This is a genomic window from Enterococcus sp. AZ120 (assembly GCF_050546165.1).
Lineage (GTDB): Bacteria > Bacillota > Bacilli > Lactobacillales > Enterococcaceae > Enterococcus > Enterococcus faecalis.
Map to the genome: position 1 here is coordinate 1,236,198 of NZ_CP172950.1, position 461,373 is coordinate 1,697,570.

Annotated in this window: 456 protein-coding genes, 2 tRNA genes, 1 other RNA gene, 3 pseudogenes and 3 riboswitches (1 of these 465 cut by a window edge); of the genes and pseudogenes, 128 read left to right on the plus strand and 334 right to left on the minus strand. The window is 37.1% G+C overall.

What is annotated here, in order from left to right:
* The first annotated feature begins 128 nt into the window (after positions 1 to 128).
* The 3 genes from IGJ46_RS05970 (at position 129) to IGJ46_RS05980 (ending at position 3,736) form a co-directional block, all read left to right on the plus strand.
* A complete protein-coding gene (locus tag IGJ46_RS05970) occupies positions 129 to 2,216 on the plus strand; it encodes a cell division site-positioning protein MapZ family protein (RefSeq protein WP_218391561.1) in 2,088 nt (695 codons plus the stop codon).
* A 73-nt stretch (positions 2,217 to 2,289) separates the two neighbouring features.
* Entirely contained in the window at positions 2,290 to 3,171 is an 882-nt protein-coding gene (locus IGJ46_RS05975; RefSeq protein ID WP_002361792.1) for a CvfB family protein, read from the plus strand.
* A 115-nt stretch (positions 3,172 to 3,286) separates the two neighbouring features.
* Positions 3,287 to 3,736: a Fur family transcriptional regulator gene (locus tag IGJ46_RS05980; protein WP_002357640.1), complete on the plus strand. Its 450-nt coding sequence runs from the start codon at positions 3,287 to 3,289 to the stop codon at positions 3,734 to 3,736.
* A gap of 50 nt (positions 3,737 to 3,786) precedes the next feature.
* Here the strand turns inward: IGJ46_RS05980 and gap (IGJ46_RS05985) are convergent, their stop codons facing one another.
* Positions 3,787 to 4,797 (minus strand): type I glyceraldehyde-3-phosphate dehydrogenase, encoded by a 1,011-nt coding sequence (gene gap, locus IGJ46_RS05985; RefSeq protein ID WP_002389291.1) that lies wholly within the window; start codon positions 4,795 to 4,797, stop codon positions 3,787 to 3,789.
* 287 nt (positions 4,798 to 5,084) lie between these two features.
* Here gap (IGJ46_RS05985) and obgE point away from each other — a divergent pair, with 287 nt between their 5' ends.
* From obgE to IGJ46_RS06010, 5 genes are all read left to right on the plus strand, one after another.
* Positions 5,085 to 6,401 carry a GTPase ObgE gene (gene obgE, locus IGJ46_RS05990; protein WP_002384537.1) on the plus strand — a complete coding sequence of 439 codons (1,317 nt, stop codon included), beginning with the start codon at positions 5,085 to 5,087 and terminating at the stop codon, positions 6,399 to 6,401.
* A 138-nt stretch (positions 6,402 to 6,539) separates the two neighbouring features.
* Positions 6,540 to 6,842, plus strand: a complete 303-nt coding sequence (locus IGJ46_RS05995; RefSeq protein WP_002357636.1) for a hypothetical protein — start codon at positions 6,540 to 6,542, stop codon at positions 6,840 to 6,842.
* Positions 6,843 to 6,868: 26 nt separating this feature from the next.
* Positions 6,869 to 8,167 carry a PTS sugar transporter subunit IIC gene (locus IGJ46_RS06000; RefSeq protein ID WP_002363934.1) on the plus strand — a complete coding sequence of 433 codons (1,299 nt, stop codon included), beginning with the start codon at positions 6,869 to 6,871 and terminating at the stop codon, positions 8,165 to 8,167.
* Between the two features lie 218 nt (positions 8,168 to 8,385).
* Complete coding sequence (locus IGJ46_RS06005; protein WP_430613999.1) at positions 8,386 to 8,931, plus strand: TetR/AcrR family transcriptional regulator; 546 nt, start codon at positions 8,386 to 8,388, stop codon at positions 8,929 to 8,931.
* 142 nt (positions 8,932 to 9,073) lie between these two features.
* Complete coding sequence (locus IGJ46_RS06010; protein ID WP_002357632.1) at positions 9,074 to 9,448, plus strand: YxeA family protein; 375 nt, start codon at positions 9,074 to 9,076, stop codon at positions 9,446 to 9,448.
* A gap of 43 nt (positions 9,449 to 9,491) precedes the next feature.
* Here the strand turns inward: IGJ46_RS06010 and IGJ46_RS06015 are convergent, their stop codons facing one another.
* Positions 9,492 to 10,241: a peptidylprolyl isomerase gene (locus IGJ46_RS06015; RefSeq protein WP_002374887.1), complete on the minus strand. Its 750-nt coding sequence runs from the start codon at positions 10,239 to 10,241 to the stop codon at positions 9,492 to 9,494.
* A 181-nt stretch (positions 10,242 to 10,422) separates the two neighbouring features.
* On the opposite strand from IGJ46_RS06015, the gene IGJ46_RS06020 reads away from it, so the two are divergent.
* The 8 genes from IGJ46_RS06020 (at position 10,423) to IGJ46_RS06055 (ending at position 18,476) form a co-directional block, all read left to right on the plus strand.
* Positions 10,423 to 11,514, plus strand: coding sequence for a DUF871 domain-containing protein (locus tag IGJ46_RS06020; RefSeq protein WP_002360357.1), 1,092 nt, complete (start codon positions 10,423 to 10,425; stop codon positions 11,512 to 11,514).
* A 194-nt stretch (positions 11,515 to 11,708) separates the two neighbouring features.
* Entirely contained in the window at positions 11,709 to 12,638 is a 930-nt protein-coding gene (locus IGJ46_RS06025; protein ID WP_002357629.1) for an alpha/beta hydrolase, read from the plus strand.
* Between the two features lie 168 nt (positions 12,639 to 12,806).
* Positions 12,807 to 13,697: a site-specific tyrosine recombinase XerD gene (gene xerD / locus IGJ46_RS06030; RefSeq protein WP_002360354.1), complete on the plus strand. Its 891-nt coding sequence runs from the start codon at positions 12,807 to 12,809 to the stop codon at positions 13,695 to 13,697.
* A gap of 64 nt (positions 13,698 to 13,761) precedes the next feature.
* Positions 13,762 to 14,556, plus strand: coding sequence for a segregation/condensation protein A (locus IGJ46_RS06035; protein WP_002384532.1), 795 nt, complete (start codon positions 13,762 to 13,764; stop codon positions 14,554 to 14,556).
* Positions 14,553 to 15,158, plus strand: coding sequence for an SMC-Scp complex subunit ScpB (gene scpB / locus IGJ46_RS06040; protein WP_002357625.1), 606 nt, complete (start codon positions 14,553 to 14,555; stop codon positions 15,156 to 15,158). The genes IGJ46_RS06035 and scpB overlap by 4 nt, the downstream gene beginning before the upstream one ends.
* A 3-nt stretch (positions 15,159 to 15,161) precedes the next feature.
* On the plus strand, positions 15,162 to 15,878 hold the full coding sequence (locus IGJ46_RS06045; RefSeq protein ID WP_002357624.1) for a pseudouridine synthase: 717 nt from the start codon (positions 15,162 to 15,164) through the stop codon (positions 15,876 to 15,878).
* A gap of 154 nt (positions 15,879 to 16,032) precedes the next feature.
* Positions 16,033 to 16,152, plus strand: a riboswitch (FMN riboswitch).
* Positions 16,153 to 16,223: 71 nt separating this feature from the next.
* Positions 16,224 to 16,889, plus strand: coding sequence for an ECF transporter S component (locus IGJ46_RS06050; protein WP_002384530.1), 666 nt, complete (start codon positions 16,224 to 16,226; stop codon positions 16,887 to 16,889).
* A 255-nt stretch (positions 16,890 to 17,144) separates the two neighbouring features.
* Positions 17,145 to 18,476 carry a zinc ribbon domain-containing protein gene (locus tag IGJ46_RS06055; RefSeq protein ID WP_174121085.1) on the plus strand — a complete coding sequence of 444 codons (1,332 nt, stop codon included), beginning with the start codon at positions 17,145 to 17,147 and terminating at the stop codon, positions 18,474 to 18,476.
* Between the two features lie 22 nt (positions 18,477 to 18,498).
* On the opposite strand, the gene IGJ46_RS06060 is transcribed toward IGJ46_RS06055, so the two are convergent.
* Complete coding sequence (locus IGJ46_RS06060; protein WP_002357617.1) at positions 18,499 to 18,717, minus strand: ferredoxin; 219 nt, start codon at positions 18,715 to 18,717, stop codon at positions 18,499 to 18,501.
* A gap of 35 nt (positions 18,718 to 18,752) precedes the next feature.
* On the opposite strand from IGJ46_RS06060, the gene IGJ46_RS06065 reads away from it, so the two are divergent.
* The 10 genes from IGJ46_RS06065 to IGJ46_RS06110 all read left to right on the plus strand — a co-directional run bounded on the left by IGJ46_RS06065 (position 18,753) and on the right by IGJ46_RS06110 (position 29,334).
* A complete protein-coding gene (locus tag IGJ46_RS06065; protein ID WP_218391562.1) occupies positions 18,753 to 19,787 on the plus strand; it encodes a helix-turn-helix domain-containing protein in 1,035 nt (344 codons plus the stop codon).
* The gene (locus IGJ46_RS06070) at positions 19,788 to 21,230 is read left to right on the plus strand and encodes a RecQ family ATP-dependent DNA helicase (protein ID WP_002384526.1); all 1,443 of its coding nucleotides are present in this window, start codon (positions 19,788 to 19,790) and stop codon (positions 21,228 to 21,230) included.
* Positions 21,231 to 21,305: 75 nt separating this feature from the next.
* Positions 21,306 to 21,923, plus strand: a complete 618-nt coding sequence (locus IGJ46_RS06075) for a LysM peptidoglycan-binding domain-containing protein (RefSeq protein ID WP_010819989.1) — start codon at positions 21,306 to 21,308, stop codon at positions 21,921 to 21,923.
* 236 nt (positions 21,924 to 22,159) lie between these two features.
* Positions 22,160 to 22,840 (plus strand): (d)CMP kinase, encoded by a 681-nt coding sequence (cmk, locus tag IGJ46_RS06080; RefSeq protein ID WP_002357612.1) that lies wholly within the window; start codon positions 22,160 to 22,162, stop codon positions 22,838 to 22,840.
* 113 nt (positions 22,841 to 22,953) lie between these two features.
* A complete protein-coding gene (gene rpsA / locus IGJ46_RS06085; RefSeq protein WP_218391564.1) occupies positions 22,954 to 24,165 on the plus strand; it encodes a 30S ribosomal protein S1 in 1,212 nt (403 codons plus the stop codon).
* Positions 24,166 to 24,338: 173 nt separating this feature from the next.
* Positions 24,339 to 25,649, plus strand: coding sequence for a ribosome biogenesis GTPase Der (gene der, locus IGJ46_RS06090; RefSeq protein WP_002357608.1), 1,311 nt, complete (start codon positions 24,339 to 24,341; stop codon positions 25,647 to 25,649).
* A 247-nt stretch (positions 25,650 to 25,896) separates the two neighbouring features.
* Positions 25,897 to 26,172, plus strand: coding sequence for an HU family DNA-binding protein (locus IGJ46_RS06095; protein WP_002357604.1), 276 nt, complete (start codon positions 25,897 to 25,899; stop codon positions 26,170 to 26,172).
* 306 nt (positions 26,173 to 26,478) lie between these two features.
* Positions 26,479 to 27,519, plus strand: a complete 1,041-nt coding sequence (locus tag IGJ46_RS06100) for a hypothetical protein (RefSeq protein WP_002425878.1) — start codon at positions 26,479 to 26,481, stop codon at positions 27,517 to 27,519.
* A 9-nt stretch (positions 27,520 to 27,528) separates the two neighbouring features.
* Positions 27,529 to 28,785 carry a tetratricopeptide repeat protein gene (locus IGJ46_RS06105; RefSeq protein ID WP_002377424.1) on the plus strand — a complete coding sequence of 419 codons (1,257 nt, stop codon included), beginning with the start codon at positions 27,529 to 27,531 and terminating at the stop codon, positions 28,783 to 28,785.
* 9 nt (positions 28,786 to 28,794) lie between these two features.
* The gene (locus tag IGJ46_RS06110) at positions 28,795 to 29,334 is read left to right on the plus strand and encodes a ReoY family proteolytic degradation factor (RefSeq protein WP_002360333.1); all 540 of its coding nucleotides are present in this window, start codon (positions 28,795 to 28,797) and stop codon (positions 29,332 to 29,334) included.
* Positions 29,335 to 29,371: 37 nt separating this feature from the next.
* On the opposite strand, the gene IGJ46_RS06115 is transcribed toward IGJ46_RS06110, so the two are convergent.
* Positions 29,372 to 30,256, minus strand: coding sequence for a YitT family protein (locus tag IGJ46_RS06115; RefSeq protein WP_002357595.1), 885 nt, complete (start codon positions 30,254 to 30,256; stop codon positions 29,372 to 29,374).
* Positions 30,257 to 30,379: 123 nt separating this feature from the next.
* Here IGJ46_RS06115 and IGJ46_RS06120 point away from each other — a divergent pair, with 123 nt between their 5' ends.
* The 23 genes from IGJ46_RS06120 (at position 30,380) to queG (ending at position 52,411) form a co-directional block, all read left to right on the plus strand.
* Complete coding sequence (locus IGJ46_RS06120) at positions 30,380 to 30,730, plus strand: nucleotide pyrophosphohydrolase (protein ID WP_002363944.1); 351 nt, start codon at positions 30,380 to 30,382, stop codon at positions 30,728 to 30,730.
* On the plus strand, positions 30,723 to 31,502 hold the full coding sequence (gene dapB / locus IGJ46_RS06125) for a 4-hydroxy-tetrahydrodipicolinate reductase (protein ID WP_002357591.1): 780 nt from the start codon (positions 30,723 to 30,725) through the stop codon (positions 31,500 to 31,502). Before IGJ46_RS06120 ends, dapB begins: the two co-directional genes overlap by 8 nt.
* Positions 31,499 to 32,719, plus strand: a complete 1,221-nt coding sequence (locus IGJ46_RS06130) for a CCA tRNA nucleotidyltransferase (RefSeq protein WP_218391565.1) — start codon at positions 31,499 to 31,501, stop codon at positions 32,717 to 32,719. The genes dapB and IGJ46_RS06130 overlap by 4 nt, the downstream gene beginning before the upstream one ends.
* A complete protein-coding gene (locus IGJ46_RS06135; protein ID WP_002357588.1) occupies positions 32,719 to 33,093 on the plus strand; it encodes a thioesterase family protein in 375 nt (124 codons plus the stop codon). The genes IGJ46_RS06130 and IGJ46_RS06135 overlap by 1 nt, the downstream gene beginning before the upstream one ends.
* 89 nt (positions 33,094 to 33,182) lie before the next feature.
* The gene (locus IGJ46_RS06140; RefSeq protein WP_002357586.1) at positions 33,183 to 33,638 is read left to right on the plus strand and encodes a hypothetical protein; all 456 of its coding nucleotides are present in this window, start codon (positions 33,183 to 33,185) and stop codon (positions 33,636 to 33,638) included.
* Positions 33,639 to 34,126: 488 nt separating this feature from the next.
* The gene (aroE, locus tag IGJ46_RS06145; RefSeq protein WP_002363947.1) at positions 34,127 to 34,993 is read left to right on the plus strand and encodes a shikimate dehydrogenase; all 867 of its coding nucleotides are present in this window, start codon (positions 34,127 to 34,129) and stop codon (positions 34,991 to 34,993) included.
* A 36-nt stretch (positions 34,994 to 35,029) separates the two neighbouring features.
* Positions 35,030 to 36,055 (plus strand): 3-deoxy-7-phosphoheptulonate synthase, encoded by a 1,026-nt coding sequence (aroF, locus tag IGJ46_RS06150; protein WP_104659442.1) that lies wholly within the window; start codon positions 35,030 to 35,032, stop codon positions 36,053 to 36,055.
* 22 nt (positions 36,056 to 36,077) lie between these two features.
* The gene (gene aroB, locus IGJ46_RS06155) at positions 36,078 to 37,154 is read left to right on the plus strand and encodes a 3-dehydroquinate synthase (protein ID WP_104659441.1); all 1,077 of its coding nucleotides are present in this window, start codon (positions 36,078 to 36,080) and stop codon (positions 37,152 to 37,154) included.
* Between the two features lies 1 nt (position 37,155).
* Positions 37,156 to 38,322 (plus strand): chorismate synthase, encoded by a 1,167-nt coding sequence (gene aroC / locus IGJ46_RS06160; RefSeq protein ID WP_002394452.1) that lies wholly within the window; start codon positions 37,156 to 37,158, stop codon positions 38,320 to 38,322.
* 33 nt (positions 38,323 to 38,355) lie between these two features.
* Positions 38,356 to 39,450: a prephenate dehydrogenase gene (locus IGJ46_RS06165; RefSeq protein WP_002380297.1), complete on the plus strand. Its 1,095-nt coding sequence runs from the start codon at positions 38,356 to 38,358 to the stop codon at positions 39,448 to 39,450.
* 6 nt (positions 39,451 to 39,456) lie between these two features.
* The gene (gene aroA / locus IGJ46_RS06170) at positions 39,457 to 40,743 is read left to right on the plus strand and encodes a 3-phosphoshikimate 1-carboxyvinyltransferase (RefSeq protein WP_002360320.1); all 1,287 of its coding nucleotides are present in this window, start codon (positions 39,457 to 39,459) and stop codon (positions 40,741 to 40,743) included.
* Positions 40,744 to 40,762: 19 nt separating this feature from the next.
* Positions 40,763 to 41,269 (plus strand): shikimate kinase, encoded by a 507-nt coding sequence (locus IGJ46_RS06175; RefSeq protein ID WP_033917958.1) that lies wholly within the window; start codon positions 40,763 to 40,765, stop codon positions 41,267 to 41,269.
* A 7-nt stretch (positions 41,270 to 41,276) separates the two neighbouring features.
* Entirely contained in the window at positions 41,277 to 42,125 is an 849-nt protein-coding gene (gene pheA / locus IGJ46_RS06180; RefSeq protein WP_002397303.1) for a prephenate dehydratase, read from the plus strand.
* Between the two features lie 143 nt (positions 42,126 to 42,268).
* Positions 42,269 to 43,441 carry an LCP family protein gene (locus IGJ46_RS06185; protein WP_002374848.1) on the plus strand — a complete coding sequence of 391 codons (1,173 nt, stop codon included), beginning with the start codon at positions 42,269 to 42,271 and terminating at the stop codon, positions 43,439 to 43,441.
* 75 nt (positions 43,442 to 43,516) lie between these two features.
* Positions 43,517 to 44,365 carry a DegV family protein gene (locus IGJ46_RS06190; RefSeq protein WP_002382324.1) on the plus strand — a complete coding sequence of 283 codons (849 nt, stop codon included), beginning with the start codon at positions 43,517 to 43,519 and terminating at the stop codon, positions 44,363 to 44,365.
* Between the two features lie 193 nt (positions 44,366 to 44,558).
* On the plus strand, positions 44,559 to 44,753 hold the full coding sequence (locus tag IGJ46_RS06195; protein ID WP_002357574.1) for a hypothetical protein: 195 nt from the start codon (positions 44,559 to 44,561) through the stop codon (positions 44,751 to 44,753).
* An 11-nt stretch (positions 44,754 to 44,764) separates the two neighbouring features.
* On the plus strand, positions 44,765 to 45,241 hold the full coding sequence (locus tag IGJ46_RS06200; protein ID WP_002369392.1) for a hypothetical protein: 477 nt from the start codon (positions 44,765 to 44,767) through the stop codon (positions 45,239 to 45,241).
* Between the two features lie 77 nt (positions 45,242 to 45,318).
* Complete coding sequence (locus IGJ46_RS06205) at positions 45,319 to 45,651, plus strand: ACP phosphodiesterase (RefSeq protein ID WP_002357572.1); 333 nt, start codon at positions 45,319 to 45,321, stop codon at positions 45,649 to 45,651.
* A 35-nt stretch (positions 45,652 to 45,686) separates the two neighbouring features.
* Positions 45,687 to 47,741 (plus strand): cation:proton antiporter, encoded by a 2,055-nt coding sequence (locus tag IGJ46_RS06210; protein ID WP_002360309.1) that lies wholly within the window; start codon positions 45,687 to 45,689, stop codon positions 47,739 to 47,741.
* Positions 47,742 to 47,851: 110 nt separating this feature from the next.
* Positions 47,852 to 49,741, plus strand: a complete 1,890-nt coding sequence (locus IGJ46_RS06215; protein WP_002396340.1) for an ABC-F family ATP-binding cassette domain-containing protein — start codon at positions 47,852 to 47,854, stop codon at positions 49,739 to 49,741.
* 17 nt (positions 49,742 to 49,758) lie between these two features.
* Positions 49,759 to 50,706: a thymidylate synthase gene (locus IGJ46_RS06220; protein WP_010818383.1), complete on the plus strand. Its 948-nt coding sequence runs from the start codon at positions 49,759 to 49,761 to the stop codon at positions 50,704 to 50,706.
* A 17-nt stretch (positions 50,707 to 50,723) separates the two neighbouring features.
* Positions 50,724 to 51,218 carry a trimethoprim-sensitive dihydrofolate reductase gene (dfr, locus tag IGJ46_RS06225; RefSeq protein WP_002357568.1) on the plus strand — a complete coding sequence of 165 codons (495 nt, stop codon included), beginning with the start codon at positions 50,724 to 50,726 and terminating at the stop codon, positions 51,216 to 51,218.
* A 23-nt stretch (positions 51,219 to 51,241) separates the two neighbouring features.
* Entirely contained in the window at positions 51,242 to 52,411 is a 1,170-nt protein-coding gene (gene queG, locus IGJ46_RS06230; protein ID WP_010818384.1) for a tRNA epoxyqueuosine(34) reductase QueG, read from the plus strand.
* A 13-nt stretch (positions 52,412 to 52,424) separates the two neighbouring features.
* On the opposite strand, the gene lexA is transcribed toward queG, so the two are convergent.
* Complete coding sequence (lexA, locus tag IGJ46_RS06235) at positions 52,425 to 53,045, minus strand: transcriptional repressor LexA (RefSeq protein WP_002357566.1); 621 nt, start codon at positions 53,043 to 53,045, stop codon at positions 52,425 to 52,427.
* Positions 53,046 to 53,195: 150 nt separating this feature from the next.
* Between lexA and IGJ46_RS06240 the strand changes: the two genes are divergently transcribed.
* Together IGJ46_RS06240 and tkt are read left to right on the plus strand one after the other, a co-directional pair.
* Positions 53,196 to 53,438, plus strand: coding sequence for a DUF896 family protein (locus IGJ46_RS06240; protein WP_002384502.1), 243 nt, complete (start codon positions 53,196 to 53,198; stop codon positions 53,436 to 53,438).
* Between the two features lie 71 nt (positions 53,439 to 53,509).
* Complete coding sequence (gene tkt / locus IGJ46_RS06245) at positions 53,510 to 55,504, plus strand: transketolase (RefSeq protein WP_002363962.1); 1,995 nt, start codon at positions 53,510 to 53,512, stop codon at positions 55,502 to 55,504.
* 51 nt (positions 55,505 to 55,555) lie between these two features.
* Here the strand turns inward: tkt and IGJ46_RS06250 are convergent, their stop codons facing one another.
* The gene (locus IGJ46_RS06250) at positions 55,556 to 56,746 is read right to left on the minus strand and encodes an MFS transporter (RefSeq protein ID WP_002357563.1); all 1,191 of its coding nucleotides are present in this window, start codon (positions 56,744 to 56,746) and stop codon (positions 55,556 to 55,558) included.
* A gap of 354 nt (positions 56,747 to 57,100) precedes the next feature.
* On the opposite strand from IGJ46_RS06250, the gene IGJ46_RS06255 reads away from it, so the two are divergent.
* The 4 genes from IGJ46_RS06255 (at position 57,101) to IGJ46_RS06270 (ending at position 61,342) form a co-directional block, all read left to right on the plus strand.
* Positions 57,101 to 57,961 carry a glucosaminidase domain-containing protein gene (locus tag IGJ46_RS06255; protein WP_002357562.1) on the plus strand — a complete coding sequence of 287 codons (861 nt, stop codon included), beginning with the start codon at positions 57,101 to 57,103 and terminating at the stop codon, positions 57,959 to 57,961.
* Between the two features lie 228 nt (positions 57,962 to 58,189).
* Complete coding sequence (gene cysK / locus IGJ46_RS06260) at positions 58,190 to 59,122, plus strand: cysteine synthase A (protein ID WP_002380307.1); 933 nt, start codon at positions 58,190 to 58,192, stop codon at positions 59,120 to 59,122.
* Between the two features lie 138 nt (positions 59,123 to 59,260).
* A complete protein-coding gene (locus IGJ46_RS06265) occupies positions 59,261 to 59,704 on the plus strand; it encodes a Fur family transcriptional regulator (RefSeq protein ID WP_002357560.1) in 444 nt (147 codons plus the stop codon).
* A 297-nt stretch (positions 59,705 to 60,001) separates the two neighbouring features.
* Positions 60,002 to 61,342 (plus strand): NADH oxidase, encoded by a 1,341-nt coding sequence (locus IGJ46_RS06270; RefSeq protein ID WP_002357559.1) that lies wholly within the window; start codon positions 60,002 to 60,004, stop codon positions 61,340 to 61,342.
* 47 nt (positions 61,343 to 61,389) lie between these two features.
* Here IGJ46_RS06270 and IGJ46_RS06275 read toward each other — a convergent pair whose 3' ends face one another.
* On the minus strand, positions 61,390 to 61,998 hold the full coding sequence (locus tag IGJ46_RS06275; RefSeq protein ID WP_002357557.1) for an NUDIX hydrolase N-terminal domain-containing protein: 609 nt from the start codon (positions 61,996 to 61,998) through the stop codon (positions 61,390 to 61,392).
* A 233-nt stretch (positions 61,999 to 62,231) separates the two neighbouring features.
* Between IGJ46_RS06275 and IGJ46_RS06280 the strand changes: the two are divergent.
* A pseudogene (locus IGJ46_RS06280) lies at positions 62,232 to 62,336 on the plus strand (GNAT family N-acetyltransferase); the annotation flags it as partial.
* A 19-nt stretch (positions 62,337 to 62,355) separates the two neighbouring features.
* The gene (locus IGJ46_RS06285; protein WP_002357555.1) at positions 62,356 to 62,883 is read left to right on the plus strand and encodes a GNAT family N-acetyltransferase; all 528 of its coding nucleotides are present in this window, start codon (positions 62,356 to 62,358) and stop codon (positions 62,881 to 62,883) included.
* Between the two features lie 54 nt (positions 62,884 to 62,937).
* Here the strand turns inward: IGJ46_RS06285 and IGJ46_RS06290 are convergent, their stop codons facing one another.
* Positions 62,938 to 63,756 carry a helix-turn-helix transcriptional regulator gene (locus IGJ46_RS06290; protein WP_002357554.1) on the minus strand — a complete coding sequence of 273 codons (819 nt, stop codon included), beginning with the start codon at positions 63,754 to 63,756 and terminating at the stop codon, positions 62,938 to 62,940.
* A 136-nt stretch (positions 63,757 to 63,892) separates the two neighbouring features.
* On the opposite strand from IGJ46_RS06290, the gene IGJ46_RS06295 reads away from it, so the two are divergent.
* The 5 genes from IGJ46_RS06295 (at position 63,893) to IGJ46_RS06315 (ending at position 70,815) form a co-directional block, all read left to right on the plus strand.
* Positions 63,893 to 65,641 (plus strand): ABC transporter ATP-binding protein, encoded by a 1,749-nt coding sequence (locus tag IGJ46_RS06295; protein ID WP_002371139.1) that lies wholly within the window; start codon positions 63,893 to 63,895, stop codon positions 65,639 to 65,641.
* Complete coding sequence (locus IGJ46_RS06300; RefSeq protein ID WP_375343105.1) at positions 65,634 to 67,412, plus strand: ABC transporter ATP-binding protein; 1,779 nt, start codon at positions 65,634 to 65,636, stop codon at positions 67,410 to 67,412. Before IGJ46_RS06295 ends, IGJ46_RS06300 begins: the two co-directional genes overlap by 8 nt.
* 88 nt (positions 67,413 to 67,500) lie before the next feature.
* The gene (locus IGJ46_RS06305; RefSeq protein WP_002394459.1) at positions 67,501 to 67,926 is read left to right on the plus strand and encodes an 8-oxo-dGTP diphosphatase; all 426 of its coding nucleotides are present in this window, start codon (positions 67,501 to 67,503) and stop codon (positions 67,924 to 67,926) included.
* 139 nt (positions 67,927 to 68,065) lie between these two features.
* Positions 68,066 to 69,076, plus strand: a complete 1,011-nt coding sequence (locus IGJ46_RS06310; RefSeq protein WP_002389351.1) for a hypothetical protein — start codon at positions 68,066 to 68,068, stop codon at positions 69,074 to 69,076.
* 302 nt (positions 69,077 to 69,378) lie between these two features.
* A complete protein-coding gene (locus tag IGJ46_RS06315) occupies positions 69,379 to 70,815 on the plus strand; it encodes a catalase (RefSeq protein WP_002361838.1) in 1,437 nt (478 codons plus the stop codon).
* Positions 70,816 to 71,027: 212 nt separating this feature from the next.
* On the opposite strand, the gene IGJ46_RS06320 is transcribed toward IGJ46_RS06315, so the two are convergent.
* The 4 genes from IGJ46_RS06320 to IGJ46_RS06335 all read right to left on the minus strand — a co-directional run bounded on the left by IGJ46_RS06320 (position 71,028) and on the right by IGJ46_RS06335 (position 77,366).
* Positions 71,028 to 72,461, minus strand: coding sequence for a cryptochrome/photolyase family protein (locus IGJ46_RS06320; RefSeq protein ID WP_002371135.1), 1,434 nt, complete (start codon positions 72,459 to 72,461; stop codon positions 71,028 to 71,030).
* Between the two features lie 132 nt (positions 72,462 to 72,593).
* Positions 72,594 to 73,475, minus strand: a complete 882-nt coding sequence (locus IGJ46_RS06325; RefSeq protein WP_002363971.1) for a helix-turn-helix domain-containing protein — start codon at positions 73,473 to 73,475, stop codon at positions 72,594 to 72,596.
* Between the two features lie 272 nt (positions 73,476 to 73,747).
* Entirely contained in the window at positions 73,748 to 75,676 is a 1,929-nt protein-coding gene (locus IGJ46_RS06330) for a sucrose-specific PTS transporter subunit IIBC (RefSeq protein ID WP_002365674.1), read from the minus strand.
* 16 nt (positions 75,677 to 75,692) lie between these two features.
* The gene (locus IGJ46_RS06335; protein ID WP_002385902.1) at positions 75,693 to 77,366 is read right to left on the minus strand and encodes a glycoside hydrolase family 13 protein; all 1,674 of its coding nucleotides are present in this window, start codon (positions 77,364 to 77,366) and stop codon (positions 75,693 to 75,695) included.
* A gap of 242 nt (positions 77,367 to 77,608) precedes the next feature.
* Here IGJ46_RS06335 and IGJ46_RS06340 point away from each other — a divergent pair, with 242 nt between their 5' ends.
* Positions 77,609 to 79,069: a sucrose-6-phosphate hydrolase gene (locus tag IGJ46_RS06340; protein ID WP_002403175.1), complete on the plus strand. Its 1,461-nt coding sequence runs from the start codon at positions 77,609 to 77,611 to the stop codon at positions 79,067 to 79,069.
* A gap of 18 nt (positions 79,070 to 79,087) precedes the next feature.
* A complete protein-coding gene (locus tag IGJ46_RS06345) occupies positions 79,088 to 80,068 on the plus strand; it encodes a LacI family DNA-binding transcriptional regulator (RefSeq protein ID WP_002366709.1) in 981 nt (326 codons plus the stop codon).
* Positions 80,069 to 80,127: 59 nt separating this feature from the next.
* On the opposite strand, the gene IGJ46_RS06350 is transcribed toward IGJ46_RS06345, so the two are convergent.
* From IGJ46_RS06350 to cls, 4 genes are all read right to left on the minus strand, one after another.
* Positions 80,128 to 80,289 carry a hypothetical protein gene (locus IGJ46_RS06350; RefSeq protein ID WP_002361843.1) on the minus strand — a complete coding sequence of 54 codons (162 nt, stop codon included), beginning with the start codon at positions 80,287 to 80,289 and terminating at the stop codon, positions 80,128 to 80,130.
* A 108-nt stretch (positions 80,290 to 80,397) separates the two neighbouring features.
* Complete coding sequence (locus IGJ46_RS06355; protein WP_002371128.1) at positions 80,398 to 81,807, minus strand: glycoside hydrolase family 1 protein; 1,410 nt, start codon at positions 81,805 to 81,807, stop codon at positions 80,398 to 80,400.
* Positions 81,807 to 83,687, minus strand: a complete 1,881-nt coding sequence (locus tag IGJ46_RS06360; protein WP_002371126.1) for a beta-glucoside-specific PTS transporter subunit IIABC — start codon at positions 83,685 to 83,687, stop codon at positions 81,807 to 81,809. Before IGJ46_RS06360 ends, IGJ46_RS06355 begins: the two co-directional genes overlap by 1 nt.
* 281 nt (positions 83,688 to 83,968) lie before the next feature.
* A complete protein-coding gene (gene cls, locus IGJ46_RS06365) occupies positions 83,969 to 85,429 on the minus strand; it encodes a cardiolipin synthase (RefSeq protein WP_002371124.1) in 1,461 nt (486 codons plus the stop codon).
* 180 nt (positions 85,430 to 85,609) lie between these two features.
* Between cls and IGJ46_RS06370 the strand changes: the two genes are divergently transcribed.
* Positions 85,610 to 86,161 carry a DUF2179 domain-containing protein gene (locus tag IGJ46_RS06370; protein ID WP_002361848.1) on the plus strand — a complete coding sequence of 184 codons (552 nt, stop codon included), beginning with the start codon at positions 85,610 to 85,612 and terminating at the stop codon, positions 86,159 to 86,161.
* A 58-nt stretch (positions 86,162 to 86,219) separates the two neighbouring features.
* On the opposite strand, the gene IGJ46_RS06375 is transcribed toward IGJ46_RS06370, so the two are convergent.
* The 29 genes from IGJ46_RS06375 to IGJ46_RS06515 form a co-directional block, all read right to left on the minus strand.
* Positions 86,220 to 87,104, minus strand: coding sequence for a DUF1803 domain-containing protein (locus IGJ46_RS06375; RefSeq protein ID WP_002371123.1), 885 nt, complete (start codon positions 87,102 to 87,104; stop codon positions 86,220 to 86,222).
* A 71-nt stretch (positions 87,105 to 87,175) separates the two neighbouring features.
* A complete protein-coding gene (locus tag IGJ46_RS06380; RefSeq protein ID WP_002360265.1) occupies positions 87,176 to 88,102 on the minus strand; it encodes a manganese-dependent inorganic pyrophosphatase in 927 nt (308 codons plus the stop codon).
* Positions 88,103 to 88,197: 95 nt separating this feature from the next.
* Entirely contained in the window at positions 88,198 to 88,962 is a 765-nt protein-coding gene (pflA, locus tag IGJ46_RS06385; protein ID WP_016616353.1) for a pyruvate formate-lyase-activating protein, read from the minus strand.
* A gap of 76 nt (positions 88,963 to 89,038) precedes the next feature.
* Positions 89,039 to 91,285: a formate C-acetyltransferase gene (pflB, locus tag IGJ46_RS06390; RefSeq protein ID WP_002357529.1), complete on the minus strand. Its 2,247-nt coding sequence runs from the start codon at positions 91,283 to 91,285 to the stop codon at positions 89,039 to 89,041.
* 289 nt (positions 91,286 to 91,574) lie between these two features.
* Complete coding sequence (gene parC / locus IGJ46_RS06395) at positions 91,575 to 94,037, minus strand: DNA topoisomerase IV subunit A (RefSeq protein ID WP_002357527.1); 2,463 nt, start codon at positions 94,035 to 94,037, stop codon at positions 91,575 to 91,577.
* Between the two features lie 12 nt (positions 94,038 to 94,049).
* A complete protein-coding gene (gene parE, locus IGJ46_RS06400) occupies positions 94,050 to 96,107 on the minus strand; it encodes a DNA topoisomerase IV subunit B (protein WP_002381887.1) in 2,058 nt (685 codons plus the stop codon).
* 204 nt (positions 96,108 to 96,311) lie between these two features.
* On the minus strand, positions 96,312 to 96,740 hold the full coding sequence (locus tag IGJ46_RS06405) for a CoA-binding protein (protein WP_002363980.1): 429 nt from the start codon (positions 96,738 to 96,740) through the stop codon (positions 96,312 to 96,314).
* A gap of 87 nt (positions 96,741 to 96,827) precedes the next feature.
* On the minus strand, positions 96,828 to 97,271 hold the full coding sequence (locus IGJ46_RS06410) for an ethanolamine utilization protein EutQ (protein WP_002357522.1): 444 nt from the start codon (positions 97,269 to 97,271) through the stop codon (positions 96,828 to 96,830).
* Positions 97,272 to 97,283: 12 nt separating this feature from the next.
* Positions 97,284 to 98,384: an ethanolamine utilization protein EutH gene (eutH, locus tag IGJ46_RS06415; protein WP_002357520.1), complete on the minus strand. Its 1,101-nt coding sequence runs from the start codon at positions 98,382 to 98,384 to the stop codon at positions 97,284 to 97,286.
* A 12-nt stretch (positions 98,385 to 98,396) separates the two neighbouring features.
* Positions 98,397 to 98,660 carry a EutN/CcmL family microcompartment protein gene (locus tag IGJ46_RS06420; protein WP_002357519.1) on the minus strand — a complete coding sequence of 88 codons (264 nt, stop codon included), beginning with the start codon at positions 98,658 to 98,660 and terminating at the stop codon, positions 98,397 to 98,399.
* Between the two features lie 12 nt (positions 98,661 to 98,672).
* Entirely contained in the window at positions 98,673 to 99,272 is a 600-nt protein-coding gene (locus IGJ46_RS06425) for a TIGR02536 family ethanolamine utilization protein (RefSeq protein ID WP_048940713.1), read from the minus strand.
* 14 nt (positions 99,273 to 99,286) lie between these two features.
* Entirely contained in the window at positions 99,287 to 99,922 is a 636-nt protein-coding gene (gene eutD / locus IGJ46_RS06430; protein ID WP_002357516.1) for an ethanolamine utilization phosphate acetyltransferase EutD, read from the minus strand.
* A 3-nt stretch (positions 99,923 to 99,925) separates the two neighbouring features.
* Entirely contained in the window at positions 99,926 to 100,495 is a 570-nt protein-coding gene (locus IGJ46_RS06435) for a hypothetical protein (RefSeq protein WP_002378263.1), read from the minus strand.
* A 67-nt stretch (positions 100,496 to 100,562) separates the two neighbouring features.
* Positions 100,563 to 100,853 carry a BMC domain-containing protein gene (locus tag IGJ46_RS06440; RefSeq protein WP_002357513.1) on the minus strand — a complete coding sequence of 97 codons (291 nt, stop codon included), beginning with the start codon at positions 100,851 to 100,853 and terminating at the stop codon, positions 100,563 to 100,565.
* Between the two features lie 123 nt (positions 100,854 to 100,976).
* Positions 100,977 to 102,455 (minus strand): acetaldehyde dehydrogenase (acetylating), encoded by a 1,479-nt coding sequence (locus tag IGJ46_RS06445; RefSeq protein WP_002357511.1) that lies wholly within the window; start codon positions 102,453 to 102,455, stop codon positions 100,977 to 100,979.
* The gene (locus tag IGJ46_RS06450; protein WP_002360254.1) at positions 102,446 to 102,964 is read right to left on the minus strand and encodes a BMC domain-containing protein; all 519 of its coding nucleotides are present in this window, start codon (positions 102,962 to 102,964) and stop codon (positions 102,446 to 102,448) included. Before IGJ46_RS06450 ends, IGJ46_RS06445 begins: the two co-directional genes overlap by 10 nt.
* Before the next feature lie 13 nt (positions 102,965 to 102,977).
* A complete protein-coding gene (gene eutL / locus IGJ46_RS06455; protein WP_002357509.1) occupies positions 102,978 to 103,631 on the minus strand; it encodes an ethanolamine utilization microcompartment protein EutL in 654 nt (217 codons plus the stop codon).
* Positions 103,632 to 103,644: 13 nt separating this feature from the next.
* Positions 103,645 to 104,556, minus strand: coding sequence for an ethanolamine ammonia-lyase subunit EutC (gene eutC, locus IGJ46_RS06460; protein WP_002363986.1), 912 nt, complete (start codon positions 104,554 to 104,556; stop codon positions 103,645 to 103,647).
* Between the two features lie 17 nt (positions 104,557 to 104,573).
* Positions 104,574 to 105,938: an ethanolamine ammonia-lyase subunit EutB gene (locus IGJ46_RS06465; protein WP_002357506.1), complete on the minus strand. Its 1,365-nt coding sequence runs from the start codon at positions 105,936 to 105,938 to the stop codon at positions 104,574 to 104,576.
* Between the two features lie 17 nt (positions 105,939 to 105,955).
* The gene (gene eutA / locus IGJ46_RS06470) at positions 105,956 to 107,404 is read right to left on the minus strand and encodes an ethanolamine ammonia-lyase reactivating factor EutA (protein WP_218391074.1); all 1,449 of its coding nucleotides are present in this window, start codon (positions 107,402 to 107,404) and stop codon (positions 105,956 to 105,958) included.
* Between the two features lie 66 nt (positions 107,405 to 107,470).
* Positions 107,471 to 108,904 carry a sensor histidine kinase gene (locus IGJ46_RS06475; protein ID WP_002357504.1) on the minus strand — a complete coding sequence of 478 codons (1,434 nt, stop codon included), beginning with the start codon at positions 108,902 to 108,904 and terminating at the stop codon, positions 107,471 to 107,473.
* Positions 108,905 to 109,477, minus strand: coding sequence for an ANTAR domain-containing response regulator (locus IGJ46_RS06480; RefSeq protein ID WP_002384488.1), 573 nt, complete (start codon positions 109,475 to 109,477; stop codon positions 108,905 to 108,907).
* 27 nt (positions 109,478 to 109,504) lie between these two features.
* Complete coding sequence (gene eutS / locus IGJ46_RS06485; protein WP_002345864.1) at positions 109,505 to 109,852, minus strand: ethanolamine utilization microcompartment protein EutS; 348 nt, start codon at positions 109,850 to 109,852, stop codon at positions 109,505 to 109,507.
* A gap of 159 nt (positions 109,853 to 110,011) precedes the next feature.
* Positions 110,012 to 111,142, minus strand: coding sequence for a 1-propanol dehydrogenase PduQ (locus tag IGJ46_RS06490; RefSeq protein WP_218391076.1), 1,131 nt, complete (start codon positions 111,140 to 111,142; stop codon positions 110,012 to 110,014).
* A gap of 292 nt (positions 111,143 to 111,434) precedes the next feature.
* Positions 111,435 to 111,584, minus strand: a riboswitch (adenosylcobalamin (AdoCbl) riboswitch).
* A gap of 44 nt (positions 111,585 to 111,628) precedes the next feature.
* A complete protein-coding gene (locus IGJ46_RS06495) occupies positions 111,629 to 112,210 on the minus strand; it encodes a cob(I)yrinic acid a,c-diamide adenosyltransferase (protein WP_002371113.1) in 582 nt (193 codons plus the stop codon).
* A complete protein-coding gene (locus IGJ46_RS06500) occupies positions 112,207 to 112,650 on the minus strand; it encodes a EutP/PduV family microcompartment system protein (protein WP_002363995.1) in 444 nt (147 codons plus the stop codon). Before IGJ46_RS06500 ends, IGJ46_RS06495 begins: the two co-directional genes overlap by 4 nt.
* 141 nt (positions 112,651 to 112,791) lie before the next feature.
* Positions 112,792 to 113,559 carry an ABC transporter ATP-binding protein gene (locus tag IGJ46_RS06505; protein ID WP_002357498.1) on the minus strand — a complete coding sequence of 256 codons (768 nt, stop codon included), beginning with the start codon at positions 113,557 to 113,559 and terminating at the stop codon, positions 112,792 to 112,794.
* Positions 113,556 to 114,563: a FecCD family ABC transporter permease gene (locus IGJ46_RS06510; RefSeq protein ID WP_002360246.1), complete on the minus strand. Its 1,008-nt coding sequence runs from the start codon at positions 114,561 to 114,563 to the stop codon at positions 113,556 to 113,558. Before IGJ46_RS06510 ends, IGJ46_RS06505 begins: the two co-directional genes overlap by 4 nt.
* On the minus strand, positions 114,556 to 115,584 hold the full coding sequence (locus tag IGJ46_RS06515; RefSeq protein WP_025190076.1) for an ABC transporter substrate-binding protein: 1,029 nt from the start codon (positions 115,582 to 115,584) through the stop codon (positions 114,556 to 114,558). The genes IGJ46_RS06510 and IGJ46_RS06515 overlap by 8 nt, the downstream gene beginning before the upstream one ends.
* Before the next feature lie 118 nt (positions 115,585 to 115,702).
* Positions 115,703 to 115,862: riboswitch (cobalamin riboswitch) on the minus strand.
* Between the two features lie 205 nt (positions 115,863 to 116,067).
* Between IGJ46_RS06515 and plsY the strand changes: the two genes are divergently transcribed.
* Positions 116,068 to 116,697, plus strand: a complete 630-nt coding sequence (plsY, locus tag IGJ46_RS06520) for a glycerol-3-phosphate 1-O-acyltransferase PlsY (RefSeq protein ID WP_002360243.1) — start codon at positions 116,068 to 116,070, stop codon at positions 116,695 to 116,697.
* 41 nt (positions 116,698 to 116,738) lie between these two features.
* Here plsY and IGJ46_RS06525 read toward each other — a convergent pair whose 3' ends face one another.
* The 12 genes from IGJ46_RS06525 to IGJ46_RS06580 all read right to left on the minus strand — a co-directional run bounded on the left by IGJ46_RS06525 (position 116,739) and on the right by IGJ46_RS06580 (position 129,740).
* Positions 116,739 to 117,614 (minus strand): aldose 1-epimerase family protein, encoded by an 876-nt coding sequence (locus tag IGJ46_RS06525; RefSeq protein WP_002361863.1) that lies wholly within the window; start codon positions 117,612 to 117,614, stop codon positions 116,739 to 116,741.
* 33 nt (positions 117,615 to 117,647) lie between these two features.
* Entirely contained in the window at positions 117,648 to 118,430 is a 783-nt protein-coding gene (gene codY, locus IGJ46_RS06530) for a GTP-sensing pleiotropic transcriptional regulator CodY (protein WP_002357492.1), read from the minus strand.
* A 20-nt stretch (positions 118,431 to 118,450) separates the two neighbouring features.
* Positions 118,451 to 119,854: an ATP-dependent protease ATPase subunit HslU gene (gene hslU, locus IGJ46_RS06535; protein WP_002360239.1), complete on the minus strand. Its 1,404-nt coding sequence runs from the start codon at positions 119,852 to 119,854 to the stop codon at positions 118,451 to 118,453.
* Positions 119,855 to 119,868: 14 nt separating this feature from the next.
* Positions 119,869 to 120,417 (minus strand): HslVU peptidase proteolytic subunit, encoded by a 549-nt coding sequence (gene hslV / locus IGJ46_RS06540; RefSeq protein ID WP_002357489.1) that lies wholly within the window; start codon positions 120,415 to 120,417, stop codon positions 119,869 to 119,871.
* Between the two features lie 28 nt (positions 120,418 to 120,445).
* Entirely contained in the window at positions 120,446 to 121,345 is a 900-nt protein-coding gene (xerC, locus tag IGJ46_RS06545; RefSeq protein WP_002365692.1) for a tyrosine recombinase XerC, read from the minus strand.
* Between the two features lie 211 nt (positions 121,346 to 121,556).
* Complete coding sequence (gene trmFO, locus IGJ46_RS06550; protein WP_113803265.1) at positions 121,557 to 122,864, minus strand: FADH(2)-oxidizing methylenetetrahydrofolate--tRNA-(uracil(54)-C(5))-methyltransferase TrmFO; 1,308 nt, start codon at positions 122,862 to 122,864, stop codon at positions 121,557 to 121,559.
* Between the two features lie 107 nt (positions 122,865 to 122,971).
* Positions 122,972 to 125,050 (minus strand): type I DNA topoisomerase, encoded by a 2,079-nt coding sequence (gene topA, locus IGJ46_RS06555; protein WP_002357484.1) that lies wholly within the window; start codon positions 125,048 to 125,050, stop codon positions 122,972 to 122,974.
* 184 nt (positions 125,051 to 125,234) lie between these two features.
* Positions 125,235 to 125,888: a CPBP family intramembrane glutamic endopeptidase gene (locus IGJ46_RS06560; RefSeq protein ID WP_033599502.1), complete on the minus strand. Its 654-nt coding sequence runs from the start codon at positions 125,886 to 125,888 to the stop codon at positions 125,235 to 125,237.
* A gap of 90 nt (positions 125,889 to 125,978) precedes the next feature.
* Positions 125,979 to 126,842, minus strand: coding sequence for a DNA-processing protein DprA (gene dprA, locus IGJ46_RS06565; RefSeq protein WP_002382350.1), 864 nt, complete (start codon positions 126,840 to 126,842; stop codon positions 125,979 to 125,981).
* A gap of 60 nt (positions 126,843 to 126,902) precedes the next feature.
* Complete coding sequence (locus IGJ46_RS06570; RefSeq protein ID WP_002357481.1) at positions 126,903 to 127,670, minus strand: ribonuclease HII; 768 nt, start codon at positions 127,668 to 127,670, stop codon at positions 126,903 to 126,905.
* 1 nt (position 127,671) lies between these two features.
* Positions 127,672 to 128,523, minus strand: a complete 852-nt coding sequence (gene ylqF, locus IGJ46_RS06575; RefSeq protein WP_002357480.1) for a ribosome biogenesis GTPase YlqF — start codon at positions 128,521 to 128,523, stop codon at positions 127,672 to 127,674.
* Positions 128,524 to 128,798: 275 nt separating this feature from the next.
* The gene (locus tag IGJ46_RS06580) at positions 128,799 to 129,740 is read right to left on the minus strand and encodes a 2-dehydropantoate 2-reductase (RefSeq protein WP_002357479.1); all 942 of its coding nucleotides are present in this window, start codon (positions 129,738 to 129,740) and stop codon (positions 128,799 to 128,801) included.
* Between the two features lie 177 nt (positions 129,741 to 129,917).
* Between IGJ46_RS06580 and IGJ46_RS06585 the strand changes: the two genes are divergently transcribed.
* Entirely contained in the window at positions 129,918 to 130,808 is an 891-nt protein-coding gene (locus IGJ46_RS06585; RefSeq protein WP_002365698.1) for a LysR family transcriptional regulator, read from the plus strand.
* 8 nt (positions 130,809 to 130,816) lie between these two features.
* On the opposite strand, the gene IGJ46_RS06590 is transcribed toward IGJ46_RS06585, so the two are convergent.
* The 8 genes and pseudogenes from IGJ46_RS06590 to ptb form a co-directional block, all read right to left on the minus strand.
* Complete coding sequence (locus IGJ46_RS06590) at positions 130,817 to 131,869, minus strand: PTS sugar transporter subunit IIC (protein WP_002384478.1); 1,053 nt, start codon at positions 131,867 to 131,869, stop codon at positions 130,817 to 130,819.
* A gap of 143 nt (positions 131,870 to 132,012) precedes the next feature.
* Positions 132,013 to 132,948 (minus strand): annotated as a pseudogene (locus IGJ46_RS06595) (dihydrolipoamide acetyltransferase family protein); the annotation flags it as partial.
* A gap of 192 nt (positions 132,949 to 133,140) precedes the next feature.
* Positions 133,141 to 133,311 (minus strand): annotated as a pseudogene (locus tag IGJ46_RS06600) (biotin/lipoyl-containing protein); the annotation flags it as partial.
* A gap of 23 nt (positions 133,312 to 133,334) precedes the next feature.
* Complete coding sequence (locus IGJ46_RS06605) at positions 133,335 to 134,321, minus strand: alpha-ketoacid dehydrogenase subunit beta (protein WP_002357475.1); 987 nt, start codon at positions 134,319 to 134,321, stop codon at positions 133,335 to 133,337.
* A 21-nt stretch (positions 134,322 to 134,342) separates the two neighbouring features.
* Entirely contained in the window at positions 134,343 to 135,335 is a 993-nt protein-coding gene (locus IGJ46_RS06610) for a thiamine pyrophosphate-dependent dehydrogenase E1 component subunit alpha (RefSeq protein WP_002357474.1), read from the minus strand.
* A gap of 10 nt (positions 135,336 to 135,345) precedes the next feature.
* Positions 135,346 to 136,755: a dihydrolipoyl dehydrogenase gene (gene lpdA, locus IGJ46_RS06615; protein ID WP_218391080.1), complete on the minus strand. Its 1,410-nt coding sequence runs from the start codon at positions 136,753 to 136,755 to the stop codon at positions 135,346 to 135,348.
* A gap of 5 nt (positions 136,756 to 136,760) precedes the next feature.
* On the minus strand, positions 136,761 to 137,843 hold the full coding sequence (gene buk / locus IGJ46_RS06620) for a butyrate kinase (protein WP_002397335.1): 1,083 nt from the start codon (positions 137,841 to 137,843) through the stop codon (positions 136,761 to 136,763).
* A gap of 18 nt (positions 137,844 to 137,861) precedes the next feature.
* Positions 137,862 to 138,683, minus strand: a complete 822-nt coding sequence (gene ptb / locus IGJ46_RS06625) for a branched-chain phosphotransacylase (RefSeq protein WP_010710312.1) — start codon at positions 138,681 to 138,683, stop codon at positions 137,862 to 137,864.
* Positions 138,684 to 138,965: 282 nt separating this feature from the next.
* On the opposite strand from ptb, the gene IGJ46_RS06630 reads away from it, so the two are divergent.
* Positions 138,966 to 140,000 (plus strand): YdcF family protein, encoded by a 1,035-nt coding sequence (locus tag IGJ46_RS06630; RefSeq protein WP_010708703.1) that lies wholly within the window; start codon positions 138,966 to 138,968, stop codon positions 139,998 to 140,000.
* A gap of 59 nt (positions 140,001 to 140,059) precedes the next feature.
* On the opposite strand, the gene IGJ46_RS06635 is transcribed toward IGJ46_RS06630, so the two are convergent.
* Positions 140,060 to 140,782 (minus strand): TraX family protein, encoded by a 723-nt coding sequence (locus IGJ46_RS06635; protein WP_002364007.1) that lies wholly within the window; start codon positions 140,780 to 140,782, stop codon positions 140,060 to 140,062.
* Positions 140,783 to 140,886: 104 nt separating this feature from the next.
* On the minus strand, positions 140,887 to 141,639 hold the full coding sequence (locus IGJ46_RS06640; RefSeq protein ID WP_002382359.1) for a DUF7006 family protein: 753 nt from the start codon (positions 141,637 to 141,639) through the stop codon (positions 140,887 to 140,889).
* Positions 141,640 to 141,835: 196 nt separating this feature from the next.
* Here IGJ46_RS06640 and IGJ46_RS06645 point away from each other — a divergent pair, with 196 nt between their 5' ends.
* The 4 genes from IGJ46_RS06645 to IGJ46_RS06660 all read left to right on the plus strand — a co-directional run bounded on the left by IGJ46_RS06645 (position 141,836) and on the right by IGJ46_RS06660 (position 144,775).
* On the plus strand, positions 141,836 to 142,630 hold the full coding sequence (locus IGJ46_RS06645) for an SDR family NAD(P)-dependent oxidoreductase (protein WP_218391082.1): 795 nt from the start codon (positions 141,836 to 141,838) through the stop codon (positions 142,628 to 142,630).
* A gap of 128 nt (positions 142,631 to 142,758) precedes the next feature.
* Positions 142,759 to 143,187, plus strand: coding sequence for a MarR family winged helix-turn-helix transcriptional regulator (locus tag IGJ46_RS06650; protein ID WP_002413869.1), 429 nt, complete (start codon positions 142,759 to 142,761; stop codon positions 143,185 to 143,187).
* A 10-nt stretch (positions 143,188 to 143,197) separates the two neighbouring features.
* Positions 143,198 to 144,160, plus strand: a complete 963-nt coding sequence (locus IGJ46_RS06655; RefSeq protein ID WP_002413868.1) for a ring-cleaving dioxygenase — start codon at positions 143,198 to 143,200, stop codon at positions 144,158 to 144,160.
* A 12-nt stretch (positions 144,161 to 144,172) separates the two neighbouring features.
* A complete protein-coding gene (locus tag IGJ46_RS06660) occupies positions 144,173 to 144,775 on the plus strand; it encodes an alpha/beta hydrolase (RefSeq protein ID WP_002378362.1) in 603 nt (200 codons plus the stop codon).
* A 79-nt stretch (positions 144,776 to 144,854) separates the two neighbouring features.
* Here IGJ46_RS06660 and IGJ46_RS06665 read toward each other — a convergent pair whose 3' ends face one another.
* The 14 genes from IGJ46_RS06665 to IGJ46_RS06730 form a co-directional block, all read right to left on the minus strand.
* On the minus strand, positions 144,855 to 145,823 hold the full coding sequence (locus IGJ46_RS06665) for an NADP-dependent oxidoreductase (protein ID WP_014525018.1): 969 nt from the start codon (positions 145,821 to 145,823) through the stop codon (positions 144,855 to 144,857).
* 90 nt (positions 145,824 to 145,913) lie between these two features.
* Positions 145,914 to 147,197, minus strand: a complete 1,284-nt coding sequence (locus IGJ46_RS06670) for an ABC transporter permease (RefSeq protein ID WP_002357458.1) — start codon at positions 147,195 to 147,197, stop codon at positions 145,914 to 145,916.
* The gene (locus IGJ46_RS06675) at positions 147,198 to 147,878 is read right to left on the minus strand and encodes an ABC transporter ATP-binding protein (RefSeq protein ID WP_002357457.1); all 681 of its coding nucleotides are present in this window, start codon (positions 147,876 to 147,878) and stop codon (positions 147,198 to 147,200) included. It lies immediately after the preceding gene.
* A gap of 192 nt (positions 147,879 to 148,070) precedes the next feature.
* The gene (locus IGJ46_RS06680; RefSeq protein WP_218391084.1) at positions 148,071 to 148,802 is read right to left on the minus strand and encodes a hypothetical protein; all 732 of its coding nucleotides are present in this window, start codon (positions 148,800 to 148,802) and stop codon (positions 148,071 to 148,073) included.
* Position 148,803: 1 nt separating this feature from the next.
* Complete coding sequence (locus IGJ46_RS06685; RefSeq protein ID WP_002377309.1) at positions 148,804 to 149,658, minus strand: ATP-binding cassette domain-containing protein; 855 nt, start codon at positions 149,656 to 149,658, stop codon at positions 148,804 to 148,806.
* Positions 149,655 to 150,023, minus strand: a complete 369-nt coding sequence (locus IGJ46_RS06690; RefSeq protein WP_002357453.1) for a GntR family transcriptional regulator — start codon at positions 150,021 to 150,023, stop codon at positions 149,655 to 149,657. The genes IGJ46_RS06685 and IGJ46_RS06690 overlap by 4 nt, the downstream gene beginning before the upstream one ends.
* A 148-nt stretch (positions 150,024 to 150,171) precedes the next feature.
* Positions 150,172 to 150,621: a hypothetical protein gene (locus IGJ46_RS06695; RefSeq protein WP_218391086.1), complete on the minus strand. Its 450-nt coding sequence runs from the start codon at positions 150,619 to 150,621 to the stop codon at positions 150,172 to 150,174.
* Between the two features lie 114 nt (positions 150,622 to 150,735).
* On the minus strand, positions 150,736 to 151,290 hold the full coding sequence (gene lepB / locus IGJ46_RS06700; protein ID WP_002382369.1) for a signal peptidase I: 555 nt from the start codon (positions 151,288 to 151,290) through the stop codon (positions 150,736 to 150,738).
* 18 nt (positions 151,291 to 151,308) lie between these two features.
* Positions 151,309 to 152,751, minus strand: coding sequence for a S41 family peptidase (locus tag IGJ46_RS06705; protein ID WP_218391087.1), 1,443 nt, complete (start codon positions 152,749 to 152,751; stop codon positions 151,309 to 151,311).
* A gap of 87 nt (positions 152,752 to 152,838) precedes the next feature.
* Complete coding sequence (locus IGJ46_RS06710) at positions 152,839 to 153,057, minus strand: YozE family protein (RefSeq protein WP_002357449.1); 219 nt, start codon at positions 153,055 to 153,057, stop codon at positions 152,839 to 152,841.
* A 5-nt stretch (positions 153,058 to 153,062) separates the two neighbouring features.
* Positions 153,063 to 153,578: a peptide-methionine (S)-S-oxide reductase MsrA gene (gene msrA, locus IGJ46_RS06715; protein ID WP_002398324.1), complete on the minus strand. Its 516-nt coding sequence runs from the start codon at positions 153,576 to 153,578 to the stop codon at positions 153,063 to 153,065.
* Between the two features lie 16 nt (positions 153,579 to 153,594).
* Positions 153,595 to 154,248 carry a YpmS family protein gene (locus IGJ46_RS06720; protein ID WP_002357446.1) on the minus strand — a complete coding sequence of 218 codons (654 nt, stop codon included), beginning with the start codon at positions 154,246 to 154,248 and terminating at the stop codon, positions 153,595 to 153,597.
* Complete coding sequence (locus tag IGJ46_RS06725; protein ID WP_002365717.1) at positions 154,241 to 155,140, minus strand: SGNH/GDSL hydrolase family protein; 900 nt, start codon at positions 155,138 to 155,140, stop codon at positions 154,241 to 154,243. The genes IGJ46_RS06720 and IGJ46_RS06725 overlap by 8 nt, the downstream gene beginning before the upstream one ends.
* A 103-nt stretch (positions 155,141 to 155,243) precedes the next feature.
* Positions 155,244 to 156,086, minus strand: coding sequence for a DegV family protein (locus tag IGJ46_RS06730; RefSeq protein ID WP_002357444.1), 843 nt, complete (start codon positions 156,084 to 156,086; stop codon positions 155,244 to 155,246).
* Positions 156,087 to 156,217: 131 nt separating this feature from the next.
* On the opposite strand from IGJ46_RS06730, the gene trhA reads away from it, so the two are divergent.
* Together trhA and IGJ46_RS06740 are read left to right on the plus strand one after the other, a co-directional pair.
* The gene (gene trhA / locus IGJ46_RS06735; RefSeq protein WP_002357443.1) at positions 156,218 to 156,871 is read left to right on the plus strand and encodes a PAQR family membrane homeostasis protein TrhA; all 654 of its coding nucleotides are present in this window, start codon (positions 156,218 to 156,220) and stop codon (positions 156,869 to 156,871) included.
* A gap of 193 nt (positions 156,872 to 157,064) precedes the next feature.
* Positions 157,065 to 157,262 (plus strand): hypothetical protein, encoded by a 198-nt coding sequence (locus IGJ46_RS06740; protein WP_002360203.1) that lies wholly within the window; start codon positions 157,065 to 157,067, stop codon positions 157,260 to 157,262.
* Positions 157,263 to 157,367: 105 nt separating this feature from the next.
* Here IGJ46_RS06740 and IGJ46_RS06745 read toward each other — a convergent pair whose 3' ends face one another.
* From IGJ46_RS06745 to IGJ46_RS06785, 9 genes are all read right to left on the minus strand, one after another.
* On the minus strand, positions 157,368 to 157,880 hold the full coding sequence (locus tag IGJ46_RS06745; RefSeq protein ID WP_002357441.1) for an adenine phosphoribosyltransferase: 513 nt from the start codon (positions 157,878 to 157,880) through the stop codon (positions 157,368 to 157,370).
* A 2-nt stretch (positions 157,881 to 157,882) separates the two neighbouring features.
* Positions 157,883 to 160,195, minus strand: coding sequence for a single-stranded-DNA-specific exonuclease RecJ (gene recJ / locus IGJ46_RS06750; protein ID WP_218391089.1), 2,313 nt, complete (start codon positions 160,193 to 160,195; stop codon positions 157,883 to 157,885).
* A 154-nt stretch (positions 160,196 to 160,349) separates the two neighbouring features.
* A complete protein-coding gene (locus IGJ46_RS06755; RefSeq protein ID WP_002357439.1) occupies positions 160,350 to 160,817 on the minus strand; it encodes a LapA family protein in 468 nt (155 codons plus the stop codon).
* Positions 160,818 to 160,833: 16 nt separating this feature from the next.
* The gene (locus IGJ46_RS06760) at positions 160,834 to 161,622 is read right to left on the minus strand and encodes an SDR family NAD(P)-dependent oxidoreductase (protein ID WP_002364028.1); all 789 of its coding nucleotides are present in this window, start codon (positions 161,620 to 161,622) and stop codon (positions 160,834 to 160,836) included.
* On the minus strand, positions 161,623 to 162,564 hold the full coding sequence (gene rnz / locus IGJ46_RS06765) for a ribonuclease Z (protein ID WP_002360200.1): 942 nt from the start codon (positions 162,562 to 162,564) through the stop codon (positions 161,623 to 161,625).
* Positions 162,565 to 162,778: 214 nt separating this feature from the next.
* A complete protein-coding gene (locus IGJ46_RS06770) occupies positions 162,779 to 163,345 on the minus strand; it encodes a hypothetical protein (protein WP_002357436.1) in 567 nt (188 codons plus the stop codon).
* Positions 163,346 to 163,465: 120 nt separating this feature from the next.
* Positions 163,466 to 163,711 (minus strand): KH domain-containing protein, encoded by a 246-nt coding sequence (locus IGJ46_RS06775; protein ID WP_002357435.1) that lies wholly within the window; start codon positions 163,709 to 163,711, stop codon positions 163,466 to 163,468.
* 11 nt (positions 163,712 to 163,722) lie between these two features.
* Positions 163,723 to 163,998 carry a 30S ribosomal protein S16 gene (rpsP, locus tag IGJ46_RS06780; protein WP_002357434.1) on the minus strand — a complete coding sequence of 92 codons (276 nt, stop codon included), beginning with the start codon at positions 163,996 to 163,998 and terminating at the stop codon, positions 163,723 to 163,725.
* Positions 163,999 to 164,144: 146 nt separating this feature from the next.
* Positions 164,145 to 164,948, minus strand: coding sequence for a GNAT family N-acetyltransferase (locus IGJ46_RS06785; protein ID WP_010710303.1), 804 nt, complete (start codon positions 164,946 to 164,948; stop codon positions 164,145 to 164,147).
* Positions 164,949 to 165,088: 140 nt separating this feature from the next.
* Here IGJ46_RS06785 and IGJ46_RS06790 point away from each other — a divergent pair, with 140 nt between their 5' ends.
* Positions 165,089 to 165,643, plus strand: coding sequence for an NADPH-dependent FMN reductase (locus tag IGJ46_RS06790; RefSeq protein WP_002357432.1), 555 nt, complete (start codon positions 165,089 to 165,091; stop codon positions 165,641 to 165,643).
* Positions 165,644 to 165,760: 117 nt separating this feature from the next.
* Positions 165,761 to 166,516 (plus strand): MerR family transcriptional regulator, encoded by a 756-nt coding sequence (locus IGJ46_RS06795; RefSeq protein WP_002357431.1) that lies wholly within the window; start codon positions 165,761 to 165,763, stop codon positions 166,514 to 166,516.
* 74 nt (positions 166,517 to 166,590) lie between these two features.
* Here IGJ46_RS06795 and ffh read toward each other — a convergent pair whose 3' ends face one another.
* The 3 genes from ffh to IGJ46_RS06810 form a co-directional block, all read right to left on the minus strand.
* Positions 166,591 to 168,009, minus strand: a complete 1,419-nt coding sequence (gene ffh / locus IGJ46_RS06800; protein WP_002409459.1) for a signal recognition particle protein — start codon at positions 168,007 to 168,009, stop codon at positions 166,591 to 166,593.
* 4 nt (positions 168,010 to 168,013) lie between these two features.
* A complete protein-coding gene (locus tag IGJ46_RS06805; RefSeq protein WP_002357429.1) occupies positions 168,014 to 168,352 on the minus strand; it encodes a putative DNA-binding protein in 339 nt (112 codons plus the stop codon).
* An 83-nt stretch (positions 168,353 to 168,435) separates the two neighbouring features.
* Complete coding sequence (locus IGJ46_RS06810) at positions 168,436 to 168,900, minus strand: DUF523 domain-containing protein (protein ID WP_002357428.1); 465 nt, start codon at positions 168,898 to 168,900, stop codon at positions 168,436 to 168,438.
* 162 nt (positions 168,901 to 169,062) lie between these two features.
* On the opposite strand from IGJ46_RS06810, the gene IGJ46_RS06815 reads away from it, so the two are divergent.
* Positions 169,063 to 169,773, plus strand: a complete 711-nt coding sequence (locus IGJ46_RS06815) for a response regulator transcription factor (protein ID WP_002360193.1) — start codon at positions 169,063 to 169,065, stop codon at positions 169,771 to 169,773.
* Positions 169,770 to 171,545, plus strand: coding sequence for a two-component system histidine kinase PnpS (gene pnpS, locus IGJ46_RS06820; RefSeq protein ID WP_002392419.1), 1,776 nt, complete (start codon positions 169,770 to 169,772; stop codon positions 171,543 to 171,545). The genes IGJ46_RS06815 and pnpS overlap by 4 nt, the downstream gene beginning before the upstream one ends.
* A gap of 41 nt (positions 171,546 to 171,586) precedes the next feature.
* Here pnpS and IGJ46_RS06825 read toward each other — a convergent pair whose 3' ends face one another.
* The 4 genes from IGJ46_RS06825 to IGJ46_RS06840 all read right to left on the minus strand — a co-directional run bounded on the left by IGJ46_RS06825 (position 171,587) and on the right by IGJ46_RS06840 (position 177,919).
* The gene (locus IGJ46_RS06825) at positions 171,587 to 172,477 is read right to left on the minus strand and encodes a phosphate ABC transporter substrate-binding protein PstS family protein (RefSeq protein WP_002357425.1); all 891 of its coding nucleotides are present in this window, start codon (positions 172,475 to 172,477) and stop codon (positions 171,587 to 171,589) included.
* A 110-nt stretch (positions 172,478 to 172,587) separates the two neighbouring features.
* Complete coding sequence (locus IGJ46_RS06830) at positions 172,588 to 173,766, minus strand: pyridoxal phosphate-dependent aminotransferase (RefSeq protein WP_218391099.1); 1,179 nt, start codon at positions 173,764 to 173,766, stop codon at positions 172,588 to 172,590.
* Between the two features lie 161 nt (positions 173,767 to 173,927).
* Positions 173,928 to 176,618, minus strand: a complete 2,691-nt coding sequence (locus IGJ46_RS06835; protein ID WP_218391101.1) for an alpha-mannosidase — start codon at positions 176,616 to 176,618, stop codon at positions 173,928 to 173,930.
* An 11-nt stretch (positions 176,619 to 176,629) separates the two neighbouring features.
* Positions 176,630 to 177,919: a glycoside hydrolase family 125 protein gene (locus tag IGJ46_RS06840; protein ID WP_002357422.1), complete on the minus strand. Its 1,290-nt coding sequence runs from the start codon at positions 177,917 to 177,919 to the stop codon at positions 176,630 to 176,632.
* A gap of 156 nt (positions 177,920 to 178,075) precedes the next feature.
* Here IGJ46_RS06840 and IGJ46_RS06845 point away from each other — a divergent pair, with 156 nt between their 5' ends.
* Positions 178,076 to 179,122, plus strand: a complete 1,047-nt coding sequence (locus tag IGJ46_RS06845; protein WP_002357421.1) for a GntR family transcriptional regulator — start codon at positions 178,076 to 178,078, stop codon at positions 179,120 to 179,122.
* Between the two features lie 188 nt (positions 179,123 to 179,310).
* Here IGJ46_RS06845 and IGJ46_RS06850 read toward each other — a convergent pair whose 3' ends face one another.
* The 16 genes from IGJ46_RS06850 to IGJ46_RS06925 form a co-directional block, all read right to left on the minus strand.
* Entirely contained in the window at positions 179,311 to 180,240 is a 930-nt protein-coding gene (locus IGJ46_RS06850; RefSeq protein WP_002361904.1) for a LysR family transcriptional regulator, read from the minus strand.
* 18 nt (positions 180,241 to 180,258) lie between these two features.
* Positions 180,259 to 180,972, minus strand: coding sequence for a carbonic anhydrase (locus tag IGJ46_RS06855; RefSeq protein WP_002401371.1), 714 nt, complete (start codon positions 180,970 to 180,972; stop codon positions 180,259 to 180,261).
* Positions 180,973 to 181,154: 182 nt separating this feature from the next.
* The gene (pyrE, locus tag IGJ46_RS06860; protein WP_002360179.1) at positions 181,155 to 181,787 is read right to left on the minus strand and encodes an orotate phosphoribosyltransferase; all 633 of its coding nucleotides are present in this window, start codon (positions 181,785 to 181,787) and stop codon (positions 181,155 to 181,157) included.
* A gap of 1 nt (position 181,788) precedes the next feature.
* Positions 181,789 to 182,502 carry an orotidine-5'-phosphate decarboxylase gene (gene pyrF / locus IGJ46_RS06865; protein ID WP_002365730.1) on the minus strand — a complete coding sequence of 238 codons (714 nt, stop codon included), beginning with the start codon at positions 182,500 to 182,502 and terminating at the stop codon, positions 181,789 to 181,791.
* Entirely contained in the window at positions 182,492 to 183,430 is a 939-nt protein-coding gene (locus tag IGJ46_RS06870) for a dihydroorotate dehydrogenase (RefSeq protein ID WP_002369312.1), read from the minus strand. Before IGJ46_RS06870 ends, pyrF begins: the two co-directional genes overlap by 11 nt.
* Complete coding sequence (locus IGJ46_RS06875) at positions 183,427 to 184,218, minus strand: dihydroorotate dehydrogenase electron transfer subunit (protein ID WP_002397350.1); 792 nt, start codon at positions 184,216 to 184,218, stop codon at positions 183,427 to 183,429. The genes IGJ46_RS06870 and IGJ46_RS06875 overlap by 4 nt, the downstream gene beginning before the upstream one ends.
* A 107-nt stretch (positions 184,219 to 184,325) precedes the next feature.
* Positions 184,326 to 187,508 (minus strand): carbamoyl-phosphate synthase large subunit, encoded by a 3,183-nt coding sequence (gene carB, locus IGJ46_RS06880; protein ID WP_010706664.1) that lies wholly within the window; start codon positions 187,506 to 187,508, stop codon positions 184,326 to 184,328.
* Positions 187,508 to 188,587, minus strand: a complete 1,080-nt coding sequence (locus IGJ46_RS06885) for a carbamoyl phosphate synthase small subunit (protein WP_010820862.1) — start codon at positions 188,585 to 188,587, stop codon at positions 187,508 to 187,510. The genes carB and IGJ46_RS06885 overlap by 1 nt, the downstream gene beginning before the upstream one ends.
* Positions 188,588 to 188,589: 2 nt before the next feature.
* Positions 188,590 to 189,873: a dihydroorotase gene (locus tag IGJ46_RS06890; RefSeq protein ID WP_002357412.1), complete on the minus strand. Its 1,284-nt coding sequence runs from the start codon at positions 189,871 to 189,873 to the stop codon at positions 188,590 to 188,592.
* Between the two features lie 8 nt (positions 189,874 to 189,881).
* Complete coding sequence (locus IGJ46_RS06895) at positions 189,882 to 190,808, minus strand: aspartate carbamoyltransferase catalytic subunit (RefSeq protein ID WP_002357411.1); 927 nt, start codon at positions 190,806 to 190,808, stop codon at positions 189,882 to 189,884.
* 13 nt (positions 190,809 to 190,821) lie between these two features.
* Positions 190,822 to 192,102 (minus strand): solute carrier family 23 protein, encoded by a 1,281-nt coding sequence (locus IGJ46_RS06900; RefSeq protein WP_002357410.1) that lies wholly within the window; start codon positions 192,100 to 192,102, stop codon positions 190,822 to 190,824.
* 16 nt (positions 192,103 to 192,118) lie between these two features.
* Positions 192,119 to 192,658 carry a bifunctional pyr operon transcriptional regulator/uracil phosphoribosyltransferase PyrR gene (pyrR, locus tag IGJ46_RS06905; protein ID WP_301280621.1) on the minus strand — a complete coding sequence of 180 codons (540 nt, stop codon included), beginning with the start codon at positions 192,656 to 192,658 and terminating at the stop codon, positions 192,119 to 192,121.
* Between the two features lie 338 nt (positions 192,659 to 192,996).
* Complete coding sequence (locus tag IGJ46_RS06910; RefSeq protein WP_002357408.1) at positions 192,997 to 193,902, minus strand: RluA family pseudouridine synthase; 906 nt, start codon at positions 193,900 to 193,902, stop codon at positions 192,997 to 192,999.
* Complete coding sequence (gene lspA, locus IGJ46_RS06915) at positions 193,889 to 194,365, minus strand: signal peptidase II (protein WP_002360174.1); 477 nt, start codon at positions 194,363 to 194,365, stop codon at positions 193,889 to 193,891. Before lspA ends, IGJ46_RS06910 begins: the two co-directional genes overlap by 14 nt.
* Positions 194,366 to 194,370: 5 nt before the next feature.
* On the minus strand, positions 194,371 to 195,075 hold the full coding sequence (locus IGJ46_RS06920) for a CBS domain-containing protein (protein WP_218391106.1): 705 nt from the start codon (positions 195,073 to 195,075) through the stop codon (positions 194,371 to 194,373).
* A 104-nt stretch (positions 195,076 to 195,179) separates the two neighbouring features.
* Positions 195,180 to 196,850 carry a formate--tetrahydrofolate ligase gene (locus tag IGJ46_RS06925; RefSeq protein ID WP_002365735.1) on the minus strand — a complete coding sequence of 557 codons (1,671 nt, stop codon included), beginning with the start codon at positions 196,848 to 196,850 and terminating at the stop codon, positions 195,180 to 195,182.
* Positions 196,851 to 197,028: 178 nt separating this feature from the next.
* Here IGJ46_RS06925 and IGJ46_RS06930 point away from each other — a divergent pair, with 178 nt between their 5' ends.
* A complete protein-coding gene (locus tag IGJ46_RS06930) occupies positions 197,029 to 197,235 on the plus strand; it encodes a cold-shock protein (RefSeq protein ID WP_002357404.1) in 207 nt (68 codons plus the stop codon).
* A 104-nt stretch (positions 197,236 to 197,339) separates the two neighbouring features.
* On the opposite strand, the gene IGJ46_RS06935 is transcribed toward IGJ46_RS06930, so the two are convergent.
* The gene (locus IGJ46_RS06935) at positions 197,340 to 197,801 is read right to left on the minus strand and encodes an EbsA family protein (protein ID WP_002357403.1); all 462 of its coding nucleotides are present in this window, start codon (positions 197,799 to 197,801) and stop codon (positions 197,340 to 197,342) included.
* Between the two features lie 100 nt (positions 197,802 to 197,901).
* On the opposite strand from IGJ46_RS06935, the gene IGJ46_RS06940 reads away from it, so the two are divergent.
* Complete coding sequence (locus IGJ46_RS06940) at positions 197,902 to 198,309, plus strand: ribonuclease HI family protein (protein WP_002364051.1); 408 nt, start codon at positions 197,902 to 197,904, stop codon at positions 198,307 to 198,309.
* A 129-nt stretch (positions 198,310 to 198,438) separates the two neighbouring features.
* On the opposite strand, the gene ybaK is transcribed toward IGJ46_RS06940, so the two are convergent.
* From ybaK to tyrS, 10 genes are all read right to left on the minus strand, one after another.
* Entirely contained in the window at positions 198,439 to 198,954 is a 516-nt protein-coding gene (ybaK, locus tag IGJ46_RS06945; protein ID WP_002384452.1) for a Cys-tRNA(Pro) deacylase, read from the minus strand.
* The gene (gene aroD / locus IGJ46_RS06950; protein ID WP_002357400.1) at positions 198,951 to 199,712 is read right to left on the minus strand and encodes a type I 3-dehydroquinate dehydratase; all 762 of its coding nucleotides are present in this window, start codon (positions 199,710 to 199,712) and stop codon (positions 198,951 to 198,953) included. The genes ybaK and aroD overlap by 4 nt, the downstream gene beginning before the upstream one ends.
* A 155-nt stretch (positions 199,713 to 199,867) precedes the next feature.
* The gene (locus IGJ46_RS06955; protein ID WP_002374713.1) at positions 199,868 to 201,652 is read right to left on the minus strand and encodes an ABC transporter ATP-binding protein; all 1,785 of its coding nucleotides are present in this window, start codon (positions 201,650 to 201,652) and stop codon (positions 199,868 to 199,870) included.
* On the minus strand, positions 201,652 to 203,403 hold the full coding sequence (locus IGJ46_RS06960; protein WP_218391113.1) for an ABC transporter ATP-binding protein: 1,752 nt from the start codon (positions 203,401 to 203,403) through the stop codon (positions 201,652 to 201,654). The genes IGJ46_RS06955 and IGJ46_RS06960 overlap by 1 nt, the downstream gene beginning before the upstream one ends.
* Positions 203,404 to 203,600: 197 nt before the next feature.
* Positions 203,601 to 203,819 carry a YneF family protein gene (locus IGJ46_RS06965; RefSeq protein ID WP_002357397.1) on the minus strand — a complete coding sequence of 73 codons (219 nt, stop codon included), beginning with the start codon at positions 203,817 to 203,819 and terminating at the stop codon, positions 203,601 to 203,603.
* 193 nt (positions 203,820 to 204,012) lie between these two features.
* A complete protein-coding gene (locus IGJ46_RS06970; RefSeq protein ID WP_002361913.1) occupies positions 204,013 to 204,906 on the minus strand; it encodes a deoxyribonuclease IV in 894 nt (297 codons plus the stop codon).
* A gap of 10 nt (positions 204,907 to 204,916) precedes the next feature.
* On the minus strand, positions 204,917 to 205,384 hold the full coding sequence (locus IGJ46_RS06975) for a DUF1801 domain-containing protein (protein ID WP_002369299.1): 468 nt from the start codon (positions 205,382 to 205,384) through the stop codon (positions 204,917 to 204,919).
* Positions 205,384 to 206,046, minus strand: coding sequence for a YdeI/OmpD-associated family protein (locus IGJ46_RS06980; protein WP_218391115.1), 663 nt, complete (start codon positions 206,044 to 206,046; stop codon positions 205,384 to 205,386). Before IGJ46_RS06980 ends, IGJ46_RS06975 begins: the two co-directional genes overlap by 1 nt.
* The gene (locus tag IGJ46_RS06985) at positions 206,043 to 206,222 is read right to left on the minus strand and encodes a hypothetical protein (protein ID WP_002365741.1); all 180 of its coding nucleotides are present in this window, start codon (positions 206,220 to 206,222) and stop codon (positions 206,043 to 206,045) included. The genes IGJ46_RS06980 and IGJ46_RS06985 overlap by 4 nt, the downstream gene beginning before the upstream one ends.
* A gap of 4 nt (positions 206,223 to 206,226) precedes the next feature.
* The gene (gene tyrS / locus IGJ46_RS06990) at positions 206,227 to 207,489 is read right to left on the minus strand and encodes a tyrosine--tRNA ligase (RefSeq protein ID WP_002357324.1); all 1,263 of its coding nucleotides are present in this window, start codon (positions 207,487 to 207,489) and stop codon (positions 206,227 to 206,229) included.
* A 184-nt stretch (positions 207,490 to 207,673) separates the two neighbouring features.
* Here tyrS and IGJ46_RS06995 point away from each other — a divergent pair, with 184 nt between their 5' ends.
* Entirely contained in the window at positions 207,674 to 210,088 is a 2,415-nt protein-coding gene (locus tag IGJ46_RS06995; protein ID WP_218391116.1) for a transglycosylase domain-containing protein, read from the plus strand.
* 104 nt (positions 210,089 to 210,192) lie between these two features.
* Here IGJ46_RS06995 and ccpA read toward each other — a convergent pair whose 3' ends face one another.
* Positions 210,193 to 211,194, minus strand: a complete 1,002-nt coding sequence (gene ccpA / locus IGJ46_RS07000) for a catabolite control protein A (RefSeq protein ID WP_002357319.1) — start codon at positions 211,192 to 211,194, stop codon at positions 210,193 to 210,195.
* A gap of 214 nt (positions 211,195 to 211,408) precedes the next feature.
* On the opposite strand from ccpA, the gene IGJ46_RS07005 reads away from it, so the two are divergent.
* Positions 211,409 to 212,512, plus strand: coding sequence for an aminopeptidase P family protein (locus tag IGJ46_RS07005; protein ID WP_218391118.1), 1,104 nt, complete (start codon positions 211,409 to 211,411; stop codon positions 212,510 to 212,512).
* A gap of 120 nt (positions 212,513 to 212,632) precedes the next feature.
* Here the strand turns inward: IGJ46_RS07005 and IGJ46_RS07010 are convergent, their stop codons facing one another.
* The 6 genes from IGJ46_RS07010 to hprK form a co-directional block, all read right to left on the minus strand.
* Entirely contained in the window at positions 212,633 to 213,220 is a 588-nt protein-coding gene (locus IGJ46_RS07010; protein ID WP_002381831.1) for a YtxH domain-containing protein, read from the minus strand.
* Between the two features lie 15 nt (positions 213,221 to 213,235).
* Positions 213,236 to 213,667 carry a DUF948 domain-containing protein gene (locus IGJ46_RS07015; RefSeq protein WP_002357316.1) on the minus strand — a complete coding sequence of 144 codons (432 nt, stop codon included), beginning with the start codon at positions 213,665 to 213,667 and terminating at the stop codon, positions 213,236 to 213,238.
* A gap of 177 nt (positions 213,668 to 213,844) precedes the next feature.
* Positions 213,845 to 214,741 (minus strand): UTP--glucose-1-phosphate uridylyltransferase GalU, encoded by an 897-nt coding sequence (gene galU, locus IGJ46_RS07020; protein ID WP_002357314.1) that lies wholly within the window; start codon positions 214,739 to 214,741, stop codon positions 213,845 to 213,847.
* A gap of 11 nt (positions 214,742 to 214,752) precedes the next feature.
* Positions 214,753 to 215,775: an NAD(P)H-dependent glycerol-3-phosphate dehydrogenase gene (locus IGJ46_RS07025; RefSeq protein WP_002357312.1), complete on the minus strand. Its 1,023-nt coding sequence runs from the start codon at positions 215,773 to 215,775 to the stop codon at positions 214,753 to 214,755.
* 68 nt (positions 215,776 to 215,843) lie between these two features.
* Positions 215,844 to 216,677 (minus strand): prolipoprotein diacylglyceryl transferase, encoded by an 834-nt coding sequence (gene lgt, locus IGJ46_RS07030; RefSeq protein ID WP_002381830.1) that lies wholly within the window; start codon positions 216,675 to 216,677, stop codon positions 215,844 to 215,846.
* Positions 216,678 to 216,694: 17 nt separating this feature from the next.
* Positions 216,695 to 217,630, minus strand: coding sequence for an HPr(Ser) kinase/phosphatase (gene hprK, locus IGJ46_RS07035; protein WP_002357309.1), 936 nt, complete (start codon positions 217,628 to 217,630; stop codon positions 216,695 to 216,697).
* A gap of 209 nt (positions 217,631 to 217,839) precedes the next feature.
* Between hprK and IGJ46_RS07040 the strand changes: the two genes are divergently transcribed.
* A complete protein-coding gene (locus tag IGJ46_RS07040) occupies positions 217,840 to 218,802 on the plus strand; it encodes a GIY-YIG nuclease family protein (RefSeq protein ID WP_002378390.1) in 963 nt (320 codons plus the stop codon).
* Between the two features lie 35 nt (positions 218,803 to 218,837).
* Here IGJ46_RS07040 and IGJ46_RS07045 read toward each other — a convergent pair whose 3' ends face one another.
* From IGJ46_RS07045 to IGJ46_RS07120, 16 genes are all read right to left on the minus strand, one after another.
* Positions 218,838 to 219,194, minus strand: coding sequence for a phage holin family protein (locus tag IGJ46_RS07045; RefSeq protein ID WP_002357307.1), 357 nt, complete (start codon positions 219,192 to 219,194; stop codon positions 218,838 to 218,840).
* Positions 219,194 to 219,517 (minus strand): PspC domain-containing protein, encoded by a 324-nt coding sequence (locus tag IGJ46_RS07050; RefSeq protein WP_002357306.1) that lies wholly within the window; start codon positions 219,515 to 219,517, stop codon positions 219,194 to 219,196. Before IGJ46_RS07050 ends, IGJ46_RS07045 begins: the two co-directional genes overlap by 1 nt.
* A gap of 74 nt (positions 219,518 to 219,591) precedes the next feature.
* Positions 219,592 to 221,193 (minus strand): daptomycin-sensing surface protein LiaX, encoded by a 1,602-nt coding sequence (gene liaX, locus IGJ46_RS07055; protein WP_002360155.1) that lies wholly within the window; start codon positions 221,191 to 221,193, stop codon positions 219,592 to 219,594.
* Positions 221,194 to 221,401: 208 nt separating this feature from the next.
* Positions 221,402 to 222,079 (minus strand): phosphate signaling complex protein PhoU, encoded by a 678-nt coding sequence (gene phoU / locus IGJ46_RS07060; protein WP_002357304.1) that lies wholly within the window; start codon positions 222,077 to 222,079, stop codon positions 221,402 to 221,404.
* Between the two features lie 14 nt (positions 222,080 to 222,093).
* Entirely contained in the window at positions 222,094 to 222,852 is a 759-nt protein-coding gene (gene pstB / locus IGJ46_RS07065; RefSeq protein ID WP_002357303.1) for a phosphate ABC transporter ATP-binding protein PstB, read from the minus strand.
* Between the two features lie 10 nt (positions 222,853 to 222,862).
* Positions 222,863 to 223,672: a phosphate ABC transporter ATP-binding protein PstB gene (pstB, locus tag IGJ46_RS07070; protein WP_002357302.1), complete on the minus strand. Its 810-nt coding sequence runs from the start codon at positions 223,670 to 223,672 to the stop codon at positions 222,863 to 222,865.
* Between the two features lie 16 nt (positions 223,673 to 223,688).
* A complete protein-coding gene (gene pstA, locus IGJ46_RS07075) occupies positions 223,689 to 224,573 on the minus strand; it encodes a phosphate ABC transporter permease PstA (RefSeq protein WP_002357300.1) in 885 nt (294 codons plus the stop codon).
* Entirely contained in the window at positions 224,573 to 225,493 is a 921-nt protein-coding gene (gene pstC, locus IGJ46_RS07080; protein ID WP_002357299.1) for a phosphate ABC transporter permease subunit PstC, read from the minus strand. Before pstC ends, pstA begins: the two co-directional genes overlap by 1 nt.
* Positions 225,494 to 225,615: 122 nt before the next feature.
* Entirely contained in the window at positions 225,616 to 226,470 is an 855-nt protein-coding gene (locus tag IGJ46_RS07085; protein ID WP_218391119.1) for a phosphate ABC transporter substrate-binding protein PstS, read from the minus strand.
* Positions 226,471 to 226,645: 175 nt separating this feature from the next.
* Entirely contained in the window at positions 226,646 to 227,530 is an 885-nt protein-coding gene (ftsX, locus tag IGJ46_RS07090) for a permease-like cell division protein FtsX (RefSeq protein ID WP_002364071.1), read from the minus strand.
* The gene (gene ftsE / locus IGJ46_RS07095; protein WP_002361935.1) at positions 227,523 to 228,209 is read right to left on the minus strand and encodes a cell division ATP-binding protein FtsE; all 687 of its coding nucleotides are present in this window, start codon (positions 228,207 to 228,209) and stop codon (positions 227,523 to 227,525) included. The genes ftsX and ftsE overlap by 8 nt, the downstream gene beginning before the upstream one ends.
* A 105-nt stretch (positions 228,210 to 228,314) precedes the next feature.
* Positions 228,315 to 229,416, minus strand: a protein-coding gene (gene prfB / locus IGJ46_RS07100) for a peptide chain release factor 2 (RefSeq protein ID WP_111997025.1) whose coding sequence is annotated in 2 segments (ribosomal slippage) — positions 228,315 to 229,343 and positions 229,345 to 229,416 — 1,101 coding nt in all. Because the reading frame shifts where the segments join, the coding sequence is not laid out codon by codon here.
* A gap of 76 nt (positions 229,417 to 229,492) precedes the next feature.
* Complete coding sequence (gene secA, locus IGJ46_RS07105) at positions 229,493 to 232,030, minus strand: preprotein translocase subunit SecA (RefSeq protein WP_002381826.1); 2,538 nt, start codon at positions 232,028 to 232,030, stop codon at positions 229,493 to 229,495.
* Positions 232,031 to 232,285: 255 nt separating this feature from the next.
* Positions 232,286 to 232,837, minus strand: coding sequence for a ribosome hibernation-promoting factor, HPF/YfiA family (gene hpf, locus IGJ46_RS07110; RefSeq protein ID WP_002357293.1), 552 nt, complete (start codon positions 232,835 to 232,837; stop codon positions 232,286 to 232,288).
* A gap of 138 nt (positions 232,838 to 232,975) precedes the next feature.
* On the minus strand, positions 232,976 to 233,662 hold the full coding sequence (locus IGJ46_RS07115; RefSeq protein ID WP_218391120.1) for a ComF family protein: 687 nt from the start codon (positions 233,660 to 233,662) through the stop codon (positions 232,976 to 232,978).
* Positions 233,652 to 234,968 carry a DEAD/DEAH box helicase gene (locus IGJ46_RS07120; protein WP_218391122.1) on the minus strand — a complete coding sequence of 439 codons (1,317 nt, stop codon included), beginning with the start codon at positions 234,966 to 234,968 and terminating at the stop codon, positions 233,652 to 233,654. Before IGJ46_RS07120 ends, IGJ46_RS07115 begins: the two co-directional genes overlap by 11 nt.
* Before the next feature lie 271 nt (positions 234,969 to 235,239).
* Here IGJ46_RS07120 and IGJ46_RS07125 point away from each other — a divergent pair, with 271 nt between their 5' ends.
* Entirely contained in the window at positions 235,240 to 235,956 is a 717-nt protein-coding gene (locus tag IGJ46_RS07125) for an AAA family ATPase (RefSeq protein ID WP_010712529.1), read from the plus strand.
* Between the two features lie 324 nt (positions 235,957 to 236,280).
* On the opposite strand, the gene IGJ46_RS07130 is transcribed toward IGJ46_RS07125, so the two are convergent.
* Both IGJ46_RS07130 and IGJ46_RS07135 read right to left on the minus strand, forming a co-directional pair.
* Positions 236,281 to 236,616 carry a PTS sugar transporter subunit IIB gene (locus IGJ46_RS07130; protein ID WP_025193362.1) on the minus strand — a complete coding sequence of 112 codons (336 nt, stop codon included), beginning with the start codon at positions 236,614 to 236,616 and terminating at the stop codon, positions 236,281 to 236,283.
* A gap of 120 nt (positions 236,617 to 236,736) precedes the next feature.
* Positions 236,737 to 237,024: a DUF7662 domain-containing protein gene (locus IGJ46_RS07135; RefSeq protein ID WP_002357286.1), complete on the minus strand. Its 288-nt coding sequence runs from the start codon at positions 237,022 to 237,024 to the stop codon at positions 236,737 to 236,739.
* Positions 237,025 to 237,093: 69 nt separating this feature from the next.
* Here IGJ46_RS07135 and IGJ46_RS07140 point away from each other — a divergent pair, with 69 nt between their 5' ends.
* The 4 genes from IGJ46_RS07140 (at position 237,094) to IGJ46_RS07155 (ending at position 239,567) form a co-directional block, all read left to right on the plus strand.
* Positions 237,094 to 237,828 carry a YigZ family protein gene (locus IGJ46_RS07140; protein WP_002410598.1) on the plus strand — a complete coding sequence of 245 codons (735 nt, stop codon included), beginning with the start codon at positions 237,094 to 237,096 and terminating at the stop codon, positions 237,826 to 237,828.
* On the plus strand, positions 237,818 to 238,051 hold the full coding sequence (locus tag IGJ46_RS07145; protein ID WP_002357284.1) for a DUF2829 domain-containing protein: 234 nt from the start codon (positions 237,818 to 237,820) through the stop codon (positions 238,049 to 238,051). Before IGJ46_RS07140 ends, IGJ46_RS07145 begins: the two co-directional genes overlap by 11 nt.
* A 63-nt stretch (positions 238,052 to 238,114) precedes the next feature.
* A complete protein-coding gene (locus IGJ46_RS07150; protein WP_002398738.1) occupies positions 238,115 to 238,900 on the plus strand; it encodes a 3-oxoacyl-ACP reductase in 786 nt (261 codons plus the stop codon).
* A 145-nt stretch (positions 238,901 to 239,045) separates the two neighbouring features.
* Positions 239,046 to 239,567 (plus strand): QueT transporter family protein, encoded by a 522-nt coding sequence (locus IGJ46_RS07155; RefSeq protein WP_002385866.1) that lies wholly within the window; start codon positions 239,046 to 239,048, stop codon positions 239,565 to 239,567.
* A gap of 39 nt (positions 239,568 to 239,606) precedes the next feature.
* On the opposite strand, the gene IGJ46_RS07160 is transcribed toward IGJ46_RS07155, so the two are convergent.
* The 14 genes from IGJ46_RS07160 to IGJ46_RS07225 all read right to left on the minus strand — a co-directional run bounded on the left by IGJ46_RS07160 (position 239,607) and on the right by IGJ46_RS07225 (position 253,306).
* A complete protein-coding gene (locus tag IGJ46_RS07160; RefSeq protein ID WP_218391123.1) occupies positions 239,607 to 240,341 on the minus strand; it encodes a TIM44-like domain-containing protein in 735 nt (244 codons plus the stop codon).
* Between the two features lie 20 nt (positions 240,342 to 240,361).
* Positions 240,362 to 240,691, minus strand: a complete 330-nt coding sequence (locus IGJ46_RS07165; RefSeq protein ID WP_002371050.1) for a DUF1648 domain-containing protein — start codon at positions 240,689 to 240,691, stop codon at positions 240,362 to 240,364.
* A gap of 128 nt (positions 240,692 to 240,819) precedes the next feature.
* Positions 240,820 to 242,067, minus strand: a complete 1,248-nt coding sequence (gene purD, locus IGJ46_RS07170) for a phosphoribosylamine--glycine ligase (RefSeq protein WP_218391125.1) — start codon at positions 242,065 to 242,067, stop codon at positions 240,820 to 240,822.
* A gap of 18 nt (positions 242,068 to 242,085) precedes the next feature.
* On the minus strand, positions 242,086 to 243,672 hold the full coding sequence (gene purH / locus IGJ46_RS07175; protein ID WP_375343107.1) for a bifunctional phosphoribosylaminoimidazolecarboxamide formyltransferase/IMP cyclohydrolase: 1,587 nt from the start codon (positions 243,670 to 243,672) through the stop codon (positions 242,086 to 242,088).
* Positions 243,624 to 244,196: a phosphoribosylglycinamide formyltransferase gene (gene purN, locus IGJ46_RS07180; protein WP_113848484.1), complete on the minus strand. Its 573-nt coding sequence runs from the start codon at positions 244,194 to 244,196 to the stop codon at positions 243,624 to 243,626. The genes purH and purN overlap by 49 nt, the downstream gene beginning before the upstream one ends.
* Positions 244,193 to 245,224 (minus strand): phosphoribosylformylglycinamidine cyclo-ligase, encoded by a 1,032-nt coding sequence (gene purM / locus IGJ46_RS07185; protein WP_174113986.1) that lies wholly within the window; start codon positions 245,222 to 245,224, stop codon positions 244,193 to 244,195. The genes purN and purM overlap by 4 nt, the downstream gene beginning before the upstream one ends.
* A 1-nt stretch (position 245,225) precedes the next feature.
* A complete protein-coding gene (gene purF / locus IGJ46_RS07190; protein WP_430613704.1) occupies positions 245,226 to 246,665 on the minus strand; it encodes an amidophosphoribosyltransferase in 1,440 nt (479 codons plus the stop codon).
* Positions 246,641 to 248,860, minus strand: coding sequence for a phosphoribosylformylglycinamidine synthase subunit PurL (gene purL / locus IGJ46_RS07195; protein ID WP_002394513.1), 2,220 nt, complete (start codon positions 248,858 to 248,860; stop codon positions 246,641 to 246,643). The genes purF and purL overlap by 25 nt, the downstream gene beginning before the upstream one ends.
* A complete protein-coding gene (purQ, locus tag IGJ46_RS07200; protein WP_002360136.1) occupies positions 248,857 to 249,531 on the minus strand; it encodes a phosphoribosylformylglycinamidine synthase subunit PurQ in 675 nt (224 codons plus the stop codon). Before purQ ends, purL begins: the two co-directional genes overlap by 4 nt.
* A complete protein-coding gene (gene purS, locus IGJ46_RS07205) occupies positions 249,532 to 249,783 on the minus strand; it encodes a phosphoribosylformylglycinamidine synthase subunit PurS (RefSeq protein WP_002357271.1) in 252 nt (83 codons plus the stop codon). It abuts the gene before it with no gap.
* A gap of 13 nt (positions 249,784 to 249,796) precedes the next feature.
* Positions 249,797 to 250,510, minus strand: a complete 714-nt coding sequence (purC, locus tag IGJ46_RS07210) for a phosphoribosylaminoimidazolesuccinocarboxamide synthase (RefSeq protein ID WP_010822912.1) — start codon at positions 250,508 to 250,510, stop codon at positions 249,797 to 249,799.
* Positions 250,511 to 250,661: 151 nt separating this feature from the next.
* Positions 250,662 to 251,786, minus strand: a complete 1,125-nt coding sequence (gene purK / locus IGJ46_RS07215) for a 5-(carboxyamino)imidazole ribonucleotide synthase (protein ID WP_218391132.1) — start codon at positions 251,784 to 251,786, stop codon at positions 250,662 to 250,664.
* A complete protein-coding gene (gene purE / locus IGJ46_RS07220; RefSeq protein WP_016626990.1) occupies positions 251,779 to 252,267 on the minus strand; it encodes a 5-(carboxyamino)imidazole ribonucleotide mutase in 489 nt (162 codons plus the stop codon). Before purE ends, purK begins: the two co-directional genes overlap by 8 nt.
* Positions 252,268 to 252,439: 172 nt before the next feature.
* Positions 252,440 to 253,306 (minus strand): SPFH domain-containing protein, encoded by an 867-nt coding sequence (locus tag IGJ46_RS07225; protein ID WP_002414013.1) that lies wholly within the window; start codon positions 253,304 to 253,306, stop codon positions 252,440 to 252,442.
* 149 nt (positions 253,307 to 253,455) lie between these two features.
* Between IGJ46_RS07225 and IGJ46_RS07230 the strand changes: the two genes are divergently transcribed.
* On the plus strand, positions 253,456 to 254,331 hold the full coding sequence (locus IGJ46_RS07230) for an NAD(P)H-hydrate dehydratase (RefSeq protein WP_218391134.1): 876 nt from the start codon (positions 253,456 to 253,458) through the stop codon (positions 254,329 to 254,331).
* 97 nt (positions 254,332 to 254,428) lie between these two features.
* Here the strand turns inward: IGJ46_RS07230 and IGJ46_RS07235 are convergent, their stop codons facing one another.
* The 4 genes from IGJ46_RS07235 to IGJ46_RS07250 all read right to left on the minus strand — a co-directional run bounded on the left by IGJ46_RS07235 (position 254,429) and on the right by IGJ46_RS07250 (position 258,248).
* Positions 254,429 to 256,069 carry a peptide ABC transporter substrate-binding protein gene (locus IGJ46_RS07235; RefSeq protein WP_218391136.1) on the minus strand — a complete coding sequence of 547 codons (1,641 nt, stop codon included), beginning with the start codon at positions 256,067 to 256,069 and terminating at the stop codon, positions 254,429 to 254,431.
* A gap of 62 nt (positions 256,070 to 256,131) precedes the next feature.
* Positions 256,132 to 256,452 carry a cupin domain-containing protein gene (locus IGJ46_RS07240; RefSeq protein ID WP_002369266.1) on the minus strand — a complete coding sequence of 107 codons (321 nt, stop codon included), beginning with the start codon at positions 256,450 to 256,452 and terminating at the stop codon, positions 256,132 to 256,134.
* A 133-nt stretch (positions 256,453 to 256,585) separates the two neighbouring features.
* Entirely contained in the window at positions 256,586 to 257,605 is a 1,020-nt protein-coding gene (locus tag IGJ46_RS07245) for a branched-chain amino acid aminotransferase (RefSeq protein ID WP_002369265.1), read from the minus strand.
* Positions 257,606 to 257,795: 190 nt separating this feature from the next.
* On the minus strand, positions 257,796 to 258,248 hold the full coding sequence (locus IGJ46_RS07250) for a DUF2188 domain-containing protein (RefSeq protein ID WP_002369264.1): 453 nt from the start codon (positions 258,246 to 258,248) through the stop codon (positions 257,796 to 257,798).
* Between the two features lie 178 nt (positions 258,249 to 258,426).
* Between IGJ46_RS07250 and IGJ46_RS07255 the strand changes: the two genes are divergently transcribed.
* On the plus strand, positions 258,427 to 259,038 hold the full coding sequence (locus IGJ46_RS07255; protein WP_002382413.1) for a lipoprotein: 612 nt from the start codon (positions 258,427 to 258,429) through the stop codon (positions 259,036 to 259,038).
* 46 nt (positions 259,039 to 259,084) lie between these two features.
* Here the strand turns inward: IGJ46_RS07255 and IGJ46_RS07260 are convergent, their stop codons facing one another.
* From IGJ46_RS07260 to IGJ46_RS07340, 17 genes are all read right to left on the minus strand, one after another.
* Positions 259,085 to 259,729, minus strand: a complete 645-nt coding sequence (locus IGJ46_RS07260) for a DUF998 domain-containing protein (protein WP_048941176.1) — start codon at positions 259,727 to 259,729, stop codon at positions 259,085 to 259,087.
* Between the two features lie 120 nt (positions 259,730 to 259,849).
* Complete coding sequence (locus IGJ46_RS07265; RefSeq protein WP_002386882.1) at positions 259,850 to 261,004, minus strand: AI-2E family transporter; 1,155 nt, start codon at positions 261,002 to 261,004, stop codon at positions 259,850 to 259,852.
* A gap of 240 nt (positions 261,005 to 261,244) precedes the next feature.
* Positions 261,245 to 265,219, minus strand: coding sequence for an endo-alpha-N-acetylgalactosaminidase family protein (locus tag IGJ46_RS07270; protein ID WP_218391137.1), 3,975 nt, complete (start codon positions 265,217 to 265,219; stop codon positions 261,245 to 261,247).
* A 149-nt stretch (positions 265,220 to 265,368) separates the two neighbouring features.
* On the minus strand, positions 265,369 to 265,776 hold the full coding sequence (locus IGJ46_RS07275) for a PTS sugar transporter subunit IIA (protein ID WP_002365775.1): 408 nt from the start codon (positions 265,774 to 265,776) through the stop codon (positions 265,369 to 265,371).
* Between the two features lie 19 nt (positions 265,777 to 265,795).
* On the minus strand, positions 265,796 to 266,605 hold the full coding sequence (locus tag IGJ46_RS07280; protein WP_002357254.1) for a PTS system mannose/fructose/sorbose family transporter subunit IID: 810 nt from the start codon (positions 266,603 to 266,605) through the stop codon (positions 265,796 to 265,798).
* Positions 266,592 to 267,491, minus strand: coding sequence for a PTS mannose/fructose/sorbose/N-acetylgalactosamine transporter subunit IIC (locus tag IGJ46_RS07285; RefSeq protein ID WP_002357253.1), 900 nt, complete (start codon positions 267,489 to 267,491; stop codon positions 266,592 to 266,594). The genes IGJ46_RS07280 and IGJ46_RS07285 overlap by 14 nt, the downstream gene beginning before the upstream one ends.
* 13 nt (positions 267,492 to 267,504) lie before the next feature.
* Positions 267,505 to 267,984 carry a PTS system mannose/fructose/N-acetylgalactosamine-transporter subunit IIB gene (locus tag IGJ46_RS07290; RefSeq protein ID WP_002361968.1) on the minus strand — a complete coding sequence of 160 codons (480 nt, stop codon included), beginning with the start codon at positions 267,982 to 267,984 and terminating at the stop codon, positions 267,505 to 267,507.
* Positions 267,981 to 269,795 carry a glycoside hydrolase family 35 protein gene (locus IGJ46_RS07295; protein WP_193802461.1) on the minus strand — a complete coding sequence of 605 codons (1,815 nt, stop codon included), beginning with the start codon at positions 269,793 to 269,795 and terminating at the stop codon, positions 267,981 to 267,983. The genes IGJ46_RS07290 and IGJ46_RS07295 overlap by 4 nt, the downstream gene beginning before the upstream one ends.
* A 32-nt stretch (positions 269,796 to 269,827) precedes the next feature.
* Positions 269,828 to 270,769: a tagatose-6-phosphate kinase gene (gene lacC / locus IGJ46_RS07300; protein WP_218391139.1), complete on the minus strand. Its 942-nt coding sequence runs from the start codon at positions 270,767 to 270,769 to the stop codon at positions 269,828 to 269,830.
* Positions 270,770 to 270,784: 15 nt separating this feature from the next.
* A complete protein-coding gene (gene lacD, locus IGJ46_RS07305; protein ID WP_002414005.1) occupies positions 270,785 to 271,780 on the minus strand; it encodes a tagatose-bisphosphate aldolase in 996 nt (331 codons plus the stop codon).
* Positions 271,781 to 271,802: 22 nt separating this feature from the next.
* Positions 271,803 to 272,975: an SIS domain-containing protein gene (gene agaS, locus IGJ46_RS07310; protein ID WP_002357242.1), complete on the minus strand. Its 1,173-nt coding sequence runs from the start codon at positions 272,973 to 272,975 to the stop codon at positions 271,803 to 271,805.
* 11 nt (positions 272,976 to 272,986) lie between these two features.
* Positions 272,987 to 273,718 (minus strand): GntR family transcriptional regulator, encoded by a 732-nt coding sequence (locus IGJ46_RS07315; protein ID WP_002360115.1) that lies wholly within the window; start codon positions 273,716 to 273,718, stop codon positions 272,987 to 272,989.
* 385 nt (positions 273,719 to 274,103) lie between these two features.
* Positions 274,104 to 275,006, minus strand: coding sequence for a glycosyltransferase family 8 protein (locus IGJ46_RS07320; RefSeq protein WP_002414004.1), 903 nt, complete (start codon positions 275,004 to 275,006; stop codon positions 274,104 to 274,106).
* The gene (locus tag IGJ46_RS07325; protein WP_218391140.1) at positions 274,996 to 275,841 is read right to left on the minus strand and encodes a glycosyltransferase family 8 protein; all 846 of its coding nucleotides are present in this window, start codon (positions 275,839 to 275,841) and stop codon (positions 274,996 to 274,998) included. The genes IGJ46_RS07320 and IGJ46_RS07325 overlap by 11 nt, the downstream gene beginning before the upstream one ends.
* A 500-nt stretch (positions 275,842 to 276,341) precedes the next feature.
* Entirely contained in the window at positions 276,342 to 278,402 is a 2,061-nt protein-coding gene (locus IGJ46_RS07330; protein ID WP_002361977.1) for an LTA synthase family protein, read from the minus strand.
* 41 nt (positions 278,403 to 278,443) lie between these two features.
* Entirely contained in the window at positions 278,444 to 279,832 is a 1,389-nt protein-coding gene (locus IGJ46_RS07335) for an MFS transporter (RefSeq protein WP_010707478.1), read from the minus strand.
* Between the two features lie 381 nt (positions 279,833 to 280,213).
* Positions 280,214 to 281,068, minus strand: a complete 855-nt coding sequence (locus tag IGJ46_RS07340) for a LysR family transcriptional regulator (RefSeq protein WP_002361978.1) — start codon at positions 281,066 to 281,068, stop codon at positions 280,214 to 280,216.
* A gap of 391 nt (positions 281,069 to 281,459) precedes the next feature.
* Between IGJ46_RS07340 and IGJ46_RS07345 the strand changes: the two genes are divergently transcribed.
* Positions 281,460 to 282,290 carry an MBL fold metallo-hydrolase gene (locus tag IGJ46_RS07345; RefSeq protein ID WP_174124575.1) on the plus strand — a complete coding sequence of 277 codons (831 nt, stop codon included), beginning with the start codon at positions 281,460 to 281,462 and terminating at the stop codon, positions 282,288 to 282,290.
* A 147-nt stretch (positions 282,291 to 282,437) separates the two neighbouring features.
* On the opposite strand, the gene sprE is transcribed toward IGJ46_RS07345, so the two are convergent.
* The 13 genes from sprE to IGJ46_RS07410 all read right to left on the minus strand — a co-directional run bounded on the left by sprE (position 282,438) and on the right by IGJ46_RS07410 (position 302,920).
* Positions 282,438 to 283,292: a serine proteinase SprE gene (gene sprE, locus IGJ46_RS07350; protein WP_002361980.1), complete on the minus strand. Its 855-nt coding sequence runs from the start codon at positions 283,290 to 283,292 to the stop codon at positions 282,438 to 282,440.
* Positions 283,293 to 283,340: 48 nt separating this feature from the next.
* Entirely contained in the window at positions 283,341 to 284,873 is a 1,533-nt protein-coding gene (gelE, locus tag IGJ46_RS07355; RefSeq protein WP_218391142.1) for a M4 family metallopeptidase coccolysin, read from the minus strand.
* A 234-nt stretch (positions 284,874 to 285,107) separates the two neighbouring features.
* The gene (fsrC, locus tag IGJ46_RS07360) at positions 285,108 to 286,451 is read right to left on the minus strand and encodes a sensor histidine kinase FsrC (protein WP_010717630.1); all 1,344 of its coding nucleotides are present in this window, start codon (positions 286,449 to 286,451) and stop codon (positions 285,108 to 285,110) included.
* Positions 286,448 to 287,176 (minus strand): accessory gene regulator AgrB, encoded by a 729-nt coding sequence (locus tag IGJ46_RS07365; RefSeq protein WP_002377181.1) that lies wholly within the window; start codon positions 287,174 to 287,176, stop codon positions 286,448 to 286,450. The genes fsrC and IGJ46_RS07365 overlap by 4 nt, the downstream gene beginning before the upstream one ends.
* Positions 287,177 to 287,264: 88 nt before the next feature.
* Complete coding sequence (gene fsrA, locus IGJ46_RS07370; protein WP_078126945.1) at positions 287,265 to 287,996, minus strand: response regulator FsrA; 732 nt, start codon at positions 287,994 to 287,996, stop codon at positions 287,265 to 287,267.
* A 418-nt stretch (positions 287,997 to 288,414) separates the two neighbouring features.
* The gene (locus IGJ46_RS07375) at positions 288,415 to 290,421 is read right to left on the minus strand and encodes an amidase domain-containing protein (RefSeq protein ID WP_218391143.1); all 2,007 of its coding nucleotides are present in this window, start codon (positions 290,419 to 290,421) and stop codon (positions 288,415 to 288,417) included.
* 81 nt (positions 290,422 to 290,502) lie between these two features.
* The gene (locus IGJ46_RS07380; protein ID WP_375343109.1) at positions 290,503 to 296,130 is read right to left on the minus strand and encodes a TIM-barrel domain-containing protein; all 5,628 of its coding nucleotides are present in this window, start codon (positions 296,128 to 296,130) and stop codon (positions 290,503 to 290,505) included.
* 503 nt (positions 296,131 to 296,633) lie between these two features.
* On the minus strand, positions 296,634 to 297,029 hold the full coding sequence (locus tag IGJ46_RS07385) for a hypothetical protein (protein ID WP_218391146.1): 396 nt from the start codon (positions 297,027 to 297,029) through the stop codon (positions 296,634 to 296,636).
* 47 nt (positions 297,030 to 297,076) lie between these two features.
* On the minus strand, positions 297,077 to 298,093 hold the full coding sequence (adhP, locus tag IGJ46_RS07390; RefSeq protein ID WP_002361987.1) for an alcohol dehydrogenase AdhP: 1,017 nt from the start codon (positions 298,091 to 298,093) through the stop codon (positions 297,077 to 297,079).
* Between the two features lie 208 nt (positions 298,094 to 298,301).
* Positions 298,302 to 299,282, minus strand: coding sequence for a DUF916 and DUF3324 domain-containing protein (locus IGJ46_RS07395; RefSeq protein WP_218391575.1), 981 nt, complete (start codon positions 299,280 to 299,282; stop codon positions 298,302 to 298,304).
* Positions 299,283 to 299,380: 98 nt separating this feature from the next.
* Positions 299,381 to 299,932 (minus strand): hypothetical protein, encoded by a 552-nt coding sequence (locus IGJ46_RS07400; RefSeq protein ID WP_002357217.1) that lies wholly within the window; start codon positions 299,930 to 299,932, stop codon positions 299,381 to 299,383.
* Positions 299,925 to 300,284: a hypothetical protein gene (locus tag IGJ46_RS07405; RefSeq protein ID WP_025189861.1), complete on the minus strand. Its 360-nt coding sequence runs from the start codon at positions 300,282 to 300,284 to the stop codon at positions 299,925 to 299,927. The genes IGJ46_RS07400 and IGJ46_RS07405 overlap by 8 nt, the downstream gene beginning before the upstream one ends.
* Positions 300,260 to 302,920, minus strand: coding sequence for a bacterial Ig-like domain-containing protein (locus IGJ46_RS07410; RefSeq protein ID WP_218391147.1), 2,661 nt, complete (start codon positions 302,918 to 302,920; stop codon positions 300,260 to 300,262). Before IGJ46_RS07410 ends, IGJ46_RS07405 begins: the two co-directional genes overlap by 25 nt.
* A gap of 227 nt (positions 302,921 to 303,147) precedes the next feature.
* On the opposite strand from IGJ46_RS07410, the gene IGJ46_RS07415 reads away from it, so the two are divergent.
* The gene (locus tag IGJ46_RS07415) at positions 303,148 to 304,605 is read left to right on the plus strand and encodes a helix-turn-helix domain-containing protein (RefSeq protein WP_218391149.1); all 1,458 of its coding nucleotides are present in this window, start codon (positions 303,148 to 303,150) and stop codon (positions 304,603 to 304,605) included.
* Between the two features lie 108 nt (positions 304,606 to 304,713).
* Positions 304,714 to 306,636: an FUSC family protein gene (locus IGJ46_RS07420; protein ID WP_218391150.1), complete on the plus strand. Its 1,923-nt coding sequence runs from the start codon at positions 304,714 to 304,716 to the stop codon at positions 306,634 to 306,636.
* Positions 306,637 to 306,820: 184 nt separating this feature from the next.
* Here IGJ46_RS07420 and larE read toward each other — a convergent pair whose 3' ends face one another.
* From larE to IGJ46_RS07445, 5 genes are all read right to left on the minus strand, one after another.
* Positions 306,821 to 307,657 carry an ATP-dependent sacrificial sulfur transferase LarE gene (gene larE, locus IGJ46_RS07425; RefSeq protein WP_218391152.1) on the minus strand — a complete coding sequence of 279 codons (837 nt, stop codon included), beginning with the start codon at positions 307,655 to 307,657 and terminating at the stop codon, positions 306,821 to 306,823.
* Positions 307,658 to 307,762: 105 nt separating this feature from the next.
* Positions 307,763 to 308,476: an ABC transporter ATP-binding protein gene (locus IGJ46_RS07430; RefSeq protein WP_010819447.1), complete on the minus strand. Its 714-nt coding sequence runs from the start codon at positions 308,474 to 308,476 to the stop codon at positions 307,763 to 307,765.
* 1 nt (position 308,477) lies between these two features.
* Positions 308,478 to 309,263, minus strand: a complete 786-nt coding sequence (locus IGJ46_RS07435; RefSeq protein ID WP_010819448.1) for an energy-coupling factor transporter transmembrane component T family protein — start codon at positions 309,261 to 309,263, stop codon at positions 308,478 to 308,480.
* Positions 309,263 to 310,249: a cobalt transporter CbiM gene (gene cbiM / locus IGJ46_RS07440; RefSeq protein ID WP_002361997.1), complete on the minus strand. Its 987-nt coding sequence runs from the start codon at positions 310,247 to 310,249 to the stop codon at positions 309,263 to 309,265. Before cbiM ends, IGJ46_RS07435 begins: the two co-directional genes overlap by 1 nt.
* 18 nt (positions 310,250 to 310,267) lie before the next feature.
* A complete protein-coding gene (locus IGJ46_RS07445) occupies positions 310,268 to 310,924 on the minus strand; it encodes a Crp/Fnr family transcriptional regulator (RefSeq protein WP_002361998.1) in 657 nt (218 codons plus the stop codon).
* A gap of 159 nt (positions 310,925 to 311,083) precedes the next feature.
* Between IGJ46_RS07445 and larA the strand changes: the two genes are divergently transcribed.
* Genes larA through larD form a run of 4 tightly spaced genes read left to right on the plus strand, consistent with a single transcriptional unit; the run spans position 311,084 to position 315,135 of the window.
* Positions 311,084 to 312,358: a nickel-dependent lactate racemase gene (gene larA, locus IGJ46_RS07450; protein WP_002361999.1), complete on the plus strand. Its 1,275-nt coding sequence runs from the start codon at positions 311,084 to 311,086 to the stop codon at positions 312,356 to 312,358.
* A 37-nt stretch (positions 312,359 to 312,395) separates the two neighbouring features.
* Complete coding sequence (gene larB, locus IGJ46_RS07455) at positions 312,396 to 313,139, plus strand: nickel pincer cofactor biosynthesis protein LarB (RefSeq protein WP_002379543.1); 744 nt, start codon at positions 312,396 to 312,398, stop codon at positions 313,137 to 313,139.
* Positions 313,136 to 314,410, plus strand: coding sequence for a nickel pincer cofactor biosynthesis protein LarC (larC, locus tag IGJ46_RS07460; RefSeq protein WP_002407516.1), 1,275 nt, complete (start codon positions 313,136 to 313,138; stop codon positions 314,408 to 314,410). The genes larB and larC overlap by 4 nt, the downstream gene beginning before the upstream one ends.
* Positions 314,411 to 314,424: 14 nt before the next feature.
* Entirely contained in the window at positions 314,425 to 315,135 is a 711-nt protein-coding gene (larD, locus tag IGJ46_RS07465; protein WP_002357197.1) for a D/L-lactic acid transporter LarD, read from the plus strand.
* Positions 315,136 to 315,338: 203 nt separating this feature from the next.
* Here larD and IGJ46_RS07470 read toward each other — a convergent pair whose 3' ends face one another.
* From IGJ46_RS07470 to IGJ46_RS07485, 4 genes are read right to left on the minus strand one after another with little or no spacing between them, the layout of a single operon-like run.
* A complete protein-coding gene (locus tag IGJ46_RS07470) occupies positions 315,339 to 316,208 on the minus strand; it encodes a PTS system mannose/fructose/sorbose family transporter subunit IID (RefSeq protein WP_002394543.1) in 870 nt (289 codons plus the stop codon).
* A complete protein-coding gene (locus tag IGJ46_RS07475; RefSeq protein ID WP_002357194.1) occupies positions 316,183 to 317,034 on the minus strand; it encodes a PTS mannose/fructose/sorbose/N-acetylgalactosamine transporter subunit IIC in 852 nt (283 codons plus the stop codon). Before IGJ46_RS07475 ends, IGJ46_RS07470 begins: the two co-directional genes overlap by 26 nt.
* Before the next feature lie 33 nt (positions 317,035 to 317,067).
* Positions 317,068 to 317,565 carry a PTS system mannose/fructose/N-acetylgalactosamine-transporter subunit IIB gene (locus tag IGJ46_RS07480; protein ID WP_002357192.1) on the minus strand — a complete coding sequence of 166 codons (498 nt, stop codon included), beginning with the start codon at positions 317,563 to 317,565 and terminating at the stop codon, positions 317,068 to 317,070.
* A gap of 14 nt (positions 317,566 to 317,579) precedes the next feature.
* Positions 317,580 to 318,026, minus strand: a complete 447-nt coding sequence (locus tag IGJ46_RS07485) for a PTS sugar transporter subunit IIA (protein WP_002371943.1) — start codon at positions 318,024 to 318,026, stop codon at positions 317,580 to 317,582.
* A gap of 579 nt (positions 318,027 to 318,605) precedes the next feature.
* On the opposite strand from IGJ46_RS07485, the gene IGJ46_RS07490 reads away from it, so the two are divergent.
* Positions 318,606 to 318,893 carry a hypothetical protein gene (locus tag IGJ46_RS07490; protein WP_047649398.1) on the plus strand — a complete coding sequence of 96 codons (288 nt, stop codon included), beginning with the start codon at positions 318,606 to 318,608 and terminating at the stop codon, positions 318,891 to 318,893.
* A gap of 245 nt (positions 318,894 to 319,138) precedes the next feature.
* Here IGJ46_RS07490 and lacB read toward each other — a convergent pair whose 3' ends face one another.
* A complete protein-coding gene (gene lacB / locus IGJ46_RS07495; protein WP_002374591.1) occupies positions 319,139 to 319,654 on the minus strand; it encodes a galactose-6-phosphate isomerase subunit LacB in 516 nt (171 codons plus the stop codon).
* Between the two features lie 25 nt (positions 319,655 to 319,679).
* The gene (gene lacA, locus IGJ46_RS07500; protein WP_002357188.1) at positions 319,680 to 320,108 is read right to left on the minus strand and encodes a galactose-6-phosphate isomerase subunit LacA; all 429 of its coding nucleotides are present in this window, start codon (positions 320,106 to 320,108) and stop codon (positions 319,680 to 319,682) included.
* 222 nt (positions 320,109 to 320,330) lie between these two features.
* Here lacA and IGJ46_RS07505 point away from each other — a divergent pair, with 222 nt between their 5' ends.
* The 3 genes from IGJ46_RS07505 (at position 320,331) to IGJ46_RS07515 (ending at position 322,627) form a co-directional block, all read left to right on the plus strand.
* Entirely contained in the window at positions 320,331 to 320,825 is a 495-nt protein-coding gene (locus IGJ46_RS07505; protein ID WP_002397416.1) for a PTS sugar transporter subunit IIA, read from the plus strand.
* A 1-nt stretch (position 320,826) separates the two neighbouring features.
* The gene (locus IGJ46_RS07510) at positions 320,827 to 321,129 is read left to right on the plus strand and encodes a PTS fructose transporter subunit IIB (protein WP_002357185.1); all 303 of its coding nucleotides are present in this window, start codon (positions 320,827 to 320,829) and stop codon (positions 321,127 to 321,129) included.
* 94 nt (positions 321,130 to 321,223) lie between these two features.
* On the plus strand, positions 321,224 to 322,627 hold the full coding sequence (locus tag IGJ46_RS07515) for a PTS galactitol transporter subunit IIC (RefSeq protein ID WP_218391154.1): 1,404 nt from the start codon (positions 321,224 to 321,226) through the stop codon (positions 322,625 to 322,627).
* Positions 322,628 to 322,667: 40 nt separating this feature from the next.
* On the opposite strand, the gene IGJ46_RS07520 is transcribed toward IGJ46_RS07515, so the two are convergent.
* The 3 genes from IGJ46_RS07520 to yqeK all read right to left on the minus strand — a co-directional run bounded on the left by IGJ46_RS07520 (position 322,668) and on the right by yqeK (position 325,426).
* Positions 322,668 to 323,420, minus strand: coding sequence for a DeoR/GlpR family DNA-binding transcription regulator (locus tag IGJ46_RS07520; RefSeq protein ID WP_002369238.1), 753 nt, complete (start codon positions 323,418 to 323,420; stop codon positions 322,668 to 322,670).
* A gap of 335 nt (positions 323,421 to 323,755) precedes the next feature.
* Positions 323,756 to 324,757, minus strand: coding sequence for a DUF4767 domain-containing protein (locus tag IGJ46_RS07525; protein WP_016617763.1), 1,002 nt, complete (start codon positions 324,755 to 324,757; stop codon positions 323,756 to 323,758).
* Positions 324,758 to 324,847: 90 nt separating this feature from the next.
* The gene (gene yqeK / locus IGJ46_RS07530) at positions 324,848 to 325,426 is read right to left on the minus strand and encodes a bis(5'-nucleosyl)-tetraphosphatase (symmetrical) YqeK (protein WP_002385850.1); all 579 of its coding nucleotides are present in this window, start codon (positions 325,424 to 325,426) and stop codon (positions 324,848 to 324,850) included.
* A gap of 223 nt (positions 325,427 to 325,649) precedes the next feature.
* On the opposite strand from yqeK, the gene IGJ46_RS07535 reads away from it, so the two are divergent.
* Positions 325,650 to 326,555 carry a polysaccharide deacetylase family protein gene (locus IGJ46_RS07535; RefSeq protein ID WP_002379548.1) on the plus strand — a complete coding sequence of 302 codons (906 nt, stop codon included), beginning with the start codon at positions 325,650 to 325,652 and terminating at the stop codon, positions 326,553 to 326,555.
* Positions 326,556 to 326,676: 121 nt separating this feature from the next.
* Here the strand turns inward: IGJ46_RS07535 and rplS are convergent, their stop codons facing one another.
* The 4 genes from rplS to IGJ46_RS07555 all read right to left on the minus strand — a co-directional run bounded on the left by rplS (position 326,677) and on the right by IGJ46_RS07555 (position 329,891).
* The gene (rplS, locus tag IGJ46_RS07540) at positions 326,677 to 327,024 is read right to left on the minus strand and encodes a 50S ribosomal protein L19 (protein ID WP_002357176.1); all 348 of its coding nucleotides are present in this window, start codon (positions 327,022 to 327,024) and stop codon (positions 326,677 to 326,679) included.
* A 143-nt stretch (positions 327,025 to 327,167) separates the two neighbouring features.
* A complete protein-coding gene (gene trmD / locus IGJ46_RS07545) occupies positions 327,168 to 327,908 on the minus strand; it encodes a tRNA (guanosine(37)-N1)-methyltransferase TrmD (RefSeq protein WP_002381776.1) in 741 nt (246 codons plus the stop codon).
* Complete coding sequence (gene rimM / locus IGJ46_RS07550) at positions 327,898 to 328,422, minus strand: ribosome maturation factor RimM (RefSeq protein ID WP_002360070.1); 525 nt, start codon at positions 328,420 to 328,422, stop codon at positions 327,898 to 327,900. Before rimM ends, trmD begins: the two co-directional genes overlap by 11 nt.
* A gap of 107 nt (positions 328,423 to 328,529) precedes the next feature.
* Positions 328,530 to 329,891: an Nramp family divalent metal transporter gene (locus IGJ46_RS07555; protein WP_002360069.1), complete on the minus strand. Its 1,362-nt coding sequence runs from the start codon at positions 329,889 to 329,891 to the stop codon at positions 328,530 to 328,532.
* Between the two features lie 196 nt (positions 329,892 to 330,087).
* Between IGJ46_RS07555 and IGJ46_RS07560 the strand changes: the two genes are divergently transcribed.
* The 3 genes from IGJ46_RS07560 to IGJ46_RS07570 all read left to right on the plus strand — a co-directional run bounded on the left by IGJ46_RS07560 (position 330,088) and on the right by IGJ46_RS07570 (position 333,195).
* Positions 330,088 to 330,462 (plus strand): VOC family protein, encoded by a 375-nt coding sequence (locus IGJ46_RS07560; RefSeq protein WP_002381774.1) that lies wholly within the window; start codon positions 330,088 to 330,090, stop codon positions 330,460 to 330,462.
* Between the two features lie 221 nt (positions 330,463 to 330,683).
* Entirely contained in the window at positions 330,684 to 331,292 is a 609-nt protein-coding gene (locus IGJ46_RS07565; protein ID WP_002383106.1) for a TVP38/TMEM64 family protein, read from the plus strand.
* A gap of 100 nt (positions 331,293 to 331,392) precedes the next feature.
* Complete coding sequence (locus IGJ46_RS07570; protein WP_016627656.1) at positions 331,393 to 333,195, plus strand: glycerophosphoryl diester phosphodiesterase membrane domain-containing protein; 1,803 nt, start codon at positions 331,393 to 331,395, stop codon at positions 333,193 to 333,195.
* Positions 333,196 to 333,384: 189 nt separating this feature from the next.
* Here the strand turns inward: IGJ46_RS07570 and IGJ46_RS07575 are convergent, their stop codons facing one another.
* From IGJ46_RS07575 to IGJ46_RS07595, 5 genes are all read right to left on the minus strand, one after another.
* On the minus strand, positions 333,385 to 334,071 hold the full coding sequence (locus IGJ46_RS07575) for a Bax inhibitor-1/YccA family protein (protein WP_002364139.1): 687 nt from the start codon (positions 334,069 to 334,071) through the stop codon (positions 333,385 to 333,387).
* Entirely contained in the window at positions 334,064 to 334,549 is a 486-nt protein-coding gene (locus IGJ46_RS07580; protein WP_002357164.1) for a MaoC/PaaZ C-terminal domain-containing protein, read from the minus strand. Before IGJ46_RS07580 ends, IGJ46_RS07575 begins: the two co-directional genes overlap by 8 nt.
* Before the next feature lie 196 nt (positions 334,550 to 334,745).
* Positions 334,746 to 336,083: a UDP-N-acetylmuramate--L-alanine ligase gene (gene murC / locus IGJ46_RS07585; RefSeq protein WP_002360065.1), complete on the minus strand. Its 1,338-nt coding sequence runs from the start codon at positions 336,081 to 336,083 to the stop codon at positions 334,746 to 334,748.
* Positions 336,084 to 336,237: 154 nt separating this feature from the next.
* Positions 336,238 to 337,191: a hypothetical protein gene (locus IGJ46_RS07590; RefSeq protein WP_002360064.1), complete on the minus strand. Its 954-nt coding sequence runs from the start codon at positions 337,189 to 337,191 to the stop codon at positions 336,238 to 336,240.
* A 117-nt stretch (positions 337,192 to 337,308) separates the two neighbouring features.
* Complete coding sequence (locus IGJ46_RS07595) at positions 337,309 to 338,268, minus strand: aromatic acid exporter family protein (RefSeq protein WP_002360063.1); 960 nt, start codon at positions 338,266 to 338,268, stop codon at positions 337,309 to 337,311.
* 102 nt (positions 338,269 to 338,370) lie between these two features.
* Between IGJ46_RS07595 and IGJ46_RS07600 the strand changes: the two genes are divergently transcribed.
* Positions 338,371 to 338,982: an FUSC family protein gene (locus IGJ46_RS07600; RefSeq protein ID WP_002365791.1), complete on the plus strand. Its 612-nt coding sequence runs from the start codon at positions 338,371 to 338,373 to the stop codon at positions 338,980 to 338,982.
* Between the two features lie 40 nt (positions 338,983 to 339,022).
* Here IGJ46_RS07600 and IGJ46_RS07605 read toward each other — a convergent pair whose 3' ends face one another.
* Both IGJ46_RS07605 and yidD read right to left on the minus strand, forming a co-directional pair.
* Positions 339,023 to 339,904, minus strand: a complete 882-nt coding sequence (locus IGJ46_RS07605; RefSeq protein ID WP_002360061.1) for an ROK family protein — start codon at positions 339,902 to 339,904, stop codon at positions 339,023 to 339,025.
* Between the two features lie 2 nt (positions 339,905 to 339,906).
* Entirely contained in the window at positions 339,907 to 340,209 is a 303-nt protein-coding gene (gene yidD, locus IGJ46_RS07610; protein ID WP_002357157.1) for a membrane protein insertion efficiency factor YidD, read from the minus strand.
* 177 nt (positions 340,210 to 340,386) lie between these two features.
* Here yidD and IGJ46_RS07615 point away from each other — a divergent pair, with 177 nt between their 5' ends.
* On the plus strand, positions 340,387 to 340,539 hold the full coding sequence (locus IGJ46_RS07615) for an SPJ_0845 family protein (RefSeq protein WP_002357156.1): 153 nt from the start codon (positions 340,387 to 340,389) through the stop codon (positions 340,537 to 340,539).
* 16 nt (positions 340,540 to 340,555) lie between these two features.
* On the opposite strand, the gene yihA is transcribed toward IGJ46_RS07615, so the two are convergent.
* A complete protein-coding gene (gene yihA / locus IGJ46_RS07620) occupies positions 340,556 to 341,137 on the minus strand; it encodes a ribosome biogenesis GTP-binding protein YihA/YsxC (protein WP_002357155.1) in 582 nt (193 codons plus the stop codon).
* A 97-nt stretch (positions 341,138 to 341,234) separates the two neighbouring features.
* Positions 341,235 to 342,488: an ATP-dependent Clp protease ATP-binding subunit ClpX gene (gene clpX / locus IGJ46_RS07625; RefSeq protein ID WP_002357154.1), complete on the minus strand. Its 1,254-nt coding sequence runs from the start codon at positions 342,486 to 342,488 to the stop codon at positions 341,235 to 341,237.
* A 191-nt stretch (positions 342,489 to 342,679) separates the two neighbouring features.
* On the opposite strand from clpX, the gene IGJ46_RS07630 reads away from it, so the two are divergent.
* Positions 342,680 to 343,708: a lactonase family protein gene (locus IGJ46_RS07630; protein WP_002357153.1), complete on the plus strand. Its 1,029-nt coding sequence runs from the start codon at positions 342,680 to 342,682 to the stop codon at positions 343,706 to 343,708.
* A gap of 227 nt (positions 343,709 to 343,935) precedes the next feature.
* Here IGJ46_RS07630 and IGJ46_RS07635 read toward each other — a convergent pair whose 3' ends face one another.
* Genes IGJ46_RS07635 through rihC form a run of 3 tightly spaced genes read right to left on the minus strand, consistent with a single transcriptional unit; the run spans position 343,936 to position 346,767 of the window.
* On the minus strand, positions 343,936 to 344,412 hold the full coding sequence (locus IGJ46_RS07635) for a GNAT family N-acetyltransferase (protein WP_002374559.1): 477 nt from the start codon (positions 344,410 to 344,412) through the stop codon (positions 343,936 to 343,938).
* A gap of 11 nt (positions 344,413 to 344,423) precedes the next feature.
* Positions 344,424 to 345,797 (minus strand): C4-dicarboxylate transporter DcuC, encoded by a 1,374-nt coding sequence (dcuC, locus tag IGJ46_RS07640; protein ID WP_002360057.1) that lies wholly within the window; start codon positions 345,795 to 345,797, stop codon positions 344,424 to 344,426.
* A 16-nt stretch (positions 345,798 to 345,813) separates the two neighbouring features.
* Entirely contained in the window at positions 345,814 to 346,767 is a 954-nt protein-coding gene (rihC, locus tag IGJ46_RS07645) for a ribonucleoside hydrolase RihC (protein WP_025188934.1), read from the minus strand.
* A gap of 146 nt (positions 346,768 to 346,913) precedes the next feature.
* On the opposite strand from rihC, the gene IGJ46_RS07650 reads away from it, so the two are divergent.
* Together IGJ46_RS07650 and IGJ46_RS07655 are read left to right on the plus strand one after the other, a co-directional pair.
* Positions 346,914 to 348,827: a PfkB family carbohydrate kinase gene (locus IGJ46_RS07650; protein ID WP_002401795.1), complete on the plus strand. Its 1,914-nt coding sequence runs from the start codon at positions 346,914 to 346,916 to the stop codon at positions 348,825 to 348,827.
* A gap of 118 nt (positions 348,828 to 348,945) precedes the next feature.
* Positions 348,946 to 350,454, plus strand: coding sequence for a helix-turn-helix domain-containing protein (locus IGJ46_RS07655; RefSeq protein ID WP_016627654.1), 1,509 nt, complete (start codon positions 348,946 to 348,948; stop codon positions 350,452 to 350,454).
* A gap of 314 nt (positions 350,455 to 350,768) precedes the next feature.
* Here the strand turns inward: IGJ46_RS07655 and IGJ46_RS07660 are convergent, their stop codons facing one another.
* The 7 genes from IGJ46_RS07660 to IGJ46_RS07690 all read right to left on the minus strand — a co-directional run bounded on the left by IGJ46_RS07660 (position 350,769) and on the right by IGJ46_RS07690 (position 359,567).
* A complete protein-coding gene (locus IGJ46_RS07660; RefSeq protein ID WP_002362031.1) occupies positions 350,769 to 351,614 on the minus strand; it encodes a hypothetical protein in 846 nt (281 codons plus the stop codon).
* Positions 351,607 to 352,134, minus strand: coding sequence for a 5-bromo-4-chloroindolyl phosphate hydrolysis family protein (locus IGJ46_RS07665; protein ID WP_002385845.1), 528 nt, complete (start codon positions 352,132 to 352,134; stop codon positions 351,607 to 351,609). Before IGJ46_RS07665 ends, IGJ46_RS07660 begins: the two co-directional genes overlap by 8 nt.
* A 283-nt stretch (positions 352,135 to 352,417) precedes the next feature.
* Positions 352,418 to 353,137, minus strand: coding sequence for an MIP/aquaporin family protein (locus tag IGJ46_RS07670; RefSeq protein WP_002357140.1), 720 nt, complete (start codon positions 353,135 to 353,137; stop codon positions 352,418 to 352,420).
* A gap of 7 nt (positions 353,138 to 353,144) precedes the next feature.
* Positions 353,145 to 354,974 carry a type 1 glycerol-3-phosphate oxidase gene (glpO, locus tag IGJ46_RS07675; RefSeq protein ID WP_218391157.1) on the minus strand — a complete coding sequence of 610 codons (1,830 nt, stop codon included), beginning with the start codon at positions 354,972 to 354,974 and terminating at the stop codon, positions 353,145 to 353,147.
* Positions 354,975 to 354,994: 20 nt separating this feature from the next.
* Positions 354,995 to 356,500: a glycerol kinase GlpK gene (gene glpK / locus IGJ46_RS07680; RefSeq protein ID WP_002357138.1), complete on the minus strand. Its 1,506-nt coding sequence runs from the start codon at positions 356,498 to 356,500 to the stop codon at positions 354,995 to 354,997.
* Between the two features lie 276 nt (positions 356,501 to 356,776).
* Positions 356,777 to 358,243 carry a helix-turn-helix domain-containing protein gene (locus tag IGJ46_RS07685; protein ID WP_375343111.1) on the minus strand — a complete coding sequence of 489 codons (1,467 nt, stop codon included), beginning with the start codon at positions 358,241 to 358,243 and terminating at the stop codon, positions 356,777 to 356,779.
* Positions 358,233 to 359,567 (minus strand): FAD-dependent oxidoreductase, encoded by a 1,335-nt coding sequence (locus tag IGJ46_RS07690; RefSeq protein WP_218391158.1) that lies wholly within the window; start codon positions 359,565 to 359,567, stop codon positions 358,233 to 358,235. The genes IGJ46_RS07685 and IGJ46_RS07690 overlap by 11 nt, the downstream gene beginning before the upstream one ends.
* A 179-nt stretch (positions 359,568 to 359,746) precedes the next feature.
* Between IGJ46_RS07690 and IGJ46_RS07695 the strand changes: the two genes are divergently transcribed.
* Together IGJ46_RS07695 and IGJ46_RS07700 are read left to right on the plus strand one after the other, a co-directional pair.
* On the plus strand, positions 359,747 to 360,103 hold the full coding sequence (locus IGJ46_RS07695; protein WP_002357135.1) for a hypothetical protein: 357 nt from the start codon (positions 359,747 to 359,749) through the stop codon (positions 360,101 to 360,103).
* Between the two features lie 33 nt (positions 360,104 to 360,136).
* Positions 360,137 to 360,298, plus strand: coding sequence for a hypothetical protein (locus IGJ46_RS07700; protein ID WP_002357133.1), 162 nt, complete (start codon positions 360,137 to 360,139; stop codon positions 360,296 to 360,298).
* Between the two features lie 242 nt (positions 360,299 to 360,540).
* Here the strand turns inward: IGJ46_RS07700 and IGJ46_RS07705 are convergent, their stop codons facing one another.
* From IGJ46_RS07705 to IGJ46_RS07720, 4 genes are all read right to left on the minus strand, one after another.
* Positions 360,541 to 360,981, minus strand: a complete 441-nt coding sequence (locus IGJ46_RS07705) for a hypothetical protein (RefSeq protein WP_002384384.1) — start codon at positions 360,979 to 360,981, stop codon at positions 360,541 to 360,543.
* Positions 360,982 to 361,050: 69 nt separating this feature from the next.
* Positions 361,051 to 361,587 carry a GNAT family N-acetyltransferase gene (locus tag IGJ46_RS07710; RefSeq protein ID WP_218391160.1) on the minus strand — a complete coding sequence of 179 codons (537 nt, stop codon included), beginning with the start codon at positions 361,585 to 361,587 and terminating at the stop codon, positions 361,051 to 361,053.
* 69 nt (positions 361,588 to 361,656) lie between these two features.
* Entirely contained in the window at positions 361,657 to 364,362 is a 2,706-nt protein-coding gene (locus IGJ46_RS07715) for a cation-translocating P-type ATPase (protein ID WP_002377094.1), read from the minus strand.
* 317 nt (positions 364,363 to 364,679) lie between these two features.
* The gene (locus IGJ46_RS07720) at positions 364,680 to 365,330 is read right to left on the minus strand and encodes a YczE/YyaS/YitT family protein (RefSeq protein WP_002378427.1); all 651 of its coding nucleotides are present in this window, start codon (positions 365,328 to 365,330) and stop codon (positions 364,680 to 364,682) included.
* Positions 365,331 to 365,418: 88 nt separating this feature from the next.
* Here IGJ46_RS07720 and yeiL point away from each other — a divergent pair, with 88 nt between their 5' ends.
* The 3 genes from yeiL (at position 365,419) to IGJ46_RS07735 (ending at position 367,842) form a co-directional block, all read left to right on the plus strand.
* Positions 365,419 to 366,084, plus strand: a complete 666-nt coding sequence (yeiL, locus tag IGJ46_RS07725) for a transcriptional regulator YeiL (RefSeq protein ID WP_002362037.1) — start codon at positions 365,419 to 365,421, stop codon at positions 366,082 to 366,084.
* A gap of 71 nt (positions 366,085 to 366,155) precedes the next feature.
* A complete protein-coding gene (locus tag IGJ46_RS07730; RefSeq protein ID WP_002362038.1) occupies positions 366,156 to 366,551 on the plus strand; it encodes a DUF3224 domain-containing protein in 396 nt (131 codons plus the stop codon).
* A gap of 109 nt (positions 366,552 to 366,660) precedes the next feature.
* Entirely contained in the window at positions 366,661 to 367,842 is a 1,182-nt protein-coding gene (locus tag IGJ46_RS07735) for a multidrug effflux MFS transporter (RefSeq protein WP_016627652.1), read from the plus strand.
* Positions 367,843 to 367,877: 35 nt separating this feature from the next.
* Here the strand turns inward: IGJ46_RS07735 and IGJ46_RS07740 are convergent, their stop codons facing one another.
* Positions 367,878 to 369,713, minus strand: coding sequence for an LTA synthase family protein (locus IGJ46_RS07740; RefSeq protein ID WP_023628269.1), 1,836 nt, complete (start codon positions 369,711 to 369,713; stop codon positions 367,878 to 367,880).
* A 208-nt stretch (positions 369,714 to 369,921) separates the two neighbouring features.
* On the opposite strand from IGJ46_RS07740, the gene IGJ46_RS07745 reads away from it, so the two are divergent.
* Both IGJ46_RS07745 and IGJ46_RS07750 read left to right on the plus strand, forming a co-directional pair.
* Positions 369,922 to 370,071 (plus strand): hypothetical protein, encoded by a 150-nt coding sequence (locus IGJ46_RS07745; protein ID WP_002357118.1) that lies wholly within the window; start codon positions 369,922 to 369,924, stop codon positions 370,069 to 370,071.
* A 150-nt stretch (positions 370,072 to 370,221) separates the two neighbouring features.
* A complete protein-coding gene (locus tag IGJ46_RS07750) occupies positions 370,222 to 370,581 on the plus strand; it encodes an iron chaperone (RefSeq protein ID WP_002364154.1) in 360 nt (119 codons plus the stop codon).
* A gap of 199 nt (positions 370,582 to 370,780) precedes the next feature.
* Here IGJ46_RS07750 and IGJ46_RS07755 read toward each other — a convergent pair whose 3' ends face one another.
* The 29 genes from IGJ46_RS07755 to IGJ46_RS07895 form a co-directional block, all read right to left on the minus strand.
* Positions 370,781 to 371,131, minus strand: coding sequence for a DUF2200 domain-containing protein (locus IGJ46_RS07755; protein WP_002360043.1), 351 nt, complete (start codon positions 371,129 to 371,131; stop codon positions 370,781 to 370,783).
* A 73-nt stretch (positions 371,132 to 371,204) separates the two neighbouring features.
* A complete protein-coding gene (locus tag IGJ46_RS07760) occupies positions 371,205 to 372,209 on the minus strand; it encodes an SIS domain-containing protein (RefSeq protein WP_002357110.1) in 1,005 nt (334 codons plus the stop codon).
* The gene (locus IGJ46_RS07765) at positions 372,203 to 373,279 is read right to left on the minus strand and encodes an SIS domain-containing protein (protein WP_002370979.1); all 1,077 of its coding nucleotides are present in this window, start codon (positions 373,277 to 373,279) and stop codon (positions 372,203 to 372,205) included. Before IGJ46_RS07765 ends, IGJ46_RS07760 begins: the two co-directional genes overlap by 7 nt.
* Positions 373,280 to 373,289: 10 nt before the next feature.
* A complete protein-coding gene (locus tag IGJ46_RS07770) occupies positions 373,290 to 374,123 on the minus strand; it encodes a PTS system mannose/fructose/sorbose family transporter subunit IID (protein WP_002384383.1) in 834 nt (277 codons plus the stop codon).
* Positions 374,104 to 374,895, minus strand: a complete 792-nt coding sequence (locus IGJ46_RS07775) for a PTS mannose/fructose/sorbose/N-acetylgalactosamine transporter subunit IIC (RefSeq protein WP_002357107.1) — start codon at positions 374,893 to 374,895, stop codon at positions 374,104 to 374,106. The genes IGJ46_RS07770 and IGJ46_RS07775 overlap by 20 nt, the downstream gene beginning before the upstream one ends.
* Before the next feature lie 15 nt (positions 374,896 to 374,910).
* A complete protein-coding gene (locus IGJ46_RS07780; RefSeq protein ID WP_202229489.1) occupies positions 374,911 to 375,381 on the minus strand; it encodes a PTS sugar transporter subunit IIB in 471 nt (156 codons plus the stop codon).
* Positions 375,382 to 375,392: 11 nt separating this feature from the next.
* Positions 375,393 to 375,812 (minus strand): PTS sugar transporter subunit IIA, encoded by a 420-nt coding sequence (locus IGJ46_RS07785; protein WP_002389037.1) that lies wholly within the window; start codon positions 375,810 to 375,812, stop codon positions 375,393 to 375,395.
* Positions 375,813 to 375,883: 71 nt separating this feature from the next.
* A complete protein-coding gene (locus tag IGJ46_RS07790; protein WP_002371995.1) occupies positions 375,884 to 378,655 on the minus strand; it encodes a sigma 54-interacting transcriptional regulator in 2,772 nt (923 codons plus the stop codon).
* 143 nt (positions 378,656 to 378,798) lie between these two features.
* Positions 378,799 to 379,014: a hypothetical protein gene (locus IGJ46_RS07795; RefSeq protein ID WP_002357102.1), complete on the minus strand. Its 216-nt coding sequence runs from the start codon at positions 379,012 to 379,014 to the stop codon at positions 378,799 to 378,801.
* A 211-nt stretch (positions 379,015 to 379,225) separates the two neighbouring features.
* Positions 379,226 to 380,587 carry a deoxyguanosinetriphosphate triphosphohydrolase gene (locus IGJ46_RS07800; protein ID WP_218391166.1) on the minus strand — a complete coding sequence of 454 codons (1,362 nt, stop codon included), beginning with the start codon at positions 380,585 to 380,587 and terminating at the stop codon, positions 379,226 to 379,228.
* Between the two features lie 16 nt (positions 380,588 to 380,603).
* Complete coding sequence (locus IGJ46_RS07805) at positions 380,604 to 381,428, minus strand: toll/interleukin-1 receptor domain-containing protein (protein WP_202563322.1); 825 nt, start codon at positions 381,426 to 381,428, stop codon at positions 380,604 to 380,606.
* 353 nt (positions 381,429 to 381,781) lie between these two features.
* Entirely contained in the window at positions 381,782 to 383,080 is a 1,299-nt protein-coding gene (eno, locus tag IGJ46_RS07810; protein WP_002357098.1) for a phosphopyruvate hydratase, read from the minus strand.
* Between the two features lie 131 nt (positions 383,081 to 383,211).
* Entirely contained in the window at positions 383,212 to 383,967 is a 756-nt protein-coding gene (tpiA, locus tag IGJ46_RS07815) for a triose-phosphate isomerase (RefSeq protein WP_002360035.1), read from the minus strand.
* A 48-nt stretch (positions 383,968 to 384,015) separates the two neighbouring features.
* Positions 384,016 to 385,209 (minus strand): phosphoglycerate kinase, encoded by a 1,194-nt coding sequence (locus tag IGJ46_RS07820; RefSeq protein ID WP_002357094.1) that lies wholly within the window; start codon positions 385,207 to 385,209, stop codon positions 384,016 to 384,018.
* A 126-nt stretch (positions 385,210 to 385,335) separates the two neighbouring features.
* On the minus strand, positions 385,336 to 386,337 hold the full coding sequence (gene gap, locus IGJ46_RS07825; protein WP_002357093.1) for a type I glyceraldehyde-3-phosphate dehydrogenase: 1,002 nt from the start codon (positions 386,335 to 386,337) through the stop codon (positions 385,336 to 385,338).
* Between the two features lie 39 nt (positions 386,338 to 386,376).
* Positions 386,377 to 387,414, minus strand: a complete 1,038-nt coding sequence (locus IGJ46_RS07830) for a sugar-binding transcriptional regulator (RefSeq protein ID WP_002357092.1) — start codon at positions 387,412 to 387,414, stop codon at positions 386,377 to 386,379.
* Between the two features lie 419 nt (positions 387,415 to 387,833).
* Positions 387,834 to 388,712, minus strand: coding sequence for a YitT family protein (locus IGJ46_RS07835; RefSeq protein ID WP_002357090.1), 879 nt, complete (start codon positions 388,710 to 388,712; stop codon positions 387,834 to 387,836).
* Positions 388,713 to 388,854: 142 nt separating this feature from the next.
* Complete coding sequence (locus IGJ46_RS07840; RefSeq protein ID WP_002365825.1) at positions 388,855 to 389,424, minus strand: TIGR01440 family protein; 570 nt, start codon at positions 389,422 to 389,424, stop codon at positions 388,855 to 388,857.
* The gene (locus IGJ46_RS07845) at positions 389,421 to 389,927 is read right to left on the minus strand and encodes an ECF transporter S component (RefSeq protein WP_002357086.1); all 507 of its coding nucleotides are present in this window, start codon (positions 389,925 to 389,927) and stop codon (positions 389,421 to 389,423) included. The genes IGJ46_RS07840 and IGJ46_RS07845 overlap by 4 nt, the downstream gene beginning before the upstream one ends.
* A complete protein-coding gene (locus IGJ46_RS07850) occupies positions 389,911 to 390,747 on the minus strand; it encodes a bifunctional hydroxymethylpyrimidine kinase/phosphomethylpyrimidine kinase (protein ID WP_002385835.1) in 837 nt (278 codons plus the stop codon). The genes IGJ46_RS07845 and IGJ46_RS07850 overlap by 17 nt, the downstream gene beginning before the upstream one ends.
* A gap of 153 nt (positions 390,748 to 390,900) precedes the next feature.
* Positions 390,901 to 392,670 carry an aspartate--tRNA ligase gene (gene aspS, locus IGJ46_RS07855; RefSeq protein WP_430613731.1) on the minus strand — a complete coding sequence of 590 codons (1,770 nt, stop codon included), beginning with the start codon at positions 392,668 to 392,670 and terminating at the stop codon, positions 390,901 to 390,903.
* A 17-nt stretch (positions 392,671 to 392,687) separates the two neighbouring features.
* Positions 392,688 to 393,989, minus strand: a complete 1,302-nt coding sequence (hisS, locus tag IGJ46_RS07860) for a histidine--tRNA ligase (RefSeq protein ID WP_002360033.1) — start codon at positions 393,987 to 393,989, stop codon at positions 392,688 to 392,690.
* Positions 393,986 to 394,207, minus strand: coding sequence for a hypothetical protein (locus tag IGJ46_RS07865; protein WP_002383130.1), 222 nt, complete (start codon positions 394,205 to 394,207; stop codon positions 393,986 to 393,988). The genes hisS and IGJ46_RS07865 overlap by 4 nt, the downstream gene beginning before the upstream one ends.
* Before the next feature lie 139 nt (positions 394,208 to 394,346).
* Positions 394,347 to 394,793, minus strand: a complete 447-nt coding sequence (gene dtd, locus IGJ46_RS07870) for a D-aminoacyl-tRNA deacylase (protein WP_002357080.1) — start codon at positions 394,791 to 394,793, stop codon at positions 394,347 to 394,349.
* A gap of 23 nt (positions 394,794 to 394,816) precedes the next feature.
* Positions 394,817 to 397,030 (minus strand): RelA/SpoT family protein, encoded by a 2,214-nt coding sequence (locus IGJ46_RS07875; protein WP_002357079.1) that lies wholly within the window; start codon positions 397,028 to 397,030, stop codon positions 394,817 to 394,819.
* A 214-nt stretch (positions 397,031 to 397,244) separates the two neighbouring features.
* A complete protein-coding gene (locus IGJ46_RS07880; RefSeq protein ID WP_002357078.1) occupies positions 397,245 to 397,997 on the minus strand; it encodes a 16S rRNA (uracil(1498)-N(3))-methyltransferase in 753 nt (250 codons plus the stop codon).
* A 1-nt stretch (position 397,998) separates the two neighbouring features.
* On the minus strand, positions 397,999 to 398,946 hold the full coding sequence (gene prmA / locus IGJ46_RS07885) for a 50S ribosomal protein L11 methyltransferase (RefSeq protein ID WP_002357075.1): 948 nt from the start codon (positions 398,944 to 398,946) through the stop codon (positions 397,999 to 398,001).
* Between the two features lie 15 nt (positions 398,947 to 398,961).
* Positions 398,962 to 399,447 carry a DUF3013 family protein gene (locus IGJ46_RS07890; RefSeq protein ID WP_024041449.1) on the minus strand — a complete coding sequence of 162 codons (486 nt, stop codon included), beginning with the start codon at positions 399,445 to 399,447 and terminating at the stop codon, positions 398,962 to 398,964.
* Entirely contained in the window at positions 399,404 to 400,081 is a 678-nt protein-coding gene (locus IGJ46_RS07895) for a DNA-3-methyladenine glycosylase (protein WP_002364174.1), read from the minus strand. The genes IGJ46_RS07890 and IGJ46_RS07895 overlap by 44 nt, the downstream gene beginning before the upstream one ends.
* Positions 400,082 to 400,209: 128 nt before the next feature.
* Here IGJ46_RS07895 and IGJ46_RS07900 point away from each other — a divergent pair, with 128 nt between their 5' ends.
* From IGJ46_RS07900 to IGJ46_RS07915, 4 genes are all read left to right on the plus strand, one after another.
* Positions 400,210 to 401,487, plus strand: a complete 1,278-nt coding sequence (locus tag IGJ46_RS07900; RefSeq protein ID WP_078130966.1) for a replication-associated recombination protein A — start codon at positions 400,210 to 400,212, stop codon at positions 401,485 to 401,487.
* Positions 401,488 to 401,559: 72 nt separating this feature from the next.
* A non-coding RNA gene (gene ssrS, locus IGJ46_RS07905) (6S RNA) lies at positions 401,560 to 401,753 on the plus strand.
* Between the two features lie 61 nt (positions 401,754 to 401,814).
* Positions 401,815 to 402,093, plus strand: coding sequence for a hypothetical protein (locus IGJ46_RS07910; protein WP_002380425.1), 279 nt, complete (start codon positions 401,815 to 401,817; stop codon positions 402,091 to 402,093).
* Positions 402,094 to 402,410: 317 nt separating this feature from the next.
* Positions 402,411 to 402,884 (plus strand): universal stress protein, encoded by a 474-nt coding sequence (locus IGJ46_RS07915; RefSeq protein WP_002357065.1) that lies wholly within the window; start codon positions 402,411 to 402,413, stop codon positions 402,882 to 402,884.
* A gap of 111 nt (positions 402,885 to 402,995) precedes the next feature.
* On the opposite strand, the gene IGJ46_RS07920 is transcribed toward IGJ46_RS07915, so the two are convergent.
* From IGJ46_RS07920 to IGJ46_RS08170, 51 genes are all read right to left on the minus strand, one after another.
* Positions 402,996 to 404,183 (minus strand): acetate/propionate family kinase, encoded by a 1,188-nt coding sequence (locus IGJ46_RS07920; RefSeq protein WP_002357064.1) that lies wholly within the window; start codon positions 404,181 to 404,183, stop codon positions 402,996 to 402,998.
* A 24-nt stretch (positions 404,184 to 404,207) separates the two neighbouring features.
* A complete protein-coding gene (locus tag IGJ46_RS07925) occupies positions 404,208 to 405,215 on the minus strand; it encodes a class I SAM-dependent methyltransferase (protein WP_002357063.1) in 1,008 nt (335 codons plus the stop codon).
* Between the two features lie 128 nt (positions 405,216 to 405,343).
* Positions 405,344 to 405,697 (minus strand): competence type IV pilus minor pilin ComGG, encoded by a 354-nt coding sequence (comGG, locus tag IGJ46_RS07930; RefSeq protein WP_033626584.1) that lies wholly within the window; start codon positions 405,695 to 405,697, stop codon positions 405,344 to 405,346.
* On the minus strand, positions 405,697 to 406,131 hold the full coding sequence (gene comGF / locus IGJ46_RS07935) for a competence type IV pilus minor pilin ComGF (protein WP_002362055.1): 435 nt from the start codon (positions 406,129 to 406,131) through the stop codon (positions 405,697 to 405,699). Before comGF ends, comGG begins: the two co-directional genes overlap by 1 nt.
* Positions 406,121 to 406,522 (minus strand): type II secretion system protein, encoded by a 402-nt coding sequence (locus IGJ46_RS07940; protein ID WP_002410542.1) that lies wholly within the window; start codon positions 406,520 to 406,522, stop codon positions 406,121 to 406,123. Before IGJ46_RS07940 ends, comGF begins: the two co-directional genes overlap by 11 nt.
* A 725-nt stretch (positions 406,523 to 407,247) precedes the next feature.
* Positions 407,248 to 408,189 (minus strand): ferrochelatase, encoded by a 942-nt coding sequence (gene hemH / locus IGJ46_RS07945; protein ID WP_192211419.1) that lies wholly within the window; start codon positions 408,187 to 408,189, stop codon positions 407,248 to 407,250.
* 29 nt (positions 408,190 to 408,218) lie between these two features.
* Positions 408,219 to 408,292 (minus strand) — tRNA-Ile (locus IGJ46_RS07950).
* A 640-nt stretch (positions 408,293 to 408,932) separates the two neighbouring features.
* Positions 408,933 to 409,184 (minus strand): hypothetical protein, encoded by a 252-nt coding sequence (locus tag IGJ46_RS07955; protein ID WP_002364188.1) that lies wholly within the window; start codon positions 409,182 to 409,184, stop codon positions 408,933 to 408,935.
* A 71-nt stretch (positions 409,185 to 409,255) separates the two neighbouring features.
* The gene (locus IGJ46_RS07960; RefSeq protein WP_002357053.1) at positions 409,256 to 409,456 is read right to left on the minus strand and encodes a cold-shock protein; all 201 of its coding nucleotides are present in this window, start codon (positions 409,454 to 409,456) and stop codon (positions 409,256 to 409,258) included.
* A gap of 836 nt (positions 409,457 to 410,292) precedes the next feature.
* Positions 410,293 to 411,534: a LysM peptidoglycan-binding domain-containing protein gene (locus tag IGJ46_RS07965; protein WP_002394567.1), complete on the minus strand. Its 1,242-nt coding sequence runs from the start codon at positions 411,532 to 411,534 to the stop codon at positions 410,293 to 410,295.
* Positions 411,535 to 411,768, minus strand: a complete 234-nt coding sequence (locus IGJ46_RS07970; RefSeq protein ID WP_002384371.1) for a phage holin — start codon at positions 411,766 to 411,768, stop codon at positions 411,535 to 411,537.
* Positions 411,761 to 411,982, minus strand: a complete 222-nt coding sequence (locus tag IGJ46_RS07975; RefSeq protein WP_002364191.1) for a hypothetical protein — start codon at positions 411,980 to 411,982, stop codon at positions 411,761 to 411,763. Before IGJ46_RS07975 ends, IGJ46_RS07970 begins: the two co-directional genes overlap by 8 nt.
* Before the next feature lie 34 nt (positions 411,983 to 412,016).
* Complete coding sequence (locus tag IGJ46_RS07980; protein ID WP_002364192.1) at positions 412,017 to 412,172, minus strand: XkdX family protein; 156 nt, start codon at positions 412,170 to 412,172, stop codon at positions 412,017 to 412,019.
* A gap of 1 nt (position 412,173) precedes the next feature.
* Positions 412,174 to 412,494, minus strand: coding sequence for a hypothetical protein (locus tag IGJ46_RS07985; protein ID WP_002389262.1), 321 nt, complete (start codon positions 412,492 to 412,494; stop codon positions 412,174 to 412,176).
* 13 nt (positions 412,495 to 412,507) lie between these two features.
* Positions 412,508 to 412,999 (minus strand): hypothetical protein, encoded by a 492-nt coding sequence (locus tag IGJ46_RS07990; protein ID WP_002364194.1) that lies wholly within the window; start codon positions 412,997 to 412,999, stop codon positions 412,508 to 412,510.
* Positions 412,999 to 413,286: a collagen-like protein gene (locus IGJ46_RS07995; protein ID WP_002357046.1), complete on the minus strand. Its 288-nt coding sequence runs from the start codon at positions 413,284 to 413,286 to the stop codon at positions 412,999 to 413,001. Before IGJ46_RS07995 ends, IGJ46_RS07990 begins: the two co-directional genes overlap by 1 nt.
* Complete coding sequence (locus tag IGJ46_RS08000) at positions 413,283 to 413,879, minus strand: hypothetical protein (protein WP_142427739.1); 597 nt, start codon at positions 413,877 to 413,879, stop codon at positions 413,283 to 413,285. The genes IGJ46_RS07995 and IGJ46_RS08000 overlap by 4 nt, the downstream gene beginning before the upstream one ends.
* Positions 413,872 to 414,753 carry a phage baseplate upper protein gene (locus tag IGJ46_RS08005; protein WP_192211420.1) on the minus strand — a complete coding sequence of 294 codons (882 nt, stop codon included), beginning with the start codon at positions 414,751 to 414,753 and terminating at the stop codon, positions 413,872 to 413,874. Before IGJ46_RS08005 ends, IGJ46_RS08000 begins: the two co-directional genes overlap by 8 nt.
* Before the next feature lie 18 nt (positions 414,754 to 414,771).
* Positions 414,772 to 417,579, minus strand: a complete 2,808-nt coding sequence (locus IGJ46_RS08010) for a phage tail spike protein (protein ID WP_002384367.1) — start codon at positions 417,577 to 417,579, stop codon at positions 414,772 to 414,774.
* A complete protein-coding gene (locus IGJ46_RS08015) occupies positions 417,561 to 418,295 on the minus strand; it encodes a tail protein (RefSeq protein ID WP_002403868.1) in 735 nt (244 codons plus the stop codon). The genes IGJ46_RS08010 and IGJ46_RS08015 overlap by 19 nt, the downstream gene beginning before the upstream one ends.
* On the minus strand, positions 418,285 to 421,182 hold the full coding sequence (locus tag IGJ46_RS08020; RefSeq protein ID WP_192211426.1) for a tape measure protein: 2,898 nt from the start codon (positions 421,180 to 421,182) through the stop codon (positions 418,285 to 418,287). The genes IGJ46_RS08015 and IGJ46_RS08020 overlap by 11 nt, the downstream gene beginning before the upstream one ends.
* 247 nt (positions 421,183 to 421,429) lie before the next feature.
* Positions 421,430 to 421,780 carry a phage tail assembly chaperone G gene (gene gpG, locus IGJ46_RS08025; protein WP_002357039.1) on the minus strand — a complete coding sequence of 117 codons (351 nt, stop codon included), beginning with the start codon at positions 421,778 to 421,780 and terminating at the stop codon, positions 421,430 to 421,432.
* A gap of 52 nt (positions 421,781 to 421,832) precedes the next feature.
* Positions 421,833 to 422,681 (minus strand): major tail protein, encoded by an 849-nt coding sequence (locus IGJ46_RS08030; RefSeq protein WP_002387287.1) that lies wholly within the window; start codon positions 422,679 to 422,681, stop codon positions 421,833 to 421,835.
* Positions 422,682 to 423,056: a phage tail terminator family protein gene (locus IGJ46_RS08035; RefSeq protein WP_002387286.1), complete on the minus strand. Its 375-nt coding sequence runs from the start codon at positions 423,054 to 423,056 to the stop codon at positions 422,682 to 422,684.
* A gap of 2 nt (positions 423,057 to 423,058) precedes the next feature.
* Complete coding sequence (locus IGJ46_RS08040) at positions 423,059 to 423,457, minus strand: HK97 gp10 family phage protein (protein ID WP_002357036.1); 399 nt, start codon at positions 423,455 to 423,457, stop codon at positions 423,059 to 423,061.
* On the minus strand, positions 423,450 to 423,818 hold the full coding sequence (locus IGJ46_RS08045; RefSeq protein ID WP_002357034.1) for a hypothetical protein: 369 nt from the start codon (positions 423,816 to 423,818) through the stop codon (positions 423,450 to 423,452). The genes IGJ46_RS08040 and IGJ46_RS08045 overlap by 8 nt, the downstream gene beginning before the upstream one ends.
* A complete protein-coding gene (locus IGJ46_RS08050) occupies positions 423,815 to 424,159 on the minus strand; it encodes a hypothetical protein (protein WP_002357033.1) in 345 nt (114 codons plus the stop codon). Before IGJ46_RS08050 ends, IGJ46_RS08045 begins: the two co-directional genes overlap by 4 nt.
* A 13-nt stretch (positions 424,160 to 424,172) precedes the next feature.
* Complete coding sequence (locus tag IGJ46_RS08055; RefSeq protein WP_002357032.1) at positions 424,173 to 424,355, minus strand: hypothetical protein; 183 nt, start codon at positions 424,353 to 424,355, stop codon at positions 424,173 to 424,175.
* 28 nt (positions 424,356 to 424,383) lie between these two features.
* Positions 424,384 to 425,271 carry a DUF5309 domain-containing protein gene (locus IGJ46_RS08060; RefSeq protein WP_192211421.1) on the minus strand — a complete coding sequence of 296 codons (888 nt, stop codon included), beginning with the start codon at positions 425,269 to 425,271 and terminating at the stop codon, positions 424,384 to 424,386.
* Positions 425,272 to 425,284: 13 nt separating this feature from the next.
* A complete protein-coding gene (locus IGJ46_RS08065; protein ID WP_002393977.1) occupies positions 425,285 to 425,908 on the minus strand; it encodes a capsid assembly scaffolding protein Gp46 family protein in 624 nt (207 codons plus the stop codon).
* A gap of 218 nt (positions 425,909 to 426,126) precedes the next feature.
* The gene (locus tag IGJ46_RS08070) at positions 426,127 to 426,447 is read right to left on the minus strand and encodes a hypothetical protein (RefSeq protein ID WP_002380436.1); all 321 of its coding nucleotides are present in this window, start codon (positions 426,445 to 426,447) and stop codon (positions 426,127 to 426,129) included.
* A gap of 56 nt (positions 426,448 to 426,503) precedes the next feature.
* Complete coding sequence (locus IGJ46_RS08075; protein ID WP_002380437.1) at positions 426,504 to 426,734, minus strand: hypothetical protein; 231 nt, start codon at positions 426,732 to 426,734, stop codon at positions 426,504 to 426,506.
* Positions 426,735 to 428,639 (minus strand): hypothetical protein, encoded by a 1,905-nt coding sequence (locus tag IGJ46_RS08080; protein WP_002393613.1) that lies wholly within the window; start codon positions 428,637 to 428,639, stop codon positions 426,735 to 426,737. It lies immediately after the preceding gene.
* A complete protein-coding gene (locus IGJ46_RS08085) occupies positions 428,614 to 430,101 on the minus strand; it encodes a phage portal protein (RefSeq protein ID WP_002393614.1) in 1,488 nt (495 codons plus the stop codon). The genes IGJ46_RS08080 and IGJ46_RS08085 overlap by 26 nt, the downstream gene beginning before the upstream one ends.
* Before the next feature lie 11 nt (positions 430,102 to 430,112).
* The gene (locus IGJ46_RS08090) at positions 430,113 to 431,402 is read right to left on the minus strand and encodes a PBSX family phage terminase large subunit (protein WP_061691125.1); all 1,290 of its coding nucleotides are present in this window, start codon (positions 431,400 to 431,402) and stop codon (positions 430,113 to 430,115) included.
* Positions 431,374 to 432,177, minus strand: coding sequence for a phage terminase small subunit (terS, locus tag IGJ46_RS08095; RefSeq protein WP_010823780.1), 804 nt, complete (start codon positions 432,175 to 432,177; stop codon positions 431,374 to 431,376). The genes IGJ46_RS08090 and terS overlap by 29 nt, the downstream gene beginning before the upstream one ends.
* Before the next feature lie 58 nt (positions 432,178 to 432,235).
* Entirely contained in the window at positions 432,236 to 432,595 is a 360-nt protein-coding gene (locus tag IGJ46_RS08100; protein ID WP_010823781.1) for a hypothetical protein, read from the minus strand.
* 577 nt (positions 432,596 to 433,172) lie between these two features.
* Positions 433,173 to 433,772 (minus strand): hypothetical protein, encoded by a 600-nt coding sequence (locus IGJ46_RS08105; RefSeq protein ID WP_142427736.1) that lies wholly within the window; start codon positions 433,770 to 433,772, stop codon positions 433,173 to 433,175.
* A gap of 12 nt (positions 433,773 to 433,784) precedes the next feature.
* On the minus strand, positions 433,785 to 434,792 hold the full coding sequence (locus tag IGJ46_RS08110) for a Kiwa anti-phage protein KwaB-like domain-containing protein (protein WP_010823783.1): 1,008 nt from the start codon (positions 434,790 to 434,792) through the stop codon (positions 433,785 to 433,787).
* 264 nt (positions 434,793 to 435,056) lie between these two features.
* Positions 435,057 to 435,128: transfer RNA gene (locus tag IGJ46_RS08115), tRNA-Trp, on the minus strand.
* A gap of 378 nt (positions 435,129 to 435,506) precedes the next feature.
* The gene (locus IGJ46_RS08120; RefSeq protein ID WP_010823784.1) at positions 435,507 to 435,923 is read right to left on the minus strand and encodes an ArpU family phage packaging/lysis transcriptional regulator; all 417 of its coding nucleotides are present in this window, start codon (positions 435,921 to 435,923) and stop codon (positions 435,507 to 435,509) included.
* A 906-nt stretch (positions 435,924 to 436,829) separates the two neighbouring features.
* Positions 436,830 to 437,264, minus strand: a complete 435-nt coding sequence (locus tag IGJ46_RS08125; RefSeq protein WP_002402491.1) for a RusA family crossover junction endodeoxyribonuclease — start codon at positions 437,262 to 437,264, stop codon at positions 436,830 to 436,832.
* Between the two features lie 8 nt (positions 437,265 to 437,272).
* Positions 437,273 to 437,572, minus strand: coding sequence for a MazG-like family protein (locus tag IGJ46_RS08130; protein ID WP_002372047.1), 300 nt, complete (start codon positions 437,570 to 437,572; stop codon positions 437,273 to 437,275).
* A complete protein-coding gene (locus IGJ46_RS08135; RefSeq protein ID WP_002368214.1) occupies positions 437,573 to 437,875 on the minus strand; it encodes a hypothetical protein in 303 nt (100 codons plus the stop codon). It abuts the gene before it with no gap.
* A complete protein-coding gene (locus IGJ46_RS08140; protein ID WP_002402489.1) occupies positions 437,872 to 438,732 on the minus strand; it encodes a helix-turn-helix domain-containing protein in 861 nt (286 codons plus the stop codon). Before IGJ46_RS08140 ends, IGJ46_RS08135 begins: the two co-directional genes overlap by 4 nt.
* Complete coding sequence (locus IGJ46_RS08145) at positions 438,732 to 438,932, minus strand: hypothetical protein (protein WP_010715320.1); 201 nt, start codon at positions 438,930 to 438,932, stop codon at positions 438,732 to 438,734. Before IGJ46_RS08145 ends, IGJ46_RS08140 begins: the two co-directional genes overlap by 1 nt.
* Positions 438,933 to 438,936: 4 nt before the next feature.
* Positions 438,937 to 439,578: a putative HNHc nuclease gene (locus IGJ46_RS08150; protein WP_002402487.1), complete on the minus strand. Its 642-nt coding sequence runs from the start codon at positions 439,576 to 439,578 to the stop codon at positions 438,937 to 438,939.
* Positions 439,579 to 439,582: 4 nt separating this feature from the next.
* A complete protein-coding gene (locus IGJ46_RS08155) occupies positions 439,583 to 440,317 on the minus strand; it encodes an ERF family protein (RefSeq protein ID WP_002402486.1) in 735 nt (244 codons plus the stop codon).
* Positions 440,310 to 440,627, minus strand: coding sequence for a hypothetical protein (locus tag IGJ46_RS08160; RefSeq protein ID WP_002402485.1), 318 nt, complete (start codon positions 440,625 to 440,627; stop codon positions 440,310 to 440,312). The genes IGJ46_RS08155 and IGJ46_RS08160 overlap by 8 nt, the downstream gene beginning before the upstream one ends.
* Before the next feature lie 195 nt (positions 440,628 to 440,822).
* Positions 440,823 to 441,161: a hypothetical protein gene (locus tag IGJ46_RS08165; protein ID WP_002402484.1), complete on the minus strand. Its 339-nt coding sequence runs from the start codon at positions 441,159 to 441,161 to the stop codon at positions 440,823 to 440,825.
* Positions 441,162 to 441,197: 36 nt separating this feature from the next.
* Positions 441,198 to 441,407 (minus strand): hypothetical protein, encoded by a 210-nt coding sequence (locus IGJ46_RS08170; RefSeq protein WP_002378465.1) that lies wholly within the window; start codon positions 441,405 to 441,407, stop codon positions 441,198 to 441,200.
* Positions 441,408 to 441,461: 54 nt separating this feature from the next.
* On the opposite strand from IGJ46_RS08170, the gene IGJ46_RS08175 reads away from it, so the two are divergent.
* Positions 441,462 to 441,650 (plus strand): YegP family protein, encoded by a 189-nt coding sequence (locus IGJ46_RS08175; protein WP_002357001.1) that lies wholly within the window; start codon positions 441,462 to 441,464, stop codon positions 441,648 to 441,650.
* A gap of 25 nt (positions 441,651 to 441,675) precedes the next feature.
* Here the strand turns inward: IGJ46_RS08175 and IGJ46_RS08180 are convergent, their stop codons facing one another.
* Genes IGJ46_RS08180 through IGJ46_RS08190 form a run of 3 tightly spaced genes read right to left on the minus strand, consistent with a single transcriptional unit; the run spans position 441,676 to position 442,935 of the window.
* A complete protein-coding gene (locus IGJ46_RS08180; RefSeq protein ID WP_002410531.1) occupies positions 441,676 to 442,398 on the minus strand; it encodes a Rha family transcriptional regulator in 723 nt (240 codons plus the stop codon).
* Between the two features lie 22 nt (positions 442,399 to 442,420).
* Positions 442,421 to 442,732, minus strand: a complete 312-nt coding sequence (locus IGJ46_RS08185) for a hypothetical protein (protein ID WP_002403885.1) — start codon at positions 442,730 to 442,732, stop codon at positions 442,421 to 442,423.
* An 11-nt stretch (positions 442,733 to 442,743) separates the two neighbouring features.
* On the minus strand, positions 442,744 to 442,935 hold the full coding sequence (locus IGJ46_RS08190; RefSeq protein ID WP_002383936.1) for a hypothetical protein: 192 nt from the start codon (positions 442,933 to 442,935) through the stop codon (positions 442,744 to 442,746).
* Between the two features lie 295 nt (positions 442,936 to 443,230).
* Here IGJ46_RS08190 and IGJ46_RS08195 point away from each other — a divergent pair, with 295 nt between their 5' ends.
* The 4 genes from IGJ46_RS08195 to IGJ46_RS08210 all read left to right on the plus strand — a co-directional run bounded on the left by IGJ46_RS08195 (position 443,231) and on the right by IGJ46_RS08210 (position 446,206).
* Positions 443,231 to 443,572 carry a helix-turn-helix domain-containing protein gene (locus IGJ46_RS08195; RefSeq protein ID WP_002387267.1) on the plus strand — a complete coding sequence of 114 codons (342 nt, stop codon included), beginning with the start codon at positions 443,231 to 443,233 and terminating at the stop codon, positions 443,570 to 443,572.
* A 4-nt stretch (positions 443,573 to 443,576) separates the two neighbouring features.
* Positions 443,577 to 444,227, plus strand: a complete 651-nt coding sequence (locus IGJ46_RS08200) for an ImmA/IrrE family metallo-endopeptidase (protein ID WP_002387266.1) — start codon at positions 443,577 to 443,579, stop codon at positions 444,225 to 444,227.
* 95 nt (positions 444,228 to 444,322) lie between these two features.
* Positions 444,323 to 444,952, plus strand: coding sequence for an SHOCT domain-containing protein (locus IGJ46_RS08205; RefSeq protein ID WP_002387265.1), 630 nt, complete (start codon positions 444,323 to 444,325; stop codon positions 444,950 to 444,952).
* A gap of 105 nt (positions 444,953 to 445,057) precedes the next feature.
* The gene (locus IGJ46_RS08210) at positions 445,058 to 446,206 is read left to right on the plus strand and encodes a tyrosine-type recombinase/integrase (RefSeq protein WP_002387264.1); all 1,149 of its coding nucleotides are present in this window, start codon (positions 445,058 to 445,060) and stop codon (positions 446,204 to 446,206) included.
* Positions 446,207 to 446,239: 33 nt separating this feature from the next.
* Here IGJ46_RS08210 and comGD read toward each other — a convergent pair whose 3' ends face one another.
* The 12 genes from comGD to IGJ46_RS08270 form a co-directional block, all read right to left on the minus strand.
* Positions 446,240 to 446,677, minus strand: a complete 438-nt coding sequence (comGD, locus tag IGJ46_RS08215; protein WP_142955393.1) for a competence type IV pilus minor pilin ComGD — start codon at positions 446,675 to 446,677, stop codon at positions 446,240 to 446,242.
* Positions 446,674 to 446,949 (minus strand): competence type IV pilus major pilin ComGC, encoded by a 276-nt coding sequence (comGC, locus tag IGJ46_RS08220; RefSeq protein WP_002356991.1) that lies wholly within the window; start codon positions 446,947 to 446,949, stop codon positions 446,674 to 446,676. The genes comGD and comGC overlap by 4 nt, the downstream gene beginning before the upstream one ends.
* Positions 446,949 to 447,995 (minus strand): competence type IV pilus assembly protein ComGB, encoded by a 1,047-nt coding sequence (gene comGB, locus IGJ46_RS08225; protein ID WP_218391168.1) that lies wholly within the window; start codon positions 447,993 to 447,995, stop codon positions 446,949 to 446,951. The genes comGC and comGB overlap by 1 nt, the downstream gene beginning before the upstream one ends.
* Positions 447,952 to 448,920: a competence type IV pilus ATPase ComGA gene (gene comGA / locus IGJ46_RS08230; RefSeq protein WP_002364362.1), complete on the minus strand. Its 969-nt coding sequence runs from the start codon at positions 448,918 to 448,920 to the stop codon at positions 447,952 to 447,954. The genes comGB and comGA overlap by 44 nt, the downstream gene beginning before the upstream one ends.
* A gap of 239 nt (positions 448,921 to 449,159) precedes the next feature.
* A complete protein-coding gene (locus IGJ46_RS08235; protein ID WP_002362058.1) occupies positions 449,160 to 450,488 on the minus strand; it encodes an APC family permease in 1,329 nt (442 codons plus the stop codon).
* Positions 450,489 to 450,777: 289 nt separating this feature from the next.
* Positions 450,778 to 451,851 carry a 23S rRNA (adenine(2503)-C(2))-methyltransferase RlmN gene (gene rlmN / locus IGJ46_RS08240; RefSeq protein ID WP_002356987.1) on the minus strand — a complete coding sequence of 358 codons (1,074 nt, stop codon included), beginning with the start codon at positions 451,849 to 451,851 and terminating at the stop codon, positions 450,778 to 450,780.
* Positions 451,852 to 451,975: 124 nt separating this feature from the next.
* Positions 451,976 to 453,805: an ABC transporter permease gene (locus tag IGJ46_RS08245; protein ID WP_218391170.1), complete on the minus strand. Its 1,830-nt coding sequence runs from the start codon at positions 453,803 to 453,805 to the stop codon at positions 451,976 to 451,978.
* Positions 453,795 to 454,544 (minus strand): ABC transporter ATP-binding protein, encoded by a 750-nt coding sequence (locus tag IGJ46_RS08250; protein WP_002381711.1) that lies wholly within the window; start codon positions 454,542 to 454,544, stop codon positions 453,795 to 453,797. The genes IGJ46_RS08245 and IGJ46_RS08250 overlap by 11 nt, the downstream gene beginning before the upstream one ends.
* A gap of 117 nt (positions 454,545 to 454,661) precedes the next feature.
* Entirely contained in the window at positions 454,662 to 455,363 is a 702-nt protein-coding gene (locus tag IGJ46_RS08255; protein WP_002356983.1) for a GntR family transcriptional regulator, read from the minus strand.
* A gap of 129 nt (positions 455,364 to 455,492) precedes the next feature.
* Positions 455,493 to 457,916, minus strand: coding sequence for a DNA translocase FtsK (locus IGJ46_RS08260; protein WP_218391171.1), 2,424 nt, complete (start codon positions 457,914 to 457,916; stop codon positions 455,493 to 455,495).
* A gap of 313 nt (positions 457,917 to 458,229) precedes the next feature.
* A complete protein-coding gene (locus tag IGJ46_RS08265; protein ID WP_002360017.1) occupies positions 458,230 to 459,441 on the minus strand; it encodes an NAD(P)/FAD-dependent oxidoreductase in 1,212 nt (403 codons plus the stop codon).
* A 28-nt stretch (positions 459,442 to 459,469) separates the two neighbouring features.
* Complete coding sequence (locus IGJ46_RS08270) at positions 459,470 to 460,375, minus strand: prenyltransferase (RefSeq protein ID WP_002360016.1); 906 nt, start codon at positions 460,373 to 460,375, stop codon at positions 459,470 to 459,472.
* 121 nt (positions 460,376 to 460,496) lie between these two features.
* Between IGJ46_RS08270 and IGJ46_RS08275 the strand changes: the two genes are divergently transcribed.
* Positions 460,497 to 461,373 carry the 5' portion of a polyprenyl synthetase family protein gene (locus tag IGJ46_RS08275; RefSeq protein ID WP_002360015.1) on the plus strand. Its footprint extends 104 nt past the window's final position, so the window shows 877 of its 981 coding nt (coding positions 1-877); its start codon is at positions 460,497 to 460,499; the stop codon falls past the right edge of the window.

The window sequence follows — 461,373 nt, forward strand, 5'->3', positions numbered from 1 at the left end:
CGTGCATGCGAGAAGAGCCGCTTTTGATTTTTAAAAAGTCTCTAAATGTCATTGCTAGTTATTGGAAGAAGGCGCAAGTTGTGGTAAATTAGAAGTAATGGAATATTAGCAGAATGTGAGGCGGAAGAATGACAAAAAAATGTCCGAAGTGCGGGAACGAATTCGATGCAGAATTAACGACCTGCCCAACATGTGGCTATTCACTAACTGACACAACAGTTGATAAAGAAGAAGCGGAAACGACTTCAACAAATATAGATTTTGAAACACAGGAAAATGAAAAACACGAAGATCAATTAAATGAGAATATTGAATGGTCTGAGTTAAAAGATATGAGCTTAGGCCATGTGATGGAACTGTTTGGCGAATCACCTGAAGAAGAAAGTAATGATGACAAAAAAGAAGAGTCGATAGAAGATAACTTAATAGTCTCTGATTCAGAGGATGTTTCTGGTCTAGAAACATCGCTTCAAGAAGGGGCTAGTGAGGAGACTCATGATTCGGTGGAGGAGTCGACACCAGCGACAGAAGAGACGCCTACTCATTCAACAGAAGAAAAACTAGCAACGGACGAAGCAGTTAATTTAGAGGAAACAACAGAAGAAACAATAGAAGAAACAACAGAAGAAACAACTACTGTTGAAGCAGAAACAGCTGAGGTATCTGAGACAGTGAAGTCAGAAGAGGAAGCTTTAACAGAGATTTCAGGAACTGAAGTTATCTCTACCACTTCTGAAGAAGAAATTTTTTCACAACCACCGATAGAAGATCAAGATGTAACACCAAACGAAACTTTGCAAGCTTATATTCAAGCGCATCGAGCAGATACAGAAATGTCTGAAGATCCATCAGAAGAAACAGCAGAGACCCAAGAGTTAGAAAACAGCGGTGAGGCAGTATTAACCCAAGCCGAAACACCAACTGAATCCATTTCAGATTCTGAAGAAGGGTTAACAAGTGCAGCGTCGCTAGAGGAACCGAGCGAAGCTGACGTAACCGAGGAAAAAGTTTCAAATTCAGGTGTGATACCACCGATGAATGAAACTGGGAATGCTCAACCAGCGCCTGCTCCGAAGAAACCATCAAAAAAAGTGGCTTTCGTTGCGCTTGCGGTTGTTTTATTAGCTGGAGGTAGTGCTTGGGCGTATCATGATCAAACGCAAAAAGCTGCCGCACAAGAGGCGGCGGCACTAACCAAGAAAACAGATACGCTGAAAGATGAACTAGCAGCCTTTTATACCACGAAGGAGCAAGTTTTTATTAAACCAGATATGGTGACTGTTAGTCCAGAAAAACTCTCAAAACAAGTCGCGGAAATTAAAGATTCAGAAGAGTATTCTCAATTAAATAAACAAATTCAAACATTGAAAGAGAAGCAACTAACCATTCAACAAATCAACCAATTATTTGAGGCGCCGATTGTCAATGGCAATGAGTTGAAACCGGCGATTCTAGCTGCTGATCAACCAATTTCCGTAAAGAAATTAACAGGAAATGATCCATTTGACCAATTGATGAACCAAGCAATCGATCAAGCGAACCAACAATACAACCAATTACAAAAAGCTAAAAAAGCAGTCGAGGTCATTTATAAAGATGGAAAAACTACCAATCAGCTGAATCGAGACACGTATCAAGCTGCTAAGGCAGAAGTAGATAAAGTAATAAGTGATAAGCTGAAAAAAGAACTGGTCAAACAAGTCAAGACAGCTGACCAAGCGTTAACCAAGGTTGAAGAAGAACAGAAAAGAATTGCAGAAGAACAAGCTGCCGCAGAGCAAGCAAAACAAGCAGAAGAACAAGCGAAACAAGCTGCTGCTGCGAAAAAAGAGAACGCTAAGAAGGAAGAAACAGCAAAAACAGAAGCGAATGGCTACACGGCGCCGAATAGTGACGGGGTTTACACTAGTCCGCTTTATGCGCCAGATGCTGCCGATATCGCTGATAGTAGCAATCCAGCGTGGACATGGGCACCAGGTGTGAAAGAAAAAGTCTTAGACACAGTGATTGCTCGTGGCTATGTGGTTCCTGGCGGATATTCTTTAGAACCTGCCAAAATTGTGAATGGCGAAGGTTACTACAATCTTTATGCAACAAACAATCAATCAAAATTATTAGAAGGCACTACAGAGAAAAATGTTCACATGTATTTAGTTACAATCAATGCTAAAACAGGTTGGTTCAAAGGGAACGCTTCTCGTAATGCAGGGCAATAAAAGAAAATAGAAACAATCGAACAAAAGCAGAAATCTTTTGTTCGATTGATTTTCCTTGAGGAGTTAATGATAAATGAGAGAATTACTAGCAACAACATTTACCGGCATTGTGGTCGATGAAAATGAACAATTTTATTTTGTTCAAAAAAATGGCATCACATTCCGTTTAAAAAAAGAAGAAGGTACGCATGCTATAGGGGAAGCTGTAGAAGGGTTTGGTTATTTAAATCAAAAACAAGAGCCAGCACTGACAACTACAATTCCTACTGTGCGCATTGGTAGCTATGGCTTTGGTACTGTCACAGGAACGAGACGTGATTTAGGTGTCTTTGTAGACGTTGGCTTACCAGATAAAGATGTCGTTATTTCGTTGGATGAATTACCAACTATGCGGGAACTTTGGCCTAAAAAAGAAGACCGAGTAATGGTTACTTTAAAAGTGGACAGTAAAGACCGCATTTGGGGCGAATTAGCAGATGAAAAAGTCTTTAAAGCAATGGCAAAACGCGGGAATGCTGAAATGCAAAACCAAAACTTAACTGGGCATGTGTATCGTCTGAAACTTGCAGGAACGTATATTTTAACTGATGATTTATACATTGGATTTATCCATCCTTCTGAACGATTCCAGGAACCACGTTTAGGTGAAAAAGTAGTGGGACGTGTGATTGGCGTGCGGCCGGACGGCGTATTGAATCTTTCGTTAAAACCAAGAAGTCATGAAGTAATCAGCGATGATGCGTTAATGATTCTAACTTTCTTAGAAAGAGCAAACGATCACCAAATTCCTTTCACCGATAAATCAAGCCCTGATGAAATTAAACAAACCTTTGGCATTAGTAAAGCTCAATTTAAACGCGCCTTAGGCCATTTAATGAAACAAAAATTAATTAAACAAGAAGATGGTAAAACAATTCTAATTGGCTCGTTGGAACAATCAAAAGAAAAAAATTAAGGTAGCTAATTGAGAATATCTTGCAAATTACAGTTATTTCTTTTATAATTATTTTAATTTGATTGATAAATTAAGTTTCTTAATTTGTAATCATTCTAAACAAGGAGCTGTAATAATGGATTCGACTGCTGCTTTAAAAAAGACAAAAAAACAATTACATGAATCAGGCTTTAAATTAACACCACAACGGGAAGCAACCGTACTTGTATTATTGGAAAATGAAAAAGATCATTTATCAGCAGAAGAAATTTACTTCTTGGTAAAACAAAAAAGTCCGGAAATTGGTCTAGCAACAGTCTATCGAACGCTAGAAATTTTAACAGACTTAAAAGTCGTTGATAAAGTGAGCTTTAACGATGGTTTAGCTCGCTATGATTTAAGAAAAGAAGGCGCCAAACACTTTCACCACCATTTGTTATGCTTAGAATGTGGCACAATTGAGGAAGTGGAAGAAGACTTGCTTGGTGAAGTAGAGCAAATTGTTGAAAGTCGGTATCATTTTTTAGTCAAAGATCATCGCTTAACTTTTCATGGTATTTGTCAAAGTTGTCAAAGTAAACATTAAAAAAACTGCCTTGCATTAATTTATGCAAGGCAGTTTTTTATTCATTGGAATTATAAATTAGCGAATTTTTCCAATAAGCGAATCATTTGGCAAGTAAAACCATATTCATTGTCATACCAAGCCACAGTTTTCACTAATTGGAAATCGCCAGCTGTCGTTACTTCTGTTTGCGTTGGGTCAAAAATCGAACCTTCTGTCGTGCCGATTATGTCTCCAGAAACAATTTCACGATTATCATAACCGAAAGAAGGGTTATCAATGGTGTGTTTTTTCATTGCTTCATTTACTTGATCAGCTGTTACTTTTGTTTTTAAAATGCTAACTAATTCTGTTAAGGATCCATCCACAACGGGAACACGTTGGGCATGGCCTTGTAATTTTCCATTAAGTTCTGGAATAACTAAGCCAATTGCTTTAGCAGCACCAGTTGAATGGGGAATAGTATTGTCTGCAGCAGAGCGTGCCGCACGAAGATTTCCACCACGAACAGGGCCATCTAATAGCATTTGTGTTGATGTGTAGGCATGGACAGTTGTCATGGTACCAACTTCAATACCAAATTCATTATTTAAAAAGTAAGCCATCGGTGCTAGACAGTTTGTCGTACATGAACCGGCAGAAATGATTTTATCGTTGGCATCAAGTGTATCATCATTGACGTTATAAACGATTGTTTTCATTGCGCCTGCAGGAGCAGAGATAACCACACGTTTCACACCTGCATCTAAATGAGCTTGTGCTTTTTCTTCAGAGGTATAAAAACCTGTACATTCAAGCACAATGTCTACTCCGTTTTCTTTAACCCAAGGGATTTTACTTGCATCTGGTTCTGCGTAGACACGGGTTTCTTCGCCGTCAACCACAATGCCATTTTCAGTGGCTGTCACGGTGCCAGGATAGGTGCCATGCGTAGAGTCAAATTGTAATAAGTGAGCCAACATTGTTGGGCTAGTCAAATCATTGATAGCCACAACTTCAATATCATCAGAAACTTCTTTTATTCGGCGAAAGGCTAAACGACCAATTCTTCCAAAACCGTTAATTCCTACTTTGACTGTCATAACAAAAATTCCTCCTTTAGATGTTTGTGTTTCTTTGGACCCTTGCTGAAAAAGTGATTTTCTTCAACTATCTATAGTATGAACCTCTAAAATTTTTTTGTCAAAAGACTGATAGCGAAGCGACAAAAAGAAAGCGAAAGATTCATGAGAAATTTTGCTTTTTCCAACGATAACTAACTAGAATTGCTAGACAAACGGTTGTTTTCCCGATACAATAATAAAGACTTTCGAATCACGCTTTTTGAGGTGATTAAAGATAGTAGAAGTAGAATAGGAGGACAAATTATATGTCCATGTTTTTAGATCAAGTGACGATTGATGTCAAAGCTGGTAAAGGCGGCGACGGAATGGTTGCTTTCCGTAGAGAAAAATATGTACCAGACGGGGGTCCCGCTGGTGGTGATGGCGGTCGCGGTGGCGACGTTGTTTTAGTTGTTGAAGAAGGATTACGCACATTAATGGATTTCCGGTTTAATCGTCATTTTAAGGCGACACCTGGAGAAAATGGTATGAGTAAAGGAATGCACGGTCGTGGTTCAGAAGATTTACTTGTCAAAGTTCCACCAGGTACAACAGTTCGTGATGCAGAAACTGGAGCCTTAATTGGGGATTTAATTGAGAATGGTCAGACCTTAGTAGTAGCGAAAGGCGGACGCGGTGGTCGTGGGAATATTCGCTTTGCTTCCCCAAGAAACCCTGCACCAGAAATTGCCGAAAACGGCGAACCGGGTCAAGAACGTAAAATCGAATTAGAATTAAAAGTCTTAGCAGATGTTGGTTTAGTTGGGTTTCCTTCTGTAGGGAAATCAACGTTACTCTCTGTTATCTCGTCCGCTCGTCCGAAAATTGGTGCCTATCATTTTACGACGTTAGTTCCAAACTTAGGGATGGTGACTACTAGTGACGGTCGAAGCTTCGCTGCAGCAGATTTGCCAGGCTTAATTGAAGGAGCTTCTCAAGGTGTCGGCTTAGGAACACAGTTCTTACGCCACATTGAACGGACGCGTGTTATTTTACATGTCATTGATATGAGTGGCATGGAAGGACGCGATCCTTATGAAGATTATTTGGCAATCAATAAAGAATTGGCTTCACACAATTTACGTTTGATGGAGCGACCTCAAATTATTGTTGCCAATAAAATGGACATGCCTGAAGCAGAAGAGAATTTAGCGAAATTTAAAGAGCAACTTGCGAAGGAACGCACCGATGAGTATGCTGATGAGCTACCTATTTTCCCAATCTCTGGGGTTACTCGTAAAGGTATTGAACCTTTATTAAATGCAACAGCTGACTTGTTGGAAGTAACGCCTGAATTCCCATTATATGAAGATGAAGTGGTAGAGGAAGAAACCGTTCGTTATGGCTTCCAACCAGAAGGTCCAGAATTTACGATTGATCGTGAACCAGATGCTTCATGGGTTTTATCTGGTGAAAAATTAGAAAAATTATTTGAAATGACGAATTTCGATCATGATGAAACAGTAATGCGTTTTGCACGTCAATTACGTGGTATGGGTGTCGATGAGGCATTACGAGCACGTGGTGCGAAAGATGGCGACATTGTTCGGATTGGTAATTTTGAATTTGAATTTGTCGAATAAGCATAAAACCAGTTCACTCAGTGAACTGGTTTTTTATTTTAAAATTAGTATTAAATCAGCGAATAGATTGAAATAATATTTTTAATAGCTTATAATTTTAAATGTAACAAAATAACAAACGAAAGGAGCGAAATTGAAATGGAAAACAATCAAGCAATGGTTCCTAAGTTTTCAGTTAAAAGTGCCGGTTTTCTTTTTAGTATGGGGCTCTTATGTGGTGTCCTGTTGCCGAGTGTTTTATTATGGACTTTCAATCTGCCGTTTAATATTGGTGCCATGATTTTTTTGCCTGTTGGGATTGCTTTTGCGTTAGCGTATAGTCATTATTTTATTGAAACGAAAACAGGTTTTTGTAAGCGTTTTATTTGGTTGTTTTTAATTTCTCTTATTTTATTAGAGCTGATCTCTTATTTATGGCTGATTAAAGGAGTTATTTTTTAAGAGAAAAACAGAGGAGAGTGTTATTTATGTTAGATAAACTGACTGTTTGGATTGAAAATCATCTAGCTGGACCAATGGCTAAAATTGCCAATCAGCGCCATTTACGTGCGGTGCGGGATGGGATTATTGCGACATTACCTTTAATTATTGTCGGTTCTTTTTTTCTAATTATTGCGTTTCCGCCGTTACCAGAATCTTGGGGCATTACTCAATTTTTAACAAGTAATGCTGCTACAATTTTACTGCCTTACCGAATGACAATGTACATTATGGCGTTATATGCGACTTTTGGCATTGGCGCTAGTTTAGCGAAATCATATAATCTTGATCAAGTCTCTGGAGGGATTTTGGCTACGATTGCTTTTTTATTAACATTAGTACCTGTGGCGATTCCTGAAGAAGCCAGTAAAGCAGCTGGCGTTTCTGGGTTTGTTTTACCAATGGCTAATTTGGGTGGTGCAGGGATGTTTGTCGGGATTGTGACGTCAATTATTGCTGTCGAAATCTATCGAGTAACAGATAAGTCTAAGTTCAAAATTACAATGCCTGATAACGTTCCACCTGCTGTTGCTCGTTCATTTGAATCGTTGACTCCGACGTTAATTGTCATGTTATTGATTGGTTCAATCACTTATTATTTAGGCTTTGATTGGCACACATTTGTAGGGAACTTAGTAGGACCACTAGTTCAAGCAGCGGACTCTTTATTGAGTGTCTTGCTGTTGGTCTTTTTAACCACATTTTTCTGGTTCTTTGGGATTCACGGCGCTTCAATCGTAGGATCGTTGGCGCGTCCTCTATGGCTACAACTATTAGAGGAAAACACGACTGCTAAAGCAGCTGGCGAAGCATTACCTCGGATTGCGGCAGAACCTTTTTACCAATGGTTCATTTGGATTGGTGGTGCCGGAGCCACAATTGGTTTAGCCATATTATTAGCCTTTCGGGCAAAATCAGAATATGGTTCAAAACTAGGAAAAGCTATTTTAGCACCGTCTATTTTTAATATTAATGAGCCAGTTATTTTCGGTGTACCGATTGTCTTAAATCCTATTTTAATGATTCCTTTTATCTTTGCACCAATGGTTTTAGCAACGATTGCTTGGTTTGCCACAAAATTAGGTTTAGTAAGTGAAGTTGTCTTTACCGCTCCTTGGACCTTACCAGGACCAATTGGCGCCTTTATGGCGACAGGCGGCGATTGGCGTGCTGCTGTTTTGAATATTGTTTTAATTCTAGTGGCCATCTTGATTTACTATCCGTTCTTTGTAGCTTATGATAAAAATGAGCTTGCCAAAGAACAAGGCAAACAAATAGAAGAATAAAGAGTGCAGCCGTTTAGTGTCCAGAACAAAAGGTGATGACCTTTTGTTCTGGACCTATTTGTTTATAAGCGTTAAAAATTCTCAATTTTTTTGAAATGTATAGAAAATTTTGAGAAAAGAAACGCATAAAAAAGTGTAAAATATTATATATATAATGAAAATGGTTTTCTTTTGTGTGAACATAATAAAGTTATTGTTAACTAAAAGAGAAAAGGGGTATGAAAATGGTTAGAACGAAGGTATATACAAAGGAAAAAATCTTAAACTTAGCTGAAAAAATTTTAGTAGATAAAGGTTTTTCTAATTTAACTGCTAGAAATATTGCAGATACTATGGGGATTTCTACGCAGCCAATTTATTTAGAATTTGTCAACATGGACGATTTAAAGCGAACCTTAATTAAATCGTTATTTCATCGTATGCAATTATTTTATAAAGCAGATGTCGGTGCCTCAGACCCAGTGATTGCATTGGGTCTGAACTTTATATTATTTGCCCAAAAACATCAAAAAATCTATACGGCGTTATTTATGAAAGCACATGGTTATGAAGAAGAATTGCAGCAAATGCTTCAAGCTTTTTTTGAAGAGCGTTTATTATTGGATAAAAAATATGTACAAATGGACAAAGGAAAATTTGTCGAATTATTTCCTAAAATGGTGGTAATCTATTTAGGTTTAGCCACAGCGGTTACAATGAAAACAATTGACTTAACTAAGAATCAAGAAATTCAATTATTAAGTCAATTATTGATAGAAGAGTAGTGTTTTGTTATTTATTCAAAATAACAAAAATACGACATAAGTCTGAGGAAAAACTGGTCGTTGCGCCCGAGGAAGGATTGTTTAAAACTTGCTATACTTTGGAAGAAGTAACAGAGAATAATTACTCGGGAGGATTTATGTGATGAAATTTATTAAATTTTTAGTGGTGACAGCAATTGTTATTGGTGGTGGTTTATTTGGGGCCAAGTTTTACGCAGAGAAGAACTCTGGCGAATTAGCTGGTGTGTTAGATCAATTAAATCCATTGGTTAAAGAAGGAAATGTGTATGTTAAAACAAAGAAAGCCGATAGCGTTAATGGCTATGGAATTGCTAGTTATACGCAAGTAGCCGCAGATGAGGAAGGCAAAACGCGAGAAATAACTTTCACAGCGGACCATGAATTAAAAACAGATCATTATCTAAAAGTCTCAAATAAAGGGGCCCACATCAATACGTATGAAGAGGTCAATCAAGACCAAGTACCAGAAAAGGCATTACAAGCGATTCAAAAATAACAAAAAGTCAGAACGTATCTTCAGCGTACGTTCTGACTTTTTGTTATTTTTTTGCTTCTTGAAGAATATTGATTTTTTCAATTTTAACATCAGTTTTTGGTTTATCGTTGGCACCAACTTCGACTTTGGCAATTTTATCGACAATATCCATTCCTTTGGTTACTTGACCGAAAACAGTATGTTTTTTATCAAGAGAAGGATAGCCGCCTTTTTTGTAAGCATCAATGATTGCTTTTGGATAATCATCATATAAAAGACCATCAGATTGATCATCTGTATTTTGGACAATAAAGAACTGACTGCCGTTAGTATTAGGTCCTGCATTCGCCATTGATAACGCGCCACGAATGTTATATAACTGGTTTGAAAATTCATCTTCAAATGGTTTATTCCAGATGCTGTTTCCGCCAGTTCCATCACCGCTAGGATCGCCACCTTGGATCATAAAGTTATTGATGACGCGGTGGAAAGTCAAGCCATCATAATAGCCATCTTTGGCATGTTTCATAAAGTTCTCGACAGTTTTTGGAGCCTGTTTAGGAAATAGTTTGATTTCAATATTTCCCATTGAAGTAACCATTTGGACTAAGTCTTGATCTTCGGCAACTTTGTCATCTAGTTGTGGTAAATCTAGTGAATTTAAGTCGACCGAATCCTTTGTTTTGCTTTCACTGGATTTAGCGACAGAATCACTCGTTGCGGTCGTGCCTTTATTATTGGTTGTGTTACAGCCTGCTAAAAGCAAGGTGAATGCTGCAACTGAAGCAACAGCAAGCATTTTCTTATGTTTCATCTGTTTTCCTCTTCCTTTCACACTGACAATTAGGTTCTTTTTTATCATAACAAAAGAGAAGATAACAAACCAGTGGAATTTTTATAAGATTTCCTATAGGAAAGGTGTAGACCACTTTTGTTTTTTTTGTTACAATGTAAGCAGATACATTATTATGTTTTACAATTTAGGAGGCAATCACATGGGAAAATTAGGTATTTCAATTTATCCAGAACGTTCAACATTTGAAAAGGACAAAGCATATTTGGATTTGGCTCATAAATACGGCTTTAAGCGTGTCTTTACTAGTTTATTGCAAATCAATGATGATCGGGAAAAGGTATTAGCAGAGTTTAAAAAAGTCGTAGATTACGCCAACCAATTAGGTATGGAAGTGATGGTCGATATTAATCCTGCATTGTTCGAACAATTAGGCATCTCTTATGATGATTTATCATTTTTCCATGATATGGGCGCTTACGGTATTCGTTTAGATCTTGGCTTTACTGGGCAAGAAGAGGCGAATATGACAAGAAACCCTTATGGCATTAAAATTGAAATTAATATGAGTTCAGGGACAAGTTATGTAGATAATATTATGGCCTACTCACCAAACACAGAAAATTTACTAGGCTCACATAATTTCTATCCACATCGTTATACAGGCTTAGGCTATGAGCATTTTGTTTATTGTTCAGAAAAATTTAGAAAATATAATTTAAATACGATGGCGTTTGTGAACTCACACGATGCTACATTTGGACCATGGCCGACACAAGATGGGTTATGTTCTTTGGAAGACCACCGCGATTTAGAAATTGCAACGCAAGTTAAGCATTTAGTTTTAACAGGATTAATCGATGATATTTCTGTCGGAAATGCTTATGCCTCAGAAGCAGAATTAGCAGCAATGGCAGAAGCCTTTCATGCACCGTATCCTTCGATCAAAGTGGATACAGAACCAGAAATCACAGAAGATGAAAGAATTGCATTGTTCGATAACTTACACAGTTATCGTGGAGATCGTTCTGATTACGTTTTGCGTTCAACAATGACACGTGTTTACTATAAAGATCGTCCTTTCCCAGCTCATACAACGAGAGATATTGTTCGAGGCGATGTCTTGATTGACAACGTTGGCTATGGACAATACAAAGGGGAAACACAAATTGCTTTAAAAGAAATGAAAAATGATGGCCGTGTAAATGTGGTTGGTCGTATTTCTGATGACGAACGTTTCTTATTAGAATTTTTGAAACCATGGTCAAGTTTTAAACTTATTGAAAATAAATAATTTTTAGTTTCCTATAAATAGATAAGTGGAGCATAGCGTAAAAGGTAATATTTTTGTGCTATGCTTTTTTTGTCGCAACAAAATTGTCTCATTGTAGTGGTAAAGAAAGATGGTTGAATCTTTGAATGGTGGTTGTCAAAAAAAGGGCGACAACTTATAATGAATCATACAGTTTAAATAAAAGGAGTACGTAGATGAATCGATGGTTAAAAATTTTGATTGCGCTTATTGTAGTAATTGCAATTGGTTTAATTGCGGCAGGCTTATATTTTTATAATTATGCAGTAGTTCCAGGAAAGAAAGACTTTATAAATGAGAATACCCCAGGGTCAAAAGTGGTCCAGACACCTGAAGGCGCGTGGTTTAAAGATGACAAAAATCGACAAGAATGGTCAATTACTTCGGAAGATGGGCTACGTCTAAAGGCCATTTATTTACCAGCCGACAAAAAAAGTAATCGTACCGTTATTATGGCGCATGGTTATATGGGTTCGGCAGAAACGATGTCTGTCTTTGCGAAAATGTATCATGATTGGGGCTACAATGTGTTAGCGCCAGATGCGCGTGGTCACGGGAAAAGTCAAGGAGATTATATTGGGTTCGGCTGGCCCGATCGTAAAGATTATGTCCAATGGATTGAGAAAGTTTTAACCGAAAATGGTCAGCAAGAACAAATCACTTTATACGGTGTCAGTATGGGTGCTGCTACAGTCATGATGACGAGCGGGGAAAAATTACCAGATAACGTGAAAGCCATTGTGGAAGATTGTGGCTATTCTACAGTCAATCAGGAGTTGCAATATCAATTGAAAGAGCTTTTCAATTTACCAAGTTTCCCATTAGTTAATGTTACTAGCGGGATTACGAAACTTAGAGCTGGCTATTTCTTTGGGGAAGCAAGCGCTGTTAAACAATTACAAAAGAATCATTTACCAATGCTCTTTATTCATGGTGAAAATGATACGTTTGTGCCGTTTAGTATGTTAGACGAAGTTTATAATGCAACCCAAGGACCTAAAGAAAAATATGTCGTGCCTGGAGCAGAGCATGCGAAAGCTTATAATAAAAACCCAGAAAAATATAAGGAAACAGTAGCTGCTTTTCTAGATAAATATATAAAATAACAAATTTATTCTTTACTAATAGTAGCAACAACAAAAGACTTGTTCTTAAGTTAACGACTTAGTGAACAAGTCTTTTGTTGTCAGTTGATTTTTTTTAATAAGTTGGAATTTACCCATGCAATCTAGGGCATAATCTGATAGGATAGTACTAGAAATGAGGGAAGGATAATGGAAGAACAATTAGTCGATTATTTACACTATTTACAAATAGAGCGGGGCTTATCAAATAACACACGGCGGAGTTACGAACGAGATTTAAAAAAATACGTAGCCTTTTTACAAGAACAAGGCCTGCATTCTTGGGACGAAGTTGACCGTTACATGATTACAGAATTTTTGCAATCCCTTCACGAAGAACAGCAAGCTTCAGCAAGTGTGATTCGGATGATTTCTAGTTTGAGAGGATTTCATCAATTTTTACGTCAAGAACGCTTAAGCGAACATAATCCGATGCAACATATTGACTCCCCCAAGAAAGTTCAAAAATTGCCAAGTACATTATCTGTTGACGAAGTGACTCGATTAATTGAAACGCCTGATACAAGTAAACCACTAGGTATGCGGAATCGTGCTATTTTAGAAGTGATGTATGCAACGGGCCTGCGAGTTAGTGAGCTAATTGAAATAAAATTAGGGGATCTGCATTTATCCATTGGTTTATTGCAAACAATCGGAAAAGGGGACAAAGAACGAATTATCCCTTTAGGCGATTATGCGATTCAATGGATTGAGCGCTATATGAACGAAGCCAGACCTCAATTGATTAAAAATCATCCGAATGAAACACACCTGTTCGTTAACCATCATGGCGAACCGTTATCTAGACAGGGCATTTGGAAAAATTTAAAACAGATTGTCCGAGAAGCCCAGATAGAGAAAAATATTACGCCGCATACATTACGGCATAGTTTTGCGACACATTTGTTGGAAAATGGCGCAGACCTTAGAATCGTGCAAGAATTATTAGGACATGCAGATATCTCCACGACACAAATTTATACACATATTACCAAACAACGAATGGCAGATGTTTATAAGGAACATTTTCCTCGGGCTTAATTTGCGAGAATGCCCACAAACGAATAAATTTATGGTAAACTAGGAAGTCGAGAAAAGAAAGTAGGTGTCGTTTTTGCAAGAAATTAATTTAAAACTAGATGTCTTTGAAGGACCACTGGATCTTCTACTACATTTAATTCAAAAATTAGAAATCGATATCTATGACATTCCCATTACAGCAGTAACTGAACAATACATGTCTTATATTCATGCGATGCAAACCTTAGAGTTAGAAGTCGCTGGAGAATATCTAGTCATGGCTGCCACCTTAATGGCTATTAAAAGTCAGATGTTGCTTCCAAAACAAGAGCTTGAAATCATTGATGATGAAGATTTTTTTGAAGAGGAAGACCCACGGGAAGCTTTAGTAGCTCAGTTATTGGAGTATCGGAAATTTAAATATGCAGCGACTGTTTTACATGAAAAAGAAGAAGAACGTAAACTCTATTATACAAAAGAACCAATGGATATGGATGATTATAAAGAGGAAGATACAACACTACCGCCTAATCAAATCAATACAATTGATTTATTTCTAGCCTTTCATTCCATGTTAGAAAAGAAAAAAAATCGCCAGCCTGTTGAAACAACTGTTGCCAGTGACGATGTTTCCATCGAAGAAAAAATCTCCGCTATTTCAGAACGTATGCGTCAAGTACAGAAAGGGAAGGCAGTGTCGTTTGATTCTTTCTTCGATTCTTATTCCAAACAAGAAATTGTGACAACGTTCATGGCTCTTTTAGAATTAATGAAAACAGGCGTGATTTATGCTGAACAAGAAAATAATTATAGTGAAATTTTGTTATTTAATACAGAAACCCAGCAGGAAGATACAACAGAGGTGGAGGAAACACAGTGACATTAGTTAGTCAAATTGAAGCAATTTTATTTGTGGTTGGCGAAGAAGGAATTGGCTTGGAAGAGCTTGCGTACTTATTAGAGAAGTCAACAGCAAAAACCTATGAAGAATTAACGAAATTGAAAGAACATTATGCTTCTGACAATAAATCGGCGTTGAATATTTTAGAAGTCGGCAATCATTTTGTCTTAACAACGAAGAAAAAATATGCCTCATTACTAAAAAAATATGCGCAATCGCCTATGTCGAACGCCTTATCACAAGCGGCGCTAGAAACATTATCCATTATTGCTTATAAGCAACCAATTTCGCGTATTGAAATTGATGAAATTCGTGGCGTACAGACTTCTGGCTCTATCCAAAAGTTAGTTGCCCGTCAGTTGATAGAAGAAAAAGGCCGCGTCGATGGTCCTGGTAGAGCGATTTTGTATGGCACAACGAAGTATTTTATGGATTACTTTGGGTTGAAAAGTTTAGATGAATTACCAGATATCCAACAAATGGAAGATGAATTAGAAGAAGAACTACCAATGGATCTATTTTTTGATCGTTATCAAGAAACGAACCCAATGTCTGAAACAACAGAAGGCGAGGAAGCTTAAACAATGGAAAGATTACAAAAAGCAATTGCTCATGCTGGGGTGACTTCGCGTCGCAAAGCAGAGGAATTAATTGTCAAAGGTCGCGTAAAAGTCAATGGCCAAGTGGTCAAAGAATTAGGAACACAAGTAAGTAAACAAGATACCGTTGAAGTTGATGGTGTACCAATTTATCAAGAAGAATATGGTTATTATTTATTCTATAAACCAAGAGGGGTTATTTCTGCGGTGTCTGACGATAAAGGCCGTAAAGTAGTAACGGATTATTTTACAGATGTTACTGAGCGAATTTATCCAGTCGGTCGTCTGGATTATGATACTTCTGGGTTGTTACTTTTAACGAATGATGGAAGTTTTTCACAAAAATTAACCCATCCTAAACATGAAGTAGATAAAGTCTACGTAGCAAAAATTAAAGGTGTACCAACTAAACGGGATCTATTGCCATTAGCCAAAGGCATTCGCATTGATGGCAAACGCACAGCACCAGCCAATTTTCAAATTCTTTCAGCGGATATTAAAACAGGTAGCAGTGTCGTGGAATTAACGATTCATGAAGGACGTAATCATCAAGTGAAGAAAATGTTTCAAGCTGTTGGTTTCCCTGTTCAAAAATTAAAACGTGAACGTTACGGTGAGTTGACCTTACAAGGTTTGCGACCAGGGCAATATCGTGATTTAACTAAAAAAGAAATCAGTCAATTATTAAATCAAGCTAAATAAGATAAAATGACTCGATCTCTTCGCGCTTATGGCGAAGGGATTGTTTTTTTTTTTGAGAAATGAAACAATCAATGAAATTTAATAAAAAAGCTTAGTTAGTTGCATTCATTGTTCAAATGGGTTACACTAAGTAAGTAAAAAAATATAATACAAGGTTCGTCTTCAGGGGCAGGGTGTAATTCCCGACCGGTGGTTATAGTCCACGACTCGTTTTTAACGATTGAATTGGTGTAATTCCAATACCGACAGTATAGTCTGGATAAAGAAGATAGGGCTTATTTGAGACGCTTTTTCATCAGATAATCCTACTCTATTTTTCCCTGCAGAAAAATAGGGTTTTTTTGTATGACAAAGAAGCGAATCAAAAAGTTCGTTGAAGATGGGTCCTTAATTGGAGGATTTCAGATGAACAACAAGGTACAAAAAATGGTCAGCATTGCAATGTTGGCTGCAATCGGTACAGTATTACAATTTGTGGCATTTCCGATTATGCCAGCGTTTAGTTTTTTGAAAATCGATTTTAGTGATATTCCGATTTTACTCGGAATGTTCTTGTACGGACCGTTAGCAGGAGTAATTACTGCTTTTGTTCGTTCGTTGCTACACCTGTTCTTAACCGGACTAGCACCGCAAAATATGGTGGGAGATTTCGCTAGCTTTTTAGCAAGTAGTATCTTCACCTTGCCAATTTTTTATTTCTTTGGTAAAAAGAAAAATATCCGTACAAATCGGATAGTGGGCCTAGTAAGTGGGATCTTAGCCTTGACGATTTTCATGAGTATTGCGAATTATTTTGTCATTACACCAGTTTACTTACAATTATATGGTGTGACCACACAACAATTTTTAGGAACATCTTTAGCAAGCTATGTGGCGATTGGTATTGTGCCATTCAACCTTATTAAAGGCCTCTTAGTCAGTGGTGTTTTTCTAGTACTACATGCGAAGTTATTGCCATGGCTATCAAAAAAACAACATACTATTCAGAAAAAAACACCGTTAACAAAATAAATGATAAAAAACCTGCTGTTGAACAATGTTTGACAGTGGGTTTTTAAAATTTACGCCTAAAAGAAAAGAGGTTGTCATAATCTGTCATCATTCTGTTAAAAAATACTAAACCATCTGCATTGTAATTTTAACTTTCCCTTGGTATGATAGAAATCATCAAAGAAAGAGGAGTTTTCCTGAGTGAAAAAGTGTAAAAATTGTCGTCACGTGAATCGTGATACGGAGTCCTTTTGTGAAGAATGCGGCGCTCCGCTAATGAATGAATCAATGCATCAAGAGGAAAACCAAGCACAACCATCAATGAATAAAGGGAACGAATCTACTCCTCTCAGATCAAAAAGAAGCTGGATCTGGGTGTTTCTTTTTGTATTCATCGTTCTTGGAGCGGGTAGCTATTTTCTCGGGACGCATTATTTTTCTAAGGAACAACAAATTTCTCATTTTATTGAAGCGATTGAGAATGGTGATGCCCAAGAATTAAGTAAAAAAATGAGGACGAACGAGTCTGAATTTCAAGTGAATCCGCAAAGCATTAAGCCCTTAATCACTTATTATCAAAAAAATCCAACTGAGCTAAAAAAATTAGAAAAAGCGCTATTAAAGGATAAAAAGCTACATGGTTTAACTATTCGTGAAACAAGTCAAACAGCATTTTTCTTTCACCGTTATCAATTCATTTTAACGCCTGTTTCTGTTCAGTTAACGACGAATCAACGCGGTGTGACGCTGGCAATGAACGGTCGGGAAGTGGGAACTTCCGACTCAACCACTTATCAAAAAGAATTGGGACCCTTAGCGCCAGGACAATATACCTTTACAGCCACAGTGAAAGATAGCACCGGCGAACCTGTTATCACAGAAGAGTATCGTTTATTAGAAGAGGAAAATTATATTTCTAGTATTCCTTTAGATTTTAAACGAATGAATTTTGTTGTGGAGAGCAATCTGCCAGACGCAGATATTTATATTAATGATCGGAAAGTTGGTACGCTAACGAATGGAAACAAAACGATTGGCCCTTTGTTCTGGTCCAAAGGGATGACGATTCAACTTAAAAAGACGATTAATGGAGAAGAAATTCAAACATCAAAAGAAACGATTGGTGAAAATGATTTTGTCGAAGCGCTCTCCGATAATCCAACGCTACAATTGAATTTTCCGTTAGCTAGCGACTATGATGCCCGCAAAGCGCTAGAAACCTTTTATCAAGCATTTGCCAAACAAGTGAAAAGTCATACGGATAGTACAGAATTTGCTAAAAAATATCTCGTTGGTGGGGAAAATAATCCTCAATTTCCTTCTTTTATTGAAGCAATTGAACGATTACGTGAAAAGAAATCGACCGATGTTTCACCAGATTTTGAAGTGACCATTAATACGCTACAATTGGATGGTAAAGAAAATTACCATGTCAATTATTATTTAGAAGCTAAAAATTCTAAAGCAAAAGAAAATGGTCTTCGTTATGAATGGATCAATGGCCTAAATGATCAAATTCATTTAGTCAAAGAACCGCTAAAAGAAGGACAATTACAGTTTGTTTCGATAGATGAGCAAACACTTGCTTGGCTCGAAAAAATACTCTAAGCAAAAATGAGTGCTAAATTATTTAGCACTCATTTTTGCTTATTTCTATTGCACGCGTGGGACATTTGCGGTACGCTTTTAACACATTCTCGCGTTCGTTTTCTGGAATAAATTGTTGTCGAGCATGCGGCTCGTCTTTAAAAAGGACAATCCCATGATCATCATAATCAAATATATTGGGCGCATAAACTTGACAAAGTCCACAAGCAATACATTTTTCAGGAACTAAACGTGATTGCATAAACAGTGACACATCCTATCTAAAAGAGGTTTACTATGGAAGCAACTTTTATTTTAGCGTTATTATCTCATGGATACAAGGTACGTGCATCAACTTTGTATCATCTTTTAAAAGGCAAACGGACTAGCTCTGTTTTGATTTATGGGTTTTTATATGATTGTTTACGATTCATTGGCTGGTGGCCAACGATTTCCGAACAAGCCTATTTTCAATTTCTTGAAAAACTTTCGAAGGCGAAACAAATTCAGTATCACAAAGAGACAAATGAGATTCAACTAACAAAAGAAGGGCAACTATTTTTAAAGGAGCACCATTTTTCGTTGCTGGATTATCCTGCAATTGATCTTTATCGTTTTGGCAGAAGTGATCGAGAAAGTTGGCAACTCATTCAATTTGCCGTGCAAGTGACTTCGTATTTATCATTTGAGGAAAAACAGTATATTCCACTTTTATCAACACCGATTCCGCAACTATATTTGAAACGATGGTTACAACAAGACAAGAAAGAGCAGCGCGTTCAATCAATCAAAGAAGAACTGTTGCGAGGGTTTGAGTTACTACCTGAAGCAGAAAGCGACTATTTGGTTGCGCAACTTTCTGGTTATCAGCAAACTGGCAAAGTTCCTCAGCAATTAACAAGCCATAAGACAGTTCTTGAACAGCGATTATGGCATACGCAAGCGGTTCATCATTTACTGCAGTTGATAATGTACGGAGGAAACTATCCTGCTTTACAAACGCTTGTATGGCCGTATCTAGAAAAAAATCTAAACCAAAGTATGCAAGAAACCCAACGATTGTTAACGGAAGGCAAGACGCTTCAAGAAATTGCTGAGCAGCGAAAAATAAAACCGAGTACCATTCATGACCATCTATTAGAGTTGGCTATTCAAGGGCAGCTGCAGGCGTCTGTTTATCTTGAAAAGGAGGCAATACTCCAAAACTTGGCTCAAACAGAACAAGATCCGCGGTTGTGGGTGTATCGGGATTGGCGAGCGCAAGAAGCGACGCTTTCTTATTTAGATTTTCGGTTATATCAAATCCAACAAATTTGGCAAGAAAAGGAGTGAGTGTTGTTGACATTAGAACAAGAATTATTCACTCGATTTGGTTATGCAGCGTTTAAGCCTGGTCAAAAAGAAGTGATTACAAACTTACTTGACGGTATGAATACATTGGCTGTTTTGCCAACAGGCACCGGTAAATCATTGTGTTATCAATTTGTGGGCCAGAAGTTAGAGGGACTAACGGTAATTGTTTCTCCTTTACTTTCGTTAATGGAAGATCAGGTGCGTCAATTACAAAGACAAGGAATTAAAGGTGCGGTTGCCTTAAACAGTACGTTACAGTATTCAGAAAAGCGTTATATTTTAGCGAAAATGTTCCAATACGATTATCTGTTTTTAAGCCCAGAAATGCTTTTGCAGCAAGAAGTACTTAGTGTGTTACAACGCCAAAAAATTGCATTATTTGTGGTGGATGAAGCCCATTGTGTTTATCAGTGGGGCGTCGATTTTCGCCCTGAATATAGTAAATTAGATCTGGTCCAAAAACAGCTAGACTTTCCTTTGACCTTGGCGTTAACTGCCACAGCGACACCCGTTGTACAGCACGCAATTATAAAACAATTATTTTCTCATGGTAGCTATCAAGAAGTTCTTTCTTCAGTGAATCGAAAAAATATTGGCTTGTTCGTGAAGGAAACGTCAGAAAAAGAAGAAGTGTTACTGGATTACTTATCTAAAACGGCTGGTAAAATCATTATCTATTGCGCCACGCGCAACAAAACAGAACAAATCAGTCAACTTATTCAGGCGAAAACCAGTTTTAAGGTAGCCTATTATCATGGGGGCTTGGAGGCTAGTGAACGTAGTCGCTTGCAAGAACAATTTATTGATAATCAAATCGATATTCTTTGTGCAACGAATGCTTTTGGGATGGGAATCGACAAACCTGATGTTCGTGGAGTGATTCATTTTGATTTGCCTGATAGCTTAGAAAATTACCTGCAAGAAATCGGGCGAGCTGGACGTGATGGTCAAAAAAGTTGGGCGCTATTATTGTATAAAAAAGGGGATGAATTTATTCATCGGTTTTTCTTAGAAGAGACAAGAGCGAATCGAGCGACATTAAAATCGCTGATTGAAGGAGAAGAACAAGCAGGTTTGTTAGAAAATGCCACCGAGTTACAACAAAAATGGGTTCAAGGCTATTTAGCCAAGGATTATTCTTTTGAAGAGCTAGAGCATCGTTTAGAGGAGAAAGAAAAAGATCGTCAAGCGCAATTAAGAGGGATGCTGACGTATATTGAAACCACAACCTGTCGAAGAACGTTGATTCAAACTTATTTTCAAGAACCGATTGTCAAACAATCACCGGAAACTTGTTGTGATAATTGTGCGTTATTCTTTGACATTTACCAAGATTCAATAGTAAAATCGAACAAGACCAGCAATCAAAATGAAGGAGGTTGGCGTTCTAAATTTCTAAAATTATTTAAAGAACGTGATTAATTCATTTTTTTAGTCGGCAGTTGGCAAAAGCTATGATATAATAACAAGCGAGAGAAGTTTAGGAGGAAATTAGCAGTGAGTAAAAAGGACAAAAAGAAAAACCAAGCTCGTGAGCCATGGGAACAATCAATTTATGAACCTGATCAAAATGGTGGTGGTTCTCGTTTAGCAAAACGCCAACAGCAACGAGGAAATTCATTATTTCTAACTGTTTTAGTTATTTTGCTATTATTAATTATTGCCATTCCAATTGGGACTTTCTTATGGATGATGCAAGACAAGAAACCGAACGAAAGTGCTAGCAAAAATAGCCAGCCATCTTCTTCATTAGTCCAATCATCATCAAAAGAGAAGAAAAAAGAAAGTACGTCAAAATCAGTGGAAAGCTCAGAACCAGCAAGCAGCCAACCAGCTGAAAATACAACACCTTCAAGTTCTGATGCTGCTGCACAGCAACAACAGGACCAACAAGCACAACAACAGCAACAACAAGAGCAGCAACAACAAGAAGCTCAAAATCAACAACAGCAACAAGCGCAGAACCAACAACCTGTTTATGATACCGTTCAAAGTGGCGAAGGGGCACGTCAAGTTGCCGAACGTAACGGAATGACATTAGAACAAATTTTAGCGTTAAATCCTGGGATTGATACATCTGTGTTTTATCCGGGACAACCATTACGTATTAAATAATCCAGAAAAAGAGGTTTGGACAGCACTTTCAAGGGCTAAACCGCGACGGATGATTACATGAGAATGCCAATAAGCAGAAATTTCCGAAAGATGGTTTGCGTCTTTCGAGGGATTTCGGCTTATTGCTTTTTCGTTAGAAACTCGTCATCAGTTTAAATCCAAGTTCTTTTCTTCTGATTTTAATATAAAAGAAGAAGCGCATTTTAAAGGATGCATATCAGTTAAGGAGTTTTTTCATGGGGAAAATCAGTATTGCTATTGACGGACCAGCTTCGTCAGGCAAAAGTACAGTTGCAAAAATTTTAGCAAAACAATTGAATTATGTGTATTGTGACACGGGTGCCATGTACCGAGCGATTACGTATCTGGCCTTGCAAAATCAAATCGACATTCAAGCGGAAGAGCCATTAGTAGCGCTTTGTGTCAACCACACTATTTCTTTTCAGCAAGCAGAGAATGGCCAACGTGTTTTTATCGACGGTCATGAAGTGACCGAAGCGATTCGCCAGCCAGATGTAACGAATGCTGTTTCAGCTGTTTCAAAACATGCAAAAGTTAGAGAAGAAATGGTGGCGTTACAACAGAAAATTGGTCAAGCCGGCGGAGTTGTCATGGATGGTCGAGATATTGGTACTGCAGTTTTACCAAAGGCCGAAGTAAAGATATTCTTGGTGGCTAGCGTTGAAGAACGTGCAGAACGTCGTTTTAAAGAAAATCAAGAAAAAGGGATTGAGACGGATTTTGAAACCTTGAAGGCGGAGATTGAACGTCGGGATTATTTAGATTCAACCAGAGAAGTATCACCCCTTGTCCAAGCAAGTGATGCTGTGAAAATCGATACAACAGGCTTGACGATTGAAGAAGTCGTCGCCGCCATACAAAATGTGATTAAACAAAAAGGTTTTGAACTTTTTTAAAGAATTTTAAGAAAAATAGAAGAAATCGCTTTATTTTTTTACAAAAATCTCGTACTATGTAAGTATATATAGCTAAGTTTTGGAATTTTTGTTGGCATAGGAGGATAAGAGGCATGACAGATTTTGAAGACAAACAAGTAGCAAACAACGAAACAATGGAAGATGCAATGAACAGCGTTCAAGAAGTCAGTGTTGGCGATATTGTTAAAGGCGAAGTTTTAGCCATTGAAGACAAACAAGTTGTTGTCGGCATTGAAGGAGCGGGCGTTGAAGGCGTTGTTCCTGCAAAGGAATTATCGACTTTACCAGTTGAAGATGTACACGAACTTGTGAAAGTCGGTGATGTGTTAGATTTAGTTGTTATCACATCAATTGGCAAAGATAAAGAAAACGGCAGTTATTTACTGTCAAAACGCCGTTTAGATGCTAAAAAAGTTTGGGAAGAAATTGAACAAGATTTCCAAGCGGGCAAAGTAATCGAAGCACCTGTTACAAATGTTGTTAAAGGTGGTTTGGTTGTTGATGTCGGTGTTCGCGGATTTGTTCCTGCCTCAATGGTTGAAGATCATTTTGTTGCAGATTTTTCTGAATATAAAGGTCAAACACTAGCATTTAAAATTATTGAAATCGAACCTTCAGAAAACCGCTTAATTCTTTCACATAAAGCAGTTGTTGAAGCTGAAAAAGAATCGAAAAAAGAAGAATTACTTTCTTCTTTACATGACGGAGACGTTGTTGAAGGGAAAGTAGCTCGTTTAACAGATTTCGGTGCATTCATTGATTTAGGTGGCGTGGATGGTTTAGTTCATGTTTCTGAAATTGCTCATCAGCATGTGGGCAAACCAAGTGATGCGTTAACTGTTGGCGAAGACGTTCAAGTAAAAATTCTTTCAATTAATCCAGAAGAAGGACGTATTTCTTTATCTATTAAAGAAACATTGCCTGGACCATGGACAGATATCGAAACAAAAGCAGCCGCTGGGACTGTTTTAGATGGCACAGTAAAACGCCTAACAAGCTTCGGTGCCTTTGTGGAAGTTTTCCCTGGTGTGGAAGGATTAGTGCATATTTCTCAAATTTCTCACAAGCACATTGCAACGCCTCATGAAGTTCTTCATGAAGGGGATCAAGTACAAGTGAAAGTTTTAGAAGTTAATCCAGAGGAACATCGTATTGCTTTAAGTATCAAAGCGTTAGAACAAAAACCTGAGTCTCAAGAAGAACCAAAAGAAGAACAGGAATATGAATTGCCTGAAGAAAATACTGGCTTTACCATGGGCGATATTTTAGGTGACGCTTTATCTGATGCGAAAGAAGAGGAATAACACGTTACTTTCTTGAAATTTATGAGTTTGACATAGCCGTAAACAGATCGGCTATGTCAAACTCATTTTTTCTTGAATTAGTTAGAAAATCAGCAGAAACTAAAACTTTTCTTGCACTTTAAGGTTTGATTAGGTAAACTAGTAAGGATTGAAATTCTCAAGGAGGGAATCAAATGGCAAATCCAACTATTGCGATTGTCGGTAGACCGAATGTCGGTAAATCGACTATTTTTAACCGCATTGCCGGTGAGCGTATCTCGATTGTAGAAGATACTCCTGGCGTAACACGCGACCGTATTTATACAACTGGAGAATGGTTAGGGCGTGAATTTAGTATTATTGATACCGGTGGGATTGATTTAGGTGACGAACCATTTATGGATCAAATCAAACACCAAGCAGAAATTGCGATTGATGAAGCAGATGTGATTATCTTTGTTGCTAGTGGCCGTGAAGGAATTACTGATGCAGATGAGTTAGTAGCAAAAATTTTATATCGTAGTAATAAACCAGTGATCTTAGCTGTTAATAAAGTTGACAATCCTGAAATGCGTAATGATATTTATGAATTTTATGCTTTAGGACTAGGGGATCCTTTCCCAGTTTCTGGTAGTCACGGGTTAGGCATTGGCGATGTGTTAGACGAAGCAGTTAAACATTTTCCTAACACTTCAGAAGAAGAGGACGAAGATACAATTAAATTTAGTTTAATCGGGCGTCCAAATGTCGGTAAATCATCATTGATTAATGCTATTCTTGGTGAGGATCGCGTGATTGTTTCAGATATTGAAGGAACAACGCGAGATGCAATCGATACGTATTTTGAATCTGAAGAAGGTCAAAAGTTCTTAATGATTGATACGGCTGGTATGCGTAAACGTGGGAAAGTATACGAATCAACTGAAAAATATAGCGTCATGCGCGCAATGCGGGCGATTGAACGCTCAGACATTGTTTTAATGGTCTTGAATGCAGAAGAAGGTATTCGTGAGCAAGACAAGCGTGTGGCGGGCTATGCCCATGAAGCAGGTCGCGGTATTATTATCGTGGTCAACAAATGGGATACAGTCAAAAAAGATACAAATACAATGCGTGATTTTGAAGCGGAAATTCGTGATGAATTCCAATATTTAGATTATGCACCCATTATTTTTGTGTCTGCATTAACCAAACAACGTTTAAACAAACTGCCTGAACTAATTGAAACAGTAAGTATGAATCAAAACTTACGGATTCCTTCAGCGTTGTTAAATGACGTTGTAATGGATGCTGTAGCAATTAATCCAACACCAACCGATAAAGGAAAACGTTTGAAGATTTTTTATGCAACACAAGTGGCAGTCAAACCACCTACATTTGTTATTTTTGTCAACGAAGAAGAACTAATGCACTTTTCTTATGCCCGGTTTTTAGAAAATCAAATCAGAAAAGCATTTACGTTTGAGGGCACGCCAATTAAAATCATTCCGCGACGCCGAAAATAGTGCATTCTACCATACTTTTTTTAGATATTCAAATAAATTTATCAACTTTGAGAAAAAATGATTATTTTTTGAAAAAACTGGTTAAAATACACTAAAAACCTTGCTATTACAACTTTCTTATGCTATCTTGTTAACAGAATATTGAACCAGATCAATATTTGCTGTCTGTTTTTGGACCACTCAAAAATAGACGGAACTTTAGGTGTGTAAAAACATCGTATCTCTTATAGAGGAGGTGAAATGATCCATGGCAAATAAAGCAGAATTAATCGAAAACGTTGCATCTTCAACTGGTTTAACTAAAAAAGATGCTACTGCAGCAGTAGACGCTGTCTTTTCAACAATTCAAGAAACTCTTGCTAAAGGTGAAAAAGTTCAATTAATCGGTTTTGGTAACTTTGAAGTTCGCGAACGCGCAGCTCGTAAAGGACGTAACCCACAAACTGGACAAGAAATTCAAATCGCTGCAAGCAAAGTACCTGCATTCAAACCAGGTAAAGCATTGAAAGATGCAGTGAAATAAGACAGACAATTAGAACCCTTGGTTTCCAAGGGTTCTTTTTTGAATCATACATAAAAAATGTTATTTTAAGAGGTGGTCGAAACAGTACGCTAAAAGGCTAAATTGTAACGAGCCTTGGGTGAGAAAAACGTGCTTCGCTCCGAGAATCAAGCGGGAACGGTTCGACACTCGCTCCTTGCTTTTTTGATAAAAAGAGAAAGATTTATGAATGAAGGACAAAAATAAGTTGTTGCCAGTAGCTGTTTTTTAGTGGTTATGCTAGACTTGGGGTGAAGGAAGAGGAAACAGTCTTAAGGTGGTGAATCAATGAAATACAACTATTCTAGAGGGGAAAACAAGGTCGCTATTATTTATGGAGAAACATTTGCTTCTGTCCTAAAAAAACGACCAGTAACGACGGAGTCAATCGTTGTTTTGGCGAATCAGCGTTACTATGATCTTTTTTCGGAGAAGATTAATTATGCCTTTGGGGAACAGTTGGGATTAAACTGGTATATTTGTCGCAATGATGTTCATTGCAATGACTTATCAGAATTAGAAAGTGTGTTACGTTTCTTAGCTGATTGGCCAGAAAATCAGGATGTTTTATTGATTGGTTTAGGTAATGAAGGGGTACTACAATTAACCGCATTTTTGCACCAAGTAAGTAAGTGTTCCTCCAAATGTTGGCTGATGCCTGTGTCTGTTCAAGCGTTACGGCAAGGACTTTTACCAAGTGTCACAATTCAGCAAGCACAGCATGCAACCATGCATATAGAAAATCATTCAGAAGAAATTTTGTTTGATAGTACCTTGACCAATAAAAAAGGTGCCGCTCCTTTAATTGATTTGCTCGTTTTTATTCGAGCGGGTCTTGTCTGTGATTATGCTTATTTACAAATGCTATACCAAACGTATCCAGATAAAAAACGGTTGAATCAAACGTCATTTAATGGTATTTTAGACGAGTTGTTATCTTTTTATGAACAAGCAGGGGAAAAAGTGGATCAATTTGGCCGAGTTTTTGAAGCGGCCTTTGCTACAACCGAAAATGGCCATTTGTTATCAGGTCCCATGAAACGATTATTGGGATTATTGTTACAAGTTTTATGGAGCCAGCAAGTCAATCACTTTGACTTTCAATTTAAAAATTTTATCGTTTGGTTTATTCGCTTAGGTTTTCCGGTGGCGTTTCCAAAAGAAATTTTAAGTGCTGATTACGCAGAACAAGTTTTGCTTCACACAGAAACACTAGGTCCTCCTATGGTGTTGGAAAAAATCGGTCAACTAGGAGCAGCTTTAAAGCCAACGCCCGATCAACTGTTAACAACGATTGAAAGATACCAAGAAATTTTAAAAGAGATTTGAGGGGAAATTATGTCATATAGTGAAAAAATGGTTCAAGCATTACAAGCTGAAAATTTAGCAGAAGCACAGTTAATGTTTGAAGAAGCATTAAAGAAAGATGATGAAAATACCTTAGCTGATTTAGGGGAAACGTTATTATCTTTAGGTTTTCTAGAAGAAGCCAAACAAATTTTCCAACAATTGTTGGAACAATTTCCCGATGCAGATGGCTTAAACATTCCATTAGCAGAAATCGCCATTGAAAATAATGAAATAGATGACGCATTCATCTATTTAGAAAAAATTCCAGAAACTAGTGACAGTTATGTCCAAAGCCTCTTAGTTACTGCGGATTTGTACCAAGTTTTAGGGATTCCAGAAGTCAGTGAAGCGAAATTAAAAGAAGCAGCCAATCTTATGCCAGAAGAGCCGTTAATTCAATTTGCTTTGGGAGAACTATACTTTACAAATGGTCAATTTGTCGAGGCTATTACTCGTTATCAAAGCATTGTAGAAAGCGGGACAGCGCAAATCTCTGCTATTTCCTTGAATGAACGCTTAGGAAGTAGTTACAGCATGTTAGGTGATTTTGAAGAAGCAGTTCCTTATTTGGAAGCCGCGGTCAAAGAAGAACAAACTGACGATCGTTTATTCCAATTAGCTTTCACTTATTTACAGTTACATGAGAATCAAAAAGCCATTGCGTTGTTCCAGCAATTAAAAACACTAAACCCACATTATCAATCACTTTATCTATATTTAGCGGAAGCGCTCCAAGAAGAAGAGCAATTAGAGGAAGCAAAAGCGGTGATCGAAGAAGGAATTGCGGAAAACCCCTTCCAAGTAGAGTTATACCAATTTGCCTCTGAAAATGCCTATCGCTTACACGATATTGCTGGTGCTGAAAACTGGTTGTTAAAAGCTTTGGAATTAGGTGAGAAAACAGATGAAAGTCGTTTGACCTTAAGTAATCTCTACATTACGGAAGAGCGTTTTGAGGAAGTAATTACTATCTTAAATGATTTAGAGGAAACGGATCATCCTTATGCTGAATGGAACTTAGCAAAAGCGTACAACGAATTAGAAGACTTTGCCGTCGCTAAAGTTCATTACGAACAAGCAGCGCAAGAATTGTCTCACGAACCAGAATTTCTAAAAGAATACGCATTGTTCTTACGAGAAGAAGGCGAACTTGAAAAAGCAAAACACTTGTTGCACCATTATTTGGAACATGAACCTGGTGATGTCGACATGCAATCTGTGCTAGCAGATATGGAAGAAAGATAGGAAACGACGATGTTTGTTAGTTTATCAGAAAAGAAAAAATTTTTAACTTGGTTAGTGAATACCGTGCCTTTTGGAAGAAGAGAGGTACTGTGGATTTTAAATTACTTATTAACGCACGATGCGATTTTAAATAATGTTCATTTTGTTGAGAACGTAGAGAAGACTGATCGAGGGATCCGCGTGGTAGCAGATGGTTTAGGTAAGGAGCCGTTATTGCTTTTTATCCAAGCACAAGAATTTACAGATCCGGAACAAATTTTTCATGAGATTCGAATGAATTGGCGGAAAGCTCTTTATTTAGAATGTGTATTTCCAGAGGCTTGGCAAACGAGCCAGTATTTATCTGTTTTAGAAGACAATCCGTTTGCGCCATGGAATGAACAAGTGGATCAGGAAGTTGCCAGAGCGATTGATCAATATTTTAAGCAAGAAGAACAAACGCAGCGAATGGCATTACTTAAAGCTCAAATTGATGATGCTTTAGAAACAGGCAACAAAGAAGCGTTTTTAGAATTATCCGATGAATTAAATCGTTTGAAACAACAATAAATAAAACCCAGCATTTTCAATAAATGCTGGGTTTTATTTATTGTTTTAATTTAAAGCGCCGTTGTTTGCTGGGTTTTGCATAAGTAAAGCCTTCGCCAATTGCTTCATGTACGTTAATGATGGACACAAAGGCTTTTTCATCTATTTCATTAGCAATCCGTTTGACTTCCATTATTTCTCGAGGACTGACTACCGTGTAGAGAACCCGTTTTTCCACTTGTGAATAAGCACCTTCACCATTTAAATATGTTACCCCGCGTTCTAAAGAAGCCATTAAACTTTGACCGATTTCTTCGGAATGATTGGAAACAATTAAAATTCCTTTCGCAGCATAGGCTCCATCGAGTACAGAATCAACAACACGACTGAAAACAAAGGACACAATTAAAGTATACATCATTCGTTTGACATCAATATAGGTCAACGAGAGGAGTAAGACTGCAACATCAAAAAGTAACAACGAGCGTCCCATGCTAATCCCAAAGTATTTTTCGAAAATGCGGGCAATGACGTCGGTCCCACCAGTGGTTCCGCCTACGCGGTAAACAAGGCCACTACCGAATCCTGCGGCCAAACCAGCTAAGAGAGCAGCAATCAATAAATCATGATCTAAATTAATTTCAACAGGAAATTTTTGCCAAAACCACAAAAATACCGATAACGACACGGTACCAATTAGCGTATAATAGAGGGAACGTTTGCCTAAAATTTTACCACCAATTAATAAGAGCGGAATATTGATTAATAATGTCGTATATGCTGGGTTAAAATGAAATAAGGCTCTTAAAATCAAAGTAATCCCCGTGACACCACCTTCGGCCAGGTCATTGGCAATATTGAAAGTAACCAAACCAAAGGCATAGATACAGCTTCCTAATACAATAAATAACACATCTTTAAAATAAAATCTTTGTTCTTCCATTTAATCACGTCCTTTTACAGTATAAACTGTATCATTCTCTATATAAAACAACAAGTAGAACCTTTCCAGATAGCCAAGTTTTTGATAAGATGTAGGAGGTAGAGTAAGAAAGGTTGGGGTAAAATGTCAGAATCAGAACAACGTAGTTTGCAATCGATGCAAACAGAAGTTGATGATTATATTCAACAGTTTAAAACAGGCTATTTTTCACCATTAGGACAAATGGCTCGTTTGACGGAAGAGGTCGGAGAATTAGCCCGTGAAGTCAATCATTATTATGGTGAAAAACAGAAAAAAGCAGACGAAAAACCAAAGACAGTATCAGAGGAACTTGGAGATGTCTTTTTTGTATTGATTAGCATGGCAAATTCTTTAGAGATTGATTTAACCGAAGTTTTTGAAGAAAATATGGCCAAATTTAACAAGCGGGATCGCTATCGCTTTGAAAGAAAGGATGGGAAAACACATGATTAAAATAATTGTCGCTGGGTTTAAAGGACGGATGGGCAGTACTGCTACACAAATGGTCTTAGAAACCGCAGACTTTGAATTAGTAGGTGTGTATGATCCTCATGAAGCACAAGAAACTGTTTCTTTCAATGATGAAACAGCAATTCCCGTTTTTCAGCGCTTAGAAGAAGTCCTAGCTGTCAAACCAGATGTTTGGATTGATTTTACGGTTCCTGAAGCCGCCTATCCAAATACACGTTTTGCGTTGGAACATGGTATGGCGCCAGTTGTTGGGACGACAGGCTTTACGGAGGAACAAATCAACGAATTGACAAACCTATCTCGAGAAAAAGCCATCGGCGGCTTAATTGCGCCAAATTTTGCAATTGGGGCAGTTTTAATGATGCAATTTGCCCAAAAAGCGGCGCAGTATTTTCCAGATGTGGAAATCATTGAATTACATCATGATAACAAATTGGATGCACCGAGCGGAACGGCTATAAAAACTGCAGAAATGATTCAAGAAGTTCGGCCAGCAAAAAAACAAGGGAATCCGCAAGAGGTAGAATCAATACCAGGGGCACGCGGGGCTGATTTCGAGGGTCTGCGAATCCATAGTGTCCGCTTACCTGGTTTAGTGGCACACCAACAAGTCCAATTTGGCAGTGTAGGTGAAGGGCTCACTATTCGGCATGATTCTTATGATCGGCGTTCATTCATGACAGGAGTAGCGTTAGCTTGTCGGCAAGTGGTACAGAGAACAGAACTACTTTACGGATTGGAACAGATGCTATGAAATTGACAACTATTCCAAACGAATTTAAAGAAGCCGCTCCCGTTATTCGTGAAATCAATGCACAGGGCTTTGAAGCGTATTTTGTCGGGGGCAGTGTCCGTGATGCTTTATTAAATAAACCAATCCATGATGTCGATATTGCGACAAGTGCCTATCCAGAAGAAATCAAGCAAATTTTTAAACGAACCGTTGATGTGGGTATCGAACATGGTACAGTCCTTGTATTGATGGAAGACCAACAGTATGAAGTAACAACCTTTCGTACCGAGTCAACTTATCAAGACTTTCGCCGACCAGATGAAGTCACCTTTGTTCGCTCCTTGAAAGAAGATTTAAAACGGCGAGATTTTACGATTAATGCCTTGGCGCTTGACAGCACAGGCGAAATCATTGATTTATTTGATGGTATCGAAGATTTAACTAATCAAACCATTCGTGCAGTCGGTAATCCCCATGAGCGGTTTCATGAAGATGCTCTGCGGATGATGCGGGGCTTACGCTTTGCTAGCCAATTAGATTTTAAAATTGAAGAAAAAACCTTAGCCGCTATCGCTGAATTTCATCCTTTATTGGAAAAAATTTCAGTAGAACGCATTACAATTGAATTTGTAAAAATGCTTTTAGGGGTTAATCGACAAGGTGGCTTAGCTCCGTTTATTGAAACAGAATGCTATCAATACTGTCCAAAATTACGAGAACAAGGGGCTGGACTTTTTCGTTTAATGGACTTGCCTGCTCGTCAAATTGAAACAGAAGCAGAAGTGTGGACGTTACTTATCCAATCGTTGAATTTACCAGAAGCAGAAATTCGCTCCTTCTTAAAGGCTTGGAAACTTTCAAATCAATTAATTCAAAACGTTTCACAATTAGTACGCGGTTTGCGTTTTCGCTTGAGTAACGACTGGCAGCCAATGATGCTTTATGAATTAGGCGAAGAATCAGCAGTACTTGTTGAAAGGCTTTTATATTATTACCAACAAGAGAGTCAAGTACAAGTAACAAAAGAGTTAGTTAAGGCATTACCCATCCATCAAAGACATGAATTGGCCATAACAGGAAAAGACCTTTTAGCCGTCTTAGAAGAAACACCAGGCAAATGGTTAGGGGAACTGATTGCTGAAATCGAGCAACACGTTGTTGAAGGTAGCTTAGAGAATAAACAAGAAGTTCTGCTTTCGTTTGCCAAAAAACAACGTTCAAAAGGAGAGAAAGCATAATGCCAACAGAAATGTTTACAAAAGAATTCTTGGTGAAAGAATCACAAACGGCTAAAATGCTCGGTTCTGGTGACTTAGAAGTTTTAGGAACCCCTGCTTTAGCTGCCATGATTGAACAAACAGCCAAAGAAGCTGTGAAGGACCAATTATCAGTTGGGGAAACAACTGTCGGAACGGTGTTAGAATTGCGCCACTTATTTCCATCCGCGGTAGGGGCGACAATCGTTGTTACGATGACCAGCATTGAACAGACTGCACACAAAATACGCTATGAATTTGTTGCTTATGAAGGAGAACGACAAATTGCCAAAGGTTCTCACCAACGTGCAGTAGTTGAGATTGATTCTTTTTTAAAAAGAATAACAAAAGATTAAGAATCTACAGCGAAAGTTTGTGACCGTTTATCAAAAGTATGGTAAACTAATAATGTAAGAAATTATTTTTAAGTAAGGAGATTTGTGCTATGGCTAGAGAAATGACAGGACTTAAATTTTATTTCAGAAATGGTGAAACTTGGACGATTGATCGTCGTTTTATTGGTGATTTATGGATCAAACATATTACAACAAGTTTTGGCCGTATCCATGGTAGTGAATTTGTTGAAATTCATCCATGTGAAGGGTTCAAAATTGAAATTTTCCAAGAAGGAGATCATGTTCAAACCCACGATATTAACTTAGGTGGCTTAGAATTAGGGATGTTCTCTCGTGCTTTAAAATATGAAGATATCGAACGTATGGAAATTCTTTACAAAAATGGCACACCAGATTTAGTTTATTTCCCTTACAAAGATAAAACAGATGAGGGCTTGGATAACATCTATCAATCTACAAAAGTCAGCGAAAAAACTAAAAACTTATACATTGTTATCGACCCAACACAAACAGTTGATGATGTATACGCTGAAGAATTAAAATAATTTTTGCTCCACAGGAATCAGTGAAATGACTGGTTCCTGTGGCTTTTTTCAGTCTTTTGACGAATAAAATAACATTGGTTTTAATGGAATAGTCGAAAAAATAAGCGAATAAGTGTTGACACATGTTTTTTCTAGCGGTATACTGTTAACAATTCTTAATTAAATCAGTTTTGGAGTGATTCTTATGACAACAACGAAGAAAAACCATACACAACTGAATAACTTTTACTTTAGCTATTTTAGATAGGTTTGTATTCATAACATTATGGGTACAGACAACAAACGTTTGTATCTATAATGGCTAGGGAAATTTAAGATGACTTTCAGCCATGTAGATTTAAGAAAATCTATAGTGGCTTTTATATTGCTTTTTTGTAGGGTATTCACTGTAGATTTTTCTTAAAATTTACTGTGAATATCCTTTTTGTTTGGCCAAAAATTAGGATTTCAGAAACTTACTAAAAAAATTTCGTAAAGGAGCACACAGGATGAAAGAAATAACTGGAGCTACTCGTTTAGCTGGGTTATTCGCGAAACCCAGCCGACACAGTATTTCACCGTTGATTCATAATACAGCATTTCAAAATTTAGGAGTTGATGCTCGGTATCTGGCGTTTGACGTTGGACAAGAGACATTGCCACAAGCAATTGAAGCGATTCGAACGTTTCACATGTTAGGGGCCAACTTATCAATGCCCAATAAAGTGGCGGCTGTAAGTTATATGGATGAACTAAGTCCTACCGCTCAACTGGTTGGCGCAATTAATACGATTGTCAACAAAGATGGAAAACTTTACGGAGACAGCACGGATGGTACTGGTTTTATGTGGAGTTTGAAAGAGAAAAAGGTTGACGTTTTTCAGAATAAAATGACCATCTTAGGAACAGGTGGTGCAGCCTTATCAATCATTGCCCAAGCTGCTTTAGATGGCGTGAAAGAAATCGCCGTTTACAACAGGAAAAGCGCGGGCTTTAACGACAGTCAAAAAAAACTGGCAAATTTCACTGAACGAACCAACTGTGTAATTCATTTAAACGATTTAGCGGATACTGAAAAACTAGCAAAAGATGTTGCTGAAAGCGTCTTGTTAGTTAATGCAACGAGTGTGGGTATGCATCCACATGCGCATAGTAGTCCTATAGAAAATTATGCAATGATTCAACCGAAGTTATTTGTGTATGATGCTATTTATAATCCCAGAGAAACACAGTTATTAAAAGAAGCCCGTTTACGTGGCGCAGAAACAAGCAACGGCTTGGACATGCTACTTTATCAAGGCGCTGCTGCTTTTGAACAATGGACAGGACAAAAAATGCCTGTATCAGTCGTAAAACGTAAAATTGAAAATAGATAAAAAGAGCGCCGTTTAAAGGCATGAGGAGAGAATATAATGATCGTAATTATGAAAGAAAATGCAACCGAAAAGCAAATGAAACAAGTCATTGATTTAGTAACAGGTGCAGGCTTAACTACTCAAACAAGTCAAGATAATGGAAAAACAGTGATAGGCTTGATTGGTGATACAGAAAAATTAGTTGAAGCAGAGTTAACAGCATTAGAAGGCGTGGAAAAAAGTGTTCGCATTTCGTTGTCTTACAAACTAACGAGTCGTTTATTTCATCCAGAGAATACAGTGGTTGATGTGAACGGTGTTAAAATCGGTGACGGCAGTATGACCATGATGGCGGGCCCTTGTTCAATCGAAAGCTTAGATCAGATTCGTGAATGTGCGCGAATTGCTAAAGCTGGCGGTGCAACAATTTTACGAGGTGGTGCATTCAAACCTAGAACGTCGCCATACGCTTTCCAAGGACTAGAAGAAGAAGGACTGAAATACATTCGCCAAGCGGCTGATGAATTAGATATGCAAGTCATTACAGAAGTGATGGATGAAGCGAATTTAGAACTTGTCGCAAAATACAGTGACATTTTACAAATCGGTGCGCGCAACATGCAAAATTTCAAGTTATTACAAGCGGTTGGTAAAACTGGAAAACCTATCGGCTTAAAACGCGGGATTGCTGGTACGATTGATGAATGGCTAAACGCAGCTGAATACATTGCTGCGCAAGGGAATTTCAATGTGATCTTCATTGAACGTGGGATTCGTACGTACGAAACTGCTACGCGCAATACACTTGATTTAAGTGCGGTGCCTTTAATTAAAAAATTAAGTCATTTTCCAATTATTGTTGATCCGAGTCATGGTGTTGGTATCTGGGATTTAGTACCGCCAATGGCCCGAGCAGGTGTTGCTTCAGGTGCGGACGGCTTGATTGTAGAAATTCACCCAGATCCAGCGAATGCGTGGTCAGATGGGCCACAATCCTTGAATGAAAAAAATTACCTACGTATGATGAAAGAAGTTCATATCATCGAAAAAGCAATGAAAGAAATTAATGCTTTAGAAGATTAGTAAAGACAGAGGAGTAGTGGACATGAAATTAACCGTAACGTTACCTACACATTCATATGATTTAACCATCGAAACAGGTGCCTTAGATAAAATTGGCACCTGGGTACGTAGCCTGTGGCAGCCACAACGGGTAGCGATTATTACCGATGAAACGGTGAATAAATTATATGGCGCAGCTGTTGAGAAAGAATTGCGAGCTGCTGGTTTTGAAACATCATTGATTGCTGTAGCGGCAGGTGAACAAAGTAAGAGCCTCGAAACAGCTCAACTGCTTTATGATTTTTTAGCGGAACAGCAATTGACTCGAAGTGATGGTCTAATTGCTTTAGGTGGAGGCGTTGTGGGAGATCTAGCTGGATTTGTCGCTTCAACCTATATGCGCGGTATTCACTTTTTGCAAGTACCAACAACCTTACTGGCACAAGTAGATAGTAGCATTGGAGGTAAAACAGCGGTTAATACTAAAAAAGCCAAAAATCTTGTCGGTACTTTTGCCCAACCAGATGGGGTTTTAATTGATCCTAATACACTTAAAACATTAGAACCTAGACGTGTGCGTGAAGGAATTGCAGAAATTGTAAAATCAGCAGCTATCGCTGATGTTGAATTGTGGCACCGTTTATCCTCTTTGGAAAATGAACAAGATTTAGTGGCACATGCAGAAGAAATTATCACGGCCTGTTGCAAGATTAAACGTGATGTCGTCGAAGAAGATGAATTAGATTTGGGCTTACGTTTGATTCTGAATTTTGGGCATACGATTGGCCACGCATTAGAAAATACAGCTGGTTACGGGGTGATTGCTCACGGTGAAGGCGTTTCTTTAGGAATGATTCAAATAACTCAAGTTGCAGAACAACGAGGGCTTTCCCCACTTGGGACTACCCAAGAGTTGGTCACCATGCTAGAAAAGTTCGATTTACCAGTAACGACAGATCGTTGGCCAGAAGAACGTCTCTATCAAGCAATTACACATGATAAAAAAACACGTGGGGGACAGATTAAAATCATTGTCTTAGAAAAAATTGGTCAAGCGAAAATTGTCTCTTTACCAACGGAAGAAATTCGAGCATTTTTAAACAGAGAAGGAGGAATTTAAGATGCGCTTTATTACAGCAGGCGAATCACATGGACCTGAATTAACTGCTATTATTGAAGGCTTACCAGCCGGCTTGCCTTTAAGTAGCGAAGAGATTAACCGAGAATTAGTAAGACGTCAAGGCGGTTACGGTCGTGGGGGACGGATGAAAATTGAAAAAGACCAAGTACGTATTACTTCGGGTATTCGGCATGGTAAGACACTTGGCTCACCAGTAACGTTGATTGTCGAAAACAAAGACTGGAAAAATTGGACCTCCGTGATGTCAGTAGAGCCAGTTCCTGAAAAACAAAAGAAAATCCGCCGCGTCAGCAAACCACGTCCAGGACATGCTGATTTAGTTGGTGGCATGAAATATCAACATGATGATTTACGGAATGTTTTAGAACGGTCTTCGGCACGAGAAACAACGATGCGCGTGGCGATTGGTGCGGTTGCTAAAAAACTCTTAGCTGAACTGGATATCCAAGTCGCTGGGCATGTCGCGGTATTAGGCGGGATTGAAGCTACGATTCCTGAAAATTTAACGATCCGTGAAATTCAAGAACGGTCTGAACAATCTGCCGTTCGCGTATTAGATCCTTCCGTAGAAGAAAAAATGAAAGAACTAATTGACCAAACCAAGAAAAATGGCGATACAATTGGTGGGGTAGTAGAAGTACTTGTGGGTGGCGTTCCAGCTGGCTTAGGTAGCTATGTTCAATGGGATCGTAAACTAGATGCCAAAATTGCGCAAGCTGTTGTAAGCATCAATGCTTTTAAAGGTGCTGAGTTTGGCATTGGATTTGAAATGGCGCAACGCCCTGGTAGTCAAGTGATGGACGAGATTGTTTGGGACGAAAGTACTGGTTATACCAGAACTTCCAACAATTTAGGCGGTTTTGAAGGAGGAATGACCAACGGAATGCCAATCATCGTTCGTGGTGTCATGAAACCTATTCCAACCCTTTATAAACCATTACAAAGCGTGAATATTGATACAAAAGAGCCTTATAAGGCCAGCGTTGAGCGCTCTGATAGCACGGCGGTACCGGCCGCTAGCGTTGTTTGTGAAGCCGTTGTTGCAACGGAAGTAGCGAAGGCTATGCTCGAAAAATTTGATAGTGACTCATTTGAACAAATGAAAGAAGCAGTGAAACGTTATCGTCTATATACTCAAAACTTTTAATGGAAGAAAGTCGCAAGTATATGGAGGGAAAAAATGAAGAAACGTATTTTAATCGTAGGATTAGGGCTAATCGGGAGTTCACTGGCTTTGTGTATCAAAAAAGGACATCCCAACAGTGAGATTATCGGTTTCGATAATCAAGCGGAGTCAACTGAATTTGCTAAGAAAACGGGTCTAATTGATGAGATAGCTGAATCTTTAACAAGTGGGGCAAGACGAGCAGAGATTATTTTTCTTTGTTCCCCAGTTAAAGCAACTTTAGTACAACTAGAAGAATTAAACCAATTATCACTAGAAACTGCTCTGATCACAGATGTGGGTAGTACCAAGGTGGAAATTAATCAGTTAGCAACAAAGCTTAACATGAAAAATTTTATTGGTGGTCATCCAATGGCTGGTTCACATAAATCCGGCGTAACAGCCGCTGATGAACGTTTGTTTGAAAATGCCTACTATATTTTTACCGATGACCATGGCGAAAAAAACAAACAGATTCAGGAGTTACAAACGTTACTAAAAGGAACGCATGCGAAGTTTATTACGATGCCTGCACAGGAACATGATGAAATTACTGGTGCTCTAAGTCACTTGCCACATATTGTTGCCGCAGCTTTAGTGAACGAAAGTCAGCAACTGAATACCACTTACCCTAGAGCACAGCAGCTAGCGGCTGGAGGATTTAGAGATATTACTCGAATTGCTTCCTCTGATGTAACGATGTGGACGGATATTTTATTAAGCAATCGCTTAGTATTATTGGACTTACTAGAAAATTGGCAAAAAGAGATGACTACTGTTTGCCAATGGTTAACAGAAAAAAATGCCCCAGCTATTCGTAATTTTTTTGATAAGGCCAAAGAAACACGTGCTCAGTTGCCCATTCATAAAGAAGGCGCAATCCCAGCTTTCTATGATCTGTTTGTTGATGTACCAGATCAACCAGGAATCATTGCTGAAATTACGCAAATTTTAGGCGAAGCGGACCTTTCTCTTACAAATATTAAAATTTTAGAAACGAGAGAAGAAATCTATGGGATTCTTCAATTGTCTTTTAAAAATCAATCAGACTGCCAAGCTGCAAAACAAATTTTATCTAAAAAAACGAACTATACGTGTTACGAAAAATAAGAGGTGATGAGGGTGCAACTACGTACAAATGTGAAACATTTACAAGGGACTCTGATGGTTCCTAGCGACAAATCGATTTCCCATAGAAGTATTATGTTTGGAGCGATTTCTTCTGGAAAAACGACGATTACAAATTTTCTAAGAGGCGAAGATTGTTTAAGTACCTTAGCGGCGTTTCGTTCTTTAGGTGTGAACATTGAAGATGACGGGACGACAATCATCGTTGAGGGGCAAGGATTTGCAGGCTTAAAAAAGGCGAAGAATACAATTGATGTTGGAAATTCAGGGACAACAATTCGTCTGATGCTGGGTATTTTAGCTGGCTGCCCCTTTGAAACGCGCCTAGCTGGTGATGCGTCTATTGCCAAACGACCGATGAATCGTGTGATGCTTCCTTTAAACCAAATGGGAGCGGAATGTCAAGGGGTTCAGCAAACGGAGTTTCCGCCAATTTCTATTCGCGGGACTCAAAATTTGCAACCGATTGACTACACAATGCCTGTTGCAAGTGCTCAAGTGAAATCGGCTATTTTATTCGCCGCTTTGCAAGCCGAGGGCACTTCTGTAGTGGTTGAGAAAGAAAAGACACGTGATCATACAGAAGAGATGATTCGACAATTTGGTGGGACACTTGAAGTAGACGGTAAAAAAATTATGTTAACTGGACCGCAACAATTAACAGGTCAAAATGTGGTAGTTCCTGGAGATATCTCTTCTGCGGCTTTCTTTTTAGTTGCAGGTTTAGTAGTCCCAGATAGCGAGATACTTCTGAAAAATGTTGGCTTAAATCAAACGCGGACAGGTATTTTAGATGTGATTAAAAACATGGGCGGTTCCGTCACTATTTTAAATGAAGATGAGGCCAATCACTCTGGCGATTTACTTGTAAAAACGAGTCAATTAACAGCTACAGAGATTGGTGGCGCTATTATCCCACGTTTAATTGATGAGTTACCGATTATTGCTTTGTTAGCTACTCAGGCTACTGGCACGACAATCATTCGAGATGCAGAAGAATTGAAAGTCAAAGAAACCAATCGGATTGATGCAGTAGCGAAAGAATTAACAATTTTAGGCGCCGACATCACGCCTACTGATGATGGCTTAATTATACATGGGCCAACTTCTTTACATGGTGGAAGAGTTACCAGTTATGGGGATCATCGTATCGGGATGATGTTACAAATTGCTGCATTACTTGTAAAAGAAGGCACTGTTGAATTAGATAAGGCTGAAGCAGTTTCAGTTTCTTATCCAGCATTTTTTGACGACTTAGAACGTTTAAGTTGTTAACGAAGGAGGATAACGAACCATGGAAAGCATTGTTTTAATTGGTTTCATGGGTGCGGGTAAAACAACTATCGGCCAAAGTTTGGCCAATAAACTAAAGATGCCTCATCTTGATTTAGATACAGCGTTAATTGAAAAAATAGGACGCTCAATTCCTGACTATTTCGAAAAATATGGTGAAGCAGCTTTCCGAGAACAGGAAACCCAACTTTTAAAGGAGCTGTCAAAAAATACAGCCGTCCTTTCAACTGGGGGCGGGATTGTTATCGGACCAGAAAATCGTAGCTTATTGAAATCTTTTCAGCAAGTGATTTATTTACATGCAACACCAGAAGAGCTGTTAAAAAGAATCAAAGAAGATACTGAAAACCAACGACCCTTAGCTATAGAACGTTCTTCAAAAGAAATCATTACTTTATTTGAGTCTCGTAAAAATTTTTATGAAGAATGTGCGAAGATGACAATTGATACGACCAATCGCTCGCCAGAAGAAATTATCAATGAAATTCTGCAACAATTAAAGGAGTAGAGAAACGATGAAAGTTGGTTATTTAGGTCCGATTGGTTCCTTTACGTACAGTGCAACGTTGGCTGCTTTTCCTGATGCTACATTGATACCGTACGCATCGATTCCAGCTTGCTTGAAAGCAATTGAACAGCAAGAAGTGGCATGTAGCATTATCCCAATAGAAAACACGATTGAAGGAACCGTTAATGCATCGATAGATTATTTGTATCATCAAGCGCAGTTACCTGTCCAAGCAGAGTTAGTTTTACCGATTCAACAACAATTAATGGTGGCAAAAGAGAATCAAGCGATCTGGCAACAAAGTCAGAAAATTTTATCACATCCGCAAGCATTAGCTCAATCGCAGATGTTTTTAGCGAAAAACTTTCCTGAAGCGATTTTAGAAGCAACGCCTTCAACAGCTTACGCCGCCAAATACATTGCAGAACATCCAGAATTACCTTTTGCAGCTATTGCACCAAAACTTTCTGCGGAAATGTATGATTTGACCATTGTTGAAAAAAATATACAAGATTTATCGGTAAATCAAACCCGATTTTGGGTTCTTGGTTCTGAAAATTTAGCGATTTCTTTCCCGCTATCTGAGAAAAAAATAACGCTGGCGATTACGATGCCAAGTAATGTTCCTGGCTCTTTACACAAAGCATTAAGCGTGTTCAGTTGGCGAGGGATTAATCTTAGCAAAATAGAATCGCGGCCGTTGAAAACAAAGCTAGGAGAGTACTTCTTTTTAATGGACTTAGTGAAAGATCAACCAGAAAAATTAATTGAAGCAGCTTTAACAGAACTGGAACTGATTGGCGCAGAAATAAAAATTTTAGGGGATTACCCGATCTATGTTTTGTCCACACTTTAAAGAGTTAAAAATGAAAATGAAGCTTACTTATTAGATAAAGTGAGTTTCATTTTTTATTAAATTACATATTTGTAATAGGAATTTCCTGCGAAATGAGGTATCCTAAGAAAGGTGATAAAACACAGAGGTAAAGGAGTGACACGATGAGTCGTGTAGATCGTTATAAACATATTCATGAAAAATCGAGACCAGCAGAGCATAAAAAGACCTTTAATCCCCGAAAATCAATGGGTGAACATAGAGAAGAAGAACCAGAAGAACTAGCTGAAAGCCTTCAAGAGACAGTTTACGAAGACAGCTATACTGAGGACAGTCGCAGAAGTGAGAGGCGACATCAAACAGATTCAGGTGGTGGCAACGGTTCTGACCAACCACCCCGCGGAAAAAAAGACAAGAAACCAAAAAAGAAACGTAAAAAATCAAAAACAAAACGCTTTTTCAAATGGCTAGTAATCCTATTGATTCTGTTATTTGCTTATAGTACAGTCATGTTTTTAAAAGGAAAATCTGCAGCAGAACATGATGACTCGTTGCCTCAAGAAAAAGTAGAAACATTTAATGGCGTCAAAAGTAGCAACGGAGCTAAGAATATTTTAATTCTTGGCAGCGATACACGTGGGGAAGATGCTGGACGAGCCGACACAATAATGGTTCTCCAACTAAATGGACCATCAAAAAAACCGAAATTAATTTCATTTATGCGTGATACATTCGTGGACATTCCTGGTGTCGGGCCGAATAAAATTAATGCCGCATACGCTTATGGCGGTGCTGAATTGGTTCGTGAAACGTTAAAACAAAACTTTAATTTAGATACGAAATATTATGCTAAGGTAGATTTCCAATCATTTGAAAAAATTGTTGACTCTATGTTTCCAAAAGGTGTCAAAATCGATGCAGAAAAATCACTGAATTTAGATGGCGTTGATATTGAAAAAGGGCAACAGGTCATGGATGGACATGTCTTACTTCAATACGCTCGCTTTAGGATGGATGAAGAAGGCGACTTTGGTCGGGTTCGTCGCCAACAACAAGTTATGTCAGCTGTAATGAGCCAAATGAAAAACCCAATGACTTTATTAAGAACCCCAGAATCACTTGGGAAATTAGTCGGCTATATGTCGACAGATGTGCCTGTTAGTTTCATGTTAACGAACGGACCATCATTGCTGATTAAAGGAAAAGCAGGAGTTGAGTCATTATCGGTTCCGGTACCAGATTCTTGGAATTTTGGTGAATCCTCTTATGCAGGCAGTATTTTAGAAGTAGATGAACAAAAAAATGCTGACGCCATCGAAAAATTCCTGAACGAATAAGGAAAGCATTTTAAAATATCCTTTTTTATGCTATATTAGAAACAACGTGGAAAATTAGTGAAACGAGGTTACAAAATGAAAATTGCTATTGTGACAGATAGTACAGCTTATTTACCCGAGCGCATTAAAGATCATCCGAATCTTTTTGTAATTCCCATCCCAGTCATTTTAGATGGAAAAATATACAACGAAGGCATTGACATTGAAGCAGATGAATATTATGCATTGCTAAATAATAGTAAAGAATTTCCGACGACTTCACAACCTGCTTTAGGAGAAGTGTTAGAGCTTTACAAATCAATCGCTGAACAAGGGTACGACACCATCATCAGCATTCATCTTTCTTCAGGAATCTCTGGTTTTGTTCATACATTGCACGGACTTACTGATGAAATCCCAGGCGTTGCTTTGTATCCATATGACTCAAAAATTACAAGTATGCCAATGGGACACATGGTAGAAGCTGCTTTAGATTTAACAGAAGAAAAAGCCAGCTTAGAAGAAATTTTTGCCAAATTAGATTTAATTCGTGATAATACGTATGCATATCTAATTGTAGAAGATCTGAACAACTTAGTTCGTGGCGGTCGCTTAACGAATGGCGCAGCCTTGATTGCTGGACTATTGAAGATTAAACCTATCTTGACTTTTGAAGATGGAAAGATTGTATTATTTGAAAAAATCCGTTCAACAAAGAAAGCTTTTGCTCGTGCAGAAAAGATTATTGGTGAACGAAACGCAGGGATTGAAGCACCAGTTAAACTGTACGTGATTCATGCCAATAACCGCATCGTTGCTGAAAAAGAACAAGCAAAATTACAAAAGCTATACCCAAATGCAGAAATTGAAATCGGTCATTTTGGTCCAGTTATCGGGACCCATCTAGGGGAAAAAGCAATTGGTTTAGCGATTTCAGCACAATAATAAAAGATGAGACAAAAGTAAACTACTTCTGTCTCATTTTTTATTCTATTATTTTATCGTTTGCTGCTGTTACTCAGCCGAATACTTTTTGTTTATAAGAAAATGTAAAATTACTCCTTTTTATTAGAAAATATCTTGCAAATTAAGCAATTCCTTACAAAGTAATGTATACTAAGGAAGAGGAGGCGGTTAAATGAAAAGAAATATAGCCTTGTTGCAAAGCGAAAAAATGAAAAAAGTTCAAGCTTTAGCAAACTACTACCAAGAATCAATTGACTTACCGCCTGGAAAAAACCGTGAGGCGGTTATCAAAAAGATTAACGAATCAAAAAAAGAAATTAAAGAAATAAATGATATATTAACAGATATTCAAAAGAAAAAGAAATAAAGGAGTCGTTTGTGATTATCGATGGATTTACGTTATTGCTATTTTTATTTGTCGTCGTTATGTATGGTTACTTTTACTTCGTACGTAAAAGTATTGTAATTCCGGCTGCAAAACATCCTACAACAAAATATTTAGTTGCTTTTTTTAGTTTAATGATTCTGGCCAATGCATTTTCGGCAGGAGATAAAATTGAAATGATTCGAAGTGTGTTATATATTTTGATCATCTTCAGTTTTCTTTACGATGCAAGAGGTTTTGCGGAGGACTGTATTATTACGCATCCTTTTGACAATCGGGGCACGGCCTTTAAAGATATCGAAAAGATTGTCCTTGTTCAAAAGCCAAACGGTATTCGTTTAGGGTATTTAAAAAAAGGCAGAAGAGGGGTGGTTTTACGCTTTTCTGCGCCACTAGAAGAAATGGTTCTTTTTCTTTCAACACGGATGAATGAAGAGGCAGAAATTGATATTATTGTTAATGAAGATTAACCATGTTCAGCTTCTAGAAATCAGCTTTTCCCGCGTTAAGTTTTGTCTGAATTTCTTTTGAAAAAAAGAAAGCAATTTTGCTTGTACTTTTGGTAAAATTTGTTATAATTAGTCAGATTAAATTTTGGAAGGAAGTTGTTTCGGTGAGTGAAGAATTTGAAAAGTGTGTCGCTGACTTGAAAAAGAAATATCAAGCAATCCCTGAAGAAAAAAGACAACACTTTGCAGAACGTATGCAAAAGAAAAATTTCTTACGCTACAAAAAAATTGAATTAATTAAAGGAGAACTTCTTCGTTTAGAAGCACGACGCGCTCAATTGGAACTTTGCGAACGCAGTTCTGAGTTAGAAGAAGTTGAAAAGAAAATTATTCTTAAAAAGAAAAAATTACTTAAATGTTTTGATCGGTAAGTCAATAAAAATTTAATATAGAAGGGAATGATAGGATGGAATTTACCTTTCTAATCATTGTTTTTGCACTGTCTATTACCTTCTCAAACATATTCAACCGGATTGTTCCCGTCATTCCGCTGCCAATTGTGCAAATTATTGTAGGCGTTCTAATTGGTTTAACTAAAATGGGGCAGGAAATTGAATTTGAGCCTGAAGTGTTTTTAGTAATGATTATTGCACCGCTTTTATTTAGAGAAGGGGAGCTAATCAATCTGAAAGCAATGATGAAAAATTTCGGGATGATTCTTTTCTTGGCCTTTTTTGGTGTGTTAATTACCTTAGTCGGAGTCGGCTGGACCCTGCATATGATTTTGCCTACTTTACCATTAGCCGCTTGCTTCGCTTTTGGAGCGGCTCTAGGGCCAACGGATGCGGTGGCGGTAGGTTCGTTATCAGGTCGAATTGACATTCCTGAACGTTCGATGAACATTTTATCTGGTGAAGGACTCATTAATGATGCATCAGGCGTTACAGCCTTTCAATTTGCATTAGCGGCTTTATTAACGGGGTCATTTTCGCCGGTGGAAGCGGCAGGGACCTTGGTTATTTCCAGTATTGGTGGAGCGGTAGTCGGAATCGTGTTAGTTCTATTAAAACAGCAAATTGTTCATTTACTTGAAACTGCGGTGGCAAAAGATGTTACAGGCTACTTGTTGATTGAATTACTCTTGCCATTTATTGCTTATTTAATTTCAGAGTTGATTGGCGTTTCTGGAATTATTGCCGCTGTGATTGCTGGAATTATGCAAGCGTCTAGTTTGAAAAAAGTTTCGCTTTTTGAAGCAGAACTGTCAAATGTTGGCGAAAGTATTTGGAGTATGATTGAGTTCACCTTAAATGCCTTAGTTTTCTTATTCTTAGGAATTGAACTTTCTCAAGTGTTTTCGCCAATTTGGATTGACCAACAATATTCAAACTGGTTCCTACTAATGGTTGTTCTAATTATTAGCGCCGTTGTCTTTTTGATTCGTTTCTTAGCCATTTTCAGTGTTTACACGCTTCAACATGGACTTAAGAAAGTTAAAAACGCAATGAATGAAATGCTGATTTTAACTTTTGGCGGTGTTAAAGGAACAGTGAGTTTAGCCACCATCTTTATTTTGCCAACAGCGATTAACGGCGAGCATTTTAAAGAACGACCGTTATTACTATTCATTACGGCTTGTGTTATTTTGGTGACTCTGATTGGTGGGATTCTAGTTTTACCATTTTTAACTGATTCAGAGACGGAAGTGGAAAATGAAGAGTCAGTCGAAATTGATTTATTACGTGATGTCATTGATGTCTTAAAACAGCAAAATGAAGAGAATCCTCGTGGTGAAATGAATGCGGTCATTGAAAATTATCAAGATCGTTTAAAAGAATTGTATACCGAGCAGCTAAGTGCGGAACGAAAACAAGAAGTGCAAGAGTTGCGGACGTTAATTGTGTCCATTGAACGAGACGGCTTAGAAGAAAGTCTGAAACAAGGAGAAATTAGTGTCAGAAGTTATCGTATGTATCAACGCTTGATTACACGGATGCAACGGTCGATTGCCAAACAATTATTATCGATTGTAGGCTTTTGGTTATTATTTGCTCGACAAATCATTTCGATTCTTTTACATCCTAAGTTATTTTTCAATCGTGGTGAAGCTTCTGAAGAAGAAAAAGAATTACGAAATGAAGAACTAGAAAATATTCGCCAAGTTTTTCTAAGAAATTCTCAAGTTATTCTGAAGAGTTTAGATAATTTGCGCGGTGTCTATGATGATGATTTAATTGATTTCTTCATTGACGGACGCTTGGATTTAGCCCATAAGTTTGAAAAAGGCGAATTTATTGATTCGTATATTGTTCATACGGAGACAGACTATGTCAAAGACCTATTATTAGGCTTCCAAGAAGAACGACGGATGATTGATCATTACGAACAATCTGAACGCATTTCAATTATCGAAGCGAACGAGTTACGAAAAAATGTCAATTTATTAGAGAGTTATTCGATTAGCGGCGAAGTGAATAATGTTCCGCTGAAACGATTTGTTAAAAATTTTAATAAAGAATAAGTAATAGTGTATGAGATGAAACCAAGACGATTTTTATCTCATGCACTTTTTTTATAATCCAATTTTTGATACAATAAGCAAGACCAAAATAGAAGGAGTTGGTAGTGTCGGTGAAAGAATTAAAAGTAACAGATTTAACCAAAACATATGGGGAAAAAACACTATTTGATCATCTTTCTTTTTTGATTCATGAAAAAGATCGCATTGGTTTAATTGGGATTAACGGCACAGGGAAAACCAGTTTATTAAATATTATTGCTGGCGTAGATAGCGGTGATGGTGATCTTGCTGCAATTCAGCAGCCAAGTGATTATCAAATTGGGTACCTTTCCCAGAATCAAACATTTGACGAGAATATTACGATTGCAGAAGCCGTGTTTCAGGGAGACAGCCCGATCATAAAAGCGGTCAAAAATTATGAATTAGCGTTAGCTGCTTTAAGTGAGAATGGTTTAGACGAAGGGGTTCAAAGACGTTACACGCAAGCAGAAGAAGCCATGAATAAACAAGATGCTTGGACAGCAGATACCAATGCAAAAATTATTTTACAAAAATTAGGTATTCCCACATTGGAAAAGAAAATAGGTGAGCTTTCTGGTGGGCAGTTAAAACGAGTAAGCTTGGCGCAAGTCTTAATTGAAGCGCCTGATTTACTGTTATTGGATGAACCAACGAACCATCTGGATTATGAAACGATTGAATGGCTGGAAAACTTTTTAAATAACTATCGTGGCGCGGTTTTAATGGTGACCCATGACCGCTACTTTTTAGATCGAGTAACCAATCGGATTTTCGAACTTTCTTTTGGAAAACTGTATGAATACAAAGGAAACTATGAAACGTATGTGATGGAAAAAGCCGAACGTGAACGTGTCGCTGTAGAGCAAGAAGAAAAAAGAAAACGCCTCTTCAAACAAGAACTTGCGTGGATGCGAGCAGGCGTTCAAGCACGAGGAACGAAACAGCAAGCAAGAATTGATCGGTTTCAGGATTTAAAAGAAAACTTGCATCAGGTACAAACCAATGGCACCTTAGAAGCAGACTTTGCCACGCAACGTTTAGGGAAAAAAGTTCTGGAAATCAAGGAAGGAAATTATGCCATTGATCATAAACAGCTTTTGAAAGACTTTAATTTACTCATTCAAGCAAACGATCGAATTGGCATTACTGGTAAAAATGGTGCAGGAAAATCCACGTTATTAAATATTTTAGCTGGACGCATTCCTTTAGAGAGTGGCCTATATAGTATCGGTGAAACCGTCCGAATTGGCTATTATACCCAGCAAAACGAAGAAATGGACCCTAATCAACGGATGATTGCTTATTTGCAAGAAGCAGCAGAAGAAGTGAAACGAAGTGATGGAAGCAGCGTTGGGGTCGCTGAAATGTTAGAGCGCTTTTTATTTCCTCGTTTTATGCATGGCACACTGATTGGCAAACTGTCTGGTGGAGAAAAACGCCGGTTATATCTCTTAAAATTATTAATTAGTCAGCCTAACGTGTTATTATTGGATGAGCCAACCAACGATTTGGACATTGATACGTTGACCATTTTAGAAGATTATATCCAAACGTTTAAAGGAGCGGTAATTGCGGTTTCTCATGACCGTTATTTCTTGGATAAAACAATGGATAAATTGTTAGTTTTTCAAGGAAATGCTCAGATCCTATCATTTTATGGCACAATGAGTGAATATTTGGCGAACCAAAAAGAACAAGAAAAGGTCAAAGAAAAACCGCTCAATAAACCAGTAAAAGAAGCATCGACAGAAAAGAAAGAAAAAACAAAGCTGACTTATATGGAACAAAAAGAGTGGGCAACAATTGAAGAAGACATCACACAATTAGAAACGAAATTAGAAACATTAACTGAAGAAATGAATCATCAGGGTGATGATTTTGTTCGTTTACAAGAATTGCAAGAAGCAGTAACAGCAACGGAACAATTGTTAGAAGAAAAAATGAATCGTTGGGAATACTTGAGTGAATACGCGGATTAAGAGACGGAGGGAATAAGATGGAAGAAGCATACTTAGCGCTAGGAAAAAAGATTTTAGAAGAAGGTCATTTTAAAGAAGACCGTACAGGAACTGGTACGTATAGTTTATTTGGCTATCAAATGCGTTTTGATTTGGCCAAAGGATTTCCCTTACTAACAACCAAACGAGTACCGTTTGGCTTGATTAAAAGTGAGTTATTGTGGTTTTTAAAAGGCGACACGAATATTCGTTATTTGTTAGAGCGAAATAATCATATTTGGGATGAATGGGCGTTTGAACGCTATGTAAAAAGCGCAGATTATCAAGGACCAGACATGACGGATTTTGGGCATCGTGTCTTACAAGATCCAGCATTTGCAGAACAATACAAAGAAGAACATCAAAAATTCTGTGACGCCATTTTAAACGATGAAGAGTTTGCAGAAAAATATGGTGAATTAGGGAATATTTATGGTGCGCAATGGCGTCACTGGGAAACCAAAGATGGTAGCTTTATTGATCAATTAGCTAATGTGATTGAAATGATTAAAACCAATCCTGATTCTCGCCGTTTAATTGTTTCTGCTTGGAATCCAGAAGATGTGCCTTCAATGGCGTTGCCACCTTGTCACACTATGTTTCAATTTTATGTAAATAAAGGAAAATTAAGCTGTCAACTTTATCAGCGCAGTGCCGATGTTTTTTTAGGTGTTCCTTTTAACATTGCAAGCTATGCTTTATTGACACATCTGATTGCACATGAAACAGGTTTAGAAGTGGGGGAGTTTGTACACACGCTAGGAGATGCCCACTTATATCAAAATCATGTGGAGCAAATGCAAGAACAATTATCACGAGAAGTTCGTTCTTTCCCAACGCTCGTTTTGAATCCAGACAAGGCTTCTGTTTTTGATTTTGATATGGAAGATATTAAAGTAGAAGGCTATGACCCACATCCAACGATTAAAGCGCCGATTGCCGTATAAAAAAGGAGAGAGAAGCTATGTTAGCAGCCATTTGGGCCCAAGATGAACAAGGAGTGATTGGTAAAGAAGGCAAATTGCCTTGGCATTTACCCAACGACTTGAAATTTTTCAAGGAAAAAACAATTCATAATACATTGGTCTTAGGACGTGCAACTTTCGAAGGCATGGGATGTCGTCCGTTACCAAATCGAACAACGATTGTTCTTACCAGTAATCCGGATTACCAAGCTGAAGGCGTTTTGGTTATGCATTCCGTAGAGGAGATTCTTGCGTATGCTGACAACTATGAAGGCGTGACCGTTATTGGTGGAGGTTCTGTCGTTTTTAAAGAACTGATTCCCGCATGTGATGTCTTATATCGGACGATGATTCATGAAACATTTGAAGGCGACACCTTCTTTCCAGAAATCGACTGGTCTGTTTGGGAAAAAGTTGCCACTGTTCCCGGCGTCGTGGACGAGAAAAATCTCTATGCACATGACTATGAAACGTATCATCGAAACGATAAATAATAAAATGAAGGGAGGCATGAGCAATGCCGACATTGAAAGAAAAAATTATTCAAGAGAGTCAACGTTTAGGCATCGATAAAATCGGCTTTACTCATGCTGAACCATTTATTGAATTAGAAGATTCTCTGCATGAACAACGAGAGCGAGGATATAACTCGGGATTTGAACATCAAAATGTGGAAGAACGAATTTACCCAGAAAAAACGTTTGAGCATCCTAAAAGTATTATCTCCATTGCTTTAGCTTATCCCACCAAAGCTCAGGAAAAAATGCCAAGAGATGAAAAGCGTGGACAATTTGCGCGAGCCTCTTGGGGAATTGATTATCATCACATTTTGCAGGATCGGTTGCAAAAATTAATTGCTTTTATTGAAGAGCAAGCTGCCACTGAAGCAGAAAAAGAACACTGGCGCTTTCGGCCGCAAGTAGATACTGGCGAATATGTTGACACCGCTGTTGCTCAGCGGGCGGGTTTAGGATTCATTGGTAAAAATGGTCTACTGATTACCGAAGAATTTGGTTCCTTTGTATATTTAGGTGAGGTGACCACCAACATTCAATTTGAACCAGATGAACCTGTTCCAAATGGTTGCGGTGATTGTACTCGTTGTATCACAGGGTGTCCTACAGGGGCTTTGTTAGGGGACGGTCGAATGAATGCTCAAAAATGTTTGTCTTATCAAACGCAAACAAAAGGCATGATGCCTGAAGAGTATCGAAAAAAAATGCGTAACGTCATTTATGGTTGCGACATTTGTCAGCTGGTTTGCCCTTATAATAAAGGAAAAGATTTTCATTTTCATGAAGAGATGGAACCAAAGATTGAGGAAGTTTATCCCAAATTGGCACCGTTATTAACTATTTCCAATAAAGAGTTTAAACAGCAATTCGGACACTTAGCAGGCTCTTGGCGTGGTAAAAAACCATTGCAACGGAATGCTTTAATTGCGTTAGCGAATTTGGGCGGCCGTGAAGCTATCCCACAAATTATTCTCTGTTTAAATGATCAGCGTCCTGTCATTCGCGGAACAGCTGCTTGGTCGTTAGGTCAGCTCGCAAAAAGAGAACCCGAGCAAAGTTTAGAAGCTTTAAATTATCTACTTTCTGTAGAAACTGAAGCAGAGGTTATCGAGGAAGCTCAAAAGGCTATTCACTTGTTAACAAGCAAAAAAGGAAGCCGCTCAACGGAGTGACTTCCTTTTTTTATTAAATATGATTGCGATATAAACCAACAACTTTACCTAAAATTGTAACGTTATCTAAAAGAATAGGCGCTAATGCATCATTTTCAGGCTGCAAGCGGATATGATCTACTTCTCGGAAGAATCGTTTACAGGTTGCTTCATCTTCATCGGTCATTGCGATTACGATGTCGCCATTATTGGCATTCGATTGCTTACGAACAATCACTTGGTCGCCATCTAGAATACCTGCGTTAATCATACTTTCTCCTCGAATCGTCAACATAAATAAAGCATTTTCTTCTGTACGTAAATCAGGAGGTAACGGGAAGAAATCTGATGCTTCTTCCACCGCTAAAATTGGTTCACCAGCAGTTACGACACCTAACATCGGAATAGTTGTCGGCTGAATTCCGATCTTTTCCAAGCCTTCTGGTGTTAATTCGATTGCTCGCGGTTTTGTTGGGTCACGTAAGATTAGACCCTTTTTTTCAAGACGAGCTAAATGTCCGTGAACGGTAGAAGTTGAGGATAAATCAACAGCCTTCCCAATTTCGCGAACGGTTGGCGGATAGCCCTTTAATTCGACTTGTTCGTATATATATTTAAGTACTTCTAATTGTCTTGTTTCTGTACGTTTCGCCAAAACCCGCACCTTCTTTCAATTGATAAAATTAGTGTACCATAAAATGCGAACGAAATCAAACAAGCGTTCGTGTTTTATAAATATCAGAATATAGTTGTTTTTTTAAGGCAGTTCTTATAATATAGACAGTGAGAGTAAGGAGGGATTTTGATGTTATCGAAAGAAAAAATTGCCCGTATAAATGAATTAGCGAATAAAGCAAAAGTGGAAGAACTTAGTGCGAAAGAAAAAGTCGAACAACAAGAATTACGTAAAGAGTATTTAGAAGCATTTCGTGGAGGGATGCGTCACCATATCGAAGGAATGAAGGTCGTGGATCAAGAAGGGACCGATGTGACTCCTGAAAAACTAAAACAAATTCAACGTGAAAAAGGACTTCACAACAGAAAGTAATTGCTTTCATTGTCGAAATAAGCTACACTATGAATAAAGGTAAAAAAAACCTAAATTAGGAGATGATTTTTTTGTTTGACAAGACAGATCAATTGGGCGTTAATACAATCCGGACATTAAGTATTGAAGCCGTACAAAAAGCGAACTCAGGACATCCTGGTTTACCAATGGGTGCTGCCCCAATGGCGTATGCACTTTGGACAAAACATTTAAAGGTGAACCCAACAACTTCTAGAAACTGGGTTGATCGTGATCGTTTTGTACTTTCAGCAGGCCACGGCTCTGCAATGTTGTACAGCTTATTACATCTATCAGGATACAACGTAACAATTGACGATTTGAAAAATTTCCGTCAATGGGATAGTAAAACACCAGGGCATCCAGAAGTGCACCACACAGATGGTGTTGAAGCAACAACGGGACCTCTAGGACAAGGGATTGCTATGGCTGTTGGTATGGCAATGGCTGAAGCGCATTTAGCTGCAACTTATAATCGTGATAGTTTCCCTATTATGGATCATTATACGTACGCAATTTGTGGTGACGGCGATTTAATGGAAGGTGTTTCTCAAGAAGCAAGTTCAATGGCTGGTCATATGAAATTAGGTAAATTAATTGTCTTGTACGATTCAAATGACATCTCATTAGATGGACCAACTTCTAAAGCCTTTACTGAAAATGTTGGGGCTCGTTATGAAGCATACGGATGGCAACATATTTTAGTTAAAGATGGCAATGATTTAGATGAAATAGAGGCTGCGATTGAAGCGGCTAAAGCTGAAACAGATAAACCAACATTGATTGAAGTTAAAACAGTCATTGGTTACGGAGCACCAAAAGAAGGAACATCTTCCGTTCACGGCGCGCCAATTGGTGAAGAGGGCATTACAGCGGCTAAAGCTGTTTATGGTTGGGAATACCCTGACTTTACTGTGCCAGAGGAAGTCGCTGCTCGTTTTAAAGAAACGATGATTGACGAAGGCCAAAAAGCAGAAGCGGCTTGGAATGAGATGTTTAAGAACTATGAACATGCGCATCCAGAATTAGCCAAACAATTTAAAGAAGCTTTTGCCAACCAATTACCTGAAGGTTGGGAACAAGAATTACCTAAATATGAGCTAGGAACAAGTGCCGCAAGTCGTGTAACAAGTAAAGAAACGATTCAAGCTATTTCAAAAGTTGTTCCAAGTTTCTGGGGCGGTTCAGCCGATTTATCTGCCTCAAATAATACAATGGTTGCTGCAGAAAAAGATTTCGAACCTGGTCAATACGAAGGCCGTAATATTTGGTTTGGTGTTCGCGAATTTGCAATGGCCGCAGCAATGAACGGGATTCAATTACACGGTGGTAGCCATGTTTATGGCGGGACATTCTTCGTCTTTACTGACTACTTACGTCCAGCAATCCGTTTAGCCGCTTTACAAAAAGTTCCTGTAACTTACGTCTTAACGCATGACTCTGTTGCGGTGGGTGAAGATGGACCAACACACGAACCAATTGAGCAATTAGCAAGTGTTCGTTGCATTCCAAATGTTCATGTGATTCGTCCAGCAGACGGCAATGAAACTGTTGCTGCTTGGAAAATTGCTATGACTTCTACGGAAACACCAACTATTTTAGTTCTAAGTCGTCAAAACTTACCTGTTTTAGAAGGAACGTTAGAACACGCTTCTGATTCTGTTCAAAAAGGTGCTTATGTATTGTCACCACAAAAAGGTGAACAACCAGCAGGGATTTTAATTGCGACTGGTTCTGAAGTAAATCTAGCAGTGGAAGCACAAGCTAAATTAGCGGAAGAAGGCATCGATGTATCTGTCGTGTCAATGCCAAGTTTTGATTTGTTTGAAAAACAATCTGCTGAATATAAAGAAAGTGTGTTACCTAAAGCTGTGACAAAACGTGTGGCGATTGAAGCTGCAGCAAGCTTTGGTTGGGAACGCTATGTAGGAACAGAAGGCAAAACAATCACAATTGATCACTTCGGCGCTTCTGCACCTGGCGGTCTAGTTCTTGAAAAATTCGGCTTTACTCCTGAAAATGTGGTTAATACCTATAAATCACTATAAATAAAGATTAAAAAACCTGAATGCTTGTGATAGCATTCAGGTTTTTTTGCTTCATTTCTTTTTGGGAGCAAAGAGCATAAAGTGAAAAAATAATGCGAACAATTGGAACCCAATACCAGTTAAAGTAACACCAGACCAACCATAGTTTTGCCACATTAATGTACCAATCAATGAACCCAGTGAACCGCCGATGAAATAGAAAAACATAAAGACGGTATTGTTACGATTGCTGGCTTCTTCTCCCAAATTTTGGACGCGTGTTTGATTGGCTACTTGCCCAAATTGAGTACCGATATCTAAAACAATAATTGCTAAGATTAGTAAGACCACATGTGTTCCACCTAGAAAAAGTAAGATAAAACTACCGAACTGCATCAGCAGGCCAATCAAAACAATCTTCCGCTCTGGATAATAATCGGATAGACGACCAATGATGGGTGCTACGAAAGCCCCTGATAACCCAAAAATTGCTAAAATACCGACTTCTTTCGGTCCCCAATAATAAGCTGGACTACTAACAAAGAAAATTAATGTAGACCAAAAGATTGAAAAGGTTGCAAACATAAAAAAGCCATTGACAGTTGCTTCTCTTAACAAAGGTTGCGATTTGATTAGCTTAGGAAGACTTTTCAAAGAACCCAAATAAGTTAATCGATTTGAAGTTTGAGTATGTATCACTGTTTTGGGCAATTTTAATTGGAGTAGAACAACCAATGCTAACACGAATATTACGGCGATTAGGTAGACTGTTCGCCAAGAAGCTGCACTAGCAATGAAACCCGAGATCGTTCGAGACAATAAAATTCCTGTCAATAGTCCGCCCAGCATTCGACCTGTTACTTTACCACGGTTCGCTGGTCCCGCCATGACCGCAGCATAAGGAATAATAATTTGGGCGACAATAGAGAGCAGCCCGATAAAAAAAGAAGAGAGTGCAAAAAGGAGAAAACTTGGTGCAAAAAATGCAGCACTTAGAGACAGCGAGGAGAGCGCGGCTACTCGAATGATTAATTTGCGACGATCAACGACATCGCCTAATGGAACAAGAAAAAGTAAGCCTAGCGCATAGCCTAATTGGGTCAGCATAGTAACAAAACCAATAGAACCAATACTGACTTGAAAGGCCTGAGCAATTTGGGTGCCAATTGGTTGAATATAATACATATTGGCGACCACGACCCCGCAAGTTAACGCTAATAAAAACGTCACTTGATTTGTTAAACCCGATTGTTGTTTCTTCATCTAACCACCTACATTTCTATGTAATTCATTTTGTAATACAACAACTACTCGGCAATAGTTGTTTTGACTACAAAAACAGACTTCTCTTATAAAGTTTGTTCAAAAAGTGACAAGTCCATTAAAAAGTTTATCACAATAAATAAAGAAAAGTAAGAGGATAAATAACAAAAATCTCATCAAAATGAAAAGAAGAAGTGGTTGTTTTCACAAGTGTGAAGAGGGTTAATTAAATACAAACAAGATTTCAATTACATTACAGAAATTTTAAAACTCAAAATTTAATACGTTTATTTCTTGTTTCAATAGGAAATTAACGGTAAAATAGAAAAGTGAGACAGTGAGGAGGAAAAATGAATGAGCGAACAGTTAACAAGAAGTAGTAAACATATTCAAAAAGCTCTTAAAAAGCAAAAAGCTTATAAACGTGCTACCGCCGTTGCGGGGACTTCAATGATTTTAGCACCTGTGGTTGGTGCTGCGGTACCTGCCCAAGCAGAATCAAGCCAGCAAGCATTTATTAATGAAATCGGAAATTCAGCAGCAGCCGTTGCCAATAGCAATGATATGTATGCTTCCGTCATGATTGCTCAAGCGTTGCTAGAAAGTAGTTATGGTAGTTCTGGGTTAGCATCTGCACCGAATTATAACTTGTTTGGTGTAAAAGGAAGTTATAATGGACAATCTGTTTATATGCCAACAAAAGAATATTTAGACGGACAATGGGTGACCGTCACAGCAGCATTTAGAAGTTATAATTCTTATGCGGAATCGTTCCAAGATCATGCCAATGTTATTCGTTCCACTGCTTTTGGGGATACATACCATTATTCAGGCGTTTGGAAGAGTAATACTAGCAGTTATCGCGATGCAACAGCCGCTTTAGCTGGAAGTTATGCAACTGATCCAGGCTATGCCGAAAAATTGAATTGGTTAATTGAAGCATATAATTTAACTCAATATGATTGGGGAGCACCAGTCGCTCAAACCACTAGTTATTCAGATACAACGGGAACCGTTGATACAACAATCGATACAGCGGCTTCTGCAACAGCAACAGCAGAAACTGTAGCTAGTCAAAGTTACACTGTCGCAAACGGCGACACGTTGTGGGACATTGCTGCACGTTTTGGAACGACAGTTGATAATTTAATGTCACTAAATGGATTAACATTGGATTCTGTTTTATCGGTGGGTCAAACCATCCAAATCGGTTAACTTTGCAATTATTTAGTTGAAGAAGGACCTTACAAAAGCGGCAGTTTTTGTAAGGTCTTTTATCGTGAAAATAGGTAGGGCTAGCAGCAATTATTTGATGAGCATAATCCGTTTTTTTATTTAATTTTTCACAAACTAAAATTCGTTTTTCTGGTAGAAATCGTTTTTTTGAGCTATGCTTAGAGAAAGAATTATTATATTGTTTGTAAAATTGGAGGATGTAGGATTATGACTAAAGGTTATGTAAAATCAGTAACAGAGTTAATTGGTCAAAGCCCAGTTGTGAAATTAAAACGGATGGTACCAGAAGGAGCTGCAGATGTTTTTGTTAAACTAGAGTTCTTTAATCCTGGTGGCAGTGTGAAAGATCGAATTGCTTTAAGCATGATCCAACAAGCCGAAGCAGATGGTCGCCTAAAACCTGGACAAACGATTATTGAGCCGACTAGTGGTAATACAGGCATTGGGTTAGCAATGGTAGGTGCTGCGTTGGGATATCCAGTTAAGATTGTGATGCCAGATACTATGAGTATTGAACGCCGCAAATTAATGCAAGCATATGGGGCTGATCTATTATTAACCCCTGGTGCCGAAGGAATGAAAGGGGCAATTGCAAAAGCCACAGCATTAGCAGAAGAACACGGGTACTTCATGCCTTTGCAATTTAATAATCCAGCTAATCCAATGATACATGAACAAAAAACAGGAAAAGAAATTGTTGATGTCTTTGGTAAACGTGGCTTAGATGCGTTTGTTTCTGGTGTTGGCACTGGAGGAACCGTTACAGGAGTTGGCCATGAATTGAAACGGATTTTTCCAGACATTGAAATTGTTGCAGTAGAACCAACGGAGTCGCCTGTTTTAGAAGGTGGCGAACCAGGTCCACATAAAATCCAAGGAATAGGCGCTGGTTTTGTCCCAGAAGTTTTAGACACCACCGTTTATCAAAAAGTTGCCGCTGTTTCTAGTGAAGACGCATTAGAAACTGCTCGTTTAATGGGGCCAAAAGAAGGCATCCTTGTGGGGATCTCAGCAGGGGCAGCAATTAAAGCGGCCATTGATTTGGCAGTTGAATTAGGCGCAGGCAAACGTGTCTTAGCGCTGGTTCCGGATAACGGCGAACGTTATCTTTCGACAGCTCTTTACGAATTTCCAGAATAAAAAACACGCCAAAAAACGAGCATTTCTCTTAGTTTAGTAAAATGCTCGTTTTTTCCACGAGAATCCTACAATAATTCTTGTCAATCGTAATAAGAAATAGTATTATTTAAGAAAGATAGACAGGGGAGGGATACAAAGATGGACAACGTATTGGTTAAAAATGCACTTGCTGAATTAAAAGAAGCCAATATCCGAATTACTCCGCAACGTTATGCTATCTTGGAATATTTAATCGAAAATCATACACACCCAACAGCTGATGAAATTTATCGCGCACTAGAAGATCATTTTCCAAATATGAGTGTAGCAACGGTTTACAACAATCTACGTTTATTTACTGAAATCGGTTTCGTTCAAGAAATGAGTTATGGCGATGCATCTAGTCGTTTTGATTTTAGTTCGAAGAAACATTATCACGTGATTTGTCAAAAATGTGGTAAAATCGTTGATTTTCATTATCCAGGGTTAGAGGACGTTGAAATGGCCGCTAGTAAATTAACAGGCTTCGAAATTAATGAACATCGTTTAGAATTATATGGATTATGTCCAGATTGCCAACAAGCACAACAGGAGAATGTGTAAAAAATTACATACTGTTAAAAATTTATCAAAAGATAAGTCACTTGTCTAGGCAAATTTCACAAGCGTAAGAGTTTTCACTCTTATGCTTGTTTTTTTGTGTGGTTATTGACTTTTAAATTCTTAAAAACAAAAAATTAACTAGCTATTATTAAGAATTAGCAACAGTTTGTGAATTTTTTTATATGCGATTCACAAGCATAGAACTCGAATAAGCTTGATTCCTCTGATATATTTTAAACAGACAGAGGGAGACGTCACCTCTGCAAAACAAAGATTGTGAAAGAAGGGATTTACAACATGAAAGTCGTAGTCGTAGGATGTACCCATGCTGGAACTTCAGCAGTTAAAAGTATTTTAGCAAATCACCCGGAGGCGGAAGTCACTGTATATGAAAGAAATGACAATATTTCCTTCCTATCTTGCGGAATTGCCTTGTACGTTGGAGGCGTAGTTAAAAATGCTGCTGATTTATTTTATTCAAATCCAGAAGAACTGGCTTCTTTAGGAGCAACAGTGAAGATGGAACACAATGTTGAAGAAATCAACGTGGACGACAAAACTGTTATAGCGAAAAACTTACAAACGGGTGCAACTGAGACCGTTTCTTATGATAAATTAGTGATGACAACTGGTTCTTGGCCAATTATTCCACCAATTCCAGGAATTGATGCTGAAAATATTTTATTATGTAAAAACTATTCACAAGCCAACGTGATCATCGAAAAAGCGAAAGATGCCAAACGTGTCGTTGTCGTTGGTGGCGGTTATATTGGTATTGAATTAGTAGAAGCTTTTGTAGAATCAGGTAAACAAGTTACTTTAGTTGACGGGTTAGACCGCATTTTAAATAAATATTTAGATAAGCCATTCACAGATGTTCTAGAAAAAGAATTAGTTGATCGTGGCGTTAATTTAGCTTTAGGTGAAAATGTCCAACAATTCGTAGCAGATGAGCAAGGAAAAGTAGCAAAAGTCATTACACCAAGTCAAGAATTCGAAGCAGATATGGTGATTATGTGTGTTGGTTTCCGTCCAAATACAGAATTATTAAAAGATAAAGTTGACATGTTACCAAATGGTGCAATTGAAGTCAATGAGTATATGCAAACAAGCAATCCTGATATTTTTGCTGCGGGTGATAGTGCAGTTGTTCACTACAACCCAAGTCAAACAAAAAATTATATCCCATTAGCAACGAATGCTGTTCGTCAAGGTATGCTAGTAGGTCGTAATTTGACTGAACAAAAATTGGCTTATCGTGGCACACAGGGAACTTCTGGCTTATATTTATTCGGTTGGAAAATTGGTTCAACAGGTGTGACAAAAGAAAGTGCCAAATTAAACGGACTAGATGTCGAAGCAACTGTTTTCGAAGATAACTATCGTCCAGAGTTTATGCCAACAACTGAAAAAGTTCTGATGGAATTAGTCTATGAAAAAGGAACACAACGCATTGTTGGTGGTCAATTGATGTCTAAATATGATATCACACAATCTGCCAATACTTTATCATTAGCGGTCCAAAATAAAATGACTGTCGAAGATTTAGCGATTTCTGATTTCTTCTTCCAACCACATTTTGATCGCCCTTGGAACTACTTAAACTTATTAGCCCAAGCCGCTTTAGAAAATATGTAATTAATAATAGAAAAAGGATGAAGAACAGAAGTTCTTCATCCTTTTTGTTAGTCACTAAGCGCTCCAGTTGTTTGGTTCATTAATGCCATTAATTGCTCTTTCGTTGTTCGTTTGATAGAAAGAGAGGGGAGATTATCTAAAGAAAAATAAGCACAATTCGAGGTTTCAATGTTTTTTTCAAAGGGATGATTTTCTAGAATGTCACAAGAAAAGATCATTTTATAGTACTGAAATAGTTGAGGAATGTCTTTTCGTTTATCTGTATCATAAACAGCAAGCAATTCTTTTGCTGTAACAACTAAGCCAGTTTCTTCCAATACTTCTTTTTCAATATTTTCTTTAGGAGAGCAGCCAATTTCGGCATAGCCACCAGGTAATGACCATTCTTTGGTCCGTAAATCTTCAACTAATAAAAAACGATTCTCTTTTTTTATCAAACCGCGAACATCTACTTTCGGTGTTGGATAACCTTCTTCTTTAGTTAAGATTTTTTCTAAGTCGGGCAAGACAGTCGCTTCGTGTCCGGTTGCGCTAATAAGTTGTAACGTAAGTTCTCGTAGTTCTTGGTAACGTTCTTGATCAAAAGCATCTTTCCCGTAAAAAAGACCAGCATCTGCCAATGCTAGCAACCGCTTATAAGTGTTCAGATAATCCATATACGCACGCTCCTCATAGACTTAATACGTTTAGTTTAACAGAAAAAAATAAAGAAAGGGCAGATTTAGCGAGAAAAGGCGTCGTTTTAAGGAAATAATAAAGAATAAATGACTAACTTACATTTTTAAACTACCTATGCTATTATTTAATAAAAAAGATTGGGTATACAATAATTTTGTTATGTAAACAAAGCAAAAAGATTGACGTCATTCGCTAGACAGGTTAATATCATACTATTCGTTTTTACGAATCATTGGATTTTAAGCGCCTTGAGGTTTTTCCGACATTATGGGACGCTTGGAATCCTTGTTTAATTTTAATTAAACAGTTGATTTAATCTACAAAGGAGTTTTAGTATGTCAGTATTTATTAGAGAGTGTACCGTCGCAGACGTACCAGAATTAGAGGCCATTTGCCAAGAGACTTTTGCAGATACTTATGGAGATGGCGAAAACGAAGAGGATTTACAGGCACATTATGAGAGGAAATTTAGTCCAGCAGTTTTAGAAAGCGAAATCTTACATAAAGATTCGCAATATTTCTTTGCTTTTTATAATAATGAACTTGCAGGTTATGTGAAATTAAATCACGGTGATGCTCAGATTACCTATCAACATCCACAAGCGTTACAAGTTGAGCGCATTTATATTCGTAAATCTTTTAAGCGTTTAGGCTTAGGCAAACATTTGATTACGAAAGCAATTGAATTAGCGGAAGAAGCAGAAAAAGAGACGGTTTGGTTAGGTGTTTGGGAACATAATCATCCAGCGCAAAAATTTTATCAATCATTGGGCTTCGTCAAAACAGATGAACATGATTTTTATATGGGAAATGAACGCCATACCGATTATACAATGACGAAACAGTTAAAAGAGTCAACGTAAAGCAAAAACAAGGAAACGGACGCAATGAAGCCGACGATTCCTTGTTTTTTTATCTTAAAATTGTGAAGGAGATTTTCCATAATATTTTTTGAATAATTTACTAAAATGATAGGCATCTTCGTAACCAACCGTTTTTGCTACTTCTTTGACACTTAAGGAATCATTTTTCAGCAATTCTTTCGCATGGTTTAAGCGGATTTGAATTAAATAATTGATTGGCCCAACGCCTGTGGCCGCTTTAAAGGTTTTCGACAAATAAGTCGGGGTAACATATAACATTTCAGCTAACTGTTCCAAAGTAATTTCTTCGTCATGGTGGGTTTCCAGATAATAAATCGTATGATTGACTAAATTTCGTTTTCTTTTTTCCGTTTTCGATAGCCGAGTTTCAATTTTATTTTCTTGATCAACTGCTAAACTTCTTAAAATATAAACCAATAGTTCAATAACTAAAGCTTTAATTTGTAACGCTGATTCAACTTCTTGATGGTTTAATTCATGAACAATTTGCCAAGCTTTTTCTAAAAAAGCACCATGTAAATGACTTAAATCTAATAAAGCTGATTTATTTGGAAATACGTTTCGCGCTAAGCCTTCTAAATAGAGATTTGAAATGCCAATGTGTAGTTGATGTGAGTAAGTTCCTGCTTTTTGTTGCTCACCATGTTCCGTTCGCGGATTAAAAAGAAACACCGTACCAGCAGTGGCATGGTACTGTTGCCCTTGAACAATATATTCAGATTCACCTTCTAAAAGAATAGATATTTCCAGAAATTCATGATGATGACAATTATAAGGGTGGGTCTCTTCGTTCCAAGGATCGAAGGCATATAAAATTTCAGGATTAAACGTTCGACTATTTGTGTAGTTCATAAAAAATCACTCCTACTTGTATCCGCTTTCTATACTATATTGTACATCAAAATATACAAGAATGCCCATTTCTTTTCCTATAAAAAAACAGTAATCTTATACACGTCCATAAAAACAAGAGAGAGTAGGGGAGAAAATGAATAGTTTTGAATGGATTTGGCAATATGCTAAAAAAAATAAGAATAAGTTACTGCTAGCTGTTATTTTTGTCGTTATTAACGCTATTTTAATTGTTATTATTCCATTGTTATCTGGCAGAATTGTAGACCAAGTAATCAATCAGGGGAAGATTGAAGAGCTTGTCCCAATTCTTGGGATTATGATTGGGGTGACCGTTATTCGGACAGTTGTTCGTTATAGTTATCAAGTCTTGTTTGAATCGGTCGGACAATCTGCGTTATTTGACTTAAGAAAAGATATGTATATCAAACTTCAAGAATTAGATTTTGATTTCTTTAATCATACACGTGTTGGCGACATTATGGCGCGAATGACAGGGGATACAGACGCTATCCGCCATTTCGTTTCTTGGGTCACTTATAACCTTTTAGAATGTATTTTATGGTTCATCGCAGCCGTGATTGTGATGGGGACGATCAATTGGCAATTGATGCTGGCATTAATTTTAATTACGCCTTTGATTTTTCTGTTAACACAAAAAATGTCGAAGGAATCGCATCCGGTATTTTTTGAGATCCGGGAAAGTTTTTCTCGGCTAAATTCGATGGTCGAAGAAAATATTGGTGGAAACCGGGTGGTTAAAGCTTTTTCTCAAGAACCTTATGAAATTGAAAAGTTTAACAAGCACAATGAAGACTATAAAAAATGGAATATGGCTTCTGCAGATGTCTCAAAAAAATATTTACCGTGGTTAGACGGTTTTGCAGGTAGTTTAAATGTTATTGCCTTAGTTCTTGGTGGCCTCTTTGTGATTCAAGGTCGAATGACAATTGGTGATTTAGTGGCCTTTAACGGCTTTCTCTGGATGTTGAACATGCCGATGCGAATGAGTGGCTGGTTGATCAATGATGTGCAACGCTTTACGGCATCGTCCATTAAAATTCGTCAGTTATTAGCAACGAAACCGAAGATTCCCATTGCTCGGGAAAAAGAAGCAGAACCGATCCAAGGCTATGTGACGTTTGATCACGTGTCCTTTCATTTTTCAGATGATCCAGAAACCCCCATTTTATCGGATGTTTCATTTTCAGCAAAACCTGGTGAAACAATTGGTATTTTAGGGGAAACTGGTTCAGGCAAAACCACTTTAGTTAACTTAATCGCTCGGTTCTACGATCCAACAAAAGGCACTGTTTATATTGATGGAAAAGATGCTAAAAGCTATTCTGTTCGTAAATTGCGAGAAAATATCTCCATGGTTATGCAAGATGTCTTTCTTTTTTCCAATACAATAGAAGATAACATTGCTTTTGGTAACACATTGGCTAACTTGGAACAAGTGCAAATGATGGCTGAAATTGCTGATGCCCATAGCTTTATTTCCAGAATGCCCGAAGGTTATGCAACAATTGTTGGTGAACGCGGCGTTGGCCTATCTGGTGGCCAAAAACAGCGGATTTCACTGGCCCGTGCCTTAACCAAAGATCCAGCTATTTTAATTTTAGATGACACAACTTCCGCTGTTGATATGGAAACAGAATCAAAAATTCAAAAAGAACTAGGCCGTTTGACGGAAAAGAAAACGACATTTATTATTGCCCACCGAATTTCTTCTGTGAGAGAGGCCAATTTAATTTTGATGATGGAAAAAGGCCGTGTGGTGGAAAGCGGTACGCATAGCGAATTAGTCGAACAAAAAGGCAAATATTTTGACGTATATCAAAAACAATTAGGTCTGACAAAGGAAGGTGAGTCGCGTGGCTAGAAATACGTTTGATGTGGATGAGACTTTAGAAAAAGAATTTAATTGGTCTCATTATAAACGATTAGGCGCCTATATTAAGCCTTACAAAAAAGCTGTTTTTAAAACATTATTTGTCATCATATTAGCTAATCTGGCAAGTATGTTAGGTCCTTACTTTACTAAAATTGCGATTGACCAAGTAATTCCACAAAAGAATCTCTCGTTACTCTTCATACTAGGGGCTATTTTCCTATTTTCCTTGGTGATTATTGGTTGGTGTATGCGTTATCGAATATATGCCATCACAGAAATTGGACAAGATATTTTAAAAGATATGCGTTTTTCAATTTTTGAGCATCTACAAAAATTACCATTTTCTTATTTTGACAGTCGGCCGCATGGAAAAATTTTAATTCGGGTGGTCAATTACATCAATACGTTAAGTGATTTACTAAGTAACGGATTGATCAATTTAATTTCTGATTTATTTAATGTGATTATCACCTTAATTTTCATGTTATTTATTGATGTGAAATTAACCTTATACAGTTTACTGCTATTGCCTGTGTTGTTCGTGATGGTTCTGTTTATCCAAGGGAAACAACGGAAAGCTTACCAAGAGCTTAGCAATAAACAATCAAACTTAAATGCCTATATTCATGAAAGTATTTCAGGAATTAAAATTACACAATCTTTTGCACGAGAAGATGAAAATTTCCAAATTTTTAACGAGGTAAGCGAAGAATATCGTCAATCCTTTATGAAAGCTGTGCGTGTCCAGTATTTATTATGGCCAGCAGTGCAAAATATATCCGTCATTACGACTTGTTTTATCTATTTCGTAGGAATCCGTCAATTAGGTGTGTCCGTTACTACTGGGACGCTAATTGCTTTTATCGGTTATATCAATAACTTTTGGAATCCGGTCATCAATATTGGTAACTTCTACAATTCTCTGATTACTGCAACTGCCTATTTGGAAAGGATTTTTGAAACGATGGATGTTGTTCCAGAAATTCAAGATGCGCCGCACGCTATTGAGTTGCCGCCAATTAAAGGAACCGTCGACTTTCAGCATGTTTATTTCCGTTATGAAGAAGGAAAAAATATTTTGACCGATGTTAGTTTTCATATTGAGCCAGGACAAACAATCGCCTTGGTTGGGCCAACAGGTGCGGGTAAAACAACAATCATCAATTTGTTAAGTCGTTTTTATGATGTGAATGAAGGGGCCGTTAAAATTGATGGTTATGATGTTCGCGATGTGACACTCCGTTCGTTAAGAAAACAAATGGGGGTAATGCTTCAAGATACGTTTATTTTTTCAGGAACGATTATTGAAAACATTCGGTACGGAAATTTAGCAGCCACAGAGGAAGAAGTCATCCAAGCCGCAAAAATTGTTCGTGCGCACGACTTTATCAAGGATTTAAAAGATGGCTATGAAACAGTTGTGGAAGAGCGGGGTAGTACACTCTCGGCAGGACAACGCCAATTAATTTCATTTGCTCGTGCTTTACTGGCAGATCCCAAAATTTTAATTTTAGACGAAGCAACCTCTAGTATTGATACAAAAACAGAAGAATTGTTACAAGAAGGACTACAACAACTTCTGAAAGGACGGACATCGTTTATTATTGCTCATCGACTTTCTACCATCAAAAATAGCGATAAAATTTTCTATATTGATGGTGGTTGTATTGTGGAAGAAGGATCTCATGATCAACTAATGGCAAAACATGCGTTATATCATCATTTATATCAATCGCAATACGACTTATTAAAGAGCTAGATGATAAAACAGAGAAAATTCTTAGTTGAATCTTTCTCTGTTTTTCTGTATCGTAACCTTAACAAAGGAAAAAATGATGAGGTGCCAAATGAAACGGAATTTTGAAGTGGAATTAACAACATTATGTATGATTAGAAATCAGAAAAATGAAATCCTTGTGCAAGAACGACAAAAAAAGGATTGGCCTGGTTGGACGTTCCCTGGCGGACATGTTGAAAAAAACGAGGGCATGGAAACAGCCATGGTTCGCGAACTCCTTGAAGAAACAGGATTAGTGCTGAAGCCACAATTAGTAGGTGTTGCAGAATGGCTGAATGATTGTTCAGGTGCGCGGGAATTAGCCACATTATTCATTGCAGAAACAGCGGATGAACTACCAGAAGAAACGGAACAACCCTTGTTTTGGGTCACTGAAAAAGAATTGCGAGAAGGTCCTTTAGCTGGCAGTTTAGCAGAACTTTTCCCAGTATTTTTTGGCGAAAAGCAATTTTATTTTAAAAATAATACAGCTTAATGATTCAAACCTAAAAGATTAAATCAATCCCATTTATTAAAAGAGAGGAAATCTAAAATTAAACATTGCTATTTATAAGCAATGTTTGCTATTCTTAATAAAAGGGAATTAATTTTTTATATAATGAGGGGGAAAAAGTGTGTTAAAAAGAAAAGTGGGGATTGTCGCAGGCGTTTTCTGTTCAGCTTTGTTACTGACAGGTTGTGGCAAAAGTGCGAAAGATGAGTTCATTCAAGGGATTGGCAATCAAAACGCACAAGAATCTGGGGTTTGGGATTTCTCTATGTCAATTAGTGACATGAAATTTTCACAAGAAGATAGTGCACAAACGAATCCTATGATTGGGATGCTCATCACGCAAATCAAAGACGCATCGCTTTCTGGGAAGATTCAAGTAGATGCCAAAAAAGAAAAAGCATTCAACTTAGAGATGAAATTAAAAGCGATGGGAATGGATGTACCGATTTCATTGGTTGGATCAGTAGATAACGAAGGCAAAGAGCCAAAACTCTATTTAGCAACAGATATGATGGAATATATTGTCGCTGTCGCAGACTCAATGACTGACGGTGCTATCGATAGTTCTCAGTTAGATACAGAAAAACTAAAAGGAAAATACATTGATCTTTTAGCCATGAACGAGGAAAGTACGAAAGAATGGCAAGATACAATCAAAGAGTATCAAGAATCGGAAAAAGAACGAAAACAGTCTGCTAAGGAATACAAAGAGTTTTTAGAAGGATTAGACAAGGATACGTTCGAGAAAAAAGGGGATACCATTACCCATACGTTTACAAAAAAAGAATTACAAAAGTTAATCAAAATTACGACAGAAACATCTGAAAAAGGTAAAGAACAAGATCCTTTCGAAAAAATCAAAGATGTTTCTGCCAAAGTTTCTGTTAATACAAAAGAAAATAAAACAAATATGTTGATTAATGTGAAACCGCAGCAAGACAAGAACGTTGACATGGGACTTGAATCATTATCTAGTAAAATTAGCATTACACAAAAAGCCAAAAAAGCGACGATTTCAATGCCTAAGAAAGAAAATATTTTATCAGAACAAGAAGTTGAAAAAATATTTTCCGATAGCACCTCTATGACAGGTCTATCGACTGAAGACACGACTGTTGCGATCAATCAATAACGCTGAATGACCAATAAAAACGGTCGCTCAAAAAAAGTAACGAAAGACCTAGCATGATTGGGATGCTAGGTCTTTTTTGAATAAAAAAACAGCATTTTAGTTTTCTTTGAATTATTGGTTGTTATTTTTGGTGGTGTAAACAGTTTAAAGTTAATACATTTGTTTTTGATTTAAATTCTACTGCTATTTTTAATCATTCTATTAAATAACAAATGTTTTCGAGTGTTTTTAAGCATTATTTTTGTTATGCAGAGTGGTTTTTTTATACAATGAGTATAATTTTAGATGAAGGAGTGTTTTAGGTGAAAAATCAACATTTAACTACGTCACAAGGAAGTCCAGTTGGCGATAATCAAAATTCGCTAACTGCAGGAGAATTTGGACCTGTCCTAATCCAAGACGTTCATTTATTAGAAAAATTAGCTCATTTTAATCGTGAGCGCGTGCCAGAACGGGTTGTTCATGCCAAAGGTGCTGGTGCTCATGGGATTTTCAAGGTGAGCCAATCAATGGCACAATATACTAAAGCCGATTTTTTATCTGAAGTTGGCAAAGAAACACCTTTATTCGCTCGTTTTTCAACTGTAGCTGGAGAGTTAGGTTCATCAGATACATTGCGTGATCCTCGCGGTTTTGCGCTTAAATTCTATACAGACGAAGGAAATTACGACTTAGTTGGCAATAATACGCCCATTTTTTTCATTCGTGATGCAATTAAGTTTCCAGATTTTATTCATAGCCAAAAAAGAAATCCACGGACGCATTTGAAAAGTCCAGAAGCTGTTTGGGATTTTTGGTCTCATTCACCTGAAAGCCTTCATCAAGTAACAATTTTAATGAGTGATCGTGGCATTCCGTTGTCGTTCCGTCATATGCATGGTTTTGGTAGCCATACATTCAAATGGGTCAATGCTGCTGGAGAAGTATTTTTTGTTAAATATCACTTCAAGACGAATCAAGGAATCAAAAATCTAGAGAGTCAATTAGCAGAAGAAATTGCTGGGAAAAACCCAGATTTCCATATTGAAGATTTGCATAATGCGATTGAAAATCAAGAATTTCCTTCTTGGACATTATCTGTGCAAATTATCCCGTATGCAGATGCGTTAACAATGAAAGAAACTCTTTTTGATGTAACAAAAACGGTTTCTCAAAAAGAGTATCCGCTGATTGAAGTTGGCACGATGACTTTAAATAGAAATCCAGAGAATTATTTTGCAGAGGTTGAACAAGTAACCTTTTCACCAGGGAATTTCGTTCCTGGTATTGAAGCTTCTCCAGATAAATTATTGCAAGGACGTTTGTTCGCTTATGGGGATGCACATCGTCATCGTGTGGGCGCTAATAGTCACCAATTGCCGATCAACCAAGCAAAAGCGCCTGTAAATAACTACCAAAAAGACGGCAATATGCGTTTTAACAATGGCAATAGCGAAATTAATTACGAACCAAATAGTTATACTGAAACACCAAAAGAAGATCCTAAGGCGAAAATTAGTTCCTTTGAAGTTGAGGGAAATGTTGGTAATTATAGCTATAATCAAGATCACTTTACACAAGCAAACGCTTTGTATAATTTGCTGCCAAACGAAGAAAAAGAAAACTTAATTAACAATATAGCGGCATCTTTAGGTCAAGTGAAAAATCAAGAAATCATCGCGCGTCAAATTGATTTGTTCACTAGAGTAAATCCAGAATATGGAGCACGTGTCGCACAAGCAATTAATCAACAAGCATAATTTATATAACGTACGTGACAAAACCAGTCTAGATAAACTAAAGACTGGTTTTGTTTGCTTTTCAATGCTTTTAACTCTACTTTGTATAATGTATATTATGTTAACTAGAATAGAATAAAAAACTTTAGACGATAAATTGCACTTCTCTTTCGACTAATTAATTTACCCAACTAACCTTACAAGTTGTTTGCTAAGCTAGTTGGGTTTACTGTTTATTGAAACGTTGGATTGTTCATTTCTTGATGAATTTCTTTGCTCGCTTCATATAGAAATAATGTTTGTTTTTTACTTGATGCATAATCGACAATGGGTTTTGGATAATTTTCTCCTAAATGTACATGATATTGCGTTTGTAAGGCTTCGTTCATTAGATTTGGTTGATGAATATACTTTTGTGGCACTTGCTTAAGTTCTGGAACATATTTTTTGATGAACTGGCCGTCATTATCAAATTTTTTTGACTGGATAATTGGATTAAAAATCCGAAAATACGGGACAGCGTCCGTTCCTGTCGAGGCAGCCCATTGCCAGCCACCAATATTATTGGCAGCATCATAATCAATCAACATTTTTTGAAAGTATTTTTCACCCCAACGCCAATCGATGTGTAAATTTTTAACTAAAAAAGAGGCAGTAATCATTCTTAAGCGGTTGTGCATCCAACCAGTTTGATTCAGTTGTCGCATTGCGGCATCAATTATAGGGTACCCCGTCTCCCCTTTTTGCCACTTGGCAAACATTTCTGGGTCATTTGTCCATTGAATATAACGAAATTTTTCTTGAATAGCTTCCTCTTTTTGTTGTGGAAACGCACTATAGATCATATTGTAAAAGTCGCGCCAAGCTAATTCTTTTTTGAAGGTTTCTTTACTTAAGCTAGAAGGCACAGATGCAAGCTCTTGCCAAATAGTGCGAATCGAAAGTTCTCCCGTTCTTAAAAAAGTAGACAGATGACTCGTTTGATCCTGATAAGGGAAATCACGCTTATTTTCATAGGATTGAAGTTTTTGATCAATAAAAGTATTTAAGCACCTTCTGGCTGTTTTTTCGCCGACACTATAGTGTGTTAAAGGAATCCTCGCAATCTGTTCACGATAAGCTGCTTCCTCTTCTGGAAAAAGACACGCACTAAAAATTTTTTCAGCTGTATAGGAAACAGGAATCGGGGTTTCTTTAGGCGCCTCTTTCCATTTATTGTAATAGGGCGTAAACACTTGGTACTTACTGCCATCGTTCTTCTTAATTTCTTCAGAGCCATGCAAATAGGCATCTTGAAAAGAGAAAGACTGAATATTATTTTCTTCAAAAAAGCGCATAGCTTGCTGGTCCCGCTTTGCCCCAAAGCCACAAGTATCTTCATTAAAATAAATGGCCTGCCAATCGGGTAATTTGCGTTTCAAACGTGAAAATAAATCTAATGGTTCGCCGACCATGATTTGTAAATGTGCCTCTTGATCGATTCGTTCTTTAAGCGAGGCTAAACTTGCAAAAAAAGCGTTATGATTAGCACTTTCTTGAATAAATTGTTGAGGATTCATTTGGAATAATAAAATCAATTCATCAGCTGCAGAATTTTGTAACGCGTGTGCTAATGCTTTATTATCCTGTAATCGTAAATCACGTCTAAACCACATTACTCTTTTCATTTTTAAATCCTCCTAAATACTTCGTCTTGCTTATCGTAACCGTGACTGCTGATTTTTAAAAGCAACTTGCCTAGACTTTTCAAAAAGCCGATAAAAACTGGGTTTTCAGCTTTTATCGGCTTTTTGATTAAATTAATAGGAAATATTAAAAGCTTTCATATCTTTCTCAATATATTGTAGGACTTCTGTATTGCCAAAAAATTGTGTAAAATAATAGGCTTGACGATAGTCATCGGCTGTGTCTTCCCCGAGCATTTGTTTATTAAAGGCTTTTTCATATAAAAGATAATCTAGCAAATAAATGGAGTGTTTGTCACGACAAATCTGAATCCCTTTTTCGCTTAAAATGACACTTTTTTGGTAGTCTTTCATTTCCGAGTAGAATTTAGCAGAATTATAATAAATTCTACAACGCTCCAAGGAACATTCTAATTTAAATTGTTCCAATTCTTGTAATGATTTTTCGTAATACACTTGCGCTTTTCTCATATCTTTTTCCAGTTCATATAGCGTACCTAGCGCATTCAGGCTTAAAATGTTGTAAATATTGACTTTACGGTCAATTTCCGCGCCCCGGTATAGGTAAAACAAGGCCTCTGCTTTATCTTTTTTTCCTAATAAACAAGTAATTCCCTTATAATATAACAATTTAGTCGTTAGTTCATTATTAGATAAGATAAGACCTTCAGGCACTTCTTGTAATAAATTGTAGGCCTCTAAGTGAAATAACCGTAAAGATAAATCCTCGACTTTGTTTAGTAGATTTTCAATTTTCTTTTCTTCAGAAATCATCATGCATTCTTCTACTTCTAAATCTAATCGGAGGCAAATAGATGAGAAAATATCTAAACTGTCACATAGATTACGGTTTTCAATATTACTAATTGTTGCTTGCGTACAGATGCCGTTAGCCAGCTCTGATTGTGTGATTTTTTTAAGTTTTCTCGCTTGTTTTATTTTGTCTCCTGCTACCTTCACGAACAGACCTCCACTTGTATTATTATGTAAATTCATTAAAAAATGTTATACTTTGATTATCAATTAAAGGAGGTACATGCTATGTTTGATTTACTTGCATTATTGACTGGAACATCAACTTATGGCAACGTTCCCCATGTTTAATTAGTCAATGCGTGCCAAGTATGGTCTTCCATACTTGGCATGTTTCCTTTAAAACTGACTCAATCATACTACAAACGGATAGACAAATACAACCGAAAATCATTGGTTTTTTATTAAGAAAAAGAACAGCAAGAAGTGATAACTACTTCTTGCTGTTCTTTTGTTTAGTTAGGTGTATTTAGATTTAAAATGATTTGTTCCGGCGTAATTTCATTATGATCTGACATCATTGGCTCTACGCTTAAATAACTTGAAGTATTTGTAATGATAACCATGACAGTTGAGTCAAGCCCAGCTTCTTTAATGGCTTTTCGATCGAACGTTCCTAAAAGATCTCCTTTTTTAACACGGTGACCTTGGGTTACTTGTGTCTGAAAGACCTCCTGCCCCAATGTGACAGTATCAATTCCTATATGAATTAATACTTCAGCTCCTGCGTCCGTTTGGATACCATAAGCGTGTCCAGTTTCTGCAACCAAGTTTAATAAACCATCTGCAGGCGCGTAAACCTTGTTCGCTGTTGGCATGATTGCTAAACCTTTGCCCATCATCTCGCTTGAAAATACCGGGTCATTAACAGCAGTAAGATTCATGGCGTAACCATTTACCGGAGAAAAAAGTTGTTCATCTAAGGTGTTATGTTGCATTTCAAAGACTTCGCGTTCTTCCTCTTCGATTACTTTATCTGAAATCAAAACCTCTTGCGGAATTGCAAATAGACTGGTTAATGCATAACATACACCGACAGATAAAAGTGCGACTAATAAATAGATCACTAATTGATGTGCACTATAGATATACATTAAGAAAGAAGGAATAACGGCTAATCCATAAGAATTTGATTGAATATGAAAAATAGCTAAAATTGCTCCGCCTAAACCTGATGTAAATAAAACACATAGCAGCGGTTTTAAGTTCCAACGAATAAGTAATCCAAATAACACAGGTTCACTAACTCCAAATAATTGAGACAACATAGAACCAATGGCTGTCGACTTCACTTTGCTATCTTGCGCTTTTTTCGCAAAAGCTAAACAACTGCCAACGTTGGCAAACCCATACATGGCACATATTGTAATCAATGCATTAAATCCTGTATTTGCTAATAATGATGTTTCTACCATAGTTAGTGTATGATGAATACCAATCAAAACCATTAAAGGATATGAGGCACCAATCACGAAACCACCTAATCCTAAGGGCAACCCAATCAACCATTGGACAACATCTACCATGCCTAACTCAACGGTATGCAAAATTGGGCCAATTCCGAGAATCATGATTAAAAAAGTAATTAACATAGTCATAAAGGGTGTAAAAATTTGATCAAGAATATTCGGCATCTTTTTTCGGAAAAAAAGTTCAGTCTTTGCGCCAATTATACCAGCAGCAATTGCACTTAAAACGGATCCTTGTGCACCGACAACTGGGATAAAACCAAAAGCCATAATAGCTTTCACGCCAGAATCTGGTGTTGCAACTGCATAAGCGTTTGGTAAAATGGGTGATACCATCATTAAACCAATAACAATCCCGATTACAGGCGTCGCATTAAATGCTTTAAAGGTAGACCAAACAATCAAAGCTGGCAAAAAGGCAAAGACGGTATCTGTAATGACAGAGACAATTTGTTGAAAGCTTTCAGGAATATTGGCTACACTTGCTCCGAATAATTGTAAAAAAGTATCGTTAAAAATAACACCTTTTAACCCTAGGAACAATCCTGTTGCTGCAATTACTGGAACAATTGGAATGAATATTTCACTTAAAATGCGCATTGTTTTGCGCATGCCCGTTTCATTATTTTTTAAAATTGCTGTTTGCTCTGCTTTTGACACAACATTGATTCCAAGTTTTTCTATTTCATCATACACTTTAGTCACAATACCAGTTCCTAAAATCACTTGGTATTGACCGCCATTATAAAAGACACCTTTTACTAAATCAATTTTTTCTAGTTGTTTACCATCTACTTGTTCGTGGTCCTTCAAAATAAAACGTAACCGCGTTTGACAATGGGTGACCGATATAATGTTATCCATACCGATTAATTGAATAATGTCTTTGGCTGCCTGCTGATAATTTTCTGCCATGTTATACTCCTCCTAGCTACTCATTTATAGTAATCAATAGTCCTTGATAGCTTTTTAATAATGTTCCCTGCTGAACTAATTGCTCTCGTTCTTCAGACTGTGTATCAAAAATAACTGTGCCATTAACTAAATAATGAGGGATTGGAACCGCCTCACCAAAATTAAAAAAGGCGTAAATCGTTTTTTCATTTAATTTGCGTTTATAAGCAATAACATTATCTGGAAGATTTGATAGTCCCTCAAATGTTCCATAAAGTAAGATGTCTGTATAGGGACTCTTTTGACGAAATGCAATCATCCGCTTATAGAAATGAAAAATACTTTGACTATTTTTTATTTCTGCTTCGGCATTGATTTCTTTATAATTATCCACCATTCCTAACCAAGGCTTGACGCTTGAAAAACCGCCATACATAGAATCATTCCATGGAAAAGGCGTGCGGGCATTGTCTCGACTACGCAAATTGACAAGTGACAAGGCTTCTTTGGGCGTAAATCCTTCTTTTATTGCTCGATAGTATTGATCAATGCTAGAAATATCATCGAATTCATCAATCGAACCCCTTTCAAAATTGGTCATTCCTAATTCTTGTCCTTGGTAAATAAAAGGCGTGCCCCTTAAAAAGAAATACATGGCGCCGAATGTTTTAACCGCATTTGGCTGTTGAGCCTGTTCTTTTAAATATTTCGTTGTCGCTCGAGGTTGATCATGATTTTCAATAAAATTTGCACTCCAACCAGCCTCTTGCATGGCTTCTTGCTGTTTGAAAATTAATGTGCGTAAATCATTCCAAGACCAATCGATTCTATAAAACCATTCGCTTCCTGATTTCACATCCAAATCAGCCCATTTGAAGTCAAAAATCATGTCGAAATACCCTGTTTCTCCAATAAATTCTGATAAATTTGGATAATTGACGCCGGCCGCTTCGGCAACTGTGACAATATCAAAGCCAGCAAAAGCTTTTTCTTTTAATTCGTTCAGAAAGTCACTCATTCCTGGCATGTTTCTACTAGCTTTTGTTACTTTGGCTAATTGATCTGCCCCATCAGCAGGTAAGTTTGTCCAAGTCAAATCTTTCTTAATAAAATTAATCGCATCTACACGAAAACCAGCAATTCCTTTGTTTAACCAAAAACGAATCATTTGATAGATTTCTTTGCGTAGTTCAGGATTTTCCCAATTTAAATCCGGCTGTTTTTTATGAAAGGCATGAAAGTAGTAGGCATCTTCCCCAGGTAATTTTTCCCAAACACTACCACCGAAGTTAGACCGCCAATTTGTAGGTGCTTCTCGTCCTTCTTTTATAATATAAAAGTCTCGAAAACGACTTTGAGGATTTTTTAAAACATCTTGAAACCAAGCATGTTCATCAGATGTATGGTTTACCACCAAATCTAAAATAACTTTTATGTTTCGTTTTTTTGCTTCTTCAATGAGTTCATCGAAGTCTGCCATTGTACCAAAATCGCTAGAAATACCATAATAGTCTGAAATATCATATCCATTGTCAGCCATTGGCGACGGGTACATTGGACTCAGCCAAATCAGCGTAATTCCTAAATTTTCTAAGTAATCCATTTTTTGAATAATGCCTTGTAAATCACCAATTCCGTCATTATTACTATCCGAAAAGCTACGTGGATAAATTTGATAGGCCACTTCTTTTTGCCACCAATTTCTGTTCATTCTGGTTCTCCTCACTCTTAAACTAGTCCTGTTAATTTTTTCTGTAACCGTTTTTACATTTTGTATGATACTCGTTTTTGCGTAATATGTCAAACGTTTATCATAAATAAATGTAAATTATAATATTCTTTTGATTTAAATAGATTCATATATGTTATACGTTTGACTTTTTTATGATTTGTTTATACTATTAGACTAACTACTATTTTCTAATAAAGGAGACATTACTTATGTCAAGCATCATGAACCAATGGACGGATGAATTACGTTATGCGCCTTATTCTTCTTGGACATCTGCTCACCTCGAAAATCTAACTTCTATTATCGCGCAATCTAGTTGGCGTTTTAAGTATCATATTCAACCACAGACAGGACTACTAAATGATCCCAACGGTTTTTCGTATTTCAATAACCAGTGGCATTTATTTTATCAAGCGTTTCCTTTCGGGAGTGTTCACGGACTAAAAAGTTGGGCCCACTTAACTTCCTCCGACTTAATTCACTGGGAGTATGAAGGAATTGCCCTTTCTCCCGACTCTGAATATGATTCTCACGGCGTCTATTCAGGTTCAGCTTTACCAATAGATAACCAACTATGTTTATTTTATACAGGGAATGTTCGTGATCAAGCTTGGCAACGATTTGCATATCAAAATATTGCATGGCTGAATTCTTTAGGTGCGATCACAAAGGAATCAACACCATTCCTACCTATTGACCCCAATTATTCTTCCCATTTTCGTGATCCGATGGTATTTCCTTATCAAGAAGGACTTGTTTTATTAATTGGTGCTAGTGATTTAAATGGACAAGGAAAAATTGTGGTCTATTTTTCTAAAGATCGAAATGTACACAATTTCCATCAACTTGGCGAATTGACGTTCACCGACCAAGAATTAGGCTACATGGTTGAATGCCCCAATTTGGTATTTATTGATGGCCAGCCTGTCTTATTATTTTGCCCACAAGGTCTATCTCCATCCGTAAAAAGTTATCAGAATATCTATCCGAATATGTACACATTGGCCGAAACGTTTGATTTGGAGAATCTTTCTTTAGTTCAGGCTGGGCCTTTTGAAAATTTAGATGAAGGATTTGATGTCTACGCCACTCAAGCCTTTAATGCGCCAGATGGTCGTGCACTTGCGGTCAGTTGGATTGGGTTGCCAGAAATCACTTACCCAAGTGATGTGGAGGGTTGGGCAAATGGCTTAAGTCTGGTTAAAGAACTCACAATTCACAACGGGAAACTATTTCAATATCCAGTTTCTGAAACAGAAATGCTTCGTCAATCCGCCACTACTTTATCAAATGGCTGCCATTTTTTATCTACTGCTTCTTTTGAATTAGAAGTGGATATTCCCAAAAATGAGATTGCTTTTATTCGGCTTTTAGCGAACGAAACAGGTTCAAAAGGACTTTTAATTACAATTGATACGATTCATGGTAAAATAACCCTTGATCGAACATTTGCTGGCCAACCTTTTGCTGAAAAGTATGGCACAATTCGTGAAACTAAAATTAGGAAAAATAAGTCAGTTCAGTTAACTATTTTTGTTGATTGCTCTGTTGCAGAAATCTATGTAAATAAAGGTGAAAAAACGATGACTGGTCGCTTCTTTCCAGATAAAGCGCAACGGTATCTTCATCTATCCAAGACGGCAAAAGCTTGTTTTTATGAGCTGGAAAATACGAATAATTAGGAATGATGGTGAATTTTGATGGTGGTTAAATTAACGGATGTAGCAAAGCTTGCTGGGGTGAGCCCGACAACGGTGAGCCGCGTGATTAATAATTATGGTTATCTTAGTCAAAAAACAATTGATAAAGTTCATCAAGCGATGGAAGAATTAAATTATCAACCTAATGGATTAGCCAGAAGCCTCCAAGGAAAAAGTACGCAGCTGATTGGTTTAGTCTTCCCTTCTGTTAGTCATCCATTTTTTGGTGAATTAATTGAAACACTGGAAAGAAAGCTCTTTGTTCAAGGATATAAAGTGATTTTATGTGATAGTGAAAAAGATCCAGAAAAAGAGCGCGCCTATTTACGAATGCTCGCTGCAAATAAAGTGGACGGTGTAATCACTGGTAGCCATAACTTAGCTATTAACGAATATGAAAATGTTTCACTACCTATTGTTTCCTTTGACCGTTTCTTGGCACCTGGCATTCCAATTGTCTCTTCGCAAAACTTTCAAGGTGGCCAAAAAGCCACTGAAGCCTTATTTGCAAGTGGTGCACAAAAGATTGCAATTATTACTGGTGCTAATAACACAGGCGCACCTAGCGATTATCGATTGGCTGGTTATAAACAAACGATGGAAAAATATGGCGCAGAAAAAACGATTCTACAAATTGATAATGGAACCTCTACAACATTAAAAAATCTAGAAATCGAACGTTTGCTTCAAAATAAAACTGTAGACGGCATCTTTTGTACCGATGATTTGACAGCAATTACAGTTATGAATATTGCTCAAAAATTGAAGATAGCCATTCCTGAAGAATTAAAAGTAATTGGTTATGATGGGACAAAATTAATCAAAAGAATTGCTCCACAACTATCAACCATTGTGCAGCCAATCGACGAGATGTGTGACGTTATGATTGACTTACTGCTTCGTAGAATGAAGGATCCTGATGTTGCACTCGAGGAAAATTATCCTATTCCGATTCAGCTATCATTGTCTGAATCCTGTTAAAAAAGACACCTGAAAAGGTGTCTTTTTTTATTCTTAATTCCTCATTTGCCTATTTTCCCTTAATTCCAAAGTACAGAGATTAAATAATACAACAACATGATCCCTACAAATACACCGAGCATTAGTAAAACATACCACCAATTTTTGGCGCTATAGGTTTCATTTTTATCTTTTTCGGTTCGTTTCCCGGCAGCCCATTTCCATAAATCGTAATTATTCATCTCTCTCACCACCTTTAATGGGTTTATTAACTTAAATCTAACACGGAATGACAGAACTTGAAAACAAAAGGATCACCCGCGTATGCAATGGATGATCCTTTTTGGGCACTATTCTTCTGGTAACCCATTATTTTTAATTACTGATTGGTACCAATAAAAACTATCTTTTTTAATGCGTCGTAAATCTTTTAACTCATGGTCTTCACGATTGACGTAAATAAAACCGTAGCGTTTTTTGAATCCTTGATGAGAACTTAAAATATCCATGACCGACCAAGGGCAATAGCCAAACAACTCAACACCGTCAGAAATAGCCGCATGACAAGCAGCAATATGATCATGCAAATACGCAATTCGATAGTCATCATGAACTTTTCCGTCCTCTGTTAGGTGATCGGGTGTGCCTAAACCGTTTTCTGTAATGATTAATGGCAAACGGTATTGACGATAATAATCATTTAAAACTAAACGTAGACCAGTTGGATCAATTTGGGCACCATACTTAGAGGTTTTTAAATGTTGATTTTTTTCGATTTTAAAATAACCGTATAGATCAAAATCAATGTCCTTTTCTTTCGTACCCAATGGGTGTTGCTCATCTGTCGGTAAATAGCTAGCGACTAACGTCCGATAATAATTAAGAGCGATAAAATCTGGTTTAGCGGCTTTCAAAATTGCTTGATCTTCTGGCTGTGTTTCGGGATAAATGCCGCATTTGGTCAAATACTCTTGATAGTAACCTGGGTATTCGCCAAAACAATACATTTCTAGAGCGTAATTCGTTTTAAAGTTATCATTCATACGAGCCGCCCAAACATCTTCAGGCTTATTAGAACTAGGATAAGTCATCGTTGAGGAAACAGAGGGACCGACTTTTCCCCCAGCGACCAATTGGTGACAATCATTCGTCGCTAACGCATGGGCAACAAACATATGGTAATCCATTTGTGCACGAATTTTTTCATTATTTTCTGGTGCAACATCGTACATATTCATTCGTTCATCGACACGAATCATTAAGTTTTGTTCGTTTGTAACTTGCCAATTTTTGACTCGATCACCAAACGCTTGATAACAAACTTGCGCATAGCGTTGAAATGCAGAAACGCAGCGACGATCAACCCAACCATTGTATTTTTCCACCAATGCAAAAGGTAAATCAAAATGATAAAGTGTGACAAACGGCAAAATATCGTTTTCTAAAAGTGTATCAATGACAGCATTATAAAAATCGATGCCGGCTTGATTGATTTCGCCATCACCTGTTGGAATGATTCGTGCCCATGAAAGAGAAAAACGATAGGTTTTTAAGCCTAATTCTTTCATTAACGCAATGTCCTCTTTGAAACGATGGTAAAAATCGCTGGCGACTTTCGTATCTGCTTGTACAGCTGACTTTTTAAAAGAATTGTAATCAGCGACTGTTAGGCCTTTGCCGTCCTCATTCCAAGCGCCCTCAATTTGAAAAGCGGATGAAGAAGCGCCCCATAAAAAATCGTTCTTAAATTGTTTAACCATTAGTTTTGCTCCTTTACTTGCATGAAAAATAAATTTGTTTGTGGTGTAATCTCTGTTTGTTTGGTTGTCTCAATTACAGCCATTTCCGCAGTATTTGTTACGATGACTAAGACGGTTGGATCATAACCAGCAGCTTGGATGATTTGTTTATCAAAAGAGAGCAGTTTTTGTCCTAGTCTGACCCTTTCTCCTACTTTTACGAACGTTTCAAATCCCCGCCCTTTTAATTCGACTGTATTGATTCCAATGTGAAGGAGGATTTCAGCACCATTGTCTAACTTTAAGCCAATTGCATGATGAGTTGGATATAAAGCCGTCACTTGCCCATTTCCTGGTGAAACAATTTGTTCCTCTGTCGGATAAATAGCTAGCGTTTTTCCCATTTGTTGAGAAGCAAAGACTTCATCGTTGATTTGGTCTAAAGATACGAGTTGTCCTTGAACAGGTGCTTGAATCCGTTGTTTTTCTTTGACTGTCCCTGCCTCTGTCTTTAAGCCGGGTTCTTGACGTGACTCGTCAAGCGGTAAATCATTAAAGCCTAGAAAAATCGTTAATAGAAATGCACCAAAAAAAGCAATGCCACAACCTAATAAATAACAAATAAAGGCTTTGGTTCCTGCTTCTGCGTAAACTGGGATGGTCAAGAGTCCTTGGTTAGCGAAGGCTGTCCCGTAGGAACCGCCCCAGCCCATTAAGGCCCCGCCTGCTGCTCCGCTAGCCACCGCATAAATCATCGGTTTTTTTAGCCGCAAGTTTGCACCATAAATGGCTGGTTCTGTGATACCAAATAATGCAGTCACTGTTGCAGAGGCAGCAACAGCTTTCAAGTCTTTATTTTTTGTGCGGACAAACACGCCAAATGCGGCGCCCGCTTGAGAAAAGTTCGCTGCACCAGCAAACGCTAGCAAATTTTGCCGTCCTGTTCGAGCGACATCATTAATCCCAATTGGCACAAGCCCACGGTGAGCCCCAAAAATGACTAAGACACACCAAATTCCGCCGATAAAACCGCCTAACAAGATGGGACTAAAATTCATTATATAATAATACAACCAATTCACGCCGTCGCCTAAATAAATCCCTATCGGTCCAAATAATAATAAAGTGGCTGGAATCATTAAAAGTAATGACAGCGTAGGAACCATAATAATTTTTAGAACTTCTGGAATGACTTTTTCCAAAAAGCGTTGCACATAAGCTAACATAAAAATTGCAAGAATAATAGGAATTACTGTGGAAACATAATTGGCTTTGGTCACATGTAATCCAAACAAGGTAACCGCTGATTCTTCAGTCATTAATGAAACGATGGTTGGATAACATAAGGTGGCACCAATTACCATGGCGATATATTCGTTTGTTTTGAAAACCTTAGCAGCTGAATAACCTAAAATAACTGGCATAAAATAAAAAAGTGCATCGGAAGCGGCGCTTAAAATAATATACGTATTCAAAGGTTTTAAATCGACCTGGTAAAAATTGTTTGCGACCATCACAGCAATAGCTAGAATTCCTTTTAACATGCCAGAAGCGGCAATTGCTGGTACGACAGGTGTGAAAATCGCGGCAACAGTATTTAAAATTCGATTACCTAATGAATTTTTTTCTTTTGTAGATGTTTTGGTCGTAAGTTGCTGAGCCAACAAAGGTTCTAGAGCATTATAAACATGCGCGACTTTATTGCCTAAAACCACTTGATACTGCCCGCCACTTTCAACAACAGAAATGACACCTTCTGTTTGTAGTAAGGCTTCTTTGTTCGCTTGTTTCGTATCTTTCAATACGAAACGCAATCGTGTATAACAATGTGTGACATCCACGATATTGTCTTTGCCACCTACGTCTTTCAAAATTTCTTTTGCTATTGCTTGGTAGTCCATGGTGACCACTCCTTATCTATAAAATAACAGCTCAATAAAAAAGACCAAATCACACATGCACGTTTCAGCAAACACACTCAATATTTGCTCGTCGTGAATGTCCCTTTGATCTGATCTACGTAATAACTATGTTTCTCACGATAGAATAGCTGATTGAATTTATTTTTAATTTACCATTATTTAGAGGGATTATCAATGAATTAGGTAGACCACTTCAGTGTTTTGTTACTAAAATCAGCAGTGAAAATAGTAGTTTACTACATTCACTGCTGATTTATTGATTACAAGACTGGTGACAACAAGCGTGAAAAGTTTTGCTTGAAGCGTAGCCAGTACCCTTGTTTTTTAATTATCTCGTCGGTTAGTAAGACACTTTTTTCTATATCTTCTTCAAAGACTTGCGCTAACATCCACGCAATGTCGGGATTGTAAATAAACGTACTTACCTCAAAATTCAATGAATAACTGCGAATATCTTGGTTTGTTGTCCCAACCATAGCTAATTCATCATCAATTACCATTGTTTTTGCATGAATAAACCCACTATCATAAATATAAATTTTAATGCCGCGTTTGTGTAAGTAATTCGCGTAATATTGTGTTGCGCGGTAAATAAAGGGATGGTCAGGCATGCAAGGAATCATAATTCGCACGTCGACACCTGAACGAACCGCCACTAACAACGCATTAATCATACTATCGTCAGGGATTAAATACGGTGTTTGAATCCAGACACTCTTTTCTGCAGAAAAAATCATCCGAACAAACCCGCTTTTCAAAATTTCTTCTTCTGAATCAGGACCATCTGAAACAACTTGTAAGGACAAATGCTCCACTTCATGATCTTCTGGTAATTTAAAATATTTTTCATGATACGTCATACGTTCTTCAGGATATTTGACTGAAGCATTCCAATCCATGATAAATATCTCTTGCAATGAAAATACGGCCGTCCCGACCAAACGAATATGGGTATCTCGCCAGTAACCAAATTTTTCGGTGACATTCAAATATTGATCCCCGACATTGAACCCGCCGGTCCAGCCAATTTTCCCATCAATGACAACAATTTTCCGATGCAAGTGATAATTTAGACGTGTTTTACGAATCATATCGCGAGAAGTAATAAAGGGAGCTACTTTTCCTCCAGCGTCAACGTAACGAGCAAAAAACTTTTTATTTGCGCCGGGTGAACCCCAAGGATCGTAAATTAAGTAAACTTCCACGCCTTCATGCAACTTTTCGATTAATACATCTAAAAATTGATTGCCAATTGTGTCATTAAAAAACGCATAATACTCCACATGAACAGTTTCTTTCGCTGCACGAATATCTTCAAATAATGCTTGGAATTTTTCTTGGCCATCTGTAAATAATTGCAAACTATTTCTTTTGGCCAACGGTGATGCGTCCATATTCCGGAAATAACGATTTAAAACTTTCGCATCATAAAGTAAATCATAACGTTTATCGCGCCCTGCTTTTTTGTTATCAACGTCCACTTTTTCTTTAATTCGTTGAACCATTTGTTTTTCATCATCAGACAATTTAAAAACTTCTTGTCCATCGATACCTCGCCCACAGAATAAGTAAATAATAAAGCCGATACCAGGCAAGAAAATCAACGTCATCATCCATGCTAAAACGCTGGAAATACTACGAGGTTTTCTAAAAACAGTAATTAAGGCAGCAATAACGTTAATTACTAATAAAAATAACAAAATCCAAACAAAAATTTTCATCGCTTACCTCCTTCTTACTTCATACTAAGATTATATCAAATAACAGTTAAATTAGGCGAATAATATGAGCGAGTATTCAAAAAAGAATTCATTTCTATAAGTGTTTCGCCTTTGATTCTCAGTTTTTCTGTACTATAATGAGGGCTGGATGTAAAGATTTTGAAAAGAGGTACTTATTTTATGGTCGTTGATTTGAAAATGTTAGCTATGATTTTTATCATTAATTTTGCGTATATTACCTTAAATACTATTCGTTTTATGTTAACGATGAAAGGTTATCGGGTTATTGCACCGCTGGTTAGTATGGCTGAAATAACAATTTATGTCTTAGGGCTGAGTATGGTTCTGAATCGGTTAGACAATCCTTTAAATTTACTTGTTTATGCGCTTGGTTACGCTGTTGGCATTAGTGTAGGAATTAAAATCGAAGACTATTTGGCCTTGGGTTATATTATGGTATCGGTTATCCTCCCTTCTACTACTGAACAATTTCATTTACCAGAAACACTTCGTGAACACGGCTATGGTGTTACGCAAAGTGTCGCCTACGGACGTGAAGGAGAACGAATGGTTTTAGAAATTCTTTCCCCAAGAAAAAACGAACGTACATTGTACAAATTAATCAATCAATTAGAGCCGAGAGCATTTATCATTTCCTATGAGCCTAAGTTCATTTCCGGTGGCTTTTGGACGAAAAAAGTTCGCAAAAGAAATGACGCCATTTCTCACTAAGAAGCGGCGTCATTTCTTGTTATTGATTTTTAGTTTACATAATAAAATTATCGTAACTTTAATTTATTCTAAGATAACTTAGAGAGTTCGTACCTAGTTGCTCAATCAATTGTTGCATAAAAACTAAGCGTTCGATGGCCGATCGGTTAGCAATTTTTTCATAATAAAATGCTAGAATATCCGACTGTGCTTCTAAAGGCTCAGCTTGTTCCGTTGCTACTGGTAAAAGGAGTTTTAAGTGGTCCTGGTCAATCGTAATCACTTGGGTCAAGTGCAAACTTTCTTGAAAAATATTAGGCACAGTACTGACTTTGCGGCCTCGCAGAGCTTGTTTAATGACTCTTCTCGCTTGCGAAAGATAGTATTCAGGATTTACGTCCCCTAGCAAGTCATATAAAGCGCTGAAGGCTTCTGGCAAGGCTTCCTCTTTGCCCAAATAATCAAAATAACGAGGCATTGTTGGAACCTCTGTCTTTTCTTTTTCAAGCGTAATTATAGATAGTTGTGCCGAGGCCAATCTTTGTTTTTGATAAAATGAGGGGTCACCGCTCACGCCAAAAAAATAGTCTTCCTCTTCTGGAAACACTTGTGGCCAAAAAGATTCAGCTAGCCAAAATAATTGCTCTGTTACAGTTCCTTTAAATTTAGGAAGTTCGTCTTCAGCCAAGGGCAAACTCGCAACTTCAGCTGCCGTATAAATAGGAAAATTCAAACGATATTGACGATTTTCCCGAATGATTAACTGACAATCAATCATTTCTGATAAAAATTGTTCTAACTTGGCTTCTGTTGCAAAGGCCGCTTTTAATTGTCTTAAAATGATTCTTTCTTCCCGATGTTCATACATAAAAGTAACAAGAGGGAAAAAAAGTGATTGGTTGAGCAAATGATTGTATTGTTTCGTTTGTTGCGGAGAATGATAGTAAATTGCTAAATCATTCATGTTAACGCCCCTTTACTATTGAAGCGCCTAAGCAACAAGGAATTTATCGCGTTGCTTAGGCGCTTACGGTTTTAGTTAAAGACTTCTGTTAATTGTGGTACTACTTGTTTTTTACGAGAAACAACGCCGGGTAAGAACGCACGATTGTTAACTAATGTTACATTGAACGCTGCTTCAATTTTGGCTTGTTCCGCACCAATCGCTAATAATTCAGAATCACTGTCTAGGATATTCGTAATAATTAAGACAAACAAGTCATAATTATTGGCTGCATTTTCTGCGGCCATAGCTGCTTCTAATTCAGCTTGACGATCTAAAACTTCTGCTAAGTCGACGGTATTTACTTGGGCAACGCGAACTGTTTTGCCGTTCATTGGGAAGCTCTTAGCATCTAAATCTAAAAGAACTTCAGCTGATTTATCGCTTAAATTTGTTCCTGCTTTTAATAAGTCAAGACCATAGCCTTCTAAATTAATTTCAGCAATATCAGCTAGGGCGTGCGCTGCATCGATGTCTTCTTGTGTGCAAGTTGGTGATTTAAATAATAATGTATCAGAAATAATCGCTGAGACCATCATACCAGCAATTTGAGCTGGAATTGTCACGTTATTTTCTTTAAACATTTTATAGATGATTGTACTGGTACACCCTACTGGTTCTGCACGATAATACAATGGATCTGCTGTTTCGAAGTTGGCAATCCGGTGATGATCCACTACTGCTAAAATGTTTACTTCAGCGATATCTGAAATGCTTTGTTGGAATTCGTTATGATCCACTAACATGACTTGGTTTGTTTCGCTAGCTGCTTCAGTGACAACACGTGGTGCTTCAATATTGAAGTAATCTAAGGCATATTGTGTTTCTTCACTTGGTGTTCCTAAAGCGACAGCTTCTGTCTCTTTTCCTAATTCTTTTTGTAAGTAAGCAAAACTAATTGCTGCTCCGATAGCATCTGTATCAGGATTTTGGTGTCCAAAAACTAAAATTTTTGACATAATACACACTCCTTGGTTTTGATTCACTCTTAATGATAACAAAAAATAGAAAAGAAACAACAAAAAAATTGTCTTCTTTTCTATTTTTTCGTTTGTTAACGTGCTAGATAACCTTGATAGTCCTCGACATGTAGTAGTTTTTTCGCATTTTCAACACGATCATTTTTAGGAGGCTCAATTCCTTCTAATGGATAAGGAATACCTAGTTCTTCCCATTTGTACTTGCCCATCGTATGGTAAGGAAGCACTTCAACTTTATCTACATTGTTTAATGTTCTTATGAAGGCATCCAGACGGATTAAATATTCGTCGTAATCACTACGTTGAGGCACCAATACGTGGCGAATCCAAACAGGTTTGTCAATTTCAGATAAATAGGTAGCCATTTCCAAAATATTATCATTTGATTGCGTTGTTAACAGTTTATGCTGCTCGTTATCAATATGTTTGATGTCGAATAAGAGTAAATCTGTATACTTCATCAATTCATCAAATTGACTAATGAAGGGTTCTTCCCGAGTAAAAGGCTTGCCACACGTATCTAAGGTTGTATGAATGCCTTGTGCTTTGGCTTTTTTAAATAAATCGATTAAAAAGTCCATTTGCAATAGCGGCTCACCACCACTGACAGTGATACCACCCTTTTCGCCCCAATAAGAGCGAAAACGTAATGCTTCCTCTAATACTTCGTCAGTCGTCACCACACGACCACCGGAACCAATTTTCCAAGTATCTGGATTATGACAGAATTGACATCTCATGCGACACCCTTGTGTAAATACGATAAAACGGACACCTGGGCCATCAACGGTACCAAAATTTTCTGTTGAATGAATTCTACCTGTAACTGGTGTTGTCATAATGATCCCTCTTCTTTCAAACGAAAAGGATGACACGTTAAATGTCACCCTTTCAGTTAAATAATGTAAATGTTTTTTATAGTCTGTCGTGTGAAGTTCTTGAAATAACGTCTGCTTGTTGTTCAGGAGTTAAGTCACGGAATTTCACGGCATATCCAGATACACGGATAGTTAAGTTTGGATATTTTTCTGGATGTGCTTGTGCATCTAATAATAATTCGTTTGTAAATACGTTTACGTTTAAGTGGTAACCACCTTTATCGAAGTAGCCATCTAATACGTTACGTAAGTTGTTAATTCTTGTGTCGTCGTCTTTACCTAAACCATTAGGGTTGATGGTTTGTGTATTAGAAATACCATCTAAAGCGATTGTATATTCTAAACGAGCTGTTGAGTTTAATGAAGCTAATAAGCCATTTTTCTCACCTAAGAATTTACCGTCTTGATAACTTGGGTTCGCACCTGGTGCAAGAGGTTTGCCAGCACGACGTCCGTCAGGCGTGTTCCCTGTTGCTTTACCATAAACAACGTTTGAAGTGATTGTTAATAATGAAGTCGTTGGTTTAGAGTTACGGTATGTGTGTTGACGTTTAATTTGTGTCATAAAGTAATCTAAAATCCAGTTAGCCATTGCATCGGCTTCTTCGTTATCGTTTCCGTATGTTGGGAATTCTTTTGTTGGTACATAATCAATTGCCATACCATCTTCGTCACGGATTACTTCTACTTCACCGTGTTTAATTGCCATGATACTATCAGTCGCATGAGAGATTCCGGCAATACCAGTTGCGAATGTCCGTTGTAAATCAGTATCCATTAAAGCTAATTGTGGTGCTTCATATGCATATTTATCATGCATGTAATGAATAATGTTTAATGTGTTAACGTACAATTCAGCTAACCAGTCTAAGATGTCTTTATAGCGTTCCATGAATTCATGGTAATCTAATTTGTCACCAGTCATTGGACGATATTTTGGTGCTACTTGCATTTTAGTTTTTTCGTCGACCCCGCCGTTAATTGCATAAAGAACAGCTTTCGCTAAGTTCGCACGAGCGCCGAAGAATTGCATATCTTTACCCATAACTGTTGCAGAAACACAACATGCGATTGCACAGTCGTCAGAGCCCCAGTTTTCACGTAATAAGTCATCGTTTTCAAATTGGATAGATGAGCTTTCTTTCGCGATTTTAGCTGCATATGTTCTGAAACCTTCTGGTAAGTGAGAAGAATACAATACAGTTAAGTTAGGTTCTGGAGATGGTCCCATGTTTGTTAAGGTGTGTAAGATACGGAAGTCATTTTTGGTAACTAATGAACGACCGTCAATACCCATACCAGCAATAGATAATGTTGCCCAAATTGGATAACCAGAGAATAATTGGTTGTATTCTGGTGTACGTGCAAATTTAACCATACGTAATTTCATGATTAAATGGTCAATCATTTCTTGTGCTTCAAATTCAGTGATTAAACCTGCTTCTAAGTCACGTTGGATATAGATATCTAAGAATGCTGAGATACGACCAATTGACATTGCCGCACCATTTTGAGATTTAATGGCACCTAGGTAACCAAAGTATAACCATTGGATTGCTTCTTGCGCATTTGCAGCAGGACGAGAAATATCGAAACCATAAGAAGCAGCCATTTGTTTTAAGTCATTTAACGCACGGTATTGTTCAGAAATTTCTTCACGTAAGCGAATAACATCGTCTGTCATTTCTTTGTTACCAGTGTTATCATGATCTTTTTTCTTTTGTTCCATTAAGTAGTCGATACCATATAATGCGATACGACGATAGTCACCGATAATACGGCCACGGCCATAAGCATCTGGAAGACCAGTAATGATTTTGTTTTTACGTGCTAAACGCATTTCAGCTGTGTAGGCATCAAAAACACCTTGGTTATGTGTTTTTCTGTATTCTGTGAAGATTTTTGTCATTTCTTCGTCAGTTTCATAACCATTTGAAACTAAGGCATTGTTCGCCATTTTAATACCACCGAATGGCATAAATGCTTGTTTTAATGGTACATCTGTTTGTAAACCGACAATTTTTTCTTCTTCTTTGATTAAGTAACCAGGTTCATGTGACGTAATAGTTGCTGGGATATCGCTATCCATGTCATAAACGCCATTTTTTTCATGTTGGATTTCAAATAATTCTTGTAGTTTTGTCCATAATTTGTCAGTGCTCGGAGCGATTGGTTCTAAGAAACTGTCGTCGCCTTTGTACTCTGTGTAGTTGTTTTGAATAAAATCACGAGTGTCAACGCTTGTTCTCCATTTGTCGCCTTTAAAGCCTTCCCATTGTTTCATGAAGTGTTTGCCTCCTTAGTTAACTGCTACTTGATTGTATGTAACAGCTTTATGTGATTAGTATAACACATAACCTTTTAGATGCAAGCGTTTTTTTATTATTTATTGCACTTTCTTAATAAATAAATGGGGATCAAAGATTCTGAATGCTGATATATAAACATTTATACTTGTGAAAATAAGAACGATTTATAGTTGTTATCACTTGTGAAAAATGTACTTCTGTATTAAAAACAGCAGCTATCTGTATTAATACAGATAGCTGCTGTGGAGATATTTATAACACAGTTCAGTTTGTTTGTTCTTCTTCAATCACTGCAGAATGCATCTCGTGGACTTCCATTACTTGGCCATCTTTTTGTTCATCGATGACAAAGGAACCGTTGGATGTTCGTTCACTGATTGGATAGTTTTTCGACTGAATAACTTCTTGTGTGCCTTTTTGCGTAGTAACTAATAAATCTAAATCGGTACTTTCAGACATAAAGACAACACGATGTGGATTTTTCTTCAATTCCCGTAAGACCATTAATCCACGTTTTGCTCGTCCTAATTGTGTTAATTCTTGGGCTAACATGCGTTTAACACCGCCACGTTGGGTAACGATGACAATCGGTGTATCCCCTTCAGAATGAACCAGTAAACCATTAACGACATAATCGTCTTCTTTGAGGTTCATTGATTTAACTCCAGCCGCTTTACTACCCACAACAGGTACTTCATATAATGGATAACGTAAGCCAAAACCGCGATTGCTAACGAGGAAAACATCCAATAAGTCTTGATCATTTGTTAAATAAACATTGGTAATTTCATCTTGGTCTGATTTTAATTTCATACAAGATGTCGGGCGGCTCTTATAAGTGCGCCAAGGCTCAAAATCAGCCATTTTGGTTTGTTTAATCATGCCAGCTTTTGTAATGAAAACAAAGGTTTTTGTCGGACTTAACTCTTTATAAGGATATACAGCAATAATCGATTCATCGATAGCAAGATTTAAAATGGTTTGAGAAATATGTTCGCCAATTTCTTTCCAGCGTAAATCTGGCAACTCATGGACGGGGCGATAGATCATATTCCCTTTATTTGTTACTAGTAAAAGATGATCTAATGTATTGACTTCGCCAGCATATAGTAAAAAGTCGCCTTCTTTCATGCCGATTTCTTCTGGTTTTGATGCTGTATAAGAACGAATACTACTCCGCTTGATATAGCCTTCGTGCGTCACGGTTACGACCACGTCTTCCTGCGCAACTAACACGGCTGTTTCAATCTTGATTTCTTGGATTTCCTCTTCAATTTGAGTTAAGCGCGGATTGCCATATTGCTTTTTAACTTCGCGAAGTTCTTTTTTCATGACTGAGAATAGTTCTTTTTCATTGTTTAAAATGTTCAATAACTCAGCAATTTGTTGTTCTAAAGTTTTCGCTTCTTCTTGTAAATCAGTAATATCCGTATTGGTTAAACGGTATAGCTGTAAAGTAACGATTGCTTCAGCTTGTTCTTCAGTAAACGCATAGTCGGATACTAAGTTCTTCTTCGCATCTTTTTTATCTTTACTGCCACGGATTGTTGCAATCACTTTATCTAAGATAGACAATGCTTTAATTAAACCAGCAACAATATGCTCACGTTTGCGAGCTTTGTCCAACTCAAATTGACAACGGTTAATGATAACTGATTTGCGATGCGTAATGTAACTTTCTAAAATCCGTTTTAGTCCCACTTGTTGCGGGGTCATGTTATCAATCGCAACCATATTAAAATTATAGTTAATCTGTAATTCAGTATTTTTAAATAGATAATTTAAAATACCTTCTGCATTGACATCTTTTTTTAGTTCAACAACAATTTGCAAGCCAGTTCTGTCACTTTCGTCACGAACTTCGGCAATGCCGTCTACTTTTTTATTTAAACGGATTTCATCCATCTTCTTCACTAGCGTTGCTTTATTGACTTCATAAGGAATTTCAGAAATGACAATTTGTTGTTTGCCGCCTTTTAAGGGCTCAATCTTTGTCTTCGCACGTAAAATTACTTTACCACGGCCGGTTTCGTAGGCTTTTTTAATTTCTGCTTTTCCTTGTAGGATCCCACCTGTTGGGAAATCTGGTCCTGGAATGTATTCCATTAATTTCTCTAAACTTGCATTAGGATGATCAATTAAATACACAGTTCCATCAATGATTTCCGCTAAATTATGCGTAGGAATTTCTGTTGCATAGCCTGCTGAAATCCCCGTTGAGCCGTTTACCAATAAATTAGGATATTTGGCTGGTAAAACAGTGGGTTCTTTTTCTGTATCGTCAAAATTCCAGACGAAATCGACGGTATTTTTGTCGATATCTTTTAACAACTCACCACTTAACTGTGATAAACGAGCTTCTGTATAACGCATCGCCGCTGGTGGGTCGCCATCCATACTTCCGTTGTTTCCGTGCATTTCAATTAGTACTTCCCGTAATTTCCAGTCTTGACTTAGACGGACCATCGCTTCATAAATACTACTGTCGCCATGGGGATGATAATTCCCCATAATGTTTCCGACAGATTTTGCTGATTTACGAAAGCCTTTATCAAAGGTATTGCCGTCTTTATTCATTGAAAAGAGAATGCGGCGTTGTACTGGTTTTAGCCCATCTCGAATATCTGGTAGGGCCCGTTCTTGAATGATGTATTTGGAATATCTTCCAAAACGATCGCCCATTACTTCTTCAAGGGTTAATTCTTGAACTTCTTGGCGTTTTTCCAAAATTGTCACTCCCTACTCTATGTCAAACAAACTGATTTCAGTGTCATCGGTTTGTTCTGCTTCTTTTGTTTTTTCCGCATCTAAAAGACTTTCTCCTGTTGGTGCAGAAGTGTCTTCTTCTGAACGATCTAAAATACTGCCATCTTCTTCCAATGTAAATTGAACATGTTGTTCAATCCATTTTCGACGAGGTTCGACTTTGTCGCCCATTAATGTGGTCACACGGCGTTCTGCTTGAGCTGCATCATCAATCCGAACACGAATTAAGGTTCTAGTTTCAGGATCCATCGTTGTTTCCCAAAGTTGTTCTGCATTCATTTCCCCCAGACCTTTATAGCGTTGGAGCATATAGCCTTTACCAACTTTATCAATCACTTCTGCCAATTCACCATCGGTCCAAGCATACTCAATGACTGATTTTTTTCCAGTTCCTTTAGAGACTTTATAAAGAGGTGGTAAGGCAATGTAGACTTTGCCGGCTTCAATTAATGGTTTCATGTAACGATAGAAGAACGTTAATAGCAACACTTGAATATGGGCACCATCGGTATCCGCATCGGTCATGATGATGATTTTATCATAATTACAATCTTCAATTGAAAATTCAGGACCGACGCCTGCGCCAATTGTATAGATCATAGTATTGATTTCTTCGTTTTTCAAGATGTCTTGCATTTTCGCTTTTTCCGTATTAATGACTTTTCCTCGTAGCGGTAAAATGGCTTGAAACTTCCGGTCGCGTCCTTGTTTTGCTGAGCCACCGGCCGAGTCTCCTTCGACAAGATATAGTTCATTTTTCTTAGGATTTCTAGATTGAGCCGGTGTTAATTTTCCAGAAAGTAACGATTCACCTTTTTTCCGTTTTTTACCGTTCCGGCTTTCTTCACGAGCTTTGCGAGCCGCTTCACGGGCTTCACGGGCTTTAATCGCTTTCCGAATTAATGATTGACTCATTTCACTGTTTTCTTGTAAATAGAAGCCCATTTGTTCGCCTACGACGTTATCGACAACGGTTCTTGCTAAAGGTGTACCTAATTTTCCTTTGGTTTGGCCCTCAAACTGTAGTAAGTTTTCTGGTACTCGAATAGAAAGGACGGCTGCTAAGCCTTCACGGAAGTCGCTACCTTCTAAATTTTTATCTTTTTCTTTTAATAGTCCTACTTTACGTGCATATTCATTGTACGCCTTTGTCATTGACGTTTTCATACCGACTTCGTGGGTACCGCCATCTTTTGTGCGGACATTGTTAACGAAAGATAAAACATTTTCAGAATAGCCATCGTTGTATTGATAGGCTAATTCAACTTCAATACCTTCTTTGGCTCCTGAAAAATAAACAACGGGTGTTAATGTATCTTTTTCTTCATTTAGATAGGCAACAAATTCTTTAATGCCTTCTTCGTAGTGAAAGACTTCTTCTTTGGGTTCTTCTCCACGTTCATCTGTTAAAGTAATTTTGACGCCTTTTAATAAGAAAGCTGATTCTCTCAAACGTTCTGCTAAAATTTCGTAAGAAAAATTTGTCGTAGAGAAAATGGTGTCGTCAGGTAAAAAAGTAACGGAGGTGCCGTTGCGTTTTTTTGTTTTGCCGATTTTTTTTAAGGTACCAACTGGTTTACCGCCGTCCTCAAATCGTTCCATGTATTCTACGCCATCACGAACAATATGAACTTCTAACCACTTAGATAAGGCATTAACAACACTGGCACCCACCCCATGGAGTCCGCCTGAAGTTTTATAGCCACCTTGGCCAAACTTACCACCCGCATGTAAGACAGTAAAAATTACTTCTACTGTTGGGATACCAGAAGCATGCATCCCTGTTGGCATTCCGCGGCCAGAGTCTGCAACACAAATACTATTATCTTTTTGGATAGTTACGTTGATTTCATTCCCGTAGCCAGATAACGCTTCATCGACTGCGTTATCGACAATTTCATAGACTAAGTGATGGAGTCCACGGCTATCGGTTGAACCGATATACATACCAGGTCTTTTCCTCACTGCTTCCAATCCTTCTAGGACTTGGATAGAGGCATCATTGTACTCATTGTTAATTTTTTTAGCCAAAGAAAAAACTCCTTATACTTAGATTCTCGTTTAGTTAATAAGCGTACATTAACTATTTCTTAAAGAATTAGAAGAAGAGTGAGCCGGTTTCTTGCGTTTTCCGTTCGCTCCTTCTAAAACCATCATTACAATAATACTCTATCTGGGTCAAAAAAAAAAGAGCTTTCCGTTCAGGACGCTCTTTCTTTATAAAATTACACGTGTTTATTCAGCATCTGCCATTTTTGCCAATTCAATTTTAATACAACGGTTCATAATAACTTGACGACCTTCATTTAATAACAAGTTCGCTGCCTCTTCATTTTCCAAACCTAGTTGGGCCCAAAAGACAGGCGCTTCTGTTTTCAATGTTTCTGCGGCCACTTCTGGCAAAAATTCACTCCGCCGAAAGACGTCAACAATATCAATCTTTTCAGGAATCTCTGTTAATGTCCCATAAACCGTTTCGCCAAGCACCGTTTCACCTTTTAAAACTGGATTGACAGGCAATACACGATAGCCATGTTGCTGTAAAATTTCCGCAATTTTGTAACTCGTGCGGTCGGGCTTGTTACTCAAACCAACTACCGCAATATTTTTTGCTTGTTTTAAAATATCAAAAATTTGATTTTGACTTGGATTCTCAAATGTCATTCACTCAACCCCTTTTTTCGTTCTTATTTATTATAACGCTGAGTAAAGGGTTTTGGCAAAATTATTCTCTGAATACCGACAAAATAATTATTGGCTTTGCCAATCTGCTGGATAAGTCACGTAGACAAAGCGGGCATCACCCGTCACTGAAAATTGAATTTTGCTACTTTTCGGGATTAAAATAATTTCGCCGGCTGTTGCAGAAATTTTACGTCCGTCAATCAGTATATCTAATTGTCCTGAAATAATATAATCAATTTCATCGTATTCTAGTGTCCAGTCGAAGGTGGTATCTTTCATCACCATTAAACCGCAACCAAGGCGCGGGCTTTCTTCTAAAGAAAACAGATCTTTTGTGTAAACAATGTCCGCTGGGTTGCCTGTATCTAAGCGGTCGTCTTCTGTTACGTCGATTTCGGGTAATTTGATGGACATAATTCCACTTGGATCCACTTGTTTAGTCGGCATTAATTTTTCTGTGACAATTTGTCGAACAAGCGTTTCAATCATTTCACGATTTAATTCTGTCATATTTACACCTCATTATTTCACTTCTGTTTCGGGTTTCCCTAGCATTCGATTTGCCATAAAGATAGCCACAAAAATGGCGGTAATCCCTCCAACTAATTTTCCAACAATCATTGGAAAAATCATTTCTTTTGCTACGCCTGCAGTAAAACCAAGGTGATCACCTAAAACGAAAGAAGCCGAAACAGCAAAAGCGATATTAATAATTTTTCCTCGATTATCCATGTCTTTTAACATTTGGAACATGGGAATATTGTTAGCTAATGTAGCAACCATTCCTGCAGCCGCTACTTCATTCATTCCTAAAACTTTTCCTAGTTTCATCAATGGTTTATTAAAGACTTTCGTAATCACTGCTACTAAACAGAAAGCGCCAGCTAAAGTTAAAGCAATCCCACCAACGACTTCAATTCCTTCAGTAACTGGTGCAATACCAGGAATCACTGTAATTCCTAATAATAGTTGAATCGCCCCCACAACTAAACCAAAGATAGCGACAATCACTACGCCTTGACCAAAAATTTGGAAGCCTTTAATCATGCCCTTTGGCGCTAACCATAAACCTAAAATAATTAAAGCGGCAACAATAATAATTGGAATTAAGTTAGGAATAATCAATGACAATGGCATGCCAGCTGTTAAACCACCTGCTAATAAACCAAAAGGAATTGTAATAATCCCGCTCAAAACACCCGTTGCTAAGAATTGTTGGTCGTCTTTTTGGATAATGCCAAGCGCTACTGGAATTGTAAAGACTAACGTTGGCCCCATCATTGCGCCTAAGATTGCCCCCGCAAATAAACCAGCTTGTGGATCATTGGCTAATTGTTGCGCTAACGCAAAGCCCCCCATATCATTAGCCAATAAGGTTGTGGCAAACATTGCTGGATCAGCCCCTAGTAATTCATAGACAGGAACGACAATCGGACTTAAAAGATTGGCTAAGACAGGCGCTAAAGTGATAATCCCTACCATAGAAAGCGCTAGAGAACCCATAGCCATAATCCCTTCCTCAAATTGCTCCCCTAAACCTAGTTTGTTGCCAATACATTTATCGATTCCTCCAATAATCATGAAAAGAACCATAATATACATAATAATTTCATTAATGCTCATGTCTCGTCCTCCCTATTCTTCCTCTGTAGAATCAATGACACCAACAATCATTGCATCAATTGGGACATTCGGATCTTCTGCCGAAATACGGGCAGCATTGCCTTGACTAATTAACACTTTGTCCCCGACACCAGCTCCAGCGTTGTCAGCAGCAATTAAAAATCCTTGCTTTTCGTCCTCTTGATTCAAAATATCAACCATCATAAATTTCCAGCCATTTAATTTTTCATCTTTTCTTGTTGACCAAAGGCTACCAGTCACTTTTCCTAAAAGCATCGTTTTTCCTCCTTACGTCAGCAATTGATGTTTCCTAGCATAATCTTTCGCTAACGGGGTTAAATAGGCGTTTTTACTTAAAGAAACACCTGATTCTGTCATTCTTATCAATTGTTTTTCAGTAATGTAGGTTCGTTTGGTCTCAGCTAAAGAACGAAGTTGTTTTTGACAGTCCGCCTGAAACATAGCATAATTTTCTGAATCATGATAAAAAATCATCCCAAACTGTTGGCACATGTCCACGTTTTCCTGAATCGTTTGTTTCAAACGATACTTCAATCGTGAATTTTTAGTCACTGAAGGTATTGGGGTTAAAACCAATACCGGCTTACCTTCAAATAAGAATGCTAAGATGTTTTTGACTAATTCATCCGTTTCCTGTAAATGCGCAATCGCATTTACTTGGGAAATCGTTAGCCTCTTTACAACCAAGCCTCGTGCTAGCTTCTGCTCCTTGGTTACCCAATTTACATCAGGAAAACGAATAAACATTTCTTCAGGAAATGCTTCTTTTGCTTCTGCTAAAGCCACTGAATAAGACGACGACAGCAATTGTTGACAAATTTGATCAGTAATCTGTTGAATCAAATTTTCCATTTCAGAAACGTTCATTGTCCTTCCTCCTTTTACTTAAGAATATAGCCACGAGCTCCTTTGGTTAAGCCGCAAGCGTTGGCTTCATCGTAGTCAATGTGCATGTACGTTGCAAATCGCGGACTGATTCGCACAACCACATCATCAAAGATTAACGGACGTGTGCCTTCCACTTTGACTTGCACAATTTGGCTATTGCTTACTTTATTTTTCAAGGCATCTTCGGGTGTCATGTGAATATGACGTTTGGCAACAATTAAGCCGTGACTTAATGTCACAACTGCTGATCCGTTCATCAGCGTGACGCCAGGTGTCCCTTCTGTCTTGCCACTCTCTCTAACTGGGGCATTAATTCCTAAAATACGCGTATCCGTCATAGAAACTTCGACTTGTGATTCGCTACGTTCAGGGCCTAAAATAACCACATTTTGAAAAAGTCCTTTAGGTCCAGCAACCGTAATTCGTTCTTTACAAACGAACTGTCCAGGTTGTGATAAATCTTTCACTTTTGTTAGTTGATATCCTGGTCCAAATAATGCATCAATCTCTTGACGAGACAAATGAACATGTCGGCCAGAAGCTTCAACTTCAAAAGTATTTTGTTGTTGTTGCTGAATTCGTTTAACAACTTCTTCAACAATTTCATTCATTGAATCCAATTTGTTCATCTCCTAGTTTCGTGATATTTCAGCCATGGTGCTAATTAATTCTGTAGCCCAAGCTTGAAAAAGTCCGAACAGTTGTGATTCTCCTTTTAACTGGAGAATAATTTTATCTAGTTGTAATTGAATTTCTTTTGAGGAATAGCGCCATTGTCTCTGTTGGTTAGTTAGAATAGTTACCTTTGATTCCAAAATGACTGGTTCCATTACAAGCGACTGTTCTAAAATAAATTTCTCTAACCACTGTTGTTGTTGTTCGAAATATAACCAACCTTCTGTTGATAACGCTTCATTCGTTAAGAAAGGCAAATACAATAGATGGCTTAAGTGCCGAATCTCATAAATTGTTTCTTTTGATAAATGTTCTTGTTTTTGTTTTTGTGAGGAGGCCTTCACTGAATGAACCTCAGAAAGCAATGGGTTTGTTGAAGAGAAGCTGCTATTAATCCGATGCTCACGTAGATAGCTTTTGGCGGCTGGCGTCAGAAAACTGCCTACAGGAAACACAAAATCCGTGCCATCTTCTAGTTCTTTTTTTAGCCTTTTGATGCGAAGCATATCTTCTGTAATAACTGTCATAACACCCCTCCTCAATGAAAGTTTAGGACAGAAGTAATGAACCTACCTCTGCCCCAAAAAATCAAAATTATAATTCAGTTGTTGCGTGTGGTAAAATAGCGTCTACTTCTGTATGTGGACGTGGAATTACATGGACAGATAATAATTCGCCAACACGTTCTGCTGCAGCAGCACCAGCATCTGTTGCTGCTTTCACGGCACCAACGTCACCGCGAACCATTACTGTAACTAAACCGCCACCGACTTGTTCTTTTCCAATTAAAGTAACGTTTGCCGCTTTCACCATTGCATCGGCTGCTTCAACAGCACCTACTAAACCACGAGTTTCGATCATTCCTAAAGCATTTGTACTTGACATTATAATTTCCTCCTAAGATGTATGTTTTATTTTTAAAAATTTGGGACAATTAGCAATTTGACTTAGGTCCCAAACCCTAAATCCAATAATTTATTTGTTTTACTCTTACTCGCTCGTTTCTTGTTAGTTTAAGCGAGCTAAAACTTGAGCTACCACGGCATTTACTAGTTCTTCTTGATTGGTTGTTTCACAAGAAGTAGCCACAGATGTGGTTGATGTTTGACCAAATTCTTGACGAATCTCTTCTAAATCACGCACGCCATATGCAACACGACGTAAATTGAACAGATTTTCAACCCCAATATTATCAGAAGTTGAGCTGCCACCAACTGCGCCACAACCAAGTGTTAATGCTGGCACTAAGTTAGTTGAAGCACCAATTCCGCCAAGTGTACCAGAGGTGTTAACAAGCAAACGAGAGACGGGTTTTCTTAAGCCAAATTCACGAATGACTTCTTTGTTTTCTGTGTGAATACCCATCGTATGACCCGCACCTTCACCTTTCAAAATTTCAATTGATAACGCGCAAGCTGCTTCCCAGTTTTCAACTGTATAGAAAGCAATAATCGGTGCCAATTTTTCTCTTGAAAATGGATATTTCAAGCCTACATGTGTTTCCTCGGCAACAATTAAGCGGCGATCTTTTGGAATAGATAAACCAACCAATGAAGCAATATGTTGAACGGAACGACCCACGATTTGCGGGTTCATTGTACCGTTTGGTCGTAAAATAAATTTAGCTAATTTGTCGGCTTCGGCTGGACTTAAGAAATACGCGCCCTGCTTAATTAACTCTTCTTTGACCGCTTCACGGTTGACAGTTTCAACAATAATTGATTGTTCCGATGCACAAATTGTACCGTTATCGAAAGTTTTTGAATCCATTATTTGTTTCACTGCATGAGGAACATTTGCGCTTCGTTCGATGTAGGCTGGTCCATTACCAGGCCCAACACCGATTGCTGGTGTTCCAGAAGAGTACGCGGCTTTAACCATTGCGTTTCCACCAGTAGCTAAAATTAAATTTGTTTCTTTATTTTTCATTAATTCGCTGGTCGCTTGCATAGTTGGCGTTTTGATGACCGAGACACAACCTTCTGGTGCCCCTGCAGCAATAGCCGCTTTTTGGATAATTTCCACTGTTTCAATAATCGATTTCAACGCATTGGGATGTGGTGAAAAAACAATGCTGTTGGCAGCTTTTAATGAAATTAATGCTTTGTAAATGACTGTTGATGTCGGGTTGGTAGAAGGAATTAATCCTGCAATTACACCAACTGGGACAGCAATTTCAGTGACTTTTTTGGCAGCATCATCATGGATCACACCAACTGTAGCTTTGTCCTTCATTTCGTCATATACTACTTTTGAAGCGAAAGCATTTTTGATGATTTTATCTTCATAGATACCAAATCCTGTTTCTTCATTGGCCATTTTCGCTAACTTTTCTCGTTGGTTAAACGTAGCCTCTGAAACTGCTTGGACAATCGCATCGATTTGTTTTTGCGAAAATGTTGCTAATACTTGCTGTGCCTCTTTGGCTTTTCTGATTAAATTTCTTGTTTCTTGGATGGAACGTAAGTCTTTATCTACTAATTCCACTCGTCTTCACTTCTTTCTATTTCAGCCATGATTGCTTGAATTAAAGCTTCTTTATTGGCAAATTTAATCTCACTTTTCTTTAAACTACTTAGGTTCATTTTGTAGGCTTGTTTGCGTAAATCAACCACGCGTTGTGTTTCTAATTTTTGGCGTGTGCCAGTGTGTTCTTCCAAATCTGGTGTTTCAATCTCTTCTTCAATTACTTCTATTTGTTCCATCGGTTCAGGTGCTGACTTGGGTTCTGGATCTGATAAAATTACTTCCGTTTGAGCATCAACCCGTGAGATCACATGATGAGCAATTAAACAATTTAATTCTTTAGCTACTTCCGTGCCTACTTCAACGGCAGCTTGGACCGCGGCAACGTCACCAATCAGTTCCACAGTTGTTAAACCGCCATTAATAATTTCAGCTTTTAACAAAGTAACGTCGGCGGCTTTCAATGCCGCATCGGCCACACTAATGGCACCTAAAAATCCTTTGACTTCGACCATTCCTAATGCTTTCATTCAGGTCACATCCTTAATAACTCAACGGATTGTCAGCGATATTTTGAATGACTTGTTCAAACGCACTGCAAGCAGCTTTACATGCAGATTGACTACCTGTCAATAAGGCGCCGCCAAAGTTCGTTTCAGAAGGTGGGCCATAAAAGACACCCATTTGAACATCGGCAGCTTTCATTGCTGCATCTAAGCCAACCATTGCTTCTAGCGGTGGTGCAATCAGATAAGCAATCGCTTCACCTTCAGGAATATTCGCTTGTTCAGATAAAAAGCTACCCGTTCTTGATACTACATGTGCAAAATAAACAATGCTGTCATCTTCGTTAGCACTATAGAAGCTGGCTTCTTCTTCAATGACTTGCGTAATGACACTCAAGCCACTATTGACTTCGGCAGGACTCGGACCAGCAATAATGCCAATCACTTCACCGGCTAATTTGGTTGAAGCATTTGCTGCGCCAGCATACATACTTTTACCGTAAACTACAGTAACATCGGCGGCTTTGGTTGCTTCATCTAATGCAACATAAGTGACATCATCACAATCTGAAGTAACAATTCCTAATGAGCGATGTTCTGGTTTCAATGATAATTCTTTTGCTAATGCCGGATCGACATTGGGAATGACTTTCATACTTAGGACATTTGCGCCTAGACGATCATTTTTCATGAGAAATCCTCCTTTATTCAGCTTCTTTTAAATCAATACCAGATTTTTTCTTGTCTAACATTTTTTTGATAATTTCGGCAATGTAGGCCCCTGCTTCAACAGCCGGTGTCCCACCTTTGTGAATATTTGAAATAACTGTCCGCCGTGCTTCTGGCATACCGACAGTTGGTTTGTAAGCAATGTAGGCACTCATAGATTCAGCTGTTACTAAACCAGGACGTTCGCCAACTAGCAAACAAACAACATCAGCGTCAGTGATTTCACCAATTTTATCCATTGCTGGCACACGACAATATTTAACAAAAACTACATTGTCGAAATCTAAGTTGTACATGTTTAATCCTTGTTTAATTGCTGGTAGGACTTCTTTAATATTCGCTTCGATAGCAGCTGAACTAAGGCCATCCCCTACGACCATTTGGATTTTGGCTTTTGGTGTCGTATTTTTCCGAATGATTTCACTATTTTCTTCATCAAATTGACGACCATAATCTGGACGTGTTAAATATTCATCTTTACTGTTACAGATTGTTTTTGTAGAAATAAAATTCATTTCTTTTACCAAGTCTTCGCTTACGTCTGAAAAGACCGCATCTTGTGCTGCCGCATGGTCCGCTCGGAAACGTAATGTTGAACTAGTCATATAACGCGTCCCTGCACGACCAACGCCTAAACGAGCTGGCGAGAAAGCTTTCATTTTTAATAGTGCTTCAGGATCAACGGCATTTTTCAATAGTAATTGTTTACGTAAATCTACTTCAGTAATGTCAGGAATTAGGCCTTCTTCAATTTCTGTCGTTTCAGTGACGTGTGTTGTGACTGGTTTTTCTTCAGCAGTCACAGTGGCAGTCGAAACCGCTTGATTGTCAGCGACCATTTCTGTTAAAATTCCGGCAATCATTTCTTTTAATTCTTTTTCGTTCATTTGTATTCTCACCTCGTTTATTTAATAAATACAGATGCATCGCCAGCGCGACTTGTTAATTTTCCGTTTTCCATTAAGCCCATTTTTTCCATCCATTCTTCAAATTCTTTAATTGGACGTAAGCCTAATGTTTCACGAATCGTCGCAGTTTCATGGAACCCAGTTGTTTGATAATTTAACATGACATCATCGCCATGAGGAATCCCCATGATATACGTACAACCAGCTGTTGCTAATAACATTGCTAAGTTTTCCATATCATTTTGATCAGCTTTCATATGGTTGGTGTAGCAGACATCACAGCCCATTGAAATTCCAGTTAATTTGCCCATGAAATGATCTTCTAAACCAGCGCGGATGACTTGTTTTGAATCGTAAAGATATTCTGGTCCAATAAAGCCGACAACGGTATTTACAATATACGGATCAAATTTTTTGGCTAAGCCATAACAACGCGCTTCCATTGTCACTTGGTCTGCGCCAAAGTTTGCTTCAGAAGAAAGTTCTGAGCCTTGACCTGTTTCAAAATACATCACATTAGGACCAGCTGCTTGACCACTGTGAAGCGCTAAATCTTGTGCTTCAGCTAAAATTTCTGCATTTAAACCAAATGCTGTGTTCCCTTTTTCTGAACCAGCGATGGATTGAAAGACTAAGCCAGTTGGCGCGCCTTGACGCATGGCTTCCATTTGTGTCGTTACGTGAGCAAGCACGCAAGTTTGTGTTGGAATTTCCCATTCGCTGCGGAACTCTTCAAATTTGTTTAAGATCCGTTTAACACTTTCTGTAGAATCATCAACAGGATTCAAACCAATTAAGGCATCACCGGCGCCATAAGAAAGACCTTCCATAACTGATGCCATAATGCCATCGACATTATCGGTTGGATGGTTTGGCTGTAAACGATTCGAAAAAGTTCCGGGACGGCCAATCGTTGTGTTGGCGGTTTTTTCAATATTGATTTTTTTTGCGCCAACAATTAGATCCATGTTGGACATTAATTTACAGACAGCAGCAATCATTTCAGAAGTGAGTCCACGGGAAATTCGTTTGATATCAAAATCGGTTGTTTCCGAAGATAAGATAAATTCGCGTAATTCTGCAACTGTCCAATGTTTAATACTTTCAAAAATTCGCATATTGACTTGGTCAATAATAATGCGTGTCACTTCGTCTTCGTCATAATCAACGACGGGATTGTTAAACAAGTCATTTAAGGACAATTCTGATAAAACGACTTTCGCCGCCACGCGTTCTTCGGCTGAATTAGCAGCTACGCCAGCTAACTTGTCGCCAGACTTTTCTTCATTGGCTTTGGCTAAGACTTCTTTAACGGATGTAAATTGATAGACTTTGCCAAATAGTTTGGTTTTTAAAATCATCTTTGTGTCGCTCCTTTTTAATTAAATACTAAGGTCTTAACAATGACTGGAAGGACTGCTCCTTCTGCCACTGGTAAACCGATATCTACATAATCACCGTTTTCTACTTTGACCGAGTCAAGACAGATAAACGGATAGTCTTTTGGCAGATGGGCACTTAAGGAATGCCCTAAAGCTTTCGCCATGTCTTCATCCACCATAACAATAATGGGAATTTGTTCAGCAACTAAACTAGCTAATCCTTCCACAATCCCTTGACCATAGCGTTGAATATCAGCAAATGTTGGATTACTCATGCCTCTAATTGCTAGAGCAATCTGGGGCGTTTCTTCAATACGATGCCAATTGAGTTTTTCTTGGATTCGCTGGCCTAATTCTGTCACAGTAAGGGTTTCATCCTCTTGCGCTAATTTTAGAATTGGGATATTTTTTACCGGCAAAATTTGCTCACGGTAAGCGATCGTGCTTCCGCTAATTTCAGCAGTATGTGAACCTGCTCCGACGACCGTCGCTCGGATTGTTTCTGCGCTTTCTAAGACTTCTTTTTCCGAAAAAATCAGTGACTTTCTCAGATATTTTCCTAAAAGCAAGCCGATGTCTCCATATTTAAAGAGATTCGTACTTGTCGTATTTAAGCAATCAGCCACACCACCAGAAAATGTTACAATTGGTAATTCCTCAGCTTTTCGTAGTGGATGGTTGGTTACTAATAACTGGTAGAACGGACTTTGTGTCCCCAAGCCAATGCTATTTTCTAACACGGCAACTAATTCCGAAATAATTGGCAGTAAGTTTTGTTCGGTGGCTTGGTCACCAAGGTGCAAGGTTAGCCCTTTTTTATTTATAATTTCTTGAATCTTCGGAGCTATATAGGTGATTTTTTGTTGTTGATCTAATTTAATTAAGCGTCCGCCAATGTCAAAACAAGCCGTGTCAATCACTTCGCCATCTTTAAAGACAGCTAAATTTGTCGTTCCACCACCAATGTCTAAATTAACCACTGGTTTGCGTTTCGTTTCAGAATAAGTTTGAGCACCAGCGCCTTTCCCGGCAATGATACTTTCTAAATCAGGTCCAGCCGTAGCAACGACAAAATCACCTGCATAGCCACTAAGTGCTCGTAGCACATTGTTGGCATTGCTTTTTCGAGCAGTTTCACCTGTGATAATTACCGCACCCATTTGAATATCTTGTTTATGAATGCCTGCTTGGCGATATTGCTCCGCTACAAACGCTTTGATAGGTTCTGCATCAATTTCTGATTGGTTAAGTAAGGGTGTAAAGATAATGTCACTTCGATAAATGACTTTTTTATCAGAAATGCTGATACGTGGTACTGTAAACGCAGAGGCAAAATTTTCAACAGTTAATTCTGACAAGACTAATTGGGTTGTAGACGTCCCTAAATCAATCCCTACGGTTAAAAGTGTTTCCTTCGACATCGCCTGACTCGCCTCCTTTTGCATACAAAAAGGCACTTAAAGAATCGTTAGAAAATTTCTTTCTACTTTTCTTTAAGCGCCTTTGCTTAATCAATGAACAACATCACTGGTGTTCTGTTCGAAATAGAAACAGGTTTTAGTTCCCTGTTTATTGGATTCAATTGTAATTTTTCCTTTTAATTTATCTTTTACGTAGCTTTTGACAATCATCAAACCTAAACTGGTCTCGTTACTTTGATGAACATCATAGCCTTTACCATTATCTGTAACAGTAATGGTAATCATTTTATTATCTAATGTTCCACTAAGTTTAACAACGCCACTTGTTTGTGGCTCAAATGCATGATCAAAAATGTTTTGTAATAGTTCGTTGACAACAAGGGAAATGGTAACCATTTGTTCGCTAGAAACCATAATGGCTGGATCAACATCCATCATCATCTCAATGGGTTGTGCGCCTTGAAAAAGATGTCTAAAATTATACATCACTGCTTCCAATGTTTGCCGTAAAGCAACGTCATCTTTGACTTGTTTTGACAGCAATTCATGGGTGGCTGCAATCGCCATAATTCGATTGACACTTTCATGAAGGACTTTCTTTGCTTCGGGGCTTTGCGTTCGCCGTTCTTGAATACGCAATAAGGAAACCACCGATTGCAAGTTATTTTTAACACGATGATGAATTTCACGAATCGCAACAGATTTGGAAATAATTTCCGCTTCTTTTTCTTTAAATTCTGTATTGTCTTGAATAATCATAATCAGTTGTTCTTCTGATGCCAACCACACTTTCCGAACCTTAAAATAATAATTAAGGTAGGTCGTTTTGCTTTCAATTGGTTGATTACTCATTTTATATTTCATTTGATACAACACATATTCAAAAGTTGTATAATCGATGGACAAATTGTCATAACTCATTCCAATGATATTATCCCGATAACCAAGTTTGCGATAAAGCTCTTGTGCATTGTGATTGGTAATTAATAAGTGACCCGCCGCATCAAAAATCAAAACGGCTTCTGCCAATTGATCAATAAATAACGCATCGACTTGACTAGTTGATTTCGCTACTTTTGCTAACTGGCAGTTATTTAGCTCCTCTTTTTGTAAGTCCGCTTGAATCTCTTCATCTGCCGCAATCTCGACAATAATGACACCAATCGTTCGATGTTCATTGCGAATGGGATAGATATTTTGCTTAATCAAACGATTTTCCTGAGTCACTGCTAACAAACCAATGCTATTTAAGCTAGTTTGCATGGTACGCAGAACACCAGGTTCATTTTTTAATAAAGCTTCCATCCCGACGACATCTCCGCTATATAAAGAAGTTGTCTTCGCAGGCGGCTTATGATAAACGACTAGTGCTTGCTGTGACATTTCCTTATACACATCAATAAAAACATCTGCACTTTGATACAGTGTCGTCGAAGAAAGATAACGTGCTGTACGTTGTAATTCTTTAATGTCTGATTCTGAAAGATTGGTATATTGGTGACATAATTGCTCTAATCGTTTCATTTATTCATCATCCATTACAATCAATTCTGCAATTTCACTCATACGTGCGCGTTTGTTCATACTTAACGTACGCAACATTTGGTAGGCTTCTTCTTCCGATATATGATTTTCTTTTACAAGAATACCTTTGGCTTTTTCGATAATTTTACGTTCTTCTAATTTTAAACTTAATTTATCGATTTGACTTAGTAACAGCTGCGTTTGTTTGCCTCGTTCAATGCTCATTTCAATTGTAGGTATTAATGATTTTTCGTCTAGAGGTTTAACTAAATAACCCAGTGCGCCTAATTTTTTAGCCTTGTCCGTATTTTGTACGTCACTGTATGCAGATAAAAAGACAATACTACTGGCTAGTTGGTCTTGAACAATTTTTTTACCTGCTTTTAGACCATCTAAAATTGGCATTTGAATGTCCATTAATACTAGGTCAGGTTGTGTTTTTTTACATACTTCAATTGCTTCAAAACCATCAGCTGCTTCACCGACTACTTCGTACCCTGCTTCTATCACAATATCACGAATATCGAGTCTCGTAATAGGTTCATCATCGACTATTACAATTCGTCCATCCATTTTCTTCACGCCCTTGTCCTTTCAACGCTATGTTCTGGTAATTTTACAAGTTACAGAAAAGTTTAAAATCTGTTGTAAACCTTCAATCACCGCTTGTAAGGCTGCTTCCACTGAGCTTACGTCACCAGAAATGACTACCGATCCAGAAAAACGATCAATAAAACCGATTTGGATATCTCCGCTTTTAGTCGCAATATCAACAGCGATAATTGCCGCTTCGCTCGGAGTGATTGTCAAAATACCTAGTGCATTGCTGGTGCCTTCTGGCAACCCTAATTTTGTATAAATTTCTTTATTAGGACTAGCAATGATGTGCGCTAACGTTACTTGTTTCCCAGGAACATATTCTTGAATCATTCGTTGTTTTTCTTCCAACCAGACTCGCTCCTTTAATTTAGCAAATAAAAAATCCTCAATAAAAAACGTAAAGGTTCCACTTTCGCTTTCTACTAAGGAGCTTCTTTGCTCTTAAATTTTGAAGCACGCCGTTGTGCTACCCACATTATATGTTATCGATTTCATCCTGTCAATCGCTTATAAGATAGAATTTAAAATTTTTGTCACTTCTGCTGCTGTTGGTTGGACAGGATTTGTTTTGGTGCAGCCATCCATCAATGCGCCTTCAGCTATTTTTTGGATCGCAGCTTGGACCTCTTCTTTTGGTAAACCATAATCACTAAAAGTGGCAGGCATGTTTAATTTTTGACGGAGTTGCTTGATTTGTCGAATAAATTGTTGAACACCAATCCGTGCATTGGTTGTCTGTGTATCATTTAGACAATTTGCTAACTGCGCATAACGTTTAGCTGTTGGTTCGTTGGTGACTTTGCCATTCGCTAAGCCACTGTTATATGCAATGACTTCCGGTAAGAGCATCGCATTCATTCGTCCATGTGGCACATGTAAACGCGCACCGGCCGCATGAGCAATACCGTGATTCAAGCCTAACGAAGTAACATTAAACGCCATCCCTGCCATACATGAAGCTAAATGCATATTTTCACGGGCTTGTTGGTTGCTACCCTCATTAAAGGCTATTTCTAAATTGTCGAATACTAAGCGAACGACTTTTTCGCACAACGCATCTGAAATCGGATTTGCTTCTGTTGAAACATACGCTTCAATAACATGCGTTAAGACGTCCATTCCTGTATCCGCTGTGATTTTTGGTGGCACACTCATCACTAAATTTGTATCTAAAATCGCAATTTCTGGTTGAATTTCATCTGTTACAAGCGGGATTTTGGTGCCAGTTTCAGCAACCGTAATCACTGAAAAATTCGTAACTTCTGAACCAGTTCCACTAGTTGTAGGAACCGCAATAAACTCAGCAATCTGAGTTTGCAAAGTACGTTTGCCAAAAAATTTCATTGCTTTGGCCGCATCAATAGCGGATCCCCCACCTAAAGCTAATATCGTATCTCCTTGAAATGTCGCTAAATGCTTAATTCCCGCAGCAATCTTATCAATTGGTGGATCGGGGATGATATCACTAAAAATTTGCCATTCACTTTTTGTTAAATGCTTTGTCACTTCATTCACAAATCCAGAGTCAACCATGAATGGATCTGTGACAATGAAAACACGTCTATCATGAAGTGTTTCCAAATTGGCTAATGCGCCTTCTCCTACCCATAGTTCGGTAGGGAAATGAATTGTTTTCATCTCAATTCCTCCTTAATAAAATACAAAAAGACACTTCAAACAAACGAAAAATCATCTGTCTGAAGCGTCTTTGCTTCCTTATGTATACGCCATTGTACACGAAACCTTATCCATAGAGTACAACGCCTTTAATTAATTGTCAATAAAAAAAGGGAATATAGCAGTACGTCATTGTACCTGAAATCTCCTTCAACATTGAAAGACCAGCCCAAAATTCCCAAAAGCACTTCCTCGTGCCATTAATTGGATTAATACAAATATCTTGGGCTGGATTTTCAACACAAGCGTTGTTAAGAAACATCCTGTTTTGCCTCGAAACAGCATGCCCAATAATGAAAAAATGAAAAGACCTGACTTAAAAGCAACCTTGCTTCTTCACAGTGGCGGGACCGTGCCAGATTCTCACTGGCTTCCATTCATATTTTTCATAAAATATTCGTTTAATCTATCTGAAATTTACCATAAGTTTTTTAGAAAAGCAACTGTTTACAATCCATCTTCTTTAATTTTATGGAAAACCATTTCGCTTCGTTCATAAAAAACATCAGGTCGTTGTGCTTGAACATTTAAATAGCGAGCCAACGCATAAAAATAATCTGATAAACGATTGGTAAAAATTAATACCTCTTCGTTAATTTTGGCTGTCCAATTTAAACGAACAATGATGCGTTCTGCGCGCCGTGCAATCGTCCGAGCCACATGAACCATACTGGCTGCTGGGGTTCCGCCAGGTAAAATAAAACGATCAATATCTGGTGATTGTGCAGTGTAGAAATCAATCCGCTGTTCTAGCCAATGCACACTTTCCTTTTGTAATTTAAATGGTCGTTGTGCTTCAATCGGTGTTGACAAATCTGTTCCCGCATCAAAAAGTAAATGTTGTAAAGCTTCTAGTTCTTCTTTAATTTCTTGATTTTCTTGTGGAAGTTGGCTGATAATATAGCCCACCCAAGAATTCAATTCATCAATCGTTCCATAACTTTCAACTCGATCAGAATCCTTAGCGACGGTTGAGCTGCCGACTAATTTCGTCATTCCCTTATCGCCAGTTTTTGTATAAATTTTCATTCTGCTTCATCCTCCTCTAAATAATCTACTAATTCTTGCAAGCCAATTTTTTCAACAGAAGAAATTTCAAAAATTCTTGTTGCACCCGCACTTTTTAATTGTTGCCGAACAATCTCTAACTGCTGAGAATCTTGTGCTAAATCAATCTTGGTTAAAATACCAATGATTTCTTTCGGGAAAATACTACCAAATCCTGGTGAAAAAACTTGTTGTGTTTCTACAGCACTTTGAACCAAACCAATCACATCTGCTTCTGCCGCTGTGACGTTTAATGCATTATAATATTGTCGATGCAAAATAAACTCGCCCGGTGTATCAATCATTTCTGTATGAAATTCCACCGCCTGTGTTTTATCATAAATTAATTCTTTGCCTTGCAGAGCTTGACATAACGTGGTTTTGCCACAACCGATAGCTCCCATTAAAATGATTCGTTTCATCGCTACCTCCATAAAAAAGGAGCCCAAAGCAAGTACCATCACGTACTTAGTCTTGGGCTCCTTTGCCGATTTGTTAAAACACGCCATTGTGTTTCTGATTCTTTGCCTTTATCTTACCTGTTTCCAAAAAACTTGTCAAAATTATTGAATAGTTTCCCAAACTTTATGTTGTTTCTGAAAATAGGAGACAATATCTGTTTCAAAAATTGTTTGTAAAAATTCTTTGGAAGCCAACGTTTGAAAATCACCTTGCGCGGCCACTTTCCCTTGCTTCATAAACACAATTTTTTCACTTAGCGTTAACGCTAAACGGATATCATGAAACACCCCGATTAACGTTTTCCCTTCTTGCGCACTCCACTCATTTAACTGCTGAATCAATTCTTGTTGATACCGAATATCCAAATGATTATTGGGTTCATCCAATAAAATAATTTCTGGATCTTGTACAAATAATTTAGCCAAAAATACTCGTTGTTGTTGTCCTCCTGAAAGCTGATTGACAACTTTATCTTTTAAAGGCAATAAACCCGTGCGTTCTAAATAATAAAGGACTCGTTCTTTTTCTTGTTTAGAAACAATAGGTAAAAAACGTTGTGCTTGTTGTCGATACGCCCCCATCAAAACTGTTTCGTAAACCGTATAATCAAAAGCAACTGTCGTGAATTGACTCATCATCGCTACTTTCGTTGCCAATTCCTTCCGCTTTTGTCCATGAACTTCTTGACCATCAATTAAAACAGAACCACTATAAGGGACAAGTCCGGCAATCGTTTTTAAAAGTGTCGTTTTACCGCAACCATTTGGACCTAAAATACAAGTTTTACTACCTGTCGGAAAAACGAGGGAAATATCTTTTAAAATGGGGGTTTGTTGGAGCGTTACAGCTGTTTTTTTTAATTCAATCATGCAGCAACGCCCCTTTTTTTAAAGTAAATATACAAGAAGAATGGCGCTCCAATCAAGGCTGTTACGGCCCCGATGGGAATTTCTCTTGGTGATAAAATCGTGCGGGCAATTGTGTCCCCTAGTACCATGATGGTCCCACCTAAGATTGCTGAACCGGGAATCAGCCAGCGATGAGTCGCCCCTAAATAGCGACGGACAATATGTGGTGCTATTAAATCAACAAAACCAATCACACCGACAAATGAAACCGCACTTCCTGCCAATAAACTAGCCAAAAGAATAATGCGTAGTTTTGCTGTTTTGACTTCTACTCCCGCTAACATCGCATGTTCTTCTCCTAAACCGAGAACATCCAATGCGTTGGCATCAAACCAAAGAAACAGACTGCTGACAAGCAAGATTGGACAATAAATAGCAATTTTTTGCCAATTACTGCCAGAAAAACTACCCATTTGCCAAAAGACTAATTGTTTCAAATAATCTTGGAAAAGTGCTGTAATCAACGTCAAAATAGCACCGACAAACAAGGTCATAATCATTCCTACTAAAACAACTGTTTGATTGGACATTTGACTATCCATTGTTTGCGTAAATAACAAAACTAAAAAGACCGTTGCTAAGCCAAAGATAAAACCAGTTAAAGGCAATAAAAATGCCCCTAAGATCGAAGCAGTTACTCCAGTTACCATGATTAACGCAGCGCCTAAGGATGCTCCCGCTGATACGCCCAAAGTATACGAAGAAGCTAAAGGATTACCTAAGAGCGATTGCATCACCGTGCCACTTACTGCTAAGCCTGCGCCCACGAGATAGGCCATCACGACACGCGGTAACCGAACATTCCAGATGATTCCCTCTAAAATCCCGTCTTCTGAAACCGTCTTTTTCACTAAAATTTGAAGCAAATCCGTTAACGAAATCTGAACACTTCCAATTTTAATACCCAAAAAGAGCATGCTCATACTGATCAAGAGCATCAGTATGAGACACGTTTTTTTACTCATCTTTTAAATCCTTGTATTCCTCTGGATAAACAGCTTTTGCCATTTGTTTTAATGCTTTGGTAATGTGGTTATTTGGTAAAGAGCTAGACATGTTATCAATTTCGAAAACTTCTTTGTTTTGAACTGCTGGAACGCTTTCCCAGTTTTTACGAGCTAAAATTTCTTTGGCGGGATCTTTCATATAGTTAACATTGGTTAAAATGACTTCTGGTTTTGCAGCAATGGCCGCTTCTTCTGTCACTGGTAACCAGCCTTTTTCATTTGCCAAAACATTTTTTGCCCCAATTGTTTCAATCATTTCATTTAAAAATGTCCCATTACCAAAACTATAAATGTCTGGTAAGGCAGCCACTTCAAACAAAACAGTTTTTGGTTTTTTAATAGTTTTCCCAATTTTGGCTACTTCGTCGATTTCTTGATCCATTGTTTGGATTAACTTTTGTCCTTTTTCATGTTCGGATAAGCTATCCGCAATGAATTGGACGTCTTCTTTGATTGCTTTGATGCTTGTACTAGTGGGGATATTAACGACTGTAATTCCAGCATCTTCCACTTGTTTCCAAACACTTTCTGAGCTAGCTAAATTGATGTCATTCACATAAACAATTTGTGGTTTCAAGGCAATCAATTTTTCGGCATCGACAGCCATCATATCCATTTGTGGTAATTTTTTTAAATCAGTCATCATTGTACTACTTTGAGTATCAACTGCGATTAATTGGTCGGTTTTACCTAAGTCTTCAATCACTTCTGTTGTTGATGGTACTAGGGAAATAATTTTGGTTGCTTCTTTGGGTAAAGTAATTTCTTTGCCGCTACGGTCTTTGGTTGGTAACGTTACTTCTGTTTTTTCAGAAGAGGTAGTTGCTTTCTTTTCCTGTTTGCCACACCCTGCTAAGCCAAGTGTTGCTACTAAACCTAAAGTCATCATTGTTAAAGTAAATTTTTTCATTTTTTCATCCTCGCATTCGTCTATTTTATTTTGGGGAAAATTTTCTGAAATGAACCTCCTTTGTCTCAACGTCAAAACAATACAAAAAAACCACTTTTTTCTCCAATAGAAAAAAAGCAGTCACTTAACTATGCTAATGATATACTCAGCCAGTTATCTTCAAAGCCCCTTCTTTTTCCTACAAAAGAATGATTAGACTTATCAAGCCGGTATCCTGACTTAGCTTCTTCTTACTCCCAATCCTTCCAGAATAATCTGTGGTCTTATTGGTTTCATCCACCATACAGTAGGTAGGTCTGTAGAGGATTCGCACCTCTTTCCCTGACACTTCATAAGTACATATATATTGTATCTTCGTTGATAACTAATTTTCAAACCAGTGATTAGACGTCTTTGTCTAATGACACACATTTATTATAACGGTTATCAACCATTTGTCAACGCTTCCTCAAGCAAAAGAAAAACTTTTCTTGTTTTAGTTATTAGACGTTGTTCCGTTTTTCTATTCATGATAAAATAAATCCTAGTTTGAATAAGAAAGAGGTTAACTTGATGAAAATCGTCATTTTGTTACTTGTTGCCTATTTATTAGGTTCGATTCCCTCAGGTGTTTGGATTGGTAAACTTTTCTTTAAAAAAGATATACGCCAATTTGGGAGTGGGAATACAGGAACAACCAATACATTTCGTGTCTTAGGGAAACCTGCCGGAATTACGGTATTATTAATGGATATCTTGAAAGGAACGTTAGCCACTTCATTACCCTATTTGTTTGGTTTACAAGGCGTGAATCCGCTCTTCTTTGGGGTAGCAGCTGTTTTAGGGCATACCTTCCCTATTTTTGCCAATTTCAAAGGTGGTAAAGCCGTAGCCACTAGCGCTGGCATGTTATTAGCATACAGCCCCACATTTTTTATTTATTCTGCTCTTATTTTTGTGATTTGTCTGTATCTAACCAGTATGGTGAGTTTAACAAGTATGATTAGCGCTGTACTAATTACACTTTCTACTATTATTTTGCCTTTCACTGTCCCAGCTATTTTACCAACATTTAACTGGTTATTAACCGTGATTGCGATTGCTTTGACTACTTTTATCTTTGTCCGTCATCGTGAAAACATTCAGCGAATTAAAAATGGAACAGAAAGTCGCCTCTCTTTTGGCTTACGTGCAAAAAAATAAAGAAAAAGGCTGTGAACAAATAATGTTCACAGCCTTTTTCTTTATTTTACACTAATCATATACTGTGTTTTAAATAGTTCGTTAGCTGGTAACTTATTGATGCCAAATTTTTCAGCAAGTTGGCCAGTTGCGTCGACAGCATCAGCAATCCCGCACCAAGGTTCGATACAGACAAAAGGCGCTTCTTTCGGTGTCGGTGACCAAATCCCCACAAAAGGCATTTCTGGATAACTCAAAGTGACTTGATGGTCACTTTCGTCTGTGGCAATCGTAATTGCTGTTTGACCTTTTGTTTCAAAAATCATTGCATCATTTTCAAATAATTGATGCGTTAAGTCAAAGCTGGTATTCGTTTGGGCTAGCGTTTTATTCGCTAAATCAATAAACGGGCCTGCTAAGGGAATTTGTGTCCGTGATTTTTTAGGTGAAAAACTTAGATAATAATCTTCAAACGTTAGTGAAGATTCTAAAGGTACATTAAAGGCTGGATGACCACCAATCCCAAAATACATCTCTTCTTTCCCTGTATTTTCTACTTGGTAGTTTACAGTCAATTCTTGGTGTTCTAATGTATAAGTAATCACTAGTTCAAAATCAAAAGGATACTTCTTCTTGATTTCTTTTGTTGATTTTAGTGAAAAAGAAACTTCTTCTCCACCTTTTTCAATCACATCAAATACTTGATCACGAGCAAAACCATGTTGAGTTAAATGATACGCTTGATTTTGGTACATATACGTATCTTCTTTTAGACGACCGACAATCGGAAAAAGTACGGGCGCATGGCGGGCCCAAAATTCAGGATTTCCTTGCCAAATATATTCAATGCCGGTTTCTTTTGATTGTAAACTTACTAATTCTGCTCCTTCTTCAGCAAATGTTGCGATTAGAAATTCATTTTCAATTTGTACAGTCATTGCGTTGTCCTCCTAGTTGATACGAGCAATTGCTTATTTTTCCAACTCTTTAATAAATTGTTGATTTAATACTTTTAAATAAGTCCCTTTCATACCAAGAGAACGTGATTCAATAATTCCAGCTGATTCTAATTTTCTTAAGGCATTCACAATTACGGAACGAGTAATGCCTATTTCGTCTGCAATACTTGAAGCAGTTAAACGACCTTCTTCGCCATCTAAGGCTTCAAAAATGGCATGGACGGCTTTTAATTCACTATAGGAAAGAGTGTTGATGGCCATTTGCACGGCAGTCGCACTGCGAACTTCTGCTTCAATTGTTCTGGATTGATGATACAAAATTTGCATGCCGACAACGGTCGCACTATATTCAGCTAACACTAAATCATCCTCGTTAAAGGATTTTTCAACACGCGCTAAAATAATCGTACCCAAGCGTTTGCCAGCACCGTACAAAGGCACAATAGTGGTTAGACCAAACGGATACAGCTCTCGTGATTCAAAAGGAAATGCAGTTAAATCACTATCTATTGGAATATTGGCTTCGGTTACTTTGAGCATATCCACGGCCTCGGTGTATCCTTGAGGAAATTTTTTCTCTTTAAACATATTTTTGATACGGGCATTATTAACATCTAATTTTTCAGTATACCCCAACAAATCCCCTGAACTGCTAATAATATACGCATTACTTTCTAAAATATCCCCTAAAATCATTGCCATTTTGTTGTACGGAAGTTCTGCTTGTACGTCAAACAGATTGTTTTTTTGCAAAAGCTCGTTCACTTGACGTGTTTTTTCTAATAATGTAGCCATCTTTTCTCCTCCAGCCTTTTTTATAAGATGTAACGACTTAAATCTTCATTTTGAACAATGTCATTCAATTTTTCATTGACATATGCTTCGGTAATCGTAATTTCACCCATTTGCATATCTGGTGCTTCATATAATAAATCTTCTAATAAACGCTCTAAAATTGTGTGTAAACGACGCGCCCCAATATTATCTGTATCACGGTTTACATCATAAGCGATGTGTGCTAACCGTTCAATTGCTTCTTTGGTAAAGATGACTGAAACATTTTCTGTGCCGATTAATGCTACATATTGTTTAATTAAAGCATTGTTTGGCTCAGTTAAGATACTTACGAAGTCATCCGCCGTTAAATCATCTAATTCAACTCGAATTGGGAAGCGGCCTTGTAATTCTGGAATCAAGTCACTTGGTTTTGACAAGTGGAAAGCACCTGAAGCGATAAATAAAATGTGATCCGTTTGTAAAGGACCATACTTCGTGTTAACTTGGGAGCCTTCAACAATCGGCAAAATGTCTCTTTGTACTCCTTCACGAGAGACTTCGCCCGAATTTTGTTGACTTTTAGAGGTGATTTTATCAATCTCATCGATAAAAATAATTCCGCTTGATTCAGCTAAACGAATCGCTTCACTATGAATATCAGCGTCATTGACAATTTTTGCTGATTCTTCTTTCACTAATAATTCTTGTGCTTCTTTCACCGTTACAGTACGTTCGATTTTTTTCTTTGGTGACAGAGCGCCTAACGTTTCATTTAAGTCGATACCCATTTGTTCTAGGCCATTGTTCATAGCTGGCATCGTTTTCTTCGGTTCTTCAATTTCAATTGTTACTTCACGATTATCTAATAGACCTTTTTCCAGCTGTTCCAAAATTGTTCGGCGATTCGTTCGAATATCTTCCGTTACTTCTTCTTGTGCTTCTTGCTGTTGCTGAGCCATGTTAAACATGTTCATCATTTGTTCAAATTGATTACCGCCAGCCTGTTTTTGTTCTTTTTTAATTCCAGGCACTAATACTTTGACTAAACGTTGATTGGCCTTTTTTAATGCTTGCGCATACACGCGACTGTATTGTTGTTTTTCAACAATTTGGATCGCATTTTCTACTAAATCCCGCACCATTGATTCGACATCCCGACCAACATAGCCTACTTCTGTAAATTTGGTTGCTTCAACTTTTACAAAAGGCGCATTGACAATTTTTGCGAGACGACGAGCAATCTCAGTTTTACCAACACCTGTTGGTCCAATCATTAGTAAGTTTTTAGGCGTAATATCTTGTTGCATATTTTCTTCTAATTGCAAGCGACGATAGCGGTTACGTAAAGCTACCGCCACTGATTTTTTGGCAGCTTGCTGTCCAACAATATATTGATCTAGTTCTTTGACTATTTCTTTTGGTGTTTTGTTTAATTCATTCATGGATTTTCCCTCGCTTATAATTCTTCTACAATGATATTATGATTCGTAAATACACAGATATCTGCAGCAATATTTAAGGCATTTTTAGCAATCTCTTTCGCTGGCATTTCTTTATCGCCAAAGTTTTTCATGGCTCTTGCAGCGGACAAAGCAAAATTACCGCCTGAACCAATTGCTAAAATACCATCGTCTGGTGTGATGACTTCCCCAGTTCCTGAAACTAAGAGCATTTCTTCCTTATTCATCACAATCAGCATAGCTTCTAATTTTTGCATAGACTGTTGTGTACGCCACTCTTGGGCTAACTCAACCGCAGCTCTCGTTAAGTTTCCGTTGTATTCATTTAATTTTCCTTCAAACTTTTCTTCTAATGTAAAGGCATCTGCCACACTCCCTGCAAAACCGACAACGACTTCATCATTGTAAATACGGCGCACTTTTTTGGCCGTACCTTTCATAACGACAGATTCGCCCATTGTTACTTGGCCGTCACCAGCCATTGCAAATTTTCCATCTTTTTCGACTGCACAAATTGTTGTAGAGTGAAATTGTGATTCAACCATTATTGTTCCTCCTAGACGTTTACCTCCATTATGCACGAGGATGAAACGTTCGATAATTTTTTTGTAAACTTTCTTTTGTCACATGCGCATATATCTGAGTTGTGGATAAATTAGCATGTCCTAATAATTCTTGAACTGTCCGCATATCGGCGCCATTATTTAATAAGTGTGTCGCAAATGTATGGCGTAACATGTGGGGATGAATTTCCGCATTTAATGAACTTTTTTTAATTAGTTGGTTTAAGACATATTCAATCCCTGTTGGCGTGATTTGTTCACCATGATGATTAACAAAGACATATGGATGTTTTTTTTGATATTTTGTCATTAATAGCGCGCGGCTATTCTCTAAGTAATCCTTTAAGGCGTCTTGTGCAAATGAACCAAAAGGCACATAGCGATCTTTATTTCCTTTTCCGTGAACCAATAAAACAGAAGCTTGAAAGTCAACTGCGTCCACCGTTAAGTTCGCACATTCACTGACCCGAATACCAGTCCCATACAGAACTTCTAGCAACGCTTGATTTCTCAAATCAAGCGGTTGCTCCCCTTGTGCGCTCTCAAATAATGCATCCATTTCTTTTTCATAAAAAAAACGGGGCAACCGTAACTGTTTCTTTTTCATATGAACATAGGAAAAAGGATTCTCTTGGATTGCTTCATTTTTTAATAAGAATTGATAAAAAGAACGCAAACTGGCAATTTTTCGACTAATCGAATTGCGGCTATATTCCTGATCGTATAATTCGCTCAAATAAGCCCGAACATCCAAATGTTCCACAGTCAAATAATTGTCATTACCTGAAGTCTTTAAAAACGAAAAAAAATGTTGTATATCTTCTTGATATGCTTTTTTTGTTTTTTCTGAATAGCCTCTTTCGACAATAAGATAACGAGCAAATAACTCAGGCCAATTCTTTTCTTCCATGTGATAGCCCTCCTCATTCGATTACAAAGTAACTTTAGCATAACCTTTTTCAAAAGACAATTAAGTTGTCAGAATTTAATCAATATTTCTAAATATGTTCACAATTTTAACTATTCTTTAGCTTTTGTTATTTTTTTCTAAAAATTAAAAGACTGAGTATCATCGCATTTCTTAGCAATGATGCTCGGTCTTTTCTCATATTTTTTCTAATTTAGTCTAAAGATTGGATAACTTGAGCTTGGATATCTAAGGCCCGATTAGCAATTGCTTCATAGCGTTCTTTTTTGTCACGAATTCGTTCAGGTAACTCTGGGAAAAGCCCAAAGTTTGCATTCATTGGTTGGAAATGTTTGCCTTCTGCATGTGTAATATAATAAGCCATACTTCCTAAAGTCGTTTCGCGAGGGAATTCAATCGGCTCTTCCCCTTTGGCAAGACGAGCTGCGTTAATACCTGCAAGTAAACCACTTGCCGCGCTTTCAACATATCCTTCAACACCAGTCATTTGTCCAGCAAAAAACAGATCGTCACGTTTTTTTGATTGGTAGGTTGGTTTTAGCAACTCTGGAGAATTCATAAAACTATTACGATGCATGACGCCATAGCGAACAAATTCAGCATTTTCTAATCCCGGAATCATACGGAATACTCGTTTTTGTTCGCCCCATTTTAAATGCGTTTGGAAACCAACAATATTGTATAAAGAAGCTGCAGCATTGTCTTGACGTAATTGAATTACAGCATAAGGGCGTTTACCTGTTTTAGGGTCTTCTAGTCCGACAGGTTTCATTGGGCCAAACAACATGGTTTTAATGCCACGTTGCGCCATTACTTCGATGGGCATACAGCCTTCGAAAAACTTCTCTTTTTCAAACGTGCGTAAAGGAACCACTTCTGCATTGACTAGCGCTTCATGAAAAGCATTGAACTCTTCTTCAGTCATCGGACAATTTAAGTAAGCCGCTTCCCCCTTGTTATAACGAGATTTTAAATAAACTTTATCCATGTCAATTGTTGATTTATCAATAATTGGTGCTGCTGCATCGTAAAAATAAAAGCCTTCAGAACCATTAAATTCTTGAATTTTTTGAGATAAGCTTTCAGAGGTTAAAGGACCCGTTGCAATAATTACAATCCCTTCCGGAATATCGGTGATCTCTTCATTTTTGATTGTAATTAATGGATGACTTTTAATTTTTTCAGTGATTGTTTCAGAAAAAGAATCACGGTCAACTGCTAAGGCGCCGCCAGCTGGTACAGCGGTTTGATCTGCACTACCAATAATGATTGAATTTAAACGGCGCATTTCTTCTTTTAAAACACCTACCGCATTGGTTAAACTATTTCCACGTAATGAATTAGAACAAACTAACTCTGCAAAATTTTCTGTTTGATGCGCTGGTGTCTTTTTGACAGGGCGCATTTCATATAAATCAACTGGTACGCCAGCATTGGCCACTTGCCATGCCGCTTCACTTCCGGCTAAACCGGCACCAATAATTGTGACTTTTTTTGTCATGTATAAAAATTCCTTTCTATGTCAAGAAGTTAAGAGCTGTCTCTTACAAACTCAATTCATTTTACTAAAAGAGAAGACCGAAGTAAATTCTTCGGTCTCAATTTTTCTTATTTTTGGACGTTTTCTTCATAATCGCCATTGATACAAACGACTTGTTTGCCGCCTTTAACTTTTTTCTCTACTAAATATTGCCCACATTTTGGACATGGTCGGCCTACTGGTTTGTCCCAAGAAGTGAAGTCACACTCTGGGTACCGACTACAGCCATAGAAAATTCGATTTTTCTTTGATTTGCGTTCGATAACTTGTCCTTCGTGACACACAGGACACGTCACGCCAATTTCTTTAACGATCGCTTTTGTATTCCGACAATCTGGGAAATTACTACATGCATAAAATTTCCCGTAGCGACCCAGTTTAATCACCATTGGATGTCCACATAGTTCGCAGTCAAAACCTGCTGGTTCATCTTTAATTTGGATTTTTTCAATCTTTTCTTCGGCATTTGTTAATTCTTTTTCGAAGGGCTTGTAGAAGCGATCGACAACTTCAACCCATTTTTCTTGGCCTTCACCGACTTTATCTAGGTCCGTTTCCATTGTCGCTGTAAAATGTGTATCGACAATTTGTGGGAAAAACTCTGAAACTAGAGAATTCACAATTTCACCTAATTCCGTTGGTTCAAACCGTTTATTGGTTAGCTTCACGTAATAACGCCGTTGAATGGTTTCTAATGTTGGCGCATACGTTGATGGTCGGCCCACACCATTTTCTTCTAAAGTCCGGATTAACGTGGCTTCACTAAAACGAGCCGGTGGTTGAGTAAAGTGTTGTTTCGGTTCGATATCGACCGATTTAACAACGTCACCTTCCACTAATTCAGGTAAAATATTTTCCTTGTCTTCTTTACCATCATCGCGTCCTTCAACATATACTTGCATAAACCCTTTAAATTTCACTTTGGAGCCATTGGCAATAAACGTTACGCCGTTTTGTTGAAGCGTGACCTTCATGGTATCTAAAATCGCTGGTGTCATTTGACTAGCAACAAAGCGCGACCAAATAAGAGTATATAATTTTAATTGATCTTTATCTAAATACTTCTTCATTTCATCAGGTGTTCTTAAAACGCTTGACGGACGAACCGCTTCATGGGCATCTTGTGCACCTTGCGTATTTTTTGCTTTGCGGCCGCCATGTGCTGAGAACTCATCTCCGTAGGTCTTTTCAATGAATTCAGCAGCTTCTGCTTTGGCGGAATCGGCAATTCTGGTTGAGTCTGTACGCATGTAGGTAATCAGCCCCACAGTGCCTTGTTTCCCTAAAGCAATTCCCTCATACAATTGTTGCGCAACCATCATGGTTTTACGGGTACGGAAATTTAATTTACGTGCCGCTTCTTGTTGTAAACTACTGGTTGTAAAAGGTAATGCAGGATTACGTTTCCGTTCTTTTTTCTCAACTTTTGTAACATCGTAATCTTTACCGTCAATTCGAGAAGTGATTTCTTTCACCGCTTCTGCATTTGGTAATTTTTTCTTTTTACCATCTACGCCCCAGAAATTTGCTTTGAATTTCTTGCGACCTTTTTGGAAATTCCCATCAATGCTCCAATATTCTTCAGGTTTAAATTCTCGAATTTCATTTTCTCGATCAATAATCATTTTTAAAGCAACAGATTGCACACGACCAGCACTCAAACCTTTTTTGACTTTACGCCATAAAATAGGACTAATCGAGTATCCAACTAAACGGTCTAAAATGCGCCGTGCTTGTTGTGCATCAACTAAATCAACGTTGATGGTTCTAGGTTCTTTAAATGCCGCTTTTACCGCTTCTTTAGTGATCTCATTGAATACCACACGGTTTTTATCTTTTAAATCAAGGCCAAGAAGATAAGCTAAATGCCAAGCAATTGCTTCACCTTCTCGGTCCGGATCGGCTGCGAGATAGACTTTTTCAGCTTTTTTTGCAGCCGCTTTTAAACTTTTGATGACATCGCCTTTTCCGCGAATCGAAATATAATGAGGTTCATAATTATTTTCAATATCAATCCCCATTTTACTTTTTGGTAAATCGCGAATGTGACCAACACTGGCAACCACCTTGTAGTTTCTTCCTAGATATTTTTCAATTGTTTTGGCTTTGGCAGGTGATTCTACAATCACGAGATACTTATAGGCCATTCAATTAGCTCCTTTCGCGTTCGCTTTCCTACTATATAATATATGTAAAAAACGCACAAATCGTAATACATCATATGCTATATAGAATAGGTTTGTCAAGACTAGGCTTTCTAACATTTCTGTCATTTCTGTTTGACTGTCCGAATTTATAAATAAAAAATGCCTATGATTTATAGATTTTATCCTAAAGCATTAAAATACCTATAACATTCCAAACAAAATGAGTCAAGACAGCAGCTTCAAAGCGACCCGTGCGTAGATAGACCCAACTTAAAGCTAAACCCATGCCCCAATAAATAACAAAACTACCTATATCTGTCGGCGTGTGCACAAGTGCAAATAAAATAGAAGAAACGAGTATGCCTATTTTTGAAGCTGGCTTGAAAAACGCTTGAATCCCGACACGAAAAATTCCCTCTTCGAAAATTGGCCCAATCACACCTGCAAAAATAAGTATAAGCCCTTTAGGAATAGATTGGACAATTTCTTCAACACTTTGTTGGTTAGAGGTCGTCTCTAATCCTTCCAGACGTAATAAGAAATCACCAAATATTCCCACACAAAAGATTATCACCAAACCTAACAAGACCACTGGCAAGGTTTCTTTGATTCCTAAAAAAGTCCAAGTTATGAGCTTTTTCTTTTTCAAAAAAGCAACAAATAGATAGACGAAATAGGCACCAAGTCCAACAGCCACTAATCCACTAACAAAGCGAAACCAAAAATTTTCTGTAGAAAATTGAACAACTGAGACCATCATCAAAGGAATTTGATCCAAAATCAAAAAGCCCAGTAGCTGCATACCAAACAACCATCTTTTTCTAACAACCGTTTCCATTTAGACACTCCTAACTACCAACCAAAAGATTAAAATCTGATTAAATAGTACCGAAGTGAACGTAGGTTGTCAATTCACAATTAGTAAAAGTCACAATTCTTCACAAATATCATCAATTGTCTGAACACATTTAGCGCCGTCCTGAATTAATTCATGGCAGCCTGTTGAAAAAGACTGGAAAATACTTCCCGGTACGGCAAATACCTCGCGCCCGTAATCCATCGCCGCTTGTGCAGTAATTAAAGATCCACTATTCTTACGAGCTTCCATCACGCAGACCCCTAAAGATAATCCAGCAATAATGCGATTACGTGCAGGAAAATGATATTTTTTCGGCCCACTCCCATTCACATATTCTGTTAAAACAAGCTGATTCTGCTTCATAGTTTGCTGTAATTCTTTCTTTTCATACGGATAATATACATCTAATCCAGTGCCTAAAATTCCAATTGTCTGACCCCCGTTCTGGATGGCCATCTCATGGCTACGACTATCAATGCCTTTGGCAAGACCACTGACGATTGTGAATCCTTCTTTGACTATTTTAGGAACCAGAGCTTCAGTCACTCTTAACCCATACGAAGTGGCATAGCGAGCGCCGACGATGCCAATTTTCCTTCTACTTAACAATTGTAAATTTCCTCTATAAAAAAGAATTGCTGGTGGATTATAAATTTCTCGTAATAATTTAGGATAGACGGCATCTAAAATTGTCATAAATTGGTGTTGGCATTGTCGTATATATAACGCTTCACTATGAATCGTATGGTGTAACCAAGATTGTTCAAATAATTCACGATATTTCTTGATTTCAGCAATTCTAATAATTTCTGTACTGGAAAAATCAACACGCTTTTGTGCGATAGCTTCTTGTAACACTTTTAAGATACCTAAATTGCCAATTCCTTGGCATACCGCTAATTTAAATAATAATTGTCGTTGTAAAATTTCCAACAAAAAACACCTCTTTCACATCTTCTTAAAATAAGAATACGTAAAAAAAGTGTTTTATTTTTAAATCATATCTTTTATTGGCGCAAACGTACGTCGATGAATGGGTGTTACACCGTATTTTTCTAACCCGAGAAGATGTTCTTTTGTTCCATAGCCTGCATTGTTTTTAAATCCATATCCAGGATATAATTCATCATATTCTTCCATTAATCGATCTCTTGTTACTTTTGCAATAATACTGGCTGCTGCAATCGAAATGGAGCGTGCATCCCCTTTAATCAAACTTTCTTGTGGTTGGGGAACGTCTAACTGCATTGCATCAATTAATAAATAATCTGGTGCAAAAGCTAAATCGTCAATTGCCATTTTCATCGCTTGTTTAGTTGCTTGATAAATATTAATTTGATCAATGACTCCTTGATCAGCGATACCTAACCCGATAGCGACAGCCTGTTCTTGAATCTGGTTATATAACGTTTCCCGTTTTTTAGCAGATAGTTTTTTTGAATCATTTAAGCCTAATAATTGACAATCTTTCGGCAAAATAACTGCAGCTGTCACAACAGGACCAGCTAATGGTCCGCGGCCTACTTCATCAATTCCCGCAATTAAACGATGGCCTTTTTTATAGGCCGCTTCCTCAAATTGACTCATTTCTTTAAAAAGTTGCCACTCTTTTTCTTTGGCTAACTGGCGACGTTCCCACTGTTTGATCGCTTGTTGCACTCCTGAACGTTCATCTTCTCGCCAGCTTGCTAATCGTTCATCGGTTGCATCAGTGACAGTTAACAGCGCTTCTTTGATTGCCTGAATCGACTCTTTTGCCATGTTATTCGTCTCCTAGTTCTTCCCAGCGGTCCAAAGTATACGTACCTAATTTTCCACTGCGAATTTCTAAAATAATCATTTCGCTGGCTCGATTATAATCATCTCTAAAACCACGTTTTTGGCTAATTAACATCAATTGTTCTGGGGCAGGTAAAAATAGCTCTTCCTCTGTTAAACCATATCGTTCCGTCAAACGTTGCGGATAAAAACGTGCAAAAAATTCTAATCCATAAATCGCCAAATCATCTAAATGCAATAATTGATCTTTTATAGCGCCAGTTAAAGCTAATTTTTTCCCAATTTCTTCATCTTCAAATTTTGGCCAAAGAATTCCTGGTGTATCCAGTAATTCCAATTGGGAACCAGAGCGTAACCATTGTTGTCCTTTTGTCACACCTGGCTTGTTCCCAGTTTGCGCAATTTTTTTTCCGACTAAACGATTCATTAAGGTTGACTTACCAACATTGGGGATCCCAATACACATGGCGCGAATCGCACGCGGTTTCAAGCCTTTCGCCTGTTCACGAGCCAATTTTTCTTTTAACGCTTCCTTGGCTGCTGGCACAATTTTATTGATTCCTTTATTTTGTTGGGCATTGATAACTAGGGTTTGGTACCCTTTCTTTTGAAAGTAATGTTGCCATTTTTTATTTTGGTCGTTATCTGCTAAGTCCCCTTTATTTAAAAGGACTAATCGTGGTTTTTGTTGGACAATTTGGTCCATCATTGGGTTACGGGAAGAAAGCGGTAACCGCGCATCAACTAGTTCAAATACAATATCGACATATTTGATTTTTTCCGAAACTTCTCTTCTTGCTTTGGCCATATGGCCGGGAAACCATTGAATGGTCATAATCTGTTCAAATCCCTTCTTTAACACATTGTTTCTTTGATTCAATTCTTCAACGAGTCCTGTGTTCCGCGTAGATTCTTGCGAAAAAACACCTTCTCTAGTTTAACATATTTTTCACGGATTTGATTTATTTTCTGTAGTGTTCTTTAAAAAACAAAAAAGCTGAGACAAACTCACTTTGGATTTTGTCTCAGCCTTGTACACTGGCAAAGTATAGAAAGAAGTAGGTCAAGCTCTTCTCAAGACCGACTCAAGAATATTTCTGTTTTTACTTGTTATTTAGCATGAAGTAAATTTTCTTTACAATGAATTAACTCTGTTAAAAACTGACAGTACGGTGTAGCAATCCCATAGGCTTTCCCTTTGCGAACAATTGCTCCATTGATATAATCAATTTCGGTTAAACGATGATTGGTTATTAAGTCCTGATACATCGATGGATGGTGCAAACCAATTGTTTCTCGATTATAACACGAGCGGATTTGTTGAAGCACTGCTTGTTTATCTAACGTAACTTGTTCCACTTCAGCGACTGCTAAAAATTCATTAACTATTTGTTGAACAATTTGATCTGCTTGCTCTGTTTCGCCAAAGTCTGCCATATTACAATCCAACAAAGTACATAAACCATTCATTGTTCCATTTACGCAAGCCTTCTTATAAATGGATGATAAAATATTCTCAGAATAACGTGCATTTAAGCCAGCGTTATTTAATACCTTAATGACTGCTTCTGCCGCTTGTTCACTTTGCGCTCCTAAATTTTGTAAATCAATCGAACCATTGCCAAATAATTTTACTTTGCCCGGTCCTTCTAACCCAGCGGTCCACATTGTGTTTCCTAATAAAATATTTTCGTATGGCACGTATTTTTTGATAATATCTTCGTGCCCAATTCCATTTAACAAGCATAAAACTTTCGTATTTTTATTAAGGAAATGTTCTAATGCTTCAAGCATTCCTTCCAGTTGCATTGCTTTTGTAAATAGGATAACTAAGTCTGCTGTAAAATCGATGCTTGCTACTTCTGTCTGAGGATAAATAGGAATTTTAGCGGTCACCACTTCGCCATTAAAATCAGCAACTAACCCGTTTTTTCTTATTGCTTCAATATGTTCTGGCCAACCATCAACAAAAATAACGTCATTTCCTGCTTGATGTAACATTAGTCCAAAGCGACTGCCCATAGCGCCAGCACCTGCGATAATAATCTTCATTTCTTTTCCTCCGTTCAATTTTTTATTTTTAGGTAAAAATCTGCTAAGAAAATCTCTATCTCTTACTTTTATAGCAATAAAAAGGCAAAACATATGTTATATTATAAGTGATCTATTTGTTATTTTTTATCCAAGTGCATTTATGTAAGCGCTTTTAAAAAAGAAGGGGAGTTTCTGATGAATATTCAGCTTTTAAAGTACTTCATTGAAATTGTTAATACCCGCAGTTTATCGGCGGCCGCTCGCAATTTATTTGTCACCCAACCAACACTTTCTTTAGCATTGAAAAAAATGGAATCTGAGTTAGGCACAGCGTTGTTTGATCATTCTGATCAACCGTTTCAATTAACCGATACAGGTCTTTATTTATATGAACATGGCCAAGAAGTTGTTTTTCAATTCGATCAATTGGTAACAGATATTCGTGAAATGAACCAGAAACCAGTTAAAAAGCAATTGCGTTTAGGCTTAACTACTTTATTTGCTGTACAATTTATGAAAGAAATTTCACGATTTTTAACAACCCATCCACATGTGAATTTAATATTACAGCAAGATGGCTCGCCAAAATTACAAACGATGTTAGCAAATAAAGAAATTGATATGGGACTAATTTCTTTCCCAAATACCTTACCTGAAATTATTCATATTGAACCTTTAGAAACGACTACCAAAGGCTACCATGTTTATGTCGTGGTACCAGAATCAAATCCTCTCTCCCAATATGAAAAATTAACTTTTAAAGATTTGAAAGATCAACGATTTTCATCGTTAAGTGATAATTTTATGATTGGTCGCCTACTACTAGATCGGACTCGGAGCTTCGGTTATGAGCCGAATATCATTTTGCATAACGATGATTTACAAGTACTTCTTTATAGTTTACAAAAAAATAATTCGATTTGTTTGCTGCCGATTGAATATTATGAAGTGGGAAAAAGTCAGGGACTGAAATGGATTCCTTTAAAAGATAAGTTTGACTATTTCCCCATCGGCATTGCTTTGCGCCGCGATTTTAGTATGACAGAAGATGTTAGAGATTTTATCCAAATCATTAAAGAAAATTAATGGATAATCTAGCCTTGATAAGCAAAGACGACTTTACTATCATAAAGTTTCAACACTTTTTCAAATAAGAATTTTGAGAATAAACCCGCGACAATTGGAACAACAAACCAAGAAAAGAGTAAGGGTAAGATCCCTAAGCCCGCATCCAATGAAGCAAGTGGCCCCACGAGTCCAACCAAGCCAAATCCAGCCGATTGTGGGGTTCCTGAAATGTTGAATAGAACCACAGGAATTGCTGAAATAGTCGCTGTAAATAAACAAGGAATTAAAATAATTGGGTATTTAAATAAGTTAGGCATCATCATTTTCATACCGCCCAAAGAGACAGCCAGTGTCACTCCCGATTGGTTGACATTCCAAGAATTAATCACAAGAACAACAGTTGTGGCTGCAATTCCCATTGCAGCAGCACCTGCAGACAAGCCATTCAACTGAATCGCCAAACCGATTGCCACAGTAGTGATTGGCGAAATAATCAGTGCAGCAAATGAACAAGCAATTAAAATACTCATGATAATTGGCTGGAAATCAGTAAAATTGTTAATCACTTTCCCAATGGCGACCGTAATTTGTGTCACATATGGATAAATCAACATGCCAAACAAACCTGCACCTACTCCAACAACGATCGGTAAAGCAATGATTTCCACTGAACCGAATTTTTTATCGATGACTAATAAAAGTAAGACTGCAACAGAAGCGGTAATCATAATATTAATGATGTCACCAGTGCCTGCACCAATAAAGCCTTTCACTTCTGAATTAAATTTAATCACGCCAGAGCCAGCAAATGCTGCACCGCCAGCAATCATCATTTTCTGTGGCGTTAAGCCAAATTGAAAAGCAATCAGTCCACCAATAATTAAAGGGGTGGCTAGTTGGAAAATTTGCGCCGCATGAATAATCATTTCGATAATCTTGTATTCTGCAAAATATTTTAAAATGGCTCCTAATACAGCATTGGGAATTAAGGCGATAATGGTGCCGGAAGCTGTTCCAGCTAACACTTTGTTAAAAAATATTCTTGGGGTTAATTGAGCATCCAGTTTATCAGTGGGCATTTTCAACACTCCTATTGATTATTTTTGTTTTTTTAGAACAAGTTTGAGAATGATTGAACTTTCTATTAGATAAAGAGCGGCCTCAAAGAAGAGCGCTTATTTCTTTGAGGCGCTTTTTATTTAACTAAAGCAAGGAACGATTTTTAATATACATCCGTATCCGCATTATATTTCGCTAAATTATCTTTAACATCTCGCAAGAACTTACCTGCTTGTTGTCCATCTAAAATTCGATGATCAATAGAAAGACATAAATTAACCATATCTGCCACTTTAAAGCCTCCATCTGCGGTTGGCACAAGGCGTTTATTAATTGACTCTACTTGTAATATCGCAGCTTGTGGATGGTTAATAATTCCCATCGATTGGACGGAACCTAGTGTTCCAGTATTATTAAGAGTAAAGGTCCCTCCTTGCATTTCTTTGCTTGCTAGCGTTCCTTGTCGGACTTCTTGTGCCAAGCGATTGATTTCTTTAGCTAGCCCTGCAATTGAATAGTTATCCGCTTGTTGAATCACTGGCACATAAAGATGCTCGTCTGTCGTTACAGCTATGGATAAATTAACATCTTTATGATAAATAATTGAGCCATCATCCCAAGATGTATTGATTTTTGGATTTTTCTTTAACGCTTGAATGACTGCTTTGGCAAAAAATGGGAAGAAGCTTAGAGACAGGCCTTCTTGTTGTTTAAATTCATCTTTTAATGAATTTCTAAGTTGGACTAAGTTGGTCACATCCGCTTCCACCATTAACCAAGCGTGAGGGATTTCGTTGACACTTTGGACCATTTTTTTAGCAATTGCTTTACGTACAGGATCTGCAGAGACAATTTTATCTGTGGTTGTTTCAGTTGGACTAGCTGTTGCGGCACTTTCATTTTGCGAAGCAACTGGCTCCTCTGAAATTGAAGGGCTAGTTCCTGGACTCACTGTTTTCTCAGGCGTTCTTGCCTGTGTTGGTGTAAAGTTTGTAACATCTTTTCTAGTAATTCGACCATCACGACCTGTCCCTGTAACTTGTGTTAAATCAATCTTTTTTTCTTGGGCAATTTTAAGGACTGCTGGGGAATAACGACCATTATTTTTTTTATGGGACGTCGCAGTGCTTGTTGTTTCAACCGTTTCATGTTCTTGTGCTTGTTCCGCACTTGCTTCTTTCACTGGTGCTAAAGTAGCTTCTTCTGTTTTTTCGGTTGTTTCTTCTGTCTCTAACGTCATCACCGCTGTTCCGATGGGCACATCTGTATCTAGAGAAATCAGAAATTCTTTTACTACACCATCAAAATCTGATGGGACTTCCGTGGTGACTTTATCAGAAACGACTTCCATTAAGGGATCATAGCGTTTCACTGAATCTCCTGGTTTAACTAACCATTGGACAATGGCTGCCTCTGTGACACTTTCGCCTAGATGAGGCATTTTGATTTCTTTTGTGGCCATTTATTTTTTCCTCCTTGCTTCAATTAAAATTCTGCTAATTCTTTCATTGCTGCTAATACTTGTTCTTCATTGATTAAAAATTCTCTTTCTAAAGGTAATGCATAAGGCATGCTTGGACAATCAGGTCCTGCAAGTCGTTGAATCGGTGCATCTAAATCAAAGAGAGCATCTTCTGAAATCATTGCTGCAATTTCACTCATCACACTGCCTTCTTTATTGTCTTCTGTTACGAGTAAAACCTTCCCCGTTTTCTTAGCTGCAGCTACTAATGTTTCGCGATCTAAAGGATATAACGAGCGAACATCGACGATTTCGGCATCAATTCCTTCAGCGGCTAGTTTTTCCGCCGCAGCTAAAGCTAATTGCAAGGTCATGCCGTAACTAATCACGGTTAAATCACTACCCGTTCTAACGACATTGGCTTTGTCAATTGGTACGATATAATCATCTGCAGGCACTTCATCTTTTAGTAGACGATATAAACGCTTATGTTCGTAAAAAATGACTGGATCATCGGAACGAATCGCTGCTTTAATCATCCCTTTTGCATCATAAGGATTAGAGGGGGTCACAACTCTTAATCCTGGTTGTCCACAAAAAACTTTTTCTGTAGACTGAGAATGATACAGCCCACCACGAACACCGCCGCCATAAGGTGTCCGATAAACGATTGGCGCAGTCCAATCGCCTTTTGTTCTATAGCGCATTGTCCGAGCCTCTGATAACAATTGATTGGTTGCAGGCAAAATGTAATCCGCAAATTGAAATTCACCAATTGCACGATAGCCCATTAAACCTAAGCCGACAGCTAAACCACCAATTAAGCCTTCTGTTAACGGTGTATTAAAACAACGCTCGTCACCGTATTTAGCAGCTAAACCCTTTGTTACACCGAACACCCCGCCTTTGTCGCCGCCGACATCTTCCCCAAAAATAACTACTTTTTCATCACGAGCCATTTCTTCAGAAATTCCTAAGTTAATTGCTTCTAAATAAGTCATCTCAGCCATTATATTTCTTCTCCTCTTCTCTTATTTTGCATACACTTCTTCTAAAATTGATGTCGGTACAGGATCTGGCATTGCTTCTGCTTCATCCGTTGCTTGATTGATTTCTGCACGAATTTCTTCATCAATTTTGGCAATGTCTTCGGCTGTTAAATAGCCCTCTTCTAATAATTGTTTTTCAAAAAGCTTCACTGCATCGTTCTTTTTCATTTCTTCAATTTCTTCTTTTGAACGATAAACAGATTGATCATCGTCAGCGGAATGAGAAGTCAAGCGAGAAACCATTAATTCAATCAATTTTGGTCCTTTTTTCCCGCGAGCCGCTTTTACTGCTTCTTTAAATGCTAGATAGACTTCAGTAAAATCACTACCATCAACGGTTACACCTTCAAAGCCATAAGCTTTCGCGCGATCGGCCATTCGTTTATTGGCATACTGTTCTTCAATTGGGACAGAAATCGCATATTCATTATTTTCAACAACAAAAATGACTGGTAATTTTTTTACGCCTGCAAAGTTCATAGCTTCTTGGACTTCTCCTTGATTGGCAGAGCCTTCCCCAGTGGTGGTCAATGCAACAAAATCAGCTTTTTGAAGTTGCGCTGCATAACCAACACCTGTTGCTAATGGCATTTGTGTACTTACTGTTGAAGAGAAGGAAACAATATTATGCTCTTTTGAACCATAATGATTCGGCATTTGACGACCATGGGAAGAAGGATCCGCTTCTTTTCCAAAAGAACCCATTAAAATATCTTTGGAGGTCATGCCCCAAACCAAGCACGCGGTCATATCACGATAATACGGTAAAAAATAATCTTTTTGAGGATCAAAAGCCATCGCCATCGCTACTTGTGCAACTTCTGCCCCTTGACCAGAAATATTGAAAGAGGTCTTACCAATCCTTGTTAATTGCCACAACCGTTCGTCTAAACGACGTCCTCGTAGTACTTGACGATATGCCTGAATCAATTCTTCTTTTGATAAACCCGATTTTTTAAGCGTTTTCATTTTCATCAACCTTTCTCTATTTGTGAATCGCTAAGCCATAAGTATCTAAGGCTGCTTCTTGCAATACTTCTGTCATTGTTGGATGCGCATGGATTGCTTCACCAATTTCAATGGGCGCGGCATCTAAATACATGGCAGTACTTGCTTCGGCAATTAAATCCGTGACATGTGGCCCAATCATAGAAACCCCTAATAAATCATCGGTCTTCTTGTCACGAATTACTTCTATAAAGCCATCTGTTTCTCCATAAACAAGTGATTTACCATTACCATTAAAATTAAAGGTGCCAATCACTACTTCTTTATCTGCTGGTAAAGTTTCTCTAGTATAGCCGACACTTGCTATTTCAGGATTTGTATAAACACCTCGAGGCACGTTTGTATAATTTAAAGGTTCAACTGTCTCGCCTAAAAGATGCTGAACAGCTAACTCGCCTTCTTTCATAGCCACATGTGCTAGTTGGAGTGTATCGATACAATCGCCAATCGCATAAATATGTCCTTCTGTGGTTTGATAAAATTCATTTACTTCAATGCCTTTGTCAGTATATTTCACTGAGGTATTCTGTAACCCTAACTTATTGATATTGGGTTGACGCCCAATTGCTACCATGACTTTGTCAACGGTGAGGGTTTCTTGTCCTGCAACTTCTACTTGAACCTTTTGTCCAGTAACTTTCGCTTCTTGGACTTTGCTGCCTAATAGAATGTTGATTCCTCGTTGCTCTAAACGTTTCTTTAATTCTTTAGAAATTGTTGCACTCTCATTTATAAGTAACCGATCCAAAAATTCAATGATAGTTACGTTGACACCTAAACTATTTAATAAAGAAGCCCACTCGACACCAATAACGCCACCACCAATAATTGCAATTGATTCTGGTAGCTCTTCTAATTCAAGCATCCCATCAGAAGATAAGATAAATTCTTCATCCAGTGGCAAATTAGGTAACGTTTTAGGACTAGAGCCTGTCGCAATAATGACATTTTTAGGAACGATAATTTCTTCTTCCCGTGTTGGATCATTAAACGTAACTGCCACTGCGCCAGAGACTGGTGAAAAAATAGAGGGACCTAAAATCGCACCTTCGCCTGCTAAAATTTTGATTTTATTTTTCTTGCATAAGCCTTCAACACCTTTGTGCAACTGCTCAACAATTCCTTCTTTCCGTTGTTGTATTTTAGAAAAATCAATGGACGCTGCCTCTGTTTCAATCCCAAAAGAAGCCGCTTGTTTTAAGGTATCAAAAACCTCTGCGCTTCTTAATAAAGCTTTTGTAGGGATACAGCCTTTGTGCAAACAAGTGCCACCTAATTTGTATTTTTCAACAATTGTGACGTTTAGCCCTTTTTGTGCGGCTCGAATTGCTGCTACATAGCCTCCTGTTCCGCCACCTAAAATCAGTAAATCTGTTTGTCCCGCCATTTTGATCACTCCTGCTCAATTTTTGCTTCACTATAATTTAAAGCTTGTTCTTCCCCTGTTAATACTCGATTGACGCCTTCATATAAAGCAGCCATCTCCATTTCACCTGGGTAAACCTTAATTGGTGCAATCCAAGTGACTTTTTGACTAATTTCTTGAACAACGGTTTGCGAATAGGCTGCGCCCCCTGTTAAAATAATTGCATCAATTGTGCCTTCAAGAACCACGGCCATCTCGCCAATACTTTTTGCGATTTGGTAACACATTCCTTTTAAATAGTAATTTGCTGTTTGATCACCTGCAGCTATTTGTGCTTGGATATGCCGTAAATCTGTTTCACCTAGGTATGATTTAAGGCCGCTATTACCCGCAATTAGCTTTTTCACTTGGCTAATCGTTAACTCCTGTTCAAGTATCCATTGCGCAAATTCAACGAGCGGTAAGGCACCACTGCGTTCTGGCGTATAAGGACCTTCACCATCAAGCCCATTTACCACATCCACCATGCGGCCTTTTTGATGCGCCCCCAAGCTAATGCCCCCACCTAAATGAACAACGATAAAATTGCTTTGCTCATATGTTTTCCCTAAATCCTCAGCGATTTTTCGAGCGACCGCTTTTTGATTTAAGGCGTGACCAACGCTACGCCGCTGAATGCCTTTTAATCCAGAAATCCTGGCTAATGGCTGTAGCTCATCTACAACAACAGGATCGACAATAAAGGCTGGCACGTGATATTTTTCTGCAAACTCATTAGCTAAAATCGCCCCTAAATTTGAAGCATGGGTATTAAAGCGTTCTGTCCGCAAGTCTTCTAGCATTTGTTGATCGACAAGATACGTACCGCCAGGAATAGGCTTAAGCAAACCACCACGCCCTACGACAGCGGCTAATTGTGTGATGTTATGTGTTTCTAAAAATTCCGCGATCATTTGTTTTCGAAATGGTGTTTGACTGACAACATTTTCAAAAGGTGCCAATTCTTGGACGCTATGTCTAAGCGTTTCTTCCGCCAAGCAATCATGATTAGCAAAAAGCGCTAACTTAGTGGAGGTCGAGCCAGGATTAATAACCAATACTGTTTCCATTGTTTTCTGCTCCTTTTTTTAAACTTGTCTCATGGCAAATCTTAATGAATGAAATTTGCTTTCTGTCGAATCACTTCTAGATGTTAAAACGACTGGGACTTTTGTGCCAACAATCGTTCCTCCCACCTTGGCGTGCCCAAACAAGGTTAATGATTTGTATAAACAATTTCCAACATCAATAGTTGGGACCACTAAAATATCTGCATCCCCCATGATAGGACCGCTGTAACGTTTATGCGCAACCGCTTCTTCAGAGGTCGCTAAATCAAGCGAAAGTGGACCAAAAACCGTAGCCTCTTGTTGATCATTAAAATGTGCCGTGACTTCTTTTGCTAAAACAGACGAAGGCATTTTAGGATTGAAATTTTCCGCTGCGCTTAACAAAGCAATTTTCGGGTGATGCAATCCCAATTTTTGGGCGACTTCTTTAGCATTTTCAACAATTTCAATGAGGGTCGCTTGAGTGGGGGCGATATTCATCGCACAATCGGTTAACAAGAAGGTTTTTCCCGCAGGCAGCTCCACCATTGCTACATGGGAAAGAATTGGTTTATTCTTTAATTGATGCTCACTTTTCAACATTTCTTTTAGTAATGTGTGGGTCTGGATAATTCCTTTCAATAAAATTTGTGCTTGACCAGTTGCAACTAAACTGACAGCTTCCCGTGCTACCGCGGCCTCATCTGAGCAATGAACATATTTCCAGAGATTTTCAGTATCAAGATTTTCGCTTGTATCAAATACAATAAACTGCAACGGTTGCTCGGATTCTTTTAGTGCTTTTTTAACTAACTGTAAAATCTCTGGTTGTGAACCTCCTGCAATTGAAACAGTGATCATTTTCTCACCTCATTTTTTCTTCTTTACACTTTAAATCTACCTTAGTATGTAAGCGCATACAAATTGTTAATTTTTATGTCCTTATTAATATTTTTTATAGAGAAGGAAAAGCTTAGTAAATCAAGCTTTTCTTTCTCTAAACAATTGTTATCTAATTTACTTTTCATGAAAAAACTTCTTTTCTAAGAATGAAAGGAAAACTTATGCTTCGGCACAGCTGTTTATTTATGTCCGATCCTAAAGCATGTTATACTTTAGATACTTATTTTTAGGAGGAATTAAATGGCACTACTACTATTCTTTTTGTTTATCGCCCTACTAGGATTTGGTATATTAAAAATTAATAACCGCAGTATCCTCGGCGGTATCACTCTGGCTTCTGGCACCTTATTGTCATTAGTCACCTTACTATTTATCGGACTAGACAAAATTTATTTACATTTTAAGAATGGCGACCTAATTACTTTGGCCATTGCTTATCTATTAATTCCCGCTGTGTTTATCGGCATTTGCCTTTACTTTATTTTTAACTCACGTACGATGCAAACGAAAGAAGGCAAAAGTGTCACGGCTAAATTGTCGGCGGGCTTAGGGCTGAACTTATTAATTGCTTTACCAGCCTTTCTATATTTATTATCAGTTGGCACAGCGCAAATACCTTATATGCTTTTTCTGTTCTTACTTTTTCTATTGTTAATGGATCTTTTGCTGACCTTTCTATTTGCTGCTTACGTCTTGTATTCATGGATGTACCAAATGATTCCTTTAAAAAAAGCGGTTGATTATATCATTGTTTTAGGTTCGGGAATTCGTAGCGAGGAAGTACCTCCACTTTTGAAGAGTCGGTTAGATAAAGGGATTGAATATTATGAAAAAAATCCCACCGCTAAATTTGTAGTCAGCGGTGGTCAAGGTCCTGACGAACCTGTGGCCGAAGCTTTCGCAATGAAAAAATATTTGCTTTCACAAAATATTCCTGCAGAAGCAATTTTGATGGAGGACCAATCCACAACCACTTATGAAAATATGTTGTTTTCTAAAGCAATAATTCAGGCAGATTGGCAAAAGATGCCGTCTGATTCTAAACAACCCTCTGTTATTTTTTCAACAAATAACTATCATGTCTTACGAGGAGCTATGTATGCCCATCGTGTTGGCTTAAAAGCTGAAGGTGTCGGGGCGCCAACTGCCTTATATTTTTTACCGACTGCTCTAATCCGAGAATACATTGCCTTACTGGTTCATGATAAGCGAATTGTGCTTTTTGTTTTTCTACTTGTCACTCTTCTTTTAGGAATCAGTATCTTACCCATCTAAAAAAACAGCGACTCACATTTTTGTGAGTCGCTGTTTTTATTCTTTTAATATAAAAAGGTTTAATGAACGTAATTGGCTATCAATGCAATCAGCCATAAATGAAGCGGATAGAATCCGTAAAATAAATATTTGAAAAATGGTGCTTTGCTCCCTCTCTCACCATTGTAAAGCGATATAAATGGTAACACAGTGATAAACATAAAATCAGAATTATAAGCTAACATTTCAATTGTCGTTGGCCAATCTCCCAACCATTGAAAACTTGTAACTAAGAAAAAGAGCGCTAATGCACCATATAAACAGTTCCGTAAGACAAGTCTCTTTCTGGCTAGATACGTAATCAACATAAAAGGTAACATCACAATGCCACCTTCAGCAAACATTGCTCCTATTCCTAAAATTGCTAATATACTAATCAATAAAACAATTTTTAAACTGATTTTTGGCATCTCTAGCATCGCTTTTGTCACAATTAACATACTGACACCAAGGGCTAAGGTGAAGAAAATATTATTGTGAACAGTGACAGCTGGATTATTCACTAAATGATTTAGAAGCGTATTTCCAACAAACATGATTGCTGCCCAAATATACAAACGACCATTGTAACGATAAACATTCCGTGTATAGTTGAACCCTTCTACAGCCATGTAACCAAAAAACACACCGACACAACGAGTAATTACATGAAAAATCAGTGCCCATTCTGGTGGAACAAAATAACTAATATGGTCAAGAACCATTAACCCCATCATCAATAACTTTAAGCGATTTGCGTTCATGAATCGTCTCCTTTATTTTTTCTACAGAAACTATCATATCTTTTTATATAACAGAAAACAACGAACATTCTTGTTAGATTCAACCATTCTTTTTGTCACTTTCGTTAAACTTGGTACCGCAAAGATAAATCTTCAAATAAATAATGTTGGTATTTAAATTGTTCAAAATGAATTTTTCGAATTTCTTGCTTAATGGCTGTTAAGCATTCATCGACCGTCATCAATGATTCTTCTTTTAGAAGCGCCTCTTCTATTAATAATTTGCATTGGCAATCAATCAATAAAAGTTGGCTATAGAATGTGTAAAATGTTTCTTTATTTAATTTTTCAATCAAATTTTTAGCTTGATTCTGCAGCTTTTGATAACATTTGGTCAATTTTTGATAATCCATTAAATCAACTAACTGACCTTGTTTTAACATGTTACTAAAGTCTAAATCCCAAAGCATTTCTTTAGTCGGCTGTTGCAATAAATAATACATAGAATGACTACTAATAATTTCAGTGGTCGGTTCTTCAATTGTTTCATAAAAAGTCACAAAATATTCTCGCTCAATCACAGTAATAATTTCTTCTTCTGAAAGCTCACAATCTTCTAAATTTTGATAGAATATCAATAATTTAATCCGTTCATCTATTTTATTCAGCGAAGCGACTAATTCAGGAAAAAGAACCGACTGACAATTTTCTACTAATTCTCTTGCCTTATTTTGTTCATTTTTATAAAAGTTGTATAACTTTTTCCGCTGTTTTAACGAGTTTAGTAAGTTATCGGGTATATTCCAGTAATATTGTTTCTTCATAGCATTCCCACTCTTCTTTTTTATGTACAATTTTACAAAATTGGTCTTAGCCAATTTCGTCTCTAGTTATTCTATCAAAAAAGTGATGCTTTTTTACTGACAATAATTACTCGTTTTACGCCCAAAAAGTGAAAATCTAGCTGTTAAGTAATTATTGGGGCTTGTTTCTCGCGGGCCGAAAAAACTTTTTCCTTTTAAAAGTCCAGAAAAAGACCTACACTAGAGATAGACAAACGTTGGAGGGATTTAAATGGATTTACACTTAACGAATAAATTAGCATTAATTACTGGTTCAACCAAAGGAATTGGCAAAGCAATTGCGATTGAAATGGCTCGTGAAGGGACCGATGTCATTATCAATGGGCGCAATGAAGCCGAAGTAACTAAAGTTGTTAAAGAAATACAAACAATGTTTCCAGACACTCATCCTCAAGCAGGGACTGCCGATATTTCCATTGAAAGTCAACGAGCTACTTTGCTTGAAAAATTCCCTAAAGTCGACATTTTAGTGAACAATATGGGGATTTTTGAGCCAATGGAATACTGGGACATCGATGACACCACTTGGGAAAAATTTTTTACTGTGAACGTGTTGTCAGGCAATGCATTAGCAAAAGCTTATCTACCTAAAATGCTTGCACAAGATTTTGGTCGCATTATCTTCATTGCTAGCGAAGAAGCGGTGATGCCTTCTGGCGAAATGCCCCAATATAGCATGACAAAAACGATGAATCTTTCCTTAGCTAAAAGTTTATCCAACTTAACTGTCGGCACACATGTCACCGTTAACACGGTTATGCCTGGCTCAACCCTTACCGAAGGTGTAGAAAAAATGTTGGAAGATATGTACGCTGATTCAGACATTCCCAAAGAGGATTGGGAAAAAGATTTCATGAAAAATCATCGTTCTCGTTCACAAATCCAACGGCTCATTCGACCAGAAGAAATTGGTCGTTTTGTTACCTTTGTGGCCAGCCCAGATTCTTCTTCCTTCTCAGGCGAAGCCTTAAGAATCGATGGCGGCTTAGTTCCAACGATCTTCTAAATTAAACAAAAAAGACAGCCAGCAAAAATTCACATTTTTTGCTGGCTGTCTTTTTAAGCATATTAATTGATTACTTACCAAAAGTAAGTTATATTTATCTCGAATTCGAAATAAAAAGAGGTGAAACAATGAACCAACAGCAAGAAGCTTTAAAAGCCTATATCGGTTTATTAAGAACCAGCCATCGACTAGAGCAACTTGCCAAGCAAGATGTTACTTGTTATGACTTAAACATTACAGAATTTTCAGTGTTAGAGCTGTTACTCCATAAAGGTCCTCAGACCATCCAAAAAATCAAGGAGAAAATTTTAATCGCTAGCAGTAGCACCACTTATGTTATTGACCAATTACATAAAAAAGGCTATGTAACGCGCACTCCCAGTGAAAAAGACCGACGCATTACTTACGTCGAATTAACAGAAGCTGGAAAAACATTAATTGAAGAAATTTTCCCGATGCATGCAAAGCGAATTGCAGAGGCATTTGAACAACTCTCTTCCGAAGAATTAACACTTCTTCAAAAAACTTTACGAAAAATAACAAATGAAACGAAATGAGGAAATAATGATGAAAAAAGAAGATCAATTATTAGGAATCCACCACGTTACAGCTATGACAAGTGATGCAGAAAAAAACTATCACTTCTTTACAGACGTTTTAGGGATGCGTTTAGTCAAAAAAACAGTGAATCAAGATGATATCTATACTTACCATACCTATTTTGCCGATGATTTGGGTACACCAGGTACAACCATGACCTTTTTCGATTTTCCCAATAACCCTAAAGGATTAAAAGGAACCAATACGATTTCAAGAACAGGGTTCCGGGTTCCTTCAGATGCAGCTTTGACTTATTATGAAAATCGCTTCAATGAATTTGCGGTCAAACACACAGGCATTTCTGAAGAATTCGGGAAAAAGGTCCTTCGCTTTTGGGATTTTGATGATCAAGCGTATCAATTAATCTCTGATGAATTAAATCAGGGCGTTGCAGCGGGCACCCCTTGGGAAAAAGGACCTGTCCCCACAGAATTTGCGATTTATGGCTTAGGACCTGTCGAAATAGCTATTTCCTATTTTCATGAATTCAAAGAAGTCTTTGAAGAAATTCTAGGCTTTCACGTAGTGGCACAAGAAGGCAATCGCTATTTACTAGAAGTTGGGCAAGGTGGCAATGGTGCCCAAGTCGTTTTGGTAGACGATGATACTAGCTCACAAGCGCAACAAGGATATGGTGAAGTACATCACGTTGCATTCCGCCTAGCGGATCGTAAATCACTTGGGACTTGGCAAGCGCTCTTTGATCATTTAGGCTTACAAAACTCTGGCTATGTCGATCGTTATTACTTTGAATCATTGTATGTTCGTATTGGGCATATTTTAGTCGAATTAGCCACCGATGAACCAGGATTTATGGGGGATGAACCTTACGAAACATTAGGAGAAAAGTTATCTCTTGCGCCATTTTTAGAAAACCGTCGTGAGTATATTGAGAGTGTTATCAAGCCGTTCAATACAAAACGAGCCTAAGGAGGAAAAAACATGCATTCAATTTTTAAAAAAGGACATCTTGAAGCACCTGTCTTTGTGCTACTTCACGGTACAGGTGGTGATGAAACAGCTCTCCTACCAATTGCTCAAGAACTAAATAAACAAGCTACTGTACTAAGTATTCGTGGTGATGTTTCAGAAAATGGAATGAATCGTTATTTTAAGCGCCTAGCGGAAGGTCATTATGACTTAGAAGATCTAGAAAAACGCGGCGAGGCGCTTCATAAGTTTATTCAACAAGCCGCTAACGAGCATCAATTTTCATTGGATAAAATTATTTTTATTGGCTATTCAAATGGGGCCAATATCGCTATTCAATTATTGCTTACTCACCCCGACAGCTACCATCAAGCTGTCCTCTATCATCCCATGTTTCCTGTTGAATTGACCAATCAACCAGACTTGACCGACACTTCTGTTTTATTATCTCTAGGAGAGCATGACCCGATTGTCCCACTTCCTGAGAGTATGCGTGTGATTCAACTATTTCAGAATCATGGAGCAACCGTACAAGAGGTTTGGACACAAAGTCATCAATTAACTTATCAAGAAATTAAGGAAACACAAACTTGGTTGGCACATCTGTCCTCTTAACAAAAAAGTGGGTCCTAAGTCGAAATGACTTAGGACCCACTTTTTCTATTTTAAGATAATTCACTGTCTGAGCTTCTTTTTATTCTGCCATTTGAACAACTATTTTACCAACTGCATGGTGCGTTTCACTGAGTGCATGTGCATCATAAATCCCTTGTCTAGAAAAAGGGAAAACTTCACCAATAATTGATTTCACTTTTCCAGCTGCCATCAAATCAGCAATTTTTTGTAATTGTTCTCCATTTGGTTGAAGCCAAATACTTTCAGCAGAAATATTTTTTTCGGCTGCCAATTGTTTATCTTCAATGCCCACAATTGAAACAAGACGACCTGTGTTTGGTTTTAAGACGTCAAAACTATTTTTTTGAACCTCACCACCCATTGTATCAAAGACCAAATCAACATCAGCTAATACCTCTGCAAAATTCGTTGTATGATAATCAATCACTTCATCTGCACCAATTTTTCTCAGTAAGGCATGATTTTTTGCGCTAGCGGTCGTGATGACATGTGCGCCCGCTTCTTTTGCTAGTTGAATCGCATAAGTACCGACCCCACCTGCACCAGCATGAATTAAAACAGTTTCTCCTTCTTTAAGGTGACCATGATCAAACAATGCTTGCCAAGCGGTTAAACCAGCCAACGGAACGGCAGCCGCTTCTTCAAAGCTAATTGTTTCAGGGATTTTTGCTAATAAATGATCATCCACAATCGTTACTTCTGCATAGGTGCCAAAACGAGTAGTTTCAGGACGAGCAAAAACTTTATCGCCAACTTGCCAATCCGTTACTTGACTCCCCACCTCTGTAATCACACCAGCGACATCCCAACCAAGAATAATCGGAAAGGACCAATCAAACATCTGTTTTAAATATCCTTCACGCAATTTCCAATCAATCGGATTAATTGATGTCGCGTATTCTTTTACCAACACTTGATGTTCCGATAATTCTGGCAGTGTTACTTCTGCTTCTTCAAGTACCTCTTTACTTCCGTACTGATTAATCACAACAGCTTTCATAAACCAACTTCCTCTCATTTGTTTCATTTTTCACACTTTTAGTATACGCCTATTGCCTTCTTTTTATATAAGAATATGCTTTAGTTAAATTGAGAGAAAGTAGCTGTTTTTAGTCTATTATTCATAACGTAAAGATTCAATTGGATCTAATTTTGCTGCTCTTCGAGCTGGTAAAGTTCCTGCTAAAAAAGCAATAAACATAATAACTAAGATAATCGTTAGTGAAGATGGCAATGAAAATTGAATTAATTTAAATCCTGTTAAAGCCTTTAAAAAAGAATCCGTTGCCAAACGATTAACTAAATTTCCAACCCCAACAGCTCCTAAAATGCCTAATATTGAGCCAAAAAAGCCAATTAAAGCCGCCTCAACACTAAAAATTGTAAAGACTTTCCCATTGCTAAGTCCCATGGCTTTCATTAAACCAATTTCTCGCGTTCTTTCTTGGACAGACATATACAGCGTGTTAATAATGCCAAAGCTTGCAGCTAACAAGGCAATTGCACCAAACATGGTTAAAACACCAGTGATTGCATTGATTATATTACGAATCATGCCAATTTCATCTTCGACAGTAGTCGCTAAATAGCCAGCTTTATCTAAATCTTTTTTGATGTCCTTAATCTGCTCTGGCGTGCTGTCTTTTTTAACTTCAGCAATAATCATCGCGTATTGATTTTTTAAATGTTCTGGAAGATCTGCTTGATTGATTGAGACAACTTTATCAATCAATGCTTTATTCATCAGCGAGAGCCCATTTTGAATGACACTGGCATTTCTAACGCCAACAATTTTTGCTTCAATAACTTGCTCTTGTCCTTTCAAGGAACTTGAGATACCTAATTGAACTGTTTCTCCCACGGCAGCTTTACTAGATGTATAGCCGAGCGCTTTTACATATTCTGGTGACAAATTAATTTCGAAGTCCTGGCTCGTTTGCGAAACTTTACGGCCAGCCGCTAAATCAATGGTCATCTCATCTAGCGCAGAAGTTGCTGAAAATACATATTTATGCTTATCTGCTCCTTTTATATAATCGATAGCAACGGATTTCATTGGTTCCACTGATGTAACATCCGAGATTTTTTTAATCTTCTCAATATCTTTTTCAGCAAGCATACTTTGTTGTTGAATCGTACTGGTTTTTTTCTCTGGATTATATTTACTTGGTTCTGTTCCGTTACCAACATTCATCTCCATTTTTGGCTGAATAAATAGCTGATTTGCACCACCGACACTGCCGACTTGTTTGTCAATATAATCATTTACACCAATATTGACTCCTGTAGTTAAAGCTATGGTAAATGCTCCAATAAAGATTGCAATAATGGTCAATACGGTTCGACCTTTATTACGCATTAAATTGGTACTAGCTGATTTTAAAATATCTCTAAATTTCATTTACTCATCTCCTCCTACAATCAAGCCGTCTCGAACATGAACTTGCCGATCACAACGTGCTGCTAAGTCTGGATCATGTGTCACAATAATTAAGGTAATTCCTTTATTTTTATTTAAATCAAATAACAATTCTTCAATTTTCTTCCCAGTGGCAGAATCTAAATTCCCTGTAGGTTCATCTGCAAAAATAATTTGCGGATTATTAACTAAAGCACGCGCTATACATACCCGTTGTTTTTGGCCACCAGATAAATTATTCGCTTTATTTTGAACTTTATCTTCCAAACCGACTGCTTTTAACGCATCTAAAGCCATCTTTTTCCTCTTGCTACCGGAAATCCCACCGATTTTTAATGGTAAAAGAACATTATTTAAAACTGTATCCTTGGCATTCATAAAGAATTGTTGAAAAACAAAACCAAATTCTTCATTTCTCGTTTTATTCAGCACTTTCTTTCTAATACTAGTAACATTTTTACCATTTAAATAAATATCTCCTGAAGTTGGTTGATCTAGCAATGCCAAAATGTGCATAAATGTTGATTTCCCAGAGCCACTTTTACCAATTATGGCCACAGATTCACCTTTTTCAACTTTTAAATCAACACCTTTTAACGCATCAAATTTTGTTTCGTTCTTTCCATAACTTTTTTTAATATTTTTTGCTTCAATTACCGCCATGTTACCCCTCCATTTTTCATTCTTTGTCGTTTACTTATTTACAAAGTTTTTTACTCTTTTCATACTCCTTTCTTCTCTTTCTATTTTGACGGAAGCCCTTTCCTTTGTCATGGTACTTCCGATGTATCTCTCAATTAAAACAATAAGAACATGTTCCAAATTCACCTCATTGAACATGTTCTTATTAATTAGTTATGCATTTACGCGTTTAATTTCACGATGTTTATTCAATAAATAGGCCAAACCAAGATTAATGCCAACAAAGCAACTGATTGTCAGAAGAAGTGGCAGGACAGTAAAACCAGTGGATTGATAACCAACCATTGCTTGCAAGACGTGGAGCATTCTCAGGCGCATTGGTGTCCCCCCTAATTGTGCAATCGTGCCCAGTAAAATAGGAATCATTAATAACAGCAATAAAACAATGAGTTTTTTTACGCCATCTATCCGATCATTAAAGACACCTGCTAACAAGCCAAGTGAGCCGCTAAGCATTAGTAAGATAAAAAAGAGCAACCACGACATGAAAAAGTTTCCTTGCGCATAGACATCAATTAATTTCATTGATAATTGAAAATGAGAAATGAAATTGCCGCTAAATACTTTAATCAGTACAAGTACAGCCAAGGATCCAACCAAAGATAAAATAGCATTACTTACAAAATTCACCAAAAAAATCGTCCAGCGGGAAAGCCCGTTTTGAATAAACAGTTTAAAATCTGTGTTCATCCCCAAAAATGATAGTATCCCCATAAAAACCAGACAAGGAATTACTGCATCAGAGCTGACAGTGTTCACGTCGTTAGAAAAGAGCAAACCAATAAGAGGAAAAAGAATGCCGAACAAAGCATAAAAGCCAAAATAAATTGCTAAGGAACGGACTTGATAAATAACACGATACCGCAAAGCTGTTTTAAATTTCATTTTACTTTTCCTTCTTTCTATTGGTTAATTGTACAAAATATGTTTGTAAATTTAGCGGCGCAATTTGAACCTCTGCTTTTTCAGTCGGCAAGTCGCCGTACACGTAAGCCGTAACTGCTCCACCTAAAGTGTCCATGCCTAAGATTTCCAATGACTGAGTATAGCGCTCTACTTGTTCTTTCGGCCCAGAAACAATGCGACCGTTTTTCAAAATTGTTTCAATAGATTCTGCGCGAATCAATTTTCCTTGATCAATGATGATAATATCTTCTAATAAATTCGCAATTTCTTCAATCAAATGGGTGGAAATCACAAACGTACGGGGACGTTCTTGGTATGTCTCAATTAAATAAGTATAAAATAATTCCCGATGATTGGCGTCTAAACCTAAGACTGGCTCATCTAAAAAAATATACTCACAGGGGACGGATAGCGCCACTATTAGTTTAGCAATACTCCGATAACCAGTTGATAATTTTTTGAATGTCTTTTTACCATCTAAATCAAAATCGCTTAACATTTGTTCGGCTAAAGACCAGTCAAAGGATCCATAAAAACCTTCAGTCGTTTTAAAAATATCTTTAATTTTTAACTGAGGAGGAAACAAATTATCTTCACTCATTAAGTAAATATGAGTCAAAGCAGCCTCATTATCGGTCACTGTTTCTCCCGCCAATTTAACGGAACCTGAAGTGGCAAAACTTCGATTATTTATGATATTTAATAACGTACTTTTACCAGCCCCGTTTCTGCCTAAGAGCCCATAAATCGTTTCTTTTTCAAAAGTAATTGAAATATTATCTAGTGCTTTTTTTTGATGATATTTTTTACTTACTGATTCCACCCGCAAACTCATGCGTCATACCCTCTTTCAATTAGTTGTTTTAATTGTTCAGCTGTAATCCCTAATTTTTTAGCTTCTGCGACAACTTCTAAGACTTCTTTATTTAAAAATTCTTCTTTCCGTGCACTTCTTACTCTCTCTTGAGCGCCTGGTAAAACAAACATGCCAATCCCCCGTTTCTTTTCAATCAACTGTCGTTCTACTAATAAATTCATTCCTTTTAAAACGGTGGCTGGATTGATTTGATAACTTTTTGATATTTCTGTGGTTGAGGGAATTTGTTCGCCTTCTAAGTAAGCGCCATTAAAAATTCCTTCGGCAATCTGATCGGCTACTTGCTGAAATAAAGGCTTTTCCCCCGAAAAATTAAATTCCATTTTTACACCTCGCTTAAACGGTTAACTACTTATGTAACTAACTATATATCTTAGAAATTCTTTTGTCAACAAAAAAACCATTGTTTCCAAAGAAATTTTTCTTTGAAAACAATGGCGATACTTTTGAGTTTATTGAATGGTTTCGTTCTTATAGGGTTCCATTGTATAACAATTCATCGGTTGTTTCGTTGACAATTTTTAAGCGATTTTGTTTTTTTATCAAAATACTTTTATAGGTCGTTCCTGTAGCCTTTTCTTCCATCACAAGAATGCGTTTATACTCATTATCAGTGACTTTCTTAATCGTTGTTTGATTTAAGGACGGGATTTTTTCTTTTAGCGTTTTTTCTTCCGCCAGACCTTTTAAGATTTCTGATTCTGTAGTGGAACTTGTGGATTTACTAGAATCGCTTGATACATTTTCGTTATTAGACGCACTTTCAGATGACTTGCGACTTGATTCGGTTACTTTAGGCTGTGATGATTCACTGGTATTAGTTGAATTCATTTGAGTTTGGGTTTGATTACCACATGCACCAATTAGCAACCCAACGCCTAAGATAGAACTTGCTAAAATTGTTTTTCTAATCATTTGCATGACCTCCTACATCTATCATTACTTTAACCTTAACATTTTTCAGCTAAGAGAACAATTTTTCAGATTAGAAAAGACCACTAGTCGTTATTTAAATAAACGAACTAGTGGTCTTACTTATTTAGGAATGATCTTCATATGAGTGAGTGGGTAATAAACAAATTGTGCTTTCCCTAAGATTTGATCTGCATGTATTGCACCAAAAGAACGGCTGTCTTTGGACATACGGCGATTATCACCAAGTACAAAATAGCTATCTTTAGGTAATTTTTCTTGCATTAACAATTCTTTTGAATCAAAATTCGTAGTATAAGGCATCGTTTCATGATCTTTTTTTCTGTTTTTAGTTAAATACGGTTCAGCGATTGGCTGATTATTGACATATAATTGATCGTTTTCGTAACGCACAGCTTCTCCTGGTAAACCAATCACACGTTTAATCAGAATCGATCCTGTGTCTGTTTTAAAGACCACCACATCAAACCGTTTAATGGCGGAGAATTTTTCCATCACAATCATATCTCCTTGATTCAAGGTTTTTTGCATGGAATGGCCATCCACCCGAACAGGAATCAGGAAAAATCCTCTTAAAATAAAAACGGCTACGATTGCTGGTACTAAGATTTTCAGAAAGTACATTAAATACCCAACATAATCACGTTTCTTCTTCAACTTCGTGCCACCTTTTTTCTAGTTTTTTTGAATTTCTTTGACTGCTGTATCGTAGGCAGCGTCATTTTCAAGAATTAATTTACCTAAAGTGGCTTCAATTTTTGTGGCTGTTTCATTGTCGATTTCTCCAGTTACAGGCAAGCCATTTTTCTGTTGAAGATCGCTAACCGCTGCTTTTGTTTCTGCGGTGTAGTTTGCATTGTTTTCATCAACAGGATACGCTAATACGGCTAAAATAGCATTTAAGTTCTGAATATCTTCAGATTGATCTCCTTCTTTTAGCGTTTTATCGCGAGGAATCAATTTTAAATAGGCATACTCGGGGTAATCAGCTTTGATGGTTGGTTCAATTCCTTTTTCGTTGATCCATTCGCCTTTTGGTGTTAACCATTTCAAAACAGTCAATTTTATTTCGGTTTGGTCATTTAAATCTTTCACCGTTTGGACCGTTCCTTTGCCAAATGTTTTCGTTCCAATTAATGGGACATTCGCAGATTCATGCAGTGCTGCAGCAAAAATTTCGGATGCACTGGCACTATTGCCATCAATGATAACTGCAACAGGTTCTTTTACTTTAAAGCCGCCGTCTAATTCTTTGGAAGCAACTTCTTTCATCGTACGTCCTTTTTTGTCTTCAAATTGAACAATTGTTTCGCCATTTTTTAAAAACATACTGGCCATTCGCTCTGCTTGATCTAGCAGTCCACCAGGATTTTGGCGTACATCAATTACAAAGGATTTAGCTCCTTTGGCACGTAAATTCGTGATTGTTTCTTTCAATTCTTGATATGTTTTTTTACCAAAGGACGTAATTTTAATCGAGCCAATTTGTGCATCATTTTTGTCTAACTCACCAGTCACTGTTTTAACGGGAATTTTCCCACGTTTGATTGAGATATTTTTAGTTTCTCCCTCTCTTTGGATAGTCAATTCAACGGAAGTTCCTTTTTTACCTCGGACTTTTGAGACGACTTCTGCTAGTTTCATCCCTTTTGTAGCTGTACCATCAACCTTTTCAATAATATCGCCTTCTTTGATTCCCGCTTTTTCAGCTGGGGAATCTGCTACAGGGGCCTCTGCTACAACTGGTTCGCCATCTTTCATTGTCATAGTGGCACCAATTCCTTCAAAATCACCAGATAAGCTTTCGTTTAAATCATTGGCAGAAGATTCATTTAGATAAGTTGAGTATGGGTCTCCAATGGCTTCAGACATGCCTTTTAAGGCGCCTTCAACTAATTCATTTTTATCTACTTCACCTACATAATTGGTACTAATTTCATTATATAAATCCTGCACTTTGCTTAAATCAGCATTGGTAATTGCCCCTTCTTGACTCATCTTTTTAACACGATGATCAAAATAAATATAACTACTTCCTCCAGCTAAAAATGCGACACAGAGGAGCGAAATAATATATTGATAAAAAGGAACAGTTCGTTTGTTCTTCATAGATTTCATCTCATTTCTAACAAATTCGTCACTACTTTTGTTTACTATAACATGAATGAAAAAAGAGGAAAAGCTTTGTTTGCTTTTCCTCTGGATTTATTTATTGTTTTCAAGGTACTTTTCCCATAACTCATCAAAGATGTCCATGTTGCTTAAATAGTCAGCATTCATTTCTAAATAAGAAGAAAGTTCATGATAATCCTCGGTTTGTTTTGGAAACTGAATATCTTTGGCCGCTTCATTGGCAAAATCAGTTTCAGGATCTTTAGCCGGACCTTTTAATGTCATTAAGTAATGGTAAAAGCTTCGTCTCATGTAAATTAGTCACTCCATTTTTCTTCGATAAATTCACTTCTACGTTGATGGGACAATCCATAACGCAAAGCGTCTTTTTTATAAAAGTCTTGATGGTATTCTTCAGCAGGATAAAATGGTGCTGCTGGTTCGATGGTGGTAACAATTGGTTCTGTAAAACGGCCGCTATTAGCTAGACGTTCTTTACTTTTCTCAGCAGTTTCTTTTTGTTCTTGAGAACGATAAAAAATAACTGGCCGATAATTATCGCCGCGGTCTTGAAACTGACCGAAAGCATCAGTAGGATCCGTTTGTTGCCAATAAATCTCCACTAATTGTTCGTAAGAAATAATCGCTGGATCAAAAGTGATTTCTACTGCTTCCGTATGGCCTGTTGTGTGTGTTAGAACCTGTTCATATGTTGGATTAGGCACGTGCCCACCTGTATAACCCGAAACAACTGAGATAATCCCTGGTTGTGTATCAAAAGGCTGCACCATACACCAGAAACAGCCGCCTGCAAAAATTGCTTTTTCTTCCATCTCTAACACTCCTTTTTTATTTCTCTTTTGGCAAGTATATATTCATCCGAATGTCATCGTCAACTAAATTAATCTTTTCTGCTCGAACAAATAGACCATTTTGCATTCTAAACTGATCTAAACGTAATAAAACAGTTTGATCATCTGGATTGATTTCAACCCATTTAGGTAGTTTGTAAGAACGTTTAGCAAATTTCAATACTTCTTTAATTGGCAAGCCTAACGTTCCTATAGATAAACTTTTTGCTTTTAATTGTACATTACCATTCGCCATCACGTAAGGATCAAAATATAAGTAAAAAGGAATGTCATGCCCTAACACCTGAAATGTTCCATTTAATAAAGCATCATTTTCTAAATAAAATTTATATTTGATCTCCGAACCTTTTTGAAAATCGGCTAAATAAAAGTCAATCAGTTTGTTCACTTGTTGTTTTTTTGACTGAATGGTGACGACTGGCTCGCCTTCTTTTTCAACAATTGCTGGTATTTTCTTTAAATCTGGTTCGCGAACTTGTGTTGCTCGAAATGTCACGAAAGCTACACTACCAATGACTAAACCCACTAGAACAAGAAAAGCGATTTTCCAGGGATTTCGTTTAAGATTGGTTGGTTGTGTCTTTTTAATTGATTTACTTGTTTTTGGCTTTTCTTCATTCATTTTATTCACTACCTTCTGATTTGGTTATCCATTCTTTCTCTGTCTTGACCATTTCATCCCGGACAGCTCCGGCCATAATTTGGTAGCCAAGATTATTCGGATGGAAGCGATCTTCTTCATATAACAAATTGTTTAAATCCTCTTTGCTAGCACTACTTCCTGTAGTTTCTGAGTCACCACCAGTTACGCCAACTTCATCGCCACGACCTTTATAGAGTAAATCATTGATAGGAATGAAATAGGCTCGTTTTTGCTCTTGAACCATTTCTTCGGTTGCTTGATTCCAGTTATCAACGATTTCTTGCATTTCTGTAATTTCGGAAAAGTTTAAGTAGAAGGGATTGTAAATTCCTAAGACATAAATAGGGGCCTTCTCGTTGTACTCTCGGATTTCTTCAAGTAGTCGTCTTACTCGGCGTTGATAGGCTTTTTGTGGACGATTGAACGAGCTGACTTTCAAGTCGAAAATATTACTACTAATTACTTTCATTAAGTCATTTCCGCCAACCGTTAGCGTAATCACGTCCGCAGAGGCAAGGCCTTTTTGAATTTCAGGTTTTTCTTTGATTCGTTTTAAAATTTGATCACTACGATCCCCATTTTTCCCAAAATTGTCTGTTTGAACACCGTTCAAGTTGTAGTGTTCTTTTAAATCATCTGCCACAATAGGAACAAAACCTCCACTATTCGTCAAATCGCCAATTCCTTCAGTTAAAGAATCACCGATTGCTGTATAATGAATGACTTCTTTTTGATTTTTTTGAGCAGTTGTGGCCACTTTCTCTTGCTTTAATAGTGGCTTTGCTTTGGGGATGGCCACACTTAACAATGTAAAAACACCTAGCGCAATGAGGATAGGTGTTAAGACGGTCAGCAAAATATGCTGTGTTTGTTTTTTCATCTTCGTCACTTCCTTTTAAATAAACCAACAAGAAATTTTCCTTTTCTTGTTAGAAAGAGGTTGCGTCTACTCATTTAAGAGTGAGACCCAACCTCGTTATTTCTTAGTCTGTATAGTACATAATAGCAAAGGCATTTTTTCCTGTATGTGTTGCAATGACTGGATTCGTATGTAATACGGGAATATCCATGTCTTTAAAGATTGCTTGTAATCCTTCTTTGAATCCATTTGCTAGTTCTAGCCCATCCGCATGAGAAATGCCAATTTGTCGAACATTTGGAATCTTACTTAATTCTGATTTCAATTCGTCAAACCATTTATTAAACGTTTTAACGCCGCGGCCTTTCGCTACAGGAATCAATTCCGTATTTTCAAAGTCCATGACAACTTTCATATTAAAAATGTTTGATAATAATCCTGTTGTACGGCTGATTCGTCCACCTTTAACCAAATTATCCAATGTTGAAATGCCAATGTATAATTTAGTATTTTGTTTGACGCGTTCAATTTCAGCTAAAATTTCTGGAACACCCGCTCCCGCTTGTGCCAATTTTGCTGCTTGAATGACTTGGAAAGACAAACCTTGGTCTGTAAAATCGCTATCAATCACCGTTACTTTACTTGATGATAAGTTGCTAGCTTGACGGGCCGCTTCAACCGTTCCACTTAAGCCTTTTGTCATGTGAATCGAAATTACTTCACTGCCATCTTCACCTAAGCGATCATATAATTCTACAAATTCACCAATTGGTGGTTGACTCGTTTTGGGTAAGGCCTTCGCATTAGCCATCATGTCCATAAATTTTTCGCCTGGCAAATGATCATCATCTGGATAAACAACGCCATCAACCATAATTGATAAAGGCATCATATGGATATTTAATTCATCTCTAAGACTTTTTTCCATCGTACATGAAGAATCCGTTACGATTTTAACGTTTGTCATAAATTTATCACTCTTTCTTTAAAAGGAACCTGTTTTCATGGTAGAATACCATTAAACGGTTAATTATCTAGTTATAGTATAACAGACACTGCCGAATTTTTCATCAAATTAAAATAAAGGAAGTGAATTTATTGGAAAAAACGCATTTCTCAAAAAAATACCTAATCGTGAACGAAGTCTTAAATGCAGTTACACATGGCATAGGCGCAGGTTTAAGTATTGCTGGCTTAGTCATTTTACTTGTTAAAGGAGCTCGTTTAGGCTCACCGATTCACGTGGTATCTTATGCTATTTATGGCTCCATGTTGATTCTACTTTTTTTATCTTCAACGTTATTTCATAGTTTAATTTTTACAAGAGCCAAAAAGGTCTTTCAGGTCTTCGATCATAGTTCTATTTTCTTATTGATTGCTGGCAGCTATACGCCGTTTTGCTTAATTAGTATTGGCGGTTGGTTAGGTTGGACCTTATTTAGTTTAGTCTGGTTAATCGCCATTGTCGGTATTGTCTATAAATCCCTCACGTTGCATAAACAAGAAACAGTGAAAAACATTTCAACGATTATTTATATTGTTTTAGGTTGGCTCTGTATCATCGCTGCTCGTCCGTTATATGAATCTCTTGGGTTTACAGGAACGGCGTTATTAGTCGCAGGGGGCGTGTCTTACACATTAGGTGCAGCCTTCTATTCATTGAAAAATGTGCGGTTTATGCATGTGGTTTGGCACTTGTTCGTCATGCTTGCAGCGATCCTCATGTATTTTTCTGTTCTCTTTTATACGTAATCACAGCACAATAAGAACACGATGCTTTGAGCATCGTGTTCTTTTATTGCCCTAAATCTCTTTATTATAAAGGATTATTCTTCTTTTCGAATTATTTTAACATAAATTAGTAGAAAAGACTTTACAAAACGAACATACATTCGTATAATAACAATACGAACACTCGTTCGAATCAAATGAAGAGGTGATACACATGGAAGCAATTCGTCGTGTTGGATTTTTATTTTTTGTATTGGTTATAGGTATTTTTTTGGGAACATTAGGATTACGTCTTGCTTTTATGATCGTGACGCCGTTATTTATTCTTTGGTTTATGTCATGGGATGAGAAGCGTTATACACGTACACGTAAACAACAGCAAGCAAGATACGTTTATCGTAAGTTCCCTTAATAAATAATAAAACGGTGTGTTCCCCCCAAGCTACGCTCCGTTTTTATAAATATGTCAAAGAAAGAGCGAAGGATTAAATCCTTCGCTCTTTCTAATTAAATTAGATTAGTATTCCATTAAGGTAACAATATCGTAGCCATCAATTTTATCGCGGCCATGTAAATCCATTAATTCAATTAGGAACGCACAACCAACCACAATACCACCTAATTGTTCGACTAATTCGATGGTTGCTTTAATTGTACCACCAGTTGCTAACAAGTCATCACAAATCAAAACACGTTGGCCTGGTGTGATGGCATCTTTGTGCAACGTTAATGTATCTGAACCATATTCTAAGTCATAAGTCACTTCGATGGTTTCACGAGGAAGTTTTCCTTTTTTACGAACCGGAGCAAAGCCAACCCCTAGTTCATAAGCCACTGGACAGCCGACAATAAAGCCACGAGCTTCCGGTCCTACAACCATATCAATTCTTTTTTCTTTCGCGTAATCCACGATTTGTTTCGTTGCTTCACGATAGGCATCCCCATTAGCCATTAATGGAGAAATGTCACGGAACACGATCCCTTTCTCAGGATAATCTGGAATGCTTGCAATGTAATCTCTTAAATCCATTTTTATTTGTCCTCCTCATTCCACAGCCATTGTTGTATTGTTTGACAATCACTGTAAAGTAGAAATTCTTCTGTTTTTATTTTTTTCAATCGTTGTTGGTACACTTGACTTTCAGTCAATGGTCGATTGTCGGGTTTCTCAATACTGTTTAAAACACCGCTTTCTATTGTAACAAATCCTAAGTCAAAAAACACCTGTATCATGAAAATTAATAATTTTTCTTGGATATTTAAGTAATTTGCCACCTTCGATAGCTGGGAACGTAGATTTACTTCTTTTTGCTGCAAAATAAATTTATACAATGTTGCAAATTGTTCACGTGAAGCCATACCGTTTAAATAAGCTTCTTCTGGTGAAATAAACATCATGTATATACGTTGTATCTCAGTCGCTTCAACAATTTCTTTAACCGTGATTGCTTCCACAGGACAGTCGACAAAAACCAGTTGTTCGATTTGATTTTGAGAAACAGCTTCCACCAATTCTTCTTGGTTTGACCAAACAATAATATTAGCGGTTGGATCTGAAATGAATTTTTGATTTTTTTCATCAAACAAAAGATAAGCTGTTGCTTCTGAAGGAATTGGTTTCGTTTGATTATTTTTGCCACGAAAATCAAATAATTGTCTTCCCGATACAGCAAAATCAGTCACCATTAATTGTGGTTTCTTACGACCATTCCATTCATTGATGGAAAGTTGGCCTGCCACATCGGCGGTTCCTTGTGCTAGTTCATCCGCTTGAGGCCCCATTTGAAAAGCAATTGCATCCAATTGCGCCCCTTCTTGATTCATTTGAAATTTCAGATGTGCATTATCTGCACCAATTTTACGAATTTGCGTAGGCGTGATTTCCTTAAATACAAAAGTTGGCACAGTATTATCAGTCCCAAAAGGCGCCAAAATACGCAATTGATCAATAAAAGTAGTCGTTGCCTGCGAAACCGCTAAGCTCTCACTAATGAGCAACTCTTGTCCATTAGCCATATCAATTTGATTTTTTTCAATAAAGTGTGACAAATGTTCTTGAACAAAAGGAATATTTTCAACAGGTAAAGTCATTCCCGCTGCCATATGATGCCCACCAAAATGAGTGAATTGCTCACGCACTTCGTTCAACGCCTCATAGAGATTCAATGCGCTAATGCTGCGTCCAGAGCCTTTAGCGGTCGTACCAGATTCATCTATTGCTAAAATAATGGTTGGTTTCCCCGTTTCTTGCATAATGCGGCCCGCGACAATCCCTAAGACGCCTTCATGCCAGCCTTGTTTCGCTAAAATATGGACCGGCGCATTCGGGTCGATTAAATCCAGCGCTTCTTTGGCAATCGTCGTTACAATATCTTTTCGTTCATTGTTTTGTTGATCAATATATTTAGCGATTTCCAGCGCTTGCTCTTCATCAAATGTAGTCATTAATTCAACACCTGGTGCGGCTTCCCCTAATCGACCTAACGCATTTAAACGAGGTCCAATGGTAAAGCCAATTGATTCTTCTGAAACAGCTTCCTTTTTCACACCCGCTTCTTGTAATAAAACGTCTAAACCAATTCGATCACCAGTTTGAATCATTTGAAGGCCCATTTTGACAAACGTTCTATTTTCATCGGTTAATGAAACCAAGTCAGCAATTGTCCCAATTGCTACCAAATCTAATAACTCAATTGGCAATTCACCAAGTAACGCAGTAGCGACTTTGAAAGCCACACCAACACCAGCTAAATCTCCAAAAGGATAGTCACCTTGCGGATGTCTAGGGTGGACAATCGCAAAGGCTTCTGGTAATTGTTCAGGCAATTCATGATGGTCAGTAACGATTACATCTACCCCTTGAGCCATAGCGTAGCTAATTGCTTCATGTCCGGCTACACCATTATCAACGGTTACAATTAATTGGACTCCTTGTTCAATTTGTTCAGCAAATACGTCTTTATTAGGCCCATATCCATGAACAAAACGATTCGGTAGAAAGTACTGAACCATGCCACCGACTAATTCGATTGCTTCTTTCATAACCGTGGTACTAGTGATGCCATCTGCATCATAATCCCCATAGACAAGGATTTGTTCACCCGCTTCGACGGCTTGCTGGATGCGGGCTACCGCTTTCTCCATATCATGCATTAAGAACGGATCATAAATATCTTCGATAGTCGGATGTAGAAACTTACGTAATGCTTCTTCTGTCCGGATATTGCGGTGCCATAAAAGTTGGCCAATTAATGGATTAATTTGTTCTTTTTTTAATTGTTCTATAAATTCTACAGGTAATTCTGTCTTTGTCTGTAACTGCCATTGATAGTTTGATTTTTTCACGACGTCACTCCTAACCAAGTAATTATAGCAAAATTTTTCCAAAAACTAAAGAAAGCATTTTTTTAAATCTGAGAAAAAAACTGTGATATCTGTTAGATAAATAGCAGATATCACAGTTTTATTTTAAAAGAAACTTAGTGATAAAGTCTCTTCCTTATTTTTGTTCCTCTTCATTCACACGAGGTTTCACATAACGATCAATACGACTACCTGACACAGGCGTTGCGTCTACTTCTGTGTTTGATGTTTGTTCGTTGACCACTGGTTCTGCGACTTGTGGTGCTGCCGCTTGTTTGGCTTGCAAATCAGCCAATTGATTATCAAAAGAACGTTGAACTTTTTCCGTTTCTTCTTTGACTAATTTATCCATATCATTTTTATAAATATCCAACTCTTTTTGTACAGCTTTTAATTCCTTACGTTGGTTCCAAATGGTGGTTGTGGAGGTTAGTAATCCAACTAGTGCGCCAATAATTGCAGAACCTAAAATAATTAAGATTAACGGTCCACTAATTTTAGTAAAACCAAAGTTTACTGGAACAGCTTGATTATTTAAAACAGCAAAAATAACAACAATTAAGACCAACACAAGGCCCAAAATAACACGCCATTGATTTTTCATGACTTGATCGACTCCTTTATTTTTTATTTAAAATATTTCCCGCTATGAAATCTCCTAAATGTGGAAACAATGTATAAAAGCGGGCAGCCGCTTCCATGACAAACGGACGATTAATCTCACGTCGAGAAGTCCCCATACTCCCAACCACTTCTTTCGCTAATTTCGTAGGGTCTAAAACAATTTTATCCACCGCAGCTAGATAAGTGCCTGTCGGGTCCGCTTTATCAAAGAATTCTGTTTGGATTGGTCCTGGATTGACAGTCGTTACTGCTACACCCAACGGTTTCAATTCTAAACGTAAAGCATTTGAAAAACCTAACACAGCAAATTTCGTTGCAGAATAAACGGTTGATTTAGCTGTAGCCATCTTCCCAGCCATTGAAGCAACGTTGATAATATGTCCTTGCCCAGCTTCAATCATTTTAATAGCTACTTTTTGAGTAAACGTCATCATTCCTAAAACGTTGACATCAAACATTTGGCGTGCAACAGCCAAGTCAATTTCAACAAAATTTTCAAACAAGCCAAAACCAGCATTGTTGACTAAAACATCTATAGGACCAACTTCTGCTGAAATAGCTTCAACCACACGTTCAACACTTTCTGGATCGGCAATATCTAATTGATAAGAAAATGCTTCTCGTCCGCTTAAAGCGGCACACTGCTCGCGAACTTTACCAATCAAATTAATTCTGCGGGCGCAGACAACGACGACTGCCCCTTGTTTAGCTGCTTCATAACAAATTTGTTCACCTAAACCAGCTGAACCTCCAGTTACGACAACGACTTTATTTGTTAAATCCATCTAAGCTCCTCCTTCATTGGCAAATGGAATCTCAATGATATCCATATCTTTTACGATTTTTGTATTGGGGAAAATTTCTTGGGCTTCTTCTTGAAGCTGATAGGCCTCTTTGGTTAAATAACGGGCACTAATATGCGTTAAGATAAGTTGTTTTACTTGCGCTTCTTTTGCAACTTCAGCTGCTTGTTGACTGGTTGAGTGGAAGTAGGCTTTTGCCATTTTTGCTTCGTGTTTATTAAACGTACTTTCATGGACTAAAACATCCGCTCGTCGTGCTAAGGTTACGCTATTTTTAGTTTTGCGAGTGTCTCCTAAAATCGTCACGATTCGTCCAGGTTTACGCTCTCCCACAAACGCTTGTCCATTAATTTCCTGTCCATCAAAAACAATCGTTTCACCACGTTTGAGTTTGCCATACAATGGCCCAGAAGGAATCCCTAAAGCTTGAAGTTTCTCTACTTGTAATTCTCCTTCATGCGCTGCTTCCTCAATTCGATAGCCAAAGCTCGTGATGCCATGGTCCAAGATATTACAGCGAACAGTGAATTGTTTATCTTTAAAAATAACGTCATTTTCTTTCGTTAATTCAATAAATTTCAGTGGATAGGACAACCGCGATTGCGAGACCCGTAAAGAAGTCTTGACAAAATCAGCAATCCCAACTGGTCCATAGATTTCTAAAGGTTCTGTCCCGCCCTGAAAAGAACGACTACTTAACAAACCAGGTAAACCAAAAATATGATCCCCATGTAAATGTGTAATAAAAATCTTTTCAATTTTTCTTGGGCGAATACTACTTTTTAAAATTTGCAATTGAGTCCCTTCACCACAATCGAAGAGCCAAACTGCATTTCGTTCATCTAATAATTTCAACGCAATCCCTGTGACATTGCGATGTTTTGCTGGCACACCAGCGCCTGTTCCTAAAAATTGTATTTCCATCTGCTACCATACTTTCTTTTAAACTTCCTTTTTATTTTAGAAGAAGTTTGCTCCTTTAGCAAATAATAATTTATCTATTTTCTCAAAGTTTTCTTCTTAGTTTACCGTATTTTACGATAAAATAACAAAAAATTAGCAAACTACCATAAAAAACCGTGATTTCTTAGTATTTTAAAAGACTGTTTCCCTTTATTCAGAAAACAGTCTTTGCTCCTTATTCTTCTTTCGATGTCGCTTCTTTATGTTGTTCTTTTTTTGCTTGCCACGATTGTTTCGCTTCATTTGCAACTTCGTTCGCATCGTTAATTTCTTGTTGGACTTCCTCTAAATCAAGCCGCGTGATTTCGCCACCTAAGTCAAACATAACCAATTGGTTGAGCGGACGGTTGTCTTCTTCTTCTGCAATTAATAACAATCCCGTTTGTCCTTCATCAATCTTTTGAATCACATGTTCAAAAACCGTTTGTGCTTCTTGAATTTCTTTGGCGTCTTTGCTTGCACCATACATACTTCCAGCAAACCAGCCAAAAAGAATGCCCAGAGGACCACCTAATATGCCTACTAGCATCCCAATCATGCTATCTTTTGATGTATGATTGTTGCCTGTAAAATCGATAAAATCATTGATTTTAAATTGATGCTGGCCATCATTAACATGCGTAACAACCGCCATTTGCTCACCTTTAAGCTGTCTTTCTGCCTGCATCTTTTTTATTTCGGAAAATGCTTGGTACGATTTACTTTCAATATCAAAGTTCATAATGATAATTCGTTTTGCCATACAAATCGCTCCTTTATTCTGGATACATCTATTTTAGCAAGAAAGGCCTATCTCTAGCAATGAAAACTTTTTGGTTATGTATAAAAAAAGAAGATAGCTAGGCTACCTCCTTGTTAATGCTTATTTACCATCAAGAATATTTAAACGGACCTTTTTCGGACCATCGATACGTACACTATAAACAATTGTCCGAATTGCTTTTGCAACACGCCCTTGTTTACCAATGATACGTCCAATATCTTCTTTGGCCACAGTCAAATTATACTCGAGGAAATCAGTTGATTCCTCAATTTCTAATGAGACTGCTTCAGGTTGACTGACTAACGGACGGACAATAGTTAAAATTAACTCTTTCACATCTGCCATATTCAATCACCTTATTTCTTAACGTTTTTAGCTTCATGATGTTTTTTCATAACGCCTTCTTTTGAAAGGATGTTACGAACTGTATCAGAAGGTTGCGCACCTTTAGATAACCAATCTAAAACTAAATCTTCTTTTAAAACTACTTCTGCAGGGTCTTTCAAAGGGTTGTAAGTACCTACAGTTTCGATGAAACGTCCATCACGAGGAGAACGAGAATCAGCTACTACAATACGGTAAAAAGGACTCTTTTTAGAACCCATACGTTTTAAACGAATTTTAACTGCCATTATTAAATACACCTCCATTAACTTAATCACAAGAGTTAGTTTAACAGATTAACAACAACCTGTAAAGAGTTTTTTCTTGACACCTTTACTTTTTTTCAATTTTTTTAGCCAATTTGCAGGAAAACAAACGAAATAATGAAGAATTTTTACAAAATTTGATAATAGTTGTACTGGTTTCTCACTTGAAAGCCTTCTGTTTGATAGAGATGAAGCGCTGCTTGATTTTCTGTTTCAACTTCTAAAAAAATAGTCGCTGAAGCTGAATTTTCTAAAATCATTCGGAGCGCAGACTGTAACACTTGACGGCCAAGACCGCGACCTCGTTGCGTTTTTGTCACAACAAAGCCATAAATCCCCCATTCGTTTTCAAAATGATCCAAACGTAGCGTGGCTAAAAGTTGATTGTTTTCTTTATAAATAAGTGTTCGTTGAAGGTCCTCCGGCAAAGGCGTACCTTCGAGTAACCTAGCCAAGGAATCCAAATCAGCCACTTGTGGTCGGAGAAGTGTCAGCTTCGCCAACGCCTGTGAGTAAGTTTCTCTTTGAAAAACCAGATACTGTTCTGAAAAAGCTGGCAGAATCCCTTGTCTATTAAAATAATTCAGGCCAACAGATTGCTTGTCGTCCATCACGAGAAAGACTTCTTTCATTCCCCACAAAGCTGCTTGCTTTTCGAGTTCTTGAACAAGTTCTTCAAAAAATGGTCCTACATTTGGCGCAACAATCGTCGCTTCCAAGGTTTCCCCATCAAAACAATACCCTACGATATATGCTTGAATGGTTTGTTCCTTCCTGTATAAACCATAATAAGTATAAGCTGATTCCTCAGGAAATGTTTGTTCCAATTTATAAAAAGTTCCTTGTTTAATCATTTCCTTGTTTTTTAATTCAGTCAATGTTTGTTTCTCCAACGGTGTTAACTGTCGGCGCCAATTTATTTTTTTATTCAAGCAGTTGCTCCTTTACTCATCCTTTTACTAGCTATTATACGTGAAGTTACGAAGTTCAACAATGTACAAGGATAAAACGTTTGCGCTTTTTTTGGAAAAGTACTATCATAAAGTAAGTAAAAGAAAATGGAGGGATTTACATGACAAAAAAAATTGGTATTTTTGTAGGGAGTTTAAGAAAAGATTCATTTAACAAATTGGTAGCAAAAACAATGGCGGACTTATTTCCAGCTGATTTCGAACCTGTTTTTATTAACATTGGTGATTTAGAATTATACAATCAAGATTTGGATGATGAAGGAACCCCCACCGAAGCTTGGACAACATTCCGTGAAGAAGTTAAACAAGTAGATGGCGTAATGTTTGTAACACCAGAATATAACCGTTCAGTACCAGCTGTTTTAAAAAATGCATTGGATGTCGGTTCACGTCCGTATGGCGAAAGCGTTTGGGATAAAAAACCAGGACTTGTGGTGAGTGTTTCACCAGGTGCAATTAGCGGATTTGGTGCGAACCATCATTTAAGACAATCATTAGTCTTCTTAAATGTTCCAACTTTACAACAACCTGAAGCCTATATTGGCGGTATTACGAACTTAATTGGTGAAGATGGTAAAATTATTGATGGCACTGTTGGCTTCTTACAATCAATTGTAGATGCTTACGTGGATTTCTTTAATCGCTTAACTGCCTAATTGAATCAATCGAGAAAAAGTGAGGCAACTTTTTACAGGTTGTCTCACTTTTTTTATTTTTTTGCTTGACCTTCTCGTTACGTAAAGGTTTATGATAGATTTTGTCAGGAGGAATGAATGATGGAATATACAATTAAAAAAATGGCTTCACTATCTGGCGTCAGTGCACGGACGTTACGATATTATGATGAAATTGGTCTTCTTCAACCAGCCAGAATTAATTCTTCTGGTTATCGAATTTACGGGCAAGCCGAGGTGAATCGTTTGCAACAAATTCTTTTTTACCGTGAATTGGATCTGAAACTAGATGAAATTAAAGAAATTTTGGAGCAACCTGACTTTAATGTTGAACAGGCTTTATACGAGCATCAACAAAAACTATTGGAAAAGCGCAATGAAATTGATCGTCTTTTAGCCTCTGTTCAACAAACCTTACACCATTACAAAGGAGAGATAAACATGTCAGATCAGCAAAAATTCGAAGCATTCAAACAACAAAAAGTTCAAGAAAACGAAGAAAAATATGGTAAAGAGATTCGGGAAAAATATGGCAACGAAACGATTGAACAAGCCAACAAAAAATATTTAAACTTGACGGAAAAAGACATGCAAGCAATGCAGAACGTGGAAAAAGATTTATTTTCTAAGTTAGCCATGTATCAAAAATCACCCAAATTGACTAGCCAACTTGCGCAAGAAATTTTCCAATTACACAAAGATTGGTTAATGTACTCTTGGTCAAGCTATTCGCCAGAAGCACATAAAGGGTTAGGGCTTATGTATGTTGGTGATGAACGATTTACGTCATATTATGAACAACACGGCGCTGGTTTTGCCGAAGCGTTAAACGCAATTATCCAAAACTACGCTTAAACAGAAAGTGCGCCATCAGTCTCTTCGACTGATAGCGCACTTTCTGTTTCTTCCAATAATTAACTAAAGCCTGTTTATCTTTTTTTCTTTTTCTTCTTTTTGTTTTTCTTCATCATACGATTCATGGCCATTTTACCTAGCTTGCCTTTAACGCCGCCACCTAGCATTTGATCCATACCAGGAATGTTCATATCCCCTTTGGACATTTGTTGCATCATTTTTTTGGATTCTTTAAATTGTTTAATCATACGATTGACTTCAACCACACTATTTCCTGAACCAGCTGCAATTCTGCGGCGGCGACTAGGATTTAATAGATCAGGATTTTCACGTTCTGCAGGGGTCATTGATAAGACCATCGCCCGTTTCCGTGCCACATCTTTTGGATCGACTTTGACATTTTCAATACCAGGCATGTTACTCATTCCAGGGATCATTTTTAATAAGTCTTCAATCGGTCCCATGCCCATAACTTGATCCAATTGCTCAATGAAATCGTTAAAGTCAAAACTGTTTTCTTTCATTTTTTGAGCAAGTTCTTCTGCTTTTTTCTCATCGTAATCTTGTTGCGCTTTTTCAATTAGCGTCAACATGTCCCCCATACCTAGGATACGACTCGACATACGATCGGGATGGAAAATTTCTAAATCAGTTAATTTTTCACCAGAACCGACAAATTTAATCGGAGCGCCCGTTACTGCCCGAATTGACAGCGCAGCCCCCCCACGAGTATCGCCGTCCATTTTGGTAATAACAACCCCAGTAATTCCAAGCTGTTCATTAAAACTATCTGCAACGTTGACAGCATCTTGCCCCGTCATCGCATCAACAACTAACAGAATTTCATTGGGATTAGCCAACTCTTTAATTTGTTTCAATTCGTCCATTAAAGCTTCGTCAATGTGTAAACGGCCGGCCGTATCAATTAAGACATAATCATTTTTCTTTTCTTTTGCTAATGCTAACCCTTGACGAACAATTTCCACTGGATTAGCATCTGTTCCCATATCAAAAACGGGAACTTCTAATTGTTGACCTAAAACCTTCAACTGATCAATCGCTGCTGGACGATAAACGTCACCAGCGATTAAAAGCGGACGAGCGTTTTCAGTTTTCATTAAGTGTTTGGCTAATTTACCAGTAAAAGTTGTTTTACCAGCCCCTTGTAACCCTGTCATCATAATCACTGTTGGGATTTTTGAAGATTTATTCAATTCAACCGTTTCTGAACCTAACGTTTTCGTTAATTCTTCATCAACAATTTTTACAATTTGTTGGGCTGGTGATAAGCTTTCTAATACTTCGACTCCTACTGCCCGTTCTCTGACGCGTTTTGTGAAATCTTTGACCACTTGTAAATTAACGTCGGCTTCTAATAAAGCCAAACGGATTTCTCGCATCATTTCTTTTACGTCGGCTTCGGAAACTTTTCCCTTACGACGGATTTTACTCATTGCCTGTTGTAGGCGGTTTGTTAAACTCTCAAAAGCCATAGTTTCATTCCTCTATTTCTTGAATTTGTTCAATATATTTTTTGATTTCACTATCTTTGGGATAAGTTTCTTGAACATACTGCTGTAGTTGTTCAAGATATTCTTTCCGTACAACATAGTTTGAATAAAGATGTAACTTTTTTTCGTATTCTTCTAAAATTTTTTCGGTTCGTTTAATGTTATCATAAACCGCTTGGCGACTAACCTCATATTCTTCCGCAATTTCTCCTAAAGAAAAGTCATCAGCATAGTAAAGCTCCATATAATTCATCTGCTTTTCCGTTAATAATGTCGAATAAAATTCAAATAACGCATTCATGCGGTTTGTTTTTTCCATTTCCATGAGCCGTGCTCCCATCTTCAATCCCTTATAGGTTACCGATTTCATAGGGAATAGTCAATCTTTTTTTACTAAGTTTTTACCTTTTAAAAAGAAATGTCCGCAAGTTGCCATGTTTCTTCAGAATAAACGGTCATTCCTTGTTGAATAAAATAAGCAGTTGCGACTCCAACTCCAGCTTTTTTAATGCCAGAAAATTGTCCATCATAAATCAGCTGGCTGCCACAGCTGGGACTTTTTTCTTTCAAAATCAAGGTTGTAATTTGTTGAGTTTTTAATTTTTGATACGCGCGCTGTGCCCCTGCTTTAAACGCCTCAGTGACATCTTCCCCATTATCCGTATATACATAAGCAGTATTCGCCCAAACATCAAAGCCGTCCCCGCCAATGATTTCTGCTGGCGGACGTGGAATGGGCAACTCTCCTAAAACTTCGGGACAAATCATTATTGCTTTTCCATTAGTTACAAGTTGTTTTAACGCTTCTTGTTCTTGAGATTTTCCATCGTAACGGCAACAAATCCCACCTAAGCAACTACTAATACCAATCATTCGCTTCTCCTCATTTCATTTCTCTATTATACCATGAGTTGACTTTTCTCAAAAGTAGCATTCTCGCTTACTTTAAAGTACGTTCTTCCTCTAAAAATATGTTAAACTAACAATAGTGAAATATACACTTATTTTCAGAAATTTCTTGAAGGAGTTATGTAAATGAAAAAAGTTCTTGTCGTCGATGATGAACCATCGATTTTAACTTTGTTAACCTTTAATTTGGAAAAAGAAGGCTATCAGGTGACTACTTCCGAAGATGGTAAAAACGGCTTCGAATTAGCTTTGTCTAATCAATATGATTTTATAATTTTAGATGTAATGCTTCCTGGTATGGATGGCTTAGAAATTACCAAAGCACTTCGTCGAGAAAAAATTGACACGCCTATTTTGATTTTAACTGCCAAAGATGAACAAGTAGATAAAATCATCGGCTTAGAAATTGGGGCAGATGATTATTTAACAAAACCTTTTAGTCCCAGAGAAGTCCTAGCACGCATGAAAGCTATTTTTCGTCGTTTAAAACCTACCACGACCGAACCGCTTCAAGAGGACACACCTAAAGCTCCGCTTGTGATTGGCGAGATTCGTGTGGATGAACAAAATTATGAGGTCTTTGTGCGCAATCAGCCCATTGAACTAACACCGAAAGAATTTGAATTACTCGTTTACTTTATGAAACGCAAAGATCGGGTCATTAATCGGGAAACCTTGTTGGAACGAATTTGGCAATATGACTTCGCTGGACAAAGTCGCATCGTCGATGTCCACATTAGTCATTTACGTGATAAAATCGAGCCCGATCCCAAACGGCCCGTTTACTTAGTAACTGTCCGTGGCTTTGGCTACCGTTTTCAGGAGCCAAAACGATGAAAAAGAGACTGCGGATTGAATATTTTTTAGTTGCGGCAGTCATGCTTTTATTATTTGTCGGGAGTATTGCAGCGACCAATTTTTTCTTTCAAAAAGAAATGGTTGCTCAGCAAGAAACCTATTTAAGAAGAAAAAATACCCTTTTAACAGACCAGTTGCCCCCTTCCGTTTTCGAAAAAGGGCAACTGACAAACCAACAACAACTCCTTGTCACCCATGCGTTAGATGATGCAGAAGAACGGGTAACTTTGTTGCAAAAAAATGGTACCGTCTTTTTTGACAGCAGCCAAAATGAACCGCTAGAGTCGCACAAAAAACGACCTGAAATCGCTGCGGTTCTATCAGGAGCTACCTATGGTTCAGCTTTACGAAAGAGTAAAACGTTAAATAAAGAACTTCTGTACGTTGCCACGCCTGTTTTAAAATCAGGAGAAATCGTTGGTATTATTCGGATTTCGGAACAAACCGCGCTATTTTCTAAAAATATCCAATCTTTTCGTCGCTATATTATCTTTACATTTGGCATCTTGTTCCTACTAATTACCTTGTTTATCTTTTTATTGTTACGGCAAAAAAATCAACCGCTAGTGACTGTCTTACCGATTCTGAAACGAATGCTTAAACATCCAGATGAAAATCGATCCATTATCCAGCAATCTTCTGAATGGAATGAACTTTACGAAACTATTAACTTACTGAGTCAACAAGTAAGTCAAACGTATAAAGCGTATACGTCTGCGGATGAGCAATTTCACGAACTTTTAGATGAGTTGATGATTGGTGTCTTTATCATTGATACGCAAGGACGGCTTCGTCTGTTGAACCCTAAAATGCAGGAAATGTTAGGACTCTCTGCTAAAAATATGCAAAGCAATTATCTTGAAGTGATTCAAGACGCCGATTTGATTCATTTAATCCATCAAGTCGTCGCTGAAAAAAACAGCTTACATCAAGAAATCACTGTGACACAGGGACCAACACCTTTACGCTTAGATCTTTCTCTTCGTTACTTGGATGATCAAAGTGCCAATGATTATCAAGTATTAGGAATTGCCTATGATTTAACGCGCGTTCGCCAACTAGAAAAAATGCAAAAAGATTTTGTATCAAACGTGTCTCATGAATTAAAAACGCCTGTCACTTCTCTTTTAGGCTTTACCGAGACACTCATAGATGGCGCCAAAGAAGATCCGAAAGTCCTTGATCAATTTTTGCACATCATGCAAAAAGATGCCCAGCGTCTGCAACAATTAATTCAAGAAATTTTAGAACTTTCTCGGGGCAGTGCAACAATTCCTTATGCAGAACAAGAAATTACTTTAGAAAAATTTATTACAGAAATTCTCGGTTCTTATCAGCAACAATTGGCAGCAAAACAGCTGAAAACAGTCGTTCATGGTCTGCCAGAGAGCCAGTTTTTCACCAAATACGAATTGTTTTATCCAATCGTGAAGAATCTAATTGAAAATGCCATTCAGTATTCCCAAAAAAATGGTCAGATTACTATTTCTTATGCTATAGAAAATCAGCAATTACGTTTATCTGTTCAAGATACTGGCATTGGCATTAGTCAAAAAGACCAAGAACGGATCTTTGAACGGTTCTATCGTGTCGATAAAGCACGTAGCCGTCATTCTGGTGGCACCGGTCTAGGTCTAGCTATTGTCCAAAATTACACAGAATTATTAGGCGGTAAAATCGCCATTGATAGTCACTTAGGCTTAGGGACCACTTTTACAATCACCTTGCCTTTAACAAAAAAAGAAGCCTAAAAAAACTCAGCCAATCCTGTTTATTGGCTGAGTTTTTTTGTTTATTTTTCAGTTACTTTTCCATTTACATCTCGTTCTACTTGCATGTCTGTGATGGCTAAATAACCTAAGTCTTTGACAATTGTCTTTTGAACATCATCGGTGACCATATAGTCTAAGAAGGCTTTTACTTCTTTATTAGGCTCCCCTTTTGTATACATATGTTCATAAGACCAGATTTTCCATGAATTGTCTTTCACGTGTTCTTCTTTTGGTTCAACACCATCAATGCTTAAGGCAACGGTGGAATCATCCATATAAGAAAAAGCTAAATAGCTGATTGCTCCTGGTGTTTGTTCAACAATTTTACGAACTGTTCCCGAAGAATCTTGTTCTTGTGATTGAACTGGTTTAGCTCCATCTAAGCCCCATTTTTCAAATGTTGCTCGGGTGCCACTTCCGTTTGCGCGGTTTATTACGACGATTTCTTGATCTTTGCCGCCCACTTCTTTCCAGTTTTTGACTTTGCCAGTAAAGACATCAATCAATTGTTGCTTCGTTAAATTCTTCACGCCGACTTCTTTGTTGACCACTGGTCCCATACCGACCACGGCCACCCGATGATCGACTAATTTAGAGGCATCCACGCCATCTTTCTCTTCGGCAAACACATCGGAATTTCCAATGGTCACTGCGCCATCTGCAACTTGCGAAAGTCCTGTTCCGCTGCCGCCACCTTGGACAGAAACTGTATAATTAGGATGTTCTTGTGTAAATTGATCTTTCGCAGCATCTACTAATGGTTGTAAAGCGGTGGAACCAACAGCGACAATTTTAACTGGTTTGTTACTATCCGCTTCGCTGGATTTTTCAGTTGTGCCTCCTTGAGCTCCGCACCCAGTTAATAATAACCCTAGACTCAGCATAGTTGCTGCAATTACACGTTTTTTCATCTTTGCACTTCCTTTTCAATTAGTTACAAGTTTAGTCTACCAAGACTCTGTTAATTCTGTTTCAATTAAATGTAAATAAAAGGTAAAGGTGTGTAAAGAATCTATAAAGGCTAGTGCGTTACGCGTTGTGTCGCCATGTAATGTGCAATTCGTTCCATGGCCGTTGTTAATTTATCCATATCGGACGCATAACTAATTCGGACGTATCCTTCTGCTTCTGGGCCAAAAGAAATACCTGGAATCAACGCTACTGCTTCTTTTTGCGCTAAATCAATACAAAATTTCATAGAATCTTGTTCATAACCAGTAGGAATCTTAGCAAAAATATAAAAGGCGCCATTTGGACGTGCAACCTCAAACCCCAATTGAGTCATCTGTTCATAAACAAAATCGCGCCGTTTCCGATACTCTTCTTTCATAATTTCAGCATCATGCATTCCTTCGATTAAGGCACGAACAGCCGCTTTTTGAGACACTGTTGCAGCCGCAGTAACTAAATACTGATGAACTTTAATGATCTCCGTTGTTAAAATCGCTGGTGCAAAAATAAAGCCAATCCGCCAGCCTGTCATGGCATGTGATTTCGACAAACCGTTAATTAAAATCGTTTGGTCACGTAACATTTCAGCAATCGAAACATGACTCTCATCATAAGTTAACTCACTATAAATTTCATCACTAATCACAAAAATGTCGTATTTTTTTAGAACATCAGCAATTGCTTGCAACTCTTGGCGGTTATAGGTGACACCAGTTGGGTTGCTAGGATAATTTAAAATAATTGCTTTGACTTGTTCCCCATGCTCGGCCATTGCCGCTTCAATCATTTCAGGGGTCAAGACAAAATCGTTGTCTCGTGTATCCAAATATACCGGTTCCGCCCCCGCCAATGTAATAATTGGTTCATACCCTGGGTAAATAGGTGCTGGCAATAGCACTTTGTCACCTTGTTCTAAAATTGCTAATAACGAAGCTGAAATCGCTTCTGTTGCTCCAACTGTTACTAAAATTTCTGTCCCAGGCTGGTAAGTCAAATGGTACTTTTCTTTCATAAAATAAGCGGCTGCTTCACGGACATCTAATAAACCAGACATCCCTGTATAATGAGAAAAATTCGCATCAATTGCTTCTTTGGCTGCTTTTTTGACATGCTCAGGTGTGTTAAAATCCGGCTCTCCTAGCGTTAATTTTAAAATACCTTCAATTCCTGAGACTTGTTCGTCAAATTGACGAATTAAAGAAACAGCAATTTTATTTACTTGACGATTAAAACGATTGGTTAAATCCATTTAGCTTCACTCCTTCAGTTGACGTTATAGTAGCACAAATTGACCGTAAAATGAATGATTTTCTCATTGTATCGCTAGATTTTTATTATAAATATCTCAAAAAAACGACAGAGAAGAAAATAGGAGAACTTTGTCCTTTTCAACAAAGTTCTCCTATTTATTTATTTTTCGAAACGCCATGTCCGAATTTCAAACGGACGTAATGGTGCATCAACTTCTATCGCTGGTGTCAACGGTTCTTCTAATACATTTGTTAAACAAGTCGCTGGTTGTGTCTCTTTGTAAAGTTCACAAGAAATATTTTGCGCTGTTAGATTAAAGCCACGAACGACTAAATGATTTGTTTGCTCTTGACGTTTAACGGCTGTCCAACCAATTGGTCCTTCTGCCGTTGTCAAGTAGACATGGTTCGGTGCTAGTTTACCTTCATGACGCGCAGTAGTAGCTGCAGTAAAAGGAATTTGTGCACTATAGGCTTGTTGATACGTAGCAAAGCGTTCTTCTGGTTTTCCATGCAATGACAAACCATATTTAAAGGTATATTCTCCTTGGCATTGTGCTTCTGGTGTCGCAAAATAGCCCCAATCACCTAGTTCGCCAACACAACGAATTAATGTGACCGCAATGGTTCCATCTGCCAAGACTTCATACTCATTTAAGCCTTCATTGAAGATAGTCAGGCCTTTGTTTTGGTCATGAACATTCACAAACGCTTGTTGGTGCTGCGGGTTTGTTGGATTTTCCCATGTGTCGCTTACTTGATTTGGTCGTGTCACGACTTCATAAATACTATCCGCTTCGTGTGTTTCTGTGACCATGCCAGTTGGGAAAAGCACGCGTAAACGATGATCTTTGATTTGATTATTAATGGTTGTTTCAAAGAATAATTGGTTACTTTCTTTGATCATTGTAACCACTGTCGTTATTTCGAACGGGCGAAGCGTCGTTGAACGTTGTGCTTGGCGTTCTCTAAACTCACGAACAGCCTTTTGTTCTTCTTCTAATCGTTCATCTGCTGCAACTGGTAACATGACGGTTTGTTTAATTTGATAACTTGCTTTTACAGGGGAATTTTCTTTATTCGTAATTTCAGCCGTTACATTTTCGGTTGTAATTCCTTGGTCTTCGGTCGGTTTGAAAAAGATATATTCATTCCCAATGTCGCCAGTATCTTCAAATGTTAACAATTTTGAAAATGTTTCTCCTGTTTTTTTGTCAGCAATGGTTAAGCTACCATTGTTTTCAATTTTCACTTGAATAAATTCGTTTTCCATTTCATTTGTTGCTGGTTGAGCCAAAAGACTTCCTTCAAAAGCTTTCGTTTTTCCTTGAATCAATGCAAAGCTATCCCAAGAGAATGGCGCCATTTCTTTGACAGATAATTCGACCGTTAAGTATTTAGCCATGTACGGTTGACGGAAAGCATCTTTAGGTAAATCGTAACCAAAACGAACATCTTCTTTGACAATACGGCTTGCAACTGCTTGTCCTGTTGGATCAATCACTTGATAATCTGGGGTGGCTTTTTGTTTTAATTCATGATAAAGATCTTCAGGTTTTCCTGTATAAAATGGCAATCGTTCAATCTCCACTTCCACAGTGACAACCTCCGATTTCTGATAGCCACTAGTATTAAATAAAACAAACGGGTGCGCTTTTTCTGGGAAAACACTTGTATCAATTGCTTCTGTTAATTGTCGTGTTGCTTCATCTGCTAAGAAATGCCCGACATCATTGGCATTTTCAAAGCGAGTCATCATGCCTCGGTGAACCTCGTCGACAGAACAGCCACAAATACTATCGTGCGGATGGTTTTGAAGCAATGTTTTCCAAGCATAATCAAATTGGTCATGTGGGTAGTCGCCAGTTACTTCGTAAGCCATTGCTGCTAAAGGTTCTGCGATATTTTCTAATTGGCGTTGGACTTTTGTGTTCCACTGTTTTAAATAGACGCGAGCAGAAGAAGTATTGGCTAATGTGTACCAGCCATCCGTTTCTTGACTCGTTAATTCACCTGTTACTGTTCCTAAATCTTCTGGTAACTCCTCTTGAACAGCTTTCAAATAGTCATCGAAATTGGAATGAATAAATTCATATTCTGGGAATAGTTCATTGGCTAAAGCGATGGCCTTAGTAATATCTCTTTGTACCGGTTGGTGGTCGACCCCATTCATCATCAATAAATGGTTTGTGGAAGCGTAACGTTCCACATCAGCCAATTTTTGTTTCCAAAAAGCGATTGCCGCTTCTTTTTCTGAAGGAATTTCGTTCCCATTACTATACCAGTTAGCAAAAAGCAAGCCGAAAATTTTCGTTTGATCAGGACCTTCCCACCACATTTCAGAATATTGTGAGCTATAGTCGCTTTCTAAGACTTGGTTATCAAAGCCAATCGGTTTCACCCCGCGCCCAAAGGCAGCCGCAGGCAGATTTGCTAATTGCATCATTTGAGGCGTTTGACCCATGTTACCAAATGTATCCGGGAAGTAACCTAATTGAACTGGTGCTCCCCATTTTTGACTTTCTAAATGCCCAATCAGCATGTTTCGAACATTGGATTCAGAGCTAATTAAAAAGTCATCTTGTAAAATATAAAATGGTCCGATTTTTAGTTTGCCTGCTTGGACAGCTTTTTTCACGGCTTCTTTTTTCTCTGGGCGAACTTGTAAATAGTCGTCTAAGATAATCGTTTGTCCATCTAAATGGAAACTGTTAAACTCTGGATCATTTTCAATTAAATCTAATACATTATCCACTAATTCAATTAAGCGCATATGATGTTCTTCATAAGGAAGATACCATTCACGATCCCAATGACTATGGGAAACAATATAGACTTTTTTCTTTGTCATCACTTTTCCTCCTATTTTTCCACTCGGATGTCAAAATAATCCATAACTAATTCACAAAACATCATATTAGCCCATGAAAACCATTCTCTTGTATAATTTTCAGGATTATCTACGTCAAAACCTTCATGCATCAAATGAGTCCCCGCATCTGTGGCAACTAATAAATCTAAAATCCGTTCTTTTTCTGCTTTATCTTTGGTTGTCATTCCTTCCATTGCTAAAGCAATCGGCCACACGTAATTTTCTGGTGTATGCGAGCTACCAATCCCTTTCGCGTATTTGCCTTCATAGAAGTAAGGATTTTCTTTACTTAATAAGGTTTGACGCGTTGTTAAATATTGTTCATCCTCTGTTGAACAATAACCCAGATAAGGGGCTGCTACTAAATTGGGAACATTACTGTCATCCATCACGCTTGCATTGCCTAAGCCATCCACTTCATACGCGTAAATCGTTTCGTTATTTTGATTTTTTGTTCGTCCAAATGTTTGAATGCCTTCTTCAATCTCTTCTTGTAATTTTTTAGCAATCGCCACAATCGTAGCATCTTCTAAAACATCAGAGAAAATTTCTTGAATATAGCCTAAAATTACGACTGCAAACATATTAGAAGGAACTAAGTAACCATATTGGCAGGCATCATCACTAGGACGGAAGCCTGACCATGTCATCCCTGTTTTGCCGACTGGCGTTCCTTTCCCTGCTTCAACCAACGTATCTTCTTGACGCCACGTATCTCGTTCAAATAAATAAGGTGACTGTGCGTGATCTTGTTCTGTTGTGAAAACGTTGAGAATTTTTTTGACGCCTTCCACAAAATCTGAATTAAATTGTTCGGTCATCCCAGTATTTTTATAAAGTAAATAGGCTAATTGGACCGGGTAACATAATGAATCAATTTCATATTTCCGTTCCCAAATCCAGCCATTCATTTCGGTCTTATCAGTTTGATGGCCTGCATGATTATCTGTTTCATTAAACGCATTGGCATAAGGATCAATGCAAATATAACGAAACTGGCGCTTAACCAACCCAGCAATCATTTGAGCAAGGTCTTCGTCTTCTTTCGCAATCACTAAATAGGGACGAACTTGCGCTGTTGAGTCTCTCAACCACATTGCTGGAATATCGCCTGTTAATAAAAAGGTAGTACCATCTTCTTGACGTTTCACTGTTGTTAGTAAAGTATTGGCAAAGGCCGCCTGAAAGTTTTTTGCCCAATCTTGATGTGCTTCACCGCATTTTTCTGTAATTGTCTCCATAAATGTTGCTACGGATTTTGGAACTTCTGTATAAACCATTCTCGTCACCTCTTAAATTTGATATATCATTTCACAATTGAATTATAGCGTTTACATTTCACTTTGTCTAGTGATTTCGATCATTTTTTTCATTTTAAAACCAATTAATTTATGGTAAACTATAAATAAGATATATCTTATTGTGAGGTGAAATGAATGAAGCAACCATTATATCAACAAATTATTGATTATTTACAAAATGAAATTGATTCAGGGCGATTGCCTGTTGGAGCGCAAGTGCCTACCGAAAAAGAATTATCGGCTCAGTTTAACGTCAGTAGAATTACGTCCAAACGAGCGCTAACTGAGTTGGAAACGCAAGGCGTAATCCAACGTCACCAAGGAAAAGGAAGTTTTGTTCAAGCACCAAAGCATCCTCTTCATACCTCTTTAAATAAAGTTCTTTTTTTATTGCCTTTTGCAGACGATTTATCAGTAGGAAATTTCTATAGCGGTTTGGCCCCTACTATTCAAGCAGCTGGTTTAGAAGTCTTTATGACCTCGCCTAATTTTTTGAGAGAGAAAAATGCTGCGGACATTGTGAATGAGTTTGCCGGGCTTGTCTATTATGCTGCTACTAGTAATGACTACCTCGACTTATTGTTTGAGTTGGCTTTGATGAATTTTCCAGTCGTTGTCTTGGATAAAAAGATCCATGATTTACCTTTTGCAACCATTCAATCAGACAACTTTGCTGGTGGTAAAACAGCAACCGAACGCTTAATTGGCTTAGGACATACAAAAATTGGATATATCCTTTCAGGAAGTCCAGCCCTACAATCCGTTCGGCAACGTTATTTAGGTTATCTCCAAGCTTTAAAAGAAGCCAATCTGGCATTTCATACAGCAATCACGGAAACCAATCTCTTAGATGAACACAACTTTAAACAGTATTTTGAGGCGCACCAACTCACAGCCGTGGTCTGCGATAATGACTTCAGCGCGTTACATTGTTTACGAAACTGTAAAAACCTAGGTATTCATGTGCCAAAAGAATTATCGATTATTGGTTTTGACGATATTCAAGCGGCAGCATTTGTCGAACCGCCATTAACAACCATGGCACAAGACTTTAAAGAAATGGGAAAACTAGCTGGTGAAGTGTTATTACAAACGATGCAACAAGACATTCAAATCATAGAAGACATTCAAGTACCTGTCACATTAATTGAAAGAGAAACCATTTCTACTGTTTCAAAATGAGCCAAAAAAGAAGAGCGTGGGACAAAAATCACTTTGGATTTTTGCTCCACGCTCAAAAACTAATAAACGGCGGGAACAGAAGCAACTCCTTCGGAAATAAGCCGAAATTCTCCAAAAATTAAAGAACAATTTTCGGAAATTCCTTCTTATTTCTCGGAGTTAAACACTTCTGTCCCGACCTCTTCTTTTTATTCCTTAGTGCTAAACGTTTTGGTATCTACCTCTTTTTTAAACAACGCTTTTAGTTCTTTGATAAAGTAGCGACCAATTGGACTGATTTCCCGATTTTTGGGAAAGAGTAAACAAATACGATTTTCCAAAGCTGGCGCCAATGGCACTAACCGAATTTCTTTCTTCGTAAAACCCGTTACGACTCCTGAACCAGAAGCATAAGCATTGGTTTCTACCAACAAATTCATTAAAGTTCCACGATCTGTAGTATGAATGACCGATTCCTGTTCAGGAATTTCAACTAAATCTTCAGAAAAATAGGAAAAATTGCTTCCTTCTTGATTAAAGCGAACTTGTGGATAGGGAACTAATTCCTCTAAATGAATTTCTTTTTGCTTGGCTAAAGGATGATGATTACCTAAAAAAATGTGTGTATTAAAGGTACTAATTACCTCGTAGGCTAGATTAGCTTGTTCTAAATACCGTTCAATACTGACACTATTTTGTTCATTTAAATAAATAATCCCCAACTCACTGTGAAATCCTTTGACGTCTTCAATTACTTTTAAGGTTGTGGTTTCAAAGACACGAAAATCTTTATATTGATCCCCATACTTTTTAAGAACTTTGGCAATTACCTCACCTAAAAAATCGTAATGTTGTGAAGAGATGGAGAATCGTTCGCTGGTCACTGTCTCGCGATAGCGATTTTCCAATAACTCCATTTGAACTAAGACTTTCTCTGCTTGTTCTAAAAAAACCATTCCTTCTTCTGTTAAAAAAGCGCCCTTATTGGTACGTAAAAAGAGGGAAATCCCTAGTTCTTCTTCTAATTCTCGAATACTATTTGACAAGCTAGGTTGTGTAATAAATAGTTTTTTGGCTGCTTCCCGAAAACTCCCATTGTTAGCTATGGCAGCAACATACTTCATTTGTTGAATATTCAACACTTTTTCCTCCACACACTAATCATTTGAAAAATAAATCTTACGCCCATTCAACGGCTGAAGGGGCCGATTGTTAAAGGCCAACATACCTTCCTTGATCTTATTTAAAAAAGCTTGATCCATTTTTTGAATGGTATCAAATACAAACCATTTCACTGGACCCTTAGTTGGCGGTGTTGTTAACGAGCCTACATAATGGTAGTGTAGACGCTCCTCTGGTAAAAAGATTGACGGATTAAACCATTGTTGGTGCGTGCCGTTTTCCCAGTCCATCGGATGATTCGCTTCTGAAAAACGATTTTCTTCCTCAGTGATGGTAAACAGGCAACCGACAACTAAATTTTCGCCAGCGTCGTTCATATGAACCAAATGGAATTCTAGCGGATACTGCTTTCCCGATAGCAAATGTTCGCTAGGCATATGAAAATGGATATCGGTTAAATGATACGCAACATTTTCAAACATTACGTAACTTTCCATATTTGGTGGTACAAAATGAAACGTATTTTTGAATTCCTTTTCAGTGAATTCTTCTTTTTTATAATGAAACGTAATCTGAGAATTTATTGTCTCAGCACTTTCTTTTTCTAAAGCAATTGGCGATTGATAAGCAAACTTAGCACCTTCTGCAAACCAGTCACATAGCGTATGCCAATGTTCTGGTCCATCGTTGCCTGTATAGCTCCATTCAACGTCCATATTTTTTATTTTTTTCATACACTCTTCCTTCATTTCCACATAGTAATCAGGTAAAACTCATGTTAAAACTCTATCCTAACATCTTTTCTACGTCAAACAAAAGAACTTAGATCATTACGCTCCTCGGCAAATGACCTAAGTTCTCCTACCGTTAAATCTGGTTACTGAAAATGACACTAAAAATCAGACGACAAGAACTATCTTTAGTTCAACGGTTATTTGCCCCAGTTTTCAGGATCTTTTTTCCATTCTTGTAATAAGGTAACATCTTTTTCTTCGATATAATTTGCTTCTAATGCAGCATCAATTAAAGTTGAATAATTGGTTAACGTTAGTAACGTCATCTGTTTATCTGCAAAATTTGCCGTTCCTTTGGGTAACTCATAAGTGAAGATTGCCGCAACGCCTAAAACCGTTGCTCCTTCACGTTCCGCCGCTTCTGCCGCTTCTAACACGCTACCGCCTGTTGAAATTAAATCCTCGATAACTACCATTTTTTGTCCTTCAGAAATTCGGCCTTCAATTTGATTCCCTTTGCCGTGATCTTTGGCTTTACTGCGGATATAAACCATTGGTAATCCTAAAATATCGGCTACCCATGCCGCATGTGGAATCCCTGCGGTAGCTGTCCCAGCAATCACTTCGACTTCTGGGAAAGTTTCTTTAATTTTTGCCGCTAAGCCTTCTGCAATTTCTTTACGCACAGCAGGATAACTCATCGTGATACGGTTATCACAATAAATCGGGCTTTTTATGCCACTAGCCCAGGTAAACGGCTCATTAGGGTTTAAAAATACCGCTTCAATCTCTAATAAATCTTTGGCAATTTTTTTTGCTACTTTTGTCATGTTACTTTCCGCTCCAGTCTTTTTTGATTTCTTGATAGGCTTCATAAGGATTTTCTGCTTGGGTAATAGGTCGGCCAACAACGATATATGTGGACCCGATTTCGCGAGCATGTTGCGGCGTTACGACCCGTTGTTGGTCACCTACTGCACTTCCTGCTGGACGAATACCAGGTGTTAAGCAAATAAACGTCTGCTTGGTTGCTTCTTGAATACCACGTGCTTCTAATGCTGAACAAACCACGCCATCCAGACCCGCTTTTTCCGCACATTTAGCATAATGAATGACACTTGTCTCTAAAGAAACGTTGATTAATTGATCGTGGTGCATCTCTTCTTCACTAGTAGAAGTCAACTGGGTTACAGCAATTAACTCAGGAACCTTAGCGCCTGGCTGAGTCCCTTTGATTAGACCTTCCTTAGCTGCTTGCATCATTCGAACGCCCCCTGCTGCATGGACATTGGTAATGGCAACGCCTAATTTTGCTAAATTTGTCATCGCTTTTTCCACAGTATTCGGAATATCATGTAATTTTAAATCCAAGAAAACATCGTGTCCTTGTTCTTTAAGCCAGCGAACAATAGCTGGTCCTTCTGCGTAAAAAAGTTCCATCCCCACTTTAACAAACAAGGCTTCTTCCTTAGGAAATTTTTCTAAAAAAACAGCCACTTCTTTTTGCGTGGGAAAATCTAACGCAATAATTGGTCTATCGTGCATTTTGCTGCCCCTCTCTCACTTCTTTAATTAATTGTTCCAACGATTCAATACCTAACTCTTCCATTCGCTTAGGTAATCCGTCAATCAACTTCGGACAAATATATGGATCTGTAAAGTTGGCCGTACCAACACCGACAGCGCTAGCACCTGCCATGAACATTTCCAAGACATCATCCACTGTTTGAACACCGCCCATTCCAATAATTGGCAACTGAGAAACACTGGCGACTTGTCGGATTAAGCGAATAGCAACAGGTTTAATGGCTGGGCCAGATAGTCCGCCAGTTTGATTGGCTAAAATAGGTTTTCTCGTTTTTAAATCAATGCGCATCCCTAGCAATGTATTAATCATAGAAAAACCGTCTGCGCCCCCTGCTTCAATTGCTTGGGCGATCGGCACAATGTCCGTTACGTTTGGTGATAGTTTAACATAAATCGGAACAGAGGCGACTTTTTTGACTGCTTGTGTTAATTGAAAAGCAACCTCTGGATCTGTACCAAAAGCTATGCCGCCATGTTTCACATTGGGACAGGAAATATTCAATTCAATTGCTTTGACGTTAGGCGCTTGCCCAATTTTTGCGCAAACAGCCACATAGTCCTCTTCGCAAGCACCTGCAACATTTGCGATAATCGGTAAGTTAGGGTATTTTTCTAATTTCGGTAATTTTTCTTGCATAACCACTTCTAAACCTGGATTTTGCAATCCAATGGCATTTAGCATACCACTAGGTGTTTCAGCTACACGTGGTGTGGGATTTCCATATCGTGCTTGGGGAGTTGTTGCCTTAATCATAATTGAACCTAATTGATCAAGGTCATAATAGTTAGCATATTCTTCCCCGAACCCAAAGCAACCACTGGCGGGAATAATTGGATTTTTTAATGTTAAACCTGGAATTGAAACAGCTAAAGGATTTTTCATCATAAGATAACCTCACTTGCTTTAAAAATCGGACCTTCATCACAGACCTTGACACTTTTTGCTCCAGTAGTGTCTCCTTTTTTATGGCAAACGCAGGCATAGCAAGCCCCAATTCCACAGGCCATCCGTTCTTCTAAAGAAAGGTAAACGTGTGGATGTGTTGGAAATAAAGAATCAATTGCTTTTAACATACCATTCGCACCACAAGCATACACTGCATCAGGGATCCGTCCTTTTGCTAACGCTTCTGACAATAAACGGCCCACGTTGCCATGAGCGCCAAACGAGCCGTCATCTGTGGCAAAATGTGTTTCTCCTAATGCCATAAATTCTTGTTGGTAATAAGCAACCTCTTTTGATGCATAACCAAGAAAATGAATCACTTTCACGCCTTTTTCATTGAGTTGTTTTGATAATTCATACAATGGGGGAATCCCGATTCCTCCACCAACGATAAAAGCAGTTTGACCAGCTGCTACGGTAGTTATATCAAAGCCGTTTCCTAAAGGACCTAAAATATCTAATTGTTCACCAGCCTTCATGGCAGCAAACACTTCCGTTCCAGCGCCTTCGACTCGATAAATCAAACGACAGGTTTCATTCGAATGATCAATTTGGTTGATGCTAATCGGTCGCCGCAAAAGTAAATCTGCACGCGGAACCTTGATATGCACAAACTGTCCAGGTCGTGTCATCTCTTTCACTAACTCGCCTTGTAAGTCTAACTGATAAATCCGTGGCGCTAACTGTTTTTGAGCTACAATGGTCATCATTTCTTGCTTTCTCTGCATCAGTATCCTTCACTCCTTTATTCTCTGATTCCCCTATAAATGATTTTCTATTTCTTCGTAAAAGAATCTGGAACAGTCCTCCTCAGACGATTGTTCCAGATTTTTGCTTAAATGGCTTCTGTCGTAAAGGCTCTTGATTCTAAAACTTTTAAAATCGCATTCGCTGTGTCAAGTGAGGTAAACAATGGAATTCCATGTTCGACTGCTTCTCGACGGATTGAAAACCCATCTTGGTTGGCACTGGAACGATTTTTATCCATAGTATTGATTACCACTTGTGCATTCCCATTACGAATGACATCCAGCACGGTTTCCCCTTCAGGATTAGAAATTTTCGTCACTTTCTTAACAGGCAACTGATGCTTCGCTAAAAAGTCAGCGGTTCCTTCCGTTGCGACTAAACTATAGCCAATTGCTGAAAAACGCTTAGCAATTTCTAACGCCTCTTCTTTTGTTTCATCAGCAATGGTGAAAAGTACAGCCCCATAACTTGGCAAATGCAAGCCAGATGCTTCAAAGGCTTTATACAAGGCTTTTTCTAAATAATAATCACTACCCATAACTTCCCCAGTTGATTTCATTTCAGGCCCTAAGTACGTATCTACTTTTTGTAGTTTCGTAAAGGAGAATACAGGGGCTTTCACATGAACTTGTTTACTTTCAGGATATAATCCATCTTGATATCCTAGGTCAGTCAGTTTCTCACCAAGAATCGCTTTTGTAGCAACTTGGGCCATCGGAATCCCTGTGATTTTACTTAAGAAAGGAACTGTTCGACTCGCACGAGGATTCACTTCAATCACATAAACACGATTTTCATGAATAACAAATTGAATATTCATCATGCCTACACAGTTTAAACCAAGTGCCAGTTTTTTTGTATAATCGGCAATCGTTGCTTGAATTTCTTGAGAAAGATACTGCGGTGGATAAACCGCCATTGAATCACCAGAATGAACGCCAGCTCGTTCAATATGTTCCATAATCCCTGGAATTAGTACTGTTTCACCATCACAAATGGCATCAACTTCACATTCTTGTCCCAATAAATAGCTATCAACTAAGACAGGATGTTCTGGAGAAGCTTTGACTGCATGTCGCATATAATCTTCCAAATCCTTTTGATTTTCGACAATTTCCATTGCACGACCACCTAAAACATAACTTGGACGCACTAAAACGGGATAGCCGATACGATCAGCAATCACGACTGCTTCTTCTGCACTTGTGGCCGTATCTCCTGGTGGTTGAGGAATCGCTAACTCTTGCAAAGCTTGTTCAAATAAATCACGATTTTCCGCACGATCTAAATCTTCAATCGTTGTTCCAAGAATTTTAACGCCTTGTTTTGTGAGCGGCTCAGCTAAATTAATCGCTGTTTGTCCACCAAATTGGACGATCACGCCAATCGGATTTTCTAAATCAATCACATTCATGACATCTTCTAAAGTTAATGGCTCAAAGTATAATTTATCAGAAACAGAGAAATCTGTTGAAACTGTTTCAGGATTACTATTCATAATAATTGCTTCATAACCAGCCGCTTGGATTGCTTTGACAGAATGAACGGTTGCATAATCAAACTCGACCCCTTGACCAATGCGAATGGGACCAGAACCTAATACTAGTACAGAAGGCTTTTTCGAAACATTGCTTTCGTTTTCCACTTCATACGTGCTATAAAAATAAGGCGTATGTGATTCAAACTCTGCAGCACACGTATCCACCATTTTATAGACGGGCACAATTTGATTGGCTCTACGGAAGTCAGCGATGGCTTGCTCTGTTTGCCCCCAAAGTGCTGCGATTTTCCGATCAGAAAAGCCATTTTGTTTGGCTTCTTTCAAGACAGCTACGTTGTCCACGTGACTTTCAAGGGCTGTTTCAATTTCGATAATGTGTAAAAGTTTATCCAAGAAGAATAAATCAATTTTCGTTAAACTTTGTAATTCTTCGATGCTATATCCTCTGCGAATGGCTTCTGATAAGTAGAACAATCGATCATCTTGCGCATGGACCATTTTCTTCGTTAATTCTAAATCACTGACATGACTTAGTTCTGCTAACTCGTTGTGATAAGCACCAATTTCTAAAGAACGAACTGCTTTTAATAAGGATTCTTCAATATTGCGGCCAATTGCCATGACTTCCCCGGTTGCTTTCATTTGCGTTCCTAGTTCTCGAGCACCTTTTTCAAATTTGTCAAAAGGCCAACGAGGAATTTTGGAAACAACATAGTCCAAAGCCGGTTCAAATTCGGCATAAGTGGTTCCAGTAACTGGATTTTTCATTTCATCTAATGTTAAACCAACAGCAATTTTTGCAGCTAACTTCGCAATGGGATACCCTGTGGCTTTACTAGCAAGTGCAGATGAGCGAGAAACACGAGGATTCACTTCTATCACATAATAATTAAAGCTATGCGGATCCAAAGCTAATTGAACATTACAGCCACCTTCAATTTTTAATGCACGAATAATTTTCAAAGACGCATCTCGCAACATTTGGTATTCATAATCTGATAAGGTTTGACTCGGAGCAAAAACAATCGAATCCCCAGTGTGAATGCCGACAGGATCAAAGTTTTCCATGTTACAAACCACAATCGCATTATCAGCCGAATCACGCATCACTTCATATTCAATTTCTTTAAAACCAGCAATACTTTTTTCAATTAAACATTGTGTAACTGGTGATAATTTCAGACCGTTTTCGGCAATCTGACGGAGTTCTTCTTCTGTATCACACATGCCGCCGCCTGTTCCACCTAAAGTAAATGCGGGACGAACGATAATTGGATAGCCAATTCGTTTGGCAAAAGCCACGGCTTGTTCCACCGTATTGACAATTTCACTTTCTGGAATCGGTTGTTCTAATTCTTCCATCAATTGTTTAAATAAATCACGGTCTTCCGCTTGGTCAATCGCACTGAGCTTTGTTCCTAGCAATTCTACATTTAGCTCATCTAAAATTCCTGATTCCGATAATTCCATCGCCATATTTAATCCAGTTTGACCACCTAATGTTGGTAGAAGAGCATCAGGACGTTCTTTTCGCAAAATTCTTGAAACAAATTCTAAAGTAATCGGTTCGATATAAACATGATCCGCGATTTCCTTATCGGTCATGATAGTCGCTGGATTTGAGTTTACTAAGACAACTTCATACCCTTCTTCTTTTAGCGCTAAACAGGCTTGTGTGCCTGCATAGTCAAATTCTGCTGCTTGTCCAATAATGATTGGTCCTGAACCAATCACCATGATTTTCTTGATGTCCGTTCGTTTTGGCATTAGTTTTGCTCCTTCCATGCATCCATTAATTCCATAAATTCGTCAAATAAATGAAGACCATCGTGCGGTCCTGGAGCCGCATCTGGGTGATATTGCACAGTAAAAGCTGGATAATCTCGATGACGCACGCCTTCAACCGTTCCATCATTGACTTCCACGTGGGTCACAAGTAATTTTTCTGGATCAATTGTTGCTTCATCCACGGCATATCCGTGGTTTTGTGAAGTGAAATCAATGCGTCCTGTTGCAATTTCTCGTACAGGATGATTCAAACCGCGATGTCCAAACTTCATCTTATACGTATCCGCACCATTTGCTAATGAAAATAACTGATGACCTAAGCAGATGCCGAAAATTGGAACTTTTCCTTGGATTTCTTGAATCATTTTAATAGCTTCAGGCACATCTTTGGGATCTCCAGGCCCATTTGTCAACATGACACCATCGGGACTTAATTCTAAAATCTCTTCGGCCGTTGTATTATAAGGCAACACGGTTAAGTTGCATTGCCGTTTTGATAATTCTCGCAAAATACTATGTTTCAACCCAAAATCAACGACGACCACATTACGCCCAATACCTGGACTCGGATAAGGCTTAGTGGTGGAGACTTGTGCCACTTGATTTTTCGGCATGACTGTCGCTTTTAATTGATCAAACGCATGCGGCAAATCATCCACGGCATCAATGATGCTCCCCTTCATTGTTCCAGCTGATCGTAACTTACGAGTCAGCGCACGCGTATCAATTCCTGAAATTCCCGGAATCCCTTTGCGCTTTAAAAATTCATCCAAGGTCATTTGTTGACGCCAATTTGAAGCAACCCGCGCATGCTCTTTAACAATGACACCTTTACAGGTTGGTGCAATGGATTCATAATCATCTCGGTTGACCCCGTAATTTCCAACTAATGGATACGTAAAAGTAATCATTTGTCCATTAAAACTTTGGTCAGTAATTGCTTCTTGGTAACCTGTCATGCCAGTAGTAAAAACAACTTCTCCTACTACATTACCTTCTGCACCAAACGCTTTTCCTTCAAATACTGTTCCGTCTTCTAAAATCAATAACCTTTTCAAACCTACTGCGCCTCCTCCGACCAAGCTAATGCTCCGTCAACAAATGTCATAAGTGTCTTTCCTTTGACTGTCCACCCTGTAAATGGTGTATTGACAGCCATTGATTCAAATGCTTCTGCATCAATTGGTGCAGCTGTTGCTAAGTCAAAAACTGCAATATCTGCTGGTGCACCAATTGTTAGTGTTCCTGCGTTTAATCCAAAAATTTCTGCCGGTTTCACTGCCATCCAATCAATCACTTGTTCTAATGTGAAAATGCCTGTTTCGACAAAGTTCGTATAAATCAATTGGAAGGCCGTTTCACTACCGACAATGCCAAAAGGTGCGTTTAAAAATGATTGTTGTTTTTCTTCTAAACCATGGGGCGCATGGTCGGTAGCAATACAGTCAATCGTGCCATCTAACAAGCCGTCAATCAATGCTTGTCGATCTGCTAAACCACGTAATGGCGGGTTCATTTTCCAAAACCCTTCGTCACCAGGAATATCCTCATCGACTAAAATTAAATGGTGTGGCGAAACTTCGGCTGTTACGTGAATCCCTGCTTTTTTAGCATCTCGAATAACGCGCACGCTTTCTTCTGTTGAAACATGACAAACATGATAATGAACGCCTGTTTCTTTTGCTAAAGTAATATCCCGTGCAATTTGTGAAGCTTCCGTTGCACTTAAAATCCCTGGTAGGCCTAATTTCTTAGAAACTTCTCCTTCATGCATCACACCACCAAATAATAAAGATTCATCTTCCGTGTGCGCAACAAGCGCCATATTTAATGCAGCCGCTTCTTTCATGGCTAAGTACATCGTTCCTGCCGTTTGGACACCAACACCATCATTCGTAAATGCAAAGGCGCCCGCTTCTTTTAAGGCCTTCTGATTGGTTAAAACTTCACTCCGTAGCTCTTCTGTAATGGGGGCATATTGTAAAACTTTCACGACTGCATCTTTTTGAATTAAGTCGTAAACCTCACTTAATTTTTCAGCCGTATCTGGTACTGGATTCAAATTGGGCATTGCGCAAACCGTAGTAAAACCACCGCGAGCAGCAGCTTTACTGCCCGTTTTAATCGTTTCTTTATACGTAAAGCCTGGTTCTCTAAAGTGAACATGCACATCCACCAAGCCTGGCGTGATTAGTTGCCCGTTCGCATCAAACACTTGCTCAAAATCTGCTTCGTCAAACGATTCCCCGATTGCGTGAATCACACCATTTTCTAGCCAAAGTGCTGCCTCAATCAATTGATTCTCTTTTTTGATGATTTTTCCATTCTTAATTAACGTCTTCATTTCTCCACCTAGGCCTTTCCATGTAAAATTGCTTCCAAAATTGCCATGCGCATAAAGACTCCGTTACTCATTTGCGCGACGATTCTTGATTGCAGACTTTCCACTAATTCATCTGCCAGTTCAACATCCCGATTGACTGGCGCTGGATGCATAATAATTGCGTGTTTCTGTAAACGAGTTGCCCGTTCGTTGGTTAAACCATATTCCAAATGATAGCCTTCTTTTGAAAAACTTTCCTTACCATCATGACGTTCGTGCTGCACGCGAAGCAACATCATCACATCGACTTTTTCAACAATTTCATCTAGCGGCACATATTGTCCATAGACATCAAACTGATGATCGTACCACTCTTCTGGACCTGAAAAATAAATTTCAGCGCCTAAACGGTTTAATAACTGCATATTTGATTTAGCAACGCGAGAATGTGTAATATCTCCCACAATCGCCACTTTCAAGCCTTCAAATCCACCAAATTCTTCATAAATAGTCATCAGATCCAATAAACATTGTGTAGGGTGTTGTCCACTCCCGTCCCCACCGTTAATAATAGAACATTGAATCGTTTTACTTTGAATCAATTCATCGTAATAATTTTCTTTACCATGACGAATGACTGCTACATCTACACCAATTGCCGACATCGTTAGTACTGTGTCGTATAACGTTTCTCCTTTTTGAACAGAACTTCTACTTGCTTCAAACTCAATCACTTCTAAGCCTAATTTTTTCTCAGCTACCTCAAAACTTTTATGTGTTCGAGTACTATTTTCAAAAAACAAGTTTGTTGCAAAATATTGACGTTCTTCTGGGTGCCATTTTGCCCCCTGTTTAAATTCTCCTGCGCGACGGATTAACCCCATGACTTCACGGTCGGTTAAAGCCTCAGCAGTTAAAAGATGTTTTAAACTAATTCGTTCAGATGTAATAATCATTCGTCCAGTCCTCCTACTGTTCTTCGCTACGTGCGTTTTCCGGTAAAATTAAATTCAAAACAATTCCTAAGACGGTTGCTAATGCCATTGAAGACAATTCAAAGGTTCCTACTTTGAAGACTAAGCCACCAATGCCGATGACTAAAATTACTGAAGCAATCAATAAATTCTTTTTCTTATCAAAATTAATCTTATTATCGATTAAGATTTTCAAACCACTTGCGGCAATCACACCGAACAAGACGAAACTAATTCCTGAAATAACTGGTCCTGGGATACTTAGAATCAAGGCACTTAATTTTCCAACAAAGCCTAAAGCTACAGCGAACACCGCGGCTCCACCAATCACGAAGACACTGTGTACTCTTGTAATTGCCAACACGCCGATATTTTCACCATAACTTGTAACTGGCGGTCCACCAACAAAACCTGCTACAATTTGCGCTAAGCCATCTCCCATTAAAGTTTTAGATAAGCCTGGGTCTTGGAAAAAGTTGCGCTTGGTTAATTTATTCAAGACCATTAAATGACCAATATGTTCTGTCATTGTTACAAAAGCAATTGGTGCCATTGTTGTAATGGCATTTAAATACAATTTCGGTTCATATTGAACAAAAGGTACTTCAAAATTCGGTAAAGCAAACCACGCAGCTTCTTTAATAGGGGTTAAGTCAATAATTCCGAAAGCTAAAGCGACTAGGTACCCACTGACAATTCCCAAAAGAATTGGAATTAATCCTAGGAAGCCTTTGAAAAACATGTTGTAAAAAATGGTTAAGCCTAAAGTAATTAAGGCTACGGCAATATATTTAAAATCATAAACGTTGTTGTTATACATTGCGTTATTTGCGGCATTAGCTGCCAAGCCTAAACCGATAACCATCACGACAGGTCCTACAACGATAGGTGGTAAAATTTTATCCAACCAGTCGGAACCAATTTTTTTAATGATTAATGAAACGATTAGGTATACCAAGCCGGTTGTCATAGCACCTTGGGCAATGGCTGGATAACCATCACTCTTCATTAACATCTGCATCGCTGCAATAAAAGCAAAGCTACTGCCAAGATAGGCGGGGATTTTTCCTTTTGTAGTAATCAGATAGACCATTGTTCCTAATCCTGAACTGACTAACGCAATCCCTGGGTCAATTCCTACTAAGATTGGTACTAAAACCGTTGCACCAAACATCGTAAATAAATGTTGTAAACTTAGGCCAACCCAGTGAAAAGCTTGCGGTCTGTCTTTAATATCTAAGACTGCATCCTCATTTCGAAATTCTTTTTCTGACAACGTTGTTCACTCCTTTTTATTCGTTTCCTTTACTGATCATAATACGATCTGCGCCGTCACGCTCTTCCATTTCCACAATAATTTCCTCAGTTTTTGATGTTGGAATATTTTTTCCTACATAATCGGCACGAATCGGTAGTTCCCGATGCCCACGATCTACTAAGACTGCTAAAGAGATTTTTCTCGGACGACCTAAATCCATAACAGCGTCCATCGCAGCACGAATGGTCCGGCCCGTGTACAAGACATCATCCACTAAAATAACTTCTTTACCTTCAATTGAGACTGGTACGTCAGAAGAATGTAATTCAGGTTCCTCCATATCTTTCACATCATCACGATACAAAGTAATATCTAATTCACCAACTGGCACGTCAATATCTTCTAATTGTTTTAAGCGTTCGGCTAGACGTTGTGCAATGTATATCCCACGCGTTTTAATTCCTACTAAAACAATGTCTTGAATTCCTTTGTTTCTTTCAATAATTTCATACGAGATTCGAGTAAGCGCTCGTTTCATTGTGACTGCGTCAACAACTTCTTTCTTTGGCATAATAATTTCCTCCTCATTTCTTTTTTATCTACGTCCTCGCTGTCTTGGGGTCAGCGATTCTTCCTTCAATTGAGCAGCTGAAAAATAAGTGGATTTTTATTGAAATTGTCCTGTTATTTTTTCCAACAAAAAATCCTCCTACCCGTATGAGGATAGGAGGATGTTGGTTACAGTTTAAAAAGGTACAAGGGTACCATGTAGCCCACACAACTTACTAACTAAGCGCACCTAGTGTTCTTTTGCATGATTCCTTCTTAGCCTCACGGGACTAAACTTAAAGGTTACAGTTATTTAGTTATTTTTCTTCTTAAAAAAGAGTTTACCTCTTCTTCAGAAAAAAATCAATGATTATTTCTTAATTGGTGTAAAGTTTTTTCAAAAACTTCTGGTAAAGGTGCTTCAAAGACTAATTGTTCACCTGTAGTAGGATGTGTAAAGCCTAATAACTTCGCATGTAAAAATTGTCCATTGCCAGGCAATGTTTTTTTCGGTCCATATAATGGATCTCCAGCTAATGGATAACCGATATATTTCATGTGAACACGGATTTGATGTGTCCGGCCTGTTTCTAGTTGTAATTCAACTAAGGTAAATGCATCAAAACGCTCTAAAACAGTAAAATGCGTGACTGCTTCTTTACCGCCTTCAATGACCGCTTGCATTTTGCGGTCAACCTTGGAACGACCAATAGGCGCATTTATTTCTCCCTTATCGTGAGGAATAACACCGTGGACCAAGGCAACGTATTTGCGTAACGATGTTTTTTCTTTTAGCTGTTTCGCTAATGATTCATGGGCTTGATCATTTTTAGCCACCATCAATAGCCCCGAAGTATCTTTATCAATTCGATGAACAATTCCCGGTCGCACCACATCATTAATCGCCGATAAGTGATCCGCATGATGAAGTAACGCGTTCACTAATGTACCCTTGGGATGCCCTGCCGAAGGATGAACGACCATGCCTTGAGGTTTGTTGACAACAATCACATCATTGTCTTCATAAACAATGGTCAAAGGAATATCCTCTGCTACCATATCTAGCACTTCTGGTTCAGGAATTGTTACAACAATTTCATCGCCTGCTGTAACTTTGTAATTTGCGCGGACCGTTTCACCGTTAACTGTTACGTGTTTTTCTTTTAACCATTGTTGAATTTGCGAGCGGGAATGATTGGGTAAATGTTCACTTAATACTTTGTCAATCCGGCCTTTTTCTGTTTGAATCGTTACGTTAATTTGTTCCATTTTTGCCTTCCTTTGCTGCTTTTTCATCTAAAATCAAATAAATAAATATACAAATAACGCCGACCACTAACGTACTATCTGCAACATTAAAAATAGGAAAATTCATAAAATCCGTTTGGAGCATGTCCACCACGTAGCCTAAACGTACACGATCAATAAAATTCCCAATGGCACCTGCTAAGACAAAAGATAAACCTACAGAATACCAGATACTTTTTTTATAATTCTTAATTAATAAATAAATAATCACGACACTAACAATTACTGTGATGACATAAAAGAATATCATCTTTCCTTCTAATAAGCTCCAAGCGGCTCCGGTATTTCTTAAATGGGTCAGCGACAAAAATCCAGGAATGAATTCTTTTGTTTCACCCAAAGAAATGTTTTGGACCGTCAAATATTTGCTCCATTGGTCAAGCCCTACTAATAAGGCACTGATTAAAAAATATACTACTAACAATCGCGTCATTCCTTTTCTCTATGAATACTTGCTAAATCTCTTGGTCGAACAATGCCTACTAACTCACCATTAGGATGGCCACTTTTACTAATAAGCACAGCTTCTAAGCGTGGCTGCTCCCGAAACATTTGTTCAACTTCAAAAACGGTTGCTTCAATTGAAACAAATTGATAGTTGCTGCGTTTATAATTTGATGCCAACAATTCTCGCACCGTTCGGTTGGCAATGTGAACTTCGCCTTTGGTGCTCTCAATGGCAAACCATACACCAATCCCTCGAACCGTGATTAATCCTTTAAATACACCTTTTTCATAAATCGGAAATTGGGAATATTGTTTTTTTGCAATAATCGTTAATAACGTTTCTAAAGAAGTGGTGATTTCAAAAGCTGTAACACGTTTCGCAAATTTAGGCACTACTTTTTCTGGTTTTGTTAAAGCTTGTTCAATCGTTTCAATTCGTTGAACTGCCCATTCGTTTGGCTCTGCAATTACAAAATCATCAGCAATTCGCTCATGAACGATGGCATTTCTTAACTGAGCCATTTGAAGCAAATCCTCTTCAAATTGAGCAATCTGTCCTTTTTCTTTTCGGGAAAGACGTCTTGCCATTTCACTGAATCCCATGTTGACAGGATTGTTCAGTCTCTCTCTCATCCACTTTTCAATGCGATTAAAGTGTGCTAAAAATGTATCTGCTCGTTCCCCCATAGTCGTTGCTCCTTATAATAAACTACGCAATAAATTTCCGTCATTATTTTTTATTGAGCTACTTTCAAGTATATACTAAAAATAGGTCTCAGGAAAGAGCGGCTTTAAAAGAGACCGCTCGCTTGACCCGTTTCGTCCACATCCATATTTAACGCAGCAGGAACCTTCGGCAAGCCAGGCATCGTTAAAATGTCACCCGTTAACGCCACGATAAACCCCGCACCGATTTTTGGAACTAGTTCACGAATCGTAATCGTAAATCCTTCTGGCCGTCCTAATTTTTGAGGATCGTCAGAAAGTGAATACTGTGTCTTCGCCATGCAGATTGGTAATTGATCCCAACCATTTTTTGTAAAGTCTGCGATTTGTTTTTGCGCTTTCGGAGAAAAAATCGCCTGTTCCCCGCCGTAAATCGTTTGTACAATGGCTTGAATTTTTTCTTCAATAGTTTGGCGAGGATTATATAAAGGTTGAAACTGTTTTGTATTGGCTTCAATCTCTGCTACTACTGTTTTCGCTAGATTCGTGCCACCTGCGCCACCTTGCGCCCAAACACTTGTTAACTCGACGGGCACGCCTAACGCTTGGCAGGCTTCTTTCAACAGTTGAATTTCCTTCTCTGTATCCTGTGTAAATTCATTAATTGCAACAACTACTGGTACATCATAACGTTGCATGTTTTGAATATGTTTTTCTAAGTTGGCAAAGCCTTTTTGTAACGCTGGTAAATTTTCTTCTGCTAACTGATCTTTCGCCAAACCGCCATGCATTTTCAACGCGCGAATCGTTGCCACAATCACAACGGCATCGGGTGCTTTTCCTAAAGAAGGTACTTTAATATCTAAAAATTTTTCGCCACCTAAGTCGCCACCAAAACCTGCTTCTGTTACGACATAATCCCCTAGATGCAAAGCCGTTTTTGTCGCTAAAATACTGTTACATCCATGAGCGATATTGGCAAAAGGACCACCGTGAACAAAAGCTGGAGTTCCTTCAATCGTTTGAACTAAATTAGGTTTTAAGGCGTCTTTTAATAATAAAGTCAGCGCACCTGCCACGTTTAAATCTTTAACCGTCACCGGCTCTCTTTGGTCATTATAGGCGACAATAATCCGACTTAAGCGTTCTTTTAAGTCCGTTAAATTTTGCGCTAAACAAAGAATCGCCATAATTTCGCTTGCCACAGTAATATCGAAACCGTCTTCTCTTGGTACACCTTGGAAAGGACCGCCTAAACCAACAACGACCTGTCTGAGCGCACGATCATTTAGATCCACTGCCCGTTTCCAAATCACCCGTCGAGAATCAATCTTTAATTCATTTCCTTGCTGTAAATGATTATCTAGTAACGCAGCTAAGGCATTATTGGCTGTCGTAATCGCATGCATATCACCAGTAAAATGCAAATTGATTTCTTCCATTGGTAATACTTGTGCGTAACCGCCACCTGTTGCGCCACCTTTAATCCCCATCACAGGACCTAATGATGGTTCTCTTAGGGCAATAACTGTTTTTTTATTGATTTGATTTAATGCATCTCCTAAACCAATGGTCACGGTTGACTTTCCTTCTCCTGCTGGTGTTGGATTAATCGATGTAACGAGGATTAATTTACCTTCTGGTTGCGCTTCTAAGGATTGAAGCGTTGGAAAATCTATTTTCGCTTTGTATTTTCCATAAAGTTCGAGCGAATCTTCTGAAAGACCGATTGTTTCGGCAATCTCTTGAATAGGTTTTAATGTTGCTGCTTGTGCAATGTTAATATCTGTCTTCATAACGGACCCCTTTTCAATTCTTTATCGTCTTTGTGACACATTGTTTCTTTTAAATTATAGCTTGTATTGAATAGAATGGCTAGAATAACCTTTTTTAAACAACCCAACCATTGACGTTTGGTAGCCTTTTCTCGTATAATGAAAGTGTCTTTACAAATCTAAAAGGAGCGTGAATTGGATGCAAAAAGGAATTGTCAAATGGTTCGATAACAGAAAAGGTTATGGTTTTATCGTTTACAACGAAGAAGATGAGATTTTTGTCCACTTCACTGCTATAGAAGGTGATGGATTCAAATCACTTGATGAGAATCAATCTGTAGAGTTCGAGATAATGGAAGGCAATCGTGGGCTACAAGCAGCACATGTCAAAAAAATAGATAACTAAAAAAGCTGAACCAACAGCGCTTAGCTCCAAAAAGTAAGTAAACGTAGCGTTTGTTTCAGCTGATTATTTTAAGATTTTGAGAGTGGGTCACCAGTCGTTTCGACTTATGACTCACTCTTGTTTTTTTCTTCTTTTTTATGAAGGCCCAAAGAATGATCTTCTGCTACCTTCAATTCAGGCTTTTTTACCTTAAGTGCCTCAAGAAATAACGGAATCGTTTTCTTTTTCATTAAAAAGACTTTTGAGCCTTCCTTAAATTCTGAGGAAAAAATTTCGATGCTTTTTTCATTGTAGGTTACTTTTTCTATCTGAGAAAGCGGAAGTGCTTTTTTACGAAACCATAAAACATCTCTGACAATTAAAGATGTTTCTGTCATGTTAAAAGACCGCGCAATTCCTAGATAAGCAAACACAAAAAATGGAACCATCACCAGATTACTAATCAAGTAAGGACCATTATTTTCCAATGCTAAAATTAAACTAATAAATAATATACAAAATGTGCAAGACCAGTAAATAATTGTTGATGCTAATTCTGGCTGCCAATAGAATTTCTGTTTTTTCATAAAGTGCCCTCACTACTTCTGGATCAACGCCGCTAAATTTAAATATGTTATAATAGTAACATACTTTTTTTAAGAACAAAAAGAAATTAGGAGTAATTTTATGTTAAGAATTTATGTAGATGCTGCAACAAAAGGCAATCCAGGTGAATCTGGCGGCGGTATCGTTTACCTCACCGACCAATCGCGGCAACAATTGCATGTGCCTTTAGGCATTGTTAGTAATCACGAAGCCGAATTTAAAGTGCTGATTGAAGCTTTAAAACAAGCGATTGCCAATGAAGACAATCAACAAACCGTTCTTCTCCACTCAGATAGTAAAATTGTTGTCCAAACAATTGAAAAAAACTATGCTAAAAACGAAAAGTACCAGCCTTATTTAGCAGAATATCAACAACTAGAAAAGAATTTTCCTTTGCTCTTAATCAAATGGCTACCTGAAAGTCAAAACAAAGCGGCCGATATGCTTGCACGGCAAGCATTACAAAAATTTTATTCCAATAAAAAGTAGCACAGATTAGTCAATGCTTTTCCTTTATTAATTTGATAATTAAACACGTGGAGCAAAAATTCCAAGTGATTTTTGCTCCACGTTTAAAAACAGATAAACGGTTCTGTCTCGACTTCTTCTTATAGCCACTTATTCTTTTGTCGTTATTTCCGCAAATTGTCCATTGGTTAGCGAAAGGATTGCTTCAGGAGCTAATTCAATTTGCATGCCACGTTTGCCTGCAGAAACAATAATTGCAGAATATTGTTGAGCTTCTTCAGCCAAATAGGTGGGAAATTGTTTTTTCATCCCAATTGGTGAACAGCCCCCACGAATATAGCCTGTGGTTGTTTCTAAATCTTTTAAGTGAAGCATTTCTACCTTTTTGTTGCCACTAGCTTTTGCTAATTTTTTCAAATCTAATTCTTGATTACCAGGAATGACAGCCACGACTGGACCTGTTTTATTACCTACTGTAACCAAGGTTTTAAAAATTCGTCCTTTTTCAATACCTAAACTTTCAGCGACACTTTCTGCACTTAAATGATCTTCACTCCAAGCGAATTCATATTCTTTATATGGTACTTTATGTTGTTCCACCATGCGCATCGCATTCGTTTTTTGTTGTGTTTTTTTCTTTGCCACTTTTTTCACCTTCTGAATCACTTGTTTTGTTCGAATGTCTTTAAATAATTTCTTAATACTTGTACGGATAGTTGGCCTGGTGCAGACGCTTGCTGGGCGGAGCCAAAAGTTAGTGCCGATCCGAACAGTTGACCTGTTACGCGACTAATCATCCCTAACTGTCCCATTGACATAGTAACGATTGGAACGGATGCATAATGGGTGTACATTTCATTGGTTGCTGAAAGTAACGTAAGTACATCTGTCGCATCTTGTGGCATCACAGCTATTTTACAAATATCTGCCTGACGCATTTGCATTTGGCGTAACCGCGCGACAATCTCCTCTTGCGACGGTGTTTTCTGAAAGTCGTGATTACAGAGAACAATTTTAATCCCCGCCTTTTTAGCTTCGTGAATTAACGTATCTGCCGCCAGTGGATTCGCAAATAATTCAATATCCAATAAATCCAACGCACCCTTTTTCACTAATTCATGATACAAAGCAAAATAATTTTCCTCGGAAAAAGCCATTTCGCCGCCTTCTTTTTGTGTACGAAAAGTTAACAATAACGGTTTTTGCCCCAACCGTTCCATTACTTGTTGTGAAAGATTACATACATCGGAAAAATCAGCGACATTTTCATAATAGTCTAAACGCCATTCTACCAAATCACAATCTAGTGTTTGGCTCGCCGTTGCTTCGGCCAAAATATCCTCGGCTGTTGGAGCAACAATGGGCACCACAATTTTGGGATTCCCTTCACCTATTCGCACATTTTTGACTATAACTGGCTTCACAGTTCCACCTAACTTCCTCGTTTGTTTTTCTCTCTTCATATCATACCATTTCTATTCTTTTTTGCAATTTAAAGAGCTACAAAGACACCTAGAATTAGGAATTTCCTAACACTAAATGCCTTTGTTTGGGTTATTTAACTCTTTCTATTGTTACGTTAAACTTCCGTACTTTGTAACTGATACATATCCGCATAAAGGCCACCTTCTGCCAGTAACGTTTCGTGCGTTCCTCGTTCTACAATCTGCCCTTTGTCTAAAACTAAAATCAAGTTTGCGTCACGAATCGTCGAAAGGCGATGCGCAATCGCAATTGTCGTTCTCCCTTGACGCATTTTGGCTAATCCTTCTTGAATCAATCCTTCTGTTTCTGTATCAATATTAGCGGTTGCTTCATCTAAAACTAAAATTTTGGGATCAGTCACAATCGTTCGTGCAAACGAAATTAATTGACGTTGCCCGCTAGAATAACTCGCTCCTCGTTCAATGACTTTCGCATGATAGGTATTGGGTAACGTGTGAATAAATTTATCTGCCTGAACAAATTCCGCAGCCTGTTTAATTTGCTCATCTGTAATATTGGGATTCAGTAAACGGATATTTCCAGCAATATCTCCATAAAACATGAAAGCGTCCTGTAATACTAAGCCCATCTTTTCCCGTAATTCTGTCATGGGAAAATCACGAATGTCACGATCATCAATTAAAATCTGCCCTTCATAAAATTCATAGAAACGCATGAGTACATTAATAATTGAACTTTTACCACTTCCTGTATGACCGACTAAAGCGACGGTTTCCCCGGGATTTGCGACAAAGCTAATATTTTTCAATACTTCGTTTTTGCCGTCATAAGAAAAAGTAACATTGCGAAATTCAATTTTCCCGCGAATAATTTCCCCATTCGCACCTACTGATTGTTGCGGCGTTAATTCTTCCGTATCCATAATTTTTAAAATACGGCTACCTGCGACAATCCCATCTGTAAAGATACTTAGGAAGTCCATCATTTGCGTCATCGGATTAAAAAAAGCTTGGACATACGTTACAAAAGCATAAATCATCCCCGCTTCTACAGGAGAATGTAAAGCATCGATGCCAAACATAGTTAAGGCCAATGCAATCGCTAACGTATACAACAAATTAATGATGGGACTTAATAATAACGAATTCATACGAATCATTGCTACTCGTGTTTTTAAATAATCATCATTGGTTTCCTCAAATTCTTTTTCCAAACGCTTTTCTTGGCGAAATTGTTGAATGATTTGCATACCAGAGATGTATTCATTTAGTTTGGTGTTTAATTGACTTAATTTTTCCCGCATACTGCGATATAATTTTGAACTAAATTTTTGGTAATACCAAATCACAACTAATAAAATCGGCAAGAAAATTAGACAATAAAATGAGATTTCTGGACTGAGTTGAAACATTGCAAAAAATGACGAGATTACGGCAAAAATTCCTGTAATCACCATTAGGAATACATACCAGAATTCAAACAATGTTTCTGTGTCATTTGTAACACGAGACACCGTCGAACCCGCTGGTGTTTGATCAAAATAACGCATACCTAAAGTGTGTAATTTTTCAAATAATTTCACTCGTATATATTGATACGTTTTTAAAGAAGCCATCGAATACAAATACCATTGGAAAAACCAAACAATACTTTTGACAATGACACCAAAGAAATAAATAGCAGCAAAAGTTAGAATCACTTGCATTGTAGCAGTTTTAGGCGTTAAATAATTATCCATAAAAACTTGAATGACTCTAGGCAAAAGAATATTGATAATTGATAAGCCAAATGCAAAGAGAATAGCTGTGTAAAACATGCGTCGAAACGGTTTGGCAAAACGAAACAAACGCTGAACAATCGTTAATTGTTCTTTCAGCGGTAACTCTCTGGACCATTCGGATTGATACTTTTCTTCCATTAACTCTCACTCCCTTCAATTTTCGCTTCTAATTGCTGTTTTTTCCACATCCGCTGATACCAACCCTTCTGAGCCAGTAACTCTGGATGCGTCCCCCGTTCAATAATTTTCCCTTCATCCAACACTAAGATTTCTTTTGCATGCATGACACTACTTAAACGATGCGCTGTAATGATAGTGGTTTTTTCTTGGCGCGTTTCTTTTAGGTTTGATAAAATCGCCTCTTCAGTCTTCGCATCGACTGCAGATAAGGCATCGTCTAAAATTAACAATTCTGGTTCAACAATCAAGGCCCGTGCAATAGAAATCCGTTGTTTTTGTCCTCCAGAAAGCGAAACGCCACGTTCCCCAACCATTGTGTCATAGCCTTCAGGGAATGCTTTAATTTCTTGGTTAATAAATGCTAATGCTGCCGCTTGTTCAACTGCTGCTTGTTCCAAGTGTGGTTTAGCAAAACGAATGTTATCTCGTACCGTCATGGAAAAGAGAAAATGGTCCTGTGGCACGTACCCCATTGCACCCATCAATGCATCTAATGTGTAATTTTTAATGTTATGTTTTCCAAAGAAAATCGTTCCTTGGTATTGGTCATATTCACGCATCAACAATTTCAAAATAGTGGTTTTACCAGCGCCTGTTTTGCCAACAATCCCCAAGGTTTCTCCTTCTTGCAACGAAAATTGGATATTTTCCAACGCCACCGTCTCTTCTTTTGGATAAGAAAAAGAATCAATCTTCATTGAAATTGTCCCTTGCGCCATTGTTTTGATGGCATCTTTTCGTTCGATAATATGCGTTTTTTCATGTAATAATTCGTTCACACGATCGTAACTAGCATTCCCACGTTCTAACACATTAAATAAGCGCCCAATCGCAAACATTGGCCAAACTAGCATCCCAATATAGGCAATGAAAGAGACCAACTGACCTAAACTAATCGTTCCTTCCATGATGAAACGACCACCAATAATAATTGTCAAAACATAAGAAACACCAATAATCAGCGTAATAAACGGATCAAATAGTGCATCTAAAAAGTTCGTTCGTTTATTTTTGACGATAGCATCATCAATTTTCTCTGTAAAATCAGCAAGATCTTCTTTTTCTTGCCCAAATGTTTTAATGACTTTAATTCCAGTGATACTTTCTTGTGTTTTATCATTAATCGCTGAAAAAGCAGCTTGTGAATCTCGAAAGGCATCATGCAACTTAGAACCTAAAACTCGTGAAGTGACGGCTAATAAAGGCAGCGGTAATAAAGCAATTAATGTTAAGCGCCAATCGACAAATAGAACCATTGCGATAATCGTTGTTCCTCCCGTAATCACAGAGTCGGCAAACGTTAAAATCCCAGCTCCAGCCACATTTTGGATGGCATTTAAATCATTGGTTGCATGCGCCATCAAGTCACCTGTCCGATATTTCTGATAAAAGATGCTATCCATTTTTGTGAAATGATGAAATAATTGAGTCCGTAGCTCTTTTTCCAAACGAGCCGCACTCCCCCAAATATGCATCCGCCAAATATAGCGAAAAAGATATTGGGCAAGCCCAGCACCAATCAAGAGTGCAACCCACACGATAATTTTCGTTAAGCGAATTTCTTTGTTAACGATTTCATCTACAACGACGCCAATAACTTTGGGCGGGACTAATTGAACAAGAGCGACCATCATTAATGAGAAAACCCCAATAATATAACTTTTTTTCTCTTGCTTAAAAAACCAGCCTAATTTTTTGAATATGGACATTCAGTTGTCCCTCCTTTTACTTTGTTGTTCTACGAAGACTACTTTCGAGCTAGAAGGTTTCTTCGTTATTGTTGTTTTTGATTAAACGTTTCGCTCTTTTCCTCCTAGATTATCCTATTCTCCCGCAAAACAACAAAAAAACGGACTGAAAATCAGCCCGTTTTTACACTTATTCATGATTACCTGAATAACCTTTACTATTTTCCTTGGTTTTTCATTTGTTGCATCATTTGTCTAACCTTTTTCTCTGACGGTTTTTGACCCATTGATGCCATCATCATGCGTAACATATCCTCATTAACGGGAGGATTTTTTTTGAAATAATCTTGCATATATTTGCGTGCAAGGAAAAAGCCCCCTGCAGCGCCTACTAATAAAGCGATTACTGCGATTAATACTACCCAACCTGTTGCCATTGAAACTCTCTCCTCTCCGTATAGTTTTGCTCTCAATGAATTATTTTACTAGAAATAGCAAAAAAAGAAAAGTTCTTTTTGCGGGATTTCTCTTAAATAATGAAAAAAGTCTGATTTTTTTGCAAAATAGTGATTAAAAGTCAAAAATATACGCTCTTAAATGTCAATAGGACCTTTAAGAGCGATTGTTGCTTCAGTTTTGTCCTTGAATTTTTTCTAATAATTCTGGATCAAATGTTTGATTTTTTAACATCGCAATTTCAAAGCCGTAAGGGGCCTTTTTATTTTTTTTGTCTTCTCCGACATAAGGTGTTTCTAAAATTTTTGGTAAAGCAGCTAATTTTTCATGGTGAACCACACCGTTTAAAGCTTCAAAACCAATAGTGCCAAAGCCAATATTGGCATGACGATCTTTATGTGAGCCCATAGGATTTTTAGAATCATTCACATGAATAACTTTTAAACGATCCAATCCGATAATTTTATCAAATTCAACTAATACGCCATCAAAATCATCTTTTACATTATACCCTGCATCATTAATGTGGCAAGTATCCAGAGTGACAGAAAGCTTATCATTTAGCGTAACTCCGTCAATAATCGCAGCTAGTTCGTCAAACGTACGGCCGATTTCGGTTCCTTTACCAGCCATTGTTTCTAAAGCGATTTGAGGGATTTGCTCTTTCCACAAGACTTCGTTTAGACCTTTAACAATTTGTTTAATGCCGGCTTCTGGACCTGCACCAACATGCGCACCTGGATGTAACGTGATTTGCGTTGCTCCCAACGCTTGTGCTCGCTCAATTTCTTGACGCAAAAAGTCTACGGCAAAACCGAAATTTTCCGTTTTAATTGTATTACCTAAATTAATAATATACGGGGCATGAACGACGATATTACTTAAATTGTGTTCCTTCATAAAAGCTTGCCCAGCTTCAATATTCATTTCTTCAATCGGTTTCCGACGCGTGTTTTGTGGCGCACCTGTATAAATCATAAAGGTTGTTGAGCCATAACTAGCCGCTTCCTCGGCAGAGCCTAATAGCATTTTCTTGCCACTCATACTAACGTGTGATCCTAATAACATGTGGTTCCTCCTAATAATTCTTCTTTTTCTTTTGGTAGTGTTGATACTGTTGCAGCCATTCTTCTAGTGTGATTTTTGTTACTAATTCGCCAATTAGTTCATAGGGTATTCGCTTAGGATTAGTGAAGCGAAGACAACTTTTCCCCATGTTTAGCTTTGTTGACACTTGTTCCTGATAGGCTTCTTGAAACCAACTTCGGACGGCTTCATTTCCCATTAATCCCATGTGATATAAAGCTACTTGCCTTTTAGTAGCGCCTAAGCTGATAAATGGTAACGGTTCATCACCACGGTTAAGATAGCCTTCTGGAAATACTGAAAGCGGCACAACAAAGGTTGGCATGCCATATTGCATTGTTAATTCAAATCCTGCTGGCAAATTTTGCGAAACGACATCTAATACTTGCTGATAAGCAATTCGCCAGTTTGGTTCAACTGTTTCGATGTATGCTGTAACTGTTTCAATTGACTGCGCCATTATTTCTTCCTTTGCTGATAAAGCGCTTTGGTTTTATAGCCTTCTTTTAAAATGACTAACATTTCAGTTTGCCGCTTTTTCCGTGTCTCCGCTCGCTTTGCACTAAATACATACCGCGCCCACTCTTTTTGATAACCAGGCGTTAATGCAGCGAATGTCGCTGCAGCAGCTGGTTCTGTTTGTACCAACGCTTCAATTTCCGGTAAATATTGAACATAATCCCCAACAGCAGAACTGGTCTGATTCTTCGCTAGCTTTTTAAGAACATTCTTCATGCCGACAACCGTAAAAGTCTCATCTAAACTAACCATGCGATTAAATTTTAAGGTTGAGCCTTTAATATACCCATCTGCCTCGTTTACTTGTAATGTTGGAAAAATTTCATCTCGGTGGACAAAAGTTGGATACATTTTATTGCCTTTTTTCGGATAAGCCACATATAACAACCCATTTTCTACTAAATGTTGACCTTCAATCACCATTGAAACAATCTCTTGAAATTCCGCCATCGTTTTCACAAATGCAAAAATCAGCTCAACTGGTTCTGAGGGTAATTGCTGCGCGGCTGAAACAAATTCAGATAGATACTCTGCCTGTGGTCTATTTAAAATAACTGGGTGCTGATACTTCGTTAAGTTTAACTTTTCGACAATTGATTTCATAACCTACTCCTTATAGCGACTGCACTTTTTATTCTAGCATAGCACAAGTTATCTGTAATTGAATATGCCCAATAGTAAAAAAGAGTTTTTTGTAACAGAATTAATCCCAATTTATCTTTTTTAAAAGCGAAAGCTTGGAACCTGTTGTCTAAACGACCTTCGTCCCAAGCTTTCATTTTTTTAGTATTTTAACAAGAAATATTTTTTCTTACCGCGACGAATCACAGTAAATTGTCCTTCGATTTTATCAGTTTCTGTCAATTCAGCTGCTAAATCTTGTCTACGTTCTCCATTGACGTAAATCGCTCCATTTTGAACATCTTCACGGGCTTGACGTTTGGATGGTTCTATTTTTGAGGTAACTAATAAGTCGACTAAACTTAATTGATCCTCTGGTTGCACCTCATACGTTGGTACATCTTTAAAGCCTTGTTTAATTTCTTCTGCTGTTAAGCTTTGGATATCTCCGCTGAACAACGCTTCTGAAATTTTAACCGCTTGATGATAGGCTGCTTCACCGTGGACTAAAGTAGTCACTTCTTTGGCTAACGCTTTTTGCGCAGCACGTTGACCTGGGTTCGCTGTAAATTCTTCTTCAATTGTTGCAATTTCATCCAATGTTAAGAAAGTAAAGTATTTCAAGAATTTCACGACATCACGATCATCTGTGTTAATCCAGAATTGATAAAATTCATATGGCGAAGTTTTTTCCGCATCTAGCCAAACTGCGTTTCCTTCTGTTTTACCAAATTTGGTACCATCTGCTTTTGTAATTAAAGGCATGGTTAAACCAAATCCTTGAACTTCTTGTTCTCGGCGTAATAATTCAATCCCTGAAGTAATGTTTCCCCATTGATCACTGCCGCCTAATTGCAATAAACAGCCTTCTGTTTCGTACAATTTCAAGAAATCATACGCTTGTAATAATTGATACGCAAATTCAGTATAAGAAATTCCTGTTTCGATTCGGCGTTTCACGCTTTCTTTACTCATCATATAGTTAATTGTAAAGTTTTTTCCCACATCACGTAAGAAATCAATTAACGAAAGCTCTCCAAGCCAATCATAGTTATTTGCTAGAATCGCTGGATTTTTTTCATCTTCAAAATCGATAAAACGTGACAACTGACCTTTAATACTTTCAGACCAAGCTTTCACTGTATCAAGTGTGTTTAAACTACGTTCTGCATCTTTGAATGATGGATCACCAATCATGCCTGTTCCGCCACCAACTAAAGCAATGGGCACATGACCATTTTGTTGGAAACGACGTAACATAAGAATTGGCAGTAGATGCCCGATGTGTAAACTGTCTGCCGTTGGATCAAAGCCGATATATAATTTAACAGATTCTTCATTTAATTGTTTTTGTAAGGCTTCTTCATCTGTGACTTGGTAGACCAACCCACGGGCTTTTAATTCTTCAAAAAAAGCTGAATTCATGATTTTCCTCCTATAGTAAAACATAATAATAGATCAAATTCCCCTATTCATAGTAACCGATTCTGTCACACTTGAAAAGTCAAAAAATGAGATTTCCCTATTTTCTCTTAAGTTTTTTCAACAAAAAATGGCAATTGGTGTAGAAACTATTCATAGAAGCTTTTTTTTGCTATAATAACACAGAATGTATCATTTTATTGAGGTGAAACTTTTGAAAAATAATTCAAGTAACAATAAGCAAAAACCAACGACCTCTTCTGGCGGCAATGTCTTTTTACTTATTTTAAATGTCATTATTCGCGTTTTTCAGTCATTAGTGGTTTTTGGGGTTATTCTGATTGTCTTAGGTGGCTCTCTTGGCTTAGGTATCGGAATGGGCTATTTTGCTTTTCTAGTTGAAGATACACAGCCCCCAACGAAGGAAGAATTGCAAAAAGAAATCAGTGATATTACCGAAGTGTCAAAAATGACTTACGCAGATGGTACTCCGATTGCTAACATCAAATCAGATTTAATTCGGACACGAATTAATGGCGATCAAATGTCTCCATTGCTAAAAAAAGCCATTATTTCAACAGAAGATGAATATTTTGAAGAACATCATGGGGTGGTACCAAAAGCGCTAGTTCGAGCGTTGATTTCTGATGCGACAGGTATCGGCGGTTCTTCTGGTGGTTCAACATTGACTCAGCAATTGGTCAAGCAACAGATTTTAACTGACGAAACGACTTTTAAACGGAAAGCCAACGAAATTTTATTAGCTTTACGTATTGAAAAATACTTTTCTAAGGACGAAATCGTGACAACTTATCTAAATGTCTCTCCTTTTGGTCGTAATAACAAAGGTGAAAATATTGCAGGCGTGGAAGAAGCAGCCAAAGGACTCTTTGGTAAAAGTGCCAAGGACTTGAATCTTCCTCAAGCGGCCTTTATCGCAGGACTTCCCCAAAGTCCCATTGTTTACACGCCCTATACTAACACTGGTGCCTTGAAAGACGATTTGTCTTTAGGAATGAAGAGAAAAGATTTTGTTCTTTTCAGTATGTACCGAGAAAAAGCTATTTCGCAAAAGGAATATGAAGAAGCCAAAGCTTACGACTTGAAAAAAGACTTTTTACCAACTGAACAGGCCAATGTCAATACAGAAGGCTATCTATACTATACGGTGTTAGATAAAGCAGTTGAGATTGTCATGGATTTAGATATGAAAAAAGCTAAAGTTAATCGTGATGATTTAGATCAAGTTGGTTTAGATCAATATGAAGAACAAGCACGTCGCGAAATCCAGTCGCAAGGCTATACAATCCAATCGACCATTGATCAGAACATTTATAACACGATGCAAACCGCTGTCGCAAATTATGGTTATTTGCTTGATGATGGAACTGCAGATGTCAATGGGAATACAATGATTGAAACTGGCAATATTTTAATGGATAACGCTACTGGTCGTATCCTTGGTTTTATCGGCGGCAGAAACTTCGATATTAATCAAAACAACCATGCCTTTAATGCCGATCGTCAAGTTGGTTCTACGATTAAACCAATTTCTGTCTATGGTCCTGCGATTGATCAAGGACTCATTGGTTCTGAAAGTCGTCTGGCCAACTACCCAACGACTTATGCTGATGGTCGTGAATTTGTGAACTCAACAACTGTGGATTTAAATCAATTCGTGACTGTTCGGAATGCCTTGAATTGGTCTTTCAATATCCCTGTCGTTCATGTTAATAATGAGCTAAGGAAAAAAATGGGTGATGATAATTTTTCTTATAATCACTACTTAAGCAAAATGAACTATCCAGCTTCAGATGCTTGGGCTTACGAATCTGCACCTTTGGGTCCAGTAGAAACAAATGTTGTAACTCAAACAAACGGTTTCCAAGCACTTGCTAACAAAGGCAAATATCAAAAAGCCTACATGATTGAAAAAATTACAGACAATAGCGGACATGTGGTCTACGAACACAAAGATGAAGGAACGCAAGTTTATTCACCGGCGACCGCTTCTATTATGAATGACTTGTTGCGTTCAGTGGTGGATTCTGCGAATACGACAAAATTCAAACCAACGTTAGCTGGCTTGAATCCTCATTTAGCCAGTGCTGATTGGGTCGGAAAAACTGGGACAACTGATGAGTTTAAAGATTCATGGCTGATTGTCTCTACTCCAACTGTGACACTAAGTTCTTGGACGGGACATGATCTACCAGCGCCAATGACGACGACCAGCGGCGACAATAACGGGAATTATATGGCGAACTTAGCTAATGCGCTGTACTATGCGAATCCAGAATTGTTTGGCATTGGTCAAAAATTTGAATTAGATCCAAGCGTTATTAAATCAAAAGTTTCTGAATTTACTGGTGAAAAGCCTGGCTCAATTACCTATAATGGTGCCAAGTTCAACACACCTGGCAAAACAACGACTTCATACTATGCCAAAGATGGTGCACCACAAAGTACCTATAAATTTGGGATCGGTGGAACAGACAGCAATTACGCTTCTTACTGGGGAAATCTTGCTCCACGTGCCACTACAAATAATAACAACAACAATAACAATAAAAACAACGATAATAAAAAGAATAATAATTAACTCGCTAAAATGAGCCAGAAAACGTATTTTTCTGGCTCATTTTTAGGTATCAAAAAAAGGCTAAACTAAGAGTTACCGCTCTTTGTTTAGCCGTTTAATTCAATTTATTTTGTTGAACCTTTTTGATCAATTCCATAAGGTAAAACAACTGTTTTTTCTTCAATTTCTTCTTTGTTCATTAGTTTTGTTAATAAGCGCATTGACACGGCACCGATATCATATAAAGGTTGTGTAATACTTGATAGACGTGGACGAGAGACTTCTGTAAGCAATGAGTTATTGCTTGTAATGATTTCAAATTCTTCTGGAACTTTCACACCAGCATCTAGCATCCCATCTAATAAACCAATCGCTAGCTCATCATCTGTAACAAAGGCAGCTGTTGCTCCACTGTTACGGACACGCTCAGCCAAATTAATACCTGCTTTAAATTTATATTCAGATTCAAAAACTAAGCCTTCATTATAAGACAAGCCATTTTCTGCTAAAGCTTCTTTGTAGCCTTTCATCCGGTTTTGACCATTAATTGGATCGATTAATGCACCACTAACAAAAGCAATTTTTTTGTTCCCATTTTTCGCTAAAGTCGCTGTTGCATCTTTCGTTGCTTCTGTGTAATCAATATTAACGCTACCGACTTGTTCGTCTGGATCAATTGAACCTGCTAAGACAACAGGTGTTTTTGAACGTGAAAATTCACCACGAATATCATCTGTAATGCGATGACCCATAAAGATAATCCCATCTACTTGCTTGGCAAGTAAATTGTTTAATACAGTAACTTCTTTTTGATCGTCTCCATCTGAATTAGCTAAAATGATATTGTATTTATACATTGTAGCCACGTCGTCAATGCCACGTGCTAATGAAGCAAAAAATGCATTACTAACATCTGGAATAATGACACCCACTGTTGTCGTTTTTTTACTTGCTAAACCACGTGCGACTGCGTTAGGACGGTAATCTAAGCGATCAATCACTTCTAAGACTTTTTTACGCGTTGCTGGTTTTACATTGGGATTACCATTGACAACACGAGAAACAGTAGCCATAGATACATTTGCCTCTCTAGCAACATCATAAATTGTAATTGTTTGTTTTTCCATGTTTCTTCTCCTATAAATATGAATTTGTTCTCATTTTCTGAAAACACTGTTTACATTTCTTTCCTAGCCTAGAATATCAAAATTCTTCTATTTTTGCAACCGTTTTATCGTTTTTTCATGAAAATTTACTTTCCATTTCAAAAGGAACTTTTTGTCATTTCATGTTATGATAGTACTGTGATTCACTTCAGAATAAAAGAAAGAAGGATGTTTTATGAATCAAGAAAAAATTGCCGATTTAAAAAATTGGATGCACCAAGAAAAGATTGACTTCACTTATATTAGTGATCCTGGTCATATCGCTTACTTTTCCGGTTACGAAAGCGAACCTCATGAGCGCGTGTTAGCTTTGTTTATCGCTGCGGACGATCAATCATTTTTATTTACACCTGCATTAGAAGTCGAAGATGCCGAAAAGAGTAGTTGGACTTATCCCGTTTATGGTTATTTAGATAGCGAAAATCCTTGGGAAAAAATTGCGGCTTTATTAAATAAACGGACACAAGGCACACCACGCTTTGCTTTAGAAAAACAAGCTCTTTCTTTAGCTCGTTTCGATCAATTGAAAACCTATTTCCCAGCTAGCGATTTTTCGCATGATGTTACGCCTTTAATTGAAAAACTTCAATTAATTAAAACAGAACCTGAAATTCAACGTTTACTAGAAGCTGGTAGTTGGGCTGATGTCGCTTTTGAGATTGGCTTCAAAGCAATTCAAGCAGCCGTTGCGGAACAAGAAATTGTTGCAGAAATCGAGTATCAATTAAAACGTCAAGGTATTCGCTCAATGAGTTTTGATACGTTAGTCTTAACAGGAAAAAACGGAGCTAGTCCTCACGGGGTACCTGGCGAAACAAAAATTGAGCCCCATGACTTAGTGTTATTTGATTTAGGTGTCGTTCATAATGGCTATTGTAGTGATGCCACACGAACAGTCAGCTACTTGGAACCTTCTGATTTCCAAAAAGAAATTTATGGAATTGTTTTAGAAGCACAATTAGCAGCAACTGAAGCGGTCAAACCTGGTGTTACAGCAGGCGAATTAGATGATATTGCTCGAGGTGTAATCACAAAAGCTGGTTATGGTGAATACTTTAACCATCGCTTAGGCCATGGCATTGGAACCACTGTCCATGAATACCCATCGCTGGTTCATGGCAATGATTTAGTCATTGAAGAAGGTATGTGTTTCTCTATTGAGCCCGGTATTTACATTCCTGGAAAAGTAGGCGTTCGTATTGAAGATTGTTTACACGTAACCAAAACAGGCTCCGAACCATTCACTAAGACAACCAAAGAATTGCAAATTATTGAATAGCATAAAAATAAAATGAGGCCATCAGTCAACCGGACTGATGGCCTCATTTCTAAATTTTAAGGTAAGCCGCTGAACAAAAGCAACACGATCCGTTGCTAACTTTCATAAGCTAAACGCTTGTTACCCTTTAAATTCTTTTTTTACGTCTTTCGCTGCATCTTTAACATCTTCTTTTGCTTCTGCAGCTTTTTCAGGAACATCTTTGGTGGTTTCTTTTGCTTCATCGACACCAGCAGAAACAGTTTCTTTGGCCGCTGCCGCAGAATCTTTAACGTCAATATAGATATCTTCTGCTGCATCTTCGGCAATTTCACCTAAATCTTCTGCGTGATCTTGAGCATCGTCAGCTGCTTTTTTAAATTGATCAGATAAATCACCTGTTTGTTTTTTAAAGTTATCAAGCATGTCGCCAGAAACACCTTGTGCTTTATCCAATGAATCTTTTGTTTTTTCTTTGACAGAACCTGCCAAATCAGAGGCTTGATCTGATAAAACGCCGGCTTTTTGTTTTGCGATTTCTGTTAATTCTGTTCCTTTTTGAACAGCATAATCTGTGTAATCTTGCGCTTTGTTTTTTAAATCATCTGTTTGATTTGATAAATCATCACGTAATTCTTTACCTGATTTTGGTGCAAGTAATAATGCGGCAACGGCTGCTGCTGTTCCACCAATTACTGCTCCTAAGAAAAATCCGCCTTTTTTAGCCATAAAAATCTCCTCCAATTAGTTATTTGTTTTTTTATTTTTTGAACGCATTGCTCTAAAAGCAGAACCGCCTACTTTACTCACTAAACCAGCTTTCGCTGTGCCTTTCCCTACGGTTCCTACCTTTGTAATCAAATGTTTACTTGAGGTGTTCAATTCAGAGACACTTTCGCTTAAATCAGCAACGGCCGTAAACAACGGATCAATCGTTGCCACTTTTTGATTCACATCTGTCAATAGTTCATTACTTTTAACAAGCAAGCCTTCCACTTGGCGACTCAATACATTCACATCGCTAGTCACGACTTTGATTGTTGTATTTGTTTCATCAATTGTATCTTCAATTTTTGAAACAACTTGAGAAACTTTATATAACACAAGTACTAAAAAGATGACTAAAACAACAAATGCTACCGCTGCAATTAAGGCAGCAATTTCCCCACCTGACATATCATTACTCCCCTCTGAAATTTTATTTATAATCTTAGGATAACACCAACTTATATTTTTCACAACTCATAAAGCTAAGAATGACAATTTATTTTATAAAATTCTCATGCCCTTTTCTTTAAGAAAAAAAGCGTAAAATTTCCTTCTAACGAATTGAAATTTTACGCTTATTTTTATTTATTTTTCTTTTGGTTGCTCTTTTTTCGCTAATTGAGCACCTAAATTAATAATGTATTCTCGTAAATTATCTTTTACTTCTGGATGAGTCAAACCATATTCAATGCTTGTTTTCATAAACCCAAATTTATCGCCAACGTCGTAACGTTCTCCTTTAAACTCACGAGCAAAAACGCGTTGTGTTTTATTTAAAGTGTCAATCGCATCTGTTAACTGAATTTCGTTACCAGCGCCTGGTTTTTGATTTTCAAGTACATCAAAAATTTCAGGGGTTAATAAATAACGGCCGATAATCGCTAAATCACTTGGTGCTTCCTCGGGTTTTGGTTTTTCAACAAAATTCTCGACATTGTATAGTCCTTTTTCGATTTCTTTTTCTGGGTTGATAATACCATATTTTGAAGTATCTTCATGGGGTACTTTCATTACCGCAATTGTCGAAGCATGTGTTTGTTCGTAATCATCCATTAATTGTTTCGTTAATGGCACTTTATCTTCCATTAAATCGTCGCCTAACATCACGACAAAAGGTTCATTGCCAACAAATGCTTTCGCTTGTAAAACAGCGTGTCCTAAGCCTTTCGGATGGGATTGACGAATAAAATGTAAATTAACATCCGTTGTTTCTTCGACTAATTTCAATAAATCGGTTTTATTTTTTTCTTTTAAATTATTTTCTAGTTCAACATTTGAATCGAAATGATCTTCAATCGGACGTTTGGCTTTGCCTGTCACAATTAAAATATCTTCGATTCCTGAAGCTAGTGCTTCTTCTACAATAAATTGAATCGTTGGTTTATCAACAATCGGTAACATTTCTTTTGCCATCGCTTTGGTAGCCGGCAAGAAACGTGTTCCTAACCCAGCTGCTGGAATAACTGCCTTTTTAACTTTCATCTTTTTTCCTCCTAAAAATCAAGTGTAAATTCGTTTTCGGTTTTGCCATCGCGCAACATGATTTCTTTTGCTGCTTGTTGTACATCTTCGTCATTGTACAAGACATTGTAGATTGTTTCTGTGATTGGCATTTCGACTTCTAGTTGTTGTGCCAATTCATAGGCTGCTTTAGTTGTTGAAACACCTTCCACAATCATGCCCATGTTTTCTAAGACTTCATCTAACTTATGGCCTTTTCCTAATAAATTACCCGCACGCCAATTTCGAGAATGGACACTTGTACAAGTAACAATTAAATCCCCAACACCACTTAAACCAATAAATGTTAATGGGTTTGCTCCCATCGCAACCCCTAAACGACTAATTTCTGCTAAACCACGAGTCATAATTGCCGCTTTGGCATTATCACCAAAGCCTAAGCCATGAATCGCTCCGGCGCCCAAAGCAATAATATTTTTTAAGGCCGCCCCTGTTTCTACACCAATCACATCATCATTCGTATAAATTCTAAAGTAATCATTCATAAACAACTCTTGCACATACACAGCGTCTGCTAAATTTTCGCTTGCTGCTGTAATGGTTGTGATGTCATGAACAGCGACTTCTTCTGCATGGCTTGGACCAGATAAAACCACAATCCCTTGCCGTTTTTCTGCTGGAATCTCTTCCGCTATCACTTCTGAAATCCGCTTATGTGTACCTTGTTCGAGCCCTTTACTTGCATGAATAATAATTGGTTTTGTTTTTAAATGTTGGGCCACTTCTTGTGCTACTGAACGAATGGCTTTAGTTGGTACCACAAACAGTACCGCATCCACATCTACTAAAGCAGTGGCTAAATCAGTGGTTGCCTGAATTGAAGTAGGTAAGATTAATTCTGGTAAATAATGTTTGTTGGTATGTTTTGTATTTATTTCATCGATTTGCTCTGGTTTATTTCCCCAAATACAGACCTCGTGTCCATTTTCGGCTAATACTTGAGCTAAAGCTGTCCCCCAGGAACCTGGACCTAAAACAGCGACTTTTTGTTTCATCGGTGAAACTCTCCTTTCGCTAAACAACGTTACTTCTTTAGTTTACCATATTCTTCAATCAAGTTGGATTAAGAAGTTGTTATTTTTTTCTTTTGTTTCTCCCGATTGTAAAATTTCAAATTGGGATTTCTTCTACGAACGATCACAATAACAATTGCTGCCACGAACATCACTAAAGACAACAATTGTGAGACACGAATGTTACTAAACGCATACAAACTGTCCATCCGTAAGCCTTCGATGAAGAAACGGCCGAAAGAATACCATATTATATAACCTAAAAAGACTTCGCCTTCTTTTAAAAAGTGTGGCTTTTTGCGTAATAACACTAAAACGATAAAGCCTAAAACATTCCAGACAGATTCATATAAAAATGTTGGTTGATGATATGTTCCGTTGATATTCATGTTATCAATGATAAACGTTGGTAAATGGAGATTTTCTAAAAATTGTCTGGTGGTCGCTGGCCCATAGGCTTCATGATTCATAAAGTTGCCCCAGCGACCAATTGCTTGCGCTAAAATCACACTTGGTGCGGCAATATCTAAAAAAGTCCATGTAGAAATGAAACGATGACGCGTAAAGAAAAACAGCGCCAGTCCCCCACCAATAAGACCACCATAAATCGCTAAGCCACCATTTCGAGTAAAGAAAATTTCAATCGGATTGTCTACATAATCTTGCCATTGAAAAGCGACGTAATACAAGCGCGCGCCAACAATTGCTGCAGGTAATCCCCAGAGCATAAAGTCAAAGACATCATCTTCTTTTAAACCAACACGAACGGCTTCACGACTACTTAGCCAAACAGCTAAAGCAATCCCTGAAACAATAATAATTGCATACCAATAGACGGGAATACCGAAAAGGCGAAATGCAATTGAATTTACTTGAGCTAACATCATCACATCTTCTCCTTCTATTCTCCTGAATTTTCTTCAATCAAACGGGTTAAGCGCTCTTCGAACGTTTTTGTTGCATCATAGCCCATTGTTTTCGCGCGGAAGTTCATTGCTGCTACTTCAATGATAATGGCCACATTTCGGCCGGTCTTAACAGGAATACGAATCTGAGGGACATCAACGTTAGCTATTTCAACCATTGCATCATCACTACCAAGACGATCATATTTCTTGTCTTTTTCCCATGCCTCTAAATAAACGACCAATTGAACTTGCATAAAGCCACGGACCGCACTAGCTCCAAACAGGTTCATGACGTCAATAATTCCGATACCACGAATTTCAATTAAATGCTGCAAAATTTTTGGTGGTTCTCCAACCACGGTTAATTCATCTTGCTGATAAACATCGACGCGATCGTCTGCGATTAGCCGATGTCCACGTTTAATAAGCTCTAAAGCTGTTTCACTTTTACCAATACCGCTATCTCCTTGAATCAAAACACCAAGTCCATAAACATCAACTAAAACTCCGTGGACACTTGTCCGAACAGCTAAACGGCCATCTAAATAACTGGATAGTTCCCCTAGTAAACGGGAAGTTGAAATCGGTGAACGTAATACAGAAACGCCATTTTCTTTTGCTGCTGTAATTAATTCTTCGGGGATTTCTAGTCCTCTGGATACTATAAAGGCTGGAGTATCTTTCGCACATAAACGGCGCATCACTAATAAACGCTCTTCAGGCATCATTCGTTCCGCAAAGGTAATTTCTTTGCTCCCAAATAATTGTAAACGGTCATGGGAATAATAATTAAAATACCCAGTTAATTCTAAACCTGGCCGGGAAATTTCACCAGTTTTAATTGTTCTATTTAAGCTTTCTTCATCTCCGTATACTACTTCTAAAGAAAGATTTTCTACCAGTTGATAAATCTTTACCACTTCTGTCATATCGAATGTCAGTCCTTTCTGCTACTTGTTATATTTTATCATTTAAAAATACAAGTTTCTAGCTATTCACTAGATAATTCCTAGAATTATCATATTTTAAAAAAATGAAACTATTTTTCAGTGAAATTACCTATGCTATTTCTGTTACTTGACTATTTCAGAAAACTTTGTATACTTGAAGCCGATCCTTTTAAGAAAAGAGGAAACTTATGAAAGAATATTTAAAGGAAAAAGCCCATCAATTACCGTTAACACCGGGTGTTTATTTAATGAAAGACGCAACCGACACAATTATTTATGTGGGTAAAGCCAAAAAATTAAAAAATCGCGTGTCGAGCTATTTTATTAATAGTAATCAACATTCTCGAAAGACGATGCGTTTAGTCAAACAAATTATAGACTTCGATGTTCTCCATACTGACACAGAATTGGATGCGCTCCTTCTAGAATGTCAACTGATTCAACAGTATCGGCCGCGCTACAATCGCCAAATGAATGCTTATGAACAATATTCTTATGTATCGGTAGCCGTTAATGAGCGGCAATTAGAGATTAAACTCTTAAATATTCCCACTAAAGAGAACTGTTTTGGTCCTTATTCGATTCGCCGAAAATTAAACCGTTTAAAAATAATTTTGGATAGTATCTACGATCTCGTCCCAACCAACTATTGGCATCAAACCTTTCAAAAAGAGAGTGCCATTCCGACCGAACTATTTCAACAAGAATTGTTCGACTTTTTCCATAATCAAGGACGAGAACCAATCAAACGAATTGCTCAACAAATGCAAGAAGTTGCTGAAAAACAAGCCTTCGAAAAAGCGGCAAAACTCAAGGAAGATTGGCTCTTTCTGACGCGCTTTGCAAACCAAAATCAACGAATTAGTCAAGCTAACCAACGAGATTGGCAACTGATGTGGTTACCTTGTCAGAAAAAAATCAAATACTATTTAATTTACCAAGGCTTGGTGGTAGCAACACGTGTTGTAACTAAACAAACGTTTCAAAAATATTCATCGCTTGAACTAGCAAAAAAAATCATGCCCAAAAAACCACCGAAAACAATTGAGCATTACTCGAAGCAACAAGTTGATTTTTTAAACATTTTATATGGCTATATCAGCCGCCATCCAGAATGTCACCTAGAAAATTTAACCATCGAAAAAGCCTGAAGAACGCATTTTATGCTACGTTCTTCAGGCTTTTTTTATTCATATTTAGATAAATTGTGATCCGTAACGATCGTATTGACAATTGACATAATTACAGCCATTAGCACCGCTGCCCAAAAACTTGAGAAGCCAAAGTTCATTTCCCCCACAAAAAACGAGGTCATTTGTAAAATCGCTGCATTGACAACAAAGCTAAATAGACCAAACGTTAATAAAGTAAATGGGAGCGACAAGATTGTTAAGACTGGTTTCACCAACATATTTAGGATTGAGAGAACAAAGGCGGCAATAATTGCAGGCATTATGCCTCTCACATGAATCATGCCAGGAAAAACAACTGATAAAGAAATGAATGTCAGTGTATTAACAACCAATCGCTGAAAATATGTCATTAAAAGTCACTCCATTCGTCATCATCAATTTTTTCCGCTTCTTTACGTTGCTTTTTATTGGCAGCATAAGGATTTTCATTGCGAACATTTCTATTATAAGGATTTTGATGGCCGTAGCCGCGATCGCTTCCTGTTCTTCCAGAAGGGATCAAGACTGCTAAGGCAATGTATAAGAGAATGCCTGGAAATCCTGCTGAGAAAAAGCTGAGCAAGACATAAACGACACGAATAATTGTTGGGTCAATTCCTAGCCAATCAGCAATCCCAGCTAAGCTTCCTGTTAAAACCACGTTATTCGGAGATTTTGTTAGTTTTCTTTTCATATGTTTTCACCTCGTCTACTAAATTTTACACTAGAAAGGCTGATTCGTCAGCCCATCTAGCTTAAAATTATTAATTATTTATCCGTATCTTTTAGGAAAATACTTCCCGTTGTTGTAGAAGCATTAATTTGAGCCATTGATTCTTCCAGTACACGTCTAAAATGTAATTGTTGATTGCCGCGATCTTTCTTTTCACGAACAACTTCAATATCTGTTAAACGGCTGTTAATACTACCTAAATTAGTTTTCACTTGCCCTTCAACACCTAAGTCATTTGGCAAGGCCAATTTGATATTCCCATTTGCAGAGCTTGCTTCAACACGGCGAAGCGTTTTTTCTTTAGCTGTAATGCGGATATCTCCATTAATCAGAGAGACACTTAGACTTTCTGGTGCCGCGGAAATAGACACATCACCATTGACTGTTTCAATAATGTTATCTAAAATCGTTCCTTCTAGGACTTTAATTTCACCATTCACACCTTCAATTTCTAACATAGTTGCATCAATTTTTTTAAACGTAATCGTCCCATTCGTTGATTTTGTGTAAACATCTTTCGCTGTTAACTCTTCTACTAAGACATTTCCGTTTAATAATTTAACAGATACATGATCGTAAGTGCGTTTTGGTAAATAGAACGTTAAATCTGCTTTCACCCGTTTGTTTGGCACTTGGAAAGAAATCGTTTCATCATCCACATCAATGTCACTTCGTTCTAAGAAAGCTTCCATTGGTGAATCTCCTGCCATTTTACCATATAATTTGATTTTTGCTTCGACTTTCACATCTTCTTGATCCCAAGTTTTGAAAACCACGGTACCATTTGCTACCTTGACATCAATTAAACTTGCTTGTGGATTTGGATAGTTAAATTCATGTTCAAACTTAGTTGTTGCCACACCAGGAACTTTCATTTTAATGTCTTTCCATTCCACATTATCATTCATGGTGTCACTGAAAGAATTAAATGTTTTTTTCAAGAATTCTCCCACTTGGCCGCCAACTTCGGCAACTTTGCCGCCGACTTGGTTAAAGGTGTCTGTGGCTTGATCTTTCCACTCTTCAGAGAATTGAGAAGAAACTTTTTCTTTTGTATCATTCCATTGACCTTTCCATTGTTCTTTGCGAATGTTTTTTAGTTCTTCTTCCAGTGCTGTTTTTTCAGTACTTTGAGTCGCTAATTTTTCTTCTAATTGTGCAAGTAAAACGTGCAAGTCTTTTCGTTGAACTTGTTCATCTTCTGTTAATGCATCTAACTCTTCTTTTGTATCTAATGTTCCAATTTCTTCTGCGACTTCTTTAATTTCTTCTTTGATGCCGGCAATTTCTGCGTTGACTTCGTCCAATTCAGCCGAAGCACGATTGGCTTTTGTTGCTAACTCATCAAGAATTCTTTCTAAGTTTTCACGATCTTTTTCTGCACTGTCCTGTGTATTTTCTTCAAACGAATCAACAGTAGGTCCTTCTGATTCGCCTTTTTCTAATGCATCCATTAAATCTGCGACTTGATCTTCTTTATTTGTTGTTCCAATATTTTGTGTATCAACTTTTTCAGCAGCTTTTTCGATTTGTTTTTCATCTTTTTCAGTTGCCATATTTTCTAATAAAATTAACGCTTCTTCTGACGTTAGAATACCTTTTTTCACTAATTCTAATACGCGTTCTCTTTCTTTCATGGATATTGCCTCCTTAGCAAATTTTTCACTCAATAGTGTTTTCCTTACATGCATTATTATGCCTTGTTTTTGATCATTTGTCATAGGACTTAAGAACGATTTCTTCTCATTAGTAAGGACTAGTTTTATAAAATCAGTTCATTTTACGCTAAAAAAACTAGGAATTGGTCTAAAAAAGGCCGTCTCCTAGTTTTTTTATTTGTTTTTCTTAAAATTGTTCGTCACGATTACTATTCAATTCGGTAATTTTACCAGTTGCCAAGTAAACAATCCACTCACAAATATTTGTGACATAGTCGCCAATTCTTTCCAAGTATTGTGCCACATGTAGATAATCAGTTCCGCTAATGACCGTTTCTGGATTAGCTTTCATTGCTTCTACGGCATGTTTGTAAATACTATCGAAATATTCATTAGTACGATCATCCATTTGTGCAATCATTCGTGCATCTTTTTGATCCGTTTTAACATAGGCGATTAAAACATTATCCACCATTTTTTTCACATAATCAGACATATCTGAAATTTCTTTTTCAATTTCAGGAATACGTGTTTCTCCTTTTAAGCGAATCGTTGATTTAGCAATTGAAACGGCATGGTCCGCCATTCTTTCTAAATCCGAACTAGCTTTCATAACAGTGATAATCATACGTAAGTCTGTTGTCACTGGTTGTTGTAACGCAATCATTTCAAAACTCTTTTTCTCAAGTTTGACTTCCATATCATTGATTTCAATATCGCGATCAATCACTTCTTGAGCTAATTTTTTATCATGATTAATATATGCCTTCACGGATTTATGGACGGCACTACTAACCATCATACCCATTTCATAAAATTGATTGTGCAGATTCAATAGTTCTTCTTCAAATTGTGTCCGTAACATTCTTTTTCCCCCTTTTAACCAAATTTACCAGAAATGTAATCTTCTGTTTGTTTTTCTTTTGGATTTAAAAATACTTTTTTCGTGTCATTAAATTCAATTAAATCACCTTGTAAAAAGAAGGCCGTTTTATCAGAGATCCGTGATGCTTGCGACATATTATGTGTCACCATAATCATGGTATATTTCTCTTTTAATGTTAACAGCATGTTTTCAATTTTACCACTAGAAACTGGGTCCAAGGCGCTAGTTGGTTCATCTAATAAAATAATATCTGGTTCCACAGCTAAAACACGAGCGATACAAACCCGCTGTTGTTGTCCACCAGAAAGTGAAAGTGCACTTTTGTGAAGTTTATCTTTGACATCCTCCCAAACGGCAGCTGCTTTCAAACTGGTTTCAACTGCTTCATCTAAGACTTGCTTGTCTTTGACTCCTTTTAGGCGCAAGCCATAAATCACATTTTCATAAACTGAAAATGGAAATGGATTAGGTTGTTGGAAAACCATCCCAATTTCTTTACGTAATTCAACGTTATCTGTTTTCGGTCCATAAATATCTTTTCCTTTATAGACAACACTTCCAGTAATAGTTACATCTGGAATTAAATCATTCATACGATTCAAGCAACGTAAATACGTTGATTTCCCGCAACCAGAAGGACCAATCATGGCAGTTAATTCTCCTTGATTAAAAGTTAAATCAATGCCTTTCAATGCTTCTTTTTTCCCGTAATATAAATGTAAATCTTTTGATGAAATAATTTCTTTGCCCATCTTGCTCCTCCTAACCAAAATGTCCTGAAACGTAGTCTTCCGTTGCTTGAATTTTTGGTCGTGTAAAGATTTTTCTTGTATGGTCGTATTCAATGACTTTACCCATATAGAAGAAAGCTGTATAGTCACTAATCCGCGCCGCTTGTTGCATGTTATGTGTCACAATGATGATCGTGTAATCATCTTTTAAATTCACTAACGTTTCTTCAACCGTTCCTGTTGAAATCGGATCTAACGCGCTTGCCGGTTCATCTAACAATAAAATATCTGGTTTCATCGCAATTGCCCGAGCGATACACAAACGTTGTTGTTGCCCACCAGACAGAGCTAAGGCGCTTTTGTTTAAGTTATCTTTCACTTGATCCCAAAGTGCGGCTTGCTTCAAACTTGTTTCAACGATTTCATCTAATTTTTTCTTATCCTTTTCACCATGCTGTTTCAATGCGAATGTGATATTTTCATAGATAGATTTACTAAATGGATTGGGCCGCTGAAAAACCATGCCAATGCGTTTTCTCATTTCGTAGACGTCAACTTCTTTCGTATTGACATCGACATCTTTATACATGATTTTTCCAGTAACACGTGAATTGGCAATGCCATCGTTCATACGATTTAGCGAACGTAAATACGTGGATTTACCGCAACCAGAAGGTCCAATTAAGGCGGTTATTTTGTTCTTTTCAAATTGCAAATCAACACCTTTGATAGCCTCATTGTCCCCGTAAAAGACATGTAAGTCTTCCGTGTGTAACGCAATCGGGTCTTTTTGGCTATCTAGTTGAAGTAAATGGGTATCATTTAAATTGTATTCTTTCATGCTAATTCCCCTAACATTAAGCTGATGTCATTCTCTTATAAAGACGGTTGCCGATAAAACGAGCGCCGAAATTGAAAAGTAAAACTACTAAAATTAACACAGCGGAGGCACCTGCTGAGACCGCAGCGCCATCTGGCATCGTTCCTTCGGTATTAATTTTCCAAATATGCACAGCCAACGTTTCCGCTTGACGGAAAATGCTAATTGGACTTGAAACGCTCAATGGATTCCAATTACTGAAATCTAAGGCAGGTGCGCTTTGTCCTGCTGTATAAATTAACGCAGCGGCTTCACCGAAAATCCGACCAGAACTCAAAATAACACCTGTCAAAATTCCTGGTAACGCTTCTGGCAAAATAACTTTTTTAACTGTTTCCCAACGTGAAAGACCTAAGGCTAACCCCGCTTCACGCTGTGTATAATGAATGGCTTTCAAAGATTCCTCAACATTTCTAGTCAATAATGGTAAGTTAAAAAATGTTAATGCTAACGCACCTGATAAGATTGAAAAGCCATATCCGATTTGTACAACGAAAATCAAGAAGCCGAACAGCCCGACAACAACGGAAGGCAATGAACTTAAAATTTCAATCGAGGTACGAATTAAATCAGTTAACCAATTCTTTTTCGCATATTCCGATAAGTAAATTCCAGCACCCAATGAAATTGGAATACTAATAATCATTGTAATCAATAGTAAATATAGTGAGTTAAAAAGCTGAATACCAATCCCACCACCAACTTGATAGGCTCTGGATGGTTGTGTTAAAAATTCCCACGAAATATGTGGAATTCCTCTAGCTAAAATGTAAATCAGTAAGGCCGCCAAAATTAAAACAATGACGCCAGATACGGCATATAAGATACCTGTTGCGATTTTATCTGCTTTTTTTGCATTCATTATTTTAAGGCTCCTCTCTTACCGATAATTCGGATAACAATGTTGAATAGTAAAGACATCAACAATAGAATCAAGGCTAAAGACCAAAGAACGTTGTTTTCAACTGTTCCCATAATTGTATTCCCAATCCCCATTGTCAAAATACTTGTTAGTGTCGAAGCTGGTGTTGTCAAACTAGTTGGCATCACAGCTGCATTTCCGATTACCATTTGGATTGCTAAGGCTTCACCAAACGCACGAGCCATACCAAAGACAACCGCAGTTAAAATACCAGGCACAGCTGCCCGCAAGACAACTTTATAAATCGTTTGCCAACGCGTAGCACCAAGCGCCAACGACGCTTCACGATAATGTCTAGGCACGGCTTTTAATGCATCTACGGTCATCGTAGTGACCGTTGGTAAAATCATGACAAATAGCACAAACGTACCAGCTAAAATACCGAAGCCAGTTCCGCCAAAGATTGAACGGACAAAAGGAACAATGACAGATAAACCAATAAATCCATAAACAACAGAGGGAATCCCTACAAGTAATTCAATAACTGGTTGTAAAAATTTCGCTCCTTTTTTTGGTGAAATTTCTGTCATAAAAACAGCCGCTCCAATCGCAAATGGCGTCGCAACAATCGCTGACAAAAACGTTACAATAAAGGAACCCGCAATCATTGGTAAAGCCCCAACCATGGGTTTACCGTCTGCGCCGATATCACTTGGGTTCCAGTTTGTTCCAAATAAGAAATCAAACACATTAATCTTATCTTTAAAGAATGTAGCAAGTCCTTTACTTGCAACAAAATAGAAAATTGAAACAACCACTGCTACAATTAAGGCAATACATAGGAAACTAATAAATTTCCCTCGTTGCTCCATCTTGGCTCTTTTCGATTTTGTTAATAATTTTTTCTGTACATCTTCCAAGAATATTTCCTCCTCAAACAATCCAACTTTTACAGATAAAAATAGTGTACCTTTTTTACATCAATTTGTTTTTAATAACATGTAAATTTTATGTTAAGTTTGTAAATTTTGTGTTAAGAGAATTATTTAATGACATTTCCTTGCCAATCCCGTTCAATTTCCATTTTCGAAACAGGAATATACCCTAATTGACCAATCACACGTTCTTGGATATCATCTGACAACATAAAGTCTAAAAACTCTTTGGTTAAATCACTTGGATTTTTACGAGTGTACATGTGTTCATAAGACCAAATAATCCATTTATTGTTCATTACATTTTCATCTGTTGGCTGAACACCATCAATACTTAACGTAGCTACTTCATCAGTAACATATGAAAATGCGGTATAACTAATCGCTCCTGGTGTATCAGAAACAATGGAACGAACCATGCCGCTGGAATCTTGTTCTTGCGCACGAATGGCTGTTTTATCTCCCAAGACCCACTTTTCAAAAGTAGCGCGCGTACCACTACCGGCCGCTCTGTTCAAAATAACAATTTTTTGGTCTTTCCCGCCAAGTTCTTTCCAGTTTGTTACTTCACCTAAAAAGATTTTCTTTAAATTTTCCATTGTGATATCTTTGACACCGACATTTTTGTTAACGATTGGTGTAATCCCAACGACAGCAACTTTATGATCAATTAAGTCTTCCGCTTTGATGCCCTTTTTCTCTTCTGCAAATAAATCAGAATTACCAATGTTTACCGCGCCAGATTGGACTTGACTCAGACCTGTTCCGCTTCCGCCACCTTGGACATTAATAAATCTTCCCGGATTTTGGCTTTGATATTCCTCACTCGCTGTCTCTACTAATGGTTGTAAAGCTGATGAGCCTACCGCTGTGATGGATTCACCACGATCAATCCATTTTGCACATCCTGTCAAAGTAAGTATACTTGCCAAACCAATAAATAATAGCAATCTTTTTTTCATCGATTCATTATTCCTCCAATTAATTTCAATCTATTCTATTTTACCATTATATGTAGGACTTGAAAATTATAAGTTATCAATTTGTTGGTACAACTGAGAAAACTCTTAAATTAAATAACAAGTATTTTAAAAATAAAACAAAAAAAGCTCTCCAAAATGGAGAGCTTTTTTTCGTTTAAATTTTCAAGAAACGACGCATTGAAATAACTGAACCTAGTGATCCAATAATCATTCCTGTTGCAATCATTAATAGATTAACTTTCCAGATAAAATCTTCTGGACGAATTAATGAATAATTCGAACGCAATAACTGCGGGTTAAACATGTTATAAACTTGATGGTAGCCTAACGTCATAATGATGACTGGCACGATTGCGCCAATCAACCCAATCCAAGCACCTTCTAAGAAGAACGGCCAACGAATGAAACTGTTTTTCGCTCCTACAAGACGCATAATTTGGATTTCTTTTTGACGAGATAAAATCGTAATCCGAATGGTGTTGGAAATTAAGAACACTGCAACGAATAAAAGTAATGCAGCAGCTGCTAAGCCCCAAGTTCGAACGGTTTGAGCGATTTTAAAGATTTTGTCTGAGTTTACACCACCGTAATCGGCTTTAAAAACACTTGGGAATTTAGCTGCTTGTTTCGCAATATCTTTCGTGTCTTCTGGTGTTTTTGCACGGACATAATACACGTCGTATAATGGGTTACTGTCGCCTTCGAAAAGATTCCAGGCATCCCCCATTTGTTCTTGGATTTTTTTCAATTGTTGATCTTTGTTTGAATAAGAAATATCTTCAACATTGTCTAATCCTTTAAGTTGTTTTTCTAATGTTTTCATTTCATTTTGTTTTGTACCAATATCGACAAAGACAGACACTGTCACGTTTTTTTCGATATCATCAGCAAGTTTCGTTGCATTAAAAATAACGCCCATAAAAATACCAACTAAAACTAATGTAATTGTAACCGCACTTGCTGAGGCAACAGTCATCCAACCGTTCCGTTTTAAACTTTTGATACTTTCAAATAAATGAGAAAAGAATGTTCTAATCATCGTAGCCGTATTCTCCTTCCACTTGGTCACGGATAATGCGACCATTTTCAATGGCAATAACACGGTGACGAATCGTATTTACAATTGTACTATTATGCGTTGCCATCACGACTGTTGTTCCTTGTGCGTTAATCCGGTCCAACAATTTCATGATTTCCCATGAATTCTCTGGATCTAAGTTCCCAGTTGGTTCATCGGCAATTAAAACTTTCGGTGTATTTACGATTGCTCGTGCAATGGATACCCGTTGCTGTTCCCCACCAGAAAGTTCGCTTGGAAAAACACGTACCTTATGTTTTAGACCGACTAAATCTAAAACTTCCATCACGCGTTTTTTGATTTCGCGAGGACGTCGTCCGATAACTTGCATCGCATAGGCCACGTTCTCATACACAGTTTTCTTTGGTAATAGTTTATAGTCTTGGAAAACGATGCCGATTTCACGACGTAAATAAGGAACTTCTTTATTTTTTATTTTCATTAAATCATGACCTGCAACTGTCAAATTACCTTTTGTTGCTTTTTCTTCACGATACATTAATCTAATAAAGGTTGATTTCCCTGCACCTGAGGGACCAACCACATAGACGAACTCGCCTTGGTCAATCTCTACTGAAATATTTCGAATCGCTGTTGTACCATTCGAATATTTCTTCATTACATCTTTCATTTCAATCATGGCGTTCTCTCCATCTCTTTTTTCTTCAATCCTACTTATTATAACATGTGAATATTGCAAACTTCTTGCATTAAGTTACATTTTTATTTCAATTTAATGAAGAGCTTAACTTAAGCGCTGTTTTAAGTAGGCATCAATGAAACCATCAAGGTCTCCATCCATCACAGCTTGTACATTGCCGGTTTCGTAATTTGTCCGATGGTCTTTGACCATTGAATACGGATGGAACACGTAAGAACGGATTTGTGAGCCCCAACCAATTTCCATTTGTTCACCACGTAAACTTGCTGCTTCTTGAGCTTTCTTTTCCATTTCCAATTGATATAATTTGGCTTTTAACATACTCATTGCTTGCTCACGGTTTTTTAATTGAGAACGTTGTGCTTGGCTTGCGACAACGGTGCCTGTTGGAATATGTGTAATTCGAACAGCCGATTCTGTTTTATTAATATGCTGACCACCAGCACCACTTGCTCGATAGGTATCAATTTTTAAGTCATCTGGATTGATCGCAATCTCTATTGTATCGTCTAATTCAGGCATTACATCAACTGAACAAAACGAAGTATGACGGCGTTTGGCGGAATCAAAGGGCGAAATCCGCACAAGACGATGGACACCTTTTTCAGATTTTAGGTAACCATAAGCATTGTAACCTTTGATTAATAAGGTGACACTTTTAATCCCTGCTTCATCTCCAGCTTGGTAATCCAACGTTTCAACTTGGAAACCGTGACTTTCTGCCCAACGTGTGTACATTCGTAAAAGCATACTTCCCCAATCTTGTGATTCAGTACCACCGGCACCAGGGTGTAATTCAATTAGGGCGTTATTATGATCATATGGCTCATTTAGTAGTAAGGATAGCTCATACGTTGTTAAACGTTCTTGCAAGAGATGAATTCTTTCTTCCAATTCTTCTTGAATCTCTGCATCATATTCTTCTTGTTGTAATTCAAACATCACCGTTAATTCGTCAAGTTCCTCAGAGAGCTGATGAAATTGTTGATATTTTTCTTTCAAACTATTGGTTTCGTTAATTAGCTTTTGAGCCGTTTCTGTGTTGTCCCAAAAACCAGGTTCTCCCATCCGATTTTCCGCCTCGGCAATGTCTTCTTCTAACTGGTCTAAGTCAAAGAGACCTCCTGAAGCTAGTAATTTTTTGTGTCATTTCGTCTAATAATGTACGAATTTCTGGGTTTTCCAAAATGATTCCTTCTTTCTCTTTATTGTAAAAAGAGCAAAGGCGGGACAAATTGCCCCACCCTGCGTTTTTTCTTTAATTAAGCGTTTCTTCCATGACAATTTTTGAATTTTTTGCCACTTCCGCATGGGCATAAATCATTACGGCCCACTTTTTTATCTACACGCACAGGTTGACGCTTCGCACTTGTGTTGCTTTGTGCAGCTGCATCTTGTTCTGTTTCTGGATGTTCCGCTTGTCCTTGAGCTACTTGCTCACGTTGGACATTTTGGCGAATTTCCGATTTCATGAATAAACGTGTTACTTCATATTCGATTGAACCCACCATATTGTTATACATAGAATAACCTTCTGTTTGATATTCTACTAATGGGTTGTTTTGACCGTACGCACGTAAGCCGACAGATTGGCGTAATTGATCCATTGCATCAATGTGATCTGTCCATTTAGTATCGACGACACGCAAGATGACAACTTTTTCAAATTCTAGCAGTTGTTCTTGACCATTCAATTGTTGAGATTTTTCTTCAAATACTTCTTGCGCACGTGCCACTAAGTAGTCTTTGATTTCTTCAGCTGATTTATTTTCTAAATCTTTTTTAGAAATCGTATCTTCATGGACAAGTGTTGAGGCTGCAAAATCGACAATCCCATCTAAATTCCATTCTTCTTTTTCTAATTGTGTATGGCTATCCACCACTCGGCCAATCGTCCGTTTTACCATGCCCATCAATACATCAGACAAGTCATTTTCTTCCATAATTACTTCTTGTCGTTGCGCATAAATAACTTCACGTTGCTCGCGCATCACGTCATCGTATTGTAAGACATTTTTACGTGTGTCATAGTTATTTCCTTCCACACGTTTTTGAGCAGACTCTACTTGGCGAGTAAACATTTTACTTTGAATAACTGCATCTTCTTCTTGCACATTCATTCGTTCTAAGAATGTTTTAATTCGTTCTGAACCAAAGCGTTTCATTAAGTCATCTTCTAAAGATAAATAAAATTGTGAAACCCCTGGATCCCCTTGACGTCCTGCACGTCCACGCAACTGATTATCAATACGACGTGACTCATGACGTTCTGTCCCGATAACCGCTAGACCACCTAGTTCAAGTACACCTAAACCAAGTTTAATATCCGTTCCACGACCAGCCATATTTGTTGCAATTGTAACTGCGCCTTTTTGACCGGCATTCATAATGATTTCGGCTTCTTTAAAGTGATTTTTCGCATTTAATACTTCATGAGGAATTTTAGCTGCGTTTAATTTATCAGAAAGTAATTCTGACGTTTCTACCGCAACAGTCCCCACCAACACTGGTTGCCCTTTGTGGTAACGTTCTTTAATATCTTCCACCACTGCATTAAATTTACTTTCTAAGGTTGGATAAAGTAAATCTGGACGATCGTCACGGATAATTGGACGATTGGTTGGGATTTGAATGACTTGAATATTGTAAATTTCACGGAATTCTTCTTCTTCTGTTTTAGCAGTACCAGTCATCCCGGCTAGTTTTTTGTACATCCGGAAGTAGTTTTGGAACGTAATCGTCGCCATTGTTTTTGTTTCATCTTCAATTTCGACGCCTTCTTTTGCTTCAATCGCTTGATGCAAGCCATCAGAATAACGACGACCATCCATGATACGACCAGTAAATTGGTCAACAATTAAGACTTTATTGTCTTGAACCACGTAATCAATGTCTAGTAACATGATATAGTTTGCCCGTAACGCTTGATCTAAATGGTGCGTTAATGCTGTATTTTCAATATCGTACAGGTTATCCAATCCGAAAGTTTGTTCAGCTTTTTCAATACCTGCTTCTGTTAAACCAATTGTTTTAGACTGAATATCAATTTTGTAATCTTCGTCTTCTTTTAAGCGTTTGACAAAATTATCGGCACGCGTATAGAGTGCTGTCGATTTTTCAGCTTGTCCAGAAATAATTAATGGGGTTCTTGCTTCATCAATTAAGATTGAATCCACTTCATCGACAATTGCATAGTTTAATGGACGTTGAACCATTTGGCTGCGATAAACAACCATGTTATCACGCAAATAGTCAAATCCTAATTCGTTATTTGTACTATAAGTGATATCACAGTTATACGCTTCGCGTTTTTCATCAGAAGATTTAGAGTTAATGTTTAAACCAACGCTTAAGCCTAAGAAATTATATAATTCTCCCATTTCGTTAGAGTCACGGGTTGCTAAGTATTCATTAACTGTAACAACGTGTACTCCTTCACCAGATAGTGCATTCAAGTATACAGGCATTGTGGCAGTCAAGGTTTTCCCTTCACCTGTTCTCATTTCAGGAATGTTCCCGTCATGAAGCACAATCCCACCCATTAATTGGACACGGTATGGGAATAAACCTAGTACACGTTTAGCAGCTTCACGGACAACCGCAAACGCTTCTGGTAATAGTTCGTCTAAGGTTTCCCCTTTTTGATAACGGGCTTTAAATTCATCTGTTTTTTCACGTAATTGTTCATCGCTTAGTTGTTCCATTGCACTTGCATGTGCATCAATTTTATCGGCGATTTTTTCTAATCGTCTTAATTCTTTTTTATCGTTTTCGATCATTTTTTTCAAAAAATTTGCCATTGGTATCTGTGTTCCTTTCAATTACCTCTTTTTATTTTTGTATCCTTTTTGTACAAGAAGCACAATCTATCCGTTTTATTTTATCATTACTTGACGAGAAAGAAAACCATTTCTCTCTATTTTGCAGACATTTTCCTTTAAAAGATGAACTTTTAAAGTTATTTTATGTATTTCTTTATTTTTTCTTTACTCCGTGCTTTAAAGATGTTTAAAGAGCTGAAATGCACGAAGGCATTTCAGCTCTTATTTTAAGCTTTAGTCTGTTTCAATCAAGCCATATTTGCCATCTTTACGACGGTAAACAATGCTTGTTCCATTTGTTTCGGCATCTTCAAAAATAAAGAAGTTGTGTCCTAACATGTTCATTTGTAAAACAGCTTCTTCACTGTCCATCGGTTTTAATGATAGACGTTTTGTACGAACGATGTCTAATTCTGAAGGTGTTTCTTCTGTTTCTTCACCAACTAAGAAGACAGCGGCTTTTGTATTGTTACGTCCTGTTTCACGAGATTTTCTGTTGATTTTTGTTTTAAATTTACGAATTTGTCGTTCTAATTTATCGACAACCAAATCAATACTTGCGTATAAATCAGGTGACGTTTCTTCAGCTCGTAAAACTAGATAAGGAAGAGGAATAGTAACCTCGACTTTGGCTGTTTTTTCAGTGTACACTTTCAAATTCACGTGAACCGTTGCTTCAGGTGAATCGCTGAAATATCTTTCTAATTTACCGACTTTTTTCTCAACATAGTCTCGAATCGCTTCGGTTACCTCGATATTTTCTCCACGTACATTATATCTAAACATAACAATTACCCCTTTCATCTACCAGTAAAGAAAAGATTAAAGGACCACTCTTTAATTCCCTTCTTCTTAATTTCATTATATCGAATAATCTGGGTTTTGCCAACAAAATAGTCATCAAATTTATGAATTCTTTTCTTTTTACCGCGCGAGAGTAAACGTATTCAAACTTTTAGGATAACAGTCATTGATAACAGCAGCTGCGTGGAAAAGAGTTCGTCCAGTGGTATAGATGTCATCCACCAAAATAACAGAACAATTTTTTAATTTTTTTTGGTTTTCTTTTTGGATGGCAAATGGTTGTTGCAACTGCATCCTTTCCTTTCTAGTTTTCTTAGATTGCGGAACATTTTCCTCTTTTCTAATTAAAAAAGGGCTGTACGGAACATCAGCCGCTTCTAGTAAGCCAATTACTTGGTTGAAGCCTCGTTCTTGCATTCGTTTTTCGGATAAGGGTACCGGAATAATATAGTCCGCAGATTGTTGCTGAAAGTAAAAGTTGATTTCCTCATTAAAACACGTTCTTAAGCGGTAGTCTCCTTGAAATTTATAGCGTTCCATCCACTCTTGCATTCCTTCATCATAATGAAACAACGCTGCATTATGAAAAGAATACTCTGGATAAAGCAGCTGCCACCTTTGACAATCAAAACAATAATGCTCTTGGCTGACGCGACTACAGCCAAAACAAGTGCCTGTCATTGGCAGTTTCTGGAACTTTGCTTGGCAGTGCTGGCAAAGTGAAGGGCTCATCCATTTTTTAAAACGTAAGAGCATTTTTAATGTTATCTCCAAACGAATGGGGCTTGCGCAATTTTTACAATCCATCTAACATCCCTCGTTTGCTAGCCAAGCGATTCATTTGCTTTATTTGCCGAATTGCCTCTTTCATGTCTCTTGTTTCCCCATCATGTAAAAATAAAACTTCGCCGTAATTGAATTCTTGTCTTCGATCGACTCGGCCCGCAATTTGGACAAGTGTTGAAGAAGTGAAGACTCGATGATTGGCACCATAAACAATAACTGAGACTGCATCAAAAGTCACACCACGTTCTAAAATGGTTGTAGTGATCAAAATATCCGTTTTCTGCTGACGCATTGCTTGAACTTTTTCTAGGCGAAGCTCATCACTACCATAAACGGCGACAACTTCTTTGTCGGAAAATCGCTCAGCTATTAATGCATGCAATTGGTGAATTAATGGAATGCTTGGGCAAAATAATAAAACTGAATTACGCACCAATAAACGTTTCAAATGATGTGCAATGATTTTAATATTTTTGGTAGAAATACGTTGCCACGACTGAACCCAAAATCGGCGTGGCACAGGTAATGGCCTACGATGATATCTTGCTGGCAAAATACTGGCCGCTAACTTCTTTTGCTGTAAAAGCTTCCGTAATTCTTTCGTAGGGGTTGCTGTTAAGTACACCAAACTACTTCTTTTTTTTCGTGCGTTACGCACTCCATAATAAAGATGCTCGTTATTAACAAAAGGAAAAGAGTCGACTTCATCAACGATAAGTAAATCAAACGCTTGATGGAATTTCAATAATTGATGGGTGGTGCAAATCACTAGTTTCGTATAACGATACGCTTCTTGACTGTTTCCATGAAGTAAAGCAATTGCTTCGTGAGGAAAAACCGCTTGGATTCTGGGAAACAGTTCTAAGCAAACATCGACACGCGGCGAAGCCAGCGCAATCCGCCCCCCTTCTTGTAAGGTTTGGTGCAAAACAGCAAATAACATTTCTGTTTTGCCTGCACCTGTAACTGCCCACACTAAGCGATTCTCTCTTATTTTTACCGTCTCACAAAGTTCAACTGAGATCGCTTGCTGTCCCTTTGTTAATTGTCCAGACCACTCAAAAAAGACAGTTCTTGGGCTATTGGGCCTTTCTGGTAAATGACAAAATTTTTGACAAGAAGTCACACGGCCTAATTGAATGCACGCATGACAGTAGTATACATTTGTCGCTAGTCTATTTTCTTTTTTTGATACGACTTCCCCGCACCGCTGACATTGAATTGTTAGGGGTGAACGCTCTAACATTGTTGGTAAATAAACCAGTTTTGTCTGTATTGAACGTTCTGTTTCTTCAATAATTATTTTACGTCCATGCAAATCTTCCATGTTAACCACCTCAATTATAAAATACGCATTTCTCTAGCTTTTTTGCGAAAAAGGAAATCTCCCACCGTTATCTTTCTATTCTTATCTAGTCGTTACCTACTAAACAAACTCTTGATACGCTTTATTGTTTACACGAATCTTCCACTTTCGACTTACCTATATGCAGATTTTTTATAACAAATTTATCTACCTTTAAAGAAAAATTAATGTTAAAGTATATCTAGTAATCCAAGCTTTAATTTGAAAAGACTAGAAAGGAGCAAGCTTTATCATGGAAAATATTTTTTTAAAAAGACTAGAACTCAAAGCTTTTGAAGAAGATTCTGTTTTTTCAAAAATTGAAGGGCTGAATAAATTTAATTCACTAAATTTTAAAAAACCTATTACTTTTTTTTCAGGTGAAAATGGAACTGGAAAATCCACTTTATTAGAAGCAATCGCAGTCAATTGGGGATTTAATCCTGAAGGCGGTAGTATTAATTTTAATTTCTCTACAAACGATACTCACTTGGATTTACATAATTATTTAACTGTTGCAAAAAGTGTAAAGCGTGCTACGGATGGCTTCTTTTTAAGAGCTGAAAGTTTCTATAATGTTGCTACATATGCAGAAAATATAGACTTAGATTTTTCTGAATATGGCGATAAATCCCTACATCATCAATCACACGGCGAAAGTTTTTTGAATCTGGTGAACCATCGGTTTAGAGGAAATGGTCTGTACCTGTTAGATGAACCTGAAGCGGCTCTCTCACCTCAACGCCAACTAGCCTTAATGATATCTATAAAAAAACTAATTGATGAGGGGTCTCAGTTTATTATTGTCTCTCATTCACCTATATTACTTGCAATGCCTGACTCACAAATCATTTCTTTTGATAAAGATAGTCCTTTAGAAATCACGTATGAAGAAAGTATGCCTTATGAAATAACCTCATTATTTTTAAACAACAAAAACAGAATTCTCTCTCATTTATTTGCTGAATAAGTCTGTTATTCGAATTGCTTATGCCATACTATAATGACTCGTATATAATAATATTGTTAATCATTCTTTGAATTACTACTTTCAGACTACGGAAAAAGGCGTTTATTATTCAGAAAATAGATTGTTAAGTATGTTTTTTTAGTATCTAGATTAAAGTAAAAAATTAAAGACAGTTGTCTTTCTCTAGCTCGCAGGACTAATTTCGGCTCTATAATTTATTGAACTGATAAACCAGAATGACTGCCTCAGCTCAATTCCAATTAACTATAATCATAAAAAAAGACAAGTTGCTTTTTCGAAGATTCTCGAAAAAACAACTTGTTTTTACTCTTTTTTATCTGCTTGTGCTAACAAACCCAAGGCTTGTTCCAACACTTTTTCCCCGTTCATTAAGCCGTAATCAGACATGCTAATGACATCTGTTGGGATACCTTTTGGTGATAGACGCTTTTCAAAATCACTCTTCATATAACGAACTTGTGGACCTAACAATAACACATCGACTGGATTATTTTCTAAATTTGTGTCTGCTTCCGATGCAGAAGCCGCAAATATATGGGCATCTAAGCCTTGATTAAATGCTGCTTTTTGCATTTTTGTAACAAGTAAACTAGTACTCATTCCTGCGGAGCAAACTAACATAATTGTTTTTTTTGACATTTTAACAGCCCCTTTTACCATTGCCTTTTTCAATTTTCAACATTATCTATTAAAAATATTATAGTGTAAAGTTAATTTTTGTCAATCATTCTTGTTTTTTAAAGCGGATACAATCTTGGTTTAAACGTACCAAGCTGATTTCAGTAATTTATTAAATACCACATATTCTTTTTCCAAATTCACTTGAACTACTTGGTAACTCGCGTTCAACCAACCATAAGCGCCTTTTTCTGGATGCTTATAATCGTTCGCCCACCAATCGACATCTGTCTTAGCAGTTTTTGGTAAACCAGAATGAGGGAATAACAATTCATCAAACTGGGTAAAGGTCAAGGTAACTTGGGAACCGCCATTCGTTTTCAAATAATGAGTAATTGTATCATATTTTTTCTGTCGTGTATGTACCATTTTCCAGCGCCTCCCTTTTCTCTATCATACCTTATTATAACGTTTTTTTCCAAAAATCTCACAAAAAAGATGAGAGAAAAAGTTGCTATTCAGTTGATTCTTTTTTATACTGACTTTATTACGAGAGAAAAGGATGCCCATATGTTAGAAAGCTATATTACAGTCAAACAAGATGGTTTCAGCGAGATTGAAATCAAGAAATCGCGGTTTATCTGTTCTGTAAAGCGCGTAACATCAGAAGAAGAAGCAAAAGCCTTTATCGCCGCAATAAAAAAAGAACATTGGAAAGCCAATCATAATTGTAGTGCTTTTGTTATCGGCGAAAAAAATGACATTCAGAGGAGCAGCGATGACGGCGAACCTAGTGGCACTGCTGGTGTTCCAATGCTGGAAGTCTTAAAGAAAAAAGAGTTAATCAACGTAGTGGCTGTTGTCACTCGTTATTTTGGCGGAATAAAATTAGGCGCTGGTGGTTTAATCCGAGCATATAGTCATGCTCTTTCCCACACTTTAGATGAAATTGGTTTAGTCATTGGCAAATTGCAACAAGAACTATTGATTACGATCGCCTATCCTTTATTAGGAAAAGCCCAAGCCTTTTTAGAACATAGTCCCTACACGCTTAAAGAAACTATTTACACAGAGTCTATTCAGTTAATTTGTTTAGTAGATGAACAAGCAACAGAAACATTTATAGCTGAAATGACGGATTTACTTAACGGTCAGTTGACAATTGAAAAAGGCGCAACGAGCTATCACGAACTACCATTTAACGAAAAAGGAGCACAAGCAAATGACATTTGAAGAAGTATTGCCACAGATTAAAGCAGGAAAAAAAGCCGTACGTAAAGGCTGGAGCGGTTTCGAACTTTTTATTGAATTACGTGATGAAATTGGCACCTCCGAAGGTGAATTTTTACAAGTTACCCCGTATTTTTTAATCAAAACTTCTGATGAAGGCTACAGCATGTTTTCACCAACACCCTGTGATGTCTTAGCAGAAGATTGGGTGATTGTTGAAGCATAACTACACGCATAAGGTCTGGCAGATTACGGCGATTGCTCGTTCTTCCAGACCTTAATTTTATAAATGTTTAAAGGAGTTTTTCTTATGCCAAAAGAATTTGAAACAAAACGGGTGCTTGTAACCGGTGCAGCTTCAGGGATTGGCCAAGCACAAGCAATTGCCTTTGCTGAGCAAGGTGCTGAAGTTATTGGCATCGACCTAGACGAAACGGGGTTAAAGCAGACAGCCGCACTGGTTGACCCAGATTCTGCTAAGTCGTTTACTTATTTTGTCGGTGATGTGTCTTCTCCCTCATTTGTGCAAGCCACGATGAAACAAATTGTGAAAAACAACGGCCAAATTGATATTTTATTAAATACGGCAGGTATTTTAGATGATTATCGCCCTTCTCTAGAAACTTCGGAAGCTTTATGGGATCAAATTTTAGCAACCAATTTAAAAAGTGTCTTTTTAGTGACCAATGCCATATTACCTTATTTCCTCCAACAAAAAAAAGGAGTAATCGTTAATATGGCATCTATCGCTGGCTTAGTAGCTGGGGGTGGCGGCGCAGCGTACACTGCCTCCAAACACGCAATCATCGGGTATACAAAACAACTTTCCTACGATTATGCCAAATTAGGCATTCGAGCAAATGCGATTGCGCCAGGTGCCATCCAAACACCCATGAACGCAGCTGATTTTGCAGGAGAAGGTGAAATGGCTACTTGGGTAGCAAGTGAAACACCTGCGGGCCGTTGGGCACAGCCACAAGAGGTGGCAAAACTTTCATTATTTCTAGCTAGTGATGACGCTGATTATATCCATGGCACAGTTATGACCATTGATGGTGGTTGGACCATGAAATAAAAAGACTTTACAGAGTGTCTGTTCTTCAGTAACATGTAACACAGTGAGGCAACTCACACCATAACACTTCAGTTGGCTTTACTGCCCTTCCTTTGGTTATGGTTATCACTAAAACACGTCGTTGTTTTATAAAGGAGAATCTCAAATGAATCATTCATCAAATCCACAAACCAGTACGTGGTCAGCTACGGCTTTGGCTAAAATGGCGCTGGTTACCGCTTTGTATGTCGTTGTCACTGTACTTCTCGCTCCGCTTAGTTTTGGTCCGATACAGCTTCGTCTTGCCGAATTATTTAATTATTTAGGCGTTTTTAACAAGCGATATATCTGGTCCATTACGTTAGGGGTTGCGATTGCCAACACCGCTTCGCCTCTTGGTATCATCGATATAGTCATCGGTAGCGCTGGGACGTGCGCAGTCTTATGGATTGCCTATTTTGCGACAAAAAATCAGCAAAATTTATTGATTAAACTAATGCTGACGGCCATTCTTTTTGCTTTGTCCATGTTCACTGTCGCCGGACCTTTAACGTTCTTTTATCAGTTACCTTTTTGGTACACATGGTTGACCGTTGGACTTGGTGAACTTCTTTCAATGACAGTCGGCGGTATCCTGATTTACGTATTAAATAAAAAAATACAGCTTGTAAAACGCATCGAAGAATAAAAAAGCGCTTGGGATTTAAACCCCAAGCGCTTTTTAGCACTATCCTTTAGGTTGAATGAAGTCTGCTTGCCATTTTCCAAGGGATGGATTGTAATCAAAATACCAAAGTTGTGAAAAATATTGTTTTTGATGCTTGTATCCTGATAAAACACGACCGCTTTGAGTATCTTCCTCGTAGTCAATACAAGAAAAATGAAGCATCAGTGAAAAACTGGTTTCACTAATATGATGATAATTCGAAGCTGGCGCTACTTTCACTTTTTTTACATGATTTCTGATGCCCGCTTGTTGATTTGCTTGTAATACTGCAAGATGTTTTTGATAAAGTTTTTCTGTATAGTTATCTTTGACTACAGACAAATTTTCTTGATCCCACGCTTGTTGTATTTCTAAAAACGTTTGTTGTATTTCTTTTAAGAGTGCCTTTTTTTCTTTTGATGTTCCAGGTAATGCTGCCCACATTTCTTGAAAAGCGTCTTCATCGACTGGTTGATTTCTACGGCGTCTTTGCCAAATCATCGCGCCCCCAAAAAGAACAAAAAACACTGTTGAAATTAAGCCTTCCAGTGGCGTTGTGTTGCTGTTCCCGGTCTCGTTATGATGAACATAACTTCTTGATCCATCACCGCTTGGCGAAAAACCATTCGAGGGATTACCTCCGCTTGGACTTTCTACACGTCCGCCGCCATAGCCACCAGCTACAGCCGCCGCTTGATTAGGCCATAAACAAAAGGCCATGGCACAACCCACAAAAACTAAAATTAACTTTCTCATTTTCTCACCTTTCGACCCCTTCAAACCAACAAATGAATAAATAGACGCAGAATACTAAACAAAGCGCCAAGATTAACAATGATTAATAATACCTTCAGCCATCTGCCATATGGTTGTACTGATTGATAACTTCGTTGATAAATACTCAAGCCAAACAGGACCGCTGGCCACATAAATATACTAGATCTTGGGCCAAACGAATTACCCTCGCCCCAAAAATTCACATGAATGGGCACATGAGCTGGTAAATCAGGATAGACCACCGCACTTAATAATAGTAAACTGACTGCTAAAATACTTGTAACAATAAACAACCGCTGACTAACTTTTTCAATCTGCTTCTCTCTCATTATTTTAGCTTTCTCCTCTAGTTTAATGATGGATATACTTTCAGTTTATGCCTCCCTATCTGAATTTGCAATAAAAAAAAGACAAGGAAACATTCGATTAAATGTCCTTGCCTCTGTTTTTGAAAATCCTAAATCAAGCCTTTCACGCCTATATCTTTTCGATAATACATTCCAGGAAATGAGTAATTATCCAATGTTTGATAAACTTTTTCGCGGGCTTCTTCAAGAGTCGAAGCAGTTGCTTCTGCTAAAAAGATTCGTCCGCCAGCCGAAACCAGAGTCTGTTCTGAACGAGTTACCCCTGCATAATAGATGGTTTCACCAGACATTTCGGGCAATGGTAGATTTGTCTTGTATTGATTAGGATAGCCTTCTGCTGCTACAACAACACCAACACTCGCTAACTCATTCCATACAATCGTTGGTTGCTCTTTCGCCAACAATGAAGAAATTATTTCTGAAAGGGGACTCTCTAAACGTGCCAACACAACTTGTGTTTCTGGATCCCCAAATCGAGCATTAAATTCAATAACCTTGGGGCCAGTTGCTGTTTGGATTAAACCAGCATATAAAATCCCTTGAAACGGACGTTTTTCAGCCACCATTCCTTTAGCAGTCGGTTTCAGAACTTGGCTAATGGCTTGCTGAACCGCTTCTTCTGGAATCTGAGGCACTGGTGTGTAAGCGCCCATTCCCCCTGTATTCGGACCAGCATCCCCATCGAAAATCCGCTTATGATCTTGAGCAATCACCATCGGATATACCTTCTCATTAGAAACAAAAGCCATTAAGGAAAATTCTTCTCCTTGCAAAAATTCTTCGATTACAACCGTTTGACCGCTTACTCCAAATTGTTGATCCTCCATCATCGCAACTAGCGCCCGTTTTGCGGCTGCTTTTGTTTCGGCAACTACTACTCCTTTTCCAGCTGCCAAACCATCCGCCTTAATAACAATTGGTACTCCTTGCTGTTCAATATATTCTAAGGCAGGTGCCAAACGTCGAAAGACCCGATATTCTGCCGTTGGAATCTGGTATTTTTGCATAAAATCTTTCGCAAAACTTTTTGAACCTTCAATAATTGCAGCTGCTTTTGTCGGGCCAAAAATCAGTAATCCCGCTGCTTGAAAGGCATCTACAATTCCTTCAATTAATGGCGTTTCCGGCCCGACGAATGTCCAATCAATCTGATTATCCTTCGCAAATTGAATTAGTTCCGTTTGCTGCTCTTCACCGATAGGTACAGTCCGAATATTATCACCACTCATACCAGGATTACCTGGTGCACAATAAACAGTCTTGACTTTGTCTTCTCGCTGTAATTTTTTGGCGATTGCATGTTCACGACCACCACGCCCAATCACTAATATATTCATCGGTTTCTCCTTTAAAAATTAATGTTTGAAATGACGAGTCCCAGTAAAAATCATCGCAATACCATAATGATTCGCTAGATCGATTGATGCTTGGTCTTTAATGCTCCCGCCTGGCTGAATAATTGCTTGAATGCCATGTTGTGCAGCATATTCCACGCTATCTGCCATGGGGAAAAAGGCATCACTTGCTAAGACGGCCCCTTGTAATTTTCCAGCTGCTTGGGCTTGATCAACTGCAATTTTTACTGAACCAATTCGATTCATTTGACCAGCTCCAATTCCCACCGTTTGGCTTTCATTGGCTAAAACAATAGCGTTTGATTTTACATGCTTGACTGCTTTCCAAGCAAAGTTCAATGCGTCTCTTTCAGCTGGTGTGGGTTGGCGCTCTGTAACAACTTGCCATGCTTGGTCATTTTCAACAACTGTATCTTGTTCTTGAATTAATAACCCGCCCATAACAGAAACTAATTCCACCGCTTTTTTTTCTTGAGCATGAAAATCTAACGTTAACAAACGAAGATTCTTTTTCTGAGATAACAGTGCCAAAGCTTCTTCCTCAAAACTAGGCGCAATAATTATCTCTAAAAAGATTTGATGCATTTCAGCCGCAGTCGCTTGGTCCACTGGACGATTCAAAACAACAATGCCACCAAAAATTGAAACTGGATCTGCTTCAAATGCCTGACGATAGGCCGCCAAAATCGTTTTTCCTGTTCCAATTCCACATGGATTCATATGTTTAACAGCGACGACCGTAGGTTCTGTAAACTCGCTAGCAATCCGGAGTGCTGCATCAGCATCTCGAATATTGTTATATGACAGTTCTTTGCCATGAAGTTGTCGAGCGGAAGCAACGGATAATGATACAGGTACAACGGATTGATAAAAGGTGGCCTGTTGATGGCTATTTTCACCATAGCGCAATGTTTGCTTGCGTTCATAAGTAAGCGTCTGTTTCTCTGGCTCAGTTTCACCCACTTGCGTCGTCAAATAGTCAGCGATAAGCGCGTCATAAGCAGCGGTATGACGAAAGACTTTTGCTGCTAATCTTTTTCTAGTGGCTAACTGGCTAGTTCCAGTGCTGCTAATTTCACTTAATACCTGTTCATAATCACTAGGATCAACCACTGCTGTTACGTCTTGATAATTTTTTGCCGCTGAACGTAACATGCTAGGACCGCCAATATCAATCATTTCAATCGCTTCTGCTTCAGAGATCGCTGGTTTTAAAATTGTTTCTTTAAATGGATAAAGATTCACTACTACAAGGTCAATAAATTGAATGCCTTGTTCAGTCAGTGCTTTTTGATGCGCTTGGTTTCCCCTTTTTGCCAAAAGTCCGCCATGGATATTCGGATGTAACGTTTTGACACGGCCATCTAACATTTCTGGAAAGCCAGTGATGTCGTCAATAGCAAGTGTCGGTACCCCCGCTTCTTCTAAGACACTCCTTGTACCCCCAGTGGAGATAATTTCAAAACCATTTGCAACTAAGCCTGCTGCAAATGTTGTCACTCCTGTTTTGTCTGAAACGCTAATCAATGCTCTTTTGGTCATTTCATTGTCTCCTTTACAATTTGTGAAATTATTTTTGGGTACCATTCGTGCTCAAGAGCATGAATTTTCTCTGCTAATGTGTCCAATGTATCTTCAGTATCAATCTTGGTGGTTGTTTGGAAAATAATCGGTCCTGTATCAACCCCAGAGTCAACATAATGGATAGTGATTCCTGTTATTTTCACTCCATAATGAAATGCCTCTTCAATTCCGTGAAGACCTGGAAAACTAGGTAACAGAGAAGGATGAATATTGACGATTCTCTTTGGATAAGCCTCCAGTAAAGTCTTGCCGATAATTCTCAAATAACCAGCTAACACGATTAAATCGATCTGATGCTCTTTTAAATGTTTCAATACTTGTTCCTCATATTGCTCACGAGATGAAAAATCAGATGGCGAAAAGCAAACAACGGGAATCTTGCGTTTTTGGGCACGGGTCAATACGTAGGCTTCAGGCTGATCACAAAAGACTAAGCTCAACTGCCCTGCGATTTTTTTCTGGGAAAAAGCTGCAGCAATCGCCTCAAAATTGCTACCATTGCCAGATGCAAAAACAGCTATCTTCATAAGGCTTCCTTAAAAATAACGGCTTTCGTTTTCCTAGGTACCAAACGACCAATTTCAAAAGCTTCTGGCAAAAGCTCCTGAACTTTTTCAACATGCTCTGGACTCACCGCTAAAATCATCCCTAAGCCCATATTGAAAATTTCATACATTTCTTCAGATGGAATTTCACCGTATTTTTGAATCAATTTAAAAATTGGTAGCACTGGCCAACTATTTAATTGAATCTCTGCAGCTAATGCGGAAGAAAACATTCTTGGTAGATTTTCTAAAAACCCGCCGCCAGTAATATGCGCAGCCCCATGCACGAGTCCTGCTTTTAACAATGGCAATAATTCCTTGACGTAAATTTTTGTTGGTGTTAATAATTCTTCCCCTAACGTTTTGGGTGCCAATTCTGGAAGCTTGTCCGTTGTTTTAAACGAATGTTTCTTAAAAAAAACATTTCTTACTAAAGAGTAACCATTAGAATGAAGACCACTTGAAGGAAGACCAATCAAGAAATCGCCTTCTTTTACGTTACTTGGAGTCAAGAGTTGACTTTTCTCAGCAATACCCACGGCAAAACCAGCCACGTCATAAGCATCTGCTTCATACATATCAGGCATTTCAGCTGTTTCGCCCCCAATTAAGGCTGCATTCGCCTCACAACAGCCAGCCGCAACACCCGCAACAATTGCTTCAACTTTAGCTGGGTTAACGGTCCCTAACGCTAAATAATCTAAAAAATATAACGGTTCGGCGCCTTGTGCGACGACATCATTGACACACATTGCTACACAATCAATTCCGATTGTCTCGTGTTTCTGTTCTTCAATTGCCAAGAGTAACTTTGTGCCTACGCCATCCGTTCCTGATACCAAAACTGGTTCTTTAAGCTTGTAACTACTTAAATCAAAACAACCACCAAAACCACCAAGCATGCCCAACGTTCCCGTCCGTTGTGTCTTTTGGCTATGCTTTTGAATTCGTTCCACTACTTCGTATCCCGCCTCAACATTTACGCCAGCTTTTGAATAGGCATTTTCCATGTCAATTCCTCCTAGTTTCTTTTTTCAAGGATGCTTGATATTGTTCTTCATAATCATACAAAGGCGTTGGATAGTCTCCATTAAAGTAAGCCATACACAGCCCAGAATAAGGAGCATCATAATTTAATTGAATCCCATCAATCAGCCCTGCTTCACTCAAAAAAGCCAGCGAATCTGCGCCAATCTGCTCTTTGATCTCTTCAATTGAATAGTTTGCCGCAATTAGTTCGTCCCTCGTCTGTATATCAATGCCATAAAAACACGGATATTTTAATGGCGGTGAAGCAATTCTGACATGAACTTCTTGCGCTTCTGCTTCTTTTAATAAATGAATAATGCGTCGAATAGTGGTCCCGCGAACAATCGAATCATCTACTAAAATGACTTTTTTTCCTTTGACCACGCCACGAACTGCCGATAGTTTCATACGGACACCTTGTTCTCTTAATTCTTGTGTCGGCTGGATGAATGTTCGAGCGACATATTGATTTTTTACTAAACCTAGTTCGTAAGGTATCTGTGCTTCTTCTGCATAGCCGCTAGCTGCAGACAATGACGAGTTTGGTACCCCAATTACCATATCAGCTGCGACTGGACTTTCGATTGCCAAGTTCTTCCCCATCCTTTTACGAGCTGTATGCACATTAACTCCAGCAATATTTGAATCTGGTCGTGCAAAATAAATATATTCCATTGCGCAAATCGCCGGTTGGACTTCCGTAGTGAAAACCTCTATTTTCAAGCCTTCATCAGAAATGATGACTACTTCACCAGGCGCCACATCTTGAATAAAGCGAGCCCCAACTGTTTCTAATGCACACGTTTCGGATGCCACAACGTACGCCCCATTGTTCATTTGTCCGATGGAGAGAGGGCGAAAGCCGTTGGGATCTAGTGCAGCAATCATCATCGTTTCAGTTAATAAAAGATAAGCAAAGCCCCCCTTAACCAAATTCAAGCTCTCTTTTAGTTTATCGAGAAACGAGGCAGCAGTGCTTTTTCGAATCAAGTGCATTAAAATTTCAGTGTCTGAATTGGAATGAAAAATAGCGCCTTCTCTTTCTAGTTGTTTTCGTAAACGCTTGGCATTTGTCAAATTGCCATTGTGTGCTAACCCAATTTGACTATCATAAAATTTAAATAAAAATGGCTGAATATTATCCACGCTACCCGTACCAGCGGTTGCATAGCGTACATGACCAATAGCCGCCGTTCCTTCTAACGCATTCAGTTGTTCTTGCTTTTGGAATACTTCTGCTAACAAACCTAAATCACGGTGGCCATCTAATTTCCCAGAATTGTTCGCCACAATTCCCGCGCATTCTTGGCCTCGATGCTGCAAGCTGTGTAAACCAAAATAGGTCACTTGTGCCGCATCAGGATGACCCCAAATACCAAAAATACCACACTCTTCATTTAAGCTTTTTGCTTCATAAGACATGGAATCGCATCCTCCCATAAGGCTTTGGCTTCTTTTGTTGAACAATTGATCACATCATCTAACGCATGAATGACCAAACCAGTTTCAGTCACTTTCCCAATATGTTGAGCTTTTCTTCCGATAAGTGTTTCAAATGCTTCTTGATGCTGGGGACTAACTGAAAGAATAAAACGGGATTGCGTCTCCGCAAATAGATATTCTTTTTTTAATGGCAGTGTCACCTGTAACCCCAGTTCGTTAGCAAAAGCCGACTCGGCTAAAGCAACGGCAACGCCGCCTTCAGCGCAATCATGCGCGCTAGCAACTAGGCCTGCTTGAATTGCTTTTAAAACTAATTCTTGGTTTGCTTTTTCCTCTTTTAAATCAAATGAGCGTAATTGCCCTTCAATTCGACCCAGTTGCATTTTTTGAATTTCTGAGCCGTTAAAATCTGCGTGGGTTTCACCGATGAGATAAATTAAGTCATCCACTTGTTTTAACGCTTGTGTGGTAATTTGTGAAACATCTTCAATCACGCCCACCATGCCGATCATTGGCGTTGGATAAATGGCTTGACCATCTGTTTCATTGTAAAGAGAGACGTTCCCTGAAATCACGGGTGTTCCTAGCTGACGGCAGGCTGCGGCGATTCCATCCGCTGACGTCCATAATTCCCAAAAACTTTCTGGTTTATCAGGGGAACCATAATTCAAACAATCAGTGATAGCCAAAGGTTGTGCTCCACTTGCTACAATATTACGGGCTGCTTCTGCAACCGCAATTTGCCCACCTATTTCAGGATTTAAATACAAATAACGGCTATTACAATCTGTCGTCATCGCTAAGGCTTTATTGGTGCCCCGCACTCTTAAAACAGCTGCATCACTTCCTGGTTGCACCACTGTATTCGTTTGTACTTGACTATCATAGGTTTCGTAAACTGATTTTTTTGATGCAATCGTTGGCTGTTGCAATAGGCGTTTTAATAATTCCGTGCTATTCGTAATTTCTGGAATGAAGGGCGCTAATTTTTTAAAAGCACGCATCCGCTCTGGTTCTTGATAGGCTTTCTGGTAGACAGGGGCTTCTTCTGCCAAAGCATCTACTGGTACATCTGCGACTATTTTGCCACCGTGAAAGACACGATACTGTCCATCATCTGTTACGGATCCAATCGCTACCGCTTCTAAGTCATACGTTTGAAACAATTCACAAACTTGCTGTTCTGCTCCTTTTTCCACACAGATTAACATCCGTTCTTGGGACTCAGACAAGAGCATTTCATAGGGGCTCATCAGCGTCTCTCTCTGCGGAACTTTATCCAGCTCTAGAATCAAGCCTGAACCTGCTTTTGATGCCATTTCAGCACTTGAAGAAACCAAGCCAGCCGCCCCCATATCTTGGATGCCGATTAAAATATCTTGATGATTTTTGATTAAATCAAGACAAGCTTCCAATAATAATTTTTCCATAAACGGATCACCTACTTGTACTGCAGATCGTTGCTGTTCTTCACCTTCACTAAATTCTTCTGAAGCAAAGGTCGCACCATGAATTCCATCACGTCCTGTTTTCGCACCTACGTAAAGAATGCTATTTCCGACGCCTTTTGCTTGGCCTTTTTGAATCTCATCATGACGAATCAATCCCACACACATAGCATTGACAAGTGGGTTTCCTTGATAACATGGCTCAAAAGCAATTTCGCCGCCAACGGTTGGAATACCAATACAATTTCCATAACCGCTAATCCCCGCCACAACTTCTTGAAACAAATAACGTGTTCGTGCATCCGTCAGTTCGCCAAATCTTAACGAATCCAGTAAAGCAATCGGCCGCGCCCCCATACTGAAAATATCGCGAATAATTCCACCAACGCCTGTAGCTGCTCCTTCGTAAGGTTCTACTGCAGAAGGATGATTATGGCTCTCTGCTTTAAAAACAACAGCTAATCCGTCACCAATATCGACAATCCCAGCTCCTTCACCAGGGCCTTGAAGCACTTGTGGCCCTTCCGTCGGAAACTTTTTTAAAACGGGCTTGGAATTTTTGTAAGAGCAATGTTCACTCCACATCACGGAGAATAAGCCAGTTTCTGTATAATTAGGTTCTCTTTGCAAAATGGTCTCAATCTGATGATATTCTTCATCTGTTAGTCCCCATTCTGCATACAACCGTGTCTCCTTGATTTCTTTTGGTGTTGGTTCATTCATCATTGGCTTAATTCCTTTCCAAAGTTTTTAATGATTGAAGCAAAAAAGCTGCGTCCATCTGTTGAACCTAACAATTCTTCTATCGCTCGTTCCGGATGAGGCATCATTCCTAGAACATTGCCCTGTTCATTACAAATACCAGCAATATTCTCAAGACTACCGTTCACCTTTTCTTGATACGTAAAAACAATTTGGTTCTTTTCTTTCAGCTCTTTCAACGTTTTTTCATCACAATAGTAATTCCCTTCGCCATGCGCTACTGGTAAATGTATCGAAACATTTTCAGGATACTCGCTTGTAAACTTTGTGTGCGTATTCACTTTCAATGGGACACTTTTACAAATAAAACGAAGCGAATCATTTCTTAGCAACGTGCCAGGAAGTAAGCCAATTTCTGTTAAAATTTGAAAGCCATTACAAGTACCAAAAACCATTTTGCCTTCTGTAGCAAAGCGAATCACCTCATTGATAATTGGCGAAAACCGAGCAATTGCACCACAACGTAAGTAATCGCCATAAGAAAAACCACCAGGCAACAATACGCCATCAAATTTTGCTAAAGAAGTGGCATCGTGTCGGACAAATTCTGCATCGACGCCCATCACCTCTTTGACAGCCCACAATAAGTCTGCATCACAATTAGATCCTGGAAAAACAATCACTGCCAATTTCATTTAAATTTCCTCCAAAGATAAAATTTCAAAACGATAGGATTCCATATTTACATTGGCTAATAGTTGATCACAAATTTGTTCAATTTTCTCTTCAATTGCTTCTGTCTGCTGGACGTGCATTTCAAAATACTTACCGACACGGATTTCGGCTACTTCTGTAAAACCAAGCCGATGGACTGCTTCCTTAACCGCTTCACCTTGGGGATCCAAAATTGATTCTTTATACGTAACATAGACTTTGACAAAATACATACGCGCTTCCTCCTCAATTAGCTGTTAGTAAACGTTGTAAAACTTCTTCATATACAGGAACTATTTCTCCTAATTCACGGCGATAAACATCTTTATCCAGATGTTCGTTTGTGTTTAAATCCCATAGACGACAGGTGTCTGGAGAAATTTCATCTGCCAGTAACAATTGATTGGCCTTCGTCCGACCAATCTCGATTTTAAAATCGATCAAACAAATATTGAGGCGTTGAAAGAGTTGACTGAGCGCCTGATTAATTTGTAAAGCCAATGCTTTAATCTCCACAATTTCAGCAGGAGTGGCTACTTTTAGAAATTGAATATGGTCTTCGTTAATAAAAGGATCATCCAGACGATCTTCTTTGTAATAAAATTCAATAATGGGCGTCACTAATTTAGTGCCCTCTTCAATCGCTAAACGCTTTGAAAAACTTCCTGCCGCATAATTACGTACGACAACTTCCAAAGGAATCATTTCTACGGCCTGAATTAATTGTTCGTGTTCAGATACTTTTTTGATAAAATGATTGGGAATCTTCTGTTGCTGTAAATGTTCAAAAATTAGACTAGTGATTTGATTATTTAAAGCGCCTTTCCCAAGAACTTTATCTTTTCTTTGACCGTTTAAAGCTGTTGCTTGATCAAGATATTCCACAAAAAGAACCGCTGCATTTTCTGTTTGATACAACTTCTTCGCTTTTCCTGTATACACAAGTGCTTTCTTTTCCATTCTTTCCCTCTTCTCGTTAGCTTCATGAACCCTATTCTTTCTAACTCAGCTGATTTACATCAGATAAAGACTTACATTAGTTGCAAAAAAACAATAATCGTTCGTGTTTGTCGAATGTAAAAATAAAAAACTTGCTTGGAGCAAGCATTTATTAAGTTACATTCCAAATACCAACAGTCTCAATTTCCTTTAACGTTTCTGATAAACAAGGTGTTGTAATGGTGACGTGGCCCATTTTTCTGCCAACTTTTGATTCGGCTTTTCCATAGTAATGGACTTGCCAAGTGGGTTTTGACGTGCATAACTGGTAGCTTTTTTCTAAGTGTTCACCTAAGAGATTCACCATAACCACTGGTTGAAGTAACTGGGGTAACCCAATGCCCCAATTGCTAATCCCTCGAATATGCGCATCAAATTGACTAAATGAGCAAGCTTCAATAGAGTAATGACCTGAGTTATGAGGCCGTGGCGCTAATTCATTGACGTACAACTCTTCTGAATCCGTTAAAAACAGTTCGATAGCTAAAACCCCAGATAAATTTAATTCCTCAGCAATGTGTTGCGCCAATTCCGCTGCTTTTTGTTGCACATTCTCAGAAATTCGAGCGGGCACAATTGATTCATGCAAGATATTCTTTCGATGAATGTTTTCAGATACAGGAAAGCTTTGGTAACCATGCTTATTCCCTGCAACGATGATTGAAAGTTCTTTAGTGAAAGGCACCCACTTTTCTAATTCACAAGTGGCGTTAGCTAATAATTTAGTCGCTTGGGAGAAATCCTCTTCGCATTTTAAGACGACCTGTCCTTTTCCATCGTATCCACCTTGAATAGTTTTTAAGACACATGGAAAACCAATCTTTTCTGTTGCTTGTGGCAGCTCTTTCTGACTTTTCACTTCCGCAAAAGAGGCAATCTTACAGCCAATCGATTGAAGAAACGTTTTTTCAAGCAATCGATTTTGAGTAATTTTTAACAATCCTGTTCCTTGTGGCAGCTTTTCTAGTGGAATGGCCTTTTCTAGGGAGGCCACTTCAATATTTTCAAATTCATAGGTGATCACATCGCATAACTCTGCTAGTTCAGTTAAAGCAGATATCTGATCAAAGGCTGCCACAATTTGACGGTCAGCTACTTGACCAGCTGGACTATTGAGCGTTGGGTCCAACACAATCATTTGGAAACCCATTTTTTTACCACTCATGACTAGCATTCGCCCTAACTGTCCCCCACCTATAATGCCAATAGTTGCTCCGACTTTTAAAGGTTTATTCAAGTTGTTCCCCACTTTCCATAACCGCTTTTTCCAATGATTGTCGTCTTGCTTGGATTCTTTCTGCTAACTGTAAATCATCAATACTTAGTATTTCTGCAGCTAATAACCCAGCATTGGTAGCACCTGCTGAGCCAATCGCAGTTGTTGCTACAGGAACTCCCCCTGGCATCTGCACAATAGACAACAGTGAATCAATACCGTTTAATGTTCGTGTTTTAACTGGAACACCAATGACAGGTAAGGTTGTCTTTGCAGCTACCATCCCTGGTAAATGGGCCGCTCCACCAGCGCCAGCGATAATAACCTTCAATCCTTTTGTTCGTGATTCCTCTGCAAAACGAAACATCAAATCAGGGGTTCTATGTGCTGATATCACTCGTTTTTCATAAGGAATTCCCAACTCATCCAACACAAGACAAGCAGCTTTCATCGTTGCCCAGTCTGAGGTACTTCCCATAATCACAGCGACTAATGGTTTCATGAATGTAATAACTCCTTCCGCCTTTTTTCACTGTTATTCTAACAATGAGAAAAAGAGATGTCAAAGAAAAACCGAAATATTATAGATTAAAATTATATAATGTTCGTGTTTATCAAAAAAGAGTCATCGGAAAGATGACTCTTTTTTTGCTATTTTTAGCGTTGCTTCCTCTTTAAGAAGAAACGTCGCCTGTATTAATAACTGGTTGTGTGCCCTTATCAGTAATGATTGAGACTAGTAAATTATTAATAAGTTGTACTTTTCGTTCATCGGTAAAATTAATTTCTTGCCCTTCTTCAATCTGTTCTAAGGCCATTTGTGTCATGCTTACCGCACCTTCAACAATTGTTTGTCGAGCCGCTAAGATTGCTTTTGCTTGCTGTCTTTGCAACATGGAGCTAGCTATTTCAGTTGCATAAGCTAAATGATTCAACCGTGTTTCGATAACCTCTACACCAGCCACTGCTAAGCGTTCTTGCAATTCTTTGGTTAACTCCTCGGAAATTTGTTCGGTATTTCCTCGCAGAGTTACATCATTATCTGAAAAAGTGTCATAAGGATATTGTGTTGCTACATGCCGGATTGCCGTTTCGCTTTGAATTTCCACAAAGTCTTGATAATAATCGACATTAAATAACGCCTTAGCTGTATCGACTACCCGAAAAACAATGACCGCAGAGATTTCGATTGGATTCCCGTCAGAGTCATTGACTTTTAATAGAGAACTATTGAAATTTCGCACTTTCAAAGAAATGTTCATTTTTTGCGTAAATGGAATGGTAATAAACAACCCATTTTCTTTAATCGTACCTAAGTAGCGACCAAAAAATAAAATAGCTTTCGCCTGATTGGGACCAACAATGGTTAAGGAACTTAAAAATAAAATAGCCCCAATTAACAAAATAATACCTAAAACAACAAGAACACCATTGGTATGACTTGCTCCATAAATAAATAGACCAATTCCCGCAATTAAAATAACTAATAAGCTCGCAATTCCTACGTAGCCACTCATATAAAATGTTTTTTTCTCTTCCATCTGTTTCACTCTCCTAACTCATTTATCTGGTCCTTATTATACACCTCATTGCCTTCAATAGAGTAACTTTTAACATTAAATAAACTGATTTTTTCGGGGCTCTTGTAGTATACTGAGAACAAAGAAATCCCAAGAAAAGGAGTGATAGAATGCGCTATTTAAGCAAGGACATTTTAGAGGAAGTCATCACTCAACGCCCCTCTGACTCTTATAAAAGTAATTTTGGGCGTGTTGTATTAATCGGAGGAAACCGTCAATATGGCGGAGCCATCATCATGAGTACCGAAGCGTGTATCAATAGTGGCGCTGGTCTCACCACTGTGATTACTGATGTTAAAAATCACGGGCCTTTACATGCAAGATGCCCAGAAGCCATGGTCGTGGGCTTTGAAGAAACAGTTTTTCTGACGGACGTCGTAGAACAAGCGGAGGTTATTTTAATTGGTCCAGGTTTAGGCTTAGATGCTACTGCACAACAAATATTAAAGATGGTACTCATCCAACATCAAAAACAACAATGGTTAATTATCGATGGCTCAGCAATTACCCTGTTTAGCCAAGGCAATTTTTCCCTTACCTATCCTGAAAAAGTTGTTTTCACACCTCATCAAATGGAATGGCAACGTTTGAGTCACTTACCTATTGAGCAACAAACACTGGCAAATAACCAGCGCCAACAAGCAAAATTAGGCAGTACGATTGTTTTAAAAAGTCATCGCACCACAATTTTCCACGCAGGAGAACCTTTTCAAAATACAGGCGGCAACCCTGGTATGGCTACTGGCGGAACTGGGGATACCTTGGCCGGCATCATTGCTGGTTTTTTGGCTCAGTTTAAGCCGACAATTGAAACCATTGCTAGCGCCGTTTACTTACACAGTCTCATTGGTGATGATTTGGCCAAAACCGACTATGTTGTTTTACCAACGAAGATTAGTCAAGCCTTGCCGACATATATGAAAAAATATGCCCAGCCACACACTGCACCTGATTCTGAACTATTAGAACAGAAGCGTTCGAGATAAAACCCGAAAAGGCTAAATGGTGACAAATTTTGGGTTAAAAAGCAGGATTTAAGCCTGGGCCGAAAATCAAAAGCGATTTTCAGCCCAGGCTCTCTTTTTATTTTTCCTTATAAACATTTTTTAACGTTAATGGAGCGCCAAAGGTATGAAAATTCAAGCCTTTGACTTTATCATTTTGCAGGACTGTTTGTTCATTTTGGCTAAGTGGAATCATGCCAGCAGTCGTTTCAATCACTTCTTTTTCAGCTGCAATCAGTGTCGCCCATCTTTTTTCTGGCTCTAAGGCATAGGTTGTGGCTGCTTCATCTAATAATTTGTCATAGACAGGGTTCTGATAATTGCGATCATTACCCTTGTATAAAGTCATCAGGGTAGAAATAGGATCTTGATAGTCTGGTGTCCAGTAAATTAAGAATAAATCATAGTCACTTTCTCGCCCAAAGTTCAATGCAGCTTCGGTCGGCAATGCGGTTAGCTCTATTGTCAAACCAGGAAACAGTTCTTGTAGCGAGCCTTGCAAACTTTCACCAATTTTTTTGTAAGAACCATCATCTGTTACCATCAATTCAACGTTAACCTTTTCTCCTAATTCTGCTTGTGCTTTTTTCCAATAACTTTGCGCTTTTTCTTTGTTATAAACCATTAAATTACCTGCTTCTTGACGAAAATCGAGGCCCGTTGTGGGATTCGCCACAAAGCCTTCCGTAACCGCACCATGTAGCGCTTTAGAACCATCTGCAATAATATTATTGACTAGATTTTCTTTATCTATGCCTAAAGCCAACGCTTTACGCAGGTTTTCGTTTGCAAGCGGCGTTGCTTGCCCTTTCCGTTTTTGATTTAAGCGCAAATAGTTCATTGTCGCTGTTGGGTACGAATGATACAACGTATTATTTTTATTCTGTTGCGCCAATTCACCACTTAGTGTAGCCACATCTAATTGTCCATCTTCAAAAAGATTCAATGCGGTAGATGTTTCTTTGATAACCGTATAATTGATAATGTCTGAGCGCACGTTCTGGTGATCCCAATAGCGATTATTTTTTGCTAGTTGCCAGTCCATCTTTGTTTGCTGCCAATCTTTTACCACGAACGGACCATTATAGACGACTTTATCACTAGCAGTTCCATAGTCCGCACCAAATTGTTCGACTACTTTTTGATTTTGCGGGAAAAATGTCGGAAAAGCTAACAAGGACGTAAAGTAGGGTTTTGGCTCTTTGAGCGTCACCTTTAATGTATAATCATCCACAGCTGTGACACCTAGTTCATTGGGTGCTAATTTCCCAGCTGAGATTTCTGCACCATTTTGAATTGTTTCAACGATGAGGAAACTATAGACAAAGCCGTTTTTAGGATCAATCATTTTTTTCCAAGCATATTCAAAATCATGTGCTGTGACAGGATCATCGTTACTCCAAACCGCTTCTTTTCTCAAAGAAATCGTGTAAGTTTTTCCATCTTCTGAAATCGTCGGCAATGCTTTTGCTACGGCTGGTACCAATTGGTCTTGTTCATCTAAACTATATAACCCTTCAAACGCTGCAGTTTGGACAATAGCATCTGGAAAATCCAATAATACAGAGGTGTTGAGCGTTGTTAATTCCGAGGGTGACATCAGTTGAACGGCTTCTTTGGTATTTTTCTGTTTCTTTTTATTTTCATTTTTATTGGTACACCCAGCTAAAAATCCTACCAATAAAATACAAACCATTGTGATTTTTAAATACTTTTTCATCTTCTTTCTCCTATAACTCTTCATTTTTTTATGCTCTTACTTACAGAAAGACAGCTCCCCTTTTATTTTGTCCTTTCCACAAGCATCCAGACAACGACCGCTGGCTCCAACCCATTATTATAATTAATGTGCCCCTCACCAGCTTCAATTAATTGGGCTTGTCCAGCTTTTCCAACTAAGTCTTGACCATCTTCTAAAATCGTATGTGCTTCGCCAGAAATCACATAAGAATATTCATCCTGTTCATGGCGAGCATATCCAGCTAAAGGCCGTTTTTCACCAGGTTGTAATGTAATAATGCCCATTTGAACTTGTGCATTTGGTTGGTTTTCTTTATCAAAAAAAATCGTCATTTCTTCTGATTCTGCTGATTTAATAAGCAATAGCTTCCCCTCCTTTTTTAAATCTTGTATCTTCCATTATTCCTTTAAATAGAATCAAAGTCAATCTTTTTATAGAAAATTCTGAATATTCTACACAAAAAAAGAGAGCATGAATTCTCTCTCTTTTGTCTCTTTAAACTTTTACAATCCAGCCTTCTGGCGCTTCTTTGTCACCAAACTGTATGCCAACCAGTTCATCATATAGTTGCTTAGTCACTGGTCCAACTTCCGTTTCACTATAAAATACATGGAAATCTGTGCCGTTTTGAATCCCACCAATAGGAGAAATAATCGCCGCTGTGCCACAAGCACCCGCTTCGGAGAAGTCCGCTAATCGATCAATGTAAACGTCTCCTTCAAGCGCCGTCATCCCTAAACGTTCTTTTGCTAGCGTCAATAATGAATATTTAGTAATACTTGGCAAAATAGACGCTGATTTCGGCGTAATAAAAGTACCATCTTTGGTTATGCCAAAGAAATTGGCTGCACCAACTTCTTCAATTTTCGTATGCGTATACGGATCTAAATAAATGCAATCACTAAATTCTTTCTCATGTGCTTCTGCACCTGGTAAAAGACTAGCTGCATAATTGCCCCCCACTTTAGCGGCCCCAGTTCCTCGACCCGCTGCTCGATCATATTCAGAAACGATAAAGTTGGTTGGTGCTAAACCATTTTTAAAATACGAACCAACCGGCACGCAAAAAATAGAAAAAATGTATTCTTTGGCAGGTGCTACGCCAATATTATCGCCGACACCAATCATATAAGGGCGAAGATACAACGTACCGCCCGTTCCATATGGCGGTAAATAAGCAAGGTTGGCTTTCACCACTTCTTGGCATGCAGAAACAAAGGTTTCTACTGGCACTTGTGGCATCAGTAGACGCGCACAACTTTTTTGTAGCCGTTTGGCATTTTCATCTGGACGAAACAAATTGACAGAACCATCTGCACATTGATACGCTTTTAATCCTTCAAAACATTGTTGGCCATAATGTAGAGCAGGCGAACCTTCACTAATCGTTAACTGATTGTTATCTGTTAGCGTGCCTTCTTCCCACTTGCCATCTCGCCAATAACTAATATAACGAAAGGGCGTTTTAATGTAAGAAAATCCTAAATTATTCCAATCAAGATTGGCTTTTTCCATTGTCGTAGCACCTCAATTATTTTGATTTTTTATCTTAATTAGTGTAATTGTACCCACCAAAAACTAGAAAAGCAAGTCTTATTCTCATTCTTAACTTTTGTTATTTTTTCTTACTTGTCCATTTCTCCCTCGCAAAAAAACCTTGATAACCGTTTCTTGAATTGCAACGGAATATCAAGGTTTCGAAAAATTATTCAGTATACTCTTTGGTTTCTTGTAACGTACCATCTTGCTTATAGATTTTCAGCTTTGTTTGCTTATTCCGAGCAATTTCTTGGGCTCGTTCAATCGCCTCTTGTTTGTGGGTAAATGTATTACTTGCTTTTTCAGCGCTGTCTGAAATCACCAACCATTGGCCGTCTTTATATTTAACGTTGACAGCCGCCGTTAATAATTTTCCCGCATGTTTATCCTGTTTATGCGAATCTTGTTTCGTAGGATTTGCTTCTTGTTCAAATGCCTTTTTGTCTGCTGCACTTGCCTCTTGATACCATTTCTCCGCTTGACTAATCGCAATTGGAATGGCGCGATCATCAGGGTAGCCATCCGCAAGCAACGCATTGCCAATATCTATCGCTTTTTTCCGAATCAAAGGTGCTAAATTTTTCATTGATGTAGGATAATCATTCATATTCCAAGGCATCAAAATCTCCTCCTTAAATTCTGTCTATTACTAGCTTACTACAGAAAAGGAACATTTGAAAAAGAAATGATTACTTTGAATATTTCCTGAACCTTCTTGAGAGAATAAGCCTAATTTCCCATTAGCCAAACTTCTCAATCTTTGAGTGTATGATTACTCATTTCCCTTTGAATCAGTTATGATAAAGGAAGAAATAAATAAATTTTTTGGAGGGATTTTCATGAAAATGTCTAAAGTACTCACCACTGTTTTGACGGCAACTGCTGCTCTTGTGTTGCTTAGTGCTTGTTCATCTGATAAAAAAACAGATAGTAGTTCTAGTAGCAAAGAAACAGCTAATTCAAGTACAGAAGTAGTCTCTGGTGCTTCAATTAGTGCCAAGCCTGAAGAGCTCGAAATGGCGTTAAGTGATAAAGGAAATTGGATTGTCGCAGCTACTGACAATGTCACTTTTGATAAAGAGGTAACAGTTGCTGGTACTTTCCATGATAAGGGGAAAGATTCCAACGATGTCTATCGTAAATTAGCACTTTATTCCCAAGATGATAATAAAAAAGTAACTGCTGAATATGAAATCACGGTTCCTAAGCTAATCGTTTCTTCTGAAAATTTCAACATCGTTCACGGGACTGTCAAAGGTGATATTGAGGTGAAAGCAAATGGCTTTACTTTAAATGGTACCAAAGTTAATGGCAATATTACTTTTGATAAACAAGAATACAAAGATTCTGCTGACTTAGAAAAAGATGGTGCCACTGTTACTGGTGAAGTCACCGTAGCCAATAATTAAGTTATTACCAGACAATTTTAACTAGTAAAAAACCAATGACAAATGTTCAATCAAATTTGTCATTGGTTTTAGTTTGTAAACACAGTGCCAGCATTGGTAGATAATTACAAAATGAACTCACTCTTTGCCATAAACCTAAATAATTAAATGGTTTTACCTGTTGTAGCTGTGGAATCCTTGCTAAGCCATATAAGCTGGCTGCAAGCATACATAAAATAAACAAAAAGCCAAAAAGTTTTTTATTTTTTTGCGAACCGTATTTACTATAGATAATGGTTAAGACGCCTGATAACAACAAAAAGCCTGTATAACCGACTGCTGATCCTCCGTTATGAAGCGCGGCAGCAACTGTGCCAGCGGTTGAAGTGTCTACGCTGAAGAGCCCACTGAAAATACAATCAAATAAACCATAAGCGCCAATCATTGCCACTACTAACCAAGCACCTTTTTTCGTTTTTCTGGAAAAAATAGCATATATCCTAGGTAAACTTGCTAACATCAACATTCCCGCAATGATAGTTAACCGATTAAAGTTTTCCCTAACTGGACTATTCACATCACCTAATAAGCTAATTACTTCTGTCAATTGATTGTAACCTTGATCTTTGAATCCGACATAATAAGGTGTAAAAAAATCAAGTAAGACCCCTAAAACTAAAAAATAGCCGCCATATTTTTTTAAAAACTGCATTTATTCACCTCAATTTTGATTTTCTATTTACTTTAAGTATAGCATATCAAAAATTCCAAATAATGAAACTTTCTTTCTCACTAAAAAACTTTTCGTCAACGCGAGACGAAAAGTTTTACTTTAGGATTCAATAGAATCTACAATCTTATCATTTTCTTTTGATTCATTTAGCCACTCCGAGACAATAATTTTAATGATTGCAGCAACAGGAACTGCTAAAAACATCCCTAAGACGCCGAAGTACGCTCCCCCAATCGTAATTGAAACAATAATTAAAATCGGATTGACATTTAGGGCATCTCCCATAATTCGAGGACCAATAATATTGCCGTCAATTTGTTGTAAAATTAATAAAACTAGTAACACCGTAATTGCTTGAGTAACACCACCTGTGAAAAGCGTAATCACACCAGCAACAATTGACGCAAAAATCGAACCAAAATAAGGAATCATATTACAAATACCTAATAAAATCCCCAAAGTCACAGCAAATTTCACATTCAAAATACTTAACAAAATCGTTGATGAAACGCCAATTATACAGGCATCAAGAAATTGGCAGCTGATAAATTTATAGAAAATTTTATTCGTTGTATTTAACCAGGTTTGTGTTTGCTTGTACACTTTTTCAGACAGCAATTTGTGGGCAGCCTTTTCAACAAATGTCAAAATAGATTGCTTAAATACCAGCGCATAGATTGAGATAATCAACGTTAAAAATGCATTTAAAAAGAATGAGGAAACATTTTTAGTCAACGTTCCTAATGAAAATAACGCTTGTGTCCATTGATTTAAAAAACGTTCCGGCGACAAATCTTTAAGGACACTATTTAAATATTTTTCAATCGCGGCTGTTTTTAAAATCCCTTTATCTTCTAAACTCATCACAAACTGAACCATGTGATCATAAAAAGTGGGTAAAGAGTTTGCTAAATCTACTAAATTACTAATGAGTAGCGGAACGATGTAGTTTAATGTCAAGACAAAAATAAACAAAATAATCAGGTACAAAAGGAGTACGCTCAAGCCGTGTTTCGCTTTTTTAACGACTGGTAAAGGAACTCTTTCTAGTAATCCCTCGATTTTTTTCTGACTTCCACTCAATAAATAAGCAATCACGAACCCAGTAATGAATGGGGATAAGATGCCTAACAAACCCGAAACGCTATGGACAAAGTGCTGATAATTCGTGATTAATAAATAGCCAACAATCAGCGCCATTACAAATAAAAAGCGGACAACCCAGTAATTCCAATCAACATTGTATTTCTTCAATCACTTCACCTCTAAATAAATTATGCCTATCATTGTAATTGTAAACGATTTGTGGCAAAAGGCAAGTTTGTCCATTCGTTCTTGATGAAATACACAAAGAAGCCTGACACTTTAAAAAATGTGTCTGTTTATTCTGCAGTATAAAAATGAGGCACTAGACCTTGCTTCTTTTCATAAAAGAAGCAACTTGGGCTACAAGTACGTTTAACTTGTAGACCAAGTTGCTTAGATAGACTAAATTTATTTTTTCGATTCCACTGTGACCGTAAAGTTATCCATAATGAAATCTTTATCGGCACCTGTTGTAAAAATACCAAACGTAGTGTTTCCTGAAGCATCCCCAATTATTTCTGCTTCATAATGCTTGGTTTGACCATCTGCTGCTGTCGAAGTCAACTCACCGACTGGCTTAAAGTCATTGTTATTTTTCAACTCCCCATTAATGGTCCCAGCAGTAAAGACATTTTCACCATCAGTTTGATAATCAAATTGGACCGTATATTTCTTGTTCGGTTCAAATTTAATATTTTGCGGAATTGTTTGAAGCATCAAACCTGCTCCTTGTTTATGGGCTTTCAAGGACCAGTTGCCTTCTAATACATCTGAAACAAGGTTTCCATTCCAACCATATTGTGTGTAAGGTTCATTTCTTTCTGATAAATGAATCCGTGGATCTTCTACACCACCAGCTGAGCCTTTAACAAACGGATATAACCCAACTGCTTGTGTGTCTTCAAAATCTTGCTTAATAACTGTTTGTTTGTCTGGGTTCATGATATCCGTTTGACGCTCAACAATTCGTAAATCATCAAATTTTGTAACGGAATTGCCTTTATCAACCGCTAATGTCACCGAGCCTTTTTTGGCATTATCTGGGATTTCAAAATCAATTCGCATATTTTGCATATACTGCGGATTTTTCCTGCTTGTATGGTTAATATCTGCCTGAATATAGTTTTGGGCAACCGAATTATTCACTGTCCGCGTATATTTTTTACCACCAATTTTAACAGTTACTGTGGCTTTGCGATCATGTGTTTCTGTGTTTAGATACAAACTATATTTTCCTGGTTTAGGAAGATTGATGTCTTGTTTGATTTCGGTTCTTTCTTTTTCTGAACTAAAGACATAATCACCGTTGGCATCTTTTTTAACTTCACCATCACCTCGGAAAACTTTCCAGTTATTTTTTAAGGTATTGGCTTCATTAAATCCAGGATCTTTAAATGGTGTTCCTGTTCCAAATGTCATCGGTTCAATACTGTCAGGTTCAGCAATGACATACGGTGTATTAGCCTCGGCTTGGATGGTCACTTGGTTATTTGTAGTGGCAATTGCGCCTTTGTCAATACGCCCTTGATCTGTTAATTCATATAAATGTAAATTCGTTTTTCCTTGCATTTTCTTATCCAATGACCAAGTGCTGGTACCGCCTTTTGGATTCCAGTGATATAGTTTGTCTTGACCATTGACATTCCAAGGCAGTAGATACGCATCACCTTTTAGAACTTCTGTCTCATTTAACGTAATGCTTCTTGGCGAATTAGCATCTGCTTGAGTAACGGTCACTTTTTCAGCACCGTTCGCTAATTTAATTGTGCCATAGATTTGACCATCTGCTGCTGTTGTAGTTTCCCAGTTTGTAATTTGGTAATGTTGTAAGAACTTAGTTGGGACATTAATGGCAAAAGTTTTTTGGCGATAGGTATTAAAATTGGTTTTACCCACCCAACCTTCATAGGCTTCAAATTCAGCTCCACCTAACAAAGGGTTGTCGGAAATAATCCAAGTGTCTTTTTGATGATTCCGAATAAAACGAACGATTGTACTGTTAAAGCCTTTCGTTGTTGTACCGCCGTAATCTTTTTCTGCAGACCAATGGTTCCAAACCGAGTCATACTCTAAAGCATTCGGAAATTCATTGGTTGTAAACCAACCGAGTGAATTAATTTCTTTACTTAGTTGACGACTTGCCCAACCTGATTCGCCTTGGTTGCCCCAAACATCAACATAAATATAATCTAGATTCGGTGCTTTTTGTTTTAATTCTTTAAAGCGCTCATAGCGACGACCACTCAATGCATCGGGTCTTTGTTTAATAAAATAAGACGGATCTAACCAATCCCAGCCACGCTTCGTTGGATCAACTAATTCCTCATTAAATCCTTTTGCTTCTGGGTAAGACTCGGTGTCATTAATATGCACACCGAAAACGGCATTTAATTTATGTCCTTCATCAATTAATTGATTCAACGCTTGTTCCCCACCAGGTCGCTGACCAATAGCACCGTAATCTGGATGCGCAGAATCATGTCCTTCATTTTGATACCCTTTTAGTAAATTCATTTGTCCTAATCCATCTGTTAAATTGTAAATGCGTTTTGATTCGTCTAACGTCACTAAGAATGGGTTTGTCGCCTGACTAGCAAAGTTAAAAGGAATCCGTTGGTTGACTAATTCAGGGACTTTTTCCGCGCCCATTGGGTTATTCATAATTGAACGGAACCCAATTGCCGCATCTTGCCAATCCACCCGATTGTCGTCGTTGCTATCTTTTGAGAATTTAACTTTCACTTCTGGCGTTTCTCCAGTTGTGTAATCTTCCGGTGCATCAAATGGTCGATAGGTCCATGCCCCACTTGACAAGGTTGTTACAAAACCAGTCGCCGCTTCTTTTGTTTGTTTATGGATTCGATTGTTGTCACTACCATCGACAGAGCCGTCTCCATAGGCGTTCGTCCAAAAACTTGCAGCATAATTCGCCGTATTTAAGAAACCATACATATATTTTTTCGTTTCTTCTTGGCTTGTTGTAGTTAAATCTTGGATAGTATCACCATTTTTATTTCCGTTATTTGCATTTGTCCCAGTATTCATCACAACGCCAGCAAAAGTCGCCCCTTCATCTGTACTATTGACAGAAATCAAGCCTTGATTTGGAATTGAAATTGTGTGTATTTTGATTCCTTCTTCACGAATATCTGAGAGTTTCATAGCTAATTCTTGGCCTTCGGAAACAGTCAATGTCGTTGTGAAATGCAAACCAATTTCTGGGACAGCTACGTTATAAACGGCTTGATTTGCTTCACTCTTTTGTTTTTCAGCAGTTGCTTTATATGCTTTGCCATCAATCATTACTTGGTCAATTTTCTCGTGTTGGCCATTAAAAATCACTTGATTACTCTGAGGGTCTTCGTAGCGAATAATTCGTGGAAATTGTGGATCAACCACGGCTGTTAAATCTGCGGAAGAGATTTTGTCGCCTTTTTCAGCTTCATTGTCTTTAGCAACAACAATGCTGGCTTTTGCTTTGATGTTTGTATTTTCCAAAGTACCGTCGACTTCAAAAGTTCCTGGTTCTTTGTATGCATCAGGATCGATTTCATCCCAACTGACTGCTTCATTGGCTTCTTTACCAGTATTATAGGTCACTTTTACTTGTTTCGGTAATTTTGGTGCGACACCAATTTTTGTAAAAACTTTGACTGGCGCAATTTGTGTCACTTCTGGCACAATTTCTGGAATGCTATCTACGGGGCCATTTTTAAAATAGTCATAATTGACAATTTTTTTGTCGTACCACAAACGGACACCCACATGTCCGGCTTCTGTTGGAATTTTGTCTCCATTGGCCAAAACAGGTTCTCCTTCATAAATCAACGTGGTGTTAAGCCAGATAGTAATTTTTTCACCAACATAACGTACTTTCAACAAATAGTTCGTATCTTCATTTAACGTTGGCCCAGAAATCGAATCATTCCACGAATTAGGGCTTTCAACTAACCATTTGCCATTCGCGTTATAGCCTACAAAAACCCAGCTATCTTTGGTATTACCACGAATAATCACACCCGTTCGACCGCTTCCAGCAGTGTATTTAAACTTTGTTTCTACTTCACCATCAGCTAATTTAGGGGAATCTAAATTTAAAGATACGGCATTATTACCTGCTGCTGCATCTCGTGAAATCGCCAATGACTCTCCTGCTAATTCTCGATTTGTTTTACCAATCACATCTTGCCACTCACCAATTTTCCCTCCTGGAAAATCAGATTGCCACAATTTTTCTTCTGTTGCGGTAGGTTCCACCATTGATGAGCTTGTTTCAGTGCTGCTGTTTGTTGTTTCTTCTGCAGACGTACTTAATGGTACTAAAATCGTTGCGCTTGCCAATAGTGTCAATGTACTAAATCGTTTTATTTTTCCATGTTTCATCTGATAAATCAGCCCCCTAACATTTTTGAACACGCTTTCATTATTAACAATTAAAGGGACGTTCCAAAAATAAATTCTTTTATTTTTGGAACGTCCATCTCTAAATCATTCTCTTAAAAACTTTAATTACTTACGACAACAAGTCAGAATTATTCATCCTCATCATCTACTGCAACATTTAGCAGCAATTCGTTGACTTTCACAATACTTTCTGCTGATTCCTTAACATAGTCACCTTCAATCGCTAATAAATTTGCATTTACATAGCTGATAACCATCGGTAAATTCATCCCAGTATATAAGTCAAACGAAGCACCTTGCATAATTTTTTTGGATAAAATATTACAAGGTGTTCCCCCTAATAGATCAGCAAAGACAACAAAATCTTCTAACGATTCCGTAATCGCTTCAAATTTTTCTAAAAAGTCAGCTTCACCTTCTTCTGGTAATAAAGCAACAGTGGAAATTGTTTCTTGCGGTCCCATAATCATCTCCGCACTTTTTTTCAATTCCTCGCAAAAACGGCCATGACTTACTAAAACTAAATGTTCACTCATCGATTTTCTCCTGTCTTACTTATTTTGAAATAACACCTAACGCAGACAATGCGACACAGACAATTAATACGATAAAAATGGCTTTAGTAGACGTCATATTCTTTTTACCTAGCATCCAATAAACGCCACCGACAATTCCTGCAGGAAGTAGACGTGGTAAAATCATATCCAAGTTATTTTGCATGTTAAGTGTTACATCCCCAATACTTGGTGCCCATGATAGTTTGACATTAACCATTGTTGCCACTAAAGCGCCAACCATGAAGACCCCTAGTAAAGTTGCAGCGTCTGTTAAGGCAGTTAAGCGGTGTTGCATAGTTGTTACCAAAGAAATTCCTTCGCGATACGCAAATTCCAATTGTTTCCAACGGAAGACCATCACGGCAATTTGAGCAACAATCCAGATAAAGATACCAGTTGGGTTGCCATTAATCGCCATGTTGGCAGCTAGCGCCCCAAAAATAGTTGGAATTAAAGCTGCGAAAATTGAATCCCCAATTGCTGCAAACGGTCCCATTAAACCAGTTTTCAAACCTGAAACTGTTTGTTTTCCAGCAATGCCTTCTTTTTCTTCAATGGCCAAATCGATCCCTGTAATAATCGTATTAAAGAAGTTTGAAGTATTGAAAAATTGCGTGTGTGTTTTCATCACTTCTTTTAATTCAGGCGTATCATCCCCATAAATTTTACGCAATTGTGGCAAAATCGTATACAAGTAACCTGATCCTTGCATTCTTTCGTAGTTCCAACCTAATTGGAAAGTAAACAAGCTTCTGCGATTAATTTGTTTAAAATCTTCTTTCGTCAATTTATAATTAGATTTCGTCATCTTCAATCTCTCCTTCGTCTGAATCATTCGCTGCATGTTCTTTTTTGGCTGCTGGCCCACTCGGAATCATTTGACCATTTTTGTAGCTAATTGCGGCTAAAGCGAAACCAATTAAAGCAACTGCTAACATTGGTAGTGCGTTAAATACACCACTGAAGTCTTTCACAACGCTCGCAACAGATGTTCCTAAAAGTTGCATGTTTGTAAAGATTGTTCCTAGTAAAGCAGTTACAGTGAAACCAAGAATTAAATAAGGGAAATGTTTTTTCACTGGTAAGTAACGTAGTAAAATTGCAAAACCGACCGCTGGTAAGACCGCCCCAGCAACAGACAAGCCATCACCTAACCATTTCAAATCGCCATTTAGGACAGATACAACTTTTTGTACTAAACCACCACCAAAAGCAAGTGCTAAGAAGACTGGAATCATTCGAGAAAGAGACCATGGTAAAGCACCCATTAAGAAGTTACGTTCAATTCCTTTGTAGTTCATATCTTCGACCATTTTATCAATCCGATGTGCAAAGTAGGTATTCGCAAAGCGAGCCAAAATGTCTAATTGAATCATTAAACTAGCAACTGGTACTGCAATAGCAGCGATTGCTTGTTCAGGATTCATTCCTAAAGACACAGAAAATGCTGTGGCAAGAATCGTGCCTGAGTTAGCATCAATTTTGGAGGCACCCCCGAAAGTCCCAACTCCTAATACAGTTAATTGCATACTTCCACCAATAATAAGTCCTGCTTTAATATCCCCCATCACTAATCCTGCAAAAAGACCTGCAAAGACTGGCGCACTTAATGAAGAATAAATTTGTAATTCATCTAAAATTTGGTATCCTGCGTATAATGTTAATAATAAGATCTGCCACCATAAGATATTCATTTTTTGTTCCCTCCTATTTTGTTATCAAACTCATAAAGTCTTCCGCTTTGTCACTTGGCACCATTTGAGCAATCAGATGGACGCCTTTAGCATTTAACTCTTTAAAAACCTCAATATCTTGATCGACCACATTGATTGACTTAGTAATCGACCGTGTTTCGTTTGTTTGAGACATGTTCCCAACATTGATTTCTTTAATCGGCACCCCAAGTTCTACTAGTTTTAATAAACGATCTGGTTTCCGTACCACAATTAGTAAACGTTGTGAGTCGTATTTTCCTGCTAAAATATTTTGAGCAGCTTTTTCAACTGGTAACACGCTTAGTTTCACGCCAGCTGGTGTTGCTAATTTCAAGCCACTTTTTTCAATGGCATTCCCTGCAACTTCATCATCAACGACCATAATTCTGGAAATATTCAATTTTGTCGCCCATAAATTTGCCACTTGTCCATGAATCAAACGTCCATCAATTCTTACGCCAATAATACTCATTGTAATCCCTCTTTCATTTCTTTATATAGTGGTTCTTTTACTAACTGAATTTCTGGTTGGTACGTTCCTTCCGTTTCAAAAATGACGATCTCATTTTGCCCTTCTTTTAATAATCCTTTGGGAATATATAAGGAAAGCGTCGGACCAACATTCCAGAAACGACCAAGATTGGTTTGGTTAACAAAAACAATTCCTTTGCCGAATTTAGAAACATCAATAAATGTATCTTTCACTTCTGCTAACTCCACATGATACTGGTAAAAGCTTGGTTGATCAGGCTGCCATTCTCTTGAATAGTCTACCTGTTCACAGCTTGTCATAGGTAAACAATATTGTTGCCATTGCGTCATAAAATGTAAATCTGCCATGACACCCGTTCGAATCCCTTTTTTCTGAGTATCTGCAAATAGTTTATGCCCGTAATTGACACGACCCATATTTTCCATTAAAATATCGATTTGATTATTCTCTTGCGGCAGTGTAACGTAAATATCTTCGCCAATTTCCGTTTGATATTGCGTTGCTTGATGTACCTGATTGACAAATAATTGCAGACGATCACGACCGTCAATCACTCTTAGCTTCTCTTCTGCAGCATCTTTTTCAATGCTTGTTCGGTAAAGAAGATAGCCTGTATTTTGTCCTAATTGTTCCATGGTTTGCGGATAAACGCTGACCACTGGCTGACTAATCGTTTCTAAGGTCGCAAACAAACTCACTTTGTTGGTTAAAGGAATTGCTGTTTGCGCAAAAGATTCTTTTACTAATGGCTCAGCTTGTGATAACGCAGGGTACTCTTCGTGAAGCATTTTTTGTAACGCAAAATACTTTTCGGTTGGGTTCCCTTGTTCATCAAGTGGCGCATCATAATCATAGGAAGTGATTTGTGGTAAATCAATGGTTCCTCGTGCGGAGCAGCCATTCATAAACCCGAAATTGGTGCCGCCATGAAACATATATAAGTTGATACTGCCTAATGCTAATGCTTCTCTAACTGATTCAGCCAATTCTTGCGGATCTCGTTTAATAATTGGCTCTTTCCAACGATTAAACCAGCCATCCCAAAATTCCATACACATTAACGGCCATTTTTTACCATGTTCTTCAAAAAAGGCTTGCATCATACCGAAATTTTCTTTGGCTTTTGAGCCAAAATTCCCAGTTACTAAAATATCATCTTCAATCATGCTGCCTGCCCGCAATGTTGCGCGCCATGGCCCGTCAGAAGTAAAAAATGGTGCTGTCACGCCACGTGCAATCATCAAATCGCGAATCGCCCGTAAATACGCTTTTTCTTCGCCAAATGAACCATATTCGTTTTCGATTTGAATCATTAAAATATTGCCACCGTTAACAAGTTGATGCGGAACAATTTTTTCCATTAAAACATCATAATATTCCGCAACATGCTTCAGATAGGTTGGATTATTCGAACGCATCCGTCCTGGTTCATTTAATAGCCAGGCTGGAAAACCGCCAAACTCCCATTCTGCACAAATATAAGGAGACGGCCGCACAATCGCATATAGTCCAAGTTCTTGTGCTAATTTTAAAAAGCGCTCCAAATCTAATATTCCCTCAAAATGAAATGTTCCTTTTTGCGGTTCATGTAAATTCCATGGTACATATGTCTCAACTGTATTGAAGCCTAAAGCTTTCAAGTTATAAAGTGAATGATACCAATCTGAGGGATCTACACGAAAATAATGAATGGCGCCTGATAAAATTTTAAATGGTTGACCATTTAAAAGAAACTCCTCTTTAATTTCAAATCTGTCCACATTGCCACCCTTTCTAGTAAACGCTTTCAATTGCTTGATAATTGCTAAATAAAGAAAGCTCTTTATTTAGCAATTTCAACTACTTGGATGTTCATAAGATGTTTCTTCACGTTCTCTACATCTACATGCCCAGTCATTCTTTCTTGGGCATTAGCCATTCCAGCCGCCATGCTCCATTTTAGCAGTTCGGCAGCTGGGGCATCCTTCGCTAGTCCATATGCAAGACCAGCAATGGTTGCATCTCCTGAACCAACAGGATTTTTAGCTTGAATCGTTGGAATTTTTACACGATAGAATTGATCGTGATGTTTGGCAATTGCACCATCTTTTCCTAAAGATACGACAATCCATTCAATTCCCGCAAACATTGGTTTTGTTAAAGCTGTTTGTACAGCTGCTAATGGATTTTCTGAAAAATCTTGCTCTAGCAATCCTTCTAGTTCCTCTAAATTAGGTTTAATTAAATACGGTTTCCATGGTCCTTGAAGAACTTGCCTTAAACTATCACCAGAAGTATCTAGTAGCACTTTAACCTCTTGTGCTTGAGCTTTTTGAACTAATTCTTGATAAAAATTTGTTGGTAATCCTTTCGCTAAACTGCCAGAAATTGTGACAATTTCTGCTTGCTTAATTAATTGATCGAAATTTTCAAGGAAGTTACTGATTTCTTCTGGGGAAACAGTCGGTCCAGCTTCTAAAATTTCAGTTTGATTCCCCTCGTGCAAAATCGCAATCGAATCACGTGTTTCTTCTTTGATTGACGTAAATGCTTGGGGGATGTTTGCTTTCTTTAACTCGTTTGCAATAAACGCCCCATGAAAACCACCAAGAACGCCGGTAGCGATAACATCTCCACCTAAATCATGAATAACGCGAGTGACATTTAGTCCTTTGCCACCAGGGGTTTTGGTCACCTGACTGGTCCGATTAACGGTATCAAGCTTTAGATGATCTAATAGGTAGGAGATGTCAATTGACGGATTCATTGTTACTGTTACTATCACAGCTATGCCTCCCAATTACCCTTCGTTTACTTGAACTTTCGCATACCAAGAGCTGGCGGTTGCTGCGATGACTTCATTTAAACTTTCAATGTTTTCTCGGCCTTCTGTTTTTAACCAATCACAAGCCGCAGTTTCTCCTGCTTCAACGAAAGGTTTCACGCCATTTTTCCACGTAGCACGGCCACATAAAACACCATTAAATGTTGAACCAGCTTCTTTAGCGAAACGTAGTGTTTCTTGGAATAGCTCTGTTGAGACACCGGCACTTAAAAAGATAAATGGTAAATCAGTGGCTTGACTTTGTTCTAAGAAATAATTCGCCGCTTCCTCTTTTGTATACGCTGTTTCAGCCGGCGCAAAACCTTCTACAAAATTCATATTAACTGGAACTTCCACTTTCAATACATCTACTTTATATTGGGGTTTAGAAAATTCTTTCATCATTTCATTCACTTTATGCGGTTTAACTTTTGCATATTCTAAAGAAGTCGCATCTGCTATTTGTGCATCATAAGAAACTAATTCTAAGTAAAATGGTAGGTCTTCTTCTGCACATTCACTTCCTAAGCGTTCAATGAATACATGTTTTTGATGATTGATTTCTGGATCCTCATCCACATCATAGTATAGTAAAAATTTAATCGCATCTGCGCCTTCTTCTTTCAAGCGTAAAACAGACCAATCTGCTAGTAAATCAGGCAATCGTCCCGGAGTTGTTGCATCATAGCCCGTTTTTTCATAAGCGAGTAACAATCCAGCCTCGGTATCGCGTGCTTTTGCAGCAGGCAATCCATATTCTGGATCCAATAAAATGGCAGACGCATAAGGTGTCAATTCTTTCGAGACTAATTCTTTAAACGTTTCAATTTGTGCATCAGTTGGCTCTACATCTAGCGCTTTGATCATTTTTTTCAAGGCACCTCGTTGATCAATGGCTAATGCGCTAATGATTCCTTCTTGGGTTGACAAACGATCCATTGCCGCTTTTTTTCCAGCTGTTAACGTAAGCATAGTTCCTCCTCCAAATGTTGTATTATTTATAGTCATAAATCGTTACGCCTTTAACCACACGATTCACTGTACCTGTCGGTGAAGGTGTATCCGGTTTATTTCCAACTTTAATAGATGTTAAAAGTGCGACTGTTTGGGCTACCATGATATCTGCTAATGCTAAATAGCCATCAGGTAATAGAGCAGTTTCTGCGGAATATTCAATAGTTGAACCTGAGAAATTACGTTTGCCAGGTTGAGCAATCGCAAAAACACCCGCCGCAATTTCGTCACCGTGAACTTCTTCTAAGATATCCAAGTCATAATCTCTTGTGTATGGTGTATTATTAACAAAACCAAACATTATTGTTTTTTCATTAATAAATGATTTTGGTCCATGACGGAAGCCCATAGAAGAGTCAAAAATTGTGGCAACTTTGCCGGCTGTTAGTTCTAAGATTTTTAATTGCGCTTCTCTTGTCAAACCAGCTAAACTTCCAGAACCAACATAAACAATTCGTTCAAAATCAAGGTTAACAATTTCATTTAATTCTTCTTCACGGGATAGCACTTCTTCACCTAATTTAATTAGAGCGGTTACATAATCTTGTTTTTGCTCAAAAGCTGTTTGATCAAAGAGTAGTAATGTACCCAAGGTCATGCAAGAAAAGCTACCAGTCATCGCAAAACCACCATCATTGGAACGTGTTGGCATTAAGAATAAAAAGCTGTTTTCTTCTTTTTGGCTTATTTGTGCCAGTTGTCCTTCTTCGGCACAAGTAATCGCTAAATGATGAATTGTTTCAACCACTTGATTAGCTACTTCAACTGCCGCTAAACTTTCAGGACTATTTCCACTTCTTGCAAACGAAACTAACAATGTTGGTTCGTCTTTAATCAGATAATCTTCTGGTTTGGCCACAATATCCGTTGTCCCAATACTTTCGAATGAAAAGGCTTGTGTGTCGCCGTGTGCTCGGAGATAAGGTACAACCGTATCACCGACATATTGTGAAGTCCCTGCTCCTGTAAAAATTACTCTTGTGCGTTTTCCTTGCGCTTTGGCTTGGACTTCTTTTAAAAAGTTTTCCAAAGCTGTTTGATTTTCATGATAAAGTGTCACGGTTTCTTGCCAAAGCTCAGGTTGCTGACGAATTTCACGTGTCGTGATTTCCGCTCCTAGTTGTTCTAGTTCTTCTTTTTCTGCTGTAAACATACTTAACTCTCCTAACTATTCCGAATATGGCGTATCTGATAATGAAATTGATCTGCTCGCGCCACACTCAACGTAAATTCAATAATTTCATTTTTCATGTTATATGTCTGGCGTGCTAAATGAAGGACTGGCGCTCCTTCTGGAATCATCAATAATTTGGCATCTTCTTTTGAAGCAATGCTAGCGTATAATTCTTCATCAGCTAAACGAACGGTTTGCTTAAAATCTTCCGAAAATAGATCATATAATGGTTTGCTACGTAGTAATTGATCCGTGAGTGATAAGAAAAATTTCACAGGCAAGTATGTGTCTTCAACCATTAATGGCTCGTTATCAGCAATCCGCAACCGACTTAATTTAAAAACTGCCTCTCCTAACGAAAGATTCAAATGCTGACAAATAAATTTATCCGCTTCCAATTTTTCGAAGGATAATATACGGGTATGTGGTTTTCGACCCAGCCCTTTCATTTGTTCTGTAAAACTATATGCGCCAGCTAAATCAGCGGCCTCTTTTTTTATATCTGAAACAAATGTTCCTTTGCCATGACGACGATAGATGGAACCTCTATTTTCTAGTTCTTGTAGCGCTAACCGGACCGTCGTCCGACTCACTCCATATTGTGCAGTCAATTCACGTTCAGAGGGCAACTTGTCATGAGGAATCATGCATGTTTCGATTCGTTCCTGCAGCAAATCAACAAGTTGATGATACAAAGCTTTGTTTTTAAAGGCATTTTCCATAACTTTCTCCTTTACCCTAACTGGTTATAACCACAAACCAATAGTACGGTGGTTTTTTTTATTTTGTCAATAAAAAGTATTAATAAATATCTTCATACCGCTATAACCTTGAAATGATAACGTTTACATTTTTTTATTTTTCTTTATTGTAATATTTTTTTCCTAAAGAAATCATTTTTTTATAAAAAACCACCCTTAAATATGATACCAGTTGCTGGCTTTATTTTAAATAGACAAAAAAGAGTATGAGACAAAAATCACTTTAGATTTTTGTCTCATACTCAAAATCTGAAAAACAGTTCTATCCCGACTTCTTCGTTTCTATTGTTTGGTTCTGGCAACAACTAACAAGTAACTGATTTTACGAAATCCGTGACAATATTCATTATTGAGCATATTCAATCCTTCTGCTAATTTTCGTATAAGATAAATATTGATTGAATGTGTTGACACAACGAAAGGCCGTCCTATTCGCATATTGATCATAATAACGCTTGGTATACCACTGAAATTCTTTCGTCCAAGGTTTGACATGGCCAGTAAAGTGGATAATGGATGGTGCTCTTCTCGTTTCTTCATATTGTTTTTCTCCATAAATAGTTGGATGTTTTTTCGCTTTTGACAGAATATAGCCTTGGGCATTCCACTTAGGATGCAACAGGGTCCAACAGTCGTGTAAAACCGCATTCAATGCATCTTGATCATGGAAACGTAATTTATCTGGATTTTCTTCAATAAATCTTAAGACTTTAGTGGTTACATCTAAATTCAACCATTTTTTAACATCGATTAGCAACAAGCCTGAGTTAAAATAACACATAGATTCTGCAGGAATCGCCATTTTTTCCAAACGTTGATGGAACCCTGCATCTTCAACAGCGGCGATGATATTTTCACCTAAATCAACTGTCCATAATTTTGCGACATCATCTAAGGCAATCATGTCACAATCCATATACAACAGCCGTTCGATCTGGCTTCCTCTAAACAGCTCTGGAATAGCAATCCTGTAGTAAGCTGTTTTGGGAATTCGTTCACTGGTTACAACATTTTTGAAAAAATGGGGGTTGATTTTTAAAAATGTTAACTCTGCATTGATTTGGGTATGTTTAATCGTAAAATACAGTAGTTGCTTGCTTTCAAAATTGATATTGTCATCAATCACATAAAAATGAACAGCTGCCGCTGAAGGACTATTTTCTAAAATTGAAACAAACATAGCAGCAAGATGCGGTACAAAGTTGGTATTGCAACAGGAGACAATCGCTAATTCTTTTCTATTTTCCATTTCTTGCACCTACTTTCTTTAATTTGTTTAGATAAAGAGCTGTATAAGGATGATTTTCTAACGTATTCCAGGGTTTATCGTGTCCAGTAAAATGAATAATCGCTGGCTCTTGATTTCCCGCTGTATATAATTTTTGATAGGCTTCATTAGGCGCTTCATGACGATTAAAAACTAAAGACGTCTGCATATTCCATCTTGGTTCTAAAGCTAGCCAATCTTCATAAAGAACAGCGTTTAAAGCATCTTGATCATGATAAACTATGCGGTCCCCATTTTCTTCTAGATACTGAATTGTTTTTTGGGTGATTGCTTTCTCGTTCCATCGGTCAATATCAATCATCATGACTCCTGAATTAAAATAATAATCGGCTGAATGGATGCCCAAACGTTTCAAGGCATATGCTTGCCCAGGATCAATAACCGCGCCAATCGTTTGGTTCACTAATGGCGTATCATACAACTGGACAATATCATCTAAAACAAGCGTATCTGCATCTAAATAAAGAACCTTTTTATAGCTATATTTTTGTAAAAGTGACGGTAAAGAAATGCGTAAGTAAGCGGTCGTTGTAATATGATCACTCACTAAAAAATTTTGATAAACTTCTTTGTCTGCTGTTAGAAATTCAACAGTCGCACTTTGTGAGTTACTACTAACCGTTTCTCGGAGTGCTTTTTTGCTAGATAGCGACAGCCCATCATCAATCACATAAAAATGAACAGATCTCTCCGCATGACAATTTTCTAAAACAGTTGTCATCATTACATTCAAATAAGGAGCATAATTTTCGTCTGAAGCTGTCACAATTGGCACAATCTTCTGATTTTTTCTCATCAAAACCACTCTCCTCTTTTATTTTTATAGCTAAGTTCCTATTCAGAATAGGCCCTGAAAAACTTATCTGCAAATCATATGCTCATTATTTTATAATATAATTATAATAAAAATGTATTTTATGGCTATAAAATAATTTTGTTTTCCGTTAACAACTATTAAAAAAACAACATTTCTCTTACTTTATCCTCAAAAATACTATTTATTTAATACTTGTTTTACTAATTTTTTTATCTAAAAATTCGCCTGTTGTATTTTCTGTTGATGGTAATTTTAAAATGTACAGCGAAACTTAATATAAATTCTAAACTGACTTCTTACTCAATAAAAGAGCGAAAGAGCCTAGGACAAAAATCACTTTGGATTTTTGTTCCAGGCTCAAAACCGGATAAACGGCGGGAACAGAACCAATTGCTTCGAAAATAAACGGCTCTGTTCTGACCTCCTTCACTTCATATATGATTCTCTTTCCCTTCCAAAAATTATCCTTCTTAAATGATCTATGGCGTAGTCGGATAATTTTGGACTGTCGTTTGATTGCCATTTTGACTAAACAAGCTAGTTGATTGTGCATTTTTTTGTTTTTCTACTTCTAAGACTTTGTTTTTTTCAAAAGCCACATCATAGTTGTAGTCCTTTGGTTGCACTTCTTGGAATCCTTGTGGTTTATAAAAACGTAAAAGGTTTTCCTGATTTAATTTGTCAGATAAACTTAACGATTTTTTCACCCAATCGTTATCTTTCGTGACTTCTGCTTTTAAATCTGCTGGAACTTGGTCTAATTTTTTTCCTTGATTATTGTAGATTTCCCCACCTAGATAAGAAAATTGAGGCGTTACAAAATCGCCATTTCTAAAAGGAACCACTTGTTTATATTGAGGAGATAAAAGGTCCGTGCCAAAATGGATATAATTTTTATCATCGACACCTAAAAGATGGTACAGTGTCGGCAAAACGTCAATTTCCCCACCATATTCGTGCATGATTTTCCCTTGCGTATAGCCTGGCATGTAAAACATCAAAGGTACTCTTTGCAATTGCGCATTGTCATAGTTTGTCCACGTTTTTGGATCGCGGTTGAAAGCTTTACATAAGTCCTTGTTGTTTGCATCTGAAATACCGAAGTGGTCACCATAAATAACAAAAATAGAATGATTGTATAAACTTGTTGTTTGCAAGTAATGGAAAAATTGTTCTAGCGATTGATCCAAATAGTGCGCTGTTCGAACATAATCATCCACAATCGAATTGCCTGTGTTCAATTTAGGAAACGGGAAGTTTTGGTCATCCGTATAATAAGGGGTATGATTGGTCACAGTTAAAAACTTCGCATAGAATGGCTGCTGTAAATGCTCAAGCTCACTAGCTGATTCACGCAACAATTGTTTATCTAAAATACCGTAACCTAGCATTTTGTCATCTTTTGAAAAATATGACCGATCAAAAAAGTATTGATAACCTAAGTTTTTATACACATGGTCCCGATTCCAAAAACTCCCCACATTCCCATGGAAAACAGCGGTTGTATAGCCTTTTTGTCCTAAAACAGCGGGAGCCGCTTCGAAAGTATTGTCTGATCCTAATTGTGTAAAAAGAGAGCCTTGCGGGAGGCCGAATGTTCCTGTTTCTAACATGTTCTCCGCATCACTCGTTTTTCCTTGCCCTACTTCATGAAAGAAATTATCAAAACTGATTGTCGCTTTGTTTTGATAGAGCTGATTTAAAAACGGTGTAACCTCTTGGCCTTGGACTTTCATATTAATCAAAAATTGTTGAAAACTTTCTAAATGAATCACAAATACATTTTTCCCTTTGGCAATCCCGGCATACTGCGGATTAAGCGGTAAATTGTTTTGCTTGGTAAATTTCATGATTTCAGGTAATTCGTTTGAACTAGCTTCTGCTCTTACCTCATTTGACATGGCTGTTTTGACACCATCGATGGCTGTGAATGCATCCAAGCCAAGATATTTTACAATATAATTACGGTCAAAAATTCTTTGAAGCAATTGAGGACGATCGGTTTCGCTTAAAAATAAGTTAACCGAAAAGAGCAAGACACTTAAACAACTAATTGAGATCGCCAATCTTCTGTTGATAGGTTTGGTCACAAAGACTTGATGATTCCGTCGCTGTTTAAAAGAGTAAAATACCAAAACGAGCAGCACTAAAGTATCTAGCCAATAAAAGACATCGTGGACTCTCATTAAAGCAAGTAAATCACCAGAAATCCCTTCTGAAACTTTTGAAAAGCCAAAAACAGATTGGATGGTAATAAAGTCAGTGAATTCACGATAAAAAATAATATTCAAATATAAAATTAATGTATTTAAAACATTTAAAAGAGTTAAGCTAAGCATAAATGTTTTATGCTTTTTAAAATACAAACTAAAGCCAAATAATAACAGCGTAGTAGCAACTGGATTGAACCATAAAATTTCTCGTTGGAGACTGCCCTTAACGCCCAATGAGAAATCTAGGTAATACGCCAGAATCGTTTTTGCCCAAAAGAGTAAAACAAAAAATAAAAAGAGTCCTAATCGGTTATTTATTTTTTTCATCTAAGTTTGTCTTCCTTTCCCTTCAAAAAAATCTTGATTTGTTAAAAATAAAACCTAACTCTGCGCAATGACTTTTTCGCTAGCGGAGAATTGGATAAATAACTTAAAAAGATAATCGCAATGGCGCAACATCCAAATAAAAGCCATACGTTTGTAAAAGGTGTTCGAGTAAGCGAACTAGTAATAGGCTTTGTAATTAAAAGACTTGGTAGCGCAACCCCTAAAGAATTGCCAATTTGCTTACATGTCACCGCAATGGCTGCTGCCGTTCCTGACTGAGAAAGTGGCATTCCTTCAATCGCTGTAATGGTAATCGGCGAATTTAACATCCCAAACCCAATGCCTAAAAAGATATAAATAACAAATAAAATAATCATAGGCGTTGTTTTAGTTACAAATAATTGTAAAAAGCTAACAGCCAACATTGAAATACCACAAAGCATAATAGGACGTTTCGTCCCTATTCTCCCTACCATTTCGCCGGCTCTCGGGGCAACAAGAAAACTAACAAAAGCCAAAGGAATGGTTGATAAGCCAGCTTCCAACGGGCTGAAGCCTCTCATCTCTTGCAAATATAGCGTGTTTAAAAATAAATAGCCGTTATATATGATAAAGCCAAAAATAGCTAAAAAAGAAGCCGATGTAAATGGAATAGATAAAAAGAAACGCGGGTTGATTAACGGATTGTCAATGTTATATTCATAAATAAAGAAAATGACAATGGCTAAACAGCCGATTATCCCAGTACTTAAAATATCTGGCGCGAAAAGCCCTTTTCTAGGTAGTCCGATAATGGAATAGATAGAACTAAATAGAAAAAGAATCATCAATGCTTGACCAACAAAATCATTTTTCACCGTCTTCTCTACTTTTGACTCAGGTACAAACTTTTGTGTAAGGATGATTGCCGCAGCAATGATCGGTACATTTACAAAAAAGACATATCGCCAGCTAAAATAAGAAACAATCAGTCCGCCAATAATTGGGCCCATGCCTAAGGAAATCCCTGTAACAGAGCCCCACAAGCCAATTGCTTTCGCTCGTTCTAACTTTTCGGTAAATACCTGTGTAATAATAGACATTGCTACCGGATTTAACATAGAACCACCAATCCCTTGCAACATGCGAAACGCGATCAATTGCCCTGGGGTTTGCGAAATCCCACATAGGAAAGACGCTAAACCAAAACATGCTAAGCCCAATTGAAGGACTCGTTTACGGCCAATTCGGTCTGCTGTAGACCCAGATAACAATAATAAGGATGCTACCATTAAAGTGTAGCCATCTGTTACCCACTGTAATGTAGACAGATTCGTGTGAAAATCACTTTGAATGGATGGTAACGCCACATTGACAACCGTAACATCCATGGTCACTACAAACAAACTCATGCAACAAGTATACAAAATAACTTTTTTTCTATCGATCATAAAAACAGTCCTTTCTAGCAACTACATAAAACAGGAAAAGCAACAATGACACTTAAACTTATAACGACACAGTTATCGCAAGTACTCACGTATCAACAGTTCTTTATATTCCTTGCCATTTAGTTATTTTATACTTAAAAAAATAAATCTTTAGATAGCCAAACTATACACCAGAACCCCTTTAAATTGAACCGTAATAGATACGATTTATTGATTCTTAAGTTATTAAATAATTGAACATTCCGTTCAGAAATATCGAACAGTCCCATAATCGAGCATCTCTTTTAAACAATGAACAACAAAAATAGCCTTATCCGCAGCAGAAGTAAATCTAAGCGAATAAAGCTATTTTTGGTAACTATTCCAAAGTAATTTTAATGGCTAAGTCTCTAGCAACTTTTGTAAAGTTGCCTTGATTTGACCAGGTTGGACAAAAACCGAACTGGAAACATTTCGGTATAAATAAAATTTTTGTTTTCGTTCAATCGGTAAAAAGAAGAGTTTAGAATCAATTTCCTGCAGTTGTTCTTTCCGAAGAGAGATCACCGCATAAACTCCTTTACTTTTTTCAATGAGACGAGTAAGCATCAACGTATCGTAGCAACAAACAAGCGGACTTGTTAATTGCAACATTTCTAGCACACTCTTGGTAGCTTCTAAATGATCTAAGTGATGAGGCAAAAATAGAAATGGATAGTTGGTCAAACAGCTGAAGCCTTCTTCCTCAATTTCTTGTTTAATTTCTCTTGAAACACAAAGATACATTTTTAGTTCAATTAATTGTTCTTTCTTTAAAACTGGACTATTCACATCTGCAGAAGTAATCACAAAATCCAACTCATGATTCTCCAATTTATTCAATAACTCAAACGATGAACCATGGTAACATTCCCAAAAACGATTCAGTTGATCCTCATTTTCTGTCACTTTATACATCAAGGACGTATTTCCAAAACCTAAACGCATCACTGGATTCTCAATCATTTCATGCAAATTAAGTTTCATTTTCTTGGCCTCGTTTAAAATGATATATACAGATTGGACGATTTTATCACCATAGGAATTTAACGTCAAAGAATTCCCGTTACGGTCAAAAAGTAAATGGCCCAATTCACTTTCCAAATCTTTTAATGACGCACTTAAGGTTGATTTACTAACATGGAGTTCAGAGGCTGCTTTGGAAATACTATTATATTTTGCAATGGTATAAAAATATTCTAATTTTTCAATAGTCATCTTTTGTCATCCCTTTTATTCAAATTCATTTGCCCACGTAACCTGTTCAAAACACGCCTCACTCTTTATCAATAGCGTAGTTATTTTTGCTCTAATAAGCTATGTCCATCTTGTTATTTTTCTATAACTAATAGCAGATGGATATGAAAGTGCCTTTGGTAAAACTTTTTTTCGGAAATAGTACGAGCATTCGCAGTAAATTCAGCTTATTAACAAAGGCGTCTAGCTTTTTCTATTTTACGCAAATTTACTTAAGAAATTCCATTTCAATTCTTTTCTAAAAAAGGTAAGATGGACACAACAAATGTTTCAGTTTCCATGCTCATTTACTTTAAGGTTCAGCGTTATCTACTAAGTATGAAGAATGTCAAAGAAAGGTTAGGTACTCCCAATGAAAATCAACTATTTAGGTACGGGTGCAGCAGAACGGATTCCAGGAATTTTTTGTAATTGTAAATTATGTAAGTACGCTCGAGAGAAAAAAGGACGAGAAATTCGTACACAAACTCAATTAATTATTGATGATGTCCTGCTGATTGATTTTCCAGGAGATTCTTATTTACACTTGTTGCAGTATGACTTGTGTTTTGCAGACTTTAACTCTTTACTAATCTCTCATTGGCATTCCGATCATTTTTACGGCGAGGATTTGGCTTATCGAATGTCTGGTTATGCATTAGATATTCCCAATCGTTTAACTGTTTACGGAAATGAAGCAGTTAAGACGTTTTATCAGCGCGCCTTTGATTTAGAAGGTCGTCAAGACGATACCCGATTACATTATCAGGTTATTCAGCCCTACAAATGTTTTACTATTGCGAACTATACGATTTATCCCCTTCCTGCACAACATGGAAATTTCAGTGAAGATTGTTTTATTTTCGTTATTGACGATGGTAAAGATGCTTTTTTATCCACCCATGATACAGGTTACTTTACGTCAGAAATGTTTGAATATCTTGAAAAGAGCCACTTACTTCTTAATATTGTTTCTTTAGATTGTACTAGTCAAACAAACGAAACTGGCAATAGTCATATGAATTGGGAAGAAAATTTAAAATTAATTGCAGAATTAAAAGAAAGAAAACTCGTCACAGATAAAACGATTTACGTTGCCAACCATTTTTCTCACAATGGCGGCTTGTCTTATGCGGAGATGGCGGCTTTATCTCAAAAGCATGAAATCATTACGAGTTATGATGGTTTAGAAATACTAACTTAATCGGATTATTTGCCTTCTTTTCAGCACTATTATATGCTTTTAACCGATAATTACAAGGTACTTATATCGTAACTTACACTATCTTAAAAAACAAAAATACTCGAAATTTCCCGTGATTCTGGAAATTCCGAGTATTTTTATGGTTCTTTACGCTGCTGGCACAGCGGATAAACGTTTATTTTCTTCTTCATTCACTCGATTGACAATAAAGTTATAATTCACTTCATTTAGTCTTTGACCATGATTTCCTGTTTGCTTAATGCCACCATTGGAATGAACACCAACTACTTCAAACCGAGCATTATAGATTGGTGAACCAGATTGACCACCTGTTGTATCGATATCATAAAATAGTAATGGATTTTCTAAGTCTGTAAAGTTAGATGTAAACAAATCATTTTCATGAGACCATTGCGTGTGGTTTTTCTCACCTGGATAGCCTGATATTGTGACATGGGTATCTGAAGATTCAAACTTTTTCAAAACAAATGGCGTTAAAATTTCTCCCAACTCTGGGCCATCTGGACGATCGTTTTGTTTGCCGACAGTCACTACCGCAATATCCGCATTCGGGGAAAAAGCTACATCAATCACTTTGAATTTGCCAAATGGTGTCGCACTGCCATCTCGACCTGGATAAAACCAAGCATCATCTTTGGCATTCGGATTTAATACTTTGGCATTCTTAAAACTTTCAGCCACATGATTATTGGTGACAATTGTATTGGTTCCAACAACAAAGCCTGTTCCTAAAGAAATATAGCCTGGTTTACTGGCAGGGGAAATGATTCTTCCGATTGACGCAAAAGGCGCTTCGGTTGTATCTGCCACTTCTTGTCTTCTGTCTTCAGGGTCCAGTAACGATCTTTTTTGTCGTGAATGACTTTCGGCAGGAACGATATACTCTTCTGCATTTGCAGAGAGGCTAAAACCGGCTATCAAAGTTACTAAAATCAGAAACAAAAAACCAGCACTAATTTTTCGTATGGAGAACTTTTTCATAAGATTATGCCACTCCTTATCCATTTTTATTTAATTGGGGAATTTTTTTCATTCATTGACCAGAACAGATTCACTTGGTTGGTTTACTTGAATATCCTCTTTAGCTCCGATTCCAGCAGAGTTAAAGGCTGCTGACACCACTGAAGCTGCTTCATCGCCATATTGAACTTTTGCAGCAGCAAGCATCGCATCACGAGCATCACTGAATTGTGCTTTAGGTGTTAAGTAATTTACTAACGAGCTGTAGAAAATAGTCTGTGCTTTTTCAATGCCTAAGTTCTGGATAATGGTGTAACCAATCCGATTAATAATTCCACTATTATAATGAACACCGCCTTGATCATAATAAGGCGTTCCTTTATACCGTGCTCGATCGTCGTATTGAGCCATGGTTTCTGGTTGTCCGTGTTTACTTGGGGTTTGTAAATTTCGAATACCTGTTTTTCGGTCAACACTCTGAGTATCCGCACCAATTTCTGGATTAGATGCACCCGAAATAATATAACCCATCAAATCAGAATAAGATTCATTCAAGGCACCTGATTGTCCTAAATATTCTAAACCGGCAGTATGTTCCGTCACACCATGTGTCATTTCATGACCAACTACATCTAAAGAGGAAGCATACGTTTTTCCTGTTGGTGTACTTGTTTCACCATAACGCATTGCTTTTCCATCCCAAAAAGCATTGTCATAAGCATCTGGATGTTGTTCATCAACAACTGACAAGATGGGCATCCCTCGATCATCAATACTGTGTCGTTGGAAATGATCTTCATAATATGTTTTTACAAATTTTCCATGCGTATAGGCGTCAACAGCATTCTGATTTAATGTCGCTAGTGATGGCGCTTGAATAATAGAATAATTATTTTTGCCATCAACTACTGCATGGTAAACCCCTGTGTTATCCGTTCCGTGTAAAGCAATTCCCGTATTGCTTTTTTCAACTGGTACATTAAACGTTACTTGAAAAGAGTTTTTTAACGTTACTTCACTACCGACATGTTCCGTTAAATCTTGTTTTTCCATAATTGTTCCATCTGTAGCGTTCACTTTATAAACCAATGATATGGGGTCACCAGTTGGCGAAGAAGTTACTCTGACTTTATAAAATAATTGCCCCTCATTATTTACACGTTTGTCAATAGCTAAAAAGACAAGATCTTTAGTTTCCGGATTATCAGAAGCAATAATTTTTTTAACTCCTTCTTCACCGATTGCATCAACCGATTGAATTTTCACTACTTGATCAACTGGATTTCCTGTAACACTTGTTACTGCACCATTTCTATCTAAATGAATAATCACATTATCTGAATCAACAGTAACGCCTTCCGTTTGCTTTTCTAACTTAAGATGCTTCATCCCCCACGCATCTTCTTTTCGATCTACAACCGTATATTGTTCAGCAGCTGCCTCAGAAATTGCCTCCTTTTCCAACTTCGATAAAACTGTTGAAACTTCACTTTCTGAATAAACTTGTTCTTCTGCGGCTACAAAAAGTGAAGAAAATAGACATGAACTTCCAACAAAGATGCCTGTACCTAAAATGTATAAAATTTTATTTCCCTTCATCAAACAATTAACTCCTTCCCCAGTTTCCTTTTATTTCTTTTCCCAACAAAAGTATTGCTTTATCCTCCCTAATTTTTCCCGTTAAACGACCGCCCCTTTCCCTGCGTAAATATTTGTTGCTATTTTCATTATAGACAACTACCTAACCGGCACTATCTAAATTCCTTAATCAGCCGACATTTTTCCCTGTATTGCCCCTCATAACTCAATACCATAGCAAAAAAGTTGTTAACAAATTCATTCGTTAACAACTTTTTTACTATTATGATTTTTTTCAATAATTAAATGTTGAGTAACCGATCCTTCATTGAAGGACGTTTGCAAATCAAATTGATCTGAAAAATCAACAATTTCTTTTACATATAACAATCCCCAACCGTGCTCTTCTGGGTTACTTTTAGAACTAAATTTGGTTTTCTTCATAATTTTAAAATCAAATTCGGCTTGGACACTATTTGTTATCACAAACTCTTGTGTTTCATTTTTATTGAAAATTGAGATAGCGAACATTTTCAATTCTGATTTTGCACTGTTTTCAATCGCGTTATCTAATAGAATAGCCAACAAACGAATCACAACCACTAAGTCGATTGATGTATCAAGAATAAATACTTCTGGCACATCAACAATCACTTTTAGTTTTGCTTGCTTTGCGGTATTAATTTTCATACTTATGAGTGCCTTAAGTTCCATATTTTTCAAACGATTTAACTTCATAAGTTCAAATTCTTCATTATCAATAATTTTTTTGGTTGGTGCAATCGTTTCTTCATAAATTCTTTTGATTTCCAGAATATCTTCGTATGAAATAGCAATTTGTAAACTATACAATAAATTTTTATAATCATGACGAAACATCGCTAGCTCTTCATTAATGGATTCTATTTTTTCAGTATAAATCGTTAAATTATTCAATAATTGAGTGTTGATACGTTGTTCTTCCAAATAAGCTTCAATGACTAAGCCAATCAGAATTAAAAATAAACCTACACTTATTAATAACTCCAATTTAGAACTATTTACCGTGACAAATCCTCGCATAAAGTCAGGTGAAATCTCTGGCGAAATCAAAAACACAAAAAGTAACAACAGAATCAACAATAAAAGTAAACAACCAAAAAAAATTCGGCTATTTTCTAACACACGATTTAATCTTAAAAAAACACTATTGGGAATTTTTAAAGCAATCCAGATATTTATAAGCAACAGAAGAACATTTGAGGCAATCCATAATAATTTATTTTGATAAATCTGTTGAAAAAAAACACTTAAAATCGTTTGCTCCGTGTAATTGATAAACGAAACCATAAGCAATGTAAAAACGGATAAAAATATCGCTTTAAAAATTGAGAACCTCTTTTTGTGAATGAGTAAAAATCCTGTAAAAATAACGACTGTCAGCGCATAAATCAACCAAGAGTAGCCCAACATTAATGCCGCAAACGAACAAAGATTAATGACAATAAGCAATGAAAGTAACGGTATTTTACATTCAATCTTGATCAATGTTACTCGTAAAAAGACAAAAACGATAAAGCTAGATACAAGCAAAACGTTAGTAGCTAATAACGACAAAATCATTTTTCAATATTCTTTTTAGGTTTTTCAGTTTGTCCCATCCATTGTCCAAATATATTGGGCGAATTTTGATTTAATCTAGGCTTAGTTCCCACACCATCACTGACTTTTGCAACTCTTTTTTCAATAACATTTTTAATTATTTTTTTACCAAATTTCATAAAAACACTTCCTTCAATTAAATTTTTTGTTACAGGGAGTATCATCAGACCTTGGATGACGAGACCGTAGAGTATTACTGAAGCAATCTTTTCTTTGACAAACAGACTACATAAAATAAGTAAACACACCCTTATAAGGCTTTGCTTTTTGAGCACGTTTAAATCAGATGGCTGAACAGGTTCGATTGCTGTTCCTTGTGGCGCATACCAATAAAATAATACGACTAAGAGGCAAATCAATAAAATTTTATAAATAAACGGTAAGCTCACAGAAGAATTTTTCAATACAAATGGTATGGCAACATAGATAACAATGCTTTCTAGACGACAGAGCCATTTGGTTTTTGCATGCCAGCCACCTGCGACAGGCCGTAAAAAAATCAGTACGACGTATACAATAAAGGTTTCGCTTAACGTCCCAAATAAAACTGATAAAATCAGAATCATCAGAAAATTAAATAAGCCAGAAAAATAAACGGTTAGATAATACTTTGTCCATTGTGTTTTTCCTGATTGATCTTCCTGATCCATATCCATAATATTTTTTAGAATCCAATCGATTAGCATATCGCCCTCCTCTTCAAGTATTGCACTAAATTATAACGAATATAGCGACTAATAGATAGATAATTCCTTAATTAGTCATTATCCCTCCCTAAGTAAGAAATAGTGCCTTGACCTGAGTATAATATCTTCTTGAGACTGGTACTTCCGTTCCGTCTCTCATAGTTAAAAGATGCGTTTTATAATTTAATTTTGACGCATATTTTTTATTGATGATGATTGATTGATGGACTCTAATCAAATCTGGATGCAGTTGTTCAATTTTTGATAACGTTCCATAAAATTCTCTTTTAAAATTTTTACCAACCATTGATACACGATGATCGTATTCCGTTTGAAAGAAATAAATATCATTAATATCCATTTTTATAGAAGACGCTTTTAAGTTAATGATAATATATTCACTTTTTGTCTTTATATTTTCTTTTTGTTGAATATATGCATCGACACATGTTTCGACCTCTTTTTGGAAATCTAGAAAATCCACGTTCTTTTGAATAAATTGAAGAGCTGAAACCATATATTTGTAGGAAGTTAAAACTAATTCTGTGTGAGTAGAAATAAATACAATCAGACTTTCACTGTCTGTTTTTCTGATTTCTTTAGCAACCTCAAATCCTGCCTGGATATGATTGTTCATTTGAATATCTAGGAAAAAGATATTTAGTTGGGCGTCCTGGTGTGCCACTTGTAATAATTCATCTGAACGTGAAAATAAATGGATTGTTTCATTATAAATATTTCTTGAATGTAGGATATTTGTTAACAATGCTTCTAACGCTTTTGCTTGAATAATTTGGTCTTCTAATATATAAATAGCCATTTGTTCACTCATCCCTTTCTCAAGAAGATATAAAATTACACAACAAAAGACAAATGATTATAATGTTCAATCAATTTATACACCAATAAAAGAGATAAAAAATTGATTGTCTGTTAGTATATTCACATAAATTTAGTATAGCGATTTCAGTAGTTTCCTGCAAACAAAAACATAAAATAACAAAGGATCAAGAAAGAGTACTTTGGACTATTCATCTTTTTCTAACGAATCATGAGGACGATTGTCTCTTCGTTGATGAAAAACAAAGAATCAACCGCCAAACTGTTCTTGTCATTTTATACATGACAAAATCAATTCATTGGTCGATTCTGGTTATTTTAATTTGTTAGTTCACACATGGATCATTGTGCTAACTTTTTACTTAAACATCCACACTTCTTCCTGTTGAATGAGTCGCTTAAGCGCCAATGTAGGTCACGCCACTACTATAAGCAATTGCATTAGGTAAGACACGATACGAAATCGTTTGATCATTGATGACATTGCTTTCAGAAATAATGATTCCATCAGAAGTGACCGCTTCAACAAAAGCAACATGTCCATATTGATTATCTGCGCCAGCAACTCCTGGTTGGAAACTAATCGCACGACCAGCTTTAGGCAATGAACTAACTTGATAGCCTAATGCACGTCCTTTTCTTCCCCAGTCACTGCCATTTCCCATAAATTCATCCACAGAAGTGCCCAACTGTTTGAAACGATTATAGACATACCACGTACATTGGCCCACGGGATAGCTACCACTCCGATTATAATTGATCCCATCATAGACTGGAAAATGCATTTGTTGCTGTTCCGCTTCCGACAGCTCATTTTTAGATTGGATAATCAAACCGTCCACTGTTTTTGGTAAATCAAATTGCGTTAAGTTATAAACCGCAATTAACGAATTTAATTTATTATCGTATTGCTTGTCTGTTGCATATTTACCTGTTAAAAAACGCGTTGCTTGAAGGTAGTTTTTGGCTTCCGAACGCCACGCTGGTTTATAAAAATCTTGATTTCCGTCAATCCCTTGTCGGAGTAATTGAACATAATCTTGCAGTGAGTCATTATAGCCACCGTAATCGCGAAACCCAGCGGAAATTGTATAAAGTTGGCCCCTCTGATCAGCCTCTTTTGTTGAAAAGCTGACACTATTTCCTTGGAACGAACCTTTCACGCCAAAGAGATTATAATAAGGTTCTTTGGCTAGTTGACTTTCGCCAGAGCCACTTTCTAAAATAGCCTGAGCTATCATCACTGATGCAAAAACATCGTATTTTTCGCCAAGTTCTCTGGCTGTCTCACCAATTTTTTTAATAAACGCTGTGGTTTGTTCTGACTTCTGCATTTCAAATGACGCACCATATGTTGCTAAAACTTCTTTGCCATACTCCGTTAATGTGAACTCCTTAAAAGGATTAGTCACTACCAAGCGTTTCTCCTCTTTTGAGTCTGGTTGTTGTTTGGCAGTATAGATATTCTCTAACTGACCAATTACTTCTGGTTCCTCTTTAGAATCCGCTTCCGCTGCGGCAATTAAATATTTTCCTTGGCCAAGATAAACACCATTTTGAAGCGTTTTTCCTTCAGCTGTTTGCCAAAAAATCAGATCACCAGGTTCTGCCTCCTCTATAGAACGAACTTTACCAAATGTCATTTGTTCTTGCGGTGTACTGCCAATGTCTATTTTAAATAATTGTTGGTAAATTTTTTGGGCAAGGAAACTACTGGTCAATGCTTGCTCCGTCAAATTAAATTCTTTTTTTGTTTTCCCAATGTGTCTTAATGCTTCAGCCACCACGACTGCCCGTTTCTTTTCGCCAAAAGACGACAACAGTGGAAGTTCGTAGCCTTTTAAATTTGAAGAAGCGATTTCATCTACTTTGAGGGACGGATTTAACGATACAGCCTGATTTTCTTCAACAACGTTATTGGTGGCTTCAGGAACTTGAATAGGTTCTTCAGGTTCTTGCTTGGTCACAGGAACTTGTGGTGGTTGCGATTGTTCAACAGGCTGCGTGATTTCTGATGATACCGTTGGCTCTGTAGGTTCCTTTTTTGTTTCAGAACTGGTATTTGTGGTTGTCGTTTCTGTCGTTGAATGACTCGTTGATTCGGTAGTCGTATCGGTAGAACTATTTGATTCAGATGACGAACTACTAGTGGACGTTGTCGATGTAGCAACAGTTGTTTCGGTTGACGAACTACTAGTGGACGTTGTCGATGTAGCAACAGTTGTTTCGGTTGTTTCAATTACTTTTTCTTCCGAAGTAATTGTCGTTTCCGAGGACAGAGCTGTTTGTAGCGAGCTACTTGGTAATTCTGCAGCCAACGTAACAACTGGAGCGACTTCCAAACTCAGAAGAACGAGAATACTTGTTAAAACAAGTAGTTGATTCTTGATTTTCTTTCTTTTCATTCGTAAAAATCCTCTCCTATTACTTACTTGCGCATTTGCACACTGTTTTTGTACAAATGCGCCTTGTAAGTTAATGATACGCTAATTTTGGTCTTTTTTATTTTTGAAGAATAATTTTCCTAAACCAATACTTACTATCAATAGAAAACCACTGATTGACCAGATTGGCGAAACAACTTCATTTGCTTTTGGCAAAGTACCAGAAGTGGTGGTTTTTGTTGTCGTTCCACCTGCTGCTGTGCCCTTTCCTGGACTGGTTACGCTACCAGTCCCGCTAACCGTGCCATGATTTCTATTGTTGCCTGTAGAGTTGCTACTGATTGGCTCTTCTGCCATTGCTTCAATGGCTTGTGCTAAAATACTTAAACATTTGTCCACAGCTTCTTGCGTCGCACTTGGGTCCTCAACAAGTGCTTTTGCTTGTTTAATTGCTTCAGCTAAAGCTTCTTGCGATGCTTTTGTAAATTGTTTTCCTGCTTTAGGTTTCAAGGTTTCTGCTTTTTGAAGCAGTTCTTTCAACTTTGTTTTATCCGTTTGAAGGACTTGTTCCTCTAAACTATCCAAAGCAGTTTTTACATTTTTTTCAGCAGTATCAATTTGTTCTTGCCGAGCATTTTTATCAGCTAAAATCCCTTCCGCTTGGTCAATTGCTTCAGTTAAGCGCGCTTTAGACTCGCTGGTAAATTCTTTTCCGGCAGATGGTTTGATTGCTTTTGCTTTGGCTATCATTGCCTCTAAGGCTTTTTTATCTGTAACTAACGCTTCTTCTTGTAACCCATCAATGGCACTAGTTAATTCAGCAACCGCTTCATCAATCATTTTTTGATTAGCTGCTGGGTTTTTCAATGTGTTTTTAGCTGCTAAAAGCGCTTTTTGTAACTCTTGTAACGAGGAGGCAGTAAATTGGTGCCCTTCACTTGGAGTGACTTGCTGCGCTCGTTTGACTACTTCTTGTAATTGGTCTTTATTTACAAGGGGTACTTCTTTTAATTGAGCCATTGCAGTTTCCAATGCGTTTAGAGCCTCTGAGACTTCTTCTTTTGTCGCCGTTTCTTTCGCTACGATTGCTTCAGCCGCTTGAATTGCTTCTTGCAATTGTTTTTCTGTTTCTTTTGTAAATTGGTATCCTTCTTCCGGCTTTCTTCCTCGGGCTTGAGCGATTTGCTCTTTTAAGGTTTCCTTATCAACGGCGACGGGTTGTTCTTTTAATTGTGCAATTGCTTCACGCAATGTTTTAGTCGCTTGGTCTATTTCTTCTTGGGTAACTTTTTCTTGAGCAAATACTTTTTGAGCTGCTGCTAATGAGTCTTCGAGAACTTTTTTAGTTTCTTCGGTGAATTCTTGCCCATCACTTGGTTTCTTCGTCAGCCCCTCTTGAATTGCTTTTTCTAAATCAGCTTTATTCGCTACATCAGGCATTTTTTCCAACTGACTTGCAGCCTTTTCTAGGTTTTCCACAGCAGCAGAAACGTCTGTCTGTGTGGCTTGTTCATTGGCTAGAACAGCTACTGCCTCATCTAAGACTGGTTTAAAAATTGCCCAAGTTTCAGGCGTATATTCTTTTTCGACACGTGCTTGATTTAGCGTAATTAGCGCTTGTAATAACTCTTTATCTACTAGCTCTGTGGGCTTCACCGTTACAGAAAAATCTGAAAGTGTGGCTTGTTGGAATCCTTGGCCTACTAATAAGCCTTGACTCATATCAAATTGTAATGGCTGCTCAACAGTTGTCGCACGTTTTACGCGAGTTGTTTCTTTTACTTTAACTTTAAAGGTAACTAAGTCCATTGAACCATTTAACAATTGTTTATTTCCTTGATTACTAAGAACTAAATATAGATTCTCCACATCATTTGAATGTTTACGATATTTAGAATAATTTTCCATTTGTTTTGTATTATTCGTGGTTGCAGGCTGACCGACAAGTTCAAATTTGCTAGAATCAAAGGACATTTTTGTGCTTAACGCATTAATGTTTTTTAAGTCTTGACCTTTAAGTGTAAAGGTTAATGTATCGCCAGGAAGATAGGTATCCTTGCCATTTTCATTAACCACAGCAAGGGATAAACCGCCCGCAATTTCTTCGACATCAGGTATCTCAATTCCGCCATCTAATTGTCGTAAAACATAACTGATATCATAAGCATCAATTACCCCATTTTTATTTAAATCGCCTTTTTCAACATAGCCATTAAAGTCACTGTCCTCCGATTCTAAGCCTGTATAGTTTCGATAACTCATTGCATCATTTTCATCAATCGTTCCATCGTTAGTAATGTCTCCATGTAAGATTCCTTCTGTTCCTGGTTGTTTGTAAAAGAGCATCTCACGACCAGAGCCAAAATTACCCACCGATTTTAATACCTTCATTTCAACAAAACGATACGCTTGGTCCTTCGTTTCAATGGTTTTTGTCAAAGCATCTTGCTTCCAGTTAATAGGTTCTGAAAACTCTGTCCAATTAGCTCCATCTTTCGACGTCCGATACTGGAGCTGCAAAATATTTCCGTTGCCGGCATTGTCTCTTGGCAAGTATTCAATTTTATCCATTTGATACTCCGCACCAAGATCAAATTTTAAAGTCAAGAAATTTCCATCACTTGGATTAGCGATGCCGGTTGACCAGTTCGTATGCCAACCTGTACTTAAATCTTTATCTGTTAATTTCTTCAATTCTGCGCCTGGTTGTTCTGGTAAATTACTTGTTGCTTTGACTTGATTAATTGTTTCTTTATAGGGATCATCTTGTGTTTTTCCTTTAATCGGTTCACTCCATTCAGAGACCCCGTTTTTTCCAACAGCTCGAACTCGAAAAGTATGTTCGCTTAGGAAGGAAAATCCATCAAATGTTGCTGTATTCGTTTGAATATTTCCGAAAACAGTCCCGTCACGCTCTACTTCATAACTTGTTGCCTCAGTTACTTGATCCCATTGAAGAGTCAAAGAAGATGGCGTTGTTTTTTCTTCATTGATTGCGACATTTGCCGGAATAGTTAACTGGTCATCGACCGTTGTATTTCCTCCGTCAACCGTTCCTTTATTAATGAAACCTTTGACAGTTATTTGAACATCTTTGGCGGTCACAGATTGTTTCGCTAGTTTTACTGATAACGCTGATTGGTTCAGTTTTTCTCCTGAAGCTTCAGAAAGATACTGATTCACTTGGAATTCTTTATCAAAATAATATAGATTTGTGCCAGCTAAAAATTCTTCTTTATTAGCTGCTTGTTTCAAGGTTACTTCTGTTCCCCCCACCATTGCTGTTACGCTTTCGGGCGCTTCTGAAGCTAACAAATCAAGCGTGGTGCTTCGTTCATCAACAAAGCCTTTGTAACTTCCTTTTGTCGGTTCGATAGTAACGGTCAGATCCCCTTTTTCGTTTGATTTAGGGCCTTGACTATTTATTTTAGTCGTAGCTGATTGCCCAGCTTCATAACTAGTTGAAATTCCGTCATCTTCATACATATTAAAAGAAGTGGCGCCATTTGGATAAATCAAGAAAGATCGTTGATCTCGTTGGATTTCCTTTGGATTGTTGTTTGGATTCGTCATTGGGATAATACTGCCATCTTTGACGAAAACGGGCACCTTCCACAGCGGTGTTTTTACTCCATTTAAGACACGGCCACCTTGATATTTTTCGCCTGTAAATAAGTCAACCCAGACTTGTTTTTCATCTGGTAAGTAGATTCCATCACGGATTGAATTTCCTGCCTCATCTTGATTGCCATTATAAATTGGGGCAACGAGTAAATTGGGTCCCCACATATATTGGTATTGAGAATCTTTTGTATATGCTGTTCCTTCATTAGGAAATTCTAAAGCCATGGCCCGTACCATTGGTAGTCCATCAACTGATTCCTTGGCAATACTGTAGTTATAAGGCATCATCATTGATTTTAATTTTAGATACGCTCGGTTCAAATCTGTGGCTTCTTGATCAAAAGCAAATGGCGTTTTTGGATTGGAGCCCCAGCCGTCCATATTTAGCTGCACTGGTGTAAAAGTTTTCCATTGGAAATCACGTATGTTGACCTCTTTATTTTTTCCACCAAAAATTCCATCCATATCTGAACCAACATTTGGTTGGCCAGACAACGAAGTCCCGATATATGTTGGGATATGGAAGCGAATATATTCCCATTGACCACCCGTTTGATCGCCTGTCCAGATACCAGCGTGCCGTTGGGTTCCGGCCCAACCATCTAATGAGACAATCATCGGACGAACTGCGCCGTCTGTTTCTTTTACAAAAACATTCGCGGCATCTTCTACACCATTTAAGCCAAAGGAATACCCATACCCGACCCACGCCACGTCAGTTTTGAGAGCTTTAACACCAGCGACACTAACTTCTTTCGCAATATCCCGTTCTCCTTTTTTAGGATTTTTAGGATCCGCTGGATGGAGATTAGATTGGGTCCACAGCCCCACTTCAACACCATTGGCTTGAGCATACTCTGTAAATTCTTTTAAGTTTTGTACATCGCCGTCCAATGAATCTGTTTGGCCATAGCCAGCACCGTAGCCGTCATTTGGCAAGAACCACCCTAACGGCATATCGTTTTTCTTATATCGATCAATAACTGCGCGTGCAGAAAATTGATAATTCTCTTTTTCTCCATTTAAAGATTCTAACGTGCCATTTAAGTTTCCTAAATCGCCTGGTTGGTATTCTTTGTAAAAATTACCATCTTCAAACTTAACTGCTCCCGCGGTTCCTTCTGCTACTTTCACCCAATAGTCCCGATTATACGCGTTTAAATGTGCTTCATAGAACCCGTATTCCGGCATCAAAGCTGGTTTCCCGGTTAATTCATAGTAATCTTTTAAAATACCTGCTGAGGAATCATTAAAGAAATAAAAAGCATCAAAATCTGTTCCTTCGTGCGTTGTTGTGGTTGTTTGTGGATCATGACTTCCAAAATCATAGTTGCCAGGTTTCCATGTATTTCGAACAACGCCATACCCTGCAGTTGACCAATAAAATGGGTTAGGCGATGCTACTCCGCCATCTACCCAATTGTTCGTATTGACAATCTGGATAGCTGTTCCTTTATGCGTAAATCGACCATTTTGAGTTCCTCCGCCAAAATAATTTTCTTGACTACTTTGTTTTAACGTTTGTGTAGCTTTATCATTTTTAAAGGATAGCGGAGCGGTTTCTTCTAAAATAACTTGATTCTTTTTCTTGTCTAGAACCTTCATTAAAGCGCTTTCTTTTTCGAATATAATTTTTAAACCATTATTTTCTAGAATAAATTGGTTTCCTGAATCTGTGACGTTCGTTTGCTCAAAGGCTTGTGTACCATAGTCGGCCATTGTTTTAGCCGTAATTTTCGCAACATGCTTTGGATCATTTGGCGTTGGATATTCTTCAAATTTACCAGTTGGATCTAGATGATAGCGAAAAAGATGGTCGTTTAAAATACTAATTTGTGCTTTTTTTCCAGAAGCATACGTAATGACAAAGTTTTTCTCCGCTTTTTCAATCGACACAATTGCTCCGACTGACGTTGCTGAATCAGCTACGTCTTCTTTTGCTGTTTGCTCTTGCGCATCAACCACTTGAGAATCCATCGTAACAAACGAATGGAACGCCAATACAGACGAACTCACTAATAAAAATGTCAACCAGTGCTTTTTACCGTAAATTTTTTTACCCTGATACTCTTTGTTCATTTTTTCCTCCTTAAAATTGCTCCCCATAGAATAGTTCCGACACAATTACTCACAAAATCCAAAACCCAACAAAGTTTTATCCAGATGAAAAGTCATAACGATTTTCTTAGTTTACTGAGACTGTAAGCAAGTCAGTTTCAGTAACCCCTTCATAAACACATCCTTTCAATAAAATATTAAATGAAAACAATCCATTTTCATCTTATATAAAAATTTTAGTACAGAATCACAATTTCCTGATGAATGCGTTTTCATTTGTTGACTACCAATTTTTCACTTTTTTAATAACATAATTATCGTATGATGGTTTTTTTGTGTTTGTCAACGGTTAATTATTGCAGCCACCATTAACAAGTATTAACCCTTGATAAACCTGTTAATTCACTTATAATGATGATTTTATTGCGAAAATATCTACATCAGAAAAAGAAAGACTTTTTCAAAAATCTAATACCTGTTGCTCAAATCTAGTCTATTTAAAAATAATCAACACCCTCCTGCTCAGCAAGAGGGTGTTAATTACTCGTTTTTTAGTGATTGATTTGACTTGCTAGTGTGAAAAGCAAACTAATGATGATGCCAACTATCAGTACCGCTAGCAATATAAAAATTAACTTTCCAAACCGGTGATAGGGATTGATCGAAAGCCCAATCCCATAAACTTTCGGAACCCACAAAGGAGGCGTTGGATTATCTTTTTGATCTTTATAGGCTATCTTTAAAATCTGCCACGCAAAATACAACAATGGTAAAACCATAATTACCCCAACTATACCTAGCCATTTTGCTAATAAGTCACTGGTATGCAAAAGACTGATTGTCAGAATTGGTACAAACAAAAGAATAAAGCTAATTGTGGCTCCCACTTGTGCTTGCTTAAGCAGTCGTCTCTCACGGAGAGTAAGATTCGCAAACATTCCATCCACCCTTTCATGGTTTTCAGATTAAATCAACGAATCACTAAAAAACTAAATTAACTGCGAAAATCAATGACCATGCGCCCGCGAATTTTTCCTTGTTCCATTTCTTCAAAAATAGCATTAATTTCTTCTGGTTGGCGTGTTTGACAAACAGGAACAACTTTTCCTTCTGCACCGAATTGGAAAGCTTCTCTTAAATCTTGACGGGTTCCAACTAACGATCCGACTACGTGAATGCCATCAAGAACAAGACGTGGAATAGATAAATCCATTGTCTCAACAGGCAATCCAACGGCGACAACCGTTCCTCCCGCACGGACTGCATCGACTGCGCCATTAAATGCTGATTTAGCTACCGCAGTGACTACTGCTGCATGGACACCGCCAATTTCTTTTTGAAGTTGTGCAGCAAAATCAGGATCTTTAACTGGATTAATTAAAAGATCAGCACCCATTTCTTTCGCAAAAGTTAACTGATTATCATTCACATCAACAGCTACTACTTTTGCATTAAAGACATGCTTGGCATATTGTAAAGCTAGATTACCTAGCCCACCTAATCCTGAAATCATTAGCCATTGACCTGGACGAATCCCAGATTCTTTTATCGCTTTGTAGGTTGTTACCCCTGCACAAGTAATAGAGGAAGCTGGCTCTGATGCTAAATTTTCTGGCACTTTCACTGCATAACCGTCTGTGACGATGCATTCTTCGGCCATGGCACCATCAACTGTATATCCAGCATTTTTTACTGAACGACAAAGCGTTTCTCGACCAGAAGTACAATATTCGCAATGCCCGCAGCCTTCATAAAACCATGCAACAGATGCACGATCACCAATCTTTAAACTAGTAACGTCTTTTCCAACCTCCGTCACAATCCCAATTCCTTCGTGACCTAAGGTACAACCGCTAACATCGCCAAAATCTGCATTCTTAACGTGTAAATCCGTATGACAGACACCACAGACTTCCATTTTCAACCGCGCTTCATTATCTTTCAATGGACGCGATTCTTTTTCAACAATTTTTGTTGTTTTTCCTTTTGCTGCGACAATTGCTTTATACATGGTTCTTTCCTCCTTGTTTCTATTGTGAATCATTGAACAATAATAGTATAATACTACTTTCCAAAATAAGGAACACCAATGACTTGCGTAAATTAACGCTAATTTGACAATTTATCCTTGCTAGACAGCTATTCTTCCCTTATGTCATAGATAATTCATACTGGCATGATTTTTTCTGCATACTTGTCAACTATTTTAAAGGCAGGTTTTACAACCTCATTTTTCCCTTCTTTTTTCCCAAGATATAGCAGACGGTACCTAAAATAACTAGAATTAAAAAGGCCATGAGGTACTTAAGCCAGTGAAGGTTTTTGACTTTATGATCAACAGAACTCTTATTATACTGATCAGCTTGCTTTTTGTTTATCGTGAAATCTTTTGAGAACGTCCAGCTCCCCTCATGGTTTTTCAACTTAATGGTATAGGTATAGTCTCCAGGTTTAAACGAATCTTTCAGTAAAATAGGTAGGTCAAACCTTGTGTTTGGTGCAAAACTAAGATTATTTTTCTTTTCGTGAATGATCGTTTTGTTTGTTCCTTTTTCTTTAACAAAAAAATCTCCTTCGACTTTTGACAATAACTTCCGCTGTGGATTTTTAATTTCCATCGAAACAGTATTGTGGCGGTTAATTTGCCCAATTTTAACAGAACCACTTTCCAATTTTGCAGGTATGGTCTCTGCTGTTTCATTCACCCGAATAGCAATCGTATGCATATAAACATTTTGAATCCCACCCTTGCTTTGGTCCCCAGCTATCTCTACTGGTCGAATCGTCACTCCACCTAATAAAATTCCTGAGAATAACTTTTCTGGCATCGTTATTTGAAAATCAATCGTTTGTGATTGTTTACCGGGGACACTAATGTCTTTCCTATTGGGACTAATCAAATCACTAAGTACCAAACTCATCGATGGATCTTTTTCAAAGCTACTTTTTGTATAGTCAACTATCCCATTACTATTTGTTGTTGCTGTATTTACCTGAACTTTAAATTTTTGAGGGTTCGGCGTAGTATTGGTTATCGTTAATTTGAATGTATCTTTTTGTTTCGGAGTTAATGTCATATCAAAAAAATTACTGGTTTTGTTATTTTGAGTTGCTCCGAAAACGGGTGTGACTGTATACGCATTCGCATTGTCAATTGTTGCTGAACTATTGGTATTAGACGGCTCTGCCCAGGCACGCATCGCTCCACCTAAACAGAGAATAGTCAATATAAAAAGTATCTTTAAAATTCTTTTCAATTTATCTGCCTCGTTTTCTTACATCGTTTTATGTTAAATTCTTAGGCGGGTGCTCCATCGATGGCATTCCAGACGATGGTCCCAGAGTAGGTATTTGCAGCAATACTTTTAGGTATATTTAACGTTGCATTTAAATCGGCTGTCGTGACAGTGTCTGATAAACGGATATCACTTTTATCTAGCGAAATAATGGTTGAAGCATCTGTGGTTAAATCAACGCCCGTAAAGGTACCTTTTTCAGAAGATCCGTCAGGTTTTTTAGTGTCTAAATGAAGTGTCATTCCGTCTAAGCCAGTGACACCTTTTCCTTTATCTTCTAAATTCGCTGTCAGATACCAACCTGTATTCGTTGTCCCACGATTATCATTAATGATAAGTTGCGACTTGCTTTGATCTGGTTGCGTATGATCTTGGCCGTCTTTTGTCACCGTCCCAAAGTTAATTTGTGCTAATGGTGTAATGGTTAATCCGCCACCTAAAACCGACACATTCGCTGTGGTATTGGTATTATCAGCCGCATTTACAGTTTGTTGACCAATTAAAAAAATCCCCGTTCCTAAAGTGACAGTTAAACCAATTATTTTTTTATTCATTATTTTTCCTCTTTTCTTTATAAAGTCCGACGATTAATGTACTTCCGAGTACCACGATCCCTAAAATCGTCTCTTGAGACGTAATCTCGTTTGTTTTTGGTAAAAAATTAGGTTGTCCTCGTGAAGTTGGCATATCGTTAGTCTGAGGTATAAGCTCATTGGGATGTGGAACAATATCCTCACTCTCTTTCACTATTACCATGACTTTTGTGCCAGCTTGTGCGTCAGCTGTCTTGTCTTCAGCTTGTGCTTGAATTGGCAAACCGAGAATAAAGGCAACAAACAATAAATCATAGATAAACCATTTCACAGCTATTCCCTCTTCCCTTACGGTGTTGCTTCTAAGTTCCAAATTAACTGAGCTTCATATTTATCAGCAGGTGTGACTTTTGAAATAGTTAATGTGGGCAATAATTGTAATTTCGTCAAAACTTTTTTATTTTTGATAGATTGGTTACTTACATCAGCTACTAATTGTTGCTCATCGTTAACCATGATATTTTGCTCAGTTGTTACATAATCGACTGACTTTGGATTTAGCGTGAGATCAAGCCCTGCGTCTTTCCACGCTTGTGTTTTCTGATCATTTAAATTATAGGCTACTTCAAGCTGCCAGCCAGTTGTCCGATTAGGATCCCCCGTATCTTCAATGTTCATCTCACAACTTTTTAATGTCTGTGTTTGATCTTGGCCATTAAATTTTACGTTCTCAAAAGGCATTAGTTGTTCAGATAAGTGATAAAAGTCTAGACGATTAGAGTAATAGTAGGTCCAATCAACAGTAACACTTTTACTAAAACCTACTATTTTAGAGATATCATAAGTAATTCTATAGATGCCCGCTACTTCATCGTTTACCTGCTTAGGCGTATAGCGAATCGTTATCTTACTATAAGGAATGGACTGTCCATCATTATCTGTTGCACTATCAAAAAGACGTTTTGGATCGAAGGGCGTCCCCACAGAAAAGCTGCCGTTATGTGCACCAATATGAGCTGAAGAGGGAATGACTTCTAGTGCAGTCTGCGCCTCTAATCCTAGGTAGTTATAATCAATTTCATATTTACCAACCACTTTTGTATCCACCGCATCTACTGGGACCTTTTGCTCTCCGTCCAGTTTATATATGGTGACACTTACGTCTCGAAAATCACCTTTTTTACCATCTGGTGTTTGTAGGCTAGTCACTTCACTTTCTGGTTGCCATTGAGTATATTGATAAACCGTATCTTGAGATTTAACTTTAATTTGCGCTTGATCAATGTGCACAGCTAAACTTTTCTCATTTGAGTAGCTTTTAGATGTATCATCAACATCAAGAATTCTAAATGTTAATGTGTAATCTCCTGAAGTTGGTAAAGCATCTGCTAAACAGTTAAAACTAACGCAATCATCTGTGACTGGTAAATTTTTTAAATCTTGCTCCCCAATTTTATGAAAATCAGTTTGGGCAGCACCTGAAACTTTTTCTTCAATCTGAACTTTTCTAGTTGTCGGAGCCTTAACGTCTAGTTCTACTGGTATCTTTTGTTGCGGGTGAAATGTTGTTTGACCTTTAACAAAAGCTGCCCTTTCTAAACTTGGCACTTGGTATGGATCTGTTGTGACGCGCATATATGTTTTATCTGTGGGCTCTGAAGAATCCGTTCCTGGCGGATTGACTAACGGCAGCCCACAACCATCTTTGCCACTAAATAAATAGGTTGTTAACCCGTTTTGTTGTTGTGAAGAGACATTCACATTGGCCTTATGATCAACTGTGTGAGTATGAAAATTAACTACGCGCGCAAACCGTTGAGCAACATACCCATCTGTCCAATTAAGCGGATTGTCTTGTCTTTGGTTCATCGTAAACTTTGGTGATAAAAACTCCCCTGGTAACATCGTTGTGCTTTCAGGTATTTCAGGATATTTAGAGGCATCTTGGGTATTGTAATTGGATAATGGATTGTCTTTATCACCGCTGTCCCATGGCGAGATATAAGAAGACCAAGTAGCCACTTTCCCGGTGATTCCAGTAATAATTTGATGATTCAAATTATTTGGATCTTGCTTTGCTGCTGCCGCTAAACTTGTCGCACGTAACCACATGTCCGGACTAAGCAATATCCAATTATGATTAACCGTATTCGTTGTATCTGATTCGTAAGTTCGACCAAAAAAATCTGCCGACAACGAAAATTGATCACTTTCAGTGCCATCCGACAAAACATTTGATACTGGTAAGCGATGTTTCGTTAAATTTTTATTGAGGGAATAATCCTTTGAATCGCCATCCTTCATTAAAGTAGCTACATCTAAATCAAAATGAAGTTCAAATTTTATGGCCGATTTGTCAGGTTCATGTCGCCAAATTTCATAAAGTTTAGTAAAAGAAAAATTAATAGTGTCCCCCCGTTCACAAAACATCACCTGATGTTCAGTATCAATTCCGCTATAATCTTGATCAGGATCACCCCATCCCGGTGAACCATCTTCTGAAGAACCGTTAAACGTCCGCATTCCTTTTGTGTTAACAATTGGTATTTGTGTGTTTTTTTGTCCACTAATTGAATAAAAATTTTCTGGATTATCCGCAAAAGCCTTGTCATAAGCCGCTTTAAAATTATCTGCACTTATATTTTCTGGCAAATGAAACATCAGTCCATATTGCATTCCTACAGTACCAAAAGAAAGAAACTTCAATGCTTCTGTATGAGAAGTGTCCACTGTTCCGTATAATTTTACGTGTAATTTTCCTCCAAATGATCCATCAGGACCACCACCACCGTCATGGCTTATCTCCATTCCATAAGGTAAATCAGTTCTCAAATCAATGGCTATCCCTCCCGCTTGATAGAGCGAAGCTGCCTCGCATTCTTGAAAATGCACGCTCAAAAAACAAGAAATCGATACCAATAGTAGACAAGAGTAAAAGAAATAAGCAATGCTTTTTTTTCTTTTGTAGGTTGGCATTTTCATTTTTAATTGTTCGTTGATTTTTTTCATTGCTTACTCACCTTGACCTTTTTTGGAATTAGAAACTAAATAATAATTATTCTAACTACTGCTAGCTTATCAACATTGAAATTGCTTTGCCACACACAATTAATGTATAAGGCTGTACATTAATTGTGATGGCCGCTTCTTATTGCGCTTGTGTTAACATATCAATACAAAAATTTAAAGAAAGTAGACTACAATGAACCTAAATTTTACTTTTGGAGGTCCATAACATGTTTCCATCCTACCTAACGAATGAGCTAGAAATTTTATTTTATATAGTCAAGCGAGCTCATACGTCATTAAATGAAATTTCTTCCAATTTAAAAATTTCAAAAAGAACGGTCAAGGAAAATCTGATAAAAATAAATCAAGAATTCGAGGATACTTATCAAATCCAACATTTTATTGTCTCTAACAATAATGGCATTGTTTGTGTAAATCCAGCGTACCGAAAAAGCGCGGTCGAATACGCCTACACGTTAAAACTCAATCTTTTAAAAAACAATGTACAATTTAATTATTGCGTACAATTGGTCACACATTCTTCCATTGATAAAAACGAATTAATTAAAGTTTTATATATTTCTGAACATTATCTGGTGAAAATCACGAAACAACTGAATAACTTTTTTAAAATTTTTGATATAGTAATCGTTAGTATTAAGGGTATTTATCAATTAACTGGCAATGAATTATCGATTCGAGTGTTTTCTTTCATTTTCCTACAAGATTCCTTTCAAGAATTGGCTTGGCCTTTTTCTAAAATAAGTCTTGAAGAAATAAAAAAAAGTCTACCCGATGAACTTCTTGAACGATCCTATAAAAATGTCCGAATGAAGAAAAGAGCGTTTTATATTTTATATGCGATATTTAAAACTAGAACAAGTGCACAAAACTTCTTAAAGATGCCGCACTCTAAAAACCTGCATTCTTTTTTTATTCTGATCAATCAATACAGTCATGTGACTTTATTTTTTCTTGAACACTCCTTCGCTGACATTCAATGCGAAACAAGAAAAACTGAAATTTTATACTTTAATTTTTTATCTCGCATTTTTATCCCTTATATCTTTTCGGAAAAGCAAACGAAACAAATAGAAAAATTATTTATAGAATCTAACCATCCTTATTGTATCTTATCAAAAAAATTGTTTAAGCAAGTAGCCTACTTACTGACAAATCAGCATGATTATCAATACGTTTACTATCTTTCTATTTTTAATGCTTGGTACTTTTTAACGGAGGGCAATTATTATACTTTTTTAACACTTTATTTACCGCAGCCAGAAATTTGTACTCCGTCAGATGTGGCATACTTTAATCGAATAAAAGGAACGGTGGCAAAATTAGTTCACCAAGAAATGCATTTAGAGTTACTCAGTCAACTGCTTTACACATTGTCTGTGTCCGAAAAAAAAGTACAAGTGAGAATCTATTTACAAATTATCAAAGATTTTTATGCAAATTATTTTATTAAAACACGGTTATCCTCCTTATATAATACAAACGCAATCTCTATTACCGAAGACTTCACAAATGCGGATATCATCATCACAGATTCCTTCGAAAAAGCTACTTCTAATCAAGATATTTTCTACTTAGATTCCATTGAAAATGAAGAAAGTTGGCATGAGCTTACAGAATTTATTCAACAAAAATATATGGCTAAACTTAATGTTGGACTATAATTGTGAGTTTTCTTAAAAAGAGCAAATTTGAAAAAAAAATTTAGAGGTGTATACTAGCAGAGGAATAATTTTTTAGCTTTTAATAAATTTTTAAAGAAGGAATGTTTTGTGAAATTATCTATCAAAAAATTTTTTGAGGTCTTCTTAGAATCGTCTTGGGCGTATAGTCGTCCTATACTAACTTTTGATACAAGACAGAACTGGTTTGCTCTTGTTCTTAGTATCATTATTGCAAATGCTGTTGGTGCTGTTCTAACAATAGTCTTTCCTTTCGCTTTTGTTTTAGTAAATGTTGGTAGCTTTTTGGGCACTGTAATTTGTGTCTTACCACGACATAGCTCTCCACAAAGAAGTGCCATAGATGGTATTTTAATGATTTTTCTTGGTGCCAGTCTGGGGATACTTTTACAGTCGTCAAGTATATTCATTATTTTATTATTCGTCCTTGGTTTGTATTTTTCAGGGATTGTGAGAAACTTTAGTATTGGTCTGTATATTCGATGTCTCTTTGGGACCATTTCTTTACTAGCTGGTGCGCAATTAAAAGGCAATTTGTCTATTGGTCAAACTTTTGAAGGTCTGGGTGCAATAATTTTAGGTATGTCCATCCTTTGTTTGTTCTATTGTCTTTATTCTAAGCCGCAAAATAATGAAGCACGAAAATTAGTAGCCGATTTATATGAACAATTATATTTATTAGCACAAGGAAAACCCGCACGCTATGTCCATTTCAGAATAAAAGTACGCGAATCTGTTGAAACGATGCCCTGGGTCAATCATCAAAAAACACCATGGATTTATCCCTTGGTTTCACAAGCAGATGCAATTGCAGGCTCGTTAGATTCAACCAATGCAGCTGAAAATCTTCCTGCTTTAAAAGCAATTCAACTCTTTTTAAAAGGAGAACAATTAACCCTACCTCTTCAAGAATTTGCTTCAGCAAACACCGAAATAAAATCAGCAATCCTTTTGATACAAAACAAACAAACCTCTAAAAAAATCTCATTTAAATCTTTCTTACCCACAAAAGAAGGACTTGCAGAAGCCAAAGAGATCCTTCATTCTTATAAAGGCAGCTCTGCTAGATTCGCAATTCGTTTAGCTTTAACAGGTTTAGTGTGTCATTTTTGTTCGCTTATACTTAATTACATGTACCCTTTGCCTTTAGCTAATCACGAATTCTGGGTAGTTATTTCTGGTTGTTTGATGGTTATGCCAGGTTATCATGGTACACTCGGCAAAATCACTTCAAGAACTATTGGTTCTATTTTAGGTGGTTGTTTAGGCATCTTTTTGTCTCAATTAATTGCTAACTTAACAAACCTAAATCCTTTATGGCCAATGCTATTGTCTTGTTTGCTAGTTATATTGTATGAAACCGTCCGTAAATTAAGTCAAGCATTTCTAATGCTAAGTGTGACCACTTGGTTAACTTTCACATTAGGTGGTAGTTCTGCAGGCTATACAAGAGTTTTTGATGTAATTATTGGTGCGCTGATTGCTTTTGTTATGTTTTTTATTTTCCCAACATGGCATAGTCAAGTATTACGTAAAAATATCAATAGTTGGTCAAAAACGATCAGCTCTATTTTGCTAGCGTTAATCAATGAAGAGACCACGTTACCAAGTGATACTTGGGTACTAGCTTATCGAGTACAACGTAGAGTAAACTATTCTATTCAAGAAATTGTTCTTGAATCTCCTATTTATAGTAACGATGCCTCTGCTGAAAGCTTAATGCAACAAAAACAACTAAATGATCAACTGTTGGAAATGCAAACTGCTATGGAAGAGCTTTTTTTAGAACTTATGAAAACACAACACTACTTAAAAAAATTAACGCCAGTTAGGCCGGACACAATAAACACTGAGTTATTTAACTATTCACAGCAAATACTTTCACTCACGAATCCCAAAAATAATCGACTAATCAACCAGTCCAAACAATCCATTTATTTTCCTCAAATTGAACAATCACTGGTAATCTTAAAAAATTCTACAGCTAATTTCTTTTTAGCAAATATCAAATGATTAAATAGACAAAAAGCCTAGGAAAAATCCAAAGGGAATTTTTCCTAGGCTTAAAAGTTAATAAACTACTGGCAGAGTAATCAATGAAAACAACCGACCTAATCGAGCAGAAAACTTGGTTTTTGTAACGGAATACCCCTGTCCTGACTCCGTTACACCGACTCAATTTTATAAACTTATCTGTCTAACATTCACAAAAAACTTTTTTTTCAGTTTCTGTGAGGATATCATTCATTCGGCCAGATTTAAATCCTTCTAAGTCAAAAGTTACATAATTAAATCCTTGTTTTTTAAGATAATCTGCAATTTTTTCTCTGTTTTCTAATAACAGAGAAAGTTTGTCTTCTGGAATTTCAATCCGTGCTAAATCATGATGTGCTCTGACACGGACAATTGGAAAACCTATTTCCCGTAAATATTTTTCACTAGCAAATACTTGATCAATAGCTGAGCGTGTTAACTTAATGCCATAAGGAATTCTTGAAGCAATGCTACATGAGGCAACTTTACTCCAATTGGAAACACCTGCGTCTTTAGCAAGTTGACGTATTTCGATTTTATATAATTTAGCTTGTTGTAGCGGACTGATGACCCCTTCTTGATCTCTTGCTCTTAATCCAGGACGAAAGTCAGTATTATCATCCATAATCATCCCATCGGCCAGAACATCAAATCCCTCTTTCTGAATAGCCGAACGAATAGTTTTATATAATAATTTTTTACTGTAGAACCAGCTATTAGGGTTATTTGCAACAATTCTATCATCCGCTAATTCGCTCATTTCAAGGCCTAACACATTTGCTCCCAACCCATTAGCTAAATCAACCGCTTTATCAAACTCATCATCAGAAAATAATTCTGAATTTACAACAACCGCAAGTACATTTTCAGCACCTAAAGTGTCCAAAGCTTTTTTTAGCAAGTAAGAGCTATCAATTCCACCTGAATATGCAACAGCCAACTTATCCATTTTTTGTAATTCGCGAACTAAATTTTGTTCTTTCGTTTTCATGACAGACATTTAAACCATCTCCTATTGATTTTCTTTTACATAATTAATTATAGACATCTCCACATTAGAAAAAATCACGATTCATAGTATCAATTATTGTCAATATTTGTACACTTAATACCGTTTTAAATGTTGTAACAAGTTAGCATTGGCTTCTATCTCTTCCTTTGAGTACCTTGTGACAGCCGAATCAAACAATAAAATGGAATCAGCTTCCTCGCAAATACTCAAATAGTCATGGGTGGAAAGGATAATTGTTTTACCAAGTTGATGCAGATTTTTTATTATCTTTTTAAATAATTTTTCCGATTCTTTTGTCAACCCAGCAAACGGCTCATCTAATAAATACACGTCTGGATTCATTACTAACAGACTAGCAAAAGCCACTTTTTTCTTTTCTCCTCCCGATAATTGATAAGGCACTTGATTGCTTAAATGGGTAATTTTTAATAAATTCAAACAATCATTAATTCTTTTTGCTGTTTCATGCTCGGATAGTTGGAGCTGTCTAGGGCCAAATGCCAATTCGTCATAAACTGTTGCATTAAATAATTGTGTGTCCGTCTCTTGAAATAATATACCCAAATGAGCATAATACTTCTTTTTATGAATAGGGTCTTTTTTCCAGTCCGTTAATGATTGTTCCATAAAATAAATCGTTCCCTCGGAAGGTTTTAAAAAACCTGCGAGCAAATTTAAAAAAGTGGATTTGCCACTGCCGTTATCTCCCATCAAAACCAGATATTCTCCTCTGGCTATTTCCAAATTACAAGGCGAAAAAACAGGCTTCGTTTGATAGCGATAAACCAAATGATTTACTCGATACATATTAGTTCCTCCCTAAATAAAGCAACCCCCCGAAAAATAAAAGATAGGCAATACTAACCAAAAAATCTTTCGTTTTTAATGGTTGCTTTACTCGATAATATTGACCAGTATATCCTCTTGCTTCCATCACCATGTCCAACTTTTTCCCATACGTAAAAGATTTTAAAGAGATAAGACTGATTAAATTACTACCCGTACTCAACTGGATATTTCCACCAACTGCTCTAGCTTCTACAGCGGCAAGCAGTTGGATTAAGAGATTTCCAAAGAAAAAGATATATTTAATCGTAATATCTAATTGTAAAAGTATTATATTCGGAAAATGAAAGATTTTTAATGCTGCTATAAATTGATTCATGTTGGTTGTTTCCATATATTGACTAATCGCTATGGCTAAAAAAAACAAATGAACAATAAATAATAAACTAAATTGACCTAAAAAAAAGATCGGTAAATAGATAATCAGCGGCATCAAAATGAGGATACTAGCTTTTTTGACAATGTTTCGTAGAATAGTTGGTTTTTCAACTAAAAGTAACATGCCTAGGTAGATGCCTAAGAGCCACAAAACAAGAACTTTTTGTGTAGTGCTGATTAAAACAATTAGTAAAAAAGTACTGATCAGTTGAATTGCTGGGTGTATATCACTGAGAATAGTCTTATTGCGTTTCCCACTCACCTGAAATTTATTTAATAAAAAAAGGATTCCTTTTCGATTTTTAAGCATAAAGGTTTCTTTTTTATTAGGTTCAAAGGACGTGGAAGATTCTTTCATCCATTCAGGCATCAACTTTGCCTTCTTCCATTAAATAAACGAAAAATGAGTAAAAAAACGATTATGGCTGTTACGCCACTTAAAATATACCCAAGTGCTAATGGCAGTCCTGGAATAAAGTAATCACTGAAAAGTGCATGAAATGAAAAACCATTCACCATACCTTTTGGTTGTACCGCAGGCAAATGATTCTGTTTTAAATTCTTGACTAATTCAGATAAATCCCATTCACCCCAAGCAGTGGCATGATCAATCAAACCTAATGGACATAAAATTACCATAACCAATAACAGTCTCTTTAATCGCAACAACGGAGTCCTTTTCTTCTTTTCTTCGATAAAAATTGCATCTTTTGACACACTTTTTACAAAATTATAGACACACACGGTGAAGAGACCTTCAACAATTCCTATTACTAACAGATGGACACTCATCATTGCTGGTATAGTTATAGAAAGACCATATGGGTTATAAAGTGGCGTACCATTCGCTTCATGGAATAATAAGGGTTGGATACCTAATAATACAGAAGTAGAAAATGCCGCAACATTTACACCAAGATACCCAGCTAAGAAAAGACCCATTGTTTCAAATTTTTTTACACGCGTAACTAGCTTATAAACTCCATATCCCACGAATGGCATCACAAACGCCATAGAAAAGGCGTTTGCACCAAAAGCTAATATACCACCATCACCAAATAAACAAGCCTGTAATAGTAAAGCCACCGAAACAGACAGCGTCGCGGCCCAAGGTCCCATCAATAATGCGATGAGAACAGCCCCAACAGCGTGCGCAGTTGTTCCACCAGGTACTGGCAAATTAAACATCATTATTAAAAATGACAAGGAGGAGGAAATCCCTAACATGGTCCCTGTATCTTTTTTTAATTTAATTTGAACGTCAACTTTTTTTACAGCGCGGTACCAGACAGGTACCATAATCGCGCCCATCACTGCGCAAGTTTGTGGGCTTAAATAATTTTCTGGAATATGCATGTTCGTCAGACTCCTATCTTATCGATCAATATAATCAGCTAAATAACTTTGATCGTAAATCACAATTTTTTGTTTTTTGATATCGATGACTTTTTCCTCTTTTAAATCATGGATAATTCGGTTTACGCTATTTCTCGTTGAAATCCCGCAAAACCCCGCAATATCCTCATTAGTTACTTGAAAATCAATTAATATTCCTTCCTCTGTCTGTACACCAAACAAATCAATTAATTGGTAAATAAAAGTACAAACAGCCCCTTTCTTACCATTCATTGTCATATTCTGTAAGGAACTAATACTCTCCGATAATTTTGCACGGTAGTAATCCCGTACATAATCTTGAAGAACAGCATCTTCTCTAACATATTCCCAAAATACAGTCCTTGGTATCCGATAAAAGCTAGCCTCTTCCGACTCAATGCGGATATTAAAAGGAGCAGATGTATAATTTGATACTTCATCACGTAACAATGAAATAATGTCAGGAGACACAATATACGACAGATTAAATTCTCGTCCATCCTTTAAAATAATACTCGTCTTAACGACCCCTTTCTTTAATACATAGGTGTACGCTTCCTCCAATCCATGATAAGCGAGATAAGTATGGCGTTTTTTTTTGATAATCGGTGTCTTCTTTCTATCTAAGAAAGCTGTAAGATAATCTGACTCCATAATTGTCACTCCTTTGACTAAGTTTCTGTTTGATTCGTTAACTATTATAAACACTCTCACCAACCTTTTGTTAGCAAATGTTACCCACAATAAGGACTGTGTGATTTCTAAATTTCATTATACTTAGTCTCGTAAAATATTACTTAGGAGATGATTGCTATGGTAGAAATTAACCTACCTTATGACAAGAAAATGATTACTGCAAGAATTCCCGATAAAAATTTTATTGGGCTTCTCGAATCAAAAGCTGAACATTTTTCAAATCCATATACTGAGAAAGAAACAGTCGAAAAATCGCTGGACAATCCTATTGGAAGCCTTCCATTAGAAGAATTAGCTAAGGGTAAAAAAGACATTGTCCTCATTAGTTCCGATCACACACGTCCCGTTCCTTCACATATTATCACCCCAATTATTTTGCGTAGAATTCGTTCAGTGAACAAAACAGCTAGAATCCGGATTTTAGTTGCTACAGGCTTTCATCGCCCTTCTACACGAGAAGAACTGATTAGCAAATATGGTAAAGCGATTGTAGAGAATGAAGAAATCGTTATGCATATCTCTACTGATGATTCCTCAATGGTCAAAATCGGTCAACTACCTTCAGGGGGCGATTGTATCATTAATCGCATTGCAGCAGAAGCAGATTTACTGCTGGCCGAAGGGTTTATTGAATCACACTTTTTTGCAGGATTTTCTGGTGGACGTAAATCTGTTTTACCTGGAATTGCTTCTTATAAAACCATCATGGCTAACCATTCTGGAGAATTTATTGATTCCTCCAACTCACGGACAGGAAATTTAACGGATAATCCGATTCATAATGACATGGTCTACGCTGCCGCTAAAGCGAATCTAGCTTTTATTGTTAATGTCGTTTTAGATGGTGACAAAAAAATTATTGGTTCCTTTGCAGGCGATATGGTTGAAGCGCATAAAGTTGGTTGTAACTTTGTAAAAGAAATTGCCCGTGTCAAAAAAATACCTTGCGATATTGCGGTTTCAACGAATGGCGGATTTCCACTTGATCAAAACATTTATCAAGCAGTTAAAGGGATGACCGCTGCAGAAGCAACCAATAAAGACGGCGGTGTCATTATTATGGTCGCTGGATGTCGTGATGGTCACGGTGGTGAAGGTTTTTATGAAAATATTGCCAATGTTAAAAATCCAAACGAATTTTTAGAAGCAGCCATCCATACACCACGATTAGAAACCGTGCCAGATCAATGGACTTCGCAAATTTTAGCGCGAATTTTAGTTCATCATCATATAATTTTTGTTTCAGATCTTGTTGATCCTGAGCTTATCACTTCGATGCATATGGAAATAGCAAAAACGTTTGATGAAGCGTTAGAGCGAGCATTTGAAAGAGAAGGTCTAAATGCAAAAGTGACTGTGATTCGAGATGGCTTGTCTGTCATTGTAGAATAATGATCCTTGAGAAATCAGGAATAAGGAGCGTTGTATTATGCAACCGAAAGAAATTTTAGGAGCTTTTAAAGAAGGAAAATTATCTTTAGAAGAAGCAACAAACAAATTAAATGGCTTTTGCGAATTAGACTTTGCAAAAATTGATACGCAGCGTAAAGAAAGAACTGGGTATCCAGAAGTCGTTTACGGGGAAGGGAAAACAATTGAGCAACTCATCAAAATTATCAATAGCTTAAGAAAAGAAAACAATACAATCTTAGTTACTCGCGTTTCACAACAAAAAGCCCAACCTTTAGAGTCGAACTTTCCTCATGGAACCTACTATGAACTTGCACGTTGTTTCGTTATCAACCAAATGGAGACTACAACAAAAAACTATATTGCGATAGTTACTGCTGGAACGTCAGACATGTCCGTTGCTGAAGAAGCAGCAATCACTGCAGAAACTTTCGGGAATCAAATAAAACGTATCTATGATGTAGGCGTTTCTGGCATTCATCGTTTGTTCGCTCACCTAGATGAGATTCAACAGGCTTCGGTGGTTATTGTGATTGCAGGCATGGAAGGTGCACTGGTGTCCGTGCTAGGCGGACTAGTTAGCGTGCCAGTGATTGCCGTCCCTACTAGCATAGGCTACGGTAGCAATTTCCAAGGACTGACTGCTCTTTTAGGAATGCTAAATAGTTGTTCCTCTGGCGTTAGTGTAGTCAACATAGATAACGGGTTTGGTGCCGCTTATAATGCAAGTATGATTAATCAAATAAAGGAGTCTTCACTATGAAAAGCTTATTTTTAGAACCATTTTCTGGTCTTAGTGGTGATATGTTAAATGGATTGTTGCTTGACTTAGGCGGGGATTTAAACAAACTGTTAATCGAATTAAAAAAACTTCCCATCGATGGGTTCACCATTCAAGCCCAACGAATTGCTAAAAGTTGTATTTACGGAACAGATTTCGATGTTCTCCTACAACATGGAAAAAAGGATTACGGTATAAAACACAGTCTCTCTCCTCACCACGAAAATGAACATCATGAAACGAAAGAACATGCACATCATCATAGCCATTCTAGAAATTTAAAAGATATTTATACATTAATTGAAAAAAGCGACTTGTCCAATTTTGTAAAAAAACATAGTAAAAATGTTTTCTATGACATTGCAAAAGCTGAAGCTGCTGTTCATCAACAAACAATTGACACTATTCATTTTCATGAAGTTGGAGCAATTGATTCAATTGTTGACATCGTTGGCTTTTTTATCTTATGGGAACAGTTAGAGATTGAACAAGTCTATTCAACGCCAATTACAGATGGAAGTGGCACTATCACAATTGCCCATGGAGTCATGCCAATACCAGTTCCTGCGGTGATGGAATTACGTAAAGAAACGAATTTAATCATTCAACAAGACTTTGAGATAAAAACTGAACTTGTCACACCGACTGGCTTAGCTATTTTTAAAGAACTTAGTCCTCTATTTGTCGCACCAGAACAACGATTAATTGAAAAAATAGGTTACGGATTTGGCAAACGGGAAACAGGCAAGTTCAATGCCCTCAGAGGATCAATCTTTACTGAAACACATAGTAAAAAAAAGAGTACAGAACACCATGACCAAGTTTTAAAAATTGAAACAAATATAGACAATCAAACACCTGAACAGTTAGGTTACGTAATGGATCTATTATTGGAGCATGGTGCTCTAGATGTTTTTTTCACGCCCATTCATATGAAAAAAAACCGAAGTGCCATTCTATTAACGGTTTTAACAACAACAGAGGAAAAAGAATATTTTACAGAACTACTCTTTAAACATACTTCTACAATTGGTATGCGTTTTCAAACAATGGAACGTAGTGTAATGGACCGTTCTTTCAAAATCTTGGAAACACCTTTTGGTAAGGTCCATATTAAAAAAAATCATTATCATGGCCTATTGAAAGAGTCTATTGAATACCAAGATTGTGAACGAATTGCTAAACAATATAATTTTACAATTGAGGAAGTCTATCGCCTCGTCCAAACATTAAATAACAAAACTATTGATTAAAGGAGCTTTATCTTATGTTTCATCATATCTTATCAGAATTTATGGGAACTGCATTAATGATCGTATTTGGGGTAGGTGTTCACTGCGACGATGTCCTAAAACGAACAAAATACGCTGGTTCTGGTCACATGTTTGCAATCACTACTTGGGCTTTTGGAATCTCTGTTGTTCTGTTCGTCTTTGGCGGAGTCTGTATTAATCCAGCAATGGCCCTCGCTCAAGCTATTTTAGGAATGATTCCATGGTCTTACTTCATTCCCTATGTCATCGCTGAAATGTTAGGCGGCATTTGTGGCGCCGTCATTGTTTATATTATGTATGCTGATCATTTCAAGCTATCCGCCGATAGTGTCGATCCAATCGCCATTCGTAATATTTTTTCTACAAATCCGAACCAACGAAATTTACCAAGAAACTATTTTGTTGAAACTTTTGCAACGTTCATTTTTTTAACATCTATTTTAGCGATTGCACATTCCTACGAAACACAACTACCCATTGCTGTTGGCTTGCTTGTTTGGGCAATCGGCATGGGGCTAGGTGGTACTACAGGATTCGCAATGAATCAAGCACGTGATTTAGGTCCTCGTATCGCCTATCAACTTTTACCAATCAAAAATAAAACCAATAATGATTGGCAATATGGGTTGATTGTTCCCGGAACTGCACCGTTTTTAGGAGCCATTTTTGCGACACTTTTCGTAAAATTTTTCCTAAAATTCTAATAAACCAACTAAATTTCTAAAACAAAAAAATATATAAAATAGAAGCTAGTCTCTAAATTTCTTCTATTTTATATATTTTTATTTTAATCACAAGATTTTTTCTGTGTCTTAGAGAGTAAGAATTTAATTTATTAGCTTTTTCGTTATCGGTTTTATGCAAAAGTCAGTTTGCTCTAACAGCTAGAGTCCTTTTTGGTGATTGTTCAGTAAGTTAATCCTGGATTGAAAACACCTAATAAAACGCCAACGAGAGAAATAACAACTAAAATAAGCATCGTCCAAATAGCGGAAACATGTTTTTTGGACATTAACCACCAACAAAACAAGGTAACAAGTATCGTTAATAATCCTGGATAAATACTGTCAATTTTATCTTGCAGTTTAAGGAAAACTTTTCCGTCAGCACCTATTAATTTAAGAGAAGTAGTTACATTTACCCAAGATGCAAGGACCCCACCAACAACCATACTACCGATAACTCCGATAGCAACTCTAACGGCGGCTCCTTCTTTCCCAACTAAGAAACTTACTGCTTTATCGCCAAAATGATAGCCTCTAAAATACAAAAAGCGTTGGCCAAAATAGGAAATTAACGTCCAAACAATAATATAAAATATGGCACCAATTGGCGAACCACCCGTGGACATTCCTAAGGAAATTCCTAACAAGATAGGAATCAAGGTACCATCAACTAATGAATCACCAATCCCTGCAATTGGCCCCATTAATCCTGCCCTCATATCATTAATGGTTTCTCCATCAATTTCATTCTTACTTGCTCTAGCCTCTTCCATACTAGCAGTCACACCAACAATGACCGTTCCAAGCATTGGATTTGTGTTAAAAAAAGCTGTATATGCTTGAATGGCTTTCACTTGGTCTTCATGTTTTGGATAAAGTTTTTTGATAATAGGAAGCATTGAAGAAAGATAGCCGAAGGTTTGCATATGCTGTTGTGAAAAACAAGTTAACGCTCCCCAAAACCATAAATGAAAAGAATGCTTTAACGTTTTTTGGTCTAATTTATTTGCTTTCAACTCTTCCATCTCATATGTCCTCCTCTTCATCATCATTCGTCAGACTTCCTGTTGAATCAACCAGTTTAGTATTGTTTTTAATCAAAGCAATTTTATAAAAAATTACAGCAAAAAGAAGCGCAATAATCGTTATTGAGACTAAATTGAGTTTTAATGAAGCAGCTAATGTGAACCCTACAAAAAAAGGTACAAAATCAATGTTCTTATTAACAATTTGACGTAACAAAATTGCAATTCCCACACACGGAAGCATGCCACCTACAGTAAAAAGCGTTTTCATTGCAAGACCATCCATAGGTAATGCATCTCTCATTGCTGTAACAGCCGTAGCCCCAAAATAGGTTAAAATCACGGTTGGCAAAAAGGAAAAAAGTAGATGAGAAATCCACGGCCAACCAAAATTAATGGCATATAAATGATCAAGCTTGCCTTTTTTTATATCTTTCCAACCAAACGATTGCCAAACTAAATTTAACGCGGCAACAGAATAAAATAATACCGTTCCGATCGTTCCAACTAATGTGCCGACCGATTTAGCCAGGTCGGCTGCAGAGCCGCCAAGTGGATCTAACCCTTTGGTCGAAATCGCCACCATCGCCAAAGGAATCCCGATATATGAAATTGCCCGCACATCAGCAGACACTGTGCCTCCAGGTGTGACCAAAGCAATGTAAACTAATTGCATTGCTACGCCACAAGCGATTCCTAATTTTAAATCTCCTAAAATAATGCCACAAACTAATCCGCCGACTAAAGGACGCCCGATCGTATAATTTCCCACCGCTTGTCCAGCCATACAAGAATTTGAACACAGACAAGCAAATAGGCCTAAAATAGCCGCTTGTATCCAGTTGATTGTCATAATACTACTCTCCTCTTTTCAAAACTTCTAGAATCAGTAACCAAATTTAGCTTTAAAATGCGCCCAAGAACCAATTCGTTGATCAGGTAACAAGGCAAAATCCACTTTGTAACCAGCCTTTTCAATTTCTTCAAAAGCCGCTGCTTCTTCTGCTGTAAAGGATTGGTTATCCCCTAATTTAATTGTCCCTTCGCGATCATTCCCCGGTCCAACATTAATCATTTTTACTTCACTTGGAACAAAATGCCAATCCACCAAAATTTTTTTCATATCCAAAGGGCTCTTTGTAATCAAAAAGTATTTTGACTTAGACGCTAATACTTTATCCTTTACATCAAAAAAATGCGCCATTGTCCAAATAAAGGTTTTTTTATCTTGTGCAGCTGCTTTATAAGCTTCCTTTAAAATAGGGTTACTTGCTGCTTTGTCATTCACAGCTATAATGCCATCACAAGGCATTTCTTTAGTCCAACGTAAAGTAATTAAGCCATGAATCATTCGATCATCGATTCGAACAAAAGAAATTGACATGTTCATCTTCTCCTTTAGATATCCTCTTCAGTTATATCGTTTTCAGTTACATCGTCTTCAGTTACAGTTAACTCTCTAATGCCATGACAAGCATCTGCTACTATCATTTTTTTCAAATCAGATAATTCACTAGTTTCTTTCAATAGAAGCGCATTTAAAGCCATTGGAAAATTTACTCCTCCAACAATCAGAGAATTTTCTAGCATTTTTTGCTTATCTAATACTTTACAAATAGTAGCAAGTGGACTCCCGCCTACAATATCAGCCAAAACGATTAGCCTCGTTTCCTGCGGTAATTTTTCAACTTCACAAAGAAACCGCTTACCAAAATTATCGGTAGATTCACCAGGTTGTAAGCCAAACACTCTGACTTTCTCTATCTCCTCGCTAGCAAACATCCCTAATGAATTTTTTAACCCTCTAGCAAAATCGCCATGACTGACCAGAACTAAATAAGTCATTTCCTCTCTCCTTTCTTAACATTTCCACTTCAAAATTTTTTAAATCACCTCTTTTTAAGAGTCCATAATACAACTTTTATAAAATGAAAATATTTGCTTCGTTCGCCTCACACTCCTTTGATAGCATGAATGTTTAACAACAGTACCTTTCTAAAATTAAAGTCATTCACTAAAAAGTTCTAATGAATTTGGCTGTTGTAGCTTGATGACAAGGAACAATGACTTTCTTTATCCATAAAAACATTTAGTTGATTACGCTTAAAAAAATAAATAATATAGCAATTCCCAAAAAAGTTGCTTTTGTATAGTCCCTTTTCTAAATTTATTGATTCATTTTTTCAACTATTAGGTTAGCAAAGTCCCAACACACATTCCACCCACAATAGGTGTACATAGTTGTACATTATTCGGAGTTAATCAACTCATTTAAGCTATGGTAAAATAACTATATATCACTCCAATTTTCTAATTATATAGGTCATTCCAGGTCATGCTCTTTTGGATATAACAAAATGAAATTATATCGAATCTATGGTTTTATGCTCTTAATAAATTAAAAAGTAAAGTAGGGATATTTATATGTCAGCAAAAGAAAAAACGATGAAATATGGATTGGTAGGCCTCTTTTTGGGGATATTGTTATTAGCTCATCTAGATTTATTAGCTGAAAATCTTAGTTATCTTCTCTTAGGATTATTACTTTTACTTGTTGCATATCTAATCTTGGTAAAAAAATTTTATTTTTTCTCAAACTTGATTCCTAAAAATACTACTGGTATAAATTTAGGTAAAAAATATGGTACGGCTTCTGGCATCGGCAGTTTAGTTATCGGGATTATTTTAATAATTCTGGGACTATTTTTATAGAAAAATAATTACTAAAATAAAACAAGCAGCGAAACCATAAAAAGTACACGAGTTCTTTTCTCGTGTACTTTTTATGGTTACCTGTATAGCCTTCAATTTGTTCCTTTGTTACTTCTTTTTCTTAATAATGCTCTTTACAGTGCCACATTAAAACAGCAATAAAAATTAATGAAGGGGAATTTAACTCAAATACCAATGATTATTATTTAAGACCGCTTTCTCAAATAACCCTCATTGATTACGTACTAATCGTGATAGACTCCTCGTTGCCATTTATCTAAAAATTCATCGAAAAAGTGCGCATCTTGTTGTTCTGGATGTTGTTTTTCAACTTGATTAATTTTTTCAATTAGTTGTTCGTTGTCTTCTGTTGGATGATAGTGTGCTTCAATAAAGGCAGCAGCGATATCACAGATCAAGAATTCTCCTGTTATTTTCCCACCGAAACCAATAACATTTGCGTTCAATTCCTCTTTCGCATACAACGCTGTAGTCATATCGCGAACTAAAGCAGAACGGATACCCGGCACTTTGTTAACCGCATTGTTAATTCCAACGCCTGTTCCGCAAATACATATACCCAAATCAGCCTGATTGCTCATTACGGCTTCTCCCACTTTTTTTCCGAAAATAGGATAGTGAGTTCGAGTAAAATCATACGTGCCTACATCTAAAATTTCATATCCCTTTGCTTTCAAAAAATCAGAAACTGCTATTTTGGTATCCGTCACAATATGATCACAACCAATGGCAATTTTCATAAAAACGCTTCCTTTCTATTATTTGTTAAGCCATTTTATTTAACATATCTACACGTATTTGATGACGCCCGCCTGCATAATGACCTGTTAAGAATTCTTTTATTATGTTTTTGGCTAGTTCCGTTCCAACAATTTTTGCGCCTACCGTGATCATCCGGGCATTGTTGTGTTCTCGCGCCATATATGCAGAACGCTCATCTGACAACTCGGCGACAATCATTCCTTTAATTTTAGCAGCAGTCATAAAACTACCTGCCCCATAACCATCAAAAACGATTCCTAAACTTTCAGTATCCTTTAAAACTTCATGAGCAACAGCAAGCGTTGCTTCTATAAAGTCTTCCGAAGCACTTTCACTTTTATCGATTACCTCAACTTTTTCTTGCAATAAGTATTGTTTCATTTCTGCTTTTAATTTTATTCCATCTAAATCTGAACCAAGTATGACACGCATTTTGTTTTCCTCCTTACCTCGTGTATCTACTATTAAAATTCTGTCCCTTTCTTTAAACTCAAATCCCCTTCTCGAAAACATAATAAAACAATATCAAACTTTATTCAACATTTATTTTCTTTTTTGTTTATTATTGTTTAATATTGTGTTGACATCTTTTTGAAAGCGTTTTATATTATACTTGTAAATAAATAATAATATATTAAAGAAACGAGGGGTTCTATGGTTATTAAAACATCGATTTTTTCATTAGATACTACCTATATTTCAAACAAAAAAACACAAGAAGAAGTTTTTGAAGAAGTTTATTTAGACTTGTTAAAAAAGAAATTAGTTACACCTGATTTTCTAACTAATTTATTGGAACGAGAACACAACTATCCGACTGGTTTAAGTTTAACACCGATTGATCCTGCACTACCGAATATCGCCATTCCGCATACCGAAAGTACCTTTGTACGGACGACAAGAATTATCCCGATTAAATTGAAACAATCCTTATCATTTCATAACATGATTATCCCAGATGAAACGCTCTCTGTTTCCTTTCTTTTCATGATTTTAAATGAAAACGGTATTGAACAAACGGGTCTTTTAGCGACTATCATGGATTTTATTAACACGACAGACCGTTCATCACTATTGGCTTTTTTTCAATATGAAGATAAAGAAGAAGTTTATCGTTTTTTACAAAAAAATTTTAAAGGAGAGATTTAACATGATTAAAATTTTAGCTGCATGTGGGGCTGGGGTAAACTCTAGCCATCAAATCAAATCTGCATTAGAAACAGAATTATCAAAAAGAGGCTACCAAGTTTCTTGCGATGCCGTAATGATTAAAGATATCAATCAAGAGATGCTATCCCACTATGATATTTTCGCCCAAATCGCCAAAACAGATTTGGGTTTCCCAATCACGATTCCTGTAGTTGATGCAGGCGCAATTCTTTATCGAATTCCAGCAATGGCTGAACCTGTTTATCAACAAATGGAAAGTATCATTCACTCTTTAAACAAATGATTTCCTTTTCAGACTAATTACTTACGCTTCACTGTCAACACTAACAAAACTAAGATAAAAATTTTGTTATCTTAGCTTATGAAGGAGAAAATAAATGAATACGATTATTGACCTAGCAAATACAATTTTTAAACCTTTAATTGATTTAGGTGCTGCTCCTTTAATGACTATTGTTTTAACACTGATTGCCCTTTGTTTTAAGGTAAAACCCACTCGCGCATTAGAAGGTGGTCTTAAACTAGGAATTGCTTTAACTGGTATCAGTGCTATTATAGGAATTTTAACTACTGCTTTCTCAGATGCAATGGCCTCTTTCGTAGAACGTACAGGAATTTCTTTAAATATTACTGATGTTGGTTGGGCACCTTTAGCCACCATCACTTGGGGATCTCCTTACACCCTTTACTTTCTTTTAATTATGGTGATTGTCAATGTCATTATGTTAATTCTAAATAAAACAAACACATTAGATGTGGATATTTTCGACATTTGGCATCTATCGATTGTTGGTTTATTTGCTATTTTTTGTGGCGCAAACTTAATAATTGCAACAATCTTAGTTATTTTCATAGGTGTTTTAAAAATTATCAATTCTGACTTAATGAAACCAACGTTTAACGATTTACTTAACGCCCCAGATACAAATCCTATGACTACCACGCATATGAACTATATGATGAATCCAATCATTATGGTTTTTGATAAAATTTTTGATAAGCTTTTTCCTTGGTTAGACAAATACGATTTTGACGCTGCCAAATTGAATAGTAAAATTGGCTTTTGGGGATCAAAATTTGCCATCGGGATTTACTTAGGGATTTTTGTGGGTCTTTTAGCTGGCCAAACACCCATGCAAATTTTTTCTCTATCCTTTACGGCTGCAGTCTGTTTGGAACTATTCTCTTTAATTGGAACTTGGTTTATCGCTGCAGTTGAGCCTTTATCCCAAGGGATTACTGATTTTGCTTCGAATAAATTAAAAGGGCGTACACTTAATATTGGTTTAGATTGGCCTTTCTTAGCTGGTCGTGCTGAAATCTGGGCAGCAGCTAACGTATTGGCTCCAATTATGCTATTAGAAGCCATTGTCCTACCTGGCAATAAACTTTTACCACTTGGCGGAATTATTGCAATGGGTGTAACCCCTGCTCTACTAGTAGTTACAAGAGGTAAACTCATCCGAATGATTATCATTGGAGCAATCGAATTACCTTTGTTCTTATGGTCTGGTACCCTAATTGCACCGTTCGTTACCGAAACCGCAAAAAAAGTTGGCGCTTTCCCAGCGGGTCTAAATAATAATACTTTAATTTCACATACTACCATGGAAGGGCCAATGGAAAAATTCTTAGGATACTTAGTCGGCAATGCATCACAAGGTCAACTCGAATTTATTTTATACGCATGTCTGGCGCTAGTCGCCTATCTACTGATTTTCATTTGGTATGCAAAACAAATGAAGAAGCGAAATATTATTTATGCTCAAAAAGCTCAATAAGGGAAACTAAAAAGAAGAGGTGCATCTGCACCTCTTCTTTTTAGTAAATCACCCTGACAACTTTTTCCAATACTTTAGATGTGTCAAATTTATCTTTATTTGTAACTACCGCTGTCACTTCTTCTAATTGATAAAAAGAATAAAAATCCTGTTTCTCTACTTTAGAAGTATCCATTAACAAATATTTTTCTATTGAGTTATCTAATGCAATTGCTTGTGTTTGTCCTTCTTCAATAGTCGCTGTCATAATTTTATTATCTTTTAACGCATTGCAACTAAAAAATGCTTTATGAAAATGCATTTCTTCTAATGCTTTATTAGCGATTTCACCAAAAAAAGATTTAGTTAAAAGTCGCATTTCTCCACCAACCAAATAAATGGTCAACGCATTCTTTTTTTTACTTAACGTTTCAAACACAGGCAAACAGTTTGTTACTACTCTTAAATGTTTAAATTCCATTGCCTCGGCCAAAAGTTCAATAGTTGTTCCTGGTCCTAAGAAGATAGTTTCTTCTTCGTGAATTAAACTTAATGCTTTTTGGACAATTTCTTTTTTTTCAACACTATTAATAATTTGTTTATCAGCATGAGACAATTCATGTGGACGATATGTATTTAAACTGCTAGCTCCTCCATGTACTCGTTTTAAACGCCCCGCTGCTTCTAATTCTGTCAAATCTCTACGAACAGTCATATCCGAAACATTTAATCGTTCCATAATTTCAGTAACTTTGATTGCCCCTTTTTGATCTACTAGAGACACTATCGCATTTAATCTTTCTTCTTTTAGCATTTTCATCGCTCCATTGTTAGTATATCTTTTATTCTACGATAAAATACTTACTATGAATACTAAAACATTTCTCCATTTATTTTAACATGAACGACGATTTGTAAAAAATTGACGATTTAGCCTATCTTTATATAAACAGATATCACTTCAACGATTGATTCAGATCTATTTGAGCCTAGTCAAATAGAGATCTAGCATAAAAACTTCCCAGAAAAACATCCCCTACTCTGAGCACCTCTATCCAAAAAAATAGCACATAGGCAAAGACAGGTTACTTATAAAAAGGTAAGCAACCCGCCTTTGCCTATGTTTAAGTAAACGATGTATTTCCCCTATTACTGATTCAAAGTCCTTAAAACTTTATAATCACTGTTTTGCACAAGTAAAACGCTACTTGGGTTATCTGGATAAGCAGCATTACCATCAAATGATACAACAACAGTATTCGTACCAACTTTCGTGAATTGTGTGTATGAGCCCCCAGCACCGCCCGCGTTGGCAAAATGCAATGTCAACGTGTCGCCTTTTGTTTCTACCTCGCGCCAATTTGCCCGCTGATAGTTATGCCAGTCAATTTGAGTTGAAATTTCGTTTGCCGTGTTTTTATACATTCCTTCATAAAAATCAATCGCTTCCTCTTTTGAAGACCACGGATTGACTGAAATATTTGGGATTTGTTCTTTAGTAATTGACGGGGCACCTACAATTTTTTCAAACCCAGCCCTCAACTCTGCATTATCTGTTGCTCCAAAATACAGATAGCCATAAGGATCTCCTTGATTTTGCATCGTCACTAAAACTAAGGGATGATTGTTAACGATGGTGAATAAATACAAATGCTTTTGCATTTCTGGTTGCGTTTCTGCATCAGAGTAAACAGCAACTAACGCATATCCATCCTTCACTTGTCCATTTTCAGACCATTCTAAATAAATGGGATGCTGACCAATCGCTGGTTGCATAGTAACATTTCCTACTAGACCATCAGGCGCTTGGACGCCATTAAAATTGATTGAATTTCCTGGTGTATATTCTTTATACGTTTGGTTCATCCGTTGCCCCCAATCAGCCATAAATTGTTGTAGTTGTGCCTTTTTTTGCGCAGACCACAACTGATTTTCAGCTTTACTAGAAGCAGAAGAATTACTTTGAGTCGTACTAGATTTTGACTCCGTGCTCATTTGACTTGCTTGGCTGTTGTTAACGGTAACAGGTGCTTTCATTTCTGATGTTGCTGTCGGCTTGCTTGATTTGCTTGCAGTGATGTCGCCACTTTTGTTGGAAGAACATCCTGATAAAATACTCAATAAAAGACCTATCAAGATTATTTTTTTCATTGGGAATCCCTTCTTTCTGACAAGAATACTGTACTACTTTTCCACTTTTCTCACCAGCAAAACTCGACTAAAAACGGCTATGTTTATTTGTTATTTAATTATCAAATTAAGTTGATTGTAAGCATCCCATAACCAAGGATGCACAACTTTAATATCGTGTTTCAAAATATAATCAATATAGAAATATGCGGCATTTTCTAAAGAACAATTTAAAGCTTGTAATAAACCATCTAAGTATGGTGGTTTACCTTCTTGATCCCACTTTATTTTATCAGCGACAAACAAAACTAAATCTATGTCCGAATAGTTTTTCTTCAATGTTGTATGGCATTCAATAGCTGATAAAATTTCATTGTCTTCAATACCAAAATCCATTTTCGCAATAGACTTAGAAATTTTTTGATGAATTATCATTGGAAAGGCCATTTCTGCTTCGTTTAATTCAATCCCATATTTTTGTGCGACACTAATTCTCTGATTATTTGGATAAATCGCAGAGATATCGTGTAAATATCCTGCAATACTTACTTTTTCTGGACTAGTTAAATATTTTTCACCGAGTTGATAGGCATACTCTCCAACTTCCATACAATGATAATACGTCTTCTCACAGTTTTTACTCACTAAATATTGTTTAATTTCATTTTTCAACACCTGTTGATGATCCATTTCCACAGCCCTTTCTCATTCCGATTACTCTTCTAGATAAATAAATTATACTCCTTTCATCCTCTAGCAACCTTTTATTTTTTATTAAATAAACAGCTAACTAAATTGAAAAAATTGAAACTTTTTGGTCCTCAAATTCGTCTATAACTAATAGGACGTTCAATTTTGTATAACGTGGAGGTGTATTTTTTAACTTTTTCATTAACCAAAGAGGAGTGAAAGTATGCGACATAAGAAAAGAAAATTCAAAATAAACGGGTATGTATTATTTAGTGCGTTAATCCTCATTGTTCTTGTTTTCATTCAAACGTTCCTATTAACTCAACCCAAGATAACAAGTAAAAATGATGATACTACGCAGACATCGACTAAAAATTCAACTGCAAAAAAAGATTCCCCAACCAAGTTAGAAAAGGAATCAACACACATGACTATTTCATCAAAAAAATATGCTTACTCAGCAGACAAAATCAGAAAATATATAACTGGAGAAGAACCTTACAAAGGTGAAAAATTAGTATTCTTAACCTTTGATGATGGCGTTAATAATCAAATAACCCCACAAGTCCTAGATACATTAAAAAAGTATAACGTCCACGCAACTTTTTTTCTTGTAGGAAATACCCTAACTTCCGAAAATCAAAAGATAGTGAAACGCGAAGTTGCAGAAGGACATTCAATAGGCTTTCATAGTTCAACTCATGATTATGCAACGTTATATCCAAACGGGATTGTCAACACTGAAGAAATACAAGCGGAAATAGCAACCATGGAGAACTCTCTAAAAAAAATACTGGGCGAAACATTTCAAACAACTCTCTGGCGATACCCAGGAGGTCATATGTCATGGGGAGGTACAGAAAAATCTGATGAATTATTCAAACAACTTGGCATCCATTGGATTGACTGGAATGCGATGGTTGGGGATGCGGAACCGTTAGACAGACAGCCTACTACAGTCGCAGAAATGCTCGCTTTCCATCAACATTCACTTGAGGTTTATCCAGATTATAATATTAGAGTAGTCTTAATGCATGATTCAGTAGATAAGGAATTAACAAAACAAGCATTGCCACAATTAATAGAGTTTTATCAAGCAAATGGTTATCAATTTGGCGTGTTATATTAAAGCAACTCGGAACACTAAAGGAAGCATTTCTGGTCTTAGTCAATGTTGATTTTCTACTTAATTACACACAAAAACACCCTCTTGCTGAGCAAGAGGGTGTTCGTTTGTCGAATAGTAAAGATTAACGACGGATTTCTTTGATACGAGCTGCTTTTCCGTGTAATGCGCGTAAGTAGTAAAGTTTTGCACGACGTACTTTACCGTAGCGAACCACTTCAATTTGAGCAACACGTGGTGTGTGTAATGGGAATGTACGTTCCACACCAACACCATTTGAAACTTTACGTACTGTGTAAGTTTCGCTGATTCCAGCACCACGGCGTTTAATTACAACACCTTCGAATAACTGGATACGTTCACGAGTACCTTCGACTACTTTCGCATGAACGCGAACAGTGTCACCAGGGCGGAACGCAGGAATATCCGTACGTAATTGTTCTTGTGTTAATTCTTGAATTAATGGATTCATTTTATCCTTCTCCTTATTCCCAAATATTCTTATGGTCACTTCTGCCACAGCGGAATATTGTAATAGTTAGAGCGCATTGCACTCACCAAATCAGTTTACCACAGACAAAATAAGCTGTAAAGAGAATTTTCTTGAAAGTTCCCTTATTTTTGTTCTTCTTGTTTAATTTCTTCTAATAACTTCAACATTTCAGGCGTCATTTCTACTGATTCCAACATGTCTGGTCGACGCAAAAAGGTCCGTCGTAATGATTCTTTTAGTTGCCATTCTGCAATTAATTTATGGTTCCCATTCGTTAGCACAGCAGGGACTTCCATATCGTTGAAAATAGCAGGTCTGGTATATTGTGGATGTTCTAATAGGCCAGTGGAATGTGAATCCGTTTGTGCAGAAAGATTGTTACCTAAGACATCAGGTAATAAACGGACTGTCGCATCAATCATGACCATTGCGCCTAATTCGCCCCCTGTTAAAACGTAATCCCCCAATGAAACTTCATCTGTAACCATCGTGCGAATTCGCTCATCATAGCCTTCATAATGTCCACAAATAAAAACTAAATGTTCTTCTTGTGAAAATTCCTCGGCCATTTTTTGATTAAACGGTTTTCCTGCTGGATCTAATAAGATGACCCGTTTTGGCTGCTGGTTTGTCTCTTCTTCAATTGCTTTTAGATTATCATAGATCGGTTGTACTTTTAAAAGCATCCCCGCGCCACCGCCATACGGATAATCATCGACCGTTTGGTGTTTGTTATCTGAAAAATCGCGAAAATTAGAGACATTCAATTCTAATAACTGCTTTTCCCGAGCTTTCCCAATAATTGATTCCCCCATTGGTCCTTCAAACATTCTAGGAAAAAGAGTTAATACATCAATTCTCATCGTCAATCAATCCTTCTGGAATGTCCACATCAATCCGTTGATTTTCGACATCGACTTTTGTAACAACGCCTTCAATATACGGTAAAAGTAAATCTTTTTTCTTTGGTCGTTGGACGACCCACACATCATTCGCACCAGGAGATAAAATTTCTTTAATTTTTCCCAGTTCACTACCGGTTTCATCATAAACAGTGGCACCAATGATTTGGTGATAATAAAATTCGTCCTCTGCCAATTCAGCGAGATTGTCTTTTGCAACTTTTAAAATACCGTCACGATATTTTTCAACATCATTGATATTTGGATGTCCTTCAAAGCTTAAAATGTCAAAATTCTTATGCTTGCGGTGGGACTTCACGACCAATTCAATTGGTGCTTTTTTCTCTTGAAATAGCAGTAACGTTGCCCCTTTTTGATAACGTTCTTCTGGAAAATCCGTTTTCGAAATGACCCGAACTTCTCCTTTGATTCCTTGTGTGTTCACAATTTTTCCTACATTTAAATAATCTGTCACGTGAAAGCCTCTCTTCCTTGTATTTCATCTTTCCTATTCTACCATTTCTTACGCGCAAATTCTATGAAAAAACAAAGGCCAACTTTTCTAGTCAGCCTTTGTTTTTATTAATTCGTTAAACCAGTTAATGTGCCATAAATTAAAAATAAATTCAATAACGTCAAGGCAATAGCAATAATCCAAGCTAAAAATTTCACCCACGCTGGATTCGCAAATTGGCCCATTAATTTTTTATCACTTGTATACATCGTTAAAGGAATAATCGACACTGGCAAAGCAATACTTAGGAAAACTTGCGTATAAAGTAACAAGTCTTCAACAGCCGTTTCGCTACCGCCATAAATAATGACACAGATAATGACTGGCACAATTGCTAACAAACGAGTTAACACTCGTCGTGCCCACAACGGCATTTTTAAATGGATGAAGCCTTCCATTACAATTTGTCCTGACAGCGTACCTGTAATCGTTGAATTTTGACCCGAAGCCAGTAAAGCAATTGCAAAAAGAATACTTAACACTGGGCTAGCAATATTACCAACAATATCTGGATTTTTCAGAGCATCAAATAAATCAACAAATTTACCTAATTCACTGTTGGTTCCATAAAATAATGCTCCTCCTAAAATTAACAACAAACAATTTACGACAAAAGCGACAGTTAATTGAATATTTGAATCCCAAGTAGTGAAACGAATTGCTTTGGCTTTCTCAGCATCATCGTTACGATCAAATTTCCGAGCTTGCGCAATGGAAGAATGCAAATATAAGTTATGAGGCATGACTGTCGCTCCAACGATTCCCAAGGCTAAAAATAACATGGATTTATCTGTCGCTATTTTTGTGTCTGGAATAAAACCTCGTAATACTTCACCAACATTTGGATCTGCTAATGCCACTTCATAAGCAAAAACAAAAAAGATAACTGCAATTAAACAAGAAACAATTGCTTCGATTTTGCGAAAGCCTAACTTTGTCAGTAGCAACAGTAATAAAACATCAAACGTTGTTATCAACACACCAATTAATAATGGAAAACCAAATAATAATTGCAAAGCAACGGCACCACCAATTACCTCAGCGATATCTGTTGCCATTATGGCTAACTCCGTCACCACCCACAAGGCAACGCCCGTTCGTTTACTTGTATGCTCTCTAGTCGCTTGGGCTAAATCCATTCCTGTCACGATTCCTAAGCGCGCAGCCATACTTTGTAGTAACATGGCAACTAAACTAGAAAGTAAAATCACACTAAGTAACGTGTACTTATATTCCGCTCCGCCAGCAATTGACGTAATCCAATTTCCTGGATCCATATAACCAACAGCCACTAAAGCGCCAGGTCCGCTATAGGCTAGCAAAGTTCGCCAAAAGCTAGCGTTTTTAGGTACCTCGACGGTATTATTTATCTCTTCTAAACTAGGTCCATTTGCATAATTAAGCATTTTTTCCGTTTTCTTTTCTTTCATCCAACATCCCTCAATCTATCTTGTTCACACATTTCACTTTTAGGTACACCTAAAACTAGTTAACATAATTATAGTCTTCTTATTCTTCGTTGTAAACTGTTACATTCTAATTTTTTAAGCACTTTCGCTATAAATCGTTTGGTTTTTACCAAAAAATCCCTTACACTTATTTTATCATAGATCGGAGGTTATGAGGATGAAGTTAGATATGGTCGGTATTATCGTCAACGATATGACACAAGCACTCTCTTTTTACCAAACGCTAGGTTTTAACGTGCTGGGAGAAGCTTCGCCTGATTACACAGAATTACAAAACAATGGCGTCAGGATTTCTTTAAATTCACTACAAATGATTACTGGTGTCTATGGGTTTGCGCCTAGCCAGCAAGGCGATAAAATCGAACTTGCTTTTCTTTGTGAAACGGCCGCAGAAGTTGATAACACCGTGAAAAAAATGAGCCAAGCTGGTTACATTGTTTTTAAAGAACCTTGGAATGCACCTTGGGGCCAACGATACGCAATCATTAAAGACGTGGATGCAAATTTAATTTCACTCTTTGCCCCTCTATAATATTACTAAAAAATGCGCCACTTTCGTTTCTTTTACTCTCTTTCGAAAGATCAGTGCAGAATGGGTCTTAAGTAGGATGTCTTTTCTGTCTCTTTTTTTGTATAATAAACTTATCAAATGATGTGTATCTTACAACTTTGTTCGTTTGCAGAAAGAACAAACGATGTTTTTTATTGATGAAAAGTTATATACTAAAAGTACGATGAGTATAACTAAAGGAGATGAGAAATGTGAGTGTTACCCTATCTAGAAAAATTGTTAATATTATTTCCATTTTGGGCATTGTTGCAACCATAATTGCAACCATCTATTTTATCCGATTAGGTGTCTTCAAGGACATCAATGCACTAAGAGGACTAGTAGGGCAATCTGTCATTCTCGGTCCGATTATTTTCATGTTAATTCAGATTATTCAAGTGGTTATTCCGATTATTCCTGGTGGTGTTAGCTGTGCTGCAGGGGTCTTGATTTTCGGGCCAACAATGGGCTTCGTCTATAATTACGTTGGTATTGCACTTGGCTCTATTATCATTTTCTTATTAGGTCGTAATTATGGGAAACCATTCATTATGAGCCTTGTCAGTGATAAAACATATAACAAGTATATCGGTTGGTTAGACAATGAAAAACGTTTTGAACGATTGTTTGCTTTAGCAATTTTCTTCCCGATTGCACCGGATGATGCGCTTTGTTTAATGGCCGGTTTAACAAAAATGTCTGTGAAAAAATTTACTCTGATTATTCTATTAGCAAAACCTGCTTCTATCTATTTATATAGTCTTGCGTTAATTTATGGCGGTACATTTTTAACTAGCTTACTGGGAATGTAAAATAAATAAAAAAGCGAACGGACTAAATCAAAACTCTGCCTGTGTCAGTTTGATTTAGTCCTTTTATTATGGAATTTTGGTAGAAACTGGGGGACTTTTGATGTTTAGTTATTTTAAAAATAGTATTGTGAATACGCTAGATTTTCTTAAAGGGACAACGGCGTATTTTCGCGATGTGCTCTTGATGCACGGATTTATGTTATTCGTTCTATTGCCTTTATTGACAAGTTTGTCCAAATTGGTACTCAAAGAAGGTGGGATTGATTATATTTCCTACGATAACTTAGGGGCAATTGCTACGCAACATCCCTATGTACTTTTGACTTTTCTACTAATTGGGCTGTTAATTTTACTGGCGCTCTTTTTTGAATTTACCTTTTTATTGCTTAGTGTTTATTTTATTAAGAAAAAGCAACCAATTACTCTAACGCAATTATTGCACGGCACCTTGCTTCAGATCAAAAAAGTTCGAGGAATTACCTTTCTGTTTTTCCTGGCATATTTCTTTTTGATTTTACCATTAAGTGGGTTAACCTTCCGCTCTTATTTATTAACAAGAGTTAAGATTCCAGCCTTTATCTTAGATTTTATTTTTGCAAATCGCGTCATTATTATTATTGGTTTCGTACTGTTAGAGCTGATTATCTTATATTTAGCGATTCGACTTGCTTTTGCCCTTCCAGAGTTGATTTTACGTGATGTTGGTTTTCGTGAGTCTTTAAAACGTAGTTGGCAAATTACAAAGCGGCGCTTTTTCCAGATTTTAGGGCAATTTATTATCATTGGAGGAACTGTTTTAGGGATTTTTACGGCTGGCTATTTCTTGATATTTTTAGGTCAAACCGCAGTCGAAACGTTTAAACCTGAGTGGTCTTTACCTAGCGCTGTCATCGCTATGACACTCCTTCAGGTTATGATGCTCTTAAACTTGGTGTTGTCTAGTGTTGCTATTTTTTACATTATTGTTGATGATATGGAGGATGAAGGGATTTTGCCTGACACGCCAGAATGGTTCACCCCGAAATCAGAGGTTCGGGTAGAATGGACCACCTTCAGAGTCGTTCTTTTTTGTTTGATTGCAATCATCTTCGGAATTGGTGTAGGCACCTATAATACGAATTACCTAAGTCATACACCTGACCGAAAACCGGTTACCATCTCCCATCGTGGTGTTAATGGTAACAATGGCGTTCAAAACACCTTGGACTCTTTAATCGAGACCAATAAGGCAAAACCTGATTATGTTGAAATGGATATTCAAGAAACCAAAGACCATCAATTTATTGTCATGCACGATTTTAATTTACGGGCGTTAACGGGCGTTAATAAACGACCGAATCAATTAACACTTAAAGAATTAACGAATATGAATGTCACAGAAAATGGTCAAACTGCTAAAATGGTTTCTTTCGATGATTATTTAGCCAAAGCCAATCAATTAAAACAACGTTTATTAATTGAAATCAAAACCACGCCTCAAGATAGCCCTGATTTAGTACAGCACTTTGTCAAACAATACCGTGAAAATATTTTAGAAAACGGCCATATCCTTCATACCTTAACCTATGATACGGCGATGGCCTTAAAGAAAGAAGAACCACGCTTTTATGTAGGCTACGTTATTCCTTTCAACATTGTGGGACCGCCTAAAATGCCAGTTGACTTTTTTACTATGGAATACAGTACAATGAATCGTAACTTTGTAAATGCCGCTCATCATGATGGGAAAAAGGTTTATGCTTGGACAGCAAATGATGAAGATGTTATGACGCGAATGATTTTTTATGGCGTCGATGGTATCATTACCGATCAGCTCAGTCTACTGAATGAAACAATGAAAACCGATTTAGAAAACCCAACATACTCCGATAAACTGTTGAATTTCGCTATTGGAATGGGTTAAAAAAAAGAGCGTGGGACAAAAATCACTTTGGATTTTTGCTCCACGCTCAAAAACTGATAAACGGCGGGAACAGAAGCAACTCCTTCGGAAACAAGCCGGAATTATCCAAAAATTAAAGAACAATTTTCGGAAATTCCTTCTTATTTCTCGGAGTTAAACGCTTCTGTCCCGACCTCTTTTACGTTCATGTTAGTTGTTTTTACCAAAAATTCTTAAGAAAGCTAAGAATAAGTTGATGAAGTCAAGGTATAATTGTAATGCGAAGAAAACGGCCATCCCAGTACCTGCTTGATCACCTGTTTGCGCATAGACTTGGCGTATACGTTGGTTATCATAAGCAGTAATCCCTGAGAAAATTAGGACCATTAAAATGGAAATAAAGAATTCTACAGCACTACTGTGTAAAAGGAACATATTTAGCAACATCGCAATGATAATTCCGATTAAGGCACTATAAGCGGCATGACCAACTGCTGATAGGTCTTTCTTCGTAAAGACACCTACTAATGACATCGCGCCAAAGGTAGCTGCTGCACTTAAAAATGCGCCGGCCACTGTTCCACCAGTATACATTAATAACGTCACGGATAAAGTGACACCATTTAATAATGCATACGCAACAAATCCTGCAATCGCAATGGTTGGATTCTTCTGTGCTTTTGCGCCTAGATATAAAACTAAGCCAATTTCAACAAGCCAAATCATCCAAAAAGCTAAGCTTGATTGGAATAAAGTAGCTAGAACAGGTAAAAAGACAGTTGTCATTGCATAAGCCATGATTGCGCTAATACCAATTCCTAACGCTAAAAATCCGTAAATTTTGGCATAAAATTTATTCAAACCTGTGCCAGTTTGGATATACTCTTGATTATTCATAAGTTAAAGTCCCTTCTTTCTCTGTTAGTTCATCAATCGTCACTTGGGGTGGTTGAACCATCACCACTGCATCTAACACGCGATTTTCTTGCTCATTAACAGCCTCAACTGAAATGGTAATCACATCTTTCATTTTGTCGACTTTGATTACTTCTAATTGGAAAGTCAATGTTTCGTAATGAAAAACGGGTTCCACAAAGTTCACAGAGAAATTCACAACATGTGAACCTGGTCCTGGTAAATGTTTTGAAATCGCACTAGTGATAATTCCCATCAGCATAATTGATGGTACGATTGGTTTTTCATATTCTGTTTTTTGGGCATAATCATGTTGGATATATAAAGGATTCGCATCATTGGTCAAGCCCAAGTAAAGTAATAAGTCCTTGTCTTCAATTGACTCTGTCAAGGACAACGAATCTCCCTCTTCGATATCTTCGATGGTTTTGCCTAATTTTCTCGGTTTTCCGATATTCAAATTAGTACACCTCCGTTATTGATAAGATAATTGTACCAAAATGTACTTAAAAGGCAAGTTAAAAAGTAGTCTTTAAAGGATGTTTAAACAAAACCAACTTATCTACCATGCTAGCATTCTAAAAAAACAACGGAACAGGAGCAGCTTCTTATTTTTTGAAGCCAGATACCCCTGTCCCGATTTTGTTTATGTTCTCTTATAAAACGTTTCTAGTTGTGTTACTTAGTAATGTTTCGTAGGCTTGTTCAAATTTCTGAACGTCGCCAGCGCCCATAAAGACAACCACTGCATTTTCAAAATCTAGTAAAGGCGACACATTATCTTCGGTAATTACTTGTCCACCTTTTTGAATTTTTTCACCTAAATCTTCAATGCGTACCTCGCCTTGTGTTTCACGCGCAGAGCCAAAAATATTACATAAGAATACTTCATCTGCCAAATCCAGTGCTTCAGCAAATTCATCCATTAAGGCAATTGTTCGTGTAAATGTATGTGGCTGGAAGACAGCAATAATTTCTTTGTCAGGATATTTTTGACGAGCGCCATCAATCGTTGCTTTAATTTCAGCTGGATGGTGCGCATAATCGTCAACAATAATCATGTCACTGACTTTTTTCTCGCTAAAACGACGTTTCACACCTTTAAAACTTAGCATTTCTTCTGCGACTTTCTGCATATCAAGTTTTTCAAAATAAGCCACAGCAATCACACCTAGCGCATTCATGATATTGTGATGGCCAAATGCTGGTAAGACAAAATGACCTACAAAATCAGCCTTGTGATAAACATCAAAAGATGAGCCTTCCGTTGTTCGTTGAATATTTCGGGCTTGGATATCATCCTCTTCGCTGACGCCATAATAATAAACTGGCACTTCTGATTCTAACTGGCGAAGATACTTATCATCACCATAAGCAAAAATTCCTTTTTTGACTTGATGAGCCATTGTTTGGAACGCTGAAAAAACGTCCTCAATGCTCTTGTAGTAATCTGGATGATCAAAATCGATATTCGTCATAATCGCATAATCTGGTGAATAAGCCAAGAAATGACGGCGATATTCACACGCTTCAAATGCAAAGAAATCAGCATCTGGTTCGCCGTGGCCAGTGCCATCCCCTATTAAATAACTAGTTGGATTGATACCACTTAATACATGTGCTAGCAAACCAGTCGTACTTGTTTTCCCATGTGACCCTGTTACAGCAATGCTTGTATACGGTTCGATAAAACGAGCAATGAAATCGTGGTAACGAATTACTTCTGCGCCTAATTCGATGGCGCGGGCGATTTCCTCATGGGTATCTGGAAAAGCATTTCCAGCAATAACAATCATGTCTTTATCAATATTATCTGCATTAAATGGTAAAATAGGGACACCTGATTTTTCAAGATCCCGTTGTGTAAAGAAATACTCTTCTACATCTGATCCTTGAACGTTGTAGCCTTTTTGGTGTAAGACCAACGCTAATGAGCTCATGCCAGAACCTTTAATTCCGACAAAATGGTATAATTTGTTCTCTTGATTTCCCATTATAATCCTCTTCTCTGTCACTATATAAAACATACCTTTTTTAAAAAAAATTCAATCATACGAGATTCATTATCGTATAAAATAAAAAAATAATCAACTATTAAAACAGAATAAAAAACTTACATGTTTCAAATCCACATGCAAGTTTCATCTCTTAACTAAAATATTTACTGTTTTCTAATACAGAACTTGAATCTTCTAGCATCCCACTTAATGGTTTATCCAAGATGCCCTTTTTCTTCTCTTCTGTCACAGGTGCTTCAGGCTCTACTTGAGCATTCGCTTTAGCTAATTTTTTCCCATAAGCAGTTTGACTTTTAGCATTTTTCTTTGCGGCATTCAAACGGGAACGCGAACGTAAATCCAACGCATCTTCGCCAAAACGTTCTAAGTCTGGTTTGATTTGTTGATATTGTCGTCTAGTTAAAGGAATCTCAGGTTCTGAGGTTGGAATATTAAACTTCCGCACCGTTGGATCTTCTTCCGTATCTTTCACTTGAAAAGCCGTTGGTTCATCATCAAGAATGACATATGAACGCCGATCTTTTTTCATTGCTTTTAGCAACTCTTCTTCAGTAAAACTAGGTTCCTGTTCCTCAGGAATCACAGAAGCCGGGATATATTTAGGAACAAAATAAGAAGGTGTCGTTTTCTGCACTAATGGTGATGCGGCAGGTCTACTTGGTTTCGCTACGACTTCTTTTTTTTTATACGTTTGTGTCCAGCCATTTCCTTTTGGCGTCCCAAAAAGGCTATTATTTTTTTTCGTTGCTTGTTTATTTTTCGTTGCTTTACTAGCATGTTTTGTGTAGTCTGGCAAATTAGAACGATGACGTGCTAATTGCTCTTGTTGTGCTGCCGTTAATTGTTGTGTTTGTTTATTTGTAGTTGATTGATTCGTTGTTGGTTGTTGGACGGATGGTGTGCTTTGTCTAGTATCTTCGGCAGATGTTGCAGTTCTTCTGCTACCAGACATTGCTTTACCAATCAGATCATCTTGAAATAAGTTACGTTCATTATCTGTTGGTAATTTTACGCCCTGTTCATCATCATACGCTGGAAAACGGAAATGTTTTCTCTTCACTTGAGCATTATCCATTGCGGTCATTCCTTTTATTTTTCTTTCTCATTAGTTTAACACATTCTCAATGAATACTAAAGAACTTGCCTGAATTTTTAAGAGAACAAAAAAAGAAACCTCCGTTTAAAAAGGTTTCTTTTTTGTTTATTTATCTAGTTGTAATTTGGCAAAGTCCGCTTTGACTTGAATGAATGACTGAAACAATTGTAAAAACTGAAAGAGTCGCGCCCGATTTTCAAATTCACTTCTTGTTTGCGGTAATGGTTTTGTGCGATAGGTTTCATAAACGGTCTTAATTCGATTCATAATTTCTTGTCCATCATTATTCTCTGCAAATGTTTCTGCCGTATATTCCAACAATTGCTGAATATAGCGAACTTGTTGCGCATCAACAGTAATATCTTCTAATAATTCCAACATGTTTTTTAGAATATTACTTTGCATTTTTCTCATCGCAAAGTACTCTAAATAGTACGTATTGGTAGACAGCAATTGATTCTCGGCATGATTTTTGGCCCACGTCTCACCTGTACGAATAAAGGTTTTTAAATCTGCACAATGCATGACCAAATTTCGCTCTCCTGCAGCGTTGTTTAAATGTAGCGCCATTTCCCTTAAAATTTTACGAAACATTGTTTCAATGACTTCTTGGTCTTCTCTTAAACGTTTTTCTGTATCAGGCATATAAGAATTAGCTAATAACGCTAGTCCCACACCAATACTCATTAATAAAAACTCATTTCCAATAATCGCCCAAGAAAGATTTTTTTCGACTAAATAATGAGTTACCAAAACGGAACTCACAACAATCCCATCAGATAATTGAAAATACACGGCTGCTGGAATAAATAATAATAAAAAAATACCAAAAGCAATCGCTGTAAAACCTAAAAAAGTAAAACAAATATACGCTAAAATAGTTGCTAAAGCTAAGGATAACAAACGATAAATTCCTGTCATGACAGATGTTTTTTTCGTGCTAGTAACACTTAAAACTGAAATAATCCCTGCCGAAGGGGCATAAAGTAATCCCAGTTTTTCCGCAATAATCATTGCTAATGCAGCGCTAATGGCTGTCTTGACTGTTCGTAAACCAATTTTCATGCATACTCCCCTTAAAAAATAATAATTCTTCACTTTTCTCTAGTAATTTTACCTCTATTTCGGTTATCATTAAAGAGAAAAGTTATTTAGGAGCGAATATTTATGATAGTGGGTCGATTTCGTTTAGGCATGCGAACGTTAAAAACAGCAATTGCTGTCATGCTGTGTATTCTTTTATTTCAATTTTTCCATCGTGGCTCACCTATGATTGCCTGTTTAGCAGCTGTTTTTTCGCTAAGACAAGATTTAAATACCAGTTTGTCTTTTGGAAAATCGCGCATTATTGGAAACACATTGGGTGGCTTTTTAGCTTTGCTTTATGTATTAGCACAAGATTATTTTCCTAATCAACACTTAGTAGAATTACTGCTACTACCACTTTTAGTCATTATCGTCATCGTTGTTTCTGATGGGATTAATAACAATGCTGGGATCATTTCTGCAACTGCGACACTTTTAATGATTTCTTTAAGTATTCCGCAAAGCGATTCCTTTCAATATGCAATGGAACGTGTGTTGGATACATTCATTGGGACCTTTATAGCGATTGGTTTAAACGTCTTTTTACAACCTAAGCCAGCAGAAGAAGCCCATGAAATTTCTGAAGATTTAGCTGAATTAGAAAAGAAAGAAAAAGAACTAGAAGCTTTACGTCAACAAGTTCAAGCGCGGATTGCTGCAGAAGAAAACACTGATGACAAGGCAAATAAATAAAGAAACAGCCGATTGAAGAGAATAACAATCGGCTGTTTCTTTATAGTTCCCAATTCGTTTTTGCTTGAAAGTTGGCGGCTGCGCCAATCAAGTTGGCATCATTTTGATAATGGCAGGTCACGATTTCTGGAACAAAATCTTTTAATTCAAAGGTTTGTAAATGCGTTAGCATCCGGCGATTAATCTCTGCTAATAAGCCTTCTTTAGCAGAAACACCGCCTCCGAGTACAATCATTTCAGGATCATAAGAAAACTGTAAGCCGAATAATCCTTGTGTTAAATAATCATAAAAATTATTGACTTCTTCGCGAGCAATCTCATCCCCTCGTTGTGCCAGTTCAAAAACTTCTTCTCCTGTCACCGCCTGTTTTTCGACTCCAATTCGTTCACAATAGCGCTGAGCCATTTTGACAGCTGTGCCAATTTCACTGAATGTTTGGCCATTACTTAAAAAGTTCAGTCCAAACTCGCCTCCATATAAATGAGCGCCTTTGTACAATTCACCATTGCGAAAAATCGCTCCGCCAATTCCTGTCCCAATAACGACAAAAAGCACTTCTTTTTTCCCTTTCGCCGCGCCTTCATATATCTCAGCTAAACCAGCACAATTCGCATCATTTTCGATAGTCACTGGTAAGCCAAACAACGCTTCTAATTCTTCATAAATGTTAAAATGATGAATATATGGAATGGCGGAAATCCCTAAAATCTGTTGACTTTTTTCGTCAACTACTCCAGGTGAACTAAAAGCAACACCACTAATCGACTCATTTCTTTTGTCTGCATAAACCGAATATAAATGCGCTTTCATTTCTTCCCAAGAGCCAGGTGTTGGAAAGCTCCCTTGATTTGTTAATTCTTTGCCTGTCCAAACGCCGTATTTCACGGAAGAACCGCCAAGATCAAATGCTAAAATTGCCATATTTATCCATCCTTTTCTACTTCTGTTTTCTTATTTCTTCGATACGTATACGGTCCATGATAGGTCTCATCAGGATTTTTCGTCAAGCGAAATTTCAACGGAACATAGTCAATGCCGCCTTTAACAAAAGGATGACATCGTAAAATCCGTGCTACCCCCATCGTTGTTCCTTTGACACTTCCATGTGTATGAATTGCATCAATCATATATTGTGAACACGTTGGGTAATAGCGACAACGTGCAGGCAATCCTGGAGAAATAAATCGTTGATAAAAACGAACACCGCCGATTAACGGATTTTTCATAAAGTGCCTTCTTTCTAACTAATTCTTACTAAAGAATAGCTTGTTTTTTCATGTTTGGCAAGTCTTAGTTACGAGAAATTACACCAGGTGCACCTATGACGAATTCTTACATTTCTGTTGCTATCCAAATGAAAAAAAACGTGCTACACTATAAAAAAAGGAATGGAGGCTTAGTAAATGGGATTAAAATTTGAACGTTCCAATGACTTAGATAAACTCTTCGATTCTTTCGCCGTTGATCCATTAAAGAAAGAAGTACCTCTTGAAGAACTGGCAAAACAACGACAAGAAGTAAAAAAAGAAGAAGCAAAAAAACAAGCAAAAGAGTAATTTTGCTTGTTTTTTTCTATAGAAATTTTTCAATTGCTGTCCAAGCTGCTTCTTTTCCTTCTTTTGTTTCAGAAGAGAAAATAATAAAGTCATCTTGTTTATCAAAATTCAAGGCTTTTTTGATGACACTCTCGTGTTTGTTCCATTTGCCCCGCGGAATTTTGTCTGCCTTAGTTGCTACAATAATAACTGGCAAATCATAGTATTTCAAAAATTCATACATTTGGATATCATCTTGGGTCGGCGGATGACGTAAATCAATTAAAGAAACGACTGCACGTAATTGCTCACGTTGCGTGATATACGTTTCAATCATTTTTCCCCACTTCGCACGTTCTGTTTTAGAAACTTTGGCATAACCATAGCCAGGAACATCCACAAAGTGTAAGGCATCCTCAATTAAATAAAAATTTAGCGTTTGCGTTTTACCAGGTTTGCCTGAAGTTCTTGCTAAATTTTTACGATTAATCAAGGTATTAATAAAAGATGATTTCCCAACGTTCGAACGTCCAGCTAAAGCAATCTCCGGTAATTGAGATTCAGGATATTGTTTAGGGGATACCGCACTAATCACGATTTCTGCATTATGTACGTTCATTGTTTTCCTCCGTTCTTCTATTCAGTCTTTCATTCAAAAGCTTAACAAAAACAGCTCTTTCGGAGATCCGCCGAAAGAGCTGTTTTCAGCTTCAATCTTATACAGCTTCTTTATCTTTTTTGTTATAAATAATTGTTGGTTTACCGGTACCTTCAGCGGCCATTTTAGTAATGATAACTTTTTCAATGCTTTCATCTGAAGGAACATCAAACATTACGTCCATCATAATTTCTTCAATGATTGAACGAAGTCCCCGTGCGCCAGTATTACGTTCAATGGCTTTGGCTGCGATGGCTTTTAATGCTTCTGGTTCAAATTCTAATTTAGTGTCATCAAGAGACAATAATTTTTGATATTGTTTCACCAAGGCATTCTTCGGTTCTGTTAAAATTCGAACCAAATCATCATTCGTTAATTTATCAAGCGCAGCCATTACAGGTAAGCGTCCAATAAATTCTGGAATTAAACCAAATTTCAATAAATCTTCTGGAATAATATGTTGCATGATGCTTTCTTCTTCATTTAAAGCAGAATTAGTTTTACCAAAACCAATAGTTTTTTCGCCTAAGCGGTTTTTAACAATGGTTTCAATTCCATCAAACGCTCCACCAACGATGAAGAGAACATTCGTTGTGTCAATTTGGATAAATTCTTGATGTGGATGTTTGCGGCCCCCTTGTGGTGGTACACTTGCAACTGTTCCTTCAAGAATTTTTAGTAAGGCTTGTTGAACACCCTCACCTGAAACATCTCGAGTAATCGAAACATTTTCACTCTTACGGGCAATTTTATCAATCTCATCAATATAGATAATGCCCTTTTCCGCACGTTCAACATTATAGTCAGCAGATTGTAGTAATTTTAAAAGGATGTTTTCAACATCTTCCCCTACATAACCTGCTTCTGTTAAACTGGTCGCATCAGCGATTGCAAAAGGTACATTTAATGTTTTTGCTAACGTTTGAGCCAAGAAAGTTTTACCTGAACCTGTTGGTCCAATTAAACAAATGTTACTTTTTTGCAATTCAACGTCATCTTGAGTTGCAGCTGTTTCTGATTGATTCACACGTTTATAGTGATTGTAAACAGCAACAGAAAGTGTGCGTTTTGCACGTTCTTGTCCAATAACATATTCATTTAAAACATTTAAAATTTCTTGGGGTTTTGGCACATCCGTTAATTCTCGGACTGCTTCATCATAAAATTCTTCATCAATAATCTCTTTACATAGATCAATACATTCATTACAAATATAGACACCCGGACCAGCAACAATTTTTTTTACTTCTTCTTGTGTTTTCCCACAAAATGAACAACGAACGGTCCCGTTATTATCCGTATTGTCGTACATGTTCGTCACCCCTCTAAAAATCAAAAAATGACTGTCATCACAGTCTCTCATCATAATAGCACAAACCACTTTAAAATGCGAACATCTCAGATAGAAAGTTTTATTGTTCTTAGACTTCTTATGGTATACTACATTATATAAAAGCACTTTCATAAAAAGTGATTGTGTTGAAACAAATTGGAGGAATTGTGATGTTAGAACAAATTTTACTAGGTACCTATACTCGAAGAGCCAGCCAAGGCATTTATAAAATTGCATTAGATACGACACAAGGTCGTTTAACAGAAGCGACACTTTTGTTAGAAGAAACGAGTCCTACCTATCTTGCTCTGAGTCAAAAGGGCGAACTTTTTAGCGTCACTAGTGTTGACGGTGAAGGTGGCACTGCCGCTTATCAACCAGAAATGGACCATTTTAACTTATTGAATAAAGTAACTGAGGAAGGTGCGCCGCCATGTTATGTAGCTGTTGACGAAAACCGACAACTTGTCTATGCAGCAAATTATCACCAAGGTATCGTTCACGTGTATCGTATCTTAGAAGATGGTTCTTTGGAAGATGCTGACAAAGTGATTCATACAGAGCCAACTGGTCCTCATGAAAACCAAAACAATGCCCATGTTCATTACACAGATTTGACGCCTGATCAACGCTTAGTCGTCTGTGATCTAGGAACCGATCGTGTGTATACGTATAATGTTAGCTTAGATGGAAAGCTTTCTGAAATCGCTCAATTCGTGACTGAGCCAGGGACTGGTCCACGTCATTTAGTGTTCCATCCAACAAAATCATTGGCTTATTTATTTGGTGAATTAGATAGCACTGTTTCAGTTCTTTCATATGATGAAACAGATGGTTCTTTCACTGAATTACAAAAAGTTTCTACTTTACCTGCTGATTATGATGCGTTTAATGGTGGTGCTGCGATTCGTATTTCTTCTGATGGCCGTTTCCTTTATGCTTCAAACCGTGGCCATAACTCAATTGCTGTCTATGCTGTTTCAGAAAATGGCGAAGCGATTGAACGAATTCAATTAATTTCAACAGAAGGCGATATTCCGAGAGATTTCGATTTAGATCCTTCTGAAGATTTCATCGTTGTCGCTAATCAAGACTCTGATAACTTAACACTTTATCGTCGGAACCAAGAAACAGGCTTATTAGAAATGATTCAAAAAGATGTTGCTGTTCCCGAATGTGTTTGTGTTTTATTTGTATAATTAAGTTGACTATTTCCTTGGAAAATAACAGGAGGTCGGGATAGAAGCGTTTAACTCCGAGAAATAAGAAGGAATTTCCGAAAATTGTTCTTTAATTTTTGGAGAATTTCGGCTTATTTCCGAAGGAGTTGCTTTTGTTCCCGCCGTTTATCAGTTTTTGAGCGTGGAGCAAAAATCCAAAGTGATTTTTGTCCCACGCTCCCTGTTTTCTTATTTTAAACGATGGATTAGTTCTCCAATTCTTTAACGTATAAATAAAAAGAGCCAAAGTCTAAGCGATTCATTTGTAAAGATTCATGAATTTTTGTGAACCCTTTACTTTCGAAAAATCGAATCATTCTATGGTTTGTATGATTAGTTTGAGCATACATTTTACGTCTTCCTTCCCAGACTGCTCGTTTCTCCAATTCATGGAACAACAAACTGCCATAACCCTTGGCAATATAATTAGGCGAAGTTGCAAAGCGCTTTAACCAAACAAAGTCTTGTTCCTGCTCCATACATAACGTTGCCATTGAAAAAATCATTTCTTCGTGCACTAGCAAATATAATTGTTTTTTTGTAATGTCTTCTTGGATATCTCCTTGAGAAGGATAGTCCTTTGTCCACTGTGTAATGCCCACAACATCCATATATGCCTTTACTTCTGTTAAAAATTGAAGAATCATCGGTAACTCTTTCTCATCAGCCACTCTAATTTTCATTGTTTATTCTCTTAATAAGGTAACAATAGAATCGACAAGACAATCACACTAATAATGCCAATGATGGTCGGTACACTCGTCCGTTTTAAAATTCTGATGGGACTAACTCCTACTGTTGATGCGACAATCATGACAACTGCTGCTACAGGAGAAATCGTTCTAGTTAAATTCGCGATCATCTGCATTGGCAAGGAAATTAAAATACCATCAATCCCTGCTTTTTCGGCAATCCCAGGGATTAGTTCGATAACCGCATAAAACATTGCCAGACCACCACCGCTTAAAATTCCAAAAAGGGTCGTTGCACCGCTGAAAATTAAGGTCGTGACAATTCCTGCTGAACTTGACGCTTCGACAGATGCCATAATACTATCAATAATTCCTAACGTTTGAATCGCAGACGTGAATAATGAACCGCCTACGACAAGCATCACAACTTGACTAAACCCTTGCCCCATTCCTTTAAACATCTCGACAGCCGTATCTTGAACCTTTTTAAAAGATTTCAAGCGAAGCGTCTCAACCAATACAGCGATGAAGAAAGAAATAAATGTAAGAACAAAAATATCCATCGTTATTCCTTTAATAAACATTCCTGCGATTCCCACTCCAACAATTAATAATAGCGGTAATATTGGCAATATTGCATAAAATTTAGGAACATCAAATTCTTTTTGTTTGCTTAAGCCTTCTTCATTTAATGAGACATAGGCAGCCTCACCTTCTTTTTTATCGCAGTATTTTTGCCAGAAGTACTGTGCAACCGCAATGATTAATAACGATGGCAGCGAAATTTTGGCATTCCATACAACATAATTTAACACATCATAACCAAGGGTATTTGCGGCGATTACGTTATCCGCGCCTAAAGGTGTTGGCATGATAGTTGCCGTCATTGCAATCACACCTGCAGCAGTTAATGACGAAATCCCCATGCTGGCTAGCATCGGATATAATATAGACATTAAAATAATCGCTAAGCTTGATGCACTAGGAACTACTAGTGACATTAAATTTCCAATCAAAAAGACCACAGGGACAAATAACGATTTACGTTTAATCTTCATTAATGGTTTCACCAAAAAGTTGACAGCCATCTGATTGGCCCCGATTGCATTCATATAGCCTGAATAACCAAAAAGAATCATAATTACAATTCCTGCTGAACTCACTTGTGCAATAATTGTATCTTTAAACTTCAAGAAAATATCAAATAATCCAAAACCGGTTCCTTCTCCTGCAGGATAAATGGGATGTCCTAACATCCATGCACATGCAAGTAGAACAAGCGCACCAATAATTAAGCTGAGTGCGGGATGATAATTTTTTACAATCAAATAGGCTACAACAACTAAAACGACCAATACCAATAAACTTTCAATCATACTTATCCTCCTTCAGTTAATTAACCGCTTTCATTTTTTCGACAACCCATTTTTGAAAAGCTTCAACGTCTACATCTATACAGGCAACGGCATTCGTGTTTTTATGATACTTCATTTTTAAATCCGCAACAGTAGCTCCCGCAGCTGGACCTTCCAAAGCAACTTCAATGAACGTTTCAGTTGTCTCAAATAATTCTGGTGAAGTTAAATAGGCAATCGCACAGACATCATGCATTTTCAAACCTGTAGTTAAACTGCCGCCTCTATAATGACGGAAAAGACCATAAAACATTTCCCCCACTCTGCCAAGCGCTCTGATGGCTGTTACTTCATGATTCGTTAACACAGCTTGACTTGTAACATCTAATCCTACCATTGTTAACGGGACACCTGATTGGAAAACAATTTGTGCAGCGTGTGGATCGACATACGTATTAAATTCAGCACTTGTATTTGTATTTCCCCTTGCTAATGAGCCACCCATCATAACGATTTCTGCAATATTTTCTTTGACTTCTGGATAGAGGGTCAGTAACAAAGCAATATTCGTTAATGCAGCAATTGGAACAATGGTCAAAGGAACATCACTAGACAGAATTTCTTTTCGCATAGCTTCCACTGCATGAATATCTAAACACGTAGAGATAGGTTGCGGAAACTCAAAGCCATCCATGCCAGTCTCCCCATGAATCTCAGCAGAATCTTCCAATTGAATAAGTAACGGACAATTACACCCCTTGGCTACAGGAACCTTTTTCCCAAAAAAATCGACAAGTTTCAAGGCATTATTTGTTGTTTTTTCTACATCTACATTCCCTGCAACCGTCGTTATTAAGCGAACTTCTAGGTTAGGATGATTCAGTGCAATCGCTAAAGCTACAGCATCATCAATTCCTGGGTCCGTATCAATAATGATCGGTCTTTTCTTTGTATCCATTTTTCTTCCTCCATTCACATTTAGGAAAAACATTTCCGGAAACGTTTTCTTAATTTGAGATTAACAGCGCTTTCATTGAAAGTCAAGCAGAATTTCTAAATAATAAATAATTAGGCTTTTTCTTGACTTTCTGCTTTTAGAATGCTTACTATAAAAAAGAGTTCAGTGAAAGGACGAAAATGATGAATATTAAAGATATTGCAAAATTAGCTGGCGTTTCCGCTTCAACTGTATCCAAAATTATAAATAATAAAGATCAAACTATTAGTAAAGAAACCCGTGAGCGTGTCTTAAAAATCGTTCGAGATTACAACTACACACCTTACTCAGCAAATCTCGTCACAAATAGTACTACAAAAACCTTCGTGTTATTATTAAATAGCCATGAAACTTTTGAGGCTTGGGTTACGAGCTTTATTGATAAAGCTCAAGAAAATGGCTATAACTGCTTGATTTTAAATAGTCACGGTAGTTTAGAACAAGAACTGAAAAATATTACCTCGCCAACTTTAAAACAAGCCAGTGGCATTATTTGGGACCCAATCAATGAAAACAGTAAACAATACGCGAAATTTATAGAAGAATTAACGATTCCTTACTATTTCGTCAATCACTCAACTAACGAATTGCCTTCTCTAGCGAGGCTTTATGAAGAAGCTAGTTATGTTTTAACCCGAGAATTATTACAGAATAACCATAAAAAAATTAGTTATTTCGTCACTAACCAAAAATATAAAGAAGCAATTATTGCAGGCTATAAAAAAGCCTTATTTGATGTCAATTTACCCTTTAGTAAAGAAAATATTTTAACTACTATCCCTGCTGATTTCAGTAATCAGCTTATCACAGATGGGATTACGGGTATCCTTACTGATGACTATACCCAGGCTGTTTTTTTGGAACAGCTTTTAAAGCAGAGCGGTTTGCGAACCCCCGATAATTACTCTTTACTCGCAATTAAGCGAAAAATTGATCGTTCATTTTTACCTGATCATATTTCTTCCGTCTTATTAGACACAGAGACGTTTGGTAGCCAGTTAGCCTTATTATTGCTTAACAAACGCAAAGAAAAAACAGCCTTGATTAATGACGCTGAAAAATTGGTGCTAGATCACAAAAATACATTAGGCATGTCTAGTGTTAATCCACATAGCAAAATGATTGTAGTAGGTAGTTTAAACGTTGATAATTATCTGTATTCAACAAATTTACCACATAACGGCAAAACAAATTTTTTGTCTAGCTATGCTAAATTCCCCGGCGGAAAAGGATTAAATCAAGCTGTTGGCTTAACCAAACTGGGCCATCAGGCCACCTTAATTGGTTGTTTAGGCTCAGACACAGATGCGAATTACTTATATAAAGAATTAGAAAAATACCACGTTACGACAGATGGTATCACACGTATTCAAGATACTGAGACTGGTCAAGCTTATATTTATGTTGAGACAAGCGGCGACTCCATGATTTCAATCTTACCTGGTGCAAACACAGCGCTTACACCTAAAAAAATCGCACAGCAAAAACACCTATTTATGGATGCCAGTTTTTGTCTCATTCAAACAGAAATTCCTTTGTCTGCTGTAGAGAAAGCTTGTGAAATCGCCCAACATTCAGGCGTACCGATTATTTTAAAACCAGCTGCTATTCATCATATTCCAGTGAATATACTAGAAAAGGTTGATTTTTTCATTCCCAATGAAGATGAATTATTGGAACTTCAACCAGATACTGGTACATTAGAAGAGAAAGCGGCGTACTTCTTAGAAATGGGCGTAAAAAATGTCATTGTTACTTTAGGAAAAAAAGGCGTGTTATTAAAAACACCCCAAGTGTGCCACTATTTCCCTGCAACAGAAAATATAGCTGTGGATAGCACTGGTGCCAGTGACAGCTTTATCAGCGCGCTCGCCTCCTATCTTTCGAAAGGTTATCCGACTGAAGCAGCCATTCAAATAGCAATTCAGGCTGCAGGATTTTCAGTTTCTAAAGAAGGGGTGATTGATTCTTTAGTTGATCACGTCACTTTGGAAAATTATTTGATAAAAAAAGAACCCGCTCTTTTCGCTCATCGTAACACCTGTGTCGACTGACACAGGTGTTTTCCTGCTGAATATCTTGTTATTTTCTCATAAACCAATGAGAATTGTTCTTTTTTATTACAATTTATTAGGCGAACTATTATAATAAAAGAGAAGTTATTACTAAGGAGTGAGTCTCATCAAAACACAAGATGCCATAAAAACATTTTTACTTTCAAAGAAAACACAAAAAAAATTGGCTGTCTTTTTATACTTAGCAAAACAAACGAACCTTGATTTATCTAGTGTTGCCCGAAAATTCGATCTTTCTACTAAAAATTTATCAATTTATCTTCGTGAAATTCAAGAAGACTTAGCAACCCTTCCTGAAAATACCTTAGAGATTCAGATCCATCACGGAAAAATTTCATTACATACGACTTCCAATGATTTTCTTTCCCACTATTTTTTATTATTTAATTATTACTGTGTCCATTCTACTGACTTCATTCTTTTTCAAGCAATTATCAAAAAAGAAAACAATTCTGTCTGGAAAGTGAGTCAAGAAACTAATTTTAGCTCATCTTACATTTACAAACGGTTAAATAACATTAATAAACTATTTGGTTTGTATGGAATTTCCGTCCATTTTTCCCCCTCGGCGAGTAAAGTGATTACAGGTTCTGAATTTCAAGTCCTATATGCTTTTCTTGATGTCTACTGGACCATCTTTTTAAATACCTTAGCCTTACCACGTTATACCTCTACTTATTTTGAAGATATACTGACGCAACATATTAAACCAGAAATTCTTGAACGCTTGGAACACGCTTCTCTACTAAAATTAAATTTACTTTTACACATCGCAAAATATCGCTTTCCATATACTTGTGAAGATGATCTCCAAAAAGAATTTGAAGAACATCCTTATTTAAGGCTTTTCTCAGACTCAAAACAAACTATTTTTTGTTCCCAATCAAATTTTTCAGAAGATCAACAGCGGGTTGTAGATATCATTGCACCCATTGCCATTGATAATTTTGATTCAGCAAAACGAGCCAAAGATTTACTGACTGCTCTACATGAAATTTCTTGCCCAGAATATTTCTACGTTGATTCTTTATTAACCAATTTTTGCGAAGTTTTTCAAATTCCAAAAATGCGTGAATTTGATCGTCATTACTTCTTACTTATTTTATTTAAAAATATTATCTATAACCAATTATTTATTTCACAGCAACCAAATACCGCGATTCTAGATTTTTTAGTCAATAAAAATAGTACTTATCAAAAAGATTTACAGAAAAAAATTTATGCTTTTTATCAAAACTTTTCAGCGCATTCCCCTTATCAGTTAAGATTTAAGGATCAGGAGAACCCAATTTGGACATGTGAATTGTTGTTACGAATTTATAAGCACTATAGTCCCCGCAAAAAAATTAAAATTGGTGTTGCCTATTCTCGCGATTTTTACATTGCTAGCTTTATTATGATGAAAATCAAGCAAGCATTTAGTGAGGATATTATTTTTGAACGAACCGATTTTTCTGGTTGTGATATTGTGATTACTGACTATCCCTTATTTGATTTACCAAAAGAAATAGACCGAATTTACATTTTAGAAGAAGAATTAACCCGAGAAGATTGGGAACTAATTTTCAGTAAAATAAGTATCGCCATTTTTGATTTGCAATATTAAAACAAACATCAAGCGCCAACCTGTCTCACCAGCCATAATGAAAACAAGCGACCTACAAACCACTTCTGCCAGTTTTAGTCTGACAGAAAATAGTTTGTAGGTCGCTTGTATATTGCTGTTCTTTTCTATGTTACCTTCAAAGACAATCTAGTAAGTGGGTACACGTCGTACTTCAGTCCTTAAAGTGCTACGCTTCCACCGCTGATCAGTTTTTAAGCCTGAGACAAAAATCCAAAGTGTTTTTTGTCTCAGGCTCTTACATTTTTTCAACAAAGATGTTACTAGGCGCTACTTGAAGCTGAAAACTATTTTCTCTATCGAGATTCCTCATCAGTAGACTCAAATTTAAAACTTTTTTCTATAAAAGCGACTTCTTTTGCGTATGTTTTTACAAAAGAAGAATAGTCTTTGGGATCTTTGACCTTTTCCAATTGGTCAACAGAGACTTCTAATTCAAATCCTGTCCCATCTTTAAAGAGATAATATTTTGAGATGTCTGTATATCCTTGATTCCGTTTTAAAATATAGCCGGTTTGTACATCAGCAATTTTATCAATTGGGTATGCTTTGATAAACTCTTTACTTGTATCCAAATAATCAGAAAGACTGTTGACAAGATTGCCAGAAAGGTACATACCTGCCGATGTATAATAGTCTCTTTTTTCATAAAAACTGATATTGCCTAGATATTTTGTATCTGGATACTCCTCTGTAGAAGGTAAAATTAAAAAGTTCTTTCCGCCACTGGTTTCAATATCGGCATCGCCGATAATTTCTATTTGGTAGCCTTGATTAAATAAAAGTTTATTTTCTTCTATTGTGACTTTTAGTGGTTTTTCTAAATCAACAGGTCCAGTTGTGGTAAGTCCAGCTTCTTTTAAAGGATAAACATCTTCTGATGAAGCGGAGTAATCCCAATAATCATCTTTCTCCGCAAGATCAATATATACTATAAAGCCAATTGCTACAGCAATGCCTATCCAAATAATTTTTTTGTTCTTTTTTTGTTTTTTCTTTTTTTTCGTCTGTGGTTTTACCACTTTTTTATTGGGGTTAGGAAGTTGCTTTGCTGTATCTGTTCTTGTGACAGGAAAAAACGACCATTTTGGCTTTTGAAAAAGCGCATCATATGTATCATAAAAATTCTTTTGTTTAGCCATTTTTTCTCTCCACTAATTTTTTTGATAAGGCAATTTCCTCAGATGCTTCGGAGACTAATCTTTCATAATCATCTGTGATACTTTCCGATAACACTCGTATGGTACTTAAGATACCATTGGTTGCAAGTGTTATTTCTTCTGTTGACAATTTATCTTCTTTAATGCTTAAAAACCGTTCTGATGCTCGTAAAATCTCTGGTACCTTATGATATAAAAAATCACTAAAATGAGTAATTGCTTCAGGATACTTCACTAAGTGTTTAAAGATGCCCTTAGCGGAAGCAACACCCAGTTCTACTTGTTCAATTTTTTTTAAATTTCGTGACTTATTCGTTAGTTCGTTTAAATAAATAATTTGTTTTTTTAATTCGTCCATAATTCTTTGGTACATCTCTAGGTCACTGTCCGTTAGATGGTGCGTCGTTTGATATTTTTTTAGATTTTTTTTATAACGGAAATACGTACGACCATTTCTATAAATAACCCAACCAATGTACCCAGTCCCCACTAACAAAACCATTATCCCATTCAAATCATGTACTCCTTTTTAAATTAGTATATATTACTGAACACATTGTCCAGCTTAAAATTGACAAATAAGTATGAAATATTACTCCCCCAATTACTTGTGCACTTTTATTGTATCATATAGGAAAATTGTTCTGTTACGTATTTGGACAAATTGTCTAAATGTCTAAGGAAATCTTTTTTTGTTTAATATGTAGCAAAAAACACTTGCAAGAATTGATTACTTCTCACAAGCGTTTTTTATTGTCTAAAACAACTATTTACATTTCATTTTATTAAATAGTGAATAAATAAATTACTGCAGCTAATGAAGCACCTAAGATAGGTCCCACAATTGGCACCCAAGAATAAGCCCAATCAGAATCACCTTTTGTTTTCACAGGAATAATTTGGTGCGCTAAACGAGGTCCTAAATCACGTGCAGGGTTAATTGCATAACCTGTAGGTCCGCCTAATGATAGACCTAGTCCTAAGACCAAAATCCCAACAAGCATTGGGTTAATGCCAGCCGCTAAGTCGTTTTGAGAAAAGGCTAGTAAGCCAAAAACCAAGACAAATGTGCCGATAATTTCTGTTAAAACATTGGCTGGATAGTTACGGACAGCTGGACCAGTGGCGAAGGTTCCTAAAATAGCACCTTTGTCTTCTGTAATGTTCCAATGGGGTAAATAAGCTAACCAGACAACTAAACCACCAATAAAACCGCCTAGGACTTGAGCTACGATATAAGGTAAAACCATGCCCCATTCAAAGTTTCCAGTAATTGCCATCGCAACTGTTACAGCAGGATTTAAATGCGCTGGACTCATATACCCAGACATGTAAACAGCTAATGTAACAGCAGCGCCCCAACCTAAAGCAATAACGACCCAACCAGAAGCAAAGGCTTTGCTTTTCTTCAAGTTAACTGCGGCACAGACGCCATCCCCTAGTAAAACTAAAATCATCGTTCCGAAAAATTCACCGAATAATTGTGTCATCATCGAAGTTCCCATTTTTTCTTCACCCTACTTTCAAATTTTTTAAATCTGATTCTTCAATTACTTTTTCTAATGTTTCAATGTGTCGTGCTCTTTCTTCCGCTGTCCATTGATAATGCTGTGCCATTTCTTCAATGACTCCCGCTTTCACTTGGTCCAAACGATCACGCATAAATAATAAGTGGTTGGTCCGTCGCAATAAAAAGTCGACGGGTGTTAAAGCCATTTCTTCTTCCATCGCATAGTTTAAAGAGACAGTTTCTGTTAAGGTTAAACCAGGAATTACTTTGGCATCATCAATCATTTCAAAAACAGTTGGTACGTTGGAGCCATATAAATGAGCTAAGTATAGTGCATCCTTTTCACTTAACCCTTTAGATACGCCATGTTTTGCCAACGCTTCTAATTCTTCGTCTACCGTTGCAGGGTTCAATTTCCCGCCTGAAACTGGATAGTTTTTAGAATCAATTAAGGTGAATTCTTTCTGGTATTCTTCTGCTAAGATGGTTTGAATCATTTTCATCGCACCTTCTGCCATTTTACGATAATCTGTTAATTTCCCACCAGCCAAAGTGAGCAAGCCATCCGCTGATCTTTCCAATGAGCTGCCTCGAGAGACAGCTGAAGGATTGACTTTATTTTCCACCAAACTATCTTCTAGATGGTTTAGGACTTCTTCAATTTCTCGTTTATCTGTTTTGTTTTTTTGGTATCTGTCAACGACATCAATGACTTCATCAATACTTTTATCTGAAAGTTTGCCATTGTTTCCCCCGTTATAATCTGAGCCACCGTTAGCAGAAATTAAAGGTCGCAAGCCAGCCCAGCTGGCTTCAATATCATCAATTGTCAATTGTACCTCTGGATAACGATTATTGACTACTTCCAATAGGTAATCCACATCACTTTGTTCTACTGTTGGATGTTGAAAGTCTCCATGGTAATCTGTATCCGTCGTCCCAAAATATGTTTTTTCTTCTCTTGGAACAACGAAGACCATGCGGCCATCTTGTTTACCTGTATCAAAATACGTTGGTTGAGGAACATTTAAACGGCTTTTGTCGACAACTAAATGAACCCCTTTGGTTGGACGCATTTGTGGTGTAAATGAATCATTTTTGTCTAAGCCTCTTAATTTATCTGACCAAGGACCAGTAGTATTAATCACAACATCTGCGTGAATCTCAAACTGTTCATCAGTTAGTAGGTCCTTTGCTTGAATGCCAGTAATTTTCCCTTCATCATTGTATAAAAAGCCCACCGCTTGAACCCGACTCACAGCATGCGCCCCGTCAGCTACTGCTTGTTTAATATTTTCAATAACTAAACGAGCATCATTATTTCGATAATCTAAATAAACACCGCCACCTTGTAGACCTTCACTTTTTAGTTGTGGTTCACGTGCCAAAACCTCTTCTTTTGTTAACAGATAGTTGGCGTACTTGGTACCTGTTACATCAGCTAACTGATCATATAAATCCATTGCTATTTTGACAGAAAATAGATTAAATGTTGCATTTGGCTCATCATAAATCGGTAATAACATGGGATCCGCTTTAGGGATGTGTGGCGCAATGGATTGAACGACGGCTCGTTCTTTCACTGTATCTGCCACCACCTCCACGTCAAACGTTTTCAAATAGCGGATACCACCATGAACTAATTTGGTTGATCGTGAAGAGGTGCCCTCTGCGAAATCCTGCATTTCAATTAACCCTGTCTTCATTTTAGCGGCACTGGCTTGCAGGGCAACGCCTGCGCCAGTAATGCCACCACCAATAATTAAGACATCTAAGTGTTGTGTTTTTAAAGCGTCGATTGATTGTCGGCGTGTTTCTATTGAGAAAGTCATAGAAAATTCCCCTTTTCCATTTACTTATTTTTACGTTTGAATTGTTGGGTAGCTGCTACTGCTTGTTGCCAACCTTCATATAAATCTTCTCGTTCTTCTTCCGCCATAATTGGTTCAAATTGTTGTCCTTCTTCTTGGAATGCTTTGATTTCTTCTAAGTCTTTCCAGAAGCCAACCGCTAAGCCCGCCAAGAAAGCTGCGCCTAAGGCCGTTGTTTCTAAGTTATGGGCTCTTTGAACAGCAGTGTTTAAAATATCCGCTTGGAATTGCATCAAGAAATCATTGTTTGCTGCTCCACCGTCTACTTTTAAGACGGGAATATCTATGCCTGTATCTTCTTTCATCGTGTCAATAATGTCACGAACTTGATACGCAACTGCTTGCAGTGTCGCTTTGACAAAATCTTCTCTCGTGGTACCACGTGTCAATCCAAAGACAGCCCCACGCGCTTGTGAATCCCAATATGGTGCGCCCAAACCAGTGAATGCCGGAACCACATAAACTTCATTGTGTCCTGTTGACGCTTTGGCTACTGCTTCAGATTCAGCAGCCGTTTGCAACATTTTTAAGCCATCTCGTAACCATTGAATCGCTGAACCAGCCACGAAGATACTTCCTTCCAAGGCATAATATACTTTGCCGTTAATGCCATAGCCAATAGTGGTAAGCAGATTATTTTTAGAAAGTTGAGGTTCTTCGCCAGTGTTCATGACAATAAATGAGCCTGTTCCATAGGTATTTTTAACCATCCCAGGTTCAAAGGCCATTTGACCAAATAAAGCGGCTTGTTGGTCACCAGCCATCCCAGCGATAGGAACTTCACTTCCGTAAAAATGGTAATTTTTTGTTAGTCCATACACTTCAGAGTTCGAAACCACTTTCGGTAACATCACTCGTGGGATATTTAAAAGATCCAAAATTTCTTGATCCCAATCTAAATCATGGATATTAAACAACATCGTCCGACTTGCATTTGAATAATCAGTGACATGAGTATCTCCCGTTAATTTCCAAACGAGCCAAGTGTCAATTGTCCCAAACATCAATTCTCCATTTTCTGCACGTTCTTGCGCACCTTCTACGTGATCTAAGATCCAACGAACCTTCGTTGCTGAGAAATAAGCATCAATGATTAACCCAGTTTTTTCATGAATCATTTCGCTGTAGCCATCTTCTTTTAGTTGATCAGCAATAGGTGTCGTTTGGCGTGATTGCCAAACAATTGCGTTATAAATTGGTAACCCAGTTGCTTTGTCCCAAACAACGGTTGTTTCCCGTTGGTTTGTTATCCCAATTCCGGCAATATCTGTAGGTTTCACTCCTGACTCAATTAAAGAACCTGCAATAACGGATTGAACAGAATTCCAAATTTCATTGGCATTATGTTCCACCCAACCTGCATTAGGGAAATATTGAGTAAATTCCTTTTGTGAACTACCAATTTTGTTTCCTTTTTTATCAAAAATAATTGCACGAGAACTAGTCGTTCCTTGATCAATCGCCATAATGTATTTTTCTTCTGCCATGATAATTCCTCCTAAACGTTTTTGAAATCGTTTTCTTTATGTCCCTATCTTACAAACAAAAGACTAACTAAACATGTCAAAAACTTTTTTTATTTTAAAAAAATTGAAAGGATTTCTACTAAAACCAACAAAGACAACGCTTTCAATAATACTTTTATTATCTCTAATTTTTCAATAAAAAGAAACATTTTTGTTTAAAAAAGCCTAATTTTCGACTTTTAATTGTAAAAAGGCTGGTGCGAGGATCAGATAATTTCCGTCACACCAACCTTTTGTTTATTTCTCCCGCAAGGTACGTATTTTCTTTTTTAATTGTTGCATATCATAGGTCGAACTTAATTCTGACAAAACATAGACTTCCGGTGTTCCTTGATAGCTCGTTTGCTGATAATTGGTCACAATTAAATCATATGTTTGTTCAGGCTGATACCTCTCCACCAGCGTGCCATTCATATTTTTAAGACTAAGCATTAATACTTGTGTTAACGCCGCTTGATAAAGAGCATCCATTGCTAAATGAATTCCAATTTTTATTTCACCAATCATTTTAAATTCAATTAATGCCAACACGCTTAAATATTTGACCAGAGAAAGTTCATGCAAACTATCTCCTGGTTGATACGTTTCATCAAAACAAGCTAAAGCTTTTTCTAATAACGTTGTTGAAAAAGAAGCTAATTCCCGACTAGATAATTGCTGTTCTTTTTCCCAGATATGGGCCCGATCAAAGACTTCCAATTCTCCTTTAAAAAAATACAGTTTTCCATGAATTTGTGAAAAATAGTAAGCCATGGTTTTCTCAAGAGTAGGTTCAAATTTATGGGGCCGATAATACAAGACCACATTTTCCAAGATAAACGTATCAGCTAAAGAAACAGCGGAACGACGTCCCCGAATTAAGGAATATTCATCAAAAGCTGATTCTGGTAAGACCGACATTGTGATTAGAAAAACAAAATGAATCATGCTTTCTCCTTCGTCTAATTCTAATGAATAGCGACTAGAAAAACGGAAAAACAATTGTCGAACTTGCTTAAATAACGGATCTTCTTTAAAATCAATCATTTTCTTTCTCAATTGTTGATATTTTTTTGAAGTGACCGCTAGGCGCTTTTTCGTAATACTCAACCAAAGGCTAACTTTTAACGCATTATGTTCATTAAAAGTAAAACCTAAGCCAGTCTCAATCCCTTCAATTATCCGTTTATTTAACGGCGACATCGTTTTTTTCTGGTGTATTTCATAGGGAGTAATATACCAATACAACTGAAAGTAAAAGTAACGAATCTGCAATTCTTCTCCCTGTAGTTGTCCATTTTTTATTTGCAATTCAAAGGCGGCTAACAATTGATTGAGTTCTTTAATCTTTCGAAATAAAGAAGACTCACTAATCATAAATTTAGTCGTTAATTGAACAATAGAAAACTCTTTATTACGATATAAATAATCTAAAAGTTGAAATTTAAGAGACTCTTTTACAAATGCTTCAATTAAATGATTCAACGAAAAAAAATCCGATAAGGTGATTGATAGCTGTTGGCCATCATAAGTAAGCTGACAATCCTGTCCAAAAGGTTTCAAAAAATAATGTAAATCCTCTAAGTCTTTTTCAAAGGAGGCTTTTGTGACCGCTAAAAATGCTGTTAAATCAGAGACTGAGCAGGTGCCGCCTGCTAAGATGGTTTGTTGCACCGTTAATAATTGTCGCATCGCTTTCTTTTCCAATAACGTCTCAACTTTCATCGTTCTCTCTCCAATAAGCCGAAGCACCCATCAAATTTGTAATATCATAAATATTGGTTAAGGAAGGTTGATAAAAATAATCTTTTTGTAATAGGTCTGTCAGTGTCTGACCTGTTTGGATACTTAATGCTAACGTATTTATTTTTTCTAAACAATTGTTTTTTGAACAAAGCTGTGCCCCAAGGACCCGTTGTGTCACTTTATCATAGATTAATTTGCCTAAAATTTCTGTCCCATGTTGTAGAGGCGGCGCTGGCTGTCTAACAATTACGGAAGCAAGTGTTTGCGGAAAAAATAAACCTTCCGTTTCGGTTAGACCTGTACTAGCAAGGTAATAGTCCCCCACTTTTGTTCCCATTGTTCGCAAAGAGCCAATGAATCGGTGTGTTTTTTCTTCTAAATTGTTGGCGACTACTAAGCCAGTTCGTACCGCATTGTTCACTAACGGAGCATAAAAAGTTTCCGCGACTGGTTCATTCATAACTGAAATGCAATCTCCGATGGCAAAAACATTCGGCACTGAAGTTTGTAAATAAGCATTCACCGCGATTGTCTGATCCAGATTCCGTTGAATTTTTTTATCCAAATAGGCTAATTGAGGATGTAAGTTTAAAGCAAAAATCCCACTGTCACAAGAAATTTTCTGTTCACTTGTTTCAAGAACAATACCATTTGCTGTTTCTTCAATTCCTAGGACCGTTTCTTCAAAATGGAAAATTACTGCTTGTTTTTCCAAAGATTTTTGAACTTCTGCGACCATTTCTTTATCAAAATATTTAGGCAATAGATTTTCCAAGCTTTCAAAGACATGGACCGTTTTCTTCATTTTCACAAGAAAATCAATAGCTTCCATTCCAATGGGTCCTGCACCAATGACGGCTACTGTCTGGCTTTCTTCCAGTAATGGAACAGCCGCTAAAGCACCTGATAAAAATTTATATTTGAGTAGTTTTTCTGTTTGACTACCACGAATTTGCGTGGAAAACTGGCTCGCACCTGTCGCTAAAATCAATTTATCATAAGAATACCACTGTTGCTCTTCCTTTTGTGCCCAAGCAATCAATTGGTTCTCAACATCCATTGCCACGACTTCTCTATTTAAAAGCAACTGAATCTTTTGACGACGTAATTCCTCTTCCGTTATGTAACGTGCTTCGTGTAATTCATTGATGGTATGATTAAAATACGCACTTAAGCCACCAGATAAATACCCCACTGTTGCTTGCTTGTCAATTAAAGAAATTTCTGCTTGGGGATATTTTTTCCTTGAAGCAATTGCTGCGGAAATACCTGCGAATGATGCACCAATAATCACAATTTTCATTTGTTTCCTCCTCTGTCAGGACCTATTATACTTCTCTCAGTTTATCATGATTAAAAAGAATGCTAAAGCAACAACTATAGTTTTCCCTTAAAATAATTATTTTTGCTGAGCGCATTGCTTTTCAAGCACTTTCATTTTCATTTATAATAAATGTTACTACTGTTTGAGGAGGAGTTTTCATGTCTGCAACAAAAGAGCAATTGGAACTATTTTTATTTTATTTATCTGAAACCCATACAAAAAGTTTATCTTTACATGACTTAGTTACAAGTCGACCACGCCCAGAAGAAGCGCGTATTTTATTAAATATTAACGAGGTTTTCACTTACTATCATAGCGCTCGTGTTCTCTACACAAGTGTTCCTGCTCTTGAAAACAACAAGTCTGAGCCTTTTTTCCAAGCCTTCGAAAATTTTTATTTTGAATTAAAACAACATTTTTTCAATGAAGAAGATGAAACCAATCAATTGAATGAACGTCTAGAGGAAATGAAAATTGCCTTTGAACAATTGACGGATGACTACAATGTTCTATAATAGAAGAGAACAATTCGTTGAGAAGGGGTCCTTATGAAGCAAGAAGAAGTGATTGAACGTTTAAAAGAAGAACTAAATTTGCCATTTTTTAATGGTACGTTAGAAGAAAAGAACTATTCTGAAGCAGATTATCAACAAATCAAGAAAGAGTTAATTCAATACTTTGATGATTATGTGCGAAATGTTGAAAATTAACGAGCTAAAACAACCTTTGATTTTAATAAAATCAAAGGTTGTTTTATTATTAAATAAAAAAAATAACAAAAAAAACCACCGGCAGTTTTGCCGATGGAAAAGGAGTATTTACTCAATAAGAGTAAAATGAAAAATAAAAAGGTTGTTGTTGGTATGAATTAATAATACAATACACTTTCTCTTTTGTCCATAAAAAAGACATGAAAAAAATATTAAATTCGTTAGTTATTTTTATTAGTTTTTTATTTTTTCAAAAGAATGTTGCTCATCCGCGTAATGGCAAAGGTTAATTCATCCGTTGCTTGGTCTTGCTTTTCTTCTGAAGCGTTAAATAATTCTGCATCAATGCCTGTTTCTGGATCTGTTGCTAAAATCATTTCATTGCATCCTGCTACATATTCTGTATAAGCATGTTGAAATTTTTTGTGAATGCCAAGTACTTGTGGCGTCGGTTTTAATGTTCCGACTTTTTTGAGCATTAATTCATATTTTTCAGTACCTTCTTTAAATTTTGCTTGAATTTCTGCAATTCGTTCGGCTGTTAAATCATTCACTTTATTCTTATCGATCGCTTGACGAACTTCTTCGTAATATGGATTCATGACTTCGCCAATGTCTTCTGTTGTTTTAACGATATCATTAATTGTTTGAACGTAAAATCCTAAATTTGGTCTCATAACCATCCCTCTTTTCCCTTTTCTCTTTCACTCCATTTTACACTTTTTCTATTCCATCTGACAAGTGGCACTTTTTCAGTCTTTATTCTTTTGATTTTTAACAGAGAAAACATAGTGAGGCATCGTTTTGCCACGATATGTTTTAATGTATCGATCCCTAACAAGCATCTGGTTTCGAATAGCGACATTCATAGAGGCTAAGTTCGTATCACGAATCGTTGAAATAACTTCTGGAAAATTTAATACATCGAATGCGTATTGCTTTGTTGCTGCGGCAGCTTCAATCGCATACCCTTTGTGCCATTCTTTCACACATAAATGATAACCAATTTCTGGATAGCTCTTACCTTTTACTAATTGATTGGTGAGACCACACTCGCCGATGACTTCGCCTGTTCGTTTCTTCTCTAACGCCCATAAGCCGTAGCCGTATTCTTGATAGGACTGTAAGTTCCACTTTAGCCAGTTTGCAACCTCTTCATCAGAAAAAGCGTGTTCATAGGCATACATCACATTTTCATCTTGCAAAATTTTTTTCAATTCCGCTTCATCTTCCGTCTGCCATTCTCTGACAATAAGTCGTTGTGTTTCGAAAATAATTTTCCGTTTCAAGCCCTTTCACTCCTTACATAAAGAAAAATTGACTGGTTTAAGTACCAGCCAATTTTCTTTTCTTATTTATTAAGCACCTTTACCTGCTTTACGTTGGAAGAACTTCACAATTTCCACAATTGGGATGATAGCAAAAGAAGTACCTGCTACAATTGCCCATTGATATGCATCTAAATGTGTGACGCTGAATAAATCATTAAATCCTGGAATAACAATCGTTGCAGCTAATAGCAAGAACGAAACAAGAATCCCATAGTTAAATGATTTGTTGCGGAATAAGCCAACTTTGAAAATTGATTGATAAATCGACTTCACATTAAAGGCATGGAACAATTGAATTAATCCCAAAGTAGCGAAGGCCATGGTTAAAGCATCGCCGTGTTGTAAATCATACAACGCTTGCGCCGATAAGTTTGTGTTAGCCGCGGTATGTGCTGGGAACATAATTGACATTTTATACACAATCAAAGTCAATGCCCCTTGCGTAATCCCTTGGTAAACAACACTGCTTAAAACGCCGCCAGAGAAGAAGTTCGATTTTTTACCACGAGGTTCATGGCTCATCACATCACGTTCTGCTGGTTCCACACCTAACGCAATCGCTGGGAAAGTATCCGTTACTAAGTTAATCCACAATAAGTGAACAGGTAACAAGGTATCCCAATTGAGCATTGTTGCAATAAACAAGGTTAATACTTCCCCTAAGTTAGCTGAAAGTAAATATTGAATCGTTTTTTGGATATTTGAGAAGACTTTACGTCCTTCTTCTACCGCTACAATAATTGTTGAAAAGTTATCATCGGCAAGGACCATATCTGAAGCACCTTTTGATACTTCTGTTCCGGTAATTCCCATACCAATCCCGATGTCAGCAGCTTTTAAGGCTGGGGCATCATTTACGCCATCACCAGTCATCGCAACCACTTTTCCTTCTTGTTGCCACGCTTTAACAATCCGAACCTTGTGTTCTGGTGAAACACGAGCATAGACAGAGTAGTGTCCCACGACTTGTGCGAATTTTTCATCTGACAATTCATTTAATTCAGCGCCTGTAATGACTGCATCGTCGTCGCCTTCTTTGATGATGCCTAAACGTGCCGCAATTGCTTCTGCTGTATCACGGTGGTCACCCGTAATCATAATTGGACGAATACCTGCTTCTTTCGCGACTTTTACAGCATCTGCAGCTTCTTTTCTTTCTGGGTCAATCATACCGACTAAACCAGCAAATGTTAAATCTTTTTCCACAAGTTCAGAACTCATTTCGGCTGGAATCGTCTCAACATATTTATAAGCCATTCCTAAAACACGTAAGGCTTGTTTCGCTAATGAGGTGTTTGTTTTCAAAATTTCTTGACGTTTTGTTTCATCTAATGGACTTGTTTCTCCATTTGATAAGATTTCCGTACAACGTTTCAATAATTCATCTGGTGCACCTTTGACAGAAACTAGGAAGCCACCTGTTTTTAATTCATGAACAGTAGTCATTAATTTACGATCAGAGTCAAAAGGAATCTCTGCCACACGAGGTTCAGCTGCTACTTTTTCGGTTACGTTAAACGCATGATCTAAACCAAATTGTACTAAGGCAGTTTCTGTTGGGTCACCAATTAATGAACCATCTTGAGCGATTTTTGTATCATTCGTAAAGTTCATGATTTTTAAAGCCATATTATCGGCAGGGATTTCTGTGGAAGCAGATAAAACTTGACCATCTGTATACAACGCTTCAACGGTCATTTGATTTAAGGTTAACGTACCTGTTTTATCTGAACAGATAATATCTGTACTTCCTAATGTTTCAACGGCTGGTAACTTACGGACAATTGCATTTTTCTTGGCCATTTTTTGGGTACCTAAAGCCAAAATAATCGTGACAATCGCTGGTAATCCTTCTGGAATTGCCGCTACAGCTAACGAAATTGACGTTAATAACATGTCAATCCATGAACGACCATTCATCATTCCTACCACAAACATCACCGCTGCAATGACTAAAATGGCAATTGTTAACATTTTACCCAATTGGTTTAAGTTTTGTTTTAAAGGCGTTTCCGTTTCTTGTTCGCTTGCTAGCATGCCAGCAATTTTACCGACTTCTGTATTCATTCCTGTGCCAACCACAACGCCAAGACCACGTCCATACGTCACATTACTATTGGAATAAGCCATATTGATTCGGTCACCGATACCAATATCGGTTCCCTCTAAGATGGTTACTTCTTTTTCAACTGGAACAGATTCACCGGTTAACGCTGCTTCTTCAATTTTTAAGCTATTCGCTTCCAATAAACGTAAATCGGCTGGAACGACATCCCCTGCTTCTAATAAAACAATGTCACCTGGCACTAATTCATCACTTTTAACAGTAATGACGTGTCCATCACGGCGAACATTCGCATTTGGTGAAGACATTTCTTTTAATGCTTCAATGGCTTGTTCCGCTTTAGCTTCTTGGATGACCCCAAAGATGGCGTTCAAGATAACAACCACTAAGATGATAATCGAGTCTACCACATCATGGGAAAAGACGGCTGAAATGACCGCTGCCGCTAATAAAACAATAATCATAAAATCTTTGAATTGCTCAAAGAATTTCACGGCAAGTGATTTTTTCTTCCCTTCATCTAGCACATTTTCCCCGTACGTTTCTAAACGCTTTTGAGCCTCCTGTGCACTTAATCCATCAGTTGTTGTGTTCATTTTCTCCAAAACAACTGTGTCGTCTTGTGCGTAAAACGCTTCAGACAATTGTGTTTTCTTTTCTTCTGACATGTTCTTCCTCCTCTATTTTTTGCAGCATCCTTCAAGTACTATTTTACATTTCATCAAAAATAAATGAAAAAAAATAGACTTGTGTATGCTACTTCGTCGAACATACATAAGTCTCACCGTTTAAGACAACACCAGAAATTGCTTTCGGAGTTGGTGATGTTGTCACAGCATAAATACTGTCAGTTACTCCCTCATGAAAAAACTATTTAACATTGATTGGAGAACCAATGTTATGAATAATTACTTAATTAGTATACCGTTTTCCACTCTTTTTTTCAAATAAAAGTTCTGCTCATTTGAAAAAAACTGAAATCCTTTCATTCGGATTCCAGTTTCTTGATTTGTATTCGTAAAATACGCTGTTGTCCCCGCTTTCTCGACCAACTAATAACCCAAGAAAGTAAGAAAAGACTAATCACGGTTCCTTCACGAACAAAAATCGGCAAATGATAACTAATGGACAATCCTAGTGCTAAATTGACACAAAAAATATCAACTAAATAACGATAAAACTGAAAACTATAGCGCGTTCTTTCAGAAATAAGTGTACAAAATTTTTCAATGGGAAATTGCAAAACACCTAGCGCAACTACCTGTCCTGTCCCAATTCCTGCTATGATTGTCCCTAAAATAAATAGAACAATTTTAACCAAATAATTTTGAAAAACAAGCGAACCAAATAATTGATATAAGAAAAAATTAATGACAAAACCAAAGCCAATTAACGCCACCAAAATAATCAAATAGTCCTGAATTTTACGCTGCTGATCTAACAACCAACACGTGCCTAAAAAAGCTAAATTGATAGCTGTGGTAACAGTTCCGACTTTTAAATGTGTAAGTGTTGCAAAGGTCACATTAAACGCATTAAAACTGCTAACCCCGATGCCTGCTTGAATTGTCAAACTGATGCCCAATGCACTAATTAAATAAAAAAGAAACGATAGTACAATTTTTTTCTTCCACATTATAAAAACTCCTCTACTCTTGATACGTCTATTATGTGCTACAATAGAAGAAACAAATAGGAGATATCTCCTATTATAAGGAGAAAAAATGCTTAAAACAGCCTACCAACGATCACCGAAACAAGAATTAGCTAAAAATACGCCTTTTTTTAATGAAACTGATTTAAAACACAGTTTTATTATCGATTTTGAAAATCAAGAATTCATTCATCACCAAGCAGAGCCATTAAATTATCTTTTTTATTTAATCAAAGGAAAAGCGAAAATTTTAAAAACAGAACGCAATGGCCGCCAATCCATTGTTCAGTTTTTAACGACAGGTGATTTAATTGGCGATTTAACATTAGTTCAAGCGGAAACGATAACCAAGGACGTTATCGCCTTAGGTGAAACCTGTTGTTTGGCTGTACCTTTAGCTTACGCAGAAACTGTTTTAAAAAACAAGGTACTTTTTATGCAGCAACTCAGCCATTATCTAGGGAAAAAAATGCTCCAACGGGTGGACCACTTTACAACGAATCAGACCTATGAACTAAGTTATCGGCTAGCGGAATTGCTATTGGTTGCCGCTAATCACGAAGATGTTTATAAAGAAAAACATACTGAGATTGCCGAATACTTAGGGGTTAGTTATCGCCATCTTATTTATACCTTCAAACAATTTCGAGAGCGCGGCTTTATTCAAAAACAAGGAACTGCTTATCACATCAACCGCTTAGCGTTACATTCTTTTGTGCAAAAAATGAAGAGTTAAAGTGGTGGATTGTTGACAAATAGTGCGCTTCCCGCTACCCTATTCTTATTAATAAGAAAGAAGGGACAGCAATGGAGCAAGCATCATTTACTGTATCTAGTTGGCAAGAACAACCGATTGACAATCTTAATGAAAATTTCCCAGTGAATCAAGCGAGCGCTACTTATCAACTGTCAGGCGCCTTATCTGGGACAGCTTCTGTGGAATACTTAATGACTTATCAAGGCTCTTCAATGGCTGATGGGCTTGAAGCTGTGGCTCAAGTGGTCGGTTTCCTACATTTCGAAGGAACTTATTTAGGAAAAAAAGGCACCTTTACTGCTTGCGAAAAAGGGACGTTTACACAGGGTCTTTTAGACTGCCCAGGTGAACTATTTCAAGCATCAGGTGAGCTTGCCGGTTTATCTGGTCGCTACACTTATGAATTTAGTCAAGAAGAAGCGCTTCTTCATTTAGACTTTGTATAATAAAAAATTTCAAGGAAAGTTGGTGACATTATTTTACTTATTTTAAATTTGGCGGTTGTAAAAGACAATGGGTGTTTTTGATTAGATTAAACTTTTAAGGAGAAAAATCATGAAAAACACCCGAAACACCGTCCCATCATTACTAATTATTATTTTGCTTGTGGGATTTCCACAAATCAGCGAGTCGATTTTCACACCCATTTTACCAGCGCTTAGTTCTGCTTTTAACATTCACGATAGCGTGGCACAATTAACCATGAGTATTTATTTTGTTGCCTTTGCCGTTGGCGTTTTATTCTGGGGAATTCTATCCGATACGATTGGACGTCGCCCAGCTATGTTATTAGGAATTTTATGCTATTTAATTGGAAATATTGGCCTTTTTTTGAGTCCGACATTTCCTTGGCTGTTATTCTTCCGTTTAATTCAAGCATTTGGTGCAAGCGTTGGTTCTGTCATTACCCAATCAATGATGCGGGAAAGCTTTAACGATCTTCAAAGAGGGAAAATTTTTGCTCAAACAAGCGCTGCCCTATCGCTATCTCCTGCCATCGGACCCTTAGTCGGCGGACTTGTTCAAACCTATTTTGGCTATCAGCATGTCTTTAGCACCTTAATTGTCATGGCTGTTCTATTACTTTTCTATAGTTTTTATCGTTTACCAGAAACCTTTCACTTAGGAAATGCCTTAACGAAAGCGCCTTTTTGGTCCGTGGCGAAACGCCTTTCCTTCGACTCGAAAGTTTGGTGCTACGGCTTATTGATTGGGGGCATTAATGGTTTATTGTTTAGCTACTATGCAGAAGCTCCGTTTATTTTCATCAATCACTTTGGCTTTAGCAGTGTCCAATATGGCTTTCTTGGTTTAGTTTTAGCTGTGTCTAGTATTCTTGCTGCGGTTCTTATCAATTGGTTGCTAGGATATTGGTCAGCGGAAAAAATTGCCTTTGCTGGTTTGCTGCTAAGTATCTTTGCGGCTTGCTGTTTATTAATAATGACACAATTTGAAACAATCATTGGTCTTATTTTGTTTATTTTTCTCTTTTTCTTAGGGATTAATATTACTTTGCCCAATGCCTTAAGTATGGCCTTAAAAGGCTATGAATCTGTGATTGGTACTGCCAGTGGGATTTTTAGTTTTGTCTATTACTTGTTTGTTAGTTTCTTTACCTATTTGATTAGTTACTTTCACAATGGTACCATTTGGGTCTTGCCGCTTTACTTTTTAAGTTTTGCCTGCCTGTTAGCTTTCAGCTATTATGTCATTGTTTATCGTAAAACTTTAAAATAAAAATCAAAAACACACGAATATTTCGTGTGTTTTTTTTAGCTAAAAAATTGATTTTCTAAACTATATTGCTTCCCTGAAACAATGTCATATTGAATCAGTCGGTATTCCTCATATAGTTGTTCTTGCTTTTTATTCATTTCTACTGTTTTTTTCCATTCCCCACCGAGATAGTAATTTCCCTTTTCAAAAGCAGGCAATTGTTCTTGTACCTCATTTAGCATAGCGTAAAATCCCGATTGCGGTAAGCCGCTTTGTTGGAACAGTGAGGGAGCAAAATAAAATGGACTAATAGTTGCTTGATGCTGATTTTTTTCTGTTAACTGGTTCGCCGTATCATACATTAGAAATTCTGTCTGGTGAAGGGCTGCCCCTTCATTCAACGCTTGAATGTTTTCATCATAAATACTTGGTAAGTGATCTCCCCAAAAAACGACTAATGTGCGTTTGGGCATTTTTTCGATTTCTTGTAGGAAATTTTTCAAAGCTTCGCTACTGTAGGCAATATCTTGCAAGTAATTATTGAGCGCGACTTGATTGCCGTTTCCTTGAGAAAAATAATTGGACGTTGTGTATTTATTTTCATAGGGCATATGTGTTTGCATAGTAACTAAATGAATGAATTGCGGTTGCTCTTTTTCTTTAAGCAGTGTCGTCACTTCCTGATACGCTGCTTGATCTGAAATGTAAGGATTATTTTCTAGTTTATCTGTATAGTTCATTGTTTTTTCATTGATAAATTGATCAAAACCTAAAATTTTATATACATCTTTTCGTTTATACATAGATGTATTGTACGGATGAATAGCCGTTGTTTGGTACTTTTGTTCCTTAAGTAATGAAACAATGGAAGGCAATTCCGTCATCTTAGGAATCATCATTGTATAAGGTGTAGTCATTTGGGCATTCATTAATTCCATCGAAAAACTTGTTAGGGCTTCAAATTCAATATTCGCAGTTCCGCCCCCGTAGTTTTGTGAAAGCATCTGGCCACTGTAAGTTTTATCAGCGATTTGCTGATAATCAGCTAAAGGATTACCAATAATGGACAAGCCTTTCAGATGATCTGGATTTGAAAAACTTTCACTCATGACAAACACAATATTTGGTTGCTCATTGTTCGGCACTGTTTTCGCCTCGGCCAACTTTTGATATTTCTGAGTAATTTCTGAAATAGCTTCTTTTGAATAACCCTTTGGTTGGTCCATAGCCTCTACTTTTAAATTATATAGAAAACCACCAATAAATCCTGTATTGTAGTAATTCATTTTTTGGCTGTAAGGAATCCATAACGCGGTTTTATTATAGGCTTTACGTAACAAATTTTGCGGATTGTTAAAATCACCAATATATGAAAATAGACCAATCGAAAGAACAAGACTTAACACACGAATCGTTTGTTTTTTCTTCGATAAAAAGAAACTTTTATAAAAGGCTTTTCCTAAGAAAAGAAGTGCTACACAACCTAACGCTACCACAAAAATAAACGGCCATAAACCAACCATTTCTTTTAATAAACTAACTTCTGTGATCATTTTTAAGTCGTCTGGGTAAATAGGTTCGACACGATAAAACATCTTTTGATAGTCCGCAAATCCTAAAACACCTATTATGACACTATATAAAAGAGCGCCAACTCCTAATGAACCTGCCAAACTACATAAAAAAAGTAAAAAAACGCTTAGCACAAAACAACCTAAGAAAAACTTTTCCGTATGCCACGAAAAAGCAAACTTGAAGGCTAAATCAACAGACAAGTTATTCTGACACCATTGCAAATATAAATTACTAAAAATAATTAATATGATGAACCCGATTCCATACAAAAGGTAGCGGTAGGGCCATCGTTTAAATTTCTCAACTCTCTTTTTCACATCGATCTCCTATTCAAAAACTAGTAATGTATTTATTTTATGCTTCTTGAAAAAGAATGTAAAGAAGTAGCTAGCAAAGAAGTCTAAGGAATGGTAAAGAAAAAATGTTATTTGTTGCAAAAATAATTTTCCAGTGGTATAGTAACAATGGAATTTCGTTATCAGTTATCGTCGCCTTTTTAGAGTACTTTATGAAAGGAGAATAACTATGACTTACAAAGTAAAAAACATTCAATACCGTATTCAATTAGACACAGACAAAAATATTTTCATTGTTTTTGATGCAAAAAATGAAAGTAAAACAGCAACTGGTCACACAATTGAAGAAGCAATTGCACACTTAAAACAATTAAACTAAGGAGTGACAAACATTTCCATGCAAGACCCTTTAGGTAGTTATTTAAGCTAAAAGCCGTTTAGTAAAGAAAAAATACTAGACGGTTTTTTTGTATCTTCTTCGCCTTTTATTTTTTACATAGTATACTGAAACAAACGGAGGTGTTTTTATATGACCATCATTGCAAACTATATTCGCCAGCAACCCCAACATCAAACACAGTTAACAGAAATCTACCAAGCAATTTTAGCGGTTGTTCCTCAGGAGACTACTGAAAAAATCGCTTATGGAATGCCGACCTTTTACTTAAATGGCAATTTAGTGCATTTTGCGGCGGCCAAGCAACATTTAGGTTTCTATCCTACGCCATCAGCCATCCAACGTTTCAGCAAAGAATTACGCCCTTTTAAAACCTCGAAAGGTGCCATTCAATTTCCCTACACGCAAGAGTTACCTCTTTCATTAATACAGGAAATAGTTAAATTCCGTGTACAAGAGAACATGAAGAGCGTGGGACAAAAATCACTTTGAATTTTTGTCCCACGCTCAAAAACTAATAAACGGCGGGAACAGAAGCAACTCCTTCGGAAATAAGCCGAAATTGTTGAGAATCACGAAGAACGTAGTAATTCGATGATGAACAATACCTACTTGGTCTCCAAAAATTGAAGAACAATTTTCGGAAATTCCTTCTTATTTCTCGGAGTTAAACACTTCTGTCCCGACCTATTCATGTTCTTAAAATTTTTTCCATCGCTTTTCCCTTGGCCAACTCGTCGATTAACTTATCTAGGTAACGGATTTTTTGCATTAAAGGATCTTCAATTTCTTCCACGCGATAGCCACAAATTACGCCTTTGATCAATTGGGCGTTTTCATTAAAATTGGGTGCTTCTTCAAAAAATGTTTCCATCGTTACTTTTTGAGCCAATTGTTGTTGCAAGCCTTTTTCATCATAACCAGTTAACCAGTAAATAATTTCGTCAACCTCCGCTTGCGTTCGATTTTTACGTTCTGCTTTTTGGATGTATAGCGGGTAGACACTGGCAAAGGTCATTGTATAGATTTTCGGTTTTGTCATTGGTTTTCCTACTTTCTGAAGTATTCTCTCTTCAGTCTACCACAGGCTTGCTGGAAAAAGAGGCTATTTTGTCTTAGTAATCAAATTGACGATAATAACGACGAATCTCTAATGGGTGACAATTTAATTTTTCTACATGCGCATCAATGCGTTGCGTTACCGCATGCATTAGGAGAAATGAAATAACTCGGCCACGATATTTTTCACTAATTCCTGGAAGTTCATACGCTTTCGAATCAATAATTGTATAATTGGCACAGATTTTCGGCAATAATTTTGCTACTCGTTCTGCCAACGGTCGCTGCTCGTCTTCTCCAATAAACAACGTTACTGGCGTAGTTTCATCTACAATTTCTAGCGTTCCATGTAAGAACTCTGCTGCATGAATTGATTTTGAGCGAAGCCAACTTTGCTCTTCCCAATAGCACATTGCATAAGAATAGACCGCTCCCCATTGGTTCCCTGCGCCAATAAAATAGTGAATGCTATCATGACGATGTTTTTCCGCAAAAGCTAAGCCAAACGCATCGGCACTTTTTTCGGCTTCAGCTAAACCTGTAGGCAAATATTCTTCCAATTCTTGGTAATAATTTTCGTAATCTGTAAATTCGTTGTTTTTTTGCATTAAACGATCAGCTACCATAAAGAACTTGATTTGCTCAGTTCCTGGGGCTGGATAAGTCACCACATAATCACATAAATCTGCTAAAAGACTGTCTTTTGCATCGATAAAACCAAATAACGTCGCGCCGACCTTTTTGATTTCTTGAACGGCTTGCACCACTTCTTGTGTTGTCCCAGTAACGGAAGACAAGATGACGAATGATTTTTCTGTTAAACGTTTATTGCCTGTTGTGTAATACTCAGCAGCATGTTGAACATAGATTGGTAAATTACTTTTTCCATTCGCATAAGTAACTGCTTGCATGGCTGAAGCATAAGTACCGCCGATTCCTAAATAATAAACCGCATCAAATCCTTTCGTCCAAACTTGATCAACAACTTTTTCAACATCTGAACGCAAGGCTAAGGCACCTCGTATGTCTTTGATTTGTTGTTCTTCATTAAATTTTAACATGGCTGATTTCCCTCTTTCTTTGCTATTTTACTTTTTAGGACACAATCAAAATCATCAAAAATCCGTTGAGATAAATCAATTCCTTTACTTGTAGCTACTTGATACGCCAAATATTGAAATGGAATAACTAATAATAAAGGACTAATTTTTTCTTCGACATCACTTGCTAACTCTAACGTATTTGATGCTCTCGTTGAACGCGTTGTAATTGTGTAACATTGACCAACATAATTGGCTAGATAGTTTTTCAAGGCTTGGCTACGTGCTTGAATAGGACTTTGATTTTCAATAAAAAACAAAAGATGTGTAGTATCCGCTTCAAGATAAGGCCCATGCATATAGGCTTCGACTTCAAATCCTTGGGAAGGTAAGCGAACTGTTTCTGTAAACTTCGTCTCAAACTCTTTCGCCGTACCAATATTGGGCCCATAACCAATTGCGATAAATCGTGTCCCCTCTGTTAATTCTTTTTTCGTTTTTTGCCAAAATTGTTCGGTTTTATAAATCACCGAATCGATTTCCTGAATTGCTTTGGCAAGTTTTGCTAATTCTTCTTCAACCTCTACTTTTGTTAATTGATGCTTTTGATAGCCCAGTTTCAAACCAAATAGAAATAAATTTAAAAGTGTTGCCGTATAGCCTTTTGTGACAAAACCAACTGTTTCAAGCCCCATTTTTAAATCCAAGACTTCATCCACAACCTCCGTAATCGGGCTGGTGACATCACTTGTCAAGGCCACTGTTTTTACAGACGTTTGGTTTTTAATTTTTGCAATGGCATCAATTGTTGAAGCACTTTTACCACTTTGCGAAACCGCTACGACCAGATCAAACCGATCATCCACTTTGCCATAATGAGCAAAATTGAACGGCTCTTGGATTTCTACATAAATAGGCGCCACTTCTTCAAGGTAAACTTTAGCCGCCTGACAAGCGTTATGTGACGAGCCAGTTGCTAAAATTAGACAGTGCGTGACCTTTGAAACGTCTGTATCAGTTAATTGAAATTGGTTAAGAATCTGAGTTAGAGCTGCTTGCTCCTCATTTATATAATCCAGCATCGTTTTCATATTTTGCCTCCTAAAATAGACCAATTAATGAGCCAAGAATTCCGACAATTGCCATGCCACCTAAAATCGCTAAAGGTTTTACTTCTTTTTTCAATAAATAAAAAACAAAACCAAAAGATGCAAGCGGTAATAATTTAGGCATGATATCGTCAAAGATACTTTGAACCGTGACTGCATTTTTGCCACTTCCGCTGATTGTAATCGGGATAGTTAAATCAATCATGGAGGCGGTCATAGCACCTACCACCATCAAGCCAATTATTGAAGCGCCTAATGTGAGACTTTCCATCATGCCATTTGCTTGAATTTTTTTGAGAAAACCAGTTCCTAATTTGTAGCCCCAACGATTCAGTAAATAACGAACAATCACATGAGGAACGTTAAAAATGAGTAAAAATAGAATTGGCCCTAACACATTCCCTTGTAAAGCTAACGAAGTTCCAACACCTGTTGCAATCAAGCGTAAGGTTCCCCAGAAAAAGGAATCACCTAAACCAGCTAAAGGTCCCATTAACGAGGTTTTAATACTATCGATTGTTCCAACTTCAAAATTTTCGTCCAGAACATTTTCTTCTTCCATTGCAGCATTAATTCCTAAAATAAACGTCACGATATGCGGCGTAGTATTAAAGAAAGCAAGATGCCGTTTTAAAGCTGCCGCCATCTCTTCTTTTTGAGGATATAATTTCTTTAAAATAGGGATCATGGCATAGACATAAGCCATATTCATCTGACGTTCATAATTCCATGAAAATTCCATTTGAAATGAACGCCAAAAGACTTGATTAAGTTCTTTTTTTGTAATTAAGTTTTCTGTCTTAGTTTTAGAAGTCTTCGTCATCATCAATTACCTCCCCACTCGTTGTTTGTATTGTTTCATTCTTTCCTTTGGCATAATTCATGATATTCACAACAATTACCGCTGTAATGGCACCCAAAATTGCTACTCCTGTTACAGGTAACTTAAAGTAAGCCATTAAGACAAAGCCTAAAAAGAAATATGGCGCCACTTGTTTGTTAATCAGTAAGCGTGCAAGCATCGCAAATCCTAGCGCTGGAATAATCCCCGTTGCAACAGACAACCCATGTTGAATAAATTCAGGGATCAGATCAAGTAAGCCTTTAATGGTGTTGCTGCCCACGGCAAATGAAATAGTTACAATGAGCGCTAGCATGAACGATAAGCCAAAGCCTGCAAGTAAATGCATGCGCTCCACCCCTTTATATGCTCCTTCTTCAGCATACTGATCAGCTTTTTGACTCATGATTGGGATGAGCAAACCCAAATAAATATTTTTAAGAATCAACGTTAACGTTGCGATTGGCAAGCCTAAGACTAAGGCTGTTTCTGTTCCTGCGCCAGCAGTAATAGCAAACGCTGTACCAAGAATCCCACCAGTCACTACATCAGGTGGGATTGATGCGCCCACTGAAAAAGAACCGATGAAAGCTAACTCTAAGGTCGCGCCCATGATTACGCCCGTTTTGACATCACCTAATACAATTCCGACAAATAAACCGGTTACAATTGGTCTTGAAAGCAACGAGGTTCCTAAAGCATATTCCGACTGCGCAATAAAAGCGATGCAACCTAAAAGAATCGCTTGTCCTATCATTTGTATTTCTCCTTTCTACAAGACATTTAATGCTGCTACTTTTTTGTCATTTGGGACTTGTCGAATTTCAACTTCACAACCATTTGCGACCAATTCTTTAACCATTTTTTCTTCATCCGGCGTAATATTAATTGCTTTAGAAATGTTTCGAGTATTTTCCCTTACTTTCATCCCTCCTAAGTTAATTTCTTTTATTTCTGGATAAGCAGTAGCCAATCGATAAGCATCTTCCACACTCTCAACTACAATAAAAAGTTTGTATTTTTCTGTAACACCACTTTTTAGTGCGGAAATCGCATCTTCAATCGTTTTAATGACCAGTTTTACTCCTGCTGGTTTAGCTAGCTTAATGGTTGTTTTTCGAATATCATTTTTAGGTACGTCATCATTTGCGATTAAAATACAATCGGCGCCTAAGCCTTGGGTCCATGAAAAAGCCACTTGACCATGTAACAAGCGATGATCGACTCTTAACAATTTAATCATTTCATTTCCTCCTAAAATTCTTCTTCTAAAATTTCTTTACTAGATAACTCGTTACAATAACAAAGACTTTCTTGTCCGTTTTCAACGGCACGTTTTACTAAATCAACTAATGAATCAACAGTATTTATTTGGGTATATATTTCAATTAACGTTGCTAAATTTAATCCTGAAATTAAATGCATTGCTTGTTTCCCCACATAATTAAAGAATTCGTTATTCACGCTTCCGCCAAATAGGTCTGTAATCACAATTAATTCATTTTGTTGATTGTTCTTTAAAATGTCTTTGACCGTCTTGGCTAAATCATAAGGTTGTTCCATATAAGCGCAAAGACATTCCACATTCTTTGTTTCACCACAAATTAAAGCTAATGATGTCTGAATCCCTGCAGCGAAATTACCATGTGTTGCCAGAATAATTTTACGTTCCATTTTCTTCACCTCACTTACTTCTTTACATAGCAAAAAGAGTGCCAAAAAAGTGGCACTCTCTCCTTTTTATTTTAAAAATCGCTTTCTGCGTTGTTAAACTCCGTTTTTCCAAACAACACATCATAAACATAAAAAAGCTCCGATTCAGGTATATTGACACTATAAACTTTTTCAATGACACTAAACGCCTCTTTCAACTCTTGCAAGACCGTTCTTTGACACTGCTTTAGTTGTTCGGCGCCATTATAATTTTCAATAGGTTCATTCCGGATTAATCGTTCAATTAAACAACTGACATGGACATATACCGCCAATTTACGATCATTTTGAATCGTTTGTTGCCACCGCTCTTCTAATTGAATTAAAAAGACTTCTACTTGTCGAATAATTTTTTCTGTATCTAAAATCGTCACTGATTGAATGACCCGATCTAATGAAAAGTTACGAATCAACTCATGATTTACATAGGACAGCATATCTTTAGTTAATTCTCTCTTTGTCCATTCTAAAAGGGTCGTAATTCCTTTTCCTGCAATCAACTCTTCTAAAGAGATATACGGGAGGTCATTTGAAGACGGGTTGTTTGTACCGATGATGCCGACAATCTCATATTCTGGGAAACTTTCTTTGATCGATTCTGCATTACGTAATTGATTATATTCACAAGGAATAATCTTTAATTGTGCTTCTGCAGGTAAACTTTTTTCAAGTAAATCTCTAATTTTAACGGCTGTACCAATTCCGGTACTACACGTTGTTAAAATGACACGTTCCGTTTTATTTTCAGGTAATATGATTTCCCATTCATTTGGATGAACCGTTAACGCTTTTTGGGGCAATTCTTCAAAAGAAACTTCGTCTTTAATGGCTTCTCCTATAGACAGAGCCAAGCTTGTTGTCACATTATTCATTAATAAAAACGGACCTTCTTCTTCTACCGGAAAATACTGATAAATTTCTTTCAATGAACCCATATCAAAAAGAATTACTAAACCATTCCTCGTTTCTTGACGTTCCATATAGTGAATTAAGTGTTCGGAAATTTTTTTGGGAGTAACATCTAACGGCATGTCAAACGATTGAAAAATTGGCACATTTAACAGCCGATTTGCAACATTCGCAATACTACTTGCTGTGGCATATCCGTGGGCAACAATCACCGCTTTCGGATAGTGACTTTCCTTTACTGAACCCGAAGAGTGAAGATAAATGGTGACAATAATTCGATCCATCTGGGATAGTTCAATATCTAATGAACGTTTCACTAAAGTTAACAGTTGTTCAGCGTAGCCATAACTAGTTGCTAATTTAGTTTGAACTTCTGTTAAAAGTTCGTCAATGACTGTTGTAGGTTCTTTTTCTGGAAACCAATCAATACATCTTCGTTGAAACAGATAGGTGCTTAATGCATAGACTAAACTGCCATTAAACCGAATTTGATAAGACGATTCAATCGTTTCCAATAATTGACGGATATTTTGCGTAATAAACAATAGCATTTCGTGATTTTTCTCTCGCTTCTTTTCAAATAATAAATCATCGAATAAGCGTTCAATTTCTTTCGAGATGTCGTTATTAGCAGTGGAAAGATGATGATGGTGAGAGACATAAAGACGAAGGATTCGTTCATAACTCTGGATAATTCTTCTTTGCGCAAGCTCTGTTTCCTCTAACAAACTAACCAGATTCGTTTGCTCATCTAAACGAATAGGCAATTCATTTTCATCGGGAGCTAGTTTGATTGATTGATCCAGAAATTCTTTCGGTAGATCGTGTAAAGTGATTGGAATAACACGTTTATCAAGATTGGCGGCAAAGCTGCGTGCAGTAATAATTTTTATATTATTTCTTAATTCACCCACATTGCCTACATAATGGTGGTTTTCTAAAAGTTGGATAACTTGTGGCGTGATAGTAACTGCTTTTTGAATAGCTTGCTGTTCCTCATAAAATGCTCGCATAATTAATTGTTTTCTTTCCGCTTGAGTGCGTTCAGCAAGACTTGGGATTTTAATTTGAATAGGAATACGTCTTAAAAATGTCGTTAAAAAAGTGCTAGAAATTTCTTCAGTTGTGGCAAAGCACAACCGACACGTAACAGGAATGGGCCGATTGGTTTCACCCATCCGATAAATGATACCCTGATCTAAAAATGTAAACAACTTTTCCTGCCCTTCAGGACTCAAACGATGAACTTCATCTAAAAATAAAACGCCCCCTTCTGCACTTTGAAAGGCCCCAATTTTATCGGAATCTGCTCCCGTAAAAGCGCCTTTAAGATGCCCAAATAATTGACTAGTTAAAAGCTCTGGATTGTTGGCATATTGCGCACAATTAACTGTCACAAAAGGTGCTGAATCGTCAAGTAGTTCTTTTGAAAGACAAAACTGATAATATAAGGATGCTAAAAAACTTTTACCCGTACCACTTTCACCTGTAATTAAGACAGGCAAGCCACCGCCAGGATAAAGCGCTGCCATTTTCAATTGTTCGATGGTCTGAGCTAAACTACCGCGATAACCAATGACCGACTGAAAAAAATCACTTTTGCGATCAAAAACAGGCTGTTCATCGATCATTTCTTGGAAACTTTGATAAACAGTTCTTTTTAAAAGATAGTTTTGTTGTTGAAACGCTTCTTTATGAAAAAAGTAAACTGGTCGTGTATTGATCTTAACTAGAATCCCTTCTTCGTTTAACTGATTTAAATAGTGACTAGCTGTATTTCGTTTGATAGAAAATGTCGTTGCAATATTGCTTGCTGTGAAAATTTCACTGACTAAAGATGGTTCAAAAAAAGCTGTTTGATTGCGTAAATAATCAACAATTTGCATTTTTAACATAAAATCACCTCTCGTTTATCATAACGTACCTAAAAAAAACGTCAATATTCAAAATTTCTTTTGTTATTTTTCTTTATATAAGGAGCCCATTTTTTATGTTATTTAATCACAGGAACCTGATTCTATCATTGCAGAATAGGCTTTCATTCAGTATACTGTAAATAGAGGAACAAGAAACGAATTGGATAATTAGGCACTGAAAGAACGCACCACCGTTCTGAATGTTTCGAAACACACAACAGGTTATCGAAATGACCATTGGAGAAAAATTCCTTTTTCTCCGAGGTTAGCGATTGTGACATGTTGCAATCGTTTTTTGTCCTTAAAATGTTGAGAAAAAGAAAAAAGGCACTTTGCATGTCAGCACCACCTGACAAACAAAGCCCTTCATAGACAGCACAACCTATCTATTCCAGTTGCCTTTTTTGCTAGTTACACTAGCTAATTTTAGTGTACCCGATTTTCAGTGAAATTACTAGCATCTTTAAAATTTTTACTGAAACGATCAGCCTGTGCAATGAACTAGTTTTCTTCAGCGGCGGCAACCGCTGAGAAGCTTTTTCTCAAATTTTAAGTGAATAATGTATCATAAACTTTTTTGGCATATCCATCCGTCATATTACATACAAAGTCCACCGCCATTTTCAAACGATAATAGTCTTTTTCTGCTTCTGTAGCGTTCTTTGCTTCTCTTTTATACAACGCTTTCGCGCTTTCCGAAATATTATTAAAGATTCGCTCCTCATACTTATTCATGGAAACTTTTTCGTATTTCAGTACGACTGGAACAAATTCATCTAGTAAACGATTGATGATATTGAAGCCCAATACCTCTTGATCCAAAATTGTTTTTGTTTGAAAAACATAGACTCTAGAAAAGTTTTTTAATGCCTGAAAGCATTTCACTTCATCACAATCTTCAATGATAATTTCATTTTGATAGATACCACTCATAATTAAGTCATAATGATTAGCAAAATTTTTCGCTACGCTTTGACAAACAGCCCTTTGTGTCTTTCTCAAAAATTCTTGTAAGGTAGCTTCTTCTGTTTTATCTTTTTCTAACATTAAAAATTTTTTTGTTCCTGTTTGCGCATCAACAAACTGCTTTAAATCTTGATAGCTGTATAAACCATAATTATAGGCATCTTCGATATCTGAAAAAGTATAGGCGATATCATCTGAGGCTTCTAGCAAAAAGACTAATGGGTGTCGCTTATTTTGTGTTCCTGTCGCAAATTTAATGGCGTTAAAGACTTGTTTTTCCGAGTAAAAATAGCCAACTTTTTTAGACAAAAGCTGTTGCTTATTTAATTGATCTGAAGATGCCGTATATTTGATAACTGTATCTAATGTCGTGGCGGTTAGTTTCATTCCTGCTTTAGAAGTCCCATTATCATGATGCAGTTTTGTTAAAAGTCGGATGGTTTGAGCGTTTCCTTCAAAGTTAAGAAAATCATTTTGTTGTTGCTCCGAAAAATCAGACCAACAAGCATACAAAGGACCATTTTTTTCAAACCAAATACGAATGGCTTCTTCCCCAAAATGTCCAAAAGGGGGATTGCCGATATCATGGATTAATGCAGCTGTTTCTAACAACCGATAGCATTCTGATAATTCCATAACCTCAATGTTTCGTTCGTTCAACTGTGAAATAACTAATCTAAGTATATCCCTGCTATGCATTGCCACTTCTAAGCTATGTGTTAAACGTGTTCTTACAAAATCATTACGTTCTAAAGGAAAAACTTGTGTTTTATCTTGTAAGCGTCTAAATGCATCACTTTTAATTACTCTACGATAGTCACTATCAAAAGATTTACGAAGTTCTGTGGCTAAATCAACTTGCTTATTTAACCAGTCATTTTGATATTGTTTGCCATTATCAGAAATGCGATATGTACCAACCAACTGACGCCAATTCATTTTCATTTATTACCTCCTCCAATTACTCTACCTTCTCTAAATAAGAGACGTAAATATTTTTACATTTACCAATATCACTGAATTCCCGATTGTTATACGCCTTATCCTTTTTCAATTTAAACCGCACTTTTTCGCCTTCTTGAAAAGTTCCCCACGTAAGAAAAAAGAATAGCCAATGGCTTTCATCCTCTGATAGCGTGTCTAAACCTAAACTTTTAGGCTCAATTAAGCTAGGTAATTTAAAACAGTCATAGACCCCTTTTGCTGTGCCATACACAGGACGATGAGTGCTAAGAATCGTTTCAAAATATCCCTTTTCATCAGGTTTTAAATAACTTGCTTGCCGAATCAGTTGTGTCAGTTTATTTTGGAATGGCTGAATATTTTTCTCAACGTTTAGTTCAAAATCTGGCTCAGCTTGTACATCTGTATCATGAGATAACTTTTTTAATAAGCAGTTTATTTCATTAGTACTTGTCTTATCATTAAACGCAATCGCCAAACGCTCACTACTAATAACACCTTTCATATCTTTCATAGAAAAATTATTTAACGCAATTGGATAGTGTTTATCTGATAGCATCCAAGAAGCACCCATTTCGTTTAAACATGGAATACTCTGATAATAATGATCAGATAAAAAATACAGCATGACAGGTTGATTGGTTAGCTCCCTTTTAATCGTGTCAAAAATTAATTCTCCTGGCTGTACACCTGTTTCAATAGTGGAACTATAAAAAATATCCCGTGTTCGAAACCCAAACTTTTTAAGCAATTGGATAAACGCATCCACATATTCTTGATCCTTTGAACTATGACTAATAAAAATCTTTTTCCCGTTGCTCACTACTCAACATCCTCCAAGTTAAATTTGTGTTTTCATTTTTTTGTGAAATTCTATACTATTTCTTTAAGCGTACAGCGTTATCTGAAACCAGTCAATACTAAAATTATAAAATAACAATTATTTTGTTTTATTAAATTTTTATATAATGTTGTTTTGTTAATGTTTTGTTATTTTTAAACAAGTGATTATAGAGCGATGTACGGTTGAAGTTATTTCTAATCTATTTTTTTCAATATTTTTATAAATATAAAAAAACACGCCTTTCTTTGCAGAAAGGCGTGTTTTTACGTCCGAGTATAAGGAGAATTGGTTCATTAACCAATTGTCCCTTTAAGCGTTATTCATTAAATGAATTATTTGTTTTTTAAGTTGTAGAAAGATTTTAAGCCTTTGTATTCAGCTACATCGCCTAATTGATCTTCAATACGTAATAATTGGTTGTATTTAGCAATACGGTCAGTACGGCTTAATGAACCAGTTTTGATTTGGCCAGCGTTTGTTGCAACAGCGATATCAGAGATTGTTGAATCTTCTGTTTCACCAGAACGGTGAGATACAACTGCAGTGTAGCCAGCTTCTTTAGCCATTTCGATTGCTTCAAATGTTTCAGTTAAAGTACCGATTTGGTTAACTTTGATTAGGATTGAGTTAGCGATACCTTTTTCGATACCTTCAGCTAATTTAGTTGTGTTTGTTACGAATAAATCGTCACCAACTAATTGAACTTTGTCGCCTAATACTTCAGTTAATTTTTTGAATCCGTCCCAGTCGTTTTCGTCTAAGCCGTCTTCGATTGAAATGATTGGGTATTTAGAAACTAATTCTTCGTAGAACGCGATCATTTCTTCAGTTGTTTTTTCGCCTTCGCCTGAGTCAGCTAAAACGTAAACGCCTTTTTCTTTGTCGTAGAATTCTGAAGAAGCAGCATCCATAGCAAGAACAACGTCTTTACCAGGAACATAGCCAGCTTTTTCGATAGCTTCGATGATTACTTCGAAACCTTCTTCGTTTGAACCTAAGTTAGGAGCGAAACCACCTTCGTCACCTACTGAAGTAGCTAAGCCGCGACCTTTTAAGATTGAAGCTAATGCGTGGAATACTTCTGCACCCATACGTAAAGCTTCTTTGAATGTAGGCGCACCTACAGGCATGATCATGAATTCTTGGAAGTCAATACTGTTGTCAGCATGTGATCCACCGTTGATGATGTTCATCATTGGAGTTGGTAATACTTTTGTATTGAATCCGCCTAAGTAGTGATATAAAGGCACTTCTAGGTAATCAGCAGCAGCACGAGCTACGGCGATAGACACACCAAGAATAGCGTTAGCACCTAATTTACCTTTGTTAGGAGTTCCATCTAAATCGATCATTGCTTTATCGATAGCCATTTGATCGCGTACATCGTAACCGATGATTGCTTCAGCAATGATGTTGTTTACGTTATCTACAGCTTTAGTAACACCTTTACCTAAGTAACGAGCTTTGTCGCCATCACGTAATTCAACTGCTTCGTATTCACCAGTTGAAGCTCCTGAAGGAACCATTCCACGGCCGAAAGCTCCGCTTTCAGTGTAAACTTCTACTTCGATTGTTGGGTTACCGCGTGAGTCTAAGACTTCGCGTGCGTAAATATCAGTAATAATTGACATGTTTTGTCTCTCCTTTGAGTTTGTATTTATACTAAGGGGATTCCCTCATGTATGATTGTAGTTAATTCTCGCAAACTATGCAAACATTTTTTTGCAAAAGTCATTGAGAAAACGTTACCGTTAGTGATTTCTTATTTTACAGCATCTAATAAAGCTAGGAATGAATCTGCTTCTAAGCTTGCGCCGCCGACTAAAGCACCGTCAACGTTTTCTTTTGCCATATATTCAGCGATGTTTTCTGGTTTAACAGAACCACCGTATTGAATACGAACAGCTTCAGAAACTTCTTTGCCGTATAATTTTTCAACTGTTGAACGAACAACACCACAGATTTCATCTGCAATATTAGCATCTGCAGATTTACCAGTTCCGATTGCCCAGATTGGTTCGTAAGCGATAACCATTGAAGCAACTTGTTCGTTTGATAAACCAACTAAGCCGTTAGTGATTTGACCTTCGATCCATTCCGCTGTTTTACCAGCTTCATACGTTTCTAAAGTTTCACCACAACAGAAGATTGGTGTCATACCATTTGCAAAGATTGCTTTGGCTTTTTTATTGATATCTTCATCTGTTTCGTGGAAATATTCGCGACGTTCAGAGTGTCCGATAATCACATAGTCTACACCTAAATCTGCAATTGCAGCTGGTGAGTTTTCACCAGTGAAGGCACCAGCGTTTTCCCAGTAGCAGTTTTGTGCAGCTAATTTCACTTCAGAATCTTTTAGGTTCCAAGCTAAAGGAGCTAAGAATAATGCTGGAGATCCAATCACAGCGTCAACAACGTCGTTTGATGGAACAGCATTTTTTACTGCTTCTGCAAAGCTTTGTGCTTCGCTTAAAGTTTTGTTCATTTTCCAGTTACCAGCGATAATTGGTTTGCGCATGAAAAGCACATCCTTTTCTTTTTTTAAAAATATTGTCTTTTAAACTGATTATTTATCGTTAATAGAAGCTAAACCTGGTAAAGTTTTGCCTTCTAATAATTCTAAACTTGCTCCGCCACCTGTTGAGATGTGAGAGAATTTGTTTTCGTAGCCTAATTGAATTGCTGCAGCAGCAGAGTCCCCGCCACCGATGATTGTTGTTGCGTCTTCTAAATTAGCAATCGCTTCACAAACACCAATTGTTCCTTTGGCAAAGTTACTCATTTCAAATACGCCCATTGGTCCATTCCAAACAACTGTTTTCGCACCTTGTAATTCGTTAGCAAATAATTCAATTGTTTTTTCACCAATATCCAAGCCTTCTTCATCATCTGGGATTTCAGTTGAAGGAACCGTGTGGAAAGGAGCGTCATTGCTGAACTCTTTAGAGACAACTGTATCAACCGGTAAAACTAATTTGTCGCCAGCTTTTTCCATTAAGCTTTTCGCTAAGTCCACTTTATCTTCTTCAAGTAAAGATAAACCAACACTATAGCCTTGTGCTTTCATGAATGTGTAAGCCATACCGCCACCGATTAAAATTTTATCGGCTTTTTCAATTAGGTTTTCAATGACAGCGATTTTGTCAGAAACTTTAGCGCCACCCAAGATTGCTACGAATGGACGTTTTGGATTTTCAACAGCTTCGCCGATGAATTTAATTTCTTTTTCCATTAAGAAACCAGCAACTGTTGGGATACCAGTTGAAGCAATTCCAACGTTTGAGGCATGTGCACGGTGTGCAGTACCAAAAGCATCATTGACAAATACATCGCCTAAAGAAGCCCAGTATTTACCCAATTCAGCGTCATTGCCGCTTTCTTTTTTGCCGTCAACATCTTCAAAACGAGTGTTTTCAAATACTAAAACGTCGCCGTCTTTCATATTGTTAACAGCGTCTTCTAATTCTTTACCACGTGTTTCTGGAACAAAAGTAACTGGTTGACCTAGTAATTCGCTTAAACGTTCAGCCACTGGTTTTAATGATTTGCCAGCTTTGTCTTCTTCTGTTTTTACACGACCTAAATGAGAGAAAAGAATTGCTTTTCCGCCATTTTCAATCACGTATTTGATTGTTGGTAAAGCCGCTACGATACGATTATCGTTTGTGATCACGCCATCTTTTAACGGAACGTTAAAGTCAACACGGACAAGGACTTTTTTGTCTTTTAAATCTACATCTTTAATTGTCTTTTTAGCCATGAGTAGACCTCCTGTATTGTCAATTTTAGGATTTTTCTTTTTTAAAAAAAGAAAGCGGAGAAGCGCGTTGCTTCCCCGCTTATTATTTCACAATTGTTCAAATTTCACTAATGATAAGAATGAATCTTATAAGTTAGCGAAGTATTCTAAAGTACGAACTAATTGAGCAGTGTATGACATTTCGTTGTCATACCAAGCAACAGTTTTAACTAATTGTTTGTCGCCAACTGTCATAACTTTTGTTTGAGTTGCATCGAATAATGAACCGTAAGTCATACCTACGATATCAGAAGAAACGATTTCGTCTGTGTTATAACCATAAGATTCGTTAGCAGCTTTTTCCATTACTGCATTTACTTCATCAACAGTAACTTCTTTGTCTAATACAGTAACTAATTCAGTTAATGAACCAGTAGCTACAGGAACACGTTGAGCAGCGCCATCTAATTTACCGTTCAATTCTGGGATTACTAAGCCGATTGCTTTAGCAGCACCAGTTGAGTTAGGTACGATGTTTGCAGCAGCAGCGCGCGCACGACGGAAGTCGCCTTTAGGATGTGGTCCGTCTAATGTCATTTGGTCACCTGTGTAAGCGTGGATAGTTGTCATTAAACCTTCAACAACACCAAAGTTGTCATGTAAAGCTTTAGCCATTGGAGCTAAGCAGTTTGTAGTACAAGAAGCGCCTGAAATTACAGTTTCTTCTCCAGTTAATGTTTCATGGTTTGTGTTGTAAACGATTGTTGGTACATCGTTACCACCAGGAGCTGAAATAACTACACGTTTTGCACCAGCAGTTAAATGTTTTTCAGCAGCTTCTTTAGAAGTAAAGAAACCAGTACATTCTAAAACGATGTCTACGCCTAATTCGCCCCATGGTAATTCTTCAGGGTTACGGTTAGCTAAAACTTTGATTTCTTTGCCGTTAACGTTGAATGAACCTTCGTGAACTTCAACTGTACCGTTGAAACGGCCTTGAGTTGTGTCATATTTTAACAAGTGTGCTAACATTTTAGCATCTGTTAAGTCGTTGATTGCAACTACTTCGATTCCTTCTACATCTTGGATACGACGGAAAGCTAAGCGTCCGATACGTCCAAATCCATTAATACCTACTTTAACTGTCATTAAAGATTTCCTCCTTATGAAAATCAAAAATTTTTTATTTTAAAGGGTTACCCCTTTTAAAATCTCGTTTGCGGCAGCTTCATCTGTGATGAGCCACGTTTGTTTTGGTGCATTTTTCATATATGCGCGAATGGCTTTGGCTTTCGTTTTGCCGCCCGCAATTGCGACGACATAGGGGATTTCTTGTAAGTTTTTTAATTGAAGGCCAATTCGTGGAATTTTATAGACCACTTTTCCTTCTTCATCAAAGAAATAACCAAACGATTCTGCCACGGCATTTTTTTGTTTGAGCATAACCATTTCGTCGTCAGACATTTTTCGGCGTGCCGCCATGTGCAACGCTCGACCAATACTGTGCACCACACAGTTGGCATGACTAATTAACGTAAGAACTTCTTGAATCGAGGGTTCTTGTAATAAACTATTATACGTTTCACGACTCAATTGTTCTGGGACATATAACGCCCGGTAGTTACCACCCGTTTTGTTGGCCATTACAGCACTAATTGAATTGGCTTGGACAGAAACTGCTTCACCAATCCCTCCTCTGGCTGGAACAAACAAATTATGACGTTTTTCAGTTTCTAGTGATCCCATATTTTCGGCCACCATGGCCATTGTTGTCCCACCCATAACCGCAATTGTATTCTCACCATTTGGTAAGAGTAAATTCAGCGTATTGGTTAAGACATCTCCAAAGTCCGAAAGAACTTTCTTTTGGATATCACTATCTCCTGCAACAACGATACAACGTTGAATGCCAAAGTACTGTGTCATTTCTTTTTCGATTTGGTGCATACCAAGCAATTGATTCATGACTAATTCTAAGCCTTGGTAGACTTCCAAACCGCGTTCTGTTAATGTCATCCCGCTTTTTGAAGGTTCAATCAGGTTGAGTTGCTTTAAAACATCTGTTTCTGTACGCAAGACTCGCTCTGTAATTCCCATCGTTTCTGATAAACTTCTACGTCCAATAGGTTGCATCCAATAAATATTGCGAAGAATTTGGAATCTTTCTTGTAATACATCGAGCATATCTGGAGCAACTGCTTCAATCATTTTAAATTCTTTTAACATGATGCGCTCCTTTTGTGGGTCGAAATATGTCCAAGTAAGACTGAAAACGACCTATGAACTTTAAAAAAATAGAATTGATGTTCGTTTTTCCTACTATTTATTCATAACAGTATTAAAAGTACTTATCAATTACACACTTAGTGTACCAGTTTTTTTAGGTCTTTTCAATAAAAATGATTCTTTTTTCATCGTTTTCTTTCAAATCCAAACAAAGCATTCGTTTGTGAGAAACAATAGCGACTTATTTCCGAATAATCAGATCTAATTAAACCAAAAGCAAAGGAATTCACGAACGTCTTTCAATTAACTTCTTGTTTAAATGGGAATTTCAGGTCCTCTCACAAAGCATTTTTTACTTATTTTTCAAAAAAAGCAACGAAAGAATAGACACAGCCATTCTCTCGTTGCTTCATATCCTTTTATTTGTAATCTTCTTCGTAAAAACGTCCTAAAATTTTAACATTATCTGAGATGCTGACAAAGGCATTCGGATCACTTTCTTTCATGGCTGCTTCTAAACTTGGCAACTCAAAGCGTGTCACAATAGTTAGCAAAACAGTTTGGCGGTCGTGGCGATATGCCCCTTCCGCTTCATGAATAATTGTAATACCACGGCGCATTTTCTTTTGAATCTCATCCACGACTCGATCTGGGTTTTTAGTGACAATCATAACTTGCATTTTCTTTTGCTTAGTATAAACGGCATCTGTGACCTTCCCACTTACAAAAATTGATAACGCACTGTAGAACATGTACTGCCAGCCAAATAAATAACCTGCAACGAAGACAATTAGTGCGTTAAAATAAATTGAAATCGAGCCAACGGAACGCCCCGTTTTTTTCCGAATGGTAATGCTTAAAATATCTAAGCCCCCAGAAGAAACCCCGTTTTTTAAAACAAAACCAATTCCTGATCCAGAAATCGCCCCACCAAAAATAGCACAGATAATTGGATCTTGGGTCATCACCGTTTGCGGAACAATATGCATAAATAATGAAGTTAAAGTCACGGTAATGAAAGTAAAAATTGTAAACTTCTTACCTATTTTTTTCCACGCAATAAAGAATAACGGCACGTTTAAAAGATACAATGTAATGGAGACAGGCACATTAAAACCGACAATTTTTGTTGAGAGGGTTGTTAAAATTTGTGCCAAGCCTGTTAAGCCACTGGAATAAATATTTCCTGGTTGATAGAAAAAGTTCATGGCAATTGATGCAAGAATAGCATAGACAATCGACACGGAAAATTTTGTTGTATAGTCATGAACTGGCAGTCCGTCATAAATTTTTTTCATAAATAATAGCCTCGTTTCAGGTTTTCAATAAATTACATTTCTTTTCATATTATACGTGGTTTACCGAGAGAAAAAAAGAGATTCCTATAATAATTACGGAAGATTCATCAAATGTTTATAGAAATGAAAAAAGAACGAAATCTTAACGATTTCGTTCTTGGGTTGTTTCATAATGGGCTCTTGGTCCACCAATATATTTAGGACGAGAATATAATGCTGTAACATGGGCCGCACCTAACGTTCGAATGCTCAAGCGAAGAGGAACTTGCACATGTTTTACATGCATACCGATAGATGTATCGCCAATGTCAATCCCTGCTTGAGCAACAATATGTTCAACTTCCACAGGTTCATCAAATTTTTCAAAGGCAGCCACTGAACAAGAACCGCCAGCATGTAATTGTGGTACTACCGAGACAATTTCAAAGCCTTTTTCTTCAGCCACACGACGTTCCATCGCTAAAGCACGATTAATATGTTCGCATCCTTGGACAGCCAAAGAGATGCCTTTTTTATCTAATTGTTCAATTAAGGTTGAGACAATCCATTGTCCTACTTCGGCACTGGAATTTTTACCAATGACGCCACCTACTACCTCACTGGTGGTACAACCTAAAACAAATAGGTCCCCTTTTTGTAAATTTCCTGCTGTAATGACTTCTTCTGTAATTGTCACTAACTGTTCTTTTAACATTTTTTCATCGATAGTCATTTGTTCATCCTTCTTTCTTCTAAACGACCATTTTTTGGTAACACACGTTTTAATGTTTGACTAAGAGGCAATGCTACAATCACCCCAAATAAGGATTGAATGATATTCCCTGGTAATGAGGCAATCCCCGCACCCACGCCGTAAAGCCAGCTAGTCGCTAAAGCATACCCGCTAATCATGAGGAGACTGGCTAAAAGTAATCCTAGCGTTTGCATCTTTTTATTTTTATTAAAGAAGTGCCCTGCTAACCAACCTTGTCCGCCATGAATCAATAACGAAAAAACGAACCATTGTGGATAGCCTGACAATAAATCAATTAAACCACCGCTTAAAGCTCCGACTGTCAAGCCACCAATCGGACCAAAAAGTAAACTAGCAATGTAAATCCCTGCATCCGCCAATGTAACAAAGCCATTTGTTGCTGGGACGGGGATAATAAAGACCATTGACACAGCCACTGTTAAAGCGGTAATTACTGCATATAGACTAATTTTTCTTGTCATTATCCGCCACACCTCCTGCTAGTAATCCTTCATGCCACACACTTCCAAAAGCTGCATTTAGCTGGACCCCAGAAACAATGGCTTCATGAACGTATGTTTTTGCTAAATCAACTGCTTCAATTAACGGATATCCTTTAACTAAATTCGCACCAATTGCAGAAGCAAAGGAACAACCAGCGCCATCAATGGTGTGGGCCATTACTTTTTCTTTGACCAATTGAATATGTTGTTGTCCATCATAAAAAAAGTCACGTGCTTCTTGGCCAAGCCAACGATTACCACCTTTAATCACCACCGTTGCCGCTCCTAAAGAGTTTAACTCTTCCGCCGCTTGTTGGACTTCTTCGACGGTTGTTAATTTTCTGCCAATGAGTAATTCTGCTTCTTTTAAATTAGGCGTTATAATCGTTGCGAATGGAAAAAGTTTCTCAATCAATAACTGCATGTATCTTTTTTCATAAACTGAAGTCGTTTCTTTAAAAGCCAAGACAGGATCCAACACCACCGGCAGACCTGCGTGCTTTTTCAAAAAGGTTGCAATTTGTAACATACTTTCTTCACTGTGAATCAAGCCAATCTTGATGCCGTCTAAACTCCCGGCAGGTATGGAAGCGAGCTGCTCTTTCACCAAAGAAGTCTCCAGGTCATGAATCTGAAAATGATTCTTGGGGGCTGTAGCAAGGCAAGTTAAAGTTGATAAGCCAAAGACTTGATGATTTTCAAACGTTTTTAAATCTGTTTGAATCCCGCCACCTGAAAAAGGATCGGAACCGCCAATTGTTAAAATTATTTTTGTCATTTGTTTCGCTCCTTTATACACTCAGTTATCATACAAAGTTTTCTAAAAAGAAAAAACAGCCAATTGGCAGATTTTTAGCTCAGCCACTTTTTAAGTCTTTCGTTATCTTTTTCCTTCCCAAAGAAAGAGTGACCTCATCCGTCAATGAAGTCACTCTTTCTTTGGATTTAACACTTATTCGTCAATGGCTGTTACATCAATGTTTAATTCAAACAATTGTAATGGAGAAACTAAACTTGGTGCGTTGTTCATTGGGTCAATTGCTTTCCCGTTTTTAGGGAAGGCAATCACTTCACGAATATTTTCTTCCCCAGCCAATAGCATTGCTAAGCGGTCTAGCCCTAAAGCAATCCCTCCATGTGGCGGGAAGCCGTAATCTAATGCGTCTAGCAAGAAACCAAATTGGTCTTGTGCTTCTTCTTTTGTAAAACCTAACGTTTCAAACATTTTTTCTTGTAATTCTCGTGTATGGATCCGTAATGAGCCACCGCCTAATTCATAGCCGTTTAAGACAACATCGTAAGCTTCAGCATACACAGAGGCTGGGTCTGTTGCTAAGCGGTCCACATCCTCTGCTTTTGGTTGTGTAAATGGATGATGAGCAGAAACATAGCGACCAGCTTCTTCATCATATTCAAACAACGGCCAATCCACAATCCACAAGAAATTGAATTTCGATTCATCAATTAAACCTAATTCTTTACCTAAACGTGTACGTACCGCACCTAAAGCAGCGGCTACGATTTCAGGTTTATCGGCACCAAACATTAAAATATCACCGACTTCTGCATTGGTAGCAGCAATTAATTCATCACTAACTTCTGTTAAGAATTTAGCAATTGGTCCTTTTAAGCCATCTTCTTCAACTTTTAACCAAGCTAAGCCTTTTGCACCAAATTGACTCACATACTTACCTAAGTTATCCATATCTTTACGAGAATACTTATCTGCGGCGCCTTTTGCATTCAAAGCCTTCACATGTCCGCCATTTTCCAACGCTGCTTGGAAAACTTTGAAGTCTACGTCTTTCACTACATCTGCGACATCAATTAATTCCATAGCAAAACGAGTGTCGGGTTTATCGCTACCATAGCGTGCCATTGCTTCGTCATAGCTCATTCGTGGAAACGGAACAGAAATCTCAATTCCTTTTGTCTCTTTCATCACTTCAGCCAACATATTTTCTGTATATGTTTGAATTTCTTCTGGTGTTAAAAAGGTCGTTTCGATATCGATTTGTGTAAATTCTGGCTGACGGTCGCCTCGTAAATCTTCATCACGGAAACAACGAACGATTTGGTAATAGCGATCGAAGCCTGCTCCCATTAATAATTGTTTAAAGAGTTGTGGTGATTGTGGTAAAGCATAAAAATGACCGGCATGGACACGAGAAGGAAGCAAATAATCGCGAGCGCCTTCTGGTGTTGATTTGCCTAAATAAGGAGTTTCAATGTCTAAAAAGTCATGATTATCTAAATAGTGACGGATTGTTTTCGTTACTTGGTGACGTAATTTAATGTTGTTTGTCATTGATGGACGACGTAAATCTAAATAACGATATTTCATGCGCAATTCGTCATTAACGTTATTGTCATCTTCAATGGTAAATGGCGTTGTTTTCGCAGTATTTAAAATCGTAATGTCAGTCGCCATCACTTCAAACTCGCCAGTTTTCATTTTGGGATTAATCGCTTCTTTATCACGATAAACGACTTGACCTTTAACTTCGATGACGTATTCACTACGACATTTATCAGCAATTTCCCATGCTTCTTTTGACTTTTCTGGGTTAAAGACCACTTGGACGATTCCTTCACGGTCACGTAAATCAATAAAGATAACCCCTCCTAAGTCACGACGTTTTTGAACCCATCCTTTTAATACAACTTCTTTTTCAATAAATTCGGCAGATACATTGCCGCAATAGGTTGTGCGTTTTGCCATTTCTCAATCTCTCCTTTTTATTCTTCAATCATTTTTGTCATCATTTCGTCATACACTTCATCAAATGAATCATGGATAGCACTTAACGGGAAGGCTTTTTCTTCGCGTGTTGCCATTGATTTTACGTTGACAATGCCTTCATTCAATTCATTTTCACCGATTGTTAAAACTAATTTTGCTTGTAATTTATCGGCCGTTTTAAATTGCGCTTTTGGTTTGCGATTCATGTAATCACGATCAGCTGAGAAACCAAAGTTACGAATGCTTTGAACAAGTTGCAAAGCTGCGATGTTGGTTTCTGAACCAATCCCAACCACATATGCGTCTAATTCAGATAACGCTGGAATCACAACTTCTTCAGCTTCCATTGTTAACAACACTCGCTCAATGCCCATACCAAAACCAAAACCTGGTGTGTCTGGGCCGCCTAATTCTTCAACTAAACCATTGTATCGGCCTCCTGCACAAATAGTTGATTGCGCCCCCATTTTAGGCGCTTCACTCATAATTTCAAAAATTGTGTGTGTATAATAATCCAAGCCGCGAACCATATTACTATCAATTTCATAAGGAATTTCTAGTAAATCTAACATATCAGTTACTGCTTCAAAATGTGCTTTAGATGGTTCATTTAAATAATCTAAAATAGAGGGCGCTTCTGCGACAATCACCTTGTCTTTTTTATCTTTGCTGTCTAACACCCGCAATGGATTTTCGTGTAAGCGACGTTGTGAATCCTCGCTTAATTCTGCCATATGGGGCTCTAAATAATCGATTAATGCTTGACGGTACGTAGCACGTGTTTCTTTATCCCCCAAGGAATTAATAACTAATTTGATTTGTTGGATGCCTAATTGTTTGAAGAAGTCCAAAGCCATAGCCATGATTTCAACATCCAATGCTGGGTTTTCACTACCAAATGCTTCCACACCAATTTGATGGAATTGACGCAAACGACCAGCTTGTGGGCGTTCATAGCGGAACATCGGCCCCATGTAATAGGTTTTATATGGTTTCGTATATTCCGGACCATATAATTTATTTTCAACGAAGGCCCGAACAATTGGCGCTGTCCCCTCAGGACGTAGGGTCACGTGACGATCTCCTTTATCATAAAAATCATACATTTCTTTTGAAACAATATCTGTAGTATCGCCAACACTGCGAGATATTACTTCATAATGTTCAAAAATCGGGGTTCTGATTTCTTGGTATTGATAATCTTTAAAAATCAAACGAGCTGTTTCTTCCACAAATTGCCATTTTTCAGAAGTTCCTGGTAAAATATCGTTTGTTCCTTTTGGTTTTTGATAACTCATTGTCTTTCTCTCCTTCTATCATTCCACAAAAATGTGTGCGCCATTTTCTTTTTTCTAAAAATGAAAAAAGCCCTTGTATGTTGAACATACAAGGGCGTAAAAGTCTCTTTTACACGGTACCACCTAGTTTTGAAAGATTTTACTCTTTCCTCAACGATTAACGCTCGTAACGGGACGGCTTTTCTTCCGTCCATCTCCAGAATGTCTTTCACTTTCACTGTTGAAGTTGCTCTCAGCCACGGCAACTCTCTCTTCGCAGACAGATGAAACTTACTCGTTCCTTCGTAGATTTTTAATATTATCTATAAACTACTAAAGTTCTCTTAGAAAGTCAAGGGGTTCCGATAGGAAAATCAATTATTTTTCTCGTGTATCGATCACAATGGTCACTGGACCATCATTGGTCAACGACACTTGCATATCCGCGCCAAATTCTCCTGTGGCTACCGCTATTCCTTCTGCTTCTAATTGTTGATTAAATAATTCATACAAAGGAATCGCCACATCTGGACGAGCCGCTTCAATAAAACTGGGACGATTGCCTTTTTTAGTTTTTGCATAGAGGGTAAATTGAGAGATACTCAAAATTGATCCTTCAATCTCTTGAATACTGCGATTCATTTTTCCTTCGTCATCTTCAAAAACACGCAATTTACTGATTTTGCCAACAACATAAGCCACATCTTCTGGCGTGTCTTCTTGATGAATGCCCACCAGCACCATGAAGCCTTGTTTGATTTGTCCCACTATCTGCTCTTCTATCGCAACTTGTGCTTGACTGACTCTTTGAATAACTACTTTCATCTTTTTTGCCTCACTTTTAACACTTACCCATTGGTTCGACGAACACTATAAACATCTGGTACACTTTTAATTTTGTCAACGATGGTTTTTAAATGAGAAAGGTTTTGAATTTTCACAGTAACATGAATCTGGGCCATCTTATCTTTGGATGGACGAGCTTCAACGCCGACTAAATTTTTTGTCATCGAACTAATGACTTGTAAAACATCACTTAGTAAGCCACTACGATCATAGCCGTAAATCTCCAAATCGGCAGCGTATTCTTTGCGACTGTGCTCGGTATCTTCCCACTCAACTTCAATTAGACGTTGTGCTAGTTCTTCTTGATGTTGTACGTTAGGACAGTCCGCACGATGAATTGAAACGCCACGTCCTTTGGTAATGTAACCAACGATTTCATCACCAGGCACTGGATTACAACAGCGGCTTAAACGAATCAATAGGTTGTCCACCCCTTGAATCACGATGCCGCCTTCATGACGAACTTTCATTTTTTCTGATTCTTTTTTAGCTGGCTGATTTAACAACTCTTCTGCTTCTTGACGTTGGCGTTCCAACTCTTGTTCGCGGCGTTCTTTTTCTGTTAAACGATTGCACACTACTTGCGCACTTACTTCGCCATAACCTACTGCCGCAAATAAATCATCTTCCGTTTGAAATTTGAATTTATCTAGCACTTCCGCCATTTTATTCTTCGTTAAAAATTCTTTTGGTGTAAAGCCGATTTCTGTCATGTATTTAATGACAGCATCATGCCCTTTAATAATATTATCTTCACGGTCTTGTTCTTTAAAGAAACGTTTGATTTTATTTTTGGCTTTACTTGTTTTAACCATTTTCAACCAGTCGCGACTAGGTCCGAAAGAATTCGGTGATGTTAGGACTTCAATAATATCCCCATTTTTTAGGACATAGTCTAACTGTACCATTTTGCCGTTGACCTTCGCACCGGTTGTTTTATTCCCAATTTCAGTATGAATGCTGTAGGCAAAATCTAGTGGTCCGGAGCCTTTTGGCAGTTCGGTTACATCTCCACTTGGCGTAAAGACATAGACTTTGTCGCTAAAAATGTCTTCTTTCACACCTTGCATAAATTCAGAAGCATCGTAGCTTTCATCTTGTAATTCAATAATTTCATGGAACCAATCGACTTGTTTCGTCAGTTCATCTGTTTCAATTTTTTCCGCTTTGCCTTCTTTATAGGCCCAGTGAGCCGCCACCCCAAATTCGGCGATTTGGTGCATCTCATGCGTCCGAATTTGGACCTCTACTGGATTCCCTTTTGGCCCAATAACTGTCGTATGGATAGATTGATACATATTCGCTTTTGGCATAGCAATATAATCTTTAAAGCGACCTGGCATTGGTGTCCAACGTGTATGAATCGCCCCTAACACGGCATAGCAATCTTTAATGGAATCGACAATAACACGAATCGCTAATAAGTCATAGATTTCATTAAACTGTTTCTTTTGGTCCTTCATTTTACGATAGATTGAATAAATATGTTTTGGCCGACCATATATTTCTGCGTAAATTTCTAAATCTTCCGTAGCTAAACGAATATCTTCGACTGCTTCTGCCACATAAGCTTCACGTTCATCGCGTTTGCTTTGCATCAAATTAACAATTCGATAGTATTGGTTGGGGTTAATATAACGTAAGGCCGTATCTTCTAATTCCCATTTAATTCGACTAATCCCTAAGCGATGTGCTAAAGGCGCATAAATTTCTAAAGTTTCTTGTGCAATCCGTCGTTGCTTATCTTCACGTAAATGTTTTAATGTGCGCATATTGTGCAAACGATCGGCTAGTTTCACCATAATAACCCGTAAATCTTGCGCCATTGCCAATAACATTTTTCGATGATTTTCAGCTAATTGTTCTTCATGAGATTTATATTTAATTTTTCCTAGTTTCGTCACGCCATCGACTAACATTGCGATGTCTTCGCCAAATTCTTCTTTTAAATCGTCCAGTGTTACGTCCGTATCTTCGACAACATCATGTAAAAATCCTGTTGCTACAGTATGGGGATCCATATGTAATTCAGCCAGAATGCCTGCCACTTGAATCGGATGGATGATGTAAGGTTCACCTGATTGTCGGACTTGACCTTCGTGTGCTTTTTCAGCATAAGTTAATGCTTTTTGAACCAACTCAACATGTTCTGGTCCCATATAGGTACTTACAATTTTGATGACCGCTGGGCCTGTCAGTATTTCTTCTTTTGGCATGGTATTCACTCCTCTATGAAGGTGACCTTTGGATAAAGAACACTTCGTTCACGTTTTATCTATTTTAATAAAAAAGAAAAGTACCACTTGAAACAGTAGCACTTTCAACAACTCTATTATACTAAATTTCCCTTAAATTTCAATCACTGTCGCTTTTTTACTCTCTGTTTATTCAAAGAGAATGCCTACAAGAATTTTACAGGCGGGCTTTCGTTTAATTTAAAAGTTCCATTTGGTAGCTAACCGCACTTAAAAGATACAACGGTGCTGTTTCTGCTCGTAAAATTCTCGGACCCAACCCGCAAAGTTTCGCCCCAGCCTGCAGAAATTGTTCAATTTCTTGCGGTGCAAAGCCACCTTCAGGTCCAAAGAGCACACACAAACGTGCGCCTGGCTGGCAAGTGGATAATACTTGTGCTAATTGACTTTTTTCTCCTTGTTTTGCTGATTCTTCATACGCAACCAAGACTGTGTCATATGAGTCAAATTGCGCAATGATTTCTTGTGTTTTTTCCACCAAAGAAACACTTGGTGTCTGCTGCCGATGCGATTGCTCCGCCGCTTCTGTGGCAATTTTTTGTAATCTTTTTTCTTTGGCTGCTCTTTTTTTGTGGTCCCATTTGACAACGGAAGTTTTCGCAGGAAAGCCGATAAACTGATTGCCACCTAGCTCCGTGCCTTTTTGAACAATCCATTCTAACTTGTCCCCTTTTGGTAACCCACACGCAATCGTCACTTCAATTGGCAATTCTTTGTCCATTTCTTCTTTACTAATTTCTTTAAAGTAAACAGATGTTGAATCAATTTCCACAATCTCAGCTAAAATGGCAGTTTTATTTTGAAATACTAAATAACAACGATCATTCGGCGTCATTCGCATAACTCGCACAATATGATGATAGTTTTCATCTGCGACTTTATACAAATCTTTTTCTTGATAATCTTCTTTCATGAAATACCGTTGCATTTTACTCTTCCTCTGGTTTCTTCAAGATAATCGCATACCAATCGCCTTGATTAAAGAGTTGGTCCACCACAAACCCGACTTTCGTTAGTGCTTCTAAAACCATTGCTTTTTTATCTTCAATAATTCCAGAAATAATGAAGGTACCGTCTTGTTTTAGCAAACGCCAAGCATCTTCAATCATTAACACAATAATATCTGCCAAAATATTTGCGACGATTACATCAGCAGAATGGTCAATCCCTTTTAGTAAATCATTGGCTGACACATGAACATCGGCCGCAATGGGATTTAAATCCATATTTTCTTTTGCCGCTGCAACTGCTACTTCATCTAAATCATATGCGTAGACGTCTTTAGCCCCTAAATAGCGACTTGCAATACTCAAAACACCAGAGCCCGTTCCTACATCTAGAACTGTTTCGCCACCACGTAAAACAGTTTCTAAAGCTTGCAAGGTTAAACGAGTCGTTGGATGCGTACCTGTACCGAAAGCCATGCCCGGATCCAATGTGATAATTTTTTCTGCTTCATCTTGTGCGTGATAGGCTTCCCAACTTGGCACAATCGTTAAGAATCGTGTGACACGGACAGGATGATAATATTTTTTCCAAGCAGTTGCCCAGTCGCTTTCTGCTACTTCACTAATTGTCATTTCGTTTTTACCAATGGATAAGCCGTACTCAGGCAAGCGTAAAATATTTTCTTTCATAAATGGTAAAATTTCTGGTAAGAAGGTTGTTTCAGGAAAATAAGCCATCACAATCGCCCCTTCTTTAATGTGGGTGAATTGCTCTTTATCTAAAATTTCCCCATACAGATCACTTTCAAAATTTTCAATGTCCAACGCATCTTCAATGGCCACACCACTTGCGCCAGCTTCCATCATAATGTTTGAAATTGCTTCAACTGCTTCGCTAGCCGTTTCTACTTTTACTTCTGTCCACTTCATGTTCTCACCTCTAAATTAATAACTTGGATACGCAATCCATTGTTCTTTTTCTGTTTCTGCCACTTTTTTAATCATCGCTTCAAAATCTGCTGGCTCCCAATGCAATTCAAAAACTTCCGCTGTTTCATCTGATAAAAAGTCTAACAAATCACTTTGCCCTTCATCTAAAACCACTTTTAAATAGTGAATGAATCCGTCTAAAACTGCTTTGCGTAGCCCTTTTTTTCCTTCATAAGGAATTGTGACTAAATACTCTTCGTCATCAACGACAGACTTTTGCGGATTGTAAAATAACAAACCATCTTCAAATTCAATGAATTCTTCTTCTGAAAGCGTACCATCAACATCATCAATCGCCACTTGCTCATTGTTTTCTGCATATAAACGAACAATGACTTCGATGGTATGGTTTTTGCGATCCCAATCAAGGCCTACTTCGTAATCTCCTAAGTGTTTTTCAAGTCGTTCCTCTAAGTATGTGAGCATTGTTGCTTTTTTCATTTTCTTCATCCTTCCAGCCAAAATCTATTTGGTCTACTGCTGTTCTTTTTTGTTTAGAAATATATGGATTGCCAGCCACGACGTATCTTAAAGGCAACTCTGTCCAACGACCTTTATTGGGAATTCCAATTCGTGGTAGTGCCTCAATTTTTTTCGGGAATTTTCGTTTTTCTGGCACGAGCCGTAACGAACTAGAAAAAATCGACTGCCCATATAATTGCTTATCAATTCCTAAGGCTGCAACTAATTTACCTGGTCCATTGGTCAATTCCACGCCTTGACGTCCTTGGCGATTTTCAATCATTTTGTCGACACCTTCAACAGGTTCAATCGCGCGGATCATCACCCCTTGTGGTTTGCCTTGTTCTTGTGTCACCATATTTAAAATTAAATGCGTGTGCATAGTATATAAATAAATCGTACCTGGTTTGTCATACATGGCTTGTAAGCGTGGCGTTTTTCTCAAGCCAAAGCTATGGGCCGCCTCATCATCAGGACCTAAATAAGCTTCTGCATCCACAATGTACCCACCTAAAACGCCTGTTGCTGTTTCGTGCTCTAAATACATCCCTAACAAGTATTGTGCCACTTCTTCAGTTGTTTTTGTGTTAAAGATATTTATCGTTTCTTTCATTTCTTTCACCACTCCCTATCATACACGAAACCTTCCGCTATATCCATCTAAAACCCAAAAAACCACCAAAAAGCGAATGTACGTTCTTTATGTTATAATAAGATGATTATGAAAAAGGAGGTCCTTTTATGCAACAACCTTTAGCCTATCGAATGCGACCTCGTCACTTAGACGAAGTAGTTGGTCAACAACATTTAGTCGGCCCTGGTAAAATTATTCGTCGGATGGTCGAAGCCAAAATGCTTTCATCGATGATTCTTTATGGGCCGCCTGGCACTGGAAAAACCAGTATTGCCAGCGCAATCGCTGGTTCAACAAATTATGCCTTTCGCATGTTGAACGCGGCCACAGACACCAAAAAAGATTTACAAATCGTTGCTGAAGAAGCCAAAATGAGTGGCACAGTGATTTTACTGCTTGATGAAATTCACCGATTAGATAAAACAAAACAAGATTTTTTGCTCCCTCATTTAGAAAACGGACGAATTATTATGATTGGAGCCACTACCGAAAATCCATATATTACAATTAACCCTGCGATTCGTAGTCGCACGCAAATTTTTGAAGTAAAGCCCTTAACAGAAACAGACATTCAGCAAGCGATTCAAGAAGCCTTAACCGATAGCACACGTGGCTTAGGCGATTATCCCGTCTACTTAGAAGAAAAAGCATTACAACATTTGACACGCGCAACGAACGGTGACTTACGTAGTGCGCTAAATGGACTAGAATTAGCTGTTAAATCAACACCAAAAAATGAACAAGGCGAAATTAAGATCACCTTACCGATTATTGAAGAGTGCGTGCAACGAAAAGCCTTAACGCATGATAAAGATGGCGATGCCCATTATGACGTGATTTCCGCTTTCCAAAAGTCGATTCGAGGAAGCGATGTAGATGCTGCACTTCATTATTTGGGTCGCTTAGTTGAAGCAGGTGATTTACCGATTATTTGTCGTCGTTTAATGGTCATTGCTTACGAGGATATCGGTCTTGGGAATCCTGCGGCCGCCGCTCGGACGGTCACCGCTGTTCAAGCCGCCGAAAAGCTAGGGTTTCCAGAAGCTAGGATTCCTCTAGCTAGTGTCGTCATTGATTTATGTTTATCGCCAAAATCAAATTCTGCAGTCACAGCGATTGATGCTGCTTTGGCAGATATTCGACAAGGCTCTGTGGGAGATGTTCCTGATCATTTACGTGATGCCCACTATGCTGGAGCCAAAGAATTAAACCGTGGCATTGGTTATCAATACCCACATAATTTTGAAAACGGTTGGGTCAATCAGCAATACTTACCTGACAAATTAAAAGAGGCACGTTATTACGAACCGATTGATATTGGTAAATATGAACAAGCCTTACATCAGCAACTCAAGCGTATCCAAGAATGGAAACAGAAAAAATAACAAAATAATACGCTTTCAAAAAAAGAAACAATCTCGTTGCCGATTTTGAGAGAGTATGCTATTATAAAGATGGTAAATCTGTGATGTACGCGTTGTCCTTTCACTGTGTTGACCGAACATTTTTATTGATATCTAGGGATCCTGCTTGTATCAAAGTTGGTAACATGCCTTTTCTTTTGGTAGTTCAATACTGCGATCGAGGAACCCACCTGCTTATCTTGCGGGTTCAATACTCTAGGACGATTACCGGCATCGACGGATTTTACCATTTTTATGTAGATTTCTAAACAATTTGCTCTGGCAAGTTGTTTTTTTTTGGAGGACAAGATGATTCGTATACTCGTACTATTACTCGCCGTTGTCACAGGCGTAGCCAGTTATTATTTGATGAAGAAAAGTGCAGCTTTTTTACCACTCTTAAAAAAAGAAACTGCAACAGAAAGTCAACAGTTTATCGAACGTTTTGGGCGTTATTACTTGATTATCGCCATTCTAGGTGTTCTAGCGGCTATTTTTAATCGCCCGTTATTGTCAATTGGTTTTATCTTTTTTGTTTTATTACTTTCAACGTTGTTTAGTTTAACTTTTGCAAAAAAAATGTCATAAAAGACGATGAATTTAAAGAGGTCGGGACAGAAGTGTTTAACTCCGAGAAATAAGAAGGAATTTCCGAAAATTGTTCTTTAATTTTTGGAGAATTTCGGCTTATTTCCGAAGGAGTTGCTTCTGTTTCCGCCGTTTATCAATTTTTAAGCCTGGGACAAAAATCCAAAGTGATTTTTGTCCCAGGTTCTTTTTTTACAAAAAAAATGCCAATATTCAGAAAAAAAAGAAGCGGTTTCAGTTTCTTTTTTTCTTTGTTTGTTTTACAATTATTATAGAAACAATTAATGATTTTTTTTACGCTGAAAGGAGCGGTTATTATGTTACAACAATATCAAAAAATTATGATAGCAATCGATGGTTCTGACGAAGCAGACTTAGCCTTTAAAAAAGCGGTCAACGTCGCTAAACGAAACGATGCTGAATTACTATTAGCACATGTTGTTGATACGCGCTCTTTCCAATCAGTGTCCTCTTTTGATGGTGCGCTAGCAGAAGAAGCAATGTCAATGGCAAAAGAAACCTTAGACACCTACCAACAACAAGCGGTGGATATGGGACAAACAAAAGTCTCTAGCGTTCTAGCCTATGGTTCTCCTAAGAACATTATTGCCAAAGAATTACCAAAAGAATACAACATTGATTTAATTATGTTAGGAGCAACTGGATTAAATGCCGTTGAGCGTTTATTTATTGGCTCTGTCTCTGAATCAGTTATCCGTAATGCTAGTTGCGATGTTCTCGTTGTACGGACGGATTTAGACAACAAATTACCAAAAAATGAAGAAAAATAAAGAATAAAAAGAAACTGAGCCAACTATCACTTTTGATAGTTGGCTCAGTTTCTTCTTATTTACCTATTAAGCACACCTTGTGAGAGCATCTCACAAGGTGTGTTCGTTTAATTATTTTAGACGTTCTACGTCACGGGCAATCATTAACTCTTCATCAGTTGGTACTAATAGAAGCTTGATTTTTGAATCATCAGTTGAGATAACTGCTTCTTCACCGTGTACATTATTTTTGTCATCATCGATTTCACAACCAAACCAAGTCATGCCATCAATAATATCTTTACGAACGCCAACTGCATTTTCACCGATTCCAGCAGTAAAGACAATCGCATCAACGCCATTCATAACAGTGACATAGCTACCAATGTATTTACGAATACGATCGATAAAAATGTTGTATGCTGTTTGAACTTCAGGTTTATCTAAGTTTGATTGAATATCGCGCATGTCGCTTGATAAACCATTTGTTAAACCTAATAAACCAGATTTTTTGTTTAAAATATCAACCATGTCTTGTACATCAGTCAAGCCAAGTTTTGTCATTAAATAAGGCAATAGTGACGCATCAACATCTCCTGAACGAGTCCCCATTGTAACACCAGCAAGAGGAGTGAAGCCCATCGATGTATCGACTGATTTTCCACCATCAACTGCAGTGATTGAAGCACCATTTCCTAAGTGACAAGTGATAATTTTTAAGTCTTCAATTGGACGACCTAACATTTCTGCAGCACGTTGAGAGACATAACGATGACTTGTTCCATGTGCCCCATATTTACGTGCAGCAAATTTTTCATAGTATTCACGCGGTACACTATATAAATAGTTGTGTTCTGGCATTGTTGTGTGGAACGACGTATCAAAGACTGCCACGCTAATGATTTCTGGTAAGATATGTTTAAATGCTTTAATTCCCATTGCATTCGCTGGGTTGTGTAAAGGTGCTAATTCAGATAAAGCTTCAATTTTTTCTAATACTTCGTCTGTAATAACAACAGAATCTTTAAATTCTTCTCCACCAGCAACTACACGGTGACCAACACCAGTAATTTCATCATAAGAGCCTAAAATGTTTAAGTCGATTAATTGGTCTAGTAACATTTTTACTGCCACTTCATGGTTATCAATATCAACAATTACTTCATATTTTTGTCCTTCACCATATTTAATTGTGAAGATAGAATCTTTTAAGCCAATACGTTCAACGATTCCTTTAGCGATCACTTCTTCATTTGGCATTTGGTATAATTGCCATTTTAAACTTGAACTACCTGCATTAATTGCAATTGTTTTAGACATAATTTTCTCCTCTTCGTTACTATTTTATTTTAAATTTGAAGCTTTCCAAGCTTCAAATTGTTTAAAGAACTCCGTTACTTTATTGATATCTTTCAAAGAGGCAAGTTTTGCTAACAAAACTTCCTTCACTTGCTCAGCATCTGCACCTTTGTTTTGAACAAGCAAGATACTTTTACGTGATTGTTCTGACTTAAACAATTCATCAGGTAACTGTATCATTCCTTGTAAATAGACGTTTTTTGTCAACCAATTTTTAAAGAATTCACTTTGCTCAGTCTCTAAAATATTGGTCGGGATTAAGAATAAGCCAAACCCTGCTGGCTTCACGTATTTCATGGCTTGCTCCATTAATAAATGATGCGCATAACTATGGCCTTCCTCAGCAGCAGCAGCAAATCCCTTTGCTCGCTCATCATTTGGATAGTAGCCAATCGGCAAGTCACTTAATGCTAAATCAACTGGATCCAATAACAAATCTTGCAATCCGTCTTGATGGAACAACTGAATATTGGCTTGTGACCAAGCATTGTTCACAGAAGATACTGCCAAAAGTGTTTCATCGATATCCACACCATAACCAGAAACTTTGTAACCAGCTGTTTCAAGGTTCAGCAGAACCGTTAACAGTAAATTTCCCATTCCTGAAGCAGGATCTAAAATTTTTAATGGCTCTGATTTATTTGTTAATTGTTCTACTAAATAAACAAACAAAAAGCCAATACCGTCTGGCGTCAATTGATGATTTGCTTGAAGCTGCTCTTTTCTCGTTCCTTTTAACAAAAGTAATTGGGACAAGCGTCGCACATCTTCAGGAGCTAAATCAATTTTTTTAATCGTATGATACAGCGTTTCTAATTGTTTCACTGTCTCTGGATTAGGTACTCCGTCAAGTACTCGTACTTGAAAATCATCTAAAATATTTTCACCATTTTCAATATACGCATCTAAAAAAGAAGTATCCAATGACTGTTGCAATAACTGGATTGCTTGTTCCATTGGCTCGAAAGCCTCTTCAATTTTTTCTGGGAACAAATTAGCACCTCTATTCTATTCAAAATGTAACAACTTCCATACCTGTTTTATTTTAACGAAAAAAGAAAGAATAATCAATGCCTTTACTGTCTTTCTTCTAAAATCTAATAATTTGTAGAAAAACAACGCTATTCCAGCATTGTTTCCGCTTTTTTTTGATGAGAAACTCTCTCTTGATATTGGTATTTTCGACCAGATTTGTTTAATAAAACAGTTATTCTTAATTGTTCATTTTTATATGTATAATCGAGGGTTACTTGCTCATACATGAGCTTTTCTTCTGTTTTTAACTTTCGTCTATTTTGTTTAACATCTGCAAGAAATAAATGAAGGATACTTTTCCCTGCATAGTATTCCTGGGTAGCTTGCGTAAATTTTTGTGTTAACTGACGTTCTTCTAGTAACTGAAGGGCGAGAAAACTCATCAAATAAACAAAGGTCATGGCCGTGAACAATAAGTTTCCTGAATATTTTTGCCTCATTAAAATTCTCCCTTTATCGGAAAAAAACTATCAAATGTTTTTTCAGAAGTAAAAGTAACTTCCAAAGTAAACGATTGTCCTTCATTTTTAAACTGTCCATTTTTGATACCAATTAACAGCGGTTGATAGCCTTTACCATTGACTCGCTTAATAATTTTATCTTCTTTGATTTGAATTGAAATAGTCTTGTTTGTTTCTGAGTCGAGGAAAGAAATCTCTTGAGCAGAGCCTGTTTGGAAAACGAGCTTTTGACATTCTTTTTCTAATTGAATTAAAAAAATATGCCAGGATTTCGAATCATTGTTTTTCAAATATTGATTTCCGATAAAACTTTGTTGAATCATCAACTGAAACAATTGACACATACAACTTAAAACGACTAGTGCCACTAAACACTCTAACATTGTAAAACCCGCATATTTTTTATTGACCAATCAAAATCGCTCCTCTTGAATCTGTCACTTTTAGTATCCTTCTTCCCTCGTTCTCCATCAAAGAAAATCGGTAAGTTTCTCCTTGATATATCCGCTCTTTGAAACGTAAATCACCCGTCTGCTCTAAAAATAAAATTGCTTCGTATCCTAGACGAGTGCGCGTTAATTCTTGCTCCCGTTGATAATTTTGCTGAATTAATTGTGTAATAGTCAGGGAGAATATCCCTGCTATCACACATACAATACTAAAACTAACGAGACTCTCTAATAAAATAAAACCGCTATAAATAGTTAATTTTCTTCGTATATTTGCAACTCCCCATCTGAAATTCCATAACAATTTAAGGAACAAAAAAATCATACAATACGCATTAAATAGCTGTTTTGTCATTTTTAATAATCTAAGATATGTAAATAATACCGCAAATCTGTGGTAAATTTTGTGGTAAAAATACACCTATGAGTATTTGACATTTTATTGAGTTTAGAATACGGCTAACTGAATTAGTTTGCCTAGAAGGCGACTACGAAAAAAAAGACCTTATTCTTAAAAGAATGGAGGTCTTTTTTGTATTATAATAATAATCACACCAACTGACTTTTAGACTTTTATTTCAATTTTGTAAGTCAATCGTTAGATATATCAATGGATAAGTAGAATATTTCATTCTATTCTCTTTTTGAGGTGAATACAATGAAAAAAATAATTAAACATTTTATGAAACCTGTTGAAGTTTTTGAAACATTAGATGATGATATTGGGATGTTTTTAATCATTTCTATTTGCACAGCTCTGATCTTTACTTTCTTTAGTAAATAAAAAATGTGTTAAATAAATTCTCAGATACTTTCCGCAGTATATCAAATTGGGAAGTCAAAAATATCTAAAAAGAATTGACTTTTCATACAACGTATTTTTATGGACCATACAGGACTCGAACTGCAGTGCAAAAAAATCAAGCTTTTTTAAGCGGCTTATTTCCTAAACTGAACTGGAGATAAGCCGTTTAATTTTTGCTTAATTCTACTATATGCTATACCAGTAAATATATTCGTGCAAACCCTGAATAAATTGTTTAACAAATTCAAACTAAAATAAAAAACTAAAACAAATTACTACAAAGAAATAATGTCCTTTACTAATTTTGCAAATTCAATATCTCCATTAAATGGATGAACATATTTGTAGACTTCCCCGCCATTTTCTAAAAAATAGTTTCTGTTTTCGTGTTCCAATTCTTCTATTGTTTCTAGACAGTCTACAACAAAACCTGGTGCAACAATTAATATATTTTTAATACCTTTTGATGGTAATTTTTTCAAGGTATCATCAGTTGCTGGTTTTAACCATTCAGATGGCCCAAATTTCGATTGATAGGTTTGATAATAACGAATATCTCCTAATTTATCCATTATTAATTTTGTTGTTTTAGTACATTCCTTCGGGTAGTTATCCCCATCTTTTACATAAGACATAGGAATTCCGTGGTATGAAAAAACGATAGCATCTATTGGACTTTCATTCAAAGCTTCATTTATTTTTTTTGAAAAGTAATCTATATACTGTGGATTATTGTAAAATGATCGAATAAATTTAATATCCACTATCCTATCACTTTTTATAAAATAATTCATAACGGAATCAAACACCGATCCTACCGTTGTCCCAGAGTATTGCGGATACATTGGTATGACATTGAGTTCTTCAATCTCTTTTGATAATAATGTATCTAGAGCAGTTTCTATACTCGGTTCACTATATGACATTCCGATTGTAACTTCCACTTCTGGACATATATTTTTCAAATTTTCCATTTGTTTCTCAGTATATTCCAAAAGAGGAAATCCATTTTCAGTACAAATTTTTTGATAGAGTTTTGCTGATTTTTTTGGACGTATATTCAAGATAATACCGTTCAAAATCGGTTTCCAAATTATAGGATGTATTTTTATTACTCTTTTATCTGATAAAAAAGTTTTTAAATACTTCCTTACTTCCGTCTTGGAAGAATCTTTTGGTGTTCCTAAATTCACTAAGAGAATTCCTGTTCTTTTCAAAATAATTCACTACCTGTCTAATTCTATTATCGACCATGATGAATTCGAACCATCGACCGAATAGTCATGAGCCGTTTGCTCTAACCAGCTGAGCTAATGGTCCAAGTAATAACTAGCTTATTGGGGATAAAATAGTTCTTACTAGTTATAGCTTAATATATAACAATTTTACTTTACTGATTTTCAATTTTCAACAAAAAAACGACCACCTTATTGAGAAAAGGCGGTCTGCGTGAAAAAATAAGAGTTTAAATATGTATAGATATTTTACAATATCTATTTTTTGAGTTCAATATTTTTATGTAAAAAAAGCCGCCTCATTGGGGTAAGGCGACAAGAGGTAGTAATAAAATGAAAAATAAAATTGTTTGGTAAAGATATTTTACCTCTTTCTTTTTTTAATTTCAAGTTTTCATTTTACAAAACAATTGTATTTTATTTATAATTCAAATATACAACTGTATTAAAAACACCTACTAAACATACACAACTTGGGGAAGTATTGTGCGTCTTAAGTAGGTGTTTTCTATATACACAAGATAATTTCGTTTTAACTACTATGATAAATTCGAACCATCAACCTAATGGTCATGAGCCGTATGCTCTAACTAGCTAAGCTAACAATTTTTAAATAAAAAATAACAGATCCTTTAACATGTAAAGAATCTGTTTAGAAAAAAGAGTATGCCATAAATCCTTGTCTTAAGTTTAACACAAAGACCCTAATCTAAACTAGGGTCTTTTTATTGGTACATCGATAATAGTTTCTCATAACTAATTACTGTTTTTTCTTTTTTGTTTTTTGGCTTAGAACTGTCTATAATATTAATTACTGCTGAATTAATTAATAAAACAGCTATTATACCACTTCTAATTTCTTTTCTGTAAATAAATGATACTTTCTGTCCTTCTTCAAACTGTTTACTTTTATCTGATGGTATAACTTCTTTCCATGTTCCAAATCCCATATGATGATCTCCTTTCGTTTTCAACATTCAGAGCCTATCAATTTAATCTTATAAAAAAAACGTTCCAATTAAATTGGAACGTTTTACCAAAACCTTTATTATGCTTTAAAAATATTAACAGCTTGCATACCGCGCTGTCCTTCTTCAATATCAAAAGTTACTGCTTGTCCTTCTTCTAATGACTTAAAACCATCCGCTTGAATTGCTGAAAAATGAGCAAATACATCATTGCCATCTTCACCTGTAATAAATCCAAAACCTTTGTCTGAGTTAAACCACTTTACTGTACCGTTGTTCATATATGTTTCCTCCTTGTGCATACCCTGTATGCGATTTGTTGCAAAAAATGTTTGATAAGCAAAAGGAGAATTATAGTCTTATGTATAGCGCTCTCGTTACATGTCAAAATTGATTACTTATTTATAATACCATACTATTTCCTATAAAGCAAATGAGTATATTAAAACATGATGGACCAATACTATAAAAAGGTTATAATCCATCTACTCTAGACATGAAATATAAATATACGATACAAAAACCCCCTTGCACAATTATGATACAAGGGGCCTGTAGTCTTTTACTACAAGTAATTGCTTTATTATTCTAGCAAATTAGTTTTGTTAATTCAACCAATAAAATCATTCACGACTTATTAACAAAATTGTGTTTGGCTTTAAATTAGAACTGGGATATTAAGGAATATCGCTAAAGTAGCTATACTACACTTTTCCATTTATTTAAAAGGAAACTGTTCTCAAGTAATAGTAGCTTAGAAATAGTCTAATTCTATTTTTATTAGGATAAATTCCGTACACATTATCCTTTTCATAAATTCAAGCTTAACCTTGTTATAAAAAAAGAAAATCGGTTATGATTAACAAGTAAAATCTAAAAAAAACACCTACCGCACAGTCAACTGCTTGGGGAAGTACGTGCATCTGTGGTAGGTGTTTTCTTATGTAATACAATAGCTTTAAACTAAGCTACTTATTAGTAAAATTAAAATGCTCCTACCTAAGAACTTGTCATAAGATAGGAGCACCTCTTTTCTAAATCGAAAAGAGTCATAATATGAAAAGGTAACTCTATTGTAAATGAGCTACCTCTAAATTTCAACTGATTTTGCAAAAAATCAATGGCTCAATGTTTGACCAGGATAAATCAAGTTAGGATTTGCTAATCCGTTTAATGCAGCTAAGGTTTGATAAGTCGTACCAAGCTTAGCTGCAATACTTGATAAATTATCACCGTATTGAACTGTGTAAATGTTGCTTACTACTGATCCATTTACTTTCAAAATTTGGCCAGGGTAAATAAGATTTGGATTTGTCAATCCATTTAATGCAGCCAATGTTTGATAGTTTGTTCCGTATTGATAAGCAATGCTTGATAATGTTTCGCCATATTGTACCACATGAGTCGCTTCTGGTTGTTTATCAGGAACAGTTGCCGCATCTGGCAATAATTCAATATCGCCTTTGCTAATCCATGACAAGATACCTTCTAGCAATACTCTGCTTCCAGTTACTTCTTGCACTTTATAGCTGTTTCCTTTTACCCAATCTGGAATAGCTTCGCCAGTTGCCCAAGCATCTACATTAAATTTTACTTTGACGGTATCACCAACTTTTACTGCAGAAGTAGGTGTTTTTTCAACTTCTTTACCTTCTTCAATAGCTGGTGTGTTTGTTTCTGGTTGGTTATTTTTTGTATAACCATTATCGGTAATACCTGTTAAATCAACGTTACCATCTAGCCCTCCTGCAACGTAGGTTGACGTGAACTGAAAAATACCGATATTTTCAAATGAAGGAAAATAATTGTAATTTGGATAAGGTGTCACTTCATAATCTGGATATTCTGCCATCCATAATTGATACTTCTTTGCAATTCGTGATAGATCATAAGCTGAAGTAAGATACCCTTTGTATCCGTAAAGCATCGGTGTATATCCAGCCTCTTTGATGTAGTCTAACGCCCATAGCGTTACATCCGTCGATTGAACGCCGTCTTCCGCATCTAAGGCGACAATTGATCCCTTTGGTGTTTGAACTTTAGGTAAAAAGTAATCTAATACTTGCTTTGCATTTTCATAGGTAAGAACATTTTGCCACCATACATACGTATGCGCTCGTTTACCTTGAGCAATCGTACTAGCTACTTGACTAGAATAAGTAACTTGATCATAAATCCCATAGTTGTTTTGCCCACCAATTTGTGAAATTGAGAATTTATCATGTGCATAACCAAATGTTGCTTGATACCCATTCCAAATAGACAAATCAACGCCTTGGTCTCCTTTTGCAGCAAATGTGCTAACTGGTGATACAAAAAATAAGACTACCAGTAATGTTGCCAATAGTTTCTTTTTCATTTATTTATCTCCTTTCCTATCTGATAATCCAGGTGTTGTGGGATCTGTCACAATACCTAGAATAGTTAGCACAACAAATAATGCATTAACAACATCTAGCAGTTGCTTATTAATCATTTCAATTTGAAATTTATATCCAAAAGGAACGGCTACTACTTGAATTAATAATAGAACTGCTGGAATAATCGAAAGCCAAAATTGTTTGTTCTTTATTCTTGATTTCCAATTAATCATTTTTATTTCCTCCAATCCCTCTAAAGAGGGTTTTATTTTGCTCTTCCAATCGGCTAATGCGTATTTCATGGTTATTTAAACGTTCAACAGCTTCCTTTAGTTCTTTCATGCTATCTTCTAATTGAGAAAAGACATGATAAAATTTCATTAATGCGAAAATAATTCCGCCTAAGAATGTAATCACTGCTAACCATTGTTCTACTGTTAAGTTCATCCTGCACCTACTTTCTACTTACAAGAAAAACCGCTTAGCTTTCGCTAAACGGTTCCCCACAAATTTTTGTGTATTCTTCTTTTGTTAAGCAATTCATATTCACGTAATCTACTAAATCTTGTTTTGTATAACAATTCCAATCATACAACTGTTTAATATTATCGAAACCTGGAAAAGCATTCGTTTTCATCTTATTCCGCTCCTTTCGTAAGTTCAGCGACTTGTTTCATCAATTCGCCAGTCATTCTTTGTGTTTGTTGAATAACTTGATTCTGCTGAGAAACTTGCTTCATTAATTCCGCATTTTGCTTTTGTAAAAGTTCCAATTCCGTAGGTGGCGTTGGCTCTGGTTCTGGCACATTATCAGGATCGTATATTAAGCTTGTTCCGTCCCAGCGATAATTAAAAAAATCTGTTGGCTCTTTTTCTACTTCAAGTTCAATTTTATTCGGTTGTTCCATTGTGGAATATCCGTCTAAATAACCTTGAATATCATCAATCCAAATTTTCATGTTCTCTTTCCTCCTAGTATTCATAAATCGCACTTAACGCAAACATTTTACTGCCTGAACCAGCCGTATCACTAGAAGAGGCATTTAAGTCGTTTCCAGTAATTTTAGTATCCTTAATATATAAATATTTCCGTACTAAATTAGTATAGTATCCATGTAAAAGGAAAATAACTCCCCCAGAACCTGGATTCTGCGCATGCTGTTTAGGCACTAAGAAAAAGTGATAACACGCACCGTTCAAAGCTCCTTCTTTGGTATATTCTTGCCATTGTAAAATCCAACCATTCTCACACTGTGAAAGAGACTTAGAAGGTACTTGCCCATTTCCTGCAGCTCCGCCATACCATGCACCTGTCCACAACGGTTCTTTTTTGGTAATTTTTTGATATGCTTTGTCCGCATCTATTTTTTTTATATAAGATTCAAGCCCATCAATTGCGGCAGTATGTGTTTTAAGATAGACTGGTTTTCCTTTTTCTTTTAATTGAACAATATCTGTTGTCATTACACTTCCCCTACCTTTTCAAACGTAATTGCTGGCAATCCATCTAGCTTTGTTTTATCTTCTTTAGACATCAAGCCATTTTTTATTGAGGTTGCAACGTCTGTCGTTGTTGCATTTTGCCCTGCTGGACCTTGCGGACCAACGTCTCCTTTATCTCCTTTTGGACCTTGTGGACCTGGGTCTCCCTTTTCACCTTTCAATACTTCTGGTTTCCCTTCCACAGCATTCCAATGTGTTTGAGGAAATACCTGTGTTCCTCCTTGTTTTACTTTAACAATATCTGTCATTCAACTTCCCCTACTCTCTCAAACGTAATATCAGGTATTCTGTCAATGGCTTCTTGAACTTTTTGGTCAACATATTGTTGATTCACTCCGCCGCCATCGCCACCTCCAGTTGCTGAAATAACACCATCTTCTGAAATAGAAATATTCGCTCCAGCAGTATAACCTTTCAACTCTTCCAGTTTCGATTTTAGTTCAGTGGTGAAATTTTGATCTGTTTGCTTTACCGCAGACAACGTTCCGTCTTCTGTAATTTCTAACAGTTGGCCAACCTTTATTCCGCCCAGTTCATCTGCGGTAGCGATTGGAAGAATGTACACGCCTCCCTCGCCATTTGACAACCGTTGAAACATTTCAGCAGTGATAATACCGTCTGTTTCTTCTGTCGCATAAGGAAGTTCTGTCAGTGCATTTTCTAAGCCTAGATCTGCTTTAGTGATAATTACTGCCCCAGTATATCCATTAACAGATAATACTTTTGATTGACCCGCAATAATTTTTTCTAATCCTCGAACAGCGGATGCATGTGTAATAGGATAAAACTGACGTTCCACGCCATTTTCATCGGTTTCCATCATTCGTTTTGATTTAACCACTTATTTCACCCACTTTTTCAAACACATAAGCGTTCTGTTTTGTATCATCAACTGTTGCGATAACCAATGCCCCATCGATCGCAGGATAATCAACTGTTCCAACAATTTCTGTTTCATGATTCAGTGAAAAAGCATCATCTTGTAAAATAATCAAGTCACTTATTTCGCCATATTCTAACGTATATAAGCGTTTCTCTAATTTCTGATACAAATATTCCATATCTGCCAATAAACGTTCAGAAATTGAATTATGGCGCACTCCTTGAATGTCTACACGTGCATCCATTAGCTCGGCTAACATCGTACCGCCAGGATCAATCGTTTTTAAAATATCTTTGATTGATTCGAACCATGAAGTGAAATCTGTTTTTTGCGCATCTCGCCACGCTTCGAACTCTTCTTTTCTAGCATTCATCCAATCAGTAAAATCACCCTTATTTTCGTTGATAAAAGCGTTCATGTCCGCGATTAAATCTTCAATGGACTGCCAATAAGAACCCATTTCACCTTCTGTTTTCGAAGCAGCATTCACTACAAAGTAAGAAAAGTTTTGCGTTGCACCAATCAGGTTATCACCTTTATGAATACTGAAATATGCTTCTTGTCTGTGTAACGACTGCATAGAATATTCATCAAAGGTATACTGAATAATCCCTTTTTTGGCATTCAAAATTTTTGCTGAACGTTGAATCGGATATTTATTATCAATAACCGATTCAAAAAAAACTTCGCAACCTGTTAAATCAAGTGGCAAAGCATTTTCAACTAGTATGGCTTCTAAGACTTCTGTGTTTCGATTTCCTTGTCGTACATTCTGAATCCCAATGTAATTGTAAGGTTCAGTTGTACTTAGCGTTGCTTGCCATTTAACCATTGAAAAATCCTCCTTTCGTTATTTTGGTGGAATAACAATCGATTGAATAGAATTAGCAAAATATAATCGGTCATATTTTGCGACAATTTGCCCTTGCTCGGCGTTCTGTTCTATGGTTTGGATACGTCCGTTATTTAAGCCGTAAATCACGCCCGTGTGACCATATGTTGGGTCTACTGTCCAACCTGTTCCCCATTGGCCACCTCGTCTAATATTGACGATTGCTCCTACCACTAAATCTTGATACGTTGGATTTTGGATTACTCGCCAACCTACCGCATTCCAATCATATGCTTCACCAATATCTGCAGCAGATGATGTATCACCAATTACATGTGAAAAGCCATAAATTGTTCCTGCACCTAAACCACAGCCGCCCATAAAACCAGAATATTCGGCTGGAACGGCATAACATTGCCCATTACCAAGCCATTTGCCCATTAAGGTCTCCAAATGTTCTATGCCAGCTTTTCCTGTTGCAGTAGAAGCTTTCAAATCTTTGAATTTGTCATACCATACTTGTGCATAGGTTTGTCTTTCTGGATGTGCTGCAGCTGGACGTTCAAAGTTTAATTCAAACGCATAAGCAGCTGTTTTAGGCGAGCTGACAACTTTAAATTCATCAACTGTTAATGGACTTACTTGTCCTAACCATTGCCCATTGAACATACACCAATTAATTAATTGAGCTTGGGCTAATGACGTCCTATAGTCTTGTTTGATACCTGCAGCTGCGATTAAGCGTTGTACATATTCTCGGCCATTCCAAGTTGGTGCGCCTACCAATGGATATGCTGAACCGTCCCATTGAACCCATCCGTAAGCTGGACCGCCTATTTGTTCGGTATCTGGGTTCATACTTGGACCAACTTCTCCTTGTACATTTCCAAGGATACCTGCAGCAGCTGCTTTGCTGTATCCGTTAGCTAATAGGTAACTCCATAAGTCCCAAGCAAATTTATCTGCATCGCTTGTAACTTCTGATGGATAACCACCTGTTCCAGCTCCAGAACCGCCACCACCATTTTGACCAGGTATAACTTCTTTGCCGCCCACAATCAATCGATCAACTGTCAGAATTGCTTTACTTCCATTTGGACCAAAAAAGTTAAAATTATTTCCAACAAAAAACTGTGTAGGACCAGTAATTAAATGTCCTGTGCCTGATTGGTTAGACAAACCAATAATTTTTTGGGGATTATCTGCGACTAATAGTAATGAATTCCCATCAGAAACTACAGGATTTCCATTTTTATCTGCTAACCCTGGAAAAGGATTTCCCTTTGTTCCCATCGTGCCAACGTGACTATTACCATTCCAAAACTCCATCCCTTTTTTAGTTAATTCCATGATTTTTTTCTTATTATTCCAAGCTTGTAAAGTACCGTTTACCATACGTAAAATATCTCCACAGCTATTAAATGATGTTTCAAAAATATTAGATTTTATTTTGCCAGCTCCTATAAAGTCCGCATTCAATACTCCATTAATTCCCCACGCATTTTTAAATGGACCTTTCCAACCAGTTCTTGAGAATCCAATTCCTTTGTTATTAATTGCAATCACATCTTTTGCAGTATCCGTGGATTCCGTATCTAAGTAATAATGGGTATTAGGTCGATTTTTAGGATATTGAAGTATACTTCCACCTTCAACACCGTTAATCAAATTAGTAATATAATCTACAAAATCACTCATATACTCTTTTTTTGTCAATGTTTTTATAGCTTCTTGAAAGTCTTGGCTTTGCTGTTTATAAAAAGCAACTTGGATATCTCCCGCAGTGATTTTTATTGTTTTTTCTGCTAAAGCATCATAGACAATTCCTGTAACTTTCGTTTGAATGTCAATATCATAAAGCTTGTGGTATACAGTGAATGTATCGAATAAATTATAGTTACGCATCTTAGCAAATTCTTTTGCTTCTTCTGAATCTGTAAGTTTCTCAATTTCTAATTCAATAGAAACTTTAGGCTTATCACTTCCTGGATATAATGTAGTGAAGTATTTACTTGCCACTTTATTTAAGCTAGCTATATCTTTTACTCCTTGATCTTCAGTAAACTGAATGTATTGAGCGTAAACATCAGGATACTTACTGATATATTCGCTTTTAACTGCATTTCCATAAATCCGTTGAGAAGTTCCGTCTGCTCCACTTTGAAGCTCTGCAAATGGCAAAACTTTAGTAACAATTGATTGCCAATCAAATTTAATGGTTAATCCTTTTAAATCTTTACCATAACGAACAGTTCCAACGTTATCTCGTCCTCTACGCCTTAGCAAAGATAATTTAAAAGGCTCTCGTTTTATTTCTCCGCCCCAGTATTGAAGTAGAGAACCTTGTTCCCCTGCAATACAATTCAATACATTTCTAGCTTCAAATGTAGTGCTAGAAGCTGTATTTATATCAGAATATAGTTTGATATCACAAGGTTCGTCCATGTTCTGTTCGATTAATTTCATTGCTTCTGCACCATTACGATTATCAACTGTTACTAGCCTCACTTGTCTGTTTCCTAGCTTATAAGTACGAGATTGGGCATAAATAACAATGCTATTAGTAAAAGTATCTTTAAACGTTTGTTTGATCTCAAAAATGTGGTATTCTTCTAAGTCATTTGGCTTTGCTTTAATTTGATAGCCATTTTCGAAATAATCACTAAATCTGCTAATCGCTGGATAGTCCATTTCTAGTTCATATTTTCCGTTTGCTTCTTCAGTGATTTCGCAACGTGTCGCATCAACAAGACGTCCTAATCCATTTGTTGAAAAATCTTTTTCTCCAGGTTTAAAAATAACTGGAATCAAACCTTTCGCCTCCAATTCGGCTGAACCTTAAACTCTGTTACTTTACCAGTCCAGCGAAAATTATTCTCTCCACATTTTAAAATCGGATAATCTTTAAAAAGTGTTTTATGATCCAAGATTTCAAATGCTCCGCCTGATTTTCTATAAGCTTCTTGTTTTTCTGAATCTATAATGATGTCACCGTTAATTGCTTTTAATGAATATGATTGATTATTGATAAAAAAAGAAATATCCCCAGACCCCAAAATCTGAATAATGGGTTCTGAAGGATATTTTTCTGTATTGATTAACTGATTAGGATTACTTATCCAATATTGGCCAATACGATTTTTCTTAAAAGGTCGGATACTTACAGTAAATTCAAAAGGAATTAAAAACCCGCTTTTTCTTGTTCCTGTAAATTTTGGTGGACTCGTTACAATCGCCTGATAAATATAATGCTCATCAAAATAAACAATAAAATCAGAATAGTTTCCCATATCGAGCCAAAAGGAAATTTCATCTTCTAAAAAAGAAACTTCTTGTAAAGTATTTGCTTTCGCATAGCATGTAATGGTACGTTCTACATTTTTATAATATGCAAAATCAACGGCTATTGAATCATTACCCATTCGCTCCCTAAGCTCTACCACACGTCCTGCAGAAAGTCGTTCAGGTCTTTCTCTCATAAATACATTGAATTCAGAACTATGTTTTCCATTAAGAAAAAACTGTCCTCTTTTAAATTCCACCAAAAGCACCCCCCGTTGCATCACTATCTCTATTTTTAACAATTTGAATATACTTAACGAGGTCTTTAGCCATATCCATTAATTGTTTTTCATTTAATTTTCCCATAGCTTGTATATTGATATTGAAAGTATCACCGCCAATATTAGTCGTAGCATTACCTTTATTTTTAGCTAAGCTTTCTGTTTGAGCTCCTTGTTGGTTGATATATCTGCCAGTAGTAGAAAAATTTGGTAACTCTGTTGGTAAATCGGTCATTTTTTTCACTGATTTGTCAAGCGTTCCTTTTTCTTGGTCAATACCAGCTACAACACCTAATACAATATTTTTACCAATCATATCCCGCATCCATCTTGAAGGTGAATGAATGCCTAAAGCACCTTTGATTTTTTCTTTAATATTACCAGCAACTTCTTTAATTTTTTTATTCACAGCACCAATCATTGAACCAATACCGTTAACTAATCCTTGGATAATATTTTTACCAATTTCAAATAAATCGATATGGCGCATATCATTAAAGGTTTGCTTCACATTTTCAACAGTATCACTAACGCTTCTTTTAAGATTATTCCACGCATTTTTAGCACCTTGTACCAAATTGTTGAAAATATTAATTGTTCCCTGTTTTAAGTTTTCCCAACCGTTAATGATGCCGTCTTTTATACCTGTCACAAGATCAACAATCCACTGTTTAAAATTATTCCAGGTATCTTTTGACCATTGAACAGTTGCGTTAAATGTATCAACTGTGCCTTGTTTTAAGTTATTCCAACCATCAATTACACCATTTTTAATGTTTTCTACTGTTTCAAAGAACCAAGTTTTCAAACTTTCCCATATTCTAATTGCTTCAAATTTAATATTTATCCACGTTTCGATGATAGAATATTTAATTTCAATCCAAACGTTGATCGCTCCATATTTAATGTCAATCCAGAGTAAGGTGAAAAATAACTTCACATCAATCCAAATCTTTTTAATTGTCAACATCAATCCATTAAAAATAGAAGTGACTGAATAGGAAATAGCTGTAACAGTGTTATAAAAGATATTTTTAATCCCGAACCAAATAGTCTGAGCAGCTTCAGCAATATTATCCCAAACGGCAATCATGTTTTCTTTTGCCTCTTCCCATCCACCTGTGATCATTGATGTAATGAAAAGAATTGGAGCTAATAGAACATTTTTTAGAATGGTGACGACATTTTCAGCGATCATTTTGACATTTTCAATGTTCGCTTTCATAGCGTTAACAACCATTTTAAACGCATTTTTGATTCCTGTTACATATGGACCAATATATTTCCAGACAAAATCAAATGCTGTTGTGAAAACATCTGATATTGATTTTCCAACACCCTTAAACCAATCTTTCACATTATCAAAGCCATTTATAAAACTTTCTCCAACACTTTTAGCACTGTCAGCAGCACTTTGTTTAATATTTTCCCATGTATTTTTTGAGCCTTCTTTTGTTGAATTCCAAAGTCCACTGAAAAATTCCTTGGTACCGTTCCACTTATTTTTAACCCAGTCGGCTGCATTTCCAGGTACTTCTTTCATCCATGTGCCAGCATTCGAAAAAGCCTCTTTTGTGCCATCCCACATGTTACTGAAAAATTTCATTGTGGAATCCCAAGCTTTCACAACTGTTTCTGCAGCACTAGAAATAAATTCTTGTATATTTTTCCAAATATTTTTAACAGCATCCCTAAACCCTTCGTTAGTCTTCCAAAGATAAATAAATCCTGTAACTAAACCTACAACTGCAGCTAAAATAGCGACAAATGGATTCGCCAACATAGTTGAATTAAATATCGCTTGCGCAATTGATAATCCTTCTGTTGCTTTTTGCCAAGCCGTGAATGCTGCACTTACTTTTTTAGCAAGCATCAACGTTCCAATACTGCCAGCTAAACCTGCAAGCAATGGAGCATAAGGTTTTAACGTATCATACAATGTTTTGGCTGTTTTAATCATTGGCGGAATCATCTCGGCAAATTTAGATAAAGCTGCTTCCATTTTTGCCCCTTTGTCAGCAATGATTTCACTAATACTTCCAAAACCTGCACTTTTTAAGCCTTCGTCAATTTTAGTTACAACGTTAGCCACACCACGAACGATTGCAGTCTTCATGTTAGCTAAACCTGTTTTAATACCAGCGGTAGAATCTTTAGCAATCTGTTCTAATGATTTAAGACCGCCACCGCCTTCTTTATTTAATTTGATTAAAGCATCTTGAAATTCTTCAACTGAAATTGAGCCATCAGAAAGCCCTGCTTTCATCTGTCCAGCTGTTAATCCCATCTGTTTTGCTAAAGCGTTTAATGCTGGTCCTAAACCACTATTAATCATTGAATTCCAAGTTTCAGCATCTACTTTACCATTTGAGAACGATTGGGACAGCTGGATAATAGCATTTTCTACCATTTCAGCAGAACCACCAAAACCGAGGATACCGTTATTTAAAGCTGCGAAAATCTGTTCTGATTTACCTAAATCATTTGTTGATGAAGCGATTAATTGAACACCTTTAATAGCGCTATCTAACGGCGTAGGCAGCCCTTGGATACTTTTCTTTAAGCTATCCATTGTTTTAGATGTTTCACCAGCTGAAAAGCCCATATTTTCAAACACACGATTTGCGTTATTTAACGTATCTACACGATTAATGGCCCCGTCGATGTTGCTGGTAATCAATCCAATACCTTTAGAGATAATTTTAGTTGCTCCGCTAGCTAAAAAGTTACCAACAAAAGACGTCCATATGCTCCCAAGAGATCGGCCGCCTTTTTGTCCTGTTCTATCAACTTCAACATCAAAGCCTTGTAACTTTTTTACTGCTGAATTTAATCCTTGTGAAAAGCCAGATTCATCCAGTATCATTTTTAAGACTAAGTCTTCATTGTTCAAAAAGTACCCCCTCCCTCTTAGAACATAGTATTTTCATCAAGATATTTGATATTTTCAAATTCGTCTACAGCATCTTTAAATGCATAAATTTTCAAAAGCTCGTTTAAATCTGTGTTTTCGATCTCATTTAAAGTCCACCCATTCTCAAGAAGCGAACTTTTTAGTTCTGCTTCTCGATATTGTGGCGTGTACTTAAAATGAGGATGATATAAAAGTTCCGTTACTTTTTTTTCTGTTCAGAATAAATTGCATCATAACCAGAAGTAACAGAACCTAACAATTGAGCTGTAATTTTCAATAATTCACGAGCATCCATACCGTCAATATATTCTTGTCCAGTAAACTGTTTTTCAAAAATAACGTCAGCAATAAAGTCATAGCATTCTCTTAAAATAGGACGAATTGCTTCCATATCATTTGTTTTTGTTGCTTCTTCTAACCTGATTTGTAAATCCGTACCTGTATCCATGACTGAACCTGGTAAAAATTCTGCCGACGTGAATTGTTTTGTAGTATATTTGCTTCCATCTTTAATCATTAATTTAATTTTTTGTTGAAATTTACTTGCCATTTTAATTCCTCCATATAAAATAGGACGACAAGGTCGTCCTAAACTGTTATTTTTAATCTGCTGTTGTTACATTTAATGTACATTTTGCGGTAAAGTTACCATCTTCTGTTGTGACTACGATTTCCGTTGTCCCTTCTCCTACAGCAGTAACCTTCCCTTGAATTGGTGTTACAGTTCCAATAGCCTCACTTTCTGAACGGAACTGATATTTTTTATTTGAGGCGTTATCTGGTGTAATTGTCGGTGTTAAGGTTGCTGTTTGGCCAACTTTTAAATTTAACTCTGTTTGGTCTAAAGTTACACCAGTAACAGCAGTAGTATTTTCTTTACGTGGATCCATTACCTCAGTAAACCAGTTTTTAATCATCTCTAAGTCAACACCTTCATCGTCTTCATCCACGGAATACATATAACCCAACCCTGGAACATCAACGAAAGACCCCGTCCATTCTGGATGGGTATAAGATACTGAACTTCCTTCTAATGTAGATGTTTCATCAGATGTTAAAGCAAATTTTCCTTTATAGAAAATCGTATAGCGATATTTACCGTTCGATTTTCGGCGACGATAAGCAAATGCGCCATCTGATGCAATATCATCCGCAGACCGCAATACGCCACCCTTTAATTTTTTTCCCCCTGTAATTTCAGCTAAAACTTCATTTTGGTAGCCGTTTGTTTCTAAAGTAACTTCTGCACCACCAAATGCAACATACTGATCTTGAACTACACTATCGCCATAGTCAGGCGTTGTTTCTGTTGTAACATCTGGTTTGATACTTACAGCAGTACCGATTGTAATTGGCGCTCCGTAAACTGGAAAAGCGCCCGTTTCGTCTGTTAGTGGGAACCACGTTGGCTTCTCTACAGAAATGACACTTACATTTTTCTTTTTTGCCATCTATTTTTCACTCCATTCAATTAATTGAGGGAACGCAACATTAAAATTGATATGTTGAATTCCGTCTGTTTTAAACGTTTGATAATCTTCTGGAAACAATTCGTTTCCGTCCAAATTCAACACATTAAAAAAAGCCCCACAGCTTTCTGTTAGGCTTTTTACTAATTGTTTATCTTTCTTACTATCAACCAGTGCAATATCAACATTGTATGCTTTATTTTGAACGTTTTGACCTACATTATCAGTCATGCTTTCTTCTACGCTCAAAACGAAATAAAACGGTTCTGACGATTGCATCACATTATCAAGATAGATAGGTGCATCCGAGAACTGTTTTATTGTGTCAGTAAGCATTTTTAAAATTTTATCGTACATATCTATCCTTTCTTAACAATGATAATCGCCATTTGTTTAAATCGTTTCGGAATATATGTTGCATTAGCTAATTTATTAGATTTTTGCAACATAAATCTGCCTTTAACAAATCCGCCATTTTTTGTTCGGTGGCCATCGTTTACATATCTAAAGTATTTTTCATTATTAATCAATGCTCCCACGATACGACCACTAGACAACTTTCTAGCTTTAATGATTCGATAGCCTCGTCTTAAATCACCCGATTTAATTGGTGTCATAGGTACAATTAACTGATAAATTTTAGCTAACGAATCATTCACCATTGCAGCACCTTCTTTTTCAGCAATGGGTGTCATTTTCTTTAAATTTGCAATAACTTTATCAGCATTTGATTTCATTCTAAGATCGCTTTTACTCATCAATTGAACTTCCTGATAGCACTACTTCTATATGGCTTGGATAATAAAAAGGTTTTTTTGAAAATAACACATGTTTTTGACCTGTACCTTGAGTAATAGTTATTCTATCTCCTTTTTTAACTTTTATATTAGGTTCTAAAAAAAGTTTTTGTTCTTCATAAGAGATATTAAACGCTTCTTTGTTTTCTATTACAGGTAAGTTCCCCATACTTCCTTGAGAGAAAGCACAGGGTAACTTGCCAACATGAATTGGAAAATAAACTTGTTCAGTAATCCCACTTTCCGTATTTTCAATATCGCTCATTCTCTCAATAACACAGGTATCAAAATAAGTAGCTGCTAAAATTTCTGCTTCATTCAATAGAAAAACACCCCGCTATCACAGCCTAAAATACGTTTAATAGCACTGCTATAGTTCTTCATGAGTGATTGTATGTCTTTTGATTCAACTACATAACTAATTGATGTATCACCACGTTTTACACTAGCTACAGACTTATCTATTTCGTTTTTTAAAGCTTTGTAGATAACCTCAATTATAAGTTGTTCAAACTCGTCCCAAGCAATATCAATTTTGCAAGTATTGTAAGAATTGATTTCAAAGATAACAAGGTTTAAAACAGACAAAATCCTATCTTCAGAAGCGTTAGGTAGCATCAATTGAATTTTCTCAACGATTTCTTCTTTTTTTTCATCAACCATAAAGCATCATTACCTAAACTTTAAAAGTATCTGCAGCACGTTCTAATATCTCAATAGCTTCTTTGTCATCTTCTGAAACTACAAATTCATTATTTTCGTTTGCTGTGATAAATTTTTTTGTTTTAGGATGCATAAAGCCCACAAAGTTTTTCTTGTCAAGCACACGATAGGTTACTTCTTTTTTTGCTGTTGCCATTTTTAATTTCCTCCTTCGTTATTATATTTTAGGCTTTCAAGTTCAAGATTGCTCCAGAATTAGAAGCTTTGTATTCAATTGAATACTCACCAACTAATCCAATCCGTCTTGAATCTGTTGTTTTTGCTAATTCTTCCGCACGCCATTCACGTAGTGGACGTAATTTTACATAATTAGTATCAATAGCTGCGATTGTTCCATTAGGTAAATTAGGTTCAATTAACGCAATTCCTGAGCCGTAATTTGAGACAATATTTCCAAGTTGCAATCCAAAAGTAAGTTTATCGCCAAATTGCACAATTTTTGTTGATTTTTCATCCAACTGATCAGTCATTAATTCTTGCATATCAGGTGCTACTAAACATAATTTTTCGCCCATGTATCCTTTTTGGAACATTGTTTTAAATAAGGCATCAATATCTTTTCTTGTTACTGCCCCCGCAGCTGCTGTTTCGACTTTATTCGTTGAGCTAATCAAATTTAAAATTCCGTTCATCTGACGACCTTTAGAACCAGATTCATCAGCCTTTACACCAACAATCAATTTACGATTTAAGTCAATTTTCATTTCTGTAGCACGAAGAGCTACTTGGCTATTCAATTCATTTCCTACACCATCTACATTAATAGCATCTAATGTGCCAGATACAGAAGTTGATTTTCTGAAAATTTCAGTATAGTTGTTAAACCATGTACGATCAGATTCCGCATCTGCGTATTCTCCGCCTTCTAATTGAGCAGATGAATCATCATTATTTATGCCGTATTCTCGCCATTTAATCTCAGTTGACTTGGTAGCTTCAACTTTGCCTGCGCCTAACAAATAGCTTAAAAATGGTGTATTTGGAACTTGTAATGCATTAACTTCCTGTGAAATATCTAAATACTCAAGATTATTTAATGAACTTTTTTTCATTTGTAGTTTCCTCCTAATCGATAAATGCTTGTAATTTTTGTCCTAATGCTGCCTCTGGATTTTCAAACGATTTTGTTTGATTACCAGTTACCATGTTGGTTTGTTGCGATTTATTACCAAAAGCTTTAGTCATTTCTACATTTTTAATAGCTTCTGCATGCTTATCATTTATTGCTTCTAAAAGCTCTGTAAAGCCTTCTACAGCCTTCTTAGTAAATTCAGTATCTGAACTAACAAGATTATTTAACATAAATTGAGAAATAGAATCTTTCAAATCCCCGTCCCAATCTAAGCCAGCAATTTTTTCTGCAACAAAAGCCTTATTATCACTAGTCACACGTAATGCCTTTTCAGCTTCAAATTCAGCCTGTAATTCTTCTAATTTAATTTGTTCAGGAGTTTTATTTTTCTTAGATTCTTCATACTCCTTGATTGTTGTTTCCTTGATTTTTTCAAGATTATTTTGTTTCCAAGCTTCTAATTGTTTATCTGCAGCTGATTGTGACTGTGATTGTACAAATTTTTGTGCTTCCTCATTTGATTCTACAAATGCCTTAAAATCATCGAAAGTGAAGTTTGTACCACCGTCTTCTTCAGCAAACATTTGTAAATTCATTGGTAATAGGTTTGGTTTCATTTTGTTTCTCCTTTCGCTCCACGATTCGACTAATCGCCCCGCATTGCTTTAGATTTATTTATTGCGCCCCACCATTCAATTAAGCCCAGCATTGCGCTAGTTTAACGTCATTTCGGACAAAATAAAAAGCCTAACTTTCGTCAGACTTTAATTGCTTTTCTTCTCTTAGTAAATGCTCTTCATAATCTGCATCTAAGTAATCATAGGGATCCATCTAATCACTTCCAATTCTTATGGACCAGTTCAGCACCTAACATTTGATAATCAGTGACAGCATCTTTTACGTTTTGCAGAGTCCTAGACACAATCGAAATAGTTAATTTACTTTTTTTACCTGGTAACGAATACAAAATATCAACGTGACAATAATTACCACCCCAAACTGATTTAAGCTCATCTTTGACGATATTACCGTTGCCATCTCTCAAAGTGTGTTTGGTTAAGTATCGTTCGTTTTCTTGTTCAAAAGCTTTTTTATAGGCTTTTTCTGTACCATTGGTAACTTCTAGATTTAATACTGCTTCGAATAATCCTTTCATGATCTCACCTCCAATTTAGGGTATAAAAATAGCACTCAAAGTTATCCTTTAAGTGCTTAGTAAAGTCTGCTATGGTAATCTGACGGGACGTGGACCGATTTATTTTCTTTAATATGCTCATCAATGAATTTCGCTAATTTTTTTGCACCTAGAATAGAAAAATCGAAGTCATCACTCTTTGTTACATCGATATATTCATATATTGGAAACTCATCATGGAAATGTTGTTCATACTTTTTAACTGCATCATCAATAATAGACCATGCGCCATCTTCGCAACTAAACACTTATTTCACCGCCTTTAAAATATCATCTACTAATTTTTCCCATTGGCTTACTGCTGTCGGAAAAATCTCTTTCATTAATTCTCTTGACTTATCGTTAGCAACCACTTCTGTCATATGTGCAAAAAATTCCGTTTCTGTGCTACCTGTTGTTTGCCAATAGCGCTTGCCGTGACCAAAACCTAACGGATAGTCTCCTAGAGAACCTATAGATTCAATCATATCTGAAATAGCGGATACTGAGTTAGGATTTTCCCTAACTATTTTTGATAATCGTTCTCTAGTTTTTTGTAAGTTCTCTGTATTTTTTTTATAAATTTCCGCCCTTAAGTCATCATAAGCCTTTTTCTTATCCGCATTTCTAGGTCTATTACCTAAATCATTATAGGATGGCAAATCTCCGTTTACATATTTCCAAAAATCGCGTTCTAGCGCTTCTTTAATGTTATACTCAGAAAGTGACGATGCGTGTGTTATATGCACTTCTATAAAAGTGGTTCGTCTTCCTAGCTTTCTTTTTATCAGTTTTCCTGTCGGCATCGTATTTTTTCCTGTTAATACTTCAAGCCCAAGATGATCCAAAGCATGTCCTATCTCATGATAAACTGTTTGATAAGGATTAACACCCCTATCCCCATCAAATGATTTTTGACTAAGTTGAATTGATTTTCCTTGTGCAAATGCTCTTACTTCTTTGATGTCTTTAAACTCCAACTTATGCCCTATCACATTTATTAAGTTTAGCACCCTTTGGTCAGTTATCCCATCTAAATGATCTAAAAAATTAGAATAATTTTCTTTTCCTAAAGCTTCTTGCATGTTTGTTTTGTCTAATACGGATTTTAAATCGAGTTTAGTTGCACTAACTTTTGGATGATTTAATTTAATACCCCACTGCTTACTTGCGAATTCATCCAATAAATCACCAAACATCTCTTCATACAATTTATCTATGTCATCGCTAATTTCAGGAACAATTGGTATTTCAGTACAACGGCAACGTCCATGATACGGTGGATGCCAATCATCTTTAATCTCTTTTCCATGACGTCCACCACAAATAGAACAAACACGCTCATCTTCTGCCGACCAGCTTTGTGTTTGCTTAACACCTATATCCTTTAGCGATTTTCTTACACCTTCTACCGCAAAATGTGAATATTCCGTTCTAACAAGATTTTCAATCGAACGATTAAACTTTCCTTGTTCCAACTTAAACATACCGCTAATAACACCATCGTTTTTCATCGTTCTAAGAGCTTCCACAACTCCTTCACCACTTGCCAATGAATTAATAATGGAATTGCTCAAACGTTGCTCTAAGGTTGATATATTGCCCCATAAACGAGATGAAAATGTTTTTCCGCTCCACGGATAGTTCATGATGTTTTCTAGTTCATTCTTAGTTAAACCAGGTGCTGAACCGCCTAATAATTGTATCAACGCATTAGAATTAGAATTGTAGATTCGTTTTGTGATATTCTCTAAGTCGTTATTAAATTTACCGTTAACATCACTAGTTATTGCTTCACCTGCAAGGGTAGAAAAAATGTCTGCTCGTAATTGTAACAAGCGATTAACTTTCGCATAGTCAAAGGATGGAAAATATTCATCAATGAATTGTTTATAAGCTTCATCTGATTCCATCAACTTTTCATAGTTTTTTTCGATATACTTGCGGTACTTCTCTTGATCTTGTTTGCTAAAGTCTTCTAGCATTTCACTTTGAGTGATATCGTGTAAATCTGCTTGTGACAACAGCTGTCTTTGAATTTTAACTAAAGCACGTTCGAAAACAGATTCTAGCTCATTAAGAGTTTTCTTTTCCAGTTTCAAACGTGCTTTATCTTCTAATTCACGACGTTTTTCCCAATAACGTTCACTAGCCGTTGTTTTCTTCTTCGTCATTACCTGCACCACCTAGTTCATCATATTCACCGCTAGGATAATCTTGACCTTGTTCTAAATTCATCAAGTCCATTTCATAATCTGGGTCTTTAACAAATGGAATCTGATTAATAATTGTTCGTTTGGATACAAACGGTGAAAGTTTAGGCAATGCATCAGCAAGATAACCGATGTCTGTTGGCAAGCTACGACTGAATGTGAATACAATTTTTGACACATCAACATCTAATTTATCCCTAAATTTAATAAAGGCAGACATCGTCTCAGCTGCTTCTTTCAATCCTTCTTTAAAATACTGTTCTTTAGTATTTGTTTTAGCTTCTAGTGCAATAATTTGCCATTTGCGAGCTTCGCCAGAGCTATTAGACTTAAATACTTCATCATTGAAATCGATTGACTTAGTTACCGTGTAATAAAGCTTTTTCAGCTTATCAAGATGATACTCGTTGAAATCTTTATTAATGTCTTTCGTTACATACCCAACCTTAGCTTGTGGATCCGGCAAATTAATAATACCTAATTGTTCCATCATTCTTTGTGCTTCTTTTTCATCTAATCGTGAGCCACTAATGGCCATATAAGCAAGTTTAAACTGTTCAACTTCGTTTTGTTGGTCTGATAAGCTTCTATCAAATGCATCAGAAAGTTCTTCCGCCACTTCAAAATCGCAATAACGATTCGTGTTATTTTTAAATTCTGATAAGTAAAACGTTTCTAGCGGGTTTTCTACTTCCTCAATCAATTTAAATGTTCCAGATGCACTGACTAAATTAGATTCAACATATCTGCTATATATACATATTCTTTTTTTAGTAATGACTTTCATTTCTTCGAAAAATTTTTTTTGATGTGTATCGTATTTTTCACGAATAAAGATATCTGCATTTTCGTATTTTTCAGCTTTCCATGGTTCGATATTGCTCGCCCATAATTGCCAACCTTCCACGGTTTCAACAGGTTCTAACAAACGAAAAGCAACACCACAAGCTCCTTGAAACCGAGCTGTATCAGAATCAAGCATGGCAAACCGCATATCGTTTACTAACTCTGCTAATTTGTCGAATTCTTCAGGAGTTTTTGTCTCATTTCTGACATTCCCTGAAAACAAGTCTTTTACCTTTGAACCCATTTTTTGCAATATAGATTTGCGTTGTTCGGTAATATCATAATCCCACTTAATTGGAATGCCTGTGAAATGGTCAGCTGCTTGGTCGACAATAGTATTGTATAAACCAGCATGAAGTTTATTATTCACTTTTATAATCTCTGTGTTTGGTTTAGGTCTTCTATCGATCTCATTTTGTTCGCTTGTATAGGCTTTGTACTTACGCTCTCTATCATCAAAAAATGGCTTCATTTCAGTAATAAAATCATTAGGATCGAAAACTTCTTCATTAATTTGTGTAGAATATTTTGTTCGCACTCTTTTATACCGCTTCAAACTTAAATTGTTTTGAAACATTTTCCCACCTCCTAATATTGGATAAATCTCACATTATTTTTATCCATATCTTCACTGAAAGCATATCTTGTCGCATCAATTGTATGGTTGTCTTTATCTTCTAACCTAGGTTTAGGATTACCGTCTTTATTAGTTTGATAATCAATATTCTCAAATTCTTTAGCAATGTTAGGAGTTCTTAATGGATCAATACAAATAAAATCCAAATCGCCTAACCATTCTTCGCCATACTCAACAGAATCAGGACCTTTTTTTACTCCGAAAACTCGTGGCATACCATGTTCACTGTTTAGCTCTGCTATTGATTTAGGCTCTGCTGAATCAGCTGCAATTCTATCTGATATATATCCTTTAGACTTAGCTTTATTAGCAAATTCCCTATTACTAATTTTCACACCATAAATTTCATCAATAGCATAGATGCCATTTTTCTTTTTGTCATAATGCCATCTAACAAATGCTAATGGATCAGTAGCATAACCAAAGTCAAGACCATTTCTGATATTGTCAAAGTTAGCAGCCATTTCATCAGTAATACATCCTTTTATTACTCGTAGATTATCAAAAGGAACAACTCCTGAACCAATAGCTTTGCCGTCATACTCCCACTCAGCACGTTTCGGATTCTTAGCCCTCGTAGCATTAACTTCTTCAATAAATGCTTGAGCTATGAATGGATTATCCTTATATGTTGAATGATGAACGAAAGTATTCTCAGGTTGAAAGCTAGATTCATATTTCTTATTAACCCATGATTGTCGTCGCTTAGGAGGATTGTACGAATAAAAGAATTTATAAAAAAGACCATCTGCTAATTCACCACGTAGCAATGAGTTAGTTATGGTTTTTACATCATCTTCTGTTTTAAACTCGGCTAATTCCTCAATCCAAGCTATAGCAAATGGAAATCTTGAATCCTTTAATGACTTAATTCTTTCTGGATTCTGTGCGCCACGAAAAACAATATAATTCCCCCTAGGCTTATAGGTGATTTTCATAGGACTTTTATTTACTTTAAAATACTTAGACACACCTTGTTCTTCAATTGCCCACTTAATCTGTTCAAAAATAGATAGCTCAATCGTATTATCAACGTATCTAATGGCCACAGCATTTACAGGATATCTCATAATCAATTGAACGATTATGTGCGCTATGCCAGATGATTTACCTGACCCACGGCCACCTTTTTCAACAACATGTAATATATTTGAGTTTAATGCTACCTTCCAAGTAGTATGAAATGCTTTAGGAAGAAATTCAGATAGTTTTTTACTCATATCCATCACCTGATATATCATCAATAAAAACTGGCATATCCATGTCTCCACTTGTAGCACCTAAACTAGCTTTAGCTTTTTCAGTTTGAACTTTCAACAATTGTAATTTGGCATCATTTGCTAGCAAGGCATTCTGTTGCTTAACAGCCTTTGTTAACTGATTGCTAATTCTAGTCAACGCATCTTCAATAGCTAAGATGTCATCTAACTTTCTAAATGTTTTACGAGTTACTTGAACGTCTTGCATAACTTCACGTTTTATTTCTAGCTTTCTACCGTCTTTTTCAATCGGTGTTTTAATTTTCCTTAGCTGTTGTAACCGTTCAACTTCTTCATCATTTAGTCCTTTTTCAGCTTCTTTGATACGTTTCATCATTCTAAACTGCCGTACCTTTAATAAGCGAATCTCATCATTCAAAATAAAAAAAGGATCATCATTCAGATTAGAATAGATGTCCTTTTCTTCATCAGATAACATATCGGCAAATATTATTTCGTATTCGCCAGTTTTAATAGCGTTCTTATTACCAAGTGGTGGCGAGGCTCGGCTATTACCTTTGTTGCCTACTGCGTTCTGATTACCAAAAGGAGCGCCTCCTCGATTAGTAACGTTACCTTTTGCATTGGTAACATTACCTTTCAATTCAGCACTCCATTTATCAATCGATTTCCATTTTCTAATTTGAGAATCTGAAACATTTAGTTCATTAGCTAATTCTTTAAGAACCTTTTTGCCGTTTGAATCCAGCCAAATTTTCTTAGCTTCATCTCGGCGCGGGTCTCTTTTTCTAGCCATTCAATTAACACCACCTCATTCCTCATCTATCGTTGAGTTTTGTTTTTTATATTGATTCCTATATTTTTCCTGCCATATGATACTTTATATAACTTTTAATATTATAAAGGTTTGGGGCTAAGGCATCATACAAATTTTTGTTATTTTGTTGTGCATGAGCTTCCAATACTGCCCAATAATAACAACAATATAACTCTTTTTCATCTATGATTTCAAAAACATTGGGTTTATCATAATAGTTGAATTCTTTCAACAGATTTTTGTTGATTTCTCTTAAAATATCCCTAGCTTCTTTTTTATCCCCTGACCCTACAAGTTCTTCGCCTTTATTTGCTAATTCAACATAATAATCAATATGTTCTTTTATTTCATCCACAGATATATCTTCTTTGTCAAAAGGAATAACTATTCTATTCATTTATACCACCTCCTTCTTTAATAAGTATACAATATTGTTTTAGTTTATTGGGCGTTGGTCGAGTATTGAAAATTTAAATACAATAGTCAAATGTAAACGACCTCGATAAAATGTAGGTTAAATTAAAAATCTGATATCCTTTTTAATGCTCTCTCCTAATTGTTTTTATGTATATTTGTTTATTGTAAGACAAACACTTTAATTCCTGTTATACTCACTGAAAGACAGCAACTCCCTTTTGCTTCATGTAACACTTCCAATTATTTCAAAACATAATCTGCTGTCTGTCCACTAGATATTTTATCTGGTGGTTTTTCATGTGAAAACAATCCAAATATCCGACAAAACTTGACAGCTGTGTTACACTTGTTTTAGGTAGCACTCTTTCATAATAGCTAAAGTTCATAAACTACAAGTGACACGAGATTTTCACTAACGCTACCTAGCCACTAGATCCCATTTCTAGTGGCTTTTTTATGTACGAAAAAAAGACCACTCAATATAGTGAGTAGTCTTCATAATGATTTATAATTAATATTTATCTTTAAATTTGAAATAGTTATCGCTTATACGATGACTAGGGATTCACTTTTCTTAATATATATACATTATTAAAATATTCTTCATATTTGAACTCAGTTTCACTCTCCAATTCATTATTTGAAAGTTCTGTAATAAATGCAATTTTTTGAGTTTTCTCGTTTCCTATTTTTTGTATTTCACCACTATATATATTAACTTTAGAAAATAAAAATATTGGATTGACTATAATTTGATTCATTTTAATCATTATTGCAATTATTATAGATACCAATGTTAATACCAATAATAAATCGAATACATTTTCAGTAGATTCAAATATAAATGGTAGCATTAAAGATAATATAAAAAAACTATATTGCTCTAATGAAAGTGAATTCTTCTTTCTTAATTGTAACTTCTTGTTTTGAGTATCTTCATCTATATTTTTATTTTGTTTTTTCATAAAGCATTTCATTGTTGTTCTATACAAAATAACAGTAACTAAAGCTATCCCTGAGAACCATAACACTTGTTCTAAGTTATTCATCCTTTCCGTTTTTATAAAAAAGTTGTACATAATAATTAAAAAAACAGGAGAGTAACTAACTATCCAAAAACCAAGTTCTATACATTTTTTTATCTCTACACTTGGCATTTTTACACGTCCTTACTCAAACATTGATTTTATTTTTCTAGTTAAATAAGTTTCTACTATCTTGTCTTGAAACAAATGTAACAAGGGTTTAATATCAGAATTTTCATTTATAATGAGACTGTTATTATTGTCAAAGTCTATAAATGGTATCAAATCAATCAATATTCCTTTTTCTTTTTGTAATTCATCTTTAACTGCATCGTTAGAAGAAATATTATCATATATTATCTTTAATTCTTTACATCTTTCGTTATAATAGTTAGTTATTTCGTTAAATATCGATTCATTCATATTCGCTAACCCTCTAGAATATAGATGATTCGATGCTTTTTTACGAAATATTTCTTTTGTTTCTTCATCTGGAAAAAAAGGTAATTCTATTAATTTATTGATATTTTCAGTCCTTTTTTTTGTTATATGATCGCTATATTTGAAGGCAAATTCAAAATTTCTTGGTTGAATTATATACACATTTTTTTTATGAATAATGAATGAGATAGGTCCTCCTAAATCAATCATAGTATGTGTGTTTTCCACAAACTTATCGCCTTCAAAAATCAGGTGTTTTATTTTTTTCCCATTTTTTTTTGTTCCTTTATAATAACCAAAATAAACGTAATCTTCTTTAATAGAAAACTTAATTAAATTAAAATTACTATTTTTCAACTCATCTGCATTTTTATCTTTATTAATTGTTGATTCAATCATCTTTTCTTTAGTGAGATTCAACTCTGTCATAGTATCAACAGACAAATCTAATTTAGCAATTGTATCATTAATCGTTAATTCATGATTATAATTTTTTATATTAAATTTTTTATTTTGCTCATCCCAAAAACTTTTAAGATTAGTTTTAATATCTTCTTTTATCCAACTAACTATTTCAGTAGATACCTTAACCTCTACAGCCTTATATTTTTCATCTAGGTTTACATGTCTTAAATAAAAAAATTCAGTTGATAATTCATCCAAGTTTTTATGATTAAATAAATTATCGATAACTTTAGATTCGTTTTGCATTTTATACAGCTCCTTGTAATTAACATCTACTGTTTTAATTAAATCAAAAAGAAGCCAGGAAAACAAGCATTTTTCTTGACTTCTTTCTAGTAGATATAATTATAAGGTTTACAATTTATATCATAAACGAGAACTAATGTTCGGTCAAGTGTAACTAGTACTTACAAATAAAAAAGAGACACCAGCTTGCTAGTGTCTCATCATGAATGTAGTAGAAACATCTATTGACGATCCTAATTTTATTTAAGCAGCAAAAGCTACTTACTGGAACAATAGGAGTCGAACCTATACCGACGTTTTTGGAGACCGCTGCTCTACCATTTAAGCTATATTCCATTAACACTCACAAACCTGTAGAAAAAAGAGAGAGGAATTACACCCCATTCTTTTATTTTTGAGAACGTCTGATTTGTGAGTGATCATTGCAACTTACATAGCGCTATCTTGACGAAGGCTTTCAGCGTACGTCTACGTGTAAGCTTCATGCCAAGTTTATTGCAATATTTGCTACCTATGACTAAACGAGACAGAAAGAACTGGACTTTCCACATCCTTATTCTTTATTTTTTGTAGGTAGCCTCAAAAGATAAATGAAACGGAGCTAAGATAGGTAATGCATGCCTTACCTCGTTTCCTTATCTTTCGACACTACCATAGTAACATCTAAATATTGATAAAAACCGCCAACTTTCCGCCAAAAAACCGCCAAAAATTTTATCTATAGGCGATTATTTTTCCATTTCGATACGCTTCAGCAAATTCAATTAAAGCTTCTGATTTCATACGTTGAATACTTCTTTCAGAATATCCAACTTCCCTAGCTATCTTGTAATTAGAGTAATGATCCTGCACACAGAAACTATAATGCAAAATTTGTCTGCTAGTTAGGCTCAATGCCATAAGCGCAGATAAAATTGCGTCTCTTTCTGCTTCTGCATCTGCTAATTGTACTAGCGCATCTTCTGCTTTATTCCCGTGACTTTGGCTTTTAGGCATATCTGTAATAATTGGTGATTTTAAATCTATCAAAGAGCGACCAGCTATTCGCTCTAAACGTCTAAAGTTCTTCAACACATTTCTGGCATTCGCTTTTGTTTGTCGAAAATCTACTTCTCTTAGCAATTTAATCAAGTGAAATCGCTCCTTTTGTGGTATAATAATTTATAATAAACATATCATCATTTAAGAGTTGCTTAGCGGAAACTAAGTAGCTTTTTTTATTTATCCAAATATATATAAGTAATGCTTATCCTTTGCTCATCAGCGACTCTATATGATATAAATTATACTAAGAATACTATTCCAATAGCTATTCACTTCTCAGCCAGTCGGCGGAAACCGACTGGCTATTTATTTATCAAAATATTCATCACTCATACATGTTTGTAGTCAACAAATTATTGGTTGACTATAAAGAAAACAATAATAATTCTACAGTATTTTACAATCTTCCATTCGTCATCTTTCACATCATCTTTATTCATTTGATATTTTCCATCTAATAAATATTTTTGGCATAGAAAGTATTTTCAAATCTATTTTTCAATGGTATAATCACTTTAACTTTCTTGGGGATTTTATTTATGAAATAAATTTCCTCCTTTTCTACATTAACTTCTGGTAAACAGTTAATAGTAGTACACGTCTCTACAAGAGATTTATTGTCGATTTTTAATCGGCTATTTAATAGCACTTTATTTGGGGAAAGTGCTAACTCACACCTAAAGAACAACTGGCGGAAAACAGTTGTTTCTACCACATAAGTCAGCTAGTGGTCAGCTGGCTTTTTTTGTTGCCTTAAATTTCATAGTAATGTATTATTAATTGTCTCTATCTGAGATGAAAATGTATCTATAACTAGCTAGCGGAAACTAGTTAGTTTTTTTATACTATTTTTGTTGGTTTTAAAACTACTTAGCCTTTTTATATAAATGTGAACGTCGAATAATTGAATATTAAATTCTTTAAATTTAATCATCTTCTTTACTCGCTTTCTAACCGAATAATTCTCTTTGATCTGTTTACCCGTTTTACCCACTACACTTGTTCCTCCAAACTTGTAATTTCTAGTTCTGTTCGTGGTCGCATACTGTACAACTTTTGGCAAACCATCACAGCAATTTGACCATCGTTTTTATATAAAATACCTTCGGCAGCATCAGTGACTGCTTTGAAATAGTTGTCCAAGTCAGGTTTCTTATCACAATATTTTCGCTCTAATTCCACTTCTAAGCGTTTCTGTTTATTACTTAAGGCAGATTTAGGCGGATGGATGTAAAACGTCACATGTGCGGAAATTGGCCCTTTTTCAATCAACTTTGCTCTTGATTTACGAAAATAATTCTTTACTTGATTTTTGTATTCTTTCATCGCTCGATCTTCGTAAGTTTGAACATAATTTCCACGCCTTGCAAATCTCGGGCGACTTTGTGGCTTGGGCTCAATCGGTAGAATAATTCGCATCTCTTCCACCTCGAACCTTACAAATCGGCTTCTTTGACGAATACTCCGTTTACCATTTTTCCTTGGCGGTTTTTAATTTCGCTATATGCTTGATTTAAGCATTCGTATAAATCCATGTTATTTTGCATAGCGAGAATAATTAACGTCACAACCATATCCCCGATACCATCTCTTAAGTCGTTTTCGTTGTTTCTTGCCAATGCAGCGCCAACTTCTCCGACTTCCTCAATCACTTTTAGCATTTGCTTTTCAGGTTCCGCTTTATCTAAACGCTTTTCTTTCGCCCATTCTTCCACTAATTTAACTAATTCATTCATCTAAAATTCCTCCCCAAAATCTAATTCACGTTTTAGCTTGCTGTGAATCGATTCTAGCTCTTTTTTGTATTCTTTGACTGTTTGTATTGTTTTACCACTAGAAAGCACATAATCGCGTTCTATTGCGACGAGAGCCTTACTTAAATTGCCATAATAACCAATCAAAGCGAGTGATTCTTTTTGTGTACCGTCTTTATCAGTCAAAATGGTTAACTCTCCGTGTTCGTTTCGTCTCGCTTTATTTACGATTACTTGCTTATCATCACTAGTAATTCGATAATCAAGTACTCTCATTTCAATCATGACTTGCCCTCCAAAAATTCTTTTATTTGCCTATCAAGTTCAGCTTGCTTTTCTGGTGATAGTTTTTCCTCTTCTTGTTTTGGTTCATTTACCCAATCTGGTAATTGCTCTTGTCTAACTGGAGGATTCGTATATCTTGCTTGCGTTGTCGTTTCAGACAAGTCGTATTCATCGTTAAAACGTTCATCACGTATCCAGCGGAACAATTCTTGTGGATGATACCAGTCGTTTAATTTGATATACTTAAGATAAGCTTTGTATCCTGTTTTAAACCGTTCGAAGTCTTCATCTGACTTAATTTTCTTTAAGAATTGCTCTTTGGCTTTTTTCTTATTGGTTTTCTTCGGATATGTTTTCCAAACTTTTTCAAATAATTCAGACATGGTTGAACTTTGTTCAACACTATATATATTCTTTGTATTATTCTTTGTATTATTATTTAATGTATTATTCTCTGTGAAGTTTTCTTCACTAGGGGTAGTGAAATTTTCTTCATTCCCCTCCTGATGATTTTTTCCATAGGTGATGAAATTTTCTTCACTAGGGGTGTAAAATTCTGTATCAGTTGGATACGGTAAGATATAGATATGTCTCCGATCTACCATTTTGCTGTTTGGCTTATAAAAAATTTGTATTTTTATATAGTTTCTTTCTTCTAACTGTTTCAGCCATGAAATAATTGTTCGCTTGCTAACGTTATACAGATTTGCAAAATATTGATTCGTTGCCCAACAATAGCCTTTTTCATTTGCTAATGCCGTTAGCTCTCCATACAATAATTTTGCATTCCCATTTAAGTGGTTATCATAGCGAACAATCGCTGGGATAATGGCGTAATATCCTCTATGTTCATTCACTAGTTATCCTCCTCATCAACAACGACCGTATAAACATATTTATGCTTAATTTCTCCGTTAACGACTTTTTTTATTGTTTGTGTTTCAATAGCTATTCCTTTACCATTTCTTGAACCGATATAGACAAATGCTAATAGTTCAAAAAATAGTTTTTGACTCGATGTTAATTGCCTGTATTCTACAAGTAATTCCTTTACCAAACTGTTAACCTCCAATGTTCAACTTCTTACGTTCTTCAACGTTTAGTTTTACTGGTTTAATTTGATATTTGTTTAAAAAGTTCTTAGTTCCTATCTGATGTTCTTCTTGATGATGTTGACGGCAACCAGCGTAAAAAGTAAATGTTTCGTGATTAATCTTTTGACGATTTCGCCCCATACCGACTACCTCGATATGACAAACATCGGCATGTTTTCCACAAATACAACACTTACGATATTTTAGGCAGTAATAAAACCATTTGTTATTTTCTAGCAAGTATTGGTATCTCTTTTCTAGTGGTACATCGTTTTTCAAAATAAATTCGATTAAAAAACTAATCCATTCTGTTGCCTCATGTCGTGTAGCCTTACTGTGTTCAAAATACACACCGTTTTTAGCTTCGTAATAATACTTTAGAACTTCCTCTATCCATTTGGGTTCGTCATAACTCCAACGAGCTATATCAGCTATTAAAACGTGAGAAAGTGCATTCTGTTTTTGAGACATTTGTCGATTATCTAATAGTTCAACTTTTACTAAATTGTCATCGTTGTTAGCTAGGAGTTTGAGGAAATTCGAGTTGATCTCATCCTCAAACTCAATCGCCAATTTATTTCCTTTGTGTTTTATGATTTTTCCAATCATTCAATCACTTCTTATCTTCTTGAACCTTCTGCCTAGATTCATAAAAATTTATCCACTTCGCAAGCAATTTAGAAATAACACCATAATCATAAGCACTATATTCTTCAAATGCTTTTTTAGGATTCAAATCAGAATCATTTATAGCTAACGATTTCACAGCTTCAAATTCTTGCCCTGCCAGCTCGGCTACTCTACTAATTGATGCGTTCAACATATCAATTTGCCGTTCAGTAATTGCAGTATTTTTCAGCTGTTCTTTTTGGTATTTATCAGGATCATCATCATCTGTTGCGATATTAAAAAATTTCAATAAAAAATATTTTTCCGCATACGTTAGTGCTTTTCCTACACCCTTTTCTCCTTCAATATCTACTCCTTGGCTATACCATGAACAAGCAACAATCTCAGAAGGATTATGAATATTAATCCATGTCATCATTAACTCTAGCTCTGTAAAATACGTTGTACGTTTTTTGGCTACAGGCTCTTTCTTTACTTTATCCGCTTTCCATACCTCATCTTGTGATTCCCGAACTTGATGAGCAACAATTTCTGGCTTCAAAATTAATCCAACTTGATTTATGACTGTATTTAATGCGGATAGTACATCGCTTGACCCCACATAGCTGTATTGCTGGCCACGTTTACTTTTTTGAATATATGGTGCTTTTTGTCTCACATACGCTAATTTTTGATAAACATTCAACTCAGAAAAATCTGTTTTGGTTGCTTCAGCCATTCAATAAGCCCTCCTTATATCTTTTTCCTGAACTCACATATTCAATTAAATACACGTTTTCTTCGCCTAATTCTTCTATCAAATCAACGATTGTATCTTGTGTAGCAATTTTTTTACAAGTGAGTACTGGTTGTCCTGTATAAAGACATTTCATTGCAAAAGTTAGCTCAAACACACCGTCTTCATCAGCAATTTCATTTCCAAAACAATCAGTAGTGTCCACTGGATCATCTTCATAGGTTTCCTTATATAGTTTTTCAGTCGGCTCTGTTAAATATCTATCTAGTGTATTTGCTTCTCTACGATTCATTCACAAAACCTCTTTTCTGTGTTACAATTTTTCTAGTATAATTTTGTATGCGACTATTTGCTTGGCGGCGTAGTCGCTTTTTTCATCATGCAATCCCCCTGCGCTCTTTTTGTTGCGCAATGTATAATTGACTTTTTTGTTGCTTGTACCATAAATCAGCTAATCTTTTTGCTTGGTTTAACTTTTCTTTTCTAGTCATTTCAACTCACCTCGAAAAACCTTCGATAATATATCCATCAAATCGTTTGGATTATCTGTGACAAAAGTATGTGTATTTTTAGTCGTAGTTTCTGTTGCAATACCGTACATCTCCTTTAATAAACGATGTTTTGGACAATCACAATCTGATTGTTCCAGTTTTTCTTTTGTTAGTGTATATTGGCTATGTGCAGCAATGGCTACTATCGTGCCTTTTCCAACTTGAGATATTGCCATCTCTCCTTTTAAATCGATAGCTGCCAAAGATAAACCTACATCTTCTTTCTGGCATTCTTTTGCTAGTTTTTTAATTAATTTTTGAATTTTATCGTTCATTTTGATATACTCTCCTTAGTTCATTTTGTATGTGTCCTAATCGTTGGCAGACGATTGGGGCTTTTTATTTTGTCTTTTTTGAAAATGCTGATACTCCGCTTCATCCCAGTTGAAAAACCAACGGATAAAAAGAGGTACACTTATTGTTGCCAACACTGGAACTGAAAAGTGGCTTTTCAATAACACACCTAGCGCAATCATCAATAATAATGCGCCTATCAATCGTGCTTCACGTATTGCTTTCATATTTACCCTCCTATAATTTTTTTGATATAATTCAGTTGAAAGCGGGGTGTCAAAATGTTTTTTGTAATAAAGAAAGCTTCTAATAAAAAATACTATTTTGTAATTAAAACCGAAGAAAATGAAGTAATCGCATCAAGCAAGACTTATTACTATAAATCTTCTGTTTTAGAAATTATTGAATCCATCAAAAGTGATATGGATCAAAAAGCTATTATTGTTGACACTACTTTTAACTGGGGATAAGTTAAGGCTTATCCTTTTATCATTACTATCCTATTTCTTTAAACATATCTCCATTATCATTAGCCATATCAATTCTTGCTTGTAATTCTAAGTTAGGCTTCCATCTAGGAATTAGAGCTACAGCCTCTTCATATCGAACTTTTGGAATGTCTATATAAGATGCTACATCGAATAATGCTTTCAATTGTTTATAACAATTACTAAAGGCTGATTGCTTAATACTTGAATCCTGATAAGCCAATGTTTTTTTGCCACCTAATACTTTGATAACAGTTGATGAAACTAGCCCTTGTATCTTTCGTTGTTGGCTTCTATTAATTGTAGTTTCTGTTTCTAGCTTATCTAAACGTTGATTTACAAGAGTCAATCCACGTTCATGTTTTAACGCAGCTTCTAATAACAATTCTGTGTTATTAATCGGTAAGTTTGATTGAGTTTTAAGCAGTTCCTCCATTTGGTTAAAAGCTTCAATGTATTTCAGTTTAAACTTAAGAGCTTTTTGACCAGTGAATCCCATTGCTAGTAGCGTGAATCCGTCACGGTTCATAATGATTTGTCTATATTTTTGTTTGTTTTGTGGATGAATATAGCTATCTTCGTAAAATAGCCCTGCGTAATTTTCCGCAACCCCCTCTTTTAAATCATCAATCGCTGCTAAAACATCACGATGATTTTTATTAAACGTTTCTGCGACTTGCAAACTAGTTGTTACTGCTTGTTGGTTTTTCATAATTACTAAGTTGTCCATTGTTTCTGTATCGTCCTTTCCTTTAATCCCAATGATTCATGATGTCATTACAAATTTTTATAGCTTCTTTAGCAGGCCAGTATCTTTTTCCCTTGCTAGTACCAGGCTTTCTTTTTTCGATCATTTGCATACGTTTGTCTTTTACAAAATTTTGTTCAACTTCAGGAACAGACATTGAATACATAGACGATAATTGTTTGATGTCTAAATACTCAGCACGTTCATTTAATCCTTGACTAGCTTCATTTATGACTTGCTCAAACATTTTTCTCAGGATTTTTTCAATAATGTTGTATAGAAAGTTTTTTGAAGATGTATCTAGAAAATTTTCCATTCTAAACACTCCTATCTAATTTTGTAGTATTCAATAATAGCCGTTAGTGTTTCGTGAGCCTTTTTACTTTGATTTTTACCAGAAAGATAGTCGTTTAGATCTTGCTTATGAATATTGAAATACGTGGCTACAGATGTTAATGATATTTTCTTATCATCAAAGTACTCACGAATTTTCGCTCTGCCCGCTGTTGTGTCTGGCATATTAGTTTCTCCTTTCTTTAGTATTTTTTGTAAATTAATTAGATAGAATTTATAAAACTATTGACTTATGTATACAAATATTCTACAATCAGAACATAGTTAAATAAGCCTATAACAAAACCTTTATTATGCACTCGGTCGCCAAACTTAATGCTGTAAGGTATGTTTTTAGTTTGCTTTTTTTCTATCCAATTAACTTACAAGAATTATTATATACATTTTTTCTACATTGTCAACCATTTTGTAGATTTTTTGTATACATATTTTCTTTGTATTTCTAGAAAGGTTGATATAAGTGGATTTATACGAAAAAATAAAATTACTTGCTAGCGAAAAGAAAATGTCAATAAGACAATTAGAAGAAACATTGGGATTTGGAAACGGAGTAATTAATAGATGGCGTAAGAATACTCCTGGTTCTGATAAATTAAAAAAAGTTGCGGACTACTTCAATATATCTGTAGATTATTTACTTGGACGAACTGATAATCCAAATTCTAATAACTTAGAAGAAGATGAAATTACAACTTTCTTCCGTGTAAATACAGAAGATTTAACCGAATCCGAAAAAGATCAGCTCAGAGAAGAATTAAAAGAGTACTTAGAATTCATGAAATCAAGACTTAAAAATAAATGATTGGATGACCCCTATGTATTTAGACTACGATACTTATTTTGAATATCATGACCAGACATATATTATTATTGAAAAAGTTGCTAATTACTATGGAATTGAACTAAAAGAGTTAAGATGGAAACACTACAAAGATTATATGATTGACGTAGAAAATGTTGACATAATTCCCTATAGTTTCGGTGATGTTTCAAGAAAAATATTTTCAGGAAACATAATAAAATTTCACGATAAATGCGGAATTTCCTATAATCCAACAATGGTTAAAGGAAGGCAAAATTTCTCAATACTTCATGAATCTGCACATTATTTTTTTGATATGAATAAGGAATGCAAGTCTCAAAGTTTTTCAGATTTAATTACTGGAAAAGGATACACTAGCGAAGATGAACCAAAAGAAATAAGAGCTAATATATTTGCATCCCTTGCTTTAATAAACAATGAAGCATTGAAAGAATGTTTAAAAAAGCAAATGTCTTTCCGTCAAATTTGCGAAGAATTTGAAATGAGTGCTGCAGCACTACACGTAAGGTTATATGATTTTTTAACAAAAATATTCTTATTAAATCCATGCTTAGCAAGATCAGCTATTAATCAATATAGATATAACTATAATTCAACAAAATTAATCAGTTATATAAAAATGTGCTTGTGCTGATGAACTACAAAGAATTATTTTTGCGTAAAAAATCTCGTGTAAGGACACAGACTTAAAACTTATCTTGAAGTTTGTTGATAAAACTAACAACAAAAATGGAGGAATATAGTATGTTTTTATTTGGAAATAAAGAAGAAAAAAAGGTAAAGAAAGCAGAAGAAAAGCAAATAAAAGAATATTTTAAAAATAATCATGATATTGTAATAGGCGGTATTTATTTTAATGATTCAGACAAAAAAATATTTATCCCAAAAAGTATTTCTGAATCAAGAAAACAACAAGTTATCAACTATGATGATTTGATTAGTTACACAGATATTTTTGTTGGTGGCAATATAAAAAAACATCACGGAATAACTCGTGCAGTTGTTGGTGGCGTTTTAGCTGGTCCTGTTGGGGCTTTAGTTGGTGCTGGAACAGGTGGAAAAGAATTTACTTCCATTAAGCAATTAGGAGTTATGTTACATCTTCCTAATAATCAGACAGTAAAATATATGTTAATCACAACTGAAACAAAAACTGATTCTATGATTGGTAAAGGTTTAATGGATAAATACAACGAATTAATTGCAAAACTGGACCAAATACTAAAAACTAATTCAAGTAATAAAGATAACACTGTATTATCTTCTGCAGACGAGATAAGAAAATTTAAAGCCTTGTTAGATGATGGCATTATTACAAAACAAGAATTTGAAATAAAAAAACGTGAATTGTTACAATAAAAATAACGCACCCTCTCCGGCTAAGAAGTTAGTGCGTTAAAAATAGAACCAAAATAGGCTTATTTTGTTACGCCTATTTTACCACAAAGAAAAGGACGTGAAAATATGGCGAAACTAAATTGGTCCAAAAAATACAAATATGTTTTTTCTTACTCAAATAAAAAAGGAACTTTTTGGGGATATCGCTATCCTTATTACAACTCTCTAAAACACCGAAAAGAAGCTAGCAAACGTGGATTTGAAAGTGAAAGAGCGGCGAATAAAGCATTGCTAAAAATCCAATATGATTTAGAAACACAAAATACTTCCTTCGTCGAAAATAAACAACTCACCATAGATGAATGGATCAAAGTCTGGATACCTTACGCCCAAGACAATTGGAGTGTTTCAACAAAACAAAACATTGAATCCGCTGTTAAATTTCACATATCACCATTGATTGGAAATCAAAAGCTATCTTCTTTAAATAAGATTACTTATAAACGAGAATTTATTGACAAATTAAGACAAGAAAACAAATATACAGAATCAACTATTCAAACGTGGCATAAAATTGTAATGAGGATGATTAACGCTGCGGTACACAATCAAATCATCCCTAGCAACACGCTAACAGGCTTTAAATTTGATTTAAGTAATAATGTTCGTTCGTTCTCTAAAAAGGAATTACAGCGATTTGTGGCGGTTTTAGAAAACGAAGATATTCAAACGCAAGTTATATTTTTAACTCTGCTAAAATCTGGAATGAGGAAAGGCGAACTGATGGGGCTGCGTTGGAGTGATATTGATTTAACCGAAAAATATTTCGATATCAATTCTACACGTGGTGATTACGGTGAAAATAAACCTAAAACAAAAACCAGCATACGTAAAGTTTATTTTGACAACTCGTTACTCACTTTAATAAAAAAATACAAAAATCATGAGAAAGAACGGCTTTTCAGAGAAGGGATAATTTTAAGCGATAAGGACTATTTTATTTTAAGTTCTCGAAATTTACCTATCAAACAATCAAGAATTACGTATATGTTTCGCCTGTTATGTGAAAAAGCAGAAGTTCAAAACATAACCGTACACGGCCTAAGACATACCCATGCAACGTTTTTAATTGAAGCAGGAGCAAACATTAAGTACGTTTCAACTCGGTTAGGACACAAGAATATTAATATAACTTTGGATGTTTATAGCGATGTGCTAAAAGAAGAAGAAAAAGAAACAGCTGATATGATGGATAAACTTATTGAGAACTTGTGATTTGTGGTAAACCTGTGGTAAAAACATTAAAAATCATTGATATATAAGCACTTTACCACTCCCCATCTGAAATTGTAAAATAAGTTGCTGTTTCTTTTCAGTCCAAGTAAAAATATATTTCACTAAACGGCCATTGTTCCCTGACGAATGAAGAAAACTGAGTTTGCTTGGGCCACTCACTGTCATTTTTTCAGGTACAGCTAGCGAAGTCCTTCGAGCTGATTGGTTCAATTTATCAGGAAATGAAAAGCTTTGTTGTTCTTCAAAAAACCAAACTTCTTGTGTTTCCTCTAAAACAATTGCTTGCTGTTGCGCAAAACGAAGTTGTTTTTCTACCGTAGCAAGAAACTGTTCAATTTTTAATGTTTCTTGCCAGCGGTGAATAGCGAGTGTTGGGAGCATAGTCATAAAGCAAACAATCGTCAAACTAGCAAGTGTTTCCATTAATGTGAATCCTGCTGACTTGTTCATTGCTTTTCTGCTGTATATTTATCTAACTGCTCTTTAGTAATGTAGCCTTCGTTGACTAATTCATTTAAAGAAGGCGTCTTATTTTTTTCTAGTGTGTAGAGCTCGATTTGTGATTCTACAATTTTTACGATTGCTTCATTGCCTTTTTTATCAACTGTTTCTTTATGTTTCGCTAAGTTAGGAACAAAAAGTAAAATCAATACGGAAATAATCAATAAGACAATCAACATTTCTAATAATGTAAACCCTGCGTATTTTTGTTTCTTTTTCATTATAAAACTCCTTCCATATTGCCATAAATAGGCAGCAACATTGCCCCATAGACACCGATAATTAAACAAGCAATTATGATAAAAATAAATGGTTGAACAAGGGTAATGACTCGTTCAATTTTTTTGAAAAAACCTTGGAAACAGACATTACTATAAACCATCAACTCCTTGCCTAATTTTCCTTTTACTTCCCCTTGTTGAATCATTAAACCCAATGCTTTTGTAAAAAAAGGATAAGCAGCTAATTGTCTATGTAAGGTTTCACCAACTAGCAGTCCTTCACTAATTGCTCCAGCTAATTCTTTCATTAAGGGGTAATTGGTTGTATGGCGCATCAAATCGATGACCTCTTTCATTTCTAATCCTTGTGCAAGCAACTTCCCCCATTCTAGTGCAAAAAAAGCACTGACGTATTCCCGATAAAGGCCACGGATAATTGGCAGTTTCAGATATACGAAGGCCCGCTGAATAGCAGACTGATGCTTCAAATAACGGTTTAAAATGAAGAAACTAAATGAGAGGGCAAAAACTAAGGTAACCAGAATGTATGGACTGTAAACAATCAGAAGAATCCCAATATTTTTAGAATAACTATTGGCATCATTTTCCATTAATTGGGGCAATAAAAATTGCCGAATGCCAACAATGACGAGAATCAAAAAAACAATCAGGAGCAGCGGATAACTAATTATTTTATAGAACTGTTGCCGATATTTTTCCGTTTGAAAAAAATGTTCGGAAATCGCTTGTAGTGTCCCTACCAAATCCCCGTGTGCAGTAGCAAACGACAATTGTGCCGAGACCATTGTTGAAAATCCTAATTCTTCGACTAAAGCTTGTAAGGCAACGCCTGAGGAAAAGCCTTCAACTAAAAAAGTTATACTGTGCTGGGGTAATGCGTTTGATTTTTTCATGAAGGAAAAACTTTCTTGTATATTAAAACCATTTGCAAGTAAATCCGCTAATAGTTTCAGAAAAAGCTGCTGTTGTTTTTTCGTTAATTTATTCGATGGCTTGAAAATACGTTTTTTCTGTAATAAACCCATACGCCCACGCCTTTCTTAGATTCTTTTGCCAACTACTCTTTATAACGGCTTCCTTAAAGAAGAAATAATCATAAAGAATTCCCGCTACTTGTTCCTTATTAATCGTGGTTGTCAAAATCTGTTGATAAATGATACCTTGCAAGCATTCAGCCAATTCATGCTCTGGGCCACCTAATTCTATCAAACGCCGTTGCACCCCCAATAAGTTACGGGCGTGAATTGTCGCAAAAATAGTATGACCCGTTAAGGCGGCTCGAATAACTGCTTGAGCCGTCTCGCCATCACGAATTTCACCAATAATCAAAATATCAGGATGATGGCGCAAGCAAACTTTTATCAAGGCTTCGTACGTTAACTGAATTTTTTCATTTGTTTGCAACTGTAAAAACTGTTTTTCCTCAATTTCAACAGGATCCTCAATCGCTATCACTTGTTGTTCGCCACTTCTTTGTTTAGCCACACGATACATGGTTGTTGTTTTCCCAGAACCAACTGGCCCACTGAATAAATAAAGTCCTCGTTTCTGACAAGATGCTTCAATTTCATTCAACTGGTGGGGAAAGAAAAAATGTTCAGCTTGTTCACCAAATCGGTGCAAAAAACGAATTACCAAGCTCTCTCGATTCTGAAAATCTCCCACAGATGATAAACGCAAGCGTTGCTTCGTCTCGCCAATTAGATAAGTTGTCGCGCCTAATTGTGCTTTTCGTCTTTCTCCGACATCCATGCCGCCTATAAATTTAAAGTGGAAAATTAACTTTTCGCCTATTTCTGCGGAAACTTGTGTGTAAAGTGTCCGTTGCATCCCTGTCCGAAAAGAGATGGCTATTTCGGTATCATTGGGTAAAAAATAAACGTCTTGCGCCCCATGAAGGACGCCCCATTCAATTAATTGATGAGCTAATTTTTTTACATTTTCAGTCATTCATTTCCTCCTCTCACTAATAAACTACGCATTTATTTTATGATTTCAGCAAAAAAAGAACCTTCACCATTAAGATGAAGGTTCTTTTTTTGAAGTTTGCGCTGTCCACCTATCTTCCCCAAAATAGTGGAACTCCTAGACACTTAGTATTATACTAAAAAAATCTTGCGTTTAGTTTTCAAAAATTTCTCTGAATCACAAAATTTTTGAGAAAAACTATGATAATTCGATTGGATCGTTTACGTTTTTGGCTTCGTTTTTTGTTTATTAACTAAATAAACTGGAATTCCTAGAAGCGTAATCCCTATACCAATCAATGCAAGAATAGGCTGTGTAATACTCGTTGTAACCAAGATGAAGATACCACCTAGACTTGCGATAATTGGAATAATTGGATAGCCAGGAACTTTATACGGTCGTTTTAATTCAGGTTCTCGTTTTCTTAAAATAAAAACGGCTAAGAAAATTAATAGATTAAACAGCCACATAACAAAAACTAACATATCCGTCAATAAATCGAAGGTCCCGAAAAACATCATGATAATGGCTACAGCTAACTGGAAAATTCCAGCAACGTAAGGAACAACAAAGCGTTTAGACAACTTTTGAAACTGACGACTAAAAGGCATCAGATTATCTAAGGCTAAGGCATAAGGAATCCGAATCCCTGTCATTGTGTAGCCGTTTAACGCACCATATACAGAGATTAAAATCCCAATAGTTACGATTTTGCCGCCAATTGGTCCAAAAATAGCCACAGAAGCATCCGAAGCTGCATTCAAATTCCCAGCGATTTGCTCAATTGGTAATGTTTTTAGAAATACAAAATTAATTAAAGCATAAATTAAAGTAATCAATAACAAACCAAAAATAATGGCTTTAGGCAAGTCTCTTTCTGGTCGCTTCATTTCACCAGCCACGTTACCCACACCTAGCCAGCCATCATAAGCAAACATGGTGGCGACTAAGGCGCCACTAAAAGCAACTAAAAAGCCAGTATTCGCTGTTGTTTCAACAGGAAAAAGTGAAACAGCTACCTGTCCGGGAGTAAATAATCCTACTAAAGAAATCAAGGCAATTGGAATCAGTTTTACCACCAATGTCGTTGATTGGACCAAAGAAGCAATTTTTGTTCCTAATAAATTAATTATCGTGATACTGGTTCCCGCAAGAATGGCAATTGGAATCAATAAATTTGCCGATAAATGAAACAAATTGATTAGTTGTGTACTAAAAATAATGGATAACGCCGAAATGTTGGCAGGATAATAAATGATACTTTGTGCCCACCCTAAAAGAAAACCAGCTAATTTACCGTATGTATATTCAATATACTTCACTGCGCCACCTGTTTCAGGGATTGCTGTAGCAAGTTCGGCGCTGGTTAATCCTGCACAAATGGTTAAGGCACCACCTAACACCCAAGCAAAGATAGCTAAACTAGCTGACTGTGCGTGTCCAACGACACTCGCAGCTTTAAAGAAAACACCAGCGCCAATCACCGTACCCATTACCGTGGATAACGCACCAAACGTTGTTATCTCTCTTTTTAATTGCTTTTTCTCCATAGACTCCCTCATTTCATTTAAACTAAAAAAGCGTAACAAAATTTCACTTTCTTGAAAAGATAACGAAAATAATAGCTGTTTTCATGAAAAATTCTGTGACGATCTCTTTTCAGTATAGCTATTTCTTTTAGAATTTCAAGTTTGAAAACCACAAAAAGAAAATTTGTCATAAAAGTATTAGAGCATTCATCTTTTGTTTATAAACAAGAATTGAAAAACCGACGATTTTTTATTAAATAAACGAAAAATCGAATCAAAAAGAAACCTTTCTGATCCGATTTTAACTACGTTATTGGTTTTTGACTTTTTCTTTTTTCATTTGTTTACTGCGTAATTGTCCGCAAGCCGCATCAATATCTGTTCCGTGTTCTTTACGAATAACACAATTGATGCCATTCTTTTTGAGTACATCATAAAATTTTAAAACCGCTTCTTTAGAGCTTCGGCTATATTGATCGTGTTCACTCACTGGGTTATACGGAATCAGATTAACATAAGAAAGTTTTTTCTTATTCCGTAGTAAATCTGCTAATTGTTGAGCATGTTCTGGTCGGTCGTTCACTTGACTCAACATAATATATTCAAATGTAACACGTCGATTGGTTTTTTCAATGTATTCATCAATTGCTGCCATTAATTTTTCAATTGGAAAACTACGATTAATCCGCATAATTGATGTACGAACTTCGTTGTTAGGAGCATGTAATGAGATTGCTAAGTTTACTTGTAGTCCACTGTCTGCAAATTCACGAATTTTTGGCACTAAACCACTTGTTGAAACTGTAATATGGCGGGCACCAATAGCCAAGCCTTTATCATCATTAATCGTTCGTAAAAAGTTCATGACATTGGCATAATTATCAAATGGTTCACCAATTCCCATCACAACGACATGGCTAACACGTTCATCCAACCCACGTTCATCGAAATAATGTTGCACCCACATAATTTGGGCAACAATCTCGCCAGCAGTTAAATCTCTTTGTTTTTTTAATAGCCCACTAGCACAAAATGTACACCCAATATTGCAGCCAACTTGAGTGGTCACACAAACAGATAATCCATATTCTTGACGCATCAAGACTGTTTCAATCATATTTTTATCTGGTAATTCAAATAAATATTTCACGGTACCATCTTGCGCTTCTTGCACAATGACTTGTTTTAATGGATTTAATGAAAAATTTTCTTCTAATAAAGTCATCAACGATTTAGAAATGTTCGACATTTCACTAAATGAAGCAACACGTTTTGTATACAACCATTCCCACACTTGTGTTGCGCGAAATTTCTTCTCGCCATGGGCTAAAAACCAGTCCACAAGCTGTTCTCTCGTCAGTCCATAAATGGATTCTTTCTGCATTTCTTTTCCTCATTTCTGCTATTACATTCGCTTCATAACTATAACGTATTCTCACTTTGAATGCAATATCACGAAGAACATCAAAAAAAATCGTTAAGCGTGCATGCTTAACGATTTTTTATAATTAATCTTTCACTAAGTGATAAACTTTTTTGAAGTAGAACGTTCTAGCAATTAAATAGTAAACGACCTGAATCAATAAGAAAACGCCTAAAACTTGCCAGCCAGCTAATTGCATTGGCTGATCTAACACGGCATACATTGCTTTCAAAGCAACAGCTCCATGAATAAATGAAACAACAATCGGTGTAAAGAATAAAATACCTACTTGTTGGTAAATCATTTTCTTCAATTCTTTTTTCGTCAAGCCAAGTTTGTAAATCATCTTGAATTTTTCAACGTCCGTATTCATATCACTGTATAAACGGAAGTATAAGAAACTACCCGCCGAAACAAAGAACACAATACCGATAAATAGTCCGACAAAAAGAACTGGCGTATAATATTGCGTAATGGCTGCCGACATTGCAGCTGTTCCTACTAACATGGGATACTTGTCACCAATAATATTTTCTGCTTTTATCAATTCTTCACGATTGGTTCCTGCTTTGGGCTGCCAAATTGTTTCTGTTTCCGCTTTGATTCCATCTGTTGAGGTACTATCTGGGATAACAACCACACCGCCAAAAGTCGGTAATACATTGGTTTCTTCTGTTTTATCAATGTTTAAAACTTGATCATTTGCCAATTGAACAGATTTGACATCTACTGATGCAGCAGAAGGAGCATCTTTTTGTGATAAATTAACTACTTTCTCACCTGTTAAAGTTGGTTCATCTATAAATTTTGCGAGTTTATTATATTCAGATGTTTTGATTAATTGGATACCGGCACTTGTTTTGTACATTGTGTAATCAATCTGATCAAACTGAATATTTTTTTCTTGGAATGTTTTTGTCGCAAATTGTTTCATTTCTTGATTTTCTGGGTTGGTCGAATCAGACAATGTCAGTTCGTACGGTACAGAACTTATTCCTTTAAAAATCATCTCGTTCACGCCGTATAACGTTCCAATGGCAGCAAAAGCAACCGTTGATATCACCGAAACCAAGAAGAACGAACGTGCATTATCTTTCATGCGGAATGCTAAATCTGATAAAACGACCATATTGGTTTTTTTCCAAAAGATTTTTGGTTTCCGTTTTAAACGTTCAATGACAGAAACACTCAATTGGTCAAATAAGAATTTTGTCCCTAAAATAACTAAGAAAATTACTGGGAACATCACCATTAAAACTAACTGTCCCTTAGCAACTAAAGCAATTCCGTAACCGACAATTAAAAGTAACACGGCTAAGAAAGATTTAACTTTAGAGCTTTTGATTTCACCTTTACCCATTTCTCCTGCTTTTAATAGCTCTTGAAGTGTCGCTTTTGGCAAGCGGAATTGAATAAAGAAAGAAATTACTAAGAACAAGACCGCAAATGAAATGACAGTAATGATAAACGGCATCACTGGCAAATAAAAACCTAAACCTAGATGCATCAATAAATTGCTAATCCATAAAATAAACTGTGAAAATCCAACACCTAAAATGCTACCAAAAATTGTAGCAAAGAAACCAATCACTAAGTTTTCAATAAAAATCATTTTCTTTAACTGTTTTGGACTCATCCCTTGAATCATCAAGGTTCCAAACTCTTTTTTCCGAGATTGGATAAAGACATCCATCGAGTATAAAACGAATAAGAAAGAGAAACCATAGATTATAATTGCCGCAGCCGTCATTCCCATTTGTGCTTTAGGATTTAAACCATTAGCTAAGGCTGGGTGAAAGACAAAACCAGTGAACGTAAAAAAGATCATCACAGAAAACATTGTACTTAGGAAATAAGCCAAGTATAAATGCTTATTTCGAATCGTGTTTCTTATAACAAACTGATTAAAATTCATTATCGACACCTTCAATCTCAGCCAGTTTCACCATGATTAAATCGTAGAACTCTTTTTGATTGCCATTTTGGACAATTTCATCAATTAATTCACCATCTTTAATAAAGACGATGCGCTTGCAATAACTTGCGGCTAGCGGATCATGGGTCACCATTAAAATAGTCGCCGCTTCTTCTTCATTTAATTGTTGTAACAAGCCCATCACATCCTTAGATGATTTCGTATCTAAGTTTCCTGTTGGTTCATCAGCCAATAATAATTGTGGATGATGAATCATTGCCCGAGCAACGGCGACCCGTTGTGCTTGTCCACCAGAAATTTCTGCAATTCGTTTTTTCAACAGATGATTGATACCTAAACGCTCACTTAATTCTGCTAATTGTCGTTTCATTACAGAGACTTTTTCTCCATCAAGTGTCAATGGCAAAATAATATTTTCTTCAACAGTTAATGTTGGCATTAAATTAAAGCTTTGAAAAACAAATCCTAATTCTGTACGACGGAATTTAGCAATTTGTTCTTGATTCAAATTGTTTGGATTTTTTCCATTTAAAAGTATTTCACCGTCTGTTGGACTATCGATTGTTGCCAATAAATTTAAAAGTGTACTTTTCCCACTTCCAGAAGGTCCCATAATACCAATAAATTCACCATCTTGGACAGTTAAATTAATCCCTTTTAAGGCTTCATATTTAATTTCGTTTCCGTAAACTTTTTTTAAATTTTGTACTTCTAACATATTTTCCACTCCTATTCTTCTCACTCATTTAGTGTATCGAAAACGAAAAAAAACGACAATAGAAAAGAATAACAATGAACTTACATTACTGTAAGTGCACTGTTATTCTTTTAAAAGTTATGCTTCATATTCAATCACATAAGGATGAATCTTCGTATTATAAATAGCTTCTGAATATTCTACGCAACGACCTGTTGGGCTTAACGAACGCCGAATTCTTTTTAAGCCCGTTGTTTCAGTTGTTTGCAACATCTTTTGCTCTGCTTCTGTCAAAGTTGCAACTTCAAAACGGTCTTCAAATTTATAAATTTCAATGGCATGTCGATCCATCAAACGATACAAGGATTCTTCTTTGTATTCAGTCAATGATACGTCTTTCATGGCAGCTGGCAAATAGTAATTAAAATAAATATAGGGTTGTTCATCGATTAGATATAACCGTGAAAGATGAACCACTTCTTCTCCTAAAAATTGATAAGCCGGCATCTCTTTTGACAACGTCAAGTTTTCAACTTGTAAAACTTTTTTAGTTACTTTCTGACCTGATTCATTCAAAAATTCAGTGAATGTCCCTGCTTTTGATAGTTTATTATAGGGACGATTGCTTAACACAGTTGTGCCTCGGCCACTTTTTTTCTCAACAAATTCTTCTGTTGCTAACATTTCGATTGCCCGCCGAATCGTAATTTTACTAACGTTAAACATCTCTTCCAATTCTGTTTCTGTTGGTAAAAACGTTCCTACTGGATACTTGCCACTCAAAATATCTTCTTTAATCTGATCTGCTACTTCTAAATAAAGCACGCTCTTTCTTCTCATGATACGCTCCCTCCCAACCGCACTATTCTTTTCTATTTTACCAGAAAATGATGATTATAACATGATGCTTTGCTGAAATTATAAAAAAAGAACAAAAATAGATAAATTTATCTATTTTTGTTCTTTTGTTTATTGTTCTGGTGTTTCAGGTGCTGCCTCTTCTGATTCCGCTTGTAGAAAGACTTTTCTTGGTTTGCTACCTTCTGATGGTCCAATAACTCCGTGTGCTTCCAATTCATCTACTAAGCGAGCCGCACGATTATAGCCAATTCTAAAACGTCTTTGTAGCAATGAAATACTAGCTGTTTGCATTTCAACCACCAAGTTTTTCGCTTCTTCAAACAACTCATCTTGAGGAGCTTCGCCACCGCCTGAAGTGGTCGGTTCATCTGTTGGCATCATGCTTTCTTGATATTCAGCTTCTTGTTGGTCCGTTACAAACGCAACCACTCGTTCGACTTCTTGATCAGAGATAAAGGCCCCTTGGATACGAATTGGTTTATTTTCTCCCATTGGTAAGAAGAGCATATCGCCTCGACCTAATAGTTTCTCCGCCCCGTTGGTATCAATAATGGTACGCGAGTCTGTCCCACTTGAGACTGCAAAAGCCATTCGAGAAGGGACATTTGCTTTGATGATTCCTGTAATGACATCCACACTTGGCCGTTGTGTCGCTAAAATCATATGAATGCCCGCCGCCCGTGCCATTTGGGCTAAGCGGATAATCGCATCTTCTACTTCATTACTTGCCACCATCATTAAATCAGCTAACTCATCAACAATGACAACAATAAATGGCAGAATCGGACGATTTTCGCCATCTTCCGCATTTTTCTGTTGAATTAGTTGATTGTAACCAGTAATATTTCGGACGCCTGTTGCTGCAAATTTTTCATAACGAAATTCCATTTCTTGAACTACTTTTTGTAGGGCTTGTGCTGCTTTTCTCGGATTAGTAACCACTGGCGTTAATAAATGAGGAATCCCGTTATACACATTCAATTCCACCATTTTCGGGTCAATCATCATTAATTTTACTTCATGAGGTTTCGCTTGCATCAAAATACCTGTGATGATGCCATTGATAGCAACCGATTTCCCACTCCCTGTCGATCCCGCAATTAATAAATGCGGCATTTTTGATAGATCCGCAGTTTGAACCATCCCTGAAATATCTCGACCTAAAGGTACTTCTAATAGTTTATCTGGATGACTTGGTTGTGCCTCAACAATATCTCTAAAGGATACTGTACTAATTGCACTATTAGGAACTTCAATCCCGATTAGTGATTTCCCAGGAATCGGAGCCTCCATACGAACGTCTTTGGCCGCAAGCGCTAAAGCAATGTCATCCGTCAAGTTAACAATTTTGCTAACTTTTACCCCAACAGCGGGTTGAACTTCAAATTTTGTGACAGATGGTCCTAAACTAGCTTTGACTACTTTAGCATCAACACCAAAGCTCTTGAAGGTTTGTTCTAAGACGCCAATATTTTTTTCGATTTTTTCATATTCACCACTTTGATCCGTTGCTTGAATTGTATCTAACAAATCAGTTGGTGGTAGTTGATAATCACGATCTTCCGCTTCTTCAGAAATTTCAAATTCGAGAACACCAGCTTCATCTGCCGCCTCTTCTTCCTGCTCTCGTTGCGGTTTTGTTGCTGCAATTGGTGGTACAGGCATCGCCTGATTTTGCTGTTGAAACGAATCAATTTGAACAGGCGTTGGTGCGGCCGGTTCTTCCACCATTGGTTGGTGGGTTTCAACTGGTGTTTTTGTTAAGCGATCGGCTGCCGCTTGTTCCATACGTTCCCGCTCTTGTAATTTTTGTTGGGCAGCGGCTTCAATTTTTGCTTGGCGTTCTGCAGCCTTAGCTTCTTTCTTCGCTGCTCGCTTCGCCTCTTTTTCTTCTTGTCGCGCCTGTGATTTTGCCGAAACATGACTTAGGCGATCTTGAATACTTTGGAAATGATCAACAATTTGCTGAAAATCCCACATACTCATCAAGAAAATACCCGCTAACAGTAGCAAGGTGGCAATTAAATAGCTCCCAAATTGTGCCACCAAAAAGTACGTTCCTTGATAAAGCAGCGCGCCAATCATACCGCCCCCTACGTTTTGCGTCACCTGGTTGGCTTTTAGATCGCTTTGCAAAAATTCCCAAGTGTTACCTAAAATATCTGGTTGACTGCCACTAACATTTCGAAACATAAAGGCATGGAAAAGTAACAAAACACTAATATAAATCAGAACAGCCCCAAAAATAGGGCGCCCTCTTTTTAACGGAAAATCTTTCCCATAAATCATGACTAATAAGCCATACAGGATTAGTAAAATCGCTGCAAATGGAAAGGTATTACCTACAACTAAGCGTAAACAATTCGCTAATAACGTGCCTAAAAACCCTAAGCGAAAGAGTCCAAAGACACCGAATAAAATAAAAATCAGGCCAAGAAACATATAATTTAAACGTTCTTGTTGTTGCTGTTGTTTTTTGGTCTTTTTCTTTGTCGTACTTTTTTTCTTATTTGTTGCTCTTTTTTGTGCCATTTAACTTCCCTCTTTCCATCACTTCTCATTATACATAAAAATGGAATCGAACAAAAGTGCCCACCTCATTTTACTTGAAAAATCATGGAAATTTTTTAAAAACTTTCATTTAAGAAAAATGAGCGTGGGACAAAAATCACTTTGGATTTTTGCTCCACGCTCAAAAACTGATAAACGGCGGGAACAGAACCAACTCCTTCGGAAATAAGCCGAAATTCTCCAAAAATTAAAGAGCAATTTTCGGAAATTTCTTCTTATTTCTCGGAGCTAAACGGTTCTGTCCCGACCTCATTATTTCTTATTTTGCTGATTCTTAATGGTATAAGTCGAAACGACCTTTAGCCATCATTTCTTTGGTACCACCTGTTTCAAAGAGCGCTTTGTTCATGATAATTTTTTTCATGAATGAAGCTGGGTATCCTTTAATGTCTGTTTTACCAACAATTCCTAAAGCACGTGTATTTCCTACAGAACAAACAGAACCTTGTGATTTAAAGCTGAAAGGTTTAGTTGCTTCCCCTTTCAATTGTGCTTGAATATTTTTAGCAGCATGCGCCCCCATTTTCAAGGCGATTTGTGCTGTCGTTGGGTAAGGTCGATTAGTTTCTGTATCCATAACTGCTGAGCAGTCACCAATAATATAGACGTTGCTATGGTTCGCATCTGTTAAATCTGGTTGAACCATGACACGACCACGACGAGCTTCAAAGCCAGAATCGCCTACAACGTGGCTTCCACTAACACCCGTTGTCCAAATAATTGTTTTAGCAGAAAGTTCTGCCAAGTCGCCTGCTTCGTTATCTTGATAAACAACTGCGCCTGGTTTGATTTCTTTAATCGGTTTACCTAATAATAAATGAATAGCTGAATCTTTTAATAATTGCACACCATAGTTCGCAAGTTTTTCGTTAAACATCGGCAATAGGCGAGTAACTGCTTCGACACAATAAATTTGGATTTGATCTGCTGAGACACCTGCGATTTCAGCAAATTTTGGTTTGTTTTCAACAAGAGAACCTAATAATTCAATCCCTGTAAAGCCTGCTCCGCAGACAACAATTTTTAAGAATTCTTCGTTTTGAGTTGCTTTGTATTGACGCATTTGTTCTTGGATATGTTCATACACGTTTAAAGCCGTTTTCACATCTACCATTTGTAGAGCATGTTCTTGCACACCAGGGATACCAAATGATTCTGATTCAAACCCAAGAGAAACAACTAAGTAATCATAATTGATTGTTTGGCCATCTTCTAAAGCAACTGTTTGTGTTGCAGCATCAATTGTTTTAACTGTTCCTTGGATAAAGGTGGTCATTTTTTCATCGACAACATCCATAATATTGTATGTGATTTTTTCAGCTGGTTGTGTTCCAGCAGCAACTTCATGCAAATCCGTTGCTTCGTAGTGATAGTTGTTACGATCCACTAAAGTAATTTCGACGTCTTTGGCGCCTTTTTGTAATTCGCGTAATGTTTTTAAGCCTGCGTAACCAGCACCTAAAATAACAACATGTTTCTTATTCATTTTGATTCCCTTCCACTCTATAAAAAATTTACAGCCACCACAAACCTATGGCAAAAAATAGCACTTGTGCAGTTGCTCCCACAGCTAAGATCTTCACAGCACAAACAAATGTTTTACTCTTCACTTGTTCCTTCAGTAAGGCTTGGGTTTGTTTCCGTACAAAAGGTAAAGTTAAAAGCATGAGTAACATTGTTGGCGGGGTTAATCCTAAACCGACAGCTAACAAAATGGCTAACATTGCTATTGTATTTAATCCGACGAATAATTTCAAAGAACTTGCTTTGCCAAGGTAATGAACTAATGTATATCTCTTGTTATTTTCATCTTCCTCTAAGTCACAGATATTATTTGCTAACATTAAGTTAGCAATGTAACAAGTGTTAGGTAAGGCGACTAAGAAAATCCCCCATAAATTAGCTGCTGACCAATTGAAAACTTCAAACGTATTAATGTAGACACAAATAAGGGTAATCATGAACCCCATTGTAAATCCTGAGAAAACTTCCCCTAATGGTAGACTAGATAAAGGTTTCGGTCCTGATGAATAAAAAATACCAATTAAGTAACAATAAAGACCCATAATTAATAACGGCCAGCCGACAATAAATGACAACCCAATCCCCATTAAAGCAGAAACGAGAATCATCCAAAAAATCATTTTGCGTATTAATGGCAAAGATAAATTTTCTCGACCGATAATATTCGTTTTTTCCTTATAATCATGAACTTCTGTGGCATGATGGTAATCATTATAATTATCTAAAATATCGACCGCCATATTAAAAATAAACATCGCAATGAAAAAAATTAAAACATAACCAACATGGAGCCGCCCATATTGGTACCAACTAAAACAAATTCCTAACAAAAATGGCAAAACACTAGCTGTTTTTGCTTTTAATTCTACTAATTCAAAAAATATTTCTCGATTCAAACTATCCCTCCGCTACTTTTTTACAAACTTTGTTACTTTTAAAACTTAATTACTGTATTTCTGTCGCCAATTCGTATACAATCAAATAGTATTGAACCACTGAAAGGATCGTAGTATATTTATGAACACATTTTGGAAGTCGTTTCCTGACGTTGAACGTTCTTTAACGGAAACATGTGAATTAATTGAACAAACGTTGCATACACGCAACGAAGACATTGAAGAAGCCTTAGTAACTTTGGCTCGTTCTGGCGGCAAATTATTACGCCCCGCTTTTTTCTTTCTTTTTGCTCAACTGGGTGATGAAGAAAAACAAGAGAAACAACAACTATTAAAAATAGCTGCATCTTTGGAAATCCTACATATGGCTACGTTGATTCACGATGACATTATTGACGATTCTCCATTGCGCCGAGGCGCTGTGACTATTCAATCACAATATGGTAAAGACGTGGCTGTTTACACAGGTGATTTACTATTCACTGAATTCTTTACTTTGATTGCAGATGCCATGAATGGCTCTGAATTTATGAAAATCAATGCACAAGGAATGAAACGGTTATTACTTGGTGAACTCGATCAAATGAGTCATCGATTTGACCGCCGCATGTCGATTCCTGCTTATTTAAGAAGTGTCAACGGCAAAACAGCCGAACTTTTTTCACTAAGCTGTCTTGAAGGGGCCTATTTCGGTCATAGTTCAAAAGAAGTCCAACGTTTAGCTAAACGAATTGGCCGTCATATTGGCATTGCTTTTCAAGTCTATGACGATATTTTAGATTATACTGCCGACACGGAAACCTTGAAAAAGCCCGCTTTAGAAGACTTGTCACAAGGTGTTTATACGTTACCTCTTCTCTTCGCTTATCAAGCAGCACCTGACGTATTCAGCCCTTATTTGGATAAAGGACGCGCCATTACCTTAGAAGAGGCAGCTGAAGTTGCGGCGCTAGTCAATGACTATCATGGCGTTACAGAAGCACAAGCTTTTGCTAAAA

Bases quoted from the DNA above. Each gene is read 5' to 3' on its own strand.
- IGJ46_RS08055 (WP_002357032.1), bottom strand. From the start codon at position 424,355: ATGGCAACAGCAAAAAAAGAAGTAACCTATCGTGTGCTTGACAAGAAA.
- IGJ46_RS07970 (WP_002384371.1), bottom strand. From the start codon at position 411,768: ATGATTAATTGGAAATCAAGAATAAAGAACAAACAATTTTGGCTTTCG.
- IGJ46_RS06380 (WP_002360265.1), bottom strand. From the start codon at position 88,102: ATGTCAAAAATTTTAGTTTTTGGACACCAAAATCCTGATACAGATGCT.
- IGJ46_RS08060 (WP_192211421.1), bottom strand. From the start codon at position 425,271: ATGAAAAAAAGTTCATTAAATAATCTTGAGTATTTAGATATTTCACAG.
- IGJ46_RS06695 (WP_218391086.1), bottom strand. From the start codon at position 150,621: ATGCAAATGATTAGAAAAACAATTTTAGCAAGTTCTATCTTAGGCGTT.
- IGJ46_RS07430 (WP_010819447.1), bottom strand. From the start codon at position 308,476: ATGTATCGAGTAAATCATTTGGTTTATCGCTATCAAACGAAGCCTGTT.
- IGJ46_RS07270 (WP_218391137.1), bottom strand. From the start codon at position 265,219: ATGAAACATGGAAAAATAAAACGATTTAGTACATTGACACTATTGGCA.
- IGJ46_RS07835 (WP_002357090.1), bottom strand. From the start codon at position 388,712: ATGAAAAAAATTTATGACGGACTGCCAGTTCATGACTATACAACAAAA.
- IGJ46_RS07260 (WP_048941176.1), bottom strand. From the start codon at position 259,729: ATGCAGTTTTTAAAAAAATATGGCGGCTATTTTTTAGTTTTAGGGGTC.
- IGJ46_RS06635 (WP_002364007.1), bottom strand. From the start codon at position 140,782: ATGAACGCAAATCGCTTAAAGTTATTGATGATGGGGTTAATGGTTCTT.
- cmk (WP_002357612.1), top strand. From the start codon at position 22,160: ATGGGGAAAATCAGTATTGCTATTGACGGACCAGCTTCGTCAGGCAAA.
- IGJ46_RS06410 (WP_002357522.1), bottom strand. From the start codon at position 97,271: ATGACAGAATTAAATCGTGAAATGATTGAAACGCTTGTTCGACAAATT.
- IGJ46_RS08030 (WP_002387287.1), bottom strand. From the start codon at position 422,681: ATGGCAAAAAAGAAAAATGTAAGTGTCATTTCTGTAGAGAAGCCAACG.
- IGJ46_RS06440 (WP_002357513.1), bottom strand. From the start codon at position 100,853: ATGTCAAGTACAAATGCTTTAGGAATGATCGAAACTCGTGGTTTAGTA.
- IGJ46_RS05995 (WP_002357636.1), top strand. From the start codon at position 6,540: ATGGAAAACAATCAAGCAATGGTTCCTAAGTTTTCAGTTAAAAGTGCC.
- IGJ46_RS06980 (WP_218391115.1), bottom strand. From the start codon at position 206,046: ATGAAATCAATTGTCGAAAAGTTAAACTTAACGAAGTATCAGCACCCA.
- IGJ46_RS06350 (WP_002361843.1), bottom strand. From the start codon at position 80,289: ATGAATAATTACGATTTATGGAAATGGGCTGCCGGGAAACGAACCGAA.
- IGJ46_RS06665 (WP_014525018.1), bottom strand. From the start codon at position 145,823: ATGAAACAAATGAGAGGAAGTTGGTTTATGAAAGCTGTTGTGATTAAT.
- IGJ46_RS07895 (WP_002364174.1), bottom strand. From the start codon at position 400,081: ATGAAAGAAACGATAAATATCTTTAACACAAAAACAACTGAAGAAGTG.
- IGJ46_RS07615 (WP_002357156.1), top strand. From the start codon at position 340,387: ATGGGATTAAAATTTGAACGTTCCAATGACTTAGATAAACTCTTCGAT.
- IGJ46_RS08020 (WP_192211426.1), bottom strand. From the start codon at position 421,182: ATGATACTGGATGAATCTGGCTTTTCACAAGGATTAAATTCAGCAGTA.
- der (WP_002357608.1), top strand. From the start codon at position 24,339: ATGGCAAATCCAACTATTGCGATTGTCGGTAGACCGAATGTCGGTAAA.
- IGJ46_RS06590 (WP_002384478.1), bottom strand. From the start codon at position 131,869: ATGCCCACTGATAAACTGGATGCTCAATTAACCCCAAGAATATTTTTT.
- IGJ46_RS07320 (WP_002414004.1), bottom strand. From the start codon at position 275,006: ATGGAAAATAGAAAAGAATTAGCGATTGTCTCCTGTTGCAATACCAAC.
- rnz (WP_002360200.1), bottom strand. From the start codon at position 162,564: ATGGAAATACAATTTTTAGGAACAGGCGCTGGTGTGCCAGCAAAACAT.
- IGJ46_RS06240 (WP_002384502.1), top strand. From the start codon at position 53,196: ATGTTATCGAAAGAAAAAATTGCCCGTATAAATGAATTAGCGAATAAA.
- yidD (WP_002357157.1), bottom strand. From the start codon at position 340,209: ATGAAAAATCCGTTAATCGGCGGTGTTCGTTTTTATCAACGATTTATT.
- IGJ46_RS06020 (WP_002360357.1), top strand. From the start codon at position 10,423: ATGGGAAAATTAGGTATTTCAATTTATCCAGAACGTTCAACATTTGAA.
- IGJ46_RS07150 (WP_002398738.1), top strand. From the start codon at position 238,115: ATGTTTAAAGGAGTTTTTCTTATGCCAAAAGAATTTGAAACAAAACGG.
- IGJ46_RS08100 (WP_010823781.1), bottom strand. From the start codon at position 432,595: ATGAATAGAATAGTTATTCCTTTTGACAAAGAAGATATATCTGTGGAT.
- IGJ46_RS06525 (WP_002361863.1), bottom strand. From the start codon at position 117,614: ATGACTGTACAAATTGAAAATGAATTTCTAATCGCAACATTTGCTGAA.
- IGJ46_RS07125 (WP_010712529.1), top strand. From the start codon at position 235,240: ATGGAAAATATTTTTTTAAAAAGACTAGAACTCAAAGCTTTTGAAGAA.
- IGJ46_RS07510 (WP_002357185.1), top strand. From the start codon at position 320,827: ATGATTAAAATTTTAGCTGCATGTGGGGCTGGGGTAAACTCTAGCCAT.
- lacB (WP_002374591.1), bottom strand. From the start codon at position 319,654: ATGAAAATTGCCATTGGTTGTGATCATATTGTGACGGATACCAAAATA.
- yihA (WP_002357155.1), bottom strand. From the start codon at position 341,137: ATGAACGTACATAATGCAGAAATCGTGATTAGTGCGGTATCCCCTAAA.
- IGJ46_RS06730 (WP_002357444.1), bottom strand. From the start codon at position 156,086: ATGACAAACGTTAAAATCGTAACGGATTCTTCATGTACGATGGAAAAA.
- IGJ46_RS06265 (WP_002357560.1), top strand. From the start codon at position 59,261: ATGGACAACGTATTGGTTAAAAATGCACTTGCTGAATTAAAAGAAGCC.
- IGJ46_RS06740 (WP_002360203.1), top strand. From the start codon at position 157,065: ATGGAAGCAATTCGTCGTGTTGGATTTTTATTTTTTGTATTGGTTATA.
- IGJ46_RS07040 (WP_002378390.1), top strand. From the start codon at position 217,840: ATGAAAGAATATTTAAAGGAAAAAGCCCATCAATTACCGTTAACACCG.
- murC (WP_002360065.1), bottom strand. From the start codon at position 336,083: ATGGGAAATCAAGAGAACAAATTATACCATTTTGTCGGAATTAAAGGT.
- IGJ46_RS05980 (WP_002357640.1), top strand. From the start codon at position 3,287: ATGGATTCGACTGCTGCTTTAAAAAAGACAAAAAAACAATTACATGAA.
- aroC (WP_002394452.1), top strand. From the start codon at position 37,156: ATGCGCTTTATTACAGCAGGCGAATCACATGGACCTGAATTAACTGCT.
- IGJ46_RS06560 (WP_033599502.1), bottom strand. From the start codon at position 125,888: ATGGAAACGGTTGTTAGAAAAAGATGGTTGTTTGGTATGCAGCTACTG.
- IGJ46_RS06610 (WP_002357474.1), bottom strand. From the start codon at position 135,335: ATGAAAATGAAAACGCTTAAAAAATCGGGTTTATCAAAAGAAGAATTG.
- IGJ46_RS07920 (WP_002357064.1), bottom strand. From the start codon at position 404,183: ATGTCTAAAACAATTGCAATTAATGCAGGTAGTTCAAGTTTAAAATGG.
- aroB (WP_104659441.1), top strand. From the start codon at position 36,078: ATGAAATTAACCGTAACGTTACCTACACATTCATATGATTTAACCATC.
- IGJ46_RS06655 (WP_002413868.1), top strand. From the start codon at position 143,198: ATGAAAAAAGAAGATCAATTATTAGGAATCCACCACGTTACAGCTATG.
- IGJ46_RS07685 (WP_375343111.1), bottom strand. From the start codon at position 358,243: ATGAAAGTTGAGACGTTATTGGAAAAGAAAGCGATGCGACAATTATTA.
- IGJ46_RS07520 (WP_002369238.1), bottom strand. From the start codon at position 323,420: ATGCTAAAAGAAGAAAGATTAAATGCGATAGTGTCTCTAGTAGATCAA.
- IGJ46_RS06210 (WP_002360309.1), top strand. From the start codon at position 45,687: ATGGAATTTACCTTTCTAATCATTGTTTTTGCACTGTCTATTACCTTC.
- IGJ46_RS07605 (WP_002360061.1), bottom strand. From the start codon at position 339,904: ATGGCAATTTTAGCATTTGATCTTGGCGGTTCTTCCGTGAAATACGGC.
- dtd (WP_002357080.1), bottom strand. From the start codon at position 394,793: ATGAAAGTAGTTATTCAAAGAGTCAGTCAAGCACAAGTTGCGATAGAA.
- IGJ46_RS07475 (WP_002357194.1), bottom strand. From the start codon at position 317,034: ATGACAATCAACTGGATACAAGCGGCTATTTTAGGCCTATTTGCTTGT.
- IGJ46_RS08105 (WP_142427736.1), bottom strand. From the start codon at position 433,772: ATGCCAAGTGTAGAGATAAAAAAATGTATAGAACTTGGTTTTTGGATA.
- IGJ46_RS07050 (WP_002357306.1), bottom strand. From the start codon at position 219,517: ATGAAAAGAAAACTAACAAAATCTCCGAATAACGTGGTTTTAACAGGA.
- IGJ46_RS07410 (WP_218391147.1), bottom strand. From the start codon at position 302,920: ATGAAAAAAATCAACGAACAATTAAAAATGAAAATGCCAACCTACAAA.
- glpO (WP_218391157.1), bottom strand. From the start codon at position 354,974: ATGACTTTCTCAATAGAAACACGCCGACAATCAATCGACGCTTTAAAA.
- IGJ46_RS07990 (WP_002364194.1), bottom strand. From the start codon at position 412,999: ATGACAACAGATATTGTTCAATTAAAAGAAAAAGGAAAACCAGTCTAT.
- IGJ46_RS07505 (WP_002397416.1), top strand. From the start codon at position 320,331: ATGGTTATTAAAACATCGATTTTTTCATTAGATACTACCTATATTTCA.
- ftsX (WP_002364071.1), bottom strand. From the start codon at position 227,530: ATGATTAGAACATTCTTTTCTCATTTATTTGAAAGTATCAAAAGTTTA.
- IGJ46_RS06875 (WP_002397350.1), bottom strand. From the start codon at position 184,218: ATGCAGAGAAAGCAAGAAATGATGACCATTGTAGCTCAAAAACAGTTA.
- IGJ46_RS06190 (WP_002382324.1), top strand. From the start codon at position 43,517: ATGAAAATTGCTATTGTGACAGATAGTACAGCTTATTTACCCGAGCGC.
- larC (WP_002407516.1), top strand. From the start codon at position 313,136: ATGAAAAGCTTATTTTTAGAACCATTTTCTGGTCTTAGTGGTGATATG.
- IGJ46_RS07890 (WP_024041449.1), bottom strand. From the start codon at position 399,447: ATGAAAAAAGCAACAATGCTCACATACTTAGAGGAACGACTTGAAAAA.
- IGJ46_RS07435 (WP_010819448.1), bottom strand. From the start codon at position 309,263: ATGCCTGAATGGATGAAAGAATCTTCCACGTCCTTTGAACCTAATAAA.
- rplS (WP_002357176.1), bottom strand. From the start codon at position 327,024: ATGAATCCATTAATTCAAGAATTAACACAAGAACAATTACGTACGGAT.
- IGJ46_RS06710 (WP_002357449.1), bottom strand. From the start codon at position 153,057: ATGAGACGAAGCTTTTACCATTACTTAATGACATTAAAAGGTCCGGCT.
- ptb (WP_010710312.1), bottom strand. From the start codon at position 138,683: ATGATCACTGTTTCAATTGCAGGAGGTTCACAACCAGAGATTTTACAG.
- IGJ46_RS06360 (WP_002371126.1), bottom strand. From the start codon at position 83,687: ATGGACTACCAAGCAATAGCAAAAGAAATTTTGAAAGACGTAGGTGGC.
- IGJ46_RS06140 (WP_002357586.1), top strand. From the start codon at position 33,183: ATGGCTAGAGAAATGACAGGACTTAAATTTTATTTCAGAAATGGTGAA.
- phoU (WP_002357304.1), bottom strand. From the start codon at position 222,079: ATGTTACGGACACAATTTGAAGAAGAACTATTGAATCTGCACAATCAA.
- trmFO (WP_113803265.1), bottom strand. From the start codon at position 122,864: ATGACAAAAAAAGTCACAATTATTGGTGCCGGTTTAGCCGGAAGTGAA.
- IGJ46_RS06585 (WP_002365698.1), top strand. From the start codon at position 129,918: ATGAATATTCAGCTTTTAAAGTACTTCATTGAAATTGTTAATACCCGC.
- IGJ46_RS08180 (WP_002410531.1), bottom strand. From the start codon at position 442,398: ATGGACAACTTAGTAATTATGAAAAACCAACAAGCAGTAACAACTAGT.
- IGJ46_RS06830 (WP_218391099.1), bottom strand. From the start codon at position 173,766: ATGGATTTAACCAATCGTTTTAATCGTCAAGTAAATAAAATTGCTGTT.
- IGJ46_RS06940 (WP_002364051.1), top strand. From the start codon at position 197,902: ATGTTAAGAATTTATGTAGATGCTGCAACAAAAGGCAATCCAGGTGAA.
- rpsP (WP_002357434.1), bottom strand. From the start codon at position 163,998: ATGGCAGTTAAAATTCGTTTAAAACGTATGGGTTCTAAAAAGAGTCCT.
- ccpA (WP_002357319.1), bottom strand. From the start codon at position 211,194: ATGGAAAAACAAACAATTACAATTTATGATGTTGCTAGAGAGGCAAAT.
- codY (WP_002357492.1), bottom strand. From the start codon at position 118,430: ATGGCTACATTATTAGAAAAAACACGTCAAGTGAACGAGCTTTTGCAA.
- IGJ46_RS06335 (WP_002385902.1), bottom strand. From the start codon at position 77,366: ATGAACAGAAATTGGTGGCAAAAAGAAGTGGCCTATCAAATTTATCCA.
- IGJ46_RS06100 (WP_002425878.1), top strand. From the start codon at position 26,479: ATGAAATACAACTATTCTAGAGGGGAAAACAAGGTCGCTATTATTTAT.
- IGJ46_RS08250 (WP_002381711.1), bottom strand. From the start codon at position 454,544: ATGTTAGAAGTACAAAATTTAAAAAAAGTTTACGGAAACGAAATTAAA.
- larD (WP_002357197.1), top strand. From the start codon at position 314,425: ATGTTTCATCATATCTTATCAGAATTTATGGGAACTGCATTAATGATC.
- eno (WP_002357098.1), bottom strand. From the start codon at position 383,080: ATGTCAATTATTACTGATATTTACGCACGCGAAGTCTTAGACTCACGC.
- IGJ46_RS06680 (WP_218391084.1), bottom strand. From the start codon at position 148,802: ATGAAATTTAAAACAGCTTTGCGGTATCGTGTTATTTATCAAGTCCGT.
- fsrC (WP_010717630.1), bottom strand. From the start codon at position 286,451: ATGATTTTGTCGTTATTAGCTACTAACGTTTTGCTTGTATCTAGCTTT.
- IGJ46_RS06320 (WP_002371135.1), bottom strand. From the start codon at position 72,461: ATGAAAAGAGTAATGTGGTTTAGACGTGATTTACGATTACAGGATAAT.
- IGJ46_RS07910 (WP_002380425.1), top strand. From the start codon at position 401,815: ATGATTCGTATACTCGTACTATTACTCGCCGTTGTCACAGGCGTAGCC.
- IGJ46_RS06465 (WP_002357506.1), bottom strand. From the start codon at position 105,938: ATGATTTTAAAAACCAAACTATTTGGCAAAGTCTATCAATTTACATCC.
- IGJ46_RS06480 (WP_002384488.1), bottom strand. From the start codon at position 109,477: ATGGATGGACGAATTGTAATAGTCGATGATGAACCTATTACGAGACTC.
- lacD (WP_002414005.1), bottom strand. From the start codon at position 271,780: ATGCTTACGTTAACAGCTGGAAAAAAAGCGGCAATGGATCGTTTGTCA.
- queG (WP_010818384.1), top strand. From the start codon at position 51,242: ATGCCGACATTGAAAGAAAAAATTATTCAAGAGAGTCAACGTTTAGGC.
- buk (WP_002397335.1), bottom strand. From the start codon at position 137,843: ATGGAAACAGTATTGGTTATTAATCCTGGCTCGACCTCCACTAAGTTA.
- IGJ46_RS06855 (WP_002401371.1), bottom strand. From the start codon at position 180,972: ATGAAGGAAGAGTGTATGAAAAAAATAAAAAATATGGACGTTGAATGG.
- IGJ46_RS06345 (WP_002366709.1), top strand. From the start codon at position 79,088: ATGGTGGTTAAATTAACGGATGTAGCAAAGCTTGCTGGGGTGAGCCCG.
- terS (WP_010823780.1), bottom strand. From the start codon at position 432,177: ATGGCTAGAAAAAGAGACCCGCGCCGAGATGAAGCTAAGAAAATTTGG.
- IGJ46_RS06755 (WP_002357439.1), bottom strand. From the start codon at position 160,817: ATGAAAAATCAATGGCGTGTTATTTTGGGCCTTGTGTTGGTCTTAATT.
- IGJ46_RS08070 (WP_002380436.1), bottom strand. From the start codon at position 426,447: ATGAAAGGATTATTCGAAGCAGTATTAAATCTAGAAGTTACCAATGGT.
- IGJ46_RS06725 (WP_002365717.1), bottom strand. From the start codon at position 155,140: ATGAAAAAACAAACACAGCATATTTTGCTGACCGTCTTAACACCTATC.
- IGJ46_RS07120 (WP_218391122.1), bottom strand. From the start codon at position 234,968: ATGGAAGATTTGCATGGACGTAAAATAATTATTGAAGAAACAGAACGT.
- IGJ46_RS06760 (WP_002364028.1), bottom strand. From the start codon at position 161,622: ATGGATTTAACAAATAAAGTCGTTGTCGTAACTGGAGGTTCAGCTGGT.
- IGJ46_RS08160 (WP_002402485.1), bottom strand. From the start codon at position 440,627: ATGAATCGTAGAGAAGCAAATACACTAGATAGATATTTAACAGAGCCG.
- IGJ46_RS06685 (WP_002377309.1), bottom strand. From the start codon at position 149,658: ATGAGTTTGCGGGTGGAATCAGTAAGTAAAAAATATCATCAAAAAAAA.
- IGJ46_RS06605 (WP_002357475.1), bottom strand. From the start codon at position 134,321: ATGGCTGAGATGACTTATTTAGAAGCAATTAACTTAGGAATTTCTGAA.
- IGJ46_RS08065 (WP_002393977.1), bottom strand. From the start codon at position 425,908: ATGAAACCAAACCTATTACCAATGAATTTACAAATGTTTGCTGAAGAA.
- IGJ46_RS06500 (WP_002363995.1), bottom strand. From the start codon at position 112,650: ATGAAACGAATCATTTTAATGGGAGCTATCGGTTGTGGCAAAACCACG.
- IGJ46_RS06045 (WP_002357624.1), top strand. From the start codon at position 15,162: ATGGAAAGATTACAAAAAGCAATTGCTCATGCTGGGGTGACTTCGCGT.
- IGJ46_RS07595 (WP_002360063.1), bottom strand. From the start codon at position 338,268: ATGAAAATTGGTTTACGAACAGTCAAGACAGCCATTAGCGCTGCATTA.
- IGJ46_RS06630 (WP_010708703.1), top strand. From the start codon at position 138,966: ATGGCACTACTACTATTCTTTTTGTTTATCGCCCTACTAGGATTTGGT.
- IGJ46_RS07965 (WP_002394567.1), bottom strand. From the start codon at position 411,534: ATGAAAAAGAAACTATTGGCAACATTACTGGTAGTCTTATTTTTTGTA.
- IGJ46_RS06770 (WP_002357436.1), bottom strand. From the start codon at position 163,345: ATGGCAAAACGAATTATCATTATGAACTTTGATATTGAAAGTAAATCG.
- IGJ46_RS07445 (WP_002361998.1), bottom strand. From the start codon at position 310,924: ATGGAGTCAGATTATCTTACAGCTTTCTTAGATAGAAAGAAGACACCG.
- IGJ46_RS07660 (WP_002362031.1), bottom strand. From the start codon at position 351,614: ATGGCTAAACAAAAGAATTTTTATGATACATATGATGCGCTTTTTCAA.
- IGJ46_RS07315 (WP_002360115.1), bottom strand. From the start codon at position 273,718: ATGGAAAATGCCTTTAAAAACAAAGCTTTGTATCATCAACTTGTTGAT.
- IGJ46_RS08005 (WP_192211420.1), bottom strand. From the start codon at position 414,753: ATGGTTAAATGGCAAGCAACGCTAAGTACAACTGAACCTTACAATTAC.
- IGJ46_RS07695 (WP_002357135.1), top strand. From the start codon at position 359,747: ATGTCTGCAACAAAAGAGCAATTGGAACTATTTTTATTTTATTTATCT.
- IGJ46_RS06775 (WP_002357435.1), bottom strand. From the start codon at position 163,711: ATGGCAGATGTGAAAGAGTTAATTTTAACTATTGTCCGTCCGTTAGTC.
- prmA (WP_002357075.1), bottom strand. From the start codon at position 398,946: ATGAAGTGGACAGAAGTAAAAGTAGAAACGGCTAGCGAAGCAGTTGAA.
- IGJ46_RS07705 (WP_002384384.1), bottom strand. From the start codon at position 360,981: ATGGTTATGAGACCAAATTTAGGATTTTACGTTCAAACAATTAATGAT.
- IGJ46_RS08090 (WP_061691125.1), bottom strand. From the start codon at position 431,402: ATGATATATCAGGTGATGGATATGAGTAAAAAACTATCTGAATTTCTT.
- comGC (WP_002356991.1), bottom strand. From the start codon at position 446,949: ATGAAAAAGAAACAAAAATACGCAGGGTTTACATTATTAGAAATGTTG.
- eutC (WP_002363986.1), bottom strand. From the start codon at position 104,556: ATGAACGAAAAAGAATTAAAAGAAATGATTGCCGGAATTTTAACAGAA.
- IGJ46_RS06065 (WP_218391562.1), top strand. From the start codon at position 18,753: ATGGAAGCAACTTTTATTTTAGCGTTATTATCTCATGGATACAAGGTA.
- IGJ46_RS07290 (WP_002361968.1), bottom strand. From the start codon at position 267,984: ATGAGTATTATTGGCGTAAGAATTGATGGACGTTTGATTCATGGACAA.
- IGJ46_RS08165 (WP_002402484.1), bottom strand. From the start codon at position 441,161: ATGAACGATAAAATTCAAAAATTAATTAAAAAACTAGCAAAAGAATGC.
- purE (WP_016626990.1), bottom strand. From the start codon at position 252,267: ATGAAACCATTAGTCGCTGTGATTATGGGAAGTACCTCAGACTGGGCA.
- IGJ46_RS07735 (WP_016627652.1), top strand. From the start codon at position 366,661: ATGAAAAACACCCGAAACACCGTCCCATCATTACTAATTATTATTTTG.
- galU (WP_002357314.1), bottom strand. From the start codon at position 214,741: ATGAAAGTTAAAAAGGCAGTTATTCCAGCAGCTGGGTTAGGAACACGT.
- eutL (WP_002357509.1), bottom strand. From the start codon at position 103,631: ATGAAAAATGATCGTCTAGGCGCAAATGTCCTAAGTATGAAAGTCATT.
- IGJ46_RS06255 (WP_002357562.1), top strand. From the start codon at position 57,101: ATGAGCGAACAGTTAACAAGAAGTAGTAAACATATTCAAAAAGCTCTT.
- IGJ46_RS06645 (WP_218391082.1), top strand. From the start codon at position 141,836: ATGGATTTACACTTAACGAATAAATTAGCATTAATTACTGGTTCAACC.
- IGJ46_RS07235 (WP_218391136.1), bottom strand. From the start codon at position 256,069: ATGAAAAAGTATTTAAAAATCACAATGGTTTGTATTTTATTGGTAGGA.
- pheA (WP_002397303.1), top strand. From the start codon at position 41,277: ATGAAAGTTGGTTATTTAGGTCCGATTGGTTCCTTTACGTACAGTGCA.
- IGJ46_RS07280 (WP_002357254.1), bottom strand. From the start codon at position 266,605: ATGACGAAATCTAATTATAAATTGACGAAAGAAGATTTTAAACAAATT.
- IGJ46_RS06490 (WP_218391076.1), bottom strand. From the start codon at position 111,142: ATGAAAACAATTCATTTCCCTACCGAACTATGGGTAGGAGAAGGCGCA.
- IGJ46_RS06965 (WP_002357397.1), bottom strand. From the start codon at position 203,819: ATGGCAACAGGTTGGGTAGTATTAATCGCAGTAATCGCTTTATTAGTA.
- IGJ46_RS07415 (WP_218391149.1), top strand. From the start codon at position 303,148: ATGTTTCCATCCTACCTAACGAATGAGCTAGAAATTTTATTTTATATA.
- IGJ46_RS07230 (WP_218391134.1), top strand. From the start codon at position 253,456: ATGCGCTATTTAAGCAAGGACATTTTAGAGGAAGTCATCACTCAACGC.
- topA (WP_002357484.1), bottom strand. From the start codon at position 125,050: ATGGCCTATAAGTATCTCGTGATTGTAGAATCACCTGCCAAAGCCAAA.
- IGJ46_RS06010 (WP_002357632.1), top strand. From the start codon at position 9,074: ATGAAATTTATTAAATTTTTAGTGGTGACAGCAATTGTTATTGGTGGT.
- IGJ46_RS06055 (WP_174121085.1), top strand. From the start codon at position 17,145: ATGAATGAATCAATGCATCAAGAGGAAAACCAAGCACAACCATCAATG.
- purM (WP_174113986.1), bottom strand. From the start codon at position 245,224: ATGGAAAATGCCTATTCAAAAGCTGGCGTAAATGTTGAGGCGGGATAC.
- IGJ46_RS06840 (WP_002357422.1), bottom strand. From the start codon at position 177,919: ATGGTTTATACAGAAGTTCCAAAATCCGTAGCAACATTTATGGAGACA.
- msrA (WP_002398324.1), bottom strand. From the start codon at position 153,578: ATGGAAGAAAAAGCAATTTTTGCAGGCGGCTGTTTCTGGTGTATGGTG.
- IGJ46_RS06960 (WP_218391113.1), bottom strand. From the start codon at position 203,403: ATGTCCATATTCAAAAAATTAGGCTGGTTTTTTAAGCAAGAGAAAAAA.
- pstB (WP_002357303.1), bottom strand. From the start codon at position 222,852: ATGGGCAAAGAAATTATTTCATCAAAAGATTTACATTTATATTACGGG.
- yqeK (WP_002385850.1), bottom strand. From the start codon at position 325,426: ATGGATCATCAACAGGTGTTGAAAAATGAAATTAAACAATATTTAGTG.
- IGJ46_RS07525 (WP_016617763.1), bottom strand. From the start codon at position 324,757: ATGAAAAAAATAATCTTGATAGGTCTTTTATTGAGTATTTTATCAGGA.
- IGJ46_RS08130 (WP_002372047.1), bottom strand. From the start codon at position 437,572: ATGAATGAATTAGTTAAATTAGTGGAAGAATGGGCGAAAGAAAAGCGT.
- IGJ46_RS07775 (WP_002357107.1), bottom strand. From the start codon at position 374,895: ATGATAGGACAAGCGATTCTTTTAGGTTGCATCGCTTTTATTGCGCAG.
- hslV (WP_002357489.1), bottom strand. From the start codon at position 120,417: ATGGTTGAATCACAATTTCACTCTACAACAATTTGTGCAGTCGAAAAA.
- IGJ46_RS07700 (WP_002357133.1), top strand. From the start codon at position 360,137: ATGAAGCAAGAAGAAGTGATTGAACGTTTAAAAGAAGAACTAAATTTG.
- IGJ46_RS07015 (WP_002357316.1), bottom strand. From the start codon at position 213,667: ATGTCAGGTGGGGAAATTGCTGCCTTAATTGCAGCGGTAGCATTTGTT.
- IGJ46_RS08185 (WP_002403885.1), bottom strand. From the start codon at position 442,732: ATGGAAAATTTTCTAGATACATCTTCAAAAAACTTTCTATACAACATT.
- IGJ46_RS08200 (WP_002387266.1), top strand. From the start codon at position 443,577: ATGACCCCTATGTATTTAGACTACGATACTTATTTTGAATATCATGAC.
- IGJ46_RS06295 (WP_002371139.1), top strand. From the start codon at position 63,893: ATGAATAGTTTTGAATGGATTTGGCAATATGCTAAAAAAAATAAGAAT.
- IGJ46_RS08205 (WP_002387265.1), top strand. From the start codon at position 444,323: ATGGAGGAATATAGTATGTTTTTATTTGGAAATAAAGAAGAAAAAAAG.
- IGJ46_RS06495 (WP_002371113.1), bottom strand. From the start codon at position 112,210: ATGAAAATTTATACAAAAACTGGCGATAAGGGAATGACGAAATTAGTC.
- IGJ46_RS06220 (WP_010818383.1), top strand. From the start codon at position 49,759: ATGGAAGAAGCATACTTAGCGCTAGGAAAAAAGATTTTAGAAGAAGGT.
- IGJ46_RS06580 (WP_002357479.1), bottom strand. From the start codon at position 129,740: ATGAAGATTATTATCGCAGGTGCTGGCGCTATGGGCAGTCGCTTTGGA.
- IGJ46_RS06675 (WP_002357457.1), bottom strand. From the start codon at position 147,878: ATGGCGGTAATTGAAGCAAAAAATATTAAAAAAAGTTATGGAAAGAAC.
- larA (WP_002361999.1), top strand. From the start codon at position 311,084: ATGGTAGAAATTAACCTACCTTATGACAAGAAAATGATTACTGCAAGA.
- liaX (WP_002360155.1), bottom strand. From the start codon at position 221,193: ATGAAAGAAAGAGAACGCGTATTAGAATTAGTGAAAAAAGGTATTCTA.
- rpsA (WP_218391564.1), top strand. From the start codon at position 22,954: ATGACAGATTTTGAAGACAAACAAGTAGCAAACAACGAAACAATGGAA.
- IGJ46_RS07155 (WP_002385866.1), top strand. From the start codon at position 239,046: ATGAATCATTCATCAAATCCACAAACCAGTACGTGGTCAGCTACGGCT.
- IGJ46_RS07720 (WP_002378427.1), bottom strand. From the start codon at position 365,330: ATGTGGAAGAAAAAAATTGTACTATCGTTTCTTTTTTATTTAATTAGT.
- IGJ46_RS07335 (WP_010707478.1), bottom strand. From the start codon at position 279,832: ATGATCGATAGAAAAAAAGTTATTTTGTATACTTGTTGCATGAGTTTG.
- larE (WP_218391152.1), bottom strand. From the start codon at position 307,657: ATGTCTGTCATGAAAACGAAAGAACAAAATTTAGTTCGCGAATTACAA.
- IGJ46_RS06270 (WP_002357559.1), top strand. From the start codon at position 60,002: ATGAAAGTCGTAGTCGTAGGATGTACCCATGCTGGAACTTCAGCAGTT.
- comGG (WP_033626584.1), bottom strand. From the start codon at position 405,697: ATGAGGCAAAAATATTCAGGAAACTTATTGTTCACGGCCATGACCTTT.
- comGA (WP_002364362.1), bottom strand. From the start codon at position 448,920: ATGACTGAAAATGTAAAAAAATTAGCTCATCAATTAATTGAATGGGGC.
- IGJ46_RS06405 (WP_002363980.1), bottom strand. From the start codon at position 96,740: ATGACATTTGAGAATCCAAGTCAAAATCAAATTTTTGATATTTTAAAA.
- pyrE (WP_002360179.1), bottom strand. From the start codon at position 181,787: ATGACAAAAGTAGCAAAAAAAATTGCCAAAGATTTATTAGAGATTGAA.
- IGJ46_RS06120 (WP_002363944.1), top strand. From the start codon at position 30,380: ATGTCAGAATCAGAACAACGTAGTTTGCAATCGATGCAAACAGAAGTT.
- IGJ46_RS06475 (WP_002357504.1), bottom strand. From the start codon at position 108,904: ATGAAACGATTAGAGCAATTATGTCACCAATATACCAATCTTTCAGAA.
- ffh (WP_002409459.1), bottom strand. From the start codon at position 168,009: ATGGCTTTTGAGAGTTTAACAAACCGCCTACAACAGGCAATGAGTAAA.
- IGJ46_RS06930 (WP_002357404.1), top strand. From the start codon at position 197,029: ATGCAAAAAGGAATTGTCAAATGGTTCGATAACAGAAAAGGTTATGGT.
- IGJ46_RS06670 (WP_002357458.1), bottom strand. From the start codon at position 147,197: ATGAAATTTAGAGATATTTTAAAATCAGCTAGTACCAATTTAATGCGT.
- rlmN (WP_002356987.1), bottom strand. From the start codon at position 451,851: ATGCAGAAAGAATCCATTTATGGACTGACGAGAGAACAGCTTGTGGAC.
- IGJ46_RS07045 (WP_002357307.1), bottom strand. From the start codon at position 219,194: ATGACATATTTTCAGCGATTGGTTGTTAATACACTGACATTCATTTCT.
- IGJ46_RS05970 (WP_218391561.1), top strand. From the start codon at position 129: ATGACAAAAAAATGTCCGAAGTGCGGGAACGAATTCGATGCAGAATTA.
- IGJ46_RS06995 (WP_218391116.1), top strand. From the start codon at position 207,674: ATGTATCATTTTATTGAGGTGAAACTTTTGAAAAATAATTCAAGTAAC.
- IGJ46_RS06375 (WP_002371123.1), bottom strand. From the start codon at position 87,104: ATGAATGATTTAGCAATTTACTATCATTCTCCGCAACAAACGAAACAA.
- purL (WP_002394513.1), bottom strand. From the start codon at position 248,860: ATGATGAATGAACCAACACCAAAAGAAATCAAGGAGACACGGTTGTAT.
- hisS (WP_002360033.1), bottom strand. From the start codon at position 393,989: ATGAGTTATCAAAAACCAAAAGGAACAAACGATATTTTACCAGGAACT.
- rihC (WP_025188934.1), bottom strand. From the start codon at position 346,767: ATGTTTTTCCTAAATGTGAATGGAGGAAGAAAAATGGATACAAAGAAA.
- IGJ46_RS06815 (WP_002360193.1), top strand. From the start codon at position 169,063: ATGAAAAAAGTTCTTGTCGTCGATGATGAACCATCGATTTTAACTTTG.
- IGJ46_RS06935 (WP_002357403.1), bottom strand. From the start codon at position 197,801: ATGAAAAAACAGAAATTCTATTGGCAGCCAGAATTAGCATCAACAATT.
- IGJ46_RS07535 (WP_002379548.1), top strand. From the start codon at position 325,650: ATGCGACATAAGAAAAGAAAATTCAAAATAAACGGGTATGTATTATTT.
- IGJ46_RS07630 (WP_002357153.1), top strand. From the start codon at position 342,680: ATGTTAGAACAAATTTTACTAGGTACCTATACTCGAAGAGCCAGCCAA.
- IGJ46_RS07485 (WP_002371943.1), bottom strand. From the start codon at position 318,026: ATGACTTATTTAGTTCTGGTCAGTCATGGCGATTTTGCTAGAGGGTTA.
- IGJ46_RS07375 (WP_218391143.1), bottom strand. From the start codon at position 290,421: ATGAAAAGAAAGAAAATCAAGAATCAACTACTTGTTTTAACAAGTATT.
- IGJ46_RS06970 (WP_002361913.1), bottom strand. From the start codon at position 204,906: ATGTTATTAGGATCACACGTTAGTATGAGTGGCAAGAAAATGCTATTA.
- IGJ46_RS07765 (WP_002370979.1), bottom strand. From the start codon at position 373,279: ATGAAAACGATGCTGGATTATATAAATGAGGAGCAAGCAGCTCTAACT.
- purD (WP_218391125.1), bottom strand. From the start codon at position 242,067: ATGAATATATTAGTGATTGGGCGTGGTGGTCGTGAACATGCAATCGCC.
- xerC (WP_002365692.1), bottom strand. From the start codon at position 121,345: ATGGAAGAAAAGAATTGGCCTGAGTTATTTGCTCGTTATCTTATTGTC.
- IGJ46_RS07715 (WP_002377094.1), bottom strand. From the start codon at position 364,362: ATGTCAGAAGAAAAGAAAACACAATTGTCTGAAGCGTTTTACGCACAA.
- IGJ46_RS08265 (WP_002360017.1), bottom strand. From the start codon at position 459,441: ATGAATAAGAAACATGTTGTTATTTTAGGTGCTGGTTACGCAGGCTTA.
- IGJ46_RS06130 (WP_218391565.1), top strand. From the start codon at position 31,499: ATGAAATTGACAACTATTCCAAACGAATTTAAAGAAGCCGCTCCCGTT.
- IGJ46_RS06195 (WP_002357574.1), top strand. From the start codon at position 44,559: ATGAAAAGAAATATAGCCTTGTTGCAAAGCGAAAAAATGAAAAAAGTT.
- IGJ46_RS06185 (WP_002374848.1), top strand. From the start codon at position 42,269: ATGAGTCGTGTAGATCGTTATAAACATATTCATGAAAAATCGAGACCA.
- IGJ46_RS08085 (WP_002393614.1), bottom strand. From the start codon at position 430,101: ATGTTTCAAAACAATTTAAGTTTGAAGCGGTATAAAAGAGTGCGAACA.
- IGJ46_RS07600 (WP_002365791.1), top strand. From the start codon at position 338,371: ATGATAGTGGGTCGATTTCGTTTAGGCATGCGAACGTTAAAAACAGCA.
- IGJ46_RS07245 (WP_002369265.1), bottom strand. From the start codon at position 257,605: ATGGAAAAAGCCAATCTTGATTGGAATAATTTAGGATTTTCTTACATT.
- comGB (WP_218391168.1), bottom strand. From the start codon at position 447,995: ATGGGTTTATTACAGAAAAAACGTATTTTCAAGCCATCGAATAAATTA.
- IGJ46_RS07145 (WP_002357284.1), top strand. From the start codon at position 237,818: ATGACATTTGAAGAAGTATTGCCACAGATTAAAGCAGGAAAAAAAGCC.
- pnpS (WP_002392419.1), top strand. From the start codon at position 169,770: ATGAAAAAGAGACTGCGGATTGAATATTTTTTAGTTGCGGCAGTCATG.
- IGJ46_RS08210 (WP_002387264.1), top strand. From the start codon at position 445,058: ATGGCGAAACTAAATTGGTCCAAAAAATACAAATATGTTTTTTCTTAC.
- IGJ46_RS07250 (WP_002369264.1), bottom strand. From the start codon at position 258,248: ATGCCTTGGAATATGAATGATTATCCTACATCAATGAAAAATTTAGCA.
- IGJ46_RS06355 (WP_002371128.1), bottom strand. From the start codon at position 81,807: ATGGTTAAACAATTTAAGAACGATTTTTTATGGGGCGCTTCTTCATCC.
- IGJ46_RS08080 (WP_002393613.1), bottom strand. From the start codon at position 428,639: ATGACGAAGAAGAAAACAACGGCTAGTGAACGTTATTGGGAAAAACGT.
- lpdA (WP_218391080.1), bottom strand. From the start codon at position 136,755: ATGGCGGGACAAACAGATTTACTGATTTTAGGTGGCGGAACAGGAGGC.
- IGJ46_RS08245 (WP_218391170.1), bottom strand. From the start codon at position 453,805: ATGAATTTTAATCAGTTTGTTATAAGAAACACGATTCGAAATAAGCAT.
- aroE (WP_002363947.1), top strand. From the start codon at position 34,127: ATGAAAGAAATAACTGGAGCTACTCGTTTAGCTGGGTTATTCGCGAAA.
- IGJ46_RS07955 (WP_002364188.1), bottom strand. From the start codon at position 409,184: ATGTTGAAAACGAAAGGAGATCATCATATGGGATTTGGAACATGGAAA.
- IGJ46_RS06110 (WP_002360333.1), top strand. From the start codon at position 28,795: ATGTTTGTTAGTTTATCAGAAAAGAAAAAATTTTTAACTTGGTTAGTG.
- glpK (WP_002357138.1), bottom strand. From the start codon at position 356,500: ATGGCAGAAGAAAAATACATTATGGCGATTGATCAAGGAACGACTAGT.
- purS (WP_002357271.1), bottom strand. From the start codon at position 249,783: ATGTATTTTGTCAAAGTCTATGTTACGTATAAAGAATCAATTTTGGAT.
- IGJ46_RS06015 (WP_002374887.1), bottom strand. From the start codon at position 10,241: ATGAAACATAAGAAAATGCTTGCTGTTGCTTCAGTTGCAGCATTCACC.
- IGJ46_RS07785 (WP_002389037.1), bottom strand. From the start codon at position 375,812: ATGGAACGTAAAATTATTCTGGCAACACATGGTAATTTCGCTGCAGGG.
- IGJ46_RS07845 (WP_002357086.1), bottom strand. From the start codon at position 389,927: ATGACAAGAAAAATTAGTCTATATGCAGTAATTACCGCTTTAACAGTG.
- dfr (WP_002357568.1), top strand. From the start codon at position 50,724: ATGTTAGCAGCCATTTGGGCCCAAGATGAACAAGGAGTGATTGGTAAA.
- IGJ46_RS08150 (WP_002402487.1), bottom strand. From the start codon at position 439,578: ATGATTGGAAAAATCATAAAACACAAAGGAAATAAATTGGCGATTGAG.
- purN (WP_113848484.1), bottom strand. From the start codon at position 244,196: ATGAAGATAGCTGTTTTTGCATCTGGCAATGGTAGCAATTTTGAGGCG.
- IGJ46_RS07365 (WP_002377181.1), bottom strand. From the start codon at position 287,176: ATGCTAATCGATTGGATTCTAAAAAATATTATGGATATGGATCAGGAA.
- IGJ46_RS06890 (WP_002357412.1), bottom strand. From the start codon at position 189,873: ATGAAGACGTTAATTAAGAATGGAAAAATCATCAAAAAAGAGAATCAA.
- IGJ46_RS07650 (WP_002401795.1), top strand. From the start codon at position 346,914: ATGATGAATATTAAAGATATTGCAAAATTAGCTGGCGTTTCCGCTTCA.
- ylqF (WP_002357480.1), bottom strand. From the start codon at position 128,523: ATGACCATTCAATGGTTTCCCGGCCATATGGCCAAAGCAAGAAGAGAA.
- cls (WP_002371124.1), bottom strand. From the start codon at position 85,429: ATGAAAATTTTTGTTTGGATTTTGTTATTTTTATTAGTAATTAACGTT.
- IGJ46_RS08255 (WP_002356983.1), bottom strand. From the start codon at position 455,363: ATGAGAAGAAAGAGCGTGCTTTATTTAGAAGTAGCAGATCAGATTAAA.
- IGJ46_RS07940 (WP_002410542.1), bottom strand. From the start codon at position 406,522: ATGACAAAACAGCTATTTAATGCGTATTGTATGATTTTTTTGTTCCTT.
- IGJ46_RS06570 (WP_002357481.1), bottom strand. From the start codon at position 127,670: ATGGCAAAAGAGTCGATTCAGGCAATCAAAGAAGCGCTGTTAACTGTC.
- IGJ46_RS07820 (WP_002357094.1), bottom strand. From the start codon at position 385,209: ATGGCTAAAAAGACAATTAAAGATGTAGATTTAAAAGACAAAAAAGTC.
- IGJ46_RS06305 (WP_002394459.1), top strand. From the start codon at position 67,501: ATGAAACGGAATTTTGAAGTGGAATTAACAACATTATGTATGATTAGA.
- IGJ46_RS06825 (WP_002357425.1), bottom strand. From the start codon at position 172,477: ATGAAAAAACGTGTAATTGCAGCAACTATGCTGAGTCTAGGGTTATTA.
- IGJ46_RS06425 (WP_048940713.1), bottom strand. From the start codon at position 99,272: ATGAACGTTTCTGAAATGGAAAATTTGATTCAACAGATTACTGATCAA.
- IGJ46_RS07975 (WP_002364191.1), bottom strand. From the start codon at position 411,982: ATGAACTTAACAGTAGAACAATGGTTAGCAGTGATTACATTCTTAGGC.
- IGJ46_RS07790 (WP_002371995.1), bottom strand. From the start codon at position 378,655: ATGTTAAAAATGCAAATTGTTGATTATTTACGCAATCAAACAGCTTTT.
- IGJ46_RS06025 (WP_002357629.1), top strand. From the start codon at position 11,709: ATGAATCGATGGTTAAAAATTTTGATTGCGCTTATTGTAGTAATTGCA.
- IGJ46_RS07330 (WP_002361977.1), bottom strand. From the start codon at position 278,402: ATGAAAAAAATAAATAACCGATTAGGACTCTTTTTATTTTTTGTTTTA.
- IGJ46_RS06505 (WP_002357498.1), bottom strand. From the start codon at position 113,559: ATGATTGAATTAAAAAAAACAGCTGTAACGCTCCAACAAACCCCCATT.
- IGJ46_RS07670 (WP_002357140.1), bottom strand. From the start codon at position 353,137: ATGGGAACTTCGATGATGACACAATTATTCGGTGAATTTTTCGGAACG.
- IGJ46_RS06370 (WP_002361848.1), top strand. From the start codon at position 85,610: ATGGTCGTTGATTTGAAAATGTTAGCTATGATTTTTATCATTAATTTT.
- tpiA (WP_002360035.1), bottom strand. From the start codon at position 383,967: ATGCGCAAACCAATTATCGCTGGTAACTGGAAAATGAACAAAACTTTA.
- purH (WP_375343107.1), bottom strand. From the start codon at position 243,672: ATGGTACCCAAAAATAATTTCACAAATTGTAAAGGAGACAATGAAATG.
- purC (WP_010822912.1), bottom strand. From the start codon at position 250,510: ATGGAAAAGAAAGCACTTGTGTATACAGGAAAAGCGAAGAAGTTGTAT.
- IGJ46_RS06060 (WP_002357617.1), bottom strand. From the start codon at position 18,717: ATGCAATCACGTTTAGTTCCTGAAAAATGTATTGCTTGTGGACTTTGT.
- IGJ46_RS07025 (WP_002357312.1), bottom strand. From the start codon at position 215,775: ATGAAACAAAAAGTCGCTGTTTTAGGTCCAGGTTCCTGGGGGACAGCT.
- IGJ46_RS07575 (WP_002364139.1), bottom strand. From the start codon at position 334,071: ATGAATAATCAAGAGTATATCCAAACTGGCACAGGTTTGAATAAATTT.
- aspS (WP_430613731.1), bottom strand. From the start codon at position 392,670: ATGGCAAAACGCACAACCTATTGCGGCAATGTATCTGCCGAATTTATT.
- IGJ46_RS07770 (WP_002384383.1), bottom strand. From the start codon at position 374,123: ATGATGACGAAGACTTCTAAAACTAAGACAGAAAACTTAATTACAAAA.
- IGJ46_RS06955 (WP_002374713.1), bottom strand. From the start codon at position 201,652: ATGGAAGAAAAGTATCAATCCGAATGGTCCAGAGAGTTACCGCTGAAA.
- IGJ46_RS07795 (WP_002357102.1), bottom strand. From the start codon at position 379,014: ATGCAAAGTGCCTTTTTTCTTTTTCTCAACATTTTAAGGACAAAAAAC.
- IGJ46_RS08190 (WP_002383936.1), bottom strand. From the start codon at position 442,935: ATGCCAGACACAACAGCGGGCAGAGCGAAAATTCGTGAGTACTTTGAT.
- fsrA (WP_078126945.1), bottom strand. From the start codon at position 287,996: ATGGCTATTTATATATTAGAAGACCAAATTATTCAAGCAAAAGCGTTA.
- IGJ46_RS07165 (WP_002371050.1), bottom strand. From the start codon at position 240,691: ATGAGAGAGAAGCAGATTGAAAAAGTTAGTCAGCGGTTGTTTATTGTT.
- IGJ46_RS06050 (WP_002384530.1), top strand. From the start codon at position 16,224: ATGACAAAGAAGCGAATCAAAAAGTTCGTTGAAGATGGGTCCTTAATT.
- IGJ46_RS06175 (WP_033917958.1), top strand. From the start codon at position 40,763: ATGGAAAGCATTGTTTTAATTGGTTTCATGGGTGCGGGTAAAACAACT.
- IGJ46_RS07345 (WP_174124575.1), top strand. From the start codon at position 281,460: ATGAAAATCAACTATTTAGGTACGGGTGCAGCAGAACGGATTCCAGGA.
- IGJ46_RS06660 (WP_002378362.1), top strand. From the start codon at position 144,173: ATGCATTCAATTTTTAAAAAAGGACATCTTGAAGCACCTGTCTTTGTG.
- IGJ46_RS05975 (WP_002361792.1), top strand. From the start codon at position 2,290: ATGAGAGAATTACTAGCAACAACATTTACCGGCATTGTGGTCGATGAA.
- purQ (WP_002360136.1), bottom strand. From the start codon at position 249,531: ATGAAATTGGCAGTGATTGTTTTTCCAGGATCTAATTGTGATGCAGAC.
- IGJ46_RS06920 (WP_218391106.1), bottom strand. From the start codon at position 195,075: ATGGGGGAACGAGCAGATACATTTTTAGCACACTTTAATCGCATTGAA.
- IGJ46_RS07880 (WP_002357078.1), bottom strand. From the start codon at position 397,997: ATGCAACGGTATTTCATGAAAGAAGATTATCAAGAAAAAGATTTGTAT.
- IGJ46_RS06165 (WP_002380297.1), top strand. From the start codon at position 38,356: ATGAAGAAACGTATTTTAATCGTAGGATTAGGGCTAATCGGGAGTTCA.
- IGJ46_RS06705 (WP_218391087.1), bottom strand. From the start codon at position 152,751: ATGAAATCTATGAAGAACAAACGAACTGTTCCTTTTTATCAATATATT.
- IGJ46_RS06275 (WP_002357557.1), bottom strand. From the start codon at position 61,998: ATGGATTATCTGAACACTTATAAGCGGTTGCTAGCATTGGCAGATGCT.
- IGJ46_RS06450 (WP_002360254.1), bottom strand. From the start codon at position 102,964: ATGAAAGCATTAGGAATGGTCGAAGTCAAAGGATTTTTAGGTGCCATT.
- xerD (WP_002360354.1), top strand. From the start codon at position 12,807: ATGGAAGAACAATTAGTCGATTATTTACACTATTTACAAATAGAGCGG.
- lgt (WP_002381830.1), bottom strand. From the start codon at position 216,677: ATGTTAGCTCAAGTAAATTCAATTGCATTTCGCCTTTTCGGTATTCCC.
- IGJ46_RS07985 (WP_002389262.1), bottom strand. From the start codon at position 412,494: ATGAAAATTTGGATTGATGATATTCAAGGTTATTTAGACGGATATTCC.
- gap (WP_002389291.1), bottom strand. From the start codon at position 4,797: ATGACAGTCAAAGTAGGAATTAACGGTTTTGGAAGAATTGGTCGTTTA.
- pyrF (WP_002365730.1), bottom strand. From the start codon at position 182,502: ATGCACGATAGACCAATTATTGCGTTAGATTTTCCCACGCAAAAAGAA.
- dapB (WP_002357591.1), top strand. From the start codon at position 30,723: ATGATTAAAATAATTGTCGCTGGGTTTAAAGGACGGATGGGCAGTACT.
- IGJ46_RS06135 (WP_002357588.1), top strand. From the start codon at position 32,719: ATGCCAACAGAAATGTTTACAAAAGAATTCTTGGTGAAAGAATCACAA.
- comGD (WP_142955393.1), bottom strand. From the start codon at position 446,677: ATGAACAAGTCAGCAGGATTCACATTAATGGAAACACTTGCTAGTTTG.
- IGJ46_RS06805 (WP_002357429.1), bottom strand. From the start codon at position 168,352: ATGGAAATGGAAAAAACAAACCGCATGAATGCGTTATTTGAATTTTAT.
- IGJ46_RS07010 (WP_002381831.1), bottom strand. From the start codon at position 213,220: ATGGCTAAAAAAGGCGGATTTTTCTTAGGAGCAGTAATTGGTGGAACA.
- IGJ46_RS07085 (WP_218391119.1), bottom strand. From the start codon at position 226,470: ATGAAAAAAAGATTGCTATTATTTATTGGTTTGGCAAGTATACTTACT.
- IGJ46_RS07400 (WP_002357217.1), bottom strand. From the start codon at position 299,932: ATGAATAAAAAAATAATTGGTTTAACTGTCACTTTAGGAACGGGGATT.
- IGJ46_RS07555 (WP_002360069.1), bottom strand. From the start codon at position 329,891: ATGAAAGAAAAGAAAACGGAAAAAATGCTTAATTATGCAAATGGACCT.
- ftsE (WP_002361935.1), bottom strand. From the start codon at position 228,209: ATGATTGAAATGAAAGATGTAATGAAGAAATATTCGAATGGTACAACA.
- cysK (WP_002380307.1), top strand. From the start codon at position 58,190: ATGACTAAAGGTTATGTAAAATCAGTAACAGAGTTAATTGGTCAAAGC.
- IGJ46_RS08040 (WP_002357036.1), bottom strand. From the start codon at position 423,457: ATGAGTAAAAGCGATCTTAGAATGAAATCAAATGCTGATAAAGTTATT.
- dcuC (WP_002360057.1), bottom strand. From the start codon at position 345,797: ATGATTGAAAGTTTATTGGTATTGGTCGTTTTAGTTGTTGTAGCCTAT.
- IGJ46_RS07395 (WP_218391575.1), bottom strand. From the start codon at position 299,282: ATGCGTGCCTGGGCAGAGCCGTCTAATACCAATAGTTCAGCAACAATT.
- larB (WP_002379543.1), top strand. From the start codon at position 312,396: ATGCAACCGAAAGAAATTTTAGGAGCTTTTAAAGAAGGAAAATTATCT.
- IGJ46_RS08135 (WP_002368214.1), bottom strand. From the start codon at position 437,875: ATGATTGAAATGAGAGTACTTGATTATCGAATTACTAGTGATGATAAG.
- IGJ46_RS07560 (WP_002381774.1), top strand. From the start codon at position 330,088: ATGAAGTTAGATATGGTCGGTATTATCGTCAACGATATGACACAAGCA.
- IGJ46_RS07490 (WP_047649398.1), top strand. From the start codon at position 318,606: ATGTCAGCAAAAGAAAAAACGATGAAATATGGATTGGTAGGCCTCTTT.
- IGJ46_RS06340 (WP_002403175.1), top strand. From the start codon at position 77,609: ATGAACCAATGGACGGATGAATTACGTTATGCGCCTTATTCTTCTTGG.
- IGJ46_RS07275 (WP_002365775.1), bottom strand. From the start codon at position 265,776: ATGAGTGAACATTTAGTTTTAGTAAGTCATGGCCGTTTTTGCGAGGAA.
- IGJ46_RS07745 (WP_002357118.1), top strand. From the start codon at position 369,922: ATGACTTACAAAGTAAAAAACATTCAATACCGTATTCAATTAGACACA.
- IGJ46_RS07590 (WP_002360064.1), bottom strand. From the start codon at position 337,191: ATGACCGCAATGGATAATGCTCAAGTGAAGAGAAAACATTTCCGTTTT.
- IGJ46_RS06790 (WP_002357432.1), top strand. From the start codon at position 165,089: ATGACAAAAAAAATTGGTATTTTTGTAGGGAGTTTAAGAAAAGATTCA.
- IGJ46_RS07470 (WP_002394543.1), bottom strand. From the start codon at position 316,208: ATGATGATGAAGAGGAGGACATATGAGATGGAAGAGTTGAAAGCAAAT.
- aroA (WP_002360320.1), top strand. From the start codon at position 39,457: ATGAGGGTGCAACTACGTACAAATGTGAAACATTTACAAGGGACTCTG.
- IGJ46_RS06795 (WP_002357431.1), top strand. From the start codon at position 165,761: ATGATGGAATATACAATTAAAAAAATGGCTTCACTATCTGGCGTCAGT.
- IGJ46_RS07325 (WP_218391140.1), bottom strand. From the start codon at position 275,841: ATGAGAAAAAATCAGAAGATTGTGCCAATTGTGACAGCTTCAGACGAA.
- IGJ46_RS07665 (WP_002385845.1), bottom strand. From the start codon at position 352,134: ATGGTTTTGTTAGTGGGGACTGGGTACATTGGTTGGGTTATTTATAGA.
- IGJ46_RS06835 (WP_218391101.1), bottom strand. From the start codon at position 176,618: ATGACAAAGAAAAAAGTCTATATTGTTTCCCATAGTCATTGGGATCGT.
- yeiL (WP_002362037.1), top strand. From the start codon at position 365,419: ATGCTTAAAACAGCCTACCAACGATCACCGAAACAAGAATTAGCTAAA.
- IGJ46_RS07800 (WP_218391166.1), bottom strand. From the start codon at position 380,587: ATGAAAATGAATTGGCGTCAGTTGGTTGGTACATATCGCATTTCTGAT.
- IGJ46_RS07225 (WP_002414013.1), bottom strand. From the start codon at position 253,306: ATGGAAGAGAAAAAAACATTTTATATGAGTGGCTACGTAGGAATTGCG.
- IGJ46_RS07960 (WP_002357053.1), bottom strand. From the start codon at position 409,456: ATGAACAACGGTACAGTAAAGTGGTTTAACTCAGACAAAGGTTTTGGA.
- IGJ46_RS06975 (WP_002369299.1), bottom strand. From the start codon at position 205,384: ATGGCGCAGTCAATTGAAACAGTTACAGCATACATCGAAACAGTTGAA.
- pstB (WP_002357302.1), bottom strand. From the start codon at position 223,672: ATGAAAGAATACAATTTAAATGATACCCATTTACTTCAACTAGATAGC.
- IGJ46_RS07915 (WP_002357065.1), top strand. From the start codon at position 402,411: ATGTTACAACAATATCAAAAAATTATGATAGCAATCGATGGTTCTGAC.
- IGJ46_RS07380 (WP_375343109.1), bottom strand. From the start codon at position 296,130: ATGGGGAGCAATTTTAAGGAGGAAAAAATGAACAAAGAGTATCAGGGT.
- IGJ46_RS07160 (WP_218391123.1), bottom strand. From the start codon at position 240,341: ATGAGAAAGTTAATTTTAGTTTTTGTGGGTTGTGCCATGGCCTTTTGT.
- IGJ46_RS06330 (WP_002365674.1), bottom strand. From the start codon at position 75,676: ATGGCAGAAAATTATCAGCAGGCAGCCAAAGACATTATTCAATTAATC.
- adhP (WP_002361987.1), bottom strand. From the start codon at position 298,093: ATGTATAAAGCAATTGTCGCAGCAAAAGGAAAAACAACAAAAATTGTT.
- IGJ46_RS07130 (WP_025193362.1), bottom strand. From the start codon at position 236,616: ATGTCAAAAAAAACAATTATGTTAGTTTGCTCCGCAGGAATGAGTACT.
- IGJ46_RS06000 (WP_002363934.1), top strand. From the start codon at position 6,869: ATGTTAGATAAACTGACTGTTTGGATTGAAAATCATCTAGCTGGACCA.
- IGJ46_RS06690 (WP_002357453.1), bottom strand. From the start codon at position 150,023: ATGGAATTTAATTTTTCGGGGGAAAAGCCTTTATTTCAGCAAGTAGCC.
- IGJ46_RS06285 (WP_002357555.1), top strand. From the start codon at position 62,356: ATGTCAGTATTTATTAGAGAGTGTACCGTCGCAGACGTACCAGAATTA.
- IGJ46_RS08035 (WP_002387286.1), bottom strand. From the start codon at position 423,056: ATGTACGATAAAATTTTAAAAATGCTTACTGACACAATAAAACAGTTC.
- IGJ46_RS07690 (WP_218391158.1), bottom strand. From the start codon at position 359,567: ATGAAAATTGTGATTATTGGTGCATCATTCGCAGGTATTTCCGCAGCA.
- IGJ46_RS07480 (WP_002357192.1), bottom strand. From the start codon at position 317,565: ATGTCAATTTCTTTTGTTCGAATCGATGATCGAATGATTCATGGCTTA.
- IGJ46_RS07980 (WP_002364192.1), bottom strand. From the start codon at position 412,172: ATGAAAACGAATGCTTTTCCAGGTTTCGATAATATTAAACAGTTGTAT.
- IGJ46_RS08235 (WP_002362058.1), bottom strand. From the start codon at position 450,488: ATGGAGAAAAAGCAATTAAAAAGAGAGATAACAACGTTTGGTGCGTTA.
- eutA (WP_218391074.1), bottom strand. From the start codon at position 107,404: ATGCAAAAGGAGGCGAGTCAGGCGATGTCGAAGGAAACACTTTTAACC.
- IGJ46_RS06095 (WP_002357604.1), top strand. From the start codon at position 25,897: ATGGCAAATAAAGCAGAATTAATCGAAAACGTTGCATCTTCAACTGGT.
- IGJ46_RS06745 (WP_002357441.1), bottom strand. From the start codon at position 157,880: ATGGATTTAAGAGATTACATTGCAAGCATTCCAGATTATCCTGAGAAA.
- IGJ46_RS07515 (WP_218391154.1), top strand. From the start codon at position 321,224: ATGAATACGATTATTGACCTAGCAAATACAATTTTTAAACCTTTAATT.
- IGJ46_RS08175 (WP_002357001.1), top strand. From the start codon at position 441,462: ATGTTTTTTGTAATAAAGAAAGCTTCTAATAAAAAATACTATTTTGTA.
- clpX (WP_002357154.1), bottom strand. From the start codon at position 342,488: ATGTACGACAATACGGATAATAACGGGACCGTTCGTTGTTCATTTTGT.
- pflB (WP_002357529.1), bottom strand. From the start codon at position 91,285: ATGAAACAATGGGAAGGCTTTAAAGGCGACAAATGGAGAACAAGCGTT.
- hslU (WP_002360239.1), bottom strand. From the start codon at position 119,854: ATGAATGAATTAAACAAAACACCAAAAGAAATAGTCAAAGAACTAGAT.
- eutH (WP_002357520.1), bottom strand. From the start codon at position 98,384: ATGAGCATTAATGAAATTATTATGTATATTATGGTTCTTTTCATGATT.
- gap (WP_002357093.1), bottom strand. From the start codon at position 386,337: ATGACAGTTAAAGTAGGTATTAATGGATTTGGACGTATCGGACGCTTA.
- IGJ46_RS08170 (WP_002378465.1), bottom strand. From the start codon at position 441,407: ATGAAAGCAATACGTGAAGCACGATTGATAGGCGCATTATTATTGATG.
- purF (WP_430613704.1), bottom strand. From the start codon at position 246,665: ATGTCTTATGAAGCAAAAAGCTTAAATGAAGAGTGTGGTATTTTTGGT.
- cbiM (WP_002361997.1), bottom strand. From the start codon at position 310,249: ATGCATATTCCAGAAAATTATTTAAGCCCACAAACTTGCGCAGTGATG.
- IGJ46_RS07750 (WP_002364154.1), top strand. From the start codon at position 370,222: ATGACCATCATTGCAAACTATATTCGCCAGCAACCCCAACATCAAACA.
- hprK (WP_002357309.1), bottom strand. From the start codon at position 217,630: ATGACAGAAGTGGTAAAGATTTATCAACTGGTAGAAAATCTTTCTTTA.
- carB (WP_010706664.1), bottom strand. From the start codon at position 187,508: ATGCCAAAACGAACGGACATCAAGAAAATCATGGTGATTGGTTCAGGA.
- IGJ46_RS07755 (WP_002360043.1), bottom strand. From the start codon at position 371,131: ATGACAAAACCGAAAATCTATACAATGACCTTTGCCAGTGTCTACCCG.
- IGJ46_RS06510 (WP_002360246.1), bottom strand. From the start codon at position 114,563: ATGAGTAAAAAAACGTGTCTCATACTGATGCTCTTGATCAGTATGAGC.
- eutD (WP_002357516.1), bottom strand. From the start codon at position 99,922: ATGAACAAATTGGATTCAATGAATGAAATTGTTGAAGAAGTTGTTAAA.
- trmD (WP_002381776.1), bottom strand. From the start codon at position 327,908: ATGAGAATTGATGTATTAACTCTTTTTCCTAGAATGTTTGAAGGACCA.
- IGJ46_RS07730 (WP_002362038.1), top strand. From the start codon at position 366,156: ATGGAGCAAGCATCATTTACTGTATCTAGTTGGCAAGAACAACCGATT.
- tyrS (WP_002357324.1), bottom strand. From the start codon at position 207,489: ATGAATTCAGCTTTTTTTGAAGAATTAAAAGCCCGTGGGTTGGTCTAC.
- gpG (WP_002357039.1), bottom strand. From the start codon at position 421,780: ATGGCAAGTAAATTTCAACAAAAAATTAAATTAATGATTAAAGATGGA.
- obgE (WP_002384537.1), top strand. From the start codon at position 5,085: ATGTCCATGTTTTTAGATCAAGTGACGATTGATGTCAAAGCTGGTAAA.
- IGJ46_RS06005 (WP_430613999.1), top strand. From the start codon at position 8,386: ATGAAAATGGTTAGAACGAAGGTATATACAAAGGAAAAAATCTTAAAC.
- IGJ46_RS06925 (WP_002365735.1), bottom strand. From the start codon at position 196,850: ATGAAGACAGATATTAACATTGCACAAGCAGCAACATTAAAACCTATT.
- IGJ46_RS07005 (WP_218391118.1), top strand. From the start codon at position 211,409: ATGAATCAAGAAAAAATTGCCGATTTAAAAAATTGGATGCACCAAGAA.
- plsY (WP_002360243.1), top strand. From the start codon at position 116,068: ATGAAAATCGTCATTTTGTTACTTGTTGCCTATTTATTAGGTTCGATT.
- IGJ46_RS07140 (WP_002410598.1), top strand. From the start codon at position 237,094: ATGAGAGAAAAAGTTGCTATTCAGTTGATTCTTTTTTATACTGACTTT.
- IGJ46_RS07570 (WP_016627656.1), top strand. From the start codon at position 331,393: ATGTTTAGTTATTTTAAAAATAGTATTGTGAATACGCTAGATTTTCTT.
- agaS (WP_002357242.1), bottom strand. From the start codon at position 272,975: ATGTTTACAGCAGAAAAAGAAGAACTAGAACAACTAGGAGCGGAAATC.
- IGJ46_RS06845 (WP_002357421.1), top strand. From the start codon at position 178,076: ATGAAGCAACCATTATATCAACAAATTATTGATTATTTACAAAATGAA.
- IGJ46_RS07135 (WP_002357286.1), bottom strand. From the start codon at position 237,024: ATGGTACATACACGACAGAAAAAATATGATACAATTACTCATTATTTG.
- IGJ46_RS07875 (WP_002357079.1), bottom strand. From the start codon at position 397,030: ATGCCAAAAGAAGAAATACTGACAGGCCCAGCGGTCATCAAAATTGTA.
- hpf (WP_002357293.1), bottom strand. From the start codon at position 232,837: ATGTTTAGATATAATGTACGTGGAGAAAATATCGAGGTAACCGAAGCG.
- IGJ46_RS08110 (WP_010823783.1), bottom strand. From the start codon at position 434,792: ATGCAAAACGAATCTAAAGTTATCGATAATTTATTTAATCATAAAAAC.
- IGJ46_RS06870 (WP_002369312.1), bottom strand. From the start codon at position 183,430: ATGATGAAAAATCCTTTAGCTGTTTCAATTCCAGGTTTAACATTAAAA.
- IGJ46_RS06325 (WP_002363971.1), bottom strand. From the start codon at position 73,475: ATGAATTTACATAATAATACAAGTGGAGGTCTGTTCGTGAAGGTAGCA.
- IGJ46_RS07830 (WP_002357092.1), bottom strand. From the start codon at position 387,414: ATGTTAAAAGAATTTAAAATGATTGAAGCAGTTGCTCCAGATATGCTC.
- IGJ46_RS07995 (WP_002357046.1), bottom strand. From the start codon at position 413,286: ATGACAGATATTGTTAAAGTAAAACAAGGAGGAACACAGGTATTTCCT.
- IGJ46_RS06420 (WP_002357519.1), bottom strand. From the start codon at position 98,660: ATGCTTTTAGGAAAAGTGACTGGTAGCCTTTGGTCAACAAGAAAAGAT.
- IGJ46_RS06105 (WP_002377424.1), top strand. From the start codon at position 27,529: ATGTCATATAGTGAAAAAATGGTTCAAGCATTACAAGCTGAAAATTTA.
- IGJ46_RS06650 (WP_002413869.1), top strand. From the start codon at position 142,759: ATGAACCAACAGCAAGAAGCTTTAAAAGCCTATATCGGTTTATTAAGA.
- IGJ46_RS07340 (WP_002361978.1), bottom strand. From the start codon at position 281,068: ATGACTATTGAAAAATTAGAATATTTTTATACCATTGCAAAATATAAT.
- IGJ46_RS06435 (WP_002378263.1), bottom strand. From the start codon at position 100,495: ATGACAGTTATTACAGAAGATATGCTTCGCATCAAAAGGCTAAAAAAA.
- IGJ46_RS06290 (WP_002357554.1), bottom strand. From the start codon at position 63,756: ATGAACTACACAAATAGTCGAACGTTTAATCCTGAAATTTTATATGCC.
- IGJ46_RS08050 (WP_002357033.1), bottom strand. From the start codon at position 424,159: ATGGTTGATGAAAAAAAAGAAGAAATCGTTGAGAAAATTCAATTGATG.
- IGJ46_RS08260 (WP_218391171.1), bottom strand. From the start codon at position 457,916: ATGGCACAAAAAAGAGCAACAAATAAGAAAAAAAGTACGACAAAGAAA.
- IGJ46_RS06115 (WP_002357595.1), bottom strand. From the start codon at position 30,256: ATGGAAGAACAAAGATTTTATTTTAAAGATGTGTTATTTATTGTATTA.
- IGJ46_RS07285 (WP_002357253.1), bottom strand. From the start codon at position 267,491: ATGAATATCTTATGGTGGCAGATCTTATTATTAACATTATACGCAGGA.
- pflA (WP_016616353.1), bottom strand. From the start codon at position 88,962: ATGACAACACCAGTTACAGGTAGAATTCATTCAACAGAAAATTTTGGT.
- IGJ46_RS06985 (WP_002365741.1), bottom strand. From the start codon at position 206,222: ATGAAAGCTTGGGACGAAGGTCGTTTAGACAACAGGTTCCAAGCTTTC.
- sprE (WP_002361980.1), bottom strand. From the start codon at position 283,292: ATGAAAAAGTTCTCCATACGAAAAATTAGTGCTGGTTTTTTGTTTCTG.
- IGJ46_RS07115 (WP_218391120.1), bottom strand. From the start codon at position 233,662: ATGGATTGTAAAAATTGCGCAAGCCCCATTCGTTTGGAGATAACATTA.
- secA (WP_002381826.1), bottom strand. From the start codon at position 232,030: ATGGCAAATTTTTTGAAAAAAATGATCGAAAACGATAAAAAAGAATTA.
- IGJ46_RS07780 (WP_202229489.1), bottom strand. From the start codon at position 375,381: ATGATTAAATTGTTAAGAGTCGATCATCGCTTGTTACATGGTCAAGTG.
- IGJ46_RS07635 (WP_002374559.1), bottom strand. From the start codon at position 344,412: ATGAAAATTAGAGTGGCTGATGAGAAAGAGTTACCGATGATTCTTCAA.
- IGJ46_RS07840 (WP_002365825.1), bottom strand. From the start codon at position 389,424: ATGACTATCGATGAAAAAATGTTAAAAGAACAGTTAGTGACAATTACA.
- IGJ46_RS06895 (WP_002357411.1), bottom strand. From the start codon at position 190,808: ATGATTATTACATCTGAACGAATTAGTTTAAAACATCTTTTAACTGCT.
- IGJ46_RS07900 (WP_078130966.1), top strand. From the start codon at position 400,210: ATGCAACAACCTTTAGCCTATCGAATGCGACCTCGTCACTTAGACGAA.
- IGJ46_RS06910 (WP_002357408.1), bottom strand. From the start codon at position 193,902: ATGGAACAAATTAACGTAACGATTCAAACAGAAAAAGGCCGGATTGAC.
- IGJ46_RS06250 (WP_002357563.1), bottom strand. From the start codon at position 56,746: ATGAAGAAACAACAATCGGGTTTAACAAATCAAGTGACGTTTTTATTA.
- IGJ46_RS07565 (WP_002383106.1), top strand. From the start codon at position 330,684: ATGAGAAATGTGAGTGTTACCCTATCTAGAAAAATTGTTAATATTATT.
- IGJ46_RS08155 (WP_002402486.1), bottom strand. From the start codon at position 440,317: ATGGCTGAAGCAACCAAAACAGATTTTTCTGAGTTGAATGTTTATCAA.
- pstA (WP_002357300.1), bottom strand. From the start codon at position 224,573: ATGAATGCAAAAAAAGCAGATAAAATCGCAACAGGTATCTTATATGCC.
- aroF (WP_104659442.1), top strand. From the start codon at position 35,030: ATGATCGTAATTATGAAAGAAAATGCAACCGAAAAGCAAATGAAACAA.
- lacA (WP_002357188.1), bottom strand. From the start codon at position 320,108: ATGCGTGTCATACTTGGTTCAGATTTAGATGGAATAAAATTAAAAGCA.
- IGJ46_RS07760 (WP_002357110.1), bottom strand. From the start codon at position 372,209: ATGTTAAAATTTAATGAAGAACAACAAATCAAAGACATACGAGGTGCC.
- IGJ46_RS07255 (WP_002382413.1), top strand. From the start codon at position 258,427: ATGATAAAGGAAGAAATAAATAAATTTTTTGGAGGGATTTTCATGAAA.
- IGJ46_RS06810 (WP_002357428.1), bottom strand. From the start codon at position 168,900: ATGATTGGTATTAGTAGTTGCTTAGGTGGGATTTGTTGCCGTTACGAT.